The sequence below is a fragment of the Pantoea rwandensis genome (genome assembly GCF_000759475.1).
Classification (GTDB): Bacteria; Pseudomonadota; Gammaproteobacteria; order Enterobacterales; family Enterobacteriaceae; genus Pantoea; species Pantoea rwandensis_B.
Genome location: NZ_CP009454.1, coordinates 1,604,472 through 2,065,844 on the forward strand (window position 1 = coordinate 1,604,472; position 461,373 = coordinate 2,065,844).

At 54.2% G+C, this 461,373-nt stretch carries 410 protein-coding genes, 9 tRNA genes, 1 other RNA gene, 1 pseudogene and 1 riboswitch (2 of these 422 running past the window's edge); of the genes and pseudogenes, 246 read left to right on the plus strand and 175 right to left on the minus strand.

Annotated elements, in window-relative coordinates:
• The 3 genes from mmuP to LH22_RS07315 all read left to right on the plus strand — a co-directional run.
• Positions 1 to 289 carry the end of an S-methylmethionine permease gene (gene mmuP / locus LH22_RS07305; RefSeq protein ID WP_038645287.1) on the plus strand. It extends 1,121 nt beyond the left edge of the window, so 289 of the gene's 1,410 nt are visible here — the last part of the coding sequence; its start codon lies beyond the left edge, outside the window; it ends in the stop codon at positions 287 to 289.
• Positions 279 to 1,214 carry a homocysteine S-methyltransferase gene (gene mmuM, locus LH22_RS07310; RefSeq protein WP_038645289.1) on the plus strand — a complete coding sequence of 312 codons (936 nt, stop codon included), beginning with the start codon at positions 279 to 281 and terminating at the stop codon, positions 1,212 to 1,214. The genes mmuP and mmuM overlap by 11 nt, the downstream gene beginning before the upstream one ends.
• A gap of 96 nt (positions 1,215 to 1,310) precedes the next feature.
• Positions 1,311 to 1,733 (plus strand): hypothetical protein, encoded by a 423-nt coding sequence (locus LH22_RS07315; RefSeq protein WP_038645291.1) that lies wholly within the window; start codon positions 1,311 to 1,313, stop codon positions 1,731 to 1,733.
• Between the two features lie 95 nt (positions 1,734 to 1,828).
• Here LH22_RS07315 and speG read toward each other — a convergent pair whose 3' ends face one another.
• On the minus strand, positions 1,829 to 2,374 hold the full coding sequence (gene speG / locus LH22_RS07320; RefSeq protein WP_034825496.1) for a spermidine N1-acetyltransferase: 546 nt from the start codon (positions 2,372 to 2,374) through the stop codon (positions 1,829 to 1,831).
• A gap of 229 nt (positions 2,375 to 2,603) precedes the next feature.
• Here speG and LH22_RS07325 point away from each other — a divergent pair, with 229 nt between their 5' ends.
• Genes LH22_RS07325 through LH22_RS07335 form a run of 3 tightly spaced genes read left to right on the plus strand, consistent with a single transcriptional unit; the run spans position 2,604 to position 5,215 of the window.
• Positions 2,604 to 3,563 (plus strand): ABC transporter substrate-binding protein, encoded by a 960-nt coding sequence (locus tag LH22_RS07325; protein WP_038645293.1) that lies wholly within the window; start codon positions 2,604 to 2,606, stop codon positions 3,561 to 3,563.
• A gap of 21 nt (positions 3,564 to 3,584) precedes the next feature.
• The gene (locus tag LH22_RS07330) at positions 3,585 to 4,430 is read left to right on the plus strand and encodes an ABC transporter permease (protein WP_052059489.1); all 846 of its coding nucleotides are present in this window, start codon (positions 3,585 to 3,587) and stop codon (positions 4,428 to 4,430) included.
• Positions 4,430 to 5,215 carry an ABC transporter ATP-binding protein gene (locus tag LH22_RS07335; protein WP_038645297.1) on the plus strand — a complete coding sequence of 262 codons (786 nt, stop codon included), beginning with the start codon at positions 4,430 to 4,432 and terminating at the stop codon, positions 5,213 to 5,215. Before LH22_RS07330 ends, LH22_RS07335 begins: the two co-directional genes overlap by 1 nt.
• 219 nt (positions 5,216 to 5,434) lie before the next feature.
• Here the strand turns inward: LH22_RS07335 and LH22_RS07340 are convergent, their stop codons facing one another.
• From LH22_RS07340 to LH22_RS07360, 5 genes are read right to left on the minus strand one after another with little or no spacing between them, the layout of a single operon-like run.
• Positions 5,435 to 6,100 (minus strand): ABC transporter ATP-binding protein, encoded by a 666-nt coding sequence (locus tag LH22_RS07340; protein ID WP_038645298.1) that lies wholly within the window; start codon positions 6,098 to 6,100, stop codon positions 5,435 to 5,437.
• Positions 6,093 to 6,926 carry an ABC transporter ATP-binding protein gene (locus tag LH22_RS07345; RefSeq protein WP_038645300.1) on the minus strand — a complete coding sequence of 278 codons (834 nt, stop codon included), beginning with the start codon at positions 6,924 to 6,926 and terminating at the stop codon, positions 6,093 to 6,095. The genes LH22_RS07340 and LH22_RS07345 overlap by 8 nt, the downstream gene beginning before the upstream one ends.
• Complete coding sequence (locus LH22_RS07350; protein ID WP_034825506.1) at positions 6,916 to 7,773, minus strand: ABC transporter permease; 858 nt, start codon at positions 7,771 to 7,773, stop codon at positions 6,916 to 6,918. The genes LH22_RS07345 and LH22_RS07350 overlap by 11 nt, the downstream gene beginning before the upstream one ends.
• Positions 7,770 to 8,822, minus strand: coding sequence for an ABC transporter permease (locus LH22_RS07355; protein WP_034825508.1), 1,053 nt, complete (start codon positions 8,820 to 8,822; stop codon positions 7,770 to 7,772). Before LH22_RS07355 ends, LH22_RS07350 begins: the two co-directional genes overlap by 4 nt.
• Positions 8,822 to 10,390 carry an ABC transporter substrate-binding protein gene (locus LH22_RS07360; RefSeq protein WP_038645302.1) on the minus strand — a complete coding sequence of 523 codons (1,569 nt, stop codon included), beginning with the start codon at positions 10,388 to 10,390 and terminating at the stop codon, positions 8,822 to 8,824. The genes LH22_RS07355 and LH22_RS07360 overlap by 1 nt, the downstream gene beginning before the upstream one ends.
• Positions 10,391 to 11,192: 802 nt before the next feature.
• On the opposite strand from LH22_RS07360, the gene mgtA reads away from it, so the two are divergent.
• Positions 11,193 to 13,916 (plus strand): magnesium-translocating P-type ATPase, encoded by a 2,724-nt coding sequence (gene mgtA, locus LH22_RS07365; RefSeq protein ID WP_038645304.1) that lies wholly within the window; start codon positions 11,193 to 11,195, stop codon positions 13,914 to 13,916.
• Between the two features lie 158 nt (positions 13,917 to 14,074).
• Positions 14,075 to 14,752 (plus strand): SDR family oxidoreductase, encoded by a 678-nt coding sequence (locus tag LH22_RS07370; RefSeq protein ID WP_038645306.1) that lies wholly within the window; start codon positions 14,075 to 14,077, stop codon positions 14,750 to 14,752.
• A 39-nt stretch (positions 14,753 to 14,791) separates the two neighbouring features.
• Here LH22_RS07370 and LH22_RS07375 read toward each other — a convergent pair whose 3' ends face one another.
• The 10 genes from LH22_RS07375 to LH22_RS07425 all read right to left on the minus strand — a co-directional run bounded on the left by LH22_RS07375 (position 14,792) and on the right by LH22_RS07425 (position 23,167).
• Positions 14,792 to 15,448, minus strand: coding sequence for an epoxyqueuosine reductase QueH (locus tag LH22_RS07375; protein ID WP_038645309.1), 657 nt, complete (start codon positions 15,446 to 15,448; stop codon positions 14,792 to 14,794).
• Between the two features lie 116 nt (positions 15,449 to 15,564).
• Complete coding sequence (locus LH22_RS07380; protein WP_038645311.1) at positions 15,565 to 15,921, minus strand: hypothetical protein; 357 nt, start codon at positions 15,919 to 15,921, stop codon at positions 15,565 to 15,567.
• A 729-nt stretch (positions 15,922 to 16,650) separates the two neighbouring features.
• On the minus strand, positions 16,651 to 17,505 hold the full coding sequence (locus tag LH22_RS07390; RefSeq protein WP_038645314.1) for a PA4780 family RIO1-like protein kinase: 855 nt from the start codon (positions 17,503 to 17,505) through the stop codon (positions 16,651 to 16,653).
• A gap of 755 nt (positions 17,506 to 18,260) precedes the next feature.
• Positions 18,261 to 18,911 (minus strand): hypothetical protein, encoded by a 651-nt coding sequence (locus tag LH22_RS07395; RefSeq protein ID WP_038645316.1) that lies wholly within the window; start codon positions 18,909 to 18,911, stop codon positions 18,261 to 18,263.
• 291 nt (positions 18,912 to 19,202) lie between these two features.
• Positions 19,203 to 21,518 (minus strand): primase-like DNA-binding domain-containing protein, encoded by a 2,316-nt coding sequence (locus tag LH22_RS07400; RefSeq protein WP_038645318.1) that lies wholly within the window; start codon positions 21,516 to 21,518, stop codon positions 19,203 to 19,205.
• Between the two features lie 14 nt (positions 21,519 to 21,532).
• Complete coding sequence (locus LH22_RS07405) at positions 21,533 to 21,874, minus strand: DUF5375 family protein (protein ID WP_038645320.1); 342 nt, start codon at positions 21,872 to 21,874, stop codon at positions 21,533 to 21,535.
• Positions 21,861 to 22,127: a hypothetical protein gene (locus tag LH22_RS20135; protein WP_071845601.1), complete on the minus strand. Its 267-nt coding sequence runs from the start codon at positions 22,125 to 22,127 to the stop codon at positions 21,861 to 21,863. The genes LH22_RS07405 and LH22_RS20135 overlap by 14 nt, the downstream gene beginning before the upstream one ends.
• On the minus strand, positions 22,124 to 22,651 hold the full coding sequence (locus tag LH22_RS07415) for a host cell division inhibitor Icd-like protein (protein ID WP_038645324.1): 528 nt from the start codon (positions 22,649 to 22,651) through the stop codon (positions 22,124 to 22,126). Before LH22_RS07415 ends, LH22_RS20135 begins: the two co-directional genes overlap by 4 nt.
• A gap of 13 nt (positions 22,652 to 22,664) precedes the next feature.
• Positions 22,665 to 22,913 carry a hypothetical protein gene (locus LH22_RS07420; protein ID WP_038645326.1) on the minus strand — a complete coding sequence of 83 codons (249 nt, stop codon included), beginning with the start codon at positions 22,911 to 22,913 and terminating at the stop codon, positions 22,665 to 22,667.
• Complete coding sequence (locus LH22_RS07425) at positions 22,910 to 23,167, minus strand: helix-turn-helix transcriptional regulator (RefSeq protein ID WP_038645328.1); 258 nt, start codon at positions 23,165 to 23,167, stop codon at positions 22,910 to 22,912. The genes LH22_RS07420 and LH22_RS07425 overlap by 4 nt, the downstream gene beginning before the upstream one ends.
• 509 nt (positions 23,168 to 23,676) lie before the next feature.
• On the opposite strand from LH22_RS07425, the gene LH22_RS07430 reads away from it, so the two are divergent.
• The 4 genes from LH22_RS07430 to LH22_RS07440 all read left to right on the plus strand — a co-directional run bounded on the left by LH22_RS07430 (position 23,677) and on the right by LH22_RS07440 (position 27,776).
• Positions 23,677 to 24,426: a hypothetical protein gene (locus tag LH22_RS07430; RefSeq protein WP_240474696.1), complete on the plus strand. Its 750-nt coding sequence runs from the start codon at positions 23,677 to 23,679 to the stop codon at positions 24,424 to 24,426.
• The gene (locus LH22_RS20140) at positions 24,423 to 24,671 is read left to right on the plus strand and encodes an ogr/Delta-like zinc finger family protein (protein WP_071845602.1); all 249 of its coding nucleotides are present in this window, start codon (positions 24,423 to 24,425) and stop codon (positions 24,669 to 24,671) included. Before LH22_RS07430 ends, LH22_RS20140 begins: the two co-directional genes overlap by 4 nt.
• Positions 24,672 to 25,037: 366 nt before the next feature.
• The gene (locus LH22_RS07435) at positions 25,038 to 26,108 is read left to right on the plus strand and encodes a hypothetical protein (RefSeq protein WP_038645329.1); all 1,071 of its coding nucleotides are present in this window, start codon (positions 25,038 to 25,040) and stop codon (positions 26,106 to 26,108) included.
• A gap of 12 nt (positions 26,109 to 26,120) precedes the next feature.
• Positions 26,121 to 27,776 (plus strand): ATP-dependent nuclease, encoded by a 1,656-nt coding sequence (locus tag LH22_RS07440; RefSeq protein ID WP_038645331.1) that lies wholly within the window; start codon positions 26,121 to 26,123, stop codon positions 27,774 to 27,776.
• Positions 27,777 to 27,802: 26 nt separating this feature from the next.
• Here LH22_RS07440 and LH22_RS07445 read toward each other — a convergent pair whose 3' ends face one another.
• From LH22_RS07445 to smpB, 3 genes are all read right to left on the minus strand, one after another.
• On the minus strand, positions 27,803 to 28,996 hold the full coding sequence (locus LH22_RS07445; protein ID WP_038645333.1) for an integrase domain-containing protein: 1,194 nt from the start codon (positions 28,994 to 28,996) through the stop codon (positions 27,803 to 27,805).
• Positions 28,997 to 29,189: 193 nt separating this feature from the next.
• Positions 29,190 to 29,551, minus strand: a transfer-messenger RNA (tmRNA) gene (gene ssrA / locus LH22_RS20145).
• A gap of 44 nt (positions 29,552 to 29,595) precedes the next feature.
• Entirely contained in the window at positions 29,596 to 30,078 is a 483-nt protein-coding gene (smpB, locus tag LH22_RS07450) for an SsrA-binding protein SmpB (RefSeq protein ID WP_034825578.1), read from the minus strand.
• Positions 30,079 to 30,236: 158 nt separating this feature from the next.
• Here smpB and LH22_RS07455 point away from each other — a divergent pair, with 158 nt between their 5' ends.
• Together LH22_RS07455 and LH22_RS07460 are read left to right on the plus strand one after the other, a co-directional pair.
• The gene (locus LH22_RS07455) at positions 30,237 to 30,671 is read left to right on the plus strand and encodes a type II toxin-antitoxin system RatA family toxin (protein WP_034825580.1); all 435 of its coding nucleotides are present in this window, start codon (positions 30,237 to 30,239) and stop codon (positions 30,669 to 30,671) included.
• Positions 30,664 to 30,954, plus strand: coding sequence for an RnfH family protein (locus LH22_RS07460; protein ID WP_038645335.1), 291 nt, complete (start codon positions 30,664 to 30,666; stop codon positions 30,952 to 30,954). The genes LH22_RS07455 and LH22_RS07460 overlap by 8 nt, the downstream gene beginning before the upstream one ends.
• A 54-nt stretch (positions 30,955 to 31,008) precedes the next feature.
• Here the strand turns inward: LH22_RS07460 and bamE are convergent, their stop codons facing one another.
• From bamE to nadK, 3 genes are all read right to left on the minus strand, one after another.
• On the minus strand, positions 31,009 to 31,356 hold the full coding sequence (gene bamE, locus LH22_RS07465) for an outer membrane protein assembly factor BamE (protein WP_038645338.1): 348 nt from the start codon (positions 31,354 to 31,356) through the stop codon (positions 31,009 to 31,011).
• A 184-nt stretch (positions 31,357 to 31,540) separates the two neighbouring features.
• Positions 31,541 to 33,202 carry a DNA repair protein RecN gene (recN, locus tag LH22_RS07470; RefSeq protein ID WP_038645339.1) on the minus strand — a complete coding sequence of 554 codons (1,662 nt, stop codon included), beginning with the start codon at positions 33,200 to 33,202 and terminating at the stop codon, positions 31,541 to 31,543.
• A gap of 85 nt (positions 33,203 to 33,287) precedes the next feature.
• A complete protein-coding gene (gene nadK / locus LH22_RS07475; RefSeq protein ID WP_034825588.1) occupies positions 33,288 to 34,166 on the minus strand; it encodes an NAD(+) kinase in 879 nt (292 codons plus the stop codon).
• Between the two features lie 122 nt (positions 34,167 to 34,288).
• Here nadK and grpE point away from each other — a divergent pair, with 122 nt between their 5' ends.
• Complete coding sequence (gene grpE / locus LH22_RS07480; RefSeq protein ID WP_038645340.1) at positions 34,289 to 34,867, plus strand: nucleotide exchange factor GrpE; 579 nt, start codon at positions 34,289 to 34,291, stop codon at positions 34,865 to 34,867.
• A 49-nt stretch (positions 34,868 to 34,916) separates the two neighbouring features.
• Here the strand turns inward: grpE and ung are convergent, their stop codons facing one another.
• On the minus strand, positions 34,917 to 35,594 hold the full coding sequence (gene ung, locus LH22_RS07485) for a uracil-DNA glycosylase (RefSeq protein WP_038645341.1): 678 nt from the start codon (positions 35,592 to 35,594) through the stop codon (positions 34,917 to 34,919).
• A gap of 264 nt (positions 35,595 to 35,858) precedes the next feature.
• Between ung and grcA the strand changes: the two genes are divergently transcribed.
• The gene (gene grcA / locus LH22_RS07490) at positions 35,859 to 36,242 is read left to right on the plus strand and encodes an autonomous glycyl radical cofactor GrcA (protein WP_038645342.1); all 384 of its coding nucleotides are present in this window, start codon (positions 35,859 to 35,861) and stop codon (positions 36,240 to 36,242) included.
• Positions 36,243 to 36,440: 198 nt separating this feature from the next.
• Here the strand turns inward: grcA and srmB are convergent, their stop codons facing one another.
• On the minus strand, positions 36,441 to 37,769 hold the full coding sequence (gene srmB, locus LH22_RS07495; RefSeq protein ID WP_038645343.1) for an ATP-dependent RNA helicase SrmB: 1,329 nt from the start codon (positions 37,767 to 37,769) through the stop codon (positions 36,441 to 36,443).
• A gap of 137 nt (positions 37,770 to 37,906) precedes the next feature.
• On the opposite strand from srmB, the gene trmN reads away from it, so the two are divergent.
• On the plus strand, positions 37,907 to 38,656 hold the full coding sequence (gene trmN / locus LH22_RS07500) for a tRNA(1)(Val) (adenine(37)-N(6))-methyltransferase TrmN (protein WP_038645345.1): 750 nt from the start codon (positions 37,907 to 37,909) through the stop codon (positions 38,654 to 38,656).
• Here trmN and nadB read toward each other — a convergent pair.
• A complete protein-coding gene (nadB, locus tag LH22_RS07505) occupies positions 38,641 to 40,260 on the minus strand; it encodes an L-aspartate oxidase (RefSeq protein WP_038645347.1) in 1,620 nt (539 codons plus the stop codon). The genes trmN and nadB overlap by 16 nt on opposite strands.
• A gap of 442 nt (positions 40,261 to 40,702) precedes the next feature.
• On the opposite strand from nadB, the gene rpoE reads away from it, so the two are divergent.
• From rpoE to acpS, 11 genes are all read left to right on the plus strand, one after another.
• Positions 40,703 to 41,281 (plus strand): RNA polymerase sigma factor RpoE, encoded by a 579-nt coding sequence (rpoE, locus tag LH22_RS07510; RefSeq protein ID WP_038645348.1) that lies wholly within the window; start codon positions 40,703 to 40,705, stop codon positions 41,279 to 41,281.
• Between the two features lie 27 nt (positions 41,282 to 41,308).
• Positions 41,309 to 41,968, plus strand: a complete 660-nt coding sequence (gene rseA / locus LH22_RS07515) for an anti-sigma-E factor RseA (protein ID WP_038645350.1) — start codon at positions 41,309 to 41,311, stop codon at positions 41,966 to 41,968.
• Positions 41,968 to 42,924 carry a sigma-E factor regulatory protein RseB gene (rseB, locus tag LH22_RS07520; RefSeq protein WP_034825608.1) on the plus strand — a complete coding sequence of 319 codons (957 nt, stop codon included), beginning with the start codon at positions 41,968 to 41,970 and terminating at the stop codon, positions 42,922 to 42,924. The genes rseA and rseB overlap by 1 nt, the downstream gene beginning before the upstream one ends.
• Positions 42,921 to 43,385, plus strand: a complete 465-nt coding sequence (rseC, locus tag LH22_RS07525) for a SoxR-reducing system protein RseC (protein WP_038645352.1) — start codon at positions 42,921 to 42,923, stop codon at positions 43,383 to 43,385. Before rseB ends, rseC begins: the two co-directional genes overlap by 4 nt.
• Before the next feature lie 218 nt (positions 43,386 to 43,603).
• A complete protein-coding gene (lepA, locus tag LH22_RS07530; RefSeq protein WP_038645354.1) occupies positions 43,604 to 45,403 on the plus strand; it encodes a translation elongation factor 4 in 1,800 nt (599 codons plus the stop codon).
• Between the two features lie 9 nt (positions 45,404 to 45,412).
• A complete protein-coding gene (lepB, locus tag LH22_RS07535) occupies positions 45,413 to 46,384 on the plus strand; it encodes a signal peptidase I (RefSeq protein ID WP_038645356.1) in 972 nt (323 codons plus the stop codon).
• Positions 46,385 to 46,516: 132 nt separating this feature from the next.
• A complete protein-coding gene (rnc, locus tag LH22_RS07540) occupies positions 46,517 to 47,197 on the plus strand; it encodes a ribonuclease III (RefSeq protein WP_038645358.1) in 681 nt (226 codons plus the stop codon).
• A gap of 54 nt (positions 47,198 to 47,251) precedes the next feature.
• The gene (era, locus tag LH22_RS07545; protein WP_034825620.1) at positions 47,252 to 48,154 is read left to right on the plus strand and encodes a GTPase Era; all 903 of its coding nucleotides are present in this window, start codon (positions 47,252 to 47,254) and stop codon (positions 48,152 to 48,154) included.
• 3 nt (positions 48,155 to 48,157) lie between these two features.
• Positions 48,158 to 48,886, plus strand: coding sequence for a DNA repair protein RecO (gene recO, locus LH22_RS07550; RefSeq protein WP_038645361.1), 729 nt, complete (start codon positions 48,158 to 48,160; stop codon positions 48,884 to 48,886).
• Between the two features lie 70 nt (positions 48,887 to 48,956).
• A complete protein-coding gene (pdxJ, locus tag LH22_RS07555; RefSeq protein ID WP_034825624.1) occupies positions 48,957 to 49,688 on the plus strand; it encodes a pyridoxine 5'-phosphate synthase in 732 nt (243 codons plus the stop codon).
• Positions 49,688 to 50,068 (plus strand): holo-ACP synthase, encoded by a 381-nt coding sequence (acpS, locus tag LH22_RS07560; RefSeq protein WP_034825626.1) that lies wholly within the window; start codon positions 49,688 to 49,690, stop codon positions 50,066 to 50,068. The genes pdxJ and acpS overlap by 1 nt, the downstream gene beginning before the upstream one ends.
• On the opposite strand, the gene LH22_RS07565 is transcribed toward acpS, so the two are convergent.
• Both LH22_RS07565 and LH22_RS07575 read right to left on the minus strand, forming a co-directional pair.
• Positions 50,065 to 50,313: a YfhL family 4Fe-4S dicluster ferredoxin gene (locus tag LH22_RS07565; protein ID WP_034825627.1), complete on the minus strand. Its 249-nt coding sequence runs from the start codon at positions 50,311 to 50,313 to the stop codon at positions 50,065 to 50,067. The genes acpS and LH22_RS07565 overlap by 4 nt on opposite strands.
• 412 nt (positions 50,314 to 50,725) lie before the next feature.
• Complete coding sequence (locus LH22_RS07575) at positions 50,726 to 51,565, minus strand: MurR/RpiR family transcriptional regulator (protein WP_038645367.1); 840 nt, start codon at positions 51,563 to 51,565, stop codon at positions 50,726 to 50,728.
• A gap of 204 nt (positions 51,566 to 51,769) precedes the next feature.
• Here LH22_RS07575 and yfhb point away from each other — a divergent pair, with 204 nt between their 5' ends.
• Positions 51,770 to 52,408 carry a phosphatidylglycerophosphatase C gene (yfhb, locus tag LH22_RS07580; RefSeq protein ID WP_038645369.1) on the plus strand — a complete coding sequence of 213 codons (639 nt, stop codon included), beginning with the start codon at positions 51,770 to 51,772 and terminating at the stop codon, positions 52,406 to 52,408.
• A gap of 56 nt (positions 52,409 to 52,464) precedes the next feature.
• Positions 52,465 to 52,959, plus strand: coding sequence for a tRNA adenosine(34) deaminase TadA (gene tadA, locus LH22_RS07585; protein WP_071845603.1), 495 nt, complete (start codon positions 52,465 to 52,467; stop codon positions 52,957 to 52,959).
• On the opposite strand, the gene mltF is transcribed toward tadA, so the two are convergent.
• Positions 52,956 to 54,413, minus strand: a complete 1,458-nt coding sequence (mltF, locus tag LH22_RS07590; RefSeq protein WP_038645371.1) for a membrane-bound lytic murein transglycosylase MltF — start codon at positions 54,411 to 54,413, stop codon at positions 52,956 to 52,958. The genes tadA and mltF overlap by 4 nt on opposite strands.
• Positions 54,414 to 54,684: 271 nt before the next feature.
• On the opposite strand from mltF, the gene purL reads away from it, so the two are divergent.
• The 5 genes from purL to glnB all read left to right on the plus strand — a co-directional run bounded on the left by purL (position 54,685) and on the right by glnB (position 63,219).
• A complete protein-coding gene (gene purL / locus LH22_RS07595; RefSeq protein WP_038645373.1) occupies positions 54,685 to 58,575 on the plus strand; it encodes a phosphoribosylformylglycinamidine synthase in 3,891 nt (1,296 codons plus the stop codon).
• Between the two features lie 663 nt (positions 58,576 to 59,238).
• Complete coding sequence (locus tag LH22_RS07605; RefSeq protein WP_038645376.1) at positions 59,239 to 60,666, plus strand: sensor histidine kinase; 1,428 nt, start codon at positions 59,239 to 59,241, stop codon at positions 60,664 to 60,666.
• Positions 60,667 to 60,669: 3 nt separating this feature from the next.
• Entirely contained in the window at positions 60,670 to 61,341 is a 672-nt protein-coding gene (gene qseG, locus LH22_RS07610; RefSeq protein ID WP_038645378.1) for a two-component system QseEF-associated lipoprotein QseG, read from the plus strand.
• A gap of 2 nt (positions 61,342 to 61,343) precedes the next feature.
• Positions 61,344 to 62,675: a two-component system response regulator GlrR gene (gene glrR / locus LH22_RS07615; RefSeq protein ID WP_038645380.1), complete on the plus strand. Its 1,332-nt coding sequence runs from the start codon at positions 61,344 to 61,346 to the stop codon at positions 62,673 to 62,675.
• A 205-nt stretch (positions 62,676 to 62,880) separates the two neighbouring features.
• Positions 62,881 to 63,219: a nitrogen regulatory protein P-II gene (gene glnB / locus LH22_RS07620; RefSeq protein ID WP_034825643.1), complete on the plus strand. Its 339-nt coding sequence runs from the start codon at positions 62,881 to 62,883 to the stop codon at positions 63,217 to 63,219.
• Between the two features lie 50 nt (positions 63,220 to 63,269).
• On the opposite strand, the gene hmpA is transcribed toward glnB, so the two are convergent.
• Positions 63,270 to 64,454: an NO-inducible flavohemoprotein gene (hmpA, locus tag LH22_RS07625; RefSeq protein WP_038645382.1), complete on the minus strand. Its 1,185-nt coding sequence runs from the start codon at positions 64,452 to 64,454 to the stop codon at positions 63,270 to 63,272.
• A 338-nt stretch (positions 64,455 to 64,792) separates the two neighbouring features.
• On the opposite strand from hmpA, the gene glyA reads away from it, so the two are divergent.
• Positions 64,793 to 66,046, plus strand: a complete 1,254-nt coding sequence (gene glyA / locus LH22_RS07630; RefSeq protein WP_038645384.1) for a serine hydroxymethyltransferase — start codon at positions 64,793 to 64,795, stop codon at positions 66,044 to 66,046.
• A gap of 283 nt (positions 66,047 to 66,329) precedes the next feature.
• Positions 66,330 to 67,466 (plus strand): 3-phenylpropionate MFS transporter, encoded by a 1,137-nt coding sequence (locus LH22_RS07635; protein ID WP_038649952.1) that lies wholly within the window; start codon positions 66,330 to 66,332, stop codon positions 67,464 to 67,466.
• On the opposite strand, the gene csiE is transcribed toward LH22_RS07635, so the two are convergent.
• On the minus strand, positions 67,463 to 68,731 hold the full coding sequence (csiE, locus tag LH22_RS07640) for a stationary phase inducible protein CsiE (protein ID WP_038645386.1): 1,269 nt from the start codon (positions 68,729 to 68,731) through the stop codon (positions 67,463 to 67,465). The two genes, LH22_RS07635 and csiE, sit on opposite strands and share 4 nt — an antisense overlap.
• A 156-nt stretch (positions 68,732 to 68,887) precedes the next feature.
• Here csiE and LH22_RS07645 point away from each other — a divergent pair, with 156 nt between their 5' ends.
• Both LH22_RS07645 and LH22_RS07650 read left to right on the plus strand, forming a co-directional pair.
• The gene (locus tag LH22_RS07645; protein ID WP_038645388.1) at positions 68,888 to 69,514 is read left to right on the plus strand and encodes a DUF1007 family protein; all 627 of its coding nucleotides are present in this window, start codon (positions 68,888 to 68,890) and stop codon (positions 69,512 to 69,514) included.
• Positions 69,505 to 70,488, plus strand: coding sequence for a nickel/cobalt transporter (locus LH22_RS07650; protein WP_038645390.1), 984 nt, complete (start codon positions 69,505 to 69,507; stop codon positions 70,486 to 70,488). Before LH22_RS07645 ends, LH22_RS07650 begins: the two co-directional genes overlap by 10 nt.
• Before the next feature lie 41 nt (positions 70,489 to 70,529).
• On the opposite strand, the gene suhB is transcribed toward LH22_RS07650, so the two are convergent.
• The gene (gene suhB, locus LH22_RS07655; RefSeq protein ID WP_034825653.1) at positions 70,530 to 71,333 is read right to left on the minus strand and encodes an inositol-1-monophosphatase; all 804 of its coding nucleotides are present in this window, start codon (positions 71,331 to 71,333) and stop codon (positions 70,530 to 70,532) included.
• Between the two features lie 121 nt (positions 71,334 to 71,454).
• Here suhB and trmJ point away from each other — a divergent pair, with 121 nt between their 5' ends.
• The 5 genes from trmJ to sseB all read left to right on the plus strand — a co-directional run bounded on the left by trmJ (position 71,455) and on the right by sseB (position 76,443).
• Positions 71,455 to 72,198: a tRNA (cytosine(32)/uridine(32)-2'-O)-methyltransferase TrmJ gene (gene trmJ / locus LH22_RS07660; protein ID WP_038649961.1), complete on the plus strand. Its 744-nt coding sequence runs from the start codon at positions 71,455 to 71,457 to the stop codon at positions 72,196 to 72,198.
• A gap of 135 nt (positions 72,199 to 72,333) precedes the next feature.
• Complete coding sequence (iscR, locus tag LH22_RS07665; protein ID WP_038645393.1) at positions 72,334 to 72,831, plus strand: Fe-S cluster assembly transcriptional regulator IscR; 498 nt, start codon at positions 72,334 to 72,336, stop codon at positions 72,829 to 72,831.
• A 200-nt stretch (positions 72,832 to 73,031) separates the two neighbouring features.
• Complete coding sequence (locus LH22_RS07670; RefSeq protein WP_038645395.1) at positions 73,032 to 74,201, plus strand: IscS subfamily cysteine desulfurase; 1,170 nt, start codon at positions 73,032 to 73,034, stop codon at positions 74,199 to 74,201.
• 63 nt (positions 74,202 to 74,264) lie between these two features.
• Positions 74,265 to 75,551, plus strand: a complete 1,287-nt coding sequence (gene pepB, locus LH22_RS07675; protein WP_038645398.1) for an aminopeptidase PepB — start codon at positions 74,265 to 74,267, stop codon at positions 75,549 to 75,551.
• Between the two features lie 124 nt (positions 75,552 to 75,675).
• Positions 75,676 to 76,443 (plus strand): enhanced serine sensitivity protein SseB, encoded by a 768-nt coding sequence (gene sseB, locus LH22_RS07680; protein WP_038645401.1) that lies wholly within the window; start codon positions 75,676 to 75,678, stop codon positions 76,441 to 76,443.
• Positions 76,444 to 76,762: 319 nt separating this feature from the next.
• Here the strand turns inward: sseB and sseA are convergent, their stop codons facing one another.
• Entirely contained in the window at positions 76,763 to 77,605 is an 843-nt protein-coding gene (gene sseA / locus LH22_RS07685) for a 3-mercaptopyruvate sulfurtransferase (protein WP_038645402.1), read from the minus strand.
• A gap of 155 nt (positions 77,606 to 77,760) precedes the next feature.
• Here sseA and LH22_RS07690 point away from each other — a divergent pair, with 155 nt between their 5' ends.
• From LH22_RS07690 to LH22_RS07745, 12 genes are all read left to right on the plus strand, one after another.
• The gene (locus LH22_RS07690; RefSeq protein ID WP_038645405.1) at positions 77,761 to 82,647 is read left to right on the plus strand and encodes an alpha-2-macroglobulin family protein; all 4,887 of its coding nucleotides are present in this window, start codon (positions 77,761 to 77,763) and stop codon (positions 82,645 to 82,647) included.
• 6 nt (positions 82,648 to 82,653) lie between these two features.
• Positions 82,654 to 84,972 carry a peptidoglycan glycosyltransferase PbpC gene (gene pbpC, locus LH22_RS07695; RefSeq protein ID WP_038645407.1) on the plus strand — a complete coding sequence of 773 codons (2,319 nt, stop codon included), beginning with the start codon at positions 82,654 to 82,656 and terminating at the stop codon, positions 84,970 to 84,972.
• Between the two features lie 169 nt (positions 84,973 to 85,141).
• Positions 85,142 to 85,573, plus strand: coding sequence for a nucleoside-diphosphate kinase (ndk, locus tag LH22_RS07700; RefSeq protein ID WP_007884899.1), 432 nt, complete (start codon positions 85,142 to 85,144; stop codon positions 85,571 to 85,573).
• A 187-nt stretch (positions 85,574 to 85,760) separates the two neighbouring features.
• Positions 85,761 to 86,930: a bifunctional tRNA (adenosine(37)-C2)-methyltransferase TrmG/ribosomal RNA large subunit methyltransferase RlmN gene (locus LH22_RS07705; RefSeq protein WP_038645409.1), complete on the plus strand. Its 1,170-nt coding sequence runs from the start codon at positions 85,761 to 85,763 to the stop codon at positions 86,928 to 86,930.
• A gap of 76 nt (positions 86,931 to 87,006) precedes the next feature.
• Positions 87,007 to 87,741 carry a type IV pilus biogenesis/stability protein PilW gene (gene pilW / locus LH22_RS07710; RefSeq protein WP_038645411.1) on the plus strand — a complete coding sequence of 245 codons (735 nt, stop codon included), beginning with the start codon at positions 87,007 to 87,009 and terminating at the stop codon, positions 87,739 to 87,741.
• On the plus strand, positions 87,731 to 88,747 hold the full coding sequence (rodZ, locus tag LH22_RS07715; RefSeq protein WP_038645413.1) for a cytoskeleton protein RodZ: 1,017 nt from the start codon (positions 87,731 to 87,733) through the stop codon (positions 88,745 to 88,747). Before pilW ends, rodZ begins: the two co-directional genes overlap by 11 nt.
• Positions 88,748 to 88,785: 38 nt before the next feature.
• The gene (gene ispG, locus LH22_RS07720) at positions 88,786 to 89,907 is read left to right on the plus strand and encodes a flavodoxin-dependent (E)-4-hydroxy-3-methylbut-2-enyl-diphosphate synthase (RefSeq protein WP_034825671.1); all 1,122 of its coding nucleotides are present in this window, start codon (positions 88,786 to 88,788) and stop codon (positions 89,905 to 89,907) included.
• Between the two features lie 106 nt (positions 89,908 to 90,013).
• On the plus strand, positions 90,014 to 91,288 hold the full coding sequence (gene hisS, locus LH22_RS07725) for a histidine--tRNA ligase (RefSeq protein ID WP_038645415.1): 1,275 nt from the start codon (positions 90,014 to 90,016) through the stop codon (positions 91,286 to 91,288).
• A gap of 39 nt (positions 91,289 to 91,327) precedes the next feature.
• The gene (locus tag LH22_RS07730) at positions 91,328 to 91,945 is read left to right on the plus strand and encodes a YfgM family protein (protein ID WP_038645417.1); all 618 of its coding nucleotides are present in this window, start codon (positions 91,328 to 91,330) and stop codon (positions 91,943 to 91,945) included.
• A gap of 19 nt (positions 91,946 to 91,964) precedes the next feature.
• Complete coding sequence (gene bamB / locus LH22_RS07735) at positions 91,965 to 93,146, plus strand: outer membrane protein assembly factor BamB (RefSeq protein ID WP_038645419.1); 1,182 nt, start codon at positions 91,965 to 91,967, stop codon at positions 93,144 to 93,146.
• Positions 93,147 to 93,323: 177 nt separating this feature from the next.
• A complete protein-coding gene (der, locus tag LH22_RS07740; RefSeq protein ID WP_034825679.1) occupies positions 93,324 to 94,817 on the plus strand; it encodes a ribosome biogenesis GTPase Der in 1,494 nt (497 codons plus the stop codon).
• Positions 94,818 to 95,237: 420 nt separating this feature from the next.
• A complete protein-coding gene (locus tag LH22_RS07745; protein ID WP_038645421.1) occupies positions 95,238 to 97,676 on the plus strand; it encodes a glucose/quinate/shikimate family membrane-bound PQQ-dependent dehydrogenase in 2,439 nt (812 codons plus the stop codon).
• Positions 97,677 to 97,764: 88 nt separating this feature from the next.
• Here LH22_RS07745 and LH22_RS20150 read toward each other — a convergent pair whose 3' ends face one another.
• From LH22_RS20150 to xseA, 4 genes are all read right to left on the minus strand, one after another.
• Complete coding sequence (locus tag LH22_RS20150) at positions 97,765 to 97,947, minus strand: general stress protein (RefSeq protein ID WP_045814915.1); 183 nt, start codon at positions 97,945 to 97,947, stop codon at positions 97,765 to 97,767.
• 105 nt (positions 97,948 to 98,052) lie between these two features.
• Positions 98,053 to 98,379, minus strand: coding sequence for a protealysin inhibitor emfourin (locus LH22_RS07750; RefSeq protein ID WP_038645423.1), 327 nt, complete (start codon positions 98,377 to 98,379; stop codon positions 98,053 to 98,055).
• Positions 98,376 to 99,389, minus strand: a complete 1,014-nt coding sequence (locus tag LH22_RS07755; RefSeq protein ID WP_038645425.1) for a M4 family metallopeptidase — start codon at positions 99,387 to 99,389, stop codon at positions 98,376 to 98,378. Before LH22_RS07755 ends, LH22_RS07750 begins: the two co-directional genes overlap by 4 nt.
• 47 nt (positions 99,390 to 99,436) lie before the next feature.
• A complete protein-coding gene (gene xseA, locus LH22_RS07760) occupies positions 99,437 to 100,810 on the minus strand; it encodes an exodeoxyribonuclease VII large subunit (RefSeq protein WP_038645427.1) in 1,374 nt (457 codons plus the stop codon).
• Positions 100,811 to 100,979: 169 nt separating this feature from the next.
• Here xseA and guaB point away from each other — a divergent pair, with 169 nt between their 5' ends.
• The gene (gene guaB / locus LH22_RS07765) at positions 100,980 to 102,446 is read left to right on the plus strand and encodes an IMP dehydrogenase (protein ID WP_038645429.1); all 1,467 of its coding nucleotides are present in this window, start codon (positions 100,980 to 100,982) and stop codon (positions 102,444 to 102,446) included.
• A gap of 72 nt (positions 102,447 to 102,518) precedes the next feature.
• Complete coding sequence (gene guaA / locus LH22_RS07770; protein WP_038645431.1) at positions 102,519 to 104,099, plus strand: glutamine-hydrolyzing GMP synthase; 1,581 nt, start codon at positions 102,519 to 102,521, stop codon at positions 104,097 to 104,099.
• A gap of 171 nt (positions 104,100 to 104,270) precedes the next feature.
• Here guaA and LH22_RS07775 read toward each other — a convergent pair whose 3' ends face one another.
• The 4 genes from LH22_RS07775 to LH22_RS07790 all read right to left on the minus strand — a co-directional run bounded on the left by LH22_RS07775 (position 104,271) and on the right by LH22_RS07790 (position 107,564).
• Positions 104,271 to 104,969 (minus strand): HNH endonuclease, encoded by a 699-nt coding sequence (locus tag LH22_RS07775; protein ID WP_038645433.1) that lies wholly within the window; start codon positions 104,967 to 104,969, stop codon positions 104,271 to 104,273.
• Positions 104,970 to 105,237: 268 nt separating this feature from the next.
• Positions 105,238 to 105,519 (minus strand): hypothetical protein, encoded by a 282-nt coding sequence (locus tag LH22_RS07780; protein ID WP_038645435.1) that lies wholly within the window; start codon positions 105,517 to 105,519, stop codon positions 105,238 to 105,240.
• A gap of 124 nt (positions 105,520 to 105,643) precedes the next feature.
• Positions 105,644 to 106,324 carry a hypothetical protein gene (locus tag LH22_RS07785; RefSeq protein ID WP_038645436.1) on the minus strand — a complete coding sequence of 227 codons (681 nt, stop codon included), beginning with the start codon at positions 106,322 to 106,324 and terminating at the stop codon, positions 105,644 to 105,646.
• Between the two features lie 910 nt (positions 106,325 to 107,234).
• Positions 107,235 to 107,564: an addiction module antidote protein gene (locus tag LH22_RS07790; RefSeq protein ID WP_038645438.1), complete on the minus strand. Its 330-nt coding sequence runs from the start codon at positions 107,562 to 107,564 to the stop codon at positions 107,235 to 107,237.
• A gap of 250 nt (positions 107,565 to 107,814) precedes the next feature.
• Here LH22_RS07790 and LH22_RS07795 point away from each other — a divergent pair, with 250 nt between their 5' ends.
• Positions 107,815 to 108,591, plus strand: coding sequence for a DUF3750 domain-containing protein (locus tag LH22_RS07795; protein ID WP_038645440.1), 777 nt, complete (start codon positions 107,815 to 107,817; stop codon positions 108,589 to 108,591).
• Positions 108,592 to 108,843: 252 nt separating this feature from the next.
• Here LH22_RS07795 and LH22_RS07800 read toward each other — a convergent pair whose 3' ends face one another.
• Positions 108,844 to 109,023 carry a hypothetical protein gene (locus LH22_RS07800; RefSeq protein WP_034825711.1) on the minus strand — a complete coding sequence of 60 codons (180 nt, stop codon included), beginning with the start codon at positions 109,021 to 109,023 and terminating at the stop codon, positions 108,844 to 108,846.
• Positions 109,024 to 109,238: 215 nt separating this feature from the next.
• Between LH22_RS07800 and LH22_RS20860 the strand changes: the two genes are divergently transcribed.
• Both LH22_RS20860 and LH22_RS07805 read left to right on the plus strand, forming a co-directional pair.
• Positions 109,239 to 109,487 carry a hypothetical protein gene (locus tag LH22_RS20860; protein WP_071845604.1) on the plus strand — a complete coding sequence of 83 codons (249 nt, stop codon included), beginning with the start codon at positions 109,239 to 109,241 and terminating at the stop codon, positions 109,485 to 109,487.
• A gap of 10 nt (positions 109,488 to 109,497) precedes the next feature.
• Complete coding sequence (locus LH22_RS07805) at positions 109,498 to 109,992, plus strand: helix-turn-helix transcriptional regulator (protein ID WP_038645442.1); 495 nt, start codon at positions 109,498 to 109,500, stop codon at positions 109,990 to 109,992.
• Between the two features lies 1 nt (position 109,993).
• Here LH22_RS07805 and mgtE read toward each other — a convergent pair whose 3' ends face one another.
• The 5 genes from mgtE to ppk1 form a co-directional block, all read right to left on the minus strand.
• Positions 109,994 to 111,427 (minus strand): magnesium transporter, encoded by a 1,434-nt coding sequence (gene mgtE / locus LH22_RS07810; protein WP_038645445.1) that lies wholly within the window; start codon positions 111,425 to 111,427, stop codon positions 109,994 to 109,996.
• Positions 111,428 to 111,553: 126 nt separating this feature from the next.
• Complete coding sequence (locus LH22_RS07815; protein WP_034825717.1) at positions 111,554 to 111,742, minus strand: YfgG family protein; 189 nt, start codon at positions 111,740 to 111,742, stop codon at positions 111,554 to 111,556.
• Between the two features lie 150 nt (positions 111,743 to 111,892).
• Entirely contained in the window at positions 111,893 to 112,492 is a 600-nt protein-coding gene (gene tehB / locus LH22_RS07820) for a tellurite resistance methyltransferase TehB (RefSeq protein WP_038645447.1), read from the minus strand.
• Between the two features lie 27 nt (positions 112,493 to 112,519).
• Positions 112,520 to 114,043, minus strand: a complete 1,524-nt coding sequence (gene ppx, locus LH22_RS07825) for an exopolyphosphatase (protein WP_038645449.1) — start codon at positions 114,041 to 114,043, stop codon at positions 112,520 to 112,522.
• Positions 114,044 to 114,048: 5 nt separating this feature from the next.
• A complete protein-coding gene (gene ppk1 / locus LH22_RS07830; protein WP_034825724.1) occupies positions 114,049 to 116,109 on the minus strand; it encodes a polyphosphate kinase 1 in 2,061 nt (686 codons plus the stop codon).
• A gap of 182 nt (positions 116,110 to 116,291) precedes the next feature.
• Between ppk1 and LH22_RS07835 the strand changes: the two genes are divergently transcribed.
• The 3 genes from LH22_RS07835 to pstB are packed head-to-tail and all read left to right on the plus strand — an operon-like array spanning position 116,292 to position 120,760.
• On the plus strand, positions 116,292 to 118,385 hold the full coding sequence (locus LH22_RS07835) for an ABC transporter permease subunit (RefSeq protein WP_038645451.1): 2,094 nt from the start codon (positions 116,292 to 116,294) through the stop codon (positions 118,383 to 118,385).
• Positions 118,382 to 119,980: a phosphate ABC transporter permease PstA gene (pstA, locus tag LH22_RS07840; RefSeq protein ID WP_038645454.1), complete on the plus strand. Its 1,599-nt coding sequence runs from the start codon at positions 118,382 to 118,384 to the stop codon at positions 119,978 to 119,980. Before LH22_RS07835 ends, pstA begins: the two co-directional genes overlap by 4 nt.
• A gap of 12 nt (positions 119,981 to 119,992) precedes the next feature.
• Entirely contained in the window at positions 119,993 to 120,760 is a 768-nt protein-coding gene (pstB, locus tag LH22_RS07845) for a phosphate ABC transporter ATP-binding protein PstB (RefSeq protein WP_038645455.1), read from the plus strand.
• Positions 120,761 to 120,897: 137 nt separating this feature from the next.
• Here pstB and purN read toward each other — a convergent pair whose 3' ends face one another.
• Together purN and purM are read right to left on the minus strand one after the other, a co-directional pair.
• Positions 120,898 to 121,536, minus strand: coding sequence for a phosphoribosylglycinamide formyltransferase (gene purN, locus LH22_RS07850; protein WP_038645457.1), 639 nt, complete (start codon positions 121,534 to 121,536; stop codon positions 120,898 to 120,900).
• Entirely contained in the window at positions 121,533 to 122,573 is a 1,041-nt protein-coding gene (gene purM / locus LH22_RS07855; RefSeq protein WP_038649963.1) for a phosphoribosylformylglycinamidine cyclo-ligase, read from the minus strand. The genes purN and purM overlap by 4 nt, the downstream gene beginning before the upstream one ends.
• A 240-nt stretch (positions 122,574 to 122,813) precedes the next feature.
• Here purM and upp point away from each other — a divergent pair, with 240 nt between their 5' ends.
• From upp to hda, 3 genes are all read left to right on the plus strand, one after another.
• Positions 122,814 to 123,440, plus strand: coding sequence for a uracil phosphoribosyltransferase (gene upp, locus LH22_RS07860; RefSeq protein WP_034825735.1), 627 nt, complete (start codon positions 122,814 to 122,816; stop codon positions 123,438 to 123,440).
• Positions 123,441 to 123,513: 73 nt separating this feature from the next.
• On the plus strand, positions 123,514 to 124,797 hold the full coding sequence (gene uraA / locus LH22_RS07865; protein ID WP_038645460.1) for a uracil permease: 1,284 nt from the start codon (positions 123,514 to 123,516) through the stop codon (positions 124,795 to 124,797).
• A gap of 93 nt (positions 124,798 to 124,890) precedes the next feature.
• A complete protein-coding gene (gene hda / locus LH22_RS07870; protein WP_034825971.1) occupies positions 124,891 to 125,592 on the plus strand; it encodes a DnaA inactivator Hda in 702 nt (233 codons plus the stop codon).
• Here hda and arsC read toward each other — a convergent pair.
• Positions 125,589 to 125,936 (minus strand): arsenate reductase (glutaredoxin), encoded by a 348-nt coding sequence (gene arsC, locus LH22_RS07875; protein ID WP_038645463.1) that lies wholly within the window; start codon positions 125,934 to 125,936, stop codon positions 125,589 to 125,591. The two genes, hda and arsC, sit on opposite strands and share 4 nt — an antisense overlap.
• A gap of 5 nt (positions 125,937 to 125,941) precedes the next feature.
• Positions 125,942 to 127,405, minus strand: coding sequence for a beta-barrel assembly-enhancing protease (locus LH22_RS07880; RefSeq protein ID WP_038645466.1), 1,464 nt, complete (start codon positions 127,403 to 127,405; stop codon positions 125,942 to 125,944).
• Between the two features lie 639 nt (positions 127,406 to 128,044).
• Here LH22_RS07880 and LH22_RS07885 point away from each other — a divergent pair.
• The 10 genes from LH22_RS07885 (at position 128,045) to LH22_RS07935 (ending at position 138,061) form a co-directional block, all read left to right on the plus strand.
• Entirely contained in the window at positions 128,045 to 128,650 is a 606-nt protein-coding gene (locus tag LH22_RS07885; protein ID WP_038645469.1) for a DsrE family protein, read from the plus strand.
• Positions 128,651 to 128,684: 34 nt separating this feature from the next.
• The gene (locus LH22_RS07890) at positions 128,685 to 129,293 is read left to right on the plus strand and encodes a DsrE family protein (RefSeq protein ID WP_038645471.1); all 609 of its coding nucleotides are present in this window, start codon (positions 128,685 to 128,687) and stop codon (positions 129,291 to 129,293) included.
• A 126-nt stretch (positions 129,294 to 129,419) separates the two neighbouring features.
• Positions 129,420 to 130,415 carry a substrate-binding domain-containing protein gene (locus tag LH22_RS07895; protein WP_038645473.1) on the plus strand — a complete coding sequence of 332 codons (996 nt, stop codon included), beginning with the start codon at positions 129,420 to 129,422 and terminating at the stop codon, positions 130,413 to 130,415.
• A gap of 39 nt (positions 130,416 to 130,454) precedes the next feature.
• The gene (locus LH22_RS07900) at positions 130,455 to 131,459 is read left to right on the plus strand and encodes an ABC transporter substrate-binding protein (RefSeq protein ID WP_240474701.1); all 1,005 of its coding nucleotides are present in this window, start codon (positions 130,455 to 130,457) and stop codon (positions 131,457 to 131,459) included.
• A 2-nt stretch (positions 131,460 to 131,461) separates the two neighbouring features.
• Positions 131,462 to 132,319 (plus strand): ABC transporter permease, encoded by an 858-nt coding sequence (locus LH22_RS07905; protein ID WP_038645476.1) that lies wholly within the window; start codon positions 131,462 to 131,464, stop codon positions 132,317 to 132,319.
• Positions 132,316 to 133,128 (plus strand): ABC transporter permease, encoded by an 813-nt coding sequence (locus LH22_RS07910; RefSeq protein ID WP_038645478.1) that lies wholly within the window; start codon positions 132,316 to 132,318, stop codon positions 133,126 to 133,128. Before LH22_RS07905 ends, LH22_RS07910 begins: the two co-directional genes overlap by 4 nt.
• Complete coding sequence (locus LH22_RS07915) at positions 133,125 to 134,114, plus strand: ABC transporter ATP-binding protein (RefSeq protein ID WP_038645479.1); 990 nt, start codon at positions 133,125 to 133,127, stop codon at positions 134,112 to 134,114. Before LH22_RS07910 ends, LH22_RS07915 begins: the two co-directional genes overlap by 4 nt.
• Positions 134,115 to 134,125: 11 nt before the next feature.
• On the plus strand, positions 134,126 to 134,956 hold the full coding sequence (locus LH22_RS07920) for a phosphodiesterase (protein ID WP_038645481.1): 831 nt from the start codon (positions 134,126 to 134,128) through the stop codon (positions 134,954 to 134,956).
• Between the two features lie 165 nt (positions 134,957 to 135,121).
• Complete coding sequence (locus LH22_RS07925; protein WP_038645483.1) at positions 135,122 to 136,714, plus strand: sensor domain-containing diguanylate cyclase; 1,593 nt, start codon at positions 135,122 to 135,124, stop codon at positions 136,712 to 136,714.
• Between the two features lie 279 nt (positions 136,715 to 136,993).
• Entirely contained in the window at positions 136,994 to 138,061 is a 1,068-nt protein-coding gene (locus tag LH22_RS07935; RefSeq protein ID WP_038645487.1) for an AI-2E family transporter, read from the plus strand.
• Between the two features lie 34 nt (positions 138,062 to 138,095).
• Here LH22_RS07935 and bcp read toward each other — a convergent pair whose 3' ends face one another.
• Positions 138,096 to 138,563, minus strand: a complete 468-nt coding sequence (gene bcp, locus LH22_RS07940; protein WP_034825761.1) for a thioredoxin-dependent thiol peroxidase — start codon at positions 138,561 to 138,563, stop codon at positions 138,096 to 138,098.
• Positions 138,564 to 138,703: 140 nt separating this feature from the next.
• Positions 138,704 to 139,303 carry a glycine cleavage system transcriptional repressor gene (locus LH22_RS07945; RefSeq protein ID WP_369800279.1) on the minus strand — a complete coding sequence of 200 codons (600 nt, stop codon included), beginning with the start codon at positions 139,301 to 139,303 and terminating at the stop codon, positions 138,704 to 138,706.
• A gap of 110 nt (positions 139,304 to 139,413) precedes the next feature.
• On the opposite strand from LH22_RS07945, the gene dapA reads away from it, so the two are divergent.
• The 6 genes from dapA to ypfH all read left to right on the plus strand — a co-directional run bounded on the left by dapA (position 139,414) and on the right by ypfH (position 146,157).
• The gene (dapA, locus tag LH22_RS07950) at positions 139,414 to 140,292 is read left to right on the plus strand and encodes a 4-hydroxy-tetrahydrodipicolinate synthase (RefSeq protein ID WP_034825765.1); all 879 of its coding nucleotides are present in this window, start codon (positions 139,414 to 139,416) and stop codon (positions 140,290 to 140,292) included.
• A gap of 14 nt (positions 140,293 to 140,306) precedes the next feature.
• The gene (gene bamC, locus LH22_RS07955) at positions 140,307 to 141,338 is read left to right on the plus strand and encodes an outer membrane protein assembly factor BamC (RefSeq protein ID WP_038645491.1); all 1,032 of its coding nucleotides are present in this window, start codon (positions 140,307 to 140,309) and stop codon (positions 141,336 to 141,338) included.
• Between the two features lie 144 nt (positions 141,339 to 141,482).
• On the plus strand, positions 141,483 to 142,196 hold the full coding sequence (gene purC / locus LH22_RS07960) for a phosphoribosylaminoimidazolesuccinocarboxamide synthase (protein WP_034825771.1): 714 nt from the start codon (positions 141,483 to 141,485) through the stop codon (positions 142,194 to 142,196).
• Positions 142,197 to 142,419: 223 nt separating this feature from the next.
• The gene (gene ypfJ, locus LH22_RS07965) at positions 142,420 to 143,283 is read left to right on the plus strand and encodes a KPN_02809 family neutral zinc metallopeptidase (RefSeq protein WP_038645493.1); all 864 of its coding nucleotides are present in this window, start codon (positions 142,420 to 142,422) and stop codon (positions 143,281 to 143,283) included.
• Entirely contained in the window at positions 143,283 to 145,388 is a 2,106-nt protein-coding gene (locus tag LH22_RS07970; protein ID WP_081946719.1) for a tRNA(Met) cytidine acetyltransferase TmcA, read from the plus strand. The genes ypfJ and LH22_RS07970 overlap by 1 nt, the downstream gene beginning before the upstream one ends.
• 73 nt (positions 145,389 to 145,461) lie before the next feature.
• Positions 145,462 to 146,157 carry an esterase gene (ypfH, locus tag LH22_RS07975; RefSeq protein ID WP_038645495.1) on the plus strand — a complete coding sequence of 232 codons (696 nt, stop codon included), beginning with the start codon at positions 145,462 to 145,464 and terminating at the stop codon, positions 146,155 to 146,157.
• A gap of 120 nt (positions 146,158 to 146,277) precedes the next feature.
• Here the strand turns inward: ypfH and LH22_RS07980 are convergent, their stop codons facing one another.
• From LH22_RS07980 to LH22_RS07990, 3 genes are read right to left on the minus strand one after another with little or no spacing between them, the layout of a single operon-like run.
• Positions 146,278 to 146,466, minus strand: coding sequence for a YpfN family protein (locus tag LH22_RS07980; RefSeq protein WP_034825779.1), 189 nt, complete (start codon positions 146,464 to 146,466; stop codon positions 146,278 to 146,280).
• Between the two features lie 25 nt (positions 146,467 to 146,491).
• On the minus strand, positions 146,492 to 147,619 hold the full coding sequence (gene dapE, locus LH22_RS07985) for a succinyl-diaminopimelate desuccinylase (RefSeq protein WP_034825781.1): 1,128 nt from the start codon (positions 147,617 to 147,619) through the stop codon (positions 146,492 to 146,494).
• 1 nt (position 147,620) lies between these two features.
• Positions 147,621 to 147,989, minus strand: coding sequence for an ArsC family reductase (locus LH22_RS07990; RefSeq protein ID WP_038645497.1), 369 nt, complete (start codon positions 147,987 to 147,989; stop codon positions 147,621 to 147,623).
• A 404-nt stretch (positions 147,990 to 148,393) separates the two neighbouring features.
• Between LH22_RS07990 and ypfM the strand changes: the two genes are divergently transcribed.
• Positions 148,394 to 148,456, plus strand: a complete 63-nt coding sequence (ypfM, locus tag LH22_RS21025) for a protein YpfM (protein WP_156102815.1) — start codon at positions 148,394 to 148,396, stop codon at positions 148,454 to 148,456.
• Positions 148,457 to 148,561: 105 nt separating this feature from the next.
• Here ypfM and acrD read toward each other — a convergent pair whose 3' ends face one another.
• The 3 genes from acrD to narQ form a co-directional block, all read right to left on the minus strand.
• Positions 148,562 to 151,678, minus strand: coding sequence for a multidrug efflux RND transporter permease AcrD (gene acrD / locus LH22_RS08000; protein WP_038645502.1), 3,117 nt, complete (start codon positions 151,676 to 151,678; stop codon positions 148,562 to 148,564).
• A gap of 195 nt (positions 151,679 to 151,873) precedes the next feature.
• Positions 151,874 to 152,506, minus strand: coding sequence for a response regulator (locus LH22_RS08005; protein ID WP_038645504.1), 633 nt, complete (start codon positions 152,504 to 152,506; stop codon positions 151,874 to 151,876).
• Positions 152,507 to 152,547: 41 nt separating this feature from the next.
• Positions 152,548 to 154,236 (minus strand): nitrate/nitrite two-component system sensor histidine kinase NarQ, encoded by a 1,689-nt coding sequence (narQ, locus tag LH22_RS08010; protein WP_038645506.1) that lies wholly within the window; start codon positions 154,234 to 154,236, stop codon positions 152,548 to 152,550.
• Positions 154,237 to 154,477: 241 nt separating this feature from the next.
• Here narQ and LH22_RS08015 point away from each other — a divergent pair, with 241 nt between their 5' ends.
• From LH22_RS08015 to nudK, 7 genes are all read left to right on the plus strand, one after another.
• Entirely contained in the window at positions 154,478 to 154,750 is a 273-nt protein-coding gene (locus LH22_RS08015) for a YdgH/BhsA/McbA-like domain containing protein (RefSeq protein WP_038645508.1), read from the plus strand.
• A gap of 277 nt (positions 154,751 to 155,027) precedes the next feature.
• Positions 155,028 to 156,530 carry an L-asparagine permease gene (gene ansP / locus LH22_RS08020; RefSeq protein ID WP_038645511.1) on the plus strand — a complete coding sequence of 501 codons (1,503 nt, stop codon included), beginning with the start codon at positions 155,028 to 155,030 and terminating at the stop codon, positions 156,528 to 156,530.
• A gap of 162 nt (positions 156,531 to 156,692) precedes the next feature.
• The gene (locus LH22_RS08025; RefSeq protein WP_038645513.1) at positions 156,693 to 156,983 is read left to right on the plus strand and encodes a chaperone NapD; all 291 of its coding nucleotides are present in this window, start codon (positions 156,693 to 156,695) and stop codon (positions 156,981 to 156,983) included.
• Complete coding sequence (napA, locus tag LH22_RS08030; protein WP_038645515.1) at positions 156,980 to 159,466, plus strand: nitrate reductase catalytic subunit NapA; 2,487 nt, start codon at positions 156,980 to 156,982, stop codon at positions 159,464 to 159,466. The genes LH22_RS08025 and napA overlap by 4 nt, the downstream gene beginning before the upstream one ends.
• Positions 159,467 to 159,477: 11 nt before the next feature.
• Positions 159,478 to 159,909, plus strand: coding sequence for a nitrate reductase cytochrome c-type subunit (gene napB, locus LH22_RS08035; protein ID WP_038645517.1), 432 nt, complete (start codon positions 159,478 to 159,480; stop codon positions 159,907 to 159,909).
• A gap of 8 nt (positions 159,910 to 159,917) precedes the next feature.
• A complete protein-coding gene (gene napC / locus LH22_RS08040; protein ID WP_038645518.1) occupies positions 159,918 to 160,502 on the plus strand; it encodes a cytochrome c-type protein NapC in 585 nt (194 codons plus the stop codon).
• A gap of 257 nt (positions 160,503 to 160,759) precedes the next feature.
• Positions 160,760 to 161,338 carry a GDP-mannose pyrophosphatase NudK gene (nudK, locus tag LH22_RS08045; protein ID WP_038645520.1) on the plus strand — a complete coding sequence of 193 codons (579 nt, stop codon included), beginning with the start codon at positions 160,760 to 160,762 and terminating at the stop codon, positions 161,336 to 161,338.
• 220 nt (positions 161,339 to 161,558) lie between these two features.
• On the opposite strand, the gene LH22_RS08050 is transcribed toward nudK, so the two are convergent.
• Genes LH22_RS08050 through LH22_RS08085 form a run of 8 tightly spaced genes read right to left on the minus strand, consistent with a single transcriptional unit; the run spans position 161,559 to position 169,482 of the window.
• Entirely contained in the window at positions 161,559 to 162,521 is a 963-nt protein-coding gene (locus tag LH22_RS08050) for a ribokinase (protein WP_038645522.1), read from the minus strand.
• On the minus strand, positions 162,521 to 163,414 hold the full coding sequence (gene alsK / locus LH22_RS08055; RefSeq protein ID WP_038645524.1) for an allose kinase: 894 nt from the start codon (positions 163,412 to 163,414) through the stop codon (positions 162,521 to 162,523). Before alsK ends, LH22_RS08050 begins: the two co-directional genes overlap by 1 nt.
• Positions 163,411 to 164,103: a D-allulose 6-phosphate 3-epimerase gene (gene alsE, locus LH22_RS08060; RefSeq protein ID WP_038645526.1), complete on the minus strand. Its 693-nt coding sequence runs from the start codon at positions 164,101 to 164,103 to the stop codon at positions 163,411 to 163,413. The genes alsK and alsE overlap by 4 nt, the downstream gene beginning before the upstream one ends.
• Positions 164,103 to 165,152 carry an ABC transporter permease gene (locus tag LH22_RS08065; RefSeq protein ID WP_038645528.1) on the minus strand — a complete coding sequence of 350 codons (1,050 nt, stop codon included), beginning with the start codon at positions 165,150 to 165,152 and terminating at the stop codon, positions 164,103 to 164,105. Before LH22_RS08065 ends, alsE begins: the two co-directional genes overlap by 1 nt.
• Positions 165,153 to 165,165: 13 nt before the next feature.
• Complete coding sequence (locus LH22_RS08070) at positions 165,166 to 166,155, minus strand: ABC transporter permease (RefSeq protein ID WP_038645530.1); 990 nt, start codon at positions 166,153 to 166,155, stop codon at positions 165,166 to 165,168.
• Positions 166,148 to 167,653: a sugar ABC transporter ATP-binding protein gene (locus LH22_RS08075; RefSeq protein ID WP_038649967.1), complete on the minus strand. Its 1,506-nt coding sequence runs from the start codon at positions 167,651 to 167,653 to the stop codon at positions 166,148 to 166,150. The genes LH22_RS08070 and LH22_RS08075 overlap by 8 nt, the downstream gene beginning before the upstream one ends.
• Positions 167,654 to 167,655: 2 nt before the next feature.
• Entirely contained in the window at positions 167,656 to 168,639 is a 984-nt protein-coding gene (locus LH22_RS08080; RefSeq protein WP_038645532.1) for a substrate-binding domain-containing protein, read from the minus strand.
• Positions 168,640 to 168,651: 12 nt separating this feature from the next.
• Complete coding sequence (locus LH22_RS08085) at positions 168,652 to 169,482, minus strand: DeoR/GlpR family DNA-binding transcription regulator (RefSeq protein ID WP_034825836.1); 831 nt, start codon at positions 169,480 to 169,482, stop codon at positions 168,652 to 168,654.
• 578 nt (positions 169,483 to 170,060) lie between these two features.
• Between LH22_RS08085 and LH22_RS08090 the strand changes: the two genes are divergently transcribed.
• Complete coding sequence (locus LH22_RS08090) at positions 170,061 to 171,134, plus strand: DUF1176 domain-containing protein (protein WP_038645534.1); 1,074 nt, start codon at positions 170,061 to 170,063, stop codon at positions 171,132 to 171,134.
• An 84-nt stretch (positions 171,135 to 171,218) separates the two neighbouring features.
• Here the strand turns inward: LH22_RS08090 and ampH are convergent, their stop codons facing one another.
• The 3 genes from ampH to tal all read right to left on the minus strand — a co-directional run bounded on the left by ampH (position 171,219) and on the right by tal (position 175,563).
• Positions 171,219 to 172,388, minus strand: coding sequence for a D-alanyl-D-alanine-carboxypeptidase/endopeptidase AmpH (gene ampH / locus LH22_RS08095; protein ID WP_038645536.1), 1,170 nt, complete (start codon positions 172,386 to 172,388; stop codon positions 171,219 to 171,221).
• 145 nt (positions 172,389 to 172,533) lie between these two features.
• Entirely contained in the window at positions 172,534 to 174,543 is a 2,010-nt protein-coding gene (tkt, locus tag LH22_RS08100) for a transketolase (protein WP_038645538.1), read from the minus strand.
• 69 nt (positions 174,544 to 174,612) lie between these two features.
• Complete coding sequence (tal, locus tag LH22_RS08105) at positions 174,613 to 175,563, minus strand: transaldolase (protein ID WP_038645541.1); 951 nt, start codon at positions 175,561 to 175,563, stop codon at positions 174,613 to 174,615.
• A gap of 319 nt (positions 175,564 to 175,882) precedes the next feature.
• On the opposite strand from tal, the gene maeB reads away from it, so the two are divergent.
• Positions 175,883 to 178,162, plus strand: coding sequence for an NADP-dependent oxaloacetate-decarboxylating malate dehydrogenase (maeB, locus tag LH22_RS08110; protein WP_038645544.1), 2,280 nt, complete (start codon positions 175,883 to 175,885; stop codon positions 178,160 to 178,162).
• Between the two features lie 275 nt (positions 178,163 to 178,437).
• Here the strand turns inward: maeB and hemF are convergent, their stop codons facing one another.
• Positions 178,438 to 179,358, minus strand: a complete 921-nt coding sequence (gene hemF, locus LH22_RS08115) for an oxygen-dependent coproporphyrinogen oxidase (protein ID WP_038645546.1) — start codon at positions 179,356 to 179,358, stop codon at positions 178,438 to 178,440.
• 47 nt (positions 179,359 to 179,405) lie between these two features.
• Entirely contained in the window at positions 179,406 to 180,263 is an 858-nt protein-coding gene (gene amiA / locus LH22_RS08120; RefSeq protein WP_038645549.1) for an N-acetylmuramoyl-L-alanine amidase AmiA, read from the minus strand.
• Between the two features lie 210 nt (positions 180,264 to 180,473).
• Here amiA and LH22_RS08125 point away from each other — a divergent pair, with 210 nt between their 5' ends.
• From LH22_RS08125 to LH22_RS08175, 11 genes are all read left to right on the plus strand, one after another.
• On the plus strand, positions 180,474 to 180,899 hold the full coding sequence (locus tag LH22_RS08125) for a GNAT family acetyltransferase (RefSeq protein ID WP_034825851.1): 426 nt from the start codon (positions 180,474 to 180,476) through the stop codon (positions 180,897 to 180,899).
• Positions 180,900 to 180,906: 7 nt separating this feature from the next.
• Positions 180,907 to 181,368, plus strand: a complete 462-nt coding sequence (locus LH22_RS08130) for a DUF2919 domain-containing protein (protein ID WP_156102781.1) — start codon at positions 180,907 to 180,909, stop codon at positions 181,366 to 181,368.
• 63 nt (positions 181,369 to 181,431) lie between these two features.
• Positions 181,432 to 182,052: an RpoE-regulated lipoprotein gene (locus tag LH22_RS08135; RefSeq protein WP_038645554.1), complete on the plus strand. Its 621-nt coding sequence runs from the start codon at positions 181,432 to 181,434 to the stop codon at positions 182,050 to 182,052.
• 98 nt (positions 182,053 to 182,150) lie between these two features.
• Positions 182,151 to 183,047, plus strand: coding sequence for a Dyp-type peroxidase (locus LH22_RS08140; protein ID WP_038645556.1), 897 nt, complete (start codon positions 182,151 to 182,153; stop codon positions 183,045 to 183,047).
• Positions 183,048 to 183,241: 194 nt separating this feature from the next.
• The gene (locus LH22_RS08145) at positions 183,242 to 184,258 is read left to right on the plus strand and encodes a sulfate ABC transporter substrate-binding protein (protein ID WP_038645558.1); all 1,017 of its coding nucleotides are present in this window, start codon (positions 183,242 to 183,244) and stop codon (positions 184,256 to 184,258) included.
• Positions 184,258 to 185,091, plus strand: coding sequence for a sulfate/thiosulfate ABC transporter permease CysT (gene cysT, locus LH22_RS08150; RefSeq protein WP_034825859.1), 834 nt, complete (start codon positions 184,258 to 184,260; stop codon positions 185,089 to 185,091). Before LH22_RS08145 ends, cysT begins: the two co-directional genes overlap by 1 nt.
• The gene (cysW, locus tag LH22_RS08155; RefSeq protein ID WP_038645560.1) at positions 185,091 to 185,963 is read left to right on the plus strand and encodes a sulfate/thiosulfate ABC transporter permease CysW; all 873 of its coding nucleotides are present in this window, start codon (positions 185,091 to 185,093) and stop codon (positions 185,961 to 185,963) included. The genes cysT and cysW overlap by 1 nt, the downstream gene beginning before the upstream one ends.
• Positions 185,953 to 187,041, plus strand: a complete 1,089-nt coding sequence (gene cysA / locus LH22_RS08160) for a sulfate/thiosulfate ABC transporter ATP-binding protein CysA (protein WP_038645562.1) — start codon at positions 185,953 to 185,955, stop codon at positions 187,039 to 187,041. Before cysW ends, cysA begins: the two co-directional genes overlap by 11 nt.
• A 72-nt stretch (positions 187,042 to 187,113) precedes the next feature.
• The gene (gene cysM / locus LH22_RS08165; RefSeq protein WP_038645564.1) at positions 187,114 to 187,995 is read left to right on the plus strand and encodes a cysteine synthase CysM; all 882 of its coding nucleotides are present in this window, start codon (positions 187,114 to 187,116) and stop codon (positions 187,993 to 187,995) included.
• 178 nt (positions 187,996 to 188,173) lie between these two features.
• Positions 188,174 to 188,854 carry a response regulator transcription factor gene (locus tag LH22_RS08170; RefSeq protein WP_038645567.1) on the plus strand — a complete coding sequence of 227 codons (681 nt, stop codon included), beginning with the start codon at positions 188,174 to 188,176 and terminating at the stop codon, positions 188,852 to 188,854.
• A complete protein-coding gene (locus LH22_RS08175; RefSeq protein WP_038645569.1) occupies positions 188,851 to 190,212 on the plus strand; it encodes an ATP-binding protein in 1,362 nt (453 codons plus the stop codon). Before LH22_RS08170 ends, LH22_RS08175 begins: the two co-directional genes overlap by 4 nt.
• A gap of 411 nt (positions 190,213 to 190,623) precedes the next feature.
• Here the strand turns inward: LH22_RS08175 and LH22_RS08180 are convergent, their stop codons facing one another.
• From LH22_RS08180 to cysZ, 6 genes are all read right to left on the minus strand, one after another.
• The gene (locus LH22_RS08180) at positions 190,624 to 190,833 is read right to left on the minus strand and encodes a hypothetical protein (protein WP_038645571.1); all 210 of its coding nucleotides are present in this window, start codon (positions 190,831 to 190,833) and stop codon (positions 190,624 to 190,626) included.
• A 138-nt stretch (positions 190,834 to 190,971) separates the two neighbouring features.
• Positions 190,972 to 191,475 (minus strand): PTS glucose transporter subunit IIA, encoded by a 504-nt coding sequence (gene crr, locus LH22_RS08185; protein WP_034825872.1) that lies wholly within the window; start codon positions 191,473 to 191,475, stop codon positions 190,972 to 190,974.
• A gap of 42 nt (positions 191,476 to 191,517) precedes the next feature.
• The gene (ptsI, locus tag LH22_RS08190; RefSeq protein WP_034825874.1) at positions 191,518 to 193,245 is read right to left on the minus strand and encodes a phosphoenolpyruvate-protein phosphotransferase PtsI; all 1,728 of its coding nucleotides are present in this window, start codon (positions 193,243 to 193,245) and stop codon (positions 191,518 to 191,520) included.
• A 159-nt stretch (positions 193,246 to 193,404) separates the two neighbouring features.
• Positions 193,405 to 193,662, minus strand: coding sequence for a phosphocarrier protein Hpr (gene ptsH, locus LH22_RS08195; protein ID WP_007889063.1), 258 nt, complete (start codon positions 193,660 to 193,662; stop codon positions 193,405 to 193,407).
• A gap of 387 nt (positions 193,663 to 194,049) precedes the next feature.
• A complete protein-coding gene (gene cysK / locus LH22_RS08200; RefSeq protein ID WP_038645575.1) occupies positions 194,050 to 195,021 on the minus strand; it encodes a cysteine synthase A in 972 nt (323 codons plus the stop codon).
• A 140-nt stretch (positions 195,022 to 195,161) separates the two neighbouring features.
• Positions 195,162 to 195,920, minus strand: a complete 759-nt coding sequence (gene cysZ / locus LH22_RS08205; RefSeq protein WP_038645577.1) for a sulfate transporter CysZ — start codon at positions 195,918 to 195,920, stop codon at positions 195,162 to 195,164.
• A 217-nt stretch (positions 195,921 to 196,137) separates the two neighbouring features.
• Between cysZ and zipA the strand changes: the two genes are divergently transcribed.
• The 3 genes from zipA (at position 196,138) to LH22_RS08220 (ending at position 199,441) form a co-directional block, all read left to right on the plus strand.
• The gene (gene zipA / locus LH22_RS08210) at positions 196,138 to 197,130 is read left to right on the plus strand and encodes a cell division protein ZipA (protein WP_038645580.1); all 993 of its coding nucleotides are present in this window, start codon (positions 196,138 to 196,140) and stop codon (positions 197,128 to 197,130) included.
• Between the two features lie 72 nt (positions 197,131 to 197,202).
• The gene (gene ligA / locus LH22_RS08215) at positions 197,203 to 199,221 is read left to right on the plus strand and encodes an NAD-dependent DNA ligase LigA (protein ID WP_038645581.1); all 2,019 of its coding nucleotides are present in this window, start codon (positions 197,203 to 197,205) and stop codon (positions 199,219 to 199,221) included.
• A gap of 1 nt (position 199,222) precedes the next feature.
• On the plus strand, positions 199,223 to 199,441 hold the full coding sequence (locus tag LH22_RS08220) for a DUF3820 family protein (RefSeq protein WP_038645584.1): 219 nt from the start codon (positions 199,223 to 199,225) through the stop codon (positions 199,439 to 199,441).
• 31 nt (positions 199,442 to 199,472) lie between these two features.
• Here the strand turns inward: LH22_RS08220 and LH22_RS08225 are convergent, their stop codons facing one another.
• On the minus strand, positions 199,473 to 200,474 hold the full coding sequence (locus LH22_RS08225; protein WP_034825889.1) for a bile acid:sodium symporter family protein: 1,002 nt from the start codon (positions 200,472 to 200,474) through the stop codon (positions 199,473 to 199,475).
• A 99-nt stretch (positions 200,475 to 200,573) separates the two neighbouring features.
• On the opposite strand from LH22_RS08225, the gene LH22_RS08230 reads away from it, so the two are divergent.
• Positions 200,574 to 201,494, plus strand: a complete 921-nt coding sequence (locus LH22_RS08230) for a LysR family transcriptional regulator (protein ID WP_038645587.1) — start codon at positions 200,574 to 200,576, stop codon at positions 201,492 to 201,494.
• On the opposite strand, the gene LH22_RS08235 is transcribed toward LH22_RS08230, so the two are convergent.
• From LH22_RS08235 to LH22_RS08255, 5 genes are all read right to left on the minus strand, one after another.
• Positions 201,491 to 201,841, minus strand: coding sequence for a FlxA-like family protein (locus tag LH22_RS08235; RefSeq protein WP_034825893.1), 351 nt, complete (start codon positions 201,839 to 201,841; stop codon positions 201,491 to 201,493). The two genes, LH22_RS08230 and LH22_RS08235, sit on opposite strands and share 4 nt — an antisense overlap.
• 147 nt (positions 201,842 to 201,988) lie before the next feature.
• A tRNA-Lys gene (locus LH22_RS08240) sits at positions 201,989 to 202,064 on the minus strand.
• 4 nt (positions 202,065 to 202,068) lie between these two features.
• Positions 202,069 to 202,144 (minus strand) — tRNA-Val (locus tag LH22_RS08245).
• A 41-nt stretch (positions 202,145 to 202,185) separates the two neighbouring features.
• Positions 202,186 to 202,261 (minus strand) — tRNA-Val (locus LH22_RS08250).
• Positions 202,262 to 202,307: 46 nt separating this feature from the next.
• Positions 202,308 to 202,383, minus strand: a tRNA-Val gene (locus LH22_RS08255).
• A gap of 273 nt (positions 202,384 to 202,656) precedes the next feature.
• On the opposite strand from LH22_RS08255, the gene gltX reads away from it, so the two are divergent.
• On the plus strand, positions 202,657 to 204,078 hold the full coding sequence (gene gltX / locus LH22_RS08260) for a glutamate--tRNA ligase (protein WP_038645590.1): 1,422 nt from the start codon (positions 202,657 to 202,659) through the stop codon (positions 204,076 to 204,078).
• Between the two features lie 83 nt (positions 204,079 to 204,161).
• Here gltX and LH22_RS08265 read toward each other — a convergent pair whose 3' ends face one another.
• Together LH22_RS08265 and LH22_RS08270 are read right to left on the minus strand one after the other, a co-directional pair.
• Positions 204,162 to 204,515 (minus strand): YfeC-like transcriptional regulator, encoded by a 354-nt coding sequence (locus LH22_RS08265; RefSeq protein ID WP_038645592.1) that lies wholly within the window; start codon positions 204,513 to 204,515, stop codon positions 204,162 to 204,164.
• 114 nt (positions 204,516 to 204,629) lie between these two features.
• Positions 204,630 to 205,415: a formate/nitrite transporter family protein gene (locus tag LH22_RS08270; protein ID WP_038645593.1), complete on the minus strand. Its 786-nt coding sequence runs from the start codon at positions 205,413 to 205,415 to the stop codon at positions 204,630 to 204,632.
• 344 nt (positions 205,416 to 205,759) lie between these two features.
• Between LH22_RS08270 and LH22_RS08275 the strand changes: the two genes are divergently transcribed.
• Together LH22_RS08275 and LH22_RS08280 are read left to right on the plus strand one after the other, a co-directional pair.
• Positions 205,760 to 205,835, plus strand: a tRNA-Ala gene (locus tag LH22_RS08275).
• A gap of 40 nt (positions 205,836 to 205,875) precedes the next feature.
• Positions 205,876 to 205,951, plus strand: a tRNA-Ala gene (locus LH22_RS08280).
• Between the two features lie 590 nt (positions 205,952 to 206,541).
• Here LH22_RS08280 and LH22_RS08285 read toward each other — a convergent pair.
• The 5 genes from LH22_RS08285 to LH22_RS08305 all read right to left on the minus strand — a co-directional run bounded on the left by LH22_RS08285 (position 206,542) and on the right by LH22_RS08305 (position 212,192).
• Positions 206,542 to 208,158: a rhodanese homology domain-containing protein gene (locus LH22_RS08285; RefSeq protein WP_038645595.1), complete on the minus strand. Its 1,617-nt coding sequence runs from the start codon at positions 208,156 to 208,158 to the stop codon at positions 206,542 to 206,544.
• Complete coding sequence (locus tag LH22_RS08290; RefSeq protein ID WP_038645597.1) at positions 208,151 to 208,741, minus strand: cysteine dioxygenase; 591 nt, start codon at positions 208,739 to 208,741, stop codon at positions 208,151 to 208,153. The genes LH22_RS08285 and LH22_RS08290 overlap by 8 nt, the downstream gene beginning before the upstream one ends.
• Positions 208,738 to 209,721 carry an ABC transporter substrate-binding protein gene (locus LH22_RS08295; protein ID WP_038645599.1) on the minus strand — a complete coding sequence of 328 codons (984 nt, stop codon included), beginning with the start codon at positions 209,719 to 209,721 and terminating at the stop codon, positions 208,738 to 208,740. The genes LH22_RS08290 and LH22_RS08295 overlap by 4 nt, the downstream gene beginning before the upstream one ends.
• Positions 209,721 to 210,809, minus strand: coding sequence for an LLM class flavin-dependent oxidoreductase (locus LH22_RS08300; RefSeq protein WP_038645600.1), 1,089 nt, complete (start codon positions 210,807 to 210,809; stop codon positions 209,721 to 209,723). The genes LH22_RS08295 and LH22_RS08300 overlap by 1 nt, the downstream gene beginning before the upstream one ends.
• Positions 210,810 to 211,001: 192 nt before the next feature.
• Positions 211,002 to 212,192 carry a NupC/NupG family nucleoside CNT transporter gene (locus LH22_RS08305; RefSeq protein ID WP_038645602.1) on the minus strand — a complete coding sequence of 397 codons (1,191 nt, stop codon included), beginning with the start codon at positions 212,190 to 212,192 and terminating at the stop codon, positions 211,002 to 211,004.
• A 369-nt stretch (positions 212,193 to 212,561) separates the two neighbouring features.
• Here LH22_RS08305 and LH22_RS08310 point away from each other — a divergent pair, with 369 nt between their 5' ends.
• Positions 212,562 to 213,803, plus strand: coding sequence for an Nramp family divalent metal transporter (locus tag LH22_RS08310; RefSeq protein WP_034825925.1), 1,242 nt, complete (start codon positions 212,562 to 212,564; stop codon positions 213,801 to 213,803).
• A gap of 60 nt (positions 213,804 to 213,863) precedes the next feature.
• Here the strand turns inward: LH22_RS08310 and LH22_RS08315 are convergent, their stop codons facing one another.
• Both LH22_RS08315 and mgrA read right to left on the minus strand, forming a co-directional pair.
• A complete protein-coding gene (locus LH22_RS08315) occupies positions 213,864 to 214,220 on the minus strand; it encodes a DUF2502 domain-containing protein (RefSeq protein WP_038645604.1) in 357 nt (118 codons plus the stop codon).
• 159 nt (positions 214,221 to 214,379) lie between these two features.
• On the minus strand, positions 214,380 to 215,372 hold the full coding sequence (mgrA, locus tag LH22_RS08320; protein WP_038645606.1) for an L-glyceraldehyde 3-phosphate reductase: 993 nt from the start codon (positions 215,370 to 215,372) through the stop codon (positions 214,380 to 214,382).
• Between the two features lie 213 nt (positions 215,373 to 215,585).
• Here mgrA and LH22_RS08325 point away from each other — a divergent pair, with 213 nt between their 5' ends.
• Both LH22_RS08325 and glk read left to right on the plus strand, forming a co-directional pair.
• Complete coding sequence (locus LH22_RS08325) at positions 215,586 to 217,241, plus strand: thiamine pyrophosphate-binding protein (RefSeq protein ID WP_038645609.1); 1,656 nt, start codon at positions 215,586 to 215,588, stop codon at positions 217,239 to 217,241.
• Between the two features lie 301 nt (positions 217,242 to 217,542).
• Positions 217,543 to 218,508 (plus strand): glucokinase, encoded by a 966-nt coding sequence (gene glk / locus LH22_RS08330; RefSeq protein WP_038645611.1) that lies wholly within the window; start codon positions 217,543 to 217,545, stop codon positions 218,506 to 218,508.
• 33 nt (positions 218,509 to 218,541) lie between these two features.
• Here the strand turns inward: glk and LH22_RS08335 are convergent, their stop codons facing one another.
• Positions 218,542 to 219,267, minus strand: a complete 726-nt coding sequence (locus tag LH22_RS08335; RefSeq protein WP_038645613.1) for a LytR/AlgR family response regulator transcription factor — start codon at positions 219,265 to 219,267, stop codon at positions 218,542 to 218,544.
• Complete coding sequence (locus tag LH22_RS08340) at positions 219,264 to 220,955, minus strand: sensor histidine kinase (protein WP_038649969.1); 1,692 nt, start codon at positions 220,953 to 220,955, stop codon at positions 219,264 to 219,266. The genes LH22_RS08335 and LH22_RS08340 overlap by 4 nt, the downstream gene beginning before the upstream one ends.
• Positions 220,956 to 221,528: 573 nt before the next feature.
• Between LH22_RS08340 and LH22_RS08350 the strand changes: the two genes are divergently transcribed.
• Positions 221,529 to 222,053 (plus strand): GNAT family N-acetyltransferase, encoded by a 525-nt coding sequence (locus tag LH22_RS08350; RefSeq protein ID WP_038645616.1) that lies wholly within the window; start codon positions 221,529 to 221,531, stop codon positions 222,051 to 222,053.
• Positions 222,054 to 222,171: 118 nt separating this feature from the next.
• A complete protein-coding gene (alaC, locus tag LH22_RS08355; protein WP_038645618.1) occupies positions 222,172 to 223,407 on the plus strand; it encodes an alanine transaminase in 1,236 nt (411 codons plus the stop codon).
• Between the two features lie 40 nt (positions 223,408 to 223,447).
• Here alaC and ypdK read toward each other — a convergent pair whose 3' ends face one another.
• The 3 genes from ypdK to LH22_RS08365 form a co-directional block, all read right to left on the minus strand.
• On the minus strand, positions 223,448 to 223,522 hold the full coding sequence (gene ypdK / locus LH22_RS20545) for a membrane protein YpdK (protein ID WP_100701370.1): 75 nt from the start codon (positions 223,520 to 223,522) through the stop codon (positions 223,448 to 223,450).
• Between the two features lie 202 nt (positions 223,523 to 223,724).
• Positions 223,725 to 224,753: an HlyD family secretion protein gene (locus LH22_RS08360; protein ID WP_038645620.1), complete on the minus strand. Its 1,029-nt coding sequence runs from the start codon at positions 224,751 to 224,753 to the stop codon at positions 223,725 to 223,727.
• Between the two features lie 5 nt (positions 224,754 to 224,758).
• Positions 224,759 to 226,360, minus strand: coding sequence for an MFS transporter (locus tag LH22_RS08365; RefSeq protein ID WP_038645623.1), 1,602 nt, complete (start codon positions 226,358 to 226,360; stop codon positions 224,759 to 224,761).
• Between the two features lie 150 nt (positions 226,361 to 226,510).
• Here LH22_RS08365 and LH22_RS08370 point away from each other — a divergent pair, with 150 nt between their 5' ends.
• Genes LH22_RS08370 through LH22_RS08380 form a run of 3 tightly spaced genes read left to right on the plus strand, consistent with a single transcriptional unit; the run spans position 226,511 to position 228,569 of the window.
• A complete protein-coding gene (locus tag LH22_RS08370) occupies positions 226,511 to 227,296 on the plus strand; it encodes an IclR family transcriptional regulator (protein WP_034825209.1) in 786 nt (261 codons plus the stop codon).
• A gap of 7 nt (positions 227,297 to 227,303) precedes the next feature.
• Positions 227,304 to 227,756: a universal stress protein gene (locus tag LH22_RS08375; protein WP_038645626.1), complete on the plus strand. Its 453-nt coding sequence runs from the start codon at positions 227,304 to 227,306 to the stop codon at positions 227,754 to 227,756.
• Between the two features lie 9 nt (positions 227,757 to 227,765).
• Positions 227,766 to 228,569 (plus strand): hypothetical protein, encoded by an 804-nt coding sequence (locus LH22_RS08380; protein ID WP_038645628.1) that lies wholly within the window; start codon positions 227,766 to 227,768, stop codon positions 228,567 to 228,569.
• 2 nt (positions 228,570 to 228,571) lie between these two features.
• Here LH22_RS08380 and LH22_RS20695 read toward each other — a convergent pair whose 3' ends face one another.
• Complete coding sequence (locus LH22_RS20695) at positions 228,572 to 228,793, minus strand: hypothetical protein (protein WP_038645630.1); 222 nt, start codon at positions 228,791 to 228,793, stop codon at positions 228,572 to 228,574.
• A 32-nt stretch (positions 228,794 to 228,825) separates the two neighbouring features.
• Between LH22_RS20695 and LH22_RS08390 the strand changes: the two genes are divergently transcribed.
• Positions 228,826 to 229,107 (plus strand): lipoprotein, encoded by a 282-nt coding sequence (locus LH22_RS08390; RefSeq protein ID WP_038645632.1) that lies wholly within the window; start codon positions 228,826 to 228,828, stop codon positions 229,105 to 229,107.
• A gap of 67 nt (positions 229,108 to 229,174) precedes the next feature.
• Here LH22_RS08390 and LH22_RS20700 read toward each other — a convergent pair whose 3' ends face one another.
• Together LH22_RS20700 and LH22_RS08395 are read right to left on the minus strand one after the other, a co-directional pair.
• The gene (locus tag LH22_RS20700) at positions 229,175 to 229,324 is read right to left on the minus strand and encodes a hypothetical protein (RefSeq protein WP_166934934.1); all 150 of its coding nucleotides are present in this window, start codon (positions 229,322 to 229,324) and stop codon (positions 229,175 to 229,177) included.
• Positions 229,325 to 229,608: 284 nt separating this feature from the next.
• On the minus strand, positions 229,609 to 230,826 hold the full coding sequence (locus LH22_RS08395) for an L-lactate MFS transporter (protein ID WP_038645634.1): 1,218 nt from the start codon (positions 230,824 to 230,826) through the stop codon (positions 229,609 to 229,611).
• A 265-nt stretch (positions 230,827 to 231,091) separates the two neighbouring features.
• On the opposite strand from LH22_RS08395, the gene LH22_RS08400 reads away from it, so the two are divergent.
• Positions 231,092 to 231,331 (plus strand): hypothetical protein, encoded by a 240-nt coding sequence (locus tag LH22_RS08400; protein WP_038645636.1) that lies wholly within the window; start codon positions 231,092 to 231,094, stop codon positions 231,329 to 231,331.
• 37 nt (positions 231,332 to 231,368) lie between these two features.
• Here the strand turns inward: LH22_RS08400 and LH22_RS08405 are convergent, their stop codons facing one another.
• A complete protein-coding gene (locus LH22_RS08405) occupies positions 231,369 to 232,268 on the minus strand; it encodes a DMT family transporter (protein WP_038645638.1) in 900 nt (299 codons plus the stop codon).
• A gap of 181 nt (positions 232,269 to 232,449) precedes the next feature.
• On the opposite strand from LH22_RS08405, the gene LH22_RS08410 reads away from it, so the two are divergent.
• Together LH22_RS08410 and LH22_RS08415 are read left to right on the plus strand one after the other, a co-directional pair.
• Complete coding sequence (locus LH22_RS08410; RefSeq protein ID WP_038645639.1) at positions 232,450 to 233,325, plus strand: AraC family transcriptional regulator; 876 nt, start codon at positions 232,450 to 232,452, stop codon at positions 233,323 to 233,325.
• Between the two features lie 168 nt (positions 233,326 to 233,493).
• On the plus strand, positions 233,494 to 233,769 hold the full coding sequence (locus tag LH22_RS08415; RefSeq protein ID WP_234472865.1) for a hypothetical protein: 276 nt from the start codon (positions 233,494 to 233,496) through the stop codon (positions 233,767 to 233,769).
• 20 nt (positions 233,770 to 233,789) lie between these two features.
• Here the strand turns inward: LH22_RS08415 and LH22_RS08420 are convergent.
• A tRNA-Arg gene (locus tag LH22_RS08420) sits at positions 233,790 to 233,864 on the minus strand.
• Between the two features lie 86 nt (positions 233,865 to 233,950).
• Positions 233,951 to 234,871 carry a formate/nitrite transporter family protein gene (locus LH22_RS08425; RefSeq protein ID WP_038645641.1) on the minus strand — a complete coding sequence of 307 codons (921 nt, stop codon included), beginning with the start codon at positions 234,869 to 234,871 and terminating at the stop codon, positions 233,951 to 233,953.
• A 244-nt stretch (positions 234,872 to 235,115) separates the two neighbouring features.
• On the opposite strand from LH22_RS08425, the gene ccmA reads away from it, so the two are divergent.
• Genes ccmA through mlaA form a run of 10 tightly spaced genes read left to right on the plus strand, consistent with a single transcriptional unit; the run spans position 235,116 to position 242,873 of the window.
• Positions 235,116 to 235,730, plus strand: coding sequence for a cytochrome c biogenesis heme-transporting ATPase CcmA (ccmA, locus tag LH22_RS08430; protein ID WP_038645643.1), 615 nt, complete (start codon positions 235,116 to 235,118; stop codon positions 235,728 to 235,730).
• The gene (gene ccmB / locus LH22_RS08435) at positions 235,730 to 236,389 is read left to right on the plus strand and encodes a heme exporter protein CcmB (RefSeq protein ID WP_038649973.1); all 660 of its coding nucleotides are present in this window, start codon (positions 235,730 to 235,732) and stop codon (positions 236,387 to 236,389) included. The genes ccmA and ccmB overlap by 1 nt, the downstream gene beginning before the upstream one ends.
• A gap of 56 nt (positions 236,390 to 236,445) precedes the next feature.
• A complete protein-coding gene (locus tag LH22_RS08440; protein ID WP_034825278.1) occupies positions 236,446 to 237,186 on the plus strand; it encodes a heme ABC transporter permease in 741 nt (246 codons plus the stop codon).
• Entirely contained in the window at positions 237,183 to 237,416 is a 234-nt protein-coding gene (ccmD, locus tag LH22_RS08445; RefSeq protein WP_034825187.1) for a heme exporter protein CcmD, read from the plus strand. The genes LH22_RS08440 and ccmD overlap by 4 nt, the downstream gene beginning before the upstream one ends.
• Complete coding sequence (gene ccmE, locus LH22_RS08450) at positions 237,413 to 237,898, plus strand: cytochrome c maturation protein CcmE (protein WP_034825185.1); 486 nt, start codon at positions 237,413 to 237,415, stop codon at positions 237,896 to 237,898. The genes ccmD and ccmE overlap by 4 nt, the downstream gene beginning before the upstream one ends.
• A complete protein-coding gene (locus LH22_RS08455) occupies positions 237,895 to 239,853 on the plus strand; it encodes a heme lyase CcmF/NrfE family subunit (protein ID WP_038645645.1) in 1,959 nt (652 codons plus the stop codon). Before ccmE ends, LH22_RS08455 begins: the two co-directional genes overlap by 4 nt.
• Positions 239,850 to 240,407 carry a DsbE family thiol:disulfide interchange protein gene (locus LH22_RS08460; RefSeq protein ID WP_038645648.1) on the plus strand — a complete coding sequence of 186 codons (558 nt, stop codon included), beginning with the start codon at positions 239,850 to 239,852 and terminating at the stop codon, positions 240,405 to 240,407. The genes LH22_RS08455 and LH22_RS08460 overlap by 4 nt, the downstream gene beginning before the upstream one ends.
• On the plus strand, positions 240,404 to 240,859 hold the full coding sequence (locus tag LH22_RS08465) for a cytochrome c-type biogenesis protein (RefSeq protein ID WP_034825179.1): 456 nt from the start codon (positions 240,404 to 240,406) through the stop codon (positions 240,857 to 240,859). Before LH22_RS08460 ends, LH22_RS08465 begins: the two co-directional genes overlap by 4 nt.
• Complete coding sequence (gene ccmI, locus LH22_RS08470; RefSeq protein WP_038645650.1) at positions 240,859 to 242,070, plus strand: c-type cytochrome biogenesis protein CcmI; 1,212 nt, start codon at positions 240,859 to 240,861, stop codon at positions 242,068 to 242,070. The genes LH22_RS08465 and ccmI overlap by 1 nt, the downstream gene beginning before the upstream one ends.
• Positions 242,071 to 242,105: 35 nt before the next feature.
• Positions 242,106 to 242,873, plus strand: coding sequence for a phospholipid-binding lipoprotein MlaA (mlaA, locus tag LH22_RS08475; RefSeq protein ID WP_038645653.1), 768 nt, complete (start codon positions 242,106 to 242,108; stop codon positions 242,871 to 242,873).
• A gap of 45 nt (positions 242,874 to 242,918) precedes the next feature.
• Here the strand turns inward: mlaA and fadL are convergent, their stop codons facing one another.
• Positions 242,919 to 244,202 (minus strand): long-chain fatty acid transporter FadL, encoded by a 1,284-nt coding sequence (fadL, locus tag LH22_RS08480; protein ID WP_034825171.1) that lies wholly within the window; start codon positions 244,200 to 244,202, stop codon positions 242,919 to 242,921.
• A gap of 358 nt (positions 244,203 to 244,560) precedes the next feature.
• On the opposite strand from fadL, the gene LH22_RS08485 reads away from it, so the two are divergent.
• The 4 genes from LH22_RS08485 to sixA all read left to right on the plus strand — a co-directional run bounded on the left by LH22_RS08485 (position 244,561) and on the right by sixA (position 249,142).
• Entirely contained in the window at positions 244,561 to 244,857 is a 297-nt protein-coding gene (locus LH22_RS08485; protein WP_075564061.1) for a YfcZ/YiiS family protein, read from the plus strand.
• A 167-nt stretch (positions 244,858 to 245,024) separates the two neighbouring features.
• Entirely contained in the window at positions 245,025 to 246,335 is a 1,311-nt protein-coding gene (gene fadI / locus LH22_RS08490; RefSeq protein ID WP_038645655.1) for an acetyl-CoA C-acyltransferase FadI, read from the plus strand.
• On the plus strand, positions 246,335 to 248,464 hold the full coding sequence (gene fadJ / locus LH22_RS08495) for a fatty acid oxidation complex subunit alpha FadJ (protein ID WP_038645657.1): 2,130 nt from the start codon (positions 246,335 to 246,337) through the stop codon (positions 248,462 to 248,464). The genes fadI and fadJ overlap by 1 nt, the downstream gene beginning before the upstream one ends.
• A 195-nt stretch (positions 248,465 to 248,659) precedes the next feature.
• Positions 248,660 to 249,142 (plus strand): phosphohistidine phosphatase SixA, encoded by a 483-nt coding sequence (sixA, locus tag LH22_RS08500; RefSeq protein WP_038649978.1) that lies wholly within the window; start codon positions 248,660 to 248,662, stop codon positions 249,140 to 249,142.
• Between the two features lie 57 nt (positions 249,143 to 249,199).
• Here sixA and smrB read toward each other — a convergent pair whose 3' ends face one another.
• Positions 249,200 to 249,748 carry an endonuclease SmrB gene (smrB, locus tag LH22_RS08505; RefSeq protein ID WP_034825165.1) on the minus strand — a complete coding sequence of 183 codons (549 nt, stop codon included), beginning with the start codon at positions 249,746 to 249,748 and terminating at the stop codon, positions 249,200 to 249,202.
• Between the two features lie 156 nt (positions 249,749 to 249,904).
• Here smrB and prmB point away from each other — a divergent pair, with 156 nt between their 5' ends.
• From prmB to LH22_RS08535, 6 genes are all read left to right on the plus strand, one after another.
• Positions 249,905 to 250,837: a 50S ribosomal protein L3 N(5)-glutamine methyltransferase gene (gene prmB, locus LH22_RS08510; RefSeq protein ID WP_038645659.1), complete on the plus strand. Its 933-nt coding sequence runs from the start codon at positions 249,905 to 249,907 to the stop codon at positions 250,835 to 250,837.
• A gap of 46 nt (positions 250,838 to 250,883) precedes the next feature.
• Positions 250,884 to 251,969 (plus strand): chorismate synthase, encoded by a 1,086-nt coding sequence (gene aroC, locus LH22_RS08515; protein ID WP_038645661.1) that lies wholly within the window; start codon positions 250,884 to 250,886, stop codon positions 251,967 to 251,969.
• A 7-nt stretch (positions 251,970 to 251,976) separates the two neighbouring features.
• On the plus strand, positions 251,977 to 252,801 hold the full coding sequence (gene mepA, locus LH22_RS08520) for a penicillin-insensitive murein endopeptidase (protein WP_038645665.1): 825 nt from the start codon (positions 251,977 to 251,979) through the stop codon (positions 252,799 to 252,801).
• Between the two features lie 130 nt (positions 252,802 to 252,931).
• Positions 252,932 to 253,729 carry a sulfite exporter TauE/SafE family protein gene (locus tag LH22_RS08525; RefSeq protein ID WP_038645667.1) on the plus strand — a complete coding sequence of 266 codons (798 nt, stop codon included), beginning with the start codon at positions 252,932 to 252,934 and terminating at the stop codon, positions 253,727 to 253,729.
• A gap of 67 nt (positions 253,730 to 253,796) precedes the next feature.
• On the plus strand, positions 253,797 to 254,342 hold the full coding sequence (locus LH22_RS08530; RefSeq protein ID WP_034825153.1) for an elongation factor P hydroxylase: 546 nt from the start codon (positions 253,797 to 253,799) through the stop codon (positions 254,340 to 254,342).
• Between the two features lie 156 nt (positions 254,343 to 254,498).
• Positions 254,499 to 254,780 (plus strand): YfcL family protein, encoded by a 282-nt coding sequence (locus LH22_RS08535; protein ID WP_038645671.1) that lies wholly within the window; start codon positions 254,499 to 254,501, stop codon positions 254,778 to 254,780.
• A 30-nt stretch (positions 254,781 to 254,810) separates the two neighbouring features.
• Here LH22_RS08535 and mnmC read toward each other — a convergent pair whose 3' ends face one another.
• Positions 254,811 to 256,823, minus strand: a complete 2,013-nt coding sequence (gene mnmC, locus LH22_RS08540) for a bifunctional tRNA (5-methylaminomethyl-2-thiouridine)(34)-methyltransferase MnmD/FAD-dependent 5-carboxymethylaminomethyl-2-thiouridine(34) oxidoreductase MnmC (RefSeq protein WP_038645673.1) — start codon at positions 256,821 to 256,823, stop codon at positions 254,811 to 254,813.
• 155 nt (positions 256,824 to 256,978) lie between these two features.
• On the opposite strand from mnmC, the gene fabB reads away from it, so the two are divergent.
• Both fabB and LH22_RS08550 read left to right on the plus strand, forming a co-directional pair.
• Positions 256,979 to 258,199 (plus strand): beta-ketoacyl-ACP synthase I, encoded by a 1,221-nt coding sequence (gene fabB, locus LH22_RS08545; RefSeq protein WP_038645675.1) that lies wholly within the window; start codon positions 256,979 to 256,981, stop codon positions 258,197 to 258,199.
• Between the two features lie 219 nt (positions 258,200 to 258,418).
• Entirely contained in the window at positions 258,419 to 259,600 is a 1,182-nt protein-coding gene (locus LH22_RS08550; protein WP_038645678.1) for an MFS transporter, read from the plus strand.
• Here the strand turns inward: LH22_RS08550 and LH22_RS08555 are convergent.
• Complete coding sequence (locus LH22_RS08555; protein WP_038645680.1) at positions 259,563 to 260,999, minus strand: PLP-dependent aminotransferase family protein; 1,437 nt, start codon at positions 260,997 to 260,999, stop codon at positions 259,563 to 259,565. The genes LH22_RS08550 and LH22_RS08555 overlap by 38 nt on opposite strands.
• Before the next feature lie 86 nt (positions 261,000 to 261,085).
• Here LH22_RS08555 and LH22_RS08560 point away from each other — a divergent pair, with 86 nt between their 5' ends.
• Positions 261,086 to 261,529, plus strand: coding sequence for a rhodanese-like domain-containing protein (locus LH22_RS08560; protein ID WP_038645682.1), 444 nt, complete (start codon positions 261,086 to 261,088; stop codon positions 261,527 to 261,529).
• 1 nt (position 261,530) lies between these two features.
• Here the strand turns inward: LH22_RS08560 and flk are convergent, their stop codons facing one another.
• A complete protein-coding gene (gene flk, locus LH22_RS08565) occupies positions 261,531 to 262,562 on the minus strand; it encodes a flagella biosynthesis regulator Flk (RefSeq protein WP_038645684.1) in 1,032 nt (343 codons plus the stop codon).
• A 114-nt stretch (positions 262,563 to 262,676) separates the two neighbouring features.
• Complete coding sequence (locus LH22_RS08570; RefSeq protein WP_038645686.1) at positions 262,677 to 263,582, minus strand: DMT family transporter; 906 nt, start codon at positions 263,580 to 263,582, stop codon at positions 262,677 to 262,679.
• A gap of 95 nt (positions 263,583 to 263,677) precedes the next feature.
• Between LH22_RS08570 and LH22_RS08575 the strand changes: the two genes are divergently transcribed.
• From LH22_RS08575 to hisP, 15 genes are all read left to right on the plus strand, one after another.
• Entirely contained in the window at positions 263,678 to 264,457 is a 780-nt protein-coding gene (locus LH22_RS08575; protein ID WP_038645688.1) for an AraC family transcriptional regulator, read from the plus strand.
• Positions 264,458 to 264,623: 166 nt separating this feature from the next.
• Entirely contained in the window at positions 264,624 to 265,748 is a 1,125-nt protein-coding gene (gene pdxB, locus LH22_RS08580) for a 4-phosphoerythronate dehydrogenase PdxB (protein ID WP_038645691.1), read from the plus strand.
• Between the two features lie 102 nt (positions 265,749 to 265,850).
• The gene (locus LH22_RS08585; protein ID WP_038645693.1) at positions 265,851 to 266,861 is read left to right on the plus strand and encodes an aspartate-semialdehyde dehydrogenase; all 1,011 of its coding nucleotides are present in this window, start codon (positions 265,851 to 265,853) and stop codon (positions 266,859 to 266,861) included.
• Complete coding sequence (truA, locus tag LH22_RS08590; RefSeq protein WP_097116567.1) at positions 266,861 to 267,667, plus strand: tRNA pseudouridine(38-40) synthase TruA; 807 nt, start codon at positions 266,861 to 266,863, stop codon at positions 267,665 to 267,667. Before LH22_RS08585 ends, truA begins: the two co-directional genes overlap by 1 nt.
• Before the next feature lie 36 nt (positions 267,668 to 267,703).
• The gene (locus LH22_RS08595; RefSeq protein ID WP_034825120.1) at positions 267,704 to 268,366 is read left to right on the plus strand and encodes a DedA family protein; all 663 of its coding nucleotides are present in this window, start codon (positions 267,704 to 267,706) and stop codon (positions 268,364 to 268,366) included.
• Positions 268,367 to 268,498: 132 nt separating this feature from the next.
• Positions 268,499 to 269,407 carry an acetyl-CoA carboxylase, carboxyltransferase subunit beta gene (gene accD, locus LH22_RS08600; protein WP_034825118.1) on the plus strand — a complete coding sequence of 303 codons (909 nt, stop codon included), beginning with the start codon at positions 268,499 to 268,501 and terminating at the stop codon, positions 269,405 to 269,407.
• 189 nt (positions 269,408 to 269,596) lie between these two features.
• The gene (folC, locus tag LH22_RS08605; protein ID WP_038645695.1) at positions 269,597 to 270,865 is read left to right on the plus strand and encodes a bifunctional tetrahydrofolate synthase/dihydrofolate synthase; all 1,269 of its coding nucleotides are present in this window, start codon (positions 269,597 to 269,599) and stop codon (positions 270,863 to 270,865) included.
• Positions 270,855 to 271,610 carry a cell division protein DedD gene (gene dedD / locus LH22_RS08610; protein WP_038649982.1) on the plus strand — a complete coding sequence of 252 codons (756 nt, stop codon included), beginning with the start codon at positions 270,855 to 270,857 and terminating at the stop codon, positions 271,608 to 271,610. Before folC ends, dedD begins: the two co-directional genes overlap by 11 nt.
• Positions 271,611 to 271,861: 251 nt before the next feature.
• Positions 271,862 to 272,347 carry a colicin V production protein gene (gene cvpA, locus LH22_RS08615; RefSeq protein WP_034825265.1) on the plus strand — a complete coding sequence of 162 codons (486 nt, stop codon included), beginning with the start codon at positions 271,862 to 271,864 and terminating at the stop codon, positions 272,345 to 272,347.
• Between the two features lie 36 nt (positions 272,348 to 272,383).
• Positions 272,384 to 273,901, plus strand: a complete 1,518-nt coding sequence (gene purF / locus LH22_RS08620; RefSeq protein ID WP_034825114.1) for an amidophosphoribosyltransferase — start codon at positions 272,384 to 272,386, stop codon at positions 273,899 to 273,901.
• Between the two features lie 115 nt (positions 273,902 to 274,016).
• Complete coding sequence (locus tag LH22_RS08625) at positions 274,017 to 274,586, plus strand: UbiX family flavin prenyltransferase (RefSeq protein ID WP_038645698.1); 570 nt, start codon at positions 274,017 to 274,019, stop codon at positions 274,584 to 274,586.
• 275 nt (positions 274,587 to 274,861) lie between these two features.
• Positions 274,862 to 275,644, plus strand: a complete 783-nt coding sequence (argT, locus tag LH22_RS08630) for a lysine/arginine/ornithine ABC transporter substrate-binding protein ArgT (protein ID WP_034825110.1) — start codon at positions 274,862 to 274,864, stop codon at positions 275,642 to 275,644.
• A gap of 192 nt (positions 275,645 to 275,836) precedes the next feature.
• Entirely contained in the window at positions 275,837 to 276,523 is a 687-nt protein-coding gene (locus LH22_RS08635; RefSeq protein ID WP_038645701.1) for a histidine ABC transporter permease HisQ, read from the plus strand.
• Entirely contained in the window at positions 276,520 to 277,236 is a 717-nt protein-coding gene (locus LH22_RS08640; RefSeq protein WP_034825106.1) for an ABC transporter permease, read from the plus strand. Before LH22_RS08635 ends, LH22_RS08640 begins: the two co-directional genes overlap by 4 nt.
• 8 nt (positions 277,237 to 277,244) lie before the next feature.
• On the plus strand, positions 277,245 to 278,018 hold the full coding sequence (hisP, locus tag LH22_RS08645; RefSeq protein ID WP_038645703.1) for a histidine ABC transporter ATP-binding protein HisP: 774 nt from the start codon (positions 277,245 to 277,247) through the stop codon (positions 278,016 to 278,018).
• Positions 278,019 to 278,251: 233 nt separating this feature from the next.
• Here hisP and LH22_RS08650 read toward each other — a convergent pair whose 3' ends face one another.
• Positions 278,252 to 279,199 carry a sugar-binding transcriptional regulator gene (locus tag LH22_RS08650; RefSeq protein ID WP_038645705.1) on the minus strand — a complete coding sequence of 316 codons (948 nt, stop codon included), beginning with the start codon at positions 279,197 to 279,199 and terminating at the stop codon, positions 278,252 to 278,254.
• A 194-nt stretch (positions 279,200 to 279,393) separates the two neighbouring features.
• Here LH22_RS08650 and dalD point away from each other — a divergent pair, with 194 nt between their 5' ends.
• Genes dalD through LH22_RS08665 form a run of 3 tightly spaced genes read left to right on the plus strand, consistent with a single transcriptional unit; the run spans position 279,394 to position 283,562 of the window.
• A complete protein-coding gene (dalD, locus tag LH22_RS08655) occupies positions 279,394 to 280,782 on the plus strand; it encodes a D-arabinitol 4-dehydrogenase (protein ID WP_038645707.1) in 1,389 nt (462 codons plus the stop codon).
• Positions 280,783 to 280,784: 2 nt separating this feature from the next.
• Complete coding sequence (gene xylB, locus LH22_RS08660) at positions 280,785 to 282,254, plus strand: xylulokinase (RefSeq protein ID WP_038645710.1); 1,470 nt, start codon at positions 280,785 to 280,787, stop codon at positions 282,252 to 282,254.
• A gap of 27 nt (positions 282,255 to 282,281) precedes the next feature.
• Positions 282,282 to 283,562, plus strand: coding sequence for an MFS transporter (locus LH22_RS08665; RefSeq protein WP_038645712.1), 1,281 nt, complete (start codon positions 282,282 to 282,284; stop codon positions 283,560 to 283,562).
• A 36-nt stretch (positions 283,563 to 283,598) separates the two neighbouring features.
• Here the strand turns inward: LH22_RS08665 and LH22_RS08670 are convergent, their stop codons facing one another.
• Positions 283,599 to 284,492 carry a TIGR01777 family oxidoreductase gene (locus LH22_RS08670; protein ID WP_038645715.1) on the minus strand — a complete coding sequence of 298 codons (894 nt, stop codon included), beginning with the start codon at positions 284,490 to 284,492 and terminating at the stop codon, positions 283,599 to 283,601.
• Positions 284,493 to 284,694: 202 nt separating this feature from the next.
• Between LH22_RS08670 and yfcF the strand changes: the two genes are divergently transcribed.
• Together yfcF and yfcD are read left to right on the plus strand one after the other, a co-directional pair.
• Positions 284,695 to 285,336 (plus strand): glutathione transferase, encoded by a 642-nt coding sequence (gene yfcF, locus LH22_RS08675; protein ID WP_038645717.1) that lies wholly within the window; start codon positions 284,695 to 284,697, stop codon positions 285,334 to 285,336.
• Positions 285,337 to 285,447: 111 nt separating this feature from the next.
• Complete coding sequence (gene yfcD, locus LH22_RS08680; RefSeq protein WP_038645719.1) at positions 285,448 to 285,993, plus strand: NUDIX hydrolase YfcD; 546 nt, start codon at positions 285,448 to 285,450, stop codon at positions 285,991 to 285,993.
• A 46-nt stretch (positions 285,994 to 286,039) separates the two neighbouring features.
• Here yfcD and LH22_RS08685 read toward each other — a convergent pair whose 3' ends face one another.
• The 3 genes from LH22_RS08685 to ackA all read right to left on the minus strand — a co-directional run bounded on the left by LH22_RS08685 (position 286,040) and on the right by ackA (position 291,561).
• A complete protein-coding gene (locus LH22_RS08685; RefSeq protein ID WP_038649984.1) occupies positions 286,040 to 287,299 on the minus strand; it encodes a 4-aminobutyrate--2-oxoglutarate transaminase in 1,260 nt (419 codons plus the stop codon).
• 841 nt (positions 287,300 to 288,140) lie between these two features.
• The gene (gene pta, locus LH22_RS08690; protein ID WP_182058733.1) at positions 288,141 to 290,285 is read right to left on the minus strand and encodes a phosphate acetyltransferase; all 2,145 of its coding nucleotides are present in this window, start codon (positions 290,283 to 290,285) and stop codon (positions 288,141 to 288,143) included.
• A gap of 73 nt (positions 290,286 to 290,358) precedes the next feature.
• Positions 290,359 to 291,561, minus strand: a complete 1,203-nt coding sequence (gene ackA / locus LH22_RS08695) for an acetate kinase (RefSeq protein ID WP_038645725.1) — start codon at positions 291,559 to 291,561, stop codon at positions 290,359 to 290,361.
• 339 nt (positions 291,562 to 291,900) lie between these two features.
• Here ackA and yfbV point away from each other — a divergent pair, with 339 nt between their 5' ends.
• From yfbV to LH22_RS08710, 3 genes are all read left to right on the plus strand, one after another.
• A complete protein-coding gene (gene yfbV / locus LH22_RS08700) occupies positions 291,901 to 292,353 on the plus strand; it encodes a terminus macrodomain insulation protein YfbV (protein WP_034825085.1) in 453 nt (150 codons plus the stop codon).
• Positions 292,354 to 292,504: 151 nt separating this feature from the next.
• Positions 292,505 to 292,999, plus strand: a complete 495-nt coding sequence (locus tag LH22_RS08705; RefSeq protein WP_038645728.1) for a YfbU family protein — start codon at positions 292,505 to 292,507, stop codon at positions 292,997 to 292,999.
• Between the two features lie 14 nt (positions 293,000 to 293,013).
• Positions 293,014 to 293,673, plus strand: a complete 660-nt coding sequence (locus LH22_RS08710; RefSeq protein ID WP_038645730.1) for a sugar phosphatase — start codon at positions 293,014 to 293,016, stop codon at positions 293,671 to 293,673.
• A 26-nt stretch (positions 293,674 to 293,699) separates the two neighbouring features.
• Here the strand turns inward: LH22_RS08710 and yfbR are convergent, their stop codons facing one another.
• From yfbR to LH22_RS20550, 3 genes are all read right to left on the minus strand, one after another.
• Positions 293,700 to 294,299 carry a 5'-deoxynucleotidase gene (gene yfbR, locus LH22_RS08715; RefSeq protein ID WP_034825080.1) on the minus strand — a complete coding sequence of 200 codons (600 nt, stop codon included), beginning with the start codon at positions 294,297 to 294,299 and terminating at the stop codon, positions 293,700 to 293,702.
• A 182-nt stretch (positions 294,300 to 294,481) separates the two neighbouring features.
• A complete protein-coding gene (locus LH22_RS08720) occupies positions 294,482 to 295,699 on the minus strand; it encodes a pyridoxal phosphate-dependent aminotransferase (protein ID WP_038645733.1) in 1,218 nt (405 codons plus the stop codon).
• Positions 295,700 to 295,726: 27 nt separating this feature from the next.
• A complete protein-coding gene (locus LH22_RS20550) occupies positions 295,727 to 295,960 on the minus strand; it encodes a hypothetical protein (RefSeq protein WP_156102782.1) in 234 nt (77 codons plus the stop codon).
• Between the two features lie 704 nt (positions 295,961 to 296,664).
• On the opposite strand from LH22_RS20550, the gene lrhA reads away from it, so the two are divergent.
• From lrhA to LH22_RS08795, 15 genes are all read left to right on the plus strand, one after another.
• The gene (gene lrhA, locus LH22_RS08725) at positions 296,665 to 297,588 is read left to right on the plus strand and encodes a transcriptional regulator LrhA (protein ID WP_034825076.1); all 924 of its coding nucleotides are present in this window, start codon (positions 296,665 to 296,667) and stop codon (positions 297,586 to 297,588) included.
• A 660-nt stretch (positions 297,589 to 298,248) separates the two neighbouring features.
• Positions 298,249 to 298,692 (plus strand): NADH-quinone oxidoreductase subunit A, encoded by a 444-nt coding sequence (locus LH22_RS08730; RefSeq protein ID WP_034825074.1) that lies wholly within the window; start codon positions 298,249 to 298,251, stop codon positions 298,690 to 298,692.
• 15 nt (positions 298,693 to 298,707) lie between these two features.
• Complete coding sequence (locus tag LH22_RS08735) at positions 298,708 to 299,388, plus strand: NuoB/complex I 20 kDa subunit family protein (protein WP_007889318.1); 681 nt, start codon at positions 298,708 to 298,710, stop codon at positions 299,386 to 299,388.
• Positions 299,389 to 299,504: 116 nt separating this feature from the next.
• Positions 299,505 to 301,304, plus strand: a complete 1,800-nt coding sequence (nuoC, locus tag LH22_RS08740) for an NADH-quinone oxidoreductase subunit C/D (RefSeq protein ID WP_038645736.1) — start codon at positions 299,505 to 299,507, stop codon at positions 301,302 to 301,304.
• A 2-nt stretch (positions 301,305 to 301,306) separates the two neighbouring features.
• Positions 301,307 to 301,822, plus strand: coding sequence for an NADH-quinone oxidoreductase subunit NuoE (nuoE, locus tag LH22_RS08745; protein ID WP_038645741.1), 516 nt, complete (start codon positions 301,307 to 301,309; stop codon positions 301,820 to 301,822).
• Between the two features lie 2 nt (positions 301,823 to 301,824).
• A complete protein-coding gene (gene nuoF, locus LH22_RS08750; RefSeq protein ID WP_176505727.1) occupies positions 301,825 to 303,165 on the plus strand; it encodes an NADH-quinone oxidoreductase subunit NuoF in 1,341 nt (446 codons plus the stop codon).
• 104 nt (positions 303,166 to 303,269) lie between these two features.
• Entirely contained in the window at positions 303,270 to 305,993 is a 2,724-nt protein-coding gene (gene nuoG / locus LH22_RS08755; RefSeq protein ID WP_038645747.1) for an NADH-quinone oxidoreductase subunit NuoG, read from the plus strand.
• Positions 305,990 to 306,967: an NADH-quinone oxidoreductase subunit NuoH gene (nuoH, locus tag LH22_RS08760; RefSeq protein ID WP_038645750.1), complete on the plus strand. Its 978-nt coding sequence runs from the start codon at positions 305,990 to 305,992 to the stop codon at positions 306,965 to 306,967. Before nuoG ends, nuoH begins: the two co-directional genes overlap by 4 nt.
• An 11-nt stretch (positions 306,968 to 306,978) precedes the next feature.
• A complete protein-coding gene (gene nuoI / locus LH22_RS08765) occupies positions 306,979 to 307,521 on the plus strand; it encodes an NADH-quinone oxidoreductase subunit NuoI (protein ID WP_038645753.1) in 543 nt (180 codons plus the stop codon).
• A gap of 10 nt (positions 307,522 to 307,531) precedes the next feature.
• Positions 307,532 to 308,083 (plus strand): NADH-quinone oxidoreductase subunit J, encoded by a 552-nt coding sequence (gene nuoJ / locus LH22_RS08770; protein ID WP_034825059.1) that lies wholly within the window; start codon positions 307,532 to 307,534, stop codon positions 308,081 to 308,083.
• A complete protein-coding gene (nuoK, locus tag LH22_RS08775) occupies positions 308,080 to 308,382 on the plus strand; it encodes an NADH-quinone oxidoreductase subunit NuoK (protein ID WP_034825057.1) in 303 nt (100 codons plus the stop codon). Before nuoJ ends, nuoK begins: the two co-directional genes overlap by 4 nt.
• Positions 308,379 to 310,214 (plus strand): NADH-quinone oxidoreductase subunit L, encoded by a 1,836-nt coding sequence (gene nuoL, locus LH22_RS08780; RefSeq protein WP_038645757.1) that lies wholly within the window; start codon positions 308,379 to 308,381, stop codon positions 310,212 to 310,214. The genes nuoK and nuoL overlap by 4 nt, the downstream gene beginning before the upstream one ends.
• 220 nt (positions 310,215 to 310,434) lie before the next feature.
• The gene (nuoM, locus tag LH22_RS08785) at positions 310,435 to 311,955 is read left to right on the plus strand and encodes an NADH-quinone oxidoreductase subunit M (RefSeq protein ID WP_038645759.1); all 1,521 of its coding nucleotides are present in this window, start codon (positions 310,435 to 310,437) and stop codon (positions 311,953 to 311,955) included.
• Between the two features lie 6 nt (positions 311,956 to 311,961).
• A complete protein-coding gene (gene nuoN, locus LH22_RS08790) occupies positions 311,962 to 313,425 on the plus strand; it encodes an NADH-quinone oxidoreductase subunit NuoN (protein ID WP_034825051.1) in 1,464 nt (487 codons plus the stop codon).
• A gap of 166 nt (positions 313,426 to 313,591) precedes the next feature.
• Positions 313,592 to 314,044, plus strand: coding sequence for a GNAT family N-acetyltransferase (locus tag LH22_RS08795; RefSeq protein WP_038645762.1), 453 nt, complete (start codon positions 313,592 to 313,594; stop codon positions 314,042 to 314,044).
• Between the two features lie 151 nt (positions 314,045 to 314,195).
• Here LH22_RS08795 and LH22_RS08800 read toward each other — a convergent pair whose 3' ends face one another.
• Complete coding sequence (locus LH22_RS08800) at positions 314,196 to 315,854, minus strand: glucan biosynthesis protein D (RefSeq protein WP_038645765.1); 1,659 nt, start codon at positions 315,852 to 315,854, stop codon at positions 314,196 to 314,198.
• Between the two features lie 291 nt (positions 315,855 to 316,145).
• On the opposite strand from LH22_RS08800, the gene elaB reads away from it, so the two are divergent.
• Positions 316,146 to 316,454, plus strand: a complete 309-nt coding sequence (elaB, locus tag LH22_RS08805; protein WP_034825045.1) for a stress response protein ElaB — start codon at positions 316,146 to 316,148, stop codon at positions 316,452 to 316,454.
• A 152-nt stretch (positions 316,455 to 316,606) separates the two neighbouring features.
• On the plus strand, positions 316,607 to 317,803 hold the full coding sequence (locus tag LH22_RS08810) for a nicotinamide mononucleotide deamidase-related protein YfaY (RefSeq protein ID WP_038645767.1): 1,197 nt from the start codon (positions 316,607 to 316,609) through the stop codon (positions 317,801 to 317,803).
• Between the two features lie 59 nt (positions 317,804 to 317,862).
• Here LH22_RS08810 and yfaE read toward each other — a convergent pair whose 3' ends face one another.
• The 4 genes from yfaE to lsrK all read right to left on the minus strand — a co-directional run bounded on the left by yfaE (position 317,863) and on the right by lsrK (position 323,644).
• On the minus strand, positions 317,863 to 318,123 hold the full coding sequence (gene yfaE / locus LH22_RS08815; protein ID WP_038645769.1) for a class I ribonucleotide reductase maintenance protein YfaE: 261 nt from the start codon (positions 318,121 to 318,123) through the stop codon (positions 317,863 to 317,865).
• Between the two features lie 2 nt (positions 318,124 to 318,125).
• Positions 318,126 to 319,256: a class Ia ribonucleoside-diphosphate reductase subunit beta gene (gene nrdB, locus LH22_RS08820; protein WP_034825039.1), complete on the minus strand. Its 1,131-nt coding sequence runs from the start codon at positions 319,254 to 319,256 to the stop codon at positions 318,126 to 318,128.
• Positions 319,257 to 319,321: 65 nt separating this feature from the next.
• Positions 319,322 to 321,607 (minus strand): class 1a ribonucleoside-diphosphate reductase subunit alpha, encoded by a 2,286-nt coding sequence (nrdA, locus tag LH22_RS08825; protein WP_038645771.1) that lies wholly within the window; start codon positions 321,605 to 321,607, stop codon positions 319,322 to 319,324.
• A gap of 465 nt (positions 321,608 to 322,072) precedes the next feature.
• Positions 322,073 to 323,644, minus strand: a complete 1,572-nt coding sequence (gene lsrK / locus LH22_RS08830; protein ID WP_038645773.1) for an autoinducer-2 kinase — start codon at positions 323,642 to 323,644, stop codon at positions 322,073 to 322,075.
• 209 nt (positions 323,645 to 323,853) lie between these two features.
• Here lsrK and lsrG point away from each other — a divergent pair, with 209 nt between their 5' ends.
• Positions 323,854 to 324,147, plus strand: coding sequence for a (4S)-4-hydroxy-5-phosphonooxypentane-2,3-dione isomerase (gene lsrG / locus LH22_RS08835; RefSeq protein ID WP_038645775.1), 294 nt, complete (start codon positions 323,854 to 323,856; stop codon positions 324,145 to 324,147).
• 339 nt (positions 324,148 to 324,486) lie between these two features.
• Here the strand turns inward: lsrG and ubiG are convergent, their stop codons facing one another.
• Positions 324,487 to 325,212, minus strand: coding sequence for a bifunctional 2-polyprenyl-6-hydroxyphenol methylase/3-demethylubiquinol 3-O-methyltransferase UbiG (ubiG, locus tag LH22_RS08840; RefSeq protein ID WP_038645776.1), 726 nt, complete (start codon positions 325,210 to 325,212; stop codon positions 324,487 to 324,489).
• A 177-nt stretch (positions 325,213 to 325,389) separates the two neighbouring features.
• Between ubiG and gyrA the strand changes: the two genes are divergently transcribed.
• Positions 325,390 to 328,029 (plus strand): DNA topoisomerase (ATP-hydrolyzing) subunit A, encoded by a 2,640-nt coding sequence (gene gyrA, locus LH22_RS08845; RefSeq protein WP_038645778.1) that lies wholly within the window; start codon positions 325,390 to 325,392, stop codon positions 328,027 to 328,029.
• A 166-nt stretch (positions 328,030 to 328,195) separates the two neighbouring features.
• Entirely contained in the window at positions 328,196 to 331,048 is a 2,853-nt protein-coding gene (gene rcsC / locus LH22_RS08850; RefSeq protein WP_038645780.1) for a two-component system sensor histidine kinase RcsC, read from the plus strand.
• Positions 331,049 to 331,089: 41 nt separating this feature from the next.
• Here the strand turns inward: rcsC and rcsB are convergent, their stop codons facing one another.
• The 3 genes from rcsB to LH22_RS08865 are packed head-to-tail and all read right to left on the minus strand — an operon-like array spanning position 331,090 to position 335,577.
• The gene (gene rcsB / locus LH22_RS08855) at positions 331,090 to 331,740 is read right to left on the minus strand and encodes a response regulator transcription factor RcsB (protein WP_034825012.1); all 651 of its coding nucleotides are present in this window, start codon (positions 331,738 to 331,740) and stop codon (positions 331,090 to 331,092) included.
• A gap of 1 nt (position 331,741) precedes the next feature.
• A complete protein-coding gene (gene rcsD, locus LH22_RS08860; protein ID WP_038649987.1) occupies positions 331,742 to 334,399 on the minus strand; it encodes a phosphotransferase RcsD in 2,658 nt (885 codons plus the stop codon).
• 23 nt (positions 334,400 to 334,422) lie between these two features.
• Positions 334,423 to 335,577, minus strand: coding sequence for an MFS transporter (locus LH22_RS08865; RefSeq protein ID WP_038645782.1), 1,155 nt, complete (start codon positions 335,575 to 335,577; stop codon positions 334,423 to 334,425).
• 563 nt (positions 335,578 to 336,140) lie between these two features.
• Here LH22_RS08865 and LH22_RS08870 point away from each other — a divergent pair.
• The 4 genes from LH22_RS08870 (at position 336,141) to ompC (ending at position 343,006) form a co-directional block, all read left to right on the plus strand.
• Positions 336,141 to 337,946: an Ig-like domain-containing protein gene (locus LH22_RS08870; RefSeq protein WP_038645784.1), complete on the plus strand. Its 1,806-nt coding sequence runs from the start codon at positions 336,141 to 336,143 to the stop codon at positions 337,944 to 337,946.
• A gap of 62 nt (positions 337,947 to 338,008) precedes the next feature.
• Entirely contained in the window at positions 338,009 to 340,141 is a 2,133-nt protein-coding gene (locus LH22_RS08875; protein WP_038645786.1) for a type I secretion system permease/ATPase, read from the plus strand.
• Between the two features lie 8 nt (positions 340,142 to 340,149).
• Entirely contained in the window at positions 340,150 to 341,307 is a 1,158-nt protein-coding gene (locus LH22_RS08880) for an HlyD family efflux transporter periplasmic adaptor subunit (RefSeq protein WP_430905171.1), read from the plus strand.
• A gap of 598 nt (positions 341,308 to 341,905) precedes the next feature.
• Positions 341,906 to 343,006, plus strand: a complete 1,101-nt coding sequence (gene ompC, locus LH22_RS08885) for a porin OmpC (RefSeq protein ID WP_038645790.1) — start codon at positions 341,906 to 341,908, stop codon at positions 343,004 to 343,006.
• 56 nt (positions 343,007 to 343,062) lie between these two features.
• Here the strand turns inward: ompC and LH22_RS08890 are convergent, their stop codons facing one another.
• Entirely contained in the window at positions 343,063 to 343,617 is a 555-nt protein-coding gene (locus tag LH22_RS08890) for a TetR/AcrR family transcriptional regulator (RefSeq protein WP_052059377.1), read from the minus strand.
• 95 nt (positions 343,618 to 343,712) lie between these two features.
• Between LH22_RS08890 and LH22_RS08895 the strand changes: the two genes are divergently transcribed.
• Positions 343,713 to 344,168 (plus strand): DUF1348 family protein, encoded by a 456-nt coding sequence (locus LH22_RS08895; protein ID WP_038645792.1) that lies wholly within the window; start codon positions 343,713 to 343,715, stop codon positions 344,166 to 344,168.
• Between the two features lie 2 nt (positions 344,169 to 344,170).
• On the opposite strand, the gene LH22_RS20705 is transcribed toward LH22_RS08895, so the two are convergent.
• Positions 344,171 to 344,323: a hypothetical protein gene (locus LH22_RS20705; RefSeq protein ID WP_167540445.1), complete on the minus strand. Its 153-nt coding sequence runs from the start codon at positions 344,321 to 344,323 to the stop codon at positions 344,171 to 344,173.
• A gap of 399 nt (positions 344,324 to 344,722) precedes the next feature.
• Between LH22_RS20705 and apbE the strand changes: the two genes are divergently transcribed.
• The 3 genes from apbE (at position 344,723) to LH22_RS08910 (ending at position 348,155) form a co-directional block, all read left to right on the plus strand.
• Positions 344,723 to 345,760 carry an FAD:protein FMN transferase ApbE gene (apbE, locus tag LH22_RS08900; RefSeq protein ID WP_205624987.1) on the plus strand — a complete coding sequence of 346 codons (1,038 nt, stop codon included), beginning with the start codon at positions 344,723 to 344,725 and terminating at the stop codon, positions 345,758 to 345,760.
• 15 nt (positions 345,761 to 345,775) lie between these two features.
• Entirely contained in the window at positions 345,776 to 346,417 is a 642-nt protein-coding gene (gene alkB / locus LH22_RS08905) for a DNA oxidative demethylase AlkB (RefSeq protein WP_038645796.1), read from the plus strand.
• 85 nt (positions 346,418 to 346,502) lie between these two features.
• Complete coding sequence (locus LH22_RS08910) at positions 346,503 to 348,155, plus strand: multidrug ABC transporter permease/ATP-binding protein (RefSeq protein ID WP_038645798.1); 1,653 nt, start codon at positions 346,503 to 346,505, stop codon at positions 348,153 to 348,155.
• Between the two features lie 155 nt (positions 348,156 to 348,310).
• Here LH22_RS08910 and LH22_RS08915 read toward each other — a convergent pair whose 3' ends face one another.
• Together LH22_RS08915 and LH22_RS08920 are read right to left on the minus strand one after the other, a co-directional pair.
• Positions 348,311 to 348,976, minus strand: a complete 666-nt coding sequence (locus tag LH22_RS08915; protein WP_240474697.1) for a 4'-phosphopantetheinyl transferase family protein — start codon at positions 348,974 to 348,976, stop codon at positions 348,311 to 348,313.
• 140 nt (positions 348,977 to 349,116) lie between these two features.
• Entirely contained in the window at positions 349,117 to 349,320 is a 204-nt protein-coding gene (locus LH22_RS08920; RefSeq protein ID WP_034824993.1) for a hypothetical protein, read from the minus strand.
• Positions 349,321 to 349,530: 210 nt separating this feature from the next.
• On the opposite strand from LH22_RS08920, the gene LH22_RS08925 reads away from it, so the two are divergent.
• Positions 349,531 to 350,082 carry a GNAT family N-acetyltransferase gene (locus tag LH22_RS08925; protein ID WP_038645802.1) on the plus strand — a complete coding sequence of 184 codons (552 nt, stop codon included), beginning with the start codon at positions 349,531 to 349,533 and terminating at the stop codon, positions 350,080 to 350,082.
• Positions 350,083 to 350,135: 53 nt separating this feature from the next.
• Here LH22_RS08925 and LH22_RS08930 read toward each other — a convergent pair.
• The 3 genes from LH22_RS08930 to LH22_RS08940 all read right to left on the minus strand — a co-directional run bounded on the left by LH22_RS08930 (position 350,136) and on the right by LH22_RS08940 (position 352,287).
• Positions 350,136 to 350,212: transfer RNA gene (locus LH22_RS08930), tRNA-Pro, on the minus strand.
• Between the two features lie 72 nt (positions 350,213 to 350,284).
• Complete coding sequence (yejM, locus tag LH22_RS08935; protein WP_038645804.1) at positions 350,285 to 352,036, minus strand: LPS biosynthesis-modulating metalloenzyme YejM; 1,752 nt, start codon at positions 352,034 to 352,036, stop codon at positions 350,285 to 350,287.
• Positions 352,037 to 352,059: 23 nt separating this feature from the next.
• Complete coding sequence (locus LH22_RS08940; protein WP_034824987.1) at positions 352,060 to 352,287, minus strand: YejL family protein; 228 nt, start codon at positions 352,285 to 352,287, stop codon at positions 352,060 to 352,062.
• Between the two features lie 158 nt (positions 352,288 to 352,445).
• Here LH22_RS08940 and yejK point away from each other — a divergent pair, with 158 nt between their 5' ends.
• On the plus strand, positions 352,446 to 353,450 hold the full coding sequence (gene yejK / locus LH22_RS08945) for a nucleoid-associated protein YejK (RefSeq protein ID WP_038645805.1): 1,005 nt from the start codon (positions 352,446 to 352,448) through the stop codon (positions 353,448 to 353,450).
• A gap of 57 nt (positions 353,451 to 353,507) precedes the next feature.
• On the opposite strand, the gene rplY is transcribed toward yejK, so the two are convergent.
• Positions 353,508 to 353,792 carry a 50S ribosomal protein L25 gene (gene rplY, locus LH22_RS08950; RefSeq protein WP_034824983.1) on the minus strand — a complete coding sequence of 95 codons (285 nt, stop codon included), beginning with the start codon at positions 353,790 to 353,792 and terminating at the stop codon, positions 353,508 to 353,510.
• A gap of 128 nt (positions 353,793 to 353,920) precedes the next feature.
• On the minus strand, positions 353,921 to 355,675 hold the full coding sequence (locus tag LH22_RS08955) for a DEAD/DEAH box helicase (RefSeq protein WP_038645807.1): 1,755 nt from the start codon (positions 355,673 to 355,675) through the stop codon (positions 353,921 to 353,923).
• 169 nt (positions 355,676 to 355,844) lie between these two features.
• Between LH22_RS08955 and rsuA the strand changes: the two genes are divergently transcribed.
• The 3 genes from rsuA to LH22_RS08970 all read left to right on the plus strand — a co-directional run bounded on the left by rsuA (position 355,845) and on the right by LH22_RS08970 (position 358,510).
• Positions 355,845 to 356,606 (plus strand): 16S rRNA pseudouridine(516) synthase RsuA, encoded by a 762-nt coding sequence (gene rsuA / locus LH22_RS08960; protein WP_052059379.1) that lies wholly within the window; start codon positions 355,845 to 355,847, stop codon positions 356,604 to 356,606.
• Positions 356,579 to 357,769, plus strand: a complete 1,191-nt coding sequence (locus LH22_RS08965) for a Bcr/CflA family multidrug efflux MFS transporter (RefSeq protein WP_038645809.1) — start codon at positions 356,579 to 356,581, stop codon at positions 357,767 to 357,769. The genes rsuA and LH22_RS08965 overlap by 28 nt, the downstream gene beginning before the upstream one ends.
• 414 nt (positions 357,770 to 358,183) lie before the next feature.
• Positions 358,184 to 358,510 carry a hypothetical protein gene (locus tag LH22_RS08970; RefSeq protein ID WP_034824977.1) on the plus strand — a complete coding sequence of 109 codons (327 nt, stop codon included), beginning with the start codon at positions 358,184 to 358,186 and terminating at the stop codon, positions 358,508 to 358,510.
• On the opposite strand, the gene yejF is transcribed toward LH22_RS08970, so the two are convergent.
• From yejF to yeiP, 9 genes are all read right to left on the minus strand, one after another.
• On the minus strand, positions 358,507 to 360,093 hold the full coding sequence (gene yejF / locus LH22_RS08975; RefSeq protein ID WP_038645811.1) for a microcin C ABC transporter ATP-binding protein YejF: 1,587 nt from the start codon (positions 360,091 to 360,093) through the stop codon (positions 358,507 to 358,509). The genes LH22_RS08970 and yejF overlap by 4 nt on opposite strands.
• Complete coding sequence (locus LH22_RS08980) at positions 360,090 to 361,115, minus strand: ABC transporter permease (RefSeq protein WP_038645813.1); 1,026 nt, start codon at positions 361,113 to 361,115, stop codon at positions 360,090 to 360,092. The genes yejF and LH22_RS08980 overlap by 4 nt, the downstream gene beginning before the upstream one ends.
• Entirely contained in the window at positions 361,115 to 362,206 is a 1,092-nt protein-coding gene (locus LH22_RS08985) for a microcin C ABC transporter permease YejB (RefSeq protein ID WP_038645815.1), read from the minus strand. The genes LH22_RS08980 and LH22_RS08985 overlap by 1 nt, the downstream gene beginning before the upstream one ends.
• A gap of 10 nt (positions 362,207 to 362,216) precedes the next feature.
• A complete protein-coding gene (locus LH22_RS08990; protein ID WP_038645817.1) occupies positions 362,217 to 364,025 on the minus strand; it encodes an extracellular solute-binding protein in 1,809 nt (602 codons plus the stop codon).
• A gap of 65 nt (positions 364,026 to 364,090) precedes the next feature.
• The gene (locus LH22_RS08995) at positions 364,091 to 365,656 is read right to left on the minus strand and encodes a cyclic di-GMP phosphodiesterase (protein ID WP_038645819.1); all 1,566 of its coding nucleotides are present in this window, start codon (positions 365,654 to 365,656) and stop codon (positions 364,091 to 364,093) included.
• Between the two features lie 298 nt (positions 365,657 to 365,954).
• Positions 365,955 to 366,530, minus strand: a complete 576-nt coding sequence (gene mepS, locus LH22_RS09000) for a bifunctional murein DD-endopeptidase/murein LD-carboxypeptidase (protein ID WP_034824970.1) — start codon at positions 366,528 to 366,530, stop codon at positions 365,955 to 365,957.
• Between the two features lie 516 nt (positions 366,531 to 367,046).
• Entirely contained in the window at positions 367,047 to 367,754 is a 708-nt protein-coding gene (locus LH22_RS09005; RefSeq protein WP_038645821.1) for a phosphatase PAP2 family protein, read from the minus strand.
• Between the two features lie 43 nt (positions 367,755 to 367,797).
• Positions 367,798 to 368,772: a CobW family GTP-binding protein gene (locus LH22_RS09010; protein WP_038645823.1), complete on the minus strand. Its 975-nt coding sequence runs from the start codon at positions 368,770 to 368,772 to the stop codon at positions 367,798 to 367,800.
• Between the two features lie 95 nt (positions 368,773 to 368,867).
• The gene (gene yeiP / locus LH22_RS09015) at positions 368,868 to 369,440 is read right to left on the minus strand and encodes an elongation factor P-like protein YeiP (RefSeq protein WP_034824964.1); all 573 of its coding nucleotides are present in this window, start codon (positions 369,438 to 369,440) and stop codon (positions 368,868 to 368,870) included.
• Between the two features lie 149 nt (positions 369,441 to 369,589).
• On the opposite strand from yeiP, the gene LH22_RS09020 reads away from it, so the two are divergent.
• From LH22_RS09020 to fruA, 4 genes are all read left to right on the plus strand, one after another.
• Positions 369,590 to 369,844, plus strand: coding sequence for a YkgJ family cysteine cluster protein (locus tag LH22_RS09020; protein ID WP_038645825.1), 255 nt, complete (start codon positions 369,590 to 369,592; stop codon positions 369,842 to 369,844).
• Positions 369,845 to 370,120: 276 nt separating this feature from the next.
• Positions 370,121 to 371,251, plus strand: coding sequence for a fused PTS fructose transporter subunit IIA/HPr protein (gene fruB, locus LH22_RS09030; RefSeq protein WP_038645829.1), 1,131 nt, complete (start codon positions 370,121 to 370,123; stop codon positions 371,249 to 371,251).
• Positions 371,248 to 372,186, plus strand: coding sequence for a 1-phosphofructokinase (fruK, locus tag LH22_RS09035; protein WP_038645831.1), 939 nt, complete (start codon positions 371,248 to 371,250; stop codon positions 372,184 to 372,186). The genes fruB and fruK overlap by 4 nt, the downstream gene beginning before the upstream one ends.
• 16 nt (positions 372,187 to 372,202) lie before the next feature.
• Positions 372,203 to 373,897 carry a PTS fructose transporter subunit IIBC gene (gene fruA, locus LH22_RS09040; RefSeq protein ID WP_038645833.1) on the plus strand — a complete coding sequence of 565 codons (1,695 nt, stop codon included), beginning with the start codon at positions 372,203 to 372,205 and terminating at the stop codon, positions 373,895 to 373,897.
• A 51-nt stretch (positions 373,898 to 373,948) separates the two neighbouring features.
• On the opposite strand, the gene nfo is transcribed toward fruA, so the two are convergent.
• Entirely contained in the window at positions 373,949 to 374,794 is an 846-nt protein-coding gene (gene nfo, locus LH22_RS09045) for a deoxyribonuclease IV (protein WP_038649994.1), read from the minus strand.
• A gap of 299 nt (positions 374,795 to 375,093) precedes the next feature.
• Between nfo and LH22_RS09050 the strand changes: the two genes are divergently transcribed.
• The 6 genes from LH22_RS09050 (at position 375,094) to LH22_RS09075 (ending at position 380,361) form a co-directional block, all read left to right on the plus strand.
• On the plus strand, positions 375,094 to 375,342 hold the full coding sequence (locus LH22_RS09050) for a hypothetical protein (RefSeq protein ID WP_156102783.1): 249 nt from the start codon (positions 375,094 to 375,096) through the stop codon (positions 375,340 to 375,342).
• 120 nt (positions 375,343 to 375,462) lie between these two features.
• Complete coding sequence (locus LH22_RS09055) at positions 375,463 to 375,840, plus strand: YkvA family protein (RefSeq protein ID WP_034824950.1); 378 nt, start codon at positions 375,463 to 375,465, stop codon at positions 375,838 to 375,840.
• Positions 375,841 to 375,849: 9 nt separating this feature from the next.
• Positions 375,850 to 376,716 carry a DNA-binding transcriptional regulator YeiE gene (gene yieE, locus LH22_RS09060; protein ID WP_038645837.1) on the plus strand — a complete coding sequence of 289 codons (867 nt, stop codon included), beginning with the start codon at positions 375,850 to 375,852 and terminating at the stop codon, positions 376,714 to 376,716.
• 137 nt (positions 376,717 to 376,853) lie between these two features.
• Positions 376,854 to 378,320, plus strand: coding sequence for an amino acid permease (locus tag LH22_RS09065; RefSeq protein WP_038645839.1), 1,467 nt, complete (start codon positions 376,854 to 376,856; stop codon positions 378,318 to 378,320).
• 173 nt (positions 378,321 to 378,493) lie between these two features.
• Positions 378,494 to 379,573, plus strand: coding sequence for a FecCD family ABC transporter permease (locus tag LH22_RS09070; protein ID WP_038645841.1), 1,080 nt, complete (start codon positions 378,494 to 378,496; stop codon positions 379,571 to 379,573).
• On the plus strand, positions 379,573 to 380,361 hold the full coding sequence (locus tag LH22_RS09075) for an ABC transporter ATP-binding protein (RefSeq protein ID WP_038645843.1): 789 nt from the start codon (positions 379,573 to 379,575) through the stop codon (positions 380,359 to 380,361). The genes LH22_RS09070 and LH22_RS09075 overlap by 1 nt, the downstream gene beginning before the upstream one ends.
• A 142-nt stretch (positions 380,362 to 380,503) precedes the next feature.
• On the opposite strand, the gene fghA is transcribed toward LH22_RS09075, so the two are convergent.
• From fghA to ptrR, 3 genes are read right to left on the minus strand one after another with little or no spacing between them, the layout of a single operon-like run.
• Positions 380,504 to 381,346, minus strand: a complete 843-nt coding sequence (fghA, locus tag LH22_RS09080) for an S-formylglutathione hydrolase (RefSeq protein ID WP_038645846.1) — start codon at positions 381,344 to 381,346, stop codon at positions 380,504 to 380,506.
• Positions 381,347 to 381,358: 12 nt separating this feature from the next.
• Positions 381,359 to 382,483 (minus strand): S-(hydroxymethyl)glutathione dehydrogenase/class III alcohol dehydrogenase, encoded by a 1,125-nt coding sequence (locus LH22_RS09085; RefSeq protein ID WP_038645848.1) that lies wholly within the window; start codon positions 382,481 to 382,483, stop codon positions 381,359 to 381,361.
• Between the two features lie 46 nt (positions 382,484 to 382,529).
• Positions 382,530 to 383,441: a putrescine utilization regulator PtrR gene (gene ptrR, locus LH22_RS09090; protein ID WP_038645851.1), complete on the minus strand. Its 912-nt coding sequence runs from the start codon at positions 383,439 to 383,441 to the stop codon at positions 382,530 to 382,532.
• A 104-nt stretch (positions 383,442 to 383,545) separates the two neighbouring features.
• On the opposite strand from ptrR, the gene LH22_RS09095 reads away from it, so the two are divergent.
• The 7 genes from LH22_RS09095 (at position 383,546) to mglC (ending at position 391,779) form a co-directional block, all read left to right on the plus strand.
• The gene (locus LH22_RS09095; protein WP_038645853.1) at positions 383,546 to 384,676 is read left to right on the plus strand and encodes a YbfB/YjiJ family MFS transporter; all 1,131 of its coding nucleotides are present in this window, start codon (positions 383,546 to 383,548) and stop codon (positions 384,674 to 384,676) included.
• A 125-nt stretch (positions 384,677 to 384,801) separates the two neighbouring features.
• Positions 384,802 to 385,467, plus strand: a complete 666-nt coding sequence (folE, locus tag LH22_RS09100) for a GTP cyclohydrolase I FolE (RefSeq protein WP_038645856.1) — start codon at positions 384,802 to 384,804, stop codon at positions 385,465 to 385,467.
• A 49-nt stretch (positions 385,468 to 385,516) separates the two neighbouring features.
• On the plus strand, positions 385,517 to 386,677 hold the full coding sequence (gene yeiB / locus LH22_RS09105) for a DUF418 domain-containing protein YeiB (RefSeq protein WP_038645858.1): 1,161 nt from the start codon (positions 385,517 to 385,519) through the stop codon (positions 386,675 to 386,677).
• Between the two features lie 141 nt (positions 386,678 to 386,818).
• Positions 386,819 to 387,859: an HTH-type transcriptional regulator GalS gene (gene galS, locus LH22_RS09110; protein ID WP_038645861.1), complete on the plus strand. Its 1,041-nt coding sequence runs from the start codon at positions 386,819 to 386,821 to the stop codon at positions 387,857 to 387,859.
• A 304-nt stretch (positions 387,860 to 388,163) separates the two neighbouring features.
• Positions 388,164 to 389,159 carry a galactose/glucose ABC transporter substrate-binding protein MglB gene (gene mglB, locus LH22_RS09115; protein WP_038645864.1) on the plus strand — a complete coding sequence of 332 codons (996 nt, stop codon included), beginning with the start codon at positions 388,164 to 388,166 and terminating at the stop codon, positions 389,157 to 389,159.
• A gap of 70 nt (positions 389,160 to 389,229) precedes the next feature.
• Positions 389,230 to 390,750, plus strand: coding sequence for a galactose/methyl galactoside ABC transporter ATP-binding protein MglA (gene mglA / locus LH22_RS09120; protein ID WP_034824907.1), 1,521 nt, complete (start codon positions 389,230 to 389,232; stop codon positions 390,748 to 390,750).
• Positions 390,751 to 390,768: 18 nt separating this feature from the next.
• Entirely contained in the window at positions 390,769 to 391,779 is a 1,011-nt protein-coding gene (mglC, locus tag LH22_RS09125; protein WP_038645867.1) for a galactose/methyl galactoside ABC transporter permease MglC, read from the plus strand.
• A gap of 1,056 nt (positions 391,780 to 392,835) precedes the next feature.
• Here the strand turns inward: mglC and sanA are convergent.
• The 6 genes from sanA to metG all read right to left on the minus strand — a co-directional run bounded on the left by sanA (position 392,836) and on the right by metG (position 399,775).
• Positions 392,836 to 393,555: an outer membrane permeability protein SanA gene (sanA, locus tag LH22_RS09130; protein WP_034824903.1), complete on the minus strand. Its 720-nt coding sequence runs from the start codon at positions 393,553 to 393,555 to the stop codon at positions 392,836 to 392,838.
• A 136-nt stretch (positions 393,556 to 393,691) separates the two neighbouring features.
• Positions 393,692 to 395,389 carry an NAD-dependent malic enzyme gene (locus tag LH22_RS09135; protein WP_038645869.1) on the minus strand — a complete coding sequence of 566 codons (1,698 nt, stop codon included), beginning with the start codon at positions 395,387 to 395,389 and terminating at the stop codon, positions 393,692 to 393,694.
• A gap of 160 nt (positions 395,390 to 395,549) precedes the next feature.
• Positions 395,550 to 396,446, minus strand: a complete 897-nt coding sequence (gene cdd, locus LH22_RS09140) for a cytidine deaminase (protein ID WP_038645871.1) — start codon at positions 396,444 to 396,446, stop codon at positions 395,550 to 395,552.
• Between the two features lie 124 nt (positions 396,447 to 396,570).
• A complete protein-coding gene (locus tag LH22_RS09145; RefSeq protein WP_038645873.1) occupies positions 396,571 to 397,263 on the minus strand; it encodes a CidB/LrgB family autolysis modulator in 693 nt (230 codons plus the stop codon).
• The gene (locus LH22_RS09150) at positions 397,256 to 397,630 is read right to left on the minus strand and encodes a CidA/LrgA family protein (protein ID WP_034824894.1); all 375 of its coding nucleotides are present in this window, start codon (positions 397,628 to 397,630) and stop codon (positions 397,256 to 397,258) included. The genes LH22_RS09145 and LH22_RS09150 overlap by 8 nt, the downstream gene beginning before the upstream one ends.
• A gap of 57 nt (positions 397,631 to 397,687) precedes the next feature.
• Positions 397,688 to 399,775: a methionine--tRNA ligase gene (gene metG, locus LH22_RS09155; protein ID WP_276203258.1), complete on the minus strand. Its 2,088-nt coding sequence runs from the start codon at positions 399,773 to 399,775 to the stop codon at positions 397,688 to 397,690.
• 88 nt (positions 399,776 to 399,863) lie between these two features.
• Here metG and apbC point away from each other — a divergent pair, with 88 nt between their 5' ends.
• Positions 399,864 to 400,976: an iron-sulfur cluster carrier protein ApbC gene (gene apbC, locus LH22_RS09160; protein WP_038645877.1), complete on the plus strand. Its 1,113-nt coding sequence runs from the start codon at positions 399,864 to 399,866 to the stop codon at positions 400,974 to 400,976.
• Here apbC and LH22_RS09165 read toward each other — a convergent pair.
• Positions 400,973 to 401,425, minus strand: a complete 453-nt coding sequence (locus LH22_RS09165; protein WP_038645879.1) for a GNAT family N-acetyltransferase — start codon at positions 401,423 to 401,425, stop codon at positions 400,973 to 400,975. The genes apbC and LH22_RS09165 overlap by 4 nt on opposite strands.
• Before the next feature lie 367 nt (positions 401,426 to 401,792).
• On the opposite strand from LH22_RS09165, the gene ahpC reads away from it, so the two are divergent.
• Both ahpC and ahpF read left to right on the plus strand, forming a co-directional pair.
• Positions 401,793 to 402,356, plus strand: coding sequence for an alkyl hydroperoxide reductase subunit C (gene ahpC / locus LH22_RS09170; protein ID WP_034824884.1), 564 nt, complete (start codon positions 401,793 to 401,795; stop codon positions 402,354 to 402,356).
• Positions 402,357 to 402,426: 70 nt separating this feature from the next.
• Positions 402,427 to 403,995 (plus strand): alkyl hydroperoxide reductase subunit F, encoded by a 1,569-nt coding sequence (gene ahpF, locus LH22_RS09175; RefSeq protein WP_038645881.1) that lies wholly within the window; start codon positions 402,427 to 402,429, stop codon positions 403,993 to 403,995.
• A 66-nt stretch (positions 403,996 to 404,061) separates the two neighbouring features.
• On the opposite strand, the gene LH22_RS09180 is transcribed toward ahpF, so the two are convergent.
• Positions 404,062 to 404,265 (minus strand): hypothetical protein, encoded by a 204-nt coding sequence (locus LH22_RS09180; RefSeq protein WP_038645883.1) that lies wholly within the window; start codon positions 404,263 to 404,265, stop codon positions 404,062 to 404,064.
• Between the two features lie 324 nt (positions 404,266 to 404,589).
• Positions 404,590 to 404,685: riboswitch (TPP riboswitch) on the plus strand.
• Between the two features lie 33 nt (positions 404,686 to 404,718).
• On the opposite strand from LH22_RS09180, the gene thiM reads away from it, so the two are divergent.
• From thiM to fbaB, 3 genes are all read left to right on the plus strand, one after another.
• On the plus strand, positions 404,719 to 405,504 hold the full coding sequence (gene thiM / locus LH22_RS09185) for a hydroxyethylthiazole kinase (protein ID WP_038645885.1): 786 nt from the start codon (positions 404,719 to 404,721) through the stop codon (positions 405,502 to 405,504).
• Positions 405,501 to 406,301 (plus strand): bifunctional hydroxymethylpyrimidine kinase/phosphomethylpyrimidine kinase, encoded by an 801-nt coding sequence (thiD, locus tag LH22_RS09190; protein ID WP_038645887.1) that lies wholly within the window; start codon positions 405,501 to 405,503, stop codon positions 406,299 to 406,301. The genes thiM and thiD overlap by 4 nt, the downstream gene beginning before the upstream one ends.
• A 197-nt stretch (positions 406,302 to 406,498) precedes the next feature.
• Positions 406,499 to 407,551 (plus strand): class I fructose-bisphosphate aldolase, encoded by a 1,053-nt coding sequence (gene fbaB / locus LH22_RS09195; RefSeq protein ID WP_038649997.1) that lies wholly within the window; start codon positions 406,499 to 406,501, stop codon positions 407,549 to 407,551.
• Between the two features lie 225 nt (positions 407,552 to 407,776).
• Here the strand turns inward: fbaB and LH22_RS09200 are convergent, their stop codons facing one another.
• The 5 genes from LH22_RS09200 to LH22_RS09220 all read right to left on the minus strand — a co-directional run bounded on the left by LH22_RS09200 (position 407,777) and on the right by LH22_RS09220 (position 413,048).
• A complete protein-coding gene (locus LH22_RS09200) occupies positions 407,777 to 408,463 on the minus strand; it encodes a GntR family transcriptional regulator (RefSeq protein ID WP_038645890.1) in 687 nt (228 codons plus the stop codon).
• A 98-nt stretch (positions 408,464 to 408,561) separates the two neighbouring features.
• Positions 408,562 to 410,022, minus strand: a complete 1,461-nt coding sequence (locus LH22_RS09205; RefSeq protein WP_038645893.1) for a mannitol dehydrogenase family protein — start codon at positions 410,020 to 410,022, stop codon at positions 408,562 to 408,564.
• Between the two features lie 52 nt (positions 410,023 to 410,074).
• On the minus strand, positions 410,075 to 411,358 hold the full coding sequence (locus tag LH22_RS09210) for an MFS transporter (RefSeq protein ID WP_038645896.1): 1,284 nt from the start codon (positions 411,356 to 411,358) through the stop codon (positions 410,075 to 410,077).
• 193 nt (positions 411,359 to 411,551) lie between these two features.
• Positions 411,552 to 412,562 (minus strand): Zn-dependent oxidoreductase, encoded by a 1,011-nt coding sequence (locus LH22_RS09215; RefSeq protein ID WP_038645898.1) that lies wholly within the window; start codon positions 412,560 to 412,562, stop codon positions 411,552 to 411,554.
• A 410-nt stretch (positions 412,563 to 412,972) separates the two neighbouring features.
• A tRNA-Asn gene (locus tag LH22_RS09220) sits at positions 412,973 to 413,048 on the minus strand.
• A 308-nt stretch (positions 413,049 to 413,356) separates the two neighbouring features.
• Here LH22_RS09220 and LH22_RS09225 point away from each other — a divergent pair.
• Positions 413,357 to 414,478, plus strand: coding sequence for a Gfo/Idh/MocA family protein (locus LH22_RS09225; protein ID WP_038645900.1), 1,122 nt, complete (start codon positions 413,357 to 413,359; stop codon positions 414,476 to 414,478).
• Between the two features lie 358 nt (positions 414,479 to 414,836).
• Here the strand turns inward: LH22_RS09225 and yegS are convergent, their stop codons facing one another.
• The 10 genes from yegS to LH22_RS09275 all read right to left on the minus strand — a co-directional run bounded on the left by yegS (position 414,837) and on the right by LH22_RS09275 (position 429,115).
• The gene (gene yegS, locus LH22_RS09230) at positions 414,837 to 415,736 is read right to left on the minus strand and encodes a lipid kinase YegS (protein ID WP_038645902.1); all 900 of its coding nucleotides are present in this window, start codon (positions 415,734 to 415,736) and stop codon (positions 414,837 to 414,839) included.
• Between the two features lie 232 nt (positions 415,737 to 415,968).
• Entirely contained in the window at positions 415,969 to 417,336 is a 1,368-nt protein-coding gene (yegQ, locus tag LH22_RS09235; RefSeq protein ID WP_038645904.1) for a tRNA 5-hydroxyuridine modification protein YegQ, read from the minus strand.
• Between the two features lie 140 nt (positions 417,337 to 417,476).
• Entirely contained in the window at positions 417,477 to 418,184 is a 708-nt protein-coding gene (gene baeR / locus LH22_RS09240; RefSeq protein WP_038645906.1) for a two-component system response regulator BaeR, read from the minus strand.
• Between the two features lie 3 nt (positions 418,185 to 418,187).
• Positions 418,188 to 419,579 carry a two-component system sensor histidine kinase BaeS gene (gene baeS / locus LH22_RS09245; RefSeq protein ID WP_038645908.1) on the minus strand — a complete coding sequence of 464 codons (1,392 nt, stop codon included), beginning with the start codon at positions 419,577 to 419,579 and terminating at the stop codon, positions 418,188 to 418,190.
• Positions 419,576 to 420,982 carry a multidrug transporter subunit MdtD gene (mdtD, locus tag LH22_RS09250; RefSeq protein WP_038645910.1) on the minus strand — a complete coding sequence of 469 codons (1,407 nt, stop codon included), beginning with the start codon at positions 420,980 to 420,982 and terminating at the stop codon, positions 419,576 to 419,578. The genes baeS and mdtD overlap by 4 nt, the downstream gene beginning before the upstream one ends.
• Positions 420,983 to 420,998: 16 nt before the next feature.
• Positions 420,999 to 421,397 (minus strand): type II toxin-antitoxin system tRNA(fMet)-specific endonuclease VapC, encoded by a 399-nt coding sequence (gene vapC, locus LH22_RS09255; protein WP_038645912.1) that lies wholly within the window; start codon positions 421,395 to 421,397, stop codon positions 420,999 to 421,001.
• Complete coding sequence (gene vapB / locus LH22_RS09260) at positions 421,397 to 421,630, minus strand: type II toxin-antitoxin system VapB family antitoxin (protein ID WP_038645915.1); 234 nt, start codon at positions 421,628 to 421,630, stop codon at positions 421,397 to 421,399. Before vapB ends, vapC begins: the two co-directional genes overlap by 1 nt.
• A 71-nt stretch (positions 421,631 to 421,701) precedes the next feature.
• Positions 421,702 to 424,770 (minus strand): multidrug efflux RND transporter permease subunit MdtC, encoded by a 3,069-nt coding sequence (mdtC, locus tag LH22_RS09265; RefSeq protein ID WP_038645917.1) that lies wholly within the window; start codon positions 424,768 to 424,770, stop codon positions 421,702 to 421,704.
• A complete protein-coding gene (locus tag LH22_RS09270; protein WP_038645919.1) occupies positions 424,767 to 427,889 on the minus strand; it encodes an MdtB/MuxB family multidrug efflux RND transporter permease subunit in 3,123 nt (1,040 codons plus the stop codon). Before LH22_RS09270 ends, mdtC begins: the two co-directional genes overlap by 4 nt.
• Entirely contained in the window at positions 427,889 to 429,115 is a 1,227-nt protein-coding gene (locus LH22_RS09275; RefSeq protein ID WP_038645922.1) for an MdtA/MuxA family multidrug efflux RND transporter periplasmic adaptor subunit, read from the minus strand. Before LH22_RS09275 ends, LH22_RS09270 begins: the two co-directional genes overlap by 1 nt.
• A 251-nt stretch (positions 429,116 to 429,366) precedes the next feature.
• Here LH22_RS09275 and LH22_RS09280 point away from each other — a divergent pair, with 251 nt between their 5' ends.
• From LH22_RS09280 to LH22_RS09290, 3 genes and pseudogenes are all read left to right on the plus strand, one after another.
• Positions 429,367 to 430,479, plus strand: coding sequence for an RNA-guided endonuclease InsQ/TnpB family protein (locus LH22_RS09280; RefSeq protein ID WP_038645925.1), 1,113 nt, complete (start codon positions 429,367 to 429,369; stop codon positions 430,477 to 430,479).
• Between the two features lie 167 nt (positions 430,480 to 430,646).
• Positions 430,647 to 431,609 carry an aldo/keto reductase gene (locus LH22_RS09285; protein WP_038645927.1) on the plus strand — a complete coding sequence of 321 codons (963 nt, stop codon included), beginning with the start codon at positions 430,647 to 430,649 and terminating at the stop codon, positions 431,607 to 431,609.
• 213 nt (positions 431,610 to 431,822) lie between these two features.
• Positions 431,823 to 433,163: pseudogene (locus LH22_RS09290) on the plus strand (carbohydrate porin).
• Between the two features lie 138 nt (positions 433,164 to 433,301).
• Here LH22_RS09290 and yegD read toward each other — a convergent pair.
• The 3 genes from yegD to LH22_RS09305 all read right to left on the minus strand — a co-directional run bounded on the left by yegD (position 433,302) and on the right by LH22_RS09305 (position 438,043).
• Positions 433,302 to 434,654: a molecular chaperone gene (gene yegD / locus LH22_RS09295; RefSeq protein ID WP_038645930.1), complete on the minus strand. Its 1,353-nt coding sequence runs from the start codon at positions 434,652 to 434,654 to the stop codon at positions 433,302 to 433,304.
• Positions 434,655 to 434,717: 63 nt separating this feature from the next.
• Positions 434,718 to 437,282 (minus strand): diguanylate cyclase, encoded by a 2,565-nt coding sequence (locus LH22_RS09300; RefSeq protein ID WP_052059381.1) that lies wholly within the window; start codon positions 437,280 to 437,282, stop codon positions 434,718 to 434,720.
• A 146-nt stretch (positions 437,283 to 437,428) separates the two neighbouring features.
• Positions 437,429 to 438,043, minus strand: a complete 615-nt coding sequence (locus tag LH22_RS09305) for a phosphatase PAP2 family protein (protein ID WP_038645933.1) — start codon at positions 438,041 to 438,043, stop codon at positions 437,429 to 437,431.
• A gap of 229 nt (positions 438,044 to 438,272) precedes the next feature.
• Between LH22_RS09305 and udk the strand changes: the two genes are divergently transcribed.
• The 3 genes from udk to asmA all read left to right on the plus strand — a co-directional run bounded on the left by udk (position 438,273) and on the right by asmA (position 441,517).
• Positions 438,273 to 438,911 carry a uridine kinase gene (gene udk / locus LH22_RS09310; RefSeq protein ID WP_034824830.1) on the plus strand — a complete coding sequence of 213 codons (639 nt, stop codon included), beginning with the start codon at positions 438,273 to 438,275 and terminating at the stop codon, positions 438,909 to 438,911.
• 87 nt (positions 438,912 to 438,998) lie between these two features.
• Positions 438,999 to 439,580 carry a dCTP deaminase gene (gene dcd / locus LH22_RS09315; protein WP_034824828.1) on the plus strand — a complete coding sequence of 194 codons (582 nt, stop codon included), beginning with the start codon at positions 438,999 to 439,001 and terminating at the stop codon, positions 439,578 to 439,580.
• A 134-nt stretch (positions 439,581 to 439,714) separates the two neighbouring features.
• Positions 439,715 to 441,517: an outer membrane assembly protein AsmA gene (gene asmA, locus LH22_RS09320; protein WP_038645936.1), complete on the plus strand. Its 1,803-nt coding sequence runs from the start codon at positions 439,715 to 439,717 to the stop codon at positions 441,515 to 441,517.
• A 50-nt stretch (positions 441,518 to 441,567) separates the two neighbouring features.
• Here the strand turns inward: asmA and LH22_RS09325 are convergent, their stop codons facing one another.
• Positions 441,568 to 443,133: a TerC family protein gene (locus tag LH22_RS09325; protein ID WP_038645938.1), complete on the minus strand. Its 1,566-nt coding sequence runs from the start codon at positions 443,131 to 443,133 to the stop codon at positions 441,568 to 441,570.
• Positions 443,134 to 443,924: 791 nt separating this feature from the next.
• On the opposite strand from LH22_RS09325, the gene wbaP reads away from it, so the two are divergent.
• The 14 genes from wbaP to LH22_RS09395 all read left to right on the plus strand — a co-directional run.
• Positions 443,925 to 445,358 carry an undecaprenyl-phosphate galactose phosphotransferase WbaP gene (wbaP, locus tag LH22_RS09330; RefSeq protein WP_038645940.1) on the plus strand — a complete coding sequence of 478 codons (1,434 nt, stop codon included), beginning with the start codon at positions 443,925 to 443,927 and terminating at the stop codon, positions 445,356 to 445,358.
• A 298-nt stretch (positions 445,359 to 445,656) separates the two neighbouring features.
• On the plus strand, positions 445,657 to 446,787 hold the full coding sequence (locus tag LH22_RS09335; RefSeq protein WP_156102784.1) for a polysaccharide export protein: 1,131 nt from the start codon (positions 445,657 to 445,659) through the stop codon (positions 446,785 to 446,787).
• Between the two features lie 9 nt (positions 446,788 to 446,796).
• Complete coding sequence (locus LH22_RS09340; protein WP_038645944.1) at positions 446,797 to 447,231, plus strand: protein-tyrosine-phosphatase; 435 nt, start codon at positions 446,797 to 446,799, stop codon at positions 447,229 to 447,231.
• Between the two features lie 12 nt (positions 447,232 to 447,243).
• Entirely contained in the window at positions 447,244 to 449,415 is a 2,172-nt protein-coding gene (gene wzc, locus LH22_RS09345) for a tyrosine-protein kinase Wzc (protein ID WP_038645946.1), read from the plus strand.
• Positions 449,416 to 449,477: 62 nt separating this feature from the next.
• Positions 449,478 to 450,614, plus strand: coding sequence for an EpsG family protein (locus tag LH22_RS09350; protein ID WP_038645948.1), 1,137 nt, complete (start codon positions 449,478 to 449,480; stop codon positions 450,612 to 450,614).
• 12 nt (positions 450,615 to 450,626) lie between these two features.
• Positions 450,627 to 451,358, plus strand: coding sequence for an SGNH/GDSL hydrolase family protein (locus tag LH22_RS09355; protein ID WP_038645951.1), 732 nt, complete (start codon positions 450,627 to 450,629; stop codon positions 451,356 to 451,358).
• Positions 451,359 to 451,484: 126 nt separating this feature from the next.
• Positions 451,485 to 452,573, plus strand: coding sequence for an acyltransferase family protein (locus LH22_RS09360; RefSeq protein WP_240474699.1), 1,089 nt, complete (start codon positions 451,485 to 451,487; stop codon positions 452,571 to 452,573).
• A gap of 69 nt (positions 452,574 to 452,642) precedes the next feature.
• A complete protein-coding gene (locus LH22_RS09365; protein WP_038645955.1) occupies positions 452,643 to 453,560 on the plus strand; it encodes a glycosyltransferase family 2 protein in 918 nt (305 codons plus the stop codon).
• A gap of 73 nt (positions 453,561 to 453,633) precedes the next feature.
• On the plus strand, positions 453,634 to 454,386 hold the full coding sequence (locus LH22_RS09370) for a glycosyltransferase family 2 protein (protein WP_038650003.1): 753 nt from the start codon (positions 453,634 to 453,636) through the stop codon (positions 454,384 to 454,386).
• A gap of 85 nt (positions 454,387 to 454,471) precedes the next feature.
• Entirely contained in the window at positions 454,472 to 455,506 is a 1,035-nt protein-coding gene (locus LH22_RS09375) for a glycosyltransferase (RefSeq protein ID WP_038645957.1), read from the plus strand.
• A gap of 71 nt (positions 455,507 to 455,577) precedes the next feature.
• Positions 455,578 to 457,788 carry a phage tailspike protein gene (locus LH22_RS09380; RefSeq protein ID WP_038645959.1) on the plus strand — a complete coding sequence of 737 codons (2,211 nt, stop codon included), beginning with the start codon at positions 455,578 to 455,580 and terminating at the stop codon, positions 457,786 to 457,788.
• Between the two features lie 197 nt (positions 457,789 to 457,985).
• Positions 457,986 to 459,248, plus strand: coding sequence for a colanic acid biosynthesis pyruvyl transferase WcaK (gene wcaK, locus LH22_RS09385; protein ID WP_038645960.1), 1,263 nt, complete (start codon positions 457,986 to 457,988; stop codon positions 459,246 to 459,248).
• 3 nt (positions 459,249 to 459,251) lie between these two features.
• On the plus strand, positions 459,252 to 460,475 hold the full coding sequence (locus tag LH22_RS09390; RefSeq protein WP_038645962.1) for a glycosyltransferase: 1,224 nt from the start codon (positions 459,252 to 459,254) through the stop codon (positions 460,473 to 460,475).
• Positions 460,472 to 461,373, plus strand: the 5' portion of a protein-coding gene (locus LH22_RS09395) for an MOP flippase family protein (protein ID WP_038645964.1). The gene runs 439 nt beyond the window's last position; the window shows 902 of its 1,341 coding nt (coding positions 1–902); its start codon is at positions 460,472 to 460,474; the stop codon falls past the right edge of the window. Before LH22_RS09390 ends, LH22_RS09395 begins: the two co-directional genes overlap by 4 nt.

Sequence of the window (461,373 nt, forward strand, 5' to 3'; positions counted from 1 at the left end):
GGTGGTGGCGGTGTGGCTGAGTATTTGTGCCTCGCACTATGTGTTCCGTCGTCGCCATCTGGCCGCAGGCGGTTCGCTGCAACAACTCGCCTATCGCGCGCCACTCTATCCTTTAACGCCGATTCTCGGTTTCCTGCTGTGCATGCTGGCGTGTGTGGGGCTGGCCTTCGATCCTTCACAGCGTATTGCGCTGTGGTGTGGCATTCCATTTGTGCTGTTCTGCTATGCCGCATACCATGTCACGCATCGACGTAACCTGAAGGCCGGGGAGGCCAATGATGTCGCGTAATCCTGTCGCAGAAGCGTTAACTCAACACGACACACTGATTCTGGATGGTGCGCTGGCCACCGAACTGGAGGCGCGCGGCTGCAATCTCGCCGATGCGTTGTGGTCTGCCAAAGTGCTGATGGAAAATCCTGAGCTGATTTATCAGGTGCATTACGACTATTTTGCTGCTGGAGCCAATGTGGCGATCACCGCCAGCTATCAGGCCACACCGCAAGGCTTTGCGGCGCGTGGACTGGATGAGGCGCAGGCGCTGGAATTGATTACGCAAAGTGTGAAGCTGGCACAGCGTGCGCGTGATGATTATCGTGCGGCATCAGGCAGTGAAGCCGCTTTGCTGGTGGCCGGCTCCGTTGGGCCTTATGGGGCTTATCTTGCGAATGGTGCTGAGTATCGCGGTGATTACGCCCTGCCAGAAGCGGAGATGAAAGATTTCCATCGCCCACGCGTCAAGGCGCTGTTGGACGCGGGCGTGGATTTGCTGGCGTGTGAAACCTTGCCGTCGTTTGCTGAAGCGCAGGCGCTGGTGAGTTTGCTGGCAGAGTTTCCGGACAGCAGCGCATGGTTCTCCTTCACGCTGCGTGATGCGCAATACATTAGCGACGGCACGACGCTCAGCCAAGTCGCCGATCTGGTGAATAACGCACCGCAGGTGGTGGCGATGGGCATCAACTGTGTGGCGCTGGAGAGCGTGACGCCGGCGCTGCAAGCCCTGCAGGCACTGTGTGCCAGGCCTCTGCTGGTCTATCCCAACTCAGGCGAACAGTACGATGCCAGCAGCAAAACCTGGCACTCGGCACCGTCGGGCTGCACGCTGCACGATAAATTCCCTGAGTGGCAGCAAGCGGGCGCGCGGCTGATTGGTGGCTGTTGCCGCACCACGCCACAGGATATCGCGGCGATTGCCGCCTGTTGTCAACCGCAATAAAGACCAGAAAAGCAGCACTGATAGCGCGATTGAGGCGAGTGAAAAGCGGGATAGGGCAGTTTAGACTGTCCTATCTGATTCTATTGCGGACCTGCCATGAACCTGCGACATCTTCTTCCTGCCACTGCATTGCTGCTGAGCGGCTGTGCCACCATTGTCGGCACGGAAACGCAGCCGGTAAAAATCGATTCTGTCCCGCAAGGTGCCCGTTTCACCGTACAGGATGAGACGGGCCGCGCGGTGGCGCAGGGCTACACGCCACAAACCGTCGAGCTGGCAAAATCCACCGGCAATTACTTTGGTAAGAAGCATTATCAGGTGATGCTGGAGAGTCCGGGCTATGTACCGGTGACGCTGCCGATCGAGGCCAGTGCCAACTTGTGGTATCTGTTAGGCAACATCCCGTTACTGGGCTTCCCCGGCTGGCTGCTGGTGGATCCGTTCTATGGCGGCATGTACGACCTGAAACCCGAACATCCTCAGCCGCGTCTCAACGTGGTGGGGGCGCGCGGCGGTTAAGGTCGGAGGGCGGCAGAAATGGCGTCATGCCGCTCACTTAAGACGGCGAGTGGCTCTTTAACCCCATGCGCATGGGGTTAAAGACCGCACAAGTCTTATTGCGCTGTCGGCTTCACCATCGCATGACCGGATTTATGCTGTGCCAGATACTGCTGCTGGAAAATGCACATCCGAATGGTATTGCGATATTCACCATTGATGAAAAATTCGTGCTTCAGCACGCCTTCCACTTCAAATCCCAGCTTGGTGTAGATGTGAATCGCTTTCTCATTCTCCTGATCAACGATCAGGTAGAGTTTGTAGAGATTCAGCACCGAAAAACCGTAATCCATCGCTAACTTTGCTGCCTGGCTGGCTAAACCTTTGCCTTGATGTCCCGGATCGATAATGATCTGAAACTCAGCCCGGCGATGCACATGGTTGATCTCAACCAGCTCCACCAATCCCGCTTTTTGCCCGTCATGTTCGACAACAAAGCGGCGCTCGGTTTGATCGTGAATGTGCTTGTCATAAAGATCCGACAGCTCCACAAAGGCTTCGTACGGCTCCTCAAACCAATAACGCATCACGCTGGCGTTGTTATCTAACTGATGCACAAAGTGCAGATCTTCTCGCTCAAGCGGACGCAATTTCACCGTCATACGGTGTTCCTTCTGTTGAAAAACTGGCGTGAGTATAACGCCATCCGCCAAAGGTTGCTTTCGCACCAGTGTGATCTCCAGCAGAGGATTTCTGCACCGATTCAGTGCGCTATCTCCACCTCATTTCCCCATCACAATGGGTTTTCACAATCTGGCACAGCCATTGCTTGGCTTGTATAGATAAGACTATACAACCGTTGTTTTTCATCACCTTTATCAGGAGTGAAAGATGGGCAAGCCAGTGAAACACGTTGTTCATGCATTAACCGCCGCAGTCCTGTGCGCCAGTGCTTTAGCCGCACAGGCAGCCGACACCAAAGTCGCTATCGGTATTTCCGGCTGGACCGGATTTGCCCCACTGACGCTGGCTGATAAAGCCGGGATCTTTAAAAAGCACGGCCTTGATGTCGATGTGAAGATGATTCCGCAGAGTAGCCGACATCTGGCGGTGGCTTCCGGCACCATTCAGTGCGCAGCCACTACGGTGGAAACCTACATCTCCTGGAACGCTGCAGGTGTGCCGATCAAGCAGATCGTTCAGCTGGACAAATCTTATGGTGCTGATGGCCTCGCCGCCCGCAGTGACATCACCAGCATCAAAGATCTCAAAGGCAAAACCATCGCGGTGGATGCGCCCGGCACCTCACCGTATTTCCTGCTCGCGTGGATGCTGGATAAAAACGGCATGACGATGAAAGACGTGCGTCTGGCGACCATGGCTCCTCAGGCGGCGGCCCAATCTTTTGCGGCGGGTCAAAACGATGCGGCGGTGACCTATGAACCTTATCTCTCGGTGATCCGCAATCAGCCTAAAGCCGGCAAGATCCTCGCCACCACGCTGGATTACCCGATGGTGATGGATACGCTGGGTTGCACGCCTACCTTCCTGAAAGCACACCCTGATGCCGCAAAAGCGCTGGTGGCCAGCTATTACGATGCGCTAGAGATGATCAAACAGCAGCCGGACAAGTCTAACGAAATCATGGGTGCAGCAGTGAAATCCACGGGCAAAGAGTTTGCGGAATCAGCCAGTTATTTGCGTTGGCAGGGGCCGGAAGAGAACAAGAAATTCTTCAATGGCGAAATTGAAACCTTCAGTGATGAAGCAGGCAAACTGCTGCTGCGTGCGGGCGTAATCAAGAAAATGCCGGATGTGAAGAGTTTGTACGACGCCAGCTTCGTACAGTAAAGCAGGAGAAAGGAGATGGAGATGAGTAAAAGCCAACCCGTCACTCCGCCAGCCGCGCTGCCGGATGCGCCACAGCGCTGGCACAATCCGTTAATGGTGCCGTTGAAAGCGATTTCGCTGCGGTTACGTATTGCGCTCGGCGTGGCGTTCTTTGTGCTGTTTATCGCCGTGTGGACGCTGGTCACGCTGGGCGGCATGGTGTCGCCCACTTTCCTCGCCGATCCGTTGACCATGCTGCAACAAGGCGTGCTGTTGTTCACCGAGTACAACTTCTCGCTGGATATTGGCATGACGGTGATGCGGGTACTGTCGGGCTTCCTGCTGGCGGCCGTGATAGGTGTGCCGCTGGGCATCATGATGGGCGCCTACAAAACCTGGGAAGCCTTTCTCGAACCCTTCGTCTCCTTTTGCCGGTATTTACCGGCTTCGGCTTTCGTACCCTTGCTGATTCTGTGGGCCGGTATCGGTGAAACCCAGAAGATCCTGGTGATCTTTATCGGCTCCTTCTTCCAGATCGTATTGATGGTGGCGGTAACGGTGAGCGGTGCCCGTCGCGATTTGGTGGAGGCGGCGTACACGTTAGGATGCAGCAACCGCTCGATCGTGCGTCGTGTGCTGATCCCCGGCGCAGCACCGGGCATTGCCGAATTGTTACGTCTGGTGCTTGGCTGGGCGTGGACATACGTCATCGTCGCCGAACTGATCGGATCGGAAAGCGGCATCGGCCATATGATCGTCGATAGCCAGGCGTTACTGAATACCGGGCAGATCATTTTCGGCATCATCGTTATCGGCTGTATTGGCTTGATCTCTGATTATCTGTTCAAAGTGCTTAACCGGCGCTTGTTTGCATGGAGCACTCTGTAATGAAACACAGCAAACTCAACGTGCGCGGTGTCGAGCGCATTTTTACCGGTCCCAAAGGCGAGCAGACTCAGGCGCTACAGCCGATTCATTATCAGGTGGAAGAGAATGATTTCATCACTATTCTCGGCCCCTCGGGCTGTGGGAAATCCACACTGCTGCGCATCATCGCCGGACTGGATACACCCACGCGTGGAGAAATCTGGCTGGACGGTAAAAGCGTGGAAGGACCGGGTGCCGATCGTGGCATGGTGTTCCAGAGCTACACACTGTTCCCGTGGCTGACGGTGGAAGAGAACATTCGCTTTGGCTTGCAGGAGCGCGGCATCAGCCCAGCCCAGCAGAAAGAGCGCAGCGATTATTACATTCAGCAGGTGGGATTACGTGGTTTTGCTCAACACTATCCGCGCCAGCTCTCAGGCGGCATGCAGCAACGCACCGCGATTGCCCGTGCACTGGCCAACGATCCCAAAGTGCTGCTGATGGATGAGCCTTTTGGCGCGCTGGATAATCAGACGCGCGTGATGATGCAGGAGCTGTTGCTGTCAGTGTGGGAGCAGTCGCGCAAGACCGTGCTGTTTGTCACCCATGACATTGATGAAGCGATTTTTATGGCCAACAAGGTGGCGATTTTCAGCGCCCGGCCGGGCCGCATCAAGCAGGAGGTGGCGGTGAATTTCAATCAAGGGCGCGATTACACCATCAAAACCTCACCGGAATTTATGGCGTTAAAGGCCGAAGTGACCGAGTCGATTCGCAGTGAAACCCTGCAGGCGATGGCGCATTAAAAAGTTCAGAGTGGTGAAATTCACGGAGTACGGGCCAGTCGCCTCCCTGCGGCTGGCTCCTGGCCCAACTTAAAAGCCTCAGCGCTGCGGATAGCCCTCGCAGCAGCAGAGGCGTTCTGGCCTCCACTATCGTGCCCTTTTTAACAGCCTGCACTGAAGCTTCAGTGCAGGCTGATGCCGTTCAGTGGCAGGCAATCCGCTACGATTTAGCTTAACGTCTTACCCGACAATCCGTCCTAGTGCCATATGCGCTGCACGATCGCACATATGATCGATCACATCAGGATCGTGACTCACCAGCACCATAGTCAATCCGTCATTCTGCTTTAAATCATTCAGCAGGTTGAGGATTTCCGCCTGCACCGACATATCCAGTGCCGAGGTTGGCTCATCCAGTAACAGGATCTTCGGCTCCAGCAGCAGGGCGCGCACAATGGCTACGCGCTGACGCTGGCCGCCAGAGAGCTGATGGGGGTAACGATCCGCCAGTGCCGGGTCCAGCCCAACATGGCGGAAACCGTCGTTGATGCGATCGTCGATATTATCGCGCTTCAGCATCTTCAACGGTTCGGCCAGCGTGCGGCGCAGACGATGGCGCGGATGCAGTGAGGCATAGGGATCCTGAAACACCATCTGCACATCACGACGCAGCGGGCCGGTAAAGGCTTTACCTGGCTGCACATTGGTGCCGGCCAATTGCATGCTGCCGCTCCAGAACGGGTTCAAACCGGCCATCACCCACAGCAGCGATGACTTGCCGCAGCCCGATGGCCCGACCAGGCCAAAACACTCGCCCGCGGCCACCTGCAAAGAGACGTCATGCACCACGGTGCGCAGCTCATAGCCCTGCTTGTGCGACACGCTCAGATTGTTTAACTCAATCATGGTCTGCCTCCAGCGCAGCGCGATCCAGCACCGGTAAACGCTCGCCGTGCGTCGCTTTACTCGGACGGCACGCCCACAGCGTGCGCGTGTAAGGGTGAGTCGCATTAGAGAGTTGGGCCGCAGGCAGCGTATCCAGCAGGCGACCTTTGTACATCACCATCACGCGATCGCAGTGCTCTGACACTTGCTGCAGATCGTGGCTGATCAGCAGCAAGCCCATATTACGCTGCTCTACCAAACGACGAATCAGCGCCAGCACCTGATCGCGCATTGCATGATCGAGCGCCGAGGTCGGTTCATCGGCAATTAGCAGTTCAGGATCGGTGATCAATGCAATCGCTAGCATCACGCGCTGCCCCATACCGCCCGAAAGCTGATGGGGATAGCGTTTCATTAGCTGGCGCGGATCGGGCAGACCCACCGCATCCAGCATCTCGCACACTTTCTCTTTGCGCTCAGCACGGCTCAGTTTGCGGTGCAGCACCAGTGGCTCTTCGACCTGCCAGCCAATGGTACGTGTTGGATTAAGGGCGTATTTGGGGTCCTGCATCACCATTGCGACTTTACCGCCGCGTAGGGCGATCCAGTCACGTTCGCGCAGGCTGAGCGCATCGGCACCCACCACCTGTAAGCGTTCGGCCTGCAACTGCAATGAAGGAGAGAGCAGCCCCATCAGCGAGCGGGCGGTCAGTGATTTGCCCGAACCCGACTCACCCACCAGCGCCACGCGTTCACGGCCAATCTTGAAGGCGATGTTATCCACTAACAGCGTACCTTCACTGCGGATGGACAGCCCCTGGGCATCAATTAACAGATCATTTGGCATGACGGGTATCCAGTCGGTCGCGCAGGCCATCGCCTGTCAGGTTAAACGCCAGGCTGGCGAACAGAATCGCGCCACCCGGTGCGGCGGCCACCCACCATTGATCGAAGATCACTTTACTGCCTTCCGCTACCATCGAACCCCATTCGGCTGTTGGCGGTTGCACGCCCATGCCAAGGAAGCCGAGGCCCGCAGCGGAGAGAATGATGCCGCCGAGACTCAGCGCCGCGCGCACCACGGCGGTTGGCAAACACAGCGGTAAAATGTGCCCGAACATCAAACGCAAACCGGTAATCCCCTGCATGCGTGCGGCAGCCAGATAATCACTGCGGCGCAGTGCCAGGGTTTCCGCACGTGCCTGACGGGCAAACGGCGGCCAGCTGGTTAATGCCAGCGCCAGCGCACCGTTCATCAATCCCGGACCGAGCATCGCCACCAGCGCCAAAGCAATCACCAGATTCGGCAGCGACAGGAAGATATCCGTGATGCGCATCAGCACGCGCTCGGTCCAGCCGCCAACGTAGCCAGCGGTAATGCCGACCAGCAGACCAACCGGTATGGTTAGCACCAGAATCAGCGACACCAGTAGCAGCGTAGGACGCGCACCGTAGATCACGCGTGACAATAAATCGCGGCCAAAGCCATCGGTACCGAACCAATGCAGCGCAGAAGGGGCTTGTAAGCGTTGGGCGATCACCTGGGCGTTAGGATCAAACGGTGCCAGCAGTGGGGCGAACAGTGCCATTGCCACCACGATCACCACCAGCGTCAGGCCGATGGTCAGTGAAGTCACGCGCGCACGGCGGCGGCGCGGACGAACTGTCTCCAGTTCAGAGAGTTGTTGAGTCATCGGGTTCTCGGATCGGTTAACCAGGTGAGGGCATCGGCCACGGCGTTGAGCAGAATAAAGCAGCTGCCTATCAGCAGGGTCGAGCCGAGAATCGCTGGTGTATCAGAGGAAAATAGCGCGTTGGTCATATAACGTCCGACACCTGGCCAGGCGAAGACCGTTTCCGTTAACACCGAGCCTTCCAGCAGGGTGGCGTAGGAGAGGGCGATGACCGTGATCAGCGTCCCCAGCACGTTGGGGAAGATATGACGCAGCAGGATGCGAGTCCGCCCTGCGCCTTTGGCGCGCGCCAGAATCACATACTCTTTGCTGCTCTCTTCTAACAGCGCGGCACGCAATAAGCGTGTAATACCGGCCATCGCTAACAGGCCAAGAATCACCACCGGCAGCCACAGGTGAGCAATCGCATTGCGGAACATCTCCGGGTCGCCTGACAGCCAGCTATCAATCAGCACAAAGCCGGTTTTCGGCTCCAGCGTGTAGATCCAGATATCATCCAACTGTCCCGGCCCGGCAGACCAGTGCAGCACGGCGTAAAACAGCAGCAGACCGAGCAGGCCCAGCCAGAATACCGGAACGGAATAGCCGAGCAGCGAGATAAAGCGCGCCACGTTATCGATCACGCTGCCCGGCTTCCACGCGGCCAGCAAGGCTAATGTGATGCCAAACACGGCAGCAAAGATCATTGCGCAGGTGGCGAGTTCAATGGTGGCGGGGAAGGTGCGCATCAAATCCGCACTGACGGGCTGATTGGTCAGATGCGAGAGTCCTAAATTACCCTGCGCCAGATGGCTGATATAACGCCAGAACTGGACTAAGACGGGCTGGTCGAGTCCGAGGTCGTGGCGCACCTGAGCGTAAGTTGCCTCGCTGGCATGGTCACCGGCGATTTGCTGCACCGGATCAACCGGTGACAGGTGCGACAACATGAAAGTGAACGCTAACAAACCGATCAGCGTCACCAGCAGCGATAACAGGCTGGTGACCAGACGGCTAAAACGTTGCCAGAGTGGCCGGGCGAACCCGGCCTGTGAAGCAGACACTGCCATTACTTAGAAACCTGCGAGTAATACACCATGTCTGGGTTAATCCCCTGTACATAGCCTTTCAGGTTATCGCGCAGCGCAATCAGGTTGCGGGCCTGCAAGCCGATCACGTATGGCGAGTTCTTCAGTACTTCACGCTGCATCGCCTGGTACAGTTCAACACGCTTGTTACTGTCCGCTTCGGCGGTGGCGGCCAGCGTCTGTTTGCTCAGCTCTGGAATATGCCAGTCTGAACGGTAAGCAATGGTTTTACTGCCATCTTCAGGGTTATAAGCAAAGGAGGCGGCGTTGGTATTCGGATCGAAGTAGTCCGCGCCCCAGGCGTTCAGCGTGGCTTCGTACTGATGCGCTTTCACGCGGGTAGAGACTTCAGAACTCAGACCCGGCTGCACTTCTACCTTCACGCCACCTTTAGCAAAGCTGCCCTGCAAGGCTTGCGCGATGTCGAGATACGGCGGTTGGTTGCTGGTGGAGAGTTTAAAGCTGACGTTGTTCAGGCCGGCTTTCTTCAGAATCGCTTTGGCTTTTTCCGGATCGTAGCTGTACGGCGTGTCATTCAACGCGCCGAGGAAACCTTTTGGCAGGAAGGTCTGGTGCACTTCGAACTGGCCTTTCAGCAGGTCGTTGGCAATACCTTTATAGTCGAACAGGTAACGAGCGGCTTCCCACAGGGCTGGATTCTTCAGCACCGGATTTTCACCCACGTTGAACTGGATGTAGTAGAGCGAGGCCATCGGAATCGCTTCGGTCTTCACGCCTGCTTTGCCTTTTAGCGCTGCGATTTGGTCAGCACCGAGGTTACGTGCGATATCCACATCGCCCTGCTCCAGCAGCAGACGACGGGCAGCTGGCTCCGGCACGTTCTTGATCAGAATGTTTTTCAGCTTCGGAGCGCCAGCCGGTGACGTTGGGTTGGCGGTCAGCAGCACCACCTCATGCAGCACCACTTTACGGATCTGATACGGGCCGCTACCGGCTGAGTTAGTGCCTAACCATGCATGGCCGAAGTCACCATTTTTGGCATTCGCCTGCGCGGTTTTCTCATCCACAATCGAAGAGACCGGCGCAGACAGCAGGCTCAGCACATAGGCCGGGCTGACGTTGGCGCTCCAGCTGATCTGTACGTGGTTGTCATCGACTTTCTTCAGGAAGGTATCGACGTTGTCTTTATTCCAGCCGAGCTGCGTCAGAATAAAGGAAGGATCGAGATTCAGTTTCACCACACGGCCCAGAGAGAAGATCACATCTTCCGGACGCAGCGGGTTGCCGCTAGCGAATTGCGAGCCTTTACGCAGTTCAAAAGTCAGACTGCGATTGTCACTGCCTGGCGTCCATGAGGTTGCCAGCGTTGGCTTCAAATCGGTGGGATTGGTCGGGTCTGACTGGACCAGACGTTGATAGATGTTAGTAAACGCTTGCACCGTGGTGAGTTCAAAGCCCTGCGCCGGATCAAAGCTATCAGCATCATCAGTCGACTGCGCAATCACCAGCGTATCTTTTGGTGTTGCGGCCTGAGAGGAGAAGGCGGCTACCAGCGATAACGCCAGCAGTGAGGGAATGATTTTTTTCATGTTGTTTCCTTGCCTTAAAAAAGTAATGCGAGTTTACGAGAGCGCCGTAATGAAGAATAGTCAATTTATGGCTATGCATATGCTTTACGGTTCTAAGCGCGGCGGATTGGTTATAAGCCTGTTAAATATACTATTATTGTTATCGTGCCGCGCAGTGCTACAGACTCGCTAATTTTTGTCCTTTCATCAACCAAATCACAACGGAATTTAAACTCGTTGCTGAACGGAAATAATTAACTTTACTTCGAAGTCTTCAGGAATATAATGGCGCCAACTTCAAACAGGAGAATTCAGTTGGACAGTCACCCTTTTAGATGGCAACACAAGGCAAGCTGACGCGCGAATTCTTTTGTCGCTGCTTGCCAACACGGCGGGCAGCAATCCTCTCTCCTTTCTGATGATTGTTCCCTTTTAAACGATAGTAGCGGATAGATATCCGTGGGGATTTCATCATGCACATGATTTTAAACGCACTTTTTCCTCCGCCTCGATGCGCGCGCTGATCTTCAGCGTGCAGAATTAACCGCTGTTATGGCGCGTTTCAGCACGTCCATAGTCAGGCTAACTGGCAAATCTGGACTGACTGAAGATCGCTCTCTGCGGCATCATTGACATCGTCATCGCTATTTCTCGTTATTTTAACGAGCGAATTTCTTCGTCTTTTATTTACGGGAGGTAATATGGAAATTCCCGATAGGTTATTTTTAATCATCTAACGCATCGTCGTTAATTTAATTTATCCCCGTTAATGTGCTCCCCGCACAGGGACTGTTATTGCCGTAATAAATAGAGGAATGTCATCATGACTGACATGAAACTCAACCAGGAAAAAAAATCCTGGAGCAACGCACGCCCGCAGCGTCAGAAAACGCCGCGCTATCTGATTGAAGATGAAGCCGGTTTCACCGCCGATGAAACCCTGGTTCGCCTGCGCAGTGATGCGCTGGGCCTGAGCGAACGCGAAGCCGAAGCGCGTCTGGAAGTCTATGGCCGTAATCAGGTGGCGCATGATAAAGCGCCGCACGCGCTGATTCAGCTGATCCAGGCATTCAATAACCCGTTCATCTACGTATTAATGGCGCTGGCAGCGGTGAGTTTTTTCACTGACTACCTGCTGCCATTACGTAAAGGCGAGGAGACCGACCTGACCGGTGTCATCATCATTGTGACGATGGTAACGCTCAGCGGTTTGCTGCGCTTCTGGCAGGAGTTCCGCACCAATAAAGCCGCGCAGGCGTTGAAATCCATGGTGCGCACCACTGCCACCGTGCTGCGTCGGGAATCTGCCCAACAGCCCCCGGCTAAACAGGAAGTGGATATTGCCACTTTAGTCCCCGGAGACATTATCTATCTGTCTGCTGGCGATCTGGTGCCTGCCGACGTCCGTTTGCTGGATTCGCGTGACCTGTTTATCAGCCAGGCGATCCTGACCGGTGAATCACTGCCCGTTGAGAAATATGACGTTACGGGCCACGTCACCAGCAAAGGCGCGGGAGCGAGCGATCACGGGGCTTCACTGCTGGAACTCGGCAGCGTGTGTCTGATGGGCACCAATGTCTCCAGCGGTAGCGCCAAAGCCGTGGTAGTAGCAACCGGCGGCGAAACCTACTTTGGCAGCCTGGCGAAATCGATTGTCGGTAATCGCTCGCAAACTGCTTTTGATCGTGGCGTGAACAGCGTCAGCTGGCTGCTGATTCGCTTTATGCTGGTGATGGTACCGGTCGTGCTGTTGATCAACGGGTTAACCAAAGGTGACTGGCTGGATGCCTCGCTGTTTGCGCTGGCAGTGGCGGTGGGTCTGACCCCGGAAATGCTGCCGATGATTGTCAGTTCCAACCTGGCAAAAGGTGCGATTGCCATGTCGCGCCGCAAAGTGATTGTTAAACGGCTGAACGCGATTCAAAACCTCGGCGCGATGGACATCCTGTGTACCGATAAAACCGGCACGCTGACCCAGGACAACATCATTCTTGAGCATCATCTGGATTGCGCTGGAGTGGAAAATTCGCGCGTACTGATGCTGAGCTGGCTCAACAGCCACTATCAGAGCAGCACGCCGAATCTGATGGATCGCGCCATTCTGCGCTACGGCAAAGATCGTGTGACGGCGGACATGGGTGACTATTACGCCAAAGTGGATGAGCTGCCGTTTGATTTTGTGCGTCGCCGTGTATCGGTTGTGGTTCGCGATCGCCGGCTCAATCAACAGATGCTGATCTGCAAAGGTGCCGTAGAAGAGATGCTGAGCATCGCTACGGCTGAGCGTGAAGGAAAACTGATTCAGCCGCTCGACGAAAAACGCCGCGCTGAATTGTTAGCACTGGCCCATCAATACAACGAGCAAGGATTCCGTGTATTGCTGGTGGCGAGTCGTGTACTGGAGGAGCCGGGCTTGCAGCAGGCGCTGAGCGTCGCAGATGAGCAAGGGTTAACCGTGGAAGGGCTGCTGACCTTCCTCGATCCGCCTAAAGAGAGTGCCGCCAAAGCCATTACCGCGCTGCGTGACAATGGCGTGAGCGTCAAAGTGCTGACCGGCGATAACCCGGTGGTCACTGCACGGATTTGCCAGCAGGTGGGCATTGATAGCGGCGAGATCGTGACAGGCGATCAGATTGCGATGATGAGTGACGAACAATTGGCGGAGGCGGCAGCACACAGCGCGGTGTTCGCCAAACTGACACCGCTGCAGAAATCTCGCATCTTGCGTGCATTGCAGCAGCAAGGACACACCGTCGGTTTCCTCGGCGATGGGATTAATGATGCGCCAGCTCTGCGTGATGCCGATGTCGGGATTTCAGTGGATAGCGCAGCGGACATCGCCAAAGAGTCTTCTGACATCATCCTGCTGGAAAAGGATCTGATGGTGCTGGAAGAGGGGGTGATGAAAGGGCGTGAGACCTTCGGCAACATCATCAAGTATTTGAACATGACGGCCAGTTCCAACTTCGGCAATGTGTTCTCTGTGCTGGTAGCGAGCGCCTTTATTCCGTTCCTGCCGATGCTGGCGATTCATCTGCTGATTCAGAACCTGATGTATGACCTGTCTCAGCTGGCATTGCCATGGGACAAAATGGATCGTGAGTTCCTGCGCAAACCGCGCAAATGGGACGCGCGCAATATCAAACGCTTTATGCTGTGGATTGGGCCAACATCATCAATCTTTGATATCACGACGTTTGCTGTGATGTGGTACGTATTTGCCGCGAATACGCCGGAAATGCAGTCACTGTTCCAGTCCGGTTGGTTTGTAGAAGGATTGCTGTCACAGACGCTGGTGGTGCATATGCTGCGCACCCAGAAAATTCCTTTCATCCAGAGCCGCGCCGCGTTACCGGTACTGCTGACCACGGCATGTGTGATGATTGCAGGCATCCTGCTGCCATTCTCCCCATTGGGGCACATGGTGGGATTGACGCCGTTGCCGTGGGCTTATTTCCCATGGCTGGTTGCGACGTTGTTAGGTTACTGCGTGGTCGCGCAGGGCATGAAAATGCTCTACATCAAACGCTTCGGCCAGTGGTTCTGACCCCATGGAGGCGCTATGCGGAATCGGAATCTTAATAAAGTGGTGTGCCATCTGCTGATCATGATGGTGGTCATCGTCGTGCTAACGTTGCTGTTTCGTTAGTCAACCAGGGGCAGGTTATCCTGCCCTTTTCGTCTTTAAACTGCGGGAAGGGACAAATGAGCTATTCAAAACGTGCGTTAATTATCGGTGCTTCAAAGGGGATTGGATTAGCCGTCGTGCAGCAACTGCTTGCTGACGGTTGGGACGTCACCGCCACCTATCGCAGCACTGCCGTTTCGTATCAGCATGAAAAGCTGCGTTGGCTACCATTGGATATTACCGTTGCCACTCAGCGTGAACAGCTACTCTCGCAACTCAAGGGTGAGCAGTTTGATCGGGCGCTGATCAATGCGGGTATTCTCGGCCCAGATTCGATGGAGTTGATTGCCACCAGTGATGAAGAGTTAATGCAACTGTTTATGACCAACAGTGTTGCACCGGTGCGTATGGCTGAAGGCCTGTTACCCTTGCTGTCGGAAAAACAGGGCGTGCTTGGCATCACGACATCGCGTCTCGGCAGCCTGACGGAAAATGCCGAAGCGATTCGACCCTATTACTCTGCCAGTAAAGTCGCGTTGAATATGCTCAGCCGCGCTCTGGTTCAGCAGATGTCTACGCGGGGCACAACTTTGCTCTCATTGCATCCGGGCTGGGTCAAAACCGATATGGGCGGGGATGATGCGGATATTACGGCGGTCGAAAGTGCTCAAGGGTTAGTGGCGCAACTGGATCGCTTTGTCGGGCAGGGCGGGCACCACTATGTCGATTACAGCGGCAAGCAGTTAGCCTGGTGATAGTAAGCGCCTGCTGACCGCTGCCAGCAGGCGACTTCTTTACTCGTCGGGTTGGTAGTACTGCACACCAATCTCGATACGTTCACGCCCACTGGCTACGCGATGTCGGTTGCTGTCGCGCAGCGAGTAGATGCAGCCGCAATACTCCTGCTGATAGAAACGCTCGCGCTTGCTGATCTCGATCATGCGTGATGATCCACCGCCTTTACGCCAGTTAAACTCCCAATACAGCATGTCGGGATAGTGCGCTGCCGCACGCACGCCGCAGTCATTAATCTGCTTCATATCCTTCCAGCGCGAAATGCCCAGGGAACTGGTGATCACCGGGAAGCCATGTTCATGGGCATACAGCGCAGTGCGTTCAAAGCGCATGTCGAAACACATGGTGCAACGGATGCCTCGCTCCGGTTCCCACTCCATGCCGCGAGCTCGATCAAACCAGTTATCTTTATCGTAATCGGCATCCACGAAAGGCACACCGAACTGCTCAGCAAAGCGGATATTCTCCTCTTTACGCAGTTCGTACTCTTTCAGCGGATGAATATTTGGGTTGTAAAAGAAGATGGTGTAATCGATACCGGAAGCCAGCATCGCTTCCATCACCTCACCCGAGCAAGGGGCGCAGCAGGAGTGCAACAGCACTTTGTTGTGACCGTTGGGTAAAGGCAAGGGCTGGCGTTTGAAGGTGTCAGACATAAGTGAAAATGGTTAATGAGTGTTGGGCGAAGTGTAAGTCGATATCGAGCCGGACGCAAAGCGGCAAAAACGAAAAAGGCCGCAATCGCGGCCTTTCGGGACTTTGTCAGAAGAAGTTATTCGGTCACTTTCTTCTTCAGATCGCTGGCACCTTCTTTGGTTTTATTCCAGCCTTTAGTCGCACCTTCTTTGGTAGCATCCCACCCTTTTTCAGTGCCTTCTTTGGTTTTGTTCCAGCCTTTCTGTGCGCCTTCGCTCACTTTGCTGCTGGTGCTGTCGCTCTTACCTTCAACAGCATGCTTGGCTTTCAGCTTCTGCTCTTCGCCCTGATGCTGCGCCTGATGCAGCTTCTCTTTGGCGGTGTTTGCGCCCGCTTGTGCGTTCGCGACGGTGTCGTCAGTTGCATGTGTGGTAGCGGCAAACGCCGAAGAAGCCAGCAGCAGGGCAGATACAGCAATAATTGTCTTTTTCATGAATATTCCCTCATCAATCGCTCTGTGAGTTATGAGCGTAGTTAACAATGGCACGCTCTGCCAGAATTGGCTCCAGGAATAACCTTAATTGAATCATCGGGTTTGGAGGATGGGGAAATTGTGTACTTCAGTTCATGTCACCTTACGCATGCCTAAAAGCTGTTCTGGGTGCTAAATGTTGTGACTCACCCCAGATAAAGAGACGCAACACTTTACCTACGAGAGTTAAATGGGAGATTTTAGGTCCATATTAAGTTAAGAAAAATTCTCAAGGAGATGAGGTAAAAGTGAAGACTGTTGAAATCCTGCAATACCGATTGAAAGCGGGTACTGGTGAGTCCTTCCATTAAATCATGTGTAATACCAGCGTTCCCCTTCACAACCGGCAGGGCATTCGTATTATCGCTTTTGGTTGTTCTCGCCATGATGCCGATAGTTACTTTCTGATGCGCGCTTTTGAAAATGAAGAACAGTTGAAATCTGTGCTTGAGGATTTTTACGCCAGCGAAGCATGGCGAAGCATGGCGAATGGGGCCACGAGAGGAGATCATTGAGCGGATTGAGGTTAGTCTTAAATCTGTGCTTTTGCTTTCGGAAAGTGCGATAGCTGAGATAAGAAAAAGCTTCGAATCGGTATAAGGGAATTGCCGCTCATATTGAGTTGCAGTACAGCTTAAACGATTGTTGCAGGTTTACACTCAGTGATTAGCCAGCCGCATGCTGGCTTTATCACTCTTCATCCCGTTCTTTAGCGGCACGCTGGCGGTCGTAATACTCATCTTCAGCAGAGATAATTTCGTCCAGCAATGAATCCATATCCACAGCATGAACTTCTTCTACAAACAGACCGGTTAAAACGGTTTCAGGCGTCAACTTGCCGTCTTCGAACAGCTGCCAGATCTCTTTGGCATAGCGCGTTTCCAGAATCTGTGGCGCAAACTGACCGTAATAGGCGGTGATGTTGTTCACATCGCGCTCAAACATCGATTCGGCGTGGTTATTGGCCGCGGCATCCACTGCTTGAGGCAGATCGATGATCACAGGACCGTGCTCATCCTGGAGTACGTTAAATTCCGATAGATCGCCATGCACAATCCCGGCACATAACATACGTACGATATTGCGAATCATCGTCGCAAAATCAGTCAGTGCTTCCTGTTCCGATAAAATCACGTCACTGAGACGGGGTGCCACGGCGCCTTCAGCATCCGTAACCAGTTCCATCAGCAGCACGCCGTCGAGACACATATAAGGCTCAGGTACGCGAACGCCAGCTTTGGCAAGACGGAAAAGCGCGTCGACTTCTGCGGTATGCCAGACTTCCTCTTGCTGCTTGCGGCCGAATTTGGAGCCTTTCTGCATCGCACGCGTACTGCGGGAGTTGCGAACTTTACGCCCTTCCTGATACTGCACGGCTTGTTTAAAGCTGCGTTGCGAAGCCTCTTTGTACACTTTGGCGCATTGGACTTTGTCACCGCACATCACAGTGTAAACGTCAGCTTCTTTGCCGCTTTTCAGACGCTGCAGCACGTTGTCGATCAGGCCATCATCGACCAACGGTTGGATTCGGTTTGGAATTTTCATGCGGCTTTATACCTTATTTATTAGGCTTTCCGCATCAAGAACATGGTGAGTTGCATGGGAAAAACCAAACAAGCATCGATAGTTGCAGAAGCCAGTTACATCATCCCATAAAACCACTGGCACAAAAAAGCCCGTAAGGCTTTCACCTTACGGGCTTTTAGGACTTCATCGGATGACTCTGGTGTCACCGATGGAGAATTTTGGTGGGCTGGCGGAGTCTGAATAAGTTTCGCAAGCTCATGAAATTAAGTGTTTTTCGCCAATTCAACTTTGTTCCGTGTACCTAAACGTGTACCAATTATTGGATCTCATACCCCGGAACGGCTTCGTTAGGATACCGAGTGCTTGGCGCTAAATCCAAAATAAAATGATTTAAGGGAAAAGTGTTCACACTGTTCACTTTTGTTTTTTATTCATCAAATTCATTTGGTTAGGTGGTGAAGGGTTTGAGGCAGGATGTACACGAGTGTGCATTAAAATGATAATTTTCACCTGAATTATTGGCAATCAGGCTAAACCTGTTTAAATCGATTATATTCAGTGTTCATGTTGGCTGCTAAAAGGCTTCAATGTTCCTTTAAGCAATCTCGCAGCGGTATTATGGTTTTTTATAAGCGGCCAATAAATCAGAATTGCTTTGCAACCTAAAATAGATTGCATGCAAAATGTTCGATGGATGAATGAGCGGTATAAATTCCGCTCATTATTAACAACCAAGTTTTAGTCTGTAAAATAGATGAGGTTCTGTTCGTAAGTTAAATCATCTTATTATTACGAAGTTCATTAAGGATTGAAAGATATCCATCACACATAAAATCAATAGCCACTTCAATATCGAGGACAGGAAAGTTACATTGTTTTCCAAAAACGGATTCAAATATAGTTCCAAGGCTACGCCCATGAGTATCAAAACTAGTGATTCTGTAAAGTGGATATAAATAAGCTAAGCTATTGTTTTGAGGATTCTTCAATTTTCCCAGCAAGCTTTTTACGTCAGGAAGTGTACTCGGTTTAGACGATTGCGGGTTTACGGTTTCTAACTGATTGCCGTATTTTTGCATGAAATTACTCCAAGCAGGATCTTGAAGATCATTGATTAACTTTCGGTACTGCTCCGAAAAAGTATTTTTCTGCTCTTCATATCGAATAGCCATCTGTGACAAATCATCGAAGATATAGAGGTTGATAAAGAAAGGTTCTAACAATGAGCGAGATAAAACGTGTGTTAAGTATCTTTCATCAACAGTACAGCTTGTTGATAGATTGATGTTGATATTGAACATAGTACCAGTCAAAGAATAGAAGCGAAGGAGTTCTTGAATGAAGAAACCAGTCGCATCCGTTTTTTGAGTTAATGTTTTAATGTAAGTAATTTCAGATTTAAATGTGTTAAAACTTGCGCCCATGATTTTTCCTTAAAGTGCTATTTATGTTTTATAAATAATCGGTTTACAAGTGGATTAGAGAGTTGAATTGGCCTTATCTCAATCATCACTTAAAAACTTTAACCTAACATATCAGAAAGTTGATGAAGAAATGATGATATTACAGCTTGTATGATGAGGGAATAAATAATTGCTAAGAACCGAAATGCCTCTCTTTACTGGTATTAGGTCTGACTACTGTGAGTAATCATATCAGTTTTATGCGACATCAAATATAAAAACCGGTCTGAGCCGGTTTTTATATAGTGGGAATTACCGATTACACACTGGCAACCAATCTGCCTCGCTGTCCTCATGTAACGTCAGGTTGGTTTGTATGCCGTTATTCGTCCGACGTTTGAGCAGCGCTCGCTCATACTCTTTAAGCGTCTGCGGCACCGCTTGGCCGAAAGCCGTCAGACTGAGCGGGTGTTGATGCCCTCGCGATTCCATAAACGACAAGTACGCATGATAGAGATAGCGCTTCGGGTTAATCGGGCGAATATTGGCGTTACCGATAAACAGCCCGTTCGGCGTGCTCAACGGCATCAGGTAGCCACAGAAATCAACCAGTGGATCGGCCTGACGTTTTATCTCCAACGCTTCGCCGGATGTTTGCTGCGCCTGTAACAGCTCGCGCGCTTCGTCAGGTGACGCGAAGCGCTGCATCAGATGACGAACAATGACGGCCAGCTCGTTGCTAATTTTATCCAGTAGCTGCGGATCGCGCTCTTTTGCCGGTATCACCTCCGGGAAGGTTAGGATTACCCGGCGACGCGACACGCCGCCGCTGCGATCGCTGAAACGCATTGGATTATTGTTCACCGCCAGAATCACCGCCGGGATTTGAGTTGAGTACGGATCGCGATACTTGGGATCGATAGCGACAGCATCGCCGCCGGTGATTGCCTTAATGCCGGCGCCGTCACCGCTCCATTTCTCCTGATCGGGCAGAATAATCAGCGAGAATCCGACCACGCTGGCGCGTTCCCGCGATGATTCCAGTGTGTCGATGGTGGCTGACGTGGTGTTATCGCGGCCAGCGAGCAGAGTGGCGATCGACGCTAAAACGCTTTTTCCGCTTCCACCTGGACCAGTTACCTCCAGGAACATCTGCCAGTCGTAGCGGTTTGCCAGCACCATAAATAACGCCGCGAGGATGCGCTCCTGCTTGTCGTGATTGTGTCCGGCAGCCCGCGTTAACCAGCGGTAAAAGTGAGGCGCGTGGTCTGCGAGATTTTCGCCAGGACGCGGCGCGGAGTAGTTCACGCTGTTGACCGTGCGCAGCCAGTTCTCGCGGCGGTGCGGGCTGAATGTGCCGTTAGTCGTATCAAATACCCCATTACGAAAACCAATCAGGCGGCGCGCCGGTTCGCCCATCTGCGGCACCATCAGCTTTAGCGTATCGAGTACGCTACCAATCCCGGCTGCTGAAAACGGTGCGCGCACCTTCTGAAACAGCGCTGCGATTTCGCGGCGCAGCATCTGCACCGGCATCACCTGCCACGCGCCGTTCTCGTAACGGCAAATTTCCTCCCCGACGGGTGGAACGGCCAGTGCCTGCCCGTAGTGATCGACCAGCAGCTCCGCCTTTTCGCTGGCGCTCATAGCTTTGAGGTCTGCCTCGCTTACTGACTCAAACGGGCTTGGTTTATGAGGCTGAGTGAAGGAGGCGAGAAGAGCCTGCGTCGTGATGTCGCCCTGAGCCTGCCAGACGTCGTTCCAGTCGCCGGTTTTTGGCGGTAAAGCAGCCTTGCCTTTGCACGCCTTCGCGGCTTCATCTGCCTTTAGTTGACCAGTGCCGTTTTCATCGCGATCGGCGGCAATCAGCATCAGCGCATCTGGATTGGCTTTACGCAGCTGTGCAGCAAGTGACGGCAGATTATTCGCGCTGAGCGCAATATAAACCGGCTGCCCTGTTAGGCGCTGTACCGTCAGGCCGGTTGCGTAACCTTCTGTGAGCCACAGCGTTTTGCTGTCAGGTTCGCCCGCAAAGTGATAAGCGCCTTTCACCTGTCCGCCGGGCAGGGTGCGCTTGTCGCCATCGGCGCTGATAAGCTGGACGTTAACGGCGTTGCCGGTTTCGTCGGTCAGCGGCACAAGCAGATCGCCAGTCGCAAAGCTGATACCACCACAGCGCAGACCGGCAGCCAGCGTCAGTGCCTGCGTGCCGTGCAGCCCTTTTGACAGTAAGTAGGCGTTGTCCGTGCGTCTGACGGCAGCGGCGATCAGTTTCTGCGCCCGTGCGGCGGCATCGGATTGCGCTCCGGCATTTGTTTCTGTTTTCACCGGCACAACTTTTGATGCCGGTGGCAGAGCGCCGAGCATATCGGCGATTTTTAGTGCTGCCTCTTTAGCGCTGACGTCGAGCGCCTTTTCTACCAGATTCAGGCCGTCACCGGCTCCGCACTGATTACAGTGCCACGTCCCGCGCCCATCCTGATTATCAAAACGAAAACGATCTTTACCGCCGCACACCGGGCATGCGCCGTGTCTGCCGCTGGCATGAATGCTTATGCCAAGCGCGGGCAGCAGTTGCGGCCAGAATCCGGCGGCCGCTTTTACCGTGTCAGAGACAATGTGTTTCATCTGCTCGATCTCCCTTAATGCAACGTGGCGCGGCGGGTTGCGGCAAGCTGGCTACAGAACAGCTCATCCATCATGGTTGCGCCAAGGCGAGTCAGGCGCGGTGGCGCGGTCAACAAATCAGGCTCAACCATATCGCCGAGAATCGTGCAGGCCATTTCCATTCCGGCTTCCGCCCCGTGGCGGCGCACATAAAACCCTTCCAGCTCAAGCGCGATGGTCATCTGTAGCTCGTCGAGCGTTGCTGTAACGGTAATGCCCAGCGTTTTGCAGGCATTGAGATAACCCTGTGCCAGCGCACGGCGGTAAACGGCGGTGCGGACTTCAACGGGTAAGCAGGAATTATTAGCGGTCATCATGGCGAGCCTCCGTGGCAAGAATCAGGGAATCACAGGTTTCAACAACTTTACCGAGCTGATCGGTCAGAAGGGCAACGACAGAGGCCAACGCGGCGCTGTCCGGTACGCAACTTGGGGCGCTGAGGCAATTAACCGAATCGAACATGTCGAGTACGGTCACGCCAACCGAGTGAGCGTGCAGCAGGCGCAAATAGTCGGCATGAAGAATTGAATAGGTGCTGCGGCTGTTGGTGAGTTCAGCAAGCGTATTCATGCTGCCACCGCCTGTACCGGCACTCGGCCAGCAAAACACAGGACATAGTCGCGAATGAAGTTAGCGCGGGCAGTGCGCTCGTCTTTTGCAGCAAAGCGCAGCATGCAGGGACGGGCAGCGCGATCGGTGCGGCGCACAGCGGCAAAAATAAAGGTGAATTCAGGGTGAGGGGCATTAAGAACCATAGTCATGATGACTATCTCCAATAAGTAGCTATCACAGCTACCACCAGAGTTCCTACGCTCAAGGGTGGTAGCCCAGACGGGGGTAGGAATACCGGCCTTATTGGAAACCGGCCAGCCCGAAGGCTGCCCCGCCTGAGCCACCATTATTTTGACGGCACAACGGCATAAGAACCGCTGCGCTAAAAAATGGCGCACTAAGGCAACGACGTAAAAAAACACGCATGGCGCGTGTTGTGTCGCCAATAAGTAACTCGGGTTCCTACGCCCGGCTGCCGATTTTGCGGCAGCGCGAAAACTGTATAACGACCGCTCGCCAGAGAAAAGGCTTTTTTCGTTCATTACAGCGTTTTCCTTAGCAATCGGTTAGGACTTGATCGGACTGCTGCGGATTTGATCGGAGTTTGCTGTTAGTTCTGTTTCTACCTCGTTTAGCAGAGTCGGCTTTATTACCAAGTACCGAAATATGGCCGTGCATTCCACTGTTAAAGGCCGGTAATGCTGCAGGCTTATTACTGACCGCGCTTATGAGGCTTTCGGCGATGTAGGCCGCTTCATCTTTGGTTAGAGGGAATGAGTTAATGCCAAAGTTTAAGGTGATCATGCAGCACCTCCGGCGCGTTGTGCGATGCGCGACTGCATCCAGCCATCAATTTCAGATGCCAGCCAGGCAACGTTTTTACCACCGAGGGAAATCTGCGACGGAAACTGCTCACGGCTGATTAGGTCATAAATAGTTGAGCGGGACAGGCCGCAGGTGTTGATCACTTCCGGCAGGCGCATAAAGCGATCGCGTGGATAAGAAACCTCGCCAGCAAAAGGCATCATTGGGGTTGAAGCGGATGAAACTGCGTGCATGGTGTTACCTCATAATGAGTCCGGCCGGTGCTGCCCGGTTCCGGGTGTGTCTTTGGGTAACTCCCTATTTTGAGAATATTTTACCTAATGTAAACAACCCCTTGCACGGTGGTGCTTGGCTGAGATATGAACAATAAATCTTCAGTTGGTTAATATAGGTATATATAGGTTTATGTAGGTATTTGGGCGTTTGCCGTGTGAGGTTTGATAACCAAAATCAATTGATTATCTCTAATCAACAAGAAAAAACTGTAGATTGGCTTGCCAGAAAAAGGCTGATTTTTTTTAGAGCAGTGAAGACTAGTGAACACTGAGTGAAGACTTAATCTATAACTGTTCACTGCTTTACTTACTGTATTTACTATCTTTTTTATCTTAGTGAACAGTAGTGAATAGTTATATAAGAACTAAAAGTCGTTAAAGCATAAGTTAGGCAAGATTTCGGGTTTGTTTGCTGAGCGACAGGCAGAAAGCAATGAAATGATTCGTCCGTTGGTACACGACAGAATGTGCTCATCCTTTACAGACGATGCGAGACAATGATGAGCACTACAGAAAATAAACCTGCGTCACTGATTCGATTTGAAAAAGCGCGCGCCGAGCACACGGCAAAAATGACGACGTATAACACTGTCGCTGCTGACATCACCCGTTGCGAAAAAGAACGTCAGGAAGCTATTGAGGCGGGTAAAGAAGCTGAGAGCAACTGGCGTACTAATTTCCGAAAACTGCGCGGTAATCTCACTGAGGAACTTCGATCCGAACATTCGCAACGCATCGCCAGCCGCGAGTTGGCCGATGAATTTGCGGGATTGCTGAAAGAACTGCAATTGGATAAGCAGTCTGCCATGTTGAGCTGCTGCACCAGTGGTAAAGAGTACGTAGATTCACACAGCACTGCCTTCACTGAATTTGCGGATACACACTGGCAATCGGCGATGCGTAACGTAAGCCCTTCGTTGCTATGGGCGATCAAACTGCGCATCCAGCGTGAAAAAATTTCCTCAACCTTTGTCGGAGACGATCGCGACACTATTCGCGACATCGCCGCGCTTGTAGGGGAAGCTTTAACGCGGGCAGCGGCTGAATTACCTGAAAGTATTCTTCATGAAGCTCCATTACTGGAGTCCATCGGTGTTAGCCGTCCGGCGCTAACTGGCGTTGATATGGAACTGTATAGTTCACCTTCAAGCCGCAAAAGACTTTGTGCATCAATTCGTGAACAGCGTGCAAAACTGCAAGAGGGCAATCAGCCATGATGCATTGCCCTTACTGCAAAAGCCCGGCGCATGCAAAATCCAGCCGCTACATGTCCGAACAGGTAAAAGAGCGCTATCACCAATGCACTAATCTGGATTGCTCCTGCACTTTCAAGACGAATGAGAGCATTACTAGAGTCATCACCGCGCCACCGCCGGAACCCGTTGAGGAAGTCGTGCCGGTGCCGATTAAGGAACGGCAGACGTTAGGCCGATACGGCTCAGCATTTCGTAATACTCATTAGCCTTACAGCCGCTGCCCCGACAGCGGTTTTTTTGTATCTGCAGTTCGCCGTTTGAAAGCCTTTTTTCTGGCAAGCCGGTTTGTAAAGAGCCATGCATGCATAGAGTGCATGGATTCGCATGCAAAATAATGCGTTAGTGGGATAGGTTCAAGCCATACAGGGCGCGGCTTAGATGGCTTTATGCACCTGCATGAAAAGCGATGCATAAAGCGGGCAGGCGTGGCGGGGATAGCATTGCGCGCGATGAGGTTTTCAAGGTTTGAAACACCTTTACTAAGGTTCACTACAAATATGTGTATTTGAACTGCTATTGAAAAATTCTAAACATAAGTGTAATTAATCCTAATCAATACAAGGGAGATGGGAATGGAAGAAGAAAGCGATTTAGATCGGCTAAACACTGAGTGGGTCACTGTAAATGCAATCCGAGGCATGGTGAAGCTAGCCACTAATAGTGATATGGCTAAATCAACATATTCGAATATTTTGGACTTGGGGGGAGTTCTTTATCCGGAGTTGTTAGGGCCAGAAACAAGCATCTTAAGAAGAGAGTTTGAAAGTGATCTATGTAAGGAATATAGACAGAAATCACAGCTTTTGTCCCTTAGAAGAAACATTGAAGTTCCAGCAATAGATATTGTTAATACTGATATAGAAGAATTAAGAGGGTTACTTAGTCTAGCAACTAATAGTAGTAGGGTAGATCAATTAAAAAAACGGTTAATCCAACTCAATAATGTGAAAGATGAGTTAATTATAAAGCCCCACACTGAGACGCAGCTTATTTTTAGAGATGCCTATAATGTGGACCGAGGAATAAAAAGTTTAGCTAGCAGTCAAGCAGCAAAAGACTTCCGCTTAACGGATGATAAAGCATTAAGATTGCGCGTTCTGCATCCAGAGCGACCAGAGCACATTACAGGGGCCGATATTATATATGAAAGGCATGATATAAAAAATGAAAGAATAAGCATAGTTGCTGTTCAATATAAAATATGGGAGAACAGGAAATTACCTTTTACGGATGAACGAATGCTATCCCAAATTGATAAAATGAAAAAATTCCTTTGCGATAAAGATGCCTGCTGTGCAGGAGGTGGAGACCAACGCTACAGATTCCCTTTTTGTTCAGCATTCATTCGGCCAACCGATAAACTGCAAAAAGCAGACCAAAAGCTTATATCTTATGGTGAACATCTCCCGATATGTAGCATTCAGGACTGTTTAACATTAGGGCCAAAAGGTGGTGTTTTACTCGAATATGATTCATTTAAAGATGTTTCGTTGTCGAGTGAAATGTTTGAAGTTCTTTTTAATAGAGGAAAGATAGGCTCAAGATCGTTTAGCTATAATGAGATTGAATTAATGTATGAGCAGGTGAAAGTTACCGACTATGGAGATCGTGTAATAATTTACGCGCAAGAAATAAATAATTGAAAAGGAGTTGTTATGAAACTTAATTCTCTAATTGTTAAGAACTTTAAGGGTATATCCTCAGAGACGAAAATATTAATTGATAATGTTGTAATCTTAATAGGTAGAAATAATTGCTGTAAGTCCACTATTTTAGATGCTTATGAAGCTTATCATTCAATTGGATCGGCAAGAAGTATTGATGATTTTCATAATCGTGATGAGAGTATCCCTATCGAAATTACAGGCGTTTTTGTCGATATTACTCAGGATGATATCGATACGATTGGTAGAGAATGGCATATTGCGAATGATCCTGATTTTGGAGAATGTGCAAAATTCAAAATTGTATGGAATAAAGCAGATGAATCAGGGAAAAAGTTTAGTTTTAGTAATAAAATTAACGATTGGAAGGAAGGGGGAGCCGGAGGGTGGAATACAATGCTGGCAAGTAGGCTACCAACTCCAATCAGAATAAATCCAAACGACTCACCTTCAACACTTGAACAGATTGTAAAAGACCTAATAGCATCAAACGCTCTAAAAAAAATAAAAGCCGATAAGTCTAAAGTCTCAAAGATATTAGGTGAAATACAGGCTTTAGCAAAAGAAATAGAAGTTGAGCTCGACGATAGTATTAAAGAAATAAGTCAAGGTATTGAAGATAATGTTGAGCTAATGTTTAATGGTTTAAAAGTTAGGTTTGAAACTGGGGTGGGTAAATTTGAACCTGAAAAAGCTATAAAAGAAGGAAGCCGATTTTATTTTGAGACTAATGGAAATGGCTCACCTTTAACGCATCAAGGCTCAGGCGTTCAGCGCGCGTTTTTATGGGCGTCCATTAAAACGTTAAGTTCGCGTGGTATGCTAAAAAAAGGCAAGACTGCAATTTCATCTGAAAAGCCTAAAATACTTTTAATTGATGAGCCCGAAATGAATATGCATCCATCTGTAATAAGATCGGTTAGTGAAGCTATTTATTCACTGTCAGAACTGCCAGAGTGGCAAATTTTATGCACTACACACTCGCCTATTTTTATCGATCTCACAAACCCGCACACCACACTTATTCGGGTCAGTAATGAAAATAATAAACTTGGTTATTTTCAAACTGATAAGGTTAGTTTTAGTGAGGTTGAAAAGGATAATATAAAAACCTTGGTGAAATGCTGCCCTACCGTTAATGAGTTCTTCTTTTACGAGAATGCGTTTCTTGTCGAAGGAGATACTGAATTTTTAGCTTATCAGCATTTGATTTCAGCTGAAAAATTGAATCACAAGTATTGTGTTATTAATTGTAGAGGTAAGGCAAACATACCAACTTTTATTAAAATATTTAATCAGTTTGAAGGTCGGGCAATAGCGGTACATGACTTAGATGAAAAATTTAATGATGGTGGTAAAAAGAACGCAATGTGGTCAATAAATTATAGTATACGTAAAGCCGCAGATGATACAAGTATGAGAGTTAAAACCTTAGTTCATTACCCTGACTTTGAGGGGTTTTATTTTGGCGAAAAACCAACAAAGGATAAGCCATATAATCTTTTCAAACACATTACTAATAAGGACTATGATGTTGATGTAAAGTATGATTTATTCAGGAATTCTTTAAAAAGAATTGAAGATGGTACCCATTCAGGGCTTTATGATTCCGAAATGGACTTTAAAAAAAGATGGGATGATATTTAATCTCCCACCACGTAAATATTAGGGGGTTAAGGTTTGTTATATACTTTATTCCCCCACCACTCCATGAGTTCTTTTCTTTGATCTAAATATGTTGAGCGGTTATAAGCTCTGCGAACTTCATTTTTATCACTATGGGCTAATGCTGCTTCAATAACATCAGGGTTGAAACCCGCCTCATTTAATGCGGTACTTGCAATCGACCGTAAGCCATGAGCAACAAGTTTTCCGCCGTAACCAATGCGCTTTAAGGCCGCATTTGCAGTTTGGCTATTCATTGGTTGCTTAGGATCGTTTCTGCTTGGAAAAACGTACTGTCGGTTAGCACTTATAGGACGCATAACCTCAAGAATCTCCAGAGCTTGTTTCGACAATGGAACGACATGTTCTCGCTTGGCCTTCATGCGATCAGCTGGAATAACCCAAAGTTTCATATCGAAGTCGATTTCCGCCCATTGTGTGCCGGAGGCTTCTGCTGGTCTTACTAAGGTAAGAAGCTGCCACTCGATTAAACAGCGAGTGGCGACTGAGAGATTGGACATCACTAATGAGCGCATCAGCTTGGGCAGTTCTTCCGGGCGTAATGTTGGCATGTTTTGTTTTTTTGGCTTTTCGAAAGCCATCCCGACACCAGAAGCTGGGTTTGCATCAATCAAACCGGTGTTAACCGCATAAATCATGATCTCGTTGATGCGCTGCACTAAGCGGCGAACTGTCTCAAGCGCCCCGCGAGCTTTAATCGGCTCCAGTGCTTCAACGATCGTTCTGGCTTTGAGTGTTTGAACAGGAATCTCACCAATAGAAGGGAATATGTCTTTCTCCAGCGATCGCCAAATATCCTTGGCGTAATCCTCAGTGACGCTTTTGCTTTTAAGCAGGAACCACCTCCCGGCCACAACCGAAAAAATGCTATCCAGCTCGATTTGGCGTTGCTCAGAAACTTCCTCTTGCTGCTTCTGCGGGTCGATCCCTTGTGCAAGCAGCGTCAAATATTGGTCACGCATTTGGCGTGCGACAGCGAGCGTTAGGGCAGGGTATGAACCAAGGCTGAGGTTTGTACGACTGCCGCTTTCTGGCCGCTGGTAGCGAAAACGCCACAGTTTTTTACCGGATGTTTTTACGAGCATGAAAAGCCCGTCGCCATCGTGCAGCGTGAAGTCCTTTTCTTGAGGCTTAGCTTTGAGGATTTCGTTGTTGGTGAGGGGGCGTGTCATCCGCGCCATGACTGGTTTCCGTCCATAATTGGTACACGTTTTTAGGTACACATTATAGCGTGTACCTAAACGTGTACCAATTATCTCTGGATTCAGGCGGATCGTCTCGGAAGATTACAGACACAAAAAAGCCCGCAGGGCTTGTGCCGTGCGGGCTTCTAGGACTTCTACGGATGACTCTGGAATCATCTTCGAAGGATTTTGGTGGAGCTGGCGGGAGTTGAACCCGCGTCCGAAATTACTACACCGTCGGTACTACATGCTTAGTCAGTCTTTACATTCGCCGGCCAGCTGCGGACAGACACGCCACTGACAAACTAGCCTGATTAGATTTAGTGCTTCAACCCCAGGCAAGGCATCCACACGATCTCTTTTGGGTTTGACCTCTCTTGATCCCCGTCTTAAGAGCGGAAGCTAGGGAGAGAGGGCTCTTGGCAGGTTATTAAGCTGCTAAAGCGTAGTTTTCGTCGTTTGCGACTATTTTTTTGCGGCTTTTAACGAGGCAAACCGCCCCTCGACATGCACCTAAGGCTTCACAATCCCGTCGAGTCCAGAATCAGCCCCAAGAACTTCTTATACTACAGAAAAGTGACGGTTGAATCCAGTGCTTAACGCTTTGAATTCTTCATAATACGTGCTTTATCCATCTGCCATTCGCGATCTTTCACATCGTTACGCTTGTCGTGTTCTTTCTTACCGCGCGCCACGCCGATCTTCAGCTTGGCCCAGGCGTTTTTCCAGTACATCGACAGTGCAACCACGGTGAAACCTTCGCGGTTCACACGACCGTAAAGCGAATCGAGTTCGCGCTGCTTCAGTAAAAGCTTGCGACTACGCGTGGGATCACACACCACGTGTGTAGAGGCAACGGCCAGCGGCTGGAAGGTGGAACCGAACAGATAGGCTTCGCCATCGCGCAGCAAAATGTAGCTGTCGCTGATGTTGGCTTTACCGGCGCGGAGTGATTTAACTTCCCATCCCTGTAGCGACATCCCTGCCTCGAACTCTTCTTCAATGAAGTATTCGTGGCGAGCGCGTTTGTTGAGGGCAATAGTGGCTGAACCGGGTTTGTGAGCTTTTTTCTTTGTCATAGTGCGGCGTAGTCTACATCACTCAGTCTGTGGGCGCATCCCCCTGTCCTGGGGGCGGTAAAAAACACTCTATTTTAGCACAGCTGGCAAACCCGTGAATTTTGTTTGGTGTCCGAAAATGGTATTATTCAACGGTTTTGTGATGAACAGGAACCATTATGGCCCAGATTAGCCGTTCGGCGTTGGTCCCCTATAGCGCTGAGCAGATGTACCAACTCGTGAATGATGTGGACGCTTATCCTCAGTTTCTTCCGGGCTGCACCGGCAGCCGTGTATTGGATAATAGCGGAAATCAGATGACGGCAGCGGTAGATGTCTCTAAAGCAGGCATCAGTAAAACCTTTACTACCCGCAACACGTTGATCAGCAATCAGAGCATTTTAATGCAGCTGGTTGATGGCCCTTTTCGTAAGCTGACCGGTGGGTGGCACTTCACGTCTTTAGGTGATGATGCCTGCAAAGTTGAGCTGAGCCTCGACTTCGAATTCACCAATATGTTGGTGGAGATGGCGTTCGGTCGTATTTTCAAAGAACTGGCCAACAGTATGGTGCAAGCGTTCAGTCAGCGCGCGAAAGAGGTTTACCGTGCCTGATATCACCGTTGAGGTAGTTTATGCGCTGCCCAACAAGCAGTACCTGCGTTCGGTAACGCTGGAAGAGGGCGCGACCGTCGAGCAGGCGATTAAAGCCTCGGGCTTGTTATCACTGCGCAAAGACATCGATCTGGCAAGCAATAAGGTGGGCATTTTTAGCCGGCCGGTAAAGCTAGGTGATGGCGTTCAGGATGGTGACCGCGTGGAGATTTATCGTCCACTGATTGCGGATCCCAAAGAGATGCGTCGCCAGCGAGCAGAACGTTCGGCGAGCAATAAGTAGCGGAATTACAGACACAAAAAAAGGCGCTTAAGCGCCTTTTTTGTTGCCGTTCACTTAGCCTTCACTGCCAGTGAGTTTCGGTTTGTTATCAATGTTGGTCAGCGTACCGTTGCTGTCAAAGGTCAGCGTCAGGGTTTGCTGCTTCACGCCTTCATGGCCCGGTTCCTGACGGAACACGTAATACCAGACATTGCTGCCAAACGGATCGTGCATCATCGGTGTGCCGAGAGTGTAGGCAACCTGCTGCTGCGTCATGCCGGTGTGAATCTTCGAAACATCGTTGGCGACCAGGTAATTGCCCTGATTGATATCCGGACGATATACAACGCGCTCAAGGGTGGAACATCCGGCGGTCATCATCAACATTACCACTGCCGCGGCAGTCAGCGTTTTACAGCGCATCTATACATTCCTTTTCTGGGGCCAAACGCCTTTTGTCAGGCTGTTTTGTTGCCATCAAATTCTGAACTCTGCTTACGGCAGGCTTTATTATGGCGATATAACTGCCGATGATAATAAACCTTTGTCCTATTGGAAACCTCTACAGAGCAAGCATATGACCACCGGGCCAGAAAAAAGTGCGAAATCAGGCTGCTAAAAGTTCTTTTGCATTGGCCAGCGTATTGCGCGTGACTTCGCTACCGCCTAACAAACGAGCCAGTTCCTGCAGGCGGGCTCGTTTATCCAGCGGCTGCATATGGGTTTCGGTCATCTCGCCATCGGTCTCTTTGCTGACGTAGAAGTGCTGATGTCCGCAACCGGCAACCTGTGGCAAGTGCGTCACACACATCACCTGCGTGGATTCACCAAGTTGACGCAGCATCTGACCGACGACCGCTGCGGTTGGGCCGCTGATACCGACATCCACTTCATCAAAGATCATGGCCGGCGTTTCCATTTTCTGAGCGGTAATCACCTGAATCGCCAGCGCAATACGCGAAAGCTCACCACCCGAGGCCACTTTGCCCAGCGGTTGTAACGGCTGGCCAGGGTTGGTGGTCACACGGAAATCAATTCGTGTGGCGCCATCCGCCGTGAGTTGATCGGCTTTGAACTCCAGCTCAATGGCAAACTGACCGTGCGGCATCGACAGGGTACGCATGCTTTGGGTGATCAGCTGGCTGAGTTCATGCGCAGCCTGCTGACGCAGTTGATGCAGTTTTTCCGCGCAGGCGACGGCCGCCAGATGGTGTGAACCGACTTCGTTTTGCAACGTTTCTTGATCGCTCTCTTGTTGTGAGAGCTGTTCTGCTTCGTCCAGCAACTGCTGATACAGCACCGGCAACGTCTCTGGCGACACATGATGTTTACGAGAGAGGGCAATCTGGCGTGACAGACGTTGTTCCAGTTCATGCAGACGGTTGGGATCGAGATCCAGACGTTCGCAATAGTGGCGCAACTCATCGCTGGCTTCGCTCAGTTGAATCGCTGCCTCTTCCAGCAAATTGAACACGCCGCTCACTTTGTCATCCAGCGACACGAGTTCGCCCAGCATATTGCGCGCGCTATACAGCAAGCTTTGCAGGTTGGTGTCATCGCTATCGGCGAGAATTTGCAGTGCCTGCTGACTGGTAGAGAGCAGTTGTCCGCTGTTGGCGAGGCGTTTGTACTCTTCATCAATCTGCTCAAATTCGCCCGGCTGCGGGGCAAATTCATTAAGTTCTTTCAGCTGATATTGCAGCAGTTCACGGCGTGCTTCACGCTCCTGCGACAGCTGTTGATGCTGAGCCAGCGCACGACAGCTTTGATGCCAGCGCTGGTAGTGCTGACGCATCTCATCAAGCAGGTCATCATGGGCCGCGTAAGCATCCAGCAGATGTTTTTGGTGATCCGGCTTAAGCAGCAGCTGGTGGGCATGCTGGCCGTGGATTTGAATCAGCAGCTGACCCAGCTCACGCAGTTGTGACAGCGGCACCGAAGTGCCATTGATGAAGCCACGGGAACGGCCATCGGCGCTGATCACGCGGCGCAGCAGGCATTCGTTGCCCTCATCGAGCTGATTGTCCACCAGCCAGCGCTGGGCGGAGGGTGAAGCTTTGAGCTGGAAACGCGCGCAGATATCGGCACGACTGGCACCCTGACGCACCATATCTGCTTCAGAGCGGCCGCCCAGGCACAGGCCCAGCGCATCAATTGCGATGGATTTACCTGCGCCGGTTTCCCCCGTGATCGCTGTCATCCCACGATGAAAGTCGATCTCCAGTTCACGAACGATAGCAAAGTTACTGATGGTCAGTTGTGCCAGCATGAAATCACCTGTATGTAAAAACAGATATGGTTTTTCATACAGTATAAACTGGTTTTTTATACAGTAAAGTGGCTGGCGGTGATTTTCAGAACAATTTTTTTGACCAGCCGAGTTTCGAGCTTAAGGTATTAAAATAATTGTAATTTTTAGGATGGATTAGGTTGAGATGATGCGCGCTGCGGCGAATCAACACATCTTCCCCTTCCTGGATAGGCAGCGCAATCTGGCTATCGCAGCTGATTTCCAGATCGCTGCGCAACGATGAAAAACGCAGACGAATGGTGCTGCTGCTGTTGATTACCAGCGGACGTGCGGAAAGCGTGTGCGGGAACATGGGCACAATGGCGATGGCATCCAGCGATGGCGTCAGTATCGGGCCACCCGCAGAGAGGGAATAGGCGGTTGAGCCGGTAGGCGTGGAGATGATTAACCCATCCGAACGCTGGGAAAAGGCAAAAACCTCATCGATATACACTTCAAATTCAATCATGTGGGCGACTTTGCCCGGGTGCAGTACCACTTCATTGATGGCGCTTCCAATCCTTGGCGAGCACGCTTCTTTGCACACCTGCGCCTCCAGCAGGAAACGGCTTTCAACAAAGTATTCGCCCTGCAGCACATCATCCAGCTGTTGCTGTGCGTTATCGGGATCGAGATCGGTGAGAAAACCGAGATTACCGCGGTTAATCCCAATCACTTTGATGTCATAACGTGCCAGCACGCGTGCGGCGCCCAGCATATTGCCGTCACCGCCCACTACCACGGCTAAATCGGCACGTTGGCCGATTTCCGCCAGGCTGCCGGTTTCCACATCTTTCAAGTTCAGTTCGCGCGCAATCTGCTGCTCGACGATCACCTCATAGCCTTTTGCTGTCAGCCAGCGCCAGAGCATTTCATGGGTGGTTAACGCAGTAGGATGGCGCGGATGGCCGACAATCCCAATGCAGTTAAAGTGTTTGTTCATTTAGCGCGTGTTCCTCATAAGCCAAAACGGCCAGGCAATGTGATGGGTTCACTTGAAACCGTCAAACTGATCCCCATAATAAGCCAACCAGCGAGATGAATGTGCAAAACGCGGAGAAATTCATGAGTAGTAAAGAACAGAACACCCCTAACGAGCAAGTCTCAGACGAAATTCAACAGGATCAGCAGCACGTGGACGCAGAGACGGCAACTGAGGTGGATCCGCGTGATGAGCGTATCGCGCAACTGGAAGCGGAATTAGCCCAGTCGCAAGGCGGCGTGCGTGAAGCACAGCTGCGCGCTCAGGCGGAGATTGAAAACATCCGTCGCCGTACCGAAATGGATGTGGAAAAAGCGCACAAGTTTGCGCTGGAAAAATTTGCCAACGAACTGCTGCCGGTGATTGATAGCCTCGAGCGCGCGCTGGAAGTGGCTGATAAAGAGAACACCGAACTGGCTTCGATGATTGAAGGCATCGAACTGACGCTGAAATCCCTGCTGGGTGCCGTGCGTAAGTATGGTGTTGAAGTGGTCGGTGAAACCAACGTGCCATTCAACCCGGATGTGCATCAGGCGATGTCGATGATTGAATCAGAAGACATGGCACCGAACCATGTACTGATGGTAATGCAGCGTGGTTATACCCTCAATGGTCGCCTGTTGCGTCCAGCGATGGTGGCAGTAACCAAAGCCAAAGGCTAATTACCCTGCTGAATACAAAAACGGCCGCTGATTGCGGCCGTTTTTATTTTTAAGGCAGAACGGGCATCCAGTCGATAGGCGTCTGGCCGGACTGGCTTAACAGCGCGTTCGCCTGCGAGAAGTGCTTACTGCCAAAAAAGCCGCGATGGGCCGAAAGCGGCGAGGGGTGCGGCGCTTTTAAAACATGGTGACGTTGCGTATCGATAATGCTGCCTTTCTTCTGCGCATGCGAACCCCACAGCAAGAAAATCACGCCTTCCCGATGTTGATTGATCGCGCTAATCACATTGTCCGTAAAGGTTTCCCAGCCGAACCGCGCGTGGGAATGCGCTTTACTGGCTTCTACCGTTAGCACCGTGTTCAGCAGCATCACACCTTGTGTGGCCCAGCTTTCGAGGAAGCCGTGCTGTGGGCGCGTAAAGCCCGCAATATCCTTCTCCAGTTCTTTATACATATTTAGCAGCGAAGGAGGAGTGGGCACGCCGGGAAGCACAGAGAACGCCAGACCGTGCGCCTGATTAGGGCCGTGATAAGGATCCTGACCCAGAATCACCACTTTAATGTCGCCCAGCTCAGTCAGACGGAAGGCATTGAACACGTCTTTTTGCGGTGGATAAACGGTCACTCCAGCTGCGCGTTCGTTGGCTACCGCTTTTAAGGTTTCGACGAAGTAAGGTTTTTCTTTCTCTTCAGCCAGCACGTCGTGCCAGGTCAGCTTCTCAGCCATCTTTAACTCCCTGCAAAAATTTGCGCCTAGCTTAACGTGTCGCACGCGGCAGCAGAAGGGTAAAAATAATTTGAAAAATTGCAGAGAAAGTTTTTGAGCGGAATGGTTTTAAATCAATTTGTTAGCGATGAGGTGAGTTTTGCCTGGCAGCATAATTGATACAGGTCAAAACGGCCCCAAAGCCCCGGTGATATATCAATGTGTCAGATCAATGGATTCACCGCGTGATATCAAATATCGCGCACTAAAGCCCTGGAGGTCACTATGATTACCGGTATTCAAATTACTCAGGCCAATAACCCACAATTGCTGAACTCATTCTGGTTGCTGGATGATGAGAAAGCGGAAGCCCGTTGCCTGTGCGCAAAAGGCGATTTCACGGAAGATCAGATCGTTGCTATTAGCGATCTGGGCGACATTGCTTACCGTGAAATCCCGCTGGAGCAGAAACCCGAGGTGCGTATTGAGGGTGGCCAGCACCTGAACGTCAACGTGCTGCGTCGCGAAACCTTAGAAGATGCGGTAAAGCATCCGGAAAAATATCCGCAGCTGACCATTCGAGTGTCTGGTTATGCGGTGCGCTTTAATGCGCTTACGCCCGAACAGCAGCGCGATGTGATTACCCGTACTTTCACTGAAAGTCTGTAATTGATCGGCTGACGAAAAGTCACACAGCAATCCAGGCCGCGCCGATACCTTTCGGTGCGGCTTTTTTGTTTTTATCGATCCTGAAAGGGACTGCTGGATGGGCGATTGACAGAAAAAATATAACCGAAGCGCTATTTTGGCAGGCTAAAAGATAAAAAAAACGCCTCATCAGAGGCGCTTTGTTGAATGCGTGCTGATTTATTCTGCACCGCTCTCTGGTGTGCTGCTGCCGCTTGCCTGACGACGTTTACCGACATTTTTGGTGTCGCGATGACGTTGCTTAACACGCGGTTTTTCAGCCTCTTTCTCTTTGCGCTCTTTACGCTTAGCAAGGGCTTTTTTCGACGGTTTACCCGTGACTTTAGCACTCGGTGCACGTGATTCCGGACGCAACTCTTCGATGATGCGCGCTTTAATCGGCTCGTTGATATAACGGGTAATTTTACCCAGCAGCACATGGTCATGTGCCTCAACCAACGAAATCGCCGTGCCTTTACGTCCAGCACGTGCCGTACGACCAATGCGGTGCAAGTAGATATCGGCAGTGAGTGGCAGGTCATAGTTGATGACGTGAGTGACGTCATCAATGTCGATTCCGCGTGCCGCAACATCGGTCGCAATCATTACGTTGACGCGATTTTCGTTGATACGCTTAATCGCTTCATTGCGGTTTACCTGCACCATCTCACCTTCAAGATAGCTGGTACGAATACCGGCTTCGTGCAGCCAGGTCACCAGTTCATGCAGACGTTCGCGTTTACGCACAAACACAACCACGCGCTTGGCCTCAGGCTGTTTTAACAGATGCACCAACAGCTTGGTTTTGTGCTCAAGGTTGTCAGCACGATAAAACCATTGTTGAATCTTTTTACGTTCGCTTTTGCTGGGATCGGCTTCGATTGATACCGGATCGTTCAGCAGGCGCTCGGCGAAGTCTTTGATATTTTCGCCTTCCAGCGTGGCGGAGAACAGCAGCGTCTGTTTGCGCCAGCGGGTTTCTGCTGCGATGGTTTCAATATCCTGCGCGAAGCCCATGTCGACCATGCGGTCGGCTTCATCCAGAATCAGAGTTTCAACCGCGCGGCAGTCAAAGTTTTCTTCTTTGATGTACTGCAGCAAGCGACCGGTGGTGGCCACCACGATGTCCTGGTTTTCGCTGAATACTTCGGCGTGGTTCATATAAGCCACACCACCGGTGATGGTGGCGATATCCAGGTGCGTGTGTTTAGCCAACTCACGTGCGTGATCGGCAACCTGCATCGCCAGTTCGCGGGTTGGCGTGAGGATCAGAATACGTGGCGGGCCCGATTTTTTGCGTGGGAAGTCGAGCAGATGCTGTAAAGCGGGCAGCAGAAAAGCAGCGGTTTTCCCCGTTCCGGTTGGCGCCGAACCCAGAACGTCACGGCCTTCCAGCGCGGCAGGAATGGTCTCAGCCTGAATGGCAGTGGGGCGCGTGAAGCCTTTTTCCTGCAGCGCTTGCAGCAGGCTTTCGTCAAGTTCGAGTTCGGAGAATGTGGTTACGGTCATGGTCTACCTCAGTTTGGGGCGCTGATTATAGACAGAACAGACATAATCTTCATCTGTTTGTGTGCAGCAGGTGAAGGTGAATTCCCCTCACGACCACGTTACACTCCCCGCAGTAGATAATTCAACGGTAGTGAAGTATGTCTCAGGACCAGCCGCAGACGCGGGCAATGTTAAGAAAAGATGGTTTTACCTTTAAGCAATTTTTCGTGGCGCATGACCGCTGTGCGATGAAAGTCGGCACCGATGGCGTGTTACTGGGTGCCTGGGCGCCGGTGGCCGGCGCGCGACGAATTCTGGATATTGGCTGCGGCAGCGGATTGATTGCGCTGATGCTGGCACAGCGTACGCCACAACAGGTGATGCTGGATGCGGTCGAGTTGGATGCCAGTGCGGCCAACCAGGCTGAAGAAAATGTGCAGGCTTCTCCCTGGGCCGATCGCATCACGGTGCATCAACAAAACATCGTCAGCTGGAGCGAGCAAGCGGAAAAACGTTATTCCCTGATTGTCAGTAACCCGCCTTTTTTTTCACCGGGAACCGCGTCAGCCAGCGCGGAGCGTGATAACGCGCGCAGTACCACCACGCTGGACCATCCCACATTATTACGCTGTGCTGCTCAGTTAATTGAAGAAGAAGGTCTCTTTTGCGTGGTGCTGCCCGAGGATGCCGGAGAGAATCTCATTCAGCTGGCGCTGGCCGAAGGCTGGCATCTGCGGTATCGCTACGATGTGGCGGCTTATGCACAACGTCCGCCGAATCGTCTGGTGTTAGGTTTCTCGCCAACAGCAGGCGAAACGTTGCTGGAGCGTCTCGCCATTCGTGATGAGGATAAGAGCTACTCGGCTGACTGGCTGAGCCTGGTGAGTGATTTTTATCTGTTCCGATAATGCTCTGGCTGGAGCTGAGTCGGTAAAGCCTCAGAGAGTTGATCGGGATAATCAGGCGTATAGTGCAGGCCACGGCTCTCTTTGCGTTCCAGCGCACAGCGCACCATCAACTCCGCCACCTGCACCAGGTTGCGTAACTCCAGCAGGTTGTTGGATAGACGGAAATGCGCGTAGTACTCATCAATTTCCTGCTGCAGTAAATTAATCCTGCGCAGTGCGCGCTCAAGCCTTTTGGTGGTGCGCACAATTCCCATGTAATCCCACATGAACAGGCGCAGTTCATGCCAATTGTGCTGAATAACGACGCGTTCGTCCGCGTCATCGACCCGGCTTTCATCCCAGGCCGGCAGTTGCTCGACGGCGGCAACATCCGGCAAGCGGCGAATCATGTCCTCCGCCGCAGACCAGCCATACACCAGACACTCCAGCAAAGAATTCGATGCCATACGATTGGCACCGTGCAGGCCGGTATAGCTCACCTCGCCAATGGCATACAGCCCATCGACATCGGTACGGCCCTGCTGATCCACCATCACGCCGCCGCAGGTGTAGTGCGCGGCAGGAACAATGGGAATGGGCTGTTTGGTCAGATCCAGTCCGAAGGTCAGCAGTTTCTCGTAGATCATCGGGAAGTGCGCGCGGACAAAACTCTCTGGCTGGTGGCTGATATCCAGATACATGCAATCGACACCCAAACGCTTCATTTCATGATCGATAGCGCGCGCTACGATATCGCGCGGGGCCAGTTCAGCGCGCTCGTCAAAATCAGGCATAAAACGAGTACCATCCGGGCGCAGCAACCATGCGCCTTCGCCGCGTAACGCTTCCGTGAGCAAAAAGTTCTGTGCCTGAGGATGGAATAAACAGGTGGGGTGGAACTGATTGAATTCCAGATTGGCGACACGGCACCCAGCACGCCATGCCATCGCAATACCATCACCAGAGGCCACATCCGGGTTGGTGGTGTACTGATATACTTTTGCTGCACCGCCAGTGGCCAATACCACCGCGCGAGCACGGCAGGTTTCCATCTGTTCGCGATTGCGGTTCCAGATCCACGCACCCACTACCCGACGCTTACCGGGCAGCCCCAGTTTATCGGAAAGAATTAAATCAACGGCGTTAGTGCGTTCAATAATGCGGATGTTGGGATGGCTCAGCGCCTGGCTCACCAGCGTGGTTTCAACCGCGCGGCCAGTGGCATCGGCGCTGTGCAGAATTCGACGATGGCTGTGCCCACCTTCGCGCGTCAGATGGTAACGCGCTTCGCCGTCACTCTGCGGTTCCTTGTCGAAGGCCACGCCGTTATCAATCAACCACTGCACGCAATGGCGCGCATTGCTGGCAATAAAACTAACGGTTTCACGTTCACACAAGCCAGCACCGGCGATCAAGGTGTCTTCGACGTGAGATTCAATGCTGTCTGTTTCATCAAACACCGCGGCGATACCGCCCTGGGCATACAGCGTCGAACCTTCGTTCACCTGTGCTTTGCTTAACACGGTCACCTGGTAATAGGGTGCCAGTCGCAGCGCCAGAGACAGGCCTGCAGCACCGCTACCCACAATTAACACATCACATTGGTAATCAGGATTCGACGTCATGGTGTTTAATTTACTAAACAAAAGGTTTCCCGAGCATAAGCCTGGAAGCCGGGCCTGTGAAGTATTTTGAACAAATTACGCGGTAAAATTATCCAGAGCAGCGACATAATCACGCGATTTCAGTAAGTTATGTCCGAAAATAGGCACATCGTGTTTTTTATACCAAACACTCTGAAAATTCAGGTAATAAAGATGAAAATTAGGGCGTCATAGGGTACTCTCCCAGCGATTATCGGTGCCGCAAATGACGCCAACGGCGTAGCAAGTCGCTACACTGAAAGACAATCAACAACAATGATGTCGTGGTTCCGATACGGAAAATATCTGGTCGTGGTGAACTTCAGGCCAACATATGACTCTAAGCGCATGCTTGCTCAGAACAATGAGATGTGCTGGCAGTTCACTTACGCATAAAAAGAGATTTGGGGAGACATTACCTCGGATGAGCGAGCAGTTAACGGATCAGGTTCTCGTTGAGCGGGTTCAGAAGGGAGATCAAAAGTCATTTAATTTACTGGTTATTCGATACCAGCATAAAGTGGCGAGCCTGGTTTCACGTTATGTCCCTTCAGGCGATGTGCCTGATGTGGTTCAGGAATCCTTTATTAAAGCGTATCGCGCACTGGAATCTTTCCGTGGCGATAGCGCCTTTTATACATGGCTGTACCGCATTGCGGTGAATACAGCAAAAAACTATTTAGTGGCTCAGGGGCGTCGTCCGCCATCCAGCGATGTGGATGCGATCGATGCAGAAAATTTCGAAAGTGCGGGTGCATTAAAAGAAATTTCGAACCCTGAGAACTTAATGTTGTCAGAGGAACTGAAACAAATTGTTTTTCGGACCATTGAGGCGCTTCCCGAAGATCTGCGTATGGCCATCACCCTCAGGGAGTTGGATGGTTTAAGTTACGAAGAGATTGCCGCCATCATGGATTGCCCGGTGGGTACCGTTCGTTCGCGTATCTTCCGTGCCCGAGAGGCCATTGATAATAAAGTTCAACCGCTTATCCAACGTCAGTGATAACGGCTACTGGAAGGGTACCAAAGCATGCAGAAAGAAAAACTTTCCGCTTTAATGGATGGTGAAACTCTCGATAACGAGCTGTTGGCGTCGTTGTCGAAGGATGCAGATCTTCAAAAAAGCTGGGAGAGCTACCATCTAATCCGCGACACCTTACGAGGTGATGTCGGTGAAGTGCTGCATTTTGATATCTCCGCACGCGTTGCAGCGGCCATTGAAAATGAGCCATTGCGCAAAGTGACTCCGCTGATTCCTGAAGCGCAGCCTGAGCCATCACGCTGGGAGAAAATGCCGTTCTGGCGCCGTGGCGGCACCTGGACTGCACAACTGGCGCAGATTGGTGTGGCTGCCTGTGTCTCGCTGGCAGTGATTGTAGGTGTTCAGCACTACAATACTCAGCCTGGCAGCAGCGCAACGGAAACCTCAGATTCTCCAGCGTTTAATACGCTGCCGATGATGGGTAAAGCTTCTCCTGTTAGTCTTGGCGTCCCTTCTGACGCGTTTGACACCAATAGCTCTAACCAGCAGGTGCAGGAACAGCGTCGTCGTGTGAATGCCATGCTGCAGGACTATGAACTGCAACGCCGTCTGCATGCTGATCAGGTCCAGTTCGATCAAAAGAATGATCCACAGCAGGCGCAAGCTAACGTTCCCGGAAATCAGTCGTTAGGAACTCAACAGCAGTAATGAAGCAACTTTGGTGTGCCGTTAGCCTGCTGGCAGGCAGCCTGCTTTGGTCCTCCACCGCCCCGGCGCAGACATCTGCTTCCGGGGCGTTGTTACAGCAGATGGAGCAGGCAAGCCAGAACCTCAACTACGAATTCGCCTACATCAATGTCTCTCGTCTTGGCATTGAATCTCTGCGTTATCGTCATGCAGTTATCGATAATCGTATCTTTGCCCAACTGTTGCAGATGGATGGGCCGCGTCGTGAAGTGATTCAGCGTGGCAATGACATCAGCTACTTCGAGCCAGGGCTTGATCCCTTCTCGCTACCGGGCAATCACATTATTGATGCGCTGCCTGCATTGATGTTTGCTGATTTCTCCCGCCTTGGTGATGCCTACGATTTTATTCCGGTAGGACGTTCGCGTATGGCCGATCAAATGTGCGAAGTGGTGCGCATCGTGTCGCGTGATGGCACGCGTTACAGCTATGTCGTGTGGCTGGATGTTGATACTAAATTGCCGCTACGCATCGATTTGCTGGATCGCGATGGTGAAACGCTGGAGCAGTTCCGTGTCATCAGCTTTGCGGTGGATGAAGGCGTGCGTAATCTGATGCAGGGGCTGGAAAAAGCCAATCTGCCGCCAACGCTGTCATTACCGGCGGGCGATAAAGTGCAGCTCAGCTGGCAGCCAGGCTGGTTGCCTGCGGGTATGACACTGATTTCGCAGAGTCGCCGCGATATGCCAGCCATGAATAAAACCGTAGAATCTCGTCTGTACAGCGATGGCTTATTCAGCTTTGCTATCAACATTACGCCTGCCGATAAAAGCAGTGTGCCGCAGTCATTGCGCACTGGGCGTCGTACGGTGCAGACAGAAGTGCGCGATAATCGTGAAATCACCGTGGTGGGCGAATTACCGCCTGCAACGGCCAAACGTATCGCGGACAGCATAGATTCAGGTGCACAAAAATGATGAGAGAATGGGCCACCGTGGTGGCGTGGGAAAAAGGCATTGCCACGCTGCACTCGGAAGCGAAAACCTCCTGTAACAGCTGTTCAGCCCGCAAAGGCTGCGGCAGCCACGCGCTCAATCAACTTGGGCCGAAAAATGCTCATGTCATGACCATTGCCAGCCCGGAGCCTTTACAGCCCGGACAGCGCATTGAATTGGGTATCCGTGAAAGCAGTCTGCTGGGTTCAGCGCTGCTGGTTTACATGACGCCGCTGTTTGGCCTGTTTTTAGTCGCAGGTCTGTTTCAGATGCTGTTCCACAGTGATCTGGCGGCGGCCTGCGGTGCGCTGTTAGGCGGCATTGGTGGCTTTATTGTGGCTAAAGGGGTTTCCAGCGTGTTCGGTCATCGGGAAGCCTTTCAGCCGATCATCCTCAGCGTTGCGTTACCGCCCGATGCCATACGCGTAGAAAATGAAGGTTGATCCCTGCCAGGGCCGCGCAACGCGCGGCTTTTTCATTTAGGCTTACCCGCTGAAATCTGTTGCGATTCCCCACAGTTCCATTCTTTAACGCGCGGCGTTAACAGTGTAATATGCGTCGTCATTAATGAGGCTGACAGGATTCCGGGTAAAGCTCACTTTCCTGAATGTGTCTGTGCTCAAGTTTTCCACTGATTTTTTACGTGAAGATATTCATATAAATGAAGCACATACGAAATTTCTCCATCATCGCACACATCGACCACGGCAAATCAACGCTCTCTGACCGCTTGATTCAGATTTGTGGTGGCCTCAGCGATCGTGAGATGGCGGCGCAGGTTCTGGATTCTATGGATCTGGAGCGCGAGCGCGGCATTACCATCAAAGCGCAAAGCGTAACGCTCGATTACAAAGCGCTGAACGGTGAAACTTACCAGCTCAATTTTATCGATACTCCCGGCCACGTTGACTTCTCCTATGAAGTTTCCCGCTCGTTAGCGGCTTGTGAAGGGGCATTGCTGGTGGTCGATGCAGGTCAGGGCGTTGAAGCACAGACGCTGGCGAACTGCTACACCGCAATGGAAATGGATCTGGAAGTGGTACCGGTTTTGAACAAAATCGACTTGCCTGCGGCCGATCCTGAGCGCGTGGCGGAAGAGATTGAAGATATCGTTGGTATTGATGCGGCTGATGCCGTGCGCTGCTCGGCAAAAACCGGCGTTGGCGTTCCGGATGTGCTTGAGCGTCTGGTGCGTGATATCCCACCACCGGAAGGTGATCCGGAAGGCCCACTGCAGGCGCTGATCATCGACTCATGGTTCGATAACTACCTGGGCGTTGTGTCACTGATTCGTATCAAGAACGGTACGCTGCGCAAAGGCGACAAAGTGAAGGTGATGAGCACCGGTCAGACCTATAACGCTGATCGCTTAGGCATCTTTACACCGAAACAGGTTGACCGTAATGAACTCAATTGCGGTGAAGTGGGCTGGTTGGTGTGTGCAATCAAAGACATCCTCGGCGCGCCAGTAGGCGATACCTTAACGCTGCAGCGTAATCCTGCTGACAAAGTGTTGCCAGGCTTTAAAAAAGTGAAGCCACAGGTTTATGCCGGTCTGTTCCCGATCAGCTCTGATGACTATGAAGCATTCCGTGATGCGCTGGGCAAATTGAGCCTGAACGATGCCTCACTGTTCTACGAACCAGAGAGTTCAACGGCGCTGGGCTTTGGCTTCCGCATCGGCTTCCTTGGCCTGCTGCACATGGAGATCATTCAGGAACGTCTGGAGCGTGAATACGATCTCGACCTGATCACCACTGCGCCGACGGTTGTCTATGAAGTGCTGACGACCGATGGTCAAACTGTCTATGTCGATAGCCCATCCAAGCTGCCGCCGCTGAACAATATTGAAGAACTGCGCGAACCGATCGCCGAGTGTCACATGCTGCTGCCGCAGGAGTTCCTCGGCAACGTGATCACCCTGTGTATTGAGAAACGCGGTGTGCAGACCAACATGGTTTACCACGGTAAACAGGTTGCGCTGACCTATGAAATCCCGATGGCAGAAGTGGTACTCGACTTCTTCGACCGTCTGAAATCAACGTCTCGCGGCTATGCATCGCTGGACTATAACTTTAAACGTTTCCAGGCCTCTGACATGGTGCGTGTCGACGTGATGATTAACTCAGAACGTGTAGATGCGCTGGCGCTGATTACCCACCGTGATAACTCTCAGTATCGTGGCCGCGACCTCGTGGAGAAGATGAAAGATCTGATCCCACGTCAGCAGTTCGATATTGCGATTCAGGCGGCAATCGGCAACCACATTATCGCTCGCTCAACGGTCAAGCAGCTGCGTAAAAACGTTCTGGCGAAATGCTATGGCGGTGACGTGAGCCGTAAGAAGAAACTGTTGCAGAAGCAGAAAGACGGTAAGAAGCGAATGAAGCAGGTCGGCAACGTTGAGCTGCCGCAGGAAGCATTCCTTGCCATTCTGCATGTCGGTAAAGACAGCAAATAAGGAACTTTAATGGCTAATATGTTCGCCCTGATTCTGGTGATCGCCACGCTAATAACCGGTGTTATCTGGTGTATCGATCGCTTTAAATGGGCTCCGGCGCGTCGTGCTAAGCAGGCAGCTGCACAAGCGCAGGCAGGTAACGCATTGGACGGCAAAACGCTGGCCAAAGTGGCGGCTCAGCCAGGCTGGGTAGAAACGGCGGCATCGGTGTTCCCGGTGCTGGCGGTGGTACTGATCGTTCGCTCATTTATTTTTGAGCCGTTCCAGATCCCATCAGGTTCCATGATGCCGACGTTGCTGATTGGTGATTTTATTCTGGTGGAGAAGTTTGCTTACGGAATCAAAGATCCGATTACTCAAACCACGCTGATCCCAACGGGTCATCCGCAGCGCGGTGATGTGGCGGTGTTTAAATACCCGAAAGATCCGAGCGTCGATTACATTAAACGTGTTATCGGTCTGCCGGGCGACAAAGTGGTGTTTGATCCTTACAGCAAAACGCTGACGGTTAACCCGGGTTGTGGCACAGGCAAATGCGATACTGCGTTGCCGATCACCTATACCAACGTGGAGCCAAGCCGCTTCATTCAAACCTTCAGCGGCTTTGATGGCAATGAAGCCGGCAACGGCTTCTTTGAAGCACCACAGGGCGAAACCATGAAGGGCGGCCTGCGTCTGGGAACACGTAAAGAGACGCTGGGCACGGTGACGCACGATATCCTGTTAGTAAACGAAGCGCAGAGCCAGGCAAGCATGTATTATCAGCAGCCGGGTCAGCCGCAATCCACGTGGATCGTGCCGGAAGGGCAATATTTCATGATGGGTGATAACCGCGATAACAGCGCCGACAGCCGCTACTGGGGCTTTGTGCCTGAGAAGAATCTGGTCGGTAAAGCGGTGGCTATCTGGATGAGCTTTGAGAAACAAGAAGGACAGTGGCCTACGGGCGTGCGCTTAAGTCGCATCGGCGGAATCCACTAAGCATTATGCCCACTGCGGTGGGCAACACGGTTGGCCTCTTTCGGGGGGCCACTGCACACGAAACAGAACGTGTTGGAAGCTCAGCCCTGTTTCGTATGCAGAGTTACAGACGCACAGAATAACTGGAATCGCATGAACCCCATCCTTATTAACAAGCTGCAGCGCAAACTGGGCTACACTTTTACTCATCCGGAACTACTGCAGCAAGCATTGACTCACCGCAGTGCCAGCAGCAAGCACAATGAACGTCTTGAGTTTCTTGGCGATTCTATTCTCAGCTATGTGATAGCCAATGCGCTTTATCATCGCTTCCCACGTGTGGATGAAGGTGACATGAGCCGCATGCGCGCTACGCTGGTGCGGGGCAATACCCTGGCAGAGATGGCGCGTGAGTTTGAACTCGGCGAATGTTTACGTCTCGGACCGGGCGAGTTGAAGAGTGGCGGTTTCCGTCGCGAATCGATTCTTGCTGATACGGTTGAAGCGCTGATTGGCGGTATCTTCCTCGACAGCAACATTCAAACCGTTGAGAAACTGATCCTCGATTGGTACCAAAATCGCCTTGATGAGATCAGCCCGGGTGATAAGCAAAAAGATCCAAAAACGCGTCTGCAGGAGTTTCTGCAAGGGCGTCACCTGCCGCTGCCTTCTTATCTGGTGGTGCAAGTGCGTGGTGAAGCCCACGATCAGGAATTCACCATTCACTGTCAGGTGAGTGGCATGGCAGACCCGGTGGTGGGTGTAGGTTCCAGCCGCCGTAAAGCAGAGCAAGCTGCCGCTGAGCAGGCATTAATTAAGCTTGGTCTCGAATAAAATACATAGTCATATCGCAGCGTCGACAGCGACGCTGCCCAAGTCAGGACTCGAATGAGCGAAATCGAAACACACAGCGGCTTTATCGCGATTGTCGGCCGACCTAACGTCGGCAAATCCACCTTACTGAACCAGTTATTGGGGCAGAAAGTGTCGATCACCTCGCGTAAACCGCAAACCACGCGTCACCGCATCATGGGCATTCACACCGAAGGCGCTTATCAGGCGATCTACGTGGATACCCCAGGGCTGCACATGGAAGAGAAGCGGGCGATTAACCGCCTGATGAACCGTGCTGCCAGCAGCTCAATTGGTGATGTGGAGCTGGTGATTTTTGTTGTTGAAGGCACCCGCTGGACGCCGGACGATGAAATGGTCTTGAACAAGCTGCGCGACGGCAAAGTGCCGGTGGTGCTGGCCGTTAACAAGGTCGACAATATTCAGGATAAAACTATTCTGCTGCCGCATCTGCAGTTCCTGAGCCAGCAGATGAACTTCCTTGAGATCGTGCCGATCTCGGCGGAAAGCGGTAAAAACGTCGATGCGATTGCCGCTATCGCGCGTAAATGCCTGCCGAAATCTGACCATCACTTCCCGGAAGATTACATCACCGATCGCTCACAGCGCTTTATGGCGTCTGAGATCATCCGTGAAAAACTGATGCGCTTCCTCGGTGCCGAACTGCCTTACTCAGTGACCGTGGAAATCGAACAATTCGTCTCTAACGATCGTGGTGGCTATGACATCAACGGTCTGATCCTCGTCGAGCGCGAAGGGCAGAAGAAGATGGTGATTGGCAACAAAGGCGCCAAGATTAAAACCATCGGTATTGAAGCGCGTAAAGACATGGAAGAGATGTTTGAAGCTAAAGTGCATCTCGAACTGTGGGTTAAAGTGAAATCGGGTTGGGCGGATGACGAACGTGCACTGCGCAGCCTGGGCTATACAGACGAATAATTGATGGAAGGCTGGCAACGCGCCTTTGTGCTGCATAGTCGCCCTTACAGCGAAACCAGCCTCCTGCTCGATCTGTTCAGCGAAAGCGAAGGGCGCGTCCGCGTCCTCGCCAAAGGCGCACGCTCGCGCCGTTCCCAACTCAAAGGTGCACTCCAACCCTTCACGCCGCTGTTGGTGCGTTGGGGCGGGCGTGGCGAAGTCAAAACGCTGCGCAGCGCCGAAGCGGTGTCGCTGGCATTACCGCTCAGTGGCATCACGCTCTATTGCGGGCTGTACGTTAACGAACTGCTGTCCCGCGTGCTTGAGCAGGAAATTCCTTTCTCCGATCTTTTCTTTGATTATCTCCATTGCATCCAGATGCTGGCCGCAGGCAGCGGCACGCCTGAACCGGCGCTGCGTCGCTTTGAACTGGCGCTGCTGGGCCATCTGGGTTACGGCGTGGATTTCCTGCACTGTGCGGGCAGTGGTGAAGAGATCGATGACGGCATGACGTACAGCTACCGTGAAGAGAAGGGCTTTATCGCCAGCCTGGTGGTGAACCAACGCAGTTTCACCGGTCGCCAGCTGCGTGCGCTGTGGGCACGTGAGTTTCCTGATGCCGACAGCCTGCGTGCTGCCAAGCGGTTCACGCGTATGGCGCTTAAGCCTTATCTGGGCGGAAAACCGCTGAAGAGCCAGGAATTGTTTCGCCAGTTTGTGCCAAAAAAGAAGCCCGATGTGGCAAACGACTAGCGCTGGTCGTACCGCCTGATATGCTCAGCACGGTACACTGCAAACACACTGAACCTATTTAAGGATTGTCATGGCTGAGTTGCTGTTAGGGGTCAACATTGACCATATCGCCACCGTACGTAACGCACGTGGCACGAATTATCCCGATCCAGTCCAGGCTGCGTTTGTTTCTGAACAGGCGGGCGCAGATGGCATCACTGTGCACCTGCGTGAAGATCGTCGTCATATCACCGATCGCGATGTGCGTATTCTGCGCGACACCATCCAGACGCGCATGAATCTGGAGATGGCGGTGACCGATGAGATGATCGACATTGCCTGCGACATCAAGCCGCACTTCGTGTGTCTGGTGCCAGAAAAGCGCCAGGAAGTGACCACCGAAGGCGGATTAGATGTGGCGGGTCAGCAGGACAAAATCAACGCAGCGGTTCGCCTGCTGAGCGAAGCGGGTATCCTGGTGTCGCTGTTTATCGATGCCGATCATCGCCAGATTGAAGCGGCCGTTGCCAGCGGCGCACCTTACATTGAGATCCACACCGGCGCCTACGCGGAAGCACCGGAAGGGCTGGAGCGTGAAGCCGAGCTGTCTCGCATTCGCAAAGCGGCCACGTTTGCAGCCAGCCTGGGCTTGAAGGTTAATGCCGGTCACGGTCTGACGTATCACAATGTGCAACCGATCGCGGAACTGCCGGAGATGCACGAGCTTAACATTGGTCACGCTATCATTGGCCGTGCGCTGTTCAGTGGCCTGGCGGATGCGGTGTCAGAGATGAAGCAGTTGATGCGGGAAGCGCGTCGCTAATGGCGATTCTTGGACTCGGCAGTGACATCGTTGAAATTGAACGTATTGCCGGTGTGATTGAGCGATCCGGCGATCGTCTGGCGCGTCGCGTCTTAAGCGAAGCCGAGTGGCAACAGTATCAGGCGCACCAGCAGCCGGTGCGTTTTCTTGCCAAACGTTTTGCGGTGAAAGAAGCGGCGGCCAAAGCCTTTGGTACCGGAATTCGCGGTGGCCTGGCCTTTAATCAATTCGAAGTGTACAACGATGCGCTTGGCAAACCGGGCTTACGCTTTTTCGAACAGGCAAAAGTGATTGCCAGCCAGTTGGGCGTGAAACATGTGCATGTTACCCTGGCCGATGAGCGCCACTACGCCTGCGCAACGGTGATCATCGAAGACTAAGGGTGCAACACGACAAATTTCTCCCACAGCGCCTCGCGGGTTTCCGGGTGCTGTGGGTCAGAAATAATGGTGTTATCAATCGGGCAGACGCTTTGGCAGGTCGGCACATCATAATGACCTACGCACTCGGTGCAGCGGTCGACATCAATCTCATAGATCATCTCACCTAAGCTGATAGCCTGGTTCGGGCATTCAGGTTCGCACATATCGCAATTGATGCATTTCGCCGTAATGAGTAAAGCCATGATCGCCGTTAGCCTGAGAAAGAAGGCGCGCACCTTATCATAAAATCGGCTTCTGCAGGCGCAGGGTTTGTTGTGCTGGATCAAACAAAGCGGGAATTAAGCTCACTGAAGCAGAATTCGCTATAAGTCAGCCAGGCATCAGGAAAACTCTGAGTTATCATTTTGTGCTGAAATTATCAGTGTGAACGCTTGTCGTAAGTACTATGAAAAAAATTAACGCGTTGAAAGACATGTTTTTAAAGCAGCAATGTATTCATTGCGGTGTTGCGCGAGGTTGGCTGGCGCGTTGGATGTCAGATGATGCCTCTTTATGCGATGACTGCCTGCATAACCTGCAGCATGCGAGCCGCCAGGCCTGCCGTCACGATCCCACCACGCAAAGCAAAAAGGCCGAATAGCGGCCTTTTTCATCTCACACCAATTTTTTTACCAACTCTTCACTATGCCGTATGTGGCTGGAAGCGCGCTCTGGATCGTTTTGTACCAACGCCATAAACAGCAGGTCGGTCAGCGCCAGTTGTGCACTGGTGGATGAGATTGCGGCACTGCGCGTACTTTGCTCCTCGGCAACGGTGTACAGGCAAATTGTCGCGCACTGTTGCAGTGAGTTGGGAGTAAAGCCGGTAAACGCCAGCACGTCGACTCCCAACTGCGCGGCTTCCTGCGCCGCAAGGTTAATTTCACGCCGCTCACCGGTATAGGAAATCGCCAGCAGCACATCTCCCGGTGCCATCGCCTGCACGCTCGCCAGTAAAGCATGCATATCCTGCTCAGCGACCGCGTTGATGCCAATCTTCATCAGCTTCCATGAGAAATCTTTCGCCACTAACCCCGACGCACCGATGCCCACTAACAAAATGCGGTTGGCGTTTTTCAGCAATTGCAGGGTTTGCAGCAGTTTCTCTTCGCTGTTGATATCCAGCGTGGCGCGGATAGCGGAAATTTTCTCAGTCAGTAATTTTTCGCCGACCACTTTGAGGGGATCGTCGCTGAGAATATGATTGTGCACGGTGATGGCGTCACGATCCGCCAGCGACTCACTCAGTGCCAGTTTCAGCGCAGGAAATCCCTTATAGCCCAATTTTTGGGCAAACTTCACCACGCTCGACTGGCTGACGCCTGATTCCTCAGCCAGTTTTTGTGAACTCAGATGCCGTGCCCGATCCGGCTGCGACAGCAAAAAATCCGCCAGCCGACGCTCATTTAGCGCCAGTCGAGGGTAGAGCTGGCGAATTCGCAGCAATGAACTCATGTTCGATCCTTAATCCATCTAATCCCGCTTGAGCTTAGTCTCTTTTCGCACCGTCAGGTTTTAATGACAGCACGCCGACACAAAGAATAAACTATTCAGCTGGCATTGTGGTCATTGGAATTAAAAATGACTGCTTTCGCTCCCGCCGTTGAAGCTGGCTACACTGTAGGGCAAGCCGTAGAAAGGAAAGATAAGGAGTGGAGTTTGACAAAGGGTACGCAACGCCGCGTGGTGTTTTTCGATCTCGATGGCACGCTGCATCAGCAGGACATGTTTGGCACCTTTATGCGTTATCTGCTGCGACGTCAGCCGATCAACCTGTTGCTGGTGGTGCCGCTGTTGCCGGTGATTGGTCTGGGAATGCTGTTTAAAGGGCGCGCTGCGCGCTGGCCAATGAGCTTGCTGCTGTGGGCCATTACCTTCGGCCACAGTGAGCTGCGCCTGCGTCAGCGTGAGGCCGCGTTCGCGACATGGTTCCGCCAGCGCGTCACCGCTTTTCCGGTGGTGCAACAACGTCTGACGGATTATCTCAGCAGCGATGATGCGGATGTGTGGCTGATCACCGGTTCGCCACAATCACTGGTGGAGCAGGTCTATTTCGATTCGGCCTTTCTGCCGCGCGTTCAACTGATTGCCAGCCAGATGCAACCCGGTTTAGGGGGGCGCGTATTAGCCATGCGTTGCCTCGGGCATGAGAAGGTTGCTCAACTCGAAGAGAAGATTGGTACACCATTGCAACTCTACAGCGGTTACAGCGACAGTAAACAGGATAACCCGCTGCTGTTCTTCTGCCAGCATCGCTGGCGGGTAACATCACGCGGTGAGCTGCAACAGCTGGAGTGAATCATGCGGCGATTCCGTCTATAATGCGCCGCCTTTAAATCCGCAGGAGCTGCCCGGTGAACCCACAAACTGATGAATATTGGATGCGCCATGCGCTGGGGCTGGCGCGTCGCGCGTGGGAACAGGGCGAAGTGCCGGTGGGCGCGGTATTAGTGCAGGGCGATAAAGTGATCGGTGAAGGCTGGAATCGGCCGATTGGTCAGTGCGATCCGACCGCGCATGCCGAGATCATGGCGCTGCGCCAGGGCGGTAAAATTCTCGAAAACTATCGCCTGCTCGACACCACGTTGTATGTGACGCTGGAGCCGTGCGTGATGTGCGCCGGTGCGATGGTGCACAGCCGCATTACGCGGCTCGTCTATGGCGCAAAGGATGAGAAAACGGGCGCAGCGGGCTCGCTCATGGACGTGATTGGTCATCCAGGCATGAATCATCAGATTCAGATTGATTGCGGTGTACTGGCGGACGAGTGCGCCGGGATGTTAAGTGATTTCTTCCGCATGCGCCGCGAGCAAAAGAAAGCGCTGCGGCAGGCGCAGCGCGAAGGTTAGTTCATCGCAATCTTAGGTTCGACCGCCGGGTAACCGGCGCCCAGTTCGGCTTCCAGCGCCGACTGCTGAGCGATGCGCTTCTCCTGTTCCTGCAGATATCCCACCAGACTGATCTGATACTTACGGATGTTCTCTACATAGTTGTAGGCTTCATGGCCGCGCGCGTAGCCGTAGGAGGTTTGCGCGTAATAACGCTTCTGGCTCAGCATCGGCAGACGCTGTTTGACATCGGCCCAGCTATCAGGATTACCGCCTTGTTTGGCCGTCAGCTTGCGGGCATCCAGCATGTGCGCATAGCCCATGTTATATGCCGCTAATGCAAACCAGATGCGCTCATCATCAGGAATGGTGTCCGGCACCTTCTCCATCATACGTTGCAGGTATTCGCTGCCGCCACGGATGCTCTGCTCAGGATCAAGGCGATCGTTGACGTCGAGGCTGTCAGCGGTGTTACGCGTCAACATCATCATGCCGCGCACGCCGGTCGGCGAGGTCGCCTGCGGATTCCAGTGCGACTCCTGATAAGAGATGGCTGCCAGCAGACGCCAGTCCATGCTCGCCGCGTATTTCTCAAACAACGGTTTGATATCCGGCAACGTGTTATCAATCGCGCGCAGGAAGGTGCGGGTATCCACGTAATCAAAAGTGCCAACGTGACCGAGATACTTCTCTTCGAGGCGCGCCATTGTGCCCTCTTCGCCCATCTGGCTATAGAAGTCGAGCATTGCCGCATTCAGACTGTCATCATCATTGCGTGGCAGATACCAGGTAACCGGTTCTTCATCGGTGATGTCAAATGCGACGGCCAGCTGCGGATGGATGCGCTGCAATAAGCCGATGGTGACCGAATCGCCCACGGTGTAATCCAGCTTGCCGTCGGCGACGGCTTCCAGCAGCGCTTTCTGTCCCTGATCGGTAGAGATCGCCCAATCGAGATCGGGATAGCTGTCAGCTTTGGCGGAACGTAAAGTTGACAGATATGCCGAACCGGACTGCACAATCAGGCGGCCTTTCAAATCGCCGAGCGTCTTCGGCCGTGGCTTATCAATGCGGTACACCAACTGCTGCGAAACAGAGTAGTAGCTCGGTCCACTTTGATAGTGGGCAAGGCGTTCACCGTTGTAGATCAGCCCAGCTGCGAGCAAATCCGCCTTACCATCATCCAGATCGTCAAACAGATCGCCGAGGTTCGGACGCACCGTAACCTCGAGTTTGACGCCAAGATAATCGGCGAAGCGTTTCGCCAGCTCGTAATCCATACCGGCTGGTGCATTATTGATGGTGTAGTAAGTCAGCGGGGAGTTGACGGTACTGATGCGCAGCACTCCACGTGATTTAATCTGCGATAACGCGTCTTTTCCGCCCCCGTACCAGGGGATGGAAGGCCACAGTGCCAGCGCAAGCAGCACGGTGATCAGACCGATCAGCAGATAGTTTATTTTCAGGCGTTTCAAATAGTTGTCTCGTAATGGCTCACAGGCCTCTGTCTTTTAAAAGGCAGTATTTATGTTGTTTTCACTCCCAGAGCGATGGGCATTTTGCGCAACAAAGCGCAGCAGGGCAACTTATATAGCAAGAATTGTGCAAAATTCAGCCAAATGCTGAGTGCCAGATTTTATGCGCAAACGGTTTCGTAACCCGTGCTGTTTCTCTATAATACCGCCCGTTTTCCCCTGTTGCGCCCAATGAAGCGTCGCCCGGCGCTTCGAAGACGAGAGATCTTTGATGATGGAAATTCTGCGTGGTTCGCCCGCTCTGTCGGCATTTCGTGTAAACAAACTGCTGACCCGCTTTCAGGACGCTCACCTGCCAGTGAGTGATATTTACGCCGAGTACGTCCATTTTGCCGATGTCAGTGCACCGCTCAGTGCGGATGAACATGCCCGCCTGCAACGTCTGCTGAAATACGGTCCTTCTCTCGCCGAGCACGCGCCACAAGGGCGTCTGTTACTGGTGACGCCGCGTCCCGGCACCATTTCTCCGTGGTCATCAAAAGCCACCGATATCGCGCACAACTGCGATCTGCCCCAGGTTATCCGCCTCGAACGCGGCATGGCCTTCTATGTGCAGGCACCGCAGCTGACGGAAGCGCAATGGCAACAGCTGGCTAGCCTGCTACATGACCGCATGATGGAGACCGTGTTCGGTGACCTGAATGAAGCACAGCAGCTGTTCGCGCATCATGAACCACAGCCGCTGAAAAGCGTTGATGTGCTGGGTGCCGGTCGCATTGCACTGGAACAGGCCAACACCACGCTGGGCCTGGCGCTGGCCGATGACGAAATCGACTATTTGCTGAATGCCTTCACCAAACTGGGCCGTAATCCGAACGACATCGAGCTCTATATGTTTGCTCAGGCAAACTCCGAGCACTGCCGTCATAAAATCTTCAACGCCGACTGGATTATCGACGGTGAAAAACAGCCGAAGTCGCTGTTTAAAATGATTAAAAACACCTTTGAGCATAATCCTGAGCACGTGCTGTCTGCTTATAAAGACAACGCCGCGGTGATGGAAGGTTCAAAAGTGGGCCGCTTCTACGCCGATGCGCAGAAGGGCGAATACACCTTCCATCAGGAAGAGGCGCATATCCTGATGAAGGTGGAAACCCATAACCACCCCACCGCGATTTCGCCGTGGCCAGGTGCTGCGACCGGTTCCGGCGGTGAAATCCGTGATGAAGGCGCAACGGGACGTGGCGCGAAGCCAAAAGCGGGCCTGGTCGGTTTCTCCGTCTCTAACCTGCGTATTCCTGGTTTTGAACAGCCGTGGGAAGAAGATTTTGGTAAGCCGGAGCGTATTGTTACCGCGCTGGATATCATGACTGAAGGCCCACTGGGCGGCGCAGCGTTCAACAACGAATTTGGCCGTCCTGCACTGAACGGTTACTTCCGTACTTATGAAGAGCGCGTGAACAGCCATAATGGCTCAGAACTGCGTGGCTACCATAAGCCGATCATGCTGGCGGGCGGTATTGGTAACATCCGAGCTGACCACGTGCAGAAGGGTGAGATCGTCGTTGGCGCGAAACTGATCGTGCTCGGCGGGCCTGCGATGAACATTGGGCTCGGCGGCGGAGCAGCCTCTTCAATGGCGTCTGGTCAGTCTGATGCGGATCTGGATTTTGCATCAGTCCAGCGCGACAACCCAGAAATGGAGCGTCGCTGCCAGGAAGTGATCGATCGTTGCTGGCAGCTGGGCGAAGCCAACCCGATTCTGTTCATCCACGATGTGGGTGCAGGCGGTCTGTCGAACGCCATGCCAGAGCTGGTGAGCGATGGCGGCCGTGGTGGTAACTTCAACCTGCGCGACATTCTCAACGATGAGCCAGGCATGAGCCCGCTGGAAGTGTGGTGTAACGAATCCCAGGAACGTTATGTGCTGGCAGTGGCACCGGCTCAGCTGGCGTTGTTTGACGAGCTGTGTAAGCGTGAGCGTGCGCCATATGCGGTGATCGGTGAAGCCACCGAAGAGCTGCACCTGAACCTGGCGGATAGCCACTTCGATAACAACCCTATCGACATGCCGTTGGACGTGCTGTTGGGCAAAACGCCGAAGATGACGCGTGATGTTGCCACTCAGCAGGCCAAAGGCGATGCGCTGGTGCGTGACGGAATTACCGTGGCTGACGCCGTTAATCGCGTACTGCATCTGCCAACTGTGGCAGAGAAAACCTTCCTGATTACCATCGGTGACCGTTCGGTAACTGGTATGGTGGCGCGTGACCAGATGGTCGGCCCATGGCAGATCCCGGTAGCGAACTGTGCAGTGACCACCGCCAGCCTGGATAGCTATCACGGCGAAGCCTTCTCACTGGGCGAACGCGCTCCAGTCGCCTTGCTGGACTTCGCTGCATCTGGCCGTTTAGCGGTCGGTGAAGCGCTGACCAACCTGGCGGCCACTGCGATTGGTTCACTGCAGCGTGTGAAGCTGTCTGCGAACTGGATGGCGGCAGCGGGTCACCCGGGTGAAGATGCCGGTTTATATGCGGCAGTGAAAGCGGTCGGTGAAGAACTTTGTCCGGCGCTGGGCATCACGATTCCAGTGGGCAAAGACTCAATGTCGATGAAAACCCGCTGGCAGCAGGGTACCGAAGAGCGTGAGATGACCTCGCCGCTGTCGCTGGTGATCACCGCCTTTGCGCGTGTAGAAGACGTGCGCCGCACCGTAACGCCTCAACTGCAAGCTGCCCATGATAACCTGCTGATGCTGATTGATCTGGGCAACGGCGCAAACACCCTGGGTGCTACTGCACTGTCACAGGTTTACCGTCAGTTAGGCGATAAGCCAGCCGACGTGCGTGATGCATCGCAGCTGGCAGGCTTCTTCAACGCCATTCAGGCGCTGGTGGCCGAGCAGAAGCTGCTGGCTTACCATGACCGTTCTGATGGCGGCCTTCTGGTCACGCTGGCTGAAATGGCCTTCACCGGTCACTGCGGTATCGAAGCCGATATCGCCGCGCTGGGTAACGATGCGCTGGCAGCACTGTTCACCGAAGAGTTGGGTGCAGTGATCCAGATTAATGCCGCTGATCGTGCAGCCGTTGAGAAAGTGTTTGCCGACCATGGTCTGAGCAGCAATGTGCATGTGATCGGTCAGGCACTGCCGGGCGATCGCTTTGTCATCCGTTCTGGCGACAGCGCGGTGTACAGCGAAAGCCGTACCACGCTGCGTACCTGGTGGGCAGAAACCACCTGGCAGATGCAGCGTCTGCGTGACAACCCTGCCTGTGCCGATCAGGAGCACGAAGCGAAGAAAGACGACAACGATCCTGGCCTGAACGTCCATCTGACCTTCAAGCCAGAAGAAGATGTTGCGGCGCCGATGATCGCCACAGGTGCGCGTCCTCGTGTTGCCGTGCTGCGTGAGCAGGGCGTGAACTCCCACGTTGAGATGGCGGCTGCCTTCCACCGCGCTGGTTTCACCGCAGTCGATGTGCACATGAGCGATCTGCTGGCGGGCCGCCGCGGCCTGGAAGAGTTCCAGGCGCTGGTCGCGTGCGGTGGCTTCTCTTACGGTGACGTATTGGGGGCAGGTGAAGGTTGGGCGAAATCGATTCTGTTCAACGGCCGTGTGCGTGATGAGTTCGAAAACTTCTTCCACCGTCCACAGACGCTGGCGCTGGGCGTATGTAACGGCTGCCAGATGATGTCGAATCTGCGTGAGCTGATTCCGGGCAGCGAACTGTGGCCACGCTTTGTACGTAACCAGTCAGAGCGGTTTGAAGCACGTTTCAGCCTGGTCGAAGTGGCTGCGAGTCCATCGTTGCTGCTGGACGGCATGGCCGGTTCTCATATGCCAATTGCCGTGTCGCACGGTGAAGGTTTCGTGGAAGTGCGTGACGGTGCACATCTGGCCCAGCTGGAAAGCAAAGGTCTGGTGGCGCTGCGCTTCGTAGACAACTTCGGTAAAGTGACCGAAAATTACCCAGCCAACCCGAACGGCTCGCCGAACGGTATCACTGCGGTAACCAACGAAAGCGGTCGCGTCACTATTATGATGCCGCACCCAGAGCGCGTGTTCCGCACCGTGAGCAACTCCTGGCACCCAGCAGAGTGGGGCGAAGACAGCCCGTGGATGCGTATCTTCCGCAACGCACGCAAGCAGCTGGGCTAATTTAGCCAGCAGCATCAGAGGCCGCCGCAAGGCGGCCTTTCTTTTGCCCGTCAGGCCTCACTCACTCACTCACTCACTCACTCACTCACTCACTCACTCACTCACTCACTCACTCCATTACGCCATGACTGACTATGGCTGGCTTGCAAAACTGTCTGAAATTGGCGACAAACACGAAAGTGAGCTGTCGCTAAATGGTGACATTTAACTTATTGATTTATATTGACTCAATTTTTCATCCTTTAACTCGTTGCTGATCAGCGACACTTTCGTCAGACCAGCCGGTCCGCTTTTTCATAAAATAGTGCGTCACACCTCGCATTACTCTGATAATCAATGCTATTTCATTTCTGGCACGATAGTTGCTATACTCACAGCGTTGCTCATTCTCCTGTCTATGATTGCCCCGCACTGCGGTTGAGCTCATAAAATTCGAATGACGCACCAAACGGAGCCTGCCGTCCACCCAACCGATAATCGCTTGCTTTGCAACGTTATCAAGCATCGGACGCAACGTTGAGTTAGGCTCCACCTATTTTGCAAGCGATGCTGAGGCGTCGCTCTCACGGCAGCCCAAAAGGGCTGCCGTTTTCCTTTCTGTACTTTCTTCCCTATTAATACTTCGTTAGCATGCCAGCAGCTCACATTGAAGGATGCGCGGTAGTGAAGAGATGGCGTCTGTTTCCCCGATCCCTGCGGCAGTTAGTCTTGATGGCTTTTTTGCTGGTCCTGCTACCATTGCTGGTGCTGGCGTGGCAAGCCTGGGAAAGTTTGTCTGCGCTCAGTAATCAGGCTGCAGATACCAATCGCAATACCTTTACCGACGTACGCCGCAGCGAAGCGATGGCGCGTACTGCGCTCGAACTGGAACGCAGTTATCGTCAATATTGCGTATTGGGTGATGCCACCTTGCAAAAGCTTTATCAAACGCAGTGGACGCGTTATGGCCAGATGCTCACCAGCCATGCGGATAGCCTGCCAGAGCTTCCATCATTCAAAGCGCTGCAGGAAACTTTGCCGCAGCTCGCCAGTGTGCAGTGTGACAACGGTAACCCAGTGGCAAAAGCCACCACGGCCCTCGAACATTTTTCTGATGCCAATGCGCAAATGGTGCAGGAGACGCGTGAAGTGGTGTTTTCGCGTGGCTTGCAGCTCCAGCGCGAAATCGCCGACCGTGGTCAGTTCTTCGGCTGGCAGGCGCTGATTCTGTTTCTGATTAGTCTGGCGCTGGTGTTGCTGTTTACCGGCATGATTATCGGCCCGGTAAAACGCGTAGAACGGATGATTAACCGACTTGGGCAAGGCAAAGCGCTCGGCGACAGCGTGAGTTTTCGCGGCCCTCGTGAAATCCGTTCACTCGGTCAGCGCATCGTGTGGCTGAGCGAGCGCTTAAGCTGGCTGGAAGAGCAGCGACATGAGTTTCTGCGTCATCTCTCACATGAACTGAAAACCCCGCTTGCCAGCTTACGAGAGGGCACGGAATTATTGGCCGATCAGGTGGCTGGGCCGCTGAATGCGGAACAGCAGGAAGTGGTGGCGATCCTTGACACCAGCAGCCGCCATTTGCAGCGTCTCATCGAACAACTTTTGGATTACAACCGCAAACTGGCGGATGGCCCCATGGCGCTGGAGCCGGTCGCAATCAATGACATCGTTGATGCGGTCGTTAAAATCCATTCATTGCCCGCCGGTGCGCGTCAGATCACCACCCATGTTGATCTTCAGGTGGCGCACTGTCTGGCAGAGGCAACATTGCTGCAAAGGGTCATCGATAACCTCTATTCGAATGCCGTGAACTACGGCAGCGAATCCGGTAACATCTGGCTGCAGAGCCAACAGAAAGGCAACCAGGTGTGGATTGAGGTGGCGAACACCGGCACACCCATTCCGGCTGAAGAGCAGGCGATGATTTTTGAGCCCTTTTTTCAGGGCAGCCAGCAGCGCAAAGGGCCGGTTAAAGGCAGCGGGCTGGGGTTAAGCATCGCCAAAGATTGCCTGCGCAGGATGCAAGGTGATTTGCAATTGGTAACGCGCAAGGATGCGGATGTCTGTTTTCGAATCATTTTGACGACCAGCGCCGGGAATGCCTGATTAATGAAACACACCCTGATTAAACTTTTTAGCTGCGCGTTGGTGGCATTTGGCTTGAGTGCCTGCCAGACACCGTCCACGGGCAGCGCGTTACACGATGGCACCAATCTTCCTGAGCCAGAAGTGCGGTTGCCTGATTATCTGGCCACCGATTGTCAAAATGTGTGGAAGATTGAAACGCCAGCAGCAATGAGCAACCCCCTTTACTGGCAGCGTGCTATCGACTGTGGTGAGCGTTTATCCCCAGCGGAAGCGCGGGCTGAGGCACGACGCTGGCCAGTACAAGGCTGGTCGCGTGCTTTTAAACAAGGCATTCTGCTGGCAAATGGCAATGTGACGCCCTTTGAGCGCCGCCAGTTCGTCGATACGCTAGACGGTTACAGCGCTTCCTATCCAGCCTCCGTGCGCCCGTTATTGATGTTGTGGCGTAGCAATCAGGCGGCGCAGTTGGCGTTAAGCGGTGAACGCAGCCGCTATGCTGCACTCCAGCAAAGCCACGATACTGAGCTGGATAGCCTGCGCCAGCAGCAAACCAAACTGCGTCAATCACTGGACGAGACTCAGCGTAAGCTTGAGCGCTTAACTGACATCGAACGTCAGTTGTCGTCCCGTAAACCGGCGGACAGCAGCGATACATCGCACGGTGCCAGTGATGCACAAAGTGAGGATCAGTGACCATGAAACAGTCTGCACGTTTACTGCTGGTGGATGACGATCCCGGCCTGCTTAAACTGCTTGGCATGCGCTTAAGCAGTGAAGGCTATCAGGTGACCACCGCCGCGAGTGGCCCGGATGCGCTGCGCCAGTTGCAGAAAGAGAAAGTTGATTTGGTGATCAGCGACCTGCGTATGGATGAAATGGACGGGCTGGCGTTATTTGGCGAAATCCAGAAACGCCATGCGGGTTTACCGGTGATCATTCTTACGGCGCACGGCTCGATTCCCGAAGCGGTTTCCGCTACGCAGCAGGGGGTGTTCAGTTTCCTGACGAAGCCAGTGGATCGTGACGCGCTGTACAAAGCCATTGATGAAGCGCTGGCACAGCGCGCGCCAGTCAGCGATGACACCTGGCGTGAGGCCGTGGTAACGCGCAATCCATTGATGCTGCGTTTGCTGGATCAGGCGCACATGGTGGCGCAATCCGACGTTAGCGTGTTGATTAACGGCCAGAGCGGTACTGGCAAAGAGGTGCTGGCTCAGGCGATTCACGCCGCCAGCCCGCGTGCAAACAAGCCGTTTATTGCCATTAACTGTGGGGCGCTACCGGAGCAACTGCTGGAGTCAGAGCTATTTGGTCATGCCAAAGGGGCTTTCACCGGAGCCGTGAGTGCGCGTGAAGGGCTGTTTCAGGCGGCGGAGAGTGGCACGCTGTTTCTTGATGAAATTGGTGATATGCCACAGGCGTTGCAGGTCAAACTACTGCGCGTCTTGCAGGAGCGAAAAGTGCGTCCGCTTGGCAGTAATCGGGATGTCGATATCAACGTGCGCATCATCTCGGCCACGCATCGCGATCTGCCTAAAGCGATGGAGAAAAAGAGTTTCCGCGAGGATCTCTACTATCGCCTCAATGTGGTGAATCTGAAGATTCCGGCGCTGCATGAACGTGCAGAAGATATTCCGCTGCTGGCGAACCATCTGTTGCGCCAGTCGGCCGAACGCCATAAACCCTTTGTGCGCAGCTTCTCTGTGGATGCGATGAAACGTTTAGTGGGGGCCAGCTGGCCTGGCAACGTGCGGCAGCTGGTCAACGTGATTGAGCAGTGTGTCGCGCTGAGCACATCACCCGTGATCAGTGATGCGCTGGTTGAGCAGGCGTTAGCAGGTGAAAATACGGCGCTGCCGACTTTTGTTGAGGCACGTAATCAATTTGAGCTCAACTATCTGCGCAAATTGCTGCAAATGACCAAAGGAAATGTCACCAACGCTGCGCGTCTGGCTGGACGTAACCGTACAGAATTCTATAAGCTGCTGTCACGCCATGAGCTGGACGCCAGTGAATTTAAAGAGTAGCTTGCTGCGGCATATTGATTCATCCATTGACTACCCCAAATAATTTGAGTTGCAGTCAGACGGCAAACGAAAGCATCCCGATGAGCTTACTTCTTCAAGCGATTTGGGGAAAAGAGAGCCGCCAACCCCTCTGCAACTTGAAGCAGGACGGGTATATACTACTTGTTATCCGTCCATCATGGAGGGAGTGAAAAAAGGATCTGTCATGAAAAAGATCGATGCAATTATTAAACCATTCAAACTCGATGATGTGCGCGAAGCGTTGGCTGAAGTGGGCATCACCGGGATGACGGTCAGTGAAGTGAAGGGTTTTGGTCGCCAGAAAGGCCACACTGAGCTGTATCGTGGCGCGGAGTACATGGTCGATTTTCTGCCAAAAGTGAAAATCGAAATGGTGGTCGGTGATGACATCGTCGACACCTGCGTTGAAGCCATTATGAATACCGCGCAGACCGGCAAAATCGGCGACGGCAAAATCTTTGTGTTCGACGTGGCGCGCGTGGTGCGTATCCGTACCGGTGAAGAGGACGAAGAGGCGATCTAAGCCCCTTCGTTAGCCTGTTAAAAAGCCTGCATGATGCAGGCTTTTTTTGTTTACAGCACTTTGTGCGGGCCAAAAACTTCATAATGGATACGATCGGCACTGATACCGGCATCGACCAGCTGCCGCGCGACAAACTGCATAAATGGCAGGGGGCCACAGAGCCAGAACTGGCGGTCGGCCTGATTCAATTGGCTGGAGATGCCTGCGAGATCCATTAATCCCTGCGCATCAAAACGGCCACTGTCCACGCTTTCCGGCTCGCGATACCAGATATGGCTGGCGAAATGTGGCAGGCGAGCACCTATGGCTTGAACTTCATCCGCAAAAGCATGCTGTGTACCGCATTCGGCCGCATGCAACCAGTTAACCGCGCCTGCATACTGTTGCTCGGCCAGGCTGGCTAACATCGCCAGCATTGGGGTTTGGCCGACACCGGCAGAAATCAGCGTGACCGGCGCGGTTCCTGTCGTTTGCAGATAGAAATCACCTGCTGGAGCCGCACATTGCACAATATCACCGACCTTGGCATGGGTGTGCAGCCAACCGGAAACGCTGCCGTGTTCCTCGCGCTTCACGGCGATACGATAGGATTTGCCGTTAGGTAGATGGGTGAGTGAATACTGGCGATGCTGGATATTTTCGCTTCCTTCAGGTCGCAGACTAACGGCCAGATATTGTCCGGGCAGAAAATCAGCGACGGGCTGACCATCGTTAGGTACCAGCTCAAAACTTTTAATCACGGAGCTTTCAGTATTGATGGTGCGAATACGGAAGTCACGCGCGCCACGCCAGCCGCCGACTTTCTCTTCTGAGGCGCAATAAATCGCTTCTTCACGCTGGATAAACACATCCGCCAGCACGCCGTAAGCTTTGCCCCATGCCTGCAAGACGTCATCGCCGGGATTGAGCAACTCTTCGATGGTGGCCAGCAACGTTTCACCGACTACCGCATATTGCGCGGGCTGAATATTCAGGCTGGTGTGCTTCTGCGCAATCTTCTCTACCGCCGGCAGCAGCACTGCCAGATTCTCCAGGTTACTGCCGTAGGCGACAATGGCATTAAACAGCGCCTCACGCTGATTGCCGCTGCGCTGATTATTCATGTTGAAAACGTTCTTCAGTTCCGGGTGTTGCGTTAACAAACGCTGATAGAAGTGGCCAGTGAGTTGCGGGCCAAGCTGAGCAATAGCGGGCAGGGAAGACTTAACGGTAGCGATAGTTTGTGCATCTAGCATGGTGAAGGCCTCGCAGTGATTTTAAACATGTATTTTAAATGCATCTTATGATCGTTCATCTTGCCTGTAAATCCCCCGCTTTGTTTGCGGGTTAAGTGCCGAAGCTGGAAGCTGGCCCACAAACCTGAAAAATATTCCCCTTCAGCGTGAGCAAATATCGTGATTTACAAGCTTGCAAAAATGCGTAAAAAACCCGTTCCAGCGCCGTGCCAATCGTTTGCGTAAAAAGAGGGGATTGGCGCTACCGTCACCTGACAAAACCGTTTACACTGTTGGCCTTCGCCCCTTGCCGGGGCCTAAACTGCCGTTAAAAAAGTTAGCTAGTCAGGAGATGCCGGATGTTAAAGCGTGATATGAACATTGCCGATTATGATGCCGAGTTGTGGCAGGCTATGGAGCAAGAGAAGGTGCGTCAGGAAGAGCACATCGAACTGATTGCTTCTGAAAACTACACCAGCCCACGCGTTATGCAGGCGCAAGGTTCACAGCTCACCAACAAATATGCTGAAGGGTATCCGGGCAAACGCTACTACGGCGGATGTGAATACGTTGATATCGTTGAGCAGCTGGCGATCAATCGCGCGAAAGCGCTGTTTGGCGCAGACTTTGCCAACGTACAGCCGCACTCTGGCTCACAGGCTAACTTCGCGGTTTACACTGCGCTGTTGCAGCCGGGCGACACCATCCTCGGTATGAACCTGGCGCACGGTGGTCACCTGACGCACGGTTCACCAGTGAACCTGTCAGGCAAGCTGTATAACGTCATCCCTTACGGCATCGACGAAACCGGCAAAATCAACTACGACGAACTGGCTGAGCTGGCTAAAACGCATAAGCCAAAAATGATCGTCGGTGGTTTCTCTGCATACTCTGGCGTGTGCGACTGGGCAAAAATGCGCGAAATCGCAGATAGCGTGGGCGCTTACCTGTTCGTTGACATGGCTCACGTTGCCGGTCTGATCGCCGCTGATGTGTACCCGAACCCGGTTCCACATGCGCACATCGTGACCTCAACCACCCACAAGACCCTGGCGGGTCCACGTGGTGGCCTGATTCTGGCGAAAAACGGTGACGAAGACCTGTACAAAAAACTGAACTCTGCGGTATTCCCGGGTGGTCAGGGCGGCCCGCTGATGCACGTGATCGCGGGTAAAGCGGTGGCGTTCAAAGAAGCAATGGAGCCAGAGTTCAAATCTTACCAGCAGCAAGTGGCTAAAAACGCCAAAGCAATGGTTGAGGTTCTGTTGGAGCGTGGCTACAACATCGTTTCAGGCGGGACTTATAACCACCTGTTCCTGATCGATCTGGTGAGCAAAAACCTGACTGGTAAAGAAGCTGATGCCGCGCTGGGCCGTGCTAACATCACTGTGAACAAAAACAGCGTACCTAACGATCCGAAGAGTCCATTTGTGACCTCCGGTGTGCGTATTGGTACTCCAGCGGTTACTCGTCGTGGCTTCAAAGAAGCAGATGTGCGCGAGCTGGCTGGCTGGATCGCTGACGTGCTGGACAACATCAACGACGAAGCGACCATTGAGCGCACCAAGCAGAAGGTACTGGATATCTGTGCGCGTCTGCCTGTGTATGCCTGATTTGGCACCATGTTGATGTGATTAAAAAGGATGGCGCTGGCCATCCTTTTTTATGCACGCGACCCGTGCTGAATAGAGTTGACACACCGCACACACCGCATACACCGCACATGAAGCATTCGCGCAGACCTTGTTATTACGGTGCCTGAGGTATGATTTCCGATGCGAAGCCTGTCGCAGAAAAGACGATTCTCCGACCTTTCATTTCACTTTTGTTCAAGCCTCTGACAAAGTAGCGGCCCAATGGGCTGCGGGCGCAGCTGACATGCCTGTGGGAGGCAAAATGACCATCGGATCGGCCAGATGGCTGGGACTCAGCTACTTCACCTACTTCTTCTGTTACGGCATCTACTTACCTTTCTGGAGCGTCTGGCTCAAAGGCATAGGCCTGGATGCTGAAAAAATCGGCTTACTGCTCGGTTGCGGCATGGTGGCGCGATTTGTCGGTAGCCTGCTAATCGCCTCGCAGGTTAAAAATCCCTCTCAGCTGATTCTGGCGTTGCGGCTGCTGGCATTGATGACGTGCCTGTTTGCGTTAGGTTTCTGGTTTGGCGGCCAATGGTTATGGCTGTTACTGGTCATGGTGGGCTTCAACCTGTTTTTCTCGCCGTTGGTGCCGCTCAGCGATGCGCTGGCAGCGACCTGGACGCAGCAAATTGGCCTGGCTTATGGCCCGGTGCGGCTATGGGGTTCGCTGGCGTTTGTGATTAGCTCTGCGCTGACGGGGATGCTGGTGAGTGCCTGGTCATCACAGGCGATTCTGGCACTGCTGAGTGTGGGCTTGCTGGCAATGCTTAGCGGCATGATGTTAGTTCCTAAAACCCGGCCACAAGGTGATGCGCGGCAGGGGGCAAGCGGCGGTTGGGCGGCGTGGCGCGGTATGCTACGAGAGAACGCGGTCTGGCGTTTTATGTTATGCGTGACGCTAATGCAGGGGGCACATGCAGCTTATTACAGCTTCAGTGCCATCTGGTGGCAGGAAGCAGGCTATTCCGCATCGGTGATTGGCTATCTATGGTCGTTGGGCGTGGTGGCGGAAATCGTCATATTTGCGCTGAGCAATCGTCTGTTTCGCCGTTGGAGTGCCCGTGACCTGTTGCTACTTTCATGCTGTTGCGCGTTAGTGCGCTGGGTGATGCTGGGATCCAGCACCGCGCTGCCGCTGTTAATTGCTGCTCAGATTTTGCATTGTGGCAGCTTCACCGTATGTCACCTGGCGGCAATGCGCTTTATAGCCGCACGTCAGGGCGCCGAAGTGATTCGGTTGCAATCGCTTTATTCTGCACTGGCGATGGGGGGCGGGATTGCAGTGATGACAATGATCAGCGGCGTGCTGTTTACCCATTTACAGGGACATCTGTTCTGGGTGATGGCACTGGTGGCGCTTCCTGCATTGTTCCTGCGTCCGCGCGCCGCTTAAGCTTCCAGCAGTTGACGAATGCGCTGCTGCTGATGATAGCTTAGCGGCAGCTCGGCATGGATCAGTGGGGGGGAGAACAGCGGTAACGATGTGGCGTAAGGTGTGATCACCAGCGCTACGTCACGCGGTGCACCTTCTCGCTGAAAGTGCAGCATATCCTGATAAGTGATGTTGATGGGCAGCAGCGTTATCTCGCGGATTTGCTGCTCCAGTAATTGTTCCATTGCCGCATCCGCGCCGGTCAACAGCAGTACCTGCTTCTCCTGCAGTGCGCTATCCTGCATCAGCCAGGCCCCGAACAACACTGCCACCAGACTGACTTCTTCCGCGCTGAATTCCGTGCCGAAATCAGTGCTGAAGTGGTAGAGCGCGCGTTCGGTGGTGCGCAGTAAACGTGGATAAAGACGCGCCACGTCCAATGCCACACTGTTATCGATCCCAATGGCAAAGTGACTGCGATCCAGCGCTTGCGCCAGATGCGTGAATAATTGCAATTTCAGCTCGTGCTGATTTTTGACGCGAGTCTGCGCCAGCTGTTCAAAACGGGCGATTAACGCTTCTACGGCCAGCATGAGCTGCTGCGCCTGGTGGTCTTCAAGCTGATTCCCATCCGGCGCATGAATCAAACTGAAAAGCAGCGTCCAGAAGTCGGTTTCGCTAACGTCCGGCGCTAAATGGCAGCGTTTCTGCCAGTGGTGAATCACATCATCTGCGGCAACACGCTCGATTTTTGCTGCCAGCCATGCCCGCTGTTTTTCATTAAACAGTGCATTTTGCCGTTGGCACAGCCCGTATTTCATAAAGATTTGCAGGAACAGGCGATCGCGCGGCGTGAAATCGCGGCTCAGTCGCAGGCTACAATGTTGAATTAACGCCTGCAGATTGGTTTCATCCCACAGCGCCTTTTCGATATTGAGGACTTTAAGGCGCTGACGCAGCACGGGAGCAAAATGTTCGCAGACGAAATCCTGCGACAGGCGCAGCGCGCGTCGCAGCCAATGGAGCAGGCAGAGCCGCCTGTCCAGTTCCGTCCCATGTATGCGGAAGCTGCCATCCACCATCTGGTGTAACTCCAGTTGATGGAAGCGCTGTATCTCATCACCGACATCCGCGATATCCTGTCGGGCAACGGCAGGATCAACACCATTTAACTGGCAGAGCTTTTCAAGCGTTAGCGCGGGAGCAGGCAGAAACAGTAGCAATAGCAGATGACAACGACGCTGGGCACGGCTGAAGAGTGGTGCAGATGAAGGTGCAGAACTCATCAATAGTATTATCCGCGGGTCATTTTTGAGCTAAGAATAGCTAACTCCACGCGGTAACCCTGCACTTTGTCGTGACTTTTGCTCAGAGCTTTTAGGCGGGTCACAGTTTTTCTGGACCAGTATAATCTTCACTTGAGAATTGTTACTTTATAACACATGAAAATTGCGCTTATTACTTTTACGCTGTTGTTCAGCGCAGCGGCCTGGTCACATCCGCACAGCTTTATCGATATGAAAACCGAGTTCGTTAGCGACAAAGATCATCTGACGGGGATGAAAATGGTGTGGACAATGGATGAAATCACCTCGGCCGATCTGCTCTACGATGCAGGCAAGGCGAAACCGGGCGATGTGGTATGGAAAAAGCTGGCGGCTCAGGTGATGGCGAACGTATTGGGCCAGCACTATTTCTCTGAAGTCTGGCAGGATAAAACGCGGGTGAAGTTCCTGAATTTACCTAAGGAGTACAATTTGTCGCGCAATGGCAATAAAGCGGTGCTGGAATTCATCGTCCCATTTGGTGAACCCCAGTCGTTGAGCGCAAAACAGTATCGCATTCAGACCTTTGACCCAAGCTACTTTGTTGATATGTATTACGATAACCCACAGGCATTAACCATGGACGACAGCGTCAAAGCACACTGCCAGATTGACCTGCATACCCCTAAACCGGATGACTCGCTCAAGCAATACGCGCTGTCGCTGGATAAAGCCGATGCGCCGCCAGAAGACATGGATCTTGGTCAGCAATTCGCGCAAACGGTAACCCTGACATGTCATTGATTTCACTGCCTTCTCGATCACGCCGTTTGTGGCCGCTGTGGTTGCTGGCCGTAGTGATGCTGGCTGCCGGATTTACCTTGTGGCAGCACTGGTCGCAAATTTTGCTGCAAAGCGTGTTGTGGCAGAAAATCCTGAATCGAGAGATGACCCAACTCCTGCAGCAAGTCGCTGAACAGCCTCAGCAGGCGGGCGTGACCTTGATGCTCTTCAGTCTGGCTTATGGCGTGCTGCACGCATTGGGCCCAGGGCACGGCAAAGTGGTCATCAGCACCTTTCTGGCAACGCATCCCGCGAAGCTGAAAACCAGCATGAAACTGACGTTATTGGCCGCACTCTTACAAGGTGGTGTGGCGATTGGTTTGGTAACAGTGATGCTGGTGGTATTGCAAACCTCATCGCGGCAGATGCATCTCGGCAGTTACTGGCTGGAGAAGGGTAGCTACCTGCTGGTAATGGCATTGGGCGTCTGGGTCGGTTGGCGCGCTTTGCGCGCTCTTTACCAGGGAATGCGCCCTGCGCCGCAAAAAATGCAGATCCGCGCCATTCGCCCGCATCATCAGCATGATGAACATTGCGGTTGCGGTCACGCCCATTTACCCAGTGCGGAACAGATGGAGCAGGCTGTGAGTGGCAAAACTCAGGCGCTGGTGGTGCTATCCATGGGCATGCGTCCCTGTTCTGGTGCCATCATGATGCTGCTGTTTGCCAAGGTGATTGGCGTTTATGCGTGGGGCGTGGCTTCTGCCATTGCGATGGCCATCGGTACCGCCGTGACCGTCTCTGCATTGGGGTTGTTAGTTCAGCGGTCGCGTCGCCTGGCCGAGAGGTTGGGCGCGGCAAACGGCGATTCGCAACGGGCGAAAGTCGTTATGTCTGCACTGGCGTTAACGGGCGGGGTAGTGCTGATGTTAGCGGGGTGGTTACTGTGGCAAAGTGCACAGCCGATGATGAGTAGCGGGTTGCGTCCGTTTTAACGACAAAAAAAAGGCGGATGTGATATCCGCCTTTTTTGTGCTTAGCGCTTCAGCGCTTCGCTCAGTTCTTCACGCATGGTCGCCAGCATGGCTTTCACAACGCGTGGGTTACCTGCAACGATGTTACCTGACATCATGTAACCGTGGTTGCCGGTGAAATCTGTCACCAGGCCGCCCGCTTCGCGCACCAGCAGTTCTCCTGCGGCGAAATCCCATGGCTTCAGGCCGATCTCGAAGAAACCGTCCACTCGGCCAGCGGCCACGTAAGCCAGATCCAGCGCAGCAGAACCGGTGCGACGGAAATCTGCACACTGGGTAAACAGTTTGCCGACGATGTTGATGTAAGGGGTAGCGTGCTGCTTCAGCTTGAACGGGAAGCCGGTCGCGAGGATGGTGCCATCCAGATCGCGCGCGGTGCTGCCACGCAGACGGTAGCCGTTCAGCTGTGCGCCCTGGCCGCGTACAGCGGTGAACAGTTCGTTACGCATTGGATCGTAAACCACAGCCACTTCGGTGCGGCCTTTGATGCGCACTGCGATTGAAACTGAGAAGTGGGGTAAACGTTTAATGAAGTTGGTGGTGCCATCCAGCGGATCGATTACCCATTGAATGTCCTGATCGTCACCCGCCAGTTCACCGCTTTCTTCGGTGATAATGGAGTGCTGCGGGTAGGATTTGCGAATCACTTCGACAATCAGACGTTCTGCGTCGCGGTCAACATTGGTAACGAAGTCGTTGCTGCCTTTCTGGCTGGCTTCGACAGCGTCCGGGGTTTCATAATTCTTGGCAATTAAATTTCCGGCCTTGCGCGCTGCGCGCACGGCGATGTTGAGCATCGGATGCATCGGTATCTCTCGCTGGATGTTAAAGAACGGGTGAAAACGGCGCGGAGTATATCAGGGTGTTCAGCAAATGTCCTGCTTTTATGCTAGGCTACGCGCCATCATTTTCTCACCGCTCACTATTATGCTGCAAAATATCCGAATCGTACTGGTAGAAACCTCGCACACTGGCAACATGGGCTCTGTCGCTCGCGCCATGAAAACCATGGGCTTAACCAATCTTTATCTGGTCAATCCGCTGGTCAAACCTGACTCGCAGGCCATCTCTCTTGCCGCCGGCGCCAGCGATGTGATTGGCGATGCAAAAATCGTGGACACGCTGGACGAAGCGATTGCGGGCTGTAGCCTGGTTGTCGGCACCAGCGCACGTTCCCGTTCGCTGCCCTGGCCGATGCTGGATTCACGTGAATGCGGTATCAAAAGCGTGGAAGAGGGCCAGCAGGCACCAGTGGCTTTAGTCTTTGGTCGTGAACGCGTGGGCCTGACCAACGAAGAGTTGCAGAAGTGCCACTATCACGTCGCCATTCAAGCGAATCCGGAATACAGCTCGCTGAACCTGGCGATGGCAGTGCAGATCATCGCTTATGAAGTGCGTATGGCATGGCTGGAGGCGCAGGAACAGGCCAATCCTCAGCCGCAAGAAGAAGAGTCACCGTATCCGTTAGTGGACGATCTGGAGCGCTTCTATCAACACATCGAGAAGATGATGCTGGACAGCGGCTTTATCCGCGAAGGCACCCCGAGCCAGGTGATGAGTAAACTGCGTCGTCTTTATACTCGCGCGCGCCCGGAACGTGATGAACTTAATATCCTGCGCGGTATGCTGGCTTCGTTCCAAAAGCCTAAAGGTGATAAGGGTAATAGTTGAGTAAAACAGTTGGTTAAATAGTTGAGTAAATTACTTGGTTAAATAGTTGACCGTTTTACTCAGGAATGGCAGACTGGCGTCAATTCATCAGATAGCCCGCCGATACCCGGACGGACGCTTACGAGGTTGTATGCTATGAGACTGACATCCAAAGGACGTTATGCCGTAACCGCTATGCTGGACGTTGCACTGCACTCAAACGAGGGCCCGGTGCCGCTGGCTGATATTTCTGAGCGTCAGGGCATTTCGCTCTCCTATCTGGAGCAGTTATTCTCACGTCTGCGTAAGCACGGTTTAGTGGCCAGCGTTCGTGGTCCGGGCGGTGGTTATCTGTTAGGTAAAGATGCCGGCGCGATTGCGGTTGGCGCGGTGATCACGGCGGTTGACGAATCTGTTGATGCCACCAAATGCCAGGGCAAAGAAGGCTGCCAGGGCGGTGAGCGCTGCCTGACTCACGTCCTGTGGCGTGATCTGAGTGAGCGCATCAGCGAATTCCTCAACAACATTACGCTGGCTGAATTGGTGAACAACCAGGAAATTCTGGATGTGGCTGACCGTCAGAACATGACCGACAACCGTCGCTTCCAGCAGCACCGTATGCAGGAAACCATTAACGTTAATCTGCGTGCTTAATCCCGTCTAAGCCCCAACCCTTGATAATTCGAGGTGCAGGAAAGCGGCAAGCGAATGAATCCCCAGGCGCTTACATCAGTAAGTGACTGGGGGGAATTAGCGCAGCCAACGCACCTGCGGCTTGAGCATGACGGGTTCACACAGCCGGGGCTGAATCGTGCTATAAAGACGTATGATTTTTTATACGGAGTTTTAGCGCAATGAAATTACCGATTTACCTGGATTACGCAGCGACAACGCCTGCCGATCCGCGTGTCGCCACCAAAATGATGCAGTTCCTCACTTTGGATGGCACCTTCGGTAACCCCGCTTCCCGTTCTCACCGTTTTGGCTGGCAGGCTGAAGAAGCCGTTGATGTGGCGCGCAATCAGATTGCTGAGCTGGTCAACGCCGATCCGCGTGAAATCGTTTTTACTTCCGGTGCCACTGAAGCTGACAACCTCGCCATCAAAGGTGCGGCTCAATTCCATCAGGCACGCGGCAAACACGTCATTACCAGTCAAACTGAGCACAAAGCGGTGCTGGATAGCTGTCAGCAACTGGAGCGTGAAGGTTTCGACGTCACTTATCTGCAACCCGGCAGTGATGGCATTATTACGCCTGCAATGCTGGAAGCTGCGCTGCGCGACGATACCGTGCTGGTTTCCCTGATGCATGTGAACAACGAAACCGGCGTGATTCAGGATATTGCTGCGCTCGGCGCCTTGTGCCGAGCGCGTGACATTCTGTTCCATGTTGACGCCACCCAGAGTGTTGGAAAGCTGCCAATTGATGTCGCCGTACTGCCGGTGGATCTGATGTCGTTTTCAGCGCATAAGCTGTACGGCCCAAAAGGCATTGGTGCGCTGTGGGTGCGTCGTAAACCGAAACTGCAGATCGATGCGCAGATGCATGGTGGTGGACACGAGCGCGGGATGCGTTCCGGTACGTTACCGGTGCATCAGATTGTTGGCATGGGCGAAGCGTACCGTATCGCACGTGAAGAGATGAGCAGTGAAATGGCTCGTCTGTCGGCTATGCGCGAACGTCTGTGGCGCGGTATCAGCCGCTTAGAGAATGTGAAGATTAACGGTTCGCTTGAGCAGGGCGCACCGAATATTTTGAACCTCAGTTTTGCTCAGGTTGAGGGTGAATCCTTGATCATGGCGCTGAAAGATCTGGCGCTGTCATCGGGTTCTGCCTGTACCTCGGCCAGTCTCGAACCCTCTTATGTATTGCGCGCCATGGGTGTTGAGCAGGAACTGGCACACAGTTCACTGCGCTTCTCGCTGGGGCGTTTCACCACCGAAGAGGAAATTGACTACGCCATTGAGCTGGTCAATAAAGCGGTCAGCCGTTTACGGGCATTCACGCCCGCCACGTCCCGCTAATTCATGCACTCCCTTGCGCCGGTTCTGGCGCAAGGTGACACCTAACGCAAACGGAGCTACGCGATGACAACACAACCGATGACGATTACGCTCAGCTCCCAGGCCGCCGATGCGCGCTGGGGTGAAAAAGCACTGCTGAGCAGCACTGAAAGTGGCATGACCCTTCACCTGACTGGCGCCGATGCGCTGATGAGCATCCAGCGCGCAGGGCGCAAGCTGGACGGTCAGGGGATCCGCCACGTCGCACTGAGCGGCGAAGAGTGGGATTTGGAAAAATGCTGGGCATTCTGGCAAGGCTATCGCAGCCCGAAAGGCAAACGCCAGGTAGAGTGGCCAGCATTAAGCGAAAACGATCAGACAGAATTTGATCGTCGTCTTAAAATCGTTGACTGGGTACGTGACACCATCAACCTGCCTGCGGAAGACCTCAGCCCGGAACAACTGGCGCACAGCGCGATCGATTTGATCAGCGAAGTGGGCGGTGACGCAGTGAGCTATCGCATCACCAAAGGCGAAGATCTGCGCGAGCAGGGTTATGCGGGTATTCACACCGTGGGCCGTGGTTCAACCCGCGCACCTGTGCTGCTGGCGCTCGACTTCAACCCAAGCGGCGATGAAAATGCGCCGGTATACGCTTGCCTGGTCGGCAAAGGCATTACCTTTGATACCGGTGGTTACAGCCTGAAGCAGAGCGCGTTTATGGATTCGATGAAATCCGACATGGGCGGTGCAGCGACGGTGACTGGCGCGCTGGCGTTGGCGATTTCACGTGGCCTGACCAAACGTGTGAAGCTGTTCCTGTGCTGTGCAGACAACATGGTGAGCGGTAACGCGTTCCGTCTCGGTGACATCATTCGCTATCGCAACGGCAAGACCGTTGAAGTGATGAACACTGATGCGGAAGGACGTCTGGTGCTGGCCGATGGCCTGATTGATGCCAGCGAGCAAAATCCTGAGTTACTGATCGATGCAGCAACTCTGACGGGTGCAGCGAAAACGGCGCTGGGCAACGATTATCACGCCCTGTTTACCTTTGACGATGTCCTGGCGGAATCACTGCTGGGTAGTGCAACCGGTGAAAATGAAGCCTTCTGGCGCCTGCCACTGGCTGAATTCCACCGCAGCCATCTGCCTTCAAACTTTGCCGATTTGAACAACATCGCGAGTCCGGCACATGCAGCCGGTGCCAGCAGTGCGGCGGCGTTCCTTTCTCACTTTGTGAGCAAGTATCAGCAGGGCTGGCTGCACATTGACTGTTCTGCGACTTACCGTAAAAGCGCGGTGGATCAATGGTCAGCCGGTGCAACCGGTCTGGGTGTGCGTACCATCGCCAATCTGTTACTGAAATAAAGCCGCTGCGCATGAGTGCGCCACGCTGCGTCAATATTATCCAGGGTCGCCATTCGTGGCGACCACACAGCGCTAAAGCGGCAAAACTCGTGCATGAGCTTGCCGTTTTTTTGGAACTTGATAAATGAGCAATCGTCTTGAAGAGGTGCTGAAGCTGGCCGCCACCGAGCCTGCGCACCGTCCGGAATTCTTTCAACTGCTGCTGGAATCTGACATTTGGGTGCCAGGTGAAAGTCCTGCAGAGCAGTTCGATGCCACCTCACCTGTGGAATTACAGCATTGGGAAAAAGAGGGCGGCGGCAGTGTTATCCCGTTCTTCACCTCAGAAGAAGCAATGGGGGAAGCGATTAAAGAAGAGCAGCCTTACCTGCGCCTGCCCGCGCGCACGCTGTTCGAAATGACCCTGGGTGAGAGCCTATTCCTCAATCCTAAGCTGCCCGCCGGGAAAGAGTTTTCACCGGGTGAGATTGCCCATTTGATCGGTGAAGAGGGCAGTGCGCTGAGTCAGCAAACGGTACTGGAAGGGGGCTATGCGCTGCTTCTGTCGGAAGTGGCTGAACCACCCGCACAGATGATTGATTCACTGACGCAGCTGTTTGCCAAGTATAAACAGGTACGTCGTGCTTATATTGCCAGCATTCGTGAGAGCGCCACGGAAGAACCCAATTTGCTGATCGGTATCGAAGCGGATAGCAATATCGAGGAGATCATTCAGGCGGCAGGCAGCGTGGCAACCGATACGCTGGCAGATGATGCACCGGTTGATATCTGTGAAGTGGTGAGTGAGGAGAAAGGTGTCAGCCACTTCTTTACCGCGCACATCACGCCTTTTTATGAACGTCGTTGGGGGAGTTTCCTGCGCGACTTCAAAGGCAGTCAGCGGATTATTTAAACATCGCTTGTAGCGGTGCGATATCTTGCGAATCTGTCAGCCAAAATGCGGCTGCAGAAACGCGCGAAAATCGCGCCGCTCCTCTTGATTGCCATGCTCAAAAGTTTGCTCTGCTAGCTCCTCTTGATTGCCATGCTCAAAAGTTTGCTCTGCTAGCTCCTCTTGATTGCCATGCTCAAAAGTTTGCTCTGCTAGCTATCCTTGATTGCCATGCTCAGAAGTTTGCTCTGCTAGCTCCTTTTGATTGCCGTGCTCAAAAGTTTGTTTTGCTAGTTGCCCTTCCTTGCTCTGCTTAGCAGCCCAATCGTCTGGCTAAACATTACTTCTCAATCGGTAAATCGTCACGGCTGCCCCATTCGCCCCATGAGCCGTCATACAGCGTGACGTCACGCACGCCCAGCGACGTTAGCGCCAGAATCACTACCACCGCCGTCACACCCGAACCACAGCTGGCGACAATGGGCTGATCCAGTTTAATACCTGCTTTTTCAAACAAATCGCGCAGTTCAGCCGCTGGTTTCAGTTCGCCGCTTACCACCAGATTGTTCCACGGCATATTCAGGCTATTCGGGATATGTCCGCGCAGTAGACCGGGGCGAGGCTCATCCACTTCCGCATTGAAGCGATTGGCGGCACGGGCATCAACGATTTGTGCGCCGCCTTCATGGCTGATCAACAGCACATCGGTCAGGCGCTTCACCAAACCCTGGTCGTAATGGGCTTCAAATTCGCCTTCCGGCAGATCAACCGGGCCCGAAGCGTTTTCAAAACCTGCCGCTTTCCAGCCCTGCAAACCGCCCGCCAGAATCGACACATTGACGCAGCCAAAGGCGCGCAGCATCCACCATGCACGGGGCGCGGAGAACAGATTGCCCTCGTCATACACCACCAGATGTTTATCCTGATTGACCCCCAGTTCGCGCATCGCCACGGCAAAAGCTTCCGGGCGCGGCATCATATGTGGATATGCGCTGGTGTGATCGGACAAGCCTTCGATATTGAAGAACGGCGCATCCGGTAAATGCCCTGCCAGATATTCCGCCTGAATATCGCGAACCGCTTCCTGACCTGGCGGCAACATGCGCGCATCTAAAACCTGCAACGTTTCATCGGTGTAATGCTCTTTTAACCAATCGGCAGAGACAAACAGGGGAGCTGTCATCGCAACAACCTCTTCTCAATCATCAGAAAACGGAAAGACCCAGTGTCCGGGAATGTGAACGCTATCTCAAGGGTATCGTTGCTAAAGTGAGTAGGTTGATGTGAAATTGCGCAGCACACTACTTTTAACCTTTTGGGGCTGGTGAGGGACTTACCATGGTAAAACGTGTTGATCGACTGCTGCTCAGCGTGCTGTTCGGCGGGATACTTTTAGGCGGCACATTGCTGCCGGTGCAGGCGGTTGATGCGCCAGCGGTACAACGCGCGCCACAAGCGCTTTCCGTTATTGATCTCTCAGAGTTGCAACTGGATGGCGCTGCGGCGTTAGTGTTGACCTTCAACACCGCTATCGATAACAAGCAGGACTTCAACGCGCTAATCCACATCAGCGATGAAAAAAGCGGCAAAGTGGATGGCGGTTGGGAGCTGGCGCAAAACGGCAAGGCGCTGCGCTTCCGTCATCCTGAACCTGCGCGCAAGCTGACCATCTCAATTGATTCAGACCTGAAAGCCGCCGATGGTCGCACCTTAGGCAGCCCTTTCAGCCAGACACTTACCACCCGCGATATCCAGCCGATGGTGGGCTTCGCCAGCCGTGGATCGCTGCTGCCGCTGCGCCTGACGCAGGGATTGCCGGTGCTGGCGCTTAATGTGAACAACATTGATGTTGATTTTTTCCGGGTAAAAAGTGCCGCCCTGGCCGATTTTCTCGCCCAGTGGAATTACGGCAATAATCTGTCGTACTGGGAATCACGCGACCTGCTAAAAAATGCCGATCTGGTCTACAGCGGACGTTTTGATCTCAATCCGGGCCGCAACACGCGTGAGAAGATGCAGTTGCCGCTCGGCGACGTTGATGCGCTTAAACAGCCTGGTGTTTATCTGGCGGTGATGAAACAGGCCGGCACTTATAACTACACTCAACCGGCAACCCTGTTCACGCTCAGTGACATTGGTTTATCACTGCACAGCTTTCCGGATCAACTGGAACTCTTTACGCAAAGTCTCGCCAATGGCGCACCGCTGGAAGATGTTAACGTGCGACTGCTGGACGAGAAAGGCCAGCAGCTGGCGAGTGGCGCCAGTGACAGCAATGGCCATCTGCGCCTGCCAGCTAACGCCAAAGGCAAACTGTTGCTGGTAACGCAGAAAGGGCAAACCTCGCTGATCGATCTCAATCGCCCGGCGCTGGATCTGGCCGAATTCCCGATTGATGGTCCGCAGGGTTACGATAAACAGTTCTTCCTGTTCGGTCCGCGCGATCTCTATCGCCCTGGTGAAACGGTCATCGTTAATGCGCTGCTGCGTGATGCCAATGGCAAGCCGTTGCCGTCACAACCGGTCAAAGCCGAAGTGGTGCAACCCAATGGTGAAGTCACCCAGACCTTCGTATGGCAGCCAGAAAATGGGGTATACCAGCAGCGCTTTGCTCTTCCGGCTTCAGCCATGACCGGTGAATGGACGCTGCGCATCAACAGCGGTGATAACCAGCCGCGCAGCTGGTCGTTCCACGTAGAAGATTTTCTGCCTGAACGCATGGCGCTGGCGCTAAGCAACAGCGCGCAGCCCGTGAAACCTGATGCAGCAGTGACCTTTGATGTTGAGGGTCGTTATCTGTATGGCGCACCGGCCGCCGGCAATGAGTTGCAAGGTCAGCTGTTCCTGCGCCCGGCGCGTGAAGCCGTGGCAGCGCTGCCCGGCTATCAATTTGGCGATATCACTGAAGAACTAAAACGCAGTCTCGATGACGTTGATGACAAGCTGGATGAGAGCGGCAAACTGCAGTTAAACGTGGAAAGCAGCTGGGCAGAAAGTCACTCGCCGCTCAACCTCATCCTGCAAGCCAGCCTGCTGGAAACGGGGGGCCGTCCGGTGACACGCCGCGCGACCCAATCGATCTGGCCCGCGCCCGCGCTGCCGGGGATTCGTCCGCTGTTCAATAGCGAATCGGTGTATGACTATCGCACCGATCGTTATCGTGACGAACCCACCGTACCGGAGAACGGTCTCGCGGAGTTCGATGTGGTGTATGCCAACCCGCAAGGTGAGAAGCTGGCTGCACAGGATCTGGATGTGCGTCTGATTCACGAACGTCGTGACTATTACTGGAGCTTCTCGGACAGCGAAGGTTGGCAGTCACGCTATGACCAAAAGGATCTGCAGGAAGATGAGCAGCGGATCAACATTGCGGCTGGGGGCAGCCAGAAAATCAGCTTCCCGGTGGAGTGGGGTACTTATCGTCTGGAAGTGCATGCGGGTGAGAATATCATTAGCAGCGTGCGCTTTAATGCAGGTTACTGGTGGCAGGACAACACTGATGGCACCGGTGCGTTACGTCCCGATCAGGTCAAACTGAAAATTGATAAAAGCGCCTACCAACCGGGTGATACCGCAAAAGTGCAGGTGGAATCACCGGCTGCCGGTAAAGGCTATCTGATGGTGGAGTCCAGCAGCGGCACGCTGTGGTGGCAGCCGCTCGACGTTCCTGCCGGTGGCACGACCATTGATGTTCCGATTAATGAGAGCTGGAAGCGTCACGATCTCTATCTCAGCGCCATCGTGGTGCGTGACGGCGATAAAGCCAACGGCACCACGCCGAAAAGGGCGGTGGGGCTGCTGCATTTGCCGATGGCGACCGAAGCGCGACGTCTCAATCTGGCGATGGATGCGCCTGAAAAAATCCGCCCTGAGCAGACGATAAAAGTGAAGGTGAAAGCCAGCCGTGAAGGCGGTGAGTTGCCTAAGCAGGTTCAGGTCTTGCTGTCAGCGGTCGACAGTGGCGTGTTGAGCATCACTGATTACCCAACGCCGGATCCGTGGGACGCCTTCTTTGGCCGTAAGCGTTACAACGCCGATCAATATGATGTGTATGGTCAGTTGATCGAAGGCGGCGGCAAGCTGGCGGCACTACGTTTCGGTGGTGATGGCGACGATGCCGATGCATTGTCGCGCGGCGGTAAAAAGCCGGTCACCGATGTGCAGATCGTTGCACAACAACTGCAGCCAGTCACGCTGGATGCCAATGGTGAAGGCACGATCGAACTCCCCATTCCGGCCTTTAATGGCGAGTTACGCTTGATGGCGCAAGTGTGGAGTGCAGACAGCTTCGGCTCAGCAGAACGCAAAATGGTGGTGGCCGCGCCGCTCATCAGTGAACTGGCGACGCCGCGCTTTATGGCCAGCGGTGACCAGTCGACGCTGGCGCTGGATCTCACCAACCTGACCGATCAGCCGCAGACGTTAAAAGTCGATGTAACCACACAGGGGCTGATCGCCCTGAACGGCACTGTCACTTCCAGCGTGCAACTGGCGAAGGGCGCGCGCACGACCTTACCAATCCCGGTTAAAGCGCAGGGTGCCTTTGGTGAGGGGGCAGTGCAGGTCAAGGTCTCAGGTATGAGTCTGCCGGGTGAGACGCTGGCGTCGAGCGAGCGTAAATGGACTATCGGCGTGCGTCCGGCTTATCCCGCCCAAACCCTGAGTTTCGACAACGTGATGCAAACTGGCCAAAGCTGGCAGGTGGTGGCAAGTGCCTTTAACGGCCTGCAAAAGGATACGCTGGCGGGACAGTTGTCGCTGAGTAATCGTCCACCTCTGAATATCGCCAGCTTTATCAGCCAGCTGTATGCCTATCCTTATGGCTGTCTGGAGCAGACCGCCAGTGGCATCTGGCCATCGGTGTTCACCAACAAAGCGCAGCTGGATGCGCTGGGTATCAAAACCAGCAACGATGAGGCTCGCCGGGCATCGATTGCCACGGGTATTGCGCGCCTGGCGGGTATGCAGCGCGGCAATGGCAGCTTTGGTTTGTGGAGTAAAGAGAGTCAGGAAGAGTTCTGGCTGACAGCTTACGTCACCGATTTCCTGCTGCGTGCTAACGAAGCCGGTTACAGCGTGCCGGAAGGGGTAATCGGCCGTGCCGATGAGCGCTTGCTACGTTATCTGCAGGATCCGGCGCAAATCGAAACCAGCTGGAGCAGCGATGCCGATGGATTGCGCTTCAGTGTGCAGGCTTATGCGGGTCTGGTTTTGGCACGTCAGCAGCAGGCGCCGCTCGGTGCGTTGCGTGCGCTGTATGAAAAGCGTGAGCAGGCGAAGTCTGGCCTGGCGCTGGTGCAGTTGGGAGTGGCGCTGAAGCTCATGGGCGATCAGCAGCGTGCGCAGTCAGCGCTGGCGCAGGGCATCGGGCTTGAGCGCAAACCCAACAACTGGTTAGGCGATTACGGCAGCCCGGTGCGTGACCGTGCGCTGATTCTCGCACTCCTCACAGAAAATCAGTTGCTGCCCGATATGCAGGGGCTGCTGTTGATTGATTTGGCAAAAGCGGTACATGGGCAGCGCTGGTTCTCCACCCAGGAAAACAATGCGCTGTTCCTCGCTGCACGTACCTTGCAGCAGCACAAAGGTGAACAATGGCAGGCCACGCTTCAGGGAAGAGGCGAGCCGCTGAGCAGCAATCAGACGCTCAATATGGGCATCAGCGAAGATCAGCTGCGACAGGGCTTGCTGGTGAAGAGCGACAATGCCTCACCGCTGTACGGCATGCTCAATGTCGTGGGCTATCCGCAAACGGCACCGTCGCCGATCAGCAACGTGCTGAAGATCACCCGTGAGTATTTCACCCTGGACGGTAAGCCTGCCGACCTCACCAACCTGAAAAGTGGTGAATTGCTGGTGGTGCGATTGAAAGTGGCGGCCAGCGAGCGGGTCAGTGATGCGCTGGTGGTGGATCTGCTGCCTGCAGGGCTGGAACTGGAAAACCAGAACCTGAGCGACAGCAGCGCCAGCCTGGGCGACAGTGCTGATGCGCTGAAGGAGAGCATGATGGATATGCAGCAGGCCAACATCAAACACATCGAGTTCCGCGATGATCGCTTTGTCGCCGCACTGGCGCTGGATGGCTACACGCCGGGCACGCTACTGTATCTGGCGCGAGCCGTGACGCCGGGAAGCTATCGCCTGCCGCCACCGCAGGTTGAGTCGATGTATGTGCCAGAGTGGCGCGCGATTGGCACCACGCCGGAAAAATTAAATGTGCGCTAAGCGGTAATGAAAAAAGGTTACGCACGGAAGCGGTGGCGCTGGCTGCCGCTTTTTTTACTGCTGATGCTCGTCGGTATAGGGCTACTGGATCGACTCGATCCCCTGCCGCTGCAGGAAGTGCAACCTGCACGCGTGGTGGTCGCTGAGGATGGCACGCCGCTATGGCGTTTTGCCGACAAGCAAGGCATCTGGCGCTATCCGGTGACGCTTGAAGAGGTTTCGCCCGAGTATATTCAGGCGCTGCTGACTTACGAAGACCGCTGGTTCTGGCACCATCCCGGTATCAATCCGATAGCGATTGTGCGCGCCATCGGGCAAAACCTGCTGCATCACGGCATCGTCTCAGGTGGCAGTACGCTGACCATGCAGGTAGCGCGGTTAATCGATCCACAACCGCGTACGCTGCGTGGCAAGGTGGTGCAGGCCTGGCGAGCGCTACAGCTGGAGTGGCACTTATCCAAGCGCGACATTCTCACACTCTATCTCAATCGTGCGCCGTTTGGCGGCACGGTGGAAGGCATTGGCGCAGCAAGCTGGATGTGGCTGGGTAAGCCGCCGTCTCAGCTCACCAAAGGTGAAGCCGCGTTGCTCGCCGTGCTGCCACAGGCACCGAGCCGTCTGCGCCCGGACCGCTGGCCGCAACGTGCGGAAGCGGCACGCAATAAAGTGCTGGATCGACTGGCAGAGTATCAGGTGTGGTCAGCGCAGGATGTAGCGGAGATCAAACAGGAAGCGGTGTGGCTACCGCCGCGTCAGGTTCCGCAAATGGCACCGTTGCTGGCGCGTCGCCTGTTGTCGCTCTCACCCGACAACAAAATTCGTTCGACTATTGATGTGTCGCTGCAGCGCGAGCTGGAAAGTCTGGCGTCATCGCTAAAAAACCAGCTGCCACCGCGCACCTCGCTGGCGTTGCTGGTGGTGGATCACCGCAGCATGAAAGTGCGCGGCTATGTTGGCTCAGTGTCCTTCAATGACGACAGTCGCTTTGGGCATGTCGATATGATCTCCAGCGTGCGATCCCCCGGATCGGTGTTGAAACCTTTTGTTTACGGCATGGCGCTGGATGAGGGGCTGATCCACGGTGAATCACTGCTGCAGGATGTGCCACGCCGTTTTGGTGATTATCGTCCCGGTAATTTTGACGCCGGTTTTCACGGCCCGGTAAGTGCCAGCGAGGCGCTGGAGCGTTCACTGAATTTACCTGCAGTCCAACTTCTGGACGCGCTTGGCCCGAAAACGGTGGCGGCGCGTCTGCGTAACGTTGGATTGAATCTGCGCTTTCCGGCAGGGGCCGAACCCAATCTTTCACTGGTGCTCGGCGGCACGGGTGCGCGGCTGGATGAGATTGTCGCGGCATATAGCGCTTTTGCCCGTCAGGGGAGTACCGCGCAGTTGCGCTGGCTGCCCAATCAGCCATTGCTAGAGCGGCCACTGCTTTCGCCGGGCGCAGCCTGGATTGTGCGGCGCATTCTGGCTGGAGAAGCTCAGCCATCGGGCGCCGTTCCGGATATTGCACCGCTGGCCTGGAAAACCGGCACCAGTTATGGCTACCGCGATGCGTGGACGATTGGCATTACGCCCCGCTATTTAATCGGCGTGTGGGTTGGCAGACCGGATGCCACACCGGTTGCCGGTCAGTTTGGTTTTGCCTCTGCGGTACCGGTGATGAACCAGGTCAATAATCTGCTGGCGGGGCATATGTCAGTGCGCGGTGCGCCGCGCGATCCGCGGCCGGATTCAGTCAGCGCCATGAGCATTTGCTGGCCCGGAGGCCAACCCTTGCCAGTGGGTGACGATAACTGTCGCCAGCGTCGCCAGAGCTGGATACTGAACCGAACTGTGCCACCCACACTGCTGGCACCCGGTCAGGAAGGTGTGAATGGTTTACGTCAACGTTATTGGGTCAACCTTCAGGGCTTACGTGTGGCGGCAGATTGCCCCGGCGCACAGAGCCAGGAGAGTCTGATGTGGCCACTGCCGCTGGAACCCTGGCTGCCGCTGTCTGAGCGCCGCGAGCAGCGCCTGCCGCCGGTCGATTCTCGCTGCCCACCCTTAAATCAGGGCAGCGCGCCACCGCTCTTAATCACCGGCGTGATTCAGGGGCAACGCGTGCAGCCGTTGCCGGGCAAAGTGGTCTTGGTGCTGCCGGTTGCCGTACAGGGCGGAAGGGGATCGCAGCGCTGGTGGTTTTTGAACGGGCAGCCGGTCGAACAGCAAGCGGGGCAAAACAGTGCGGCGCTGGTCCTCAGTGAACCGGGCCAGTATCAACTGGTGGTCATGGATGAAGCGGGTCAACTGGCATCCGTCTCATTTATTCGGGGTTAAATAGCCGCGTATGCCAGATTCTGCGCGTGTTCGCCCCGACAAAAATCAATTATTTTCGATAATTCCACCAATCGGCAATAGGCAACGCCCGATGATGTCCCTATAATCGGCGCGTTTTCTTACCGGGAGCGAGTTCCCGGCTTCTTCAGGATGCTAACTAGAGGTCATCATGGCAATCGAACGTACTTTCTCAATCGTTAAACCAAACGCCGTCGCTAAGAACGTGATTGGTGCTATCTACAACCGTTTTGAAAGCGCAGGCTTCAAAATCGTTGGCGCGAAAATGCTGCACCTGACCAAAGAGCAGGCTGAAGGTTTCTACGCTGAGCACAAAGGCCGTCCATTCTTCGATGGTCTGGTTGAGTTCATGACTTCTGGTCCCGTTGTTGTTTCTGTTCTGGAAGGCGAAAATGCCGTTCAGCGTCACCGTGACCTGATGGGTGCAACCAACCCAGACAACGCGCTGGCCGGTACTCTGCGTGCTGACTACGCTGACAGCTTCACCGAGAACGCGACCCACGGCTCTGACTCAGCTGAATCTGCTGCACGCGAAATCGCTTACTTCTTCGCTGAAAACGAAGTTTGCCCACGCACTCGCTAAGTGCGTTGCTGCCGATGCGGATAAACGTCTTTACACCTTTTCAACATCGGTAAAGTCGTTCCCCTGGCATCACGCAGCAGATGTAGTACAATAATGCGCCCTTGTTGAGCCTGTCTCAGCGAGGGCGCTGTTTTTTTCCTATTCTTAACCAGAGCCGTAACGTGTAACAACGAGGCCAGAGAACATTATGTCCGAACAGATTGTGACGCCGTCGTCCGCTTCCCCCGTGGTTGTTTCCCCAAAAAACGAAAAAATTAACCTGCTGGATCTTAACCGTCAGCAGATGCGCGAATTCTTTTTAGAGATGGGTGAAAAGCCGTTCCGAGCCGATCAGGTCATGAAGTGGATGTACCACTACTGCTGCGATGATTTCGAGCAGATGACTGATATCAACAAAGTGCTGCGTGGCAAATTGATGCAACGCGCTGAAATCCGTGCGCCGGAAGTGGCGGAAGAGATGCGTTCCAGCGATGGCACCATCAAATGGGCGATTCGCGTGGGCGATCAGCTGGTCGAAACCGTGTATATCCCGGAAGCTGACCGTGCAACACTGTGCGTCTCCTCACAGGTAGGCTGTGCGCTGGAGTGCAAATTCTGTTCGACTGCGCAGCAGGGCTTCAACCGTAACCTGCGCGTTTCCGAAATCATTGGTCAGGTATGGCGCGCGGCGAAAATTATCGGCGCGGCGAAAATTACCGGCCAGCGTCCGATCACCAACGTGGTGATGATGGGCATGGGCGAGCCATTGCTCAACCTCAACAACGTGGTGCCAGCGATGGACATCATGCTGGACGACTTCGGTTTTGGTTTGTCTAAACGTCGCGTGACGCTGTCAACCTCGGGTGTCGTGCCGGCGCTGGATAAGTTGGGTGATATGATCGACGTGGCGCTGGCGATTTCACTGCATGCGCCGAACGATGCCATCCGTGACGAAATTGTGCCGATCAACAAAAAGTACAACATCGAAACTTTCCTCGGTGCGGTTAAACGTTACATCGGCAAGTCAAACGCCAATCAGGGCCGCGTGACCATTGAGTATGTGATGCTGGATCACATCAATGACAGCACCGACAATGCGCACGAGCTGGCTGCACTGCTGAAAGAGACGCCGTGCAAAATTAACCTGATTCCATGGAACCCGTTCCCAGGCGCGCCTTATGGCCGTAGCTCAAATAGCCGTATCGATCGCTTCTCCAAAGTGCTGATGGATTACGGTTTTACCACCATTGTGCGTAAAACGCGTGGCGATGATATTGATGCGGCTTGTGGTCAGTTAGCGGGTGATGTTATCGACCGTACCAAGCGCACCTTGCGTAAGAAGATGGCCGGTGAAGCCATTTCTGTGAAGGCGCTCTGAAACACAGTGCCTGGTGATACCCACCAGGCGTAAGCCATGCCAGTCTCTCCGCTCGATGTCAGAGGGAGAGACTGAAATGCACAAAGGATTATCGGCAGTAGTGTTGGCGGGCTTTGTTGTAACCGGTTGTGTCAACCCGCCGGTTCAGCAAGGTGCTGCGGATATCAGGCTACAGCTAGGGTTGCACTACCTGGCAGTGAAAGATTTTGCTGCAGCACAGCGTAATTTATTACGTGCTGAGCGGGCAGCACCGCGAGATTATCGTGTGCCGTTGGCGCTTGCACGGCTGGCACAGGCGCAGCAGAATAGCGCGCAGACCCAGTGGCACTACCAACGCGCCCAGCAGTTAGCGCCAGCGAATGGCTACATCGCTAACAATTACGGTGCGTTTCTTTGCGGTTTAAGGCAGTATGGCGAAGCGCATCAACAGTTTAAGCTGGCGATGGCTGCACAGGAAATCGAAGCTCGTCAGGATGCATTTCTGTTTTCGGGCTATTGTTACCTGCAGGCTGGAGAGAGTGCCTCAGCGCGCGAGTCTTTGAGCAACGCGCTGATTGCCGCACCGGAGCAGGGCAGTCAACTGCTTTTGGAAGTGGAAAGGCGGCTTGAACAGCAGGATCGCATGGCGGTTCCGCTGCTATTAGAAGTGTACCACCAGCGTTTGCCCGCAACGGCAGAGAGCCAGTGGTTACAAATACGTTTCGCCGCGCAACAGGGAAACGCTGCTGACGTTACACGTTATGGCGACCGGTTGGCGCGAAGTTTTCCACAATCGATACAGTACCAGCGTTATTTAGCTAATGAATACTGAAGCCACTCAAGAGAATTCTGCAGTACATTCCACAGGTGAACGCCTGCGTCTGGCCCGTGAGCAGATGGGGCTGACTCAGCAAAATGTCGCTGAACGCCTGTGCCTGAAACTTTCTACCGTACGAGACATTGAAGAGGATAAGTCGCCAGCTGATTTAGCTTCGACGTTCTTGCGCGGTTACATTCGTTCTTATGCTCGTCTGGTGCATGTGCCGGAAGATGACCTGTTGCCGATGATGGCGAAGCAGGCTCCCGTGCGCGCGGCCAAAATTGAGCCAATGCAGAGCTTCTCGTTAGGTAAGCGCCGTAAAAAGCGTGATGGCTGGTTGATGATTTTCACCTGGTTGGTGATTTTTGTCGTCATCGGTCTGACCGGCGCGTGGTGGTGGCAAAATCATAAAGCCTCGCAGGCCGATCTGGTCTCAATGGCTGACCAGAATGGCAGCAGCAGCGATAACAGTCAGTCTATTCCGCTGGGTGAAAACAGCACTGACAGCGCGACTGACAGTGATACCAATGCCGCCGGTACGCCGGTGGATAACGGTGCCGGTGCGGTTGCGACACCGAGTACCAGCAACAACGCGGCTTCGGCAGCCAACACCACTGCGCCTGCGACCAGCAGCGATAACGCCGTGGTTTCACCGAGCCAGGCACCGATCGATAACGCACCGCCAGCGGCCACCTCTCCGGCACCTGCCAACAGTGTTCCGGCCGGCCAAATGCCGACCAGCAACGCGGCGGTCAGTCAGCCTGCGGGCGACCCAAATGCGGTTGTGATGAATTTCAAAGCCGATTGCTGGCTGGAAGTCACCGACGCCACTGGCAAGAAGCTGTTCAGCGGATTGCAACGTAGCGGCGGTAAGCTCAGCTTGTCCGGAACGGCTCCGTATCGTCTGAAAATTGGCGCACCGAGTGCGGTTGACGTGCAATATCAGAATCAGCCCGTTGATTTAAGTCGTTTTATCCGTAATAACCAGGTTGCCCGTCTGACGCTGGGTGCGCAATAACGCGCAGCGCGCTTTCCGGGTAATTGTGGAGAGAGAATATGCATAACGAAGCACCCATTATCCGTCGCAAATCAACACGGATTTACGTCGGCAAGGTGCCGGTTGGTGATGGTGCGCCCATTGCCGTTCAGTCAATGACCAACACCCGCACCACGGATGTGGACGCCACGGTTAACCAGATTCGCCAGCTTGAGCGTGTCGGTGTCGATATCGTGCGCGTCTCTGTTCCAACCATGGATGCGGCGGAAGCGTTCAAACTGATTAAGCAACAGGTCAATGTGCCGCTGGTGGCGGACATTCATTTTGACTATCGTATCGCACTGAAAGTCGCCGAATATGGCGTCGATTGCCTGCGCATCAACCCCGGCAATATCGGTAACAATGAGCGTATCCGCCAGGTAGTGGATTGTGCCCGCCATTACAACATTCCTATTCGTATCGGCGTGAATGCCGGTTCACTGGAAAAAGATCTGCAGGAAAAATACGGTGAGCCAACGCCACAGGCGCTGCTCGAATCCGCGATGCGCCATGTTGATCACCTTGATCGCCTCAACTTTGATCAGTTCAAAGTGAGTGTAAAAGCCTCTGACGTATTCCTTGCCGTTGAATCCTATCGTCTGCTGGCAAAAGCTATCGATCAGCCACTGCATCTCGGTATTACCGAAGCGGGTGGCGCGCGCGCCGGTTCAGTAAAATCAGCGATCGGCCTGGGCTTGCTGCTGGCGGAAGGGATCGGCGATACGCTGCGCATCTCTTTGGCGGCGGATCCGGTGGAAGAAGTCAAGGTCGGTTACGACATTCTGAAATCGCTGCGCATTCGCTCTCGCGGCATTAACTTTATTGCCTGCCCAACCTGTTCACGTCAGGAATTTGATGTGATCGGCACGGTGAATGCGCTGGAAGAACGTCTCGAAGACATCATCACGCCAATGGATATCTCGATTATTGGTTGTGTGGTGAACGGTCCTGGCGAAGCCACGGTTTCGACCATGGGCGTGACCGGCGGCAGCCGCAAAAGTGGTTTCTATGAAGACGGCGTGCGCCAGCGCGATCGCCTCGATAACGACAACATGATCGACCAGCTGGAAGCACGTATTCGTGCCAAGGCCAGCATGCTGGATGAAAGCCGCCGCATTAACGTGCAGCAGCTGGAAAAATAAAGGACGGTGCGCGCCCGCCGCGCGCCAGTTTGTGATTGAACCTGTGCGGTTTCATCCTCATAAGGTATGATGCCGGACAGGTTTTTTTGTATTAAGAGATTCTAACGTGGCGAAGAATATTCAAGCGATCCGTGGGATGAACGACTACCTGCCGGCGGACACCGCGATTTGGCAGCGTATTGAGGGCACCCTGAAGCAGGTGCTGGCCAGTTATGGCTTTAGTGAAATCCGTTTGCCGATTGTAGAGCAGACCCCGCTGTTTAAACGCGCTATCGGTGAAGTCACCGATGTGGTTGAAAAAGAGATGTACACCTTTGACGACCGCAACGGTGAAAGTCTGACCCTGCGTCCGGAAGGCACGGCAGGCTGTGTGCGCGCCGGTATTGAGCATGGTCTGCTGTACAATCAGGAACAGCGTCTGTGGTACATCGGTCCGATGTTCCGCTATGAGCGTCCGCAGAAAGGCCGTTACCGCCAGTTCCATCAGATTGGTGCGGAAGTGTTTGGTCTGCAAGGCCCGGACATCGATGCTGAACTGATTATGATGACCGCGCGCTGGTGGAAAGCGTTAGGTATCGCTGAACACGTGAGTCTCGAACTCAACTCTATTGGTTCACTGGAAGCACGCGCAAACTACCGCGATGCGCTGGTGGCCTTCCTTGAGCAGCATAAAGACAAACTGGATGAAGATTGCAAACGTCGTATGTATAGCAATCCGTTGCGTGTACTCGACAGCAAAAATCCTGACATCCAGCTGTTGCTGAACGATGCGCCGACACTGAATGAATATCTCGATGAAGACTCACGCGCGCACTTCGACGGGCTGTGCAGCCTGCTGAATGACGCGGGTATTGCTTACACCGTGAACCAGCGTCTGGTGCGTGGCCTCGATTACTACAACCGCACCGTGTTTGAGTGGGTGACCAACAGCTTAGGTTCACAGGGCACCGTCTGTGCCGGTGGACGCTACGATGGTCTGGTTGAACAGCTGGGTGGTCGCGCTACGCCAGCGGTCGGTTTTGCCATGGGTCTTGAGCGTTTGGTATTGCTGGTTCAAGCGGTTAATCCAGAATTTGAACCGACGCGCATTGTTGATGTCTATGTTATCGCTTCGGGGCAGGGCGTTCAGTCCGCCGCGATGCAACTGGCGGAAAAACTGCGTGATGCAGATCCGGCGCTGAAGCTGATGACCAACTTCGGTGGTGGTAACTTCAAGAAGCAGTTTGGCCGTGCAGACAAGTGGGGCGCACGCATTGCGCTGGTGCTGGGCGAAGACGAAGTGAAAGCGGGCCAGGTGGTGATTAAAAACCTGAGCACTGGCGATCAACAAACCGTTGCCCAAAGCGAAGCCGCTGCGACATTGCGCACGCTGCTGCAGTAAACGCAGCACTGCAACAGCCATTTAAAGGAGAGGGATTGCGTGGAAGTTTACAGCAACGAAAACGAACAGGTTGACGCACTGCGTCAGTTCTTTGCGAATAACGGCAAAGCGCTGGCTGTGGGTGTGATCATCGGCATTGCTGCACTGGGTGGCTGGCGTTTCTGGACCAGTCATCAGGATGGTGCGGATAAAGCTGCGTCGGCACAGTATCAACAACTGACCACCGCGATGCAGGCGGACAAGCCGCAAACGCTGGAAGCGGTTGCCGCCTTTGCCAATGAAAATAACAACACTTATGGCGCACTGGCTTCGCTCGATTTAGCGAAACAGTACGTTGAAGCGAATCAGTTAGATAAAGCCATTACGCTGCTTCAGAGCGGGCTGAAAGATACCAAAGATGCCAACCTGCAGGCGGTGATTAACCTGCGTCTGGCGCGCATTCAACTGCAGCAAAATCAGGCCGATGCCGCACTTTCAACCCTTAACAATGTTAAGGGTGATGGCTGGACAGCCATTATTGCGGACATTCGTGGCGAAGCACTGCTGAGCAAAGGCGACAAGCAGGGCGCACGTGATGCCTGGAGCAAAGGTGCTGAATCGCAGGCCTCTCCTGCGTTGAAGCAAATTCTGCAGATGAAGATGAATAACTTAAGTTAAGCCAGTCAAGAGAGCGCACATGGAATTACGTAAATACCTGCTGCCAGGGCTGATTTCAGTCACTCTGCTCAGCGGTTGCTCGCTGTTCAGCGGCGAAGAAGATGTAGTAAAAATGGCTCCGCTGCCGAAAGTGGAAAACCAGTTTACGCCACAGACTGCCTGGAGCACCTCTGTGGGTGATGGCGTTGGCGATTTCTATTCCAATCTGCATCCGGCCTGGCAGGACGGCACCGTCTATGCGGCCGACCGCTTTGGCGTAGTAAAAGCCCTGGATGCCAGCAACGGTAAAGAGAAATGGAAAGTCGATCTCTCTGAGAAAACCGGCTTCTTCTCGAAAAACATCTCAGCTCTTCTCTCTGGCGGCATCACCGCTACCAGCGATCGCATCTATATCGGCAGCGAGCGCGGCCAGGTCTTTGCACTGAACAATAGCGATGGCAGCATCGCCTGGCAGACGAAAGTCGCCGGTGAAGCGTTGTCGCGTCCAGTCGTGAGCGATGGCCTGGTGCTGATCCACACCAGCAACGGTATGTTGCAGGGGCTGGACCAGAGCACTGGCGCGATCAAGTGGAGCGTGAACCTCGATATGCCTGCGCTGTCACTGCGCGGTGAATCTGCGCCGACCGTGGCATTCGGTGGTGCGATTGTCGGTGGTGACAATGGCCGCGTGAGCGCAGTGATCATGAACCAGGGGCAGTTGATTTGGCAGCAGCGTATTTCGCAGCCAAGCGGCGCAACAGAGATTGATCGTCTGAGCGATGTGGATACGACGCCAGTTGTGGTTAACGGTGTGATCTACGCGCTGGCTTACAACGGCAATCTGACCGCGCTGGAACTGCGTTCAGGCCAGATTCTGTGGAAACGCGAAATCGGCGGCGTGAAAGACATGGTGGTTGATGCGGGTCGTATTTACCTGGTCGATCAGGATGACCGTGTGATTGCCCTCAATGCCGACGGTGGCGTGGCCATCTGGCGTCAGAGCGATCTGCTGCATCGCAACCTGACTTCACCAGCGCTGTTTAACGGTTATCTGGTGGTCGGCGATAGCGAAGGCTATGTGCACTGGATCAACACCCTGGACGGGCGCTTTGTTGCGCAGCAGAAACTGGACAGCGATGGCTTCCAGACTGACCCGGTGGTTGCGGGTGACAAGCTGCTGATCCAGGCGAAGGGCGGCGAAGTTTACGCCATCACTCGTTAAGATTGGGCTTTGCAGGAACCGGCTTCCTGCTCGCTAATACGGCTCCTGATTCGTCAGGGGCCGTTTCGTTTTTAGTCAGGCATGGTATTCTTAGCGCCTTCAGCCTGACGCCTTCTGGCAAATGTCGTTATAATCACGCCATTCGGGCGATTTATTTTTAAAACTGAGGCAAGTGTTATGGTACCTGTGGTCGCGCTGGTTGGGCGTCCCAATGTGGGAAAATCTACGCTATTTAACCGCTTAACGCGCACTCGTGATGCGCTGGTAGCGGATTTTCCTGGACTGACTCGCGATCGCAAATATGGTCGCGCCGAAGTGGAAGGGCGCGAATTCATTGTTATTGATACCGGCGGTATTGATGGCACCGAGGAAGGCGTCGAAAACCGCATGGCAGAACAATCGCTGCTGGCGATTGAAGAAGCGGATGTGGTGCTGTTCCTGGTGGATGCGCGTGCGGGTGTGATGCCGGCCGATCAACAGATCGCCAATCACCTGCGTTCGCGCGAAAAAGCCACCTTCCTGGTGGCGAACAAAACTGACGGTCTCGATCCTGATGCCGCCGTGCTGGATTTCTATGCGCTGGGCTTGGGTGACATTCATCCGATTGCGGCTTCGCACGGTCGCGGTGTGAACAACCTGCTTGAAGCTGCGTTGCTGCCATGGATGGAAGAAGCCGTTCCAGAAGTGGAGTTGACGGAAGAAGAAGAAAACGCCGCTTATTGGGCCGCGTTAGAAGAAGAAGAGGACGAGAAGGCGCTGGCGGAAGAGGAAGAAGAAAACTTCGACCCGACCACATTGCCGATCAAACTGGCTATCGTTGGCCGTCCTAACGTCGGCAAGTCAACGCTGACTAACCGCATCCTGGGTGAAGACCGCGTCGTGGTCTTCGACATGCCGGGCACCACGCGTGACAGCATCTACATTCCAATGGAACGTGACGAGCGCGAGTATGTGTTGATTGATACCGCTGGTGTGCGTAAACGCGGAAAAATCACCGAAACCGTAGAGAAATTCTCTGTCATCAAAACGCTGCAGGCCATTGAAGATGCCAACGTGGTGATGCTGGTGATTGATGCACGTGAAGGCATTTCCGATCAGGATCTCTCATTGCTCGGCTTTATCCTGAACAGCGGTCGTTCATTGGTGATCGTGGTCAACAAGTGGGATGGCATGACGCAGGAAGCGCGTGATGAAGTGAAAGAGATGCTGGACTTCCGTCTTGGCTTTATCGATTTCGCGCGCATTCACTTTATCTCGGCGCTGCACGGCAGTGGCGTAGGTAACCTGTTCGAATCCGTGACCGAAGCTTACGACTGTTCGACCAAACGTGTCGGCACCGCTATGCTGACGCGCATCATGACTATGGCTTCTGACGACCATCAGCCGCCGCTGGTGCGTGGTCGCCGCGTGAAGCTGAAGTATGCCCATGCTGGTGGTTACAACCCACCGATCGTGGTGATTCACGGTAATCAGGTGAAGGATCTGCCCGATTCCTACAAACGTTACCTGATGAACTACTTCCGTCGTTCACTCAACGTAATGGGTACACCGATTCGCATTCAGTTTAAAGAAGGCGACAACCCGTACGCGGGCAAACGTAACCTGCTGACACCGACGCAGCAGCGCAAACGCCAGCGACTGATGTCGCATCTGAAGAAGAACAAGCGTTAATCTGATGAGGGCCCTGATGGGGCCCTTTTTTTTGCCCCCACCGCACGATTCCAGCGATATATCCCACTCTGACTTCTTCTTAACATCAAAAATTACACTTTGATTCAGCCTCATATTTATTAATAACTTATGACTGGTTTTGTAGCAAAAATGCTATTGCCCAGTAACTCCTTCGTTATGGATGTTCACTTTCTAATGAACCAGGTGGTACAATCCTGCCGCCTTGTAGCGAGAATCGCTCTCACCTGCGATGTGTCCTTGCTCACAAGCGCCGAATTACGGGCATTGCACCCGTACCAATAGATATAAAATAAAGCGTAACGGATTGGTTCCTGTCCCCCATCGTTGGCAGGAGCATTGTTACCGGCTACAGCCTGTTAGCCGGCACCAGCGCGTTATTTTTTCAGGAGAGTTTTTGTTATGGCAGAAAATTCCGCTCGTCCCTCCAAAGGGTTGAGTATCTGGTCTGTATTGTTCGGGCTGGTCCTGCTGGCTGTCGGTCTGTTCTTCGCGATCGGCGGTGGCAAGTTGGTCGCTCTGGGCGGCAGCTGGTACTTCCTCATTTCCGGTATTGTGATGTTGCTGTCGGCGATTCAGTTCTTCCGCCGCAAATCATCCGCCGTGACCCTGTTTATTCTGGTCTTCGTTGGCACCCTGATTTGGGCGCTGTTCGATGCGGGCTTCCATTTCTGGCAGTTGGTTTCACGCCTGATGGTACCTGCGGGCCTGATGCTGCTGGCCTTCCTGACCTGGCCAGCGCTGCGTAAACGCGAAGGCAAAAACCCTCTGGCCAAAGTTTCTTATGTGCTCTCAGCGGTCATCGCTGTCGGCATGGTGGTCACTTTCGTGCAGATGTTCCAGCCGCACCCAACCGTCGCGTTCGACGGCAAACAGCTGCCGCTGATTCCTGTCGACAAGTCTAAGCCACAGCAAGACTGGAGCAGCTACGGCCGTACGCCTGAAGGTGACCGTTTTGCGGCGATCGACCAGATCACCCGTGACAACGTCAAAGATCTCCAGGTTGCCTGGACCTTCCACACTGGCGATACCCCAATCAGCCCAACCGGTAACGGCGCGGAAGATCAGGAAACCCCGCTGCAGGTGGGCAACACCCTGTACCTTTGCACCCCACACAACAACGTGATTGCGGTGGCAGCGGATACCGGTAAGCAGATCTGGAAGCGTGAAATCAACGCACAGGCTGAAGTGTGGAACCGCTGCCGTGGTCTGGCGTATTTCGATGCGACCAAACCGGTACAGCAGCCAAGCCAGCCGGGCTCAACACCGGTTCCTGCGCCAGTGCTGGCGGCAGGTGATACCTGTCAGCGTCGTATTCTGATGAACACCATCGATGCGCGTTTGATCGCTATCAATGCAGACAACGGTGAGTTCTGTGAAAACTTCGGCGACCACGGTGTGGTTGACCTGAAAAAAGGTCTGGGTAAAGCGCCCGATCCGCAGTATCAGTTGACGTCTGCACCACAGCTGGCCGGTACCACCGTGGTGGTTGGCGGTCGTGTGGCAGATAACGTCCAGACCGATATGCCTGGTGGCGTTCTGCGCGGCTTTGACGTCATTACTGGTCAGATGCGTTGGGCGTTTGACCCAGGCAATGATGACCCGAATGCCATCCTTATGCCGGGCAAAGACTACACCCGTAGTACCCCGAACTCATGGGCACCGATGTCATACGATCCGGCAATGAACACCGTGTTCCTGCCGATGGGTAGCTCGTCGGTGGATCTGTGGGGTGCGAATCGTACCAAACTGGATCACACCTACGGCGCATCAATTCTGGCGCTGGACGCGACTACCGGTAAGCAAAAATGGGTTTATCAGACCGTACATAACGATCTGTGGGACTTCGACCTGCCAATGCAGCCGAGCCTGGTCGACTTCCCAATGAAGGATGGCACCACTAAGCCTGCCGTCGTTATCGGTGCAAAAACCGGTATGATTTGGGTGTTGGACCGTCTGACCGGCAAGCCTTTGACGAAAGTTGAAGAGCAGCCAATGCCGCAGGGTCACATCCCGAACGAGCAGTACACCAAAACACAGCCGCACTCAGTGGAAATGCCAAACATTGGCAATCAGAAACTGACCGAGTCTGACATGTGGGGTGCAACGCCGTTCGATCAGCTGGTGTGCCGTATTGCCTTCAAAGGCATGCGTTACGATGGCCTGTTCACCGTTCCGGATACTGACAAGTCACTCAGCTTCCCAGGTTCACTGGGTGGTATGAACTGGGGCAGCATCTCGTTTGACCCGAACAACCAGTACATGTTCGTCAACGACATGCGTCTGGGCCTGTGGGTGCAGATGATTCCTCAGGACACCAGCAAAGATGCAGCCAGCAATGGCGGTGAAGCGATCAACACGGGTATGGGCGCCGTTCCGCTGAAAGGCACCCCTTACGCTGTTAACAAAAACCGCTTCATGTCTCCGCTGGGCATTCCGTGCCAGGCGCCGCCGTTCGGTACCTTGTCAGCCATCGACATGAAAACCCGTCAGATCGTATGGCAGGTGCCAGTCGGTACCGTGCAGGATACCGGTCCATTCGGTATTAAGATGCGTGCACAAATGCCAATCGGCATGCCAACGCTGGGTGGCACCTTAGCAACTCAGGGTGGCCTGGTGTTCATCGCCGGTACGCAGGATTACTATCTGCGCGCTTTCGATAGCTCAACCGGTAAAGAAGTGTGGAAAGCACGCCTGCCAGTCGGCAGTCAGGGCGGCCCAATCAGCTATGTTTCGCCGAAGAATGGCAAACAGTACATCCTGATCTCCGCAGGTGGCGCTCGTCAGTCACCAGACCGTGGTGATTACGTGATTGCTTACGCGCTGCCAGACAGCAAGTAAGCCTCAGTAAGAAGAAAGGCCGACATCATGATGTCGGCCTTTTTTTATTAACCTTCCGTGGCGTACTTCACTCCTTAAGGTACCTTATTCACTGCTGCTTGGAGGGGCGACGGCTTTTTTGACCTCCTTTTCTTCCAGCTTCCCTGGCTCTTTCAGGATCGTTTCTGAAATTACCCCCACTGACTTTGCCGCCAGCACTGCCGGCTTCCCTGGCGCGCTCCGGGTCCTCTGCAAAGTTCCCGGCACCACCTCGTTGCTTTTTTTGTGTCATAGCAGAGACCTCATCTAAGGGTGTTTTCTTCGACGTGGACTAGCTAGCCACATTAATGATTATAGTCAGTAAGTTACAGGTTGCCTTTGGAGATCTCCGAGTTCTTCACTGGCCGTCGCGCCAAAGCGCCTCTAATTCAGGCGAGGCTGCGGTTTCAGGAATCAAAATCACGATGGAACCCGCTTCATGATGGGTGGCATAGGTGATTTGAATACGAAAATAACGCTGATCTCCGCGTCCCAGATTCGCCGCCTGATCTTCCGGTTCACCCAGCGGTAATGCCTGCTCCAGCACGTTACACACCCGCTGTTTTTGCGGTTCTGGCAGCTGTGCCAGAGCAAAGCGGCGCTCGCCTCGCAGGTTGGGGATAAAAGCAATGCCGCCTTCACGCGCCAGTTCGATAATGGCGTCATCAGTCAGTTTAATATTCACGTTACGCCTACCTGTTGCCAGGCGGATTGAATTGCTTCCGCCACCGAGCGGTTAAATCGCTTGCCACCATGTTCAATGGTGAAACGGGCAAAGGTACTGAAGTCGGCATCCTGCGGCAGCGTCTTGTCGCAGAGAGTGTCATACCAGGCATGACCCGCCAGCTCCCAGGCAAAGCCGCCTAATGCTTTAGCGGCAAGGTAAAACGCACGGTTAGGAATGCCAGAATTGAGATGGACACCCCCGTTGTCATCACGCGTCTCTATGTAATGATCCATATCCGCCGGTTGCGGGTCTTTGCCGAGTTTCGGATCATCGTAAGCCGTGCCTGGTGCGGACATCGAGCGCAGCCCACGACCTTTAATGCCGGCGGCTAACAAGCCCTCACCAATCAACCAGTCAGCCTGATCGGCCGTTTGCTGCAGGTGGAACTGCTTCACCAACGAGCCAAACACATCAGACATCGATTCATTCAATGCACCGGACTGCTGGAAGTAAACCAGTCCCGCTTCGTTTTCCGTCACGCCATGGGTGAGTTCATGCGCCACCACATCCAGCGCAATGGTGAAGCGATTAAAGATCTCGCCATCGCCGTCACCAAACACCATCTGCTGACCGTTCCAGAAGGCGTTCTGATACTCCTTGCCGTAATGCACGGTGCCATCCAGCTTCAGGCCTTTGTTATCCAGTGAATTGCGCTTGAAGATTTGCCAGTAGAAATCGTAGGTGATGCCGAGATAATTCCAGGCCTCTTCAGCCGCAACGTCGCCATTGCCCGGCTGGCCTTCATCGCGGATCAAGGTGCCGGGCAGATTTTGCATATTTTCAGCATCATAGATGGCACGCAGCACGGTGCCGGGCTGTGAGGTGGCCGCGCTGGCCGCTTTATGGTTGTGTTCAGCCATCAGTTGCTGAACATGGGTTAGGGTGCGGCGAGCAGACTCCTGCGGCGCACCCGAACAATGGTCAATAATATTGCGAAGAATATACGGAGGAATAACGCTGTAGGTCATATTAACTCCTGGCCGTGAGGGAACATGCCAGAAGTATAGTTTTTCAGCTAGGAGCGTGCTTTACGGGGGCGTGATTTCTGCGGTTCAAGTGCGGTCACCTGGCTTTCCACCCAGCCGTCATCGAGGCGGGTGCGCAGTAAATCACCTTTATGCAATTGCTGGGTTTTCTTCACCAGTTGGCCTTGCGTATCCGTGGTCACGCTAAACCCGCGAGCCAGTGTGGCGAGCGGACTGACGCCCTCCAGTTGCGCGGCCAGATTACCAAAGCGCTGACGATTGTGATTCAGCTGCTTCTCCATGCCCTGTTGCAGGCGATACTGCCATTGCTGCATCTGCTGCTGTGCACGCAGAATACGCCCCTGCGGCTGCTGAATATTGAGGCGCTGTAACACGCGATCCTGCTGGCGATTAGCCACACGCAGACGTTGATCCATTGCCTCGCCGAGGCGACGTTGCAACTGGAACAGGGTGGTTTGCTGGCGTGCCAGACGCAACTGTGGATGTTGCTGCTGCAAACGATGTTGTATGCGGGTAAAACGGCGTTGCTGCTCTGCAATGTAGAAATCCATTGCCATTTCCATACGCTGCTGCTGTGACTGCAAACGGCGCAGCAGTTCGATCTGATTGCGGCTCACGACTTCTGCCGCCGCAGATGGGGTAGGGGCGCGCAGATCGGCGACAAAGTCGGCGATGGTGACGTCCGTTTCATGGCCGACGGCACTGACGATCGGCAGGCGACTGGCAAAAATAGCACGCGCCACGCGCTCATCGTTAAAACTCCACAAATCCTCCAGCGAGCCGCCGCCACGGCCGACAATCAGCACGTCACACTCATCACGCTGGTTCGCCAGTTCAATGGCACGTACGATGGCTGCGGGTGCATCGACACCTTGCACTGGCGTGGGATAGATAATCACGGGCAGCGACGGATCGCGGCGATGCAGCACGCGCAGCACGTCATGCAGCGCCGCGCCGGTCGCGGAGGTGATGACGCCAACCTGACGTGCCGGATCGGGCAGCGGCTGTTTGAACTGCTGATCGAACAACCCTTCTGCTGCCAAACGCGCTTTTAGCTGTTCGAACTGCTGCTGCAACAAGCCTTCACCCGCTGGATGCATGCTTTCGATAATCAGTTGATAGTCGCCACGCGGTTCATACAGCGTAATGCTGGCGCGCACCAAAACCTGCTGACCATGCTGGGGACGGAAGGTGACGCGGCGGTTGCTGTTGCGGAACATCGCGCAGCGAACTTGTGCGCCATCATCCTTCAAGGTGAAGTACCAGTGACCGGAAGAGGGCTGGCTAAAATTTGAGATTTCAGCACTGAGCCACACCAGGCCCATCTCATTTTCCAGCAGTTGGCGCACCGTGGTATTCAGGCGGCTGACAGTAAAAATATTGGCGGTTGGCGGTAGCGACATGTGATGTAGATCAAATTTTAAATCAGAGGGTTAATCAACCGATACTACATTGCTCACCCGAAGGATCAAGACTTTTTCCTAAAAAACACTGGAGGCAATCGATTTCGGCCTGTATAATGCCGCGGCAATATTTTATCTGTTTTAATCGCCCCCAGGTGGAGATATTGCAATGCTAAGAATCACTAAACAAGCCCTCACTTTTGACGACGTTCTGCTCGTTCCAGCTCACTCCACTGTCTTACCGAACACCGCTGATCTCAGCACCCAACTGACGAAAAACATCCGTCTGAACATCCCTATGCTGTCTGCTGCCATGGACACCGTGACCGAAGCCGGTCTGGCAATTGCACTGGCGCAGGAAGGTGGTCTGGGCTTTATCCACAAAAACATGTCGATTGAGCGCCAGGCGGATGAAGTTCGCAAAGTGAAAAAACACGAAAGTGGCGTAGTGACCGATCCGCAAACTGTGCTGCCAACCACCACGCTGGCGGCAGTGCAAGAGCTGACCGAGCGCAACGGCTTTGCGGGATATCCGGTTGTGAACACAGACAACGAACTGGTCGGTATCATCACCGGTCGTGACGTGCGCTTTGTGACTGACCTGAGCCTGCCAGTTTCCGCAGTGATGACACCGAAAGAGCGTCTGGTCACTGTTAAAGAGGGTGAAGCGCGCGACATCGTTCTGCAGAAAATGCACGAAAAACGTGTTGAGAAAGCGCTGGTTGTTGATGACAGCTTCCACCTGCTGGGCATGATTACCGTTAAAGATTTCCAGAAAGCAGAACGTAAACCTAACGCCTGTAAAGATGCGGAAGGCCGTCTGCGTGTTGGTGCTGCGGTTGGAGCGGGCGCGGGTAACGAAGAGCGTGTTGACGCGCTGGTTGCTGCGGGCGTTGACGTTCTGCTGATCGACTCTTCTCACGGTCACTCTGAAGGCGTTCTGCAACGTATCCGTGAAACCCGTGCGAAGTATCCAGACCTGGACATCATCGGTGGCAACGTGGCGACCGGTGCAGGTGCATTGGCACTGGCCGAAGCGGGCGTGAGCGCGGTGAAAGTGGGTATCGGCCCTGGCTCAATCTGCACCACGCGTATCGTGACTGGCGTAGGTGTACCACAGATCACCGCCGTTTCTGATGCGGTTGCTGCGCTGGAAGGTACCGGTATCCCGGTTGTGGCTGATGGTGGTATTCGTTTCTCAGGTGACATCGCCAAAGCGATCGCCGCAGGCGCGGCCGCGGTGATGGTCGGTTCTATGCTGGCGGGTACTGAAGAATCTCCAGGCGAAATCGAGCTGTATCAGGGCCGTTCGTTCAAATCTTACCGTGGTATGGGTTCACTGGGCGCGATGTCTAAAGGCTCATCTGACCGTTACTTCCAGACCGATAACGCCGCCGACAAACTGGTACCAGAAGGTATCGAAGGTCGCGTAGCGTACAAAGGCCGTCTGAAAGAGATCGTGCACCAGCAAATGGGCGGTCTGCGCTCTTGCATGGGCCTGACCGGTTGCCCAACCATCAACGATCTGCGTACTAAAGCTGAGTTCGTGCGCATCAGTGGCGCAGGTATCAACGAAAGCCACGTGCATGATGTGACCATCACCAAAGAGTCACCGAACTACCGCATGGGTTCATAATCCCGTAAGATTCAACGCCCGGCACCTGCCGGGCGCTTTTATTATTAAGTCCATCCCAATGGAAACGCCTCAATGACGACTGAAAATATTCATAAACATCGCATTTTGATCCTCGATTTTGGTTCTCAGTATACGCAGCTGGTCGCGCGCCGCGTGCGTGAGCTGGGCGTCTACTGCGAACTCTGGGCGTGGGATGTCACCGAAGAGCAGATTCGTAGCTTCAATCCAAACGGCATCATCCTGTCAGGTGGCCCGGAAAGCACCACTGAGCTGAACAGCCCACGTGCACCAGAATACGTGTTCAATGCTGGCGTACCGGTGCTGGGCGTGTGCTACGGCATGCAGACCATGGCAATGCAGTTGGGCGGCAAGGTTGAAGGCTCCAACGAGCGTGAGTTTGGATATGCGCAGGTTGAAGTGCTGACGCAGAGCGCACTGGTGCGTGACATCGAAGATGCCATCAGCGCTGCCGGCAAACCGTTGCTGGACGTGTGGATGAGCCACGGTGACAAAGTGACCGCCATCCCAGCAGGTTTTGAAACGGTTGCCAGCACCGAAACCTGTCCGTTCGCCATCATGGCTAACGAAGAGAAGAAATTCTACGGCGTGCAGTTCCACCCAGAAGTGACGCATACCCGTCAGGGCCTGCGCATGCTGGAGCGCTTCATCCGCGACATCTGCGGCTGTGAAGCACTGTGGACCCCAGCTAAGATCATCGAAGATGCGGTAGAGCGTATTCGTGAGCAGGTCGGTCAGGATAAAGTGATCCTGGGCCTGTCAGGTGGCGTGGATTCCTCTGTTACCGCGATGCTGCTGCACCGTGCCATCGGCGATCGTCTGACCTGTGTGTTCGTGGACAACGGCCTGCTGCGTCTGAATGAAGCTGAGCAGGTCATGGACATGTTTGGCGACCACTTTGGTCTGAACATCGTTCACGTTGCCGCTGAGAATCGTTTCCTTGACGCACTGGCGGGCGAGAACGATCCAGAAGCCAAGCGTAAGATTATCGGCCGCGTGTTCGTTGAAGTGTTCGACGAAGAAGCGCTGAAGTTGACTGACGTGAAATGGCTGGCACAGGGCACCATCTATCCAGACGTGATCGAGTCTGCTGCTTCTGCTACCGGCAAGGCGCACGTGATCAAATCGCATCACAACGTGGGCGGTCTGCCGAAAGAGATGAAGATGGGCCTGGTTGAGCCGCTGAAAGAGCTGTTCAAAGACGAAGTGCGTAAGATCGGTCTGGAACTGGGTCTGCCATACGCCATGCTGTATCGCCATCCGTTCCCAGGTCCAGGTTTGGGCGTGCGTGTCCTCGGCGAAGTGAAGAAAGAGTACTGCGACCTGCTGCGTCGTGCGGATGCAATCTTCATCGAAGAACTGCATAAAGCTGACCTGTACAACAAAGTTAGCCAGGCCTTCACCGTGTTCCTGCCAGTGCGCTCTGTTGGCGTAATGGGCGACGGTCGTAAATATGATTGGGTTGTTTCACTGCGTGCAGTAGAAACCATCGACTTCATGACCGCGCACTGGGCGCACCTGCCGTACGATTTCCTCGGCCGTGTCTCCAACCGCATCATCAACGAAGTAAACGGCATTTCTCGCGTGGTTTACGATATCTCAGGTAAGCCACCGGCCACGATTGAGTGGGAGTGACCTCCGCGTCAGGAATTGTTTAGCTAAAAATACCCAAAAGCCCGCTTAGTTGCGGGCTTTTGCGGTTTTGACTTAAGATTATTTGGCAATTTTTGCATCACATAGTCTAAGTAGTACATCTACTTAATTCTCAACTGAATACGAACCTTAAACCAATTAAAGTCAATAAGATTAAGCATGCTTTTCCATGATCTCTCTTAACTCTCTCAAAGAATATGGGGGGACTCGAGTATGCGCAATTCGATGACATGTAGGACACAACGATATTAGATCTTCTATTTTTGTTTTTCTTTTCCCTAAATTGATTGGATTTAAATGATGACAGTCGATAATATACTTGTTATTTACAAAGTATTGGTTGTTACATGACTGACAAGTGTAATTATCATTTTTTTTCCTCGCGTCAGCTAATTTTCTATCTCTAATACTCGTCATTCGGTTAAAGTCTTTTTTATATCCTTCTTCGGCTTCAATAGAGTCGGGATCTAGATATTTAGGCTTTTTCTGCCCTTCGTTTTCCAAATAAATCCGCTCGAAACCACCATTATTTTTTCCTACGAAAGAGGTCCATGTTGTATTTGTTTTTAGAGCAAGCTTTAGGTTTTTAATGAAAATTCGATAGCGGGGATATCTTTTTCCTTGCCGCTCGGTATATTCTTCAGCGTTTTTACCGACAAACTCACCAATGTAGACGTAATTATCGGTGCTAGTTTGATGAAAAACGATTACATAATCATCGACCCTATAATTTGATACAACCCAACAACCAGTAGATGATATCCCCTCATTATCAATGAAGAAGTTATGTCCTTTTGTTTTCACTGCAACTGCTGTAGAACCTTTAGGTAAAATATCTAAATATGAATCCATTGCAACTCCATATGAATACACTAAACAGCGATTTATTGTAGGCGCTGACTTTAAGTTCGCTAGAGATGTAGGTTTGTTTATATTACTTAATGCTTTTGTAAATGATTTTCAAAACGGCTTTGGATATATTTAATGACATATTCTATAACTCTTAAATCACAACTAGGATTATAACCCTCTTGACCTACTTCCCGGTGATGGAGCGTCACTTCGCTGGTAATGGTGGGCAAGAAATGAGTCGCATTGATATAGATTACAACCTGTTTTCTTAACTAAAATGAATCGTTATAAGCGCCACTATTAGGGCAATGATAGCAACAAGTAGTGATACTCCGGTCAGCAGCATCGTTGCTGTGTTAATCATCCGCTGATAGTAAAAATTCCGCATGTTATCAATGTATTTTTCGACAGCGTCACCGTCCTTTAAACCATGAGGGTGAAGGGCGTGATAGCCTTCGAACACTTTGCGTTCAATTGCATTGTGCATAGCCATGTTCCATTCATGCGTATAGTTCACAAATACATTGACGATTTTCTGTTTGATCTTCATGGGCCCCCTGAGTTACAAATCAGTCATTCTTTAGCTTATCACTGTGAAATGATTCTGTTCCGACTCCCATTGATTCAGTCATTAATGGATATGAGGGAATCTTATTTTCTTCCAGCAATGATTTTTAATATTGCATTTCTCTGTTAATGCTAAAAATATCTTCTTGTAGGTCTGCACAACGTTCTTCAGCTTTCTTTCTGGCAGAAACTTCTTGCATAAGAGAGTTCTTGATATCTTCATAATCAACGACTAATTTCGCGCTCATTTCTAAATCTTTCTGAGCTTTAGAATACTGGCTTCTTAAATCTGAAAGCTTAGATAATGCTACATCTCTTTCTTGCGTCATTTCGCCCGTTCTATTGGTTGAAAGGGTGATCTCTTCCTTCATCGATTGAACTTCTTTTTCTGCTCCTACTTTGTAACGTTCATAGGCAACATCCTTCTTAGCTCTAAATCTTTCCACTGAAATATCAGCTGTAAGCATTTTCTTTTTTCTTATTGCCAACAAAGAAGAAGTTCGACTAAGTGATTTTGACTGAAAGAAAGTGATTTTCTCGGTACACCAGGGAAGTATAAAAGTTAGAATGACAGATGCTATGAAAGGTGGAACATGCATCAATGGATAAGCTGAGTTTATAAACCTGACTCTTTCCTGCATGTGAAGGTCGCTGAATAACAGAATGGCAACAGCTTCCCAGTTAAATGCCAACCAAGCAAAAATAAATACACCATAAAACGGGTTGCTTATTCTTTCCTTAGAAGTTTTTTTGAGAGATGCCAGCAACTCTTTGATGAAATCGATCATGGTATAAGAAGATTGGTAATGGGTGATTCGATAATAACCAAGAATGTAAACTAAGAAAAGTCTTAGTTCGGAATAAATACACGCAAGGAGCGGGTAACCAGAATCAATACTCAGGGAATTGCACCTCCTCGGGCACAGTGAAAATTGAGTGAAACACTGAGCCGCCTTAAGGCTACACAGCAATGGATGGAACGGTCCAATGGCACGTCGTTGATGAAACTTACCGTCTCTAAAGCGTCTGAAAACACCCGGCAAATGCTATCATCGATATGGCGTAGTGCCGGGTGCCTCCCGGTGCTCTGGCTGGCTGATAAACTCTAGAGCGGTAGCTTAGACTTGTAGCTCCAACTGATCGACTAATTGTTGGTGCCAGTTCTCCGCGAGCGCACAGCACTCACGCAGGATCAGCGCAGCATTGAACTAACCCGCTAGGCTAATATTCTTCAGATAAAAATAGATGCTGATGAGGAGACACTTAAAGCTGATGCTGCCCGCGCTGCTGTTCAGCGTTAGGAATACGGGCAACGATCGCCAGACTTCAGCAGCGAAACCGTAATTGTCACAAGCGGAAAGACAGGGGCCAACTCCGGATAATTGCACGGCGAATTGTACCAATAAATTTGCGCAGCGGAGGAATATTATGTAGTCGAAGCTGACCGACGCGGGCGTGTTACCATTACGTGTGAGAAAGCATACGATGCAGTCCGCAATTCACGTACTGATCCCATCATAAATAAGCTCAATAAATAATTACTTCCCACTGATAACGGTACGGCAGACAGTATCGAATGATGATAAAACTACTCGCAGCATACTTTTCATTAAATTAGGTTGGTAGTAAATGATTGAGTAGAAATGATTTCCGCTAATTGAATTGCCGATCAAGCCCGCTTAAATGCGGGCTTTTTCTTTAGATGTGTGGAATCAGTCTAACGCCAGCTGCACGGGTAATCTCTGTAAGGGTAGTGAGCGTTGGATTTCCTTTTTCAGAGAGTGTCTTGTACAACTGCTGGCGCGACAATCCGGACTTGCGAGATATTTCGCTAATGCCACCTCGGGCTTCAACAACCCGGCGGAGGGCAATCAGAAAGGCAGCAATCCCGCCTTCTTCGTAGATATCTTCCAGCGCTGTTTGCAGGTAGATTTCAGCGTAATCAGGGTTTGCTCGCAGCTCTCCTACCATCGCATCGTCGTGGCTGACTACGGTTTTCTTTGGTACAGATTGATTGATGATAGTCATGCTGTTACCTCGGTGTGTTGCATAGCGTCCTCGCAAGCATTCAATCCAGCAAAAATTGTCTTTTATAAGTGACATTGACGCAAGGCAAGGGTCAAATAAGAGTGCGCAACTGCGAGATGCATTCCAATCTCTTGTGTGTAACCAACATCAGTTTTCACAACGATTTGCCCTATCGCATAGTTAGTGAATACAAACTCACCTAAACCAATGCATGATGGCGGGTGAATGATTACTCATCAGGATGCCGTCGATGCTGCCATTGAAAGCCTTTCTACTCTCTTTCCTCTGTATTGTGTTGCTCTCGCTGGCAGCCAGCCTGGCGCAGGCCACGCGCACCGGTGAGTTGACCAGCGAGCGCGGTGGTTGGGCGACGGCGCGACGGGATTCGGCCGGGTTAGCGCCGGACCCACACCAATATGCCAATCTGGCAATTGTGCAGGTCTACGCCGCGCCCACTTATGGCTGGAAGGGCGCTGTCGCGGTACATCCGTGGATCATTTTTAAGCGTGCAGGGGAGACGCAGTACAACCGCTACGAAGTGATCAGCTGGGGCAGCGGGGATAAGGTGCGTCGTAACGCAAACCTGCCGGATGGATACTGGTACGGTGCGAAACCGCGTTTACTGGTGGAGCATCGTGGTAGGGAAGCCGAAGCGATGATTTCGCAGATCGAAGCGGCGATAAAATCCTACCCATGGCCAACGACCTATCATGCCTGGCCGGGACCGAACAGTAACACCTTTATGGCGCATATTGGCCGTGAAGTGCCTGCGTTGAAGCTGGATTTGCCTGCCAATGCTTTGGGCAAAGATTATCGCTCTCTGCTTCATCCAATTGGATTACCACCGTCGGGGCGCGGGTTACAGGTGTCCTTGCTGGGTGTGTTAGGCGTCACCCTGGGGGCGGAAGAAGGGCTGGAAGTGAATATGCTGGGATTGAATCTGGGGCTGGACTTCACGCCATTAAAACTGCGCTTGCCGTTTATTGGCGGGATTGGTCAAGATAATCTGCAAAAGGACAATCCGTGATTGTCTGCGTTCACGTCATGCAATAAATTGCCTAATGACACTCACTTAAGCCAGTGAGTGCTATTTAACCTGGTACGCATGAATGCGCACTCTACGAAAACCGCACTAAACAATGTAAGGGCGTCATTTACCGCACCGAGCAATGTAGGGCGACATTCATGGCGATCAAAACCAGGCATTACACAATAAATTACACCGCTATGGCAGGGTGCACTGACCAGTAGCGGCGCTATTTATCGCGTAACGGAAGCATCAGCACACGCCGAAATCGCCCTCTTCATGATACAAATTCACGCTATCTGCTCTGACCTCGATCTCACGTTTGATGGGATCGTCAATACGCGCGCACCATAGCAACTCACCTTCCACCCGTGTGACCTGCATCTTTGGGCCACCGGTCTTCGACTGCACAAAATCATCAACTTTAAACATACTGTTTCTCCCTCAGGTCAGTGATAGCGCTAAGTGTATATGCGCTTGAACTCAGGCGCGCTCGATTTTGTGCGCTGTTTTCCAACAACAATATAAGTAGGGATTCTCAAGACACTTCTTGTTTTTCTCGCCTTAAATACTGCTGACATAGCCTCTGAATATTCGTGATGGTTGTCAGTTGACAACCATAAAATCAAAGTATAATGTGGCATGCAATGTCAGAACGGAAGCGACACCCGCACAAAGAGATTGAGAGTGTTTTACGTTATGCGGAAGTTCAGGGATGGAAAATTGTGCAAGGTGGGCATCATGCGTGGGGCAAAATGTATTGTCCGGAGAATTCGGCAGAGTGTCGATGCGGTGATTTCTGTATTACCTGTATCTGGAGCACGCCTAAGAGCCCTGAAAATCACGCCAGGATGTTAAAGCGAGTGGTGGATAACTGCTCAAGAGTGAAACGATAAGGATGAAAAAATGGAATTTGAATTCACGTTGCGTTTTCAGTTGAGTGAGGCCGTTTCTGATGACGAAGCCCTGGAACGACTCGGCGCTGCCGATTGCACTGATGCGCTGGTGGGCAACGGCGTAGCAGGCAAATTTAGTCTGATGTACTGCCGGGAAGCGGAGAGTGCGCAGCAAGCGATTCGCGATGCCTTAGCTGAAGTCACTCAGGCTTTACCCGATGCTGAACTGATTGAAGCGGCCCCCGATCTGGTGGGCCTCACGGATATTGCTGAGTTGATTGGCGTGTCGCGCCAGAATATGCGTAAGTTAATGCTCACTCACAGCCCGCAGTTTCCACGTCCAATTCATGATGGTAAAACCGCGCTGTGGCACCTTGTCGATGTGGTCGAGTGGTTAAATCAACGCGGCTCATCCCGCGTAACACCAGGCATCAGCGAACTGGCACGCGCAACGTTACAACTCAATTTGCAGCAAGCGCTGCAACGTTACGCGCACTGTCTTTGATTTAATGGTGCAGCAAAAACACCGTTGCCAATCCAAGGAAAATAAAGAAACCGCCGGTGTCGGTGATGGCGGTGATCAGCACGCTGGAGCCTACCGCCGGGTCGCGTTTCATCTTGGTCATGATCAACGGAATCAGCACGCCCATTAGTGCCGCCAGCAGCAGGTTAAGCACCATTGCCAGCATCATCACGCCACCGAGTTGCAGGTTGTCATACATCAACCAGGTGATGCTGCCCATGATTCCGCCCCAGAACAGCCCGTTGATCAGGGCAACGCCGAGTTCGCGCACCACCAGGAAGGAGAAGTTACCGGGTTCCACCTGATGCAGCGCCAGGGCGCGCACAATCATGGTGATGGTCTGGTTGCCGGTGTTACCACCAATTCCGGCCACGATGGGCATCAGTGCCGCCAACGCCACCAGTTGGGATATCGTCTCTTCAAACAGGCCAATCACACGGGAAGCGATAAATGCAGTACACAGATTGATGGCGAGCCACGCCCAGCGCTTGCCAACCGCTTTGCGCACGGGCGCGAACACATCTTCGCCCTGACTGATACCCCCCATCTTACGGATGTTGCTTTCGTTCTCTTCATTGACCAGATCGATCACGTCTTCTACGGTAATACGCCCAATCAGCTTGCCTTTAGCATCAATAACGGCGGCGGAGATCAGGTTATAACGTTCAAAGGCACTGGCCGCTTCTTCGGCTTTGTCATCAAGCTGAAAGGTGGTCGGGCGCGCATTCATCACATCAGAAACCAGCGTTTTAGGCTTGTTGAGCAAAATGTCGGTAAGCGATAACTCACCCAGCAGTTGGTTCTGTTCGTCGGTAATAAAGATTTTATCGGTGCCATCCGGCATGCTTTTGCGCTTACGCAGGAAACGCTGCACGGTAGCGAGGGTAACGTCAGAGCGGACGGTCAGAATGTTGAAATCCATCACCTGGCCCACGCGGTCGCGATCAAGCTCGATCACTTCCAGCAGGCGTGCACGCAGGTTTGGCTCTAGCGTGGTGAGCAAACGTCCGGTTAAGTCACGCGGCAGATAGCGTGCCAGATATACCTGATCGTCGATGTCCAGCGGCTCAATAGCGTGCAGAATCTCGCGATCAGTCATACCTTCCGTCAGGCTGGCCCAGACGGTTTCTGAAGCTTCGACCAGCACGCGGCCGCGCTGCTCGGAGGGCACAAGGCGCCATAATGCCAGACGTTCTTGTTCAGGGAGCGCTTCGAGGATATCCGCTAAGTCAGCAGCATGCAGCTGCTGCAGCTCTTCTTCCAGCTGATGGCGCCAGTCGGTGATCTCCCGCAGCTCGGCGGCATTGAGATCGATAGATTTATCCAGCAGCACATCAACGAGATCGTCCTCGCTAAGGAGCAGATGCAAGATGCGCTGGCGGATTTCAGTTAATTGTTGTGCATACGGAGCAGACATAACGCGTCCCTTGTGTCTGTAAAGTCAGGTCAAAGTGTAGCGCGTTGCGGGTAATCAGGGCGTATTTAGCAGCATTGTCACAAACGGGCAATGTGAAGCGGCAAGCAACGATGACCCGCAAGTTCCTTAGCGCGAATCGCTGGTGCTCAGTGTGGTGACCGGCTCAGGTGCGGCTTTTTTTTGCTGATGATGCTCAATGGCACCGGGGATGATGAAAATCAGACGGCCAACCAAAATAAAGAAACTGATCAGCAAAATAATGCGAGTCATGGTACCGGTTTTGGGACGTCTTCGTGCTGGGATGGCGCTGTTCACGCGGGGTGGTTCCTGTAAATGCCCGGCTGGGCGATGGCAACATTTAGTCACAGTTAGATCGCCAGGTCAATCGCTGTGCGAAAAATGAGCAGTAACGGTTAAAGTTGCGTTGATCAAAATCAGATTAGGCCGCATCTCGCGGCCTGGTCATCAATAGCTGGCTTTTTGCGCCAGTAGCGTAGCGAAACGGTATTTGATGCGATCGCCGTTTTCATCCTGGCGATGCAGTTCACCGATATCCTCGTTGTACTTCACGATGTGCCAGTTGCGGTAGTAATGGCTCAACTCGCCGGATTTGAAGGTGAACGGGAAATTCTGCGAGTTGGGATAATCATCCGTGCTCATCGCCGCCACAATCAGGTTGTAGCCATATTTCACCGTACTGGCTTGCATATCGGCGATCAGCTGTGGGATGGATTCCGGTTGCAGGAACATCATCACCACCGTGGAGAGCACGAACTGATAGCCGCCATTGAAACGCACCTGGTTGAGATCGCACAGCTCAGTGCGAATGTTCTCCAGATTCTCTTCCTGAATAATGCTATTCAGACGCTCAAGGCTCACGGGATTGCTGTCCCAGGCCGTCACATCAAAGCCGTGCTGATTCAGGAACAGGCTGTTACGGCCCTGGCCGCAACCGAGATCTAACGCTTTGCCCACTTCCAGTTTTGGCAGTGCAGCCAGCACTTCGGAGTGGGTCGGCGTCAGACCATATTTTTCCGCGAAATAGTTATCGGGGCGTATTGTCATAGTGATACAGCGGGCCAGCAGCCCGCATTACTCCTCTTCCAGCGTCAGTTTCCAGCCGGTAACATCATTCCAGTAAGCTTGCTCGCGCTCCAGATCCAGCTGCACCAGCGTATTCTGGCTCAGATAGCCACGCGGGAAAGTCAGCGTCCAGGTGCTGTCATCGGCCTTGAGCTTGAGCGAGTCCGGCTTGGTTGTTGCCTGGCGCTGATTATTCAGCAGCGTGCCCAGACGCAACAGGAACACCATCGGCAGGAACTGTTTCTTTTTGAACAAGGTGAAACGGGGCATTTCATCCTGCTTCACCGCTTTACGGTGATAGCGTACCAGCATGGCCAACAACATCTGTTGATCCTGGTTAAAACCAGGCATGTTGGAGTTCTGCAGGATGTAAGCTGAATGGCGCTGCATGCCGCTGTGATTGATGGTCAATCCGACTTCATGCAGCAGTGCAGCCCACTTCAGCAGCGCGGAAAGCTGTGGATTTGCCAGCTTAGGATTTTGATCCAGCCACTGCAGATACAGCTGCTCGGTGGTTTCCAGCACACGACGCGCCTGATCGCTATCGATGGCGTAATGGTTTGCCAGACTTTGTGCGGTGCGGCTGCGAATATCCTGATGACGGAAACGGCCTTCCATCTCATACAGCACACCTTCACGCAGTGCGCCATCAGACAGGCGCAGTTCACGAATTGCCAGCGCATCAAATACGCCACACAGAATCGCTAAGCCCGGCACAAACACCGCTTTCCGCTCTTCTGACAAGCCCGGCAGGCTCAACGCATTAAACGACTTGTGCTTCAGCACCTCAGAGACCAGCATCTCCAGCGTTTCCGGCGTGATCAGCTTCTCTTTTTCACCCATTGCCAGCAGCACTTCGCAGGCCGCTTTGATCGAGCCTGAAGCGCCGAGCGCATACTGCCAGCCGTGCAGACGATATTGCCAAGCCATGGTTTCCAGCTTCTGCGCTGCGGACAAACGCGCGCGACGGAAGTGTTCAGGCGAAATTTCCCCTTTCGGGAAATAGAGATTGGCAAAGCTGACACAACCCATGCGGCGGCTTTCCACCAGCTGCGGTTCAAAATCCTCACCGATCACCAGCTCGGTTGAACCGCCGCCGATATCGATCACCAGCTTGCGGCCTTTCTCCGGCTGCGTATGCTCCACGCCCATGAAAATCAAACGTGCTTCTTCGTTGCCAGAGATGACTTCAATCGGATAAGGGATCACCTCCGCCGCACGCTGCAGGAACTCTTCAGCATTGGTGGCGATACGCAGCGTGTGGGTACCGACAATGGTGACGTTTGCCGGGCTGAACCCCTGTAAGCGCTCCGCAAACAGCGCCAGGCAGCTCAGGCCACGCTCCATCGCCTCATCGCTCAGGCGATTTTTTGCATCTAACCCATCGGCCAGATGCACGCGCTGTTTCAATCGCCCCAACACTTGCAGGGCGCCATCGACCACACGGGCAATGACCATGTGAAAGCTGTTTGAGCCCAGATCGATGGCAGCAAATTCCTGCGGTTTCGGCGTACTTTTATGGGAAATTGGCATAGGCGTTATTCGGGTTGTTCCAGTTTCTTGATGTAATCGTAAATCGCCAGCTGCGAGCGCACCTTCTTGCGATTGCCGCGCGGAACATAACGGTTACTCAGTTCTTTGTCCACGATGCGCGCTTTTACGGTATCACTCAACAGAATGGCAATGATATCCAGAATGCGCTGCTTCACGCGGGGATCGAGAATCGCCACGGCCACCTCAATGCGGTGATCGATATTACGCGTCATCCAGTCTGCGGAAGAGAGATAAACCTTTTTCTCGCCGCCGCTCTCAAAAATATAGACGCGGTCGTGCTCAAGATAACGGTCAACGATGCTGGTAATGCGAATATTTTCACTGATGCCCGGTAAATCAGGGATCAGAGAACACATGCCGCGCACCAGCAAATTGATCTTCACGCCCGCAGATGACGCGGCATAAAGGCGATCCACCAGGCCGTTATCGACGAGGTTATTGATTTTCAGCGTAATGCCGGCCGGTTTTTTCTGCTGAGCATTAGCGATCTCGGCATCGATCAACTTATACAGCATGTCGCGCGAGTTTTGCGGCGACACCAGTAAGTGCTCGAACGTCACCGGGCGATACGGGTTTTCAATAAAGTTAAACACGCGACGCACTTCATTGGTGATACGCGCATCGGCAGTCAGCAATGAATAGTCAGTATAAATGCGTGCGGTTTTTTCGTTGAAGTTGCCGGTACCGATATGCGCATAACGCACGATTTCATCGCCTTCACGACGTGAAATCAGGAACAGCTTGGCGTGAATTTTCAAGCCTGGCGCAGAGAAGATCACGTGCACGCCCGCTTCGGTCAGGCGTTTCGCCCAGCGAATGTTGGCTTCTTCATCAAAGCGCGCCTGCAGCTCAACTACCACCGTGACTTTTTTACCGTTGTAGGCGGCGTGGATCATCGCATCCATGATGCGTGAGTTTTTGGCCACGCGATAAATGTTGATCTTAATCGCCAGCACGCTTGGGTCGAATGACGCCTGGCGCAGCAGCTCCAGCACGTGCTCAAAGGTGTGATAAGGATAGTAGAGCAGCACATCACGATTACGGATGGCATCGAAACCGTTGCGGAAGCCATCAAAGCCGATGTGGCGAATTTGCGGCAGCGGACGGTTTTCCAGGTTGGCTTTGCCGACGTTCGGGAAGCCGATAAAGTCTTTAAAGTTGTGGTAACGACCGCCCGGCACAATCGAATCGTAGTTCGAAATCGACAGCTTATGGCGCAGCATTTCCACCATCGCATCCGGCATATCACGCTGATACACAAAGCGCACCGGTTCTGCGTTGAGACGCTGCTTCAGGCTGGAGGACATCAATTCCAGCAGGCTCGATTCCATCTCAGTAACCAGATCGTACTCAGCATCGCGCGTCATCTTCATTGAATAAGCATTCAGCGCATCGTAATCGAAGAAGCCTTTGAAGATTTCATCCAGGCAATAGCGCAGGATGTTATCCAGCAGAATCATCGGCTTGCGACGACGCGGTGATTCAGCCGGTAAGTTGACGAAACGGGGAACTTTGTCGGACGGGATTTCCAGCAGCGCATAACGAATATCGTCGCCGCGAATGATCTCGACCGCCAGATAGGTGTAGTCGTCTTTGAGGAATTCAATCAGATCGGTGTCGTGGTTAATCAGAATCGGCGTGACGTGCTGGCGTAATTGATGTTTGAAGTAATAGCGCAGCCACTCTTGCTGATTCGGCGACAGCTGGCGTTCGTTAATCAGGAAGATCTGATTACGGGCCATTTCCAGCAGCAGGTCGTTGTACAGCGCATCGAATTCCTGATCCGATTTCTGCACCCGCAGCTGAATTTTTTTCAAGATATGACGAAGGGTCGTCGGCGTGCCCTGTTCCTCACCAATCAGAATGCGACGTTTCAGATCGGCGAAGCGCACTTTGTAGAACTCTTCGAGATTGTTGGAATAGATTCCCAGGAAGCGCATGCGCTCAATCAGCGGGTTAGTCTTGTCCGCCGCTTCCTGTAATACGCGTTCGTTGAAGCTTAACCAGCTTATTTCTTTTTCTATATACAGCTTTTCCTGACCCATTCTGACTCCGTGAGGCTGTTGCTGGACGGATTGTCCGGCGGGAAAATCGCAAAAATGCGCCTCCGCTCAGTGTCCGTCACCATTATGGCGAGAGTATGGCAAGCTTGTCCAACGTCAAAGGTTGTCTTATCAATCAGCTACGGGCAACATAGCGACGTGTTTTCACCTGTAACCAGGCCTGCATGAGCATAAATCGTATCCCTGTCCATTTCAGCGACCGCCGTCGCCGCGCTGTCGATCAGTTGGTTCGTCGCGTGGTGACAAGCTGCGGCGTGGGCATTTTACTGCTGATGCTGCTGCTTTTCTTCTGGCTGATTTGGGTGGTGTTACCCCTTTTCAGCGCGCCGGGTATGCAAGCCACCACTAATATTCAACTTTGGGATAAAGCGCCGGTGCTGGCGATGGGCAGCGATGGGCAGCTTGGCTGGCGCATCAGCCGCAATGAGGCGCGCTTTATTCCGCTCGATGGACAGCCCGCCGTTGAGGCACTGGCGCTGCAACAGCATCCTGATGCGGCGGTCAACAGCAGCAATAGCAGTAGCGTATTACTCAATATGCAGGGCGCGCTGCTGCTGATGCAACCGCTGATCCACGAAAATCATGGTCAGTGGTTCTTTCCGTTTGGCGATCGTCCGCTGCGTCTGGCGCAGGGCGCAGTGACCACCATGGCGCTGACCTCGCTGAGCGATCACCAGTGGCGGATTGCCGCCCAAACGCCTGCGGGCATCAGTGTAATGACGCTGGAGAACCAGCAAACCGTCAATCAGATTTTGCTTCCACAGCAGCAAACCGAGCATCTGCTGTTATCCCCCGATGGCACATTGCTGTACGCCAGTGAAGGGCGCTTGCTGCATGTGTGGCAAATCACACCAGAAGGCGCACAACTGCGTGAAACGCAGACCCTCAACCAGCGTCCGCAAAGCCTGCATATCCTCACCGGCGGCCGCACGCTGCTGATTCAGGATGCACAGGGGGTGAAACAATGGTTTGCTATTGCGAGCGATAAAGGGCCACGGCTGCAGGAAATACATACCTTTGAGCACAGCCAGGATGCGGTGAAGATCGTACCTGAGGCGCAACGACGTGTGTTTGCCACCTTTAATGCGGCGGGGGAAATCAAACTGTTCGCCAGTAAGCAGCAAGGGCCAATTTTGACGCGGCAGTTAGCTCCCGGTATTCAGGCGCTGGCATTTTCACCCCGCGGTGATGCGCTGATTGTGGAGCGGGAAGGGCAGTGGCAACAGTTTGCGCTGGATAATCCCTGGCCCGATTTCACCTGGCGCAATCTGTGGCAAAAAATTTGGTACGAAAACTATCCGCAGCCGGATTGGGTATGGCAATCCACTGCGGCTGGCGACAGCTATCAGGCCAAATTCAGTCTGATACCGATGGTGCTGGGCACACTCAAAGCCGCCTCGCTGGCGCTGCTGTTTGCCACGCCGCTGGCTCTGGCGGCGGCAATGTACACCGCATGGTTTATGTCGCCGGGGTTACGCCGCTGGGTGAAGCCGGGCATTGAGATGATGGGTGCGTTGCCGAGCGTGGTGATTGGATTGATTGCCGGGGTTTGGTTGGCACCCCATGTGAGTACTGCGCTGGTTGGCGTGCTGCTGTTGCCGCTGGTGCTGGCGGTCACTTTATTGCTGTGCGGCGTGCTCAGTCCGCACTTGCCCTTGCGTTGGCGCCGTCCCGGTTTTGAAGTGATTCTACTGCTGCCGGTATTGCTGGCCGTGACCCTGTTAACGCTGTGGTTGCCCACGCAGCTGTGGCCGGATATCGGCGAGCGGCTGGCGCACTATGAGCAACGTAACTTATTGGTCGCAGCGCTGGCGATGGGCTTTGCGCTGGTTCCGCTGATTTTCACGTTGTCTGAAGATGCCCTATTCAGCGTGCCAGGCGCACTGGGACAAGGTTCACTGGCGCTGGGCGCCACGCCTTGGCAAACCCTAACGCGTGTGGTGCTGCCAGGCGCATCGGCGGGGATTTTTGCTGCCCTGATGATCGGTTTTGGCCGCGCAGTAGGGGAAACCATGATTGTGCTGATGGCCACCGGTAACACGCCGGTCAGTGAAGGCGGCTTATTTGCCGGATTACGTGCACTTTCGGCCAACATCGCCATTGAGATGCCTGAAGCGGCAGCGGGCAGTGCGCATTACCGAATTCTTTTCCTGAGTGCGCTGTTGTTACTGATATTCACTTTAGTGATCAACACCGTCGCGGAGTTGATTCGTCAGCGTCTGCGCCAGCGCTACAGCCAGCATGAGGGACAGGGATGAAAGCGATGCGTCAAAACGATCGCTGGCGCTGGCTAACAGCCGGTGCGGTGGCCGTGTGTTTACTGGCGTTTACCTTGCTGATTGGCCTGCTGGCATGGCAGGGCATGCGCGCCTTCTGGCCACAACCGGTGGATCAATACCTGTTCCAGCCGCCGGAAGGCTCGGCGGTGATGGTGCTGGGCGAAACGCTGCACAAACAGCCGCAGGGCGAGCAGTGGCGCTATGTGGTGAAAACCGGCAATCGCGATTTTGCCGCACCGGATTTCCGTGTGCTGTATAGCCAGGGCGCGGCGAAAACGCGCCGTCCAGCAGACGCGATGGTGTTACAGCGCCGCAGCGGCGGCAATGCTTACGGCTGGCTGATTGAGTTGCGGGAAGACAACGAAGTGCTGACCGCACGCGATCGTGATGCGCTATTGCAGCAGCGGTTGGTGCAGGTGCATGAGCAGTTACGTCAGGCCAGCCATATTCGTCGTGTGCAAATGGCACGCCTTAATGCACAGCTGGAAAGCCTGCAGCAGCAAGCTGATGAGCAACGTCAGCGCGGCACGTTCACCCTGCAGGATCAATCGGAATTCGATGCCAACAGCGTGGCGCTGCAGCGGCGCTTTAGCGCACTAGCGCAACAGCTGACCCATTTGCAACATGAGAGCGAACGCGACACCTTGGTGCTGCGCGATGTGCAGGGGCAGGATCACATTATTCCGCTGGCGCAGGTGGTGGATGCCTGGTATCCAAATGCGATGTCGTTTGGGCAGAAGTTGCAGCACTTCTTCAGTCAAATCTGGCAGTTTGTCAGCGATTCACCCACATCAGGCGGCGGCGAGAGCGGGGCGTTCCCGGCGATTTTTGGCACGGTGCTGATGGTGTTGCTCATGTCGATCATTGTGATGCCATTGGGCGTGGTCGCAGCGGTGTGGCTGCACGAATATGCCGGACGTAATGCCTTAACCCGTCTGGTGCGCATTGCGGTGGTGAATCTCGCCGGCGTGCCATCCATTGTGTATGGCGTGTTTGGTCTGGGCTTCTTTGTCTGGTTGATCGGCGGCACTATCGACCAGCTGTTTTTCTCACGCGCACTACCGAATCCGACGTATGGCACACCGGGCCTGCTGTGGGCGGCACTGACGCTGGCGCTACTGACATTACCCGTGGTGATTGTCGCCACCGAAGAGGGGCTGTCACGCATCCCGGATAATCTGCGCCAGGGCTCGCTGGCGCTGGGTGCCACACAAGCGGAAACGCTGTGGCGCGTGGTGTTACCGCTGGCGGTACCGGCGATGCTCACCGGCCTGATTCTGGCCGTGGCGCGTGCGGCAGGGGAAACCGCCCCGCTGATGCTGGTGGGTGTGGTGAAAATGGCCCCGGAGCTACCGGTGGATGCGGTGTTCCCGTATCTGCACCTCGACCGCAAATTTATGCACCTCGGTTTTCAGATTTACGATTTGGCCTTCCAGAGCCCGAATATCGACGCTGACCGACCGCTGGTTTACGCCACCGCCTTGCTGCTGGTGGTGATTATCCTGTCGCTCAATCTGCTGGCGATGGCGCTGCGGCATCGGCTGCGCGAGCGTTACCGCCTCATGACGCACTAGAAAGGTTTTTAGATGACGCCCGATTACGACATCGCGTTAACCGTTAACCAGCTGTCGCTGTGGTACGGCGAACGCCAGGCGCTGAACAATATCGATCTGCACATCCCCAAAAACCGCATCACAGCGCTGATTGGCCCGTCCGGTTGTGGCAAGTCGACGCTGCTGCGCTGCTTTAATCGCATGAATGATGTGATTGATCGTTGCCGCATAGAGGGCGAAATTCTGTTGGATCAGCATGCAGTGATGCAGGCCAATCAGGATCTGCCCGCGCTGCGCCGTCGCATTGGCATGGTGTTTCAGCGGCCGAATCCGTTCCCAAAATCGATCTATGAGAACGTGGTGTACGGTTTGCGGCTGCAAGGGGTGCGCGATCGTCGCGTGCTGAATGAAGCTTGTGAACGTGCGCTGCGTGCGGCGGCACTGTGGAGTGAAGTGAAGGATCAGCTGGCGCAGAATGCGTTGACGCTCTCCAGCGGTCAGCAGCAGCGTCTGGTGATTGCGCGCGCCATTGCCATTGAGCCGGAAGTATTGCTGCTGGATGAGCCAACATCGGCACTCGATCCGATATCCACGCTAGTGATCGAAGAGTTAATGACCACGTTAAAGCAGCATTTCACGCTGGTGCTGGTGACGCACAACATGCAGCAGGCGGCACGTGTGTCAGATTACACGGCGTTCATGCATAACGGGCAACTGGTGGAGTTTGATGAAACCGATCGTATCTTCACCTCGCCAAAAGCGCGTAAAACCGAAGATTACATTACGGGTAGATTTGGTTAAGGGATAAGCCACTTGCTCTACGTTTTCAGGGCGTAGAAAGGCAGCAGGTTTTAGCAGCCCCAGGCGCTGACATCAGCCAGTGACTGGGGTGAATTAAGCGGGGCAACGTGTCTGCAAGCGGCTGAATAAGGTGGATATCAGTCGTGTGCGTAACCCTGCGGTGGCAGCGGTTGCCCATCCAGCCAGGCTTTTCCATCACGCATCTGCAAGCGTCCATCGACGAACCAGCTTATCACCAGCGGATAAATCGCATGCTCCTGATGCTGCACGCGTGAGGTGATCTCTTCTTCATCATCTTCAGCAAATACCGGCACGCGCGCCTGCAAAATCACCGGTCCGCCATCCAGTTCGTCAGTAACAAAGTGCACCGACGTACCGTGTTCTTCATCACCATTCTCTAGCGCCTGACGATGGGTATGCAGTCCGGGATATTTCGGCAGCAGCGACGGATGGATGTTCACCAACCGGTCGTGATAATGCGCGACAAACGCCTGACTGAGAATGCGCATGTAACCGGCCAGCACTACCAGGTCGGGTGCATAGGCATCGATTTCCTGCATCAGTTGGCGGTCAAATGCATCGCGGTCGGCAAAGTCACTGGCGGCGAGGCTATGACCCGGTACGCTGGCTTCCTGCGCACGCGTCAAACCCAACGCTGAGGCTTTATTACTGAAAACGGCAGCGACGCTGCCGTTGATACGCCCGCTTGCGCAGGCGTCGAGGATGGACTGAAGATTGCTTCCGTTACCGGAGATCAGTACAACCAGTTTTTTCATGGATTAATAACCACTCGCTCTTCTGAGTCAGAGGCTTTAATCACGCCGATTTTCCACGCCTGTTCGCCAGCGTCGGTCATCAGCTGTACCGTTTTATCGGCATCGGCCGGGCTCAGCGCGATGATCATGCCCACGCCGCAGTTAAAGGTACGATACATTTCATGACGGCTGACGTTGCCTGCCTGCTGCAACCAGCTGAACACGGACGGCCACTGCCAGCTCTTCTCGTCAATCACTGCCTGAGTATTGTCTGGCAGCACGCGTGGGATGTTTTCCCAGAAGCCGCCACCGGTCAGGTGAGAAATCGCGTGCACATCCACCTGTTCGATCAGGCTGAGGATGTTTTTCACGTAGATGCGAGTCGGTGCCAGCAGGTGATCGGCCAGTGGTTTGCCCTCCAGCTGTTTGGTTTCTGGATCAGTCTGGCTGACTTCCAGAATCTTACGCACCAGCGAATAACCGTTCGAATGCGGGCCGCTTGAGCCCAGTGCGATCAGCACGTCGCCGTCCTGCACTTTCGATCCGTCAATGATTTCTGATTTTTCCACCACGCCGACGCAGAAACCGGCCACGTCGTAGTCTTCACCGTGGTACATGCCTGGCATCTCAGCGGTTTCACCGCCGACCAGCGCACAACCTGACTGCAGGCAACCTTCGGCGATGCCGGTGATCACCGCAGAAGCGGTATCCACATCCAGTTTTCCGGTCGCGTAGTAGTCGAGGAAGAACAGCGGCTCAGCGCCTTGCACAATCAGGTCGTTCACACACATCGCAACCAGATCGATACCGATGCTGTCATGACGTTTGAGATCCATCGCCAGACGCAGCTTGGTGCCGACGCCATCGGTTCCGGAGACCAGCACAGGCTCGCGGTATTTCTGCGGCAGCGCACAGAGCGCGCCAAAGCCACCCAGTCCACCCATGACTTCCGGGCGACGAGTTTTCTTTACTACGCCTTTAATACGGTCAACCAGATCGTTACCAGCATCGATATCAACACCGGCGTCTTTGTAGCTGAGAGAGGTTTTGTCGGTCACTGCGGAATCCCCACGCGAATTGCGGTTGGTGGCAAAAATTAAGCGCGCTAATTCTACCAGTGCAGGCAAACGTTTGCGAGTCCCATCTCATGCCGCTTTGCACAGCGCTGATTTTTCGCCAATCCTTATGATCACGCGGATCGCGCTAAGCCATTGACCAATGACAAGTGGCGCAGCGGCAAAAAGGCGGTATAATCCGGCGATTTTTTTTTAGCTCAACTCAATTCCGGGAGAACAATCATGAAGATCGTGGAAGTCAAACACCCGCTGGTCAAACATAAACTGGGCCTGATGCGTGAGCATGATATCAGCACCAAACGCTTCCGCGAGCTGGCCTCAGAAGTCGGCAGCCTGCTGACTTATGAAGCCACCGCCGATCTGGCCACCGAGCGCGTCACCATCGAAGGCTGGAACGGCCCGGTTGATGTCGATCAAATCAAAGGCAAAAAAATCACCGTGGTGCCGATCCTGCGTGCCGGCCTCGGCATGATGGAAGGCGTTCTGGAACACGTGCCAAGCGCGCGCATCAGTGTAGTTGGTGTTTATCGTGACGAAGAGACGCTGGAGCCGGTTCCTTATTTCCAGAAGCTGGTGTCAAACATCGAAGAGCGTCTGGCGCTGGTGGTTGACCCGATGCTGGCGACCGGTGGTTCGATGATCGCAACCATCGACCTGCTGAAAAAAGCGGGCTGCAACAGCATTAAAGTGTTGGTGCTGGTGGCGGCGCCAGAAGGGATTGCGGCGCTGGAAAAAGCGCATCCAGACGTTGAGCTTTATACCGCGTCAATCGATCAGGGATTGAACGAGAAGGGCTATATCATTCCGGGTCTCGGCGACGCCGGCGATAAGATCTTCGGAACGAAATAAATAAAGCATACAGCCGGCCAGAGAGTCGGCTTTTTTTTGGCAAAAAAATAAAACACAACTCAAGGGGATATCAATGACTCGTCGCGCGATTGGGGTTGACGAACGTCCACCGCTGCTGCAAACCATTCCACTCAGCCTGCAACACCTGTTCGCCATGTTTGGTGCTACAGTGCTGGTGCCAATTCTGTTCCATATCAACCCGGCCACCGTGCTGCTGTTCAACGGCGTCGGTACGTTGCTGTATCTGTTTATCTGTAAAGGCAAAATCCCGGCGTATTTGGGGTCGAGCTTTGCGTTTATTTCACCGGTGCTGCTGCTGTTGCCACTGGGTTATGAAGTGGCGCTCGGCGGCTTTATTCTCTGTGGTTTCCTGTTCTGCGTGGTGGCGTTGATTGTCAAAAAAGCCGGCACCGGCTGGCTTGACGTGATGTTCCCTCCCGCCGCAATGGGCGCGATTGTTGCGGTGATCGGTTTGGAACTGGCGGGCGTGGCGGCCAATATGGCCGGTCTGCTGCCAGCCGATGGCACGTCACCTGACAGTAAAACCATCATCATTTCCATGGTGACGCTGGCGGTCACGGTGTTTGGTTCCGTGCTGTTCCGCGGCTTCCTCGCCATCATCCCGATTCTGATTGGTGTGCTGGCAGGCTACGCGCTCTCATCCTTTATGGGCATTGTGAACTGGCAATCGGTCGCCGATGCGCCGTGGTTTGCACTGCCAACCTTCTACACGCCGCGCTTCGAATGGGCCGCGATGTTGACCATCCTGCCTGCGGCGCTCGTGGTGATCGCTGAGCACGTTGGCCACTTAGTCGTTACCGCCAATATCGTGAAAAAAGATCTGATCCGCGATCCCGGCCTGCACCGCTCGATGTTTGCTAACGGCTTGTCCACCATGATCTCCGGTTTCTTCGGTTCCACGCCAAACACCACTTACGGTGAGAACATCGGCGTGATGGCGATTACCCGCGTATACAGCACCTGGGTGATTGGCGGGGCGGCGATCTTCGCGATTCTGCTCTCTTGCGTCGGTAAACTGGCGGCCGCGATTCAGGCGATCCCGGTACCGGTAATGGGGGGTGTTTCTCTGTTGTTGTACGGGGTGATCGGGGCTTCCGGTATTCGCGTATTGATTGAATCTAAAGTGGATTACAACAAAGCACAGAATCTGATCCTGACCTCGGTGATCCTGATCATCGGCGTCAGCGGCGCGAAAGTGCATATCGGCGCTGCAGAACTGAAAGGCATGGCGCTGGCCACTATCGTTGGCGTCGCGTTGGCACTGATTTTCCGCGTAATCAATCTGTTACGGCCCGAGGAAGTGGTACTGGATGCCGAAGAAAAGCGCGAAAGTTAATGCGCTTTGCCGGGCAGGGAAGCCTGGTTCATCTCTTGCAAGGATCGTGATAAACTTGCGCCGTTTTCTGCCTGCTCATCCGTTGAGGTACTTCTGAACACGCCGGCACAGCTTTCACTGCCACTCTATTTACCCGATGATGAAACCTTTGCCAGTTTCTGGCCGGGGGAAAATCCGTCTTTGCTGGCGGCGCTGCAAGGCGCACTTTCTCAGCAGCACGGCAGCTATCTCTATTTCTGGTCACGCGAAGGCGGCGGCCGCAGCCACCTGTTACACGCGGCCTGCGCAGAGATGTCGGCGCGTGGTGAAGCGGTAGGCTATGTTCCGCTGGATAAGCGCACCTGGTTCGTGCCGGAAGTGTTGGATGGCATGGAGAATCTGGCGCTGGTGTGTATCGATAATATCGAATGCATTGCCGGTGATGCGGAGTGGGAGATGGCGATTTTCGATCTCTACAATCGCATTCTTGAAATCGGCAAAACGCGTTTGTTGATCACTGGCGATCGTCCTCCGCGTCAGCTCAATCTTGCACTGCCCGATCTTGCATCACGTCTCGACTGGGGCCAGATTTATCGCTTACAACCGCTTTCTGATGAAGACAAACTCCAGGCGATGCAGTTGCGTGCGGGGTTGCGTGGTTTTGAGTTACCGGAAGATGTCGGGCGCTTCCTGCTGAAACGCCTCGACCGCGAAATGCGCACGCTGTTTGATACGCTTGATCGATTGGATCGCGCCTCTATCAGCGCGCAACGCAAGCTCACCATTCCCTTTGTGAAAGAAGCGCTGGGGCTTTAAATAATCTCCAGCACCGCTTCAGGTGGACGACCAATACGCGCCTGGTCACCGTTGATCACGATGGGGCGTTCAATCAGTTTGGGATTGTCCACCATCGCCTGGAGCAACTGCTCTTCACTCAACTGCACGTCGGCCAAATTCAGCTCTTTATAAAGGTCTTCTTTACGGCGCATCAGGTCGCGCGCACTGCTCATGCCTAGCTGCCGCAGCAGTTTTTTCAGCGTCTGCATGTCAGGCGGTGTCTCAAGATACAGCACCACATCAGGTTCAATGCCTTTATCCTGCAGCAGCGCCAGGGTTTCGCGGCTCTTGCTGCAACGCGGGTTGTGATAAATGCTCACCATTATTTTTATCCTTTCTGATACTGACGGAACCGCTTCTGCAGTTCGCGGAACTGATCGATGCGTGCATCGTAACGTGCCTGTTTCAGGCTGCCGAGTGGCACCTGGGCGCTGGCACTGCTCAGGGTGGTGATCGCCTGATCGAGCTGGCCATTGAGTGCTAATCCTTCCGCTCGTGCCGACAACTCCTCATCCCGTAATCCCTGTGCTGCCGAGGCTTGTGCCAGCAAATCCCAGGCATTGACGTCATCAGGGTGGGCAAAGGTATAACGATTGAGGATGCGCGTGGCGTTAGCGGGCTGTTTCGCCTCGACATAAGCGTTAGCGAGGTTGAGCTGTAGCACCGGATTGGTGCTGCTACCTTTGGCACTGGTTAGCATGTTGATCGCCTGCTGAGGCTGGTTCAGACCGATGTCGATATCCGTCATGATATCCAGCAACCAGACGTTATCCGGCTGTTTCGCCAGCATCGGGGTGATGATTTTTTTTGCACTGTCGAAGCTTTTCGCCTGCAGGAACTGCACTGCTTTGCCATATTGCGATGCCATCTGCTCGCGCGAATTGCCTTTAGCGTATTCATTCAACAGATCATCGGTCAGCTGATTACGGCCTGTGGCATACATACCCAACGAGCGCACCTTCGCCATATAGAAGCCTTCAGATGACTGAACCACCACCGGGCGCATCTGGTTGGCACGGTTACGCGCATCGGCTAAACGGCTATCCGGTAAGGGGTGAGTGAGCAAAATTTCCGGGGGTTTAGAAGAGAAGCGGCTTTGATCGGCGAGCTTTTGCAGGAAACTCGGCATCGCCTGCGGATCGAAACCGGCGCGTTGCAGCACCTGAATGCCGATGCGGTCAGCTTCCTGCTCGTTGGCTTGAGTGAAGCTGATCATGCCCTGCTGCGTGCCCGCCAACGTACCGGTCAATGCTGCCATCCCGGCTTGTGGGCTGGCTATGGCGAGCAGAATCGACCCCAATGCACCCACCCAGGTGAGCGGCGCATTACGCTTCTGCTCTTCCATCGCACGTGCCAGATGACGTTGGGTGACGTGGGAAATTTCGTGCGCCATCACCGACGCCAGTTGGCTTTCGTTATCGGTGTAGCGGAACAATGATGAATGCAGCACGACGTTGCCGCCGAAAAAGGCGAAAGCGTTAAGTTCGTCATTCTGAATGAGAAAGAAGTGAAACGGCGTGCGCACCGAATTGGCATGCGCCACCAGGCGCTGCCCTAACTCATTGATGTATTGATTTAATAGCGGATCGTTAATCAGCGGCGCACTGGCGCGCAGTTGGCGCACGTAGAAGTCGCCAATTTGTAATTCCTGATTAATGGATAGCGTCGAACCCGCTGTGGTTCCCATATCGGGCAGATTATCACTCACGTCCGCGCGCACGGAGAGCGCGGGCGTCAGCAGCAGCGTAGGAATAAGGGCCGCCAGCACTGATTTTTTCAACCGGTTAAACATGCCTTGATCCTGTAAAAGTCACCTGCAATTGGACAGGTAAGTCGTTCAAATGTTCTGCGCGTTCTTTCCTTTGACGCAGCGCTTCTATCTTAACCAGCGCGTGGTAACAAGCAAATGAAGAAGCGACACAGACTTAAAGTGAAAAAATGGCTACAGCGGGCGCTGATTGCAGCAAAAAATTGAATAGTCCGCCACGACCAGGTTAGCGCTTTTACAGGTTCAGAAGTTAAAGTTACGTAAAGTTGCTCAAAATAATTGAATCTGGCATGAACTTTTCCAGGTTTACTCTGAAAAACAAACGTCAAAACAGTGAACTGGCCTGTTTTATCCATCAGTGATTTTAATGGTGATTTTTTATAGAGTCGCCGAAATTTTAGTTAAGTATGGTCATATTTTCAGCGCCACTGGCTTGATAAAACCTAAACAGCTGGCAGTCGATTCAAGCCAGTTATTTTTTTAGGCATCTCTTCGTCTCAATCGAAAGCATTATTCAATTAGCCTGACTAATTATTATTTCTGCAATGAAAACCCCGGACAGGCCAAAACTGCAGGACTTTTGCCCTGCTCACGCTGTGATATAGATAAGGCACTTTATTCAAACGGACTGTGAATTAGCGCAGTGCATGCCGGAGAGTTTTTATGCGTTCTGTTGTCTCTTACGCCCTGATTGCGATCGTGGGTGGGTTTGTTGGTGCCACCGTCAGCAAAAGTGATGATATTTATCAGCGAGTGGTGAGCCATTTTTCTGCCGAGCCAACCGATCCGGACGGGTTCTGGAGCACGCCTGCTATCGATGGTTACGGCAAAATCCATTACGAATCTGATGCCGCCTTTAAACCGGTCGTCGGGCTGAGCAACAAAGTGGTGTTTCAAATCACCAAAAGCGAAGGGGACATGAAGCGGCCTAATCTTGGGCTGGAGCGCGTCGCCCGCGTCGTCAACCTCTACATCGCTTCAGGCGTGCCGGCCGATCAGTTGCACTTTGTGGTCTCTGTGACCGGTGATGCCACGCCTGCCATGCTGGATAACGCGCATTTCCAGCAATTCTACAAAGCTGACAACCCCAACCTGGCGCTGATCGGGGAGCTCAACAAATTAGGCGTCAAAGTATCGGTATGCGATCAGTCAGTGGCGTTCCATCACTTCCCGAAAGACTGGATTGATCAATCGGTTATTCATGCGTTGTCCAGTCCGACCACCGTGTCGACGCTGGAAAATCAGGGTTATGCCTTCCTGCAAATGTAATTGGGCTTAGGGTCTTCTATCGAGGAGAAGTGAAATGCGTCCAGCGTCCTATATTGTCATCGCCGCACTGGCGGGTTTCGTGGGCGGTAATGTGTTACAGCTTCCAGAGCTGGTGGATAAGGTCAGCAGCAAGTTTGCTGACAACAAAAGCGAGCCAGCGGACTTCTGGAGCACGCCAGCCATCGCGGGCTACGGCAAAATCCATTTTGTGAATACGCCGGATTACAACCCCGCGAATACGCCAGGCCTGAGCAATAAGATCGTTTTTCAGATCAACCGCACGGAAGGGGATGTGCGCCAGCCTAACCTCGGACTGGAACGCGTGGCGCGTGTCACCAACCTTTATTACGCTGCCGGGGTGCCGCTCAATCAGCTGAATTTTGTGGTGTCAATCAACAGCGATGCCGTGCCTGCCGCGCTGAATAACGATCAATTCCGCAAAGCTTACGGCACAGATAACCCGAACCTGAAATTGATCGATGAGTTGAAGCAGGCGGGTGTGAAGGTGACAATCTGCGATCAGTCGGTGGCCTTCCATCAACTACAGCGGGACTGGATCGACACCCGCGTGACGCACACCCTCTCCAGCGGTACCACGGTTGCCTCGTTGCAAAACGAAGGTTACGCCTTCCTGATGTTGTAATTCCTGCCTGACAGCAGTTCGCGCTGCTGTCATTTTTTCGTCATCTCTCCGCGATGTTGCTGTCACAGTTCGCCGCTACTTTAAGCGCCAATGAGATCGATCTCATTGCTCATTCACGAGGCGAACATGTCCGATTTAATCAGTGTGGCAAAGCTGGCTGGCGTATCTCGCGCTACCGCCGCACGCGCATTTTCTGATCCCCATCTGTTGCGGCCTGACACGCTGGAAAAGGTGTTGGCGGCATCAGAGCAACTCGGATTTCGCCCCAATCACATTGCACGTCAACTGCGCACGCAAAGCTCCACCACGCTGGGTGTGCTGCTGCCTTCGCTGCTTAACCCGATTTTCTCACGCCAGTTACAGGCGATGGAGCGTCAGGCGCGTGCGGCCGGATACGGTTTGCTGGTGGCGACCAGTGATTACCAGCCAGAGCGTGAAGCGGCGATTGTCGAACATATGCTGCGCCAGCGTGTGGCGGGATTGGTGTTGACCGTGGCCGATGCGGATAACAGCGCGGTCCTGACTACGCTGCATGAAGCCAGCATGCCGTTTGTATTGGCGCACAACGTCCCTCAGCAAAGTCACTGGCCCGCCATTTGCGTCGACAACCGCCAGGCGATGCGTGAAGCCACAGAACATTTGCTGTCACTCGGGCATCGCCATATCGGTATGGTCGCCGGGCCGATGCTGCAATCGGATCGTGCGCGCCTGCGTTATCAGGGCTATGGCGACGCTATGCACAGTGCCGGGCTGTCTGCGCTGCCGGTGATTGAGATGACCAGCCATACCCATTCTGATTTCGCGCTGCTGCAACCGCAGTTGCAGGGCGCAGCACCGCTGACGGCGGTGATATGTACCAATGATTTGCTCGCCATCAGCCTGATTGGTGCGGCGGCGCGTGCCGGTGTACGCATCCCGCAGCAACTTTCGGTGATGGGCTTCGACGGCATCGATATTGGCGAGCAGATTGCGCCGTCACTGGCGAGCGTCACTCAGCCAGCCGACATGCTCGGTGCCTGTGCCATCGATATGTTGTTACAACAAGCCAGTCGCGGCACCCGCGTGCTGGCCCATCGGTTGCGGAGCGGTGAGAGTATCGCCGCGCCAGCCACCGCTTTTTGATACCAACACCAGGGAACCACCATGAAATTCCAACGAAAAATGAAAATTTTTGCAGGAGCGATCGCGCTGACCGCCGGTTCGCTGTTCAGTATGATGACGCAGGCCGCCGAAACCGCGATCTGCTACAACTGTCCGCCCGAGTGGGCTGACTGGGGCACACAGCTCAAAGCCATTGCCAAAGATACCGGCATCACCGTGCCACAAGACAACAAAAACTCCGGCCAGGCGCTGGCGCAAATGGTGGCGGAGAAAGGCAATCCGGTGGCAGATGTGGTGTATTACGGCGTCAGTTTCGGCATCCAGGCCGACAGCGCGGGCGTCATCACCGGCTATAAGCCCGCACACTGGGATGACATCCCAGCCGGAATGAAAGATCCGAACGGTAAATGGGTCGCGCTGCACTCGGGCACCATGGGCTTTATGGTCAACGTGGATGCGCTCGGCGGCGCGCCAGTGCCACAATCCTGGGATGACCTGCTGAAACCAGAGTACAAAGGGATGATTGGCTACCTCGACCCGGCCAGCGCCTTTGTCGGCTATGTGGCGGCGGTGGCCGTTAACCAGGCGAAAGGCGGCAACATGCAGGACTTCACGCCAGCGCTGAACTGGTTCAAGAAGTTGCAGGCCAACCAGCCAATCGTACCGAAGCAAACTGCCTACGCGCGCCTGCTCTCTGGCGAAATCCCGATTCTGCTCGACTACGACTTCAATGCTTATCGCGCCAAATATAAAGATCACGCCAACGTCGCGTTTGTGATCCCGAAAGAGGGCACGGTGACGGTTCCTTATGTCATCAGCCTGGTGAAGAATGCGCCACACGAAGCCAACGGCAAGAAAGTGATCGATTATGTGCTGTCGGACAAAGGTCAGGCGATATGGGCCAATGCCTTCCTGCGACCAGTGCGTACTTCAGCGATGTCACCCGAAGCGAAAAAATTCTTCCTGCCGGATAGCGACTACGCCCGCGCCCAAACCGTCGACTATCAGCAGATGGCCGATGCGCAGAAAGCCTTCTCTGCTAAGTACCTGAGCGAGATCCACTGATCATGTCGATTCCCGACACCCTGGCGGCTTCACGCCGCCAGGCTCGCACTTTGCCGGGCAGCCGCTGGCTGTGGCTGACGCTGCCCGCACTGCTGTTTTTCTGTGCCTTCTGGCTGCTGCCGTTTGCCCGTCTGCTGCAAATCGGTATGCAGAACGATCGCACCACACAGCACAGTGGCTACTGGACGGTGATCAGTCAGCCTAATTACCTGTTCAGTCTGTTGAATACCGTGTTGTTGTCATTGGCTGTCACGCTCGTGACGCTGGTGATTGCCGCTGTTGTCGGCTGTTTTCTGGCGCGTCAACGCTTTGCGGGGCGCGGCACTTTGCTCGCCTTATTGACCTTCCCGCTGGCCTTTCCCGGCGTCGTGGTCGGTTTTCTGGTGGTGATGCTGGCTGGCCGTCAGGGCTTGCTGGCGCAAATTAGCATGAGCCTGGTGCACGAGCGCTGGACGCTGGCTTACTCACTGACCGGCCTGTTTATTGGCTATCTCTATTTCTCGCTGCCGCGCGCCATCGTCACGCTTGTCGCGGCCAGTGAAAAACTTGACCGTTCGCTGGAAGAGGCGGCACGTTCACTCGGTGCCAGCCAGTGGCGCATTACCTGGGATGTGATTGTGCCGGGTTTGCAGCCAGCGTTGCTCTCGACCGGCGCACTCTGTTTCGCCACCAGTATGGGCGCGTTTGGCACCGCTTTCACCCTTGGCACCGATTTGGCGGTGTTACCGCTGACCATTTATGGCGAATTTACTAACTACGCTAACTTCGCTACGGCGGCGGCGCTGTCAGTGGTGATGGGCGCGGTCGCCTGGCTGGCGCTCATGCTGGCGCGCCGTCTGGCACACAAGGGGGCAGCATGAATCGTCGCGGATTGTTTAGCCTGCAGCTGCTGGTCACCACGCTCACCGCGCTGTTTATGATCGTGCCGGTGGTGCTGTCGATGCTGGCAGGTGTCACCAATAACTACTTTATCGGCCTGCGCAGCGGTTTGACCCTGAAATGGGTTGAGCAAGTGTGGGAAATGTATGCCGACACCTTTTGGCTGTCGTTGCTGATAGCGCTGTTCTGCTTGCTGGTCACTCTGGTGATTGGCGTGCCAGCCGCGTGGGGTTTATTGAAAGCGCCCGGCCGCTGGGCAGCACGTATTGAAGAGTGCCTGATGTTGCCCGTGGCGCTGCCCGGCTTAGCCACTGCGCTCGGCATCATTCTGCTTTACGGCCAGTTTTCCGGCCTGCGTGACAGTTGGGTGTTTATTCTGATTGGTCATGTGCTGTTTACGCTGCCGTTTATGATGCGCCCGGTACTGGCGGTGATGCAGGCGGTGGATATGCCACGACTGGAAGAGGCCTCTGCCAGTCTCGGTGCCAGCCTGTGGCAGCGCTTCTTTACCGTGGTGGTGCCCAACTGCCGCAACGGCATTCTGGCCGGTGCCTTTATGGTGATCACCCTGTCGGTAGGGGAGTTCAACATTACCTGGATGCTGCATACGCCGCTGACCAAAACCCTGCCGGTCGGCCTTGCGGACAGTTACGCCTCGATGCGACTGGAAGTGGGTTCCGCTTATACGCTGATTTTCATTCTGATGATCTTGCCGCTGCTGCTGATGCTGAATGCGGTGAATCACTGGCTTAACCGCGCGGTATCGCGCCAAAACAAGGAGGCGGCATGAATCCTGCGGCCGTTACCGTGACGCTGCGCGGTTGTTCACGTCACTTCAATCACCAGCTGGCACTGCATCCACTCGATCTGACCGTGAATCCCGGGGAAACCCTGGTGTTGCTCGGGCCTTCTGGCTGCGGAAAAACCACCACCTTGCGCATTATCAGCGGGCTTGAGCGCTGCGATGCGGGCGGCGAGGTGTGGTTCGATGATCGTAACGTCACCGCGTTGCCGATTGAGAAACGCAACGTTGGCATGGTGTTCCAGAACTATGCGCTGTTTCCCAATCTTAACGTTGCCGAGAACGTGGCTTACGGCTTGAAAGTGCAGGGCGTGGCACGTGCCGAGCGTGAAGCGCGCGTGCAGGAGATGCTGGAGCTGGTGGATCTCAGCGCCTTGTCGCAGCGCAGCATTGATAAGCTTTCCGGCGGACAGAAACAGCGTGTGGCGCTGGCGCGTGCACTGGCAGCCAGACCCAAAGTACTGCTGTTTGATGAGCCGCTGGCTGCGCTGGATGCACGTTTGCGCGATCGCCTGCGCCTGGAAATCGGCACCTTGTTGAAGAAGCTGGCGATCACCGCCGTGTACGTCACGCACGATCAGCAAGAAGCCATGGCGCTCGGCGATCGCATCGCGGTGATGGAGCAGGGGCGTCTGGTGCAGATCGATACGCCACAAAATATCTATCAGCATCCTGCTTCGAAGTTTGTCGCGGATTTTGTCGGGGCGATTAACTGCATCGATGTGGATAAGCGCGGCAATCCTCAGCGCTTCTGTCGTCCGGAAGATGTGCTACTCGCCAATGATAATCGCTACGCACGCCAGGGCTTTATCCTTGCCAGCACCTTTTTAGGCGCGTCGCAGCGGCTGATGATCGACATCGGCCTTGCAATGCCGATTCAGGTCGATCGCCATGCGCGTGAAGCCTGGCATGCCGGGCAACCGGTGAGCTGGACGCTGGCGCAAGACGCCGCCCTGCAATTTTCTGCATCCTGAGGAAGAAATTCGTGTCTGAAGCATTGACGCTGATCGCGCAAATTAGCGATTTACACATCAAGGCGAACGGTCGCCTGTCTTACAAAAAAGTCGACACCCAGGCGGCGCTGTTGCGGGTCATCGACACCCTGAATCGTTTGACGCCGCGCCCGGATATTGTGGTGATCACCGGCGATCTGGTGGATTTTGGCACCGCAGAAGAGTATCAAACGCTGCGGACGGCGCTGTGTCGTCTGCAACTGCCGTACATGCTGATGGCGGGCAACCACGACGATCGCCAGCAGTTACGCGCGGCGTTCCCGGATCACCACTATCTGCAACGTGGCGAAACCCTGAACTGGCAGGCGCAGGTGAAAGGGGTGCAGTTGCTGGCACTGGATTCCAGCGTGCCGCAACAGCCGTGGGGTTACGTGGATGAAGCGCAGTTGGCCTGGCTGAAAGAGCAGTTGGAGCGCGAACCACAATTACCCACGCTGGTGATGCTGCACCATCCACCCTTGATCTCCGGCATTGGTCATATGGACAAGCAGCCGCTGCGCAATCCCGACGCGCTGGCGGCGATTATCTGCCAGCATCCGCAGGTTGAACGTGTGCTGAGCGGCCATCTGCATCGTTCGGTGCAGGCGCGCTTTGCCGGTACGTTAGCCTGCGTTGCGCCGGGCGTGTCGCATCAGGTGGCCTTTGATTTGTCTGAAAATGGTCCGGCGAATTTCGTGCTGGAGCCGCCGGGTTTCCTGCTACATCGCTGGCATCCACAGCAAGGTATGACGACGCACCAGTGCGCTATCGGCGATTATCCAGGCCCGTGGCCGTTCTATGATGCGAATGGTCTGATCGATTAGCGCCAACGTTTGCTGAATAATTACGCGTGTCTGACAGGATGGTTCGTGCTCAATTTGGTTTGCAGGTGTACAATTGGCGGTTCCCTCACCAGGGGTAGCTCGTCCAACTATAACTATATTGTCAGGCACGCGAATAATGAATTTTCACACCAGGGCGGTTGCGTCATGCTGATGCGCATCCGGCCAAAAACTGACCTGCGTACGCTGATTGCGTTGCTGGCAATCACCAGCATCGTCATTACGCTCGCCAATACCTTGTACGCTACCTGGCGCGTGCAGCGTATGGTGCTGATCGAAAGCACCCTTGAGGCCAACCGCGCCTATGCCACTAAACTCGCCGCGACGACAGAAGTCTTTTTCCAGCTGGCGCAGTCGCAGTTGCATTACAGCGCGACCCAGTTAGGCAAGGATTTTGATAATCCGGAGCTGGCGCAGCAGGAAGTGAACCGTCTGCGTGAGCAAACCAATAGCTTTAACTCCGTTGCCGTGGTCGACACCAATGGGATAGTCAAAGCGATTTCGCCTGAGTCACTGATGCTTAAAGGTATGCAGCTCACCAGCCAGGCTTCACGGGAGGCGCTGGCACAGCGTCAACCGATGGTGAGTAAGCCGACAATTTCAGCGGCCAACAATCTGATTGTGTTTGTCTCCTGGCCGATCTGGAGCAACGAAGGGCGCTATCTCGGCTATGTGGGCGGCACCATCTATCTGAAGAAGAAAAGTATTCTTAATGCCTTACTCGGTGAGCAATTCTACCGGGATGGCACGCGCGTCTATGTACTGGATCGCAACAATCAGGTGCTTTATCACCAGAACAGTCAGCTGATAGGCAAAATTGCACCGGAGATCGTCAGCGAACGTCAACGCAATGAGAGCACCAATGGCGAGGTGCAGGTCAAAGAAGAGGACACGGCGAAACTGGCGGGTTACGCCATCGTGCCAACCACCGGCTGGATGGTGGTGGCACTTAAGCCAACGGACGTCACCCTGCAACCGCTCTCTGGTTTGCTGCTGAAAGTGTTGAAAAACTCTGTGCCGTTTGCGCTGCTGACCCTAATAATGGCGGTGATCTTCGCCCGTCTGATTGCCTTGCCGCTGTGGCAACTGGCGCGTAAAGCCAGTCAGATGGACACCCAGGGCGTATCGGGTGAAATTGGCGGCATTCATGCCTGGTACTTCGAAGCGGCTCAGGTGAAGCGCGCCTTGCTCACCGGGATCGGACTGGTACAGGACAAAATCGGTCGGCTGAAATCGGAAGTACAAACCGATCCGATGACCAGTTTGCTTAACCGCCGGGGCCTGAGTGCGGTGCTGGATTACTTCGAAACCATGCGTCAGCCCTTTGCGGTGCTGGCGCTGGATATCGACCATTTCAAGCGGGTGAATGACAACTTCGGCCATGATGTCGGTGACGAAGTGATCAAACAGGTGGCGCGAACCCTGCGTAACAGTGCGCGCCAGACCGACGTGGTGTGCCGTAACGGCGGCGAGGAGTTTCTGATGCTGCTGCCAGCCACCTCGACGGAAGAAGCGCGGGTGATTGCCGAGCGCGTGCGCACCAGCATTGCCGAGAGCTGGATTGACCATGTTGGGCATATCACGCTCTCAGTGGGCATCGCACATTGGGAGGCCGATAACGAGCCGCAAGATGTGAGCCTGAAACAGGCGGATGCTGCACTCTATCAGGCGAAAAATGCCGGACGTAACTGTGTGATGATTGCCGGCCAGGACGCGCTGGTGAGCAGTATTACCCGCTAGTGCCGCAAGGGTCGACCTAAATGGCGGCCCTATCACCAGCGTGCAGGATTTATCCGGTGTGCACAGACGCACAAGATTCTGCAATTTATCCGGTATGCATTAACGCACATTATCGAGTGATTTATCAGGCTCGATTGGACGCTAGCTGCGCAGGCATTGCCGCCTGCACCTCAGCGCAGATCCTCATCGGGTTTCTTAAGATGCAGGTTTATGCACATCAGGTTTTCGCCGTAAATTTCTGTACAATCATCATCCCGTTTTTGGCGTCAAGGAAGTGAAATGCTGGCACTGCTTTTCCAATGGTACAAACGTCGCTTTAGCGATCCGCAGGCGATTGGCCTGCTGGTGATCCTGCTGATGGCGTTCTGTATCCTGTTTTTCTTCAGTGGTTTATTGGCACCGTTGCTGGTCGCGCTGGTGCTGGCTTATCTGCTGGAGTGGCCAACCGTTCGATTACAGCGCCTGGGATGCAGCCGCACCTGTGCCACCAGCATGGTACTGATTGTTTTTGCCGGTATTTTGCTGGTGATGGTGTTGATTGTCGCGCCAGTAGCCTGGCAGCAAGGCATCAACTTGCTGCGTGATCTCCCGAATATGCTGAACAAGCTCTATGTGTATGCCGCCGGATTGCCAAAGCGTTTTCCGGCGCTGGTGGATGCGGGCATCATCGACATCATCGTTGAGAATCTGCGTAGTCGCCTGACCGGGCTGGGGGAATCATTAGTGAAGTACTCACTGGCCTCGCTGGTGGGGCTGATGACGCTGATGATCTATCTGGTGCTGGTGCCGCTGATGGTGTTTTTCCTGCTGAAAGATAAAGAGCAGATGCTCAATGCCGTGCGCCGTGTATTACCGCGCAATCGCGGTCTGGCGGGCGTGGTCTGGCAGGAGATGAATCAGCAAATCACCAACTACATTCGCGGCAAAGTGCTGGAAATGGTCGCGGTAGGTTTTGTCACCTGGATTGCCTTCCTGGTCTTAGGGCTCAACTACGCGCTGCTGCTGGCGGTGCTGGTAGGGATTTCCGTGTTGATTCCCTACATCGGCGCCATGGTGGTCACGATTCCGGTGATTGGCGTCGGTCTATTCCAGTGGGGCTTAGGCACTGATTTCTGGACGATGTTTATCGTTTATCTGGTGGTACAGGCGCTGGATGGTAATGTGCTGGTGCCGATTCTGTTCTCAGAGGCCGTCAATCTGCATCCGCTGGTGATCATTCTTTCGGTGGTGATTTTTGGCGGGATGTGGGGCTTTTGGGGCGTGTTCTTTGCTATCCCGCTGGCGACGTTAATCAAGGCGGTGGTGCGCGCCTGGCCGGAAACGGCGCTGGAGCATCAGCAGGGGTAAAGAGAACGGGTGCACATTGTGCACCCGTTTTGTTTTATGCCGACTTCAGATAATCCAGCACGATGTCGTGGTGGTTCGACGTTTTGAAGTCGTCGAAGACTTTCTCAACTTTGCCGTTACCGTCGATCAGGAAACTGATGCGGTGGATACCGTCATAGGTTTTACCCATAAAGGTTTTCTCACCCCAGACACCGAATTCCTGGCAGACCTGGTGATCTTCATCAGATAAAAGGGTGAAGTTCAGCACCTCTTTTTCGGCGAAGCGTGACAGTTTTTCAGGCTTATCGGTGCTGATGCCCAGCACTTCCACGCCCACGGTTTTCAACGCATCCATGTTGTCGCGCAGACCACAGGCCTGAACGGTGCAACCCGGCGTCATGGCCTTCGGGTAGAAATAGACCAGAACGCGCTGTCCCTGGAAGTCGGCCAAATTTACTTGTTCGCCGTCCTGATCGGGCAAGCTAAATTTCGGTGCGGTATCACCGGCTTTCAGTGGATTCATCACAACTCTCCATTTTTTTCTTCATGCTGTGGGTAATACACCCTCGCGGCAAAAAGCCCCAGCGGGTGCCACCCTCTGGGTTATTTCACTACACGGTATGCCGTATGGCAGAGTGTGTGGAGAAATAACCCGGCGTTAGTTTACAGGGTGTTGTTGGCATCGTCGGTGACACTATAAAGACGAATTGAGCCTTGTGCATGCAGTTCTTCACACAGATTGTTGAAGGCCTGTTCAAACGGTGCGCTGGCCTGATTATCCGGGCTGTGTGCCGTCATCTGAATATACAGTGTCGGTGGGACACCTTCCTGTGCCGGGGTAATACGCGACACCAATTCGGCAATGTTCATCTGGTGTTTGTCGAACAGATCGGTAAAGCGCTCAATGAGATGAGGAGAATCCGGCACTTCCACCTGCACCCATACCGTGGCGGGCATCGGCGGGGTGACGCGCGCATTGGTGCGCTTCATCACAATCAACAGTTCCAGCTCAGCCCCTTTCATCGGCAGCGTGGATTCAATCAGGGTTATCGCGTTCCAGCTCCCCGAAAGCAGCATGATGAAGGTGAACTCATCACCCAACATCGCCAGACGACTGTCTTCAATATTGCAGCCGCAGCTACTAACGTGGCGAGTGATGGTATTGACGATACCCGGACGATCAACGCCCAATGCGGTGATCACCAGATGGTGCGGCTGTGACTGCGACAAAATGGTATTTCCTGTACGTTCGCTAATAACCATAAGGTAAACATAAAAAAAACTGCTGACAAGGGTAGGAATGGCTTGGCTCGCTTGCTTTTCTTTCGAGGTAAAACGTAACATGAGGCACTTGTTTGTCGAGGGGATAGCCCATGTTCACCGGAAGTATTGTTGCGCTCATTACGCCAATGAATGAAAAAGGTAATGTCTGCCGCGAGAGTTTGAAAAAACTGATTGATTATCATGTTGCCAGCGGCACCGCGGCGATTGTTTCTGTTGGCACCACCGGCGAATCCGCTACCCTCAGCCATGAAGAACATGGCGATGTGGTGATGCAGACCCTGGAGCTGGCGGATGGCCGTATCCCGGTGATTGCCGGAACCGGCGCCAATGCCACTGCTGAAGGTATCTCTCTCACGAAGCGCTTTACCGGCACCGGTGTGGTGGGTTGTCTGACCGTGACGCCTTACTACAACCGTCCAACCCAGGAAGGTCTGTTCCAGCACTTCAAAGCGATTGCCGAAAGTACCGATCTGCCGCAGATGCTGTATAACGTCCCATCACGTACTGGCTGCGACATGCTGCCAGAAACCGTGGCTCGCCTGGCCGAAATTAAAAATATTATCGGAATCAAAGAGGCCACCGGGAACTTATCGCGTATTTCTCAGATCCAAGAGCTGGTTAATGATGAGTTCATTATTGTCAGCGGCGATGACGCGACAGCTCTGGACTCCATGCAACTGGGCGGCAAAGGCGTAATCTCGGTTACAGCCAACATTGCAGCGCGTGAAATGGTAGAACTCTGTGCGCTGGCGCAACAGGGTAATTTTGCCGAAGCGCGTCGCCTGAATCAGCGTCTGATGCACCTGCACCAGACGCTTTTCTGTGAACCCAATCCAATCCCGGTTAAATGGGCAGCGAAACAGCTAGGATTAATCGCGGATGACACGCTGCGCTTGCCGATGACGCCACTGACCGAAGCCGGTCAGGCGAAAACGGCTCAGGCGCTGATTAAAGCGGGTCTGCGATAAATTAGGGAGAATCAATGAGTTATTCAGTTAAGCGCTCGACGCTGGCAACCGTGGTGGGCGTGTCCACCCTGATGCTGCTAACAGCTTGTTCCAGCGATCAGCGTTATAAGCGCCAGGTCAGCGGTGATGAATCTTACCTGCAGGCGCCTGAACTGCATGATTTAAAAGCCCCGGCGGGGATGATTCTGCCTCTGCAGAATGGCGATTACGATGTGCCGCACACTGTTGCGAAGGGTGCAGTAGGGAAAGCACTGGATATTCGTCCTCCGGCTCAACCTCTGGCGCTGCTCAACGGCACGCGTGCACAGTTCACCGGTAATACCGGAGTGCTGGCGGTTGAGAGCAGCCGTGGCTCTATCTGGTCACAGGTGGTGAATGTGATCCAGTCCTACAAGTTCCCGATTGCACAGCGTGATGATGCTGGGCAACAGCTGACCACCGATTGGGTGCAGTGGAACCGTGCGGATGAAGATAACCAGTATCGCGGTCGCTACCAGATCAGCGTACAGAACCAGAGCTATCAGCAGGTGCTGACGGTTCGTCTGCTGGAATTGCAGCAGAAAGGTGAGACGGTGACTGCACCTGCGCAGATCCAACGCTATACCGGCCAGATGTTGAACGACATCAGTACCGGTCTGGATAAGATTGATACCGCCAGCGCCGATGCCGCTGCAGGCCGTGCGACCGGGCAGATTGACGTCCAGAGCGGCGCAGATGATACCGGTCTGCCACTGCTGGTGCTGCGTTCACCGTTTAACGTCACCTGGCAGCGTCTGCCAGCGGCGCTGAAGCGTGTGGGCATGGAAGTGACCGATGACAACCGCTCGCAGGGTAGTCTGAAAGTGACCTACAAGCAGCCGGGTAGCAGCGCGTTTGACGCGATTGGTGCGAAGGATCCTGAACTGCCAAACGGCGATTACAAATTGCAGGTGGGTGATTTGGATAACCGCAGCAGTCTGCAGTTCATTGATCCTAAGGGCCATGTGCTTACTCAGGCGCAGAACGATGCGCTGGTGGCGGTGTTCCAGGGTGCACTGAACAAATAAATTGCCAAAGGGCCGGAGATTCTCCGGCCTTTTTGTTTTGGATTTGGCATAATACCGCCCGGCGAAGTAAACGATTGCGTCAGGCAGTCATCGCGCGGTGAAACACCGCTGAACACGGGTTCTTTCATGTTTGGAGTTAATGAGATGCAAAAGCGAGCTGAGTTGTATCGCGGTAAAGCGAAAACCGTATACAGCACCGATAATCCGGATCTGCTGGTACTTGAATTCCGCAACGATACGTCAGCAGGAGACGGTGCACGAATCGAGCAATTTGATCGCAAAGGAATGGTGAACAACAAGTTCAACCATTTCATTATGACCAAACTGCAGGAAGCGGGCATTCCGACCCAGATGGAAGCGCTGCTGTCGGATAACGAAGCGCTGGTCAAAAAGCTGGAGATGGTGCCGGTGGAGTGCGTAGTGCGCAACCGTGCGGCAGGATCGCTGGTAAAACGTCTGGGCGTGGAAGAGGGCATGCTGCTCAATCCACCGCTGTTTGATCTCTTCCTGAAAGATGACGCCAAACACGACCCGATGGTCAACGAATCCTACTGCGAGACCTTTGGCTGGGTCAGCAAAGCCAATCTGGCGCGCATGCAGGAACTGACTTTCAAAGCCAACGACGTACTGAGCAAACTGTTTGATGACGCCGGTCTGATCCTGGTCGACTTCAAACTGGAGTTCGGTCTGTTCAACGGTGAAGTGACGTTGGGCGATGAGTTCTCGCCAGACGGCGCGCGTCTGTGGGACAAAGAAACCATGGACAAAATGGACAAAGACCGTTTCCGTCAGAGCCTCGGCGGCCTGATCGAAGCTTATGAAGAAGTGGCGCACCGCCTGGGTGTGAAACTGGATTAAGTCTTCAGCGATATCTTTTCGGTGCGCATTCCAGCGCACTGTAAACAGGGTGTCGTCATAAATGAAAGGTCGTCATCGCTGGCGGCCTTTTCTGTTTCTGCCCTGCCTGCACGTTATCTAATACGCCTCCTTTCTCTCAATCTCGCGACGCTAGCGCCGCAACGCTGGTGATTAGCGATGCCGCCAACTAAAATCATGCAAAACCTTTTAACAGGAGCGAGCCATGCGCTGGCAAGGTCGTCGTGAAAGCGACAATGTAGAAGATCGTCGCAATGATTCACCCGGATTGGGCGGCGGCGGTCGGCAAATCCGCATTCCGCGCGGCAAGGGCGGTATCATTCTGCTGATTGTGGTGGCCGTGGCGGGTTATTACGGTTACGACCTCACCGCATTGCTGGAGGGGGGAACTCCGGTGACACAACAGCAGCAGCGCCCGGTGAACTCTGCGCAGGATAATGAGGATGCCAAATTCACTAAGGTGATTCTCGCCACCACCGAAGAGACCTGGGGCACGCTGTTCCAGAAAATGGGCAAACAGTATGTGCCACCTAAGCTGGTGATGTACCGCAACTACACCTCAACCAGCTGCGGCACTGGCCAGTCGGCGATGGGGCCGTTTTACTGCCCGGCGGATCAAACCGTCTACATCGATCTGTCGTTTTATGATGATATGAAAACCAAGCTGGGTGCGGGCGGTGACTTTGCGCAGGGCTATGTGATTGCCCATGAAGTCGGCCACCACATCCAGAAGCTGCTGGGCATCGAGCCTAAAGTGCGTCAGATGCAGCAGGGTGCCACTCAGGCACAGGCCAATCAGCTGTCGGTGAAAATGGAGTTGCAGGCAGACTGCTTTGCCGGCGTGTGGGGCCATTATGTGCAGCAGCAAAATATGCTGGAAGTGGGCGACCTAAAGAAAGCGCTGGATACCGCAGAAGCGATTGGTGATGACCGACTACAGCAGAAAAGCCAGGGCCGCGTGGTGCCGGATAGCTTCACGCACGGTACTTCACAACAGCGCTATACCTGGTTCAAACGCGGTTTTGACAGCGGAAATCCGGGCGACTGCAACACCTTCGCCGCCAACTGATGTCGTTAGTTGATATCACCGCCGCGATGCAGCGAGCGGGCATTCGTCGCTTGTGTGTGATCGCCGGTGAAGCTGACTGGGCGCTGCAGCAGGCCGTTGAGTGGCGTGCGGCGCTGCCCGGCGACTGGCTCACGCTGAGCGACAGTGATGATTTCCCCCAACGCGTGGCGCCCGCCGCTCTGCGCACGCTGCTGGGGCGTGAATTCCAGCATGCGATTTTCGATGCGCGCAATGGATTCCATGCGGAGGCGTTAGCGGCGTTGGCGGGCACGTTGCGTGCGGGAAGCTGGTTATTGTTACTGACGCCGCCGTGGCAAGACTGGGCCACGCAACCGGACTGCGACAGCCTGCGTTGGGCCGATGTCGCCGAACCCATCGCCACGCCTCATTTTATCCACCATCTGCAGCGGTTGATTGAGCAGGATCCGCAGGTCATGTTGCAGCACCAGCATCAGCCTGCGCGTGCACCCGCATTACTGCACCAACATCAGCCTGTGCGCGCAGCCGCATTGCTGCACCAGCATCAGCCTGTGCGTGCAGCCGCATTGCTGCACCAGCATCGGCCTGCGCGTGCACCCGCATTGCTGCACCAGCATCAGCCTGTGCACGCACCTGCGTTGCTGGACTTACCCGATTGGCAATGCCAGGCACCGCAGCAGCAGGCGCGGATCCTGCAACGGTTGCTGTCGATGCCCTCTGGTGTGGCGGTGATCACCGCCGCGCGCGGACGGGGCAAATCGGCGCTGGCCGGGATGCTGGCGCAACAGAATCAGCACTGCCTGGTGACGGCACCGGCCAAAGTTTCCACTGACGTGCTGGCGTCGTTTGCCGGTGAACATTTTCATTTTATGGCTCCGGATGCCATTCTCGCTTCAACCGCTGAGCGGTCAGCGCAATGGTTGATTGTTGATGAAGCAGCTGCGATTCCAGCGCCGTTGTTACAACAACTGATTCAGCGTTTTCCTCGCGTGTTGATGATCACCACCGTGCAGGGCTACGAAGGCACCGGGCGTGGTTTTATGCTGCGTTTCTGCGCCACCTTGCCGCAGGTGCAACATTTCCAGCTCGATGAACCCTTGCGTTGGTCAGCGCACGATCCGCTGGAACAGTGGCTAAGCCAGGCGCTGCTGTTTGAGGATGCCGCAGAGAGCGAATTTAACGGTGAGATGTCGGTTTTTCCGGCTAAACCAGAGCAAGGAGCGCTGGAAGCGGGCTACCGTCTGCTGGCGAGCGCCCACTATCGCACTTCTCCAATTGACCTGCGGCGCATGCTGGATGCCCCCGGCATGCGCTTCTGGCTGGCAGGAACGCCAGAAAATATTGTCGGCGCACTGTGGCTGGTGGAAGAGGGTGGGTTAGACAAGCCGCTGGCTGATGCCGTCTGGGCGGGGTTGCGCCGTCCGCGCGGTAATCTGGTCGCACAGTCACTGGCAGCCCATGCAGGATTCGCAGAAGCCGCTACCTTGCGATCGCAGCGCATCAGTCGCATTGCCGTGTTAGCCGCACAACGCCAGCGCGGTATTGGCAGCGCGTTGGTGGCCATGGCACATCAGCAGGCGGAAGGATGCGATTTCCTTTCGGTGAGTTTTGGCTATACCGAATCGCTGTGGCAGTTCTGGCAGCGCTGTGGATTTACTCTGGTACGCATTGGCTCACAGCGTGAAGCCAGCAGTGGCTGCTATGCGGCGATGGCGATACGTGCCTTAACGCCCGCCGGAGAAAAGTTACAGCAGCAAGCGGCACAGCGATTTTCGCGTGACGCGGTGTGGTTGCGTGACATTATTGATCTTCCTTTCGAGACCACCGAGCACCCGCAGACACTCAATGATGATGACTGGCCGCTACTGGCAGGATTCGCCTGGGCGCAGCGGCCGTATGAGGCGAGTTATGCCGCGTTGCAACGCCTGGTGCGCGCATCACCACAACCGATACTCGAAGCCATCCTTGTGCAAAAACAACCGCTGAGTGCCGCAACACAGCAAGCGGGTCTCAGTGGTCGTAAAGCCCTGATACAACGCTTACGCCTGGAGACGGCGGAGGCGTTGATTCAGTGCGATACCCGCCAGGCGGAACAGTGGCGACAGCAGTTGGCATCGTTGCAATAAATCTATTATCTCGTTCAAATTTTCCCAATATCACTCTCGCCTGAGCGGCGTATAGTGATTTGAGGAGGATCTTATGGCACTACGATATGTAATTGTTCAGCAACCGACGCACGCTGCGCAGCTGTTTTTGCTCTATCACGGCGTGAATGACAATCCTGATTCGATGGCGCAAATCGGCAACTGGTTCGCCAAAGCGTTTCCGGAAGCGCAGGTGGTGGTGGTGGGTGCACCTTACCCTGGCAGCGTACCGCAGGGCCGCCAATGGTATGCGGATATTCCCACGCATGACCGATCAGAACAGCAGGGCGTCAATGCGGTGATGCCGATGTTTGTCGAATCGGTGCGCCATTGGCAACAGGCATCGGGTGTTCGGCCGGAGGCCACCGCACTGGTAGGCTTCTCTCAGGGCGGCACCATGGTGCTGGAAGGCGTCAAAGCCCATGCGGATCTGGCAGGACGCGCGATTGTGTTCAGCGGCCGCTACAGCACGCTGCCGGAGCGCGTCAGCTCTCGCAATACCATCCATCTGATCCACGGCGATTATGATGATCAGATTCCGCTGGAACATGCTGAAGCCGCTATGCAGCGCTTAACGGCGCTGGGCGGTGATGTGACACTCGATGTGGTGGACGATTTGCCGCACGCGATTGACGATCGCAGCATGGAACTGGCGTTGAATCACCTGCGTTATACCATCCCGCGTCGCTACTTCGACGAGGCGCTGAGCGGCGCTAAACCGGGGGATGATGATGTGGTGATGATGATGTGATGGCGAACCAGAGTCGTTTTAACGTAACGGCGAGATGAATCGCGCATTTTTGTAGCCCATTCGCTATCCGATGCGCGGCGCATCACGCCGCTACGTTTACAGGGAGGAGATTAACCGCAATTATTTTTTCTTCGGCCAGTCGTCGTCGTCATCCCATTTATCGTTAAAGTCGCGATGCGGTGGTAAATCCGGTTTGTTATCCATAAACTTTTTGTGATCGATACGTTTTAAGTCTTTATAAACGTTCATTAAAATACCGACCATCAGCAGGATCACTAAGATCCACCAGTACTCTTTAAAGAATTCCATCCCATTGCTCCTTTAGCGTGCTTACTTAAGCGATCAGTTGTTCCATGATGCGCTGGTACATACGACTCAGCATCTGCAAATCTGACGCTTTCACGCACTCATTGATTTTATGAATGGTGGCATTCACCGGGCCCAGTTCCACAACCTGCGCACCCATCCGCGCGATAAAGCGTCCGTCTGAGGTGCCGCCTGTGGTCAGTAACTGTGGCTTAATTTCATTATAGTGCGCGACAGCATTTACCACGGCATCAACCAGTTTGCCGCGTGAGGTCAGGAACGGCTGACCGGAAACATTCCACTCCAGCGTGTAACGCAACTGATGGCGATCCAGCAGGGCGGCTACGCGCTCTTTGATCATTTGATCGGTGAGTTCGGTGCTGAACCGGAAGTTGAACTGCACGAAAAATTCACCGGGGATCACGTTATTGCTGCCGGTGCCGGCCTGCACGTTGGCAATCTGCATGCTGGTTGGCGGGAAGAATTCGTTGCCCTGATCCCATTCGGTGGCCACCAGCTCATTCAGGGCTGGCATCGCGCGGTGCACCGGGTTATCGGCCAGATGCGGATAAGCCACGTGTCCCTGTACGCCGTGGATCGTCAGATTGGCGGTCATCGAACCGCGACGACCGTTTTTCACCACGTCGCCAACGATTTCGGTACTGGAAGGCTCGCCCACCAGGCAGTAATCCATGCGCTCGTTGCGCGCCATCAGACGTTCTACCACTTTGACCGTGCCGTTAACGGCGCTGGCTTCTTCATCGGAAGTGATCAGGAAAGCCAGACGCCCTTTGTGCTGCGGATTAGCGGCGACAAATCGTTCAGCGGCCACCACCATCGCCGCCAGCGAGCCTTTCATGTCGGCAGCACCACGGCCAAACAGCATGCCATCACGAATTGAGGGTTCAAACGGCGGACTGATCCAGCGGTTGGCATCACCCGGCGGCACCACATCGGTGTGACCGGCAAACGCCAGGGTTTCGCCCTGACCACGCGTGGCCCAGAAGTTCAGCGTATCGCCGATGTGCATCTGTTCGACCGTAAAGCCAATTGCTTCCAGACGCGCCACCAACAGCGCCTGACAACCGGCATCATCCGGACTCAGTGACGGGCGACGAATAAGCTGCTGAGCCAGCTCAATGACTGGACAGAACATGTTATGACTTCTCCTGGATAAACGCGTGATAAAGGGAATCTTTGAAACCGACCAGCAAGTCACCGTTAGGGGCAGACAATACCGGTCGTTTGATAATGGCAGGCTGGGCGAGCATCACTGCTTTCGCACTGGCCGCATCGGTGACGGCTGCACGCTCCGCTTCCGGCAGGTTGCGCCAGGTGGTGCCACGCGTGTTCAGCAGCACTTCATAGCCAAGCTGATCGATAAACGATTGCAGCAGCGCGTCATCGATGCCCTCCACGCGATAATCGTGAAAACGATAGTCGGTGCCGGATTCTGCTAAATAGTTGCGTGCTTTTTTTATGGTGTCGCAATTTTTAATTCCGTACATCACCCACTGCGCTGTCATCGCCTGTTCCCATCCTGTGAAAAATAAAGCGCGAGTTTACCATAGCGCTTTCATGGCAGTGACCCTCACGGCTGCGGGCACAGCGATTTATTTGTTTTTTCATGATTATTTTGGCGTTATCAAAGTTACTTATTAGATCCAGTAAGCGTTTTCATTAACGTCATAAATAGTCGCCAGCGGCATCATCAGGATGCTAAGAATTATCCTAATCTGGCAAAAGCGACTTTTGATAACATCAGTGATTTTTTCCAGTGGTGATAACGAGTTGCTGAAATGTGCGTCAGTACGCAATTTCGGCAAAATGACGCTTTTGTGCGCTTTTACCGATGGTGACAAGTGGTGGAAACGTATTCACCTGTAGAAAAAAACGGCGTAGAATCACCCCTACAATAAGAGAGGGTACGATGGTCGACACCGAAATGGGAAACTGGAAAGAATTCATCGAAGCGATGTTACGCGCTAAGTAATACGCGAAGAGAAAAGCAGGGCATTCCCAACTTGCTGTAATTCTAACCACACAAAGCAATAAAGCCGCTATGTCTCCATAGCGGCTTTTTTTATGACTCAGGTTTTTAATCGTGCGGCTTGTCTTTCAATGGGAAGCGACGACGCACCAGCACAAAGAACAACGGCACAAAGAAGATAGCAAGCACGGTTGCGGATATCATGCCGCCCATGACGCCCGTTCCGACCGCATGCTGGCTGCCGGAACCCGCCCCGCTGCTGATCGCCATCGGCAGCACGCCGAAGATAAAGGCCAGCGATGTCATCAGAATCGGGCGCAGACGCTGGCGTGAAGCCTCCAGCGTCGCTTCCATCAGCTCGCGTCCTTTACTGTTGATCTCATTAGCAAATTCCACGATCAGGATGGCGTTCTTCGCCGACAAACCAATCACGGTAAGCAAGCCAACCTGGAAGTAAACGTCGTTCTCGAGTCCGCGCATCCAGGTTGCTACCAGTGCACCCACCACGCCGAGCGGCACCACCAGCATTACGGAGAATGGAATCGACCAGCTCTCATACAGCGCGGCCAGACACAGGAATACCACCAGTAGCGAAATCGCATACAGCGCAGGCGCCTGTGAACCGGAGAGACGTTCCTGATAAGAGGCTCCGGTCCACTGGAAGCCGACACCTAAGGGCAGTTGCCCCACCAGTTTCTCCATCACATCCATCGCGGTGCCACTACTGACGCCATTGGCTGCCTCGCCAACAATCTCCAGTGAAGAGTAACCATTGTAGCGTTCCAGACGCGGTGAACCGGTCTCCCAACGGCTGGTGGCGAAGGCTGAGAAGGGCACCATGGTGCCGCTGCTGTTGCGCACGTACCACTTATTGATATCACCCGGCAGCATGCGGAATTCCGCTGCGGCTTGCACATAGACCTTCTTCACACGTCCGCGATCGAGGAAGTCATTGACATAAGTCGAACCCCATGCGGTGGTCAGCGTGTCATTGATGGTATCGAGTGAAACGCCGAGCGCCTGGGCTTTACGCTGATCGACATCAATCTGCAGCTGCGGGCTGTCATCCAGACCGTTGTGACGCACACGAGACAGGGCCGGATTGCTGTCGGCCAGCTCCAGCAATTTGTCTCGCATCGCCATCAACTGGGTATGACCGATGCCGCCGTGATCCTGCAGTTCCATATCGAAACCGGAGGAACTGCCCATGCCGGTGATGGCCGGTGGGCTGCTGGCGATCACGCGGCCTTCTTTGATCTTATGGAAGGCTTTGGTGGCGCGGTCGATGATAGCGAACGAGGTACGATCGCTACCAGGACGCTCTTCCCAGTTTTTCAGACGCACAAACAGGCGCGCCACGTTTTGGCCGTTACCACCAGGACCGGCGCCGATGGTTGAGAACACCGATAGCACGTTGTCTTTTTCGGCGGTCATGTAATAGTTTTCGACCTTCGCCACCACATTGGAGGTTTGCTCTAGCGTCGCGCCCGGCGGCAACTGCACCTGCGTCAGGAATACACCACGGTCTTCCAGCGGCAGGAACGAGGTCGGCAGGCGGATAAACAGAAACGCCATCACGCCGATGATGCCGAGATAGAGCACCAGCCAGCGCCCACTCTTCATCAAAATACGCGCGACACCGCGCTCATAGCGTTCCGCGCTGGCATTGAAAGTACGGTTAAACCAGCCAAAGAAGCCGCGACGTCCATGATGATGGCCTTGTTCCAGGGGTTTAAGCAGCGTCGAGCACAGGGCTGGCGTCAGAATCATCGCCACCAGCACCGACAACACCATCGCTGACACGATGGTGATCGAGAACTGACGATAGATAGCGCCCACGGTGCCGCCGAAGAAGGCCATTGGTACGAATACCGCCGACAGCACCAGCGCAATGCCCACCAGCGCCCCCTGGATCTGTCCCATCGATTTTCGTGTAGCGGCGCGCGGTGAAAGTCCTTCTTCACTCATGATGCGCTCAACGTTCTCCACCACCACGATGGCATCATCCACCAGCAGGCCGATGGCAAGCACCATCGCGAACATGGTGAGCGTGTTGATACTGAACCCGCAGGCATACAGCACGGTGAAGGTGCCGAGCAGCACCACCGGCACGGCAATGGTCGGAATCAGCGTGGCACGGAAGTTCTGCAGGAACAGATACATTACCAGGAACACCAGCAGAATTGCTTCCAGCAGCGTTTTCACCACATCGGTGATCGAGGCTTTTACGAACGGCGTAGTTTCATAAGCCACTTTGGCTTCCAGCCCGTGCGGGAAGTAACGCGATAGCTCTTCCACGCGCGCGCGCACCAGCTTATCGGTGTTCATTTCGTTAGCGCCGGACGCCAGCTTAATGCCAAGACCGGAAGCCGCCTGGCCATTGTACCGGCTGAGGAAGTCGTATTTTTCCGCCCCCATCGCCACATCAGCCACATCGCCCAGCGTCACTACCGAACCATCACTGTTGTTTTTCAGCGTGATGGCTTTGAACTGCTCTGGCGTCTGCAACATGGACTGTGCATTGACAGTGGCATTCAGCGCTTGTTTATCCACAGACGGCAAGCCACCAACCTGACCCACGGCCACCTGTGTGTTCTGCGATTCAATCGCCTTCACCACGTCATCGGTAGTGAGCGCATAGGCAATCAGCTTGTTGGGATCGAGCCAGATACGCATCGCATATTGCGAACCGTAGGCATCCACCTGACCCACACCATCGATGCGGCTCAGCGGATCCTGAATGTTACTGGCGACATAATCTGAAATATCCTGTTTGTCCATACTTCCGTCGGTAGAGACAAACGCAATCATCAGGATATTGCTGTCACCGGTTTTATTCACCGTGACGCCCTGAGATTGAACGGCGGCGGGTAATTTACGCAGTGCGGTTTGCAGCTGGTTTTGTACCTGCTGACGGGCTTCATCAGGATTGGTGCCAGCGGTAAAGGTGAGGGTGATTTGCGCCTGACCGGTATTACTGCTGTTGGAGGACATATACATCAGATTATCGATGCCGGTCATGTTCTGTTCGATAACCTGGGTAACGGTGTTCTCCAGCGTTTCTGCAGAGGCACCGGGATAGTTGGCAGTAATACGCACGTTAGGCGGTGCGAGATCGGGATACTGCTCAATGGGCAGGGAGATGATCGCTAGTGTGCCGCAAAGACAAAGCAAAATAGCCAAAACCCAGGCAAAAATGGGGCGGTCGATAAAAAAATTCGACATGGAACCGACACTCCTCAGCTGCGTATTTTTTACTTTTATTATGTAAAACGTGAAGCGCAGTTGGCTTCACGTCGGCGGAGTGCAAGGTGCTATCCCGAAAACTCCTGCTGCTGCCTACTGTACGCGGCGCAAATTAGAGAATCGTGGATAAATTATGGAGAAAGTGTAAATGTGGTGCTGGTTTTCTGTGCGCTGCTACACATTGCGGCTCTCTAGCCACAGCACGGTGGCGGCGACGCGCGAACGGACATCCAGTTTACGCAGCAGATTGCGGATGTGCACTTTTACCGTTTCTTCGGAAATATGCAAGGTGGCGGCAATCTCTTTATTGGATAACCCACGCGCCACTTCCTGCAACACATCCAGTTCACGCTCGGTGAGTTGTTTGAAAGGATTGGCGCTCGGCTGGCGCGTTGCCAGATATTCTGCCACCACTTCACTAAACACATTCTCACCCAATGCACCGCGCATCACCTGCGCCAGCAATAATTCCGGCTCGCTGTCTTTCAGCAAATAGCCATCAGCACCGGCATCGACCATGGCGTATATATCATTGCGCGCGTCGGAAACGGTCAGTACCAAAATGCGCGCAGCGATCCCTTCATGGCGCAGGGCTTTCAGGGTATCTAAACCCGACATGCCTTTCATGTTCAGATCGAGCAATATCACATCGGGCGAGAGGCGACGTGCTTCAGCCAGCGCTTCAGTGCCGTTGTTGGCTTCGGCCACCACTTCCAGACGCGGTTCCAGTGCCAGCAGTTGGCAAATGCCACGACGCATCAGCGGATGATCGTCAACGATCATAATAGTCAGGGAAGAGGGGGCCATAAATTCTCCAGTCAAAGTCCATTCAACATAAGTGTATCGCGTTAAGCCAGCCGGTGTGCCGGGCGTGGTGGGAAACGCAGCGTAACGCGCGTTCCACGCGTCTGCGGGGTAATCAGTAAGCTGCCGGAAAGCCGGGCAGCGCGCTCCGCCATAATTGTCAGGCCGTAATGGCCCGGTGGCTCTTCAAGGCTGCGGATGCCGCAACCGTCATCTTCAATCGTCAGCAAATGGAATGCGTCTTCATCGCGCTGATAAAAAATATGGATTTTCTGCGCCTGCGCGTGGCGAATAGCGTTCAGCAGCGCTTCGCGCGCAATTTGCAGCACATGCACCTGCTGTTGAGCATCCAGCGTTTGCAGTCCCGGTTGGTAATCGAAGGCGATTGTGGCATGAGACTGTTCCTGCAACGGAGCAATCATTGCCTGCATCGCCTGTACTAAATCTGCCTGTTCGATGGTCAGACGGAAGGTGGTGAGCAACTCGCGTAGCTGCTGATAGGCCTCGGCCAATGCACGATCAAACTCAGCAATGATGGACTGCGCCTGAGGCTGAGTATTATCGACATTGCGGCGCAGCAACGTGAGCTGGATGCGCAGGAAAGAGAGCGACTGCGCCAGCGAATCATGCAGTTCACGCGCGATGGTGGATCGCTCTTCTATTAATAGCATCTGCTGGTACTGTTTTTGCGTCTGCCAAATCCATAACGAACGCGCCAGCATGTTGGCCAGGCTTTGCATCAGTTCATCGGCAGGTGGCGCTCGTCGCGTTTGCCAGCACAGTTCGCCGAGTAACTGATCTTCTTGCTGCAACGGCAAACGCTGCCATTCGAGATCGTCTTCCGCCACGCCCGTCTGAAAATCAATGCCGTCGCTGGTGATGCTCAATACGGTCAACGCCTCACGACGTTGAACCAGCCGCAGCAATCCCTGGAACAACTCCGGATTAAGTGGGCTGCTGGTGAGGACCTGCGAGCATTCATAGAGTAATTTCAGCGTGCGGTTGGCTTGCGTCAGGTCTTCCGTTTTATTGCGCACCGCCAGCTCAAGCAGGCGATAGTGCGAGTGCAGCCGTTCGGCCATGGTGGTAAAGGCTTGAGCTAACACGCCGAGTTCTGTGGGTTGGGAAACCGATAACGGCGGAAAGCTGAAATTCGCCTGCTCAACGTATTGGCTGGCCGTGACCAGTGAATCCAGCGGGCGCACTACGTTGCGACGAATAAAGCGGATGGTCCATAGCGCCAGCGCCACAATCGCCAGGAAACCAAACAGGCTGCTGGCCGCCACGAGATGCATCTTCAGTTCAGCGTAATGCTGCAGCGCCAGCACAAAACGGTCGATCTCACTGACGTAACCAGCAACGCGTTGCTGGTAGATCTGCGCGCGTTCGGGTTGCAGCGTTTGCTGCAACTGCGGCCAGCTGTCGCGCAGATAGCGATAGCGGCTGGCCACTTCCTTCGGCACCCACGGGCGTTCCAGATGCCGCAAAGCCGGCGAGCTGAGAGTTTGCTGATAGATCTTAATATGCTGCACTAACAGCTGCGGATCACGCGTGGTATCCCAGGCAAGGCGATAAATTTGCATGCGCAATGAACCGGCGACATTCACCGCTTCGGCATCACGTAAACTGCTGGAGAGCGTTAACAGCGCCAGGCCGGTGGTAAGTAGCGACAACAACACAATCGCGCTCAGGGCACGGGCTATGGTGCGGGTAACAGGACGTTTCACTATCACAATAAAACCCTTATAAGAGTGTGGGATTATAAGGCAGTGTCAGACTGACAGCGAGCCTGAATCGTCACATCAGGTTACTTTTAGCAGAGAAATCCACTTCTCTTTACCTTTCCCTGGATTGCATATCGTTAGCTGGCGAATTATTGAACGGCTTTACCGCCTGCTGTGCCTGCTTTTCATTACATCGCTGATAATTTGCAGCGTAATCACTTTTATAAACGGACGACAACAGGAGCAAATGATGAAGACACCGATTGCCATTCTGACTGCTGCACTGCTTGCCACCGCAAGTTTCACGGCCTTTGCCGCGCAACCTTTAAGTGCTGAGCAGGCGGAAAACCTGCAAAGCAGCGGTACCGTTTCTATCAGCGGTGTTCGCGGTTCCATCGATGATGCAACACGTCAGCTTTCGCAGAAAGCGGAAGAAAGGGGCGCCAGCCATTACCGTGTCATTGGCGTACAAAACCCAGGCGACTCCAGCCTGTGGAGCGGTACCGCAGAGATTTATCGTTAATACCCCCCGTAATACCTCCCTGTAGCCACCCCTTTACCGGCCATTCACTGGCCGGTTTTTTTGTGCACCGCGACCGATTCTTACAATTCAACTTGTGCAACCAAACGGTATTTTTTGCTTCGTTCATGCAGAACGGGTAGGATTCATCGCCGTAAATTCCCGGCTCACCGCGCGACATCGTTCCGCCGTATCGGTAGCGGGTTTTACCCCATTTCGCACCGCCGCACGCAAACGATTGGTTAGGCGATGATTGATGGTCAGGACAAACAGGAAAGCTATGAATTCAACTAAAAAAACCGCAGCCGAACAACGCGCTGCGAAAAGACGCTGGCTCAATTCCCACGACAGCGGTTACCACAAAGCAATGGGTAACCGTCAGGTACAAATGATCGCCATTGGCGGTGCCATCGGTACTGGCCTGTTCCTTGGTGCAGGCGCGCGCTTGCAGATGGCTGGTCCTGCTCTGGCACTGGTTTATCTGGTGTGCGGTATCTTCTCCTTCTTTATCCTCCGTGCGTTGGGCGAACTGGTATTACACCGCCCATCAAGCGGCAGCTTTGTTTCTTATGCACGCGAATTCCTCGGGGAAAAAGCGTCATACGTGGCAGGCTGGATGTACTTCGTTAACTGGGCGATGACCGGTATCGTGGATATCACCGCGGTCGCGCTCTACATGCACTACTGGGGCGCGTTTGGTGATGTGCCGCAGTGGGTGTTTGCTCTCGGCGCACTGGCGATTGTCGGAACCATGAACATGATCGGCGTGAAGTGGTTCGCCGAAATGGAGTTCTGGTTCGCATTGGTGAAAGTGCTGGCGATCGTGGTGTTCCTGATTGTCGGTGTGGTGTTCCTCGGCAGTGGTAAACCGCTGGACGGCAATACCACCGGCTTCCATCTGATCACCGACAACGGCGGCTTCTTCCCGCACGGCTTACTACCCGCGCTGGTGCTGGTGCAAGGGGTGGTATTTGCCTTCGCCTCGATTGAGCTGGTGGGCACCGCGGCCGGGGAGTGTAAAGACCCGAAAACCATGCTGCCAAAAGCCATCAACAGCGTGATCTGGCGTATTGGTCTCTTCTACGTCGGTTCGGTGGTGCTGCTGGTACTGCTGCTGCCGTGGAACGCCTATCAGGCAGGGCAGAGTCCGTTTGTGACCTTCTTCTCCAAACTGGGCGTGCCTTACATTGGGAGCGTGATGAACATCGTGGTGCTGAGTGCTGCGTTGTCGAGCCTGAACTCAGGTTTGTACTCCACCGGTCGTATTCTGCGTTCCATGTCGATGGGCGGTTCTGCACCACAGTTCATGTCGAAGATGAGCAAACAGCAGGTGCCGTTCGCCGGTATCCTCGTTACCATCGCGGTGTATGTGGTCGGTGTGGTTCTCAACTACTATGTGCCTTCTCAGGTGTTTGAGATCGTACTGAACGTGGCCTCACTGGGCATCATCTCTTCGTGGGGCTTTATCGTGGTATGCCAGATGCGTCTGCGCAAAGCGATTAAAGAAGGTAAAGCGGAAGACGTCGGCTTCAAGCTGCCGTGGGCACCGTTCACCTCATGGTTGACGCTGCTGTTCCTGGTGAGCGTGCTGGTGTTGATGGCGTTTGATTATCCAAACGGTACCTACACTATTGCGTCCATCCCGCTGATTGCCGTGGTACTGGTGCTGGGCTGGTTCGGCGTGCGCAAACGCGTGCATGCCGAAGCCATGAAAGAGCACGACCATCATCATGACGATCAGGATGATGGGGCAGCTAAGCTGGCGGAAGATAGCTCGCGTTAATCGCAGCCATTCTCATCAACGGGGGCCTTTTGGCCCCCGTTTTCATTTCAATTGTCCTTCCCTTGATCCCACATCGGGATATACACCTTTCGGGTGATATAGCCCTGCAAAACATCAGGGTATTTTACGCCTCATCTCAAGCTGGCTAAACGAGGTGAGCGCATGACGCACTCCATTCTCCCTGAAAGCAGTTGGCACGTATGCGGTCTGGTCATCCAGGCGCGTTCCCACGCCATCCCGGCAGTAAAGCAGGCATTGCTGTTGCTTTCTGATTGCGAAATCGCCGCCGAAGACAGCGCACGCGGCACGCTGGCCGTGACCTTAGGGGCAGCAGACAGCCGCGCCTTGTTAGACAACATCGAAGCCACCCGCAATATCCCGCATGTATTGGCCGTTTCTCTGGTGTATCACCAGCAAGACGAAACGGAATATCGTCACAAGGAAGCATCATGAAAGTCAGTCGTCGAGAATTTATGAAGGCCAATGCGGCCGCAGCGGCGGCAGTGGCCGCAGGACTTACGATTCCCAGCGTCACCAAAGCCGTGACCGCATTGGGCGCCCCGATCCGCTGGGAAAAGGCGCCGTGTCGTTTTTGTGGCACCGGCTGTGGCGTGCTGGTGGGTACTCAGGAGGGACGTGTGGTGGCCTCACAGGGCGACCCGCAGGCGGAAGTGAACCGTGGGCTGAACTGTATCAAAGGCTATTTCCTGCCCAAGATCATGTACGGAAAAGACCGCCTGACGCAGCCGTTGCTGCGCATGACCGATGGCCACTACGACAAAGAAGGCGAGTTTACCCCGGTGAGCTGGGATCAGGCCTTCGACATCATGGAACAGAAGTTCAAAGCGGCGCTAAAAGCCAACGGGCCTGAATCCATCGGCATGTTCGGTTCCGGTCAATGGACGGTATGGGAAGGGTATGCCGCCTCTAAATTGATGAAAGCCGGTTTCCGCACCAATAACCTCGATCCTAATGCGCGTCACTGCATGGCCTCGGCCGTGGTGGGCTTTATGCGCACTTTCGGCATGGATAAGCCGATGGGCTGCTACGATGACATCGAAGTGGCCGATGCCTTTGTGCTGTGGGGCTCGAACATGGCCGAGATGCATCCGATTCTCTGGTCACGTCTGACCGCCCGTCGCCTGAGCGATGACAACGTTAAAGTCGCCGTGCTCTCTACCTACCGTCATCGCAGTTTTGAACTGGCCGATAACGGCATGGTGTTTACGCCGCAAAGCGATTTGGCGATTCTTAACTTCATCGCCAACTACATCATTCAGAACAACAAAGTCGATAAAGCTTTCCTGCAGAATCACGTCACGCTGCGTAAAGGCGTCACGGATATTGGTTATGGATTACGCCCGAGCGATCCGCGTCAGGCCTCGGCGAAAAACCCGGATAGCGGCGAATCCACGCCGATTAGCTTCGACGAGTACGCCAAATTCGTTACCGAATACACGGTAGAGAAAGCCAGTGAGATGAGTGGCGTAGAGCAGGATCAGCTGATTGCGCTGGCCGAACTCTATGCCGACCCGAACATCAACGTGGTCTCCTACTGGACCATGGGCTTCAATCAGCACACGCGCGGCGTGTGGGCCAATAACCTGTGCTACAACATCCATCTGCTGACCGGCAAAATCTCGCGCCCCGGCACCGGTCCCTTCTCGCTCACTGGCCAGCCTTCTGCCTGTGGCACGGCACGTGAAGTCGGCACCTTCTCGCATCGCCTGCCCGCAGACATGGTGGTGAATAACGATAAGCACCGTGCGACGGCTGAAAAACTGTGGAAGCTACCGCAGGGCACCATTCCCGCCAAAATCGGCCTGCATGCGGTCGCACAAGATCGCGCGCTGAAAGACGGCAAGCTGAATGCGTACTGGGTGATGTGTAACAACAACATGCAGGCGGGTCCGAACCTGACCCAGGAGCGCATGCCAGGCTGGCGTGATGCACGCAACTTTATCGTGGTGTCCGATCCTTATCCCACCGTCAGTGCTTTGTGTGCGGACTTAATCCTGCCGACGGCGATGTGGGTGGAGAAAGAGGGCGCTTACGGCAACGCCGAGCGTCGTACCCAGTTCTGGCATCAACAGGTGAAAGCGCCGGGCGAAGCCAAATCGGATCTGTGGCAGATGGTGAATTTCGCTAAGCGTTTCCGCGTAACCGAAGTGTGGCCGGAAGCATTGATCGCCCAACAGCCGGCGCTGCGGGATAAAACCTTGTATGACGTGCTGTACGCCAACGGCCAGGTTAATCAATTCCCGTTGAGCGAAGTGGCCGACGATCGACTGAACGACGAGGCGCGCGACTTCGGCTTCTACATCCAAAAAGGCCTGTTTGAAGAGTACGCCAGCTTTGGTCGCGGACACGGTCACGATCTGGCGCCATTCGATGCCTATCATGAAGCGCGCGGATTGCGCTGGCCGGTGGTGAATGGCAAAGAGACACGCTGGCGCTATCGCGAAGGCTTTGACAGCTATGTCAAAGCGGGCGAGGGCGTAAGGTTCTATGGCAAGCCAGATGGCAAAGCCACCATTTTTGCCCTGCCGTATGAGCCACCTGCTGAAGCGCCAGACGCCGAGTACGATCTGTGGTTCTGCACTGGCCGCGTGCTGGAACACTGGCACACCGGCACCATGACGCGTCGCGTGCCGGAGCTGCATCGCGCCGTGCCGCAGGCGCTGCTGTATATCCATCCGCTGGATGCCAAAGATCGTGGTTTCCGCCGTGGCGAGAAGGTGCGCGTGATGTCACGTCGGGGGGAAACCGTGGCGACTGTCGAAACGCGCGGACGTAATCAACCGCCAAAAGGGCTGGTGTTTATGCCGTTCTTTGATGCTGGCGTGCTGGCCAACAACGTCACGCTGGATGCCACCGATCCGCTATCGAAGCAGACCGATTACAAAAAATGCGCCGTTAAGCTGGTCAAAATTTAAGGCAGGATGCAATGAAACCCTTATTTACTCTTATCACCGTTGCCGCCCTGACGCTGGGCGGCGTGGTTTACGCGGGTCATGGCGTGGATCTCACGCAATCCCCGGAAGTCACGGCCACGCAGCAGGGCACGATCCATCAGCCAAAAGAGCAGAGCCGCAAACCGCTGAACTACGTGAATCAGCCGCCGGTGATCCCGCACAGCGTCGATGGCTATCAGGTGACGAAAAACGTCAACCGCTGCCTGCAGTGCCATGGCACACAAAGTTACCTGACCACCGGCGCACCGCGCGTGAGCCCAACACACTTTACCGATCGCGATGGCCTGGTGAGCAGCACGGTATCGCCGCGTCGCTACTTCTGCTTGCAGTGCCACGTCCCGCAGACCGATGCCAAACCGGTGGTGGAGAACACCTTTAAATCGGCCAATGGCTTTGGGCAGTGAGGTTATTAATGAAAGAAAGATTATTACGCATCTGGCGCTGGTGGCGGCGCCCCAGCCGCTTAGCACTCGGCACGCTGCTGATTTTGGGTTTTGCCGGTGGGATTATTTTCTGGGGCGGTTTTAATACCGCAATGGAGATGACCAACCGCGAGCAGTTCTGCATTGGCTGCCATGAGATGCGCAACAACGTGTATCAGGAGTACATGCAGACGGTGCATTACAACAACCGCAGCGGCGTGCGTGCTACTTGTCCGGATTGCCATGTGCCGCACGAATGGGGCCCGAAAATGCTGCGCAAATTGCAAGCCAGCAAAGAGGTGTACGCGAAGGTGTTCGGCCTGATTGATACGCCGCAAAAGTTTGAAGAGACACGTATCGAGCTGGCTCAGAACGAGTGGCGCAGGATGAAGAACAATAACTCGCAGGAGTGCCGAAACTGCCACAACTTCGAGTATATGGATTTCACCGCGCAGAAGACGGTGGCAGCAAAAATGCACAGCAAAGCGGTGGAGGATGGGCAAACCTGTATTGATTGCCACAAAGGGATTGCGCACCACCTGCCGGATATGAGCGAGCAGAAGAACGGTTTTTGACGCTCCAGTCAGCCCGGTGGTCAGGAACGAACCGGGCAACTGGGTAACAGGTTAACCGGACACACAGGTCATTGTCATTGATGCGGACTCGGTCAGCGACTCCGCATTAAATGGCAGGGTCGCCATGGAGGGAGAGCCGTCTGTGAATGCCGGGTCTCCACAACACTCTGTATCCGGTTCGCCAATGCAATTCAGATAGTTTTCCCCGCCGCTAACGCCTATTATCTCAGGCTCCCTCATTAAGCGGTGGAGCGGCCATGTCGTTAAAGATCAACATCATTAAAGATAAGTTACTGTCAGATAATTACTTTATCCTGCGTAACTTCACCTACGAACTGACACGTAGCAACGGCGAAGTCATCCGCCACAAACGCGAAGTCTATGATCGCGGCAACGGCGCAACCATCCTGCTTTATAACCGCGATAAAAACACCGTGCTGCTGATTCGTCAGTTCCGCATTGCGACTTACGTTAACGGCAATGCCAGCGGTGAATTGATTGAGACCTGCGCGGGTCTGCTGGATAACGACACGCCGGAAGATTGCATCCGCAAAGAAGCGATCGAAGAGACCGGTTATGAGGTCGGCAAGGTCGAGAAGCTGTTTGAAGCTTATATGTCGCCGGGCGGCGTGACGGAAATCGTCCATTTTTTCGCAGCAGAATACAGCGATGCGATGCGCGCCAATGCCGGTGGTGGCGTGGAAGATGAAGAAATCACCGTGCTGGAGTTGCCTTTCCCGCAAGCGCTGGCGATGGTGAAAGACGGCCGCATCCTCGATGGTAAAGCGATTATGCTGCTGCAATATGCGCAAATTGCGGGGTGGCTGAGAGCTTAAACTTTCAAAATCTCATTAAGCCACGAGTCAATAAACGGTGGCGAATTGCCTGTGGCATCAAACAGTTTTGCTCTTTTTAACAACGCGCAATCAAGTTTATGAGCAGGCAGGGGCCGCCATGAGGCAGACGAACCGCGTGAGGACGCCAGCCTCATGGCGGCCCCAGACTGCGTTATCACGATTGGTTCAACTAACATCACCGATACGCTGTTAGCTCAAATCAAGCCATCACTTCCAACGGCTCCGGCACGCACTCCGGATGCGCCTGCATACGCGCCAGTGCTTCAGCGTAAGACGGCATAGAGTTGGCCGCACCAGAACGTTCGACACACAGCGAAGCAAACGCCGAAGCAAACAATGCCGCCTGTGGCAGTTCATCACCAGAGGCTAAACGTGCTGCCAGCGCACCGTTAAACGCATCGCCCGCGCCGGTGGTATCCAGCGGTTGCGCCGGGAACAGCGGAATGCGCAGCGGCTGCTGTTCCGCATTGGACAGCAGTGCACCTGCCATCCCCAATGTGATAATCACCTGACGTGCGCCTTTACGGTGCAGCACTTCCGCCGCTTTCTGTGCGCTGGCAAAATCCGTGACCTTCACGCCGGTAATCTGCATCGCTTCGGTGCTATTGGGCGTCAATAAATCCACCTTTTCCAGCAGCGCATCACTCACTTTCTGCCACGGCGCTGGGTTTAAAATCACAAAGGTGCCCCCCGCACGCGCATTATCGATCATGCGCTGAATGGCATTCAGGTTGTTCTCCAACTGCACCAGCAAAATATCGGCCGCCGCCACGGTAGGCTGACAGCGCGACACTTCGGCCGCCGTCACGGTGGTGTTCGCGCCCGGAAACACCGAAATCATGTTTTCTGCATCATCCCCGGCCACATAGATCAATGCGTTGCCGGTGGGCTTCTCTTTGCAGGTAAACAGCGTGATCGCATCGAAACCGGTCTTCTCCAGGTGACGACGGGCAAAGGTGCCAAAATCATCGTTACCCACTTTACCGATGTAGTGCACGCGAGCCCCAGCGCGCAGCGCCGCCGTGGCCTGGTTGGCTCCTTTGCCACCCGGCCCCATCATGCTGTTGTGCGCAGTCAGTGATTCACCGGGCATTGGAAAACGGTTCATCACCGCGACGACGTCGAGGTTAAACGAGCCAAACACACACACTTTTCCTTTCATCATGCACTCCTGAACAGGCGTTCGGCGGCTAAACAGGCTCCCCGACAGCCGGTGTGATCGGTGGATTGACTAAACACGATCTTCAAATTGTCACGCGTGGCCGGTGGACGCAGATGCTGCTGAATCTGACTGCGTAATTGCGCCAGCGGGAAGTCCGCCATCGCCAGCACTCCGCCACCCAGAATCAGGTATTCGGGATCGAGGATGTTCATTTCGGTGGCAATCAGCTGCGCCAGACGATAAACAAAGGCCTGCAACTCCGGATGGTCGCCATGTTGCGTAAACAGCGCCGACATATCGGTATTCGGCACGTGAGCCTTAGCCCAGTGACTCAACCAATTGCCCGAAGTCACCGTCTCCGCACAACCCCGGTTGCCGCACGGGCAGGGCAGATCGTTACCGGCGATCGGCACATGGCCCAATTCACCCGCGCCGCCGTGCTGGCCGTGATAGAAGCGGCCATTAATCCACAAGCTGTTGCCCATGCCGGTACCGGGATACAAACCTACCGCGATATCCGGCAACTGCTCCAGCTGCATTAAATCCCACATCATCAGATGGTTAACATCTTTATCCATCGCCACCGGCACGCCAAGACGTTCGGTGAGGATCGCCGCCACCGGCTGATGATCCAGAGCCTGAATAAACGGCAGCGAAATCACCTGCTGACGATCACGACTCAGTATGCCGGGCAATCCCAGCATCACGCCGCTCACCGGTTGCTGCTCCAGTGTTTCACTGATTAACTGCCCGAGTGCCGTCAATGCGTCGGGCTGCTGCGCCCAGCTGGCCGTCGGCACCTTGCGGAAGCTGGACCAGATGCGTCCCTCTTCCATCAGCTGCAGACGTGTGCCGGTGCCGCCAATGTCGATACCCAGCCAGCGTGGAATCATGCGGATACCTTCGCCAGGCCCTGAGCTTCATCAATGCTGTCACGCATCATGTCCCAGGCCGTTGCCAGATCGTCATGGATGTTAAACAGGCCCGAGGTACCGACGATAAGCACTTCTGCACCCGCACCGACCAGCGTATTGTAAGTGCGCGTGTTGCAGGAACCATCGATCTCAATCAGATATTTGTGGCCATGCTGCTGCTTCAGGGCTTTCAGTTCCTGCACTTTGGCTACCATTTCCGGGATGAATGGCTGTCCGGCATAGCCAGGATCCACGGTCATCACGGTGATTTTGTCCAGCAGATGAATATAGTGATGGATAAACGACACCGGTGTGGCCGGGTTCAACACTACGCCGACTTTCTTGCCAAAGCTGCGAATCAGATTGATCACGCGGAACGCATCGCGGTTGATGGTTTCTGCGTGTGGGCAGATGTAGTCGGCACCCGCTTTGGCAATCACTTCAATGAAGTCGGTCGGGTGTTCCACCATCAAATGCACATCCAGCGCCACTTTGGTGTGTGGGCGAATCTGCTCAATAAAGAACGGCGACAGCGTGATGTTCTTAACGTAGTGACCGTCCATGATATCGATATGGAGGAAGTCTGCGCGGGAGTCCAGCACTTCCAGCTGGTGCTTGATCTCCATCAGATTCATACACATCAACGACGGGGAGACTTGAATACGCATTAGACTTCCTTTTTTTCGGTCAGAGGATTAAGGGCCGCAGCGAGCTTGCTCAGCTTGACGGCACGATGTTCATTAAAACGGGCTTTAAATTGTTTGAAAGCCAACACCACAATCAGCACTGCGCCCCACATCGCCAGGCTTACATGCTGGCTGATGTTCATCAGATTGAAACCGGTTGAGAGCACTTGCAGGGCAATCAGCGCCAGTACCACACCCGTGACGCGGCCGAAGCCACCGTTCGGGTCGGTGCCGCCGAGAATAATCGCCAGTACGGTCAGCAGCAGATACGCATCGCCGTAACCCATACGCGCTGAGTTAAAGCGCGCCATCATGATCAATCCGGCTAACACGCACAGCAGGCTGGAGATGACGTACACCAGCACCACCATGCGATGCGTGTTGATGCCGCTGAACCAGGTCGCGTTAATGTTGCTGCCGCCCATGTAGATACATTTACCGGCGCGGGTTTTGCCGAGGAACAGCGCCAGAAGCGCGGCCGCAATCAGAAATACCCACAGCGGCAGCGGCATACCCAACAGCGTGTTGGAACCCAGCGCTTGCACCACCGATGGCATGCCGCTGACAGCCGCACCTTTGGTCAGCCAGATACCGATGCCGTTCAGCGTCATCATGGTCGCCAGCGTCACCAGAATGGGGTGGGCACCAATTCGCGTCACCATCACGCCAGTGATCACACCGATAAAAGCGGCAATCAGCATCGCGCCGACGATAGCGATAAACAGCCACAGCAGTTGCTGACCGGTGCCGGCATCAGCGGGCAGGGCGCTCATTAGTGTCCAGGCGATAAACAGTGCGGTCAGGTTGGCGGTGGCGATAATCGCCAGGTTCAGGCCGCCGCTGAGGATGGCGATAAACATCGCCAGCGTCAGCAAGCCAAGTTCCGGCAACTGAAACGCCATACTCATAAAGGTCGAGTCGGTCATAAAGCGGCCCGGCAGCATGAAGGTGAAGACCGCCAGCGCCAGCGCAATCAACAGCATCAGGCCGATATTGGTGCCGTCCGGACGCAGAGCAGAGAGTGATTTCATGTGAATGCTCCTGTCAGACGAAACTGACGTCAGTTTCTTTACGTTTTTTGTAGTGAGTGACGGCAATCGCCACCATGATCACGCCACCTACCACAATGTTCATGAAGTAGTTGGAAACGCCAATCAGGTTGAGGCCGTTCTTCAGGATGGCGATCAGGAACACACCCATTAGTGTGCCGCTCACCGTGCCTTTACCGCCCATCAGGCTGGCCCCGCCGAGCACCGTGGCCGCCAGCACATCCAGCTCGCCGCCCACCAGCGCATTCGGCACCACTTCACCCATGCGATAGACCTGTACCAGTCCGCCAATCGCCGCCATTGCGCCGAGCCAACCGTAAGCGAAGACATGTATCAGGCCGACGCGGATCCCGATACGACGTGCTGATTCCGCATCGCCGCCCACCGCATACAGCTGGCGGCCGAGATTGGTTTTGTTGAGCAGCAGCGCGGTCAGTCCGGCAATCACCAGCATGGTGATCAGCGGCAGGCCAATCTGGAAGCTGTTGCCTTGCCAGGTGAAAGGCAGCACGCTGCGCAGCGTGATCCACCAGTCCGGCAATGCATAGAGACTTTTGCCGCCGGTCACCCACATCAACAGGCCAAACAGCAGCGACTGCATACTGATGGTGATGATGATCGACACCACGCGCAGCGAGGTAATCAACAGAGCGTTAATCACGCCAAAGGCGGTGCCACAGGCAATCGCCAGTAAGATGCTCAATGCCGCGTTATCAAACTGGAACTGTACAAACAGCGAAGCAATCAGGTATTGCACCACCGACGCCACGGCGGCGAAGGAGATATCGATCCCGCCGGTCACCAGTACCACAAACAGGCCGAGGGCAAAAATACCGGTCACCGCGTAGCTTTCGGCCAGATCCAGCAGGTTCTGTACCGAGAGGAACTGATCGCTGGCTACCGAGAAGAACAGGATGAAAGCCAGCAGTACCCACGCCAGCCAGCCTTGACTGGAGTGCGGGCGTAAACGAGAAAAATCAGGCATTGATCACCTCCGCCAGCTGTTCTTGCTCAACGGTATCGGGTTGGTATTCGGCATGAACGGTGCCATCACGGAAGTGCAGAATGCGGTCGCAGTTGTACCAAACCTCTGGCACTTCATCGGAAATCAGAATGATCGACAGACCTTCTTTCGCCAGCTCGTGGATCAACTGATAGATGCTGGCTTTAGCACCGACATCCACGCCCACGGTCGGCGAGTCCAGAATCAAAATGCGCGGCTGAGTCAGTACCCACTTTGCCAGCACGATCTTTTGCTGGTTGCCGCCGGAGAGGGTGGAGATCGCCAGATTGGGATCGGCCACGCGCACACCGAGCTGTTGAATCCATTGCAGGATCAGCTTGTTTTTGCGGTACTCGTCGATGATGTGAAAACGGTTTTGCAGCTTGTCGAGGATCGGCAGCACCATGTTGTCGGCCACCGATTGTTGCTGCACCAGACCGAGAGTTAAGCGGTCTTCAGAGACATAACCGATGCCGGCTTTGATGGCATCTTCATGGCCGCGGAAACGTACTGGCTTACTGTCGAGCCAGATTTTGCCGCTGTCAGGTTTGGTCATGCCAAACAGTGACAGCGCCAGTTCGGTACGACCCGAACCGAGCAGGCCACACAGACCCAGCACTTCGCCCTGGTACAGTTTGAAATTGACGTCGTGATATTGACCGGCACGCGTCAGATTCTCAACTTCGAGAATGGCGCGGTCGGCATTACGCGTTGGAGCTTTCAGTTGATAATCGAGTTTCAGACCGGTCATCAGCTCGGTGAGATGATGCGGCGTCATCTCTTTGGCGGGCCAGCAGCCCATTTTGCGCCCGTCGCGGATCACCGTGACGCGATCCGAAATCTCCAGCACCTCGTCCAGACGGTGGCTGACGAACACTACGCAGATGTTTTTGTCTTTCAGATAGCGCACGGTGCGCAGCAGCTGGTTCACTTCGGTGCGGGTCAGAGAAGCCGTCGGTTCGTCCATGATCACCAGACGCGCATCGGCGACCAGTGCACGGCAAATCGCGACCTGCTGACGTGCGGCAATCGACAGCGCCGAGACTTTTTCATCCAGATCGAGATCGAACTTTAGCTCTTCAATAATACGCGCTGCCGTTTCACGCAGTTTGGCTTTGCGGTGCCAGCCGAGCAGGCCGTTGAGGTTGTGCTCAAAAGCGATGTTCTCGGCTACGCTCAAATTCGGGAACAGCGACAGATCCTGATAAATCACCTGGATACCGAAATCACGCGCCTGACGGGTGGTCAGACGCGGGAAGGTCGGGCCATCACCCAGGGTGATGCGGCTGCCGCTGTCCGGGGCGTGCACCCCGGAAATCACTTTGATCAAGGTGCTCTTGCCACAGCCGTTGGTGCCAGCCAGGCAGTGCACTTCGCCCGCCAGTAAGCTCAGCGAGATATCGCTCAGTGCGCGGTTGCCACCAAAAGTTTTCGACAGGTTGTCGAGCGCGATTAACGTCTGTGGGATCACCTCTTTCATCATTACAGCCCCATTTTCACCAGTTTTGGCAGGTTTTCTTTATCCAGACTTTCGGTGTTGTTGCCGAGGATGGTGTGGGTCGCCTCGTCAACTTTCACTTTGCCCAGACCGTCGATGGTCATCCCATCGGTGATGGGTTCTTTCTTCTGCATCATGTCGGCGATACGCACGAACACTTCGCCTGCGGTTTCCGGGTTCCAGATATAGCCGCCTTTGATTGCGCCACGCTGCACCAGAGAAGCACCCTGGCCTGGGCTGAAGGCGCCAATCACGCACACCTGATCAATCTTGTTGCGGTTCATCACCGCACGACCGGCACCGATTGGGCCCTGTGAGCCGAACGCCATAATGCCTTTCAGATCCGGGTACTTGGACATCAGTTCGTTAGTGGTACGGATGGAGTCATCCAGCGATTCACCCACGCCGAACTTGTCGGTCACCATCTGCATTTTTGGATAGTGCTCTTTCTGGTAGTTCAGCGCGGCATCGGTCCACTGTTGGTGCAATGGCACAGTCAGGCTGCCAACGTACATGGCGTATTTGCCTTCTTCATGCATGCATTTCGCCAGTGCTTTCATATGGTTGATGCCATGCGTCGGGGCATCTACCAGTTCGAAGTCCCAGTTGGCGCCTTTCTGATCCGGTGATTCGTGGGTGATAACCTGAATGCCAGCTTCACGCGCACGTTTCAGCACCGGCTCCAGCACTTTCGGGTCATTCGGTACCACGCCGATGATGTCGACTTTCTGCGCAATCAAATCTTCAATCGCACGCACCTGCAGCGCAGGGTCGGCGGCGGTAGGGCCCACCATCCATGCATCAATGCCGCGTTTTGCCGCTTCACTCTTGATGCCCGCTTCCATGGCGTTAAACCACGGAATACCGCCAATTTTCACCACGATGCCCATGCGTAATTTGTCAGCAGCGTGCGCGCCGGTGGCGGCAAACAGGGCAAGCAGAGAACAGGCGATAAGATGTTTTTTCATAAAGACTCCGGATTAATTTTTTATTAGCTGCATTGAATTGTTGCGCTGCGAGCAATCAATAATATTGACGCCGTTCCAGGCTAATTCTTGTTCCAGCTCTTTGTCTTTTAATTGGTCAGTGATGAGAAAGTCCACATCGCGATAATGACAAATACGCGCGAATGAGGGTCGCAGGAATTTACTGGCGTCCAGCAGTAGATGTTTTCTTTCTGCTGCCAGTAGCATCTGTTGTTTTAAATGTGCGTTGTTTTCGTTACCTTCACGTAAATAACCGTCATTGCCTAAGCTGCTACAGGAAAAAAAGATTTTATTAATCTGAAATTCCCGTAAAGGCTGCTCAGCGACAACACCGTGAAAATCTTCATAACGGTCAGAATATTCTCCCCCCAGACAGATGGTGCGGATACTTCCCCGCGCCGCAAGGGTTTGCACAATTCTGATAGAGTTGGTTAACACCGTTAATTCAATATCTGGTAGCTGTCGCGCTAAATACCAGCAAGTGGTGCTACTGTCGAGTAATATACAATCGCCGGGGCTGATGAAATCGAGTGCACGTTTGGCTATCGCCATCTTTGCATCTACATGTTCATTCATGCGCTGGCGGAAAGATAATTCATACTCGTTAACACCCCTCGTATTCCCCTGAATGTTAGCGGCTTGTCGTTTTGCTGGTACCGCACCGCCGTGGCTGCGTTGTAATAGCCCACGTTTCTCCAGTTGAGTTAAATCACGGCGAATGGTTTCTTGCGAAACCTGACACAACGTGACTAATTCAGCGACAATAACCCGACCATTTAAATTTAGTTCGTCAATAATTCGCTGCTGTCTTTCAATCGGCAACATGACTTCCCTCCGATGGCTATAAAGTACTGGATACCGCAGCGGGAAAATGTGGACTGCGCACGAGTCCGCAGTGGTCAAAATGCCCGGCGACGTTAGAGTGATATGGATCAAATTTTTATGTAAATGAGATATCTATTTTTCATGTAATAGAGATCTTATTCACATAAACACGCGTGTTAGCGCTAAATAGAGGGATCGGTAGCAAACAATTATTACCGTATGAAAACACCTTATCATGACCGAATGTGACCGTTTGTGTGTATTTGACCGAATTGTGATGTGCGCTAAATTGTTTTTAGCCATACCCTCTTTGACGGCATGACGTCGAGCGGACGGAGGTCTTACCCAGACACACGCTTTCAGACAAACATGACGCCATAGTCCGACGAATCCGATTGAGCGGAAATCAGTCGAAACGGATGATGGAATTCTTGTTTCTCCAGCCTCAGATCGCCCTCAGGCGACGGCTTTTTCAGCAGTGAGTACCGCTTTTAGGGCCAGGTCACAGTTTCGGCCTGCTGATGACCTTTCCGTTACGCTATGATTTCTTTTCAAGGAATTTGGGGACCTTTTTTTTGATGTCTTATTGGATGAAGTCGCTGCTTTTATTGCCCTTTGTGTTTGTCGCGTGCGTTCAGGCTGAGCCACTGCAAAAGTCATTTTCTGACTGGCAGCTCACCTGTAACAACGCGGCTTTTTGCGTGGCACGCAGCTTTCCGGGAGACAACGGATTAGTGATGACCCTCTCACGCAGCGCTGGCGTTAACGATCGCCCGCTGCTGCGTATTGATTACGGCAGCGCGTACAGTGGAGAGCTGCCCGGCGGATCGTTAAAGGATAATTTGCTGCTGGATCAGCGTCGCCTGACGCCGGACCTCAAACACTGGAGCGTAGAGCCACATCATCTTGCAACCAGTAATGCCATTGCCATCGACGAATTTCTGGCGCAAACGCTGGATGCCCATACTCTGCAACTGACCTATCAGGCTAAAGCCACTATCCCACTCAGCGGCATGAAAGCGGCGCTATTGTTGATGGATGACGTTCAGGGGCGGGTAAATGGTGCCAGTGCCTGGGTGAAGCGGGGCGATCGCGCGGCATCGGACGTTCCCTCTGCGCCGCAGGTACCGCAACTGCCCGCTCCCTTACCGCAGCCAGCGCCGTTAACTCAGGAAGAAACCAGCGGTCTAATTGATTACGGTACCTGGCGGGTTAACACCGACAACTGTTCACTCGATCCGCTCAGGCGAGAAGTGAGTGTGGCGCCGCTCACCGACACCAAAGCGCTGCTTTTAATCAGTTGTGAAGCCGGTGCCTATAACGTGATTGATTTGGCCTTTGAGGTGACGCGTAGCCAGCCTTACGTGGCGCGCGGGCTGACGTTGACCTTGCCATTCACGCCACCAGGACGCAGTGACAATCAGATGGAGTTGGTGAATGCTGAATTCGATGCCAGCAGCGGTTTGCTATACACCTTCAGTAAAGGCCGCGGTCTGGGAGATTGTGGTGTCGCCACGCGTTGGCAGTACGACGGAAATGACTTTGTGCTGGCAGAGTATGCTGAAGAGAAAACCTGTGACGCATGGCATAGCAGTGATCATTGGCCCACGCTGTGGGTCAGCCAAACTCAGAATGCCGTTCAGTCGGATTAAAGGCGCGCTGGCTGCTGAGTACGCATCAATGCGCCCTCTATCCATGCAGGGCCGCCATTGATGGCGGCCGCAACGCCTCATGATTTAACGGATGGCGTTAACCGTCATCGGCGAACCATTTTGATTGCCCACCAACTCCGCCAGCAGGTTATTCACGCCATCGCTCATCGGAGTGAAGCGTGACAGCGGTGAACGCGTCACCACCACAAATACCCCGACGTTATTCTGTGGCACCATCGCCATGTATGTAATAAAGCCGCCGCCGCCGCCGGTTTTTTCGATAATCCCAGGACGTCCCTCTTTTGGCCCCATATACACCCAGCCCATGCCTAAGGCATCGGCACGACCAGGCACATCCATACCTTCCACTTTGGTCAGCTGGTCACGGCGATAGATCAGCGTTTGCAGACGATCGACCTGAGGCGTGCGGTGATTGACCGCCGAGTTGAGGAATTGCTGCATCCAGCGGCCCATATCATCCGGCGTTGAATACACGCCGCCGCTGCCAATCGCTGCCAGCGTGTTATTGCACGGACTGGCCCCTTTCTCAGGGATCATCAGACGCTGGCACTGATCGGGGGATGGCGTAAAGGTGGTGTCTTTCATTCCCAGCGGACGCGTCACCAGCTGTTGCAGCAGAGCGGGATAAGGCGTGCCTGCCGCTTTAGCCAGCGCATCACTCAGCAGATCAAAGCCGAGATTGGAGTAGGAGGCCTGTGTTCCTGGCGTGGCTTTCAGTTGTGCACCCTGCAGCCACTGCCAGCGATCGGTTTTGGTTGGCCAGACAAACACCGGACGATGCGGTTTGCCGCCCGGCTGTTCACGCGGCAGGCTACCGGTATGGGTGGCGAGGTTAATCAGGCGAATCGGCTGACCGTTGTAATTCGGGACGCGTGCGCCAGCCGGAGCATACTTGCTTAACGGGTCATCAAGGCGAATCTGCCCACGTTCCGCCATTTTGACCATCACTTCGCTGGTCATCAATTTACTGAGCGAGGCGATGCGAATCACGGAATCGAGCTGAGGGCGCACGTTATTGCCAGGGCTGGTATCGCCAAAGCTTGCGAATACGCGCTGATTGCCATCAATCGCCACCAGCGCCATGCCGGTTGCGCCGCTGCCATAGAAGATATGCTCGGCATAACGATCAACGATCTGTGAGGCCAGCAGAGGATCGGCTACCGTCTGCGCCATGCTTTTTAATGGAAGCACTGAAACCATTAAGGCCAGTAAAAAAGGAGTACGTTTTTTCAACGGGAAAGCGTCCGCAACAGGATTCGGAGGAAAGCTTATAGTAATCAGTTTGTGCGAGGCGTGAAGAGGGAAGACAGGATTTTTTTCTGTATCAGGCTGTGATCAAAAAACGGCCCTTACGCCAAATGACGCAGGGCCGGATCGATTAGTGCGGCTTGAGTAATGCTTCGGTATGGCTCACGATATTCTCCACCGTAAAGCCAAATTCCGGGAACAACTTACCTGCCGGCGCAGACTCACCGAAGGTGGTCATACCGACAATCGCGCCATCCAGACCGACATACTTGAACCAGTAATCGGCAATACCCGCTTCAACGGCCACGCGCGCTTTGACGCCGGAAGGCAACACCGATTCGCGGTAGGCGGTGTCCTGCTTGTCAAACACGTCGGTGCAGGGCAGGGACACCACGCGCACCTTGTGGCCGCTGGCGCCGAGTTTATCGGCCGCGCCCAGCGCGATTTCAATCTCAGAACCGGTGGCGATGATGATCGCTTCTGGTGTGCCCGCGCAATCCTGCAACACATAGCCGCCTTTAGCGATATCGGCCACCTGTGCTTTGCTGCGCTCTGGCTGCAGCAGATTTTGACGCGACAGAATCAGCGCGGTCGGGCCATGGTGGCGCTCAACGGCGGCTTTCCATGCCACGGCAGTTTCTACCTGATCGCACGGACGCCAGACGCTCATATTCGGCGTCACGCGCAGGCTGGCAAGCTGTTCCACTGGCTGGTGGGTTGGGCCATCTTCGCCCAGGCCAATCGAGTCATGGGTGTACACCAGCACCTGGCGAGCCTTCATCAGCGCCGCCATACGCACCGCATTACGCGCGTATTCAACAAACATCAGGAAGGTGGCGGTGTACGGAATGAAGCCGCCGTGATGCGCCAGGCCATTACCAATCGCCGTCATACCAAATTCGCGCACGCCGTAATGTATATAGTTTCCGGCGATGTCTTCTTTAATCGATTTCGAACCTGACCAGATGGTGAGGTTACTTGGTGCAAGGTCAGCCGAGCCACCTAACAGCTCTGGCAGCAGTTTGCCGTACACTTCCAGTGTGTTCTGCGACGCTTTACGGCTGGCAATTTTTTGCGGATTGGCCTGGAGATCTTCCACAAACGCCTGAGTCGCCTCACTCCATTTCGCCGGCATTCCCCCGTCCAGACGGCGGCTAAACTCAGCGGCGAGATCGGGATGCGCGGCTTTATAGGCAGCAAACTTCTCATCCCAGGCTTTCTCTCGCTGACTGCCCGCTTCTTTGGCATCCCACTGTTGATAAATCTCTTTCGGGATTTCAAACGGTGGATAGTGCCAGCCGAGTTTTTGACGGGTTAAGGCCACTTCCTGCTCGCCCAGCGCCGAGCCGTGTGACTCTTCTTTACCGGCTTTATTCGGCGACCCAAAACCAATGACCGTGCGGCAGATAATCAGCGAAGGCTTGTCGGTGACACTCTGCGCTTCTTTGATGGCGGCGGCGATAGCTTCCGGATCGTGCCCATCAATGCCTTCCGCACTGCCGACGACATGCCAGTTGTAAGCTTCGAAGCGTTTGTGCGTGTCATCGGTGAACCAGCCTTCGGTTTCACCATCAATCGAGATGCCGTTATGATCGTAGAAACCAATCAGTTTGCCGAGGCCGAGGGTGCCGGCCAGTGAGCTGACTTCATGTGAAATGCCTTCCATCAAACAGCCATCGCCCATAAACACATAGGTGTAGTGATCGACGATATCGTGGCCGGGACGGTTAAACTGCGCCGCCAGGGTGCGCTCGGCAATGGCCATGCCCACCGCATTGGCCAAACCCTGTCCCAACGGACCGGTGGTGGTTTCCACGCCTGGCGTATAGCCAATTTCCGGATGGCCAGGCGTTTTGGAATGCAGCTGGCGGAAGTTTTTCAGCTCTTCCATCGGCAGGTCGTAACCGGTGAGGTGCAGCAGGCTGTAAAGCAGCATCGAACCGTGGCCATTGGAGAGAATAAAGCGGTCGCGGTCAGCCCACGCCGGATTGTTGGGATTGTGTTTGAGAACGTCGCGCCATAGCACTTCGGCTATATCGGCCATTCCCATCGGCATACCGGGGTGTCCGGAATTTGCTTTCTGTACCGCATCCATACTCAAAGCACGAATCGCGTTAGCCAACTCTCTGCGTGAAGACATAGGGTACTCCCTTGTGATTGGGCAAATGAGGACGGGCAGACGCCCGTCCGACATGAAAAGGGTGGTGATTTACAGGCGAGAAGCCAGCACATCTTCCAGCTTCTGCTGGTCAATGGCGAATTGACGGATGCCGTCAGACAGTTTTTCCACTGCCATCGGATCCTGGTTATGTTCCCAGCGGAACTCGGCTTCAGAGAGCGGAGCAGGCTGATGGAAGCCTTCGGTTGAAGGCTCTAACTTACGTTCCAGCGGTGCATCGCTGTTTGCCAACTCTTCCAGCAGGTTAGGGGAGATGGTCAGGCGGTCGCAGCCAGCCAGCGCCTGAATCTGCTCAACTTTACGGAAGCTGGCTCCCATGATCACGGTGCTGTAACGATGCTTTTTGAAGTAGTCGTAGATACGACGCACGGATTTCACGCCCGGATCTTCATCCACCACATACGGGTCCAGCGGTTTACGTGAGTTGTACCAGTCATAAATGCGGCCGACGAACGGGGAGATCAGGAACACGCCTGCTTCGGCACAGGCACGCGCCTGCGCAAAAGAGAACAACAGCGTCAGGTTACATTGGATGCCGTTTTTCTCCAGTTCTTCAGCGGCTTTGATCCCTTCCCAGGTTGAGGCCAGTTTGATCAGGATGCGTGAACGATCAATGCCGTTCTCTTCGTACATCCGTACCAGTTTTTCAGCTTTGGTGACACACATGCCACGATCGAAGGAGAGGCGCGCATCCACTTCGGTCGAAACACGGCCCGGTACGCTTTTCAGAATTTCCATACCGAGGTTGATCGCCACTTTATCGCTGGCGTTGATGATTTGCGTCTCTTTGCTGCCGCCCTGTTTTTTCGCATAGTCGATAGCGTCATCAATCAGATGTTTATAAGCATCGAGACCGGCAGCTTTCAGGATCAACGAAGGGTTAGTGGTCGCGTCTTCCGGGTGGTAATGGCGAATAGATTCGATGTCGCCGCTGTCCGCCACCACGGTGGTGAACTGTTTCAATGCATCTAGCTGGTTCATCGCTTAACTCCTTGATTAGCAATAATGTGGGCAAACGGGTCGTGCCCTTTCCTGTTGAGTCGTGGCTCAACACAGTGCTACAGACGTTGCACGAAGAAAATGCGTTTTCTCTGATTGTGGCGCTGAAGGGCATCTGTCACGGAAGGGGGTGCCTGATCGGTTCAGCTACGTGTTTTGCCATCATTAAGGATAGCAGGCTGCGCCAAAGCCGCAGGCGAAGCCGTGGCAATCTGTGCCCTCGTTATTTGAGCGCCTTCACCCTCTTTTGTGCCGCAGATTCCTATACTGGTGGTTTTTCAGCCGTGTCAAAGGATGCCAAATGGACGATCAACTCAAGCAAAGTGCGCTCGATTTCCACCAATATCCCACTCCCGGAAAAATTCAGGTTTCCCCCACCAAACCGCTGGCGACGCAGCGTGATTTAGCGCTGGCCTATTCGCCGGGTGTGGCGGCACCTTGCCTCGAGATTGCTGCCGATCCGCTGGCGGCGCACAAATACACCGCACGCGGCAATCTGGTGGCGGTGATTTCGAACGGAACGGCAGTGCTCGGTCTCGGCAATATCGGTGCGCTGGCCGGTAAACCGGTGATGGAAGGCAAAGGGGTATTGTTCAAGAAATTCGCCGGCATTGATGTGTTCGATATCGAAGTGGACGAGCTGGATCCGGATAAGTTGATTGAGGTGATTGCCGCGCTGGAGCCGACCTTTGGCGGCATAAACCTCGAAGATATCAAAGCGCCAGAGTGTTTTTACATTGAGCAGAAATTGCGCGAGCGCATGAAGATTCCGGTGTTTCACGACGATCAGCACGGGACGGCGATCATCTGTACTGCGGCGGTGCTCAATGGTTTGAGCATCGTTAAAAAGGCCATCTCAGATGTGCGGCTAGTGGTGTCTGGGGCGGGCGCATCAGCCATTGCCTGCCTGAATTTGCTGGTGGCGCTCGGCATGCAGAAGCACAACATTGTGGTGTGCGACTCCAAAGGGGTGATTTACCGCGATCGTGAACCCAATATGACGCCGACCAAAGCCGAGTACGCCATAGAAGATAAAGGCGCGCGTACGCTGGATGAAGTGATTGCCGGTGCGGACATCTTCCTCGGCTGCTCGGGTCCGAAAGCGATGACGCCAGAGATGGTGAAGAAAATGGCGCAGAACCCGCTGATTCTGGCGCTCGCCAATCCTGAACCAGAGATCATGCCGCCGCTGGCGAAAGAGGTTCGACCGGATGCGATTATCTGCACCGGACGCTCGGATTTCCCGAATCAGGTGAACAACGTGCTATGTTTCCCGTTTATTTTCCGCGGGGCGTTGGACGTTGGCGCGACGGCCATTAACGAAGAGATGAAACTGGCGGCGGTGCATGCGATTGCGGCCTTAGCGCAGGCCGAGCAGAGCGATGTGGTGGCCTCCGCCTATGATGATCAGGATCTGAGTTTTGGACCGGAATATCTGATCCCGAAACCGTTCGATCCGCGTTTGATTGTGCAGATCGCGCCTGCTGTGGCGAAAGCGGCGATGGAGTCCGGCGTGGCGACCCGGCCCATCGCTGACTTTGATGCCTATCGCGAGCAGCTCACCGAATTTGTGTATAAAACCAACCTGTTTATGAAGCCGATTTTCTCGCAGGCACGCAAAGATCCGAAACGCGTGGTGATGGCCGAAGGGGAGGAGGTGCGCGTGTTGCATGCGACGCAGGAATTGGTGTCGCTGGGGCTGGCGAAGCCGATTCTGATTGGTCGTCCAAACGTGATTGCGATGCGTATTCAGAAGCAAGGGTTGAAGATTGAAGCGGGCAAGGATTTTGAGATCGTCAACAATGAGTCCGACCCGCGCTTTAAAGAGTATTGGAACGAGTATTATCAGATCATGAAACGGCGCGGGGTCACTCCGGAAACGGCCCAGCGGGCAGTGATCGGCAATCCGACCTTGATCGGTGCGATCATGGTGCATCGTGGCGAAGCCGACGCGTTGATTTGTGGCACCATTGGCGATTACCGCGAGCATTACGATGTGGTGGAGAAGGTGTTTGGTTTCCGCGACGACGTGAAAGTCGCTGGGGCAATGAACGCGTTACTGCTGCCGAGCGGTAACACTTTTATTGCAGATACCTATGTGAATGAAGATCCCAGTGCGGAACAGTTGGCGGATATCACGCTGCTGGCGGCCGAAACGGTGCGTCGCTTTGGTATTGAACCGCGCGTGGCGCTGCTGTCGCACTCCAGCTTTGGCACGTCTAATGCGCCGGGGGCACGTAAAATGCGCGAGGCGTTGACGCTGATTCAAAGCCGTGCGCCAGAACTGGAGATCGACGGTGAGATGCACGGTGATGCGGCGTTGGTGGAGAGTATCCGGCGTGAACTGATGCCCGACAGCCCGCTGAAAGGCACCGCGAATCTGCTGATTATGCCGAACGTGGAGGCGGCACGTATCAGTTATAACCTGCTGCGCGTGTCGTGTTCGGAAGGGGTGACGGTCGGGCCGGTATTGATGGGGATTAGCAAGCCGGTGCATGTGCTGACGCGGATTGCATCGGTGAGACGCATTGTGAATATGGTGGCATTAGCGGTGGTGGAGGCGCAAACCGAGCCGTTGTGATGTGATGAGGTGGCTAAAGATCAGGAGGGTGTTGGTGTGGGCCTCAGCCCCTCTGCTGCTGCCGGGCAGTCCTCGCGCCGCTAACGCGGTGCCTTCGGCTTCCACGTCGTGCCTACAGATCGTTCGGTGATCGACCATCCCTGGTCGGCCCCGAACTGATTCACGCATCCCTGCGTGAATCTCCTGGCCCAACGTAAAAGCCTCAGCGCTGCGGATAGCCCTTGCAGCAGCAGAGGGGCTGAGGCCATCAACATTTGTGCCTTCCTGCAAAAGAACTATTCACCCAATCCCAGCCAATCCTTCACCGGCAGAAAATCGCTGTAGAGCGCTGCTTCCGGCGTGCCGGCTTCGGTTTGGTAATCATATTCCCAGCGCACCAGTGGCGGCATCGACATCAAAATCGATTCGGTGCGGCCGCCGGTTTGCAGGCCGAACAGCGTGCCGCGATCCCACACCAGATTAAATTCGACATAACGCCCGCGGCGATAGAGCTGGAACTGACGCTCGCGCTCGCCCCACGGCAGCGCTTTGCGCTTCGCGACGATCGGTAAATAGGCATCCAGATATCCTTTGCCCACCGCCTGCATAAAATCGAAGCAGTGATCAAAGTCTGGCGTATTCAGGTCATCGTAAAACAGCCCGCCAATGCCACGCTGCTCGTTACGATGTTTGAGGTGGAAATAATCATCACACCATTTTTTGTAGCGCGGATAGACGTCTTCGCCAAACGGCTGGCACAGATCAAACGCGGTTTGATGCCAGTGCAGCGCATCTTCCTCAAAACCATAATACGGAGTGAGATCGAAACCGCCGCCGAACCACCACACCGGATCGGCACCCGGCTTCTCAGCAATGAAGAAACGCACGTTGGCGTGACTGGTTGGGATGTACGGGTTTTCCGGGTGCACAACGAGTGACACGCCCATGGCTTCAAAGCTGCGGCCGGCCAGTTCGGGGCGGTGCGCAGTGGCGGAGGCGGGCATCTGATCACCGTGTACATGAGAGAAGTTCACGCCTGCCTGCTCAAACACCGCGCCGTTGCGCAGTACGCGACTTCGTCCGCCACCGCCACCTGGGCGCTGCCAGTCATCTTCGGCGAAGGTCGCTGTGCCATCGGCTGCTGCCAGCTGGGCGCAAATTTCATCTTGCAGCGTCAGTAAAAACGCTTGGACGCGGGAAATATCGGGATTGCTCATGAGTCACTCGTTCCGGAAATTTGCCGCGATTCTATCACAGGACAGCGCTACGCCTGGCGACGATCGTACTCGTTGAAGTAATTGACGATACCGTCGGCAATCGCGCTGGCGATCTTCTGGCGGAAGGCAGTGGTACCCAGCAGTTGCTCCTCACGCGGGTTGGTAATAAAGGAGGTTTCGACCAGCACTGACGGAATCGAGGGCGACTTCAACACGGCAAACGCGGCCTGTTCGGTATGCTGACTGTGCAGATGATGCACCGGGCGAATCTGATCCAATACGTGTTTGCCCAGCGTCAGGCTATTGCGGATGGTATCGGTCTGGACCAGATCGAACAGAATCTGATTCAGATAATTATCTTTCTCCTGTACTTCCGCGCCACCGACTTTATCGGCATCGTTTTCGCGCTGCGACATGTAGCGCGCCATGGCGCTACTGGCACCGCGGTTCGACAGCGCGAATACTGACGCGCCATTGGCATCCGGGCTGGTGTAGCCGTCAGCGTGGATCGACATAAAAAGATTGGCACCGTGCTGATGCGCGATTTCGACGCGTTGATAGAGCGGAATAAAGTGATCGCTTTCACGCGTCAGTCGCACTTCCACTTTAGGGTGATTTTGCAGCAGCGTGCGCACGGTATTGGCAATTGCCAGAACGATATGTTTCTCTTCCGAGCCCTCTTCGCCAACCGCGCCCGAATCAATGCCGCCGTGACCGGGATCGATCATCACGATGCGTTTACCGTTAGTCGCCGGTTTAGGCGGGGTGTGACCTTTGCTGACGCGCAAATCGGCGCTCTCTTCTTTTGCCATCACCGCACGGGGTGACAGCACCGCCAGCGCCAGGCCAGAAAGAATCAGCTGGCGGCGATTGGTAAGGCGCTTCAGCAGTGAAATTTTATTCATAATAGTGTCCCTGACAGGAAATCCTGCCCAGTGTTATATCGTAACAATTGCCCTGCGGCGACTTCACAACCATTTCAGCGCATTACTTTGTATTACACGGTACTAACAGCAATTTAGCCGTTTTTTTCCGCCGTTGCGCGGCGTGAGGGTTGCGCCTGGCAAAGAATGCGTGATAATCAGCGAATTGTGCCTAACAGCAGGGTAACGCCGATGGAAATCCGCTCATTCCGCCAGGAAGATTTTGAAGAAGTGATCACGCTCTGGGAGCGTTGCGATCTATTACGTCCGTGGAACGATCCGGAACTGGATATCGAACGTAAAATGAACCACGATCCCGAACTGTTTCTGGTGGCGGAAGTGGGCGGCGAAGTGGTCGGCACGGTGATGGGCGGTTACGATGGCCATCGCGGATCGGTCTACTATCTGGCGGTGCATCCCGATTATCAGGGACGCGGCTTTGCGAATGCCTTAATGAATCGCCTGGAGAAGAAGTTAATCGCGCGCGGCTGCCCGAAAATCAATCTGATGGTGCGTGAAGAAAATGACCAGGTGCTCGCCTTCTACGAAAAACTCGATTACGAGCCTGTGGACTCGGTGTTACTGGGTAAACGTTTAATCGAAGACCGCGAGTATTAAGCCGCCGATGATGGGGCTGAAATATTTGCCAGACGAATACGATGCAAAAGGGCAGCTACGGCTGCCGTTTCTTTTCTGGCTGATTCTGTTATTGCAGGCGCGCACCTGGCTGTTACTGGTGATGGCGGGCGCGTCCCGTCAGCAGGGTAACGATCTGCTGGCGCTGTTCTATCCCGACCGTCAGAGCTTTTGGATTGGATTGGCGCTGGGCATTCCGGCGGCAGCGGGTTTGCTGCTGACCGGCTATCGCCAACGCTGGCCGCGCCTGTGGCAGAGTTGGCGTCAGGTGCTGAGTGTGTCGTTATTGATCAGTCTGTTGTCGCAAGGCTACGGGCTGGTACAGGGCGCTTTTCCGGACTCTCCGTGGCCGCTACTTTTAACGCTGTTTGATCTGCTGGCGTTGATTTGGCTGCAAACCCATCAGCGCTTGCGCGACTGTTTTCTGCCGGAACATCTGCATCTCGAATAAACTTTTTGCCGATTTGCGACTCCAACAGGCACGCCAATCGGCACAGAAGATCAAGGAGTATTCATGAAAGTTGTTCGTCCCGCACTGCTGGTCAGCGCCATGATTCTGGCAGGATGCGCCAGTTCAGGTTCCTCTTCCGCCTCCAGCGCGAGCGAAAGCCATTGGTATAATCCGCTGAGCTATCACTGGTCGGCACTGAATCCAATGAACTGGTTTGGCGGTTCGTTAACCGTGACCGAGCAGGGTGTGGCTGGACTCAGCAGCACCACGGCGATGTCGGAAGCGGCGATTGGTAAAGCGCTGAACAACGATTACCAACTACGTCAGGGGATGCGCACGCAAAATGGTCAGGTGGTGGATTTCTGGCAGGCATTGGATGAGGGCAAACTGAAGCTGGTGATCAATGGTCAAAGCAGCGTAGAGCGCATTGAAGTCTTGGACACCGCAGCCAAAAGCGCTGATGGCAGCAAAATCGGCGATCTGTTTAGCGACAAATTCAGTAAAGCCTTCGATAACTGCAAACTGGTCTCGGGATTAGATGCGCGCGATGTGGAATGCCGTGCGCCGGGTAGCCAGCACATCTCCTATATCTACAGCGGAGAAGGGCACGGACCCGAGGGTTTGATGCCGGCTGACGATACCTTAAAAAGCTGGAAAATCAGCAAGATCGTTTGGCAGCGCTAAGCGAAAAAAAGTTGCGTTAACGCACAACCTCCGTGTGGCTTTCCGGTATGATACAGGCGAAAAAAACGTCTTAACTCATCATGCCGGAGAGCAGTGCAATGTCTCAATTTCAGTGCGGGATCCTGCTGGAACACCGCCGTTTCGCCATTTGGCTTGAAGCCCGCGTTACGGGTGACCTCAATGCGCTGCGTCAGGGCAGCAAATCATTTCTGCAGCAACTCGAAGCGCTACAACAGAAATTTGCCGATGCCGGCCTGGGCGCGGTGATCGCCTTTGGTGATGCGTTGTGGCGCGACCTGCAAGGTGCCTCTTCCGCGCCTGAATTGAAAGCTTTCGCGCCACTGGGGAAAGGTATTGCGCCTGCGACTCAGCGTGATTTGCTCATCCATATCCAATCGTTACGTCATGACGTGAACTTCTCGCTGGCGCAGGCCGCACTTACCGCTTTTGCTGATGCGGTCGTGATTGAAGAAGAGACGCACGGTTTCCGTTGGGTTGAAGATCGCGATCTGTCGGGCTTTGTTGATGGCACCGAAAACCCGCAGGGTGAAGCACGTCAGCAGGTGGCGATTATCGCTGAGGGACCGGATGCGGGCGGCAGTTACGTATTCACGCAACGATGGGAGCACAATCTTAAACTGTGGAACCGCATGGCGGTAGAGAAGCAGGAAGCGATTATTGGTCGCACCAAGGTGGATAACGAGGAGTTACCTGGCGATCAACGTCCCGTGACCTCACATCTGAGCCGCGTTGATCTGAAAGAAGAGGGCAAAGGGCTGAAAATCCTGCGCCAGAGCTTGCCGTACGGCACTGCCAGCGGCACGCACGGGCTGTACTTCATCTCCTATTGCAACCGCCTCTATAACATCGAGCAGCAGTTGCTGAGCATGTTCGGTGAGCGCGATGGCAAGATGGATGCGATGCTGCGTTTCACCAAACCGGTCACCGGCAGCTACTTCTTCGCGCCTTCACTGAACGCATTACAAGCGCTGTAACAGGCAGGTGAGCGGCCCTCTGCGCCGCTCACGGTTAATCCCGCTCTTCGCATAAACTCTCCCGCCGTCTTATGCCTTTTTAGACTTTGAAATCCCCAAACGATATATAAAACCGTTACTGGTTTGCCCTGAGTTATAAATACACTGACAGCATCTAATGGCATTGGCGATTTCGCCGACGAGCAGGGTGCAGCATGACACTTCCGATTACGAAAAAATGGATGAGCGGAATCGCCTTGTCACTGGCGTTAGCCGGTGCAGCGCAGGCAACAGAGTTGTTGAACAGCTCTTATGATGTCTCGCGCGAGCTGTTTGTTGCCCTGGATGCGCCATTTGAACAACAGTGGAATGCAGCACATCCCAATGACAAGCTGACGATTAAACAATCGCATGCCGGGTCATCAAAACAGGCGCTGGCTATCCTGCAAGGGCTGCGCGCGGATGTGGTGACCTACAATCAGGTCACTGACGTGCAGGTGCTGCATGACAAAGGCAACCTGATCCCGGCTGACTGGCAAACCCGTCTGCCGAACAACAGCTCACCGTTCTACTCCACCATGGCGTTTCTGGTGCGCAAAGGGAATCCTAAGCAAATCCACGATTGGTCGGATTTGGCGCGCGATAACGTGAAGCTGGTGTTCCCGAACCCGAAAACCTCCGGTAATGGTCGCTATACCTATCTGGCGGCCTGGGGCGCTGCCGATCAGGCGGATGGTAAAGACAAAGCCAAAACCGAAGCCTTTATGACGAAATTCCTGAAAAATGTCGAAGTGTTTGATACCGGCGGCCGTGGCGCGACGACCACCTTCGCCGAACGCGGTTTAGGGGATGTGCTGATCAGCTTTGAATCGGAAGTGAACAACATCCGCAATCAGTACGGCAAAGATGACTACGAAGTCATTGTGCCTAAGACCAATATTCTGGCGGAGTTTCCTGTGGCGTGGGTCGACAAAAACGTCGAGCACAACGGCACTGCAGACGCGGCAAAAGCCTACCTCAATTTCCTCTATTCCCCAGAGGCGCAGAAAATCATTACCGGTTTCTATTATCGCGTGAACAATCCACAGCTGATGGCGGAACAGAAAGACCGCTTCCCGCAGACCGCGCTGTTTAATGTGCAGGATACCTTTGGCGGCTGGGATAACGTGATGAAAACCCATTTTGCCAGCGGCGGTGAGCTGGATAAATTACTGGCAGCGGGGCGCGGTTGATGTTTGCCTTAGCGCAAAAGCGCGTGCTACCGGGGTTCGGTCTCAGCCTTGGCACCAGCCTGCTATTTACCTGCCTGATCCTGCTGTTGCCAATCAGCGCGCTGCTGATGCAGTTGTCCAACATGACGCTGGCGCAATATTGGGATGTGGTCACCAATCCACAGCTGATTGCGGCTTATAAGGTCACGCTGTTGTCGGCGGGCGTGGCATCCATTTTCAATGCGTTCTTTGGCATGTTAATGGCCTGGATTCTGACCCGTTACCGTTTCCCTGGCCGCGCGTTGCTGGATGGCTTGATGGATCTGCCGTTTGCACTGCCTACTGCTGTCGCCGGCCTGACGCTGGCGGGGTTGTTCTCGGTGAGTGGTTGGTATGGTCAATGGTTGGCCCATTTCGACATCAAAGTCTCTTACACCTGGCTGGGCATTGCAGTGGCGATGGCCTTTACCAGTATCCCGTTTGTGGTGCGCACGGTACAGCCGGTACTGGAAGAGTTAGGCCCGGAATATGAAGAAGCGGCTGAAACGCTGGGTGCGACACCGTGGCAAAGTTTCCGCCGTGTGGTGCTGCCAGAGGTGGCGCCCGCGCTGTTAGCGGGCACGGCGTTATCGTTCACGCGCAGCCTGGGTGAGTTTGGTGCGGTTATCTTTATCGCAGGTAACATCGCGTGGAAAACCGAAGTCACGTCGCTGATGATTTTTGTTCGCCTGCAAGAGTTTGATTACCCGGCGGCCAGTGCTATCGCCTCGGTCATCATGGCCGCTTCGCTGCTGTTGCTGTTCGCGATTAACACCTTGCAGAGCCGCTTTGGCCGTCGCTTAGGAGGCCACTAATGGCGGAGATTTCGCAGATTAATCACGCTGAGCGTCAGCCTGTGAACTGGGGTAAATGGCTGCTGATTGGCGTGGGCGCGCTGGTCTCCTTCCTGCTGCTGGTGGTCCCGATGATCTCCATCTTTTGGGAAGCCCTGAGCCAGGGGGTTATTGCCTCGCTCTCTAATTTAAAAGAGGGTGACATGCTGCACGCCATCTGGCTGACGATTCTGGTGGCGCTGATTACCGTGCCGGTCAATCTGGTGTTCGGTACGCTGCTGGCATGGCTGGTAACGCGCTTTACTTTCCCGGGCCGCCAACTGTTGCTGACGCTGTTTGATATTCCTTTTGCCGTGTCACCGGTGGTGGCGGGGCTGATGTATCTGCTGTTCTGGGGCATCAACGGCCCGGCGGGTGGTTGGCTGGACGCGCACAACATTCAGATCATGTTTGCCTGGCCGGGCATGGTGCTGGCCACCATTTTTGTCACCTGCCCGTTTGTGGTCCGTGAGCTGGTGCCGGTGATGTTGAGCCAGGGCAGCAATGAAGATGAAGCCGCGGTGCTGTTAGGCGCCTCGGGCTGGCAGATGTTCCGCCGCGTAACGTTGCCGAACATTCGCTGGGCGCTGATGTACGGCGTGGTGTTAACCAACGCGCGTGCGATTGGCGAGTTTGGTGCGGTCTCGGTGGTCTCGGGATCGATTCGCGGTGAGACCTACACCTTACCGCTTCAGGTTGAATTACTGCATCAGGATTACAACACCGTTGGCGCCTTTACCGCGGCTGCGTTGTTGACCCTGATGGCCATTTTGACGCTGTTTCTGAAAAGCGTGGTGCAGTGGCGATTAGAGCATCAGCAGAAGCGCCAACAGGAGGAAAATCATGAGCATTGAGATTAAACACATTAACAAAGCGTTCGGCCGTACGCCGGTGCTAAACGATATCTCTCTGGATATTCCTACCGGCAAAATGGTGGCGCTGCTGGGGCCGTCAGGCTCGGGCAAAACCACGCTGCTGCGCATCATCGCGGGTCTTGAGCATCAGAATAGCGGGCAGATTCATTTCCACGGTAAAGATGTCAGCCGCATTCACGCGCGCGATCGCCAGGTCGGCTTTGTATTCCAGCACTATGCGCTGTTCCGCCATATGACCGTGTTCGATAACATCGCCTTTGGTTTAACCGTGTTGCCGCGCCGTGAGCGCCCATCCGCCGCTGAAATCAAACAGCGTGTGACGCGCCTGCTCGAGATGGTGCAGCTGGCGCATCTCGCCAATCGTTTCCCGGCTCAGCTTTCGGGTGGACAGAAGCAGCGCGTGGCATTGGCGCGTGCGCTGGCAGTGGAACCGCAGATCTTGCTGCTGGATGAACCTTTCGGCGCGCTGGATGCGCAGGTGCGTAAAGAGCTGCGTCGCTGGCTGCGTCAGTTGCATGAAGAATTGAAATTCACCAGCGTGTTTGTGACGCATGACCAGGAAGAGGCGATGGAAGTCGCTGACAGCGTGGTGGTGATGAGCCAGGGTAATATCGAACAGGTCGGCACGCCTGACGAAGTCTGGCAGGAACCGGCTACCCGCTTTGTGCTGGAGTTCCTCGGCGAAGTGAATCGCTTTGACGGTGAAGTGCATGGTTCGCAATTCCATGTGGGTGCACATCGCTGGCCATTAGGTTACACGCCCGCACATCAGGGTGAGGTCGAGTTGTTCCTGCGTCCGTGGGAAGTGGATATCTCGCGTCAGAGCAGCCTGGAAACGCCGCTGCCGGTGCAGGTGCTAGAGATCAGCCCGCGCGGTCACTTCTGGCAATTAGTGGTGCAGCCAAGCGGCTGGCAAGGCGATGTCTTCTCGGTGGTCTATGATGGCGACCATACTGCACCGATCCGTGGCGAACGTCTGTTTGTTGGCCTGCAACAGGCACGACTTTACCATGGCACTGCGCCGTTGCGTCCGGTTGCCTTTGCCGAAAGCGCCTGATATTTTTGACACTCCTTCGGGCGGGACTTTCCCGCCCGATTTATTTGCCTCTCTTCTGTCTGGAATCAAACCGTGACCACACTGGAAAATACCATCGGTAATACGCCGTTGATCAGGCTGCAACGCCTGACGCCCGATAACGGCAGTGAAATCTGGTTAAAGCTGGAAGGCAATAATCCGGCCGGTTCGGTAAAAGATCGTGCTGCCTGGTCGATGATTCATCAGGCGGAACAGCGCGGTGACATTCAACCCGGCGATACTCTGATTGAAGCCACCAGTGGGAATACGGGCATCGCCCTGGCGATGATCGCGGCGATGAAAGGCTATAAATTACGCCTGCTGATGCCCGATAACATGAGCCAGGAGCGGCAGGACGCGATGCGTGCCTATGGCGCGGAATTGGTGCTGGTGACGCGCGAACAGGGCATGGAAGGCGCCCGCGATTTAGCGCAAGAGATGGCCGATCGCGGTGAGGGCAGGGTGTTGGATCAGTTCAATAACCCCGACAATCCACTCGGCCACTATCTCACTACCGGCCCGGAAATCTGGCAGCAGACGCAGGGCCGGATGACCCATTTCGTCTCCAGTATGGGCACGACGGGCACCATCACCGGCGTAGGACGCTATCTGAAAGAGTTTGCACCCGCCGTGAAAGTCATTGGTTTACAGCCGCAAGAGGGCAGCAGCATTCCGGGCATTCGCCGCTGGCCCGAAGCTTATCTGCCGGGGATTTTCCGTCCTGAGTTAGTGGATGAGGTCATCGATATGGCACAGCTGGAAGCCGAAAAAACCATGCGTGCGCTAGCGCAACGTGAAGGGATTTTCTGCGGCGTGAGTTCCGGTGGTGCTGTGGCAGGCGCGCTGCGCATCGCCACTGCCCATCCCGGCAGCGTCGTGGTGGCGATAGTGTGCGATCGCGGTGACCGTTATCTCTCAACCGGCGTGTTCCACTGATCTCCTCTTCCCCGCATTTTATCTGGCCTGCTTGCGCTGTTGTGGTGCGACCGGGCCATTTTTGTCTATAGTCTCCCTGATAATCCTCTGGTGTTGGCACTGTAAGGATCGAGTAAAATCGGCTGCGCTCATTGCCAACTCAGGCCAAAATAGCGGCAATTTTGTACGAGAGATAAAGATGAAAATTCTGCTTGTTGATGACGATGTAGAACTTGGCACCATGCTGAGCCAGTACCTGATTGCGGAAGGTTTTGAAACGCAATTGGTTTTAACCGGAAGCGCCGGGATTGAAGGGGCGCTGTCGGGCAACTATACCGCGATGATTCTCGACATTATGCTGCCGGATATGAGCGGTATTGATGTGCTGCGGCAGGTGCGTCAGAACAGCCGCTTACCGGTGATCATGCTGACGGCGAAAGGCGACAATATCGATCGCGTGATTGGCCTGGAAATGGGTGCGGACGACTATGTGCCAAAACCGTGCTATCCGCGTGAGCTGGTGGCGCGTCTGCGTGCTGTACTGCGTCGTTTTGAAGATCAGGCACCGGTGCAGGACAAAAAAGAAGTACTGCGTTGGGGCGAGTTGAGCCTGAATCCGGCCACGCGCATCACCGAATGGCAGGGCAAAGCCTTTGATCTGACGGCGTCTGAATTCAACCTGCTGGATCTGCTGCTGCGTGCGCCCGATCGCGTGGTGTCGAAGGACGAATTGTCAGAGAAAGGGCTGGGTCGCCCGCGTGAAGCTTACGATCGCAGCGTGGATGTGCATATCAGCAACATTCGTCAGAAGCTGGCCGCATTGACCGCCGACAGCATCAACATTGAAACTGTGCGCAGTATTGGTTACCGCATTCGATGAAACACAGCTACCGTGGCCGCATGTTCTGGAAGATATTGCTGGGCTTCTGGATCGTTTTTGTCATCATTAGCCAGATGTTGTGGCTGGGGTTTACGCTTTCCGGCAGTCATCATGAACCGCCAGAACTGATGGCGATTCGGCGTATTGTGAATTTGCAGATGGCCTCTGCGGTGTCGGTGTTGGAACGTGGTGGTCCCAGTTCATTGGATGACATGATGGCTGACTGGGAGCCCAACGATCGTCAGTTCTTCTCCGTGATTCAACATTCCAGGCCTATGGCTACCCCCAATAATGCGCCGCCCGAGAGCATCAATGAGCCGTTCCATGGGCCTTTCCCCGACGTCATTGTGCGCTGGGTTAAAGGGCAGGACGGTAAAGAGTACGAGCTGCGTTATGACGTGAAGGGTCTGCGTGAAGATAGCTCGATGGGCGGCGGTGGGCCGCGTCGGATTCTGAATATCCCGGAGCCGATGTTTACCTTTGCTGGTGCGCTCGGTCTGCTGTTCAGCCTATTGCTGGCATGGAACCTGACGCGTCCGATGCGGCAGCTGCGTGAAGGTTTTGCGCGAGTCTCCAGTGGTGATTTGTCAGTGCGGCTCTATCCTGTGATGCGCAAGCGTCACGATGAGCTTTCGATTGTGGCGCAGGATTTCGATGCCATGGTGGAGCGTCTTGATACGCTGGTGAAGGCACGTGAGGAGTTGCTGCACGATATCTCCCACGAACTGCGCTCACCGCTGGCGCGCCTGCAACTGGCGACCGGTCTGGCGCGGCAAACGCCGGAGTCCGTCGAATCCTCCCTGAATCGCATTGATGAAGAAGCACGCCGTCTCGATAAGATGATCGGTGAACTGCTGACGCTGTCGCGAGCCGAACACGAAAGCATGCCGGGCGAGCAGTATTTCGACCTCACCGGTCTGCTGCACGCAGTGGTCACGGACGTGCGCTATGAGGCTCAGATTCCGGGGGTAAAAGTCGATTTTCAGGTGGACGAGAACGCCGATTACACCGTGCACGGCAATGCTGAGTTGATTCGTCGTGGTGTGGAAAATGTGCTGCGTAATGCACTGCGTTTCTCGCACAAAGGCCAGCATATCAGCGTGAGGCTACAGGCGGAGAACCAGTGGCTGGCGATTCGCGTGCGCGATCAGGGGCCGGGCGTTGACGAAGAGAAGCTCTCCAGCATCTTCGATCCCTTCGTACGCGTTAATTCGCCACTGATGGGCAAGGGATACGGCTTAGGACTCTCCATCGTGCGTAAGGTGATTCTGGCGCATCACGGTGAGGTACAGGCGGTCAATCGCCCTGAAGGTGGTCTGGAGCTGACCTTGAAGCTGCCGCGCTGGAAACAAGACTGAAGGTTTAAAGCGCTCACAACTTAACCCGATTCCTATGAATCCAGAGCAGGGCGCCCATACAGTCCGGTTGGCACAGGCAAGTGCAATGCATTGCAACTCATACTACGAAGCTATTTGCACTGAGCCGGACATCTAATGCAGTCAAAAGCAGCACGCACAATGTGGAGTAGGGCAGGACGACCGGGCAGAGGAGCAAAGCGTCCCTCGCCATGGATGGCGAGGGCCGAGGCCCAGGGATGGTTTATGCCGTCTTTGCGATCTGCCCGGTTGTCCTGACCGACCGCACCATCCTCAACGCCACCGCACCATCCCTAACGCCACCGCACCATCCCTAACGCCACCGCACCATCCCTAACGCCACCGCACCATCCCTAACGCCACCGCACCATCCCTAACGCCACCGCACCATCCCTAACGCCACCGCACCAGCCCTAACGCCACCGCACCAGCCCCAACGCCACCGCACCAGCCCCAACTCCGCCGCACCAGCCCCAGTGCCACAGCACGAGCCCCAACGCCGCCGCACCAGCCCCAGTGCCACAGCACCAGCCCCAACGCCACAGCACGAGCCCCAACGCCGCCGCACCAGCCCCAACACCACAGCACCAGCCCCAACACCACCACACTAGCCCGACGTCACCGCCACGCGTCCCAATTCAACCGATCTAGCACTAACCGCCACCGCACCCTTTGGTTCCAGGCAGCGACACAAACAAAAACGGCACCCAGTGGGTGCCGTTTTTACTATCAAAACGCTGCTTACTTCTTGATGCGGATAACCGGGGTTTCGCCCACAGTCACCTGACCGGAGAGTTTGATCAGGTCTTTGATCTCGTCCATGTTCGAAATCACAACCGGCGTCAGCGTAGATTTTGCTTTCTCTTCCAGCAATGGCAGATCAAACTCGATCACCACGTCGCCTTTTTTCACTTTCTGGCCTTCTTCGGCGATGCGTTTAAAGCCTTCACCTTTCAGTTCAACCGTATCGATACCGAAGTGGACGAACAGCTCGATGCCGTTGTCAGATTCGATTGAAAAGGCGTGGTTGGTCTCAAAAATCTTGCCAATGGTACCATCAACCGGTGCAACCATTTTGTTGCCAGTCGGTTTAATGGCGATACCATCACCCACGATTTTCTCAGCAAATACCACATCAGGTACGTCTTCGATATTCACGATTTCGCCTGACAGAGGCGCAACGATATCAATAGTCCCTGACGCGCTCTCTGATTTTTCGCCAAAAAGTTTAGAAAACAAACCCATGATCTTCTCCTAAGCAGTAATTTGGGGCCAGCGTCTCGTGGATCAGCAGAGCGTTTTTTCTTTAATGAACTTGTTCACCAGGTTCATTAAATCTTCCGCTGTGGGTTGAGCCAGAGCCTGCTCCGCCAATGCCTTAGCATCTTCGAAATTAGTATTACGAATAATCTTCTTGATGCTCGGGATTGAAATGGCACTCATGCTGAATTCGTCCAGCCCCATTCCCAGTAACAGTAGTGTAGCACGTTCATCACCAGCCAGCTCACCACACATGCCGGTCCATTTCCCTTCGGCATGTGATGCGTCGATCACTTGCTTGATGAGGCCCAAAACAGATGGCGTCATTGGGTTATAGAGGTGTGAAATCAAATCATTACCACGATCGACCGCCAGAGTATACTGCGTCAGGTCATTTGTCCCAATACTAAAGAAGTCGACTTCTTTCGCCAGATGGCGCGCAATCACCGCTGAAGCTGGCGTTTCCACCATAATGCCCACTTCAATGGTCTCATCAAAGGCTTTACCTTCTTCGCGCAGCTGGGTTTTCAGCAGCTCCAGTTCGGCCTTCAGTGCACGCACTTCTTCCACCGAAATGATCATCGGGAACATGATGCGCAGTTTGCCGAAGGAAGAGGCACGCAGGATAGCGCGCAGCTGAGCATGCAGAATCTCTTTGCGGTCCATGGCGATACGAATCGCACGCCAGCCGAGGAACGGGTTGTCCTCTTTCGGCAGGTTCATGTACGGCAGATCTTTGTCGCCGCCGATGTCCATGGTACGCACGATAACAGCCTGAGACCCCATCGCTTCCGCCACAGCTTTGTAAGCCTGGAACTGCTCTTCTTCGGTGGGCAGTGAATCACGGTCCATAAACAGGAATTCGGTACGATACAGGCCCACGCCTTCCGCACCGTTGCGCTCTGCACCGGCGACATCGCGCACGGTACCAATGTTGGCGCACACTTCCACCTGATGGCCGTCCAGGGTGATGGCGGGCAGATCTTTCAGTTTCGCCAGTTCGTGCTTTTCAGACAGGTATTGCGTCTGAATCGCTTTCAGTTCTTCTTGTTCTGCATCGGTAGGATTAACGTAAATCTTGTTATTCACGCCATCAAGGATCAGGAAGTCACCGTTTTTGATTTGCGTGGTGACATTACCGGTACCGACAATCGCTGGGATCTCCAGAGAACGCGCCATGATGGACGTATGCGAGGTACGGCCACCGATATCGGTGATAAAGCCCAGCACCTTCTTCAGGTTCAGCTGTGCGGTTTCTGAAGGCGTTAAATCTTTCGCCACCAGAATAGATTCTTCTGCGATAGCACCCAGGTCGACAATATGCAGACCGAGGATGTTTTGCAGCAGACGCTTACCGATGTCACGTACGTCAGCGGCACGTTCTTTCAGGTATTCGTCGTCGAGTTCTTCCAAAGCCTTGGCCTGGCCATCAATGACAGAGTACGCCGCAGCGTCAGCCGTTGCGTGATCTTTCTTAATCAGGTCGATGATTTCCTGCTCAAGCTCTTCGTCTTCGAGCAGCATGATGTGACCTTCAAAGATCGCCGCTTTCTCTTCACCGAGGGTTTCACCGGCTTTGACACGGATGGCTTCAAGCTGTACTGCCGCTTTGCCACGTCCATCAAGGAAGCGTTGAACTTCTTGCTCAACCTGATCGTCAGTAATTTTTTTACGGCTGATGACGATCTCATCTTCCTTCAGCAGAAGTGCTTTGCCGAAAGCGATACCCGGTGATGCTAAAATGCCTGAAATCATAACCCTACCTTTTAATCACGATGGCTCATTGACCCAATGCGTTGCCACTGTCGCGGAACAGTACTCTAAGGAAGCAAGAACGCGGACAGGTTGTCCGCGATCAAGATATTTGCACTCAATGGGGCAAAAGAGTCGGTTTAGTTGCTTGCCTGAGCGGAATTACTCCAGCTCAGCCATCAGTTTCACCAGGTGCTCAACCGCTTGCTGCTCATCTTCACCTTCAGCAGACAGTGTAACAACCGTACCCTGAGTCAGACCCAGGGTCTGCAGTTTGAACAGGCTTTTCGCGCTGGCAGATTTGCCATTGGAGGTCACAGTGATTTCTGACTGGAAAGCCTTAGCTTCTTTTACAAACTGAGCTGCAGGACGGGTATGAAGGCCGTTAGGTGCGGTAATGGTAACTTCTTGCTGGAACATTCTATTTCCCCAACTTTATCAGGTTTGGTGTTATGGATCTAAAGTCTAGCCTGGAGCCGTCACTTTAGCCTGTATAGGTGCGCTGGTATGGCATTAAGCTGACCAAAAAATGCGCTGAATAATGTGTGTCTTTACAGCAGCAGATCAAAAACTGTGCGAAAAGGTCACCTTGCTAAGTATGCCGTGATTCGCCGTTTCGCCAAATCAGTAATTCCATTCAGCTTGATCCACTTCAAAGCCAGATTAATTTCAGGCACCGAAATAATTGGGAGCTTAAATACCAGAGCCGCGTCATTGAAATCAATCTGTCTGGTGATAAAAGTGAGATCTGCGCCACAAAAAAGCACCCATTTGGGTGCTTTTTTCGTCGTTTTCAGACTAAGGCGTTTACTGCTGCAGCTCTTTTTCAGTGAACAGGTCGGCGAACAAAGCGGTACTTAAATAACGCTCGCCAGAGGAGGGCAGAATCACCACGATATTCTTGTTGGCGAATGCCTCATCTTCCTGCAGCTTCAGCGCAGCAGCCACTGCCGCACCTGAAGAGATACCGGCCAGAATGCCTTCTTCTTCCATCAGCTGACGCGCAGTGCTGATGGCTTCTTCGTTGGTGATGGCGACAACCCGATCAACCAGTTTCAGGTCAAGGTTGCCGGGGATGAAACCTGCGCCGATGCCTTGAATCTTATGCGGGCCCGGTTTGATCTCTTCACCAGCGATAGCCTGAGCGATGACCGGAGAGTCAGTCGGCTCTACCGCTACGGTAATTAAGTCTTTTTTGCCTTTGGTGTTCTTGATGTAACGGCTTACGCCTGTCAGCGTGCCGCCGGTACCTACACCCGCAATGAACACATCTACTTCACCGTCTGTGTCTTCCCAGATTTCCGGGCCGGTGGTTTTCTCATGGATTTCCGGGTTAGCTGGATTACTGAATTGCTGCAGCAGCACAAATTTATCCGGATCGCCGGCGACGATTTCCTCGGCTTTAGCGATGGCACCTTTCATGCCTTTTGCGCCTTCTGTCAGCACCAGATTCGCGCCCAGTGCTTTCAGCAGCTTGCGACGTTCAACAGACATGGTCTCTGGCATGGTCAGCGTGAGCTTGTAACCACGAGCGGCGGCCACGTAAGCCAGTGCAATGCCGGTGTTACCGCTGGTTGGCTCGACCAGTTCAACGCCTGGCTTCAAAATTCCGCGCTTTTCTGCGTCCCAAATCATATTGGCACCGATACGGCATTTGACGCTGAAGCTCGGGTTACGCGATTCGACCTTCGCCAGGATCCGTCCATTACCGATGCGGTTCAGTCGAACCAGCGGCGTATGACCAATTGTCAGAGAGTTGTCTTCATAGATCTTACTCATAGCTCGTCCTTAACTGTATGAAATATTGGGAACCCTCAGAGCATACCTGTTCTTCCGGTGTGCGGAAGGAAAGAAATCGCATATCTATATAGCCCACAACCATAAGCCTTACGCAAAAATGCATAAGGCTTTTTGAAGCTTTAACGACTCGCATGCTGTAGGCGGTAGCGATCAACCCACATCGCAGTTGCGCCACATACGGCCACCGGCATGATGGCCAGGTTCAGAATCGGAATCATGGTGAATAAACTGACCAGCGCGCCAAATTGCATGTTCGCCGTTTTATGCTGACGTAACGCACTGCGCATCTGCTGAAAACTCACTTTGTGGTTATCAAACGGATAGTCGCAGTACTGCACCGATAGCATCCACGCGCTAAACAGAAACCATAATACCGGCGCCACCGTTTGTCCAAAACCGGGGATAAAGTAAAGCAGCAGCAATCCCAATGCGCGTGGTAAATAGTAGCCAAGCTTCTGTAATTCGCGCTTCATGATGCGCGGGATATCTTTAAACATCGCCATCCAACCGCTATCCGGCAGCGGGTGACCGGTGAGGCGGCCTTCCAGCTGCTCGGCCAGCAATCCACAAAAGGGGGCGGCAATCCAGTTCGCAATGGTGGAGAAGAAGTAGCTGAATACCAGCACAATCGATATGACGGAAAGCGGCCACAGCAAATAACTCAGCCACTGCAACCAATCAGGGATGTGCGACATTAAGGCCGGGATCCACTCTCCGAGCCGTTGAAACAGCCAGATAAAGGCGCCTCCCAGCAGAAAAATGTTCACCAGCAGGGGAATAATGACGTAACGACGAATGCCAGGCAGACGCACCAGTCTCCAGCCTTCGGCAAAGTAATGAATACCATTTAATGATGAGGGCGATTTCTCAACGGGCATAGCGAGCCTTTCTCCTTTATGTGGCGGCGCAAACATCATAACCTGGCTTTTTGTCGGTGGCAGGCGCACTTTGCGCGAAAAATCAGCAAAAAAGCGTGGGGCAGCTATCTTATTTGTCAGAAAATACTGCACAGACTTGCACTTGTGTAGCTGGGCAAATACAGTTAGAGGATAAAGTTTGCCGTGGTGGCAAGGTATTGGAACAACAGAGAATACAATGATGCAGGATTTGCGTCTGATATTAATCGTTGTTGGCGCGATCGCCATAATAGCGTTACTACTTCACGGACTGTGGACCAGCCGTAAAGAGCGCTCTTCCGTGTTTCGCGATCGCCCGCACAAACGTCTGAAACAGCGCGAAGAAGCGGATGAAGATCTGCTGAGCGAAGAAGATGATGATGGTGTCGGCGAAGTGCGTGTCCGTCGCAATCGTGACGCGCATGTCGAACCTGAATTCGACGCACCTGTGACTAAGCCTGTCAGCGCGCCACGTGCGCCTGAACCTGCACGTCAGCCATTCCCGCGTCATGAAACCCCATTGATGGGCGATCCGCTGCTGGATGATGAGCCGGAAGTGCGCCAGCCTGCACCTGCGCCACAACCGCCGGTGGTTAAACCTGCGCCGCAGCCACAACCGCAACCTCAATCCGTTCAGGCCGATCCCTTACTGGATAACGAGCCACTTTCTGCCACGCAGCCTGCGCCTGAGTTCCAGGCCGCTGAAGAGCCTGAATACGAAGAAGAAGCGCCGGTCGCACATGATGAACCAAAACAGCCTGCTGCTTCTACCCAGAGAAAAAATGAAGCGGTACTAGTGCTGCATGTTGCCGCTCACGCCGGTGGCGAACTGAACGGTGAAGCTCTGTTGCAGGGTATTCTGCAAGCGGGCTTCCAGTTTGGTGAGATGAATATTTTCCATCGTCACCTGAGTCCAGCGGGCAGCGGTCCTGTGCTGTTCAGTCTGGCGAACATGGTGAAACCGGGGTCATTTAATCCCGACACCATGGGCGATTTCAGCACGCCAGGCATATCCATCTTTATGATGGTGCCGTCTTATGGCGATGCGAACCAAAACTTCAAGCTAATGCTGCAATCTGCCCAGCGTATTGCGGACGATGTCGGCGGGGTTGTGCTGGATGATGAGCGTCGCATGATGACGCCGCAGAAGCTGGAAACCTACAAAGCACGCATTCGCGAGGTTATCGGTTGATAGCCGCGAGCAAAATCAAATATTAACGAAACAACCCCCGCATGTCGGGGGTTTTTTATCGGATAAAACACTATGAAATCGGTTCAGGAGCAGATCACCGCGCTGCGCACCTCGTTACGTCATCATGAGTACCTCTATCACGTGATGGATACGCCGGAAATTCCGGATGCAGAATATGACCGACTGATGCAGCAACTGCGTGAACTGGAAGCGGCACACCCTGATCTCATTACCCCGGATTCGCCGACTCAGCGCGTGGGCGCAGCACCGCTGGCCGCTTTCGAACAAGTTCGCCACGAAGTGCCCATGCTGTCACTCGACAACACTTTCGATGAAGCCGGTTTCCTGGCCTTTAATAAACGCGTGCAGGATCGTCTGAAAAGCAGCGATGATTTGACCTACTGTTGCGAACTGAAGCTGGATGGTCTGGCGGTCAGCCTGTTGTATGAAGATGGGCTGCTGGTGCGTGCGGCGACACGCGGTGATGGCACAACGGGCGAGAATATTACCGCCAACGTGCGCACTATCCATGCCATTCCGCTGCGTCTGCACGGCGACAATATTCCTGCGCGTGTCGAAGTACGTGGTGAAGTCTTTATGACCGAAGCGGGCTTCGAGAAGCTCAATGAGGATGCACGTCGCACCGGCGCGAAAGTGTTTGCCAACCCGCGCAACGCCGCGGCAGGATCGCTACGTCAGCTCGATCCGCGCATTACCGCTAAACGTTCTCTGACTTTCTTCTGTTACGGTTTCGGCCTGCTGGAAGGCGGTGATATGCCCGCCAGTCACTGGCAGCGTCTGCAGCAATTTAAAGCCTGGGGTTTGCCGGTCAGTGACCGTATTCGCCTCGCGCATACGGCGGAAGAGGTGCTGAAGTTTTATCGTCAGGTTGAGCAAGACCGTCCGTCACTTGGATTCGATATTGACGGCGTGGTCATCAAGGTCGATTCGCAGGCGCTGCAGGAACAGTTAGGCTTTGTTGCTCGCGCCCCGCGCTGGGCCGTGGCCTTTAAATTCCCGGCGCAGGAACAGATGACCTTTGTGCGCGATGTTGAGTTTCAGGTGGGGCGTACTGGCGCGATTACGCCCGTCGCGCGTCTGGAACCGGTGCAGGTGGCTGGCGTGGTGGTGAGTAATGCCACCTTGCACAACGCGGATGAAATTGCGCGTCTTGGCCTGCGCATTGGCGACAAAGTGGTGATTCGCCGCGCCGGAGATGTGATTCCGCAGGTGGTCAACGTGGTGGAATCCGAACGTCCGGATAATACCCGTGAAATCGTCTTCCCCAGCCATTGCCCGGTGTGTGGCTCGGATGTCGAGCGCGTGGAAGGCGAAGCCGTTACTCGTTGTACCGGTGGACTGATTTGTGGTGCCCAGCGTAAAGAGGCGCTCAAACATTTCGTTTCCCGACGTGCGATGGATGTCGATGGCATGGGCGACAAAATCATCGATCAGCTGGTTGAAAAAGAGTATGTGCACACGCCTGCCGATCTGTTCCGTCTGACGGCGGGCAAGCTGACGGGGCTGGATCGCATGGGGCCGAAATCGGCACAAAATGTGGTGGATGCGCTGGAAAAAGCCAAGCTCACCACGCTCCCTCGTTTCCTGTATGCCCTTGGCATCCGTGAAGTCGGTGAAGCCACTGCGGCCAATCTGGCCAATCATTTTGGCGATCTTGAGAAGGTGATGAACGCCGATCTGGATGCGCTGATTGCGGTACAGGACGTGGGTAAAGTGGTGGCCGCGCATGTGCGCAACTTCATGGAAGAAGAGAGCAATCGCGAAGTGATCCGCGAGCTCACCGAAGAGGTGGGCGTGCATTGGCCGCAGGTGGAAGTGGTGAATATTGAAGAGATCGACAGTCCGTTTGCTGGCAAGACCGTGGTGCTGACCGGATCGCTGTCACAGATGAACCGCGATGATGCCAAAGAACGTTTAGTCGCGCTGGGCGCGAAAGTGAGCGGCAGCGTGTCGAAGAAAACAGACTTACTGATTGCTGGCGAAGCAGCGGGTTCCAAACTGGCGAAAGCGCAGGAGCTCGGTATACCCGTGATCGACGAAGCGGAAATGATTCGCCTTCTGGGAGCCTAACGTGGACAAACATCAGCTGGTTGAAATCGCCAATACCGCCATGCCATTCGGCAAGTATAAAGGCCGCATGCTGATTGATGTACCAGAAGAGTATCTGCTGTGGTTTGCGCGTAAAAACGAATTTCCGGCAGGGAAGTTGGGCGAGCTGATGCAGCTGACTTTAGCGATCAAAATTGAAGGATTGCAGGGGTTAGTTAAACCACTCAAACGCAGTGAATAACAAAATGGCCCGCCATCGCGGGCCATTTTACTTATGATTTCTGCACTTCAACTTGCTGTTGCGCCAGCCGCTTCTCATTGCCCGCTTTATAGCGTTGAGCGATGAAGGAGCAGACCATCAACTGCACCTGATGGAAGATCATCAGCGGCAGCACGATAATCCCCACGGAGCTGGCCGGGAACAGGATATTGGCCATCGGCACGCCATTGGCGAGACTCTTTTTCGAACCACAGAACAGCACCACGATTTCATCGGCGCGGCTGAAGCCGAACAGACGCGAGGCACCCAGGTTAATCGCCAGCGCGACAAACAGGATCAGCACGCTACCCGCCAGAATCCACAGCAGCGTATCCACACCCACGCGATGCCAGATACCGTTGACCACCGCTTCGCTGAACGCGGAGTAAACCACTAACAGAATTGAGGTCTGGTCGGTTTTACCAATCAGGCTGCGATGTTTCTCTACCCAACCGCCAATCCAGCGACGTGACATATGACCAATCACAAAAGGCACCAGCAGTTGCAGCATGATTTTGCCAATCTGCTCCAGACCATTGCTCGGCGCATCGCTGTGCACGTTCATCACCAGATTCACCAGCAGCGGTGAGATGAATACGCCGAGCAGGCTGGAAGCAGAAGCGGCACAGACCGCAGCGGCAACGTTACCCCCCGCCATGGAGGTGAACGCAATCGCAGACTGCACGGTGGCAGGCAGAATACATAGGTAAATGAAGCCAGTGTAAATCTCTGGGCCAACGTTCACCGGATGCCACCACACCAGCAGCAAGCCAAGAATCGGGAATACCACGAAGGTGCTGCACATAATCCACAGATGCAAACGCCAGTGGCTGCTGCCGGCTATGATTTTTTCGCGTGACAGCTTGGCGCCGTGCATAAAGAACAGCAGGGCGATGGCGGCAGTGGTCAGGTATTCAAAGAAATCGACAAACCCGCCTTTGGCCGGGATGAAGCTGGCCAACAGCACAGTGATGATGAGTTTGACCATCATCGGGTCGAGTCGTAAAAAGCCCATTGTTACAATCCGGTTAAAATAAAAAAGATGGTGCTGATTGTGCGCCAGCTGGGTTTAGAAATAAAATTGATTTATTGCATCAATCTATGAGCGATATCGATGAATTACACCTTACGTCAGTTACGCACCTTTGTGGCCGTGGCGCAGCAGGGCAGTTTTAGCCAGGCAGGGCAGGCGATTGGGCTCAGCCAGTCGGCGGTCAGCCACAGTATTAAAGAGCTGGAAGCGGAGATGGGCGTGCGTTTGCTGGACCGCACCACGCGCGAAGTGATGCTGACGGAAGCAGGGCATCAACTGGCATCGCGCCTGGAGCGTTTGCTGGAGGAGTTAAACACCACGCTGCTGGATGTGCGCAGTTACGGCGAGCAGCGCAGTGGTACCGTGCGTGTTGCCGCCAGCCAGACACCTTCGGCGAATCTGATGCCGCAATGTCTGGCGAGTAGCCAGCAACGTTATCCGGATATTCGCGTCATTCTGCACGATCGCGCACAGCAATCCGTACTACAAAGCGTTCGCAATGCGGAAGTCGATTTTGGCATTGTCATCGGGCCGTTAGGAGATGCCGATCTGGATTACGAAGTGATTTTGCAGGAGCCGTTTTTACTGTTGTGCCATGCGGATGATGAACTGGCCCGGGTTGAGCAAGCGGAGTGGACGATGCTGGCGGGGCGCAACCTGGTTTTGCAGGATTATGCTTCAGGAAGCCGTCTGCTGGTGGATGCAGCGCTGCAGCAGTTATCGATTCAGGTGCAGGTGGTACAGGAAATTGGCCATCCCGCCACGTTGTTCCCGATGGTGGAAGCAGGGATTGGCATCAGCATTTTACCTGCTCTGGCGTTACCGCTGCCGGCGGGGCGGAAACTGACGGTGCGACGCCTCTATCCAGAAATTCATCGAAATCTCATGCTGATTAAACGCAAAAACCGTTCCCTGACGCCAGCCGCGGAAGCGATTTGGCAGGAGGTGCGCCAACAAGCAGGCTTGCTGGCGCAACAACGTGCTCTCAAACCGGCGTTTTAAACGTAAACGTTGATTTGATTGGTGTCAGTTGGACGGTTGATGCCATCGGCTTTTTGAGCGCTGGTGGCACTTTCCGTGGTGGGTTGCTGGGCTTCCTGCTTCTGCTGTGCCTTTTCAGCTGCCTGTTGCTCAATTTGTGCAATTTGAGCTTCAACCATCTGAATTTGTGACTCCAGCATCTGCTCCTGTTCAGATTTTTGCTCATCTGTCAGGGTATCGTCGTTGGAAAGATCTTTGACTTGCTGGGTCAGGCTTTGAATCTGTTTATTCAGGCTGGCAATTTGTGATGTTGAACCGCCACCACTGCTCGCCGTACTGATACTGCTAACACTTGAGATAGTCGACATGGTTTTCTCCTTGCAATAGACCATTATCGTTATCGGCAAGGGGATAAAACGGCTTGAGCACACAAAGCGTTAAGTGTTTGCAAAGGTTTTGTGAGGTTGGGCAAATCGCAGATAGCAAAAAGGCGCCTTTAGGGCGCCTTTCTACATTGGTGGGTCGTGCAGGATTCGAACCTGCGACCAATTGATTAAAAGTCAACTGCTCTACCAACTGAGCTAACGACCCGAAGTGGTGGGCGATGACGGGCTCGAACCGCCGACCCCCTCCGTGTAAAGGAGATGCTCTACCAACTGAGCTAATCGCCCACTTCGGAACTGCTTAACAAGAGTGTCATCTGACTAAGATATGGTGGGCGATGACGGGCTCGAACCGCCGACCCCCTCCGTGTAAAGGAGATGCTCTACCAACTGAGCTAATCGCCCATATCTTACTCTTCAAACTCTTGTACACTGCGAGCCACTTTTAGAGTGGTGGGTGATGACGGGCTCGAACCGCCGACCCCCTCCGTGTAAAGGAGATGCTCTACCAACTGAGCTAATCACCCCCGCTGTGTGGAGTCGCATTATAGGGATCCTTCGAAGTGAGTCAACGCTTTTTAAAACATAAATGTGCGTTCGCTTTAAATTTAGGCAGCATGCCGCGCTTTTAGCCAATGTGCTGGTTTTATTAGCAGAAAAACGCACTTCAATCTGTGATGCCGCCGCGAGAGTCATTGAGGAAAGCGTCCCACCTGCTAGAATATGCGCACTGTTTTTTCGCGTTAACCCGTTTTTTTGTCATCCAGACAAAGAAACCTGCGCATCTAAGGCAATGCTGAATGAAAATCAAAACTCGCTTCGCACCCAGCCCAACGGGATACCTGCATGTGGGCGGTGCCCGTACTGCTCTTTATTCCTGGCTTTATGCTCGCCATAACAAGGGCGAATTCGTTCTGCGTATCGAAGATACCGATCTGGAACGTTCAACGCCGGAAGCCATTGAAGCCATCATGGATGGCATGAACTGGCTAAACCTGCAGTGGGATGAAGGCCCGTACTATCAGACGAAGCGCTTTGATCGTTACAACGCGGTCATCGATGAGATGGTAGAAGCGGGTACCGCTTATAAATGCTATTGCTCTAAAGAGCGTTTAGACGCGCTGCGTGAAGAGCAGATGGCGAAAGGCGAGAAGCCACGTTATGACGGCCGCTGCCGTGACAGCCATGAACATCATGCGGCGGATGAGCCTTGCGTGGTCCGTTTCCGTAACCCGCAAGAGGGTTCGGTCATTTTTGACGACCAGATCCGTGGACCCATTGAGTTCAGTAACCAGGAGCTGGATGATCTGATCATCCGCCGCACCGATGGTTCACCAACCTACAACTTCTGTGTAGTGGTGGATGACTGGGATATGGGCATCACGCACGTGATCCGTGGTGAGGACCATATCAACAACACGCCACGCCAGATCAACATCCTTAAGGCGATTGGTGCAGAAGTGCCAACTTACGCACACGTCTCAATGATCCTGGGTGATGACAGTAAGAAGCTGTCGAAACGTCATGGCGCAGTGGGTGTGATGCAGTACCGTGATGACGGCTATCTGCCGGAAGCGTTGCTCAACTATCTGGTGCGTTTGGGCTGGTCACATGGCGACCAGGAAATTTTCAGCGTGGCTGAGATGGCCGAGCTGTTTACCCTGGATGCTGTCAGTAAGTCTGCCAGTGCGTTTAACACCGAAAAACTGCAGTGGCTGAACCATCACTACATCAATACGCTGCCGCCGGAATACGTGGCAACGCAGCTGCAGTGGCACATCGAGCAGCAGAATATCGATACCCGCACCGGCCCGGAGTTGGCGAAACTGGTGACGCTGCTGGGTGAGCGTTGCAAAACGCTGGTCGAGATTGCCGCTTCTTGCCGTTACTTCTATGAAGAGTTCGATGCTTTTGATGCCGATGCGGCGAAGAAACATTTACGCCCTGTTGCGCGTCAGCCACTGGAAGTGGTGCGTGACAAACTGGCTGCGCTGAGCGACAGCGAGTGGAATGCGGAGAATGTGCACAACGCGATTCAGGGTGCCGCCGATGCGCTCGAACTGGGTATGGGCAAAGTGGGCATGCCACTGCGCGTGGCGGTCACCGGTGCAGGTCAGTCTCCGGCACTGGATGTGACTGTCGAAGCGATTGGTCGCAGCCGCAGCGTGGCTCGCATCGATAAAGCGCTGGCCTTTATTGCTGAGCGTGAAGCCCAGGCTTAATTGAGGTAGCGGCAGCCTGTAACGTTGCCGCTGCACTTATCGTGGGCATTAAAAAAGCCGGGAGCATGAGCGCCCGGCTTTTTTTAATCTTCTTTAATCCCTAGCCGTTCCAGCACACCACTTATCCCCTCGCGTAGCAACAATGCAGCCAGTTGATCTTGCTCAGCGGTTGTCATTTGCTGGACAGAATTTATTAATAACGCAGGTAACGTATTTTGTTGAGCACCGTAATTGGCCGCCGGCTCGGTCGCGTGGCGGGTAGACTGAATAAAGCTTTTTACACGCTCATCAATATGAATCAATCGCGCCTTACCACCCTGTACACCGGGCTTGGGCGTGGTTGTCCAGTTTTCGCGTTTGATCCATTTATTCACCGTTTGCCGACTGTAGCCCGTTTCCAGCGCGAGCTCCTCGGGGGTGAGCCATTCCTTTTTCACGATGCTGTCCCTGTTAAATACATTAGCTGTACATATTACAACAAAACGTAACGGGGAAAAGTAATCAGGCAGGAAAATGCCTCTTGTCTCATGACAAAAGGCATAAATCGGATATTAAGCTTCGCTGGTTTCAGCTTGTGCAGGACGGAAAGCAAGGAAATAGGTGAGGCCAACAAATATTGCACCGCCCACGCCGTTGCCAAGGAAGACGGCAATCACGTTTGGCGCAAAGTCTGCCCAGCTCATTTGTCCGGCAAAAATCGCGGCGGGCACAATAAACATGTTCGCCACCACGTGCTGGAAGCCAATCGCCACGAAGGCCATCACCGGGAACCACATGCCAAAGATTTTGCCGACCATATCTTTACTGGCAAAAGCTAGCCACACAGCCAGACACACCAGCCAGTTGCAGCCAATACCTGAAATGAACGCGTGCAGGAAATCCGCATTCACTTTCGCGTGAGCAATCGCCACGGTCTTTTTCAGATAATCGCCTTCGGTCATGCCCAGCATATGACCAAAGAACCAGGCGACCGCGATGCTGCCAATAAAGTTGGCAATCGTGACCCAGAACCAGTTGCGCAGCACGCTCAAACCGCTGATGCGGCGAGCGAACCACGCGATCGGTAAGGTCATCATGTTGCCAGTCAACAGTTCACCACCGGCCAGAACGGTCAGTATCAGACCAACCGGGAACACCGCCGCGCCGAGGAAGCCGCCAAAGGAGCCCCATTCAGCAGGCAGTTGGTTGATAACATGCAGATCCAACAGAAAACCGGTGGCAATAAATGCACCGGCCATAAAACCAAGGATCAATAAGGTGGAAACAGGCAAACGGCTTTTAGCCACGCCCGCTTGAATCGCCAGTTGGGCGATCTCTTTCGGTGTATGCAGCGACATAATTCACTTTTCTTTTATTGAACAAGGGGAAAATGCTGGCCGATCAATGAGTGATATACCCTGGAAGGTTGACCGGTTAATTAGCGCGCTAAGTTTTACACTTACCCGTAACGAACACAAGATTATTCCTAACATCTTTAACCCTGATTTAACCTTGGTTGCAGGGCGTTAAATGCGAAAATGCGTTAACGATATGCGCAATTGCGTTGAAAAAAAAGCCATTACGGTAGGGCGTTGCCGCCTTTTTCAGCGATTGAACACAGAACGAGAATTTGGCGTTGACACTCAGGGAGCGGTTTCATATGATGCCGTCCGTCGAGTTAAATCGGCTGTTTTTCGGTGCTGGGGGTATAGCTCAGCTGGGAGAGCGCTTGCATGGCATGCAAGAGGTCAGCGGTTCGATCCCGCTTATCTCCACCAAATCGTTTCTAACGATGCACTGAAAAAGATTTCCAGATGTGGGGGTATAGCTCAGCTGGGAGAGCGCTTGCATGGCATGCAAGAGGTCAGCGGTTCGATCCCGCTTATCTCCACCAAATCTCTGTTCGTCCTGAACAATAGCATCACAATCCAACAGTTACTGAATTCATAATTGCTCATTTTATATGCAGAATGGCGTCATTATTAGTGCGACGACACTCCCAGCGTTCTGAAATGCGCCCATCTTTTGATATCAAGTCTCTCGACGAATTGCGCCATAAATCGCGCGAGCTCCTTCCTGCGCGCTGAGATGATCTCACCCATTCAGCATTCCAGCTTCTTCTCAGGGGGCGCAATGAATCGCACCGCAGTAGCTTCACACGCGCTGCGATGATTTTATCCGTTCAGCATTCAGCATTCAGCACTGCATGAGAGTGCGCAATGAATCGCACCGCAGTAGCTTCTCACGCACTGCGATGATTTTATCCGTTCAGTGTTCAGTGTTCAGCTTTCAGCGTTCAGCATTCCAGCTTCTTCTCAGAGTGCGCAATGAATCGCACCGCAGCAGCTTCTCACGCGCTGAGATCATCTTATTCGTTCAGCATTCAGCACTGTATCAGAGTGCGCCATAAATCGTGCCGCCAGAGCATAGTGTGCACTGAAATTATGCACAATCTTGTCGCGGCGCAATTTATGGCGCTAAGAGTTAAGCGGTTGCGGCTTGTTCTTGAGCAGGCAACACACGGAAGCCGTGCGTGCCATCACGATCCAATTGCGCCACCAGGCCGTATTCCCAATCCAGGTACGCCTGCATCACGGCAGGTGCGATATCGGTGCCTTCATACGGACGGCGGTAGCGATCAATCGCCGGTGAAAGCAACTGCTGGTCGCCTTGCTCGGTCGGCAGGTGCGCTGCGCGCCAGGCCGCATTGCCGCCTTCCAGCACAAACACCGGCTTGCCGGTGAGTTCCGCCACCTGGTCAACCGCATATCCGGCCAGCAAACTGCTGCCGCAGGTCAGCACATAACGTCGTGCCGTTGGCAGTATGGCTTTACCTTCTTTTTGCAGCGTTGAGCGCAGCAGCCAGCCCGCACCCGGAATATGGCTGTTAAGGTGATTGGCGTGCGTGGTGAAGTCCAATACCTGGGTCTGACCTTCTTCCAGCCACTCCGCCAGCTGCTGTGGCGAAACAAACTCGGGCTGCGCAACAGCAGGAACCTGCGCTTTCCAGGCACCGGTGGCACTGAAATCACTGGCCTGCAGCTCTTCCAGCACCGACACTTGCCAGCCCAGCTGCGCCAGCCAGGAGGCGGTCATGTTGGCACGCACGCCATCGTCATCAATCAGTACAATACGTGCACCGCGCACGCTGGCGTAATGATCGGTTTCCTGCACCAGCTGTCCGCCTGGTACATGACGACTGCCAGGCAGATGACCCGCTGCATACTCGTCAGCGTCACGCACATCAAACAGATAAGTGGTGCGTGTTTCCTGCTGCCAGCGCTTGAGTGTTGCCAGAGGAATGCGCTCCACGCCTGCGCGATCCGCGATGCTACGCGCGTTCGTCGCAGCCTGGCGCTGTGCCGTTTCACTGGCTTCACCGTATCGGCGCGACTGAGCATGCTCCAGCGCGTGGCCTGCCAGCGTCCAGCCAATAGTGCCGTTACGCAGCGCAAACACCGGATTGCGAATGCCCGCATTCACCAGCGACTGAGTACCAATAATGCTGCGCGTGCGGCCCGCACAGTTCACAATCACCGTGGTTTCCGGTGATGGCGCGATATCGCGTACGCGCAACACCAGTTCACCGCCTGGTACGCTGGTGGCGCCTGGAATGCTCATGGTCTGATATTCATCAAAGCGACGCGCATCCAGCACCACCACGTTGGCATCACTGTTGATTAAGCTGTGCACTTCATCGGCTGACAGGGAAGGGGTATGATTGTGATGTTCAACCAGTTCACCAAAGGCCTTACTCGGCGAATTCACATCAATAAACAGCTCACCGCCCGCAGCCTGCCAGCCGGCTAAATCCTCTTTTAACAGCGCTATATTGCTGTAACCCAGTGCTGCAATTCGTTCCGCAGCCGTCTGTGCCAGTCCTTCGCCGTTATCATATAGCGTGATAGCTGTCGTCAATTGCGGGATGCGATCCAGTAGTTCCAGTTCCAGTTTGGAAAGCGGGATATTGACCGCAAACAGCGGATGACCGGTGGCAAACAGCGCTTCGTCGCGGACATCAACAATCGCCACTTCCTGCTGTTGACGCAGTGACTCAAGAATGTCCGTCGCCTGACGGAAAGGGAATGCGGGTTTACTCATGTGATAGATCCCAAATGTTCGGTAAGTAACGGTTGCTGTAACCGGAGATAAACTGTTTTTCACTGCCGTCTTCGCGGTACACCGCGCGTTTTACCGCGCCGATATTGGCGCCATACACGTGGATGCTGATTGAGACGCGATCGTCATAGGCATTGCTGACGCGATGAATATCGCCCACGGTGGGAGAGACGGCTTCAACGCTGCCGGGATCAAGGCGTATTGGTGCACCTTCCGGCTGCAAGCCGTTTGGCCCGGGCTGCCAGGATTGTGATATCTCCGCACCGCGTAGCATGCCAATTAATCCCCATACGCGATGGTCGTGAATCGGGGTTTGCTGGCCCGGCCCCCACACGAAGCTCACGACTGAAAAGCGCTGTCGGGCATCGGCATACAGCAGATATTGCTGATAGTGTTCGGGATGTGGCTGGGTATAAGCCTCGTCCAGCCAGTCATCATGCTGGATTAACTCTCCGAGCCAAACGCTACCCTGTTGCAAAATGGTGGCTTCATCGGGATTCTGGTCGAGTAACGTAGCCAGATTGCCGACAAAATCGCGTAAACGATGATGCTGATTGGCACTCATGATTTATCTCCCGGCGCGCTTTTGGCAACCTGATTGGCCTGAGCCGACAAACTAAAATCAAAGGCTTTACTGACATCGATCGCTTTCGGCAGCACCTGATAGCGATGGAAGAAGTCAGCCGATTTTTGCAGGGTGGGGATCAGGCTGGCATCAAACACCAGTGGACGAATACGTGCATCAGCAATCCAGCTGCTGGTGATATTGGTGGGCATATTCAGTGTCTTACCCAGCACGCTGGCAAACTCCTGCGGATGTTGCTGCGCCCAGATTTGTGCCTTAGCCAGACGCGCCAGTAGATCGGCAATCGCTTTAAGCTTACCGGCATCATGTAAGGCCTCGTCACGCGCCAGCGCATACGAATAACCCGACATAATGCCTTTGCCGCCGCCGTCAGCAACGCGCACCGTGCCATCTACAGCAGTGGAGGTAGCGATATAAGGTTCCCATGGCGCCCAGGCCGATACGGCTCCTGAAGTCAGTGCGGCGCGACCATCAACAGGGCCAAGGAAACGCAGCGTGACATCGTCTGGTTTTAAACCAGCACGCTCCAGCAACCCAAGCAGGAGATAGTGGCCCCATCCGCCGCGATTGACCGCAATCTGCTTGCCTTTCAAATCCTGCAAACGGTGAATTCCGGCATCGGGACGCGTCAGCAGCGCGATACTGTCAGGATTGTTCTGCCATGCGCCCACGGCTTTCACCGGCGCGCCAGCCGCGAACACAAACAGGAACGGCAGATCGCCCGTGAAGCCGACATCCAATGCACCGGCATTCAAGGCTTCCTGCACAGGTGCACCCGAATCAAATGCCGTGAGTTTCAGATCGTAGGGCAGATTATTGAGTTCGCCTGACGCTTTTAACGCAGCAAAGCGGTCACCTTTGACATCGCCCAATCGCAGCGTGACTTTATCAGCGGCGAACAGTGGATTGAGTGTGGAGAGCGCCAGCGCAACACCGGTAAACAGTGCAGCCAGACGCATCAGGCGCTCCTTTTGTCATTGGCGTTAAGCGCGGCCACTTTTTCACGCGTCAGCGGAATGAGTTCTTCGCCGTATTCCACCGCATCATTCAGCGGATCGAAGCCGCGAATCAGCACGCTGTGGATGCCCAGACGATAGTAATCCAGCAGCGCGTCAGAAACCTGATCGGCGGTACCCACCAGTGCAGTGGAGTTGTAGCCGCCTTGCACCAGTTTAGCCACGCCAGTCCACAGCACTTTGTCCAGACGATCGCCTTCATTGGCGGCGGCCAGCAGGCGCTGTGCCCCGACGCTTTGCGGCTTAGGTTTGCCAAAGGCGAAGCCGGTCTCTTGCAACTGTTTTTCGGCCAGTTCGCGGATATGCTCGGCTCGCTCCCAGGCTTCTTTCTCGGTTTTACCGATAATCGGGCGGAACGAGATGTTGAAGTCGATTTCACGTCCGTGCTGGGCCGCAGCGGCTCGCACGGTGCGCACCGTCTCTTCCGCTCCTTTCAGCGGTTCGCCCCACAAGGCAAACACATCGGCATGGCGTGCAGCCACCTCAATGGCTTCCTGTGACGATCCGCCAAAATACACCGGCAGTTTTTTCTGCACGGGCTTGATGGCTGAAAACGCCTGCTCAGCCTGGTAAAAGTTTCCCTTATGATCATAAGGCTGGCTGGACTCCAGGCTCTGCCTGAGCACGGTGAGGAACTCGTCGCTGCGTGCATAGCGTTCGGCTTTATTCAGGAAATCGCCATCGCGACGCTGCTCGATATCGCTACCGCCGCTGATGATATGCACCGCCAGACGACCATCGGTCAGTTGATCCAACGTTGCCAGCTTGCGTGCGGCCAGGGTCGGTGCGACAAAGCCCGGACGGTGTGCCAGCAGGAATTTCAGTGAGGAAGTGTGTGCCGCCGCGTGGGCGGTGACCAGAAAGCCATCCGGTTGATCGGACCAATACCCCACCAAAATACGGTCAAAGCCCGCTTCTTCATGGGCGCGAGCGAAACGTGCGATGTAATCTTTATCAAACAGCGGGCCGCTGGCGGGGATGATCTCGGAAGCCAGTCGGTGGCCAATCATGCCAAGAAATTGAATGCTCATACGATTCTCCAGATGTGACGTTATGGAGAAAAGCTACGGGCGCAGGCAACCGTGAAGGAAATTCAATATTGTGCAAAGGTTTTGCGTTTAGCGGGGAAGTGGCGATTGGCGGGGATAAGCGGGAATCGAAGTGAGATAGAACAGAAAGGCATAATTAAGAAGAGAAGGGCGAGCCGCAGCTCGCCCTAAACATCAGAAGGCCAGAACCAGACCGGCGATAGCGGCAGAAAGCACGCTCACCAGGGTTGAACCGTACAGCAATTTCAGGCCGAAGCGTGAAACCACGTTACCCTGTTCTTCGTTCAAACCTTTAATCGCACCTGCCACAATCCCAATAGAAGAGAAGTTAGCGAAGGACACAAGGAACACTGACAGAATGCCTTCCGCATGCGGTGACAGCTGACCGGCGATTTTCTGCAGATCCATCATCGCCACGAATTCGTTAGAAACCAGCTTGGTCGCCATGATACTGCCCACCTGCAGCGCTTCGCTGGACGGCACGCCCATCACCCACGCGAACGGGTAGAACACATAACCCAGCACACCCTGGAAGCTGATGCCGAAGATCAGGTCAAACAGCGCGTTCAGGCCAGAAATCAGGGCGATAAAACCAATCAGCATGGCGGCAACGATGATCGCCACTTTGAAACCGGCGAGGATGTATTCACCCAGCATTTCGAAGAAGCTCTGACCCTTGTGCAGATCCTGCAACTGCAGATCTTCTTCGCTATCAACGCGATAAGGGTTGATCAGTGACAACACGATAAAGGTACTGAACATGTTCAGTACCAGTGCAGCAACTACATACTTCGGTTGCAGCATAGTCATGTAGGCGCCCACGATGGACATGGAAACCGTCGACATCGCCGTTGCAGCCATGGTGTACATGCGACGCTGCGACATTTTGCCGAGGATATCTTTATACGCGATAAAGTTTTCTGACTGTCCCAAAATCAGTGAGCTTACGGCGTTAAAGGATTCCAGTTTGCCCATACCGTTCACTTTTGACAGCACGGTACCGATGCCGCGGATCACCCATGGCAGGATACGGAAATGCTGCAAAATACCGATCAGCGCCGAGATAAATACGATCGGGCACAGAACATTAAGGAAGAAGAACGCCAGGCCTTTGTCGTTCATGTTGCCAAACACGAAGTTGGTACCTTCGGCGGCATACTTGAGCAGATGATCAAACAGACCTGCAAACCCTTTGACGAAGCCGAGGCCCGCCTCAGAGTTAAGGAAGAACCACGCCAGCAGAACTTCGATCACCAGAAGCTGAACGATGTAACGAATGCGGATGCTTTTACGATCGTGACTGACCAATAAGGCCAGTGCGGCTACCACCACTAATGCCAATAGAAAGTGCAAAATATGGGACATGTCGGCTCCAAATTTGAGGAGGGTTGTATTTTGTTGCGTATTCTATGTAACGCGTTACTTAAAAACGAGATCAAAACCACATTATAAGTATTCGGTATCGACAAATTTCTAAGAATAGTCTCACCGCTCACAACGTCTTCACAAAGCCTTCACAAGAAATATCCACAAAAACATTGTCTATAAAATAACCCGGGAGTAGAGTGATTCCTGTTGCAAACATTTTGGCAAGAACTGGCTTTACCGCAAGGTATAGCAATGGCTATACTTCATAGCATCATCTATTAATACGATAACTATAATCAAATTTCACTTGCCTTGAGCGCCCGCTAAGCTGCACGGGTCAACAAGCGTTAGGACAGGGTCCACACTATGTCAGAAAGTCGCACCGCTGAGCGCGCCGCTCGCGGAGCCAGAAAGATCAAGCTCGCGCTGCTGGGCCCCGCCTTCATCGCGGCGATTGGTTATATCGATCCCGGTAACTTTGCCACCAACATTCAGGCAGGTGCGGCCTACGGCTACAAACTGCTGTGGGTGGTGGTCTGGGCCAATGTGATGGCGATGCTGATTCAGCTGATGTCGGCCAAACTCGGTATAGCCACCGGTAAAAATCTTGCAGAACATATCCGCGATCGTTTTCCGCGCCCGGCGGTGTGGTTCTACTGGGTGCAGGCGGAAATCATCGCCATGGCCACTGACCTTGCTGAATTTATCGGTGCGGCGCTGGGCTTTAAATTATTACTGGGGATTTCGCTACTGCAAGGCGCAGTGCTCACGGGGGTCGCCACCTACCTGATTTTGATGCTGCAAAGCCGGGGGCAGAAGCCGCTGGAATTGGTGATTGGCGGCCTGCTGTTGTTTGTCGCCGCTGCCTATATTGTTGAGCTGTTTTTCTCGCAGCCGAAAGTGAGTGAACTGGTCACCGGTATGGCGCTGCCTTCGCTGCCAACCTCTGACGCGGTGTTCCTCGCTGCCGGTGTGCTGGGTGCCACCATCATGCCGCACGTGATTTACCTGCACTCGGCACTGACGCAACACGGTAACATTGGCAGCAAAGCGGATCGCTACTCATCAACCAAACTGGATGTGGCAATTGCCATGACCATTGCCGGCTTTGTGAATCTGGCGATGATGGCGACTGCGGCGGCGGCTTTTCACTTCAGTGGCCACACCAGCATCGTTGACCTCGATCAGGCTTATTTAACGCTGCAACCTTTATTGGGCCGCGCAGCAGCCATTGTATTTGGATTAAGTCTGGTGGCGGCAGGCTTGTCTTCTACTGTGGTGGGAACGCTGGCGGGGCAAGTCGTGATGCAGGGCTTTATTCGCTTCCACATTCCGCTGTGGCTGCGCCGCACTATCACCATGCTGCCTTCCTTTATCGTGATCTGGGCCGGATGGGATCCTACACGCATTCTGGTGATGAGCCAGGTACTGTTGAGTTTCGGTATCGCACTGGCGTTGATCCCGCTGTTGGCCTTTACCGGCAACCGTGAGTTGATGGGCGATGAGATGGTCAATTCACGCCTGATGCAGAACGCCGGACGCCTGATAGTGGTGCTGGTAGTGGCATTGAATCTCTATCTGTTGGTGGGCGAGGCGCTCGGCTGGTAACTCTTTGCCTGGTCAACACGAAGAAAAGAAAATCCCGGCTTTTAAGCCGGGATTTTTATATTAATGATGGTGGTGATCGTGATGGTCGCGGCGATCATCATGACGATGGTCATGGCGCCAATGCTCACGGCGTTCCCGTTCATGCCAGCGGCGTTCGCGCTCACGTTCGTAAGCCTCATGGCGACGCCACTCTTCATGACGCCACCAGCGGTGATCGTTGTAGCGATAACGGTCATTCCACCAACGCGGCTCGCGCCAGCGGCCGCCATCCCAATAGTAACCTCGACGGTCGCGATCGCCGAGATGCAGCGTGACACCCGGAGCCAGCGTCAGGGTGGCACTGTTGGCTTCTGCTGTGTGCATTGCCAGGGGTGAAAGTGTTGCCAGCAAGGCGGCAAACAAAATTGCACGTTTCATAACTTCTCCTTTTCAGTGGCTTATCACTGCCACCGTTGCGCTAGTGTGCCACATCGGTCCAGTGTTGCCTTGAGAGTGAGTCTGAAAACGTTGCGGGAAATCTGAATTGAGAATTTTCTGCTGCGGAAAATACCCGGCATGAGCCGGGTAGGTAAGCGTTTACACTAATATGTTATGAATCGCTTCGATCTCTTCAGTTGTCAGCATGGGCTGGCTTAGCATCTCAACGGCATCATCAATTTGCGTAGTTTTACTCGCACCAATCAGCACCGAAGTCACACGCGCATCACGTAGCACCCAGCTCAGCGCCATTTGCGCCAGCTTCTGCCCACGCTGTTGCGCGATGGCCTGTAGCTTACGCACTTTTTCCATCTTCTCTTGCGTCAACTGGCTCTCATTGAGGAATTGACTGCCGCTGGCGGCACGCGAATCCTCCGGGATGCCTTGCAGATAGCGATCGGTCAACACGCCGCCGGCCAGCGGAGAGAAAGCGATGCAGCCGACGCCATTATCACCTAGCACATCCAGTAAACCTTGCTCTTCCGGTGCACGTTCGAACATGGAATATTTCGGCTGATGAATCAGGCAAGGGGTGCCCAGATCGCGCAGAATGGCGATCGCTTCGGCTGCTTTATCTGCCGGATAATTGGAAATGGCGGCATACAGCGCTTTACCCTGACGCACCACCTGATCCAGCGCACGCATGGTCTCTTCCAGCGGCGTCTCCGGGTCAGGGCGATGGTGGTAGAAGATATCGACATACTCCAGCCCCATGCGCTTGAGGCTCTGATCCAGACTGGAAATCAGATACTTGCGTGAGCCCCAGTCGCCGTAAGGGCCGTCCCACATGGTGTAACCGGCTTTGGTGGAAATCACCAACTCATCGCGCAATCCGGCAAAATCCTCACGCAAAATGCGACCAAAATTGGATTCGGCGGAACCCGGCGGGGGTCCGTAGTTATTGGCGAGGTCGAAGTGCGTGATGCCGCGATCAAAGGCGTGGCGCAGTAATTCACGGCTGTTATCAACGCGCGTGCTGTCGCCAAAGTTGTGCCATAAACCGAGCGAAATGGCCGGCAATTTCAGGCCGGTACGGCCACTACGACGATATTGCATCTGTTGATAACGTTCGGGGTGAGGAAATACAGACATGCAGCGTTCCTGTCTCAATTAGGGAGAAAGTGACATCAGCATAGCAGTGTATGCGTTTACACTAAGCCGAAACGCGCCGAAGATCGCAACTTACAGAATTTTCTGTCGTCGTAACGATTGCTTGCCACAAATCACCATGCGCTGATGGTGAAAATCTCGCCAATTCAGCCACATCGCTGATACTTCGATCATCCCCTTAAGAAGGAGCTGTCGATGAAAACCCTCAACGTTGGCGACTATTTACTGCACCGTTTACAGCAAGCTGGTATCCGTCATCTGTTCGGTGTGCCGGGTGATTACAATCTGCAATTTCTCGACAGCGTTATCGCGCACCCCGAGATTGCCTGGGTCGGCTGCGCCAATGAACTCAATGCCGCATACGCGGCGGATGGCTACGGTCGTTGCAACGGCGCTGCTGCATTGCTCACCACTTTTGGTGTGGGTGAACTGAGTGCGATCAATGGGATTGCGGGCAGCTATGCCGAATATGTCCCGGTTATTCATATTGTTGGCGCGCCAGCCAGTCGTGCGCAACAGCAAGGTGACTGTGTACATCATTCACTGGGTGATGGCGACTTCCATCATTTCCTGCGCATGGCACAAGAGGTCAGTACCGCCAGCGCGGTGCTAACTGCGGAGAATGCAGCTGAAGAAATTGACCGCGTGATAGCGGAAGCGCTTGACCAACACCGGCCCGGCTATCTGCTGCTGGCGGTGGATGTTGCGGCGACGGAGATTACGGTGCCTGATGCCCAGCCCGTTGCGCATGTCCATCAGGAAACCGTAGTTGCGACAGCTTTTGCTGCTGCCGCTGAACGCTTACTGGCTCCTGCACAGCGCGTGGCGTTACTGGCCGATTTCCTTGCTTCACGTTGGCAATTGCAATCACAGCTATTTTCACTCCGCCAACTGCGCGCCATTCCCGCCGCCACATTACTGATGGGCAAAGGCGTGCTTGATGAGCAACAGGCAGGCTATGTTGGCACTTATGCGGCCGAGGGCAGCAGCGATCAGGTGCGCCGTGCTATCGAGGAGACGGACGTGACGTTCTGCGTGGGCGTGCGTTTCACCGATACCTTGACCGCCGGTTTCACTCAGCAATTACCTGCAGAGCGCGTTATCGACCTGCAACCGTTTCACGCTACGGTGGGTGGCGAACGCTTTGCGCCGCTTAGCATGGCGCAAGCCCTCGCCGCATTATTGCCCGTTTATCAACGCCACTGCGCAGATTGGGCGTTGGCTGACACCGCATCTTGCGAAGAAATTGAGCAAAACGATGATGCGGTAATCAGTCAGCGCGCATTCTGGCAGGCGATGCAGCGCTTCCTGCAGCCGGATGATATTATCCTGGCCGATCAGGGCACGGCCGCCTTCGGTGCGGCCGCGCTGCGTTTGCCGCCAGGCGCGCAATTGCTGGTGCAACCGCTATGGGGATCGATTGGCTATACTCTACCGGCGACCTTTGGTGCACAAACGGCACATCCTGACCGGCGCGTCATTTTGATTATCGGTGACGGTTCAGCGCAGCTGACGATCCAGGAACTGGGTTCCATGCAGCGTGATGGGCAACAGCCAATTATTTTCCTGATCAATAATGAAGGCTACACGGTTGAGCGGGCGATTCATGGCGCTGAACAGCGCTATAACGACATCGCGCAGTGGAACTGGACTGCGTTGCCACATGCGATGAGCGTCCAGTGTGCCGCACAAAGCTGGCGCGTGAGCGAAACGGTGCAGTTAACGGCGGTGATGGAGCAATTGATGCATCATCGTCGCCTGACGCTGGTGGAAGTGGTGATGGAAAAACAAGATCTGCCGCCGCTATTGCGTAAAGTCACGGCGGCTCTGCACCAGCGCAACAGCGGCTAGCCGCTAACCGGCTTAAGCTTTGTCACTTTAGACCAGGCGGCGCCTGAAATCCTCACGTACTCCCGGTACGCTCCGGTTTCTCCGCACCGTCCGATTCCCGTGAGGCTACGACGATAACGCCAGGCGTGATAAGTCCGCAGTTTCGGAAAGTTGCCTCTATACAGTGAAGCCGCTGATTGTCAGGCTGTGGCACGCACCAGAAGTGTTTACGCCCATCGTGCTGGTGGGCGTTATTGTTTTATTGGCAGGCTCTTATATAGTGTCCTGCAATTGTTTATGACCCAAGCGGAGCAGCAGAAGAATGACAAAATACGCCCTGGTCGGCGATGTGGGCGGTACCAACGCCCGTCTCGCCCTGTGTGAGGTGGAAACCGGTGCCATCTCCCAGGCCAAAACATTCTCAACATCAGACTACGACAATCTCGAAGCAGTGATTCGTGCTTATCTCGACGAACAAAAGCTGGACATTAAGCATGCCTGTATCGCGATTGCCTGTCCTATCACCGGTGATTGGGTGGAGATGACCAATCACGATTGGGCATTCTCAACGCGTGAGATGAAAGAGCATCTGGCATTCGACAGCCTGGAAATCATCAATGATTTCACCGCCGTGTCGATGGCTATTCCGATGCTGGCCGAAAATGAAGTGATTCAGTTTGGCGGTAAAGGGCCGGTTGAAGGCAAACCGATTGCGATTTACGGTGCAGGCACCGGATTGGGCGTGAGTCATCTGGTGCACGTAGATAAGCGCTGGATTAGCCTGCCGGGTGAGGGTGGGCACGTTGACTTCGCCCCGAACAGCGAAGAAGAGGGCGAGATTCTTGAAGTGCTGCGCGCGGAGCTGGGTCATGTGTCGGCAGAGCGCGTGTTGTCAGGCTCCGGTCTGGTGAATCTCTATCGCGCCATCGTCAAATCTGACAGCCGTGAGCCTGAAAACCTCAAGCCGAAAGATGTCACCGAGCGTGCATTGAAAGATAGCTGCATCGATTGTCGTCGCGCGCTGTCACTGTTTTGCGTGATCATGGGGCGTTTCGGCGGCAACCTGGCGCTCAATCTTGGTACCTTCGGTGGCGTGTACATCGCAGGGGGAATTGTGCCGCGCTTCCTCGACTTCTTCAAAGCTTCCGGCTTCCGTGCCGCGTTTGAAGATAAAGGCCGCTTCCGTGATTATCTGGTCGATATCCCGGTGTATATGATCACGCACGATCAGCCAGGCCTGCTGGGCGCGGGCGCACATCTGCGCCAGACACTGGGTCGCGTGCTGTAATCTGTTCAGGCGAGCAGCGTCCTGCTGCTCGCTTTACAACCTCATCAACTGGCGAAACGCCTTCACCTTGCTGCGACTCACCGGCACTTGCGCATCCAAATCGCGTAACTTCACCAGATAGGTATTGTTAAACCACGGCTCGATCTCACGAATTTTGCTGAGGTTGACGCAGTACGATCGATGACAGCGGAAAAAGAGCGGTTCTGGCAGGCGACTGCAGAATTCACTGATCGCCATCGACATCACATACGCTTCGCGGCGGGTATAAACAAACGTCAGTTTTTCGTGCGCTTCAACATAATAGATATCGTTGATATCTGTCACGATAATGCGCTCATCTTTCACCAGGTTAACGGTTTGCGGCGCACTTTGCTGAGTGGACGGCTGTGCGAGTTGCTGCTGTGCGCTGGCCTCCAGCTTGTTCAGCATGGTGATAATACGCGACTCATGATAGGGCTTGAGGATGTAGTCAAACGCATCCAGTTCAAAAGCATCCACCGCATGCTCTTTCCATGCGGTGATAAAAACTATCAACGGCTTATGCGCAAATTGGTTTATGTTTTGTGCCAGTAGCATGCCATCCAGCGAAGGGATATTGATGTCGAGGAAAATGACATCGACGCGATGGTTTTGCAGATACTTCAGCACCTCCAGCCCATCATCAAAACAGGCTTCGATAGTGATCTGACTATGCTGCTGGATCATCCAGCTCAACTCTTGCTGAGCAAGAAACTCGTCTTCAACGATAATGGCTTTCACGAGCTGGGTTCCGTGATATGGCTAAACGGTGCAGCCATGCGCTGACCGTTTTTGCTCAGAGTGAAGGCGATTTCCGTGCCCAGATGATGACGAGTGATGCTCAGACCCTGGCCGGAAAGCAGCTTCACCCGATGATGCACATTAAGCAGGCCGATTTTGTTACCCGGCATCTCATCGCGTGCCACCCGGCCAATCACCTCTTCACTGATACCTGCGCCCGTATCACGCACCGCAACACGAACACTCTCCCCGAGGTCTTTCACACTCAACGTCACCACACCTTTGCCACGGCAGGGCTGAATCCCGTGCACAATGGCATTTTCCACCAAAGGCTGAATCAGCAAACTTGGCAGCGTGAAGTGCAGATCTTCATCAATGTCATAAATCATCGAGAGCTTATCGCCAAAGCGCGCCTGTTCAATGGCAATGTAATCCTTCACCTGCCACAGCTCTTTTTTAATGTCGATCAGCTCGTCATCGTTAAGCTCAAGGTTGTAGCGCAAATAGCGCGACAGATTAATCACCAACTGGCGTGCCGTATCCGGATTGAGACGAATGGAAGAGGAGATGGCATTCAGCGCGTTAAACAGGAAGTGCGGGTTAATTTTGCTCTGCAACGCGCGCAACTCGGCTTTATTCGCCATCTCACGTAACTGCTCAGCACGTGATACCTCCAGCTGGGTAGAGATAATTTGCGACAAACCTATAGCCATCTCTTTCAGCGATCCGGTAATGCGATGCGCACGACGATAATAGATTTTTAGTGTGCCCGTTACTTCCCCTTTTTCCCAAAGGGGAATAACCAGCATCGAGTGAATATCTTTGGTGCGATGGGCTTCATCATTATTCTTAATGATGATTTTGCCGCTCGCGATTGACTGCGCGGTAGTCGGGCTGATGCCATCATCCCCATTTTGATAGTTATGTTCACCGTAACCGACATAGGCGAGAATTTGTTGGGTATTGGTGATGGCCACGGCATCGGCGTGAATATCGCTACGAATAATCGCGCATACCTGGCGAAGTGACTGGCTATTCACCTGACGAAACAGCGGCAGAGTTTTATTGGCTATCTCCAGTGCCAGCTTGGCCTGGCGCGCGGCAATCGCCTCTTTTTCCCCTTCCACGCTCTGCACTAACAGCACAATCAAGCCAATGCTCGATGCGCCGAGAATCATCGGTAAAGCGATCTCAGAAACAATGGAAAAGCCCAGTGCCATCGGCCGAGCCCATAACACAATCAGAACCATGGTGAGGGTTTCGCACAGCATGCCGCCAAGAATACCGGCGCGCCAGTGCTGCTCTTTGCTCACGCGGCGATTAATGACGCCAGAAGCGACACCGGCAATGATACTGGTAATCAGGCAAGGCACGGCCGTGACACCATCCATATCGATCAGATAACGATGTATGCCCGCGATCACCCCTGTCGCGATGCCAACCCAGGGGCCAAACAGAATACCGCCGGACATCACCGCTATCACACGCACGTTCAGCAGCGAACCATCTACGTTAATGCCGGACCAGGTGCTAAACAGCGCAAATAGCGAGAAAATCGCTGTCACCACCACCTTTTCTTGGATCGAATGCTCATCTTTTTGCAGCAGCTGACGGAATACCCGCGTGCGGGTAAGGAAGAACAGACAAATCAGCATCAGCGCAGCGCGGTCAAATACCGCCAGCAGCATGTCAAAGTGGGAAGGCAAGGGCATCTCTCGGAGTGAACCTGGGTGAGGTTATGATAAAAAATGTGATCAAGATCTGCCAGCGCCGCGACACCTGCAAAACGCTTCTCATGGTTTAGATCAATTTTCTGCCAATTTCTCCAGCATCCTCCGCGCGGTTTTAAACAGCAACGTCTTCAGCTCATGCCCAAAACAAACCAACCCGAATATCAAAGCACTTCAAATAGCCTGCCAGTTTCTCCAGCATCCTCCGCGCGTTTTTGAAACAGCAACGCATTCAGCTCAAGGCCAGAGCGGGCCAGCCCGAAGAGCAAAGCGTCTGGGCCATGGATGGCCCAGCCGATCTGCACGGATGCGTTTTGTCTTTGCGATCGGGCTGGTCCGTTCTGGCCCTGGCTCCCAACCAACAGCAACTTTAAATCCAGCTCCCAGCTCCCAACTCCCTCAATCTCCTTAAATTCCCAAAAAGAGGAAAACTTGAGTAACAAAAAGAGGATTAGTTATCCCTGCGCGGAACGCTGGTTGTCAATGACTCGGTTTGCTATGTTGCCATGAGTTATTTCGCGGAGCGCAGCAATGCAACTTCTTACCCCTCGCTTGTCCCTGACACGCTTACAACCCGAAGACTGGCAAATATTCAAAGCGGTACATGAAGATCCCGGCACCATGACCTGGGTCAGTGAAATCCCTGACGAAAACGACATTCGTCAGCGCTTCACTGAACGCCTCGCACCCTGGCAAGTCACCAGCTTCCACATGCTGTGCCTGGTGGCGCGCTTGCGCGAAACCAATGAACCCATTGGCCTGTTCGGATGCAGTGCCGAATGGCAGCCTTATCGGCAGGCCGAGGTCGGCTACATGCTCTGCCATCGGTTCACTGGAAACGGCTACGGCAGTGAAGCGCTCAAGGCACTATGCGACTTCTTGCTACAGGCAGAATTTCATAAACTCAAAGCTCTGGTCATAGAGGGGAATTGGCCGTCCCGGCGCATTCTGGAAAAGAATGGTTTCACGTTAGAGGGCACGCTGCGGGATAATTATCTGCTAAACGACCAATGGGTAAACGATTGGGTGCTGGGGCGCCTGAATCCACAAAATTAAAAAAATATTCTGTTGCTCTCGACAATTCTGTTATCAGCGCGTTATGTTCTTTCTTCGGTCACCGCAGTGACCAGCGTCGCTCGGACGGTCCGGGCGCCTACGTAAATCAGAGGACATCATGGCTGATAACAGCACACCCCGTCGTTTCTCGCGTATTGAACGCCTTCCCCCGTATGTATTTAACATCACCGCTGAATTGAAGATGGCTGCGCGTCGGCGTGGCGAAGACATCATCGATTTCTCGATGGGGAACCCGGATGGCCCTACACCGCCACACATCGTGGAAAAACTCTGTCAGGTAGCGCAACGCGAAGACACGCACGGTTACTCCACCTCGAAAGGCATTCCTCGCCTGCGTCGCGCCATCTCGCGTTGGTACGCAGATCGCTATCAGGTGGAGATCGATCCCGAATCAGAAGCGATTGTCACCATCGGTTCCAAAGAAGGGCTGGCACACCTGATGCTGGCGACGCTCGATCATGGCGACACCGTACTGGTGCCAAATCCGAGCTATCCGATTCATATCTACGGCGCGGTGATCGCCGGTGCGCAAGTGCGTTCCGTACCGCTGGTGGCAGGCGTTGACTTCTTCAACGAGCTCGAACGCGCCATCCGTGAAAGTTACCCGAAACCGAAGATGATGATCCTCGGCTTCCCATCCAATCCCACTTCACAGTGTGTTGAACTCGACTTTTTCGAACGGGTGATCGCGCTGGCGAAACAGTACAACGTGCTGGTGATCCACGACCTCGCTTACGCCGACATCACCTATGATGGCTGGAAAGCGCCGTCGATTATGCAGGTGCCGGGCGCGCGCGACGTAGCGGTGGAATTCTTTACCCTGTCAAAAAGCTACAACATGGCAGGCTGGCGTATCGGCTTTATGGTGGGTAACAAAGAGCTCGTGTCTGCACTGGCGCGCATCAAAAGTTACCACGATTATGGCACCTTCACCCCACTGCAGGTTGCGGCGATTGCCGCACTGGAAGGCGATCAGCAATGCGTGCGTGATATCGCTGAACAGTACAAACGCCGTCGTGACGTGCTGGTGAAAGGCCTGCATGAGGCGGGCTGGATGGTCGATCTGCCAAAAGCATCGATGTACGTCTGGGCGAAAATCCCCGATCACTACGCGCATCTCGGTTCGCTGGAGTTCGCTAAACTGCTGTTGCAGGAAGCCAAAGTGTGCGTCTCACCTGGCATCGGCTTTGGTGACTACGGTGACACCCATGTGCGATTTGCCCTGATTGAAAACAGCGATCGTATTCGTCAGGCGGTACGTGGCATCAAAGCGATGTTCCGCGCGGATGGTATATTGCCGGGAACGGTAAAAGCGCTGGAAGAAGAAGAGTAAAACTAAGAAGGGCGACTTTGGTCGCCCCGCCTGGCAGGATTTATTTGAGCATCAGCACGAAGGTGCCTACCCAGATTAACAGGAAGAAAGAAACTCCCATCAAAGCGTATCTCACAAAATGACTCCTCTGAGCGGTTACCATGCTGGTGATCCCACTCCAGCGTAACCCGAACAGAATAAGAGAAAGGTGAAGTTCATAACCGCTGCACGCTTTCTTCTCAGGTGGTTCCAAGTGAACTCAGAACAGGATCGAGCGATAATTTACGCGCAATCGATCCGAAAATAAATAGGCCATTTCTGAGAGATTGCTCACATTTTCATCGCGCTTCAATTTCCGGTATCGCGGACATGCCCACACGCAGTTGTGCCAGATCGGGTTGGTTGGCATCCAGCACAATTTTCACCGGTAAACGCTGCACGACCTTGGTGTAATTACCGGTAGCATTGTCCGGTGAAATGGCGGAGAAGGTCGCGCCTGTCGCCGGTGCAATGCTGTCGACATGACCGGTAAAGGTCTTGCCAGGCAATGCATCGACTCTCACTACCGCTTTCTGCCCAGGCTGGACATCTGCCAGCTGAGTTTCAAGATAGTTGGCGGTGATATAGGTTTGCTGTAAGGGCACCACAGCCAGCAAACGGGTTCCGGCGCTGACGTAAGCGCCCAATCGCACCGAACGCTGACCCACCATACCCTCTACCGGCGCCACAATCCGCGTGTAAGAAAGATTTAATTTCGCCTGATCCACGCTGGCCTGCGCCGCCGTCACATCGGCTTCTGCCTGACGCACGGCCGCTTGCAACACGCCAACCTGTTTCATTGCGGCTGCCAGCGCCGCTTCACTCTGGCGCACCGCAGCGAATGCTGAACGCTGAGTTGAACTGGCTTTCTGCTGCTCATCAGCAGCAATAGTGCCGCTTTTATACAGCTGGTTATAACGCGCCGCACTCTGTCCGGCATATTGCGCTGACGCCTGGCTCGCCGCTAAGGTCGCTTTGGCTTCATCAATCGTTGATTGCTGCTGCTCCAGTTGAGCCTGGCTACTCAGGCGCTTGGCATCGCTGACCTGCAAATTCGCCTGCGCCGTTTCCAGCGCCACGCGGTAATCGCGATCGTCCAGTGTGGCCAGCAGTTCGCCTGCTTTCACTCGCTGGTTATCCTGCACATTCACACTGGCGATATAACCGGACACTTTGGGTGCCACCAGAGTGTAATCCGCATTGACGTAAGCATCATCCGTGCGGTGATCATTCCCGGTCATTGATGACCAGACAAAAAAAGCCATGGCCAGCAACACGATTAATAGGGCACTCAACAGTACTGTTCTTTTCAAAGCAAAAGCTTGCATATCAGTTATCTCGACGTCGTCGTAACAGGTTGAATCAGGGTTTGTGGCGGCCAGACACGTTTTGGCAACCAGGCAGTAAGCAGTAAAAGCAGGGCGGCGAAACCAATCAGCATTTGGTAGCAGTCACTCAGGCTCAGCACCATTGCCTGATGCTTCAACAGGGTCGCGAAACCGCTAAGGTTCTCTGCGCTACTGGCGCTGCCATCAGGTAATAAAGGAAAACTGCTGCTGGATTGGGCGCTGCTGGGCGCGGTCATCAGCCAGGGGCGACTGGCGGCATTGCTCACCAACACGCTGGAGTGAAACTGTTCCCGGTGACTGATAAACCACCCCACCAGGGTGCTGGCGGCAATGCTGGAGAAACCGCGCACTGTATTGAACATCGCGGAGGCAAAAGGGCCTTCAGGTGGCGCAACCACGCTGGTCGCACTCATCAATACCGGCAAAATCACCATCGGTTGACCGAAGGCCTGCAAAATCTGGATTAGCCAGAAATTTTGCCGCGCCCAGTCGCTGGTGATATGCATGCCCATCAGGCAGGAGATCACCAGCAGCGCCACGCCAGCGGTCAGCATCCAGCGGCAATCAATCCAGCGGATATTCAGCAGTGCCGCCACCAGCGGGGCGATCAGTAATTGCGGCAAGCCGATGGTTAATGCCAGCGGCGCGAACTGCAGCGTGCGGAATCCCTCCACCTGGCCAAGATAAGCTGAAGGCAGCGCCGATCCGGAAAGTGACAAAATCAAGACACCTGCCAGCGCCAGCAATCCGTGCGTGAGATTGTGACGACGCAGCATCTGGAGTTTGAACAGTGGCAGCGGGTGAAACCATTCATTAATAAAGAACACAGTTAGCAATGCCAGCGCGCTCAATAATAGCGCCGCAAACAGCGGTGAACTGAGCCAGTCGAGACGTTCGCCCTGCGTCAGCGCCAGAATCAGCAGTGCCATGCCTGAGCAGCCAGTGAGCATGCCGAAAAGATCGATCTGTTTGAAACGCTCGAAGCGCAGCGGGTCTTGCGGTAAGCCCCAACCAATCAGCAGCATGGCGATCAGCATGCTGGGGATTATCTGCCAAAACACAAACATCCAGCTCACCTCATCGGTCCAGAAAGCGGCGAGCGTGGCGGCGAGATTGGGACCAAAGGTGGCGGTCAGCGCGTAGGCACCAAGGCCATAAAGCTTGATCGGCGGCGGCAGAAATCGCAGTGCCACGGTCATGAGTAACGGTGGCAATGCACCGCCAAATAACCCCTGCATCACGCGCAGCGCAATAAAGAGTGTGGCGTTCGGCGTTAAAGGCAGCAGTAAACCGCACAGCATGAAGCCAGCGGAAACAGCCAGAGCAAAACGACGCAGGGAAAAGGTCACGGCAAACCACGGTGCGATCATCATCGCGGCCACTTCTGCGGCCTGATAAGCGGAGATGATCCAACTGCCTTGATCGTAGCTAATGCCGATAGCGGCACGGATATCCGCCAGCGCAATATCCGTCACGCGGTCATTTAATCCGGAGGTGAGCGCAGCAATCAGCACGCCAACCAACCCCAGCGCCAGGCGCAGGGTAAACGGATGGGGAGCCGGAGCCGCAACAGGCTGGGCGTTCATAACAGGTGTCTCTTTTTATTATTGATGCAGTGTATTGCGATGTGATACATGTCGCATCTTACATCTCGGTATGATGTATTGCAATGTGATACAGGGTGTAAAAGTGCGGTCATTCGCGCTAAAGTAGGGCAGGCCAAAAAGGAACGCACAATGGTTGAACTTCCCTCAAGCCGTGAGGATGAAAAAGCGGGTGGCATTCAGGTCATCGCGCGTGCGGCAAAAATTCTGAATGCGCTGGGTGAACATCCGGGTGGCATGAGTCTGGGCGAAATTGCGCAGGTGGTCGATCTGCCGCGTTCAACGGTGCAGCGTATTATCGCCGCGCTCGACAGTGCGCAACTGGTGCGCAGCAGCGGGGCGGGCGGGCTGCGTCTGGGACCGGCTCTGCTCAAACTGATTTCCAGCGTGCACAGTGATGTGGTCGAAATCGTCCGGCCGTTTCTGGAACAACTCTCAGCCGATATTAACGAGACCGTCTCGCTGGCGCGCGCCAGTGGCACGCAGTTGGCGATTGTTCACTATGTGGTGGCATCCCGGGAATTGCGCGTGGTGCCACGCATCGGATTGAATCTCCCGCTCTATAGCACTTCAGGCGGTCGCGCACTGCTGGCACTGGAAAGTGATGAAGATGTGCGAGTGATGGTCGGCGAAGCCTATAAAGAGTTGACCGAAATGACGGTGAAAACCCTGCCGCAACTGCTGGAGCTGATTGCTGAAGTGCGAAACAGCGGTCTTGCCATCGATCGTGGCGAAACGCTGGAAGGCATTTCCACCATGGCGGTGGCGATCGACACGCTGTTTGGTCGCTTCTCCATTTCGCTGCTGGTGCCGACGGCGCGTTTTCATAAACAGGAAGCACGCTATCGTGATGAAATCATGAAATGCAAAGAGGCGCTGATTCGCGAAATTGGCAAAATGACCGCTGTGGAAGGATAACCAACTGATGAAAACCTTGCTGATGGCCATCGATAACTCACCGGTGGCAGAAAAAGTCATCGCGTTAACTATTGAACAGGCGCTGGCACAACAGGCTCAGGTCACGGTGTTGTGCTGTGTCGATCCCACTTATTCCTCCTGCAATCAACCGATCGAAATCGATGCGGGCGAAGATCCGGATGATTTCGTCGCGGCAAAAGATGAACAAAACACCGCTGAAATGGTGGTGCGACACGCCCTGGCACCGCTACTGCGTGCCGGTGTGGCTGCCAAAGGTTTGATTCTGGCCGGTGAAGCAGCGGAAACCATTGTGGCACAATCCAATGCATTGAAGGCCAGCATGATCATCATCGGTCGCCGTCATCTCTCTCCTTTCAATCGCTTACTTAAAGGTTCGGTGAGTGCGGCTGTGATTGAGCGCGCCAACTGCCCGGTTCTGATTGACGTTCGCAAGGATTAATCACGCTCCATGTTTTCCCTCTTACCTATCACGCTGGCGGCGTTTGCGCTGCTGGCGGTGATTATCATCGTTCTGATTCGCACCACCGCACTGCGCTTATGGCAGGGGCTCGTGCTGTTTTTACTGCCACTCGTATTGGCGAATATGCTGTGGTTCAGCTGGTTGCATCCACGGCAGGAGCGACAGGCGCTGGAAACCGAGGTGGCAAACCAATTAAGCCTCGCGCCAGGCTATCGTCAGTTAAAAACACAGGAGCCAGCGCTGTGGCAAATGCTTAATCGTGAGTTGCTGCACAAGCGTATGGAAGGGGTGCCTGCGGATCAGGCACTGGGCGAGTTGCGTGGATGGTTAATGGATCTGGTAAATCAGCGTATGGCGCGTGCAGACGACGAAACGCTGCTCAATTATTTGCGCGTGTCAGTGCAGGAGATGCAGGCACTGCAGCAACCGGAGCCACAACGCTGCTTCCGCTTCCTTTACCCGCAGGTAAATGGCGGCATCAATCTGCAACAAGCGCTGTCACCGACGTTATACCAGCGTGATGCACAGGCGTTAGATTTGCTCCTGCAAAACAGCACCGGCGAAGAGCGTCCGATTGATCAGCAGGGCGCACAACGTGATTTGCAAAGCGTCGTGGAGAAACTTTACGGCAAGTGGGGTGATAAACTTCAGCAACTCAACATGCCTGCTGATACTGCCGTCGATCGCAGCGCCATGTGTGCCATGTCGATTGATCTTTACAGCGGTATTCTCGCATTGCCTGCCAAACAGTCCGCCAACCTTTTGCGTAAAATGGTAAGCCTTACCGGTTAGGTTTACGCGTAAAAAAAAGCCCGCTCAGCGCGGGCATAATGGTCACTTTCCGTTTGTTTTTCTCGTGTCACCTGGTGTGGTGCAGACTTCGTGCTGTCTGAAAGCATCATGGCATCGGTTAAGTGATATGAAAAACCGTTTGGTTTTATTGATTTGATTGGTAAAAACTTTTTCAAAATGACTATTTCGCGCCAGTTTCCTATAGATGCGTGCGGCATAGGCATTTAGACTGCTTCGCCTGGAAGAGGACACCCTAATGAAAAAAATGCTGATTAGCGCACTCGCGCTTTTTATGCTGGCCGGTTGTAGTGTCAGCAAACCCGGTGGATTTGAACGTGTTGATGAAGATAAAAGCTCAAATACCGTGCAATATCGTTATGACCCGCAAACGTTGAATAAAGATGCGATGGAAGTCGATCTGGCGAATTATTGCAACCAACGTGGATTTGATAAAGTGGAATCGCTGCCGGCACAGGACAGCCATCTGCCCGGATTAAAGAAAGCCTGGTATCAATGTAATTACGCGGTAAAAAGCTAAAAGAAAGGGCGGGATAAATTCCCGCCCTTTTTGTTTTTTTATTATGTGCTGTGTGTGCTTTGCCCAATTACCAATGGCGACCATGATAACCATGGTCATGATGCCAGCCGCCACCGTGCCCCCAGCCCGGTCCGCGACCATATCCGTCATGAACGATACAACCACTCAACATCGTCATAATGGCAACAACCGAAGCAGCTTTAATAAGTGTTTTCATGGAGAGTCCTCCTCTTTTCCAATGAGGCCAGATTACCGGGGAAAAGTGGAGTGAAGATGCAGTAAATGTAGAGTTATTTCTGGATCTATTACCAGATATGTCAATTTAAAGCTAAAAACGTCAAGGCGGGAAATAAACCAATCAGATAAAACCGAATGCCTGATGATAAGAACGCGAATAGTCTGAAATGCAATCCTAAATAACAGCCGTTCTCAACTTCAAAAACATTATGCAGCAAAGAAGGAGAAAATAGATGCCGCAAAGTGATGCGGCATCTGTGGGAATTAATTATGCAGCAAAGGTTCACTGACGTTTTGACGATTTGGCAGACGGATGCTGAGCGACAACACCAGTGAAATCACCAGCAGTGTCATGATCAAGCTGAAGGTCACGGTAAAACCACCAAACACGGAAGCCACCAGTGAACCCATCACGCTGCCGATACCGAATCCCAGGTAAATCAGCCCGTAATTTTTCGTCAGATTATTAAGACCGAAGAAATCGCTGACCAGAGAAGGGAACACGGTGATGGTGCCACCAAAGCTAAAGGCAACGCAGGCCAGTGACAGGAAGAAGGTGGTTTCGTTCATCCGGGTAAACAACAAAATACTCATGCCCACCAGAGAAACGATCTGTGCCAGTGAAATGACGCGAATACGTGCCATTTTATCGGAGAGTACGCCGAGAATAAGGCGGCCACTCAGGTTAGCAATCGCGATGACAGTCACGGCATTGGCGGCGGTTTGCGTGGTCAGATGGACCATGCCTTCGCCGATGTCTTTCGCTACGCCAATGACATACAGTCCGCTCATGCAGGCAGTGAGGAACATCAGTGCCAGCATCCAGTACTGTGGCAAGCGCACGGATTGCGCCAGCGTGTAATCTTTTTCCTGCAATTTCTCGTTACCGCTGCTTTGCTGGATCGGGGCATCACGCATCATCAGCGCACCCACAATGATCATACTCATCGCCAGCACACCCCAAATCATAAAGGTGTTCTCCAGGCCGTAAGTGCTGAGCAACGCGCCACAGATAAATTTGAAACCCAGGCTACCTAAGCCATAAGCGCCAATTGAGCAGGCGGAAATTAACCCTTTACGCTCCGGGAACCACTTCACGCAGTTTGACAGCGTCATCAGGTATCCTGCGCCATCCGCTAAACCGACCAGGATGCCGGCGCTGAGATACAGCATCATCAGGTTATCGGCATGAGCGGTCAGCCAGAAGCCAATCGCCATCAATATACCGGCGCCGATGGTGACGTTACGCACACCAAAGCGCTCCTGTAATTTCCCCGCCAGTGACGATGCAATCGCGAGCCCCAGGCTTAACAAACCGAATGAAAAAGCGACCTGACTAATGGGAGCATCGAGTTTATGTGCCAACTGGCCGTTAAACAGGCTCCACGTATAGACCGAGCCCAGAGCAAACTGCGTGATAATAGTGCCGATAAGGGTAAGCATGCGGGTGCGCTGCAACTGCGCGGATATTTCTGTTTTCATTTTTATCTCTCCCCTCAGGGAATGCGGAATCTGCAGCGATAATAGGCAGCTTACGCGCGCGCGTGGCGAAGCAGGGCATCAAGAGACAGGACGAGGGAATGAAATGCAGTAATACGGGTATGAATGGCATTGGGCCATTGGGATGTCAATTTAAGCGTGGCGGTTGCTGTGGGTAAACATGTGTAACCAGGTGTGATAAGCGCGCCAGTTTTGCTGCAAGATGACAGATTTTTGCCAGGATTAAAATTCACTAACAGGAGGAAATATGACAGACCGAGCATATGAATCCGCGTCAAGCGAGGATGAAGTTTGCTGCATCATCGGTCAGGCGGTGATCGAGTTAAGCGATGAGCATCAGCCTGTGAATAAATCCACGCTGTCGCTGAAATTACTGGCTATGGCCGATCGCGACAGAGATGATGAACGCGTTCTGCTTTACTGGATTGCCAGAAAAGCCATCAGTAAACCTCACCAGCTCAATATCGGCGTTCAGGGCTGGCGCTAGAGGACCAAAGAGCGGGCGCAATGCCCGCTCTCGCTATTTACGCCAGGCGTAATTTGCCTGCCGTGGGCCAGCGCACAAACATCACCATATTCCCCATCAGAATCATCGCCAGACCCACGATGGCATTGCTGTGCCATTGATATCCCTCATAAATGGTCGACAACGTTAGTGCCACCAACGGGAAAAGCAGTGTGCAATAGGCGGCCTGGCTGGCTCCGATACGACCGACGAGCGTGAAATAAGCGCCAAATCCCAGCACCGAACCAAAAATGGCCAGATAACTCATCGAACCAAGCCACTGCAGATTCAGCGCAGGCGCTAATGAATCGCCATTCAGTAGTGCGATGATTGCCATAACGATTGCACCATATAACATGGCATAGCTGTTGGTGGTCAGCACATCACGTTGACGGCGCTGATGGCGAGTTGAAATCATGTTACCCAAAGAGAATCCAAGCGTGCCCAAAGCACTTAGCCCAACGCCCCATAGCAGTTGCGGAGCCGGGTGCGCTGCCTGAATGTCATTCCAGAACAAGGCAACAATTCCCCCCAAGCCGAGCACGGCCGCGGGTAACAGGCGAAACGGTGGGCGCTGACGGAAAAAGATCCAACTATTAAGCGCGTTATATAACACTGCCATGGAGAAGATGACCGATTCCAGGCCACTGCTGATCCACGCTGCCGCATGATAGAAACAAACGAAGTTGAAGCCAAATACGCAACAGCCTTGCAGTAAGCAGAAAAGGTGATCCTGCTTATCCAGTGGGCGCAGGCGTTTAATCAGCTTTAGGATCACTAACATCAATACCGATGCCAGTAAGAAGCGCCAGAATACCGCCACCAGGACTGGCGTGTTGGCCGCCTCTTGTTGTAGAAAAATGGCGATCCAGGTGGTGCCCCAAATCAATACAACCGCAAGGTACAAGATGATGTTCATCGTAAACTCTCCAGCAAAATCATTGCCCGAAGTGTGACGAAAACAATCACCACTCGCTTGCACGCCGTTGCGCGTGAATTGCAAAATCTTGCGCTTTTTACACGGATGTCCCGCGTTGGCCTGTTTTCTGGCCGGGGAGATCCGTAAACTGTGCGTTATTGACCTGTGAGTGGACCTCCCGATGCCCGATTATCAGACCTTTGACATGCTGCAGCGCCATAAAGCGCAACTGCGCGATAGCGTGCAGCTGTCGGGTGGCATCAAGTTGGCGGCCTGGTTTAATAGCGGCGATCGCGTCACCAACCTGAGCGACCACCACACGCTGAGCCTGTATACCGCTGATGGCTATGATACCTGGCACAAAACCCAGCATGGTTGGCGCAATGGCGGTGGTCCGGATCGCTTCTGCCTGATGCCGAGCGGGGTTGAATCGACCTGGGATCTGCGTGCCGATTTGTCGTTCGTGCACCTTTACTGTACGGATGAGCACTTGCGGCATCTCGGTGAGCAGATCTGGGATCGCAGCCCCGCGCAACTCAACCTGCATGAAAAGATCTTTGCCGATGACGATCGCATCACGCAGCTTTATCGCCATTTCCTGCTGAGCGTTGACTGGCAGCAACCCGCTAATCAATTGATGTTGAGCAGTGCCTCGACGTTGTTGATGACGCATCTTTTGCAGCGCTACAGTGAAGTGCAGTGGCAGGCGCCACAGGTGCGTGGCGGATTAGCGCCCGCGGTATTGCGACGTGTATTGGCGTTTATCGATGCGCAGCTGGATCAGCCTTTGACGCTGGCACAGCTGGCGGCAGAAGCGGCCTTGAGTGAATACCACTTTGCACGCATGTTCCGCAGCAGCGTGGGTGAAGCGCCACATCAGTTCGTGATGCGTCGTCGTATGGATACCGCACTGCAACTGCTAAAGTTCAGCGCTCTGCCGATAACTGAGATCGCGCTGCGCTGCGGTTTTCACTCCTCCAGTCACTTCAGTAACCGTTTCCGCCAACTGCATGGCGTAACGCCCTCCGCATGGCGCCAAAACCCGCATCAGCTTTGATTTCACTGTAATTGCCTGAAACAGCCAGTTTCTACCTTCGAGAAACGTCGCAAATTCATTCACTCACGCGTAATTGTGGTGATTTTTTCTTCGCCTTAGATACAATGCCATCCATTAACATATTGTTTTTGATGTGATAATTACATGTTTAGCTTATGCGGAGTGGTAATGATGGAAATGCGCGTTTCAAAGCTTGAAGCCGATGTATTTGAAATGAAGGCAGATATTAAAACGTTGAAAACCGATATGGAAACGGTGAAAACCGACCTGGCGGTGATCAAGTCTAACTACGTAACGAAAGCCGATTTACATCAGGAAATCGGCAAAACGCATGTAGAGATCGCCAAAATTCACAAAGAGATGACAAAACAAACCAAATGGATCCTGGGTGGAATAATGAGCGCCGCTGGGCTCAGCTTGGGCATAGCTCGCTGGCTGTTTTGAGGAGGGAGGGAGGTCTGAACTGGTGTCCCCTGCAGGAATCGAACCTGCAACTAGCCCTTAGGAGGGGCTCGTTATATCCATTTAACTAAGGAGACGCGGCGCGCAGTATAGCGTACCGACCAGCAGAATTTAACCGTGTTAATCCTGTTTGCTCAATCTATCAACAATGTCGTGCCACAGATCACTGTTGTTTCTTCTGCGCTTTCTCTTTGCGCTTCTGTTCCGCCTTCGCTTTGGCCTTCGCCGCCTCACTCATATCGTTGCGAATTTGCGCATGGCTGATCAGTGCAAAAATCAACGTACCGCCGGTGATATTTCCCAGCAGGGTAGGCAGCGCAAACGGCCAGATGAATTCCTGCCAGGGCAGCGTGCCGGCAAACACCAGATACAGCACTTCAACGGAACCCACCACAATATGGGCCAGATCTCCCAGCGCGACCAGCCATGTCATCATCACAATCACCACGATTTTGGCCGCGCCCGCGTAAGGGAACATCCAAACCATGGTGGCGATAATCCAACCTGAAATCACGGCATTGGCAAACATTTCGCTGGGGGAGTTGTCCATCACCTTTTCGCTAATCACGGTGAAGGCCTGACGCGTCGCCTCGTCAAAAATCGGCATATGATTAAACGCCAATGCGCCGAGCGCCGTACCGATCAAATTTCCCGCCAGCACCACGCCCCACAGGCGCAATAACAGCATGAAATTACCGCCAGTGGGTTTGTGCATCACCGGTAATACCGCAGTAACCGTGTTCTCAGTGAACAGTTGCTGACGGGCCATTATCACGATGACAAAGCCGAAGGTATAACCCAGATTCTCCAGCAGGAAACCACCGGGTACATCAGCCAAATGCACATGGAAAATCCCTTTTGCCATCAGCGAAGCGCTCATGGATAGCCCCGCAGCCACGGCAGACCACAGCAACGCCATACCATCGCGCTCTAACTCTTTCTCGCCGTCCTGGCGAATCTCTTCATGGATTGCCGCAGCCCGCGAGGGCAGGGCATCTTCATCCACTTCTATCTCTTTACCCTGGTCCTTTTCGTCGCTCTCGACATCGTTGTCATGTTCTGAAATGGATGGTGATTGCTTCATGTTTTCCCCTGGTGATAATGCCAACGCGTAATAAGCGTAGACGGTTTTATCAAGGACGAAATGTTACTAAGATCCAAATTAAGAGTAACAAGATTTTAACTGAGGTGCTTTTTTGCACAGTTCCTTGATCTGATGCGCACGAATACCCCCTTTGAGGGAAGTGAGAGCAACCTCACAGGCTTCGGCCCACAGATTCATTGTGGTATTATCCCCGCCTTATTTCACAGCTGCGATTCCCTCTTTCATGCTCGAAGTCATTAATCTCTCATGCGTTCGTGATGAGCGAACCCTGTTTCATGGACTGAGCTTCCATGTGCAACCGGGTGACATTGTGCAAATTGAAGGCCCTAACGGGGCAGGAAAAACCTCACTGCTGCGTCTGCTGGCTGGTTTAAGCCGGGCAGAAGAGGGCGAGGTGATGTGGCAATCGCAGCCGATTCGTCAGCAGCGCGAAACATGGCATCAAAACTTGCTCTATCTTGGTCATCATCCTGGTGTGAAGTCGGTACTCTCACCTCTGGAAAACCTGCATTTCTGGCACGGCGATCGTGATGAAGAAGTGATTTTCGACGCGCTGGAGCAGGTGAACTTGCTGGGATATGAAGAAGTGCCGGTTGCACAGTTGTCCGCAGGGCAGCAACGGCGTGTAGCCCTGGCTCGCTTGTGGCTCAGCCCGGCTAAAATCTGGATTCTGGATGAACCGCTCACGGCCATTGATAAAGGCGGCGTGGAAAAATTAATGGCGCGTTTCGCTGAACATGCCGATAACGGAGGCGCAGTGATTTTGACTACCCATCAGGATCTGCCTGATGAGAGTGAATGCGTGCGCAAAATCCGCCTTATCTCGGAGTGGGCTTGATGTTAGGTCGCGTGATTCAGCGTGAGTTGAAAATTGCATTTCGCAGCGGTGCCGAGGTGATTAACCCGCTGTGGTTTTTCCTGATTGTTATCACGCTGTTTCCGTTAGGTATCGGGCCGGATCCTCAGCAGCTGGCGCGCATTGCGCCAGGCGTGGCGTGGGTTGCGGCATTGTTAGCCTCACTGCTGGCGCTTGAACGACTGTTCCGTGATGATTTTCTGGATGGTTCGCTGGAGCAACTACTTTTGCTACCCACACCGCTGCCCGTCACGGTGCTGGGAAAAGTGATTGCTCACTGGCTGATTACGGGCTTGCCACTGATTTTACTGTCGCCGCTGGCGGCACTACTCCTGTCACTGGATTTTGCTGGCTGGCGCGCGATGGCACTGACGCTATTACTCGGCACGCCAACCTTGAGTTTTCTTGGTGCGATTGGCACCGGTTTGACCGTTGGGCTGCGGCGTGGCGGCGTACTTCTGAGTTTACTGGTATTGCCGTTGTCGATACCTGTTCTGATCTTTGCCAGCGCGGCCATCGATGCCGCCGGTCAGGGATTGCCGATCGGAGGTTATCTGGCAATTCTTGGCGCGATGCTGGCAGTGAGCGCAACACTTTCGCCGTTTGCTACTGCTGCGGCTTTGCGCATTAGTCTGCATTAATCCGTGCTGCCCCAGAGCTGCCGGTATCCGAATTCTTTTTATTGTGAGCTATGCAAATGTGGAAATGGTTACACCAGTGGGCGAAGCCTGAGCGGCTTTACCAGCTATGCGGTCGCTTAATTCCCTGGTTCGCAGTGCTGGGCGTCGCCACGCTGCTACTTGGCTGGGTATGGGGCTTTGGCTTTGCACCGGCCGATTATCAGCAGGGCAACAGCTTCCGAATTATGTACATTCACGTGCCTGCGGCGATGTGGTCCATGGGTGTTTACGCCTCCATGGCGATTGCCGCGTTCATCGGCCTGGTGTGGCAGATGAAAATGGCGGATCTGGTCTCCGCAGCGATGGCGCCGATTGGCGCAGTATTTACTTTTATCGCGCTGGTCACCGGTTCTGCCTGGGGCAAACCGATGTGGGGCACCTGGTGGATTTGGGATGCCCGCCTAACCTCGGAGCTGGTGCTGCTGTTCATCTATATGGGGGTGATTGCGCTCTATCACTCGTTTGAGGATCGTCGCACCGCCGGTCGCGCTGCAGGCATCCTGATTCTGGTGGGCGTGGTTAACTTGCCCATCATCCACTTCTCGGTGCAGTGGTGGAACACCCTCCATCAGGGATCGTCTGGCATTTTGCAGCAGGCGATTGCGCCGAGTATGCGGACGCCGCTGCGCTGGGCCATTCTCGGTTATCTGCTGGTGTTTGGCGCGCTGACGCTGATGCGCCTGCGTAACCTGATTTTGTTCAGCGAGCGCCATCGTCCATGGGCGATCGATGTGGCTCAGGGAGGGCGCAAAGCATGACACCGGCTTTCTCATCATGGAGCGACTTCTTCGCCATGGGCGGCTATGCCTTCTATGTCTGGCTCGCCGTCATCCTCACGTTAATCCCTTTATTTGGTCTGGTGCTGCATACCCTGTTGTTCCGCCGCCGTTTGCTGGCAGAAATTCGCCAGCGTCAATCCAGGGAGCGCCGCATTCGCGCGGCCAAGTCGAAAAAAGCTGCCAGTGAAGCAGCAGGAGAAACCGTGTGAATATCCGTCGTCGTAACCGCCTGTATGTGGTGGTGGCGATTTTGGTCGGCTTAGGCCTGGCCACATCGCTGGTGATGTACGCGCTGCGTTCCAACATTGACCTGTTTTACACCCCGAGTGAAATTCTGTACGGCAAAGGCGAAGCGCATCAGATGCCGGAAACCGGGCAACGTCTGCGCGTCGGCGGCATGGTGATGCCTGGCAGCGTAAAACGCGACCCCAAAACGCTGGCTGTCTCTTTCAAGTTGTATGACGCCAACGGCGTGATCAGCGTAAGTTACGAGGGCATCTTGCCGGACCTGTTCCGTGAAGGGCAGGGCGTGGTAGCGCAAGGCGTGCTGGAAAGCGGCAACCTGGTCAATGCCAAAGAAGTGCTGGCAAAACATGACGAAAAATACACCCCGCCAGAAATTGAAGATGCGATGAAGAAAAACCACACAGGACCTGCAGCGACTTATCAGCAGGCAGGTGCTCAATCATGATGCCGGAAATTGGCAGCTTTCTGCTTTGCCTGGCGCTGGGACTCGCGCTGCTATTAAGTATTTATCCGTTGTGGGGCGCAACCCGTCAGGATGCACGTTTGATGGCGATGGCACGTCCGCTGGCGTGGGGCATGTTCGCCTGTATCGTTGCCGCCTTCGTGGTGCTGGTACATGCGTTTATCGTTAACGATTTCAGCGTGGCCTATGTCGCCACCAACTCCAACACCCTGCTGCCGGTTTACTATCGCATCGCGGCCACCTGGGGCGCGCATGAAGGTTCACTGCTGCTGTGGGTGCTGTTGCTCAGCACCTGGACGGTAGCTGTCGCAATTTTCAGTCGCGGTATGCCGCAGGATGCACTGGCGCGTGTGTTGTCAGTCATGGGGATGATCAATCTCGGCTTCCTGCTGTTTATTACGCTCACCTCGAATCCGTTTACTCGTACCCTGCCGAACTTCCCGGTTGATGGCAGCGACCTCAATCCGATGCTGCAGGATATCGGGCTGATTTTCCATCCACCCCTGCTCTACATGGGTTATGTCGGTTTCTCGGTGGCATTTGCGTTTGCTATTGCGTCATTGATGGCAGGGCGTCTCGATACCGCATGGGCGCGCTGGTCACGCCCGTGGACGACCGCAGCCTGGGTTTTCCTGACCATTGGCATCGTGCTCGGTTCGGCGTGGGCCTATTACGAACTGGGCTGGGGCGGCTGGTGGTTCTGGGATCCGGTCGAGAATGCTTCGTTCATGCCTTGGCTGGCCGGTACGGCGTTGATGCATTCACTGGCGGTGACAGAAAAACGGGGTAGCTTCAAATCCTGGACGGTGCTGCTGGCGATCACTGCATTTTCCTTAAGCCTGCTGGGCACCTTCCTGGTGCGTTCTGGCGTGCTGGTATCGGTGCACTCGTTTGCTTCCGATCCGGCGCGTGGCATGTTCATCCTTGCCTTCCTGGTGATTGTGATTGGCAGTTCATTGCTGCTCTATGCGATTAAAGGCGGCAAGGTGCGCAGCCGCGTGCAAAGCGAAACCTGGTCACGCGAATCCTTCCTGTTGGGTAATAACGTGCTGTTAATCGCCGCCATGTTGGTGGTGCTATTGGGCACGCTGTTGCCGCTGGTTCACAAGCAGCTGGGACTGGGCAGTATTTCCATCGGCGAACCGTTCTTCAACACCATGTTCACCTGGCTGATGGCACCGTTCGCGCTGATGCTCGGCATTGGTCCGCTGGTGCGCTGGCGCCGTGATGAGCCGCAAAAGTTGTGGAAACGCCTGGGTGTCGGTTTGCTGGTGACCTTGATCCTGTCGATCGCACTGCCGTGGTTGTTGCAGGATCGCATTGAAGCGATGACGGTGATCGGCCTGCTGATGGCGATATGGGTGATCTTGCTGACGTTGATGGAACTGCATGAACGCGCTACCCATCGCCACAGCTTCTTGAAAGGCCTGCGCCATTTAACGCGCAGCCACTGGGGCATGGTGCTGGGCCATTTAGGCGTTGCCGTGACCGTGGTGGGTATTGCTTTTAGCACACAGTACAGCGTTGAACGCGATGTACGCATGAAGTCAGGCGATACCGTGGATATCCACAACTATCACTTTATCTTCCGTGATGTACACAACCTGCAAGGGCCGAACTACAGCGGCGGTGTTGCCATTATCGATGTGACGCGTGACGGAAAATTTGAAGCGGTACTGCATGCTGAAAAACGGTTCTATACCGCAGCTCGCACCATGATGACCGAAGCGGCAATCAGCGGTGGTTTCACTCGCGATCTCTACGCGGCATTGGGCGAAGAGCTGGATGACGGTTCATGGGCGGTGCGGATCTATTACAAACCGTTCGTGCGCTGGATTTGGTTCGGCGGCGTGTTTATGGCGGTTGGCGGCCTATTGTGCCTGCTGGACCCGCGTTATCGTTCGCGCAAAAAAGCGCAGCAGGAGGAGCTGGCATGAGTAAGAAAATCTTGTTCATCCCGTTAGTACTGTTTCTGCTGCTGGCGGCCGCGCTGTTGTGGCAGCTGTCTCGCAACGCTAATGGTGATGATCCCACGCGTCTGGAGTCGGCGCTGATTGGTAAGCCGGTACCGGTTTTCAAACTGGAAGCGCTCGATAAGCCGGGCAAAATCTACGATCAGCAGGTTCTGACCGACGGCAAACCGATCCTGCTCAATGTCTGGGCCACCTGGTGCCCAACCTGCCGTGCGGAGCATCAATATCTCAACACGCTGGCTGAGAAAGGCATCCGGGTGGTTGGCCTGAACTACAAAGACGATCGCACCAAAGCGGTCACCTGGCTGAACACACTGGGCAACCCGTACGCGCTGAGCCTGTATGACGGTGACGGCATGTTAGGTCTGGATCTCGGCGTCTACGGTGCGCCGGAAACCTTCCTGATCGACGGCCACGGCATTATTCGTTATCGCCATGCGGGGGATATGAATGATCGCGTGTGGAACGAAGAAGTGAAACCGCTGTGGGATAAATACAGCAAGGGGGCCGGTGCGTGAAACGGCTGCTTCTGTTAATAGCGGGCATTCTGCTCAGCACCAGCCTATGGGCTGCCATTGATACTTACCAGTTCGATTCGGTACAGCAGGAAGAGCAGTACCGCGATCTCACCGGTTCACTGCGTTGCCCTAAGTGTCAGAACAACAGCATTGCCGACTCCAATGCGATGATTGCCGCAGACATGCGTCTGAAAGTGTATGAGCTGATGAAGCAGGGCCAAAGTCGCCAGCAGATCATCGATTACATGGTGGCGCGCTACGGCAACTTCGTCACTTATGAACCCCCGGTTACCCCTTCAACGCTGATTTTGTGGGTGGGGCCGGCGCTGTTTGTGGTGCTGGGCGGCTTGATTATTATTCTGCGCAATCGCCGGGGGAAAACCCGTAGCGATCTCGATGACGATGAACAACAACGCCTTGCGGCGATTCTTAAGCGTGACGGGAAGCCGTAATGACTGGATTCTGGATTACCCTGATTATTTTGCTGGTAGCGGCCTCGGCGCTGTTTCTCAGTGCAGGCTGGCGTCAACGTCAAGCCACTAGCGGCGATCGCGATCGCCTGAATACCGATTTTTACCAGCAGCGCCTGCGTGAACTCGAACGCGATGAAGAGGAAGGCGTGGTTGCCGAGCGTCCCGAGATGGTACGTGAACTGCAACAAACGCTGCTCACCGATGTGCCAAACGAGCACGCGGCTCGCATCCATCACAGTAGCCGTTGGGTGCTATTGCCGGGTTTGATTGTATTGTTGCTGGTGTCGGTTGGCTTTTACCTGAAGACCGGTGGACTGGCGCAACTGGCCGGTTGGGTTAGCGTACAGCAGGAGTACCCTCAGTTGCGTGCCCGTGTAATGGATCCCAAAGCGGCACCGTTAACCATGGAAGAGTTGGCTCGCCTACAATTAGGGTTGCGCACCTCATTGCAAGACGATCCGCAAAACCTCAATGACTGGACGATGCTGGGCCGCCTTGGCATGGTGCTGAATAACGCGACCAATGCCAGCCAGGCCTTCCAGCGCGCATTGCAACTGTCACCTGATAATCTGGAACTGCAGCAGGATTATGCCGAAGTCCTGACGCGCTCCAGCGATCCGCAGGACAACCGCCAGGCCAATGTGATGCTGAAAGATCTGCTAAAACGCGACCATAGCAACGTGCGCACCCTGAGCTTGTTGGCATTTAATGCTTTTGAGCAGCAGCAATATGATCAAGCGATTGGCGCCTGGCAGGTGATGCTGAAGCTTCTGCCCGCGGGTGACAAGCGCATTACCATGATAGAGCGCAGCATTGAACAAGCGAAAACTGATGCGGGACAGCAAAATAGTCACCTGGCATTGACGGTGAGTTTAACCTCGCAAGCAGAAAAAATGTTACCGCAAGGCGGAGTGTTGTATATTTCTGTGTCTGACGGTGTTTCACCGGTGCCTGTGGCTGTGAAGCGTTTACCGCTGAGCCATTTCCCGTTATCGCTCACGCTGGATGACAGCAACGCCATGATGCCCGATCGCCTGCTTTCGGCGCAGCATCAGGTGCAGGTCAGGGTGCGTATTTCGCGCGATGGTAGCGCCAATCCTCAGTCGGGAGACTGGTTTGGCTTAAGCGCGATCACCCCCTGGGATGGTCATCAGCAACTGGCTGTGGAGATTAATCAACAGCAGCCCTGAAGCGATACATTATTCAACCGCACAGGGAGATAAGAATGAATAACCGCCTGACCGGTCTGGCGCTGGCCAGCTTGCTGCTGGTGGGTTGTGCCAGTTCCAAACCGGCCGATCCAACGCAGCCTGCGCAGCGTAGCGATCCGCTCGAAGGCTTTAACCGCACGATGTTTAATTTCAACATGAACGTGCTGGATCCTTATGTGGTGCGCCCGGTGGCGGTTGCCTGGCGTGACTATGTGCCGGTGCCTGCGCGCAGTGGCATGAGCAACTTCCTCGGCAACCTGGATGAACCTGCCAGCATGCTGAATTCGATTCTGGTGGGTGAACCGCGCCAGGCAGGAATCCACTTCACACGTTTCTTCCTCAATACCGTATTGGGCTTGGGCGGATTTATCGATGTGGCGGGCAAAGCGAATCCTGAACTGGCGCGAGAAGTTCCGCACCACTTCGGGAGTACTCTGGGTCGTTACGGGGTGGGCTATGGTCCTTATGTGGTTCTGCCGGGTTATGGCAGCTTCACGGTGCGTCAGGATGGCGGCGACTATGTCGATACGCTTTATCCGGTGCTGAGTTGGCTGACCTGGCCGATGTCGATTGGTAAATGGACACTGGAAGGTGTGGAAACACGTGCACAGCTGTTGGATTCCGATGGCATCCTGAAACAGCAGCAGGATCCGTATGCGTTTATCCGCAACGCTTACTTCCAGCGTAATGATTTCCTCGCCAACGGCGGAAAGTTAAAACCGGAAGAGAATCCGAACGCCAGTGCGATTCAGGATGACTTGAAGGACATCGATTCACAGTAACAAAAATGGCGACCGCATTGGTCGCCATTTTTTTCGAGCTAACTATCAGAACTTGTAGTTAAAGTTCGCGCCGTACAGCCAGGCTTTACCCTCGGAGTTAAAGGTATAAGGGCCTTCTTTCACGGTGACTTTCTGGCCGTGCATGTAAGAGATACCAAGGTCAACTGACGCATTTTCGTTGAAAGCGTAAGAAGCACCGGCGCTCAACCACAGACGGTCCTGATCCGGAATTGAGATCGAGCGTTTGTCAGCGGGAACCGGGCTGTCATCAAACGCGATACCGGTACGGAAGGTCCAGTTATCGTCGTAGAAGTAAGTGGTACCCAACGCGATGCGATAGGCATCTTTAAAGCCTTCATCCTTATAGAACAGCGTCTGGCCGTTGCTGCCCGTGGCCTTCAGTTCCTGGAACTGGCTCCAGCTGGTGTAGGTCAGGCTGTAGTGCACGGCCCACTGCGGAGCGACTTTGTGCCAGCCCGACACTTCCCACATTTCTGGCAGGTTCAGCGTGAGTGAACCCGGAATGGTCTGGCCGCTGGTGCCGTATGGCAGGCCTAAGGCAATCGCCTGCGGTGTACCGTTATAAGCGGTTGGAATGCTGCTCTTATAATCGCCGTCAAAGTCGATTTTTACTTCTGAACGATAGGTGAAGCCGAAGCGGTTGTTTTTATCCACTTCATACAGGATACCGGCGTTCCAGCCGTAGCCCCATTCATCACCTTTCAGGTGGGCAACCTGAGTATCAGCTGGCATGCCGACGCGAGCGCCTGCTTCACCCGCATAACGTTCGATTTTTGCTTTAGCGTAAACCGCATCAAAGCCAACACCAAAGCTGAAGTGCTCATTCAAACGATAAGCCGTGCTAAGGTTAAAGTTACCTGTCATCAGGTCGGTTTTACCACCGTAGCCGCCAGCGGTGTAACCGTCATTGAACTCTGTCGCCAGACCATAGTTAGAGGTGACGGATGCGCCTACCCACCACTGATCGTTAATCGGATGAACATAATGGAGGTTAGGGATCCACTGATTCGGTGCGATGTTTTTCGCATTCAGGCTGTTGCCGGTTGGGCTCTGGCCGCTGATATCAACTTCCGGATCAATATAAACAGTACCGATGGAGAAAGAAGGGCGATCCATCAATGCCATGGTCGCCGGGTTACGACTGGCAGATGCGGCGGTATCGCCCATCGCACCTTCACCCGAATAAGCACGACCTAAACCAATTGCTGAGAATTCATTAAGTTGAAAGCCTGCGGCGTAAACTTGGGAAGAAATAAGTGCCACTGCAGCTGCCACAGCTGACTTTGCAAACAGGTTCTTATGGTTCATGACCACAACCTCATCTAGATTTATTATTAAACGTTGTTACGTCGCGTAACAAAGGACGGCGGATTGTAGGGACTGATGACAAAGGCACATATCAGACCAGTGCGACGAGTATAGGTCTGACCTGTGTATTTGTTGCAATAATGTTTTTTAAATATTTCCGATTTGATCGATAAAATCAGATCTGCTTAACAAAATCTTGTCGATGCCCATCTAGCATAGCGGTCAAATTTGTTCTGGATCAATTTTTAGTGTGATATTCGTCACTTAGCCGCTGAGAGATAGAAGCCAGGCCGCGCGGGGCGTACACTTTGTGTCAGAAAATGATCCGATTGTGTCTATTTATCGTCAGGAGAAAACAATGACTGATGCCATTAAAAAATGCAGTGCCACGGAAACGGCGGCTTGCTGCTGCGTAGATGTTGGCACCGTAATGGACAATACCGATTGCACGGCGAGCTGGTCTGGCGCTTTTGCCGATCGTCATGCGGCTGAAGCGATGCTGAAGCACCTGACGGACAAAGCGCGTCAGGTTGAATCCGAGCCTTGCGTGATTCAAGCCGAGTTCGTTGAAGAAGCGCCAGGCATACGCCTGAATGTTGATTTCACTTTTGCCTGCCAGGCTGAGACCCTCATTTTTCAACTCGGCTTACGCTAATCCTGTCGCTGCCGGAAGCCCTTCCGGCAGCGTTTTCTCTTTTTCGTGTCTTCCCTCGCACTTTTTTTCTTCTGTTATTGGCGACTTAGCAACACCTGGTTAACACTGATGATCAGGTCAGACCTGTTTGGCAATGATGCTACGGTCGTAAATTACAGGTGAGTGCAATGAGCAAAGCGCAGCCGCTGCTGACGCGTCAGGGCGAACGTATCGCCATAACCCATGGATTACGCACGCCTTTCGCCCGTCAGGCGAGTGATTTTCATGGCATTTCCGCGCTGGAGTTGGGGCGCATGGTGGTGTCAGAACTGATGGCACGCAGCGAGTTACCGGTAGACGTTATTGACCAGCTGGTATTCGGCCAGGTGGTGCAGATGCCGGAAGCGCCTAATATTGCGCGCGAAATCGTGCTGAGCAGCGGATTGAGCGTTCACACCGATGCTTACAGTGTCAGTCGTGCCTGTGCCACCAGTTTTCAGGCGGTGGCGAATGTGGCGGAAAGCCTGATGGCGGGCACCATTGATGCAGGTATTGCCGGTGGTGCAGACTCCTCATCGGTACTGCCTATTGGCGTCAGTAAAACGCTGGCGCGCGCGCTGGTCGATCTCAACAAAGCGCGAACCTTTAGCAAAAAGCTGCAAATTCTACGCCGCCTGCGCCCCCGTGATTTGCTACCGGTGCCTCCTGCGGTGGCGGAGTATTCCACAGGTTTACGTATGGGGGATACCGCCGAGCAGATGGCGAAAACCCATGGCATCACGCGTGAGCAGCAAGACACCCTGGCGTTGCGCTCACATCAGCATGCAGCGCGTGCCTGGCAATCAGGCGTGCTGGCGCAGGAAGTGATGACTGCCTTTGTACCGCCATGGAAAGCACCGATCGAGCAGGATAACAACATTCGCTTTAACGCCAGCGCCAGCGATTACGCCAGGCTGCGACCAGCTTTTGATCGCCACCACGGTTCTGTCACGGCAGCCAACAGCACACCGCTAACGGATGGCGCCGCCGCAGTGATTTTGATGCGTGAAGGCCGCGCACGTGAGCTGGGGATTACCCCGATCGGCTATCTGCGCAGCTACGCGTTTACCGCGATTGATGTCTGGCAGGACATGTTGCTGGGTCCTGCTTACGCCTCGCCGCTGGCGCTGGATCGCGCGGGTATCACGCTCAATGACCTCACGTTAATCGATATGCACGAAGCCTTTGCTGCGCAGACGCTGGCGAACCTGAAAATGTTCCGCGATGAGCGTTTTGCGCGCGAGGTACTGAATCGCCCGCATGCCTTGGGTGAAGTCAATGAAGAACGTTTCAATGTGCTCGGCGGCTCCATTGCTTACGGCCATCCGTTTGCTGCCACTGGCGCGCGCATGATCACCCAAACGTTGCATGAACTGCGGCGGCGCGGCGGGGGATTGGGCTTGGTAACCGCCTGTGCAGCAGGCGGATTAGGCAGTGCAATGGTTCTGGAGGCCGAATAATGAGTGCATCTGCATTCCATTTACATATGCGCCTCGATCATGTCGGCATCATCACCATCGACGTGCCGGGCGAAAAGATGAACACGTTAAAAGCGGAGTTTGTCCCACAAATAAAAGCGGTGCTGGCTGAAGCGCGCAGCAATCCCAGATTGGCGGGATTGGTATTGATCTCTGGCAAAAGCGATAACTTTGTTGCCGGTGCAGATATCAGCATGATCGCGGATTGTCAGACGGCAGAAGAAGCGGAAGCCCTGGCGCGACAGGGGCAAGAGGTGATGGCGCAGATAGCGGCATTGCCCTTCCCGGTGGTTGCGGCAATCCACGGTGCCTGTCTTGGCGGCGGGCTGGAGTTGGCGCTGGCCTGCAGCGCACGCATCTGCACGCTGGATGATAAAACCCGCTTGGGCCTGCCGGAAGTGCAGTTGGGCTTGTTACCTGGCTCAGGCGGGACGCAGCGCCTGCCAAAACTGATTGGTGTGCCGCAAGCGCTACCGCTGATCCTGAGTGGTAAACAGCTGCGTGCTAAACAGGCCTTGAAACTGGGTGTCGTTGATGATGCGGTGCCACAATCCATCTTGCTGGAAACGGCGATTGCACGTGTGCATAAAGGAAAGATCGTTCGCCGTGAGCTGTCACGTCGTGACCGCCTGATGCAGGCGCCACTGGCACGCTCGCTGTTATTCGCGATGGCAAAACGTCAAACCGACAGCAAAACGCAGGGCAATTACCCTGCGGCGGATCGCATTCTGCAGGTGGTGCGCACGGGTCTGGAGCAGGGCAGCGATGCCGGGCATGCAGCGGAAGCGCGTGCCTTTGGTCAGCTGGCGATGACACCAGAATCTGCGGCGCTGCGCAGTCTGTTTTTTGCATCGACCGCGATGAAGAAAGAAACCGTGGCCGAGGCTGAACCACGCACATTGCAACGCATCGGCGTGCTCGGTGGCGGATTAATGGGCGGTGGCATTGCCAGCGTGACGGCGCTGAAAGCCGGTTTGCCAGTAAGGATTAAAGACGTCAATCTCAATGGTTTGAACCACGCATTGCAATATAGCTGGGACCTGCTGAGCCAAAAAGTGAAACGGCGTCAGCTTAAACCGGCTGAGCGTCAGCAGCAGATGGCGCGTATCAGCGGCGGTATCGATTATCAGGGGTTCAGCCAGCGCGATTTGGTGATTGAGGCGGTATTTGAGGATTTGGCCCTGAAGCAGCAAATGGTGGCGGATATCGAAAGTCACTGTCAACCGCATACCATCTTTGCTTCCAACACCTCCTCGTTACCGATTGGTGATATTGCCGTCAACGCGCAGCGTCCCGAGAATGTCATTGGCCTGCACTATTTCAGTCCGGTGGACAAAATGCCGCTGGTGGAAGTGATTCCGCATATGGGTACGTCGGCAGAAACGCTAGCGACCACGGTGCAGTTAGCGCGCCAGCAGGGTAAAACAGCGGTGGTAGTGGCCGATAAACCCGGTTTTTACGTCAATCGCATCCTCGCGCCCTATATAAATGAAGCCATGCGCTGTTTGATGGAAGGGGAGCCGGTGGAGCATATCGATCGTGCGTTAGTGAAGTTCGGTTTTCCGGTCGGGCCGTTACAGTTACTGGATGAAGTTGGCATTGATGTCGGCAGCAAAATCAGTCCGATTTTGCTGCAGGCTTATGGCGAGCGTTTCAGCGCACCCGATGCGGTGAATGCCATCCTGGCCGATGGCCGCAAAGGGCGTAAAAACCAGAAAGGATTTTACCTTTACAACGCGGCTCGCTGGCCGAGAAAACGCAACGTCGATGACTCAATTTATAGCCTGATTAACGTCAAGCCGCAGGCAAAGCAGAGCGAAGAACAGATTGCACAACGCTGCGTGATGATGATGCTGAATGAGGCCGCACGCTGTCTGGACGAGTCTGTGGTGCGCAATGCTCGGGATGGTGATATCGCGGCGGTATTTGGCATCGGCTTCCCGCCTTTTCTTGGCGGGCCGTTCCGCTATATGGATCAACGCAGCGCCAGCGAAATCGTCAATACATTACGTGCATTAATGCAGCAACATGGCGATCGTTTCGCGCCCTGTGACGCTTTAATGGCAATGTCAGAAGCGCAAACGAATTTTTACACTTCTGCACAAATTTGAATAGGCGCACAGATTCAGCGGGTTAGTTATGGTGCCATGAAGAAGGTGGTGCGGCACCATTCTGAGATGTGCTTATTTAATAAACAACCGGTTGACTATACTGAAGCCATTGGGGTAAAACACAGCGTTCATTCGCAGAATGAAGCGTCTGGTGCTGTGGTACCCGACGATATCGACAAACAACAGCGGTGCTTTATGCAAGTTTTTATCATGCGTCATGGCGATGCAGCTCTGGAAGCAGCGAGTGATTCAGTACGCCCACTCACAATCTGTGGCTGTGACGAATCGCGCCAGATGGCGAGCTGGCTAAACGGCCAGGCGCTGGATATTGAAAGGGTATTAGTCAGCCCTTATCTTCGTGCAGAGCAGACGCTCGCCACGGTACGCGAGGCACTGAAGCTGCCAGAAGGGCAGGATGTGCTGCCAGAGCTGACGCCGGGTGGCGATCCGGGCATGGTGGCCTGCTATCTGCAGGCGCTGGCGCAGCAGGGGGTTAAATCAGCTTTAGTGATTTCGCATCTGCCGCTGGTGGGCTATCTGGTTTCAGAGCTCTGCCCGCAGGAAGCGCCTCCGATGTTCGCTACGTCGGCAATTGCCTGCGTGAATTTTGATGCAGAGGCCTGTGAAGGCAAACTGGAGTGGCAGGTCAGCCCGTCAAAACTGGCTAAAGCAATGTAAACTCGCCGTGCGTGAGATCTCTATGGGCCGCCTTCTGCGGCCCTTTCCTTTTTAGAGCTAAGGCAGTTCCGGCGGTTGCCACTCCTCAACTTCAATCAACACCAGCAGAGCGGCATCACCGCCAAACAGCTTCGGTGCCTGATGAAATGCCATGACGTGCGGATGTTGCGCCAGCCACAGCGGTGTTTGCTGCTTGAGGATATGCTTGCCGTGCCCGGTCATCACGCTGGCACAAAACAGGTGTTCACGGCGGCAGGCGGCAATGAGCGCCCCCAGCTCCTGTTTGGCCTGCTGCTGCCTTAAACCATGAAGATCGAGAAAAATCTCTGGCGTGTAATCGCCGCGTCGCAATTTCTTCAGCTCGTAATGACTGACATCCGCGCGCACATAACGCATCGGCCCCTCGCTGGAGAGCAAAGGCTGAAACTCATCTGAGAAGTAGTGACTGTTATCGGCTTGCTCGGAAAGCAGTCTTTTCAGCGGGACTTCGCGGGTTTTCACTACCGGTTTGTGCACGATAGTGTCTTGTTTCAGTTTACGCGTTCCGCTCATCAACTCACGAAACAGCGCCTGATCGTCCTGGTTTAGGGGCGTCTTCTTACTCATGGCTCAAAATAGGGTTAGAGGGCTGGTTAACAGCCGGTGGCATACCTTAACGCTTAGCGTTAACAAATGTCAGCTTTTTCGCCTTGCTGCGCTGAATTCTGCCCGGCTTCGTGGCACACTATCGGCCGATTGATTTTAAGGCCTGCGGAGGGCTACGTGGACAAGATTTTCGTCGATGAGGCAGTGAGTGAACTGCACACCATTCAGGATATGCTGCGCTGGGCTGTCAGCCGTTTTTCGGCGGCAGGCATTTGGTACGGCCACGGCACGGATAATCCCTGGGACGAAGCAGTCCAACTGGTTCTGCCTACGCTCTGGCTGCCGCTGGATATCCCCGAAGATATGCGCAATGCGCGCCTGACGGCCAGCGAGCGTCACCGCATTGTTGAACGTGTGATTCGTCGCGTAAACGAGCGCATTCCGGTGGCCTATCTCACCAATAAAGCCTGGTTCTGTGGTCACGAGTTCTATGTCGATGAACGCGTGTTAGTGCCACGTTCACCGATTGGCGAGCTGATTGAAAACCGCTTTGCCGGACTGATCGGTGAACAACCGCATCACATCCTCGACATGTGTACCGGCAGCGGCTGCATCGCGATTGCCTGCGCTTACGCCTTCCCGGAAGCGGAAGTCGATGCGGTGGATATCTCCACTGATGCGCTGGCCGTGGCCGAGCAAAACATTGAAGAACACGGTTTGATCCACCACGTCACGCCAATTCGCTCCGATCTGTTCCGTGGACTGCCGCAGGTCAAATATGATCTGATCGTCACCAATCCACCGTACGTGGATGCGGAAGATATGGACGATCTGCCGAATGAATATCGCCATGAACCGGAACTGGGCCTGGCAGCAGGCAGTGATGGTCTGAAGCTGGTGCGCCGAATTCTCGCCTGTGCGCCGGATTATCTGAGTGAGCAGGGCGTGCTGATTTGCGAAGTGGGCAACAGCATGGTGCATATGATGGATCAGTACCCGGATGTGCCGTTTACCTGGCTGGAATTCGATAACGGCGGTGACGGCGTGTTCATGCTGACGCGCGAGCAGATCGTCGCGGCTCAGCATCACTTCTCCTTCTACAAAGACTAAAAAATGGGGCGAAACATCGCCCGCAACATCGTAACAAGGAACCACAATGGCCGGTAACAGCATTGGACAAGTTTTTCGCGTGACCACCTTTGGCGAGTCGCATGGTATTGCGCTGGGCTGCATCGTTGATGGTGTGCCGCCAGGCATTCCGCTCACGGAAGCGGATATTCAGCACGATCTCGATCGTCGCCGTCCGGGCACATCGCGTTATACCACGCAGCGCCGTGAACCGGATCAGGTGAAAATTTTGTCCGGCGTATTTGAAGGTGTCACCACCGGCACCTCTATCGGCCTGCTGATTGAAAATACTGACCAGCGTTCGCAGGATTACGGCGCAATCAAAGATCTGTTCCGACCCGGCCATGCGGATTACACCTACGAGCAAAAATATGGTCTGCGTGATTATCGCGGCGGTGGGCGCTCCTCAGCGCGCGAAACCGCGATGCGCGTGGCTGCGGGTGCGATTGCCAAAAAATATCTGCAAATGAAGCATGGCATTCAGGTTCGTGGCTATCTGGCACAGATTGGTGATGTGGCCTGCGAGCTAAAAGACTGGAGCATCGTTGAAGAGAACCCGTTCTTCTGCCCGGATGCCTCTAAGCTGGATGCGCTGGACGAACTGATGCGCGGCCTGAAGAAAGAGGGTGACTCGATCGGTGCCAAAGTCACGGTGATGGCGGAAAACGTGCCACCGGGACTGGGCGAGCCGGTATTTGATCGTCTGGATGCCGATTTGGCTCATGCATTGATGAGCATCAACGCGGTAAAAGGCGTGGAAATCGGTGACGGTTTTGCGGTGATTAACCAGCGCGGTAGCCAGCATCGCGATGAGATTCGTGCCGACGGTTTCCAGAGCAACCACGCGGGTGGCATTTTGGGTGGCATCAGCAGCGGCCAGACCATCAGTGCGAACCTGGCAATGAAACCCACTTCCAGCATCACCGTGCCGGGTAAAACCATCACGCGTGAGGGCGAAGAAGTGGAGATGATTACTAAAGGTCGCCACGATCCTTGCGTGGGCATTCGTGCGGTGCCCATTGCCGAAGCGATGATGGCGATTGTGTTGATGGATCACCTGCTGCGTCAGCGTGCGCAGAACGGCGACGTCAACAGCAGCGTTCCGCGCTGGTAAGCCACTGATGCGCCGCCTGCTCACTATCGTTGCCGCGCTGTTGTGCAGTGCGACTGCCTTTGCTGCCACGCCCTGGCAGCAAATTCATCAGCCGATTGCTGGCAGCCCACAGTCGATTGGCGGGTTTGCCAATGGCTGTATTGTCGGCGCACAGCAACTGCCTCTCAATTCACCTAACTATCAGGTCATGCGCCAGGATCAGCGGCGTTATTACGGCCATCCCGATCTGATTGCTTTTATTCAACGTCTTAGTACCCAGGTGCATCAGTTGCAGCTGGGGCAAGTGTTGATTGGTGATATGGGCATGGCGGCCGGCGGGCGTTTCAGCAGTGGGCATGCCAGCCATCAAACCGGGTTGGATGTCGATATCTGGTTGCAGCTGCCGCAAAATCGCTGGACGGCGCAACAGCTGCTGAAGCCACAGCCGCTGGATTTGGTGGCACCGGATGATAAGCAAGTGATTGCACGTCATTGGCAGCCGCAGATTGACAGCCTGATCAAGCTGGCGGCGAAAGATGACGAAGTAACTCGCATCTTCGTCAATCCGGCGATTAAAAAGCAGCTTTGTGCAGATGCCGGAAGCGATCGTGCATGGCTGAATAAAGTGCGCCCGTGGTTTGCCCATCGTGCCCACATGCACGTGCGTCTGCGCTGTCCGGCAGGCAGTCTGGAGTGCGAAGATCAGGCAGCACCGCCGCCGGGTGATGGTTGTGGCGCAGAGTTAGACAGTTGGTTCCTGCCGAAAAAACCGGGTAGCACGCCGCCTGTGAAGAAAACGCCGCCGCCGTTGCCACCCTCCTGTCAGGCACTATTAGATCGTCATTTACTCTAGCCTTGACGCTTCCTGTTGCAGCAGCATTGGCAACGTTCTCTCTCCCACGCACGGATGTTTGTGAGACCAGGAGAGAGCACGGATGCCCAGCCTGCAATAAGAACGGTCGGGTTAACTTTACGAGAAAAAAATGGACCTCTTTGTTGTTAGCCCACTGTTGCTGGGCGTGTTGTTTCTGGTTGCGGTGCTGGCAGCGTTTATCGACTCCATCGCCGGCGGTGGTGGCTTACTCACCGTTCCTTCATTACTCGCTGCGGGGCTCTCTCCTGCTCAGGCTTTAGCCACCAATAAGTTGCAGTCGGTAGGCGGATCTTTCTCTGCCAGCCTCTATTTTGTGCGTCGCGGCGCGGTGAAACTGCGTGAACAGCGACTGAACATTGCCATGACCTTTATCGGCGCAGTCTGTGGCACGGTTCTGATTCAGCATATTCAGGCGGAGGTGCTGCGACAAATTCTGCCGCTCCTGCTGATCACTATCGGTTTATGGTTCCTGCTGATGCCGCGGCTGGGCGAGTCGGATCGTGAACATCGCCTGCAGGGGATCGCTTTTGCGCTGGTCGGCGGTGGTTGCGTCGGTTTTTACGACGGCTTTTTTGGTCCGGGTGCCGGTTCATTCTATGCATTGGCGTTTGTGACGCTATGTGGCTTCAATCTTGCCAAGGCCACCGCCCACGCCAAAGTCCTAAATTTCACCTCCAATTTCGGCAGTCTGCTGTTCTTTATGTTCGGCGGAAAGGTGGTGTGGGGCACAGGCGTGATCATGTTGATTGGCGCATTCGTGGGTGCGCGTATCGGCGCCAGACTGGTGCTGAGCCGGGGTCAGAAGCTGATCCGCCCGATGGTGGTGACGGTATCCGCCGTGATGAGCGCCAAATTATTGTGGGATAGTCATGGCAGCGCGTTGCTGGCGTGGATAGCCACGCTGTAAAGCAGTACTCGTCAAGAACGGCTGCCAATGCGACAATGGCGCTAATTTTTTTAAAGATTAAAATATTATGAGTACAGAACATCATTACCAGCAGCTGGTGGATATTTTTGATGGCTGCTTTGTTGAAGACTTTCAGACCCGTCTAATTAAAGGCGATGACGAACCTATTTATCTTCCAGCGGATGAGGAATCACCGTGGAACCGCGTGGTGTTTGCTCACGGTTTCTACGCCAGCGCGCTGCACGAAATTTCTCACTGGTGTATTGCCGGTGAAGCGCGTCGCAAGCTGGTGGATTTTGGTTATTGGTACTGCCCGGATGGGCGGGATGCGCAAACGCAAAGTCAGTTCGAATCAGTGGAAGTCAAGCCACAGGCGCTGGAATGGTTGTTCTGTGTCGCAGCAGGCTTCCCCTTCAATGTCAGTTGTGACAACCTCGAAGGCGATTGTGAACCCGACCGCATCGCATTCCAGCGCAAGGTCCATGCTCAGGTGATGACCTATTTTGAGCAGGGTATCCCGGCACGTCCGGCTCGCTTTATCGATGCGTTAGCCAGCTATTACGGTACGCCAGCACTGACGGCGGCACACTTCCCGTGGCCGGAAGATTTGTGATTCGCAAATATATTATTAATGACCCAAAGTCACCCGCGTTGCAGCATGACGGCGAATGAACAAACCCCGGGAACGCGAACCAGCGTGTAACGGGGTGAGAGCGTGATGCCAGCGCAGTAGCGGCGCGGCGTATCAAGGGTAATAAGGAACAAGACGATGATCGTAGAATTCGAATCCCGCATCCTGGCATTGATTGACGATATGGTTGATCACGCCAGTGACGACGAGCTGTTTGCCGGTGGCTATCTGCGTGGTCATCTGACCCTGGCGGTGGCTGAGATTGAAATCAGCGGTGAGCACACACCTGAAGCGCTGCAAATCCATGTGACCAACAGCCTGCAAAATGCGATTGCGGCGGGGGAACTGTCACCGCGCGATCAAGCGCTGGTGATTGGCATGTGGGATAATTTGTTCCAGCAGGCGCGTCAGAACGCCTGATAAGTCGGGGCGACCGCTCGCCCCGCCATCCTAGCGTCCCGCTTTCTTACCTTTCAGCAGTTTTCTTACCCAGTAACGATTCGGATTCAATGCCGCCAGCGTGGTGATATCCAGCGGTTGCGGCTCACCACTCATCTGTGCCGCCAGCACTTCCGCTGCCAGCGGCGCGCTGCACAAACCGCGTGAACCCAGCGCACCCAGCACAAATAAACCAGCATGAACCGGTGCATCGGCAAGGGTTTCACCCCGTGCACGCTGCTCCGGCAAATCAGCGTATTGCGCCAGCGTTGCGGCGTAATCAGGCGCGCTGCCACTCATCGGTAAGTGATCGCGCGTGGCGCAGCGTACGCCGACACGCGCCTCGTTATCACTGATATCCACTTGCTGCGGCCACTGCGCATCCGGCAGGCAGTTCACCAGGCGCTGGCGATTTTCCTGCTGATCGTCAGCACGGAAATCGGTTGTGGTATCGCCGCGATGGTAGCTGGCCCCGATGCAGTGGGTATTGAAATTCGGGCTGACTGGCGTGAGATAGCCGTCATAGCAGAGTACGGTATTTAACGCGCCCAGCTCAGGATTGGTCGGCACATGACTGACCTGACCCGCCACCGCATATACGGGCAAGTCTTTGCTCTGCTCAATCTCCAGCAGGGCATGGCCATTGGCGATCACCACCTGCTGATGATTCACCGAGGGCTGCTCGCTGAAGTTCAGGGTCCACCCTTCAGTCGTCGTTTCCAGCGTGGTGACGCGATGCAGCCAGTGTAGGCGTAAACCCAGCGTTTGCGCATGCTCCAACAGGTTGCTGGTCAATTGCGACGGAGAGAGCCAGCCGCCTTGCGGATAGAAAATGCCACCACAACCGGTATCGACGCCCGCTAACTGCTGCGCGTCCTCTTTACTTACGCCGTACGCCACATCATGCGGCAATCCCATCTCCAGCATCTGGGCAATTTTATCGGCACTTTTGCTGTCCCAGCCGAGTTGCAACACGCCGCTCCAGTCATGCTCGAACATCACCGGTAGCTGGTCGTACAAACGGCGGGCAAAGGTGAACGCCGCAGGGAAGAACGTAGCGAGAGCGGGATCGTGCTGATTAAGCAGCGGGTAAAGTGCGCCTTGACGATTGCCGGAAGCACCCAGCGCGGGCGCGGCATCGGCGCAATAAAGTGTTACCTTCCAGCCGCGGCGCAGCAGCGCCAGCGCCAGTACGGCACTCGCCACGCCACCGCCAACCAGCGCCACTTCCTGAGTGCGAGCCGCAGGGCGGGCGTACCATGGCTGGGTGTGGGGTAGGGCTGCAACCTGTTCCATTACGCCGGTTAACATTTCGCGCTTGTGACCAAAGCCTTTGCGTTTGGTCACCGTGAACCCGGCTTCCTGCAAACCACGGCGCACAAATCCGGCGGCAGTGAACGTTGCCAGCGTCCCGTCTGGACGCGCCAGACGCGCCATGGCGGCGAAAAGTTCTGGCGTCCACATTTCCGGGTTTTTAGCGGGGGCAAAACCATCTAAAAACCATGCATCCACCTGAGCATTAAGACTGTCATCAAAGGTATTAATTAGCGCGTTAATATCACCGAGCCAGAGATCGAGCGTGACTTTACCGCTGTTGAACAGTAAACGCTGACAACCCGGCAGCGCCTGTGGCCACTGTTGCTGTAATTGTTCGGCCCATGGCGCCAGCTCGGGCCAGTGCGCATGTGCGGCAATCAGATCGGTTTGCGTCAGTGGGAATTTTTCGCAGCTGATGAAGTGCAGGCGCTTAAGTGTCGCGTCGGGATGTTCGCTACAGAAGCGATCGAAGGCTTGCCACAGGGTGAGAAAGTTAAGACCAGTCCCAAAACCGCTCTCAGCGACGATAAAAAGATCGCGCGAATGTTGAGCAAAGCGGGCAGGAATATGGTTGCCATCAAGAAAAACATAGCGCGTCTCCTCCAGCCCATTGTCGTTGGAGAAATAGACGTCGTCGAATGCTCGGGAAACAGGTGTACCCTGATCATTCCAGTTTAATTGCGCGTGTTCAACCGGGGATAACTTCACGGGAAAGGCTCATATTTCAGGCAGTGGCGCGATTTTAACGACTGCCGTCACATGACGCAAATTTACAAAAGGAAATGGCTGATCGGACTTGTTCGGCTTACAACTGTAAGCTAGAGTGCACGTCAATCCAAAAGAAGTGGAATGAGGACTATTGAATGAAACGTGCAGTGATTACTGGCCTGGGTATCGTTTCCAGCATTGGTAATAACCAGCAAGAAGTGCTGGCTTCTCTGCGTGAAGGCCGTTCGGGTATCACCTTCTCTGAAGAGATGAGAGATATCGGTATGCGCAGCCACGTATGGGGCAACGTCAAACTGGATACCAACGGGCTCATCGATCGCAAAATCGTGCGTTTCATGAGTGATGCTTCAATCTACGCTTACCTGTCAATGGCGGAAGCGATTCAGGATTCCGGTCTGACTGATGAGCAATATCAGAACAACCCACGCGTGGGTCTGATTGCCGGTTCAGGCGGTGGTTCTCCGCGTTACCAGGTCTTCGGTGCCGATGCGATGCGTGGCCCGCGTGGCCTGAAAGCCGTTGGTCCTTATGTGGTGACCAAAGCCATGGGTTCAGGTGTATCAGCTTGTCTGGCTACCCCATTCAAAATCCACGGCGTGAACTACTCAATCAGCTCTGCCTGTGCGACTTCCGCACACTGCATCGGTAACGCGGTTGAGCAGATTCAGTTGGGTAAACAGGACATCGTGTTTGCTGGCGGCGGCGAAGAGCTGAGCTGGGAAATGGCCTGTGAGTTTGATGCGATGGGCGCACTGTCTACCAAATACAACGAAACGCCAGAAAAAGCTTCTCGTACCTATGATGCAAACCGTGATGGTTTTGTGATCGCAGGCGGCGGCGGCATGGTGGTGGTTGAAGAGCTGGAGCATGCTCTGGCGCGTGGCGCGCACATCTACGCTGAAATCGTCGGATACGGCGCAACCTCAGACGGCGCAGATATGGTTGCTCCTTCAGGCGAAGGCGCAGTGCGCTGCATGAAGATGGCTATGCAGGGCGTTGATACCCCAATCGATTACCTCAACACCCACGGCACTTCAACGCCAGTCGGCGACGTGAAAGAGTTGGGCGCGATTCAGGAAGTGTTCGGTGACAACTCGCCGTTCATCTCTGCGACCAAAGCCATGACCGGTCACTCACTGGGTGCAGCCGGCGTGCAGGAGGCGATCTACACCTTGCTGATGCTGGAGCATAACTTCATCGCGCCAAGCATCAACATCGAAGAGCTGGATGAAGCCGGTAAAGGCCTGAACATCGTGACGCAGCCGACTGAAAAAGCGCTGACCACCGTGATGTCCAACAGCTTCGGTTTCGGCGGCACCAACGCCACCTTGACCATGCGTAAGCTGCCAGCTTAATCGCGTGATCACAGTTTTCCAGGGGCCGGTCTATCCGGCCCCTGTTGTTTTTGACATTTCCCTCGCTGCTTGCCTACACTCATCCCATCTTGCCTGAAATAAAATAATCGTTTGTGCACATTATGAACCAAATAACCCGTTTTCGTCTGAATGCAAGACACGAACGTGTAAGAGGGTCTCGCTTGTCGCACACGCTCTGAACAAGGAGTTCATACCATCATGTCCACGGCTGCTGATACGCAGACGCAATCTGTGCTGCCTTTGGGTTGCATATCCTTTGCGGTATTTCTCACTTATTTAACCGCAGGGCTGGCGCTCCCGGTCATCCCGCTGTACGTGCATCAGGAATTGGGCATGAGCAACCTGATGGTGGGTGTTGCGGTAGGGATTCAGTTCTTCGCCACGCTGCTGACGCGCAGCTTCGCCGGACGCCGAGCCGATCAGCACGGTGCAAAGCTCACCACGCAACACGGTATGATCGCCATCGCGCTGGTGGGTGGGGCGTATCTGGCCGCGGCGCTGTTGCCCGTTTCGCCGTGGGCAAAATTTGGTTTGCTGGCAGTGGGGCGTTTGTTACTCGGATTTGGTGAAAGCTTGCTGCTCACCGGCAATCTGACCTGGGGCATGGGGTTGGTGGGCAGCAAACGATCCGGCCTGGTGATGTCGTGGAACGGTATGGCGATTTATGGATCGCTGGCAGCGGGCGCACCGCTGGGTTTGCTGATCAATCAGCATGGCGGATTCGCGGCACTCGGTGGTGTCGCGCTGTTACTGCCACTGCTCTCGCTGGCGATCAATAGCTGGGTCACTAAAGTGCCGGTGGTGGGTGGCGAACGTCCCTCATTGCTCAGCGTGGTGAAAACCATCTTTCAACCCGGCATGGCGCTGGCGTTACAGGGCACCGGTTTCGCCGTGATCGGTACCTTTACCTCGCTCTATTTTGCTGCAGAAAACTGGGGCAATGCCGGTTTTGCCCTGACCGCATTTGGCTGTGCTTTTGTATTGGTGCGTGTTTTCTTTGGCGGCCTGCCGGATCGTCACGGTGGCGTCCGCGTCGCAATGATTTCGCTGCTGGTGGAAACCGCCGGTTTGCTGGTGCTGGCATGTGCAACCTCTGGCTGGATGGCGCTGGTGGGTGCCGCGCTCACCGGTTGCGGCTGTTCACTGATTTTCCCGGCGCTCGGCGTCGAGGTGATCAAACGCGTCTCGCCACAAATTCGTGGCACGGCGCTGGGCGGTTTCTCTGCTTTCCAGGATATCGCTTACGGTGCCAGCGGCCCACTGACCGGCCTGCTCGCCACGGCATTGGGTTATGGCTCGGTCTACCTTGCGGGTGCCTGCTGCGCAGCCCTGGGCATTCTCGTCACCTGGTCGTTTGCGCGTAGCGCGACAGCAGCGTAACCAGTTTATCGCAGGCGCTGACAATCTCACCCGGCGTCAGCGCGGCAAAGCCCAGCAGCCAGCCTGGTTGCGACTGACTGCTGGTGTATAACGGCGACAGACGCGGCAACAGCAGACCAATTTCACTGGCCTGCTGCGTGAGTTGTGCTTCCTCACCCTGATGCAATGATACCGTCAGCTGCAGCCCGCCAGATGCCTGCAGCGGCGTCAGCCACGGCTGCAGGCGCGTGTTGATCTGCTCCAGCAATCGATCGCGGCGACTGTGATAAAGCTGACGCATTAGCCGCAGGTGGCTGGCAAAATGACCTTGCTGCAGAAACTCTGCTGTGATCGCTTGCGGCAACAGCGCGCTGTGTCCATCAAGAATGCTGCGTGCGCGACCAACGGCATCCACCAGCGCTGGCGGGACCACCATCCACGCCAGTCGCAGGGAGGGGAAGAGCGTTTTGGAAAAGGTGCCGAGGCAGATAACCCGGCTATGATTCTCCAGGCCCTGCAAGGTGGGAATCGGGCGATCGTCATAGTGAAACTCACTGTCGTAATCATCTTCTATCAACCAGCTTTGATGTTGGCGCGCCCAGTCGAGCCATTGCAGACGGCGGGTCAGGCTCATCGCGGTGCCGGTGGGATAGTGATGTCCCGGCGTCAAATAAACCAGCCTGGCATCGCCTTCCAGCGGTATTGCCCCTTCGCCATCCAGCGGCATCGCGCGGCAGTGTGCACCCGCCGCGAGGAATGCGTTACGCGCGCCAGGATAGCCCGGCTCCTCAAGCCAGACTTCATCATTGGCATCCAGCAACATCAGTGCCAGTAACTGCAAGGCCTGCTGTGAACTGGTTAGGATCACCACTTGCCCGGCAGCGCAGCGTACGCCGCGTGATAACGCCAGATAATCCGCCACCGCCTCACGAAGCGGCATAAAGCCCAGTGGATCGCCATAGCCCATCACCTGGCTACCCAGCGAGCGCTGTACGCTGTTACTGATCCGGCGCCATTGCGTATGCGGGAAAGCGCGTAATTCAGGCGAACCGGCGGCAAACGCATGGGGGAACGGCGGATCCTGGCAGCCACCCGTCGCCAGAATCTGCTCGCCGCGTCGGGAGAATTGGGGTGAATTCAGTACGGGTGTGGTCGCCGCCCGTGCAGGCATCGCAATCGATACGTAAGTACCCCGGCTCGCCCGTCTCTCCAGATAGCCTTCACTCTCTAACTGCGCATAAGCGGCTTCCACCGTCACCCGCGACAGTGACAAATCCTCGGCTAACTGACGGCTGGAGGGTAAGCGTTGCTGATGGTGTAAATGACCGCTGGTAATGGCCTGGCGTAACGTATGGCACAAACGTTCACGCAAGCCGCCGGATGACGCATGATTAAACAGTGCTAAAAAAGAGTGGCGCATGGTGGTCTTATCACTGTGGAAAAAGTGGTATCAGATTGCAGACCACTTTGCCGTAAACTCAGGGAAAATTACACAAGGAGAATGCGATGTCATCAGTCTTACTCTTCCCACCCGCCGATCCTCAAGAGAGCGTGGCCTATCTGCAGCACAAACTGAGTTACTACACTGACGCCTGGGATTTGGCAGAAGATCTGGCGCAAGGCGTGAGCGCGATTGTGGTGATCGATGCACGATCCACTGAGGTTTATCAGGCGGGGCATATTACCGGGGCGCTCTCGTTTCCGCATCGCACTATGAATGCCGAATCCACAGCACAGTTGGATCGCAGCAAGGTTTATATCACTTACTGCGATGGCATTGGCTGCAACGGCTCAACGAAAGCGGCATGGAAACTGGCTTCGCTGGGTTTTCAGGTCAAAGAGTTGATAGGTGGGCTGGATTTCTGGAAACGCGATGGGCATCCGTTAACGTGGGGAACGTCGCCCGGCGAATGGCCACAGGCCGCACCCGGCGCGCACTGTGGCTGTTAAGTTACAGAAATAGCCAGAGTAAAAAGAAGAACAGCGCCAGGCCAAGGATTAACGTCAGTGCCGGGCGCTGAGCCAGTGGACGCGGTAATATCTCGATCCACGGCGACCAGATCGGCTGCGGGCGCAGATCGCTGGCAGTGTGCGGCTGCTCCAGCGTTTTCTCGACGCGACGACTGAAGAGTAAATTGAGGAGATCCTGGGTTTGCGCGGGCGTCAGCACTGTCTGTGGCGTGGCCTGGAAACGCTGCTGGCTGTAATCCTCCAGCAAACGCTGTTCGTCATGCGTCAACGGCTGCTTCAGCGAGGTTTCCAGCATTTGTAAGGTCGGTGCGCTGTGTTGACCCAACGTCTGACGTACCTGCAAATATTGTGTCAGCAGCGGGAAGTGGCGAGAGGGAATCGGATCGCCACTCTTCAGATTGACCAGTTTCAGCGCTTCAGACAGCAGCTTGACCGGTGATTCACCGGTCGTGGCCGCGAGGCGCGTAACCTGTTGATTCAGCGATTGCTGTTCAGCCGGCAGCAGTGTGCGGTCGGACGCGCGCGTTTGCTGCGGTTGTGGGATCGCCATCTGCCCATTTTGCAGCATGGTCAGCACCTGACGTAGCTGATCCTGCGAGAGCGCACTCAGCACCGTTTGATTGAATTGCTGACGGATAAAGTCACTCACCGCCTGACGATTATTCCCCTGCGGCAGCTTCTCCAAGAGCTGCTGCAACAGCTGGCGCGTTGCAAGGCTGTTCTGCACCTGGGTCAAGCGCCCATTCAAATGCTGTTCGGCAGCAGGAAAATGACGCGATTGCAGCTCAGCATCATTCTTTACGCCCACTTCATGGCGTACGCCAGCCCACAATTCAGGGGCTTTCAAGGTACTGAGTGACATGATGCGCACAATCAGACGTTCCAGCGTGGTGCGCTGGGCAGGGGAGAGTGGCTGTTCGCCCGCCGGTCCGCCAGGACGAGTGGGGCCAGTCGCATGAGTGAGCGTTGAACGATCGCCCGCAGGCACACCGGGACCGCTGAGAGGTTGCATGGCGGAATCCTTGAAAAACGAGGTCAGATCCGGGTGCGCCGGAAAAAAGAGGCCATATGATAACAAAAGCCCCCGGGAAATCCACGGGGGCTGCGGCCTTTCGGGACAATAAAATCAGGTGGCAGGATCGGGAACGGTCGACTCACGTGGCTTGCGCAGGGGTGTTTTCAGGCGTTGCGCCATAATCACACCGACTAAGGTCATCCCGCCACCTATCCAGTGATAAGCGTGCAACTGCTCATGCAGGAACATCACCGCGATAATGGCGGTAAACGCGGGTACAAAATTCATAAAAATGGTTGTCGTACTGGCGCCCAGACGTTGCACGCCAAGGATCCACAAGAATGGCGCAATAATGGACGCGAACAGCCCGGCAAACAGCACCAGCGGAATGTTATGCAGATTCAGCGTAACGTCCGGTGCGCGCAAGAATCCAGGCAGTAACAGCAACACGCCAAAGAAAATCTGTACGTACAGGCTCTGCCAGGTCGGCAGAGGGATCGCCCAGCGTTTGGTCAGCACACCGTAAAGCGCATACGAGGTGGAAGCCGCCAGCATCATCAACTCGCCGTTGCCAAGACGCTGATTCAGCAACTGTGCCGGATTCCCTTCACTCACCAGCCAGACCAAACCGGCAAAGGACAACAGGCCACCAATTAAAATGCCGCGCGTCGGTGCAAGGCGCAAAACGAACAGGCTGAGCAGAATGGTCAGCAGCGGAATCGTGGCACCCAATATGCCCATCATCACCGCCGATACGCTGTGCGCGGCATAGTAGGCGAGACTTTGATATAGCACCATGCCCAACAAGCCGAGGACCAATAATCGCCACAGGTTGGCCTTCACGGCATGGCGATGACGCCACACGCCGGGCAGGCTGAAGGGGGCGAGCACAATGAGTGCCAGCAACCAGCGATAAAAAGAGATGGCGGCAGGATCGATGCTCCCGGCAGAGAGTTTGCTGACGATGGTGTTGATCGACCAGATCATCACCGCGATCAGCGGAAACAGTAAATTCATCGTACGGCTCCTGAGTTTAATCGCGAATAGTTTACATTTGACCGGTTTAAACCAGATAGTTAAAATCGGACAACATTCGTTAGTGACCGGACAGAATGAATTTACAGATCGAGTATCAACCGCCGATTGATGCACCGCTGCTGCGCTATTTTATGCGCTACGAGCAGGCTAACGCGAAAACCGCATATCTGCCGCATCTTCACAGTTGGGGTCAGGTGATTTTCGTCACCAGCCACGTGCTTGAAATGGAAGTGGAGGGGGAACGGTTATTAACGCCAGCTGATATGCCGATTTGGATCCCGCCAGGACAACGGCACAGTAGCTATAACCATTGCCATGCCCAGTTTCGCACCTTCAACCTCGCCGCCGATCTCTGTGCGGGGATGCCCGACAATGCCTGTTTGCTGCACGTTGATGCGATTGTGCACGCCATCATGGATGACTTTGCGCAGCGCGAGTTGGAACAACCTCAGATCGAAGCGGACTGGCGATTGTGTGAAGTCTTAATTGATCGTCTGCGCCAGGCACCGGTGCACACCAGTTATTTGCCCCTGTCGGACGACAAATTCCTCGCGCCGATTTTGCGTGCCCTGGAAGAAAATCCCGGTGACAACACCACGCTGGCACAATGGGCGAAGCGCGTGTTCACCACCGAGCGTACGCTGGCGCGACGTTGTCAGCAGCAGTTGAAAATGTCTTTCAGCGAATGGCGCCAGCGTTTACGGTTTTTGCGGGCCATTGCACTCCTGGAGCAGGGCTGCAGCGTGCAGGGCATTGCACACGAACTCGGCTATAGCTCGTCATCAGCGCTGATTGTGATGTTCCAGCAGCAGGCCGGCACCACGCCGGATCGCTACCGCAGCCGGTTAAGTTGAAATGGGTTAGACCTGAAATCATTCGCGTCGCAGAAAGGCGGCAAAGGTGTGGGGCCTCGGTCAGTAACGGAGGGTATCTACGCAGCCAACGTATCTGTGGCTTGAAGTATGACGGGTATATGTAAGAATACGCGCCTCAAACGCCTCAGCAGACAGGACCGCCGCAGTGAAAATTCTCGTCGATGAAAACATGCCTTACGCTCGTGAACTCTTCAGTCGCACCGGTGAAGTATTGGCCGTGCCTGGACGTCCGTTACCCGAAGCAGAGTTGCAGGATGCCAGCGGACTGATGGTGCGTTCGGTGACCAAAGTGAATGCTGAGCTGCTGGCTGGTACGCCGGTGAAGTTCGTGGGTACCGCCACGGCTGGCACTGATCATGTGGACGATGCTTCTTTGGCGGCCGCTGGAATCGCCTTCTCGGCGGCACCGGGCTGTAACGCGATTGCGGTGGTGGAGTATGTCTTCTCCTCATTGCTGCTGCTGGCCGAGCGCGATGGTTTTGAACTGCGCGATCGTACCGTGGGGATTGTCGGCGTTGGCAATGTGGGTGGTCGTTTGCATAAACGTCTTGAAGCCTGGGGAGTGAAAACCCTGCTGTGCGATCCGCCGCGTGCGGATCGTGGCGATCAGGAAAGGTTCCACTCGCTGGATGAGCTGGTGGCACAGGCCGATATTCTGACCTTCCATACGCCGCTGTTTAAAGACGGCCCCTATAAAAGCTGGCATCTGGCCGACATGGCACTGCTGATGGCACTCAAACCCAACACCATCCTGATCAATGCCTGCCGTGGCCCGGTGGTGGATAACGCCGCGCTGCTGGAAGTGTTGAAAATGCGCAGCGACCTCAGCGTGGTGCTGGATGTGTGGGAGCCGGAGCCGGATCTGAACCTCGATCTGCTGGATAAAGTGGATATCGCCACGGCACACATTGCGGGCTATACGCTGGAAGGCAAAGCGCGCGGCACGACACAAGTATTTGAAGCCTGGTGCGCGTTTATCGGTCAGCCGCAACAGGTGGCGCTGGAGAGCCTGCTGCCTGCACCGGAATTTGGCACCATTACGCTGCACGGCAAGCTCGATCAGCCAACGCTGAAACGACTGGTGCACCTGGTGTATGATGTGCGCCGCGACGATGCCCCACTGAGAAAAGTGGCTGCCAAACCGGGCGAGTTTGATCGCCTGCGCAAGCAGTATGAAGAGCGTCGTGAATGGTCATCGCTACAGGTAAAATGTGATGATGCCGAAAGCGCCGCGATGCTGGAAAAGCTCGGTTTTCGCGCCAGTTTGTAAAGTTAAATCAATCCCCTGCGTTTTCGCGCGGGAAAAGTCTTAAATGTCAGGCGGTGTCATCACCGCCTTCTGTTTTTATGTCATTGTCTGGAGTAAACCAACATGTCTGACGGCTGGAATATTGCGCTATTGGGCGCAACAGGCGCAGTAGGGAACGCTGTACTGGAATTGCTGGCAGAACGCCAGTTCCCGGTTGGTGAATTGTATCTGCTGGCGAGCGAAAACAGCGCCGGCGAGAATATGCGTTTTGATGGACGCACACTTTATGTGAAGGATGCGGCCGAATTTGACTGGACTCAGGCTCAGCTGGCGTTTTTCACTGCTGGACGTGAAGCTTCCGCGCGTTACGCCGATGAAGCCGCGAGCCAGGGTTGCCTGGTGATCGACAGCAGCGATTTGTTCGCGCTGGAGCCGGATGTCCCATTGGTAGTGCCTGATGTGAACCCACAGGTGCTGGCCGATTATCGCAATCGCAACATCGTGACGGTGGCCGATGCGCTGGTCAGCCAGCTGTTAAGCGCTATCAAACCGTTGGTGGATACTGCAGGTTTAAGCCGTTTGCAGGTGACCAATTTGATTTCGGTTTCCAGCCACGGTAAAGCGGCAGTGGATGGCCTGGCGGGCGAAAGCGCGCGCTTGCTGAATGGTGTACCGGCAGATGAGCACTATTTTGGTCGTCAGTTGGCGTTCAACCTGTTGCCGCAGCTAGCGGATAGCCACGGCAGCGTGGAGAGTGAACGTCGTCTGGTGGATCAGGTGCGCAAAGTGCTGCAGGACGAGGGCTTGCCGATTGCCGTCAGCAGCGTGCAGGCGCCGGTGTTTTACGGCAACACGCAGATTGTGCATGTCGAAAATTTACGTCCGCTGTCAGCCGAAGAAGCGCGAGATGAACTGGATCGTGCTGAGGACATTATCCTCAGCGCAGACGGTGAATACCCGACGCCCGTCAGCGATGCATCAGGTAATGATGCGCTGAGTATTGGCAACGTGCGTAATGACTACGGTCTCCCTGAGCTGCTGCAATTCTGGTCCGTGTCTGACAACGTTCGTTTCGGCGGCGCACTGATGGCGGTAAAAACCGCTGAGAAATTGGTGCAGGAGTACTTCTATTAATGTTGTCTGAAGAAACGACATTTAAGCTGGCGTTAGGCATTGAGTACGACGGCAGCCGTTACTACGGCTGGCAGCGACAGAACGAAGTGCGCAGCGTGCAGGAAAAGCTGGAAAAAGCGCTGTCGAAAGTGGCGAATCACCCGGTGGTGGTGTTCTGCGCTGGACGCACGGATGCCGGTGTGCACGGTACCGGGCAAGTGGTGCATTTCGAAACCACCTCGCAGCGTGCCGACAGCGCCTGGACGCTGGGTGTGAACGCCAATTTACCTGACGACATCGCCGTACGTTGGGTGAAAGCGGTGCCGGAAGAATTTCATGCCCGCTTTAGCGCCACGGCGCGTCGTTACCGCTATGTGATTTTCAATCAGCGGCTGCGACCGGCGATTCTTGGCAACGGCATCACCCATTTTTATCATCCGCTGGATGTCGAGAAAATGCAGCGTGCCGGTCAGTGTTTAATTGGCGAGAACGACTTTACCTCGTTCCGTGCGGTGCAGTGCCAGTCGCGCACGCCGTGGCGCAACGTGATGCACCTGAACGTCACGCGTTACGGGCCTTATGTGATTGTCGATATCAAAGCCAACGCGTTCGTGCACCACATGGTGCGCAATATTGTCGGCAGCCTGATGGAGATTGGCTGCGGCAACCAGCCGGAAAGCTGGATGGCTGAGTTGCTGGCGGCAAAGGATCGTACTCTGGCGGCAGCGACCGCTAAAGCCGAGGGGTTGTATTTGGTGGCGGTGGATTACCCATCCCACTTTGCGTTACCTCAGCCTGCGTTGGGACCTTTGTTCCTCGCAGATTAATTTAAATGAGTAAGGATGTTTGGGAGCCGGAACATTATGGAATTCATCCACTTTTTGATCGACTTTATTCTCCATATTGATGTGCATTTAGCCGAACTGGTGGCGCAGTACGGCGTCTGGATTTACGCCATTCTGTTCCTGATCCTGTTCTGTGAAACCGGCCTCGTGGTCACACCTTTCCTGCCAGGGGATTCGTTACTGTTTGTTGCTGGTGCGCTGGCGGCTCTGCCCGGTAACGATCTCAACGTGCATTTAATGGTCACGCTGTTGGTGATTGCTGCCATCCTCGGTGATGCGGTGAACTACACTATTGGTCGGTTGTTCGGAGAAAAGCTATTCAGTAATCCGAACTCGAAAATTTTCCGTCGCAGCTATCTGGATAAAACCCACGCGTTTTACGATCGCCACGGTGGCAAAACCATTATACTTGCGCGCTTTGTACCAATCGTGCGAACCTTTGCCCCCTTTGTGGCGGGGATGGGACACATGTCTTATCGCCACTTTGCGCTCTTCAACGTAACGGGTGCGCTGCTGTGGGTGCTGCTGTTCTCCTATGCCGGTTACCTGTTCGGTGATTTGCCGGTGGTGCAGGAGAACCTGAAACTGCTGATTGTGGGCATTATTGTGGTCTCAATTTTGCCAGGCGTGATTGAAGTATGGCGCCATCGCCGTCAGGCACGTCAGCAGAAGCCACAGTAAGCCCGTCACCAGATTTTTATCCACAGCGTGAACGGGTTGTGGTTTAATGAGCGACATTTACGACCTGCTGAAGGTGATTTCAGCAGTCACAAGAAGACTGGACCAGGTCAGCATTAAACAGAAAGGTCATCAATGAGCTGGATTGAACGCATACTGAATAAAAGCACCACCACGCCAACGCGCAAAGCCAGTATCCCGGAAGGGGTCTGGACCAAATGCGATAGCTGTGGTCAGGTGCTGTACCGCGCCGAACTGGAGCGTAACCTTGAGGTCTGCCCGAAGTGCGACCACCACATGCGCATGCACGCCCGTGAGCGTCTGCACACCATGCTGGATGAAGGTTCTCTGGTTGAATTAGGCAGCGAGCTGGAACCGAAGGATCTGCTGAAGTTCCGCGATTCCAAGAAGTACAAAGATCGTCTGGTTGCCGCGCAGAAAGACACCGGTGAGAAAGATGCGCTGATCGCCATGAAAGGGACGCTGCACGGAATGCCCGTGGTGGCGGTAGCCTTTGAGTTCTCCTTTATGGGCGGCTCAATGGGTTCTGTGGTTGGCGCGCGCTTCGTGCGTGGCGTTGAGCAGGCACTGGAAGATAACTGCCCGCTGATCTGCTTCTCTGCGAGTGGCGGTGCCCGTATGCAGGAAGCGTTACAGTCGCTGATGCAGATGGCAAAAACCAGCGCAGCGCTGGCGAAAATGCAGGAGCGCGGCTTGCCGTACATCTCCGTGCTGACCGACCCAACCATGGGCGGTGTCTCTGCCAGCTTCGCGATGCTGGGCGATTTGAACGTCGCAGAGCCGAAAGCGCTGATCGGCTTTGCCGGCCCACGCGTTATCGAACAGACCGTGCGTGAAAAACTGCCACCGGGCTTCCAGCGCAGTGAGTTCCTGATCGAAAAAGGCGCGATCGACATGATCATCCGTCGTCCGGAAATGCGCTTTAAGCTGGCCAGCCTGCTGGCGAAAATGATGAACCTGCCAGCGCCGCTGCAGGATGGTGATCAGCCTTCTACGGCTGTGCCGGAGAGCAACGAGGCCTGACAGGCAACGAAAAGCGGTGGTTAACGCTTTTCACCAATGAACCGTAAACACCCTGTCATTCGAGTTGCAGCAAGGCGGCAAACGAATGAATCCTCCGGCAGCTTACTCAGTAAGGGACCGGGGGGGATTGAGTGCAGCCCACGCCGCTGCGGCTTGAATGACGATGTGTAAGATGAGTAAACGGGACACATGGACACTCTGCAGCTTCCTCAAGCCACGTCGCCTTTGGCCACGTGGCTTCATTATCTTGAACATCTGCATTCTCAGGCCATCGAATTGGGTCTGGATCGTATTCAACGCGTCGCCGCACGCCTTGACCTGCTAAAACCCGCTCCGTTTATCTTTACTGTTGCCGGCACCAATGGCAAAGGGACCACCTGCCGCACGCTGGAAACGCTGTTGCTGGCAGCGGGCTATCGCGTGGGCGTGTACAGCTCGCCGCATTTGGTGCGCTACACCGAACGCGTGCGCGTGCAGGGCTCCGAGCTGGATGAAGCGCTGCACAGCGCCAGCTTCGCCAGTATTGAAGCCGGACGCGGTGACATTTCACTCACCTACTTTGAATTCGGCACCCTCTCCGCACTGAATCTGTTCCGTGAGGCCAATCTTGATGTGGTGATCCTCGAAGTGGGTCTGGGCGGACGTCTTGACGCCACCAACATCGTGGATGCGGATGTTGCGGTGATCACCAGCATTGCGCTCGATCACACCGATTGGCTGGGGCCGGATCGCGAAAGCATTGGCCGGGAAAAAGCTGGCGTGTTCCGCGGTGGCAAACCGGCGGTCGTGGGTGAGGCGGATATGCCTCACACCATCGCCGAAGTCGCGGCAGAGAAGGGCGCGCAGCTACTGCAAATTAATCGCGACTGGCAGTGGCAGAAACAGGAAAACAGCTGGACGTTACAGGACGCACACGGTGAGCTGCACGACCTGCCGTTGCCGCAGGTGCCGTTGCCCAATGCGGCGACTGCACTGACCGCGCTGCGCGCATCAGGACTCAACGTCAGCGAAGCAGTGATCCGCGAAAATCTGCCCTTAGCGATTCTGCCCGGGCGCTTCCAGACGGTGAGTGAAAGCCCGCGCGTGATTCTCGATGTGGCGCACAATCCGCATGCCGCGCATTATCTGGCTTCGCGTCTGGCGGAGTTGCCGAAAAGCGGTAAAGTGCATGCAGTGGTCGGCATGTTGCATGACAAAGACATTGCGGGGACGCTGGCCGCGCTGGCACCGCAGGTGGATAGCTGGTTCTGTGCACCGCTTGACGGTCAGCGTGGCGCCACCGCCGATGAGCTGATCGCCCACCTTGAAGGTGGCAATGCGTATGATAACGTCGATGCAGCATGGCAGGCCGCGCGTCAGCAAGCCGCGCCTGAGGATGTGATTCTGGTGTGTGGTTCTTTCCACACCGTTGCACAGGTTATGGAATCGATGTCAGCGGAGAATGGCAGTGGCAAGTAAGTTTCAAAATCGCTTAGTCGGTACCGTCATTTTGGTGGCGATTGGCGTCATCGTGCTGCCGGGGCTGCTCGACGGCAAGAAAAAGCATTATAAAGAAGAGTTCGCGGCGATTCCGCTGGTGCCAAAGCCGGACGATCAGCAGGATAGCGAAATGGTGCCGCCGGTGACGCAACCGCTCCCGGCGCAGCCGCCGGAAGGGGCGAGCACGGCGCAAACCCCGGATAACGGTAAAGGCAGCAGCTCGGCCAGCAATGGCAATGCGCAACCGGTGCAGAACAGCGAGCCTACGCTGGTGACACCGCCGCCGGTGCATCAGCAGACGAAGCCGGTTGAGCAGCCGAAGCCGAAAGTGGTCGAACAGCCCAAACCTAAACCGGTTGAACAGCCGAAACCAAAACCGGTCGAGCAACCAAAACCAAAAGTGGTAGAACAGCCGAAACCGGTTGAGCAGCCAAAAGCGGTCGAAACACCGAAACAGAGTGAACCGGAAGCGGCTCCTGCGGGGCAGGCGTTTGTGGTTCAGCTGGGTGCGCTAAAGAACGCGGACAAGGTGAGTGAGATCGTGGCGCAACTGCGTCTGTCGGGATATCGTGCCTTTACCGTGCCATCCACGCCGGTGCAGGGACAAATCACGCGTATTTACGTGGGTCCGGATGCCTCAAAAGCGAAGCTGCAGAGTTCGCTGAGTGAGTTACAAAGCATCTCCGGGCTCGGTGGCGTGGTGAAACCGTACGGCACGCGTTAATGCTGTGATAAGCCGCGCCGATAGCAGTAAAAGGCGCGGTATAGCACAAGCGGTTAAGCGAGAATGTTGTGGTAAATCTGTTTTATATCAGTGAGTTAAATTGCTAATTTTACTCAGGGCGAGGAAAGTTTTTTTCATCGCCCTTTTTATGGATACAGAACCGGAAAACCCTACGCAAACGTTTTCTTTTTCTGTTAGAATGCGCCCCGAACTGGATGCAGGGGTGCATAAGCACTGGGTTGGAAGCGTTCATGATCTGGATTGATTACGTCATTATTGCGGTAGTTGGTTTTTCGGCTCTGGTCAGCCTGATTCGTGGGTTTGTCCGGGAAGCCTTATCTCTCGTTACCTGGGGATGCGCGTTTTTTGTCGCCAGTCATTACTACACCTACCTTGCAGTCTGGTTTACAGGTTTTGACGACGAACTGGTTCGCAACGGCATCGCGATAGCGGTGTTATTCGTTGCCACCCTGATAGTGGGTGCCATCGTGAACTATGTGATCGGCTCGCTGGTGGAAAAAACCGGCTTGTCGGGAACCGACAGGGTGTTGGGGGTCTGTTTCGGGGCGTTGCGTGGCGTGCTGATTGTTTCCGCTATGCTCTTCTTCCTCGATACATTCACCGGCTTTTCCAAAAGCCCGGACTGGCAACAGTCGCAACTCATTCCCCAGTTCAGTTACATCATCAGGTGGTTTTTCGATTACCTGAAAAGCACGTCCAGTTTTATACCCCGGTAACGCCACCGGGAGTGCGGCCAATGAGGAAATGACAACATGTGCGGTATTGTTGGTATCACCGGTTTTATGCCAGTAAACCAGTCGATCTATGACGCGTTAACGGTGCTGCAGCACCGCGGGCAAGATGCCGCCGGCATTTGTACCATCGATGCGCTTAACTGCTTCCGTCTGCGTAAAGCGAATGGCCTGGTGAGCGATGTCTTCGAAGCACGCCACATGCAGCGTTTGCAGGGTAATATCGGGATTGGCCATGTTCGCTATCCAACCGCGGGCAGCTCCAGCGCTTCTGAAGCGCAGCCTTTCTACGTAAACTCCCCGTATGGCATTACGCTGGCGCACAACGGCAACCTGACCAACGCGCACGAACTGCGTAAGCATCTGTTCGAAGTGGGTCGCCGTCACGTTAACACCACCTCTGATTCTGAAATCCTGCTGAACATCTTTGCGCAGGAGCTCGACCGTTTCCAGCATGACCCGCTGGAAGCTGACAACATTTTTGCTGCGGTAGCGGCAGTGCACCAACAGGTGCGCGGCGCTTACGCAGTGGTTTCGATGATTATTGGCCATGGTTTAGTCGCGTTCCGCGATCCAAACGGGATTCGCCCTTTAGTTCTGGGTAAACGCGTGATTGCTGATGGTCGCACCGAATATATGGTGGCCTCTGAAAGCGTGGCACTGGATACGTTAGGCTTCGAGTTCATCCGCGATGTGGCGCCTGGTGAAGCGGTGTACATCACCGAGCAGGGCCAGCTCTCCACGCGCCAGTGTGCTGAGAATCCAAAAACCAACCCATGCCTGTTCGAATACGTTTACTTTGCGCGTCCGGACTCCTTCCTTGATAAGGTGTCGGTCTACAGCGCACGTGTGCGTATGGGCACCAAACTCGGTCAGAAAATTGCCCGCGAATGGGAAGATCTGGATATCGACGTGGTCATTCCGATCCCGGAAACCTCCACTGATGCCGCGCTGGAAATCGCCCGTATTCTCGACAAGCCATACCGTCAGGGCTTCGTGAAAAACCGCTATGTGGGCCGCACCTTTATCATGCCGGGCCAGCATATGCGTCGTAGCGCGATTCGCCGTAAGTTGAATGCCAACCGTGCCGAGTTCCGTGATAAGAACGTGCTGCTGGTCGATGACTCCATCGTGCGCGGCACCACTTCTGAGCAGATCATTGAAATGGCGCGCGAAGCCGGTGCAAAACGCGTTTACCTGGCGTCTGCCGCGCCGGAAATTCGTTTCCCGAACGTCTACGGCATCGACATGCCGAGCGCTACCGAACTGATCGCGCATGGTCGTGAAGTGGAAGAGATTCGTCAGCTGATCAAAGCCGATGCGCTGATCTTCCAGGACCTCGATGACCTGATCGAAGCAGTGCGTGAAGAGAACCCGGATATCGCACAGTTTGAGTGCTCGGTATTCAACGGCGTTTACGTCACCAAAGATGTCGACCAGCAGTACCTCGAGTATTTGCAGTCACTGCGTAATGACGATGCGAAAGCGATTCAGCGTCAGAACGAAGTGGAAGGTCTGGAGCTGCATAACGAAGGCTAACGGCCTCGTGGTGCTCATCTTTAACAGGGCGGGGGAGACTCCGCCCTGTTTGTTTTTGTATTTTTGTTCAGTGAGCGGCTATCATTGCCGCAATCTGAACGGGTAGGGCTGAATAATGAAACGACTGATCATTGGTATTTCCGGCGCCAGTGGCGCGATATACGGCGTGCGATTGTTGCAAGTGCTGCAACCTTTGGCCGATGTGGAAACCCATTTGGTGATCAGTCCGGCTGCGCGTCAGACGTTATCGCTGGAAACGGATTACAGCCTGCGTGATGTGCAAGCACTGGCTGATGTGGTGCATGACGTACGTGATATCGCGGCCAGCATCTCATCCGGTTCCTTCAAGACACTCGGCATGGTGATTTTACCCTGTTCAATGAAAACCCTTTCCGGCATCGTGCACAGCTACAGTGATAGTTTGCTGACGCGCGCCGCCGATGTAGTACTGAAGGAGCAGCGTAAACTGGTCCTGTGCGTGCGCGAAACGCCGCTGCATCTTGGGCATTTACGCATGATGACCACTGCCGCGGAATTGGGCGCCCTGATCATGCCGCCGGTGCCCGCTTTCTATCACCGCCCACAAAAAATTGAAGATCTGGTCGATCAAACCGTCAATCGCGTCATTGATCAATTCGATATTGAGCTGCCGCAAGACCTGTTTACCCGTTGGCATGGCGCATAATGGTGCAATTTTGCACTAACTGTGTGCAATTTCGCGTGCCCGATCACTCTTCGTGCATCTTGTGCACCAAAAGTTAACAATGTCGCTTTTTCTTCCTCACGCCGCTGTTATATTTCCCTCACAAACTAAGTGCTTGCGCCCCTGAAGGGCGCGGTATTTAGTGCGCCTGAGCACGCTTTCGCCGTTTTGCATAACTGGCATGAAACCTGCAAATCATTCAGCGCAAACACACATCACGACCATATAACAATAAGCACTTCACTTGAGGGTTACCTATGAAAAAGCGAGTTCTGGCTCTTTCCCTGATGCTGGCCATGTCCAGCGCTGCGAGCGTGTTCGCTGCGGTACCAAAAACGCTGCGCATCGGGACAGACCCGACATACCCGCCGTTTGAATCCAAGAATGCACAAGGCCAGTTAGTCGGCTTTGACATCGATCTGGCGAACGAAATCTGTAAGCGTATCGAGACCAAATGTACTTATGTGGAAAGTGATTTTGATGCGCTGATCCCGTCGCTGAAAGCGAAGAAGATCGACGCTATCATCTCTTCTCTCTCCATCACCGAGAAACGTCAGGAAGAGATCGCCTTCTCTGAAAAACTCTACGCCGCCAATGCACGTTTAGTGGCGAAGAAAGGTTCCAGCCTGCAACCGACCATTGAATCGCTGAAAGGTAAAAACATCGGTCTGCTGCAGGGCACCACTCAGGAAACCTACGCGAACGAAAACTGGCGTCCTAAGGGTGTCACCGTGACGCCATACGCCAACCAGGATCTGGTGTATCAGGATCTGGATGCAGGTCGTATCGATGCGGCTTTCCAGGATGAAGTGCAGGCGAGTGAGGGCTTCCTGAAACAGCCGGTTGGCAAAAACTATGCGTTTGCGGGTCCCGCAGTTAAAGATGACAAAATCTTTGGTGTGGGTACCGGTATGGGCTTACGCAAAGATGATGCCGACCTGAAAGCGGCCATCGATAAAGCGTTTGATGCCATGCGTAAAGATGGCACATACGACAAGATTGCGAAGAAGTACTTTGATTTCAACGTATACGGCGATTAATTGTCCTGTTTTCTGACCTTGATGATTGATTTGCAGCAGGGTTGGTCATAACTATTCACTCCGGGCGCTTACTTATGTAAACTCCCGGGGTTCATACGCTTGCCGCCATCTACCCTGTGATTCAAATCCTGGTCAGGACTGTCCGTTAGTTGGGCAGCGTTTGTTATTTTCCCTCACGACAGGATCGAACCCATGCTGTATGGCTATTCTGAAGTAATCCTAAAAGGCACCCTGGTGACCCTTGAGCTGGCACTCAGCTCGGTGGTGCTCGCCTTAGTGCTTGGCTTAATGGGCGCTGGCGCCAAACTCTCTCGCAGTCGCCTGTTGGTGATGATTGCTGAAGGCTACACCACCTTAATCCGCGGTGTGCCCGATCTGGTTTTGATGTTGCTGATCTTCTACGGTCTGCAAATCGCCCTCAATACGGTCACTGATGCGCTGGGCATGGCGCAGTTTGATATCGATCCGATGGTGGCCGGTATCATCACACTTGGCTTCATCTATGGTGCCTATTTCACCGAAACCTTTCGGGGTGCTTTCCTCGCTGTGCCAAAAGGGCAGATTGAAGCGGCTACCGCTTTCGGTTTCACCGGTTCGCAAACTTTCCGTCGTATTTTGTTCCCGGCGATGATGCGTTTTGCGTTACCAGGCATTGGTAATAACTGGCAGGTGATTCTCAAAGCCACGGCGCTGGTGTCGCTGCTGGGGCTGGAAGACGTGGTGAAAGCCACGCAGCTGGCGGGTAAAAGTACCTGGCAGCCGTTCTACTTCGCGATCGTCGCGGGGGTGATTTATCTGGTGTTTACCACGCTGTCGAACGGCGTGCTGTGGTGGCTTGAACGCCGCTACACGGTGGGTGTGAAAAGGGCAGAGCTATGATCGATATTATTCAGGAGTATTGGAAACAGCTGCTCTGGACCGATGGTTACCGTTTTACCGGCGTCGCCATTACGTTGTGGTTGTTGATTCTTTCCGTGGTGATCGGCGGTTGCATGGCGGTGTTGCTGGCGATTGCGCGTGTATCGCCGAATCGTTATATCTCAACGCCCGTCTGGCTGTTCACCTATGTGTTCCGCGGTACGCCGCTGTATGTCCAGCTGCTGGTATTCTATTCCGGCATGTATACGCTGGAAGTGGTGAAAGGATCGGAGCTGCTGAATGCCTTCTTCCGCAGCGGCCTGAACTGTACGCTGCTGGCCTTTACGCTGAACACCTGCGCTTACACCACCGAAATTTTTGCCGGTGCCATTCGCGCAGTTCCCCATGGCGAAATTGAAGCAGCACGCGCTTACGGTTTCTCCCCGTTTAAAATGTATCGCTGCATCATTCTGCCGTCGGCGCTGCGTACCGCGCTGCCAGCCTACAGTAATGAAGTGATCCTAATGCTGCACTCCACCGCGCTGGCATTTACTGCCACGGTGCCGGATCTGTTGAAAATCGCGCGTGATATTAACTCGGCGACCTACCAGCCGTTTACCGCGTTTGGCATCGCTGCGGTGCTGTATCTGATTATCTCTTACGTGCTGATTAGCCTGTTCCGCAAGGCGGAACGCCGCTTCCTGGCGCACGTGAAACCTTCTTCATCGCATTGAGTATCACTATGGCTGACAACAAATTAAGCGTTACCGAACTGCACAAGCGTTACGGTGAACATGAAGTTTTGAAAGGCGTATCACTGCAGGCGAATGCCGGCGATGTGATCAGCATTATTGGCTCGTCCGGTTCCGGGAAAAGTACCTTCTTACGCTGCATTAACTTCCTCGAAAAGCCGAGCGAAGGCACCATTTCGGTCAACAACGAGCAAATCAATCTGGTGCGTGATACCGATGGACAGCTGAAAGTGTCCAACAAAGAGCAGCTGCGTTCACTGCGCACTCGTCTGACCATGGTGTTCCAGCACTTTAACCTGTGGAGCCACATGACGGTGCTGGATAACGTCACCGAAGCGCCAATCCAGGTGCTTGGGCTGAGCAAAGCCGAAGCGCGTGAGCGTGCGATTAAATATCTGGATAAAGTCGGCATTGATGAGCGTGCGCGCGCTAAATATCCGGTGCATCTTTCTGGCGGTCAGCAGCAGCGTGTGTCCATTGCCCGCGCCCTGGCGATGGAGCCGGAAGTGCTGCTGTTTGATGAACCGACTTCTGCGCTCGATCCCGAGTTAGTCGGCGAAGTGCTGCGCATCATGCAGAAACTGGCTGAAGAGGGCAAAACCATGGTGGTAGTGACGCACGAGATGGAGTTTGCTCGTCATGTTTCCAATCACGTGATTTTCCTGCATCAGGGCAAGATTGAAGAGCAGGGCTCGCCAGATGAACTTTTCGGCAACCCGAAAAGCCCGCGTTTGCAGCAGTTCCTGTCGGGATCGCTGAAGTAATCGACCAGGTCGCCATCAATGGCGACCCTACCAATGTAGGGTGCGCACTATGCGCACCTGGCCAATCGCCGCACGGGCGAGATGAAGCATCGATGCGTACCTGGCCGATAACCGCACGGACGAGATGAGGCATCGATGCGCATTTGGCCGATAATCGTACGGACGAGATGAAGCATCGATGCGCATTTGGCCGATAATCGTACGGGCGAGATGAGGCAATGGTGCGCGTACGGTTACTCTCGCATTAACTTCAGCGCCGTATCTTCATCAGTTACCAGTCCCGATACCCAGCCACCCTGCAATGCAGCCCGAATCGCCGGGTACTTCCGCTCGCTGCCGGAAAAACCAATAATCTTGCGCTGTGTCTGGCTCTCCAGCAATACGCTGGTCAGTAGCTCATCGGTTTCGCCCCACACGCGCTCACCTTGCTGATTGAAAAAATGACCGAGCATCTCGCCCACCACGCCGCGCGCGTTCAGCGCTTCAACCTGCGCATCGGTGATAAAACCTTCGGCATTTAACGGACAACCCGGCATCACTTCCCCAATACCAACAAAGGCCACGTCCGCCTGCAATGCGCGATCGGTGACGCGCTGATACACCTGATGCTGCACCCACATCGCTTTATCCTGTGGTGTGTCGGCGTAGAGCGGCGCAGGAATGAAGAAATATTTGCCCTGCATCTTTTCGGCCATTTTCAATGGCACATCGTAGCGGGTACCGGAATCATCGCGTGCAATCGCCCCAATCATCGAAACGCACTGATGCTGCGGGCGATCCACCCACGGCAATGCATCGATCATTGAGCGTAGCGTCTTGCCCGAACCAATGCCGAACACCTGCGGCGTTTCCTCATTGATAAACTGTGACATCACCGCCGCGCCTCCTACCGCCAGCATTTGTTGAATGGCGTCATCATTCAGATTGGCCGATGGCACTACGCGGCACAGATCCAGGCCAAACTTCTCCTGCACCTCGCGTGCCAGTTGCAAACAGTGCGTGACGGGATGATCGATTTTTACGCTCACCATGCCCATCTCACGTGCGCTGGAGACCAGGCGCTGTGCGACCTGACGTGATAATCCCAATGCCTGCGCAATCTCCTGCTGTGTTACGCCTGCAACGTAATACATCCACGCGGCACGTGCGGCCAGCTCCTGCTTTTTCTCTTCTCTGCTCATCACGCTATTCCGTCAAAATCGATGCGTCATCTTAGCGCGTGTTTTACGAAAAGCACTAACTGAGCAAAAGCCCTAGAAAAGAGCAAAAGTATTATTTGTGATAAGGCTCGCAGAAAGATCCTCACCACGCGCACTATGCTACTGGCTATCGGGCAAATGCCCTTGTTTGTGGCAAATGTTTAATTGAGGCGATTATGACCAATCAATCAGTGTGGATGCACATCGGCGCGGGATCATTTCATCGGGCACATCAGGCGTGGTATCTGCATAAACTGCGCGAGCAGGGAGACGAAAGCTGGAGCATCGCGCTCGGCAATATTCGCAATGACGCTGTACCGCTGCTCAATCAGTTAGCGGCGCAGAACGGCGAATATGTGCTGGAAACCGTGACGCCTGAAGGTGAGCGCGACTATGAAACTATCACTTCGCTGCGCAAAATCTTGCCGTGGGACAGTGAAATCAGCGCGCTGGTTGAGCAGGGGGCCAATGCGGAAACTCGTGTAATTGGCTTTACCGTGACTGAAGCGGGTTACTACCTGACGCCTGAATTCACCCTGGATCTTAACCAGGCAGACGTGAAGGCCGACCTGAGCGGCGATATCCGCACTATTTATGGCGCACTCAGCCGTATCCTGACGCAGCGTGTTGTGCAGGGCGGCGCGCCAGTCACACTGCTGAACTGTGACAACCTGCGCCATAACGGCGAGCGTTTCCGTGAGGGGTTCCTCGCCTTCCTTGCGGCCAAAGGCGATACCGCGCTGGCAGATTGGGTGCGCACACAGACCACTTCACCGAATACCATGGTCGATCGCATCACACCGCGCCCTACGCCGGATGTGGCGGAGCGCGTGCAAGCCGCAACCGGCAAACAGGATCGCGCAGCGGTGATGGCGGAGTCCTTTATTCAGTGGGTGATTGAGGATGACTTTATTGCCGGGCGTCCGGCGCTGGAAAAGGTCGGCGTTGAGCTGGTGGAATCGGTGCTGCCGTGGGAAGAGGCGAAAATCCGCATCCTCAATGCGACGCATGCCGCGATTGCCTGGGCGGGCACGCTGATTGGCTTGAACTATATCGATGACAGCACACGTCATCCGGCGATTTATCAACTGGCGCATGACTACGTCACTCAGGATGTCATTCCCTCCCTGTCGCCCAGCCCGCTTGATTTAGCCGATTACCGCGACGTAGTGCTGGCCCGCTTTAGCAACCCATACATCAAAGACACCAATCAGCGCGTGGGCGCTGATGGCCTGTCCAAAATTCCCGGCATGGTGACGCCAACCTTGCAAGAGTGCTACCAGCGCGGCGCGCAGCCCACTGCAACGGCGGTGATTCCTGCGCTGTTCTTCCTGTTTATGCAGCGCTGGGCCAATGACGATCTGCCGTATTCCTATCAGGATGGCGCGCTACAGGCCGATGCGCTGCGTAAACAATTCGCCAGTGCTGACCCGCTGGCGTCCTTCCTGAGTGACAGCGCGCTGTTTGCGGAACTGGCCAACGACAAGGCTTTTCATGCGCTGGTGACGCGTCGTGTTGAGAGTTTGCAGCAGTGGCTGAAACAGCCAGAACTGGCGGCGGTGTAATCATGTATCTCGGCATCGATATCGGCACCTCAGAACTTAAAGCGCTGATCGTTAATACAGACGGCGAGATTGTGGCGTCTCAGCACGCCACGCTGGCTGTGCAGCGCCCACATCCCCACTGGGCAGAACAGGATCCCGAACGCTGGTGGCAAGCCTGCACCGAGGTGCTGGCGGGATTGCGTCATCAATCCCCTGATGCGTGGGCCGAGATTCGCGCTATCGGCTTATCCGGTCAGATGCATGGCGCTGTGCTGCTGGATGCGGACGGCAAGGTGTTGCGTCCATGCATCTTGTGGAACGACACACGCAGTGCGCCGCAGTGTGATGTGCTGCGTAAATGCTATCCGCAGATGATGGCGATCAGCGGCAACATGATCATGCCCGGCTTTACCGCGCCGAAACTGCGCTGGGTGGCTGAACATGAGCCAGCGATCTTCAGCCGCATCGATAAGGTCTTGCTGCCAAAAGATTACCTGCGCTGGCGCCTTACCGGGCGCTTTGTCAGTGAGCCTTCCGATGCTGCCGGTACGCTGTGGCTGGATGTGGCTCAGCGTGACTGGTCTGATGAACTGTTGTCTATTACCGGACTGACGCGCGCGCAGATGCCTGAGCTGGTAGAAGGCAGCGCGGTGAGTGGCCGCTTGCAACCGGCACTGGCAAGCGAATGGGGCTTATCCACTTCGGTGACGGTGGCTGGTGGTGGCGGTGACAATGCTGCTTCAGCGGTCGGCGTGGGTGCAGTGAATCCGGGCGATGCCTTTATCTCATTGGGCACGTCCGGTGTGATCTTCGTGGTGAACGATCGCTTACAGGCCGATCCTCAGTCCGGTGTGCATGCCTTCTGCCATGCGCTACCGGGCCGCTGGCATCAGATGAGTGTGATGCTCAGCGCCGCCAGTTGTCTGCGCTGGCTGTGCAATCTGCTGTCGGTAAGCGAAAGCCAACTGATGGAGGAGATGGCACAGCTCAATGATGAACAACTGCGCCGCGCACCGGTTTTCCTGCCTTATCTGTCAGGTGAGCGCACACCGCATAACGATCCTGACGCCTCCGGTTCTTTCTTCAATCTACGCCACGAAACGCCGCGTGCCTTACTGGGCTATGCGGTGATTGAAGGTGTGGCATTTGGGCTGGCGGATGGGTTAGCCGTACTCGGTGACGCTCAGCATCACATCCAGCAATGCAGCCTGACCGGCGGTGGTGCGCGTAGCACGCTGTGGGCACAGCTGATTGCCGATGTGCTGCAACTGCCTATCGTCACCCATCCGGCCAGCGCATCCGGTGCGCTGGGCGCCGCGCGTTTAGCGTGGCTGGCGGATGGCGGTCTTGAGCATGAGGTGTGTCTGAAACCGGCGGTACAGGCGCGCTACCAACCGGACGTGACGCGCGGTGCGGTGCTGCAACAGCGGCTGCGTCTGTTCCGCGAACTCTACATCCAACAACAACAGGTGCGCAGCTTGCTGCCTGCATAACGGCTTACCGAACAGAAGGTGATGGTGATGCAATCGAACGAATACTGGTTTGGCTTACCGAAAAAGATGTTCTGGGGCTTCCTCGCTATCGCGATTTTCATGGCGGGTGATGGCTTCGAAATGGCGTTTCTGTCGCGCCATATCACCGACATGGGCTTTACGCCTGCGCAATCTGCGGTGGTGTTTACCTTTTATGGTTTAGCGGCGGCGCTGGCGGCCTGGGCGTCTGGCGTGGTGGCTGAGCTGATCACCCCGCAGCGCGCGATGATGATTGGCTTTGTGCTGTGGATCGTGATGCATGCGCTGTTTATGTCGCTGGGGCTTGGCCTGCGCAACTACCCGCTGATGGTGCTGTTCTATGGCATCCGCGGGCTGGCTTATCCGCTGTTTATCTACTCGTTCATGATGATGCTGGTGCAGGTCTTACCACGTGAGAAACTGGCAGCAGCAACCGGCTGGTTCTGGGCAATGTATTCCGTCGGCATCGGCGTGGTTGGCAGCTATTTGCCAAGCCTGACCATCCCGATGCTGGGAGAAACCGGGACACTGTGGCTGGCGATTATCTGGGTGGCCTGTGGCGGTATTTTGGCGTACTTCAGCTTGCGCAACGTGCCGGTGGATCGCTCACGTGTGAATTTGCCGATGCGTGACAAAATGACCGAGATGTCGCGGGCCGTGACCATCCTGTTCACCAATCAGCATGTGTTTTATGCCTGCCTGATTCGCATCATCAACACGCTGTCGCTGTTTGGTTTTGCCATCATCATGCCACTGCTGTTTGTCGATCGTCTCGGCTTCACCATCTCTGAATGGCTGCAGATCTGGGCAGTGTTCTTCTTTGTCACCATTTTCACCAACATCTTCTGGGGCATTACCGGTGAGAAGCTAGGCTGGATCCGTCAGGTACGCTGGTTCGGTTGTTTGGGGATGGCGATCTCCAGCCTGATGTTTTACTACCTGCCGCTGTATGCCGGTCACAACTTCTGGGTGGCGCTGATTCCGGCAGTGATGCTGGGGATCTTTGTGGCGGCATTTGTACCGATGACGGCGGTATTTCCGACGCTGGAGCCGCATCACAAAGGTGCCGCCGTCTCGATCTATAACCTGTCGGCGGGCCTGAGCAATTTCGTGGCTCCGGCTATCGCCTCAGTGATGTTGCCGTTCTTTGATATTGTCGGGGTGGTATGGGCTTACACCGCGCTGTACGTATTTGCGGGGGTGCTGACCTTTATCATTCGCGTGCCGCAGCCGGGACACACGCGTGAAGAGAGGGCGGTGAAATCGCGAGTAGCGGAACAACGCAGCTAAGCGAAAAAACGGCGGCTCAGGGCCGCCGTCTGTTTATCAGACCACATCCTGCAGCGCTTCCTGCAAATCATACCAACGGAAGCCAAAACCCGACTCCTCCAGCCGTTTCGGCAAAACATGCTGCCCACCCAGCACCAGCACGGCGGATTCGCCCATCATCAATTTAATCGCACTGGCAGGCGTGCGCATAAACGCCGGTCGATGCATCACGTGGCCGAGTGTGGCGGCGAACTGCTCATTGCGCACCGCATAAGGCGCAACCATATTGAACGGTCCGTTCAGGTGGTTATTGTCGATCAGCCAGATGATGGCGTTAACCAGATCGTCAATGTGAATCCACGGCAGATACTGCTTACCGCTGCCAATGGGGCCGCCGACACCCAGCTTGAACGGCAGCTTCATTTTCGCCAATGCGCCGCCTTCCTCGGCTAACACTACGCCAGTTCGTAACAGGCATACGCGGGTGCGATCGCTCTGTGCGTTAAGCGCCAGTTGCTCCCAGCGCGCGCAGAGAGCATGGGTAAACTCATCGTGACCAGGATCATCTTCCGTTAATACCAGATCGCCGGTATCACCATAAAAACCGGTCGCGGATCCGGAAATTAAAAAATGCGGTGGATTGCTGCTGGCGTGGATCAACGAAACGATTTGTTCGGTAATCTGCCAGCGACTTTCACACAGCCGCTGTTTCTGTTGTTCGGTCCAGCGTTTATCGGCGATCGGCTCGCCTGCCAGATTAATCACGCCATCAATACCGTCGAGATCGGTTTGCTGATTGATACCGGACCACAGCGAAACGCGAGGATCCAGTTTGTCCCGTGCCGCCGCGACATCTCGGGTGACGACGTTCACCTGATGTCCGAGCAACAGCAGACGCGGTATCAAATGGCGGCCTATCAAACCTGTGCCACCGGTAATAAGCAGGTGCATGCTGAGCCTCCTTGTAATTTATTTTCTGCTCAGACTGATCATAGAAGAGAAGCGCACGGATAGCGTGACAGCGCTTACGCTAATGAAGAAAAAGGGAAAGTTTGTGTTGGCCTTAAGGTCAAAGATCCGACCAGCACACCATTGCCTTAACAAATAAAAATCGGTAAATAGAAAGCACACCTGATGCTTATTGAGGCAGCCGATGAACTATCCATCCATCACCTTGTGGTCCGATGCATCCTTTTTTAGTCCTTACGCTATGTCGGTCTACGTTGCACTCACCGAGAAGGGCATTCCCTTCACCCTGAAACGCGTGGACTTAGCGCAAAACGCACAGCTTGATGATGACTATCGCGCGCTGTCGCTCACCTGCCGCGTGCCCACGCTGCAAATTGATGATCTGGTGCTCAATGAATCTTCAGCGATTGCTGAATACCTTGAAGAGCGTTTTCCGGCCCCTGAATTTGAGCGTCTCTATCCGCGCGATCGTGAAAAGCGTGCGCATGCGCGTGAAGTGCAGGCGTGGTTGCGCAGTGATTTAATGGCGCTGCGTGCTGAACGCCCGACGGAAGTGCTGTTTGCCGGCGAGCGCTTTGCGCCATTAACTCCGGCAGGCGAGCAGGCGGCCAGCAAATTGATTGCGGCGGTTCAGCGCCTGCTACCGGATGGACAACAAAACCTGTTTGGGGAATGGTCGATTGCTGACACCGATTTGGCGGTGATGATTAACCGCCTGGCACTGCATGGCGACACGTTACCGGTGAAATTGCAGCATTACGCCGAGTTTCAGTGGCAACGCGCGTCAGTGCAATTGTGGCTGGCCGAATCAGGCAAATCGCGCTAAGCACGAAGAGCCTTGCGGAGGCGAAAAGAACGCTTTACCTTACCGCTCATTCTAATAAGGCATCGCAAACAGGCGCGTGCTGGGCACGCCGAAAACAGAAAAGGGTTACGGATGGTGGATCAAACGGCAGATAGCGGTATCGAGTGGGTTGATATCGTTAGTGAAGAGAACGAAGTCATTGCGCAAGCTAGCCGTGCGCAGATGCGTGCGCAGAATTTGCGTCATCGTGCGACCTACATCGTGGTGCATGATGGTATGGGCAAAATTCTGGTGCAGCGTCGTACTGAAATCAAAGACTTCATGCCGGGTATGCTCGATGCGACCGCCGGTGGCGTGGTACAGAGTGGTGAGGACCTGCTGGAATCTGCACGCCGTGAAGCGGAAGAAGAATTAGGGATCGCCGCAGTGCCGTTTGCCGAACATGGTAAATTCTACTTCGAAGATGAGCACTGCCGCGTCTGGGGCGGATTGTTTAGCTGTGTGTCACATGGCCCATTTGCCATGCAGGAAGAAGAAGTGGATGAAGTGTTCTGGATGACGCCAGAAGAGATCACTGCACGCTGCGATGAATTCACCGACGACTCGCTCAAAGCCGTATCACTGTGGCTGAGCCGCAACAGCGATGCCGCGCGTCGCAAGCAGAGCAGCGAATCCTGATTCCCGCTACATTCGAACAAGGCGCCCAACGGCGCCTTTGTTGTTTCTAATGCTCACGCAAAATCTCTTTGAGCAGTTGCAGGGCCTTATCAAACTGCGGCTGCGGAATCGTCAGCGGATAAAGAAAACGGATCACATTACTGTGTACGCCACAGGTCAGTAAAATCAGCCCTTGTGCCAGCGCCTGTAACTGAATCGCTTTGGTGATTTCTGCTGATGGTCGGCCTGAGTCATCCTGAAACTCTGCCGCAACCATTGAACCGTAGCCGCGTACCTCAGCAAGGGATGCGCATCCTGCACTCCGCAAAGTGGCACTGAGTTGTTCGCCCAATTGGCTAGCGCGTGCGCACAGCTGCTCTTCATCAATAATATCCAGCACGGCATGCGCGGCGGCTATCGCGGGCGGGCTGCCCGCATAAGTGCCACCTAAACCACCCGGTTCAGGGGCATCCATCACTTCGGCACGCCCGGATACGGCCGATAACGGAAACCCGCCCGCCAGACTTTTTGCCATGGTGATCAAATCTGGCTGCACATCGTAATACTCACTGGCGAACAGCTTGCCGGTGCGCGCAAAACCGCTCTGAATCTCATCGGCGATTAACAAAATGCCGTGACGATCGCATAAAGCGCGTAACGCAGAGACAAACGCTGGCGGCGCAATATAAAAACCGCCTTCGCCCTGCACGGGTTCGAAAATGATCGCCGCCACCTGCTGTGGGCTGATATCACTGCGGAAAATGGCCTCAAGACTCTCCAATGACTGATGCACGCTCACGTTGTGCAGCGCATTGGGATACTGGGCGTGAAATACCGAACCGGCGAACGGCCCAAAGCCGGTTTTGTAAGGCACGACCTTACCCGTCAGTGACATCGTCATATGGGTGCGACCATGAAATGCGCCTGTGAACGCGATAATGCCGGGACGCCCGGTCGCCGCGCGGGCAATCTTCACCGCATTCTCCACCGCCTCCGCGCCGCTGGAGAAAAAAGTGGTTTTCACTGCGCCGCTTATCGGAACGCACTGGTTAAGCCTTTCAGCGAGATGAATATAGCTTTCATAGGGGATGATCTGAAACGCGGTATGGGTAAAACAATCCAACTGCTGTTGCACGGCCGCCATCACTTTCGGATGACGATGCCCGGTATTCAGCACCGCGATACCCGCCGCGAAATCAGTGTATTCGCGCCCTTTCTGATCCCACACCGTGGCGTTTTCCGCCTTGACCGCATAGAAATCACACATCACACCCACGCCGCGCGGCGTGGCCTTCAATCGACGACTGTGCACATCACTGTTACTCATCATTAACCTCGCAATTCACGGGGGACTGTCATCAGTGTGAGCGGCAGGATGTTTTTTCGCCAGTGAACAACTGCGTGAAAATCGCCTCGTTATATAAGGTCCCAATGCGAAGGTGTGTACCCTAAAAGCGATGATGAAGTTTGAAAGGCAGGGAAGGAGAGTGTCCACTGAAACACACGCTAAATCCTCCCCTGATAAACAGTCAGAATGCGGAGGTATGTACCCTAAAAGCGATGATGAAGTTTAAAGGAAAGGGAAGGAGAGTGCCCACTAAAATAGACGCTAGATCCGCCCTTCACAAACGGTAAGAACGCGGAGGTTTGCAGCACAAAAGCGATGATGGAGTTTGAAAGGCAGGGAAGGCCAGTGCGAAGAGCGAAGCGTCCGCGCCATGGACGGCGCGGCCGATCTGCAGGGATGCGTTTATCCTTCGCGATCGGACTGGCCTTCCCTGTCGATTGCACCCAGCTTTCAGCGACAATTGCACCCAGCCTGCAGCAACTATTGCACCCAGCTTTCAGCTGCAATTGCCCCAGCCTGCAGCAACTATTGCACCCAGCTTTCAGCTGCAATTGCCCCAGCCTGCAGCAACTATTGCACCCAGCTTTCAGCTGCAATTGCCCCAGCCTGCAGCAACTATTGCACCCAGCTTTCAGCTGCAATTGCCCCCAGCCTGCAGCAACTATTGCCCCCAGCCCGCAGCCCGCAGCCCCCAGCCCCCAGCCCCCAGCAAAGACAGCACCAGGCAATCTACCGAACGCATCCCACCAAACTGGCAGCAAAAAAAAGAGCACAAGGTTTAACCCTCATGCTCTCTACGCTCAGCAGGAAGAAAAAAAACTTAGCCTTCTGCCTGCTGTGACTGAATCGCGGTCAGTGCGATGGTATAAACAATGTCATCCACCAATGCGCCACGTGACAAATCGTTCACCGGCTTGCGCATACCCTGCAGCATCGGCCCGATGGAAATCAGATCGGCCGAACGCTGAACCGCTTTGTAAGTGGTGTTACCGGTGTTCAGATCCGGGAAGATAAACACGGTTGCACGACCTGCAACGGCAGAGTTCGGTGCTTTCGACTTCGCCACGTCTTCCATAATGGCGGCGTCATACTGCAACGGACCATCGATCACCAGATCAGGACGTTTCTCCTGAGCAATACGCGTCGCTTCGCGTACCTTCTCAACGTCGCTACCCGCACCGGAGTTACCGGTTGAATAGGAAATCATCGCCACGCGTGGATCGATACCAAAGGCTTTGGCGGAATCCGCAGACTGAATCGCTATCTCTGCCAGCTGTTCTGGATTCGGATCCGGGTTAATCGCACAGTCGCCATACACCAGCACCTGCTCAGGCAGCAGCATAAAGAACACCGAAGACACCAGTGAACTGTTTGGCGCGGTTTTGATCAACTGCAACGGCGGACGAATGGTATTCGCGGTGGTGTGCACTGCACCCGACACCAAACCGTCCACTTCGCCGCGTTCCAGCATCATGGTGCCAAGCATCACGTTATCTTCCAGCTGCTCCTGCGCGACCACTTCGGTCATGCCTTTGCTCTTACGCAACTCAACCAAACGCGGCACATAATTCTCGCGCACCACTTCTGGATCGACAATCTCAATACCCTGGCCCAGCACCACACCCTGAGCGGCAGCCACACGCTGGATCTCGTCCGGATTACCCAACAGCACACAAGATGCAATGCCACGCTCGGCGCAAATCGCAGCGGCTTTCACCGTACGCGGCTCGTCACCTTCTGGCAGCACAATGCGTTTGCCGGCTTTACGTGCCAGCTCGGTCAGTTGATAGCGGAAGGCTGGTGGAGACAGACGGCGGCTACGCTCGGACGTTGCAGTGAGTGATTCCACCCAATCGGCATCGATAAAGCTGGCCACATACTCCTGCACCTTCTCAATGCGCTGGGTATCATCTGCAGGCACTTCCAGATTAAAGCTCTGCAGGCTCAGTGAGGTCTGCCAGGTATTGGTTTTCACCATAAACACCGGCAGGCCCGTCTGGAAGGCACGTTCACACAGACGCGCAATCGGTGCTTCAATCTGATAACCACCGGTCAGCAACACGGCACCAATCTCAATACCGTTCATGGCGGCGAGACACGCTGCAACTAACACGTCTGGACGATCGGCTGACGTCACCAACAGTGAACCTGGACGGAAGTGCTCCAGCATATGCGGAATACTACGTGCGCAGAAAGTCACCGATTTCACGCGGCGGGTCTGGATCTCACCTTCGTTAATGATCTCGGCATTCAGATGGCGGCACATATCGATGGCACGCGTCGCGATCAGATCGAAACTCCAGGGTACACAGCCGAGAATCGGCAATGGACTGTTAGCAAACAGCTGCTTAGGATCGATATTGGCAATATTCGCTTTCGTCGAATCATCGAAAATTTCAGACAGGTCAGGGCGCGTACGACCCTGCTCATCCACTGGCGCGTTAAGCTTATTAATGATCACGCCGGTGATGTTTTTATTCTTACTGCCGCCAAAGCTGCTTTGCGTTAATTCAATGCGCTCTTTCAACTGCGCAGGCGAATCATTGCCCAGCGCCGTCACGAACACGATTTCTGCATTCAGGGTTTTAGCGATTTCATAGTTCAGTGAAGAGGCAAACTGATGCTTACGGGTTGGCACCAGCCCCTCCACCAACACCACTTCCGCGTCTTGCGCATTCGCGTGGTAGTTAGCAATGATCTCTTCCATCAACACGTCTTGCTGGTTCGAACCCAACAGTGACTCAACGCGTGACATCTGCAGCGGTTCAGCGGCAGGGATCGCGGAGTTCTTACGAATGATGGTGGTGGTCTGATCTGGCGCATCGCCGCCCGCACGTGGCTGGGCAATCGGCTTGAACACGCTCAGGCGAACGCCTTTGCGCTCCATGGCACGAATCACGCCGAGGCTGACGCTGGTCAGGCCGACGCTGGTGCCGGTAGGGATGAGCATGATTGTACGTGACACTATAAAAACCTCTCAGGTGTTGCAGACTAGCCAAAACAACTCCGTCAGCCTGAGCTGACGGAGAGAAGTGTATTTAGGCGGTCAGACGCGCGGCGTCCTGGGCGATGACCAACTCTTCGTTGGTTGGGATCACCACGGCCGGGCGGGTGCCCTCTTTGTTGATAAAACCAGACTTACCAAAGCGGGCAGCAAGGTTACGCTCGTGATCCACTTCGAAGCCCAGCAATGCGAGTTTTGCCAATGACAGCTCACGCACCATCGCCGCATTCTCACCGATACCACCGGTGAACACCACGGCATCCAGACGACCTTCCATCAACGCGCTATAGCTGCCGATGTATTTCGCCAGACGGTGGCAGAACACGTCCATCGCACGCTTAGCATCTTCTTTAGTCGCGTAGTTGTCTTCAACATAGCGGCAGTCACTGGTGACTTCGGTCAGACCCAGCAGACCAGACTCTTTGGTCAGCAGTTTGTTGATCGCATCCACGCTCATACCCAGCGTGTCATGCAGGAAGAACACGATCGCCGGGTCGATATCACCACTGCGGGTGCCCATGACCAGACCTTCCAGCGGCGTCAGACCCATAGAAGTATCGACGCACTGACCGTTGCGGATAGCAGAAACTGAACCGCCGTTGCCGAGGTGGCAGGTGATGATGTTCAGTTCGTTGACTGGCTTGTTCAGCATTTTGGCGGCTTCCTGCGTCACATAGTAGTGGCTGGTGCCGTGTGCGCCATAGCGACGAACGCCGTGCTCTTTGTACAGTTTGTACGGCAGAGCATAAAGATAAGACTCTTCCGGCATAGTCTGATGGAATGCCGTATCAAAAACCGCCACATTCTTATCTGACAAGTGCGGGAAATTCTTCAACGCTTCGTCGATGCCGATAAGATGTGCCGGATTGTGCAGCGGGGCAAAAGAGGAAGCATCTTTAATACCCTGAATCACTGATTCATCGATGATGACCGATTTAGTCAGCTGCTCGCCGCCGTGAACGATACGATGGCCGATTGCAGCGATTTGTGCCGAAAGCTCTGGTTTTTGTGCCAGAATAGTTTTAACAATGAAGTTCAGCGCTTCACTGTGCGCTGCACCTGCGCCGAGAGGCGCTTCTTGTTTGCTGCCTTCCAGTTTCCATTTGATACGCGCTTCAGGTAAATGGAAACACTCCGCCAGACCTGACAGATATTCGTCACCGGTGGCTGGATTGAGGATGGCAAACTTAAGTGAAGAGCTGCCGCAGTTCAGAACCAGTACTAACTTCGTTGACATGGAAGTACCTATTGATTAAAGAGTGGCTAAAAATAACGCAATCAGACTAACAGCGTAGCCCATGAATGCTGGTAGATTAATGATTAACATCATGCGGTAGTCAAAAAGAGACCGACATGCAAAAAAATTTCGGTAATTTTACGCAGATTTTTGAAATCTGCTTAGCGAAACATGGCTCTAAACCGCTCTTTTATTGAGCTGTAGCTTCCGGTAATGTTGCTAAAACGGCGTCAGAATACCCACTGTCACCCGCAAAGACAAAATCTTTTGAAGGATGTCACGTAAAGTTGTGTAGTTATCATTTTATTTTAATCGTTGCAGAATTAGTTGAGGTCTATCATGGCGAATGACACAAGCAATCCCGGCTGGTTTGGTTTATTCCAGAACGGTCAGCGTTACATGAAGACCTGGCCAGCCGACAAACGACTGGCACCGATGTTCCCTGAAAACCGCGTGGTGACGGCAACGCGTTTTGCCATCCGCTTTATGCCCCCGCTGGCGATATTCACCCTGACGTGGCAAATCGCCATGGGCGGGCAGTTGGGACCGGCGATTGCCACCGCACTGTTTGCCTGCAGTCTGCCGATGCAGGGATTATGGTGGCTGGGTAAACGCTCCATCACGCCATTGCCGCCGACTTTACTGCACTGGTTCCACGAAGTGCGCGCAAAACTGGAAGAAGCGGGACAAGCGATTGCCCCCGTTGATGGTAAACCGACTTACCAGGCGCTGGCCGATGTGCTAAAGCGCGCCTTCAAACAACTCGATCGTACCTTCCTCGACGATCTTTGATCGATCATCCCCTTTTACTGCCAGAGAATGTGTGCAGTAACCGGGTTTAAATCAAAGAAAAGTGATGCGGGCAAACACGCATCGCTTTCCTTGTGTAATCATTTATCCATTGTTTAAATCTTAAGCGGCCGTGATGGCCCGGGAGCGAACCGTGGAAATGACCCATGCACAACGACTGATCCTCTCCAATCAATACAAAATGATGGCGATGCTTGAGCCGGAAAATGCGGAGCGCTATCGCCGCTACCAGACCATCATCGAGCGGGGCTACGGCCTGCAACTGCGCGAACTCGACAAAGAGTTTGGCGAGCTCACGGAAGCCACTTGCCGCCAACTCATCGATATTATGGAAATGCACCATGCGCTGCATGTCTCCTGGTCGAACCTGAAAGAAGCCAGTACTATCGAAGAGCGCCGTCTGGCATTTCTCGGTTTTGACGCGGCCACCGAAGCACGCTATCTCGGCTATGTGCGTTTCATGGTGAACGTGGAAGGGCACTACACCCAGTTTGATTCCGGTACGCATGGCTTCAATGCCCAGACGCCGATGTGGGAAAAATACCAACGCATGCTGGCGGTGTGGCACACTTGTCCGCGTCAGTATCATCTTAGCGCGAACGAAATCGCGCAGATTCTCAATGCCTGAATAAGGAGCGACGCGTGAAGTACAGGGGTTTTCTGTTTGATTTGGACGGTACGTTGGTGGATTCATTGCCTGCGGTGATCCGCGCATGGTCATTGTGGGGCGAGCGCCAGGGTATTGCGGCGGAAGAAGTCCTGAACTTCATTCACGGTAAGCCAGCTATCAATTCATTGCGCCATTTTATGGCAGGCCAGTCTGAAGAGGCGATTCAGGCGGAGTTTCTGTGGCTTGAACGTTTAGAAGCAGAAGACACGCAGGGCGTGCAAGCGATTCCGGGGGCGAAGGCATTGCTCGCCACGCTTAACGAACTGCAGATTCCCTGGGCGATTGTGACCTCAGGATCGATCCCGGTGGCTCACGCGCGTCACAAAGCGGCAGGTCTACCCATGCCGGAAGTGTTCATTACCGCAGAAAACATCAAATTGGGTAAACCGAACCCGGAGCCGTATCTGCTGGGTGCTGAACGCCTGGGGCTGCCTGCAGCGGAATGCGTTGTGGTTGAAGATGCTCCCGCCGGCATTATTGCCGGGCTGGAAGCGCGCAGTGCAGTGGTTGCCGTCAATGCACCCACGGATGCCCCGCGCCTGAATGAAGTGACCTGGCAGGTGAAAACACTGGAACCGCTGGTGGTTTCACCTGCAGAAAACGGCACGTTTACGCTTTCTGCCAACATCTGACAGTACGGGCCATAGCGGCCCGTTTTTTATAATGGGGTATCCTGAGAAATTTCATCCAGCGACAGGCTAAAGCTTGGAATAAATATCTCTACAAAGTAATCCATTTCTGGGGAACGACGCTGTGACAGTGTTTTCTCCAGGCGTGCCTTGGCCAGCAAAAACTCGTTATTTCCTGCTGACAACTCTTCCAGACATTTCACGTAGGCGCACAGCGCGTCAGCCTGCTTCACCACCGCTTGTTCACTTTCGCTATGCAAATGCTCGTCAATCAACGGACGGTAGGCATCCTGCAATTCCGGCGGCAACATCTCGATCAACTTCTGCTGGGCGATCTTTTCGATCTTTTTGTACTCATGTGCAATTTGCGCGTTGTAATACTTCACCGGCGTGGGTAAATCACCGGTCAGTACTTCACTGGCATCGTGATACAGCGCCAGCATCGCAATACGCTCTGCATTGAGATTGCCGTTAAATTTTTTGTTTTTGATGATGGCCAACGCATGCGCCACCATCGCCACCTGAAGACTGTGTTCAGAGACATTTTCGGTGCGCACGTTGCGCATCAATGGCCAGCGATTGATCAGTTTAAGACGGGAGAGATGGGCGAAAAAGTGGCTACGGGTCATAGACGGTTCCTGTTCTCACGGCGGGGAAGGAGTGCCTTCCCCGAGATGAAAACAGTATATACCCTTCATACTTCGGGTTGCATGTGCGTGAGCTGAGTTCACTCACCCAAGTCGCTCACGCAGGTAAGCAACCTGGGTTCATTCACTTGCTGCCTTCATGTATTGCGGGTCAGTGTGTCAAACTACTGACGATAGCCTTGCAGGAAACGACCAAATTTATTGATCGCCATTTCCAGATCATCAACACGTGGCAAGGTGACGATGCGCACGTGATCCGGCCATGGCCAGTTAAAGGCGGTACCCTGAACCAGCAGCACTTTCTCTTGTAACAGGAAATCCAGCACCATTTTTTGATCGTCAAAGATGTTGAATTTCTTTGGATCGATGCGCGGGAACATGTACAAAGCACCTTGCGGTTTCACGCAGTTGACGCCCGGGATATCGTTAATCAATTCCCAGGCACGTTGGCGCTGTTCATACAAACGACCACCAGGTGCAATAAACTCGCTGATACTCTGATAGCCACCTAGCGCTGTTTGAATCGCATGCTGAGCAGGTACGTTGGCGCACAAACGCATCGACGCCAGCATTTCCAGCCCTTCGATATAGCCCTTAGCGTGTTTCTTCGGACCGTTTAACACCATCCAACCCTGACGGAACCCCGCAACACGGTAGGTTTTAGACAGGCCATTAAAGGTCACGGTCAGCAGATCCGGCGCCAGTGCCGCAATCGAATGGTGCTGTGACTCGTCGTACAAAATCTTGTCGTAGATTTCGTCAGCGAAAATGATCAGGTTATGCTGACGCGCAATCTCCACCACTTCCATCAGCAGTTCTTTGCTGTACACCGCACCCGTTGGGTTGTTCGGGTTGATGATGACGATGCCACGCGTGCGCGGGGTTATCTTACTGCGGATATCGTCCAAATCCGGGAACCAGCCCGCAGACTCATCACACAGATAATGCACAGCTTTACCGCTCGACAGCGACACGGCTGCCGTCCATAACGGATAATCTGGCGCAGGTACCAGCATCTCATCACCACTGTTCAGCAATGCTTGCATCGCCTGCACAATCAGTTCAGAGACACCATTACCAATGTAGATATCTTCGACGGTAACATCGCGCATATCACGCGCCTGGTAGTGCTGCATAATCGCTTTACGCGCCGAATACAGCCCTTTCGAATCACAATAGCCTTGCGAACTCGGCAGGTTGCGAATCACATCAACCAAAATTTCATCAGGGGCTTCAAAACCAAACGGGGCAGGGTTGCCGATGTTGAGTTTGAGAACTTTATTACCTTCTTCTTCCAGACGCTTAGCTTCTTTCAGTACCGGGCCACGGATGTCATAACAGACATTTTCCAGCTTGCCGGATTTATCAATTTGAAAATTCATCGTTACCGCCTTAACGGGCAGAGTCCTTTAACCTGCCACCAAAATCAAACCTGCCCAATTTACTCCTCTCACTGTCACAAAAGAAGGGCGGCTTAAGGTTTTGGCGCGTTTGCCAATGATTCCCGCCTCGGGTGGCGCAAAACGCAGTATATGACGGTTAATCTGGTTAATAATTCTATTGTTGGATTTTTTTGTAATACAAAGTACTGGTGGTTTGTGCTGGCGCTGTAAAGCCGCTAATCCATAGGTATTGGAGGTCATTAAGAAATTTTTTATTTACATCCTGCAAAAAAAACCATTAGCGACCTGATGAAATAGTTAAAGAAATCTTGTTGGATGTCGAAGAACTAAACAGTGCCGTTGCAGCCATCGCTGGTGCCATTGAAGGTCACGCATTCTTAATCAGTTTAAGGTGGCAGCATGAAGCGCTGCGAAGTGACCTATTCTGAACACAGCAGCAGTTTAAATAGCATTTACACTGTAACTTTAACGCTGCTGCAGCAGTTTAAGAACCTGGGTGGTTAAAAAATGAGCGGCATTGTGGCAGGATGTAGCGGAAAAGGGATTTGGTCAAAAAATGCGATGATTTGATCGAAAACATTTCCCTTTAAAGCGTAAAAATGATTAAGTATAATTTATTATTTGATGCACTTTATCGCTTCGCATCAGCATAACATGATGTTATCTCTTTTTGACCCGCAGGCCGTTTTCGCGGGAAACTAGACAACTACGCAGCTTCCAGCACCTGTGCGACATACGTCTTCGGACCCGAAGTTGTTCTGTCTTATTAGACGGCGCTCCTCTGAATACAGAGTGACGTATCCGTCGGCATCCGCCTGACACGATTTTTCCATGACAGCTCCACACAGGGCTGTCATTAAGCACCATTACCTCTTATCTATTTGATAAGTAAGGTAATACACCAGGGTAGTAGTTTTAAAAAATCTTATAAGTGAAGAAAAAACATGACTAATGCAAATCGTCCGATACTGAATCTCGACCTCGATCTGCTGCGTACTTTTGTTGCTGTTGCTGACTTGAATACTTTTGCGGCGGCGGCTGCAGCAGTGTGCAGAACGCAATCCGCAGTAAGTCAGCAGATGCAACGTCTGGAACAATTGGTAGGTAAAGAGCTGTTTGCCAGACATGGACGTAATAAACTGTTGACGGAGCATGGCATCCAGTTGCTCGGCTACGCCAGAAAGATCCTTCGTTTCAACGACGAAGCGTGCACCTCTTTAATGTACAGCAACATCCAGGGCGTACTGACCATCGGCGCCTCCGATGACACTTCCGATACCATTCTGCCGTTCCTGCTTAACCGCGTAACGTCGGTCTATCCGAAGCTGGCCATTGATGTGCGCGTCAAACGCAACCCGTTCATGATGGAAATGCTGAATCAGGGTGAGGTTGATCTGGTTGTCACCACGTCCAGTCCTGGTAATTTCACCCATCAGGTCCTGCGTACCTCACCTACGCTTTGGTACTGTGCTGCGGATTACATCTTCCAGCGCGGCGAAGCCATTCCACTGGTGCTGCTGGATGAACCAAGTCCGTACCGTGACATGGCGATCGATCACCTGAATGAAGCGGGCATCCCATGGCGCATTTCGTATGTTGCATCAACGCTGGCAGCGGTACGTGCGGCAGTGAAAGCGGGTCTGGGTGTCACAGCACGTCCGGTTGAGATGATGAGTCCAGAGCTGCGTGTGATGGGTGCAGCTGAAGGGCTGCCGGTATTGCCGGACACTCAGTACCTGTTGTGTCGTAATCCAGACAGTGATAACGAGTTGGCGCTGGCGATCTTCAATGCGATGCAGTCGACCAACGATCCTTACAATCTGACGGCAAATCCAGATGGCACCCTGCTGTTGGATGACGAAGAGTAAGGAGAACAATAGCGGGTTATTCCTTCACATTGGAATACCGGTTAATTGTTAAAACTTATTAAAATGAGCCTTAGACTGATAAACATCAGCTAAGGCTTTTTTTATGCATTTTAATTCACGCTTTCTAACGCGATTCGCCATCAATAATATTCCTGTCTTCCTGAAAAATTGAGATTGTTCCATTTTTGCTCAAAGTGGAACTTATTTATCATTCCGTGCCATCTTTCCCAGGGCATTTGCCTGTACCGATCGCCGATTTTTACAGCAAAAAACACCATTATGTGTTCTGGATCAAAAAAATACCCCCTATAAGGGGGGGGAAATCCCTGTAAGACCTGTCAAAATATGATTGTTAAATGCACGATCCATGCATGTGAATACCCGCTACACTGAAATTAACCTCACAAACTGAAGCGATTTAGCTGGTATCATGGGGTTCGTTTGTTAATAATATGCTACGGGTGTTAATTAATGTTTGGATGCTTTTGTCAAAGTTGACAAAAGGTTATAGAAAGGAGTAAAAAACCCCATAAAATTGCTGCTTATTTGATAATGACAGCATAGTTTACAAGGTTTTTTATCCTTCCCTTGAATTCATGTGGTGTGTTTGCTGCAACAGTGCAGGATGCCAGCGCCACTTTTGATGAGTAAGCAAAGAGTATGTCGACAACCACAGAAGTGATCGCTCATCACTGGGCGTTTATTGTTTTTATTGTTATTGCATTTGGCCTGTGTGCCTTCATGTTGACCGGCGGTTGGTTGTTAGGTGGTCGTGCACGGGCACGCCATAAAGACACCCCGTTTGAATCGGGTATCGAATCCGTCGGTGATACTCATATTCGCCTCTCCGCTAAATTCTATCTGGTTGCGATGTTCTTCGTTATTTTCGACGTCGAAGCCCTCTATTTATACGCATGGTCGACTTCAATCCGTGAAAGCGGTTGGGTTGGCTTTGTCGAAGCCGCAATTTTCATTTTGGTGCTATTGGCAGGCCTGGTTTATCTGGTGCGCATCGGTGCACTGGATTGGGCTCCTGCGCGTCGTCGCGTAGTGGTCAAATCAATCCCGGTCAGCCACAACCACACCAACCCTCATAAGCAGTAAAAGCGAGGCAATAAGATGGACTACACGCTGACACGCGTAGACCCTAACGGCGGCGGTGATAACGATCGTTATCCTCTGCAGAAACAGGAGATTGTTACCGATCCCCTGGAGCAGCACGTTCATCGCAGCGTCTACATGGGCAAGCTCGAACACGCCCTGCATGACATGGTGAACTGGGGTCGTAAGAACTCTCTCTGGCCGTATAACTTCGGCCTTTCCTGTTGCTACGTGGAAATGACCACGTCATTCACTGCGGTGCATGACGTGGCGCGTTTTGGTGCGGAAGTTATGCGTGCCTCTCCACGTCAGGCTGATTTTATGGTGATCGCCGGTACGCCCTTTACCAAAATGGCGCCGGTTATTCAGCGTTTGTATGACCAGATGCTGGAACCGAAATGGGTGATCTCCATGGGCGCTTGTGCAAACTCGGGCGGCATGTACGACATCTACTCTGTGGTGCAAGGCGTGGATAAATTCCTGCCGGTTGACGTGTACATTCCGGGCTGCCCACCGCGTCCTGAAGCTTACATGCAGGCGCTGCTGTTGCTGCGTGAGTCGATTGGCAAAGAGCGCCGTCCACTGTCGTGGGTGGTGGGTGATCAGGGCGTTTATCGCGCCAATATGCAGCCAGAGCGTGAGAGAAAACGCGGCGAGCGTATTGCCGTCACTAACCTGAGAACGCCAGACGAAGTTTAAGCTTCCCGTACACGGATGGCACAACGGCCGCAGCAGAACATCACAATTTAATGTGCGCCGCCATCCTGACGCCTTCTTTTGAGTGCCTGATGACAGGCCGGAATGGTGAGTAACGTATGACAGATTTAACCACGCAAGATCTCGCTCAGCCTGCATGGCAAACCCGTGACCATCTGGATGATCCAGTGGTCGGCGAGCTGCGTAACCGTTTTGGGCCGGATGCCTTTACCGTTCAGGCCACCCGCACCGGTATCCCGGTCGTCTGGGTGAAACGTGAACAGTTACTGGAAATTGTCGAATTTTTGCGTAAGCTGCCAAAGCCGTACGTCATGCTGTATGACTTGCACGGCTTCGATGAGCGTTTACGTACCAACCGCGCCGGTTTACCCGCCGCGGATTTTTCCGTTTTCTATCACCTGCTTTCGATTGAACGCAACCGCGACATCATGCTCAAGGTGGCGCTGTCTGAAAACGATCTAAATGTGCCAACCATCACCAAACTCTTCGCCAATGCCAACTGGTATGAGCGCGAAACCTGGGAGATGTTTGGTATCACCTTTAATGGTCACCCGCACCTGACGCGCATCATGATGCCGCAGACCTGGGAAGGCCATCCGCTGCGTAAAGATTACCCGGCGCGTGCCACTGAGTTCGACCCGTTCGAGCTGACCAAACAGAAAGAAGATCTGGAGATGGAGGCGCTGACCTTCAAGCCTGAAGACTGGGGCATGAAGCGTAGCACCACCAATGAGGACTTCATGTTCCTCAACCTGGGTCCTAACCACCCGTCCGCGCACGGTGCCTTCCGTATCATCCTGCAGTTGGATGGCGAAGAGATCGTCGACTGCGTACCTGATGTCGGCTACCACCATCGTGGTGCTGAGAAGATGGGCGAGCGCCAATCCTGGCACAGCTACATTCCGTACACTGACCGTATCGAATATCTCGGCGGCTGCGTGAACGAGATGCCTTACGTGCTGGCGGTGGAAAAATTAGCCGGGATCACCGTGCCAGATCGCGTCAACGTGATCCGCGTGATGCTGTCTGAGCTGTTCCGCATCAACAGCCACTTGCTGTACATCTCCACCTTTATCCAGGACGTTGGTGCGATGACACCGGTGTTCTTCGCCTTTACCGACCGTCAGAAAATTTATGACGTGGTTGAAGCGATTACCGGCTTCCGTATGCACCCAGCCTGGTTCCGCATCGGCGGTGTGGCTCACGATCTGCCGAAAGGGTGGGAGCGTCTGCTGCGTGAGTTCCTCGACTGGATGCCGAAGCGTCTGAAAGAGTATGACAAAGCCGCACTGCGCAATACCGTGTTGATGGGCCGTTCGCAAGGCGTTGCGGCGTATAACATGGACGAAGCGCTGGCGTGGGGCACCACCGGTGCTGGCTTACGTGCCACCGGCCTCGACTTTGACGTACGTAAATGGCGTCCGTATTCAGGCTATGAAAACTTCGATTTTGAGATCCCGGTTGGCGCAGGCATTAGTGATGCCTACACCCGCGTTCAACTGAAAATGGAAGAGATGTGGCAGTCACTGCGCATTCTGGAACAGTGCCTGAAAAACATGCCGGAAGGCCCGTTCAAAGCGGATCACCCGCTGACCACGCCGCCACCGAAAGAGCGCACGCTGCAACACATCGAAACCCTGATCACGCACTTCCTGCAAGTTTCGTGGGGCCCGGTCATGCCGGCCAACGAATCCTTCCAGATGATTGAAGCGACGAAAGGGATCAACAGCTACTACCTGACCAGCGATGGCAGCACCATGAGCTACCGCACCCGTGTGCGTACGCCAAGCTTCCCGCATCTGCAGCAGATCCCATCGGTGATCCGCGGCAGCCTGGTATCCGACTTGATCGTATACCTCGGTAGTATCGATTTTGTTATGTCAGACGTGGACCGCTAATTATGCACGATCAAAAAATTGCCATTCACACTATCGACCCTGATGAGGTCTTTGTGCTGAGCGAGACCGAGCACCACGCTATCGAGCACGAAAAACACCATTACGAAGATGCGCGCGCCGCTTCGATTGAAGCGTTGAAGATCGTGCAGAAACAGCGTGGTTGGGTACCGGACGGTGCCATCAATGCCATTGCTGACGTGCTGGGTATTCCAGCCAGTGACGTAGAAGGTGTGGCCACTTTCTATAGCCAGATTTACCGTACGCCGGTAGGCCGTCACGTTATCCGTTACTGCGACAGCGTGGTGTGCCACATCACAGGTTTCCAGGGCATTCAGGCTGCGCTTGAGCAGAACCTGAATATCAAGCCGGGCCAGACCACAGCCGATGGCCGCTTTACCTTGCTGCCAACCTGCTGCCTGGGCAACTGTGACAAAGGCCCAACCATGATGGTGGATGAAGATACCCATGTTCATCTGACCCCGGAAGGCATCGCCAATCTGCTGGAGCAGTATCAATGACCATTAAACAGATCATTCGTACTGCGGAAACTCATCCACTCACCTGGCGTCTGCGCGACGACAAGCAGCCGGTGTGGATCGATGAATATCGCAGTAAAAACGGTTATGTCGGCGCTGATAAAGCACTGAAAGGCATGAGCCAGGACGAAATCGTTGCGGCAGTGAAAGACTCCGGTCTGAAAGGTCGCGGTGGCGCAGGCTTTAACACCGGCCTGAAGTGGAGCCTGATGCCGAAAGACGAATCCATGAACATCCGTTACCTGCTGTGTAACGCCGATGAAATGGAGCCAGGCACCTATAAAGACCGCCTGCTGATGGAGCAAATGCCGCACCAGTTGGTGGAAGGTATGCTGATCAGTGCGTTCGCCTTGAAAGCCTACCGTGGCTACATCTTCTTGCGTGGCGAGTACATCGAAGCGGCCGTGCATCTGCGCCGTGCGATTGCCGAAGCCACCGAAGCGGGCTACCTCGGTAAAAACATTCTCGGCACCGGTTTCGATTTTGAACTGATCGTGCACACCGGCGCGGGACGTTACATCTGTGGTGAAGAGACCGCGCTGATCAACTCACTGGAAGGTCGCCGCGCGAACCCGCGTTCTAAGCCACCATTCCCAGCGAGTGCGGGCGTATGGGGCAAGCCAACCTGCGTCAACAACGTGGAAACCTTGTCCAACGTCCCAGCCATCTTCCTCAACGGCGTTGACTGGTACAAGAACATCTCTACCAGCGAAGACACCGGCACCAAAATGATGGGCTTCTCTGGCCGCGTGAAAAACCCTGGCGTGTGGGAACTGCCGTTTGGCACGACCGCGCGTGAAATTCTGGAAGATTATGCCGGTGGCATGCGTGATGGCCTGAAGTTTAAAGCCTGGCAGCCAGGCGGTGCAGGGACTGACTTCCTGACCGATCAACATCTCGACCTGCCAATGGAATTTGCCAGCATCGGTAAAGCCGGTAGCCGTTTAGGTACTGCGCTGGCGATGGCGGTCGATCATGAGATTGGTATGGTGTCGCTGGTGCGTAACCTCGAAGAGTTCTTTGCGCGTGAATCCTGTGGCTGGTGTACGCCGTGCCGTGATGGCTTGCCATGGAGCGTGAAGATCCTGCGTGCGTTGGAGCAGAAAAAAGGCCAGCCGGGTGACATCGAAACCCTGCTGCAACTTTGCCGCCAACTCGGCCCAGGTAAAACCTTCTGTGCCCACGCACCGGGTGCCGTTGAGCCATTGCAGAGCGCGATTAAATATTTCCGTGAAGAGTTTGAAGCCGGCATTGCGCCGCAGGTGTTTGGCAATACCCGATCGATCGGTGGTATTCAGCCCAACCTGCTGAAAGCGCGCTGGTAATCAGCCGCCGTACACGGAATTCACCCTGCGCCGACACGGCGCGGGGGACAGAATTAGATGTTTAACGCTCGTCTTAGGGCGAGCCTTACGGAAGCATGTTCACTATGGCTACAATCCATGTAGACGGTAAAGAATATGATGTGAACGGAGCCGACAACCTGTTGCAGGCGTGTCTCTCTCTGGGCCTTGATATTCCTTATTTTTGCTGGCATCCGGCGCTGGGAAGCGTGGGAGCCTGCCGCCAGTGCGCGGTGAAGCAATTCCAGAATGCCGAAGATACCCGTGGTCGTCTTGTTATGTCATGCATGACACCGGCGTCGGACGGCACCTTTATCTCCATTGACGATGGCGAAGCGAAAGAGTTTCGTGAAAGCGTGGTGGAATGGCTGATGACCAACCACCCGCACGACTGTCCAGTGTGCGAAGAGGGCGGTAACTGCCATCTGCAAGATATGACGGTCATGACGGGCCACAGCTTCCGTCGTTACCGCTTCACCAAACGTACGCACCAGAATCAGGACCTCGGCCCGTTCATCTCCCATGAAATGAACCGCTGTATTGCCTGCTATCGCTGCGTGCGTTACTACAAAGATTACGCAGACGGCAAAGATCTTGGCGTTTACGGTGCCCATGACAACGTTTACTTCGGTCGCCCGGAAGATGGCACGCTGGAGAGCGAGTTCTCCGGTAACCTGGTCGAAATCTGCCCGACCGGCGTATTCACCGATAAAACGCACTCCGAACGCTACAACCGTAAATGGGATATGCAGTTCGCACCGAGCATCTGCCAGCAGTGCAGCGTGGGTTGTAACACCAGCCCAGGCGAACGTTATGGTGAATTGCGTCGTATTGAAAACCGCTACAACGGCACCGTAAACCACTATTTCCTGTGTGACCGTGGTCGCTTTGGGTACGGCTATGTAAACCGCAAAGATCGTCCACGTCATCCAGTACAGAAACGCGGTAACGATTGGGTCAGCCTCAACGCTGAACAAGCGGTGAATGCGGCGGCTGACGTACTGCGTCAGGCGAAGCGTGTGATCGGCATTGGGTCACCGCGTGCCAGCATTGAAAGCAACTTTGCGCTGCGTGAACTCGTCGGCGCGGAAAACTTCTCCACCGGTATGCCTGCCGCCGAGCAAGCACGCGTGGAGTTGATGCTGAAAGTACTGCAGGAAGGCGGTATCTATACGCCATCACTGCGTGAAATCGAAAGCTACGATGCGGTGCTGGTGCTGGGTGAAGATCTGACGCAGGTTGGTGCGCGTGTCGCACTGTCTGTGCGTCAGGCGGTGAAAGGCAAAGCGCGTGAAATGGCAGCAGCCCAGAAAGTGGCTGACTGGCAGATCGCGGCGATCCTGAACATCGGTCAGCACGCCAAACATCCGCTGTTTGTCACCAACGTTGATGAAACCCGCCTTGATGATATCGCGGCGTGGAGCTATCGCGCACCGGTGGAAGATCAGGCTCGTCTCGGTTTCGCCATTGCCAATGCGCTCGATGAAACAGCTCCAGCCGTCAGTGGCTTTGACAGCAAGCTGAACGGCAAGCTGGATGTGGTGGTACAGGCGTTAGCCGGTGCCAAAAAGCCACTGATCATTTCTGGTACCCACTCTGGCAGCATCGCCATGATTGAAGCGGCCGCCAACGTAGCGAAAGCGTTGAAAGGTCGTGGTGCGGATGTCGGCATTACTTTCCTTGCGGGTGCGGCCAACAGTTTTGGCCTCGGCCTGATGGGCGGTCAATCGCTGGATAGCGCACTGGAACAGCTGGATAAAGGTGAAGCGGATGCGCTGGTGGTGTTAGAGAACGATCTCTACCGTCACGCACCGAAAGCCACCGTGGATGCGGCGCTGCATAACACCGCACACGTGATTGTGGTTGATCATCAGCGCACGGCGACGCTGGAAAAAGCCGGTCTGGTGCTCTCTACTGCGAGCTTCGCAGAGAGCGATGGCACCTCGATCAACCAGGAAGGCCGCGCACAGCGTTTCTTCCAGGTTTACGATCCGTCTTACTACGACAACAACATTGTGATGCTGGAGAGCTGGCGCTGGCTGCACTCGCTGCACAGCACTGTTGAAAGCCGTCAGATTGACTGGACGCTGCTTGATCACGTGATCGATGCCACCGTTGCAGCATTGCCGCAGCTGAAAGGTATTAAAGACGCGGCGCCGGACGCAAGCTTCCGTATTCGCGGTCAGAAACTGGCGCGTTCACCGCACCGTAACAGTGGCCGTACCGCGATGCGTGCCAATATTAGCGTGCACGAACCGCGTCAGCCGCAAGACAAAGACACCATGTTTGCCTTCTCAATGGAGGGTAACAACCAACCAAGCGCACCACGTTCGCAGATTCCATTCGCCTGGGCTCCAGGCTGGAACTCCCCGCAAGCATGGAACAAGTTCCAGGCTGAAGTCGGTGGGAAACTGCGTCATGGCGATCCGGGTATGCGTCTGTTTGAAACGAGCGAAGGATCACTGCCGTGGTTCACCGCCGTGCCAGAAAGCTTTGTGGAAGGCAGCCAATATCGCGTTGCACCTTACTATCAGCTGTTTGGTAGTGAAGAAATGACTCAGCGTTCACCGACCTTCCAGAAGCGTATGTCGCCAGCCACGCTGGTGATTAACCCGGCTGATGCAGAGAAACTGGGCGTCAACAACGGCTCTGCGGTTGAACTGGTTTGTGCCGGTGAAACGCTGCGTCTGCCAGTACGCTTCTCCACTTCCCTGCAAGCAGGGCAGGTGGGTCTGCCGCTGGGTATGCCAGGTGTGCCGCCGTTCCTCTCAGGTGCGCAAGTTGACAAACTGCAGGAGGCTGCACAATGAGCTGGCTGACACCGGACGCTATCGACATCCTCATCCAGATCCTGAAAACCATTGTGATCCTGCTGGTGGTGGTGGGTTGTGGTGCCTTTATGAGTTTCGCCGAGCGTCGTCTGCTCGGCTTATGGCAGAACCGTTATGGACCGAACCGTGTTGGCTGGGGCGGCTCGCTGCAGCTCGCGGCTGACATGATCAAAATGTTCTTTAAAGAGGACTGGGTTCCGCCGTTTACCGATCGCTTCATCTTTACTCTGGCACCGGTCATTGCCTTTGTATCGCTGCTGCTGGCGTTTGCTATCGTGCCGGTTTCGCCGACCTGGATGGTCACCGACCTGAATATCGGTCTGCTGTTCTTCCTGATGATGGCGGGCCTGGCGGTCTATGCCGTGCTGTTCGCCGGTTGGTCGAGTAACAACAAATACTCGCTGCTGGGTGCGATGCGTGCGTCGGCGCAGACGCTGAGCTACGAAGTGTTCCTTGGCCTGTCGCTGATGGGTGTGGTGGCGCAAGCCGGTTCATTCAACATGAACGCCATCGTCGAGAGCCAGGCGCACTTGTGGAACATCATTCCGCAGTTCTTCGGCTTCGTAACCTTCTGTATCGCGGGCGTCGCGGTGTGTCACCGTCATCCGTTTGACCAACCAGAAGCGGAACAGGAACTGGCCGATGGCTACCACATCGAATACGCCGGTATGAAGTTCGGTCTGTTCTTCGTCGGTGAATACGTGGCGATCACCACCGTTTCAGCGCTGATTGTGACGCTGTTCTTCGGTGGCTGGCACGGTCCATTCCTGCCGCCATTCATCTGGTTCGCGCTGAAAACGGCGTTCTTCATGGTGATGTTTATCCTGATTCGTGCTGCGCTGCCGCGTCCACGTTATGACCAGGTGCTGTCGTTCGGCTGGAAAGTGTGTCTGCCGTTGACGTTATTGAACCTGCTGGCGACCGCCGCAGTGATTCTGTACAGCGCGCAGTAAGGGGTTTTGAGATGACTTTAAAAGATATTGTCGTTGGCTTCGGCACGACACTGCGCAGTATCTGGATGATAGGCATGCACGCCTTCGCCAAGCGCGAAACCCAGATGTATCCAGAAGAGCCGGTCTATCTGCCGCCGCGCTACCGTGGTCGTATCGTGCTGACGCGCGATCCCGACGGCGAAGAGCGTTGCGTTGCCTGTAACCTTTGTGCGGTAGCCTGTCCAGTGGGCTGTATCTCACTGCAGAAAGCGGAAACGGTTGATGGTCGTTGGTATCCGGAGTTCTTCCGCATCAACTTCTCGCGCTGCATCTTCTGCGGTCTGTGCGAAGAAGCCTGCCCGACCACGGCTATTCAGCTGACCCCCGATTTCGAGTTGGGTGAGTTCAAGCGTCAGGATCTGGTGTACGAGAAGCAGGACCTGCTGATTTCCGGTCCGGGTAAATATCCGGAGTACAACTTCTATCGCATGGCGGGTATGGCGATCGACGGGAAAGAGAAGGGCGAAGCGGAAAACGAAGCCAAGCCAATCGACGTCAAAAGCTTGTTACCTTAAGGAGCCAGGTATGGAATTTGCGTTTTATCTTTGCGGACTGGTGGCGGTGCTGACGACATTGCGCGTTATCACTCACACCAATCCGGTACATGCGCTGCTGTACCTGATTGTGTCGCTGCTTTCGATTGCGGGTGTCTTCTTCTCGATGGGCGCCTACTTTGCCGGTGCGCTGGAGATCATTGTTTACGCCGGTGCCATTATGGTGCTGTTCGTGTTCGTGGTGATGATGCTGAACCTGGGCAAAACCCAGCAGGATCAAGAGCGCGAGTGGCTGAAGCCTTCGCTGTGGATTGGGCCGGGCATCGTCTCCCTGTTGCTGCTGGTGGTGATGATTTACGCCATTAGCACCGCGCACGATCAGGGTATTGATGGCACCGTCATCGATGCGAAAGCGGTCGGTATCAGTCTGTTTGGTCCTTACGTACTGGCGGTTGAGCTGGCGTCAATGCTGCTGCTGGCCGGTCTGGTGGTGGCCTTCCATATCGGACGTGAAGAGCGTCAGGGCGAAGTGCTGAGCAATCGCCATGCTGATGCACATGCGAATAAGGAGGATCACGCATGATCCCGTTACAACACGGCCTGATGTTGGCTGCTGTGCTGTTTGTTCTCGGCCTGACCTCGCTGGTACTGCGCCGCAATTTGCTGTTCATGCTGATTGGTCTGGAGATTATGATCAACGCCGCGGCACTGGCGCTGGTGGTAGCAGGTAGCTACTGGGGACAAGCTGACGGCCAGGTGATGTACATTCTGGCGATCAGCCTCGCGGCGGCGGAAGCCAGCATTGGCCTGGCTCTGCTGCTCCAGCTCTATCGTCGTCGTCAGACGCTGAACATTGACACAGTGAGCGAGATGCGCGGATGAATCTTCTCTATTTAACCGTATTATTTCCGCTGATTGGCTTCCTGCTATTGGCGTTTTCCCGTGGTCGCTGGTCGGAGAATCTGTCGGCAGCGGTGGGAATGGGATCGGTCGGTCTGGCGGCATTGACCACCGTTTTCGTTGGTATGGATTTCTTCAGCAACGGTCAACAGCCTTTTACTCAGGCGCTGTGGACCTGGATTCAGGTCGGCCACTTTGATATCAAAGTGAACCTGGTACTGGACGGCTTGTCACTGACCATGCTGTCGGTGGTCACGGGTGTCGGTTTCTTCATCCACATGTTCGCTTCATGGTACATGCGCGGTGAAGAGGGCTATTCACGCTTCTTCGCTTACACCAACCTGTTCATCGCGAGCATGGTGGTGTTGGTGCTGGCCGACAACCTGATGCTGATGTATCTCGGTTGGGAAGGCGTGGGCCTGTGTTCTTATCTGCTGATTGGCTTCTACTACAGCAACCCAGAGAACGGCAAAGCGGCGATGAAAGCCTTTATCATCACCCGTGTCGGTGACGTGTTCCTGGCTTTCGCGCTGTTCATTCTCTACAACGAGCTGGGTACGCTGAACTTCCGCGAGCTGGTGGAGCTGGCGCCTGCGCACTTCGCCGCTGACAACCACATGCTGCAGTGGGCAACCCTGATGCTGTTGGGGGGGGCGGTCGGTAAATCTGCACAGTTGCCACTGCAAACGTGGCTGGCCGATGCGATGGCGGGTCCTACGCCAGTATCAGCGCTGATCCACGCCGCCACCATGGTGACCGCGGGTGTTTACCTGATTGCGCGTACCCATGGCCTGTTCCTGCTGACGCCGGAAGTGCTGCATCTGGTGGGGATTGTGGGTGCGATCACCTTAGTGCTGGCAGGCTTTGCCGCGCTGGTGCAAACCGACATCAAGCGCGTGCTGGCTTACTCAACCATGAGTCAAATCGGCTACATGTTCCTGGCGCTGGGCGTACAGGCATGGGACGCGGCCATTTTCCACTTGATGACGCACGCTTTCTTTAAAGCACTGCTGTTCCTTTCTTCTGGTTCGGTCATTTTGGCCTGCCACCACGAGCAGAACATCTTCAAAATGGGCGGCCTGCGTAAGAGCATCCCATTGGTGTACACCTGCTTCCTGGTCGGCGGCGCAGCGCTGGCGGCACTGCCGCTGATTACCGCAGGTTTCTACAGTAAAGATGAAATCCTGTTTGGTGCGCTGGCGAATGGTCACATCAATCTGATGGTGGCGGGTCTGGTCGGTGCATTCCTGACCTCAATCTACACCTTCCGCATGATCTTCATCGTGTTCCACGGCGAAGAGAAAATTCATGCACATGCGGGCAAAGGCATTACTCACCATCTGCCACTGATTATTCTGTTAGTGCTCTCCACCTTCGTTGGCGCCATGATTACGCCACCGCTGGCGGGCGTGCTGCCGCAGAATGAATTCGGTGAGGGCGGAAAAGTGGCGCTGGAAATCACCTCTGGCGTGGTCGCGATTGTCGGCATCCTGATTGCAGCTGCACTGTGGCTCGGCAAACGCCAGCTGGTCACCAGCGTCGCCAACAGCGCGCCGGGCCGTTTCTTCGGCACCTGGTGGTTTGCGGCATGGGGCTTCGACTGGCTGTATGACAAGGTGTTTGTGAAACCTTATCTCGGCATTGCCTGGCTGCTGAAGCGCGATCCGCTGAACTCACTGATGAACCTGCCTGCGCTGTTGTCGCGCATCGGTAATAAAGGCCTGGTGGTGAGCGAGAACGGTTACGTGCGCTGGTATGTGGCTTCCATGAGTGTCGGTGCCGTGGTGGTACTGGCGCTGATGCTGGTGATTTAAAGATTGATGAGCGGGGGCGAGAGGATCAAGGGTTCTTTCTCCCCAGAAGCGAATGTGAAAAATTGCCTGAATGACGAAGCGTTATTGATATAGCCCGTTTCGTTGCCGTTAGTGTGCAGCAACCAAAGCGTATTTTGTACGTGAGGGTGGCGAGCGCTGACGGTGATGGAAGTGGCAAGCAAGATAGCTCGAAATCAGGTTAAAAAAAGGGAAGTATGCCGTGCTATTACCTTGGCTAATAATCATACCTTTTGTTGGGGGTCTGCTTTGCTGGTTAGCAGAGCGCCTCGGCGCAAAAGTGCCGCGCTGGATCGCCATGATCACCATGGGGCTGACGCTGGCACTCGGTCTGCAGTTGTGGCTGCAGGGAGGCTATTCACTCACCCAGGCTGCTGGAATGCCGCAGTGGCAGTCGACTTTCTCGGTGCCATGGATTCCACGCTTCGGTATTAACTTCCATCTGGCTATTGACGGTTTGTCACTGCTGATGGTGGTGCTGACTGGCCTGCTCGGTTTGATGGCGGTGCTTTGTTCCTGGAATGAAATCGAGAAGTATCAGGGCTTTTTCCACCTCAACCTGATGTGGATCCTCGGTGGTGTGATTGGCGTGTTCCTTTCCATCGATATGTTCCTGTTCTTCTTCTTCTGGGAAATGATGCTGGTGCCGATGTACTTCCTCATCGCGCTCTGGGGTCATAAAGCCTCTGACGGTAAAACCCGTATCTCGGCGGCGACCAAATTCTTCATCTATACCCAGGCCTCGGGTCTGGTGATGTTGATTGCGATTCTGGCGCTGGTGTTTGTGCACTACAACGCCACGGGCGTCTGGACCTTCAGCTACGAAGAGCTGCTGAAAACGCCAATGTCGCATACCGTTGAATATCTGCTGATGCTCGGCTTCTTTATCGCCTTCGCCGTGAAAATGCCGGTGGTGCCTCTGCACGGCTGGTTGCCGGATGCGCACAGTCAGGCGCCGACCGCCGGTTCGGTTGACCTCGCAGGTATCTTGCTGAAAACCGCAGCCTACGGCTTACTGCGCTTTAGCTTGCCGCTGTTCCCGAACGCGTCAGCAGAGTTTGCGCCTATCGCCATGTGGCTCGGCATCATCGGTATCTTCTACGGTGCCTGGATGGCGTTCTCGCAAACCGATATTAAACGTCTGATTGCTTATACCTCTGTTTCGCACATGGGCTTCGTGCTGATTGCCATCTACACCGGCAGCCAGTTGGCGTTCCAGGGCGCGGTGATTCAGATGATTGCGCACGGCCTGTCCGCCGCAGCACTGTTCATCTTGTGTGGTCAGCTGTATGAGCGCCTGCACACGCGTGACCTGCGCCAGATGGGCGGTTTGTGGGGTCGTATCAAATGGATTCCAGGCCTGTCACTGTTCTTCGCCGTCGCCAACTTGGGTATGCCGGGCACCGGTAACTTTGTCGGTGAATTCATGATTCTGACCGGCAGCTTCCAGGTCGTTCCGGTAATCATCGTGATTGCCACCTTTGGCCTGGTGTTTGCCTCGGTGTACTCGCTGATCATGATGCAGCGTGCTTACTACGGTGAAGCGAAATCAAAAGATCCGCTGCCGGGCATGTCACCGCGTGAATTCATGACCATCGGCGTGCTGGTGGTGCTGCTGGTTCTGCTGGGTATTTATCCTCAGCCGATCCTCGACACGTCCCATGCTGCGATGAGTAATATTCAGCAGTGGTTTACCGCTTCAATTTCAACTACAAGGCCGTAATTCGCCATGACAATAACTCCTCAACATCTGATCGCGTTGCTACCGCTGTTGATCGTCGGATTGACGGTGGTGGTGGTGATGCTGTCCATTGCGTGGCGACGCAACCACTTTGTTAATGCCACGCTGACGGTCATTGGCCTGAACGTGGCGCTGTTTTCACTGTGGTTTGTCGGTCATGTCGGTGCCATGGATGTCACGCCGCTGCTGCGCGTTGACGGCTACTCGATGTTCTATACCGCGCTAGTGCTACTTGCCAGCCTCGCGACCTGCACCTTTGCTTATCCTTGGCTGGCCGGTTTCCCGGACAACAAAGATGAGTTCTATCTGCTCGTGCTGATTGCGGCTCTGGGTGGCATCGTACTGGCGAGCGCCAACCATCTGGCGGCACTGTTCATCGGGATTGAACTGCTGTCACTGCCGCTGTTTGGTCTTATCGGTTACGCCTTCCGTCAGAAACGTTCGCTGGAAGCGGCGCTGAAATACATGATCCTGTCCGCTGCAGCGTCCTCGTTCCTGATTTTTGGTATCGCGCTGATTTATGCCGATTCGGGCAGCCTGAGCTTCGTACAGTTAGGTAAGAGCCTGAATGACAGTATGATCCAGCAACCGCTGCTGCTGGTCGGTTTGGGCATGATGATTATCGGCCTCGGCTTTAAACTGTCACTGGTTCCGTTCCACCTGTGGACGCCAGACGTTTATCAGGGTGCGCCAGCGCCGGTTTCAACCTTCCTGGCTACCGCCAGCAAAATCGCTATCTTTGGCGTGGTGATGCGTTTGTTCCTGTACGCGCCAGTCACTGACAGTGAAGCCGTACGCACCGTGTTGGGCGTGATTGCCTTCGTATCGATTCTGTTCGGTAACCTGATGGCGATTTCGCAGAGCAACATCAAACGCCTGCTCGGTTACTCCTCAATCGCACACCTTGGCTATTTGCTGGTGTCGTTGATTGCGGTGAAAACCCATCAGCTGTCGCTGGAAACGGCGGGTGTGTACCTGGCGGGTTACCTGTTCAGCAGCCTCGGCGCATTCGGTGTGGTCAGCCTGATGTCCAGCCCGTACCGTGGCCCGGATGCTGATACGCTCTACTCTTACCGTGGTCTGTTCTGGCACCGTCCGATTCTGTCAGCGGTAATGACCGTGATGATGCTGTCTCTGGCCGGTATCCCGATGACCTTGGGCTTCATTGGTAAGTTCTATGTGATCGCTTCCGGTGTGAATGCGCACCTGTGGTGGCTGACTGCGGCGGTTGTTGCTGGTAGTGCGATTGGTCTTTACTACTACCTGCGCGTTACCGTGAGCCTGTACCTCAGCCCGCCTGAGATGCACACCCGTGACCGTGATACGCCAGCCAACTGGGCCTTCACCGCCGGTGGTGTGGTAGTGCTGATCTCGGCGATTCTGGTACTGCTGTTGGGTGTCTATCCGCAGCCACTGATCTCGCTGGTACAGATGGCACAGCCGCTGATGTAAATGCGCTTTGACCTCAGGAATCAGGCCCAAGGGCCTGATTTTTTTTGCCTGTAATCTGAGAATGCGATCACGACAAGGCAATGCGGCAACCCTGTACGGCTGCTTAATACCCGCGCGCTGTGATACTCTCAGGGGATCACTTTTTTCGCTCAGACAAGGAAGCATCATGGAAATGCAATGGCTTGATTGCCACCACAGTGAACTGAGTGCACAGCAGTTGTATACCGTGCTGGCACTGCGCAATCACGTATTCATTGTGGAGCAAAACTGCCCCTATCAAGACGTAGATGGTCAGGATTTGCGAGCAGAGAATCGCCACATTATGGGCTTCCTTGACGGAAAATTATTGGCCTACGCTCGCGTGCTTACGCCCTCACTGGACAGCGCCCCGGTGCTGATTGGTCGCGTGATCGTGTCCGAAGAAGCGCGTGGCCTGAAGTTGGGCTATCGACTGATGGAGAAAGCACTGGAGAGCTGCGATACCCATTGGCCGCAACGCACTATTTATTTATCGGCGCAGGCCCATCTGGAAGGTTTTTACGGTCGGCTTGGCTTCAAAGCGGTGGGGGACGTTTACATGGAAGATAACATTCCGCACATCGGTATGCAGAAAGCGTAATGGCGAGGAATGCTCCTCGCCATTTATACCCGTCATACTTCAAATTACCAGTGAGTTGGCTGCTCTGGCTCACCCGAATTACTGACTTGAGTCAGCTCATCGGGTTCTCTCGTTTGCTGCCTTCCCGAAATTCGAACTTTTTAGGGGGATATCAGCCCGGCGTCATCTGCCGATCATCAGTGTATTTACGCTGATCCGGCGGCGGTGGGAAATACTGATACAACCAGGTTTCACTTAAGGTCTCATCTTTGGTGCGCAGGAACAGGCGCATATCCACCGGCTTAGTAGAGTCGCTGTTCGGATACCAGTCAAACAGAATGCGGTAGCCGTTAAGCGGCTCCACATAAAGAATCTCAACCTGCTTGATGGTGCCGGCATTGACCGTAATAACCGGCTCAATGCCTTTCGGCGCAGCGGCTTTCAGGTCGCCACCGACGAAATCAATCGCAAAGCGACGGCACCACTGATCGGGGAAGTGCTCGCCCGGCGCCCAACCTTCCGGGAAACCGCCGATGCCGGTACGTGTGGCATCCACGCGCGCCAGCCCGCTGCGCACGGGCGGCAGTTGGCTCCAGTAAAGTTTGTACTGGAAGTTAAATTCGCTGCCCGCTTTAACCGGTTCCGTTGGCTGCCAGAAGCACACCACGTTATCCAGGGTTTCACCGGTCGTCGGGATCTCCATCAGGTTGATGGCGCCTTTGCCCCACTTGCCAATCGGCTCAACCCACAGGCTTGGGCGCTTGTCGTACCAGCCAATGACATCCTGATAATCTTTGAAGTCGTGATTGAGCTGCAGCAGACCAAAACCACGTGGGTTTTCATCTTCATAAGCATTGAACTGCAAGCGCTGCGGGTTGTTCAGCGGACGTGCAATCCATTCCCCTTTACCGGTCCACATTGCCAGACGATCGGAGTCATGGATTTGTGGATGATAGGTATTACATATGCGACGCTCGTTGGTGCCGCAGCTAAACATACTGGTCATCGGCGAGATGCCGAGCTGACGAATGTCGTTACGAGCAAACAGGTGGTTTTCCACCTCCATCACCACGCGTTTCTCTTCGCAGTGGATGGTGAACTTGTACGCACCGGTCACGCTGGCGCCGTCCAGCAGCGCATAAACCACAAAGGTGGTGTCGTCGGCTTTCGGTGTTTCAAACCAGAAGGCGGTAAAGTCCGGGAACTCTTCGTGGCCGTTGCTAAAGGTGTTTACTGCCACACCGCGCGCTGACAAGCCGTACTGGAAGGTTTCATCAACCGCACGGAAGTAGCTCGCGCCGAGGAACGAGACGATATCGCGACGCGCCAGTTCTGGCTTTTTAAACGCGCGGAAACCGGCGAAGCCCAAATCGGTTTTGCCGACCAGTTGTTGGGTATCGACGTTAGCGTTGTGGTAGTTAAACAGTTCGGGACGGAAGTGGATTTCGCGCGCTTCACGGCTATCGGCATCCACTGAGAACATGCGGATACGGCGTTTAAAGCCCATCCCCACGTGGAAGAACTGCACATCCAGTTCGCGATCGGGAATGTTGTTCCACAGCGAATGGTTGGCATCGTACTGAATTTCGTTGTAGGCCTGCGGTGTCAGATTGGCCAGGGTGTCAGGAAGCGGGCCGGGTGCGCCGCCCCAGGGCTGTTTCGCCAGCGCGGAGGCTTTCTTTTTCAGTGAGTCGAAATCGAAGCGCACTGCGGTGCCGTCGGCGATGCCATCATTGGCCCAGGCGGACTGCGCAAACAGCGAGGAGAGCCCGGTCATGCCGCTTGCGGCAGAGAGGGCCATGGACGCTTTCATAAATTTTCTACGATTCATGCCGGAAATCTAATCCTTAGCTGCTCTGGTGTGTTGTGACGGTCGTAAGACGCATTACGTCTGGCTACAAGGGGATACGACAGTCGCGAAATTAAAAAATTCAGTCTGACAAAAATTTATCAGATTAATCAAATAAGCGAAGCAGATTTCACGCTGCAACAGCGCGGATTACGCAACTTTGCATTGAGTCGAGCAAAACCCAGCGTAATCCTAATTCCTTGCGCGCAGCAAATACCGAATTTATGACTATAGTTAAACGACGATAAGTGACGAGTATGGAGGAAGTATAACGTGTCATCTTCAGATCAATTTGAAACTCGCCTTGATGACGACCTGGCGCTACTGACAGAAACTTTGGAAGAAGTACTGAAATCGTCGGGCGATCCGGCCGATCAAAAGTACATCGAATTGAAACTTAAAGCGGAACAAGCACTGGAAGACGTGAAGAATCGCGTTAGCCAGGCTTCTGACAGCTATTATTACCGTGCCAAAAAAGCGGCCTATCGTGCCGACGATTATGTGCATGAAAAACCGTGGCAGGGGATCGGCATTGGCGCCGCCGCTGGCCTGTTTGTCGGTTTACTGTTGGCCCGCCGTTAAATTGTCGGGGCGTAACGCATGTTACGCCCGATTCCTCTTTTTTACCGCTTTATCCCTCTCATTTGTCTCGAATCCTTGTTTCGCATCAACGGCGATTGTGTTTCGCCTGCGCGCTTTCTACAGTAAAGCGACAGGGATAAGGAGAATGTAACGTGATACGTGTTGAAATGCTCTCAACGGGCGATGAAGTGTTGCATGGGCAGATTGTCGATACGAATGCCGCATGGCTGGCGGATGTGCTGTTCCAGCAGGGTTTGCCAATGACCAGCCGCAGTACCGTTGGCGATGCGATGTCCTCGCTGGTGGAGACGCTGCAGAGTCGCAGCCAGATTGCCGATGTGCTGATTGTGAACGGTGGCCTTGGCCCAACCAGCGACGATCTCAGTGCGCTGGCCGCTGCCACCGCGTGTGGCACCGAATTGGTGATCCAGCAGGAATGGCTGGAAAAAATGGAAGCCTGGTTTGCCAGCCGTGGACGCATCATGGCGCCGAGCAACCGCAAGCAGGCGGAAATTCCGGCGAATGCCGAGCTGATTGATAATCCGGTGGGTACCGCGTGTGGCTTTGCACTTCAGCTCAATCGCTGCTGGATATTCTTCACGCCGGGCGTGCCGTCCGAATTTAAAGTGATGGTCGAGCAGGAGATCATTCCGCGTTTGAAAGCGCGTTTTGATTTGCCAGAGCCGCCGCTGTGTTTGCGTCTGACGACCTTTGGTCGCGGCGAGAGTGACATTGCCGCCGAACTGGAGCCGTTACCGTTGCCGGAAGGTGTGGTAATGGGCTATCGCTCATCAATGCCAATCATTGAAATCAAACTCACCGGACCGGCCAGCCAACGTGTGGCGATGGAGCAGGCGTGGCAGCAGGTGAAGCTGCTGTTGGCGGAATGCACTATCTTCGAAGGCACTGTCGGTTTACCCGCTTTGTTAGCGCATGAGTTGCAACAGCGTGGTTTCCGGCTGGCGTTAAGCGAGCAATACACAGCCGGACTACTGAACTGGCAACTGGCGTCAGCGGACGTGCCGCTCAGCGCAGCAGAGATTCTGCCACCTCATGATGAATCGCTGGAAGCTCAGGTCGAGCGTACGCGCAATCTGGCCGCGCATCACGGCACGGTGTTGGCGCTGTCGGTGGGTAATCTGGAAGAGGGCGAAGTGGCGATTGCGCTGCATACGCCGGAAGCCAGCTGGGGCCAGCGCGTGAAGTTCACCCATGGGCGTCACAATGTGGAAACCCGGCAGAAAGTCGTGGCGATGATGGCGATGAACATGTTGCGTCGCTGGCTGCACGGCAGTGAAGTCAGTACCGGGCATGGCTGGATTGATGTGCTGGAAGCCGTGAAACAGTAAGTGTGTGGGCAGCCTTTGCGATGAATTTCACCGGGTCGCCATTGATGACGACCCGGTGCTTATAGCTCGATCTCAATCTCCCCTTTAGCGCGGCAGCAGCAGGGCAAAATCTCGCCCTGTTGAATAAACGCCAGCGGGGTTTCCGCGTAAGCCACTTCGCCTTTCAGCAAACGCATCCGGCACGATCCGCAGTAGCCTTCACGACACTGAAACTCTACGCAAACGTTGTGCGCTTCCAGTGCAACAAGCAGATTGGGATGATCTTCTGCGCACTCCAGCCGGGAGCCGGAACTGCGCAGAATAACAACAGAACGGCTCATGCTTACAGCTGGAAGTCGTTAAAGTCGTCTTCGCCCACTTCGGCGTCGATCTGGCCGACCAGGTAAGAACTGACTTCCACTTCCTGCGGTGCCACTTGCACGTTATCCGATACCAACCAGGAGTTAATCCATGGAATCGGGTTAGAACGCGTCTGGAACGGCAGATCGAGACCTACAGCCTGCATGCGGATGTTGGTGATGTACTCAATGTACTGGCACAGAATGTCTTTGTTCAGACCGATCATTGAGCCACCGCTGAACAGATAATCTGCCCACTCTTTTTCTTGCTCGGCGGCTTTCTTGAACAGGTCGAAACACTCATCACGACACTCAGCAGCGATCTCTTTCATCTCAGGATCGTCCTCACCGGTGCGCAGCAGGTTCAGCATGTGCTGAGTGCCGGTCAGGTGCAGAGCCTCATCGCGTGCAATCAGTTTGATGATTTTGGCGTTACCTTCCATCAGCTCGCGCTCGGCGAAGGCGAATGAACAGGCGAAGCTCACGTAGAAGCGAATCGCTTCCAGTGCGTTAACGCTCATCAGGCAGATATACAGCTGCTTTTTCAGCGCACGCAGATTCACGGTCACGGTTTTACCCGCCACTTCGTGCGTGCCTTCTCCCAGCAGATGCCAGTAGCTGGTCATCTCGATCAGATCGTCGTAATACTTCGAGATGTCCTGCGCACGCGCCAGAATCTGCTCGTTAGTGACGATGTCGTCAAACACCAGTGAAGGATCGTTGACGATGTTACGGATGATATGGGTGTAAGAGCGCGAGTGGATGGTCTCAGAGAACGCCCAGGTTTCAATCCAGGTTTCGAGTTCTGGAATCGAAATCAGCGGCAGCAGGGCCACGTTGGGGCTGCGACCCTGGATTGAATCCAGCAGCGTCTGGTATTTCAGGTTGCTGATAAAGATGTGTTTTTCGTGATCTGGCAGTGCCTGATAATCGATACGATCGCGCGAGACGTCCACTTCTTCTGGACGCCAGAAGAAGGAGAGCTGCTTTTCGATCAGCTTTTCAAAGATGTCATATTTCTGCTGGTCAAAACGGGCAACGTTCACTGACTGGCCGAAGAACATCGGTTCTAACAGCTGGTCGTTTTTGTTCTGCGAAAATGTGGTGTAAGCCATGGCTAAGTCCAAAAGTGATGAGGGCCGACCATTGCCGGCCCTGACAAGATAGGGCGTCTGACTAATTAAATCTTACAAGCGCCGCTTTCGCAGCCGTCATCCTGAATGGAAGGAGCCAGGTCGTCCTGCGCATCTTCCGCACCATCACGGGTGTTTTGGTAGTACAGGGTTTTCACGCCAAACTTATAAGCGGTCAGCAGATCTTTCAGCAGCTGTTTCATTGGCACTTTGCCATTGGCGAAACGGCTTGGATCATAGTTGGTGTTCGACGAAATCGCCTGATCGATAAATTTCTGCATCACACCAACCAACTGCAAGTAACCGTCGTTAGATGGCATTTCCCACAGCAGTTCGTACTGATCTTTCAGACGCTCATACTCTGGCACCACCTGACGCAGAATACCGTCTTTGGATGCTTTGATGCTGATGTGACCGCGCGGTGGCTCAATACCGTTGGTGGCGTTTGAAATCTGCGAAGAGGTTTCAGACGGCATCAGGGCAGAGAGCGTGGAGTTGCGCAGGCCGTGCGTAACGATCGACTCACGCAGACCTTCCCAATCAAGGTGCAGCGGCTCACTACAAACGGCGTCGAGATCCTTTTTATAGGTATCGATCGGCAGAATGCCCTGTGAGTAAGTGGTCTCTTTGAACCACGTACAGGCGCCTTGCTCTTTCGCCAGCTCGTTCGAGGCTTTCAGCAGGTAATACTGAATGGCTTCAAAAGTTTTATGCGTCAGGTTGTTGGCGCTGCCATCAGAGTAACGCACGCCGTTTTTCGCCAGATAGTAAGCGTAGTTAATTACGCCAATACCCAGAGTACGACGGCCCATTGCGCCGCGTTTTGCCGCAGGAATTGGGTAATCCTGATAATCCAGCAGCGCATCCAGTGCACGTACCGCGAGGGTCGCCAGCTCTTCCAGATCGTCAAGGCTGTCAATCGCACCGAGGTTAAAGGCAGACAGCGTACACAACGCGATTTCGCCGCTTTCGTCATTCACATCGTTCAGCGGTTTGGTTGGCAGCGCGATTTCCAGGCACAGGTTAGACTGGCGGACGGGCGCGATAGCCGGATCAAACGGGCTGTGGGTGTTGCAGTGATCGACGTTCTGGATGTAGATACGGCCAGTAGAAGCACGTTCCTGCATCATCAGTGAGAACAGCTCAACCGCTTTTACGCGCTGTTTGCGGATGCTGTCATCTTTCTCGTATTTGGTGTACAGACGCTCGAATTCGTCCTGATCGGCGAAGAACGCATCGTACAGGCCTGGCACGTCAGACGGGCTGAACAGGGTGATCTCTTCACCTTTCAACAGACGGGTATACATCAGCTTGTTGATCTGTACGCCGTAGTCCATGTGACGTACGCGGTTGCCTTCAACGCCACGGTTGTTTTTCAGCACCAGCAGGCTTTCCACTTCCAGATGCCACATCGGGTAGAACAGGGTGGCTGCACCGCCACGCACGCCGCCTTGTGAGCACGACTTCACTGCCGTCTGGAAATGCTTATAGAACGGGATACAGCCGGTATGGAAGGCTTCACCGCCACGGATCGGACTGCCCAGCGCACGAATGCGACCGGCGTTGATACCGATACCGGCACGCTGCGACACGTATTTCACGATGGCGCTAGAGGTGGCATTGATGGAATCAAGGCTGTCACCACACTCGATCAGTACGCAAGAGCTGAACTGACGGGTTGGGGTACGCACGCCCGACATGATTGGTGTCGGCAGTGAGATCTTGAAGGTAGACACGGCATCATAGAAGCGACGCACGTAATCCATACGCGTCTCACGCGGATAACCAGAGAACAGGCACGCGGCGACCAGGATGTACAGGAACTGGGCGCTCTCGTAGATTTCACCGCTCACACGGTTCTGCGCCAGGTATTTGCCTTCCAGCTGCTTCACCGCAGCGTAAGAGAAGTTCATGTCGCGCCAGTGGTCGAGGAACTCGTCCATCTGTTCGAACTCTTCTACGCTGTAGTCTTCCAGCAGGTGACGGTCATACTTGCCCATCTCAACCATTTTCACTACCTGATCGTACAGCTTCGGCGGCTCAAACTGGCCGTAAGCTTTTTTACGCAGGTGGAAGATGGCGAGGCGAGCAGCCAGGTACTGGTAATCCGGCGCATCACGGGAGATCAGGTCTGCAGCGGCCTTGATGATGGTCTCGTGGATATCAGAAGTACGAATTCCATCGTAGAACTGAATGTGGGAGCGCAACTCAACCTGAGACACGGAGACGTTATTCAGCCCTTCAGCGGCCCAATCCAGTACTCGGTGAATCTTGTCGAGATCAATGCGCTCCTGGCGGCCATCGCGTTTAGTAACGAGCAGACTTTGGTTCATGTCGCGTGTTTACCTGTCCATGAAAGAGTGAGTTATCCCCCATCTATTCACAAGGTCTATTCACAAGCCGCTCGTTGTGAGTAAGCCTGTGGATAAACACTATATATAGGGGGTGCGGGAAGTTTGAACAACAATATGGTGAGTATTCTAGTCAGCATTCTGATCATCACAAGAGTTGATTTTCGCGAAAAAATCCGTCCAGGGGGGTGGCGAAATTCCTGGATCCCCATTCCGTAAGGCCTGCCAATGGTGTCAACTGCCAACGACTTTTTTTTCACTTTTTGATCGAGCGCGTGTTTATTGCTCAAAGCTTCTCATCACGGAAATTTCTGAAGTCAAAAAAGCCCTGACAAGGCCGCCAGTAGCGAACTTATCTAAAATTGCTTATGAATTTTTTGTGACCAATGCAGCCTATAAAAAAGCGTGGTACGCGTCTAAAAGGAAATTGATCTGGATAGCAGTGAGTTACAAACCTGGTGCTTTCCACATCGAGGTGGTTAACCCACTGTCCACCAGGGTGAGTTGGTCGGCATAGACTTTCTGCCAGTTGGCTTTTTGCTGTTGATAGAGTTGGTGGTGTTCTGCGTTGGGGTGAAATTCGCGCTCCCAGCGGACTAACTGCTGTCCCGTTTCCTGCAAACTGCGGTAAACCCCAGCGGCAACACCTGCAGCGATAGCGCAGCCCAGGGCGGTGGCTTCTTTCACCTGCGGCACTTTGACCGTCAACCCCGTGACATCGCTCAAAATCTGGCTCCACAATTTGCCCTTCGCACCGCCACCGGCAAACACGATCTGTGAGGTTTGGACACCGGAAAAGGCGGCCACCTGATCCAGATTGCAGGCCGAAACAATCGCAGCATTCTCTTCCAGCGCACGGAAGAGCGTCTGTTTATTGCAGCGTTCGGGATCGATGGAAAGATTAATAAAGGAAGGTGCAGCGTGATACCACTTGTTGAAGTGCATCGCATCTGAGAACACCGGCATCACGCCCCACGAACCGGCGGGGACGCGTGCCGCCATCTCTTCCAGCAGGCTGTAGCAATCCACACCAAGGCGCTCCGCCAGCAGTTTCTCTTCGCCGCAAAAGGCATCACGGAACCAGCGCATCGTTAGGCCGGTAAAGAAACTGATCGCTTCCGCCTGTGCCATACCGGGGATCACATGCGGATTCACGCGAATGTTCATTTGAGGATCAACCTGCGGTTGCGGCAAGTTCACTACTTGTTGCCAGAAAGTGCCCCCCAGTACAGCCGTTTCCCCCGCATTCACGATGCCTAACCCCAGAGTGCCAAGCTGCACATCGCCGCCGCCCATGCCGACCACCGTGCCTTGCTCAAGACCACACTGGCGAGCGGCTTCGGCCGTAATCTCTCCTAGCTTGCTGCCGGTTTCGGCTACCGGGGACAAGATATCCCCGCGCAATCCCGCCATCTCTAGCAGGTCAGGGCGCCATTGCCGCGTGTGTAAATCCAGCAGGCCAGTCGTGCCGGCGTTCGATGGGTCCACGGCGAGTTCACCGCTGAGACATTTTGCCAGCCAATCGCTGATCATGGTTAAGGTGGCGGCCTGACGATAAACATCAGGTCGATGATGCGCCAGCCACAGCAGACGCGGCATCGTGCCGAGTGCCAGCGTTTGTCCTGAACACTGATAGATTTCTCGCTCAAACTGGCCGTGGTGAATTTCCTTAAGTTCACTCACCTCGCGGCTGGCACGGGCATCCACGTTGGCGCACGCCCAAATCGCTTCGCCCGCTTTGTTGTAAAGCACAATACCTTCGCGCATTGAACAGCAGGCCACGCTTCGTATCGCCCTGGCAGGCAATTGTGACTGCTGCAGCACCTGTCGAATGCACTGACAGGCAAGTTGCCAGTTGTGCTCAAGATCAAACTCCATTGAGCCAGGCACATCGGGCAGGGCGAGGTGCCGCCATTCAGCCTGCGCCACCGCGACTTGCTCACCCTGAAGATTGAAAATCACGGCGCGAATGCTACCGGTGCCGGCGTCGAGCGCCATCAGATGTGGGGCGTGTGTCATCACGAAACTCCTGTTGAAAAGGAAAGAGTGCTCCACACCGACAGCCCAACGGGTGTTACTGCAAAGATAGTTGTGCGTGAGCGTTTTCACCTCCAGATGAAGGGCTTAGCCCATCGTTGAAAGTTTGAACTGTGATCGCTGCGAGAGTTTTATTCAGCGAGCCTGGCCAGGCTTGCCACTCTGCAAATCGTGATGAAAGGAACAAGCCGATGGAAGTAACGCTGGTAGAGATCAACGTGAAGCCCGACTGTATCGACGAATTTTTGCGGGTGTTTAAGCTCAATCATTTAGGGGCACTGCAGGAGCCTGGCAATCTGCGTTTTGACGTTTTGCAGGACAGTAGTGAGGCGACACGCTTCTTTATTTATGAAGCTTATGCGGATGAGGCCGCGGTGTTAGCACACAAGAAAACGCCGCACTATCTGGCCTGCGTCGAGGCGCTAGAGGCGCTGATGAGCGAACCGAGAAAGAAAACCGCGTTTAAGGGGATTTTTCCGCAGTGACGCCATGCCATTCTCCGCACAAGGGCGAAGCACCATGATTAGAGGTTTTTAAAGCGGGTTGAAGCGACGAATAGCTCAATAATTTGTGAAGTAACCACTGCATTATGTTGTTGAAAGCAGATGCGTGGGCAACTTAATGACACCAATCCACAACGCAACGCTCCTCGAGGCCATGATCAACGTTCAAGGCCAGTAAAGCCCCGGCCGAAGAGCAAAGCGTCCGCCGCAGGGATGCGGCGGCCGATCTGCATGGATGCGTGTTTCCTTTGCGATCGGGCGGGGCTTTACTGGCTTATGCACCGATCCCACCGCGGCGATTCGCCAATCCACGCAAAAAACTCAATCCTGACGATGCGTATGCACCATATAGTTCACATCCACACCACGCCCCAGACGGAACTGATTAGTCAGCGGATTGTAGTGCAGGCCAATCATGCCTCTCTCGCGCAATGGCGTCTCATCAACCCAATTCAGCAACTCTGAGGGACGGATAAACTTTTTCACGTCATGCGTGCCGCGCGGCACCATGCGCATCACGTATTCGGCACCGAACACTGCCAGTAGCCATGCTTTTGGATTGCGGTTAATGGTAGAGAAGAACACTTCGCCACCCGGCTTCACCAACTGCGCGCAAGCCAGCACCACAGAACGTGGGTCTGGGACGTGTTCCAGCATTTCCATACAGGTCACCACGTCATAGGCGCCCGCATGGCTAACCGCATGATCTTCCACGGTCTGCTGCACATAGTTCACGCTCACACCGCTCTCCAGCGCATGTAACCGCGCCACTTCTAGCGGCTCCGCCCCCATATCCAGCCCGGTCACGTTGGCCCCTTCACGCGCCATACTTTCTGCCAAAATCCCGCCGCCGCAGCCGACATCCAGCACCTTCTTACCAAACAGGCCATTGCTGTGCTGGGCAATCCAGCCAAGACGCAGGGGATTGATGCGGTGTAACGGCTTAAATTCACCCTCTAAATCCCACCAGCGCGATGCGACCGCTTCAAACTTGGCAATCTCAGCGTGGTCGACGTTTTGGCGGCTTTCCTGCGGTTGTTCACTCATTGAATCACGACTCCTGACAAAATATTCCCTCAGTATAAACGCTTAACTCTTGCTAGCGCATCTCTCACCTGCAAGGAAAAGCGGCATTAAACCCCGCTTTACGTTCACCGAGGGCAACCACTGTGATATACTTTCGCACCATTAAAAACCGGCATTATGTAGAGGGATAGCGGCTCCATGAGCGACCTTGCGAGAGAAATTACACCGGTCAATATCGAAGAAGAGTTAAAAAACTCCTACCTCGATTACGCCATGTCGGTCATCGTTGGCCGAGCTTTACCCGATGTGCGTGATGGCTTGAAGCCGGTGCACCGCCGTGTGCTTTTTGCCATGAGCGAACTGGGTAACGACTGGAACAAAGCTTATAAGAAATCGGCCCGTGTGGTCGGTGACGTGATCGGTAAATATCACCCACACGGTGATTCCGCGGTATACGAAAGTATCGTTCGTATGGCCCAGCCGTTCTCCCTGCGCTACATGCTGGTAGATGGTCAGGGTAACTTCGGTTCCGTTGATGGCGACTCCGCCGCAGCGATGCGTTATACCGAAGTACGTATGGCGAAGATCTCTTCTGAACTGCTGGCGGACCTCGAAAAAGAGACCGTTGATTTTGTGCCGAACTACGATGGCACCGAGCAGATTCCTGAAGTTCTGCCGACCAAAATTCCTAACCTGCTGGTGAACGGCTCGTCCGGTATCGCCGTAGGTATGGCGACCAACATTCCACCGCACAACCTGACGGAAGTGATCAACGGCTGCCTCGCCTTCATCGAAGACGAAGACATCACTGTTGAAGGCCTGATGGAACACATCACCGGCCCTGACTTCCCGACTGCGGCGTTCATCAACGGTCGTCGTGGTATCGAAGAAGCCTATCGCACCGGTCGCGGTAAAATTTACATCCGCGCACGCGGTGAGATTGAAACCGACGCAAAAACCGGCCGCGAAACCATCATCGTCAATGAAATCCCGTATCAGGTAAACAAAGCGCGCCTGATCGAGAAAATTGCCGAGCTGGTAAAAGAGAAGCGTGTTGAAGGCATCAGCGGCCTGCGTGATGAATCTGACAAAGACGGTATGCGTATCGTCATCGAGATCAAACGCGATGCGGTCGGTGAAGTGGTGCTCAACAACCTCTATTCGCTGACGCAACTGCAAGTCTCCTTCGGCATCAACATGGTGGCACTGCATCAGGGCCAGCCGAAGATCATGACGCTGAAAGGCATCATTGAAGCCTTCGTGCGCCACCGCCGTGAAGTGGTGACGCGCCGTACCATTTTCGAACTGCGCAAAGCGCGTGACCGTGCACACATCCTTGAAGGTCTGGCCATTGCGCTGGCCAACATCGATCCGATTATCGAACTGATTCGTCGTGCACCCACCCCAGCTGAAGCGAAAGCGGGCCTGTTGGCACAGCCATGGGATCTGGGCAACGTGGCCACCATGCTGGAACGTGCCGGTGATGATGCGGCTCGTCCAGAGTGGCTGGAAGCCCAGTTCGGTATCCGTGACGGTCAATACTACCTGACCGAACAGCAAGCCCAGGCGATTCTGGATCTGCGTCTGCAGAAACTGACCGGCCTGGAGCACGAAAAACTGCTCGACGAATACAAAGAGCTGTTGGACCAAATCGCTGAGCTGATCCACATCCTGCAGAGTGCAGAGCGCTTGATGGAAGTGATCCGTGAAGAGCTGGTAGCCATGCGCGATCAGTTCGGTGATGAGCGTCGTACTGAAATTACCGCCAACAGCGCCGACATCAACATTGAAGACCTGATTAATCAGGAAGATGTTGTGGTCACGCTGTCGCATCAGGGTTATGTCAAATACCAGCCGCTGACTGACTATGAAGCGCAGCGCCGTGGTGGTAAAGGCAAATCCGCAGCACGTATTAAAGAAGAAGACTTTATTGATCGTCTGCTGGTGGCCAACACCCACGACACCATTCTGTGCTTCTCCAGCCGTGGCCGCCTCTACTGGATGAAAGTTTACCAGTTGCCAGAAGCGAGCCGTGGTGCACGTGGTCGCCCAATTGTGAACCTGCTGCCACTGGAAGCCAACGAACGTATCACCGCTATTCTGCCAGTGCGTGAGTACACCGAAGGCTTTAACATCTTCATGGCCACCGCTGACGGTACTGTGAAGAAAACCGCTCTGCAGGAATTTAGCCGTCCACGCAGCGCCGGTATCATCGCCATCAACCTGCGTGAAGATGATGAATTGATCGGTGTTGCACTGACCAACGGTAGCGATGAAGCAATGCTGTTCTCTGCCGCCGGTAAAGTGGTGCGCTTCGCTGAGACCGCAGTACGTGCCATGGGCCGTTCAGCCTCGGGCGTGCGTGGTATCAAGCTGGCCGAAGGCGATAAAGTGGTTTCCCTGATCGTGCCACGTGAAGAGGGCGCCATCCTCACCGTGACGCAAAACGGTTACGGTAAGCGTACGGCGAATAGCGAATACCCAACCAAGTCGCGTGCAACACAGGGTGTGATCTCGATTAAAGTCACCGAACGTAACGGGCCAGTGATTGGCGCGGTGCAGGTGGTGGATGGCGATCAGATTATGATGATCACCGATGCCGGTACGCTGGTGCGTACCCGCGTATCAGAAGTCAGCGTAGTCGGACGTAACACCCAGGGCGTGATTCTGATTCGTACCGCTGAAGACGAAAACGTTGTGGGTCTGCAACGTGTCGCTGAGCCGGTGGAAGAGGAAGAACTCGACGCCATCGACGGCAGCGTCGCAGAAGGCGAAGAGGATATCGCGCCGGAAGTCGACAACGACGACGATGCACCTGAAGTGGATGAAGAAGAGTAATCCGCAGCGGTGAAGAACAGCGGCAGGTCAGGGCAACCGACCTGCCGTTTTTTTATCTGAGTTTTACTCCCAAAGTCGCGCACCAACTGGCTTTTTCGGGCCGATAAAGCTAGTGTATGAGAGTTTTTCAACTTCCTGACAACCCCTTACCGCCAGTGAGCCTCTTTTGAAATATCTCGTCTCCTTTCGCACCACGCTTCGCATCTCGCGCTATCTGTTCCGTGCGCTGGCGCTGCTGCTTTGGACGCTGGGTGCGTTGCTGACCACTTTTTTCATCATCAACGTGCTACACGAGAAAGAGAATGCGGTACGTCAGGAGTTTGCGACCAATTATGGCCAGGCCGAATGGTATGTACGCCATTCTGCTGACGTGATGCGTGAACTGAAGTACATCACGGAAAACCGTCTGAGCAACAGCAGCAATGGTCTTGATGTGCTGAATGGCCTGCCTGCCGGCAAAAGTACCTTGCCGCAGTTCACGCCGCTGTTTTCCGATGGTGACTGCACCTCAATGAGCAATACCTGGCGCAACTCGCTCGATTCGCTGGGCTACTTCATCAATTACTGGAAAAGCAACTTTGCCTCCGCCTACGAACTCAACCGGGTGTTCTTTATTGGTGGTGAAAATCAGTGTCTGGCCGATTTTGCCATTGGTAATAACAATTCGGTCGATCGTGAACGTAGCCTGAAAGCACTGCGTGAGCGTGTGCTGCACTATCGCAGCGGCAACGAAGAAGAACGCCGTAATCCGATGTATTGGATCACACCGAGCAGCCAGCCTGGCGTCGGTAATTTCTATATGGTGATGCCGGTTTATGTGGCTAACAAGCTGCAGGCGTTGCTGGGCGTGGAACAAAATATCCGTCTTGATGAGTTTATTCAGCCAGGCGGATTGCCGCTGGTTGCCACCATCACTGACGAGAATTATCGCCCGCTGTTGAGTTCGCGACGCGGTGGGCCGGGTTATGCGTTGGATGATCTGCCGGATGACAGCACCTGGTTTGGCTATCTCAATAGCTATCACCAACTGGTGCTGAAAAAGCCGCTGCCGCCCTCCAATCTCAACGTCGTGTGGTCGCTTTCAACTGATGTGCTGGTGGATCAGCTCAAGCTCATGCTGATTAACGCCCTGTTGCTGAACATCCTCAGTGCGCTGATCCTGTTTACGCTGGCATGGGTTTTCGAACGTCGCATGTTCCTGCCGGCAGAAGACAACGCACATCGGCTGGAAGAGCACGAGCAGTTCAACCGCAAAATTGTCGCTTCGGCACCGGTTGGCATCTGTATTTTGCGCACCAGCGATGGCACCAATATTCTGAGTAACGAATTGGCGCACAACTACCTGACGCTGCTGACGCAGGAAGATCGCCAGCGTCTGAATGAGATTATCGGGGGGCAGCAGGTCAACTTTGTCGATGTGCTCACCGGCACCAATACCAACCTGCAAATCAGCTTTGTGCATTCACGCTATCGTAATGAAAACGTAGCGATTTGCGTGCTGGTAGACGTCTCAGCGCGTGTACGCATGGAGCAGTCATTGCAGGAGATGGCGCATGCGGCAGAGCAGGCCAGCCAGTCCAAATCCATGTTCCTTGCCACCGTCAGCCATGAGCTGCGTACCCCGCTGTACGGCATTATCGGTAACCTCGACCTGCTGCAAACCAAGTCATTGCCGAAAGGCGTCGAATCGCTGGTAACGGCGATGAACAACTCCTCGAGCCTGCTGCTGAAAATTATCAGTGATATTCTCGATTTCTCGAAAATTGAGTCGGAGCAGCTGAAAATTGAGCCGCGCCCGTTCTCGCCACGTGAGGTGGTCAATCACATCGCCAGCAACTATCTGTCGCTGGTGGTGCGTAAACGCCTGACGTTATATGTCATGATTGAAAACGATGTGCCGCTGACGATGGATGGCGATCCAATGCGTCTGCAGCAGGTCATTTCTAACCTGCTGAATAACGCCATCAAGTTCACCCATACTGGCTGCATTATTCTGCATGCCTATGTCAAAGATGGTTATTTAGCCTTCCGCGTGCGCGATACCGGCGTCGGTATTCCTGCGAAAGAAGTGACGCGTCTGTTCGATCCCTTCTTCCAGGTGGGCTCTGGCGTACAGCGCAATTTCCAGGGCACCGGGCTGGGTCTGGCAATCTGTGAAAAGCTGATCAACATGATGGACGGTGATATTGAGGTCGACTCTGAGCCGGGCATGGGTAGCCAGTTTATCATCCGTATCCCCATTTACGCGGGACAACAGCCTGCGCCGCCGCTGCTGGATGGTTTGCAGGAAAAAGCCATCTGGCTGGATATGCGCAATGATTATCTCGCGGTCTTCCTGCTACGTCTGTTGCAGCAACAGGGTATTACGATCGCGCATTATCAGGGCAATGCCGGTAGCGACGATGTGATTATTAGCGACCATCAGGATACGGTGCCACAGGCCGTGCGCGCGCAGATTCACATCTGTGGTCAGCATATCGACATGCCGCAGGAAACCGCGCCGGGTCAGTGGGTGCAGAGCAGTGCGATGCTGCACGATCTGCCTTCATTACTTGGCCGCATCTATCGCATCAATATTGATAGCGAAACCAGCACGCCGTTGCAGTTGGCCGCACCGCAAGAGGCCAACCGTTACGATGACATTATGGTACTGATTGTTGATGATCACCCGATTAACCGTATGTTGCTCTCTGAGCAGCTCGGCACACTGGGCTATCAAACCAAAACCGCACAGGATGGGGTCGATGCGCTGAACGTGCTGAGCCGTAATCACATTGATATTGTGCTGAGTGACGTCAATATGCCGAATATGGATGGTTATCGCCTGACGCAGCGCCTGCGTCAGCTGGGCCATGCCTTCCCGGTGATTGGGGTAACGGCCAATGCGTTGGCAGAAGAGAAGCAACGCTGTATGGATGCCGGGATGGATAACTGCCTATCCAAGCCTGTTACGCTTGATGTGTTGAAATCCACGTTGGCAACCTATGCCGAGCGGGTAAGAAAAAGCAGGAAAGGGTAGTACAAAAGAACAGGCGCACCGAAGTGCGCCTTTTTGACTTTTTAATCTCTTTCAACCTGAGTCGCGCTCACGGAAGAGAGGTAATTCAGCAGGGCGATATCATTTTCCACCCCGAGCTTCATCATCGCCGATTTCTTCTGGCTACTGATGGTTTTGATACTGCGGTTCAGTTTTTTAGCGATTTCCGTTACCAGGAAACCTTCTGCAAACAGGCGCAGAACTTCACTCTCTTTCGGCGACAGACGTTTGTCTCCGTAACCGCCAGCACTGATTTTTTCCAGCAGTTTCGCCACGCTTTCAGGCGTATATTTTTTGCCTTTCTGCAGGGCTGCCAGCGCTTTTGGCAGATCGGTGGGTGCACCTTGCTTCAGTACAATCCCTTCGATATCCAGATCCAATACGGCGCTCAGAATCGCTGGGTTATTGTTCATGGTCAGAACGATAATTGATAGATCCGGATAGTGACGTTTGATGTACTTAATCAGTGTGATGCCATCACCGTATTTCTCGCCAGGCATAGAGAGATCGGTAATCAGAACGTTAGCATCCAGTTTGGACAAGCTGTTAATCAGTGCTGTTGAGTCTTCAAACTCACCTACAACGTTGACCCATTCGATCTGTTCCAGAGACTTACGGATACCGAACAGAACAATCGGATGGTCATCGGCAATAATTACATTCAGGTTATTCATCTTATGGGTTACCTTGCTGCAGCAGTTGGTTGACGTATGCGTCAATTTCACTGGTGGTATTTATAATGGTTAAATCTTCACATAATTTTATGTGATGTTCTAACTCTTCACAAAGCTGTTTACCTGGAACCAGATTTAGCATGGCGAACACGCCTTTCAGGCGATGTGCAGTCTGAGCAAGCGAGGGATAATCCTTCTCCGCTGCCTCAGTATACAGTCTCTTCACATCAGGCGGTACTGTCTCGGTAAACAGCTGAAAATAGCCTCCGCTCATTAACGGCGTGGCAGCCTCATCTTCACTACTTTCCTCCATCAAATCATGAGCCATTTGCTTTTCAATCAGTGCCAGCAGCGCGTCAAGCAGCGCATTGCTGAGATTGAAATTGACCCGGTATTGCTGATCGTTCAATGCGTGGTGACCCATTTCGTCACCGGCTAATAGCAGGGCCCAGCCATTGAGGCGGGCGGGATCGTCAGTGATCAGCACATCATGATCCTGACCGGATAAACGTTCGTCAGAGGTCAGGCAATTCGCTCCCCAGTTTTCTAACTGGCGGCAAACAATTTTGTGCACATCTTCGACGGCGATATCAACCAGCGCGGTCACGCCTTCCAGCAGTTTCTCTTCCTGCTCACCCTGCAGTTCCAGCGCGAGGGGCAGCTGAATATTATAGCGCGTGCCGATATCGGGCTTGGCGATGATCTCCAGCTGGCCACCCATCTGCTTGCACAGCTGCTTGCAGAGGAAAAATGCCATGCCAGAGGCCTGGCCGTAACGATCCTGGGTGGTTTCGCCCAGATACGGGAAATCAACATTCGCCAGCTCATCGACGCTCAGGCCGGAGCCGGTATCCACCAGTTGCAGCAGCACTGAGTTGGGTTTGTTCTCGCTGGCTTTAATCTCCAGCGTAATCTTGCCCCACTGCGTGGTGGTTAGCGCATAGTGCATCAGGGTGGTCAGGACTTTGCGCAGTGCACGGCGATCGCCAAAGCGCATCTCGTCGTTCGCCAGATGGTTGTTGACCACCAGCGCCAACCCTTTACGGCGCATCAGCGGTAGGCTTTCCAGCGCGATGTCGTCCAGCAACTCCTGCAAATTGAACACGCTGGCATCCGGCGACCAGTCATGTGCTTCCAGGCGGTTCAGCAACACAATGTCATCGACCAAACGAGACAGTCCCTGGCTTTCATCCAGCAAATCCAGCACGCTTTCATCGTCATCACGCTGGCTGAGTTGCACCAGTTGCGCCACCATGCTCTCAAGCGGACGGTTGAGGGCGTGACCGAGATTTTGCATCAACTGCTGACGCATCTGATGATTACGATCCAACACCTGCTGTGCCTTCTGCAGCTTTTTATTCACCAGCAATTCACGATCCTGATCGCGCATCATAAACAGTTGAGTATGCGGTGACAGAACGCTACGGGCGTGGCGTATCTCATACACCTCGTTGTTGATGGTGGCCTGCAGCACGCCCTGATGCTGATCGGACATATTGATGATTTTCTGCAGGTTCAGATGGGGCAACAGATGCTCGGCAATTTTGTTGCTTAACAGAGTGCGATTGGTGGCGAAGTCATACACCAGCAAACCCACCGGCAGGCTCGCAACAATCTCTTCATTCAGCATGCGCAGCGAATCTAATTCGGCGCTTTGGTTCTCATTCGGGCGCAATGATTGTTGGCGCAATAAGGTGATACCGGCAATGGACAGCAACAGCAGCACCAGATTGATCAACAGCGGCCACATCAGGTTGTGCAGAGTATCGATAGCGAGGCTGGTGAGCGGCACGCGATAGACCAGCTGTAACGACGTGCTGGGCAGTGACGCCGCAATTTCGAGATTGGGATTCGCCAGCGACACATGAGTGGTTTCGCTGGTGGAATCGTCGCCACTGGTGCTGGAAGACTGCGTGGAATCCTGAATTAACTGAAAGTTTTCCAGCGGCATGCTGTGTGGGATCAAATCGTTGATCGGCAGATCAAAAGCGACCACCGTGGCGAGGTGACCAGGCTGGTTGAAGGTAGTACGCAGGGTAAAGTAGTGATCGTTCTGCCAGGCGAAATGGCGCAGCGGTGAAAAGCTTTCACGTTCGTCCAGCGCATTTGCCTGTTGCAACATCTCAGCGCGACGGCTGTCGACCAGTGTATTGATGGCGCTCTCTTTATAACGCGTTGCCATGTCTTTTAACGGCAGCGTCGAGATCATGATCAGGCTGTTGTCCTGACCATTCAGGAAATACATCGACCAGGTGGGATTCTCAGCGCCCCACAGCGTATCGAGGTAACTGGACATGCGCATCGTCATATCCAGCGTGCTGCTATCGTGCGAGCCAAAGATCAGCGCCTCCGTTTTACGGCGCGTCTTTTCCAGATAATAAACATCCGGGCGCAGGCGGGTTTCCAGCAGATTGGCATTGGGCGCAGATCCGGCCGCACTGGTGGCGAGATTTTCATAAATCTGCCAGGTCGCGAAACGCGAGGCATCGATACGTTTTTGCACCGCACGCGCCAAATCGGTCATCGCGTAACGCTTCTCGGTGATCCAGGCGTTGACACTATTGTGCACCATGGCACCCAGCGCCAGAAACAGCACCAGGTTGAACACCACGAAGAAACGGGTAACGTTACCCGAGGTCAGCGGAAATTTGTAAGGCAGCATAGTGTCTCAGGATCCTGCGATTAGCGCGCCACCAGGCGAGCACTGGCGGCAACGGCCAGCAGCAGTAGGGCGATCAATAAAAATGCGCCACTCAAACTGAGCCACTGGGAAATAAATCCGATTAAAGCCGGACCTGAAAGAATACCTGCATAGCCTAATGTTGTCATGGCAGAAATCGCCAGATTCGACGGCATATCGTGTTGATTCCCTGCCGCATTAAACAGCATGGGCACGGTATTGGCTAAGCCGAATCCCACCAGCAAGAAAGCCAGCAATGCAATCTGAGGCCAGGGCAGCAACACTGCCAGCGTCATGCCCGCCGCCGCCGCTAACGCACCGGTAACCATCACGGGGTAACGGCCAAAACGTTGAATCACTTTATCACCGGTGAGACGGCCGATTGTCATCGCCACGGAGAAGATGGCATAGCCCAATCCCGCATGTGCTACGTCCATCTCTGTGTTTTGCAGTAACAGCAGTGCGCTCCAGTCGAGCACCGCGCCTTCTGCCAAAAACAGAATGAAGCACAGTAACCCCAGGAAGGCGACCCAACCGCGTGGGATCACCAGCCAGGGTTGATCCGGCTGATGCAACCGTTCAGTCATTAACGTTGGCAGGCTGATCACCAGCAGCACCACGATTAACACCATCACCACCGCGACGGCATGCAGGGGAGAGAGACCACTGGCCAGCAACAAACTGACGCTACCGGCACCAATAATCCCGCCAAGGCTGAAGAAGCCATGGAAACCCGACATCATCGGCTTGCGTGCAGCTTTCTCCACTTCAACGGCCTGCACATTCATGGCGACATCCAGCATGCCTAACCCGGCACCGAAGATCATCAGTGCCGCAGCCATCAACCACATCACATTTAACAGAGTGAGCAGTGGCAGGATCGCCAGCACCACTAACGTGGAACATAACATCACACGACGACCGCCCACTCGGGCGATTAACGCACCGGTGATCGGCATCGCCGCCAGTGACCCCACACCGAGACACAGCAGCAGCCCACCTAAGGATGCGCCGCTCAGTGCCAGACGCTGGCTGGCAAAGGGAACCAATGGCGCCCATGCTGACATGCAAAGTCCGGCAATCAGGAAAACGATACGCGTCCCCATATTGACACGCTGATGTAAGTTGTTGTGCTGTGCGGCGTCCAGTGCTGTCATAAAAGTTATTTTTTCATTAGCTATTCAAGCGACGAAGTTTAGCATCAAAGCTGGCATCGCACCGCTGCCGGGAACCGATCGGTTCGCCTGTGATGATCGCCAGAAACAGGCATATTACCGATATTTTATCTGGCGTTGCGCTTTTCCAGAACTTTCCTGGCAGCGGCCAATCATTTCTGGAGTGACTTAACTAAAATTTCCTCTTCTGATAGTTGCAGTATACTGATGATACAAGCCGCTTCGCAGGCGGCCTCCACACTGATTTTCTGGCGCGCCCGCAAAGTTATTGTTTCCAGATTTTCGCCAGTAGGCAGCGACCAGATAAAACCGATATGTTAAGCACCATCCCGGCTAATTAAGCGGATTAAAGCGAGATCGTTTTTATTTCTCCCTCAGGGGGGACTTTTTGCTGTGCCTTAATTCACTCCTTGTTACCTGCGGGTAACCCGTTTTCATCAGGCGAAACGGGCCACTTTAATGTGGCCTACAAGGCGTGCCGGTACGCTTAAACCATTAGTGGGTTTAATCACTGGCGCGAAAGTTTTCCTGCAATGAGGTTACCCATGTCTTCATCTCAAAATGATTTACCACTGACTGCGATTCTTCAGTCAGCCGCGACGCTTTTTCCGGTCGCTGACGAATCAGTCGCTTTGCAAACGCTCAGCGTCGATACCACGCCACCCGCAGCACTGCGTCCCTATGAGCCCGTCGCACAGGATGGTGTCATAGCGGCCTGGGAGGCGAACAACAACATCCATCTGCGTGGTCGAGCCGAATCAGAGCCTGGCGCAACCGTCACCTTAACCTTCAACGATCAGAGCTGGACCAGTACGGTGAATCAGTGGGGATACTGGAACGCTTCCATGCCGCCATCGGTATTAAGTGGGCTGGCCGACGGGAACTACAGCCTGACGCTGACCATCACCGATAAAGCGGGTAACAGCACCGATACCCAGGTCGGTTTTGGCGTTTATGTCGATAAAAGTATCAAACCCACGTTGACGCTGAACCCAGTAAGCGAAGATAACGCGGTGAGTGTCTCTGAAGGGGTTTACGATCTGGTGATCCGCGGTACGTCTACGCATATGCCGACTGGCAGCCATGTCACGCTGACATTAGGTGACAAAACGTATCTTGGTGATGTCAGCGCGAACGGTAACTGGCGTGCCTCTATCGGTGCGGATGATTTACACGATTTCCAGGATGGCGTGTACACACTGAAGGTCAGCGCAATCGATCCAAATGGCAAAACCACCTCCACGCAGCACGATCTCACCTTAATCACGCACGCCAGTAGCTTGCCGGAGATCAGCTTCGATAGCGTCACCGATGACAACGTGATCAATAAAGAGGAAAGCCAAAGCGATCTGACGTTGAGCGGCAGCTTATCGGTGCTGGCTCCGGGACAGCAAGTGAGCGTATGCAGCGGCGATGCCGTCTATCAGGCACAGGTAGGGAGTGATGGTCATTGGCAGGTCACTATCCCCGCTGCTGAGGTCGCCAGTTTCATCGCACCAGGTGAAGTGCGTGTATATGCCAGCGATGCCGCGAATAACAGTACCGATGCCCTGCTGGAACTCCATGTGGTCACCCAGTTGCCCGATATCTATTACGAGATCGACATCGGTGGCGATACCACACTGAATTTTGCCGAAGCGCAGCACGATCTGAGTTTCTATACCGAAAATATTAATCAACTCACCATTAACGGCAAAACCTACACGCCTGTCGATGGCATGGTGACGCTCAGCGCAGCCGATTTGCAGGCGCTGCCAGACGGGGCCGTCTCTGCTATTGCCGCGCAAGCCGATCAGTATGGCAATCATGATACGCAAACCATCGACACGCTTTTCACTGTTGCAACCCATCAGTTGCCGACCCTGACGCTCAATCAACCTTTCGATGATGGTGTGATTGATGCCGCAGACGTGAATACATGGCACCTGATTCAGGGCACCAGTACGCATCTTGATCAGGGAAGTATAGTGACCGTCAGCTTAGGTGACCAAAGCTACAGCGCCACGGTGAAAGCGGATGGCAGTTGGTCATTCACTGTTCTGGCGGGCCAGTTGGCGACGCTGGATGACGGCAGTTATCAGATGAAAGCCAGCGCGCAGGATAAAGCCGGCAATGTGGCCAGTGCGAGTCAGCCTGTGGCGGTGGAAAGCCACGACAGCAACGCCAGCCTGAGCAGTGAGCAGGTGGATGCCTTGCTGGTCAATCTTAGTGAGAGTGGCGCCAGCCACAGTAGCCAGCCAAGCGATGCGGCGGTCAGTCGGACATTGGACACCCACTACAGTGCCAGCGATAGCGGATATACCCTCGCCGATCATCTGCAACAGCAGCACACCGCACAAACCATGGTGTAAGGCATTCGTCGCCCGTGGCAACAGCGGGCGCTTTCTTTATTCCTTTCAAGGAAATTCCAGGGATGAACTCACAACCGAATCTCAGCGACAATCTTATCGCTGCCATGCTGCGTGCCGCCGCGCATTTGGGTAAAACCGCTGACCACCTTAGGTTACAGCAGCAGATGCGCTGGTTTGCGCATCTGGCGCCGCTGCAACAATTAGCGCGCATGGCCGAGTTGCTTGGCCTGCACTGTACCTCTGCGACACAGCAGCAACTGCGCTGGGGACCCGACGTCACGCCCATATTATTGATGCTAAATAACGGTGGGATTGCGTTGCTGGAAGAGATCAATCACGCGGGAGAGGTGCGTTACTGGTTAAGTGAAGGCGGTAATGTCATACGCGAAGGTCAACTCAGCGAGTTACTGGCGCAGAGCCTACCGGAAGTCGGTGTCATCGGTGTGGCGGCCCGCGGGCGTGACCAACGCATCGATGAGTTTATGCAGCCCTATCAGCCGCATTGGTTCTGGCAACATTTTCGAGGCATGCAGCGGCGTATCGTCGAAATCAGCCTGGCTTCCGTGGTCGGGAATGTGCTGGCACTGGCCGGGATTCTGTTTTCAATGCAGGTCTATGACCGGGTTATCCCGGCGCAATCGCAATCCACTTTGTGGGTGCTCTTCTCGGGGGTGTTGCTGGCAGTAGGCATCGAGTATCTGATTCGCTTAATGCGTACTCAAGTGGCGGATCTCATGGGGAAGCGTATCGACTTAAGGCTTTCTTCGATGCTGTTCGCACGCGCCATGAACATCCGTAATGAGGCGCGCCCCCGATCCACTGGCGCATTTATTGCGCAACTGCGTGAAATCGATCAGGTTCGAGAACTGCTGACCTCTACCACCGTCGGGGCGGCCGCCGATCTTCCTTTTGTGCTGCTGTTTTTATTCATCATGGCGTCAATCGGCGGCTGGCTGGTGATCATTCCACTGCTGGCTATCCCGCTGATTGTGATCCCCGGTTTACTGATACAAATTCCGATGGCACGCCTGGCACAGGAAGGTCTCCGTGAGGGGGCGTTGCGTCAGGCGGTATTGGTGGAAACGTTGGAAGGTGTAGAAGATATTAAAGCGCTGCAAGCGGAACCCTATTTTCAGCGCCAGTGGGAGCAAACGCACGAAGTCAGTGCCGCCGTGAGCAATCAGCAACGGCTCTGGGGTGCGCGCTTAACCGGGTGGGCGGCCAGCGTGCAACAACTTACCTATGCCAGCATGCTGGTCTTCGGTGTCTACCTGATTTTAAACAACCAGATTACGACGGGTACGCTGGTGGCCAGTAGTTTGCTCTCTTCACGTACTCTCGCGCCACTCATGCAACTCACCATGGTGTTTTCCCGCTGGCAGCATGCTAAATCCGCCATGAAAGGGCTCGATGCACTGCTGCAAAAACCACTCGACCGCCCGGAGCACCAAAGTCTTGCGCACAGCCCCGTGTTGAGAGGCCACTTCAAGTTGCAAGATGTGCGCTATCGCTATGAAGAAGAAAGTCACCTGAGCGTCCTGAATATTGCGCAGTTGGAGATTCATCCCGGTGAGCGGGTGGCAATTCTCGGCAAAGTGGGGGCGGGAAAATCGACGCTGCTGAAAATGTTGGCCGGTCAGGCGCGAGCGACGCAGGGTAGGGTCTGGGTAGATGGTGTGGATATGGCGGGGATTGATCCCATCGATCTGCGCCGCCAACTGGGTTGGTTGTCCCAGGATGCGCGTTTGTTTTTTGGGACGCTACGTCAGAATTTGCTACTCGGTAATCCCCATGCGAGTGAACAGGAGATGCTGCAAGCGTTGCGCATCAGCGGGGCGCTGGCGATGGTGCAACAAGATGCCGCGAGTCTTGATCGGGTGATTCAGGAAGGTGGGCGCGGCTTATCGGGTGGGCAACGGCAAATGATACTGCTCAGTCGATTAATCTTGCGACAGCCCCAGGTGGTGCTGCTGGACGAACCCACCGCGGCGATGGATGAGGCGCTGGAAGCGCAGGTGATTCGTCAGTTGTCTCAGTGGATGACGGACCGCACGCTGGTGTTGGTCACCCATCGCCCAGCGCTGCTGCGGATGGTGGAGCGTATTGTGGTGATGGATAACGGGCGTATTGTGGCCGATGGTGCTCGTGAGGAGATATTGCGCCATGCTGTGAGCATGAAAGGCGGTGCGGCATGAATCGGGCGATGGTGAATCAAACCCTGGCTCAGCGTGAGCGTAAAACCTCCGCGATTATCTGGGTGTGTACACTCACGCTGCTGTTGTTTCTGGTGTGGGCCCACTTCGCCGTGCTTGATGAGGTCACTGTGGGCTCTGGCAAAGTGATCCCTTCAAGCCGAGCCCAAGTGATCGACAGCCTCGACGGGGGCATTATCAAACAGCTCAATGTGCATGAAGGCAGTATTGTTGAGCGTGGGCAGGTGCTGGCGACATTAGACGCAACTCGCTTTGCTTCCAGCTTCGGCGAAGCCATTGCTCGTGTGCGCATGTTGCGCGCCTCCGCGCAGCGGCTGCAAGCCGAACTGAACGATAAGCCGCTGACTTTTAGTGCGGATATCCTACAACATCCTCAGCTAGTGGCGCGTGAAACTCAGCTTTACCAGTCACGACGGCAGAATCTCACCGAAAGTCTTCGCAATCTGCAGCAGTCATTAAAGCTGGTGCAGGATGAGCTCAATATCACGCAACCGCTGGTGTTGCGCGGGGCGGCGGGCAAAGTGGACCTTATTCGTTTACGCCGTCAGGTCAGTGATTTGCAGGGCAAAATTGATGAAGTGCGCAATGACTATTATGTCCGGGCCCACGAGGAACAGGTCAAGAATGACGGTGAACTGGATGCCCAGCAACAGGTCGCAGCGGGTAAACAGGATCAGTTAGCGCGCACCGCGTTGCTTTCACCTGTGCATGGCATTGTAAAAGACATTCGCGTGACGACCGTCGGAGGTGTGTTGGAGCCAGGTAGCAAGTTGATGGAAATCGTCCCGCTGGAGGATCAATTGCTGATCGAAACCCGCATCAGTCCGCGTGATATCGGCTACATTCGGCCTGGCTTGCCGGCGGTGGTCAAGGTAACGGCTTATGATGCGGCTATCTATGGTGATTTGAAAGGCGAAGTGGAAAACGTGTCACCGGATACCTTACAGGACGAGGTTAAACACGAGCAATACTATTACCGGGTGTATGTCAGAACGCAAAAAGCTGAACTCTTCAGCCCTCAAGGTCAGAAATTTGCCATCATGCCCGGTATGGTGGCTGATGTTGAGGTAAAAACCGGTCAGAAAACCGTGATGGATTATCTTCTTAAGCCGCTGAATAAAGCTAAAGAATCTCTCAGAGAGCGTTAAATATACGGGCCGGATAATATTTCAGCGATCTTTGTTACTGGCGGAAATTAACATTGCCCTTTTATGGCTAAGCAATGAACAAAAAGTGCGAAAATAAACAAATAATGTGAAAATAAGTTGGTGTTAATTTAACCCGTAAAACTAACTTTACTTGGTATAAGAAGGGAAGGTGCGAATCGCAGGCAAAAAAATGCCGGACAAACATGTCCGGCGGGAATTAGGGTAAAACAACTCATTCGGGGTGAATGAAGGTAATAATGAAATAAATGATGATAGCGGGAGCAATTGTATGCGCTGAGTGGATTTAAGTTTTGTCATTCAGTGCGGCATTGCATTGTATTTAAATAATTGAAATTAAACATTAAAAAAATGGTTTATCAATGTGTGCTGTATTTTTTGTTGATCTGTGCTGGTTATAAGTTCCACGATATTTACATTTAGAAATAACTATTAAATACTATGAAACACTTTTGGAAATTTAGTATCATTTTCGTGATAGATTATTGCCCTGTATAAAATAACAATGGCTTGCCGGCTGAATTTTTAATCGTTCAGTTAGCAGTGGCATAAATAAAGGCACATTAAAGAGGGTAATAAAATGAAACGTCGCGTTCTCTCCCTGATGATCCCTGCATTGCTGGTTGCAGGTTCAGCAAGCGCAGCTGAAATTTACAACAAAGATGGCAACAAATTAGACCTCTACGGTAAAGTCGATGGTCTGCACTATTTCTCCGACAACTCAGGTTCTGACGGTGATCAGTCTTACCTGCGTTTCGGCTTCAAAGGTGAAACTCAGGTCACAGACCAACTGACCGGTTATGGCCAGTGGGAATACCAGGCTGCACTGAACACCTCTGAAAACGAAGGCACCGCCAACAGCTTTACGCGTGTCGGTTTTGCCGGTGTGAAATTCGGTGATGCCGGTTCATTCGATTACGGTCGTAACTATGGCGTGATCTATGATGTTTCTGGCTGGACTGACGTATTGCCAGAGTTCGGTGGCGATACCTACGGCGCGGACAACTACCTGTTCCAGCGCGGTAACGGCATGGCGACCTACCGCAACACCAACTTCTTTGGCCTGGTGGATGGCTGGAACTTTGCGGTCCAGTATCAGGGCAAAAACGATAACCCAACTGAATCCTCTAGCGGCCGTGATGTGCTGGGTGAGAACGGTGATGGTTACGGCCTGAGCACCACTTATGACATCGGTTCCGGTTTCGGCATTGGTGCAGCGATGTTCCAGTCTGACCGTACTAATAATCAGAACACCGGCGCTATCCTTGGTCGTGGTGACAAAGCTTCTGCTTACACTGGCGGCCTGAAATATGACGCCAACAATGTGTATCTGGCCGCGATGTACACCCGTTCGTACAACGCGACGCGCTTTGGTTCAAGCGATGCGACCTCTTATGGTTACGCAGATACAGCGGATAACTGGGAATTGGTGGCACAGTACCAGTTCGACTTCGGTCTGCGTCCTTCCCTGGCGTTCGTCTCTTCTCGTGGCAACGTGCAGAACTACGGCGATCAGAACCTGAAAAAATATGTTGATGTGGGTGCGACTTACTACTTCAACAAAAACATGTCGACCTATGTTGATTACCAGATCAACCTGCTGGACGACAACAACTTCACCGATGCAGCCGGCATCAACACCGACGACATTGTGGCACTGGGTCTGGTTTACCAGTTCTAAGTTGCAGCCTGGTAGGGCGTACCACTGTGCGCCCTTCGGCGGCCTTCGGGTCGCCGCTACTGTAGCAATGGCGTTAGCGCACTTCGTAATACCTGCACGATCTCCTCTGCCTCTTCCCCAATTTGTACCTGCACAATAGCCCCTTCGACCAACAGCACAATCGGTGCGGTTTTGTCCTGCATTTCGGTTGGCAATTTGTCAGCGATTGCCTGGGCCATGTCCTGTTTATGCTGGCGAATCAGCAGGCTGGCTTCCGGCAAGGTATTGCCCAATTCTGCTGCCGTATTGATAAATGCACAGCCGCGATAGTCGTCATCGTTAAACCAACTCAGCAGCGCGGCGGGCAGGGCATCGACCAGATCCTCTTGCTGCGCCAACGCGCTGCGAAAGGCGGTCATCCAGCGCTGATGACGCGTTTGCAAAAAAGCCAGAATGAGCGTGTTTTTCGCCGGAAAGTGGCGATAGAAGGTCACTTTCGTGACGCCAGCCGCAGCGATGACCTTGTCTATGCCTGTGGCACGAATGCCTTGTTGGTAAAACAGTTGCTGTGCGCTGAGCAGGATGCGATCGCGCGCGGCGGCACTTGCGTCAAAAACCAGAGGTTCCAGCATCAATATATTCCTGAAATTTGGAGTAGACAGAATTGTCTACATACGGCAGGATGAATCAAGTAGACAGGTCTGTCTACATGCTCAGGAGAGAAATTATGCTGGTTCCCCCGTTTAGTCACCAGACGGCTTTAGAGAAAGTGCGCATGGCGGAAGATGCCTGGAACAGCTGCGATCCACAGCGGGTATCTCAGGTTTACAGTGAAGATACGCGCTGGCGTAATCGGAGTGAATTCGTCAGTGGGCGCGCTGAGGTCGTGGCATTTTTACAGCGCAAGTGGGCAAAAGAGTTGAATTATCGTCTGATCAAAGAACTTTGGGCGTGGCACGAAGATAAGCTCGCTGTTCGATTTGCTTATGAATGGCAGGATGATAGCGGCAACTGGTTTCGCAGCTATGGCAACGAAAACTGGCACTTTGGGGCGGATGGGTTGATGATTCAGCGCTTTGCCTGTATCAACGATTTACCGATAACAGCGCAACAGCGTCTGTTTCACTGGCCGGCAGGAAGACGCCCGGATGACCATCCGGGCCTGAGCGAGCTGGGTTTGTAACGTTACGATATTGTGCGCCATTTTTTGGCTTTTGGCGCAGGTGGCGCCGACGTATTCTGCGTCGGTATGCCGCCTTCCATCGCGACGCCTGCCAGCGTAAACGCTGAGAAGCGCAACCAGTGTTGCCAGGTTTGTTGTGTTTTTGTCTTGTCCATTTTGCACCTCGCTGATATTCAACTCAGTCTCAACGGTGCAGAATTCATGCCAGGTCACCGCTCTCAGCGCCACGCGGCCTCAATCTAATTTGCTACACTCCGGCAGCGCTGAAGCGGTGCATATCATGATTCCATGGTGCAAAAATTTAACGTTTGCGCGAGGGGTAATGCTGAATCAGTCGATGGCGATAGTGCTGCCAGCAGCGGAAAGTCCCGAAGATGAACAGAACGGCGGATACAGCGAGAATCATAAAAATCATCAGTCGCTCCTGTGCGGTTAGGGGCTTGAGCGCTTAATCCTCTGTCAGTCTGGTATGGACATCAAGCAGCTTTAGCCTGTTTTACAAGCGATTTATGCTTTGAAACAGGATGAATTAATGGGTTACAGATGAGGAAGTGATGAGTATTAAGAATATTCTGCTAATTAGTGCGCTGGCCGGTGCGTTAACCGGTTGCGATCAGCAAGCATCCCGCAGCGCACTGGTGTTAGAGGGGAAAACCATGGGCACCCAGTGGCGTGTCAGTCTGGCGGGCGTGGATCCCCAGCGCCAGGCCGCTTTGCAGCAGGCTATTCAGCAGCAGCTTGATCGTGATGATCATGAACTCTCTACCTGGAAAAAGGATTCGGTGCTGTCGCGCTTCAATCAATATCAAGGTAATCAGCCACAGCCGGTGAGCGCGGATATGGCCGATATCGTGGTTGAAGCCTTGCGCATCGGCAATAAAACCGGTGGCGCGATGGATATCACCGTCGGCCCGCTGGTCAATTTGTGGGGGTTCGGACCCACGAAACAGCCTGTGCACACCCCGAGCCAGGCGCAAATTGATGCAGCGAAAGCGCAAACTGGCTTACAACATTTGCATGTGATCCAGAGTGTGGATGGACAGTGGTTGCAGAAAGATCTGCCCGCGCTGGATGTCGATCTTTCGACTATGGGGGAGGGATACGCCACCGATCATCTGGCACGACTGATGGAGCAGCAGGGTATTACCGACTATCTGGTGTCGGTGGGGGGCGCAGTGCTAACCCGTGGGCAGAATGCCAACAATCAACCCTGGCGTGTGGCGATCCAGAAACCCACCGATCGTGAAAACGCCGTCGAGGCGCGCGTTGATCTGCAAGGTCACGGTATCAGCACCTCAGGCAGCTATCGCAACTATTATGAACTGGATGGTAAACGCATTTCACATGTGATCGACCCCGTGACCGGACGCCCCATCGAACATAAGCTGGTGTCGGCCACCGTGATCGCCACCACGGCGCTGGAAGCCGATGGCTGGGACACCGGGCTGATGGTGCTGGGCAGCGAGCGGGCACAAGCGTTGGCACTCAAGGAGCATTTGGCGGTTTATCTGATCAGCAAGCAGGGGGACGGCTTTACGCACTGGATGTCGCCCCAGTTCAAATCCTTCCTGATCGATCAGGAAAGCAAATAACGGCAGGAGGCGCAGATGCTGGATCTGTTTAGTGACGAAGCACCATGGCAGGAACCGTTAGCGGAAGGCGCGGTGATTTTACGGCGCCGTGCACGCGATGATGCGGATGCATTGCTGGCGGCGATACAGGAGATTGCCGGGCAGAATCCATTTGCTCACCGCATTACACCAAGTGGACATCGCATGTCGGTGGCGATGACCAACTGTGGCGATTTAGGCTGGTCAACGGATTCGCGCGGCTACCAATACACGGAGCAGGATAACGCCAGTGGGCACAAATGGCCGCCGATGCCTGCGCTGTTCCGCACGCTGGCGCAACAAACCGCACAGGAAGCGGGTTTTTCCGGCTTTAACCCGGATGCCTGCTTAATCAACCGCTATGAACCCGGAGCCAAACTCACCTTGCATCAGGATAAGGACGAGAAGGATTTGCGTCAGCCGATTGTTTCAGTGTCATTAGGCCTGCCCGCGGTGTTCCAGTTTGGTGGTTTTGAGCGCAGTGATGCCACGCAACGGGTGCTGCTGGAGCACGGTGATATCGTGGTGTGGGGCGGCCCCTCACGCCTGCGTTATCACGGCATTCTGCCGCTCAAACCCGGTATTCACCCGGCAGCGGGCGCCTTTCGCTTTAACCTCACTTTCCGCCGCGCCCATTAACGGCGCAGTGAATGAGAATTAATCTTGCTATCATCCGGAGCACCATTAAACTGCAGGCTGCTTGGTCGACCTCCGGAATCTGTTAATGGCATTGCTGCATGTGGTTTATCGCCAGTATCGCTGGCCTTTTATTGGCGTCATTCTGCTGACGCTGTTAAGCGCCGCGCTCGGCATCGGCTTAATCGCCTATATCAATAACGAGCTGATCGTCGCGGTGAATACCTCGATTTCTGTGCTGCCGAGTTTTCTGGGGCAGCTGTTTCTGCTGATGGCCGTGACGCTAGGTTCGCAACTGGCGTTAACTCAGCTTGGCCATCACTTTGTCTGGCGCCTGCGCGGCGAGTTCATCAAGCGTATTCTGGATACGCGCGTCGAGCGCATTGAGCAGATAGGTAACGCGCAACTGCTGGCGGGACTCACCAGTGATGTGCGTGCGATCACCATCGCCTTTGTCCGCCTGCCGGAACTGATTCAGGGCATCATTATTACCCTGGGTTCCGCGCTCTATCTGGCGTGGCTGTCACCTAAAATGTTGCTGCTGACCTCGCTGTGGTTAGTCATCACTCTGGTGGGCGGCTGGTTGCTGGTATCACGTGTGTATCAACACATGGCGAAACTGCGTGAAATCGAAGACGACCTTTACCGTGATTTCCAGACCATCATTGAAGGGCGTAAAGAGCTACAGCTTAACCGCGAGCGTGCTCAACTGATTTACGACACCGTGTATCAGGAAAACGCCAAAAGCTATCGTCATCATATCGTTCGTGCCGACACCTTCCACCTCAGCGCGGTTAACTGGTCAAATATCATGATGCTGGGTGCAATTGGCATTGTGTTCTTTATGGCCAATGGGCTGGGTTGGGCGAACACGGCGGTGGCCGCGACTTACTCACTGACGCTGTTGTTCCTGCGTACGCCGTTGCTGGCTGCGGTGGGTGCCTTGCCGACCTTACTGAGCGCTCAGGTCGCCTTCCGTAAAATCAACACCTTCGATCTCGCGCCTTACGATGCACAGTTCAAAGCGCTGCCACAGGTGAGTGACTGGCAAACACTGGAACTGCGCGATGTCTGCTTCCATTATGGCGATCACGGTTTCCAGGTTGGCCCGATTAATCTGACGCTGCATCGTGGTGAGTTAGTGTTCCTGATTGGTGGCAACGGCAGCGGTAAATCCACGTTGGCGATGCTGCTCACGGGCCTGTACCAGCCACAATCAGGCAGTTTGCTGTTGGACGGCAAAGTGGTTGACTGGCATAACCTCGATGCTTACCGCAAACACTTCTCAGCGGTGTTTACCGATGTGCATTTGTTTGATCGCCTGATCAGTCACGGCGGTCAGCCAGCGAATCCTGGACTGGTGCAGCAGTGGCTGGAACGCCTGAAGATGCAGGACAAACTGAAGCTGCAAGGCAATAAGGTGCTGAATCTGCAACTCTCTAAAGGGCAAAGCAAGCGACTGGCACTGCTTCTGGCGGCGGTAGAGGAACGTGACATCCTGCTGCTGGACGAGTGGGCTGCCGATCAGGACCCGCATTTCCGTCGTATCTTTTACCGTGAATTGCTGCCCTGGCTACAGGCATCGGGCAAAACAATATTCGCCATCAGCCATGATGATCACTACTTCATCCATGCTGACCGCTTGCTGGAGATGCGCGAAGGCCAGTTGAGTGAACTGACGGGCAATGAACGTGACATGGCCACGCTGGATGCGGTAAAGCGCACTGAAACGGGTCATTAACGTCAACTGGGATAGCTTAGCAAAAACCCTTATTGGGCAAGGTGTTGTCAGGCAGGTAAGGTAAGTTTCAACAGAGATTCCTCGTCTCTGTCTCCCTGGAACACTTCTGTCGTCTTGTGTTGTCACCGGCTTAGATTGATTCTGAGCCGGTTTTTTTATGGGTTGCTCAGTGGATGAGCGATCAGTGTGATAACGCGGTCGCCACGTTGCCAGAAATGCGCCTGCAGCCGTGTGTTGGCGTTAAACTCGCGTGAAAAGTCCTGCGTCAAAGTGACCGTGGCGCGGCCTTGCGCCAAATCCCACTCCAGCAACTCCGCTTGCAGAAAATCCATCGGCTGATGCAACTGTGGCCACAACGCTTTATAGACACTCTCTTTCAGCGAAAACAGCAGAGTGGCCGCTGCTGCAAACGGCAACGCAGCGGCGGCTAACCGTTGACGTTCTGCACGGCTCATCAGCATCCCCGCCGTTTCCTCTGCGGTCTGTTCTGCCATCACTTGCTCGACATCAACGCCGATACACAGGGGCGCCTGCGTTGCCGCGATGACGGCCATTTGCTGCGAATGCGAGAGTGAGGCCTGAATCCCCACTGGCCATACCGGCGAGCGATCGGGCGCATTTCGCAGGATAAAGTCAGGCATCGCGAAGCGTGCCAGCATCTGCTGTGCCAGCCAGCGACTGGCTAAATGCTCAGCTTTACGCTTAGTGACGGCACTGTGTAGCGCCAGTGGTAGCGGGAGTTGCCAGTGTTGATGCAGATCGCTGTGCCAGGCCTGCTGATTAAATTCACACCACGCAATAGGGAGCGGAGAGCTTGTCATAGCCGCAGCGGTGATAAACGGGGAGGGGGGCAGTGCCAGGGGAATTTCAGAAGCAAACATTAAGCATCACGGCTGACGGTTAAAACGCTATTTTTACCCGTCAGCCGTGAAAAGAGCAAGCCAAAGCGGCTCACCCACGTTTAGTGATTAGGCGGAATCGACATGCCTTTGATCTGTACCACAAAGTGCTCGTTGCCTTTGGTTATACGTGCACCGCGATCACACCACCGCGAAGCCAGGCGGAAAAAATCGTCGCTGCCGATATCGTAAGCCAGTTCAACTTTACTGATACCTGAATGCAGGAGTTCTTCCGCGTCCTGCAGGTTTTTAGCTTTGATGACCATAACAAGTGTCCATCGAAAAACAGGAAGGATAAGAGTAATTAAACTGTATGACAGTTTTGTTTCAATAAGATGAAATGCTGTCATATTTGACGAAAAATGTGATCCCGCTCCGCTTTGATTGCTTCCGGTAACTGACTGATTATTTGCCAGAAGCATTCCCACTCCGGCCGTTTTACGATAATACTGAATGGGTTAACCAAGGAGGTTGTCATGCAAATACCCCGTCTGGAAACGCCCCGTTTACTGCTGCAACCGCTGCGAAGCGAAGATGCGATTCAGGTACAGCAGGTTTTCCCGCGCTGGGAGATCGTGCGGCATCTGATAGGTTCTGTGCCCTGGCCTTATCCCGCGGATGGTGCCCGTCAATATATTGAGGGCATGGCGCTGCCCGCAATGAAAGCAGGGCAGGCGTGGCACTGGAGCCTTCGCCATCGATCTGATCCCAACAGTCTGATTGGTTTAATCTCACTACGTCTGGGGGCGGAAGATAACCGGGGATTCTGGCTGGTGCCTGAATGGCAGAAGCAGGGATTGATGAGTGAAGCCTGCGCAGCAGTCACCGAATTCTGGTTTATCCATCTCGACCAGACGCGTCTGCGTGTGCCCAAGGCGATGGATAATCTGGCTTCTCGTCGCATCTCGGAACGCACCGGCATGCGGTTAGTGGATACCTATCGCAAAACTTTTGTTGAGGGCGAGTTACCGGCGGGCACCTGGGAGCTGACGCGTGACGAGTGGCTGGCGCAGCGTGATAAAGGATAGCGGCCTTCAGAAAGCAAAAAAGCAGCCTTAAGGGCTGCTTTTTTATAGGATTTTGGTCGGCACGAGAGGATTTGAACCTCCGACCCCGGACACCCCATGACCGTGCGCTACCAGGCTGCGCTACGTGCCGAACGTGGAGAAGTAGTCTACTGGTTCCGCTCGCGATTGCAATATGCGCAGGTTTTAACTGCCTCATTATTAATCAGTTTGCGGTAAAGCGCTTCTCTTCTGTCAACACCTGAAGCAGTAACGCCAGCTGCGGTTTATGATCCTTCAGCTTATGGCCCTGTGCATCGTAGGCGCTGTAACTGCCGTTGTTATTCAGCACCAGCGTCACGGTTGGCGTAGTCACCACCAGTTTGCCCTCTTCACTGCTGGCCACCCAGTTGTGGCTGCGCTGAGCAGCAAACAGGTCTTCACCCTGTGAATAGTTGGCTGGATTGGTGCGCACATGCAGCAGACGTTGCATCAACGTTGTCATCACATCCTGCTGGTCGGTCAGACGATCGATGGTCTGCGCCGGCGTATTCGGCCAATGCACCACCAGCGGCACCTGCAACGTTGCACGGTTACCCGGATTGTCATCATTCTCCGGCGTCACTGCACGCTGAGCGGTAATCACCACCACGGTATTTTTGAGTAAGTCGCGTTGTTTTAGCGCCTGTAGTACGGCCGCAATTTGCTCATCAACACTGTTAGCCTGGCGCAAATAGCTGCGCTGACGCGCTTTAATGCTTTCGCCAGTCACGTTGACGCCATCAAGTGAAATCCATGAGAACCAGGGCGCACCCTCGGCTTTCTGGCCGTTGAGCCAGTTTTGCCATTGGTTCACCGTCGTGCTGTTTGGCTGAGAATCAGCTTCAGGCAAGCTGTAATCCGCTAACAGTGCCTGGCGATACAGGGGTTGGCTGAAACCATCGGAGGAGAACAGACCAAACTGGTATCCCTGCGAATTTAGCGCACCGAGTAACGCCGAAGGCATCCGCGCGGCAAGTACGCCATCCATATAGCTGGAGGAGATGCCGTAAAACAGCCCGAACACGCCTTTCTCCGGCGCAATCCCGGCACTGTAGTGTTGGGTAAAGCGTACGTTGTCGCTGGCAAACTGATTCAGCGACGGCAGTGCCTTATCCAGATTGTCATGGCTCAAACCATCAACGGTCAGCAGTAGCAGGTTGTGGCGCGTGCCGCCATCGCGGAAGGTAATGTCACTCAGCGGATACTGCACTGACAGCGCCTCAGGATCGCCCTGTTGCACCAGACGGCGCTGATACTCCTGCGCATCCAGCAAGCCATGGCGTTCAAGAAACCGTCGTGCGGTCATCGGATAGGAGAGCGGCAGATTGGCGCGTTGCATGGTAATCGGGCGATAGAAATTGGCATCCGCCCAGATATACATCAGATGGCTGGCAAAGAAAGCACAGATAAACAGCGCGGCCAGCGGCTTACCAAATGAGCGTCGATTCAGGCTGCGCAGCTTCTGCCAGCTCCAGGTGGCAAACAGCATCTCCACGAGGAAGATGACCGGTACGCTAATAAACATCAGCTGCCAGTCACGCGCCATCTCGCTTTGGTCCGGGTTGATCACCAACTCCCACACCACCGGATTCAGGTGGAGATGGAAGCGGTTGAACACCGCGCTATCGACCATAATCAGCGTCAGCCCGGCAGTGGCGATAATCGCCGACAGCACCCTAAGCAATCGCTGTGACATCACCACAAAGGTGAGCGGAAAAATCACCAGCAGATAACCGGCGAACACGATAAAGCTAAAGTGGCCAATCCAGCTGGTATAGGCATAAATACGACCCGCGAGTGACGCAGGCCAATCGGCGACCAACAGATAGCGGCTACCTAAAATCAGCGCGAAGATGATATTAAACAGAGCAAACCAGTGCCCCCAGCTGATCATCTGGGAGACTTTTTCGCGATAGCGCTGCCGGTTGGTTACCATATTTATGAGGTCAGATCTGCAATTTAGTGGGCGTTGTCATCGCGAACGGAAGACTGCAACGCTTCCGCGAAAGATTTCGCCAGGCTGCGGCGCTGGGCCGGCGAGACACTGGTGTTAATCAAATTGGTTACCATGTTCCCTAATACCATCAGGGAAAGGTCGGTTGGCGCTTTGTCTTTTTCAAGAATCTGCGCCATCTGCGCGAGAAGCTTCTCTACGCGCTCGTCGCTATAACGGGATGATTGTGGCATATCGTCGACTAATCAAGTGTGAAAAGGCGGTATATTACCGTAACAACGCGCTTTTTTCCGCAATTAAATCGCAAGCAGAGCGATCAGTTTGTGCGTAGAGTTGAAAGCAGCGGCGGGCGGTGTTTGAATACGCGCCTGAGCCTAAAGGAGAGTCTACCATGAGTCTGGATATCGACCAGATTGCCCTGCATCAGTTAGTTAAACGTGATGAAAATCAGCTTGAGCTGGTCCTGCGTGACACATTACTGCCGACGACCCGTGCGGTAGAAGAGATGGCGGAAGAGTTGCATCGGGTGTACAGCGCCAAAAGTAAGGCTTACGGTTTGTTCAATGAAGAGAGCGAACTGGCCGATGCGCTGCGTAACTGTCGCAAAGGGCAAGATGACTTTCTGGCTTTCAGCCGTGCGGCGACTGGCCGTCTGCGTGATGAGCTGGGCAAATATCCGTTTGCGGAAAGTGGCGTGGTGCTGTTCCTGCACTATCGCTATCTGGCGGTTGAGTACTTGCTGGTGGCGATGCTGAGCAGCCAGTCGAGCATGCGCGTCAATGAGGAATTGGATATCAGCAGCACCCATTATCTCGACATCAATCATGCGGATATTGTGGCGCGTATTGATCTCACTGAGTGGGAAACCAACCCAGAATCAACCCGTTATCTGACCTTCCTGCGTGGACGTGTCGGGCGCAAAGTGGCCGATTTCTTTATGGATTTCCTCGGTGCCAGCGTAGGCCTGGATACGAAAGCGCAGAACCGGGGTTTGCTGCAGGCGGTAGATGATTACTGCGCGGAGTCGAATCTCGATAAGAACGAGCGCCAGAACTATCGTCAGCAGGTCTACAGCTACTGCAACGACCAACTGCAGGCAGGTGAGGAGATTGCGCTGGAAGATTTGTCCAGTGAACTGCCGCCACTGGGAGAGAAAACGTTCCAGGCCTTTACCCAGGAGCAGGGTTACGAGTTGGAAGAGCATTTCCCGGCTGACCGTAGCACATTGCGCCAGCTGACCAAGTTTGCTGGCAGCGGTGGCGGCCTGACGCTGAATTTTGATGCCATGCTGCTGGGCGAGCGCATTTTCTGGGATCCAACGACCGATACTCTGACCATCAAAGGGACACCACCTAATCTGCGCGATCAGTTACAGCGCCGAACAGGCGGAAACTGATTTCCAGGTAAAAAAAAACGCCGCGTAAGCGGCGTTCTCTTTTCAACTCGTTGGCGATTAAGCGCGAACGAAGTCGATGTGGTGCAGTTTTGGCTTGAACGGATGACGCTGTACCGCCTGAGCTTTAACTTTAACTTCTTTACCATCAACAACGATGGTCAGCACGTCGGTGTAGAACTCAGGCTTAGCCTGCAGGTTCATTACAACGTCGTGGTCCAGTTCGATAGCAACTGGCGCTTCGTTTCCGCCATAGATGATGGCTGGGAATTTATTTGCTACACGCAGACGGCGGCTCGCACCCTTACCCTGCTCTTTACGTACTTCAGCGTTGAAAGTGGTCATTTGATTTCTCTTCAATCATTTCTGCTACAGGCGACCCAGCAACAGACGGTTATTCATATGCTTTTACGGATGCAAAAGCGGGCGGCATTATAGCCGCAATAGAAGACGCGGGCAAATGATTCCGTCGCTTAACGCAGCTCATTCGCGCGCCGATAACGTCCCTGATAATCGAACATCTTCTCGCGAATTTGCCAGAAATGACCTTTCGCGCGTGCCACCACAAAATCGGGATGGCGCAGCAGTGGCTGCAAAGCGATAACATCCGCAGCCGTTTGCCAACCGAGTTCCACGCCGGGTGCGCGCTGGTGTGGGCGCATAAACAGCTGCTCAAAGGCTTTACGTTGTGCAGGCGTTTGCAGACGGAAACGTTCACTGACGCTGGTGCCATCTTCATCAAAGTAGGTCGCTTTTAACCATTCCCCTTTCTCGTCACGTCCTTGTTCCAGCGTCATACCGCCGCAGCGCAGCACGCGTGCATCTTTAAGTTTTAGCGCGGCTTTCAACATATCATCCGGGTCGACCATAATACGATCGCACTGATGGCAGCGGCGAGCCGCAATATCGTTTTCTGCACCGCAGTCGGGACAACTTTTAAAGCGGAAGCGATAGTCACACTGTTCACGATTGCCCTCATCATCCTCCATCACGCCCTGACAGCGACGACCAAAATGTTCAATGATGTGGCCGTCTTCGGTGGTTTTTCCCCAGAAGGTATTGGCGAAACCACAGGCGGGGCAGAACACCTGCACCGGCTGGTTGTCACTGGCGCCCTTTGGCGTGCCGACTTCCGGTGTAAAGAGATCGTGCGGATTGCCGGCGTAATCGAGGATCAGGCAATCGGTTTTGCCCGGTGACAAACGCAGGCCGCGCCCGACGATTTGCTGATACAGGCTGACAGATTCAGTAGGGCGCAGAATGGCGATGAGATCGACGTGTGGCGCATCAAAGCCGGTGGTCAGCACCGCGACGTTCACTAAAAACTTTAACTGCTGCGCTTTAAATTCGCTGATCAAACGGTCGCGTTCTTTCACCACGGTTTCCGCAGATACCAACGCGCTGTTCTCGGGCATCAGAGATAAAATTTCACGCGCATGTTCTACCGTGGCGGCGAACACCATCACACCACGGCGATCTTCCGCGAACTCCACGATCTGTCTGATGATGTGCGGCGTCACGCGATTCTGCTGCTTCAATTCGCGATTGAGATCGGCTTCGCTGAATAAGCCGTTGTTTTGCGGGATCAGGCGGCTGAAATCGTACTGTACTACCGGCATATCCAGCCGTTCGGGCGGCACAAGGAAACCGTGCTTGATCATGTAGCGCAGCGGCAATTCATAAATACAGTCACGGAATAACGCGTGCTGATCGCCGCGCACCATGCCGTGATAGTGAAACTGATAAATCCAGCCTTTACCGAGGCGGAAAGGGGTGGCGGTCAACCCAAGCAGCCGCAGCTGCGGATTGTGCTGTCGCAGATGGGCGAACAGCTGTTGATACTGGCTCTCTTCGTTGTCGCTGATGCGGTGACACTCATCAACGATCACCAGGGAGAAGGCACTGTCGAAGCGATCCAGATTGCGCGCCACCGACTGCACGCTGCCAAAAACCACTTTGCTTTCGCTCTGTTTGCGCTGCAAACCGGCGGCAAAAATATCGGCCTCCAGACCATACGCCTGATATTTACTGTGATTCTGCTCGACCAGCTCTTTCACATGCGCCAACACCAGCACGCGGCCTCTGGCAATCCGCGCCAGTTCAGCGATCACCAGACTTTTACCGGCACCCGTCGGCAACACGATCACGGCGGGCGCATCGTGGCGGCGAAAATGCTGGAGCGTGGCGTCAACCGCCTCTTGCTGGTATGGGCGCAGGGTGAAGGACATCAGGGCAAACTTTTTTCTTCAAACGGACACGCATTATGCCATGAAAACAGCTGAAACGCAGGCGCGGTACTGTTAGCAGGCGAAGGATCAAGCTATACTGCCCACACTTTTTTAACGGTTTAAAAACACCGTTTCAATTCCCTCCGTAGTAACAGGCAAAAGCGAATTCATGCGACTCGAAAAATTCATATCTCAGCAGCTGGAAGTCAGCCGTGCTATCGCCGGCCGCGAAATCCGCGCCAGGAAAGTCACTATTAACGGCGAAGTGGTGCGCGATGCGGGCTACAAAGTGTTGCCAGACGACGAAATCGAATACGACGGCAATCCACTGGTGGTGCAAACCGGTCCTCGCTACTTCATGCTGAATAAACCGCAGGGCTATGTCTGCTCCACTGACGATCCCGATCATCCTACCGTGTTGTTCTTCATGGAAGAACCCGCTGCCTTTAAGCTGCATGCGGCAGGGCGTCTGGATATCGATACCACCGGTCTGGTTCTGCTGACGGACGATGGTCAATGGTCACACCGTATAACCTCTCCGCGCCATCACCTCGAAAAAACCTATCTGGTTGAGGTCGAAGAGCCGATTGACCCTGCGTTGGTGGAGAAGTTTGCGGCGGGGATTCAACTGCACAATGAGAAAGAGCTGACCAAACCGGCGGTGCTGGAGATCCTGGATGAAAAGGCCGCGCGATTAACCATCACGGAAGGCCGCTATCATCAGGTCAAACGCATGTTTGCCGCGATGGGAAACCATGTCTCTGCGCTGCATCGCGAAAGCATTGGTGAGATTGTGCTGGATGACGATCTGGCTGAAGGTGAATACCGTGAACTCACGGAAGAAGAGGTCGACAGCATCGGCCTGCCAGAAGAGTTGAAAAACGCAAATAGCGGGAGAGAGCGGTGCGTAAGGAAAAGAATTCACCGGTAGGTTTAGTCGTGATTCTGGGATTGCTGGCGATGCTGATGCCGCTCTCCATTGATATGTATTTGCCGGCTATGCCGCAAATTGCTCGCGAATTTGCCGTTTCGGCAGGCAGCGTGCAGATGACGCTTAACCTTTACATCCTGGGGTTTGCTATCGGGCAGTTGGTGTATGGCCCGCTGGCGGACAGCTACGGACGTAAACCGGTGATTGTGCTGGGCACGCTAATCTTTGCCTGCGCCGCAGCGGCATGCGCCTTATCACAGTCCATTGATCAACTGATCTTTATGCGCTTCCTGCACGGTTTGTCGGCGGCAGCGGCCAGCGTGGTGATTAATGCGCTGATGAGAGACAGTTACTCGAAAGAGGATTTCTCGCGCATGATGTCGTTTGTCATGCTGGTCACCACCATTGCGCCGTTACTGGCACCGATTATCGGCGGTTGGCTGTTGCTGCTGTGGAACTGGCACGCGATATTCTGGACGCTGGCCGTGGCCGCATTGATCACCACTGTGCTGGTGGTGACACAGATCCGTGAAACGCTGAAGCCTGAACAGCGGCAGCGATTCCATCTGCGTACCACAATCAGTAACTTTGTGGCGCTGGTGCGCCACAAACGTGCGTTCAGTTATATGCTGGCAAGCGGCTTCTCATTTGCGGGGCTGTTTACCTTCCTCAACGCCGGGCCATTTGTTTACATCGAAGTCAATCACGTTTCACCGCAAAACTTTGGTTACTACTTTGGCCTTAACGTGGTGTTCCTGTTTGTCATGACGCTGATTAACAGTCGTGCGGTACGCCGCTTTGGGCCGCTGGCGATGTTCCGTATCGGGCTGATTATTCAGTTCGCAATGGGTATCTGGCTGCTGATTGCCAGTGCGCTGGATTTGGGTTTCCTGTCGCTGGTGTTTGGCGTAGCGATGTTTATTGGCTGCGTCTCGACGGTCTCTTCGAACGCGATGGCGGTGATTCTCGATGAGTTTCCGCATATGGCAGGCACCGCATCGTCGCTGGCCGGAACCTTACGCTTTGGCGTGGGGGCGCTGGTGGGCGCATTGCTGTCACTGGTGAGTATTAACAGCGCCTGGCCGATGGTGGCGACCATTGCCCTGTGCGCAACCGTCTCCATTGTGTTGTTTAGCTACGCCGCACGTCCACGCCACACGTAATTCTGCACATCCCTCTGACGGCGCGGTTTATCGCGGAGTTCGCTGAGCTTTAGAGCAAATGACTTCGTGGTTAAAACCGCGCCGCAATCACATTCCCACTTGCTGCAAGCGTTCTATTCCTCAGCCCCACTCGCGAATCCCCACATATTCGTTATGCTTAATGTTTCCATAATGTGAAAATTAAGGGGTAAAAAAGTAACGACATTGCGTCTAAAATGATTGTTAACTGCCGCCGAACAAGGTACACATAGGCATAAATGCGAGAAAGCTCGCAAATAATAACTTTGCTACATGCTTTGTGTTTAAAACGAGAAGGCAAACCTTGACGTCCGTATTCTGAGTTTACCAGGTAGGGATTCACTGCGTAATCGCCGTCGTCGTGAATAAGCGTTAACGTCTCTGGGGACTGTAACTATGCTGCAACTTTCGGTTATGCATCGCTTACCGCAACATTATCGCTGGTCAGCCGATCATGTTGGTGAAATTGAGCGTCAGGAAGCGGTAAATGGTGTGCACGATGAAGATCTCGTCGCATTGCGTCTGTTAAGCCACGATGGGCATCCCGCACTGGAAATTTTGCACCAGCTGCAAGAGACGCTGGCGCAGATTCAGGTCGAATGCAAAATTGCGCTGTGCGAAGGGCAACCCTGTTTACTGATTCAGCGCGGTGATGAAAGCACGACCAATTGTTGCCTGAAAAATCAGGGCGTTGCCATCGCAGAAACCTTTGAAGGTCATTAAGTTAACGATTCACCCTGCGCGGAGGCCAAAAGCTGACGCGTATAATCGCTGGCTGGTGCGTTAAACAACGCTTCGCATTCTCCCTGTTCCACCACTTCACCCTGGCGTAGCACAATCAGCTGATGGCAGAGTGCGCGCACCACCTGCAAATCATGGCTAATAAACAGATACGCTAACTGGTGCTCCTGCTGTAAACGGCGCAGCAGGGTGAGAATTTGCTTCTGCACTGAGCGATCCAGCGAAGAGGTCGGTTCATCCAGCACGATTAATTGCGGCTCCAGAATCAGCGCCCTGGCAATGGCGATACGCTGGCGCTGTCCACCGGAAAACTCGGCGGGATAGCGTGAACGGCTTTCTGCATCCAGTCCTACTTCCTGCATCACGGCAATCACTTTCGCTTCCTGCTCGGCAGCACTTAATTCAGGACGATGCACTGCCAGTCCTTCCGCAATCACCTGCTGTACCGTCATACGTGGATTGAGTGATGAGTTGGGATCCTGAAACACCACCTGAATATGCGGACGCAGCGGCAAAAGCTGTTTACGCGATAGGCTATGCAGCGGCTGACCGTCAAACCAAATCTCACCGCGCGCGGCAATCAAACGCAGCAGTGCCAATCCAGTGGTGCTTTTACCTGAACCGGATTCCCCCACCAACCCAAGGCTCTCACCCCGGCGCAGTGTGAAGTTGAGATCGCTGAGTACGGTTTTTTCCGCCACGCTGCGCTTGAACAATCCGCGTTTAATCGGAAAGCCCACGTGCAGGTTTTTGACCTGCAGCAGCGGTTGGGTATCGATAAGCGGTACCGGTTGGCCATCCGGCTCTGCGGCGATTAATTCACGTGTATAGGGATGCTGTGGCTGGCTGATCAGCGGCTTGCAAAGATTGTGCTCCACTTCCCGGCCATTGCGCATCACCGTTACGCGATGCGCCAGCTGGCGGACGATATTGAGGTTGTGGGTAATGAACAGCATGCCCATATTCAGTTCACGCTGCAGTTCACGCAGCAAGCGCAGAATCTGTGCCTGAACCGTGACATCCAGCGCGGTGGTGGGCTCATCGGCAATCAGCAGTTTTGGTTGTGTCAGTAACGCCATGGCAATCATCACGCGCTGACGCTCTCCGCCGGAAAGCTGATGCGGGAAATCGCCGAGGCGTGATGCTGCATTGCGGATGCCAACGCGATCGAGACAGCTGAGAATTTCGCCGCGCGCCGCTTCTTTGCGCATCCCACGATGCAGAGACAGCACTTCATACAGCTGCTTTTCAACGTTATGCAGCGGGTTGAGCGACACCATCGGTTCCTGGAAAATCATCGCCATCTGGTTGCCACGCAGGCCGCGCATTTCACGCTCACTGGCCTGCAAGATATTTTGGCCATTGAACAGGATCTCACCTTGCGGATAGGTCACAGGCGGTTGCGGCAGCAGGCGCATAATGGAGAGCGCGGTGACACTTTTGCCTGAACCGGATTCACCGACCAGCGCCAGAGTTTCACCTGCCTCAATCTGCAGAGAGATATCTTCCACCACGCGGCGCTGATTGAAGGCCACGGCGAGATGATTGACGCTTAACAGGCTCATTTCACCCCCCGGCTTGGATCAAAGGCATCACGTACCGCTTCACCGATAAAGATCAACAGCGAGAGTAGCAGCGCGAGGGCGAAGAAGCCGGAAAGTCCCAGCCACGGCGCCTGTAAGTTGTTCTTGCCCTGCAACAGCAGTTCACCCAGAGAAGGAGATCCCACCGGCAAGCCGAAGCCAAGGAAATCCAGTGAGGTCAGGGTGGTAATCGAACCGCATAAAATAAAGGGCAGGAAGGTCAGCGTGGCCACCATGGCGTTCGGCAGCATGTGACGCAGCATAATGCGCCCGTCACTCACGCCGAGCGCGCGCGCCGCACGCACATAATCAAAGTTACGCGTGCGCAGAAACTCGGCTCGCACGACGCTCACCAGGCTCATCCAGCCAAACACCACGGTGACCAGCAATAGCCACCAGAAGCCGGGTTGAATCACACTGGAGAGCAGAATCAATAAAAACAGCGACGGCATACCGGACCACACTTCAATCAGACGCTGGCCAACCAGATCGACACGGCCGCCAAAATAGCCCTGCACGGCACCGATCACGATGCCGATCACGCTGGAGAACAGCGTCAGCAAGATGCCGAACAGCAGCGAGATGCGTGTGCCGTATAGCAAACGCGCCAGCACATCACCACCATTGGCGTCAGTACCCAGCCAGTTCTGCTTCGAGGGCGGAGAAGGGAAGGGCACATCGGTGGCGAAATTGATGGTGCTGTCACTGAAACGAATAGGTGCCCACAGCGCCCAGCCCTGCTGATCGATCCGCTGTTTTAGCCAGGGGTCCTGGTAATCGGCCGGGGTAGCAAAGTCGCCGCCAAAATCACTCTCGCTGTAATTGAACAGCAGCGGCATGTACCAGCGCTGCTGGTAGTGCACCAGCAGTGGCTTGTCATTGGCCAGTAACTCCGCACCGAGTGAAAGCACAAAGATAAGCAAAAAAATCCACAGCGACCAAAAACCACGGCGGTTATGGCGAAAGCGTTGCCAGCGCTGCTGGTTGATAAGCGATAAACCCATTAGCGCCCCTCAAAATCGATGCGCGGATCGACCAGCGTATAGGTCAGATCGCTGAGAATATTCATCAGCAAGCCAATCAGCGTGAAAATATAGAGCGTGCCAAACATCACCGGATAGTCGCGCTGAATGGTGGCATCGTAACCCAGCAAGCCGAGTCCGTTGAGGGAGAACATCACCTCAATTAAGACCGAACTGGTAAAGAACATGCTGATAAAGGTGGCAGGGAAACCGGCGATCACCAGCAGCATGGCGTTGCGAAACACGTGGCCATACAAAATACGTTTTTCATCCAGTCCTTTGGCGCGTGCCGTCACCACGTATTGTTTGCGGATCTCATCGAGGAATGAGTTTTTGGTCAACATGGTGAGGGTGGCAAACCCGCCAATGACGGTGGCCAGCACCGGTAGCGTGATGTGCCAGAGATAATCGCCTATCTTGCTGTACCACGGCAGCGTATCAAACTGCGGCGAGGTGAGACCGCGCAGCGGGAACCAGTCGAAATAGCTGCCACCGGCAAACAACACAATCAGCATGATGCCGAACAGAAATGCCGGGATGGAGTATCCAATGATGATAAAGGTACTGCTCCAGATATCGAAAGCGCTGCCATTGCGCACCGCCTTTTTAATCCCTAACGGAATCGAGACCAGATAAATGATCAACGTACTCCACAAGCCCAGGCTGATGGAAACCGGCAAGCTCTCTTTGATGAGCTGAAGCACCGAGGCGCTGCGGAACAGGCTGTCGCCAAAATCAAAACGGATATAGTTCCACAGCATTTCGCCATAGCGCTGCAGCAGCGGTTTATCAAAGCCGTAGCGGTGTTTGATCTCTGCAATCACCTCAGGATCAAGGCCACGCGCGCCGCGATATTGGCTGTCGCCCGGATTATCATGCGCCAGCGCACCGCGCCCGCCGACATCTCCAGCACTGCCCGAGGAAAAACCGGAGCTATGGCCAAATTGCGCATTCGCCAGCGCCTGATCCACCGGTCCACCGGGCGCAATCTGCACGATAAAAAAGTTCAGGGTGATGATCGCCCACAGCGTGGGAATAATCAGCAGCAACCTGCGCAGGAAATAGGGACCCAAACCGCTCTCCTCAGCGTCTATCAGCCGGCAATTGTGCGGCTTTGTTCACGTCATACCACCAGTTCTCTAACCCGGTTGCGTATGCGGGTTTGATTTCAGGGCGGGAAAATTTATCCCAGTATGCCAGCCTCTGTTCGGCGTTGTACCACATCGGGATCATATAGGCATTCCATAACAGGATACGATCCAGCGCCTGACCCAGCGGCAACAGCGCTTTTTCATCTCCCTGATGGTCGACGATCTCCTGCACGAAGTGGTCCACGATGGGATCTTTCACCCGAGGGGTGTTCCAGGAGGAATCAATGTATGGCGATTGCCAAATGGTGCGCAGGCTGGTGGAAGGCGAGGGCATCGCGTAGTAAAGCGAGGGGATCATATCGTAATCGCCTTCACGCAAACGGCGCAGATACTGCGAGCTATCAATTTGCCGCAACGCTACCTGAATCCCCAGACGCTGCAGGCTGTGCTGGAACGGCAGCGCCCAGTCGTTCTGCGTACCGCTACGCATCAGCAGTTCAAAGCGGAAGGGCTGCCCGGTTTTATCGTTCACCAGCTGCTGATTCTTAATCTGCCAGCCCGCTTCTTTCAGCAGCGTCATGGCTTTTAGCAGATTACCGCGATCGAAGCCGCTACCCTCTGAACGCGGCGGTGCGTATTCGTTGTTGAACACTTCAGCAGGCAACTGCGCTTTGTATGGTGCCAGCAGAATGAGCTGGTCGGCTTTCGGGTAGCCTTTGGCAGCGTAAGCCGTGTTCTGGAAATAGCTGTCAGTGCGTTTGTAGGCCCCGTAAAACAGCGCCTTGTTCATCCACTCGAAATCAAATGCCAGCGTCAGCGCCTCACGCACTCTACGGTCTGCAAACAGGGGTTTTTCATTGTTAAAGGCCAGCCAGCGAGTATCGGTAGAGACGGTATTTGGCGTGGTCGATTTCACGATGGCGTGGCTATCAAAGTTGCGCCCACGGTATTGTGTGGCCCACTTCTTCGCCGATCCCTCTTCGCGCAGATCGGACGCACCGGCTTTGAAGGCCTCGAAGGCGACGTTATCGTCAAGGTAGTAATCGTAGCGCAGCGTATCGAAGTTGAAGCGTCCCCGATTAACCGGCAGATTTGCCGCCCAGTAATTTTTCACCCGACTGTATTGAATGAACTGGCCTGGCTTATAAGACGTGACGCGATAGGGGCCGCTGGAGAGCGGAGGATAACCGATAGGCTCATTAAATTTTTTATTCTGCCAGAAGGCTTGCGGCAAAACCGGCAGCGTTAACCAGCTCAGGATCATGTCCTTGTCTGGTTTCGGCATGTCGATGCGGACGGTGAGATTGTTGAGCGCTTTCACTTCAACACCACGAAACGCCACGCGAAATTGTGGCACCCCTTCGGTCATAAATTTCTGGAAGGTGAAGGCCACATCTTTCGCGGTTATCGGGCTGCCATCCTGGAAGCGCGCATGGGGATTGATGGACACTTCCATCCAGTGATAGTCGGATGGATAGCGGGCGGATTCAGCAATCAAGGGATAGTAGCTGCCAGGCTCATCATCGGAGGTGGTGAACAGCCCGTCATACAGCGTATCGGTGCCGACGCCAGGATTACCGCGTGAAGCAAAGCGATTGAAGTTATCGTAAGTGCCCACCACCGCGATGGTCATCTTGCCGCCTTTAGGCGCAGCGGGATTCGCGTAATCGTAATGGGTGAAATTCACCACATACTTCGGTTCGCCCAGCTTGGCAAAGGCATAACTCTCATTGATGGTTTCCGCATGCAGTGGCGCGATGGCGCTAAAAACCAACAACGCGGTGACAAGACGCAGCAGCATAAGTGGGGCGCTCTCCTTAAATAATCCGCACTGAATGGTAGCAGTTTCGTGACGATAGCGTGACGTTAACCGAGCGCTGCCTGACGTTGGTAATAACTGATCAGGTTTTCCGGACGCAGCGGGCGACTGAATAAATATCCCTGCAGATGCGTCACCCCACGGTTCACCAGCCACGCAGCCTGGTCGCCGGTTTCAACGCCTTCTGCAACGGTTTTGAGATTGAGCTTCTTGGCCAGTAGCAATACCGCGTCCAGCACCGGTGAGGTCACCGTTTCGGTACCAATACTCTGTACAAAGCCGCGATCAATTTTGAGGTAATCAAACGGATAGCGTTCAAGATAGATCAATGCGCTGTGGCCAGTGCCGAAGTCATCGATGGCGATTTTAATATCCTGCTCATGCAGCCAGGCAAAAATCTCGCCAGCATTTCTTTCGCCCACCATGGTGCGTTCGGTGATTTCGAAAACATAGTTGAAGTGGTCTTTTGGCATGTCGGCAATCCACTCCTGCACATGCTGACGAAAACTTTCTGATGCAAGATGCAGTGGGGAAAGGTTCAGACTCATACGCGTGCCGCGCGGCAGTTGCTGGCAGAGGAACTTCGCATCGCGCGCCACCAGCTTAAACAAATGCTGAGTCAAGGGAATAATCAGATTTTGCGCTTCAGCGTTGCTAATAAAGGCATCGGGGGGAATCATTCCCTCGGTGGGATGTGTCCAGCGCAGTAGTGCTTCAACGCCGTACGGTTGCCCATCGTGAGCGGTGACCAGGGGCTGATACTCAACATGAAACTGACCACGTTTAATGCCCTGCATAATCTCTTTGCCAGGACGCTGATACAGCGTCAGCAGCAGCCAACTGGCCGCACTCATAAACAGGGCTGAGAGGAGGCCGGTCAGCAGGATCAGATGATAATCGCGTTGCGCCAGTGTCGTACCGTACAGCACGAAGCGCATGTCATTATCTTTAAAACTCATTTCTTTCAAGGCTGGTGGTAAATCGTGGATGTTCACCACTTGATTCTTGCCACTCAGCAGGGCTTTATCGCCAATCACCAACGCCATACCGGTGATTTCGGGATGATAAGAAGCCAGCAGCTGATAAGGCGTCAGGCTGATATTCATGGTGGCGAGAATACCGGTCTCAGCTGAGCCTGGATTCTTCATCCACAACGCCAGCGCCGGTTTGGTCGGCAACAGGGGCGTGCCTTCCAGTAAGCGTAAATCGCGATCGCGCTCCAGCTCCGATTGTGGCGAAATATCATTCGCAGGCAGCAGAAAGGCGCCGGTGGCGGACGAACAATAGGCATTACTGTTACGTACCAGCAAAATCGCGCGGATATTGCCGGCAAAGGCGGCACGTGAAGTGAGTTCGCGGCTTACGCTACTGCATTCAAGTTGGGTGTATTGTTGCAATGGATAAAGGGTATCCACCAGGGTCGACATCACCTGTTGAAGATCGTCGCGGCTATGGATCAGCAACTGTTCATGTTGTTGTACTCGTTTTTGCCAGGTTAGCGTCAGCAGTACGATGACAAACAACAGAAAGAACACACCGCCGATGATCGCACTACTCCAGGCGATACGGCGCGAATAAGTTGCATGACGTTTTAACGTCCCCGACAGTGGCATGGAGTGCATTCCCCTTTATGGCGCCATTATTATTATGTAAATCGTGCACTACTGCTCGCTGGTGTCTGGCGTGAAATATTGCATCAGGGTGGGTTTTTTTAGCCGCCGGAGACACAACAATTTGCTGCCAGTAAGCAAACGAGAATATAACGAGGATGCGCGAAAAGTCTCGTTATATTTCTGATTCTCAATTACTTTTTATCTATCGGATTTGCGTTAAGAAATAGCAGGCGAAAAAAAACGCTGCCTGGGCAGCGTTTTCTGATTCTCTGGCTGAGAGGATCTTCATAAGGATACGTTAGCTAGGATTTTTAGCTAAAACCCTGCGGGCTTCACGGTAACGTGTTTTCCAGTAACTGTCGTTTAAACTGGAGATCATCACACCACTGCTGGTGGATGCATGCACGAAGTTATCGTTACCGAGATAGATGCCAACGTGTCGTCCGGTAGAACCGGCACGGAACAGCACTAAATCACCCGGGCGCAGTTTGCCGCGAGAAATCTCTTTGCCTGTATCCTGCTGTTCTGACGTTGAACGTGGCAAATCTAAACCGAACTGCTCGCGAAAGGTGCGCTGAACAAAAGCAGAACAATCAATGCCGCGTTTGGTGTCACCGCCTAAGCGATAACGAACACCTTTCCAGTCACTGTACTGTTCCATGATGCGGGACTTAACGTCCACATTCTGCACCATCTGTTCAAATTCGTCCTGAGACGCTTGAAGTAAAAAACCATTCTGGTTGTTAACTTCATGATTCTCGTTATTCGCGTTCTGACCGTTATGCGTACTACTACATGCCGATAAGAGTGTTGCTAATGCTACTGCGGGAAGGATCCGCCTGAGGTATCTCAGTATTGGTTGAGACTTGACCATTATACGTGTGTTCCTTTGAAGTCCTTACGACACAATGTCGCCAGCCAGATGACAAAACGGGTTTGAGATTAATAAGAGCAAACGCTTAAGACAATTCCTTAATTACTAAAATGTGTTAATGAACACATTTTTGTTGCATAAGGCACCGAATTTTATGCTGCACTCTAAGTAATCGCGTTTGAGGTTAACCGATTACAGACCGCGTGGCGAGTGCTTTTATATAAATTTTTATCGCTTTTATTGATGTGAAATCAATCCGTAACACAATGGTTACTTTATCAACGATTGGTAGCGATTTAATAGCCAATAAGGCGGGTTTTCAGGGGCTAATTCCGGCGCTAAGGCCGATTTTGAGAGGCTTCTGGCTGGACAAGCCAGGAAAAAGGCTATTGTTACGCGTTTTGCATCATAATGTTTTCTTTTAATAGAAAAACGTTAGTCTGCTAATAATGTATTTCTGGATTCGATAAGCGCGGATGATCGACTTTTCTGCGTATTGTCATCCGCGCTTAACAATTATGTGCGTGGCTTATATTTCCCTGGTAAGGCGCGATTGAGCCAATTAACCAATGTGTCACTGAGCGGTGTTAATAAGCACCAGCTTAAACCCACCAGAATCACCGACATCGATCCCACGGCTATATCGGTAAACCAGTGCGCACCGGCCATCACACGCGGCAGAGCAAACACCACCACAATCACCAAACCGACCAGGAAGGCGCGGAAGCCGAAATAACGCCACATAAAGCAGGCGAAAATAATCAGCATCATGCCGTGATCGCCAGGGAAGCTATTACTGGAAGCATCTTTCGCCGGAATCCCGGTCAGTTCACTCACGCGATGCACGTTGTCAAAGAACAGCGTAGGGCTGGCGTGTTGCACAGGGATCAAATGACCGAGTTGATTCAGCACCACGGCGGTGAGCAACATGGTGATGCCAATGGCCAGCATGCGGCGGCGGCCCTGCGGTGTTTCACCACGCCAGAACCACAGATACAGCAGACCCATCGCCAGCAGCGATACCGCGTCAAAACCACGGAAATTGGTGATCGCCACCAGTAAGGCGAAGCCGTGATGATCCACCATCCGGTCGTTGAAGCTATAGAAGATGGCTTTGTCGATACCAAACCAGAAGCCATGATCCGGCGGCAGGTACCACGAAAAAAACAGCATGATCCCCAGTGCATTGAGCAGCAGGATGGTGATTAAACGAGACGCGCGCATAAAAAAGACTCAAAAAGTAAAATAACGGGGCAACCTAACGCAGCTAATCTAAACGAATCCTCAACAAGGTTGTTTGCAAAACGTTCCAGTCAACGGATTGATGGTGGATTAACTCGATACGACTGTCCGGCGGCGTAGTGGTGCGCGTTTCCATAAAGAAGTCATCACCCTGGCGATTGATGTTCACCAGACCGTCTGGCGTGCGAAGTACGCCTTTGACGCGATCCACCGGTGCAAGCCGCGCCCACTCAAGCGCCGGGATGGTATCGAACACCGTATCACCATCAAAAATCCAGCCACAGGATGCGTAGCCCTGGCCTTCATTTAATGCACGGCGCCAGCGAGCTGAGCCCTCAAGTTTGAGTGCCGCCAACCCTTTTGGCCGTGAAGTATGATGATGATGTGCCGCTTCAGGAACCGCACGATCCGCCAATGCGGATTGGCACAGTAACGCGGGATCAACTTTACCCCATGCAGATTCGACCAGTTGGCGATCGCCCAGATTATGCTGCTGCCATTGCTGCAAACGCTGACGATCTTCCTCGCTCCAGCGATCGCTTTTATTGGCGACGATAATATCGGCGGCGGTGAGCTGATCGCGGAAGTTTTCATTCTCGACAACGCGCGCATCGGCTAACTGACGGGGATCGAGCAGCGTGAGGGTGGCATCAACCTGGATCCAGGGTTGATACACGGCGGCGCGCAACATATCCAGCAGTTGTTTAGGGTGGCCAAGACCGGTGGGTTCAATGATCAGACGATCGGGCTTATTTTTCTTAAGCAGCATATTGAGCCCGACTTGCAGCGGCAGGCCGTTAACGCAACACATGCAACCGCCAGGAATTTCCTTCAGCGTGGCACCGCGATCGGCAAGCAGTGCGCCGTCAATACCCACTTCGCCAAACTCGTTAACCAGAATCGCCCAATTCTCATTGGCGGGTTTATGGGCTAACAGATGCAGCAGGGTGGTGGTTTTACCGCTGCCGAGAAATCCGGTGATTACATTAACGCGCGTCATTACAGGCTCCATTTTCAGGCGCGCGGACAACATACCCGGCGCGCACGACATTGTTATACTATAACAACCTTCGGCGGCCGGATAAAATCGTGCGGTTAGTCCGCGCGACTCATATAGCGACGTTCAGCCACGTGAATGCGAATGCGATCGCCATTGCTCAGGTATTCCGGTACCTGGATCGACAAGCCGGTGCTCATGCCCGCGGGTTTGGTGCGTGCGCTGGCGGAAGCGCCTTTAATGCCCGGTGAAGTATCGACAATTTCCATATCCACGGTCTGCGGCAGTTCCAGCGCCAGCACCTGGCCTTCCATCGTTAACACCTGGATCCCAGGAATGCCGCCTTCAGGGATGAACAGCAGCTCTTCTTCAATCTGATCTTTCTTGAAGCTATAGGGCGTGTAATCTTCATCATCCATAAACACGTACTCGTCACCGTCTATATAAGAGAAGGTCACGGCGCGACGGCTAAGCTGAATGGCATCGATAATATCGTCACCCTTAAAGCGCTCTTCCACTTTCAGGCCAGTGCGCACGTCGGTAAAACGCATCTTATAGAGGGTGGCAGCACCGCGTGCGCTTGGGCTCTGGACATCAATGTCCTTTACCAGCAACAGTTTGCCGTTCCAGGTAACAGCCATTCCTTTTTTGATTTCATTTGCCTTTGGCATGGGGATTACTCGCTGTGAAAAGGTTAATGCGCGCCACGTTACTCGCGCCGTGAAAAACAGGCAAGGGAGGCGGTGTAAAATTATTGCCCGCGCATGGCATTACCGTCATCAGCCTGCTATTGTCGCGACGAAATCCTCAGGAGCGCATGATGTATTGTCGTGACCAGTGCGGTGCCTGTTGCACAGCCCCCTCAATCTCTTCCCCGATTCCCGGCATGCCCCAGGGCAAACCGGCGAATACCCGCTGCGTTCAGCTTGACGATAATCAGCGCTGCAAAATCTTTGGTTCTCCGCTGCGTCCCGCAGTCTGTGCGGGTTTACAGCCCAGCGCAGAGATGTGCGGCAGCAGTCGCGAAGCGGCGATGATCTTCCTGCTGCAACTGGAAGCGGACACCGCGCCTTAACTTGCTGACGCGGTGCTGAAATATTTGCTTTCTATGATCCCTGCGTTACAGCAAAAACGTCAGCCGTGCAGGCCTGAAAAATCTTAAATCCGATCTGAAGTGTGCGGAACGTCAAAAATCTGCTACGCCGATCGCGCATTTTCTTGCCTGCTTTCTCATGCTGTACCATATTCCCTGAAACGTTTCAGCGTTGTCCTCTCGGCAACCCCCGAGAAGTGCAGCGTAATTTTTCGCCATTAAGCTGAAACGATTCAATTTCAGCAAGCGAGGAGAAATATGTTCCAGCTCGACGTTCAGGCCATCCATACCGGTGCCAGTGCACAAAATAAAGAAGAGGCTATCCGTCAGGTTGCCGCTGCGTTAACCGCAGCCGGTAATGTGTCGGAAGGCTATGTTAACGGCATGCTGGCGCGCGAACAGCAGACCACCACTTTCCTGGGTAATGGTATTGCCATTCCGCATGGCACCACCGATACGCGCGATATGGTGCTGAAAACCGGCGTACAGGTTTATCAGTTCCCACAGGGCGTGGAGTGGGGTGATGGGCAAACGGCTTATGTCGCCATCGGTATCGCGGCGAAATCAGATGAACATCTTGCGCTGCTGCGCCAGTTGACTCACGTATTGAGCGATGACAGCATCGCAGAGCAGTTGAAAACCGCCTCAGCCGAAGATCTTCGTGCCATCCTGATGGGTGAAAAGCAGGCCGCGGAATTCAAATTCGATACCTCGCTGATTGCGGTTGATGTTGCCGCCAGCGATCTCATCACCTTACAGGCGCTGAATGCTGGCCGTTTACAGGCTGCGGGGGCTGTTGAAGCGACGTTTGTGGCGGATGCCGTATCGCGTACCCCACTGAGCCTCGGTCAGGGCATCTGGCTGAGCGACAGCGCCAACGGCAACCTCAACAGCGCCATCGCAGTCAGCCGTACCGCCACGCCATTTGTGCACCAGGGCGAAAATGTGGCGCTGTTGTTGACCGTGGCAGCCACCGACGATCGTCCGCTGGAAGTGCTGGGCTACCTGAGCAATCTGCTGCTGAGCAACAAAGCTGAACGTCTGCTGAAAGCCGATGCAGCAGGCATCCTCGCGTTGCTGACCAGTGAAGTGGACGAAAGCGCGGATCAACTGGTGGCTGAATTTACTATCCGCAACGAGCACGGACTGCACGCACGTCCGGGCACCGCGCTGGTGACGGTCATTAAACAGTTTAACAGTGACATCACCGTCACCAACCTTGACGGTAGCGGCAAACCGGCCAACGGACGCAGCCTGATGAAAGTCGTCGCGCTGGGCGTGAAAAAAGGCCATCGCCTGCGCTTTACCGCCAGTGGTGAAGATGCACAGCAGGCGCTGAATGCCATTGAAGAGGCCATCAATTCTGGCCTGGGCGAGGGGGTCGCATGAGCCGCCGCGTTGCCACAATCACACTGAATCCCGCTTACGATCTGGTGGGCTATACGCCAGAAATCGAACGTGGCGAAGTTAACCTGGTGAAAACCACCGGTCTGCACGCAGCGGGTAAAGGCATTAACGTCGCCAAAGTACTGAAAGATCTCGGTATTGACGTCACCGTAGGTGGATTCCTCGGGAAAGAAAATCAGGACGGTTTCCAGCAGCTGTTCAGCGAACTGGGCATCGCCAACCGTTTTCAGGTGGTGCAGGGCCGTACCCGCATTAACGTAAAGCTGACGGAAAAGGACGGTGAAGTTACCGACCTGAATTTCTCTGGCTTTAACGTCACCGCGCAGGACTGGGATCGCTTCACTGCCGATTCACTGACCTGGCTGGGACAATTTGACATGGTGTGCGTCAGCGGCAGCTTGCCAGCGGGCGTGGCACCCGAAGCGTTCACCAAATGGATGAGCGATCTGCGCACCCTGTGCCCGTGCATCATTTTCGACAGCAGTCGTGAAGCGCTGGTGGCGGGACTAAAAGCCGCGCCGTGGCTGGTGAAGCCGAACCGTCGTGAACTGGAAATCTGGGCCGACCGCAAACTGCCAACCTTGCAGGATGTGATCGAAGCCGCGCATGAACTGCGTGAGCAGGGCATTGCCCATGTGGTGATTTCCCTTGGTGCGGAAGGCGCACTGTGGGTCAACGCCTCTGGCGAATGGATCGCCAAACCACCAGCCTGTGAAGTCGTCAGCACCGTAGGCGCGGGAGATTCAATGGTCGGCGGCCTGATTTACGGGCTGCTGATGCGTGAATCCAGCGAGCATACCTTGCGTCTGGCTACCGCAGTGGCTGCGATGGCGGTGAGCCAGAGCAACGTTGGTGTGACCGATCGTACCCAGTTGGCCGCGATGATGGCGCGCGTCGACTTACAACCCGTTAACTAACAGCAGGAGAGCGATAATGAAAACGCTGCTGATAAAAGATTCTTCACTGGGACTGGCATCAGGACATCTGGCTTTAGAGCGCCTGCGCGCGACTGCCGCACAGGCTGGCCTGACGCTGACCGACAACGCGGCCGATGCGGAACTGGTGCTGGTAGCTGGCCATGCCGTGCCGAACGATGCACAGCTCGCAGGTAAATCCGTGGCGCTGGTCGATGTGCAGCAGACGCTGCGCGATCCGCTGGCGGCCATTAATAAGGCTAAAGCCAGTGCCAAAGTCTGGCAGGCCGCTACGGCGGTTGCCGCACCGGTTGCCGCACAGAGCACCGGTCAGAAACGCATTGTCGCGGTCACCGCTTGCCCAACTGGCGTGGCGCACACCTTCATGGCGGCAGAGGCGATTCAGGCAGAAGCGACCAAACGTGGCTGGTGGGTGAAAGTGGAAACCCGCGGTTCTGTGGGTGCTGGCAATGCCATCACGCCAGAAGAAGTGGCGGCGGCCGATCTGGTGATCGTGGCGGCGGATATCGATGTGGACCTGGCGAAGTTCGCTGGTAAGCCGATGTACCGCACCTCAACCAGCCTGGCGCTGAAGAAAACAGCTCAGGAACTGGATAAAGCGCAGGCGGAAGCCAAAACCTATCAGCCGAGCGGCAGCCAGACGGCCAGCACGCAAAGTGACAGCAAAGAGAAAGCCGGTGCTTATCGTCACCTGCTGACCGGTGTGTCCTACATGCTGCCGATGGTCGTCGCGGGTGGTTTGAGCATCGCGCTCTCCTTCGCCTTTGGTATCACCGCATTTAAAGAGCAGGGCACCCTGGCGGCTGCGCTGATGCAGATTGGTGGCGGCAGTGCCTTTGCGCTGATGGTACCGGTGCTGGCGGGCTTTATTGCCTTCTCGATTGCGGACCGTCCGGGTCTGACCCCGGGTCTGATTGGCGGTATGATCGCCACCAGCATTAACGCCGGTTTCCTTGGCGGTATCATCGCCGGTTTCATTGCCGGTTACGCAGCGAAGCTACTGAGCAGCAAAGTCAAACTGCCGCAAAGTATGGAAGCGCTAAAACCGATCCTGATTATTCCGCTGGTGGCGAGTTTGATTACCGGCCTGCTGATGATTTACGTGGTGGGTAAACCTGTTGCGGGCATCATGAGCGGTCTGACGCACTGGCTGGCGAACATGGGCACCGCCAATGCGGTACTGCTGGGCGCAATCCTCGGTGGCATGATGTGTACCGACATGGGTGGTCCGGTGAACAAAGTGGCCTACGCCTTCGGTGTCGGTCTGCTGAGCTCACAAACCTATGCGCCGATGGCGGCCATTATGGCAGCGGGTATGGTACCGCCGCTAGCAATGGGTCTGGCGACGATTGTTGCGCGTCGTAAGTTCAACAAAGGTCAGCAGGAAGGTGGCAAAGCGGCACTGGTGCTCGGTTTGTGCTTTATCTCTGAAGGTGCGATTCCGTTTGCAGCGCGTGACCCAATGCGTGTGCTGCCTTGCTGCATCGTCGGCGGTGCGATAACGGGTGCGGTCTCAATGTTGGTTGGCGCGAAACTGATGGCACCGCACGGTGGTCTGTTTGTGCTGCTGATTCCAGGCGCAATCACTCCGGTGCTGGGTTACCTGATGTCGATTGTGATTGGTACCGCAGTGGCTGGCCTCGGTTACGCGATTCTGAAACGTCCGGAAGAAGAGCTGGCGAAAGCCGCGTAATCTTCACGGGGTAAGAAAAAGGGAGCTGCGGCTCCCTTTTTGCTGTCTGCTTTAAGCCTGTTGTTCCGACTTCAACCACGCAATCTCATCTTTCCAGATATCCGGATTGATGGTTTCCAGAATCATCGGGATGCCATCAAAGCGCTTATCTTTCATCAGCCAGCTAAACACCGTCTTGCCAATGTTGCCTTCACCTAAGCTATGGTGGCGATCCACACGGCTGCCGAGCGTGCTTTTGGCGTCATTCAGGTGCATGCCGCGCAGAAACTGGAAACCGACAATGCGTTCAAATTCCGCAAAGGTCTCCACGCAGGCTTCTTCAGTACGCAGATCGTAACCGCCGGCAAACGCATGGCAGGTATCGATACACACGCCGACGCGTGATTTATCTTCGACATGCTCAATAATGGTGGCGAGGTGTTCGAAACGAAAACCGAGATTGCTACCCTGACCTGCGGTGTTCTCAATCACTGCCACGACGTTGTGAGTCTGATCCAGCGCGATATTAATCGACTCGGCGATGCGCTTCAGGCATGCCTCTTCTTCGATCTGCTTCAGGTGGCTGCCAGGGTGGAAATTCAGCAGTGTCAGCCCAAGCTGTTCAGCACGCTGCATCTCATCAAGAAACGCCTCACGAGATTTTTCCAGCGCATCCATCACCGGATGGCCAAGGTTAATCAGGTAGCTGTCATGCGGCAAAATCTGCGCGGAAGTGAAGTTGTATTTCTCACAGGCAGTTTTGAAGGCATCAATCACTTCACCTGAAAGCGGGGCGGCTTTCCACTGGCGCTGATTTTTAGTGAACAGCGCAAAGGCTGTGGCTTCGAGTTCGTGGGCACGGATAACTGCCTGGTCTACGCCGCCTGATGCACTGACGTGTGCGCCGATATATTTCATGCCGCTCTCCTGATTGGGCGATTGCTGCTGCAAAGCGCCCATCATAGCGGATGCGCTACGCCCATGAAATGTCGCATTGCCTGCGGGGAGAAAAAGGGCACGGTCAGACACTTATCCAGCACGACACGACACCTACCAAAGTTGGCAGGTGCGCTTTTTTTCTGGTTAACTATAGTTTAACAAATTAGAAACTTTTAACTATAACCATGAAAACAGCGTATAGAAGTACTTTGGATACCGCTTTTCAACATGAGAAATTCAACGTAATCCATAAATTAACTTTAGGTAAAACCAACGCAGTGACCCTATTTTATAATGGTCATGGCGCAGTCGGTTTCACGCTCGCCGTGCCCGATACCGACAACTCGCTGGTCCATTTCTATCGTTATGGGGTCAATAACAGCGACCCGAAAAAGTTGTACCGTTCTGAATGCCTCTATTCCCGCCGGGAAAACTTTGGTTATCAGGACTGGCTGATTCGCACGATTACCGATGAGTTCACGGCCTGTGACACCGAGTTGGAAGAACTGATTGGCATGAAAGCCTGACTCTGAGTGGGCCGCCATTCACAAGGCGGCATCTTGCCTGCGCAGACACCTGACTGGTTTAAAAGTTAAATTGGTAATATATTGTCCATTGACCAGTATAACTAATAAGGAAGAGTCGGGATGTTGAAGCGCTTGCGCCGCTGGGCACGCTTAATTAAACGTGATGTGCTCACGCTGTGGTTTGCTTGCCGCGATCCGCGTACCCCCTGGTGGTTTAAGCTGCTGGCATTTGGCATTGTTGCCTATGCACTCAGCCCCATCGATCTCATTCCTGATTTCATTCCCATTATCGGCTTGCTCGACGACGCCATTATCGTCCCTCTGGGTGTGATCATCCTGCTGCGTTTGCTCCCGCGTGAAATTCGGATCAGCAGCGCAGAACGGGCTGATGTCCAGCGGGCACGCGGCAAGAAGATTGTCAGCTGGGCAGGATTCTTCCTGACGGTGATCGTCTGGTTAGCAGTGGTGGCTTATCTTGTGAAGCGTTACGCAATGTGAGGAGGGCGCATGCATATCACGCTGCGTCAGATTGAAGTCTTTACCGAAGTGCTGAAAAGTGGTTCAACCACTCTGGCCTCGCAGGTACTGGCACTGTCGCAGTCTGCCGTCAGTGCGGCGCTGGCCGATCTGGAAAACCAGCTCGGGGTGCAATTGTTTGATCGTGTCGGCAAACGACTGGCCCTGAACGAGCATGGTCGTTTGCTCTATCCACGCGCGGTCGGATTGCTGGAACAGGCAGGCGAGATCGAACAGCTGTTTAAAGAGGATAATGGTGCCATTCGTTTGTTTGCCAGCAGCACCATCGGCAACTATCTGCTGCCGGGGATGATCGCCGCCTATCGTCGTGATTTCCCCTCGCTGCCGCTCGAACTCAGCGTTGGCAACAGCCAGGATGCGATTAACGCGGTGGCCGATTTTCGCGTGGATATCGGTTTGATTGAAGGGCCTTGCCATGAACCGGACATCGTCAGCGAAGCGTGGCTGGAGGATGAGCTGGTGGTGTTTGCTGCACCCGATGCCGACATCCTGAAACAGCCGATCACGCTAACATCACTGGCGGCCGCGCCCTGGATATTGCGAGAGCGCGGTTCGGGCACGCGTGAAATTGTCGATTACCTGCTGTTGTCTCATCTGCCGCAGTTTCAACTCGGCATGGAGCTGGGCAATTCTGAGGCAATCAAACATGCGGTGCGCCACGGCATGGGCATCAGCTGTTTATCGCGCCGGGTGATCAGCGATCTGCTGGAGGCGGGCACGCTGGTGGAAGTGGCTGTGCCGTTACCACGCCTGACGCGCACGCTGTATCGCATCCATCATCGGCAGAAGCATTTGTCGAAAGCGCTAAGCCGATTCCTCTCCTATTGCCGCGAGTAATCGCGGCTGTGAAGACGTGAGCGGCTAATAATTTCGCGCTGATTATGAAGGTAACTAATAACCCGACGTGAATGCTATACAGCCAGGGGTTAGCTGCTACAATCGCGCCTTATTTTTATCCAGCATAGCGTTTACACATGCATAATGACTCAAAAACAACACAACAACCTGGGCTGCGCCGTGAATTAAAAGCGCGCCATCTCACCATGATCGCCATTGGCGGTTCCATCGGCACCGGCCTGTTTGTCGCCTCGGGTGCCACCATTTCTCAGGCAGGTCCCGGCGGCGCATTACTCTCATACGCGCTAATTGGCCTGATGGTTTACTTCCTGATGACCAGCCTCGGCGAACTGGCGGCCTTTATGCCGGTCTCCGGCTCCTTCGCCACCTACGGCTCAAAATACGTTGAAGAAGGCTTCGGCTTCGCGCTGGGCTGGAACTACTGGTACAACTGGGCGGTCACCATCGCCGTTGATCTGGTGGCTTCACAGCTGGTGATGAACTACTGGTTCCCGGATACGCCGGGTTGGATCTGGAGCGCGCTGTTCCTCGGTCTGATGTTCCTGCTTAACTACATCTCCGTCAAAGGCTTCGGCGAAGCCGAATACTGGTTCTCGCTGATCAAAGTTGCCACCGTGATCATCTTTATCGTGGTGGGCGTGCTGATGATCGCGGGTATTATGCGCGGCGCAGAAAATGCCGGCTGGCATAACTGGACCGTGGGCGACGCACCTTTTGCCGGCGGTTTTGCCGCGATGATTGGTGTGGCGATGATTGTCGGCTTCTCGTTCCAGGGCACGGAATTGATCGGCATTGCGGCCGGTGAATCACAGGACCCAGCGAAAAATATTCCACGCGCAGTGCGTCAGGTGTTCTGGCGTATCCTGCTGTTCTATATCTTTGCGATTCTGATTATCAGCCTGATTCTGCCGTATACCGATCCGAAACTGCTGCATAACGATGTTACCGATATCGCCATCAGCCCGTTCACGCTGGTGTTCCAGAATGCCGGATTACTGTCAGCTGCGGCGGTCATGAATGCGGTGATCCTGACGGCTGTGCTGTCAGCGGGTAACTCCGGCATGTACGCTTCAACGCGCATGCTGTTCAACCTGGCGCAGGAAGGTAAAGCACCGCGTATTTTTGCCAAACTGTCGAAAGGCGGTGTGCCGCGTAATGCACTGATTGCGACCACCGTGGTGGCAGGCCTCTGTTTCCTGAGTTCTAAGTTCGGCAACCAGGAAGTCTATCTGTGGCTGCTCAATACCTCAGGCATGACCGGCTTTATCGCCTGGCTCGGTATTGCGATTAGCCACTACCGCTTCCGTCGCGGTTACGTGGCGCAGGGGCATGATTTAGCTGCGCTTCCTTACCGTTCCGGCTTCTTCCCGCTCGGTCCGATTTTCGCCTTCGTACTCTGTTTGATCATTACGCTGGGGCAAAACTATCAGGCGTTTCTGGCAGATCGTATTGACTGGTATGGCGTGGCGGCGACCTACATCGGCATTCCGCTGTTCCTGCTGATTTGGCTGGGTTATAAGCTGGCACGTGGTTCGCGCTTCGTGAAGTACAGCGAGATGGAATTCCCGACCTTCAAAGAGTAATGCGTCAATCGCGTATGACATCACGCCGCGGCCTTTGGCTAGCGGCGTTTTTTTTGCCAAAGATGAACCGTGTTACAACGTTTTGGGCTTTGTCATACAGATATAATTGATAATTATTATCACCTGCACTATTGTGGCTGCCGTTATGATTTCGATAAGAAACAGGTAGAACAATGCAGACCACGGATTCCGCGCTGCTGGCGGAAAATCACCGCGAAGCCGATACCATGACGCGCTATCGTCAGGTATTACGTCAGCGCCTGATGCTGATTGGCGTACTGGTACTGGCGATTCTGGCGTCAGTGATTCTTGATTTCACCCTCGGCCCGGCGGGGCTCTCCCTCGACACTCTGTGGCAAACGCTCACTCATCCTGATGCGGTGGATGCGGGCACGCGTGTGATTGTCTGGGATATTCGTCTGCCGTATGCGCTGATGGCGGTGGTGGTCGGCTTCTCGCTCGGTCTGGCCGGGGCTGAGATGCAAACCATCCTCAATAACCCATTGGCGAGTCCATTTACGCTTGGCGTCTCTTCTGCGGCCGCTTTCGGCGCGGCGCTGGCGATTATTCTCGGCATCGGTATTCCCGGCGTGCCGGACCAATGGTTTATCTCGGCGAACGCTTTTGTGTTTGCGCTGTTTGCGGCGTTAATGCTGGATGGCGTGACGCGCTGGACCAAAGTGTCGACGTCGGGCGTGGTGCTGTTCGGCATCGCACTGGTGTTCACCTTTAACGCCCTGGTCTCGATGATGCAGTTCATCGCCAGTGAAGATACCTTGCAGGGTCTGGTGTTCTGGACCATGGGCAGCCTGGCGCGCGCCTCGTGGGAAAAACTCGGCGTGCTCACGGCGGCTTTCGCCATCCTGATCCCGTTCTCGATGCTCAGCAGCTGGAAACTGACCGCGCTGCGCCTCGGCGAAGATCGTGCCGTGAGTTTCGGCATCGATGTGCGTCGCTTGCGTCTGGCCACGCTGCTGCGCATCAGTATCCTCTCCGCACTGGCGGTGGCCTTTGTTGGCCCGATTGGTTTTATCGGCTTGGTGGCACCGCACATTGCCCGCATGATGTTTGGTGAAGATCATCGCTACTATCTGCCAGCCAGTGCGCTGGTCGGTGCGCTGGTGCTGTCACTGGCCTCTGTGGCGTCGAAGAACCTGATTCCAGGGGTGATCATCCCCGTCGGGATTGTGACCTCGCTGGTCGGTGTACCTTTCTTCCTGAGTATCATTCTGCGTCATCGGGGGACGGTGTAATGGAACAGGGTTTACGTCTCAGCCATTTCTACGCCGGTTATCCGAAGCGTAAAGTCATTGAAGATCTCAACGTCCCGGCACTGCCGCGCGGAAAAATCACCGTGCTGCTGGGCCCGAACGGCTGCGGTAAATCGACGCTGTTGCGTGCGCTGGCCGGCCTGAACAAAGGGCAGGGCGAACTGTGGCTGAACGGCGAAGAGTTAATGACCCAGCCGTTTGCACGCCGTGCGCAGCGCGTGGTATATCTGCCGCAAAGCTTACCGGCGGGCGTGCATCTGCATGTGCTGGAATCGATTATCGTGGCGCAGCGTGCGTCCGGTGGCTTGCACAGCGCGTCGAGTGAAGCCGAGATCATGCACTTGCTGGAACAGTTGGGTATTGCTCATCTGGCGATGCGTTATCTGGATCAGCTGTCTGGTGGTCAGAAACAGCTGGTGGGCCTGGCGCAATCGCTGATTCGCCGTCCTGAACTGCTGCTGCTGGATGAGCCGCTGAGTGCGCTCGATCTTAATTACCAGTTCCATGTGATGGATTTGGTGCGCCGCGAAACCCGCCTGCGCAATATCGTCACGGTAGTGGTGGTGCATGATATCAACATCGCACTGCGTCATGCCGATCATGCTTTGATGCTGAAAGAGGGCACTCTGCTGGCTGACGGCGAGCCGTCGCAGGTGATCACGCCGGACACGCTGGCGCAGGTGTATGGCGTGCGCGGGCGTATTGAACACTGCTCGCAGGGCATGCCGCAGGTGATGATTGATGGTTTAGTGGCGGAATCGCTGGTCTAAACGCCGGATAGGACGCTAAGGCTCAACATCAGGAAAGGCCGAGGGTGAATGTCGGTGCGGTTTTTAGCCAATTGCCGTCAGCCATAGCCAAAAAGGGCGCACCGGGTGCGCCCTTACTGTTATCTACATCAACTGGCGTGATTTATACCAACAGATGCTTCGCGTGGAACCGCAGATGGTCCTCGACAAAGCTGGCGATAAAGAAGTAGCTGTGGTCGTAACCCGGCTGTACACGCAGCTCCAGCGGGAAACCCTGCTCACGCGCTACTGCTTCAAGGCGCTCCGGACGTAACTGATCGGCGAGGAACTGATCGCTATCCCCCTGATCGATCAGAATCGGCAAACGCTGTTCCACTTCGCGCATCAGCAAACAACTGTCCCATTCGCGCCACGTCTGGCGATCTTCACCCAGATAGGCGCTGAACGCTTTTTGTCCCCACGGTACTTCAGTTGGATTCACAATCGGTGCGAACGCGGAAGCCGAAGCAAAACGGCCACCCTGACGCAACGCCAGCACCAGCGCGCCATGGCCGCCCATCGAATGGCCCATTACCGACTGACGATCGCTCACCTTGAAGTTGCCCGCCACCAGGGCTGGCAACTCTTCACTGAGATAATCGAACATACGATAGTGCGCCGCCCAGGGTTGCTGCGTGGCGTTGAGGTAGAAACCTGCGCCCTGACCGAGATCGTAACCACTGTCATTGGCCACTTCGTCACCGCGCGGACTGGTGTCCGGCATTATCAGCACCAGACCCAGCTCAGCGGCAACACGCTGTGCACCGGCTTTGGTGGTGAAATTCTCGTCGCTACAGGTCAGTCCGGCGAGAAACCACACCACCGGCGGCGGCGTGTCAGCCTGCGGTGGCGGCAGGAAAATGCTGAAGGTCATCGGGCAGTTCAGCACCGCCGACTGATGACGCCAGCGCTGCTGCCAGCCGCCGAAGATACGATGTTCTTCCAGCAGTTCCAGAGTGGATGCCATAACGCCTCCTTTTTACTTGTTAAAATGCACAACCGAACGAATAGATTTCCCTTCGTGCATCAGATCAAAGGCGTCGTTAATCTCTTCCAGCGGCATGGTGTGGGTGATGAAATCGTTCAGCGCGAACTTGCCGTCCAGATAATCCTGCACGATGCCCGGCAGCTGGGTACGACCTTTCACGCCACCAAACGCTGAACCGCGCCAAACGCGTCCGGTCACCAGCTGGAACGGGCGCGTGGCGATCTCTTCACCGGCACCGGCCACGCCGATAATCACAGACTCGCCCCAGCCTTTATGGCAGCACTCAAGCGCGGAACGCATCACGTTGACGTTTCCGATGCATTCAAAGGAGAAGTCCACGCCGCCGTCGGTCAGTTCAACAATCACATCCTGAATCGGCTTATCGTAATCTTTCGGGTTGATCAGATCGGTGGCACCCAGTTTGCGCGCCAGGTCGAACTTGCTGGTGTTGAGATCGATACCGATGATGCGACCGGCTTTCGCCATCTTCGCGCCAATGATCGCCGACAAACCAATGCCGCCGAGGCCAAAGATCGCCACGGTATCGCCTTCTTTCACCTTGGCGGTATTCATCACAGCACCCATGCCGGTGGTCACGCCGCAGCCCAGCAGGCACACTTCTTCCAGAGGCGCTTCTTTGCTGATCACAGCCAGTGAGATTTCCGGTACCACGGTGTACTCAGAGAAGGTTGAGGTGCCCATGTAGTGGAAGATCGGCTGACCGTCTTTGAAGAAACGGGTGGTGCCGTCTGGCATTAAACCTTTACCCTGGGTAGAGCGGATGGCCTGACACAGGTTGGTTTTACCTGACAGACAGAACTTACATTTGCCACACTCTGGGGTGTAAAGCGGGATCACGTGATCGCCCACCGCCACACTGGTCACGCCTTCGCCCACGGCTTCCACCACGCCACCGCCTTCGTGACCGAGGATTGCCGGGAACACGCCTTCAGGATCTTTACCTGACAGGGTATAAGCATCGGTGTGGCATACGCCGGTGGCGACGATGCGCACTAACACTTCACCTTTCTGCGGTGGCATCAGATCCACTTCTTCGATTTTCAGCGGTTCGCCCGCTGCCCAGGCAACGGCAGCGCGGGTTTTAATCATGTTCATGCAATCCCTCTTCTTCAGATGTCGTGATTTACTTAAAATTAAAAACTCACTCAGCGGTTTGCAGCGGGTGCAGCAACTCATCGTTAAGTGGGCGGTCGTCAAACATTTCAATAATCAAATATTTCAGCGCTTCCACGTTGGGCGTGAAGGCGTCGCGTCGCCACATCAGCCAGGTGGCGGTATCGCGATAAGCGGGTGGCAGAGCATGTTCCTGCACGCGGGCGCGGCCGGGCATTTGCGTCAGCACCGACGCCGGAATCATCGCCACACCCGCGCCGCCTGCCACACACGCCACCATGGCGTGATAAGACTGAATCTCCATCACGCTTTTCGGTGAGGTCTGGCTTTCGCGATACCAGGACTCCAGTTTGGTGCGATACGAACAGCTGTTACCAAAGGCAAACAAAGTGTCATGCTGCGTGTCGCGGGCGCTGGTAATCGGGTCGTGATCGAGACTGGTGATCAGCACCATTTCCTCACGAAAGGCGATGCAGCCATTGAGATCGTCATGGGTGGCAGGGCCATCCACCAGCGCGGCCGCCAGCGTACCGGCGCGCACTTTATCGATGATGTCGCCCGAGGTGCCGGTGACCAGCGATAGCGCCACGTTGGGAAATCGTTGATGATAAGCCGCCAGCAGGCCGGGCAGACGGGTCGCGGCGGTGCTCTCCATCGAACCGAAGGCAAAGTTCCCGCCCGGTTCCCCGGCACGGGCCATATTCAGCGCCTCATCGCTCAGGCTGAGGATGCGCTGAGCATAATTCAGGAAATTGTGGCCCATTGGCGACAGTCGAATACGCTGCTTCTCACGGATAAACAGGTCGACGCCAATCTCTTCTTCCAGCTGGCGCAAACGGGTGGTGAGATTGGAGGGCACGCGATGCAATAGCTCCGCGGCGCGCGCCAGCGAACCGGTTTCGGCCACAGAACAGAACATGCGGAGTTGTACTAAATCCATATTCTCTTTCCGTAAACAACTTGGTTAATATTATTCACTTTTCGTGAGTGTAATCGTCATGCATGCTAATAACAAGTGCTAAAAGAATCTGAACGGGAGTGGGAATGGCGTTTCGTGTCGCGCTGAGCGCGTTTTTAAGTTTAGTGGTTGCCATGGGGATTGGGCGATTTGCTTTCACCCCGCAGGTGCCGCTGATGATTCAGGACCATCAGCTTACCCTGACCAGCGCCAGTCTGGTGGCGGCGCTCAACTATCTTGGTTACCTGTGTGGCTCCTTCGATGCCATGCGTGCTCACCAGCGTGTGGAGTGGCGTTTGCAACTGGGTGTCTGGGGCGCGGTGATCCTGACGCTGCTGTCTGCCTGCGTCAGCGGGCCGTGGCTGCACGGCTTGATCCGCTTCGTGATTGGCGGTGCCAGCGGCTGGGCGATGGTACTGATCGCCGCGTGGAGCAACGAGCAGCTGCTGCATCATGGGCGACCGGGCTTGTCGGCGGCGGTGTTTGCCGGACCGGGCACCGGCATATTCCTCAGCGGTATGCTGGCGGTGGCGCTGCATGCCAGTGGTGCCAGCGCGGCATTAGGCTGGGCGGCTTATGGCCTGCTGGCGTTGCTGTTTATCGCTGCCATTGCGCGCTTTTTACCGCGCAGCGGGCAGTTACATCGACCCGATCAGGCACCTGCGCCGCTGGTGCTCAATGGTAATCTGAAACGCCTGGTGCTGAGCTACAGCCTGGCGGGCTTCGGCTACATTCTGCCCGCAACCTTCTTGTCGCAGATGACCGCCGCGCGTTTCCCGGACAGTGCGCTGGCGCAGTTTGTCTGGCCGGTGTTTGGCGGCGCGGCGGTGATTGGCATCGTGCTCGGCATTTTGACGCGGCGCTGGGGCAGCAGCCATCTGCGACTGGCAGTGGTGCTCTGGGCGCAGGCTTTGGGCGTCATCTCCGCGATTGTCCTGCCAGGGTTGGATGGACTGTTAATTAGCGCGCTGTTAGTCGGCGGCGGGTTCTTATGCGTGGTGCAACTGACGCTGCAATACGGCCGTGAGCTGGCGCCGCATCACGCGCGCTATCTGGCCGGGCTGCTGACTACCGGCTACGCGGTTGGGCAATTAGGCGGGCCGCTGCTGTCATGGATCTCCAGCTTGCTGTGGCACCGCCTCGATCCGGCCTTGTGGGTCGCCGGTGGCGCGCTGATTCTGGCAGGCTTACTGGTGCTGCGCCGTTCGGCACCATGAAAAGCTTTCATCTCCGATTGGATTGATTGCTGGATTACGCGCGCGTTGTGTTTCACAATACGCGCTCAGAATTTCCCCCGCAGGCGACGATCTGCGGGCGCATCACCTGCCGGAGAAAGAGTACGATGAGCACCTTAAGTCAGGAAGCCGCCCTGGTTCACGAAGCGCTGCTGGCGCGTGGCCTGGAAACGCCGTTACGCGCCCCGGTGCGCGAAATGGATGACGAAACCCGCAAGCGTGAAATCGCCGGTCATATGACCCAAATCATGCAGCTGCTGAATCTGGATCTGGAAGATGACAGCCTGATGGAGACGCCACATCGCATCGCCAAGATGTACGTGGACGAGATCTTCTCTGGCCTTGATTACGCCAACTTCCCGAAAATCACCGTCATCGAGAACAAGATGAAGGTCGATGAGATGGTCACCGTGCGTGATATCACCCTGACCAGCACCTGTGAGCACCATTTCGTGATTATCGACGGAAAAGCCACCGTCGCTTACATCCCGAAAGAGAAAGTGATTGGTCTGTCGAAGATCAACCGCATTGTGCAGTTCTTTGCCCAGCGGCCACAGGTGCAAGAGCGTCTGACCCAGCAAGTGCTGGTGGCGCTGCAAACGTTGCTTGGCACCAACAACGTGGCGGTGTCGATTGATGCGGTGCACTACTGTGTGAAAGCGCGTGGCGTGCAAGATGCCACCAGTGCCACCACCACCACATCGCTGGGTGGGTTGTTCAAGTCCAGCCAGAATACGCGCCAGGAGTTCTTACGCGCGGTGCGTCACAGCTAATCCTTTGGGCGGCTTATTGCCGCCCGTTTTCTCTCCTTCAGGTCACTCGATGCAACGCTATCTTGCGCTGGATTTCATTCGTGGTTGCGCCATTCTCGGCATTCTGTTGCTCAATATCGTAGGGTTTGGCTTGCCTTCGGCAGCCTATCTCAACCCGGCGTGGCAGGGCGCTGTTTCATTTTCCGATGCCTGGACCTGGGCGATGATGGATGGCCTGGCGCAGCTGAAATTCCTCACGCTGTTTGCGCTGCTGTTCGGCGGCGGGCTGTATTTGCAAATCCCACGCGGCAGTCGCTGGATGTCGGCGCGCCTGACGTTACTGGTGCTGCTGGGTTTCATTCACAGCATCTTCTTCTGGGAAGGGGATATCCTGCTGGATTATGGTCTGACCGGGCTGATTATCTGGCGGATGCTGCGTGAAGTGCCCTCCGACAAAGCTTTGCTGCAAACTGGCGTGTTGCTCTACCTGATTGGTTGCGGCGTGCTGTTGGTGTTCTGGAGCATTTCCAGTCCTGAACCGGGGCGATCGTGGCTGCCGGGTGCCGCCGATATCGAGTATGAAAGCTACTGGAAACTGGTCGGCGGCTGGGAGGCGATTCAGAACCGTCTTGATCATCTTTCCTCCAGCCTGATGGCACTCGCCGCGCAGTACGGCTGGCAGCTGGCGGGACTGATGCTGATTGGCGCGGCGTTGATGCGCAGCGGCTGGCTGAAAGGGGAGTTCAGCGTGCAGCACTATCGCCGCTCGGCCGCGCTGCTGCTGACGATCGGCTGGCTGATTGCCATCCCCGGCATTGTGGCGCAGTGGTTGCTGGGCTGGGAATTCCGCTGGAGCGGCTTTTTGTTGCAGGTGCCGCGCGATCTTGCCAGCCCGTTTATCAGCCTCGGTTATGCGGCGCTCTGCTTTGGCTTCTGGCCGCAAATTGGTGTCACGCGTTTCAGCTATGCGCTGCAATGCGTTGGCCGCATGGCGCTCAGTAACTATCTGCTGCAGACCTTGATCTGTACCACGCTGTTCTACCGTTTCAATCTGTTCCTCAAGTTTGATCGCCTGCATTTGCTGGCACTGGTCCCGGTTATCTGGTTGGTTAATATCCTGTTTTCAGTGCTCTGGCTGCGCTTTTTCCCGCAGGGGCCGATGGAGTGGATTTGGCGCAAACTCACGCGTCTCGCCGCTGGTAAGACGGAGCCTTCCTCCCGCATCAGATAATGATGTTCATCACAAAGGTTGCAGATTTGTATGTAACCGTTTTCATCCGTGTGACGTGATTCACGCAGCTGAACAAAATGCCCTGACAAAATAGCGCCGTTACGCGCTTGTCGCGCATTTTCTCCTCTGTGGAACAGCTGCATGATAACGATTCGAGATGTCGCCCGTCAGGCCGGTGTATCAGTAGCCACCGTGTCGCGTGTGCTCAATAACAGCAGTGCAGTTACCCCTGATACCCGCGAAGCCGTGCTACAGGCGGTGGAAGCGTTGGGTTATCGCCCTAACGCCAATGCGCAGGCACTGGCCACCCAGGTCAGTGACACCATCGGCGTGGTGGTGATGGACGTATCCGATCCCTTCTTTGGCGCATTAGTGAAAGCAGTAGATACCGTAGCCCAGCGTGTTCACAAACACGTATTGATCAGCAATTCCTGGCACCAGGAAGAGAAAGAGCGCCATGCTATTGAGGTGCTGATCCGCCAACGATGTAACGCTTTAGTGGTCCACGCGAAAACGCTTTCAGACGCTGAATTGACGCATTTTATGGACCAGGTTCCGGGTATGGTGTTGATAAACCGCACTATTCCGGGCTATGAGCATCGCTGTGTCTGCCTCGATAATGTAACGGGATCTCTGATGGCAACGCGCATGTTGTTACAACAGGGTCATCAACGCATTGGCTATCTTAGTTCCAGCCACCCGATTGAAGATGTCACACAACGCCGCGAAGGCTGGCTGCAGGCCCTGTCAGAGCAGGGAATTCGCCCGCAGGAGTCCTGGATTGCCCATGGTGAACCGGATATGCAGGGCGGTGAAGCAGCGATGGTGGAGTTATTGGGTCGTAACCTGCATTTAACCGCCATCTTCTCCTACTGTGACGGCATGGCCGCCGGTGCCCTAACCGCATTGAAAGACAATGGTATTCAGGTGCCACAGCACTTCTCCGTCATCGGCTTTGATGATATTCCCATCTCGCGTTACACAGACCCACAGCTGACAACTGTACGCTATCCTATTGTTTCTATGGCGAAATTAGCCACGGAGCTGGCGCTAAAGGGCGCAGCCGGAGAACTCGATCCTGATGCCACCCACTGCTTTATGCCGACCCTGGTACGCCGCCATTCGGTCGCTCAGCGGCAAATTGTGGAGTCGGTCACTAATTCGGGCGATAGCGCTGTGTAACCGTTTCCAATCTGTGATTACATTCACAGTTAATTAACATGGCGCTCACTATGATGGCAGCGTCTTACCGGACTGAAACATCATGTAACGCCGGGTTTTCCTTCTCCGGTCAGGTTTCAGTAGCCGATTGAAATAGTTCACAACACTCTTCAGGAAGCGTTTACGTACAGGGAAGTCAGGATAGCGATGGTGGCCCGGCTTTGCGTTACGCGTCCGCCCCATAAATGAGTTTGAACCGACTGCGCTGGTTGCCCGCAGGTAGCACAGCGCGATGATATGCCCTACATAAAAAACCGGAGATACCATGAATAAGAAGGTTTTCACGCTCACAGCACTGGTTGCCAGCATGATGTTTGGTGCAACTGCGCACGCCGCTGATACCCGCATTGGCGTGACAATTTATAAATACGACGACAACTTTATGTCTATGGTTCGCAAAGACATCGATAGCGAAGCCAAAAAACTGGGCGGCATCCAGCTGCTGATGAATGACTCGCAGAACAGCCAGTCTACCCAGAACGACCAGATTGACGTACTGATGGCCAAAGGCGTGAAAGCGCTGGCAATCAACCTGGTTGACCCTGCTGCAGCGGCAGTGGTGATCGACAAAGCGAAAGCGAATGATGTGCCAGTAGTGTTCTTCAACAAAGAGCCGAACGCCAAAGTGCTGGCCAGCTACCCGAAAGCCTACTACGTGGGTACCGACTCTAAAGAGTCAGGCATCATCCAGGCCAAACTGATTGAGAAGCACTGGAAAGCGACTCCAGCCTGGGATCTGAACAAAGATGGTCAGATTCAGTTTGCGCTGCTGAAAGGCGAGCCGGGCCACCCGGATGCTGAAGCGCGTACCAAATACGTGATCGAAACCCTGAACACCGATGGTTTCAAAACTCAGCAGCTGGCGATGGATACCGCGATGTGGGATACCGCGCAGGCAAAAGATAAAGTTGATGCCTGGCTGTCTGGCCCGAACGGCAACAAAATTGAAGTGATCATTGCTAACAACGATGCGATGGCAATGGGCGCAGTCGAAGCCCTGAAAGCCCACAACAAAACCAGCATTCCGATATTTGGTGTGGATGCGCTGCCAGAAGCGCTGGCGCTGGTGAAATCCGGTGCGATGGCCGGTACCGTGCTGAACGATGCGGAAAACCAGGCGAAAGCCACCATTGATATCGCGAAGAACCTGGCCGATGGCAAAGAGCCAACTGCGGGTACGACCTTCAAGATGGAAAACAAAATCGTACGTGTTCCTTACGTACCAGTCGATAAAGAAAACCTGTCCCAGTTTGTGAAGTAATACGTACCGGGCGCGGCATTACGCCGCGCCTTATTGCATCTGACCCACGTTTTATTTAGCCAGGTAAATTATGGCCAGTGAGAATCCGACCGCACAGCGTGAATATCTGCTGGAGATGACGAATGTCTCGAAATCATTTCCAGGGGTGAAAGCCTTAGATAATGTGAATTTGAAAGTGCGGCCGCACTCAGTCCATGCCTTAATGGGCGAAAACGGCGCCGGAAAATCCACATTATTAAAATGCCTGTTTGGTATTTATAAAAAGGATACGGGGAGCATCCTGTTTCAGGGTGAAGAGATTGATTATAAAAGTTCCAAAGAAGCGCTGGAGAATGGCGTTTCAATGGTGCATCAGGAATTAAACCTGGTATTACAGCGCAACGTGATGGATAACATGTGGCTTGGCCGCTATCCACGCAAAGGTGTGTTTGTTGATCAGGATAAAATGTATCGCGATACCAAAGCGATCTTTGATGAATTAGATATTGATATCGATCCACGTGATAAAGTGGCCAATCTTTCTGTTTCGCAGATGCAGATGATTGAAATTGCCAAGGCATTTTCCTATGACGCGAAAATCGTCATTATGGATGAGCCGACGTCATCGTTGACCGAAAAAGAAGTGAATCACTTGTTCACTATTATCCGTAAGCTGAAAGATCGTGGCTGCGGTATTGTGTATATCTCGCACAAAATGGAAGAGATTTTCCAGCTGTGTGATGAGATTACGATTTTGCGTGATGGACAATGGATTGCCACCCAGCCGCTGGAAGGGCTGGATATGGATAAGATCATCGCCATGATGGTTGGTCGTTCATTGAATCAGCGCTTCCCGGACAAAACCAACGTGCCGGGTGAGACCATTCTTGAGGTGCGCCATTTAACTTCGCTGCGTCAACCGTCGATCCGCGATATCTCTTTTGACCTGCGCAAAGGGGAGATTCTGGGCATTGCCGGCCTGGTGGGTGCGAAGCGTACTGACATCGTTGAAACCCTGTTTGGGATTCGTGAGAAGTCTGGCGGTACCATCAAATTGCACGGCAAAGCGATCAATAACCACAGCGCGAATGAAGCCATTAACCACGGTTTTGCGCTGGTGACGGAAGAGCGTCGTTCAACCGGGATTTATGCCTATCTGGATATTGGTTTTAACTCGCTTATTTCCAATATTAAGAAATATAAATCCAGCATGGGTTTGCTTGATAATAAGCGCATGAAGAGTGATACCCAGTGGGTGATTGATTCAATGCGCGTGAAAACGCCGGGTCATCATACGCAAATTGGTTCGCTTTCCGGTGGTAACCAGCAGAAAGTTATTATTGGTCGCTGGTTATTAACTCAGCCGGAAATTCTGATGCTGGATGAACCGACACGCGGTATTGACGTCGGTGCTAAGTTCGAAATTTATCAGTTGATTTCTGAGTTGGCGAAGAAAGAGAAGGGGATCATTATTATCTCTTCTGAAATGCCAGAATTGCTGGGAATTACCGATCGTATTTTAGTGATGAGTAATGGCCTGGTAGCGGGCATTGTCGAGACCAAAACGACCTCGCAGAATGAAATCCTGCGTTTAGCGTCATTACACCTTTAATGAAGCAAGGGCTTTAACATGAAAGCGACTACTAAAAAGAATGCGCTAACCTGGTTAAAAGAGGGCGGCATTTACGTTGTCCTGTTGGTACTGCTGGCAATTATTATTTTCCAGGATCCGACGTTTTTAAGTTTGATGAACCTGAGTAACATTCTGACCCAATCTTCGGTGCGTATTATTATTGCACTGGGCGTGGCCGGATTGATCGTGACGCAGGGTACTGACCTGTCAGCCGGACGCCAGGTCGGTCTGGCCGCGGTGGTGGCGGCTACCTTGCTGCAATCGATGGATAATGCCAACAAGGTGTTCCCACATCTGGACACGGTTCCGATTCCGTTGGTGATTCTGACCGTGTGCATCATCGGTGGAGTGATTGGCCTGGTGAACGGCGTGATCATTGCCTATCTGAAGGTGACACCGTTTATCACCACGTTGGGCACCATGATTATCGTGTACGGCATCAACTCGCTGTATTACGACTTCGTTGGTGCTTCACCGGTTGCTGGTTTTGACTCTGGCTTCTCCACCTTTGCCCAGGGCTTCTTGCGTTTCGGTGATTTTAAGCTGTCATTCATCACCTTCTACGCGTTTATCGCCATTATCTTCGTCTGGATTCTGTGGAATAAGACGCGCTTCGGTAAGAACATTTTCGCTATCGGTGGCAACCCTGAGGCTGCACGTGTTTCAGGTGTTAACGTGCCGCTGAACCTGATTCTGGTCTATGCGCTGTCAGGTGTGTTTTACGCCTTCGGCGGTATGCTGGAAGCGGGCCGTATCGGCAGTGCCACTAACAACCTCGGCTTTATGTATGAGCTGGATGCGATTGCGGCTTGCGTGGTTGGCGGCGTGTCATTTGCAGGTGGCGTGGGTACCGTGGCAGGCGTGGTGACCGGTGTGATTATCTTCACCGTTATCAACTACGGTCTGACTTATATCGGCGTGAACCCTTACTGGCAATACATCATCAAGGGCGGCATCATCATCTTCGCCGTCGCATTGGATTCACTGAAATACGCACGTAAAAAATAAGACTTAGCACACAGCAAAACATCACTGCAAAAGGCTGCCATTTTATGAATGGTGGCCTTTTTATTTGTGCACACTGCGAAGGGCGAAGGGCGAAGGGCGAAGGGCGGGTGCGGGTACGGGGTGGGCCTTAGCCCCTCTGCTGCTGCCGGGCAGTCCTCGCGCCGCTGACGCGGTGCCTTCGGCTTCCACGTCGTGCCGACGGACCGTTCGGGTAAGGCCGTCCTGGCCAACCTGAATTGCCAGTCGCATCCCTGCGACTGGCTCCTGGCCCAACGTAAAAGCCTCAGCGCTGCGGATAGCCCTTGCAGCAGCAGAGGGGCTATGGCCTCAAACGTTGTGCCCATTTCTCACAACAATGTGGCTTCTGCGGATAGCTCTTGCAGCAGCAAAAGGGCTATGGCCTCATGCGTTGTGCCTGTTTTCTAACAACAATGCGGCTTCTGCGGATAGCCCTTGCAGCAGCAGAGGGGCTATGGCCTCAAACGTTGTGCCCGTTTTCCAAACAGATGCTCGGTTAACACATTGGGTTTTTGCAGTGGCAAAGAGAGATGGGAATAGCTATGTGTCTGCCTTTAGATCAAATGCATGGCATCCGAGCAACGCCCTTGCAGCCGAGCGGTTAAGGCTTGAAGTTGCCTGCCCTTATTTAACAGCAGGCAACAAAGTTCAGGAGCAGGCTGGTGCCGCTTTGGGGGCAGGCATTTCGCAGCGCTGAACAGAGTGAGGATGCCAGGATAGCCCGCAGGGATGCGGGCGGAAGGCGGGGCGGCACATGGATGTGCCATCCCCGCCGTTCCGTAAGGCAGACGAACGGCGTGAAGGCACCGCGTTAGCGGCGCGAGGACCGCCAGCCCCCAAAGCGGCACCAGACAGCGTCACCGTGGCAGCCCAAAGCGGCACCAGACAGCGTCACCCTCGCAGCCCAAAGCGCCACCAGACAGCGTCACCCTCGCAGCCCAAAGCGCCACCAGACAGCGTCACCCTCGCAGCCCTAAGCGCCACCAGACAGCGTCACCCTCGCAGCCCAAAGCGTTACAATAATAGCTTCTGGCAGCATTACTTTTGTAACTTCTCTTCCAAATCCAGCAACTGCTCAGGCGTCACCGCCGGATAGCTCTGCGCATCTTCTGGGACTTCATGCACCGCCGGAATCGGCACCAGCGGCCCAAGGAAGCGAGGCTCGCGTTTCATCAGATACAAATCAGCCAGCGCGCCTAAACGTGCGCCGACCTCACGGAAACGTACTGACAGCATATTTTTAGGCGACGGCACGGCATAGCACTGCGCCTGTATCCCCAGGTGCTGGGCGATGTAAAGCGCGCGTTCACAGTGGAAACGTTGCGTAATGATGATGAAATCATTGGTATCGAACACTTTGCGGGTGCGTACGATTGAATCCAGCGTGCGGAACCCAGCATAGTCGAGCACGATATCGGCAGGATCAACACCAGCTTTGATGAGATCGCGACGCATCGTCATCGGTTCGTTATAGCTTTGCAGCGCGTTGTCACCACTTAACAGCAGATAATTCACCTTGCCGCTGTTGTACGCGTTGAGCGCACCCTGAATGCGATAAAGGTAATACTGATTGATGACGCCAGTGCGGTAATACTTGGCCGTGCCTAAGACCACCCCGACCTGACGATGCGGCAGCGAAGTGACATCTTCATAAATAAAGGGCGCGGTTTTCCAACTGATCCAGCGATCCAGGCCGAGCGCGGTCGCCACCATCAATAAGATGATGAAAAACAGACCAAAGAAAACGCGTTTAATCATGCGCGTAAGCACTCGGTTGGCGAAAAAAAGGATGGCTAAAGGCTACTTGAGGTGGGGGCGCTAAGCAAGTTTACGCCGGTTGGCTGGCGATATTTTAAGCGCAGCCGGTACTGTATTCACCGGCTGCGCTGGCTGATTAGATCGAAGTGCGGCGATAATGACGATACTGCGGCAGCCAGAAGTTGTTGTTCACGGCTTTCGACAGCACATCTTCTGAAGTGACCACGGCCACACCAGCCAACTGCGCTGCTTTACCCACTTCCATGGCGATCAGCTTTGATACGCCCTGAATGTGTTTCAATTCTGGCAGCACCGGGCCTTCGCCATCGTTCACCAGCGGTGAACAGTCGGCCAATGCACGGCTGGCGGTCATCAGCATCGAATCGGTGATGCGAGTGGCACCGGCGGCAATCACACCCAAACCAATACCCGGGAAGATATAGGAGTTATTGCACTGCGCAATTGGGTAGGTTTTACCTTTCCAGGTCACAGGTGCAAATGGGCTGCCGGTGGCGACCAGCGCTTCACCGTCGGTCCAGGAAATGATATCCGCTGGTGTGGCTTCAACGCGTGAGGTTGGGTTCGACAGCGGCATCACAATCGGACGCTTGGTGTGCTTGTGCATCTCGCGGATGATCTCTTCGGTGAACAGACCCGGCTGGCCGGACACCCCAATCAGAATGTCTGGCTTCGCGTTGCGCACCACATCCAACAGTGAAATAGAATCGCTGGTCACATCCCAGTTCTTCAGATTTTCACTCTTCTGCACCAGTTTGCTCTGGAAATCGAGCAAATTAGGCAGTTTGTCGGTCAACAGACCAAAGCGATCCACCATCATCACGCGGGAACGCGCTTCGTCGTCGCTCAGACCTTCGGACTTCATCTGCGCGACGATCTGCTCAGCGATACCGCAGCCGGCGGAACCCGCGCCGAGGAACACCACTTTCTGCTCGCACAAACGGCTGCCCGCTGCACGGCTGGCAGCGATCAGGGTGCCCACGGTAACAGCGGCGGTGCCCTGAATATCATCGTTAAAGCAGCATACTTCATCGCGATAACGCTCGAGCAGCGGCATGGCGTTCTTCTGCGCGAAGTCCTCAAACTGCAGCAGCACGTTCGGCCAGCGGCGCTTCACTGCCTGAATAAACTCATCAACGAAGGCTTCGTACTCTTCGCCGGTAATACGCGGATGGCGCCAGCCCATATACAGCGGATCGTTCAGCAGCTGCTGATTGTTCGTTCCCACATCCAGCACCACAGGCAGGGTATACGCCGGGCTGATCCCGCCACAGGCGGTGTACAAGGACAGCTTACCGATTGGGATACCCATACCGCCGATGCCGAGGTCGCCGAGGCCGAGAATACGCTCGCCATCGGTCACCACGATCACTTTCACATTCTGCTTAGTGGCGTTTTGCAGCATATCTTCAATGCGATCGCGGTTGTTATACGAGATGAAAACACCGCGCGCACGACGATAAATTTCCGAGAAGTGTTCACAGGCCGCGCCGACGGTTGGGGTGTAAATAATCGGCATCATCTCTTCCAGATGATTATCCAGCAGGCGGTAGAACAGCGTTTCGTTGGTGTCCTGGATGTTGCGCAGATAGACGTGCTTGTCGTTATTGTTTTTGAAATCCAGGAACTGACGCCAGGCACGCTCTGCCTGCTCTTCGATGGTTTCAACGGCTTCGGGTAACAGGCCATTGAGATTGAATTCGTTGCGTTCTTCCAGGGTGAAGGCGCTGCCTTTATTCAGCAGCGGAAATTCCAGCAGAATCGGACCCGCGTAAGGAATATACAGCGGACGTTTACTTTCGTAGTCGAGTTCCATGCAGTGTTTGCTCCGGTTGCAGTGTTTTCTGACGTGTCACCGGGAAAAGGTAACGCCAGACCTGTTTCTTGTGAAGTGGTTCTGGCGCCCGATCCTATGAGGATTCTTGCAGATGTACAGCTTTTGTTAATAGAAAGTCACAAAAGCGATGAAAGGATCACTAAACTGATGTTTTCGAAACTAAAGTAAGTGAGAAATCTTCACAGCCCAGCGCCGCCAGCGTGGCGCGAGTGGCATCGCGCTGACTCAATGTACTGTCTTCACATTCGACCAGCACAGCCTGTTGGATGGTATCCAGCGCTTCATTCCGCATGTTCATCATAATTAGCGCAGCCTGCAATGGCGGCAAACTCGGGTTAAAGGCCGCGTTTTCTGCATAGCGTCCGGTGAACAGGTTGCCGCTTTGGCTGCGCAAGGCCACGCCACTGTAACTGTGGCTGTATGGCGCGTGACTCTGGTTCGCGGCTTCTATTGCCGCCTGCTGTAATGCATCACCTTCTGAAGCGAAGCCGTGATGAATCGGTGTCAGCAGACGTTCAGTGATATTCAGATCGACAGGGCCAAACGCATCGGGCAAATAATCACCCAGCGTACTCACCGCGCGCCCCGGTAAACTGATGCGGATCGCCGTGCCGCTGTTCAGCTCGTTCATAAACTGACGACAGTGACCGCACGGCGTGTAGTTAACGGTTATCGCATCCAGCTTCTCTTCGCCGTGCAGCCAGGCGTGCGTGATGGCGCTTTGCTCCGCATGCACGGTTTGTTGCAGCGGCGCATGTTCAAACTCCATGTTGGCACCGAAATACCAGTGACCGCTCACCCCACGCGAAATGGCACCCACATTAAAATGAGACACCGGTGCCACCGCACAACAGGCCGCAATCGGCAACAGTGCCAGCGCTAAGGCATCCTCATCCAGCCCCGTCTCCTGCTTCAGACGCGCCACATCCTGTGGGCGTAGTACGCCGTTAAAATCAGCTGAATCCAGCAAGGAGTGAATCGCAGTTTGCAAGTCAGCGGGCAGGGCGGAGAAAGCAGCAGTAAATCGTGGATGCATGATGTGATGACCTCATTAACGCGTTAGCGGCGATGCGCCGCCTATGGGGTTATATGTGATCTGTGTCGCTATGACAATGCAAGCTGATTGAGTCGTTTCAACTTTGCGAGATCTCTCGCAAGTTTTAGCCCAACCAGTGCATCAACAGCGGGAAAAGGAACGGTGCCAGCAGCGAAGTAATAATGCCGCAGATCACCAGTGCCAAAGAGCTAAACGCCCCTTCCTGATAATCGATCTCTGCTGCGCGCGCCGTGCCCAACGCGTGCGATGCGTTGCCAATCGCCAGGCCGCGTGACGATTTGCTGTGCACGTTAAACAGATTCAGCAGCATATGGCCGAACACCGCACCGAGCACGCCAGCAATCAATACGCAGATGGCGCTGATGGCGGGAATACCGTGCAGTGAACCGGATACCGCCATGGCAATTGGCGTGGTAACGGATTTCGGCATAATCGTCGCGGCAATTTCTGGCGTAGCCCCCATCCACAGCGCAATAGCCGTGCCGGACACCATCGCCGTAATGCTGCCGATAAAACAGACGCTGATGATGGTTTTCCAGCGCGCGCGAATCTGATGCATCTGCTCATACAGCGGCAATGCAAGCGCGACCACCGCAGGTTGCAGCAGCTGATTAAGGAAGGTGCTGCCGGCGAAATAGCGGGTGTAAGGGATATGCGTGAGCAACAGGATCGGAATGACAATCGCCATCGCCACCAACAGCGGATTAATAATCGAGATATTGATTTTGGCTGCCAGCTTACGCGCCAGCAGATACGCCACCACGGTGAGCGGCAGTGACCACCAGGCGTCAGTCATGAGGCTGCTCCTTCGGGCGCTGCAAACGTTCGGCGCTCAGGCCAACGATCAGCAGCACCATAAAGGTACTTACCACGCAGGAGACGACAATCGGTCCAAACTGTGCGCTCAGGATGTCGGTATACCCCATCACGCCGACGCTGATCGGCACAAACAGCAGCGCCATATAGCGGATCAGCAAATGACAGCCCGGTTTCACCCAGCCCACCGGCAGGATTTGCAGTGCCAGCAGGGTAAACAGCAGCAGCATGCCGATAATACTGCCTGGAATGGTAAACGGCAGCAGGGCAGCAATACCGTTTCCGGCATAGAGCGCGGCATAGATAATCACAAAGGCACGCAAATAGTGCCAGCAAGCAGTTAGCACGGCAGGCTCCACAACAGAGTATCGATAAAAAAGCCGCCCTGAAGGCGGCTTGTTCAATTACTTAACCTGCATTCCAGGTTGTGCGCCGCTATCAACGGACAACACAAACAGGTCGGAACCGCCAGAACCGGCAGACAGCACCATGCCTTCTGACACGCCGAAACGCATCTTACGCGGCGCCAGGTTAGCGACGATGATGGTCATCTTACCGACCAGCACAGACGGATCGGGGTACGCCGCGCGAATGCCGGAGAAGATTTGACGCTTCTCACCGCCGAGATCCAGTTCCAGACGCAGCAACTTGTCAGAACCTTCCACCAGTTCGGCTTTCTCGATCAGCGCCACGCGCATATCAACTTTAGCAAAATCATCGATGGTGATGGCCTCACCAATCGGTGCGTCAGCCAAAGGACCGGTTACCGCAGGCTTGTTGGCGGCAGCAGCGTCCTCTTTCGAAGCTTCGATCAATCCTTCAACCTTGGCCATTTCGATACGACCATACAAGGCTTTGAACGGTGCGACATCGTGATCCAGCAACGGCTGCGCAATCGCATCCCAGCTCAATTCCGTGTTGAGGAAAGCTTCGGTACGCGCGCTCAGTGAAGGCAGCACCGGCTTCAGCCAGGTCATCAGAATGCGGAACAGGTTAATACCCATTGAGCAGATCGCTTGCAGGTCAGCATCACGGCCTTCCTGTTTCGCCACCACCCAAGGTGCCTGCTCATCCACATAGCGGTTGGCAAGGTCAGCCAGCGCCATGATTTCACGGATGGCGCGGTTGTATTCGCGGCTCGCCCAGGCTTCACCAATCTTCTCTGAAGCATCGACAAAGGTCTGATACAGCGCCGGATCGGCCAGTTCGCTCGCCAGTTTGCCGCCAAAGCGTTTAGTGATGAAACCGGCGTTACGAGACGCGAGGTTCACCACCTTGTTAACGATATCGGCATTCACGCGCTGTACGAAATCTTCCAGATTCAGGTCGATGTCGTCGATGCGTGAAGAGAGTTTCGCCGCGTAGTAGTAACGTAGGCTGTCGGCATCCAGATGCTGCAGCCAGGTGCTGGCTTTGATGAAGGTACCGCGCGATTTGGACATCTTCGCGCCGTTCACTGTCACATAACCGTGCACGAACAGATTGGTCGGCTTGCGGAAGTTGCTGCCTTCCAGCATCGCTGGCCAGAACAGGCTGTGGAAGTAAACGATGTCTTTACCGATGAAGTGATACAGCTCGGTAGAAGAATCTTTTTTCCAGAACTCGTCGAAATCGATGTTACCGCGCTTGTCGCACAGGTTCTTAAAGGAACCCATGTAACCGATTGGCGCATCCAGCCACACGTAGAAGTATTTGCCCGGCGCACCTGGAATTTCGAAACCGAAATATGGCGCATCACGGGAGATATCCCACTGCTGCAAGCCCGATTCGAACCACTCCTGCATTTTGTTCGCCACCTGCTCCTGCAATGCACCTGAACGGGTCCAGGTCTGCAACATCGCGCTGAATGAAGGCAGGTCGAAGAAGAAGTGCTCGGAATCACGCAGTACAGGCGTCGCGCCAGAGACCACGGATTTCGGATCGATCAGTTCTGTCGGGCTGTAGGTCGCGCTGCACACTTCGCAGTTATCGCCGTATTGATCCGGTGACTTACATTTCGGGCAGGTGCCTTTCACAAAACGGTCCGGCAGGAACATGCCTTTTTCCGGATCGTACAGCTGTGAAATGGTGCGGTTCTTGATAAAACCGTTCTCTTTCAGGCGCGTGTAAATCAACTCCGACAGCTGACGGTTTTCGTCGCCGTGGGTGGAGTGATAGTTGTCGTAGCTGATGTCGAAGCCCGCGAAGTCAGTTTCGTGCTCCTGCTTCATCTCAGCGATCATCTGCTCAGGTGGGATACCAAGCTGCTGTGCTTTCAGCATGATCGGCGTGCCGTGGGCATCGTCTGCGCAGATGAAGTAAACCTGGTTGCCACGCATTCGCTGGTAACGGACCCAAATGTCAGCCTGAATATGTTCAAGCATGTGACCGAGATGGATAGAACCGTTTGCGTACGGCAGTGCGCACGTTACCAGAATTTTTTTAGCGACTTGAGTCATAGTTTGCGTAGCGTTCCGTGAATAAAAATCGGGCTTAGATGTTACCCGAAGCACCCTCTGGCGTAAACACAACTGGACGGCATCTGATATTATTGAAAGCACACCGCCGTTATCTGGCGTTATGAAAACACAAGGAGTTGGGATGACTTCACAATCCCGGGAACATCATTCACCCGAAGCATTGCGCGCTGTGGTTATCGGCGTGCTGAGTGACTTTGAACATCCGACGCTGCATCACAATCTGACTACCCTCAAAGCACTGCGCCATGTGGCGTTACTCGACGGCAAACTGCACATCGAACTGGTGATGCCGTTTGCGTGGGCCTCGGCCTTTGAGGAGCTTAAGGCGCAAACCAGCGCTGAGCTGCTGCGTTTAACCCATGCCAGCGCCATTGACTGGCGTTTGCGGCATGACATCGCCACGCTCAAGCGGGTGAAAAATCATCCCGGCGCGACAGGCGTGAAGAACATCATTGCGGTGAGCTCCGGTAAAGGCGGCGTGGGCAAATCCAGTACAGCGGTGAACATGGCGCTGGCGCTGATTGCCGAAGGCGCGAAGGTCGGTATTCTCGATGCCGATATTTACGGCCCGTCGATTCCCAATATGCTCGGCACCGAAAGCCAGCGTCCGACCTCACCGGATGGCACGCACATGGCACCGATTATGGCGCACGGATTGGCGACCAACTCGATTGGCTATCTGGTCACCGATGAGAATGCGATGGTGTGGCGCGGTCCGATGGCCAGCAAAGCGCTGATGCAACTGTTGAACGAGACGATGTGGCCGGATCTCGATTACCTGATTCTCGATATGCCGCCAGGCACCGGTGATATCCAGTTAACGCTGGCGCAAAACGTACCGGTAACCGGTGCGTTAGTGGTGACGACACCACAGGACATCGCCCTGATTGATGCCCGCAAAGGCATTGTGATGTTTGAGAAGGTCAGCGTGCCGGTGTTGGGCATTGTGGAGAACATGAGTATTCACATTTGCAGCGAATGTGGCCATCACGAGCCGATATTTGGCACGGGCGGCGCGCAGAAGCTGGCGGCTGATTACCACACGCAGCTGCTGGCGCAATTGCCGCTGCACATCAATCTGCGTGAGGATCTGGATGATGGTGAGCCGACGGTGATCCGCCGTCCGGACAGCGAATTCACTGCGCTTTATCGTCAGCTAGCCGGTCGTGTGGCCGCCCAGCTCTACTGGCAGGGCGATGTAATTCCGGCCGATATTGCTTTCCGCGCGGTTTAACGTAGCGTTTTTCCGCTGGCGCGTGTCGTCAGCGGAAAATGCATCAACACATATTTTCCCTGTTCGCTCTCACCGGTGGCTTCACGCTGCCAGCCGTGTTTGAGGTAAAACGCCTGCGCGGGCTCATTTAGCATCAGGCATTTCAATGCACCGGTTGAGGTGAAGCGGCGCTGCACCGCCTCCAGCAGAGCGCTGCCAATGCCGCGACCCTGAAAGTCAGGATCGACATACAGGCTGTGCAGGAAATTGTCGTTAGGAAGGATGCCGGCAAATCCGGCGCGGTGTCCCTCGACGAACGCCACTAACACCGTTTCACCCAATATCACCCCATCCAGATCTTCCAGCGCCCAATCATCGCCATCCAGCCATGTCCAGCTATGACGTCGTGCAGCCAGAAACAGCGTGCGCAGAAAAGGGCGATCGGCTTCCTCAAATAATCGAATGTCCAAGCAGGGGCTCCAGTTGAAGAATGGCAAATTGCGTGTCGGTCGCCATAAATGCTGACCCGGCATCAAAGCAGGGTTTTATATCGCAACAGTCCCAGGGAAGGTTGACCCTACAGCAAAGCAGGATCTTCGCAGGGTGCGCATTGATGCGCATCTGTCGCCATACAGGGCAACTTAGGTAACAATAGCCGACCTAAAAGATAAAGCCTGTCAAATCATCAGGCTTTCTGTGTAGAATGCCGCGGCAAGCCGCATGGAATCTGGCATCAGCACTTTGATAGCTTTTGATTATCTGATTGATAACGACTGCATATTAGAAGTTGGCCCGGAAAAACTGTAACTTGCATCACATCTTTTAACGGAGGTCACCATGTCCATCATTAATACCAAAATCAAACCATTCAAAAACGCAGCGTTCAAAAACGGCGAATTCATCGACGTAACCGAGAAAGACGTTGAAGGTAAATGGAGTGTTTTCTTCTTCTACCCGGCTGACTTCACCTTCGTATGCCCGACTGAACTGGGTGACGTGGCAGACCATCATGAAGAGCTGCAGAAACTGGGCGTAGACATCTACTCTGTTTCTACTGACACGCACTTTACCCACAAAGCCTGGCACGGTTCTTCCGAAACCATCGCAAAAATCAAATACGCGATGATCGGCGACCCAACTGGCGCACTGACCCGTAACTTCGAAATCATGCGCGAAGACGAAGGTCTGGCAGATCGCGGTACCTTCATTGTTGACCCACAGGGCATCATCCAGGCTATCGAAATCACCGCTGAAGGCATTGGCCGTGACGCATCTGACCTGATTCGCAAAATCAAAGCGGCTCAGTATGTTGCTTCTCACCCAGGCGAAGTTTGCCCGGCTAAATGGAAAGAAGGCGAAGCAACACTGGCTCCATCTCTGGACCTGGTTGGCAAAATCTAAGCAACACCCAGCCATTCGATCTTTCTCAATCGGGTGCTACGGCACCCGATTTTCTTGACAGGAACTCACTATGCTCGATACCAATTTAAAAACACAGCTCAAGGCTTACCTTGAGAAATTAACGAAACCGGTTGAGTTGATTGCCACACTGGATGATGGCGCTAAATCTGCGGAGATCCGTTCTCTGCTGACCGATATCGCGAGCTTGTCAGAAAAAGTCAGCTTCCGTGAAGAGAATGATCGTCCGGTTCGTAAACCCTCTTTCCTGATCACTAACCCAGGGAGCCAGAGCGGTCCCCGCTTTGCCGGTTCGCCAATGGGACACGAATTTACTTCACTGGTGCTGGCACTATTGCAGACCGGTGGACACCCTTCGAAAGAGTCGCAGAGCCTGCTGGAGCAAGTAGTGGCTCTGGACACCGACCTGCATTTCGAAACCTATTACTCGCTGTCATGCCATAACTGCCCTGACGTGGTACAGGCGCTGAACCTGATGGCAGTGCTAAACCCACGCATCAGCCACACCGCGATTGATGGCGGCATGTTCCAGAACGAAATCACTGAGCGCAATGTGATGGGCGTTCCTGCGGTATTCCTCAACGGCAAAGAGTTCGGTCAGGGTCGTTTGAGCCTGGCGGAAATCGTCGGCAAAGTGGACACCAACGCAGAGAAGCGTGCGGCAGAAGAGCTGAACAAGCGTGAAGCCTATGAAGTGCTGATCGTCGGCAGCGGCCCAGCGGGCGCAGCGGCAGCGATTTACTCGGCGCGTAAAGGTATCCGCACGGGCCTGATGGGCGAGCGTTTTGGTGGCCAGGTACTCGACACCGTAGACATCGAAAACTACATCTCAGTCCAGAAAACCGAAGGCGCTAAGCTGGCGGGTTCACTGCGCGCCCACGTTGATGATTACGATGTTGACGTCATCGACACCCAGAGCGCCATCAAGCTGATTCCCGCTGCCAAAGAGGGCGGTCTGCACGCGATTGAAACCGCGTCTGGCGCAGTGCTGAAATCACGCAGCATCATCATTGCCACCGGTGCACGCTGGCGCAACATGGGTGTGCCGGGTGAAGAGCAGTATCGCACCAAAGGCGTGACCTACTGCCCACACTGCGACGGCCCGCTGTTCAAAGGTAAACGCACGGCGGTGATCGGCGGCGGTAACTCTGGTGTTGAAGCGGCTATCGATCTGGCTGGCCTGGTTGAGCACGTGACGCTGCTGGAATTTGCCAGCGAAATGCGTGCCGACAAAGTGCTGCAGGACAAACTGCGCAGCCTGAAAAACGTCGATGTGATTCTGAATGCCCAGACCACCGAAGTGAAAGGCGACGGCAGCAAAGTGACTGGCTTGAGTTACATCGATCGTACCAACCAGACCAGCCATGAAATCGCGCTGAGCGGCATCTTCGTGCAGATTGGTCTGCTGCCCAACACCACCTTCCTCGAAGGCGCGGTGGAACGTAACAAAATGGGCGAGATCATCATCGACGCCAAATGCGAAACCAGCCTGAAAGGCGTGTTCGCGGCCGGTGACTGCACCACGGTGCCGTACAAGCAGATCATTATCGCCAGCGGTGAAGGCGCGAAAGCCTCACTCAGCGCGTTTGATTACCTGATCCGCACCCAACCGGCTGAATAAGTTTTATTGCGATAGCCACGCAGCAGCCCCGTAACAGATGTTACGGGGCTTTTTTTTGCCTGTTATTCATCCTAACCAACGGCGTGCTTCCGCATCGCTGATGTCGCGATAATAAATTTTATGCAAACGCTCGCCGCAACCTTTGCATTGCGCTTCAACATGGGTAGAAAAATAGTGGCGGCCGGAAGGGCAAATTGCGCCTTTACGCGAAATACGAATGTCGTGCCATTTATGGGCGTGCGGAATAAAGCTGAATAATTTTGAGATCATTATCGATTCCGGAATTGGATAGGCAGTGACTCTCTTCAAGTCCGGAGGGGGATTAGGCCTTGCCACAGCGGGCGGGGCGTTGATGTGCATCAATGAATGCGAAGGCGGGTGTTTATTAGTCGATTTTTCAGTGATTAGAATAAATCTGGCAAATTCAGATGAGAATTATTTAATGATGATAATTGACCGATATAGCTTTTTTTAAAATTCAGCCTGTCGAATGATTTTAACTATTTTGATTTAGTGCCGTTTTCCGCGTCTTTCAAAGCACCACGATTTACAACCCCCCGAACTGCCCTTATCCTGTGTGCGGCATGTTCACCATGCCATGACTCGGGGTGCCCCTGTTAAACAGGGCTGAGATACACCCGCTGACCTGATCTGGATAATGCCAGCGTAGGGAAGTCAGATGCCTGACCGCATTCGCCTTCTTGATCGCCGGTTGGGAGTTTTATGACACAGCCTGACCTTCTTACCCCCGCGCAACTCGCGCAATCCCTACAGCTGCTGCGTCAGCAGGCACCGCTGGTGCACTGCATGACCAATGACGTGGTGCAAACCTTCACTGCCAATGTGCTGCTGGCTCTACAAGCCTCGCCTGCGATGGTGATCGATGCGGAAGAAGCCGCGCAGTTTGTGAGCTTTGCCGATGCGCTGCTGATCAACGTGGGCACCTTAACCCGCGACCGGCGCGATGCGATGCTGGCGGCGGTGCAATCCGCAGCCAAAGTCGGCACGCCCTGGACGCTCGATCCGGTGGCCGTCGGCGCACTCTCGTTACGTACCGAATTCTGCCAACAGTTGCTAAGCCTGCATCCCGCCGCGATTCGTGGCAACGCGTCGGAAATCCTCGCGCTGGATAACCAGGCTGCCGGCGGACGCGGCGTGGACAGCGTGCATCAGACCGATGCGGCACTGAGCGCGGCACAACAGCTGGCGCAGGATTACCACACGCTGGTGGCGGTCACTGGCGAAGTCGATTACGTCACCGATGGTACACGCACGCTGGCGATTCCTGGCGGCAGCCCGCTAATGACGCGCGTGGTAGGCACCGGTTGCGCGCATTCAGCCGTGGTCGCAGCCTTCAGCAGCTTGCCGGGCGACCGTTTACAGCATGTGGCGGCGGCGTGCCGTGTGATGTCTCTGGCGGGTGAACAGGCGGCACGTGCCGTTCAGGGGCCAGGCAGCTTTGTCGCGGCTTTCCTGGATAACCTCTGGACGCTGGAGGTCACCGTATGAAACGCATTAATGCTTTAACCATTGCTGGTACTGACCCTAGCGGCGGCGCGGGCATTCAGGCCGATCTGAAAGCCTTCTCCGCACTGGGTGCTTATGGCACCAGCGTGATCACCGCGCTGGTGGCGCAGAACACCTGTGGCGTGCAGTCGGTGTATCGCATCGAACCTGATTTCGTCGGTGCGCAGCTGGATTCCGTGCTGGACGATGTGCGCATCGATGCCGCCAAAATCGGCATGCTGTCTGAAACCGCGATTGTCGAAGTGGTTGCCGAAAGGCTGAAACGCGCCAGCCTGCCGTTTGTGGTGCTGGATACGGTGATGATCGCCAAGAGTGGCGATCCGCTGCTGTCGCCCGATGCGGTTGCCAGCGTGCGAGAACTGCTGCTGCCACAGGTGTCGCTGATCACGCCCAATCTGCCCGAAGCCGCTGCGCTGCTGGGGCGGGATATGGCGCAGGATGAAAAAACCATGCTGATGCAGGGCGATGCGCTGTTGGATCTCGGTTGTGAAGCCGTATTGATGAAGGGCGGACATCTCAGTGATGCCGAAAGCCCGGATTGGCTAATCACTCGCGCGGGCCGTCAGCGCTTTACCGCACCACGCGTCAATACGCGCCATACCCACGGCACCGGCTGTTCGCTGTCCGCGGCTTTAGCGGCACTGCGTCCACGTCATGATAACTGGGCGGACACGGTCACCGAAGCCAAAGCCTGGTTGCAGCAGGCCTTGCTGCATGCGGACTCGCTGGAAGTGGGTAAAGGCATTGGGCCAGTGCACCATTTCCATCAGTGGTGGTAGGCAAGCATTAAGGCGTGCCTCTGCGTTGCAGGATGCAATCTGCAGGCCGCCCATCGCAAGGTGGCAGAATTTTTTTACTGCGTATCCGTCTGAAAAATGGTGTCAGCAATTTGCCAGCCTGGCGCATTTCGGTCCAGGCTGTTGGGGGCAAATCGGCCATTGCCGGTTCCATTCCAGCCATTTATTCAGGAGCCATCATGACGGACATCGTACAGTTATTGGGCAAAGAAGCGGATTCTCTTCTTCAACATCGCTGCATGACCATTCCAGCGGACAGCCTTTATTTACCGGGCGCGGATTTCGTCGATCGCGTGATGATCGACAACAATCGTTCTCCTGCCGTATTACGTAATATGCAAACCCTGTACAACACCGGTCGTCTGGCGGGCACCGGCTATCTGTCGATTTTGCCGGTCGATCAGGGTGTTGAACACTCAGCGGGCGCTTCCTTCGCCGCTAACCCGGCTTATTTTGATCCGAAGAACATCGTTGAGCTGGCGATTGAAGCGGGCTGTAACTGCGTGGCTTCAACTTATGGCGTGCTGGCCTCGGTATCACGCCGCTATGCGCACCGCATTCCGTTTATGGTGAAACTCAACCACAACGAAACCCTGAGCTATCCCACCCAATACGATCAAACCCTGTATGCCAGCGTTGAGCAGGCATTCAATCTGGGTGCGATTGCGGTGGGCGCGACCATCTATTTTGGTTCTGAGCAGTCACGCCGTCAGATTAAAGAGATCTCGGCCGCCTTTGAGCGTGCACATGAACTGGGTATGGTGACGGTGCTGTGGGCCTATCTGCGTAATGATGGCTTCAAGAAAGACGGCGTGGATTATCATGCCAGCGCCGACTTAACCGGCCAGGCCAACCATCTGGCGGCGACCATTGGCGCAGACATCGTGAAGCAGAAGATGGCCGAGAACAATGGCGGCTACAAGGCGGTGAAATTCGGTCACACCGATGAGCGCGTCTACAGCAAGCTGACCACGGAGAACCCGATCGATCTGGTGCGCTACCAACTGGCGAACTGCTATATGGGCCGTGCAGGGTTGATCAACTCGGGTGGCGCATCAGCCGGAGACACCGACATTGCCGAATCAGTGCGTACTGCGGTGATCAATAAGCGTGCGGGCGGGATGGGGCTGATTCTTGGCCGTAAGGCGTTCAAGAAGTCGCTGAAAGAGGGCGTTCAACTGATTAATGCGGTTCAGGATGTCTATCTGGCGAAAGATGTCACGATTGCGTAATTGATTGCCCAAATCCCTTCCCGCAAGCGGGAGGGGAACCGATCCAGCGAAGTATCCATTGAAGAATCAATGACAGCATTGGGGCGAAATCTTATCTGCAAAGCTCGCTTTACTGGCCAGCACTTCGCTTTTCACTCACCCGCAAACCGCACTTTACTCACGCTCTGCTGTATCCCCCTTAGTTGTGTGTAAGGGGCGGGGTGAGGGCATCAAATTGCTGAGGAACTAAGGCGATTCAAACCACTCGCTATTACGCTCAGCAATCGGCGTAATGGTCAAAATCATCTCCTGCAGATGACGGCGCATCGCCGCTTCTGCCGCTTCAACATCTTGCGCTTTTAACGCCTGGTAGATGTTTTCATGCTGCTGAATCAAGCTTTCCGGTGGCGACACTTCGCTCAGGGTCAGGAAGCGCACGCGATCCATGGTGGCTTTGATGTTCTCCACCGTTTCCCACGCCAGCAGGCAGTTAATCCCTTCGGCAATCAGGCGATGAAACTCATCGTCCAGCGTTAAAAACGCCTGGCTGTCGTGGCGTTCAGCAGCTAAGCGTTGCAGCTGTAAGTTATGCTCCAGCGCCATCAATCCCTCAGGGGTGATCTCCTGCGCAGCACGACGCACCACGGCGATCTCCACCGCTTCACGGATAAAACGGCCGTCAGCCACGCGCTGGGCGGAAATCTTGCGCACGAATGTGCCACGCTGCGGCAGCACCTGCACCAGGCCCGCTTCCGCCAGTTTGATAAAGGCTTCGCGTACCGGCTGGCGCGACACATTAAAGCGCGCGGACACTTCCTTTTCCGACAGCAACGAGCCCGGATGAATGGCGCAGGTCACGATATCTTTGCGCAGATAACGATAGATCTGCTGATTTACGGGTTCGCTGGTGGTTATGGTATAGGCAATCGACATGCAGCAATATCCGTATTACGGCTGGCCTACGCCAGCCCGATGAGAAAGGTTCAGTCTAATCAGCACGCTGCATCTGCGCTACACATTTGTGAAAGCGCTTAAGCCTGCGTCACAAGGGCTTGCACCGTGGCGCGTGCCCCTTGCGTATTAAGCTGGTTATACAACTCGATGACGCGCGAGACAAAGGCGGTCTGATAACGCAAATCATCGCCAAACACCGCTTGTATCCGCAGTAAAGCTTCGACGCGCTGTGCACCGTCATCGCTGTGCGCAACGATACTCGCCAATTGTTCTTTCATTGGGTCGCGAATCTCAATCGCCTGCCCTTGCTCATCGACACCGCTCACGTAACGCATCCAGCCCGCCACACCGAGCAGCAGATAGTCACAAGAGGTGCCGTTACGCAGATGCCAGCGCACGCTGTCCAGCAAACGCTGCGGCAGCTTCTGTGTGCCATCGGTAGCGATCTGGTAAGTGCGATGCTTGATGGCGCGGTTTTCGTAGCGTGCAATCAGCGAGTCGGCATAAGCGGTGAGATCCACGCCCTGAGTGCGCAGTGTCGGGGCCTGATCCTGCAACATCAGCGCGCGCGCCGCCGTGCGGAAGTGGTTGTCGGCCATGCAATCGCTGATGTGTTCATACCCGGCGAGGAAGCCAAGATAGGCGAGGAAGGAGTGGCTGCCGTTGAGCATGCGCAGCTTCATCTCTTCGAACGGCAACACATCACTTACCAGTTCAGCACCGGCGTTTTCCCATGCCGGGCGGCCATTGACGAAGTTGTCTTCGATGACCCACTGGAAGAAAGGCTCGGCTTCCACCGCGACCGGATCGCTGCTGCCTAAGCGTGCTTCCAGCGCATCAAATGCTGCATCCGTCATCGCGGGGACGATGCGATCCACCATGGTGGAAGGGAAGGTGATGTGCGTTTGAATATACTCTGCCAGTTCGTGGCTGTGGCGTTCTGCCAGTTGGGTGATGACGTTGCGCGTGACGTGACCGTTCTCAGGCATGTTGTCGCAGGACATCACGCTGAACGGCGGTAATCCACGCTCGCGACGACGGATAATCGCCGCCAGAATCAGGCCCGGCAGTGAACGGGGCAGCGTGGGGTTTTCCAGGTCATGCACGATATCAGGATGATCCGGGTTGAGCTTGCCGCTGGAGGGCATATAGCAATAGCCTTTCTCGGTCACCGTCATCGAGACAATCGCCACATCTGGCTGGCTCATCGCCTCAATCACCGCATCAATGCCGTCGCCTTTGCCATGCAGCGCTTGCGTCACCACGCCAATCACGCGGGTGTGCAGGCTGCTATCGGCCATCTCGGTAAGGGTGTAGAGCAAATCCTGCTGGCGCAGCGCCTGAATCAATGCGCCGCTGTTGAGATTCACTTCGCAGTAGCCCCAGTCACTGCCTTCCGCCGCCAGTTTATCGGTGGCGAGCGCCTGATGCGCACGATGAAATGCACCAAAGCCGATGTGTACCATGCGGGTTTTCAAATGGCTGCGGTCATAAGCGGGACGTTGGACGTCGGCGGGAAGGCGATCAAGCTCTAACATGCGTTTTCCTTTTAGCAAACGGGGCGCTGAGCGCCCCATTATGGTCAATCTGTTATGCGGACACCGGTTTATCTATGGTCTTTGGGCTACGAATCACAAACAGCACTAACATCGCACCAATCCCGGCGACACAGCCCGCCAGAATAAAGGCGCTATCGAATTTGCCGGTGTGCTGCACGATAAAGCCCGTGACAATCGGTCCAACAATCCCGGACAGGCTGCCAATCAGATGGATAAAGCCACTGATGCTGCCGACACGGCTTTTGTGCACCACATCCTGAATAATCGCCCAGTAAATCGCACCGGTGATGTAGAGGAAGAAGATGGAGATCGACATCATGATCACCGCCGAATTGACCTCTTTAATCGTTCCCGCCAGTGCCACGCAGATCGCGGCAGCCAGCAGCGAGACCACCAGCACGATTTTGCGCGACAGCAGCAGCTTGCCCGTGATGTTGAAAATCTTATCCGAGATCCAGCCGCCCAATGCCAGGCCGACGAAGCCGACAATCCACGGGATCATAGTGGTGATACTCATGGATTTGATGTCCAGACCGTGCGCCTGCACCAGATAGGCCGGGAACCAGCTCAGGAAGAAGAACAGAATGTAGTTGTAGCAGAAGAAGGCAAAAGCGGTCACCAGGATAATCGGCTGACGCAGGTAGTAGCCCATGCCGTGCGCTTTGCCGGTCGGATCGATAACATCAGCCGGTTCTTCCGCTTTCAGTTTTTCGACCAGTGCGCGCTCTTCTGCAGAGACTTTTTTGCTGCGCGCGGGATTATCTGCGGCGAAGTAGAACCACAGGCACATCCACACCAGACCAATCAGGCAGATCACCACGAACGCCGGACGCCAGCCGAATGACAAGGCCAGATAACCGACAATCGGACCGGCTACCGCGCCACCCAACGGTGAACCGGCACTCAGCAAGCCCATCGCGGTAGCCGCCTGTTTTTTCGGGAACCAGCCGTTAATCGCTTTGTTGGCCGAGGCGCAGATCGGGCCTTCCGCCATGCCGAACAGCACACGCAGAATCATCATCGACCAGAAGCCAGTCGCCAGTGCGGTCATTCCGCAGAATAGCGACCACATACCGACAGCGGTGCCGAGCACGATGGTAGGGCCGAATTTATCGGTCGCCAGGCCACCGATAAAGTTAAACAGCGCGTAGCCAAAGAAGAAACTACCGAAAATCATGCCGAACTGTTCGGCGTTGATCATCAGATCTTTTTCTACCAGCGGTACAGTCAGAGAAAGGGCAATACGATCGAGGTAGTTGATCATATAAACCAGGAACAACAGCAGTACGAGGGTCCAGCGTAGATTCTTTAACATAGAAACTCCGTTTCCCCGTCATGCTCCAATCTGTCTTTAAGTTGGCTGCGTGATTGCACCCCATTCACTTTTCGTTGTAAGCGTCTGGGGGCTTAACCACTGGCCGCCTTGATACAGCCTGAAGCATTGAGAGGATTATTATATTGGCCGGCAGGTACGCACCGGATTAAGGACACCTGGTGTGAAGATTAACTTAACCCATGTGCAGAATCACTTTGCAGCAAGTGCGCGGATCTTTTTCGAACAGCGTCATCGCACGTTCAATCTCCGCCAGCGGGAAATAGTGCGTGACGAGTTTTTCTGGCTGAATCTGACCTTTCTCCATCCACTCAATCACCTGCGGGAAGCGATGGCTGTTAAGACGCGAAGTGAACAGCGACAGCTCTTTGCTGGTTAATGCCTGCTGCGTAATGCTGCAAGGTTCACCAGAGAAGCCCAGCAGGCCAATACGCGCCGCCGGAGAGGCGAGGGCAGCGGCTTCGGCCAGGATGGTGGGATGGCAGGCGGCATCAATGATCAGCGTGGGTTGCACGCCTTCAAGCTGTGCGGCCAGCGGAATGTCGCTGTTGTTGAACACCTGATCGGCGCCATTTGCTTGCGCCAGCGCCAGACGTTCCGGCAGGCGATCCACCACCAGCACTTTTTCTACGCCGTAGACGCCTTTGAGCACCTGAATCGCGGTTAAGCCCATCGGGCCTGCGCCGTAAATCAGCGCCACGTCATTGACCTGCGGCTTAAGGAAGGCGGTGATGTTCGCCGCGATGGTGAAGGGCTCCACCAGGCTGGCCAGTTTGTCGGGAATGGAAGCCGGCAGAGCGAATGCGTTCTTCGCCGGTGCCACCGCGAACTCGCTGAAACCGCCGTCACGGTGCACACCGATCACCTGCAATTCTTTGCAGACGTTCGGGCGGCCGATGGAGCAAGGGTAGCAGTGCCCGCAGCTCACCACCGGATCCACCGCGACACGCTCACCGATACGCGCGGCATCCACGCCTTCACCGACGGCATCGATCAAGCCGAAGAACTCGTGACCAATCACGCGCGGGTATTTGGCGAAGGGATTATGGCCGTGCCAGATGTGCACATCTGAACCGCAGATACTGGCAAACTGTACTTTGACACGCACTTCGCCTGCGGCAGGTTCTGGCAATGCGCGTTCTGCCAGCACCAGTTCACCCGGTTGTTCAATTACGACACTTTTCATCATTTACTCCTTGCCAGATACACGCTCAATCGCTGGATTTGGCATCAACGTGGATGCAATGAATGAAAAATACGCTTGCTAATACTACCATACAAGTCGGCGTTAAAGAGTTGTGAAGAGAGTCACAGAGTGCAGGGAGGGTGAACGACGAACTGTGTCGGTTTGGGAGATGGGGCGGGGGAATTTGAGGTGGGGCTGCAAGAATCAGAATATGCAGAGATGTGAGATGTGGGATGTTCAGCTTGGGTTGAGATGCTTAGGCAGGCCTAAGGTATTCAAACTGGATGTCGATGTTCAGATTGAGTTTAAGGTCTTCAGGCAGGATTGAGGAGGTGAGTTGGCTTCGAGATGTTCATGCCAAATTTCAGGCATAAAAAAAGCAGCCTGATAGGCTGCTCTTTTCAAGAATTTGGCTCCTCTGACTGGACTCGAACCAGTGACATACGGATTAACAGTCCGCCGTTCTACCGACTGAACTACAGAGGAATCGTTTGGAACGGGGCGCATAGTAACGAGCAGGCTCTGGGTTGTCAAAGGCCTTTTCCACATTTTTTACTGACTGCTGAATAAAGCGTCAATTTTGCGTTTCTCTTCCCTTTCACGCGGCGAATTACCCTCGATATCGGGCCTGTTTGTGATGTAAGTCACTAATGCTATGCAAAATTACATTCTGATTTGTCGATTCTGTCGAATACCTCGCATGTATGATCACAGATATTTCATTTCGTCGTTGTCGGAGCCAAAAGCGAAACATATATTCCAGATCAATTCCCACCCACAACTCCAGGTGCAGCATGAACAAAGTCAGAATCGGTATGATCGGCAGTGGTTACATTGGTCGTTGTCACGCCATTGCTTACGCGCAGGCCCCCACTGTTTTCGCACTGAAAGGTGAAATCGTGCGGGAAATGCTGGCAGAGGTGAACCCGGAACTGGCCGCGAAACAGGCGGCAACCTTTGGCTTTGCCCGTTCAACCGGCGACTGGCATGAGCTGGTGCGCGATCCCAACATTGATGTGGTCGATATCTGCGCGCCGAACTTCCTGCACAAAGAGATGGCGCTGGAAGCGATTCGTAACGGCAAACACGTTTACTCGGAAAAACCGCTCTCCCTGTCCGTGGCCGATGCAGAAGAGATGGTGCAGGCCGCGCAGCAGGCAGGCGTCAAAACGCTGGTGGGCTTCAACTACATGAAAAACCCGACCAGCCAGCTGGCGCGTGAAATCATTGCGCGCGGTGAGATTGGAGAAGTGATTCATTTCTACGGTACGCATAATGAAGATTATCTGGCACGTCCGGAAACACCGCTCGATTGGCACTGCCAAAAAGCGCTGGCCGGTTTAGGTGCGCTGTGCGATTTGGCGGCGCATATCGTCAATATGGCGCACTATCTGGTCGGGGATATCGAAGAAGTCAGCGGCGATATGATGACGGTGATTAAACAGCGTCCCGATCCGAAAGATCATTCACGTTTGTTGCCAGTTGAGAACGAAGATCAGGCCAGCGCGCTGCTGCGCTTTAAAAACGGTGCGCACGGTGTGTTTGAAACTTCACGCATCGCCTGCGGCAGCAAAATGGGCCTGACCTATGTGGTCACCGGCACCAAAGGCACCCTGCGCTACACCCAGGAGCGTATGGCCGAGCTTGAGCTGTATATCCATGATGAACCCGCTGGACGTCAGGGCTTCAAAACCATTCTGACCGGCCCGGCCCATCCTGATTACGCCAACTTCTGCGTATCAGCCGGTCATGGTATTGGTTTTAACGATCAGAAAACCGTCGAGATCCGCGATTTGATCAACGGTATCGCGGCAGGCGATCGCATGTGGCCTGATTTTGCCGAAGGCTTGCAGGTACAGAAAGTACTGGAAGCGGTCGCGGTGTCCGCCGTCGAGCGTCGCTGGATGAAGGTGTAACGCCTACTCGTCAAGTGCAATCCCTGGATTAATAGCACGCACTCAAGCTAATAAGCAGGCTGGGGGCCGTTCTGGGGCAGGCACTTCGCAGCGCTGAACGGAATGAGGAAGCCAGGAGAGCCAGCATGGATGCTGGCGAAAGGCGCAGCCGGAACAGGGATGTTCCGTCTGCGCCGGTCCGTCAGGCTGACGAGTGAAGTGAAGGTACCGCGTCAGCGGCGCGAGGACCGCCAAGCCCAGAACGGCCCCCAGACGGCGACACCACGGGCCCCCTAAAATCCATCACCACCAGCTCTCCAGACTGCGTCATCCCCGGCAACCAACCCGCTCTTATCACCTGCCTCTCAACTGACAAACATCACGCCAGCAGTGGGCACTGCGGCGGCAGACGGCAGCTCAGCGCGCCGGGCATCACTTCAATTTCAAATTCACTACCGGTCAGCGGCTCGCCATCCAGATTAAACGTCATCTCATGCGGGGAGCGAATGCGTAGCGATTGCAACTGCGCCGAGACAATATTCGGGTTCTCATCATTGCGCGTCAGCGAATGCAGTAGCGTTGGCAACAGCTCCTGCGCGGTCACAATGCTCAGATTCAGCTGCCCATCATTGATCAACGCATCCGGACACAACTTCTGCCCGCCACCCGCCTGACGACCATTACCAATGCCGATCACCAATGCATCGCCTTGCCACGCAAAGCCCGGTCCGCTGATCTCACAACTATCCGGCTTCAGCGCATCCACCCGCATCAAACCGTGAATAAAGTACGACACGCCGCCCAAAGCCGATTTCAATTTCTCCGGCGTCTCCGTGGTGATACGCGTGCCAAAGCCACCGGTCGCCATATTGATAAAATAGCGATCGCCATTCACGCGCGCCAAATCAATCGCGCTGGCTTTGCCCAACACCGCCAGACGCAGTGCCGGTTCCATCTCCGCTGGAATACCGACGCTGGTGGCGAAATCATTGGCCGTGCCAAGCGGCAGAATACCCAGCGCCGGACGTTGCTCTTCAGCCACCGCCGCCAGCGCTGTGGCAATCTCATTGATGGTGCCATCGCCGCCACCGGCGACCACGGTTTCAGCCTGCAACGCCACCGCTTCCTGCACGTAACGGTCGCCGTCGCCCTTTTCCCAGGTCACGCGCACCGCCAGATTAAAGCCTTCCTCACGCAGCGTATTAACCGCCGCACGCAAATCTTCATTGCCCGCGCCTTTTCCATTGAGGATCAGCAGCGTCAGTGGTTTGTTTTGCATAATCAGTTCCTTGAGGCGAAATACGATGCAGTGGTTATAGCATAGCTGGACGGGGAACTTTATCGGCGGGCGATGAAAAAAAGAAAACCCGCACGGGGGAGCCGGGCGGGTGAATGAGGTGGTTCCTGGTACTACCTGCTGTTTATTGTTACTCGTTAGCAGCAGGCGGGATTCTAAAGCGAGGCGCAGTGGCGGTCTGTGATCCTGTTCTAACTTCGCGCCTTTCTTTTCATTATGTGCGCTTTTTTCCGTGCGGATCGTAGGTGCTGTTGCCATCAGTAAAATTACGCATCAACAAGGCAAAGGCCAGATCCACCGATTCCGGTACCGGGATCCACACGCGATGTCCATCGCCCGGTGCCACCTCCACCGCCGCGCCTTTATCATTTTGCATCGATTCCAGCGTACAGTTCAGATTGCCCTGCGGCGTCATGATCTCCACGGAATCCCCGAGCAGAAACTTATTCTTCACCGCGATCTGCGCCCAGTCACCGCGACGCTCACCGGTAAATTCCCCGACAAACTGCTGGCGTTCGGAAACGGAGAAACCCTGCTCATAGTTCTGATAACTGTCATGAGTATGACGACGCAGGAAACCCTCGGTATAGCCGCGATGCGCCAGACCTTCCAGCGTCTCCAGCAGCGCCGGATCGAACGGCTTACCGGCTGCCGCATCATCGATGGCGCGACGATATACCTGCGCGGTGCGAGCACAGTAATAGAAAGATTTGGTACGGCCTTCAATTTTTAATGAATGCACGCCCATCTGGCTCAGGCGCTCGACGTGGGCCACCGCGCGCAAATCCTTTGAGTTCATGATGTAAGTGCCGTGCTCATCTTCAAAGGCACTCATCACTTCACCGGGCTTCATCTTCTCTTCTAATAAAAATACGCGGTCGGTCGTTGCGCCAACGCCCAGCGTGGGCTCCTGCACCTCAACCGGCTGATGGAAACCGACAATATTGCCCACCTCATCCTGTTTGCCTTCTTCTACTTTATATTCCCAGCGGCAGGCGTTGGTGCAGGTGCCCTGATTAGGATCGCGCTTGTTGAGATAACCCGACAACAGACAGCGGCCGGAATAGGCCATGCACAGTGCGCCGTGCACGAAGATCTCAATTTCCATCTCTGGCACCTGCTGGCGAATCTCAGCAATCTCATCCAGCGACAGCTCGCGCGACAAGATCACGCGGGTCAGCCCCATCTGCTGCCAGAACTTCACGGTCGCCCAGTTCACTGCATTTGCCTGCACTGACAGATGAATCGGCATCTCAGGAAAGGCTTCGCGCACCAGCATAATCAGGCCGGGATCGGACATGATCAACGCATCGGGCTGCATCTCCACCACCGGCGTCAGGTCGCGGATAAAGGTTTTCAGCTTGGCGTTATGCGGCGCGATGTTCACCACCACGTAGAATTTCTTACCCAGCTGGTGGGCTTCTTCAATGCCTTTGGCCAGCACTTCGTGGGTGAATTCATTGTTGCGTACGCGCAGGCTGTAGCGCGGCTGACCGGCATACACGGCGTCAGCGCCGTAGGCAAAGGCATAGCGCATATTCTTCAGCGATCCCGCTGGAGAAAGGAGTTCAGGTTTAAACATGGAGGGAAATCTCACTGATGTCAGGTCAGCATGCCATCGGCGATGGCAGGTGCACGAGCCGCATCAAACGGCCCTGCAAAAGGTGGGGAATTGTAGGCAGGGCCGCCGCTGAAGTAAATTGATCTACATCAAGCTAAGCGCTACATCAGGCGACAGACGTCCGCTTCCCAGCGATAACCCATGCCGTACACCGCGCGAATAAACGGCTGCTCCGCATCGAGATTTTCCAGCTTACGACGCAGGTTTTTGATATGGCTATCGATAGTACGGTCGGTGACCACGCGATAATCGTCATAAAGATGGTTCAGCAACTGTTCGCGCGAGAACACTTTACCCGGCTCCAGCGCCAGGGTTTTCAGCAAGCGGAATTCAGCAGGGGTCAGTTCCAGTTGCTGTTCACGCCAGCTGGCCTGAAAACGCCCTTCATCAATCAGCAGATGCGAGGCGAGTTGCGCCTCTTCGGGCGAACGTTTCACGCGGCGCAGAATGGTTTTCACACGCGCCACCACTTCACGCGGGCTGAAAGGCTTGCAGATGTAATCGTCTGCGCCAATCTCCAGCCCCAGCAAGCGGTCAATCTCCTCGGTGCGCGCGGTGACCATGATGATCGGCAGCTCAGAGAAACGGCGGATCTCGCGGCACAGCGTTAAGCCATCACGGCCCGGCAGCATCAAATCCAGCAGCATCAAATCTGGCGGCGAGTGCTGCACATAGCTCAGCACCTCATTGCCATCCGCAATATGGTGAGTGCGATAGTTGGACGCCTGCAGATAATCAATCATCAGCTGCGCCAGTTTGGGTTCATCTTCAACAACAAGGATCAGTGGATCGTGATTATCCGGGCTCATAAGCTATTTCTGGTGAGGAACATACGGCAAGTTTAGCGCGATTTGCAGCCCACCTAAATCAGAGTGATCCGCAGAAATGCTGCCGCTGTGTGCTTCAACAATGTTTTTACAGATCGCCAGACCCAATCCAGAGCCGCCGCTGGCGCGATTGCGTGAACTTTCAGCGCGGAAAAAACGCTCAAAAAGATGTGCCTGATGCTCAGCGTCCACGCCAGGCGCGCTATCCGCAAAGCGTAACTGCCAGTATTTGCCGTGTTGCTGCAGGCTGACCCGTACTTCGCCACCGGCATCTGTGTAACGCAGGCTATTCTCCAGCAGATTCGTGAACAACTGCATTAAACGATCGGGATCGCCAAAGCTTTCCGCTTTGGGCGGCAGTGCGAGAGTGAGCGTCAACTCCCGGCTGCGATAGCGCTCGCCGAAACTGCCTGCCACCACTTCCAACAGATTCACCACATCCACCGGCTGTTTACGATAGGCGAGGGCGCCCGCGTCAGACAACGACAGCTGATGCAGGTCGTCCACCAGTTTGGTCAGCACCACCACTTCGCTCTGCAGTGAGGTGATGGCTTCCGGCGTCAGCTTGCGCACACCATCCTGCATCGCTTCCAGCTCACCGCGCATGATCGCCAGCGGCGTGCGCAGCTCGTGGGAGATATCGGCCATAAAAGCGCGGCGGTTACTTTCGTTCTTTTCCAGCGAACTGGCGAGCTGGTTAAAATCGCGCGCCAGCTGGCCGATTTCATCACTGCTGCCCACTTCCACTCGTGTGGAAAATTTACCTGCCGCCAGCTCGTGGGTGCCATCCACCAGCCGTTTCACCGGGGCCAGCAAGCCACGCGCCAGCAGCCAGGTGACCAGCGCCGCCAGCAGCGTGGTGAGCGTGACGATCATCCAGCTGGTACGCCGCTGCTGCAGGTCAAAGTTGATATCGGTGCTGCGCGTTAGCCGCTCAGCGGGCGAGGCGATCACCCAACCCACCACTTTGCCCGTGCTGGTGGTGATGTTGCGACGGGTGCCTTCCGGCGGCACCGGCGAGTGCGGCCCGGACAACACTTTATACTGCTGATCAATAATCCAGAATTGAGTGCGCCAGCCGTGTGGCGGTAGCTGCGTACTGCTGCCGGGATTTTGTTCCATCGAACGCAGAATGGTGAAAATCAGCCGATCGTTGTTCCGCAGGAAATCCCAGTCGCCGTGCTGCTCGTACTGATCCGCCAGTGCATCGCTCAGCAGGGTTAAGCGTTGCTCATTGCCTTTTTTGATGTAATCGACAAAGCCATGCTCAAAGCTGAGACGCACGCCCCAGTGCATGGTGATGATCACCAGCATGCAGGTGGAAAATATCGCCACAAACAGCTTGGCGCCAATGCCGAGTTTCACCGGCTGCTTCATGCTTTTCTCCTGCCTCTGAGATCCACGTTCTTACTCACATCTTTTGGTACGCGCCAGAACACCAGTGCCGGCAACACAATCACTAACGCCATGCACAGATAGGTATAAATAAAGGTTTGATGCGCGGCGGCGCTGTTGGTCACGGCACCGTGTGCGAAGGCACCCAGCAGTAAACCGGCCACCGTGACGCCAATACTCATCGACAACTGCATGATCATCGAGAGCAGGCTGTTGCCGCTGGAGGCCAAATCATCCGGCAACTCTTTCAGCGTTAAAGTATTCATTGAGGAGAAGCGGATGGCATTCACCATTCCTTGCAGTAGCAGCACCACTGGCAGCATCCACACCCAACCGAGCAGCGCCACGGCCGGGAACAGCAACACCACCAGCGCCAGCGCGACTGTCGCACCGACCAGCGCATTACGGTAGCCGAACAGATTCACGATGCGCACCACCACGCGTTTGGTGCCCATGTTGCCCAGCACCATCGGGATCATCATCAATCCGGCGTGGAATGGGCTGTAGCCGAGGCCCACCTGCAGAAAGATCGGTGTCATAAACGGCAGCATGCCGCTACCGATACGGCCGGTGAAGCTGCCGAGCAGGCCAATCGAATAAATACGGTTGTCGAACAGCTTGAGGCTAAACAGCGCATTGTCGTTATTGCGGCCGTGCATCAGGTAGAACAGCAGGGAGAACACACCGACCAGAATCAACAGGCCGAGCAGCAGCGGGGAACCGCCGGTGCTGCGTTGGCCGTCGAGCGCCAGCGTCAACGTTGCCATGCCAACCGCCAGCAGCACGAAGCCGAGGAAATCAAAGCGCTTGGTTTGCATTGTGTAATTCGGCATCAGCATCAGGGTGGCAATCGCACCGATAATCCCCACCGGAATGTTGATCAGGAAAATCCAGTGCCAGCTGGCGTACTGCACCAATATCCCACCCAGCGCCGGGCCGAGCAGCGGACCGATTTGCCCGGGCGTGGTGACAAAGGTCATCGCCGACATGTACTGTTCGCGCGGCACGATTTTCATCACCGTCAAACGCCCTACCGGCACCATCATCGCACCGCCCACGCCTTGCACCACACGTGCCATCACCAGTTGATCGAGTGAGGTGGAGAAGGCGCACAGCACCGATCCGATGCTGAACAGCACAATGGCGCAGAAGAAAATGTTGCGTACGCCGAAGCGATCCGCCAGCCAGCCGCTGATCGGTAGTGTCACCGCCACCGTGAGCACATACGACACGATCACCGAGTGCATATTGAGTGGGCTAACGTTGAGATCGCGCGCCATCGAAGGAATGGCGGTATTCACGATGGTGGTATCCAGCGCCTGCATAAAAAAGCCGAAGGCGACGATCCACAGTTGCCAGCGCACGGTGGCATTTTGCGAGTTCATGGAGAGTACCGTTGTGTTAAAGCCAGTTTTCGCTGATTAACCCGTTCATCCGTGAAAATTCGCGCAGGTTGTTGGTAATGAGTGTTAGCGCTTCACTTCTCGCATGTGCAGCGATGTGCAAATCATTCAGACCAATGGGTGTGCCTTTCTTTTCAAGCTCAGCGCGGATCGAGCCGTAATGAAATGCTGCCTTTTGATCGTAACTGAGCACGTCCAGACGCGAAATGAAGTCTTCAACCGTGCGTAAATTCCTTTCAGGAAAAGCACTTTTTTCCGCGCCATGAACGAGTTCAGCAAGCGTAATTGAAGAGATGACCATGCGCCCGACGTTGGCGTTAAAGCGTTCAAGAACCTCAATCGGGCGGCGTTTAATGACATAGATGACGATGTTGGTATCCAGCATGTAGCGATGCATTAAAAATCTTCCCTGTCAGATTGCTCCTGTGACGCACGCTCATTCATAAAATCATCACTTACGCTGGGGCCACCGAGGAAAAAACTATCCCAGGCGTTTTCTATAGGTGTGAGAATGCGCTCTTTGCCAATCGCACGCACCGTGACATTTTTCACGTTGTCTGGAAAGCGCATGTCAGCAGGAATACGCACGTTTTGCGTACGATTATTGGTAAACACGGTACCTTGAGACATATAAACCTCCTTCATAGTGACTGGATAAAGTTTACTCGCTTTATGCTATGTAGCAAAGGTGTATAGCATGGTCATTCGGTAATCAATGCCGTTTTTTTACGTCGACTCAGCTTATCCATCATCAGAAACACCACCGGCGTGGTGTAGAGCGTGAGTAGCTGGCTCATCACCAATCCGCCTGCAATAGTGATGCCCAGCGGCTGGCGCAGTTCAGCACCATCGCCGCTGGTCAACACTAGCGGCAGTGCACCAAACAGCGCGGCCAGCGTGGTCATCAGAATCGGGCGGAAGCGCAGCTGACACGCCATGAAGATCGCGTCACGCGCGCTGAGATTGCCGTTGCGCTGTGCCTCCAGCGCGAAATCCACCATCATGATGGCATTCTTCTTCACGATGCCGATCAGCAGCAAAATGCCAATCAACGCAATTAAACTGAACGGCGTATTAAACAGTTCCAGCGCCAGCAGCGCCCCGACGCCCGCCGAGGGCAAAGTCGAGAGGATGGTCAGCGGATGCACATAGCTCTCGTACAAAATCCCCAGCACGATATACACCGCGGCAATCGCTGCCAGCATCAGATACAGCTGATTGGATTGCGACTGCTCGAACACCTGCGCGGTGCCGGCAAAACTGCCGCGCACGCTGGAGGGCACACCGAGCGCCGTCATGGTGCGTTCAACCGCCTCTGAAGCCTGAGATAGCGACACGCCTTCCGGCAGGTTGAACGAAATCGTTGAAGCGGCAGACAAACCTTCATGGTTCACCGACAGCGGCGCATTGGCGGGCTGCCATTGGGCGAACCAGCTGAGCGGGATCGCTTTGCCATCACTGTTGATCACGAACATCTGATCCAGCGCACTGATATCCTGGGTGTAGCGCGGATCGACCTCCATCACCACCTTGTACTGGTTCAGCGGCTGATAAATGGTAGAGATCTGCCGTTGACCGAAAGCATTGTTCAACAGCGCGTTGGCGGTCGAAACCTCAATGCCCAGCCGCGCCATACTTTCACGGTCGTAGGTCAGATCCATCTCACTGCCTTTGTCTTGCTGATCGGAGTTCACGTCTACCAGCTCCGGCAACGCGGCAAACGCCTGACGAATTTTCGGCTCCCACTCACGCAGGTCGGCGAGATTATCCGACAGCAAGCTGTACTGATAGCTGGCATTGGATTCACGTCCACCGATGCGAATATCCTGCACCGCGTTGAGATACAGGTTGGCGCCAGGCTCTTTCGCCAGCTTGGTGCGCAGGCGCGCAATCACTTCCTGGGCGTTTTCACTGCGCTCCGACAGCGGCTTGAGCGAGACGAACATCGAACCGCTGTTGGTGCGCGAACCGCCGGTAAAGCCAGTGACGTTATCCACTGCTGGATCGGCCTTGATGATGTTCATAAAGTCCTGCAGCTTGCCGCGCATCGCCTGGAACGAAATGCTTTGATCTGCCGAGATAAAACCGTTCAGTCGTCCGGTGTCCTGCTCCGGCATAAAGGTTTTGGGGATCGAGATAAACAGATACACGGTCAACCCAACGGTGGCGAGCAGCAGCATCAGTACCCAGATGGCGTGGTTCAGCACCCATCCCAACGAGCGCGCGTAGCCGTTTTGCACACTCAGCATCACTTTGGCAAAACCCCGCGTGCGCGGCTGGCTGCGCTTTTCCTGCGGTTTCAACAGGTAGGCGCACATCATCGGCGTCAGTGTGATGGAGATAAACAGCGAGATGAGGATCGCCACTGACAGCGTGATGGCGAATTCCGAGAAGAAGCGCCCAATAATTCCGCCCAGCATCAGCAGCGGCAGGAACACGGCAATCAGCGATAGACTCATCGACAGCACGGTAAAGCCCACTTCGCGCACGCCGGTTAGCGCCGCCTGTAGCGGTTTCATCCCTGCTTCAACGTGACGCGCGATATTTTCCAGCACCACAATCGCATCATCGACGACAAATCCGGTGGCGATGGTGAGTGCCATCAGCGACAGGTTGTTGAGGCTAAAACCGCACAGATACATGGCGGCGAAAGTGCCAATCAGCGAAACCGGCACGGCGGCGGCAGGGATTAAGGTGGCGCGTCCATCCCGCAGGAAAACAAACACCACCAGAATCACCAGCACAACCGCAATCATCAATGACTGCTCCACTTCCTGCAGCGAGGCGCGAATGGTGGGGGAACGGTCCTGAGCGATCTGTAAATCGATGGCGGCGGGGATCACTTCATGCAGTAGCGGCATCTCGCTGCGAATTCGGTCCACGGTTTCAATGATGTTGGCATCCGGCGATTTGCGCACCACCAGCAGCACCGCCGGTTTGCCATTGGTCATCCCGGCGTTGCGCACGTCCTGCACCGAATCCTGCACGTTGGCGACATCGCTCAGGCGGACGGCTGCGCCATTGCTGTAATGCACCACCAGTGGCTGATATTCGCTGGCGGTTTGCAGTTCATCGTTGGTGCGAACCTGCCAGCGCTGCTGCACATCATCAATCGCCCCTTGCGGACGGCGCTGGTTGGCGTTGCTGATGGCGGTACGTACCGCATCCAGTGATACCCCTTGGTTAAACAATGCCTGCGGGTTGAGATCGACGCGCACCGCAGGCAGCGAACTGCCGCCCACGGTCACATCACCGACGCCCTGAATCTGAGACAACTTCTGCGCCAGTTGCGTTGAAGCGTAATCATACAGCTGACCGGGATTATAAATGTCCGAGGTCAGCGTCAGGATCATGATCGGTGCATCTGACGGGTTCGCTTTGCGATAGGTCGGACGGCTCGGCATGCCGGTCGGCAGCAGGCTTTGTGCGGCGTTGATCGCGGCCTGCACGTCACGCGCTGCGCCGTTGATGTCGCGGTCAAAATCAAACACCAGAATCACGCGCGTGCTGCCGAGTGAACTGGTGGAGGTCATTTCACTGACACCGGCAATGCGCCCCAGCGAACGTTCCAGCGGCGTGGCGACCGAAGCCGCCATAGTTTCAGGTGACGCGCCGGGCAGCGAAGCGGTAATCACGATCACCGGGAAATCCAGCTGCGGCAGCGGGGCCACCGGCAGCAGGCGGAAACCGAGAATACCGGCCAGCGCAATCGCCAGCGTCAGCAGCGTGGTCGCCACTGGCCGATGGATAAACAGTGCGAAGAACTTCACGGCTGCGCCTCAGAACGCTTAAAGCGACGGCGCGTGGCGTGGGCCAGTCGGTCAAACAGCAGATAGATCACTGGCGTGGTAAACAACGTCAGGATTTGGCTGAGGATCAAGCCGCCGACCATGGCAATGCCTAAAGGATGGCGCAGTTCAGCGCCAACACCGGTGCTCAACATCAATGGCAAGGCACCGAGCAGTGCCGCCATGGTGGTCATCAGAATCGGACGGAAACGCAGTAAACAGGCCTGATAGATCGCGTCACGCGGTGCCATACCTTGCTCACGCTCGGCGGCCAGCGCAAAGTCGATCATCATGATGGCGTTTTTCTTCACGATACCAATCAGCAAGATAATGCCAATGATGGCGATAATATCCAGCTCATTGCCGCTCAGCATCAGCGCCAGCAGCGCGCCCACACCCGCTGTTGGCAGCGTGGAGAGAATGGTGATCGGATGGATAAAGCTCTCATACAGCACGCCGAGCACGATATACATCGCCACCACCGCCGCGATAATCAGCCACACGGTACTGGTGAGCGCCGCTTCAAACGCCAGCGTGCTGCCCTGGAACTGCGTCATCATTTCGGCCGGCATGCCGACCTGATCTTCGGCTGCACTGATGGCTTTCACCGCTTCGCCCAGCGAATAGCCTTCGGCGACATCAAACGAGAAGGTGGCTGACGGGAATTGATCGAGGTGATTAATGCTCAACGCCGCATGACGCTCTTCGATCTGCGCGATGGCACTGAGCGGAACGCTGCCGCCGTCGGTGCTGGTCAGTCGAATACCGTCGAGACTGGCCAGCCCCGGCGTTTGCTCATTGTTCTGCTCCAGCACCACGCGATACTGATTGGCCTGGGTATAAATGGTGGAGATCAATCGTTGACCGAAGGCGTTGTACAGCGCGTTATCGACATCCGCCATGGTGATACCGAGGCGGCTGGCGCTATCGCGATCGACACGGATAAAGGCTTCCAGCCCTTGATCCTGCCAGTCGCTGCTGACGTCACGCAGCTGCGGCAAGCTATTGAGTTGTGTCAGCAGCTTCGGTACCCAGGTGCTGAGTGATTCCAGCGAGCCCGATTGCAGCGTGAACTGGTACGGCGTGCGGCTCGCCTGGGTTTCAATGGTCAAATCCTGCACGGGCTGCAGCCACAGTGAGACGCCGGGCACTTTATCAATCTCTTGCTGCAGGCGTTTCTGCACTGCGGGAATGCGGTCATCACGCTCGCTGAGCGGTTTGAGATTGATCTGCAAGCGCGCGCTGTTCAGTGCCGCATTGGTACCATCGACGCCGACAAACGACGTCATGCTCTGCACCGCCGGGTCTTTCATGATGATCGACGCCACATCGCGCGTGCGATCCGCCATGCTGCTGTACGACACCGACTGCGGCGCCTGTAAGGTGCCCTGAATAATGCCGTTGTCCTGCTGCGGGAAAAAGCCTTTCGGGATGGCGATCCACATCAACACTGTCAGCAGCAGGGTGCCGAGCGCCACCGATAAGGTGATCCACGGATGCTGCAACACGCGGGTTAGCCAGCGGCCATAACCAGCAATCACCCGATCAAACATCGCTTCACTGGCTCGCGAGAAGCGATTCTGTTTGCGCAACGATTCGGCGCTGAGCATGCGTGCACACATCATCGGCGTCAGCGTCAACGATACTACGGCGGAGATCAGTATCGCCACTGCCAGCGTCACCGCAAACTCACGGAACAGGCGACCAATCACATCGCCCATAAACAGCAGCGGGATCAGCACTGCAATCAGCGAGAAGGTGAGGGAGATAATGGTGAAGCCGATTTCGCCCGCGCCTTTCAGCGCCGCCGTCATCGGCTTTTCGCCTTTTTCGATATAGCGCGAGATGTTCTCGATCACCACGATGGCATCGTCGACCACAAAGCCGGTGGCAATGGTAAGTGCCATTAGCGTCAGGTTATTGATCGAGAAACCGAGGAAATACATCGCCGCAAACGTCCCGACCAGCGACAGCGGGACCGCCACGGCCGGGATGATGGTGGCAGGCACGTTACGCAGAAACAGATAGATGATCATCACCACCAGGCCAATCGCCAGCATTAATTCGTGCTGGGTATCCGCCACCGATGCACGGATATTGGTGGTGCGGTCGGTGAGCAGTTTCACGTCCACCGATTTGGGCAGTGTGGCGGTAAGGGAGGGCAGCAACGTACGAATACTGTCAGCGGTGGCGATGATATTGGCACCCGGCTGGCGCTGTACGTTGAGCACAATTGCCTGCTGGCGGTTAGCCCAGGCCCCGAGCCAGCTGTTCTCCGCACCTTGTTCAATGCTGGCGACATCGCCTAAGCGTACCGGCGCGCCGTTGTTATAGCTGATGATCAGCTTGCGGTAATCTTCGGCCGAGGTCATTTGGTCATTGGCCGCCAGCGTAATTGAGCGCGTTGGGCCATCCAGGCTACCTTTGGCGGAGTTAACGTTGGCGTTGGTGATCGCGGTGCGCACGGTTTCGCTGGTCAAGCCTAATGCGGCCAGCGCCTGGGTATTCATTTTCACGCGTACCGCCGGGCGCTGTCCGCCGGATAGCGTCACCAGGCCCACGCCGGTGACCTGCGAAATTTTCTGCGCCACGCGCGTTTCGACCATGTCCTGCACTTGCGTCAGCGGCATGCTGGTGGTGGTGACGGCGAGCGTCATGATCGGTGGATCGGCAGGATTGACCTTACTGTAAACCGGCGGGTTGGGCAGATCGCTGGGCAGCAGATTGGTGGCAGAGTTGATCGCCGCCTGTACTTCCTGCTCGGCAACATCCAAAGAGAGGGAAAGCTGGAACTGCAAGGTCACTACGGAGGCACCGCCGGAACTCTGCGATGCCATCTGCTTCAGCCCTGACATCTGGCCGAACTGGCGCTCAAGCGGGGCGGTAATCGAGGACGTCACCACATCCGGGCTGGCGCCGGGATAGAGCGTGACCACCTGAATCGTCGGGTAATCCACTTCGGGCAGCGCCGATACCGGCAGAAAGCGGTAACCGAGCACGCCTGCCAGCAGAATGGCAATCAGCAGCAGTGTGGTCGCCACCGGGCGCAGAATAAACAGGCGTGACGGGCCGCCACTGCTGTCTGGGGGCATCACCTGCATTATTGACGCTCTCCGCGCGCAGGCTGGGCGGCGCGCGTGCTGTGTGTGGCAGTACTTTGCGGTGATACCACTTCAACAGTGGCACCTTCGGTCAGACGGTCCAATCCGTCAGTAACCACGCGCTCACCGGCGTCGAGCCCGGCACTGATCACCACTTTCTGGCTGTCCTGCAAGCCCGCCGTCACGCGCTTCTTGCTCACTTTGTTTTCGCTATTGACCACCCAGACAAAGTGGCCGTCGTTGCTCATTTGCAGCGCAGCCGTTGGGATAACCACCGCATCCTGCAGCGTGTCCACTTTCAGGCGCGCGTTGACGAACTGATTGGGGAACAGCGCATCATCCTGATTATCGAAGCGCGCTTTGAGTTTGATGGTGCCGGTGGTGGCATCAATCTGGTTATCGAGGCTGAGCAGCGTGCCGCTGGTGAGCAGGGTTTTGTTACTGCGATCCCAGGCTTCGACAATCAACGGCTGTCCACTTTTCTGTGCCTTGAGAATCTGGCTAATGTTGTTTTCGGCGACGCTGAACACCACGTCAATCGGATGGGTTTCGGTGATCACCACTAAGCCAGTGGTATCGCCAGAAGTGATGTAATTACCGACATCAACCTGCTTCAGCCCGACGCGACCGGCGATCGGCGCGGTAATGCGGCTGTAGGTGAGATTAAGCTGCGCGCTGGCGACGTTACCTTCATCGGCTTTAATCGTGCCCAGCGTTTCACTCACCAGCGAGCGTTGCGTGTCCAGTTCCTGCTGCGACACCAGTGAGGTTTTCGCCAGTTTTTCATAGCGACTAAGATCGCGACGCGCATTGGCGAGCGTGGCCTGATCTTTTGCCAGCTGGCCCTGGGCCTGAATTAACGCGACCTGATAAGGGCGGGGATCGATTTCGGCAAGCAGTGCACCCGCGGCCACCTGCTGGCCTTCCTGGAAATGTAAAGCCATCAGCTGACCGTCAACGCGGCTGCGTACGGTGACGGTATTCGCGGCGGTCACAGTGCCGAGTCCGCTGAGATAGTAGGGCACGCTTTGCGTGGTTGCGGCAGCCGCCTGCACCGGTGCCAGAGGACGGCGATTGGCGCCGCCTGCGCCACGACCATGATGCTGTTGGCCCTCGGCTTGCGGCTGTTTACTCGGTTCCGCAGGATGCTGCCACCAGTAATATCCACCGGCCAGTGCGGCGACCGCGACGATAGTTATCAGGCTTGTTTTCAGTCGACTGTTCATCTGCTTGCGTGCTCTCCAGCGGTTTCGTTTTCCCCAAATGCGAAAGCAAAATGGCCGTTTCGCAAACGAAATGATTGTAGTCGCTCGTACCGGGCAAAAATTGAAGGAATTAAGAATATCGCCCCTGGCAGGCTAAGTATTCATCTGAATGTTCCTGTAAAGCCCATCCTTTCACGACGGGGGGGTAAGGGGAAGCTTACCAACCTAACATCTTTTGTGTTTTCACATTTTTCTCAATATTATGTGAAACCATCAAACGCGCATTTAAATACAGGTTCTACCCAACTCCCGAGCAGGTTGAGCTATTGGCTCTAACGTTCGGCTGCGTGCGTTTCGTCTATAATTCAATCCTTCGCTGGCGCACCGATGCTTATTATGAGCGACAGGAAAAGATTGGCTATGTTCAGGCTAATGCCCGGTTAACCGCCCTTAAAAAGGAGCCAGAATTTTCCTGGTTGAAAGATGTTTCCTGCGTTCCTCTCCAGCATTCGCTACGCCACCAACAGACCGCTTTTTCTCACTTTTTCGCCGGGCGAGCCGCCTACCCAGTCTTTAAAAGTAAACGCCATAAACAGTCGGCGGAATTGACAGCCAGCGCGTTTAAATACCGCGAGGGTAAGTTGTATATGGCAAAGAGTAAAACGCATTTAGACGTGCGCTGGTCGCGTCCATTACCGTCTGTACCTTCCACCGTCACGATCTCCAAAGATGCTGCTGGGCGATATTTTGTGTCATGCCTTTGTGAATTTAAGCCTGTATCACTGCCGATCACCGCCTGTACGGTCGGCATTGATGTTGGCTTACATGATTTGTTCGTAACTGATACTGGATTCAAAACTGGCAATCCCCGTCATACCGCTAAATATGCGAAGCAATTAGCTCTGCTACAGCGTCGATTGAGCAGGAAGCAAAAAGGCTCAAAGAATCGCGCCAGAGCCAGCGCCAAAGTCGCCCGCATCCACGCTAAAATTGTTGATTGCCGTTTGGATAACCTGCACAAGCTGTCCCGCAAACTGATTAACGAAAACCAAGTTGTTTGCGTCGAATCCTTGAAAGTAAAAAACATGATCCGCAACCCGAAACTGTCTAAGCACATATCAGACGCAAGCTGGGGCGAATTTGTGCGGCAGCTTGAGTATAAAGCTGAATGGTCGGGGAGGTCGCTGGTCGCAATTGACCAGTATTTCCCATCCTCAAAGCGTTGTAGTTGTTGCGGTTATATATCCAAATCCCTGCCTCTTAATGTTCGTCACTGGCAATGCCCTGAATGCAGCGCTAAACATGATCGTGACGTTAATGCGGCTATCAATATCAAAACCGCCGGGCTGGCGGGGTTTGCTTGCGGAGAGTCTGTAAATCCTTGATGCCTTCTTCGGTGTCAAGGTTCGACTTTGTGAAACAAGCATCCCCTTTCTCTAGAGAAGGGAGTTGTCAAATTACGTAAACATTTTGGCAGGAAAACGCATAAGCGCAGCGATTTCATTTGCTAAGCTCAAAGGCAGTCATGTCTCGTTTCAATAAGGAGAACAAAATGAGTCAACAGAAAACCCGTCAGCTTGGCGACAGTGGTATTCAGGTTCCGCTTCTCACTTTTGGCGGCAACGTTTTCGGCTGGACAGTCGACGAGAAAACCTCGTTCTCACTGCTCGACGCGCTGGTGGAAAAAGGGCTGTTCTTTATCGATACTGCGGACGTTTATTCGCGCTGGGCACCCGGTAATGAAGGGGGCGAGTCTGAAACCATCATGGGTAAATGGCTGAAAAAAAGCGGCAAGCGCGACAGTATCGTGCTGGCGACGAAGGTGGGGATGGAACTGTCTCCGGAGAAAACCGGGCTAAAACCGGCTTACATCCGTCAGGCAGTGGAAGATTCGCTGCGTCGTTTGCAAACCGATGTGATCGACCTTTATCAGGCGCACCGCGACGACCAGGATACGCCGCTGGTTGAAACCCTCAAAGCTTTTGATTCGTTGATTAAAGAGGGAAAAGTGCGCGCGATTGGCGCCTCCAACTACAACGCAAAACGCTTGCAGGAAGCGCTGGATATCAGCAAGAAAGAGGGGCTGGCGCGCTATGAAACGCTGCAGCCAGAATACAATCTGTATGACCGGCAGGAGTATGAAAGCGGGCTGGAGCAGGTGGCGGTTAAAAATGGCCTCGGTGTGATTAACTACTACTCACTGGCCAGTGGCTTCCTGAGCGGCAAATACAAAAAGCCGGAAGACGCCAGCAAAAGTAAACGCGGGCAGGGCATCGTTGAGAAGTACCTGAATGAGCGCGGCAAGCGCATTATTGAAGCGCTGGAGGATGTCGCGGCTTCGCATGATGCGTCAGCGACGCAGGTGGCTCTGGCGTGGCAGATTGCCCGTCCGAGCATCACCGCACCGATTGTGAGTGCGACCTCGCTGGAACAGATTAATGAGCTGGTGAAAGCCACCGAATTAGAGTTGAGTAAGCAAGAGATCGAGGAACTGGCGAGCGCCAGTAAGCTGTAATCCACACGGGACGCGACGGCGTCCCGCTTTATTTTGTTTTTTTGCCATGCAAAAAATGCCATTTCTGTAAAAAGATATTCATTCATAGACCCTTGTCACAGTTGCGTTAATTAACTATCACCCTTCCAATCAGTGCGCACATATTTGCAAAAATTGACATAACGCCAGCACTATCCTCTGTTCGATCCTTTCCCGTAACATCACAAAAGAATAATGATCATGAACAGAAAAAAAGCAGTGCAGCATATGCCCCGTCTGGCAGCGGGCACCCTGATGTTTGCGATGTTGAGTACATCAGCAATGGCGGCTGATGCATTCAGCTATGACTCACCTTACATGTTTGGCGATTGGGGTGGTTCCTGAACGCAGCTGGAAAAAGACGGCATTAAATTCGACGTCAACTACACCATGGAGAGCGCCTCTAACCTGGGCGGCGGCGCGGATACCAACACATCCATGCGCTACAGCGATCAGTGGGCGTTTGGCGCCAACTTTGACCTGGAAAAACTGCTGAACTGGCAGGATGCACAATTCCAGATGACCATCACTGACCGTAATGGCCAGAACATCTCCGATCAGGTCGCCGACCGTCGTACCGGCATGCTCTCTTCAACGCAGGAAGTATACGGCCGTGGACAAACCTGGCGCCTGACGCAGTTCTGGTTGAGTAAAGGCCTGTTTGATGACGCGGTAAACCTGAAAGCCGGCCGCGTCACCGTGGGTGAAGACTTCGATAACTTTGACAGTAAGTTCCAGAACCTTGCTTTTGGTAGTGGTCAGGCGGGTAACTGGCGTGGCGATCGTTGGTTCAACTGGCCTGTCTCCCAATGGGGCGGTCGTGTGAAATTCAACATCACACCGGAAGTGTTCTTCCAGGTCGGCTTCTATAACCAGAACAGCGCTAACTACGATCGCGGCGATGGCTTCCGTCTGGATACCAGCAACTCTGAAGGCAACATGGTGCCGGTGGAACTGGGCTGGAAACCGACTTTCGGTGCCGACAAACTGCCGGGTAACTACCGTATCGGGTATTACTACTCGTCTGCCAACAGCGATAACTACGGCAGCTGGCGCGATGGGGCTTATCAGAGCCAGGATCACGCCTACGGCGGTTATGTGCTGTTGCAACAGCAGTTGACAGCGCAAGGCGGGGACGCCAGCCGTGGTTTGGGTGTGACGGTGCAGGCGGTGATGAACGACCACAAAACGTCGAAAACCGACAATTACCAGTCCATCAGTTTCACCTGGAAAGGGCCGTTTGATGCGCGTCCACAGGATGAAATCGGTGTCGGTGCGGCGCGTATTCACGTTAACAGCGCCTATACCCGTTCGCTGCGTGAGCAGAACAACGCTAACGGCGAAACTGACTTCAACAGCCCGACCTATCTGCCGATTCAGGATGGCTCGGAGTATAACTATGAGATCTATTACAATGCTCAGCTGACCAAATGGCTGCAGCTGCGTCCGAACCTGCAGTATGTGGTGGCGCCGGGTGCAGTGAGCGAAGTGAAAGATGCGTTTGTCGGTGGCATCGCGGCGAATATTAACTTCTGATTCGCGGATGCACATGAAAATGGCGGCCAGATGGGCCGCCATTTTTTTGTCGCTTACCTATAGCGCCACAACGCCATTCGCCTCTGCCAGCGAGTCAGTCAATTCAGCGGTAAGCGATGGAGCAGGTCGCGGTAGCGATTAACGGAACATCACTTCTGCCCAGCGCGCCAGACCGGCGGTGACCGAGCCAAAGTCATCGCCACCGGCAATCGGCGTGTCTGGCAATGCTTGCTGTAATGCCGCACGCAGCACCGGCGACCGTGCGCTGCCGCCGGTCAGGTAAATCACTTCCGGCTTGGTTTCACAGGTGGCGAGTGCCAGATGCACTTGCTCGAGGATACGTTCCAGTGGCTGGTTGATGGCTTCTTCCAGCTGGGCGGCACTGATTTCAGCCTGCAATGACTGGGCGATAAACGCCAGTGACGCTTCGGTCTCCGGCAACTCGGACAGCGCGATTTTGCTCTCTTCAGCGGCACGCACCAGACGATAGCTTAGCTTCTGTTGCCACACTTTCAGCAGGTGCGCCACTTTATCGCCCTGCTCGGCATCGCGAATCAAATCGCGCAGCAATTTACCGCTCGCGGCAGAGTAGAAGTCGCTTTGCGCCGGAACATCGTTAATCGCCACCGCATTCCACCACGGCAGTGCGGGCAGGGCGGTGCCTTTTTGCGTGTTACCACCGAGACCCAGCAGAGGCATCAGGGTTTTGAACGCGAGGATAATGTCGAGATCGTTACCGCCCACGCGGCAACCACTGTGGCCCAGCAAACTTTCACGACGGTCGGTTTTATTGCGCCACTCTGGGCCCATCAACAGCATCGAGCAGTCGGTCGTACCGCCGCCGATATCCACCACCAGCACACGCGTCTCTTTCTCCAGCGTGGCTTCAAAGTCCAGCCCGGCGGCAACCGGTTCAAACTGGAATTCCACGTCGCGGAAACCCGCACGCTTCGCCGCACGCAGCAGAATACCCTGCGCCTGCTGGTTTGCCTCTTCGCCGCCAAGGCCCTGGAAGTTGATCGGGCGGCCGATCACGGCTTGCTCAATCGGACGGTCTAGTTGGGTTTCGCCCTGCTGGCGAATGTGCAGCATCATGGCGCACACCAGATCTTCGAAGAAGGCGATTTGCTGTGGTTTAAGGCCGTTGGCGCCAAGGAAAGATTTCGGTGATTTCACGAACCACACTTCTTCCGGATCCACCATATATTGTTGCAGCGCGGTCAGGCCGAACTGCACGCTTGCCGCGGTCACTTCGATATCTTCTTCGCGGTTATAGCGCAGGGCACGCTGGAGCAGCGCGGTACCCTCGGTGTCCGGTGTCGGCACCTGATGATGGCGGTGCAGCCATTCGCTGATCGCTTCACGCGTGGGTGCACAAATCATGGAGGGAAGCAGGCGCTGACCCTTCTCCAGTGTCAGCAGGCGCGGTGTACCGTTATCGCTGACCGCGATAGAACAGTTGGCCGTGCCGTAATCGAATCCAATGAACATTTTATCCCCCATGCCAGAAAAAAAGGGGGCGACTTTAGCGCAGCCAGCGCGGACTGGCAATGATCACATTTGTACTTCCTGATAAACGTGATATTGACCACGGCCCGCATGTTTCGCGCTGTAGCAGGCGACATCCGCCTGTGACATCACCACATTGCGGATGCAGTTGTGCTGATCAATCTGTGTCATCCCGGCGCTGGCGCCCACCTGATAAGGATGATCGTGCCACAGGAAGGTGTATTCGTTGACCGAAGTGACAATGCGTTGAACCACATCGCGCACCTGGTCAACGTGACTGTTCGGCAGCAGCACGCCAAATTCATCGCCACCCAAACGCGCCAGCATATCGCTGCTGCGCAGGTGTTTTTGCATCAACTCCGCCAGTTCACGTAGCAGGGCGTCACCTGCCGCATGACCTGCGTTGTCATTCACCGCTTTGAATTTATCCAGATCGATAAACACCAGCACATGCTGAGTGTTGTTGGCCGCAGCATCGTTCACCACGCTTTTCAGTTGCTGTTCAAAGCTATGGCGATTCGGTAGCCGCGTCAGCATATCGTGCGAAGCACTGTAGCTGAGGCGTTTCATCATTTTGCGTGATTCACTGACATCCTGGATAACCATCACCGCACCGATGCTGGCACCGGTGAGGGTTTTCAATGAGGTAATGCTGTAGTGAATTTCCACCTGCACACCCTCGGGCGTGTGCAATACCAGCTCTTCTTCCAGATCGGGTGAGGTTTTTTCTCCCGGTAAGTTACACAGCAGCAAATTCTCTACGCGCGGACCGTTAGCACCGCGCGTGATATTTAACAGTTCGCTTAACGCCACTCCCGCCGCTTTTTCCTGCGGCCAGCCGCTCAGCGTTTCGGCCACCGGGTTCATAAAGGTCACGCGCATCTCATCGTCGGTACTGATCACCGCTTCGCCAATCGAATCGAGGGTGATCGCCATCCGCTCTTTTTCCTGGAACAGCGCTTCGTTGAGCGCGCGCAGAGGGGTAATGTCCTGACAGATGCCGAGCATGCGCTCGATTTGACCATCCTGACTGAGAATTCGGTTTGCCTCGGTGCGCACATAGCGCGGGCCGCCGGGCAGATTGACGCGATATTCCAGGTGGAAAGCGCTGCGCCGTTCGATCGCCTGCTGCACGGTCAGCGCGGCGTTTTCACGCTCGGCGGGATCCAACAGATGCAGCCACAGGTCATAGGTGGGCACCTGATGGGGTCCGAGCGCGAACAGTTCATACATGCGTTTATCCCATAGCATTTCGCCGCTCAACAGGTTCCACTCCCACACGCCGATACCGCCCGCCTCGTTAGCCAGCGTGATGCGTTCCATCAGGCGGCGATTCACCTGTTCACTCTGTTTGAGTTCAGAAATATCGACTATCTGCGCAATAAAATAGAGCGGCTGGTATTCAGCATCGCGCACCATGGAAACCGTCAGGCGCGCCCAGACGATTTCGCCATCTTTGCGGAAATAGCGCTTCTCCATGGTGTAAGTCATGATGTCACCCGCCACCAGACGTTCCAGCTGTTGCAGGTCGCTGTTGAGATCGTCGGGATGGGTAATTTGCTGGAAAGTGAGTTTTTTCAGTTCGTCAGCCGGAAAGCCCAGCGTGTGGCACAGCGACTGATTGACCTGCTGCCAGCCACCGTTGGGCGACACCAGCGCCATGCCAATCGCCGAGTACTCCATTGCATTACGGAAGCGGGTTTCACTCTCGCTGATATGATGCTTTTCGCGCTGGAACGCATCCATCACCAGCGCCATGACATGGCTGGGAAGGAGCACTAACAAGAACGGCAGCCAGGTACTGACCTGGCCGAGCAACAAGCCGTTTTGCGCCAGATTAACAAAGTTAAACGCCAGCAGAATCGAGATGAAACTCGCATTCAGGAAGAACAGCACAAAGGCTTCGAATTTCGGTAGCCGCACGGCGCACCAAAACAGGATCACCACGATAAAAGTGAACGGCCACGGCAGAAATCGCAGCGATAAGTAACTGGCGAGCAGGGTGACGATCAGGGTCAACAGGGTTTCCAGCTGATGGCCGGGGCTGATTAATTGGCGCAGTGGCTTATTGGGCCACAGTAACAGCACGGGGCCAAATGCCAGTACGCCGATCACCTCGGAGATCACCCAGGTCGAAAAGAAGGGCAGAGACGCGCGATGGCCCACATGCAGCATCCATACTGCCACCACACCGCCAATCAGGGGGGCAATCAAACCGGCGCATAAGGCGAATCGCACCCAATCGAGTAGCGAATTCAGGGGATTTCTGCGATCCAGCAGTGCGCGCAGCATCAAACCCCCGAGAATGGCCTGCACCATATTCAGGATGGCAAATTTAAGGTTACTTAGCGCCGGACCAATGACGATTAAGTTGGCCAGCGAGGTGCCAATGACACAGCTTAGCAGCAACAACGGCACATGTTTTGAGGGGGCGCGGAATACCACTACCGTCATCAGGGCGGTAGAGTACCAAAGTGGGGAAATACGTCCGCTGACCACAATCAGTTCGAGACAAAATAGCGTCAGTAAAAAGGCCAAAGCACCCAGAAACAGTACGTTGAGCCATTTTCTTTGCGGTCGATCCTGTGAGGTTAATATTTCCAGTGTCATGCACGAATCCAGCAGCGCGCATTCGTTACACGTCGAAAAATGCGCCAATCATTCTCTGTTTTCATGCTAGCACATCTGTATAAGATGTCTGCGCAGAATCTGGTTTAGCCCTGATTCAATGAAAGTTTTGGCCCTGACAAAAAAGATTAATCGCGAAACAGATCGGCGCGCGTGTAGGGTTTTTCTAATCCGGCGAGATGGGCGGAAAAACGTTCAAGAAATTGCTGCGTGGTGGCAACGCGGCCATGGCCCATCAACACCAGCGGTACCAGCAGGGCGACACACACTTGTGCCAGGCTAAAACCTTTCAATGCGGTGCGACGCTGTGTGACCAGGAAAGCGCTGCTCAGCGTGAAGCCTAGCATCAGGCCGGTAAGCACTTCACTGAAGGAATGCGCGTGGATCACCAGGCGTGACAGGCCGACCATCATCGGAATCAGATAGCCAATACCAATGGTTAGTGTGCGCCAAAAGGTCGGGAAGCGGCCCGAAACCAGCCACATCATCACCGGCCAAAGCGTTGCTGACATGGCGCTGTGGCCGCTGAATCCGGTGAAGTTAAATCTGGCGCTGCCAATGCCAAATCCGAGAAACAGGATTTTAGACAGGCTAACCAGCAGGCCCGCCAGGCCAAACGCGAGCAGCCAATACCAGACAGTCTGGCGGTTGTCGCTTTTCCACGGCAACACCAGCGCGATAATCACGGCGGTCGGGATCAGCAACATGCTGTCACCAAAATAGGTCAGGGTTTTCCAACTCATATTTTTCCTTGGGCTTTATTGAGTCAACCTGGGTGGTACACCACTCAGGCAGGAGAACAGTGTATCGATTAAGCATCTGGCTGCAAAAGGGGATATTCTGAAAAGCGGCGGGCCCATTTCTCTGGCATCAAACCGGTGAAATACCTATAATTGCCGCCAACTAACCCTCTCAATCGGCCCATTGCGGTTTCGGCTTCAATTGGCTCCAGTTATCAGGTCTTAAAAAAGTATGACTGACAAGTCTCATCAGTGCGTGATCGTTGGCATCGCAGGTGCATCCGCATCCGGAAAAAGTCTTATCGCCAGCACGCTCTATCGTGAAATCCGTGACCAGGTCGGTGACGAGCATATCGGTGTGATCCCCGAAGATGCCTACTACAAAGATCAGAGCCACCTCACCATGGAAGAGAGGGTGAAAACCAACTATGACCATCCCAGCGCCATGGACCACGATCTGCTGTTGCAGCATCTGCGCGCGTTAAAGGCGGGTCAGGATATTGAGTTACCGGTTTACAGCTACGTTGAACACACGCGCACCAGTGACTGTATTCATCTTAAGCCGAAAAAAGTGATCATCCTTGAGGGCATTCTGCTGCTGACCGATGCGCGTCTGCGTCAGGAGATGAACTTCTCCATCTTCGTGGATACTCCGCTGGATATCTGTCTGATGCGTCGCATGAAGCGCGATGTGAATGAGCGTGGTCGTTCCATGGATTCGGTGATGAGCCAGTATCAGAAGACCGTGCGTCCAATGTTCCTGCAGTTTATTGAGCCATCCAAACAATACGCTGACATTATCGTGCCGCGTGGCGGGAAGAACCGCATCGCCATCGATATTCTCAAAGCCAAGATTAACCAATATCTTTGAAATTACTGCGTCCGGATGGACGTGACGCGTGAAGGTTGTCACAACAGTGGCGACCTTTCGCTACACTTAAAGCATGGAGACTCTGCGATGAGATTATGCGATCGCGACATTGAAGCCTGGCTCGACAACGGTAAACTGGCGATTGACCCGCGCCCACCGGTTGAGCGCATTAATGGCGCTACCGTGGATGTGCGCCTCGGCAACCAGTTCCGCACTTTCAGTGGTCACACTGCACCGTTTATTGATTTGAGTGGCCCAAAACACGAAGTCAGCGCCGCACTGGATCGCGTCATGAGCGATGAGATTGTGCTGCCGGAAGGGGAAGCGTTCTTCCTGCATCCGGGTGAGTTAGCGCTGGCAGTGACGCTGGAATCGGTCACGATTCCGGATGATCTGGTGGGTTGGCTGGATGGCCGCTCCTCGCTGGCGCGTCTGGGCTTGATGGTGCACGTGACGGCACACCGTATCGATCCAGGCTGGCAGGGCCGCATCGTGCTGGAATTCTACAACTCCGGTAAGCTGCCGCTGGCTCTGCGCCCGGGCATGCTGATTGGCGCATTGAGCTTCGAGCCATTGTCTGGCCCGGCGGCACGCCCCTACAACCGCCGCGAAGATGCTAAATATCGTGGTCAGCAGGGTGCCGATGCCAGCCGTATCGACAAAGACTGATGTTCGCCTAATGATTCAACGTGCGGTAAAGCGGTAAGAGGGTGAATCCCCGTTAGCTGGCATCAGTGTGTGACTGGGGTAAATGAACGCAGCCAACGCCGCTGCAGCATGAAGAATGACGGTGATGAGGGATTATGAGAAGAGTGATAACGACGCTGGCCATCCTGTTAGTGGTGGTCGTGGCGGGCATGACGGCACTGGTGTTGCTGGTCAATCCCAACGACTTTCGTACCTATATGGTACAGCAGGTAGAACAGCGCAGTGGTTATCAACTTGAAGTCAGCGGTGGCCTGCGCTGGCACGTCTGGCCGCAACTCAGTATTCTCGCCGGGCGCATGAGCCTGACCGCACCTGGCGCCAGTCAGCCGATGGTCACCGCAGAAAATATGCGTCTGGATGTCAACCTCTGGCCGCTACTCTCGCATCAGCTAAGCGTGAGCCAGGTGATGCTGAAAAATGCCGTGATTCGCGTCACGCCTGACAGCGCCGCCCAGAAACCGAGCGGTTCACCGGTGGCACCCACGGACGCGGAGCCGGTGGTGACGCGTACCAATGGTTGGTCATTCGATATTGCTAAACTGCGCCTCGCCGATAGTCTGCTGATCTGGCAGCAACCCGGCGGCGACGAATACAACTTCCGTAATCTCAATCTCAGCCTCGATCAGGATGCCAGCAAAAACGCCAGCATCGAACTCGCCACGCGCATTTCACGCAATCAGCGCAATGTGAGCGTCAACCTGAAAGGGCAAATGAATGTGGCGCAGTATCCGCATCGGCTGGTGGGGCAGATAGAGGAGATGGATTACACGCTGGATGGCGCTAACCTCCCGCCGCAGGGCATCAAAGGGGCGCTTAGCGGGCAGGGCGAGTGGAATGCCGATAAACAGCAATTCGCGTTGCAAAAGATGCAGCTGACGGCCAACGACAGTACGCTGGATGGCAGTGCCGAAGGGCGTTTAATGTTGCCGCAGCAGCTCAATCTGGCTTTACACGCTACGACGTTGAATCTTGATAATCTGATGGCCAGCGCGCCCGCCAGCGACAACAGCACCCCGCAGCATGCCAGCGTGATGCGCACGCCAGTGATCGCTGAACCACGCACGCGTACCAACGCTGACTCGCCGTTGAATCTGATGGATTTAACGCTGAGCCTGAATGCGGATTCCAGCGTGTGGCGCGGATTGACGTTGAACAATCTGCAGATCGATGCCAGCAATCAGGAAGGGTTGATGACCCTGAACAAACTGCAGGGGAAAATCGGCGATGGGCACTTCTCGATTCCGGGCAGCATTGATATCCGCCAGCCGGCGACGAAAGTCGCCTTGCAGCCGGAAATTGAAAACATCGCCATTGCACCATTAATGAAAGCGCTGGAACTGCCGGAGAGTTTGCAGGGCACGGTCTCTCTGAAAGGCGATCTCAGCGGCACGGGCCTAAGCGTGGATGAAGCGAAGCGTAACTGGCAGGGTAACGCCGAGCTAGAGGCCACCAACCTGCAACTCGCTCAGCTTAATCTGCAACAGATGGTGCGCCGTGCCGTGGCGCGCGTGAGTAATAGCGTAACCAATGATGAGCCTGACGATCAGGGGATTCAGCAGCTGAGCGGTCGTATTAGCCTGAACCAGGGCAAGGTTGTCATGCCCGATCTGCAGGGTGGCAGTAGCCGCCTGGCAGTGCAGACCAAAGGCATCGTTGATGTGGTGAACCAGCAACTCGACGTCACCATCAATATGATGCTGCGCGGCTGGAAAGGTGACGATAAGCTAGCGAGTCTGCTCAACGGTCAGGCGATTCCACTGCGGATGTACGGTGGCTGGAACAACCTGCAATATTCACTACCGGTTGACGATGTGGTGCGCCAGCAGTTGCAGAGTGAAGCGAAGTCGCGCCTGAACGAGTGGCTGGATCGCCAAAAGCCTGCGGTGCTACAACCTTAATCTACCTGTGATGCCGTTATGCCTGGTTTGATTGGGCATAACGGCGTCGGTTACGGTGCCAACTCAGGCGCGGGCACAATTTCCACTTTCTGTACCCGATGATTTTCCACCTGCAGCGTGCGCAATAAATAATCCCCCACCTGTAACTCTTCTCCCTCTTCAGGCACATGTTGCAGGCTGTCCATTAATAATCCGGCCAGCGTGTGGTAATTCCGTTTCTCATCCAGTGGCAAGTGCACATAGGCTGCCAAATCCTCTAAAGGAATATGTCCGTTCGCCACCCAACCGCCATGCGGCAATGGCTGGATATCATAGCGCGCATCAATCTCCTCGCCTTCATTCGGCAGATTCCCGGCGATCGTCTCCATCAGGTCGCTCAGGGTGACCACGCCTTCCACCGATCCAAACTCATCGACCACAAACGCAAAATGGGTGCGGGCGTGACGGAACTGCTCCAGTGCCTGCAATAACGTCAGGCGTTCGGGAAAGATCAGCGGCTGCTTCACCAAAACACGTAAATCGAGAGAGTGGCTATGCAGCGACTGATGAAGCAAATCAATCACATGCACCACGCCGAGCGGGTCTTGCCCGCGTTCGGTAATCAAAATGCGGGTGTGCTGATTGTTATCCAGCTTAGTCATAATCGCAGCCGGATCTTCACTCAGATCGATGTGCTCAATATCGTGGCGTGACGTCATGATGCTGCTAATGTGCCGCTGCCCTAAGCCGAGTACGCGGGCAATCATGCGCCGCTCCTGGCGATTGAATAACGCGCCTTCATCGCTGTCGCTGAGCAATGAGGCGGTATCGGCGTCCAGTTCGGCACGCTGGGCTTCACCACGCAATATGCGCAGCACGGCTTCTGAGGTGCGCTGGCGCAGCGGGCGTCCGGCGGTGAGGAAGCGGCGGCGATTAAACAGCGCCAGCTGATTAAACATCTCGATCACTATTGAGAAACCAATCGCCGCGTAGAGATAGCCCTTTGGAATAATAAAGCCGAGGCCTTCCGCGACCAGACTGAAGCCAATCATCAGCAGGAAACTCAGGCAGAGAATTACGATGGTGGGATGACCATTCACAAATCGCGTGAGCGGTTTACTCGCCAGCAGCATGAGCAAAATGGCAATAGTGACCGCCGCCATCATCACCGGCAGCTCGTTCACCATGCCGACAGCGGTAATCACCGCATCAAGCGAGAAGATGGCATCCAGCACCACAATTTGCGCGACCACTGGCCAGAATTTAGCACCGTTCTTATTTTGACCGCTCTCTTCGTCGCTCCCCTCCAGGCGACTATTGAGTTCCGTCGTCGCTTTATAAAGAAGAAACAGCCCGCCGGAGAGCAGCAGCAGATCGCGGGCGCTGAAATTGTGCTGGAACAGGGTAAACAGCGGTTGCGTGAGAGTCACCAGCCAGGAAAGCGATGCCAGCAACACCAGTCGCAACAGCAACGCCAACAGTAAACCGATCACGCGCGCACGGTCACGCGCTGCAGGCGGTAACTTTTCGACCAGGATGGCAATAAAAACCAGGTTATCAATACCCAGCACCAGCTCGAGAACGATTAGCGTGACTAATCCTGCCCAGAGCGACGGATCGAGGATCCACTCCATCATGCTTTCATCACCTGAATGTCTGAAAATGCGTTTTGTCTGATGATAGTGAATCAACAGGCAAGGTACAAATGAGGCAAATCGCGCTATATCACCCCGTTGCCCTGGGTTTTAGGCATATTCTGAGAAGCGACATTTCGTCGATAAGATGAATGTATGGATAAACTTCACCGCATCGTGATAGTGACGATTAATTCTAATATTCACGCGCAAGCGTACGTTTTAAATGCGAAGCAGTCCGAAGGTGAGTATCGAATTATTCTGAATTTTACGCAGGAATGGGCTGAAAGAGATGGCATCAATACTTATGGCTGGTAGTCTTTTTCCTAAAATAGTGCAGGGGACACGGGGCCTACTTGTAAACAAGCCAGTAATAACTAGTATAGCAACGTGTTAGTAAATGTCTGCGCCGAAGTTGTTAATAGCGCGCTGTTTAGCTTCTTAATGTTATGAATTGTGATCGTGCACGGGATTAGTCTGCCGCTGGCTAAGAATAATCTCAGTGAATGCGATGAAAATAGATGCGATTGCAGCGGTATTGGCAGCGACAGCCAAGGGCGGTAGCGTGCCTGAAGTGCTTTTCTCCGTTCAGATTAGGGCTAAATCGTGGCAAGGGAAGTCAGACTAATCTGTTGGTATTTATTGCAATTCTTTGGCTTTACTAAAAAGAGAATTGGCATAAACACCGGAGCGTTTGCCGCAGATTGCCTCCCCGTTAGCAGTGGATATACCGCTCATTTATTACACAGGGCAGAGGCGTTAGGGATTAGGGAAATAAAATAAAAGAGTTAAATATGCGCGATAACCAAATTACATATAAAAGTCTCCTCACTAAAATTTTACTGGCGTGCTCGGATTTAATTTGTTTCAACGCGGCATTGTTTATTGCTCTGGCGGTGATTAATTCGTTCACAGATTCTCCACTGGCAGATATATCTGAAAAATACCTGCACTTAAAAATCGCCACCCACGTTTGTTTATCGATTATTTGCGTAGGCTGGTTCTGGGTTCGCCTGCGTCATTACACCTATCGCAAGCCATTCTGGTTTGAGCTAAAAGAGATATTTCGTACCATTCTTATTTTCTCTGTCATCGATTTGTCAATATCAGCCTTATCGCAATGGCAGCTGTCGCGCTTTGTCTGGGTCACCACCTGGATTCTGGCGCTGATTTTAATTCCACTGGCACGCGCCATCTCGAAGCGTGTACTGAATCACTTCGGTATGTGGAAGAAACAAACCATCATCATCGGCAGCAGCCGTAATGCTGAAGAAGCCTGGCAGGCGCTGCAGAGCGAAGAAGTGATGGGTTTTGATGTGATTGCCTTCTTCGATGTCGATGGCAGTTGCCCGCAGGCCAGCCTCTCTGGCGTGCCGGTGCTGCACAATGAACAAGAGCTGTGGCAGCTGACGCACAGCGAAACCCAGTTCATCGTGGCGGTGGAGTTTGAACAGAGCCAGCATCGCGACAACTGGCTGAAAATGCTGGCAATGCATAACTGCCGTTCAGTCTCAGTGATTCCAACTCTGCGCGGCGTACCCCTTTACGGTACCGACATGGCCTACATCTTTAGCCATGAAGTGATGATTCTGCGCGTGAACAATAATCTGGCGAAACGCACCTCGCGCTTCCTGAAACGTGCTTTCGATATTGTCGGCGCTCTCGGCATCATTATTGCGCTGTCACCGGCGCTGCTGGTCCTCGGCTTTATGGTTGGACGCGACGGTGGTCCACCGATTTACGGTCATGAACGTGTCGGCATGAACGGCCGTAAATTCAAATGCCTTAAATTCCGCTCGATGGTGATCAACTCGAAAGAGGTGCTGGAAGAAGTCCTGCGCACCGATCCGATCGCTCGTGCCGAGTGGGATAAAGATTTCAAACTGAAGAATGACCCGCGTATTACCAAAGTTGGCCACTTCATCCGTAAAACCAGTCTGGATGAATTGCCGCAGCTGTGGAATGTGGTACGCGGCGACATGAGCCTGGTGGGCCCACGTCCAGTGATTGAAGACGAACTCTGTCGTTATGCCGGTGATGTTGATTATTACCTGATGGCGAAACCCGGCATGACGGGATTGTGGCAGGTTAGCGGTCGTAACGACGTTGACTATGAAACGCGCGTCTATTTCGATTCGTGGTATGTCAAAAACTGGTCGCTGTGGAATGACATTGCGATTCTGTTTAAGACAGTGGGTGTCGTGCTGAAACGCGATGGCGCTTATTAAGAGAAGAAGGGCAGGGGACGAAGTCATTATCCCCGTCTGAAATGCCGGTGCTGGGAGTGCCTTAACTGACAACTGCCATTATCGAGCCTGAATAGAGTCGGTGACTTGCCGGCAGGGTAATCACCGACTTTACTTGATGTCGTCTCAGGGCACGGTGACAACATAAAACCAAGGGAGCGCATAATAATGACCCACAGTTTCAGTGTTTAACCCGTCAGTTTTATTTTTTTATAAGACGCTACACAGCGGCGTTTTCGCCTCTATCAATCATTAACTGATAGCGAAGAATCAGATGATAATGAAAATTAAATTGATACCTTTACTGGTATCCGCGACTTTTCTCTCCGGGTGCACCATTGAACCAGGTTCGCACCTTTCCACTAGCGGAAAAGATGTCATTGAGCAACAGGATAGCAACTTTGACATCGACAAATACGTCAACGTCTTTCCGATGACGCCGCGTCTGGTTGAACAGATGCGTCCGAAGCCACTGGTTGCGCAGGCCAATCCGGCGCTGCAAACCGAAATTCAAAGCTACGAATATCGCGTGGGCATTGGCGACGTGCTGAACGTCACCGTATGGGACCACCCGGAGCTGACCACACCAGCGGGTCAGTATCGTAGCGCCAGTGACACCGGTAACTGGGTACAGGCCGATGGCACGATTTTCTACCCGTATATCGGTAAAGTACGTGTAGCTGGCCGCACCGTAACGGAAATCCGCGCTGAAATTGCGCGCCGCCTTGCGCAGTTCATTGAAAGCCCGCAGGTGGATGTCAATGTTGCGGCGTTCCGCTCACAGAAAACTTACGTGACCGGTTCGGTGACCACTTCCGGCCAGCAGGCGATCACCAACGTCCCGCTTACCGTACTTGATGCCGTCAACGCCGCCGGTGGCTTAGCTGCCGATGCAGACTGGCGTAACGTTGTGCTGACGCATCAGGGTAAAGAACAACGCATTTCACTCCAGGCGCTGATGCAAAACGGCGACCTGAGCCAGAACCATCTGCTGTATCCGGGCGATATTCTCTACGTACCGCGTAACGATGACCTGAAAGTCTTCGTGATGGGCGAAGTGAAACAGCAATCCACGCTGAAAATGGACCGCAGCGGCATGACGCTGGCCGAAGCGCTGGGTAATGCGGCTGGGATGGATCAAACCACGTCCGATGCCACCGGTGTCTTCGTTATTCGTCCTATTCGTGGTGCCAACCGCACCAAGATCGCCAACATCTATCAGTTGAATACCAAAGATGCGGCATCGATGGTGATGGGCACTGAATTCCAACTGGAGCCGTACGACATCGTCTACGTCACTGCGACCCCGATTACCCGTTGGAACCGTGTGATTTCTTCGCTGCTGCCAACCATCGTAGGTATCGACGATGCAAGCTCCGCAGCACTGCGTTTCCGCAACTGGTCTAACTAAGGTTTCAGTATGATCAAGTCCGTGTTAGTCGTCTGCGTCGGTAATATCTGCCGCTCCCCTACCGGGGAGCGTCTGTTCCAACGCGCGCTACCTTCAACTCGGGTGGCTTCTGCAGGGCTAGGCGCTCTGAAGGGGTTCCCGGCGGACCAGACTGCCAGCGATGTTGCCGCTGAACACGGCGTATCGCTGGAAGGCCATCATGCTCAGCAGTTAACGGCCAGTATGTGCCGTGACTATGACCTGATTCTGGTGATGGAGAAGCGCCACATTGAGCAGGTGAATCGCATCGACCCAGCCGCACGCGGAAAAACCATGCTGCTTGGGCACTGGCTTAATCAGCAGGAAATTGCGGATCCGTACAAAAAAAGTCGCGAGGCCTTCGAAGAGGTCTACGGGTTACTGGAAAACGCTACCCAGAAATGGGTCAACGTACTAAGCCGATAGTTGGGAATACCCATGAATATTAAAAACAAGGTTATGACCGCGCCAAAAGAAGATTCGAGTGGATGGGATCTGGCGCATCTTGTGGGACAGCTAATTGATCATCGCTGGATCATCGTGGCCGTTACCGCCTTCTTAATGTTGGCAGGAACGCTCTACACACTGTTTGCAACGCCTATTTACAGCGCCGATGCCATGGTTCAGGTAGAGCAGAAAAACACGGCTTCTGTTCTGAATGAATTGCAGGATGTGATTCCAACGACACCCGCCTCCGACACTGAGATTCAAATCCTTGAATCCCGTATGGTGTTGGGCAAAACGGTCAATGACTTAGGTCTGGATACCGTGGTGGAGCAGAACTACTTCCCGGTGATTGGTAAAGGTCTGTCGCGCCTGATGGGCAACAAGCCGTCTGAAATCGCCATTTCTCGCCTGGAAATTCCGCGCACTATTGATAAGCGTACGGTGCAGCTGGAAGTGACAGGGCCGCAGACTTATACCGTGACCAGCGAGGGTGATGAGCTGTTTAAAGGCCGCGTGGGTCAGCTGGAGCAGCATGGTGAAGTCACAATGCTGGTCAGCGGCATCCAGGCTGATGAAGGGACCAGCTTCAACGTCACCAAACTCACTGATTTGCAGGCCATCAGAGCGGTGTTGGGCGCGCTTACCGTCGCCGATAAAGGCAAAACCACCGGTGTGCTGGGTCTGGAATATCAGGATGAAGATCCGGTGCGTGCCAGCAAAGTACTGAATCAGATCGTGAACAACTATCTGCTGCAGAACGTTGACCGCAAATCTGAGCAGGCTGAGAAGAGCCTGGAGTTCCTGCGCAACCAACTGCCACAAGTGCGTAGCAGTCTGGATGATGCGGAGAACAAGCTCAACGCCTATCGCCGCCAGAATGAATCGGTGGATATGTCGCTGGAAGCGAAATCGGCGCTCGACTCATCCGTTAGCGTGCAGAGCCAGTTGAACGAACTGACCTTCAGAGAAGCTGAAGTGTCACAGCTCTACACCAAAGATCACCCGACCTATCGCGCGCTGCTGGAAAAACGCAAAACCCTGGAAGATGAGCAGGCAAAACTGAACAAGAAAATTGCCGGTATGCCGCAAACCCAACAGGAAATTCTGCGTCTGACACGTGATGTGCAGTCAGGTCAGGAAATCTACATGCAGTTGCTGAATCGCCAGCAAGAGCTGGGTATCAGTAAAGCCAGTACCGTGGGTGATGTGCGTATCATCGACGGTGCGGAAACCGCCGGTAGCCCGGTGGCACCGAAGAAAATGTTGATTATTGCCGCCAGCTTTATTCTGGGTCTGATTATCTCGGTGGGTCTGGTGCTGCTGAAAGCGCTGTTCCATCACGGTATTGAGAATCCTGAGCAGCTGGAAGAGCTGGGCATGAACGTCTATGCCAGCGTACCGCTGTCAGAATGGCAACGTAAGAAAGATACCGAAGCGCTGGCGCGTCGTGGTCACAAAGAGAAGAGTGACCCACACAATACGCTGCTGGCGTTGGGTAATCCAACTGACCTCTCCATCGAAGCGATTCGTAGCCTGCGTACCAGCCTGCACTTCGCGATGATGGAAGCTAAAAACAACATTCTGATGATTACCGGTGCCAGCCCGGGTATTGGTAAAACCTTTATCTGTGCCAACCTGGCGACCCTGGTATCGAAAGCAGGCCAGCGTGTGCTGTTCATCGATGGTGATATGCGCCGTGGTTATACCCATGAGCTGCTCGGTTCGGAAAACAAAATGGGTCTCTCCAATGTGTTGTCCGGCAAGAGTGAGTTCTCACCGGCCATGATTCAGAAAGGCGTTTACGGTTTTGATTTCCTGCCACGCGGTCAGGTGCCACCGAACCCGTCTGAACTGCTGATGCATCGTCGCATGAGTGAGTTGCTGGATTGGGCGAGCAAGAACTACGACCTGGTGCTGATTGATACCCCACCAATTCTGGCGGTGACCGATGCTTCCATCATCGGTAAGTTGGCCGGTACGTCGCTGATGGTGGCGCGTTTCGAAACCAACACCACCAAAGAGTTGGATGTTAGCTACAAGCGCTTCGCGCAGAACGGTATCGAGATTAAGGGTGTCATCCTGAACGCCGTGGTGCGTAAAGCAGCGAACTCCTACGGTTATGGTTACGACTATTACAACTACGAATATAAACAGAAAGTGTAACGCACCCTGTTATTGACTTAGAGGCGGCATCTGCCGCCTCTTTTTGCGTAAGGAATGACACCATGGCACCCTATTGGGTTATATCCGGATTGTTGCTTCTGATTTCATTGAGTGAGCTTATTGTCAAAAAAGATGAGCGCACCTCGGGTCTGATGCTCTACCTGCTGTGTATCGCCACCGCTATTCTGATTGTGTTTGCCGGGATTCGCGGTTTGGGTACCGGCATGGATGACCTGCAGTATCGGACATTTTATACCGGCTTTATTCAAAGTCTGCAGATCAACGGCTTTAGCGCCACCGTCGAGCTTTTCCGTTATGAGCCGCTGATTTTTGCCATCGCCTGGCTAACCAGCCTGATTTCCAGTAATGCTGACACCTTCTTATTTGTATTCAGCATTTTGGCGGTGGTGACCAACGCGGTGTTCTTCCGCAAAATGTCACCGTACCCGATCCTCGCGCTGGCACTCTATTCCGCCCATATCTACATCAACAAAGACATGAACCAGATTCGCTTTGGTCTCAGTTCTGCGCTGTTTTTGGGTGTGCTCTGGTGTCTGTATCTGAAGCGTTACTGGGGAGCGTTCGGCTTTTTCCTGCTCTCTTTCTTCAGCCACAACACCGGGATTATGGTGGTTACGGTCTTGCCATTCTTGTTTATCCGTCAATGGCGCTATTGGCCGGTGCTGATTATCTTGCTGAGTATCCCGATGTCGAAGTTCGGCGGGACAAACTTTATCAGCTTGATCAGTGCGCATATGGGCGCGATGGGGGAGAGGGCGGAAGGCTACAGTGCTGAAGCATCGAATACCGCGGATGGCAGCATCTTCTCGGTTTCTAACCTTAAAAACATCATGCTGGTGTGTATGTTTGTCTATTTCATGCTCAGCGATGAATTGAAACGCAACAACGCTGAGCAGTGGCGATTTAACTATCTGATGATTGTGACCTTCGCGCTGGGCGGGGCCATCAGGATCTTCTTCTATAACTATTCATCCGGGGCAAGGCTTTCCAACTACCTGTTGCAAGTTGAGCCTATTCTACTGACCTCGTTGATCTATCAATCACGGCAATTACTCAAACCGGCGATGTTCGCGATGTTCAGTTTCTTTCTTGTTTATTACCTCTACTACAACACCATCTCGCAGAAACAGGCCGTTGTCGGCTACGAGGTGGCGCAGGAGTTCAAAATCTTTAGGTAACAGAGAGGTAACATGACAAGAAAATTGATGGTTTTAGCCTTCGCGCTGGCACCGATTGCGGCGCTGGCAACACCGGGTTTAAGCACGTTGCAGATTGACGCATTTGGTGATTCCACGACCGCGGGTGTCATCAGCAAAGACCGTAAAAGCAGCATCACCCAAGCCAGTGAAATCGGTGAATTGACGCAAATGCTGCAACAGCAGTATGGCGATCGGGTCAACATCGTGGTGAAAAACCACGGTGTTCCCGGTGCGCAGGCCGCTGAGTTGTTGTACCCGCATGGCGGTGATGATCAAAGCCATTGGGAGGACTTAATGAAAACCTCCCCGGCCAAAATCGTTTTGATCAACTACGCCATTAACGATGCCCGACACTATTTTTTCAAGGATAAGAAGGTGCACCTTGAAAGCCCTGAAGAGTATGGGCGGATTATCACGCGGCTGGTTGAAGTGGCGAAGCAGAACCATAAACAGGTTATTTTGCAGGAGCCGAATCCCATTTGCGGCAAAGCGGAACGTTGGAATGTTTGGCCCTACGTCTGGCAACTTAACCAGGTGGCTAAGCAGCAACAGGTTGCCGTGGTTCACCAGTATAGCGTGATTAAAGAAGATCGTGACTGGCAGTCGCAGATGTCTGACGACTGTATTCATCCGCTGGAGTCACTGTATAAAGCCAAAGCGGATCGTACCTTTAGTATTGTTAGCCCACTTGTTCAGCAAAGTCTTGCGCAGCAAAGCCCCTAACCTTGTTGTGTCGATTTTATAAGGGATCCTGATATGTACATCATGATTATGGTGGTTTCGTTCTGCCTTGCATTGCTCATTTTACATGCATGCTCTTATCATCGCGGTATTTATAATGATAAAGGCGTGAAGAGTATTTCTGGCCTGCGTGCTTTCCTTGCCAGTATTGTCGCCTTTTCTCATTTTGTTCATTATATTTACGGGCTGGATCAACCTTGGATATATGATAAAAACTATTTTGCCTGGTTCTCTGAGGGCAACTTTTTTGTGAACTCGGGTAAATTCGGCGTCTTGCTGTTCTTTATGATTTCGGCATTCCTGTTCTATCGCTGGCTGGATAACGATACGCTCACCCCTGCACAGTTGAGTGGAAAACTCTGGCGTTCACGCGTTCGACGTATTGTGCCGATGTTTTGGTTCTCAGGTTTCGTTATCTTTACCATTGGTGCGCTGCAAGGTGCGCTGGTGCCGCCGTTGCAAGCGCTGAAAGATGCCGTTTTATGGCTGCTGTTCATTGGCAGTTACAACGTTGGCGAGATGTCTACAGCGGTGGTGAACTCCGGGGTAGAGTGGACGCTGCGTCTGGAATGGCTGCTGTATTTGTCTATTCCCGTGATTTATTTCCTCAACCGTTTAACGCGCGGGAAATACAAAACCCTGCTGATCCTCTCGTCCATCGGCGTTATTTTCATCATTGCCGTCGCATTACGCTTGTATGGGAAAACCTATACCGATCCGCGTCCGGTACTCGGCTTTGCGATGGGATATTTTGCTTATAAGTTCCGCGATAGATTTGCTGGTTTACGCCATTCCCGCAGTGCGGCAATCCTCAGCCTTGGATTGGCCGTATTCTCTCTGTTCTTCACCTCAAATACCTTCTTCTATGTCTTCTTCCTGATATCCCTGACGGTGATCTTCTTTATTGTCAGTAGCGGTAATTCGCTGATGGGACTGCTGGAAAATAAGACCTTGATGTCGATTGGTGAAGTGAGTTATAGCCTATATTTGATTCATGGCGTGGTGCTGTACGGTATTGAACAAATTCCACCGACGTTATATCCGCATAATTACTGGATGTTCACGCTGTTATCTACACTGTTCTTTGTTGCGGCGTTTTATGTCGCAAAAATGACCTATCTTTGGGTGGAAAAACCGTTTATCGGCAGCAGTGGCGGTAAGTCTAAAGCAGCAACCAAAGCAGCAGCCGAAAATTAAGAATTTGACTGATTACCTTCGCTTAATATTCGTATTACTGTTAACCAGAAGTTTTTAGAGGTACTGGCAATGCAGGATATTCGTTTCTCAATTGTAATTCCCGCGTACAACGCGTCGAAGTCGATTGTAACGACGCTGGATTGCGTCAAAGCGCAAACCTATCGCAATTTTGAAGTCATCATCGTGGATGACAAATCGGCTGATGCCGCTGAACTGGCACAGGTGGTGCGCAGCGAGCGTTATCAGGATCTGGACATCAAACTTGAGCTGTCTGAGGTGAAACTCAACGGTGCCGGTGCTCGTAACAAAGGTATCGAACTGGCTGAGGGCGATTTCATTAGCTTCCTTGATGCAGATGATGAGTGGGGCGTTGATAAGCTGCTCACTGTTTATGACACCATCACCAAACTTGAAGCACAGGGTAAGTCGAACTATCTGATTTTCAGCCAGGTGAACATTCATCAGGATGGCCGCTTCCTCAAGGTGATGCCGATGCAGGAACCGGGCAAGAATGAAACCATCGCTGAGTATCTGTTTGGCTGTTACGGCTTTATTCAAACCAGCACCATTGTGTTGAAGCGCGAAGATGCCGATAAAATCCGTTTTGATGCGCGTTATATTCGCCATCAGGATTACGATTTCTGCATCCGTGCTGACCGCATGGGCTATGAATTTGTGATGATCGATAAGCCGCTCGCCACCTACCATCTGGTGACCAAATTTGGTTCCAAGCACAAAGGTGAGTCGGTGAAGTACTCCTTCTTCTGGCTGGATACCATGAAGCCGCACCTCACGGCACGTGACGTCCATACCTATAAGGCGTTCAAGCTGCCGCTGCGCTACAAGATGGATGGTAAATCACTGCAGGCGAGCCTCAGTTTCGCGCGCTACTTCTTCCTGACCAATCGTGATAACCGGGCTTATTTCCTGAATCGACTGTTCGATAAGGTGAAGTCGCGCTTCTCTGGCGGGCGAGCCGTCTCCTGATTCACATTATATAAATTTCACTTGCTCCCGCACCGGGAGCAATTTTTTGGTTCCTGACACTCCGGGTATGCAAATGACAAATCATGTTGGCACCGTCGGTATCGTGATGCCGATGTATAACGCGCGTAAAACGGTATTGCGTGCGGTAGAGTCGATCGTCAATCAGACCTATAGCGACTGGCATCTTTATTTAATAAACGATCAGTCCACCGATGATTCGCTGGCCTATGTACGTGAACACTGCACTGATGCGCGCATCACTATTCTGAACAATGACGTCAACCTCGGTGCGGCGGAAACACGTAACGTGGGTCTGCGTGCCGCGAAAGAAGAGATCATCGCGTTTCTTGACAGTGACGACGAATGGCACGCCGATAAACTCGCCGAACAGACTGCGGCGATCGCGGCGGGTGATGATTTTGTCATCACGCATTATCACTACAAAACCAAAACCGCCGACCACGATATTCTCTACAGCAAACCCTATCTGCAGCAGGAAAACTTCGTGAAGAAGCAGTATCGCGTCTGCTTCTCTTCCGTGTGTTTCCGCCGTCCTCCTCAGGGCATCTTCTTCCAGCGTAAAGGGCATGAAGATTTCCTGTTCCTCTACGAACTGTTCCTCCGCTACAAGCAAGCTCGGGTGATCCAGAAGACGCTGGTCGACTATTACGAGCTGGGCGATTCCCTCTCGCGCAATAAGAATAAAGCGGCGAAATGGCACCTCGAATTATTAAGAATTATCTATAAAAACAATCCGTTAAAAATCTATTACTATTACGGCTGGTATATGGTGAACGGCGTTCTCTTCACCCTGAAGCATCGTTAAGACCCGGCATCCTTCGTGTTGTTACGACGTGAGCAGCACGCAGGCGCTGGGCCTTAAGTTCACATTTTGAGGTGGAAAGCGTTTTATGAAAAAGATCGTTTTAGTGATTAAGGATGCCTACTCCTACGCGGGCACGGAAAACATCTGTAATTTCATGTCGGAGTGCCTCGGAGAGCAGCACGCCGTCACCATTTATTCGCTGGAAGGGCACGGCAAAACCTTTTATCCGTTCGATCGCGTGAAAGAGATCGTCAGTTTTGAAGGGCACAGCAACCCGATTAAAAGCGCTGTCGCCAGCATTCATCAGCAAGGGTTCGACAGCGTATTTCTGATCAGCATGGGCCGCCTGAGCGTGATGTTCGCCTTCTGGAATTTGATGGCGATGAAGAAAAAACGCTTTAAAGCCTACGCCTGTGAACACATCGCGATTAACTCCTTTAGCAAGCCGATCAAAGCGCTGAAGTGGATGCTGCTGCGCTATTACGACCAGGTCATCGTGCTGACGGACAAGGATCATCAGGTGTTCAGCCGCTGGAATATCGCCAGTAAGCAGATCCCCAACCCGGTGGTGTACAAGGCCTTTCAGCGCCAGAGCCGCAGCCGTCAGGCGCTGGCGGTGGGGCGTCTGGATAATCAAAAAGGCTTCGACCTGCTGCTGGATATCTGGGCTGATTTCAGCAAAACCCATCCTGAGTGGACGCTGGTGATTGCCGGTGACGGTGAATTGCGTCAGCAATTGCACGATCAGGCTGCGGCGTTGGGCATCACCAATAGCGTGAATTTCGTCGGCAAAGTCAGCAACATCAACGATTACTACCGTGACAGCGACATGGCGCTGATGACCTCGCGTTATGAAGGGTTGCCACTGGTCCTGCTCGAAGCGAAATCCTGGTCATTGCCGGTGGTGGCTTATGACTGCCCAACCGGCCCACAGGAAATCATCAACCACGGGGAAGATGGTTTCCTGGTGCCGATGAATGACAAATCGACGTTTCTGGCGCGGATGGAACAGCTGGCGAGTGACGATAGCCTGTTCTACGCCATGAGCGAAAAAACCAAAGAAACTGCGCTGAAGTTTGACGGTAACCAGATCAAACAAAGCTGGCTGGCGCTGGTTTAAGCGTCCGTTCTCGTGCCTCCGGGATCACATTTCTGGCTGTTACGCAGCCCCATGACCACGGGATTGAAAGCATGAAAAGAAGAGAAGTCTTGCAAACTGCAGCCTCCTCCATTGTTGCCGCGCTCTCAGTGAGCGCATTTTCCAGCTACGCGGCAAAAAGTGGTCAACCTGCTTTGAAAGCTGTCGAACCGTCCAGCGTACCGCAGGGCGATGTGCCGATTTTAACGCCGGAAAATGTCTACACCATGCCACCACAGTTCTGGCAGAACTTTGAGGGCAAATTGTGGATCGGGCAGGCCGGTCAGGATGCCAGCAAAGCGGGCAATCAGATTCCGGTATTCCTGCGCGATGCCAGCGGTAAAGTGTCACAAATCAGCCAGCCGATTGCGCTGAATAAGGGCAACTTCGCGCAATTCATTCACGATAATGCGGCGTTGATCGCCAATCCTGCTCACTCCATGGTGGTGGAAGACGATCAGGGGAATACGCTGTTTTCGATTGCAGATGTTTCGCGACCCAACCCGAGTAACTTTAGTCAGCGTCTGGCGCAGCCGAATGGCTATCAGTTGATTGGAGAAATCCCGTCAGTCGATGAGTTACGGAAAACGCGTCCGCTGTTCGCCGGTGCCAAAATCAAGCTGAAAAGCTGGCATGAAGGCTTAGAAGTGGGCGGCGGGGAATTCGTTGGCGCTTTTGGTGACGACAAAGATGATGGCGGCGTTATCTTCAGTGGTAAAGGCTTCTATTGGCGTCGCGTGGTGGAAGATTTTAACCGCCTGACGCTGTTCGATTTTGGCGCCATTGCCGATGCCAAAACCGATGCCGCACCGGCGATAAAAGCCATGTATCAATGGTCAATTGATGCCAATCAGCAGATCTGTGTGCAGTTCCCGGCAGGCAATTTCTTCGTCACCGAGTGCGATTTCGGTAATGAACAACGACGCTACTTCCGTATCTCCGGCGCGATGGTCAATTTTGGCTATTTCCCGGCGACCACCCTGACTTCAGACGGTCGCTCTGAATTCCTGTTCCAGGTGAACGCGCGTTGGACGGAAATCTCCAATCTGATTTTCAACGGCCAAAACGACAAGCGGCCTAATAAGCAGGGGCTGTTCCGCAACACTTGTCCCGGTGGGCAATTTTTCCGCGGTGCCTGCCTGCGCCTTAATCAGGTTGGCGGGGTGTCGCTGAGCTTACTGGATACGCTGGATTGTAAAATCGATCAGTGGTACGCCAATGCCTGTACCGGCGATGTGATCAAAGCCAGTTGGTCAGGCCAAAAGGCTGGCGCCTGGGATCACAGCACGGCGATTGAACTCTCCAACTTCAACGCCCAGCACTGTAAAGGCGGTAAGGTGTTGAATCTGCCGCGTTGCAGCCAGTCGATCATTCATAACGGCTGGATCGAGCACAGCGAGTTTCCCGGTGACATTTCCAATGGGCAGTGGATTATCGATGCGCTCAGCATTGAAGACTGTAAAAATCCACTGATCGCGCACAACTCGCGACTGAACATGCGCCAGACCAACCTGCAAGCGGGGAGTTGGATTGACAACTCGATGGAAGGCGAGCGTTGGCTCAACATCTGGGAGATGGGATCAACGCGCGTGGAATCTTACGGCGTCGCCATCGATGGCAGCCTGAAATACAACTACATCACTTCACGCTTCCGCCTGGCGAATAACACCAACCAGGAAACCTGGTTTGAACTCGGCAACTTCTACTCACCTACGGTGGGAGACAGCTGGGAGATCGAGGTGTTTGGTCAATCGCAATTCAATAATGGCACGGCTAATCAGCCGTTAATGAACGTCATTGATGGCAAAGGCACCGGCGGTCGTGCGGTGATTCATCTGCAACGCAAAACCAAAAATGCGGAAGCCAGCTGGTCAGCCGAAGGCAGTTCACCGGTGGTGGATGTCCGCTTTGAACCGCGTTCAGAGACGGACACGAAAGTGTTCGTCAAGCTGGCCGGTTGGACACCTACCACCGCGATTTTGATTAAAAGCACCGCCAAGGACCGCTTCCTCACCGGACGCTGTGCGCGTGTGGATGCCACCATGGCGCAGGGCAGTCCTGCCAGCGGCAGCCAGCAGGCACCGCAGCGTTTCAGCCTGCACAACGGTAAAGCGGGGATCGGCGGTAACGAGCAGGGCGACCTGCTGTTGGCCTCGCGCGCGCTGAAACCGGAGCAGGTAGATACGCGCGCGCCGAAAGGATTTGTCTCGGTGGTGATTAACGGCGAACAGGTGGCGCTACCCTATTTTGCAGTGAAGTCGTAATGCACGAACCGGAGAGGACGCAGCCGTTTGCGTCCTCTCCGGGAAAAGTTTGGAGCGGCCTTCAGGTCGCCCGTTTGAGAACAGATTATCTATTTTGGGTATTGTTCCCATTGCAGTTTTTTAACACAGAGTTCACTTTGCCCGTGCAGGAAATGGCGTGGCTTGTAAAAAATTAAAAAAATTTTTCTGGAGTGTTTATGAAGATTTTATTGGTGGGAAACCATACCTGTGGAAATCGTGGGGATGGCGCGATTTTACGTGGACTGATCGACTCTTTGCAGTCTGCGCGTGGCGACCTCGATATTGATGTGATCAGTCGTTATCCAACAAGCTCCGGGTACTTATTGCAACAGGATATCCAGCAGGATTCCCTGTTTCTGCATAACAGCAAATCAGCGAAAGGGCTGGTGGGCAGCGTCAAACGTAAAGTGGCCAACCGCCTGATGCCCGAGATCATGATGGCGCACCTGGGCAAAGGTGGCCTGTACAAATCGTTTTCTGTGCCGCCACATCTGGCGCAGTTCACTAAAAGTCTGGAACAGTATGACGCCATTATTCAGGTGGGCGGTTCGTTCTTCGTCGATCTGTATGGTGTGACGCAGTTTGACCACGCGCTCTGTGCATTGATGGCGAAAAAGCCGCTGCACATGGTCGGTCACTCCGTGGGACCCTTCGAGAACCCGCGCGTGAATGCGCTGGCCAACTTCGTGTTCGATCGCGTCGATAGCCTGGTGCTGCGTGAAGAAGTTAGCTTCGATCGTCTTAAACAAGACGGTGTCACCACCAATCGAGTGAAGAAGGGCGTGGATACCGCCTTCCTGGTGAAGGCGCGTGATGTGGAGAACCCGAGCCACAATCTGCTGCACTGGAAAAACATCATCAGTGCGCGTAAAACCATCGCCATCACCGTGCGTGAACTGGCACCGTTCGACAAACGTCTCGGCGTGACGCAGAAAGAGTACGAAGCGGCCTTCGGGAAAGTCATCAATGCGATGATTGCCGAAGGTTATCAGGTGGTGGCTTTCTCTACCTGTACCGGCATCGACAGCTACGCCAAAGACGACCGGATGGTCGCGCTGACGCTGCGCGACCACGTCGAAAATCCCGAGCATTACCATGTCATCATGGACGAGTTCAACGATCTCGAACTCGGCATCCTGCTAAGCCATTGTCACCTGACCATTGGCACCCGCCTGCACTCCGCCATCATTTCCATGAACTTCGGTACCCCAGCCGTGGCCATCAACTATGAGCACAAATCGCTCGGCGTGATGAAGCAGCTTGGACTGCCGCAAATGGCCACCGACGTGCAAAGCCTGATGGATGGCTCGCTGATCGACAAAGTACAAACCGTGCTGGCCGATTACGACAACGTGAAGCGCAAAGTGGATACCGCGGTGACGCAGGAGCGTGAAATTGGTAACCGCATTACGGCAGAAATTCTCAACGTGCTGGGGTAAGTGATGAAGCTGACCTTTTTCACCATGCGTTTTCCGGTTGCCTCTGAGACGTTTGTCCTCAATCAGGTAACGCATTTCATTGATGCAGGCTATGACGTGGAGATTATCTCCGTGTTTCCGGGCGATATGATCAATCGCCACGCCGCGTTCGATGAGTACAATCTGGCGGCGAAAACTCACTATTTACTGCCGGAAGAGAAAGTTTCGAATCTCGATAAGCTGACGCAGCGCATTGGTTTGATGCTGCCGAAAATCGCTAAGCCGGCGTTGATCAGATCACTCAATGTCGGCCGCTACGGCCAGCAAGCGAAAAAGCTGCTGCTGCCGGCGATTGTTGCTAACGCGAAGCAAACCTTCACCGCGGATGTGTTTTTAGTGCACTTTGGTTATGCCGGTGCGCTGGCCAACAAACTGCGTGAGCTCGGTGTGCTGAAAGGCAAGCAGGCAACGGTGTTCCACGGCGCGGATATTTCGCGCCGTCACATTCTCGAAGAGCACAAGCTCGATTACGTCAACCTGTTCAAACAAAGCGAGTTGATGTTGCCCATCAGCCATTTGTGGGAGAACAAGCTGATTGAGATGGGTTGTCCGCGCGAGAAAGTGCACGTGACGCGCATGGGCATCGAGCCGGAGAAGTTTAACTTCAGGCCGCGTGAGGCGTTTCATCAGCCGCTGCGAATTGTCTCGGTCGCGCGTTTGACCGAGAAAAAAGGCTTAGACGTGGCGGTAAAAGCCAGTGAAATTCTGCGCAACAACGGTGGGCAGTTCGAGTTCACCATTATCGGCAACGGTGAGCAGGACGGCATGATGCGTGAACACATCGCGCGTGCCGGACTGGAAGCCTTTGTCACTATGCCAGGTTTCAAGCCGCAAGAGGAGATTCGTCAGGCGTTGAACGATGCCGACATCTTCCTGCTGCCGTCCAAAACCGCAGCGGATGGCGACATGGAAGGCATTCCGGTGGCGTTGATGGAAGCGATGGCGGTGGGGCTGCCGGTGGTCTCGACCTATCACAGCGGCATCCCGGAGCTGATTCAGAACAACGTCAGCGGCTGGCTGGTCTCGGAAAACGACGCCGAAGAGTTGGCCGACACGTTGCTGCGTCTGTCACGCGGTGATGTTGATGTCGCGCCGGTAGTGGCTGCCGCGCGACACAAAGTGGAAACCGAGTTCAATCAGCACATTGCTTATGGTGAGCTGGCTAAAATTCTGGAGCGCATGGTGTGAGCGGATTAAAAAAACAGGCCGTCTGGCTGTTTGGCAGTACCTGCTTCGCGGCATTGCTGCAGGTGTTACAGCTCAGCGTTCTGGCGCGAAAACTGGAAGCGCATGAGTTAGGTTTACTAGCCATTATCAACGCCATTCTGGCGGTGGCAACGGTGTTGCAGGATATGGGGATGAGCAGCTATATCGTGCATCGCCAGGACATCAACCGCCGCCAGCAGAGTACCATTTATTGGGTCAACGTCTCGCTCAGCTTGTGTACCGGCTTGATTATGCTGGCGATTGCCTTCCCGGTATCGTGGTTCTATCACCTGCCTGAATTGACAGGGCTGATCATGCTCACCAGCCTCAACTTCCTCGTGCTGGGACATCTGTCGCAGTATCAGGCGCACTATGTGAAATCCAAACGTATGGTGACGCTGGCGAAGATTGAGATGGCGACCAAGCTGTTCGCGTTCATCTGTACCGTGGCGATGCTGTACTTTACCTCGCTCACGGTGGCGGCGGCGATCCTTGGACTGTTCATCAATGCCTTTACGCGCATCCTGTGCATGATCTACTTCGGGGAGAAGTCGTGGCGTCCAACGTGGGAGTTTGAAGGGGCGACCTTCATCAGCGCGGTGCGTTACGGTATCTATCAGCTCGGTTCGCAGACCATTAATCAGCTGCGTACCCAGGCGGATGCGTTAATCGTCGGTAAAGTGATGGGCGCGGAGATGCTGGGGATCTACTCGCTGGCCAAAGAGTTGATTCTGCAGCCGCTGAAGCTGGTATCACCGGTGATTAACCGTCTGGCGCTGCCGCGTTTCGCCGAGAAGCAGCACGATCCGGAGCAGCTGAAAAATCTATTCCTGAAAGGCACCTTCGTCATCATGTTGTTCAGCAGCGCGATGTATCTGGC

What these genes read in the sequence shown, in the direction of transcription:
- mmuM (WP_038645289.1), top strand. Translation starts at nt 279, where the DNA reads ATGTCGCGTAATCCTGTCGCAGAAGCGTTAACTCAACACGACACACTG.
- LH22_RS07315 (WP_038645291.1), top strand. Translation starts at nt 1,311, where the DNA reads ATGAACCTGCGACATCTTCTTCCTGCCACTGCATTGCTGCTGAGCGGC.
- speG (WP_034825496.1), bottom strand. Translation starts at nt 2,374, where the DNA reads ATGACGGTGAAATTGCGTCCGCTTGAGCGAGAAGATCTGCACTTTGTG.
- LH22_RS07325 (WP_038645293.1), top strand. Translation starts at nt 2,604, where the DNA reads ATGGGCAAGCCAGTGAAACACGTTGTTCATGCATTAACCGCCGCAGTC.
- LH22_RS07330 (WP_052059489.1), top strand. Translation starts at nt 3,585, where the DNA reads ATGAGTAAAAGCCAACCCGTCACTCCGCCAGCCGCGCTGCCGGATGCG.
- LH22_RS07335 (WP_038645297.1), top strand. Translation starts at nt 4,430, where the DNA reads ATGAAACACAGCAAACTCAACGTGCGCGGTGTCGAGCGCATTTTTACC.
- LH22_RS07340 (WP_038645298.1), bottom strand. Translation starts at nt 6,100, where the DNA reads ATGATTGAGTTAAACAATCTGAGCGTGTCGCACAAGCAGGGCTATGAG.
- LH22_RS07345 (WP_038645300.1), bottom strand. Translation starts at nt 6,926, where the DNA reads ATGCCAAATGATCTGTTAATTGATGCCCAGGGGCTGTCCATCCGCAGT.
- LH22_RS07350 (WP_034825506.1), bottom strand. Translation starts at nt 7,773, where the DNA reads ATGACTCAACAACTCTCTGAACTGGAGACAGTTCGTCCGCGCCGCCGC.
- LH22_RS07355 (WP_034825508.1), bottom strand. Translation starts at nt 8,822, where the DNA reads ATGGCAGTGTCTGCTTCACAGGCCGGGTTCGCCCGGCCACTCTGGCAA.
- LH22_RS07360 (WP_038645302.1), bottom strand. Translation starts at nt 10,390, where the DNA reads ATGAAAAAAATCATTCCCTCACTGCTGGCGTTATCGCTGGTAGCCGCC.
- mgtA (WP_038645304.1), top strand. Translation starts at nt 11,193, where the DNA reads ATGACTGACATGAAACTCAACCAGGAAAAAAAATCCTGGAGCAACGCA.
- LH22_RS07370 (WP_038645306.1), top strand. Translation starts at nt 14,075, where the DNA reads ATGAGCTATTCAAAACGTGCGTTAATTATCGGTGCTTCAAAGGGGATT.
- LH22_RS07375 (WP_038645309.1), bottom strand. Translation starts at nt 15,448, where the DNA reads ATGTCTGACACCTTCAAACGCCAGCCCTTGCCTTTACCCAACGGTCAC.
- LH22_RS07380 (WP_038645311.1), bottom strand. Translation starts at nt 15,921, where the DNA reads ATGAAAAAGACAATTATTGCTGTATCTGCCCTGCTGCTGGCTTCTTCG.
- LH22_RS07390 (WP_038645314.1), bottom strand. Translation starts at nt 17,505, where the DNA reads ATGAAAATTCCAAACCGAATCCAACCGTTGGTCGATGATGGCCTGATC.
- LH22_RS07395 (WP_038645316.1), bottom strand. Translation starts at nt 18,911, where the DNA reads ATGGGCGCAAGTTTTAACACATTTAAATCTGAAATTACTTACATTAAA.
- LH22_RS07400 (WP_038645318.1), bottom strand. Translation starts at nt 21,518, where the DNA reads ATGAAACACATTGTCTCTGACACGGTAAAAGCGGCCGCCGGATTCTGG.
- LH22_RS07405 (WP_038645320.1), bottom strand. Translation starts at nt 21,874, where the DNA reads ATGATGACCGCTAATAATTCCTGCTTACCCGTTGAAGTCCGCACCGCC.
- LH22_RS20135 (WP_071845601.1), bottom strand. Translation starts at nt 22,127, where the DNA reads ATGAATACGCTTGCTGAACTCACCAACAGCCGCAGCACCTATTCAATT.
- LH22_RS07415 (WP_038645324.1), bottom strand. Translation starts at nt 22,651, where the DNA reads ATGAACGAAAAAAGCCTTTTCTCTGGCGAGCGGTCGTTATACAGTTTT.
- LH22_RS07420 (WP_038645326.1), bottom strand. Translation starts at nt 22,913, where the DNA reads ATGATCACCTTAAACTTTGGCATTAACTCATTCCCTCTAACCAAAGAT.
- LH22_RS07425 (WP_038645328.1), bottom strand. Translation starts at nt 23,167, where the DNA reads ATGCACGCAGTTTCATCCGCTTCAACCCCAATGATGCCTTTTGCTGGC.
- LH22_RS20140 (WP_071845602.1), top strand. Translation starts at nt 24,423, where the DNA reads ATGATGCATTGCCCTTACTGCAAAAGCCCGGCGCATGCAAAATCCAGC.
- LH22_RS07435 (WP_038645329.1), top strand. Translation starts at nt 25,038, where the DNA reads ATGGAAGAAGAAAGCGATTTAGATCGGCTAAACACTGAGTGGGTCACT.
- LH22_RS07440 (WP_038645331.1), top strand. Translation starts at nt 26,121, where the DNA reads ATGAAACTTAATTCTCTAATTGTTAAGAACTTTAAGGGTATATCCTCA.
- LH22_RS07445 (WP_038645333.1), bottom strand. Translation starts at nt 28,996, where the DNA reads ATGGCGCGGATGACACGCCCCCTCACCAACAACGAAATCCTCAAAGCT.
- smpB (WP_034825578.1), bottom strand. Translation starts at nt 30,078, where the DNA reads ATGACAAAGAAAAAAGCTCACAAACCCGGTTCAGCCACTATTGCCCTC.
- LH22_RS07455 (WP_034825580.1), top strand. Translation starts at nt 30,237, where the DNA reads ATGGCCCAGATTAGCCGTTCGGCGTTGGTCCCCTATAGCGCTGAGCAG.
- bamE (WP_038645338.1), bottom strand. Translation starts at nt 31,356, where the DNA reads ATGCGCTGTAAAACGCTGACTGCCGCGGCAGTGGTAATGTTGATGATG.
- recN (WP_038645339.1), bottom strand. Translation starts at nt 33,202, where the DNA reads ATGCTGGCACAACTGACCATCAGTAACTTTGCTATCGTTCGTGAACTG.
- nadK (WP_034825588.1), bottom strand. Translation starts at nt 34,166, where the DNA reads ATGAACAAACACTTTAACTGCATTGGGATTGTCGGCCATCCGCGCCAT.
- grpE (WP_038645340.1), top strand. Translation starts at nt 34,289, where the DNA reads ATGAGTAGTAAAGAACAGAACACCCCTAACGAGCAAGTCTCAGACGAA.
- ung (WP_038645341.1), bottom strand. Translation starts at nt 35,594, where the DNA reads ATGGCTGAGAAGCTGACCTGGCACGACGTGCTGGCTGAAGAGAAAGAA.
- grcA (WP_038645342.1), top strand. Translation starts at nt 35,859, where the DNA reads ATGATTACCGGTATTCAAATTACTCAGGCCAATAACCCACAATTGCTG.
- srmB (WP_038645343.1), bottom strand. Translation starts at nt 37,769, where the DNA reads ATGACCGTAACCACATTCTCCGAACTCGAACTTGACGAAAGCCTGCTG.
- trmN (WP_038645345.1), top strand. Translation starts at nt 37,907, where the DNA reads ATGTCTCAGGACCAGCCGCAGACGCGGGCAATGTTAAGAAAAGATGGT.
- nadB (WP_038645347.1), bottom strand. Translation starts at nt 40,260, where the DNA reads ATGACGTCGAATCCTGATTACCAATGTGATGTGTTAATTGTGGGTAGC.
- rpoE (WP_038645348.1), top strand. Translation starts at nt 40,703, where the DNA reads ATGAGCGAGCAGTTAACGGATCAGGTTCTCGTTGAGCGGGTTCAGAAG.
- rseA (WP_038645350.1), top strand. Translation starts at nt 41,309, where the DNA reads ATGCAGAAAGAAAAACTTTCCGCTTTAATGGATGGTGAAACTCTCGAT.
- rseB (WP_034825608.1), top strand. Translation starts at nt 41,968, where the DNA reads ATGAAGCAACTTTGGTGTGCCGTTAGCCTGCTGGCAGGCAGCCTGCTT.
- rseC (WP_038645352.1), top strand. Translation starts at nt 42,921, where the DNA reads ATGATGAGAGAATGGGCCACCGTGGTGGCGTGGGAAAAAGGCATTGCC.
- lepA (WP_038645354.1), top strand. Translation starts at nt 43,604, where the DNA reads ATGAAGCACATACGAAATTTCTCCATCATCGCACACATCGACCACGGC.
- lepB (WP_038645356.1), top strand. Translation starts at nt 45,413, where the DNA reads ATGGCTAATATGTTCGCCCTGATTCTGGTGATCGCCACGCTAATAACC.
- rnc (WP_038645358.1), top strand. Translation starts at nt 46,517, where the DNA reads ATGAACCCCATCCTTATTAACAAGCTGCAGCGCAAACTGGGCTACACT.
- era (WP_034825620.1), top strand. Translation starts at nt 47,252, where the DNA reads ATGAGCGAAATCGAAACACACAGCGGCTTTATCGCGATTGTCGGCCGA.
- recO (WP_038645361.1), top strand. Translation starts at nt 48,158, where the DNA reads ATGGAAGGCTGGCAACGCGCCTTTGTGCTGCATAGTCGCCCTTACAGC.
- pdxJ (WP_034825624.1), top strand. Translation starts at nt 48,957, where the DNA reads ATGGCTGAGTTGCTGTTAGGGGTCAACATTGACCATATCGCCACCGTA.
- acpS (WP_034825626.1), top strand. Translation starts at nt 49,688, where the DNA reads ATGGCGATTCTTGGACTCGGCAGTGACATCGTTGAAATTGAACGTATT.
- LH22_RS07565 (WP_034825627.1), bottom strand. Translation starts at nt 50,313, where the DNA reads ATGGCTTTACTCATTACGGCGAAATGCATCAATTGCGATATGTGCGAA.
- LH22_RS07575 (WP_038645367.1), bottom strand. Translation starts at nt 51,565, where the DNA reads ATGAGTTCATTGCTGCGAATTCGCCAGCTCTACCCTCGACTGGCGCTA.
- purL (WP_038645373.1), top strand. Translation starts at nt 54,685, where the DNA reads ATGATGGAAATTCTGCGTGGTTCGCCCGCTCTGTCGGCATTTCGTGTA.
- qseG (WP_038645378.1), top strand. Translation starts at nt 60,670, where the DNA reads ATGAAACACACCCTGATTAAACTTTTTAGCTGCGCGTTGGTGGCATTT.
- glrR (WP_038645380.1), top strand. Translation starts at nt 61,344, where the DNA reads ATGAAACAGTCTGCACGTTTACTGCTGGTGGATGACGATCCCGGCCTG.
- glnB (WP_034825643.1), top strand. Translation starts at nt 62,881, where the DNA reads ATGAAAAAGATCGATGCAATTATTAAACCATTCAAACTCGATGATGTG.
- hmpA (WP_038645382.1), bottom strand. Translation starts at nt 64,454, where the DNA reads ATGCTAGATGCACAAACTATCGCTACCGTTAAGTCTTCCCTGCCCGCT.
- glyA (WP_038645384.1), top strand. Translation starts at nt 64,793, where the DNA reads ATGTTAAAGCGTGATATGAACATTGCCGATTATGATGCCGAGTTGTGG.
- LH22_RS07635 (WP_038649952.1), top strand. Translation starts at nt 66,330, where the DNA reads ATGACCATCGGATCGGCCAGATGGCTGGGACTCAGCTACTTCACCTAC.
- csiE (WP_038645386.1), bottom strand. Translation starts at nt 68,731, where the DNA reads ATGAGTTCTGCACCTTCATCTGCACCACTCTTCAGCCGTGCCCAGCGT.
- LH22_RS07645 (WP_038645388.1), top strand. Translation starts at nt 68,888, where the DNA reads ATGAAAATTGCGCTTATTACTTTTACGCTGTTGTTCAGCGCAGCGGCC.
- LH22_RS07650 (WP_038645390.1), top strand. Translation starts at nt 69,505, where the DNA reads ATGTCATTGATTTCACTGCCTTCTCGATCACGCCGTTTGTGGCCGCTG.
- suhB (WP_034825653.1), bottom strand. Translation starts at nt 71,333, where the DNA reads ATGCATCCGATGCTCAACATCGCCGTGCGCGCAGCGCGCAAGGCCGGA.
- trmJ (WP_038649961.1), top strand. Translation starts at nt 71,455, where the DNA reads ATGCTGCAAAATATCCGAATCGTACTGGTAGAAACCTCGCACACTGGC.
- iscR (WP_038645393.1), top strand. Translation starts at nt 72,334, where the DNA reads ATGAGACTGACATCCAAAGGACGTTATGCCGTAACCGCTATGCTGGAC.
- LH22_RS07670 (WP_038645395.1), top strand. Translation starts at nt 73,032, where the DNA reads ATGAAATTACCGATTTACCTGGATTACGCAGCGACAACGCCTGCCGAT.
- pepB (WP_038645398.1), top strand. Translation starts at nt 74,265, where the DNA reads ATGACAACACAACCGATGACGATTACGCTCAGCTCCCAGGCCGCCGAT.
- sseB (WP_038645401.1), top strand. Translation starts at nt 75,676, where the DNA reads ATGAGCAATCGTCTTGAAGAGGTGCTGAAGCTGGCCGCCACCGAGCCT.
- sseA (WP_038645402.1), bottom strand. Translation starts at nt 77,605, where the DNA reads ATGACAGCTCCCCTGTTTGTCTCTGCCGATTGGTTAAAAGAGCATTAC.
- LH22_RS07690 (WP_038645405.1), top strand. Translation starts at nt 77,761, where the DNA reads ATGGTAAAACGTGTTGATCGACTGCTGCTCAGCGTGCTGTTCGGCGGG.
- pbpC (WP_038645407.1), top strand. Translation starts at nt 82,654, where the DNA reads ATGAAAAAAGGTTACGCACGGAAGCGGTGGCGCTGGCTGCCGCTTTTT.
- ndk (WP_007884899.1), top strand. Translation starts at nt 85,142, where the DNA reads ATGGCAATCGAACGTACTTTCTCAATCGTTAAACCAAACGCCGTCGCT.
- LH22_RS07705 (WP_038645409.1), top strand. Translation starts at nt 85,761, where the DNA reads ATGTCCGAACAGATTGTGACGCCGTCGTCCGCTTCCCCCGTGGTTGTT.
- pilW (WP_038645411.1), top strand. Translation starts at nt 87,007, where the DNA reads ATGCACAAAGGATTATCGGCAGTAGTGTTGGCGGGCTTTGTTGTAACC.
- rodZ (WP_038645413.1), top strand. Translation starts at nt 87,731, where the DNA reads ATGAATACTGAAGCCACTCAAGAGAATTCTGCAGTACATTCCACAGGT.
- ispG (WP_034825671.1), top strand. Translation starts at nt 88,786, where the DNA reads ATGCATAACGAAGCACCCATTATCCGTCGCAAATCAACACGGATTTAC.
- bamB (WP_038645419.1), top strand. Translation starts at nt 91,965, where the DNA reads ATGGAATTACGTAAATACCTGCTGCCAGGGCTGATTTCAGTCACTCTG.
- der (WP_034825679.1), top strand. Translation starts at nt 93,324, where the DNA reads ATGGTACCTGTGGTCGCGCTGGTTGGGCGTCCCAATGTGGGAAAATCT.
- LH22_RS07745 (WP_038645421.1), top strand. Translation starts at nt 95,238, where the DNA reads ATGGCAGAAAATTCCGCTCGTCCCTCCAAAGGGTTGAGTATCTGGTCT.
- LH22_RS20150 (WP_045814915.1), bottom strand. Translation starts at nt 97,947, where the DNA reads ATGACACAAAAAAAGCAACGAGGTGGTGCCGGGAACTTTGCAGAGGAC.
- LH22_RS07755 (WP_038645425.1), bottom strand. Translation starts at nt 99,389, where the DNA reads ATGACCTACAGCGTTATTCCTCCGTATATTCTTCGCAATATTATTGAC.
- xseA (WP_038645427.1), bottom strand. Translation starts at nt 100,810, where the DNA reads ATGTCGCTACCGCCAACCGCCAATATTTTTACTGTCAGCCGCCTGAAT.
- guaB (WP_038645429.1), top strand. Translation starts at nt 100,980, where the DNA reads ATGCTAAGAATCACTAAACAAGCCCTCACTTTTGACGACGTTCTGCTC.
- guaA (WP_038645431.1), top strand. Translation starts at nt 102,519, where the DNA reads ATGACGACTGAAAATATTCATAAACATCGCATTTTGATCCTCGATTTT.
- LH22_RS07775 (WP_038645433.1), bottom strand. Translation starts at nt 104,969, where the DNA reads ATGGATTCATATTTAGATATTTTACCTAAAGGTTCTACAGCAGTTGCA.
- LH22_RS07780 (WP_038645435.1), bottom strand. Translation starts at nt 105,519, where the DNA reads ATGAAGATCAAACAGAAAATCGTCAATGTATTTGTGAACTATACGCAT.
- LH22_RS07785 (WP_038645436.1), bottom strand. Translation starts at nt 106,324, where the DNA reads ATGATCGATTTCATCAAAGAGTTGCTGGCATCTCTCAAAAAAACTTCT.
- LH22_RS07790 (WP_038645438.1), bottom strand. Translation starts at nt 107,564, where the DNA reads ATGACTATCATCAATCAATCTGTACCAAAGAAAACCGTAGTCAGCCAC.
- LH22_RS07795 (WP_038645440.1), top strand. Translation starts at nt 107,815, where the DNA reads ATGCTGCCATTGAAAGCCTTTCTACTCTCTTTCCTCTGTATTGTGTTG.
- LH22_RS07800 (WP_034825711.1), bottom strand. Translation starts at nt 109,023, where the DNA reads ATGTTTAAAGTTGATGATTTTGTGCAGTCGAAGACCGGTGGCCCAAAG.
- LH22_RS20860 (WP_071845604.1), top strand. Translation starts at nt 109,239, where the DNA reads ATGTCAGAACGGAAGCGACACCCGCACAAAGAGATTGAGAGTGTTTTA.
- LH22_RS07805 (WP_038645442.1), top strand. Translation starts at nt 109,498, where the DNA reads ATGGAATTTGAATTCACGTTGCGTTTTCAGTTGAGTGAGGCCGTTTCT.
- mgtE (WP_038645445.1), bottom strand. Translation starts at nt 111,427, where the DNA reads ATGTCTGCTCCGTATGCACAACAATTAACTGAAATCCGCCAGCGCATC.
- tehB (WP_038645447.1), bottom strand. Translation starts at nt 112,492, where the DNA reads ATGACAATACGCCCCGATAACTATTTCGCGGAAAAATATGGTCTGACG.
- ppx (WP_038645449.1), bottom strand. Translation starts at nt 114,043, where the DNA reads ATGCCAATTTCCCATAAAAGTACGCCGAAACCGCAGGAATTTGCTGCC.
- ppk1 (WP_034825724.1), bottom strand. Translation starts at nt 116,109, where the DNA reads ATGGGTCAGGAAAAGCTGTATATAGAAAAAGAAATAAGCTGGTTAAGC.
- LH22_RS07835 (WP_038645451.1), top strand. Translation starts at nt 116,292, where the DNA reads ATGAGCATAAATCGTATCCCTGTCCATTTCAGCGACCGCCGTCGCCGC.
- pstA (WP_038645454.1), top strand. Translation starts at nt 118,382, where the DNA reads ATGAAAGCGATGCGTCAAAACGATCGCTGGCGCTGGCTAACAGCCGGT.
- pstB (WP_038645455.1), top strand. Translation starts at nt 119,993, where the DNA reads ATGACGCCCGATTACGACATCGCGTTAACCGTTAACCAGCTGTCGCTG.
- purN (WP_038645457.1), bottom strand. Translation starts at nt 121,536, where the DNA reads ATGAAAAAACTGGTTGTACTGATCTCCGGTAACGGAAGCAATCTTCAG.
- upp (WP_034825735.1), top strand. Translation starts at nt 122,814, where the DNA reads ATGAAGATCGTGGAAGTCAAACACCCGCTGGTCAAACATAAACTGGGC.
- uraA (WP_038645460.1), top strand. Translation starts at nt 123,514, where the DNA reads ATGACTCGTCGCGCGATTGGGGTTGACGAACGTCCACCGCTGCTGCAA.
- arsC (WP_038645463.1), bottom strand. Translation starts at nt 125,936, where the DNA reads ATGGTGAGCATTTATCACAACCCGCGTTGCAGCAAGAGCCGCGAAACC.
- LH22_RS07880 (WP_038645466.1), bottom strand. Translation starts at nt 127,405, where the DNA reads ATGTTTAACCGGTTGAAAAAATCAGTGCTGGCGGCCCTTATTCCTACG.
- LH22_RS07885 (WP_038645469.1), top strand. Translation starts at nt 128,045, where the DNA reads ATGCGTTCTGTTGTCTCTTACGCCCTGATTGCGATCGTGGGTGGGTTT.
- LH22_RS07890 (WP_038645471.1), top strand. Translation starts at nt 128,685, where the DNA reads ATGCGTCCAGCGTCCTATATTGTCATCGCCGCACTGGCGGGTTTCGTG.
- LH22_RS07895 (WP_038645473.1), top strand. Translation starts at nt 129,420, where the DNA reads ATGTCCGATTTAATCAGTGTGGCAAAGCTGGCTGGCGTATCTCGCGCT.
- LH22_RS07900 (WP_240474701.1), top strand. Translation starts at nt 130,455, where the DNA reads ATGAAAATTTTTGCAGGAGCGATCGCGCTGACCGCCGGTTCGCTGTTC.
- LH22_RS07905 (WP_038645476.1), top strand. Translation starts at nt 131,462, where the DNA reads ATGTCGATTCCCGACACCCTGGCGGCTTCACGCCGCCAGGCTCGCACT.
- LH22_RS07910 (WP_038645478.1), top strand. Translation starts at nt 132,316, where the DNA reads ATGAATCGTCGCGGATTGTTTAGCCTGCAGCTGCTGGTCACCACGCTC.
- LH22_RS07915 (WP_038645479.1), top strand. Translation starts at nt 133,125, where the DNA reads ATGAATCCTGCGGCCGTTACCGTGACGCTGCGCGGTTGTTCACGTCAC.
- LH22_RS07925 (WP_038645483.1), top strand. Translation starts at nt 135,122, where the DNA reads ATGCTGATGCGCATCCGGCCAAAAACTGACCTGCGTACGCTGATTGCG.
- LH22_RS07935 (WP_038645487.1), top strand. Translation starts at nt 136,994, where the DNA reads ATGCTGGCACTGCTTTTCCAATGGTACAAACGTCGCTTTAGCGATCCG.
- bcp (WP_034825761.1), bottom strand. Translation starts at nt 138,563, where the DNA reads ATGAATCCACTGAAAGCCGGTGATACCGCACCGAAATTTAGCTTGCCC.
- LH22_RS07945 (WP_369800279.1), bottom strand. Translation starts at nt 139,303, where the DNA reads ATGGTTATTAGCGAACGTACAGGAAATACCATTTTGTCGCAGTCACAG.
- dapA (WP_034825765.1), top strand. Translation starts at nt 139,414, where the DNA reads ATGTTCACCGGAAGTATTGTTGCGCTCATTACGCCAATGAATGAAAAA.
- bamC (WP_038645491.1), top strand. Translation starts at nt 140,307, where the DNA reads ATGAGTTATTCAGTTAAGCGCTCGACGCTGGCAACCGTGGTGGGCGTG.
- purC (WP_034825771.1), top strand. Translation starts at nt 141,483, where the DNA reads ATGCAAAAGCGAGCTGAGTTGTATCGCGGTAAAGCGAAAACCGTATAC.
- ypfJ (WP_038645493.1), top strand. Translation starts at nt 142,420, where the DNA reads ATGCGCTGGCAAGGTCGTCGTGAAAGCGACAATGTAGAAGATCGTCGC.
- LH22_RS07970 (WP_081946719.1), top strand. Translation starts at nt 143,283, where the DNA reads ATGTCGTTAGTTGATATCACCGCCGCGATGCAGCGAGCGGGCATTCGT.
- ypfH (WP_038645495.1), top strand. Translation starts at nt 145,462, where the DNA reads ATGGCACTACGATATGTAATTGTTCAGCAACCGACGCACGCTGCGCAG.
- LH22_RS07980 (WP_034825779.1), bottom strand. Translation starts at nt 146,466, where the DNA reads ATGGAATTCTTTAAAGAGTACTGGTGGATCTTAGTGATCCTGCTGATG.
- dapE (WP_034825781.1), bottom strand. Translation starts at nt 147,619, where the DNA reads ATGTTCTGTCCAGTCATTGAGCTGGCTCAGCAGCTTATTCGTCGCCCG.
- LH22_RS07990 (WP_038645497.1), bottom strand. Translation starts at nt 147,989, where the DNA reads ATGACAGCGCAGTGGGTGATGTACGGAATTAAAAATTGCGACACCATA.
- acrD (WP_038645502.1), bottom strand. Translation starts at nt 151,678, where the DNA reads ATGTCGAATTTTTTTATCGACCGCCCCATTTTTGCCTGGGTTTTGGCT.
- LH22_RS08005 (WP_038645504.1), bottom strand. Translation starts at nt 152,506, where the DNA reads ATGGCCCCCTCTTCCCTGACTATTATGATCGTTGACGATCATCCGCTG.
- LH22_RS08015 (WP_038645508.1), top strand. Translation starts at nt 154,478, where the DNA reads ATGAAGACACCGATTGCCATTCTGACTGCTGCACTGCTTGCCACCGCA.
- ansP (WP_038645511.1), top strand. Translation starts at nt 155,028, where the DNA reads ATGAATTCAACTAAAAAAACCGCAGCCGAACAACGCGCTGCGAAAAGA.
- LH22_RS08025 (WP_038645513.1), top strand. Translation starts at nt 156,693, where the DNA reads ATGACGCACTCCATTCTCCCTGAAAGCAGTTGGCACGTATGCGGTCTG.
- napA (WP_038645515.1), top strand. Translation starts at nt 156,980, where the DNA reads ATGAAAGTCAGTCGTCGAGAATTTATGAAGGCCAATGCGGCCGCAGCG.
- napB (WP_038645517.1), top strand. Translation starts at nt 159,478, where the DNA reads ATGAAACCCTTATTTACTCTTATCACCGTTGCCGCCCTGACGCTGGGC.
- napC (WP_038645518.1), top strand. Translation starts at nt 159,918, where the DNA reads ATGAAAGAAAGATTATTACGCATCTGGCGCTGGTGGCGGCGCCCCAGC.
- nudK (WP_038645520.1), top strand. Translation starts at nt 160,760, where the DNA reads ATGTCGTTAAAGATCAACATCATTAAAGATAAGTTACTGTCAGATAAT.
- LH22_RS08050 (WP_038645522.1), bottom strand. Translation starts at nt 162,521, where the DNA reads ATGAAAGGAAAAGTGTGTGTGTTTGGCTCGTTTAACCTCGACGTCGTC.
- alsK (WP_038645524.1), bottom strand. Translation starts at nt 163,414, where the DNA reads ATGATTCCACGCTGGCTGGGTATCGACATTGGCGGCACCGGCACACGT.
- alsE (WP_038645526.1), bottom strand. Translation starts at nt 164,103, where the DNA reads ATGCGTATTCAAGTCTCCCCGTCGTTGATGTGTATGAATCTGATGGAG.
- LH22_RS08065 (WP_038645528.1), bottom strand. Translation starts at nt 165,152, where the DNA reads ATGAAATCACTCTCTGCTCTGCGTCCGGACGGCACCAATATCGGCCTG.
- LH22_RS08070 (WP_038645530.1), bottom strand. Translation starts at nt 166,155, where the DNA reads ATGCCTGATTTTTCTCGTTTACGCCCGCACTCCAGTCAAGGCTGGCTG.
- LH22_RS08075 (WP_038649967.1), bottom strand. Translation starts at nt 167,653, where the DNA reads ATGAAAGAGGTGATCCCACAGACGTTAATCGCGCTCGACAACCTGTCG.
- LH22_RS08080 (WP_038645532.1), bottom strand. Translation starts at nt 168,639, where the DNA reads ATGAAAAAACATCTTATCGCCTGTTCTCTGCTTGCCCTGTTTGCCGCC.
- LH22_RS08085 (WP_034825836.1), bottom strand. Translation starts at nt 169,482, where the DNA reads ATGTTGCCGATTGAAAGACAGCAGCGAATTATTGACGAACTAAATTTA.
- LH22_RS08090 (WP_038645534.1), top strand. Translation starts at nt 170,061, where the DNA reads ATGTCTTATTGGATGAAGTCGCTGCTTTTATTGCCCTTTGTGTTTGTC.
- tkt (WP_038645538.1), bottom strand. Translation starts at nt 174,543, where the DNA reads ATGTCTTCACGCAGAGAGTTGGCTAACGCGATTCGTGCTTTGAGTATG.
- tal (WP_038645541.1), bottom strand. Translation starts at nt 175,563, where the DNA reads ATGAACCAGCTAGATGCATTGAAACAGTTCACCACCGTGGTGGCGGAC.
- maeB (WP_038645544.1), top strand. Translation starts at nt 175,883, where the DNA reads ATGGACGATCAACTCAAGCAAAGTGCGCTCGATTTCCACCAATATCCC.
- hemF (WP_038645546.1), bottom strand. Translation starts at nt 179,358, where the DNA reads ATGAGCAATCCCGATATTTCCCGCGTCCAAGCGTTTTTACTGACGCTG.
- amiA (WP_038645549.1), bottom strand. Translation starts at nt 180,263, where the DNA reads ATGAATAAAATTTCACTGCTGAAGCGCCTTACCAATCGCCGCCAGCTG.
- LH22_RS08125 (WP_034825851.1), top strand. Translation starts at nt 180,474, where the DNA reads ATGGAAATCCGCTCATTCCGCCAGGAAGATTTTGAAGAAGTGATCACG.
- LH22_RS08130 (WP_156102781.1), top strand. Translation starts at nt 180,907, where the DNA reads ATGATGGGGCTGAAATATTTGCCAGACGAATACGATGCAAAAGGGCAG.
- LH22_RS08135 (WP_038645554.1), top strand. Translation starts at nt 181,432, where the DNA reads ATGAAAGTTGTTCGTCCCGCACTGCTGGTCAGCGCCATGATTCTGGCA.
- LH22_RS08140 (WP_038645556.1), top strand. Translation starts at nt 182,151, where the DNA reads ATGTCTCAATTTCAGTGCGGGATCCTGCTGGAACACCGCCGTTTCGCC.
- LH22_RS08145 (WP_038645558.1), top strand. Translation starts at nt 183,242, where the DNA reads ATGACACTTCCGATTACGAAAAAATGGATGAGCGGAATCGCCTTGTCA.
- cysT (WP_034825859.1), top strand. Translation starts at nt 184,258, where the DNA reads ATGTTTGCCTTAGCGCAAAAGCGCGTGCTACCGGGGTTCGGTCTCAGC.
- cysW (WP_038645560.1), top strand. Translation starts at nt 185,091, where the DNA reads ATGGCGGAGATTTCGCAGATTAATCACGCTGAGCGTCAGCCTGTGAAC.
- cysA (WP_038645562.1), top strand. Translation starts at nt 185,953, where the DNA reads ATGAGCATTGAGATTAAACACATTAACAAAGCGTTCGGCCGTACGCCG.
- LH22_RS08170 (WP_038645567.1), top strand. Translation starts at nt 188,174, where the DNA reads ATGAAAATTCTGCTTGTTGATGACGATGTAGAACTTGGCACCATGCTG.
- LH22_RS08175 (WP_038645569.1), top strand. Translation starts at nt 188,851, where the DNA reads ATGAAACACAGCTACCGTGGCCGCATGTTCTGGAAGATATTGCTGGGC.
- crr (WP_034825872.1), bottom strand. Translation starts at nt 191,475, where the DNA reads ATGGGTTTGTTTTCTAAACTTTTTGGCGAAAAATCAGAGAGCGCGTCA.
- ptsI (WP_034825874.1), bottom strand. Translation starts at nt 193,245, where the DNA reads ATGATTTCAGGCATTTTAGCATCACCGGGTATCGCTTTCGGCAAAGCA.
- ptsH (WP_007889063.1), bottom strand. Translation starts at nt 193,662, where the DNA reads ATGTTCCAGCAAGAAGTTACCATTACCGCACCTAACGGCCTTCATACC.
- cysK (WP_038645575.1), bottom strand. Translation starts at nt 195,021, where the DNA reads ATGAGTAAGATCTATGAAGACAACTCTCTGACAATTGGTCATACGCCG.
- cysZ (WP_038645577.1), bottom strand. Translation starts at nt 195,920, where the DNA reads ATGCCCGTTGAGAAATCGCCCTCATCATTAAATGGTATTCATTACTTT.
- zipA (WP_038645580.1), top strand. Translation starts at nt 196,138, where the DNA reads ATGATGCAGGATTTGCGTCTGATATTAATCGTTGTTGGCGCGATCGCC.
- ligA (WP_038645581.1), top strand. Translation starts at nt 197,203, where the DNA reads ATGAAATCGGTTCAGGAGCAGATCACCGCGCTGCGCACCTCGTTACGT.
- LH22_RS08225 (WP_034825889.1), bottom strand. Translation starts at nt 200,474, where the DNA reads ATGGGCTTTTTACGACTCGACCCGATGATGGTCAAACTCATCATCACT.
- LH22_RS08230 (WP_038645587.1), top strand. Translation starts at nt 200,574, where the DNA reads ATGAATTACACCTTACGTCAGTTACGCACCTTTGTGGCCGTGGCGCAG.
- LH22_RS08235 (WP_034825893.1), bottom strand. Translation starts at nt 201,841, where the DNA reads ATGTCGACTATCTCAAGTGTTAGCAGTATCAGTACGGCGAGCAGTGGT.
- gltX (WP_038645590.1), top strand. Translation starts at nt 202,657, where the DNA reads ATGAAAATCAAAACTCGCTTCGCACCCAGCCCAACGGGATACCTGCAT.
- LH22_RS08270 (WP_038645593.1), bottom strand. Translation starts at nt 205,415, where the DNA reads ATGTCGCTGCATACACCGAAAGAGATCGCCCAACTGGCGATTCAAGCG.
- LH22_RS08285 (WP_038645595.1), bottom strand. Translation starts at nt 208,158, where the DNA reads ATGAGTAAACCCGCATTCCCTTTCCGTCAGGCGACGGACATTCTTGAG.
- LH22_RS08290 (WP_038645597.1), bottom strand. Translation starts at nt 208,741, where the DNA reads ATGAGTGCCAATCAGCATCATCGTTTACGCGATTTTGTCGGCAATCTG.
- LH22_RS08295 (WP_038645599.1), bottom strand. Translation starts at nt 209,721, where the DNA reads ATGCGTCTGGCTGCACTGTTTACCGGTGTTGCGCTGGCGCTCTCCACA.
- LH22_RS08300 (WP_038645600.1), bottom strand. Translation starts at nt 210,809, where the DNA reads ATGAGCATTCAATTTCTTGGCATGATTGGCCACCGACTGGCTTCCGAG.
- LH22_RS08305 (WP_038645602.1), bottom strand. Translation starts at nt 212,192, where the DNA reads ATGTCCCATATTTTGCACTTTCTATTGGCATTAGTGGTGGTAGCCGCA.
- LH22_RS08310 (WP_034825925.1), top strand. Translation starts at nt 212,562, where the DNA reads ATGTCAGAAAGTCGCACCGCTGAGCGCGCCGCTCGCGGAGCCAGAAAG.
- LH22_RS08315 (WP_038645604.1), bottom strand. Translation starts at nt 214,220, where the DNA reads ATGAAACGTGCAATTTTGTTTGCCGCCTTGCTGGCAACACTTTCACCC.
- mgrA (WP_038645606.1), bottom strand. Translation starts at nt 215,372, where the DNA reads ATGTCTGTATTTCCTCACCCCGAACGTTATCAACAGATGCAATATCGT.
- LH22_RS08325 (WP_038645609.1), top strand. Translation starts at nt 215,586, where the DNA reads ATGAAAACCCTCAACGTTGGCGACTATTTACTGCACCGTTTACAGCAA.
- glk (WP_038645611.1), top strand. Translation starts at nt 217,543, where the DNA reads ATGACAAAATACGCCCTGGTCGGCGATGTGGGCGGTACCAACGCCCGT.
- LH22_RS08340 (WP_038649969.1), bottom strand. Translation starts at nt 220,955, where the DNA reads ATGCTGCTGGCGGTATTTGACCGCGCTGCGCTGATGCTGATTTGTCTG.
- LH22_RS08350 (WP_038645616.1), top strand. Translation starts at nt 221,529, where the DNA reads ATGCAACTTCTTACCCCTCGCTTGTCCCTGACACGCTTACAACCCGAA.
- alaC (WP_038645618.1), top strand. Translation starts at nt 222,172, where the DNA reads ATGGCTGATAACAGCACACCCCGTCGTTTCTCGCGTATTGAACGCCTT.
- LH22_RS08360 (WP_038645620.1), bottom strand. Translation starts at nt 224,753, where the DNA reads ATGCAAGCTTTTGCTTTGAAAAGAACAGTACTGTTGAGTGCCCTATTA.
- LH22_RS08365 (WP_038645623.1), bottom strand. Translation starts at nt 226,360, where the DNA reads ATGAACGCCCAGCCTGTTGCGGCTCCGGCTCCCCATCCGTTTACCCTG.
- LH22_RS08370 (WP_034825209.1), top strand. Translation starts at nt 226,511, where the DNA reads ATGGTTGAACTTCCCTCAAGCCGTGAGGATGAAAAAGCGGGTGGCATT.
- LH22_RS08375 (WP_038645626.1), top strand. Translation starts at nt 227,304, where the DNA reads ATGAAAACCTTGCTGATGGCCATCGATAACTCACCGGTGGCAGAAAAA.
- LH22_RS08380 (WP_038645628.1), top strand. Translation starts at nt 227,766, where the DNA reads ATGTTTTCCCTCTTACCTATCACGCTGGCGGCGTTTGCGCTGCTGGCG.
- LH22_RS20695 (WP_038645630.1), bottom strand. Translation starts at nt 228,793, where the DNA reads ATGCCTATGCCGCACGCATCTATAGGAAACTGGCGCGAAATAGTCATT.
- LH22_RS08390 (WP_038645632.1), top strand. Translation starts at nt 228,826, where the DNA reads ATGAAAAAAATGCTGATTAGCGCACTCGCGCTTTTTATGCTGGCCGGT.
- LH22_RS20700 (WP_166934934.1), bottom strand. Translation starts at nt 229,324, where the DNA reads ATGAAAACACTTATTAAAGCTGCTTCGGTTGTTGCCATTATGACGATG.
- LH22_RS08395 (WP_038645634.1), bottom strand. Translation starts at nt 230,826, where the DNA reads ATGAAAACAGAAATATCCGCGCAGTTGCAGCGCACCCGCATGCTTACC.
- LH22_RS08400 (WP_038645636.1), top strand. Translation starts at nt 231,092, where the DNA reads ATGACAGACCGAGCATATGAATCCGCGTCAAGCGAGGATGAAGTTTGC.
- LH22_RS08405 (WP_038645638.1), bottom strand. Translation starts at nt 232,268, where the DNA reads ATGAACATCATCTTGTACCTTGCGGTTGTATTGATTTGGGGCACCACC.
- LH22_RS08410 (WP_038645639.1), top strand. Translation starts at nt 232,450, where the DNA reads ATGCCCGATTATCAGACCTTTGACATGCTGCAGCGCCATAAAGCGCAA.
- LH22_RS08415 (WP_234472865.1), top strand. Translation starts at nt 233,494, where the DNA reads ATGATGGAAATGCGCGTTTCAAAGCTTGAAGCCGATGTATTTGAAATG.
- LH22_RS08425 (WP_038645641.1), bottom strand. Translation starts at nt 234,871, where the DNA reads ATGAAGCAATCACCATCCATTTCAGAACATGACAACGATGTCGAGAGC.
- ccmA (WP_038645643.1), top strand. Translation starts at nt 235,116, where the DNA reads ATGCTCGAAGTCATTAATCTCTCATGCGTTCGTGATGAGCGAACCCTG.
- ccmB (WP_038649973.1), top strand. Translation starts at nt 235,730, where the DNA reads ATGTTAGGTCGCGTGATTCAGCGTGAGTTGAAAATTGCATTTCGCAGC.
- LH22_RS08440 (WP_034825278.1), top strand. Translation starts at nt 236,446, where the DNA reads ATGTGGAAATGGTTACACCAGTGGGCGAAGCCTGAGCGGCTTTACCAG.
- ccmD (WP_034825187.1), top strand. Translation starts at nt 237,183, where the DNA reads ATGACACCGGCTTTCTCATCATGGAGCGACTTCTTCGCCATGGGCGGC.
- LH22_RS08455 (WP_038645645.1), top strand. Translation starts at nt 237,895, where the DNA reads ATGATGCCGGAAATTGGCAGCTTTCTGCTTTGCCTGGCGCTGGGACTC.
- LH22_RS08460 (WP_038645648.1), top strand. Translation starts at nt 239,850, where the DNA reads ATGAGTAAGAAAATCTTGTTCATCCCGTTAGTACTGTTTCTGCTGCTG.
- ccmI (WP_038645650.1), top strand. Translation starts at nt 240,859, where the DNA reads ATGACTGGATTCTGGATTACCCTGATTATTTTGCTGGTAGCGGCCTCG.
- mlaA (WP_038645653.1), top strand. Translation starts at nt 242,106, where the DNA reads ATGAATAACCGCCTGACCGGTCTGGCGCTGGCCAGCTTGCTGCTGGTG.
- fadL (WP_034825171.1), bottom strand. Translation starts at nt 244,202, where the DNA reads ATGAACCATAAGAACCTGTTTGCAAAGTCAGCTGTGGCAGCTGCAGTG.
- LH22_RS08485 (WP_075564061.1), top strand. Translation starts at nt 244,561, where the DNA reads ATGACTGATGCCATTAAAAAATGCAGTGCCACGGAAACGGCGGCTTGC.
- fadI (WP_038645655.1), top strand. Translation starts at nt 245,025, where the DNA reads ATGAGCAAAGCGCAGCCGCTGCTGACGCGTCAGGGCGAACGTATCGCC.
- fadJ (WP_038645657.1), top strand. Translation starts at nt 246,335, where the DNA reads ATGAGTGCATCTGCATTCCATTTACATATGCGCCTCGATCATGTCGGC.
- sixA (WP_038649978.1), top strand. Translation starts at nt 248,660, where the DNA reads ATGCAAGTTTTTATCATGCGTCATGGCGATGCAGCTCTGGAAGCAGCG.
- smrB (WP_034825165.1), bottom strand. Translation starts at nt 249,748, where the DNA reads ATGAGTAAGAAGACGCCCCTAAACCAGGACGATCAGGCGCTGTTTCGT.
- aroC (WP_038645661.1), top strand. Translation starts at nt 250,884, where the DNA reads ATGGCCGGTAACAGCATTGGACAAGTTTTTCGCGTGACCACCTTTGGC.
- mepA (WP_038645665.1), top strand. Translation starts at nt 251,977, where the DNA reads ATGCGCCGCCTGCTCACTATCGTTGCCGCGCTGTTGTGCAGTGCGACT.
- LH22_RS08525 (WP_038645667.1), top strand. Translation starts at nt 252,932, where the DNA reads ATGGACCTCTTTGTTGTTAGCCCACTGTTGCTGGGCGTGTTGTTTCTG.
- LH22_RS08530 (WP_034825153.1), top strand. Translation starts at nt 253,797, where the DNA reads ATGAGTACAGAACATCATTACCAGCAGCTGGTGGATATTTTTGATGGC.
- LH22_RS08535 (WP_038645671.1), top strand. Translation starts at nt 254,499, where the DNA reads ATGATCGTAGAATTCGAATCCCGCATCCTGGCATTGATTGACGATATG.
- fabB (WP_038645675.1), top strand. Translation starts at nt 256,979, where the DNA reads ATGAAACGTGCAGTGATTACTGGCCTGGGTATCGTTTCCAGCATTGGT.
- LH22_RS08550 (WP_038645678.1), top strand. Translation starts at nt 258,419, where the DNA reads ATGTCCACGGCTGCTGATACGCAGACGCAATCTGTGCTGCCTTTGGGT.
- LH22_RS08555 (WP_038645680.1), bottom strand. Translation starts at nt 260,999, where the DNA reads ATGCGCCACTCTTTTTTAGCACTGTTTAATCATGCGTCATCCGGCGGC.
- LH22_RS08560 (WP_038645682.1), top strand. Translation starts at nt 261,086, where the DNA reads ATGTCATCAGTCTTACTCTTCCCACCCGCCGATCCTCAAGAGAGCGTG.
- flk (WP_038645684.1), bottom strand. Translation starts at nt 262,562, where the DNA reads ATGCAACCTCTCAGCGGTCCCGGTGTGCCTGCGGGCGATCGTTCAACG.
- LH22_RS08570 (WP_038645686.1), bottom strand. Translation starts at nt 263,582, where the DNA reads ATGAATTTACTGTTTCCGCTGATCGCGGTGATGATCTGGTCGATCAAC.
- LH22_RS08575 (WP_038645688.1), top strand. Translation starts at nt 263,678, where the DNA reads ATGAATTTACAGATCGAGTATCAACCGCCGATTGATGCACCGCTGCTG.
- LH22_RS08585 (WP_038645693.1), top strand. Translation starts at nt 265,851, where the DNA reads ATGTCTGACGGCTGGAATATTGCGCTATTGGGCGCAACAGGCGCAGTA.
- truA (WP_097116567.1), top strand. Translation starts at nt 266,861, where the DNA reads ATGTTGTCTGAAGAAACGACATTTAAGCTGGCGTTAGGCATTGAGTAC.
- LH22_RS08595 (WP_034825120.1), top strand. Translation starts at nt 267,704, where the DNA reads ATGGAATTCATCCACTTTTTGATCGACTTTATTCTCCATATTGATGTG.
- accD (WP_034825118.1), top strand. Translation starts at nt 268,499, where the DNA reads ATGAGCTGGATTGAACGCATACTGAATAAAAGCACCACCACGCCAACG.
- folC (WP_038645695.1), top strand. Translation starts at nt 269,597, where the DNA reads ATGGACACTCTGCAGCTTCCTCAAGCCACGTCGCCTTTGGCCACGTGG.
- cvpA (WP_034825265.1), top strand. Translation starts at nt 271,862, where the DNA reads ATGATCTGGATTGATTACGTCATTATTGCGGTAGTTGGTTTTTCGGCT.
- purF (WP_034825114.1), top strand. Translation starts at nt 272,384, where the DNA reads ATGTGCGGTATTGTTGGTATCACCGGTTTTATGCCAGTAAACCAGTCG.
- LH22_RS08625 (WP_038645698.1), top strand. Translation starts at nt 274,017, where the DNA reads ATGAAACGACTGATCATTGGTATTTCCGGCGCCAGTGGCGCGATATAC.
- argT (WP_034825110.1), top strand. Translation starts at nt 274,862, where the DNA reads ATGAAAAAGCGAGTTCTGGCTCTTTCCCTGATGCTGGCCATGTCCAGC.
- LH22_RS08635 (WP_038645701.1), top strand. Translation starts at nt 275,837, where the DNA reads ATGCTGTATGGCTATTCTGAAGTAATCCTAAAAGGCACCCTGGTGACC.
- LH22_RS08640 (WP_034825106.1), top strand. Translation starts at nt 276,520, where the DNA reads ATGATCGATATTATTCAGGAGTATTGGAAACAGCTGCTCTGGACCGAT.
- hisP (WP_038645703.1), top strand. Translation starts at nt 277,245, where the DNA reads ATGGCTGACAACAAATTAAGCGTTACCGAACTGCACAAGCGTTACGGT.
- LH22_RS08650 (WP_038645705.1), bottom strand. Translation starts at nt 279,199, where the DNA reads ATGAGCAGAGAAGAGAAAAAGCAGGAGCTGGCCGCACGTGCCGCGTGG.
- dalD (WP_038645707.1), top strand. Translation starts at nt 279,394, where the DNA reads ATGACCAATCAATCAGTGTGGATGCACATCGGCGCGGGATCATTTCAT.
- xylB (WP_038645710.1), top strand. Translation starts at nt 280,785, where the DNA reads ATGTATCTCGGCATCGATATCGGCACCTCAGAACTTAAAGCGCTGATC.
- LH22_RS08665 (WP_038645712.1), top strand. Translation starts at nt 282,282, where the DNA reads ATGCAATCGAACGAATACTGGTTTGGCTTACCGAAAAAGATGTTCTGG.
- LH22_RS08670 (WP_038645715.1), bottom strand. Translation starts at nt 284,492, where the DNA reads ATGCACCTGCTTATTACCGGTGGCACAGGTTTGATAGGCCGCCATTTG.
- yfcF (WP_038645717.1), top strand. Translation starts at nt 284,695, where the DNA reads ATGAACTATCCATCCATCACCTTGTGGTCCGATGCATCCTTTTTTAGT.
- yfcD (WP_038645719.1), top strand. Translation starts at nt 285,448, where the DNA reads ATGGTGGATCAAACGGCAGATAGCGGTATCGAGTGGGTTGATATCGTT.
- LH22_RS08685 (WP_038649984.1), bottom strand. Translation starts at nt 287,299, where the DNA reads ATGAGTAACAGTGATGTGCACAGTCGTCGATTGAAGGCCACGCCGCGC.
- ackA (WP_038645725.1), bottom strand. Translation starts at nt 291,561, where the DNA reads ATGTCAACGAAGTTAGTACTGGTTCTGAACTGCGGCAGCTCTTCACTT.
- yfbV (WP_034825085.1), top strand. Translation starts at nt 291,901, where the DNA reads ATGGCGAATGACACAAGCAATCCCGGCTGGTTTGGTTTATTCCAGAAC.
- yfbR (WP_034825080.1), bottom strand. Translation starts at nt 294,299, where the DNA reads ATGACCCGTAGCCACTTTTTCGCCCATCTCTCCCGTCTTAAACTGATC.
- LH22_RS08720 (WP_038645733.1), bottom strand. Translation starts at nt 295,699, where the DNA reads ATGAATTTTCAAATTGATAAATCCGGCAAGCTGGAAAATGTCTGTTAT.
- LH22_RS20550 (WP_156102782.1), bottom strand. Translation starts at nt 295,960, where the DNA reads ATGACCTCCAATACCTATGGATTAGCGGCTTTACAGCGCCAGCACAAA.
- lrhA (WP_034825076.1), top strand. Translation starts at nt 296,665, where the DNA reads ATGACTAATGCAAATCGTCCGATACTGAATCTCGACCTCGATCTGCTG.
- LH22_RS08730 (WP_034825074.1), top strand. Translation starts at nt 298,249, where the DNA reads ATGTCGACAACCACAGAAGTGATCGCTCATCACTGGGCGTTTATTGTT.
- LH22_RS08735 (WP_007889318.1), top strand. Translation starts at nt 298,708, where the DNA reads ATGGACTACACGCTGACACGCGTAGACCCTAACGGCGGCGGTGATAAC.
- nuoC (WP_038645736.1), top strand. Translation starts at nt 299,505, where the DNA reads ATGACAGATTTAACCACGCAAGATCTCGCTCAGCCTGCATGGCAAACC.
- nuoE (WP_038645741.1), top strand. Translation starts at nt 301,307, where the DNA reads ATGCACGATCAAAAAATTGCCATTCACACTATCGACCCTGATGAGGTC.
- nuoG (WP_038645747.1), top strand. Translation starts at nt 303,270, where the DNA reads ATGGCTACAATCCATGTAGACGGTAAAGAATATGATGTGAACGGAGCC.
- nuoH (WP_038645750.1), top strand. Translation starts at nt 305,990, where the DNA reads ATGAGCTGGCTGACACCGGACGCTATCGACATCCTCATCCAGATCCTG.
- nuoI (WP_038645753.1), top strand. Translation starts at nt 306,979, where the DNA reads ATGACTTTAAAAGATATTGTCGTTGGCTTCGGCACGACACTGCGCAGT.
- nuoJ (WP_034825059.1), top strand. Translation starts at nt 307,532, where the DNA reads ATGGAATTTGCGTTTTATCTTTGCGGACTGGTGGCGGTGCTGACGACA.
- nuoK (WP_034825057.1), top strand. Translation starts at nt 308,080, where the DNA reads ATGATCCCGTTACAACACGGCCTGATGTTGGCTGCTGTGCTGTTTGTT.
- nuoL (WP_038645757.1), top strand. Translation starts at nt 308,379, where the DNA reads ATGAATCTTCTCTATTTAACCGTATTATTTCCGCTGATTGGCTTCCTG.
- nuoN (WP_034825051.1), top strand. Translation starts at nt 311,962, where the DNA reads ATGACAATAACTCCTCAACATCTGATCGCGTTGCTACCGCTGTTGATC.
- LH22_RS08795 (WP_038645762.1), top strand. Translation starts at nt 313,592, where the DNA reads ATGGAAATGCAATGGCTTGATTGCCACCACAGTGAACTGAGTGCACAG.
- LH22_RS08800 (WP_038645765.1), bottom strand. Translation starts at nt 315,854, where the DNA reads ATGAATCGTAGAAAATTTATGAAAGCGTCCATGGCCCTCTCTGCCGCA.
- yfaE (WP_038645769.1), bottom strand. Translation starts at nt 318,123, where the DNA reads ATGAGCCGTTCTGTTGTTATTCTGCGCAGTTCCGGCTCCCGGCTGGAG.
- nrdB (WP_034825039.1), bottom strand. Translation starts at nt 319,256, where the DNA reads ATGGCTTACACCACATTTTCGCAGAACAAAAACGACCAGCTGTTAGAA.
- nrdA (WP_038645771.1), bottom strand. Translation starts at nt 321,607, where the DNA reads ATGAACCAAAGTCTGCTCGTTACTAAACGCGATGGCCGCCAGGAGCGC.
- lsrK (WP_038645773.1), bottom strand. Translation starts at nt 323,644, where the DNA reads ATGACACACGCCCCACATCTGATGGCGCTCGACGCCGGCACCGGTAGC.
- lsrG (WP_038645775.1), top strand. Translation starts at nt 323,854, where the DNA reads ATGGAAGTAACGCTGGTAGAGATCAACGTGAAGCCCGACTGTATCGAC.
- ubiG (WP_038645776.1), bottom strand. Translation starts at nt 325,212, where the DNA reads ATGAGTGAACAACCGCAGGAAAGCCGCCAAAACGTCGACCACGCTGAG.
- gyrA (WP_038645778.1), top strand. Translation starts at nt 325,390, where the DNA reads ATGAGCGACCTTGCGAGAGAAATTACACCGGTCAATATCGAAGAAGAG.
- rcsB (WP_034825012.1), bottom strand. Translation starts at nt 331,740, where the DNA reads ATGAATAACCTGAATGTAATTATTGCCGATGACCATCCGATTGTTCTG.
- LH22_RS08865 (WP_038645782.1), bottom strand. Translation starts at nt 335,577, where the DNA reads ATGACAGCACTGGACGCCGCACAGCACAACAACTTACATCAGCGTGTC.
- LH22_RS08870 (WP_038645784.1), top strand. Translation starts at nt 336,141, where the DNA reads ATGTCTTCATCTCAAAATGATTTACCACTGACTGCGATTCTTCAGTCA.
- LH22_RS08875 (WP_038645786.1), top strand. Translation starts at nt 338,009, where the DNA reads ATGAACTCACAACCGAATCTCAGCGACAATCTTATCGCTGCCATGCTG.
- LH22_RS08880 (WP_430905171.1), top strand. Translation starts at nt 340,150, where the DNA reads ATGGTGAATCAAACCCTGGCTCAGCGTGAGCGTAAAACCTCCGCGATT.
- ompC (WP_038645790.1), top strand. Translation starts at nt 341,906, where the DNA reads ATGAAACGTCGCGTTCTCTCCCTGATGATCCCTGCATTGCTGGTTGCA.
- LH22_RS08890 (WP_052059377.1), bottom strand. Translation starts at nt 343,617, where the DNA reads ATGCTGGAACCTCTGGTTTTTGACGCAAGTGCCGCCGCGCGCGATCGC.
- LH22_RS08895 (WP_038645792.1), top strand. Translation starts at nt 343,713, where the DNA reads ATGCTGGTTCCCCCGTTTAGTCACCAGACGGCTTTAGAGAAAGTGCGC.
- LH22_RS20705 (WP_167540445.1), bottom strand. Translation starts at nt 344,323, where the DNA reads ATGGACAAGACAAAAACACAACAAACCTGGCAACACTGGTTGCGCTTC.
- apbE (WP_205624987.1), top strand. Translation starts at nt 344,723, where the DNA reads ATGAGTATTAAGAATATTCTGCTAATTAGTGCGCTGGCCGGTGCGTTA.
- alkB (WP_038645796.1), top strand. Translation starts at nt 345,776, where the DNA reads ATGCTGGATCTGTTTAGTGACGAAGCACCATGGCAGGAACCGTTAGCG.
- LH22_RS08910 (WP_038645798.1), top strand. Translation starts at nt 346,503, where the DNA reads ATGGCATTGCTGCATGTGGTTTATCGCCAGTATCGCTGGCCTTTTATT.
- LH22_RS08915 (WP_240474697.1), bottom strand. Translation starts at nt 348,976, where the DNA reads ATGACAAGCTCTCCGCTCCCTATTGCGTGGTGTGAATTTAATCAGCAG.
- LH22_RS08920 (WP_034824993.1), bottom strand. Translation starts at nt 349,320, where the DNA reads ATGGTCATCAAAGCTAAAAACCTGCAGGACGCGGAAGAACTCCTGCAT.
- LH22_RS08925 (WP_038645802.1), top strand. Translation starts at nt 349,531, where the DNA reads ATGCAAATACCCCGTCTGGAAACGCCCCGTTTACTGCTGCAACCGCTG.
- yejM (WP_038645804.1), bottom strand. Translation starts at nt 352,036, where the DNA reads ATGGTAACCAACCGGCAGCGCTATCGCGAAAAAGTCTCCCAGATGATC.
- LH22_RS08940 (WP_034824987.1), bottom strand. Translation starts at nt 352,287, where the DNA reads ATGCCACAATCATCCCGTTATAGCGACGAGCGCGTAGAGAAGCTTCTC.
- yejK (WP_038645805.1), top strand. Translation starts at nt 352,446, where the DNA reads ATGAGTCTGGATATCGACCAGATTGCCCTGCATCAGTTAGTTAAACGT.
- rplY (WP_034824983.1), bottom strand. Translation starts at nt 353,792, where the DNA reads ATGACCACTTTCAACGCTGAAGTACGTAAAGAGCAGGGTAAGGGTGCG.
- LH22_RS08955 (WP_038645807.1), bottom strand. Translation starts at nt 355,675, where the DNA reads ATGTCCTTCACCCTGCGCCCATACCAGCAAGAGGCGGTTGACGCCACG.
- rsuA (WP_052059379.1), top strand. Translation starts at nt 355,845, where the DNA reads ATGCGACTCGAAAAATTCATATCTCAGCAGCTGGAAGTCAGCCGTGCT.
- LH22_RS08970 (WP_034824977.1), top strand. Translation starts at nt 358,184, where the DNA reads ATGCTGCAACTTTCGGTTATGCATCGCTTACCGCAACATTATCGCTGG.
- yejF (WP_038645811.1), bottom strand. Translation starts at nt 360,093, where the DNA reads ATGAGCCTGTTAAGCGTCAATCATCTCGCCGTGGCCTTCAATCAGCGC.
- LH22_RS08980 (WP_038645813.1), bottom strand. Translation starts at nt 361,115, where the DNA reads ATGGGTTTATCGCTTATCAACCAGCAGCGCTGGCAACGCTTTCGCCAT.
- LH22_RS08990 (WP_038645817.1), bottom strand. Translation starts at nt 364,025, where the DNA reads ATGCTGCTGCGTCTTGTCACCGCGTTGTTGGTTTTTAGCGCCATCGCG.
- LH22_RS08995 (WP_038645819.1), bottom strand. Translation starts at nt 365,656, where the DNA reads ATGCCACTGTCGGGGACGTTAAAACGTCATGCAACTTATTCGCGCCGT.
- mepS (WP_034824970.1), bottom strand. Translation starts at nt 366,530, where the DNA reads ATGGTCAAGTCTCAACCAATACTGAGATACCTCAGGCGGATCCTTCCC.
- LH22_RS09005 (WP_038645821.1), bottom strand. Translation starts at nt 367,754, where the DNA reads ATGCGCGCGTCTCGTTTAATCACCATCCTGCTGCTCAATGCACTGGGG.
- LH22_RS09010 (WP_038645823.1), bottom strand. Translation starts at nt 368,772, where the DNA reads ATGACGCGCGTTAATGTAATCACCGGATTTCTCGGCAGCGGTAAAACC.
- yeiP (WP_034824964.1), bottom strand. Translation starts at nt 369,440, where the DNA reads ATGCCAAAGGCAAATGAAATCAAAAAAGGAATGGCTGTTACCTGGAAC.
- LH22_RS09020 (WP_038645825.1), top strand. Translation starts at nt 369,590, where the DNA reads ATGTATTGTCGTGACCAGTGCGGTGCCTGTTGCACAGCCCCCTCAATC.
- fruB (WP_038645829.1), top strand. Translation starts at nt 370,121, where the DNA reads ATGTTCCAGCTCGACGTTCAGGCCATCCATACCGGTGCCAGTGCACAA.
- fruK (WP_038645831.1), top strand. Translation starts at nt 371,248, where the DNA reads ATGAGCCGCCGCGTTGCCACAATCACACTGAATCCCGCTTACGATCTG.
- fruA (WP_038645833.1), top strand. Translation starts at nt 372,203, where the DNA reads ATGAAAACGCTGCTGATAAAAGATTCTTCACTGGGACTGGCATCAGGA.
- nfo (WP_038649994.1), bottom strand. Translation starts at nt 374,794, where the DNA reads ATGAAATATATCGGCGCACACGTCAGTGCATCAGGCGGCGTAGACCAG.
- LH22_RS09055 (WP_034824950.1), top strand. Translation starts at nt 375,463, where the DNA reads ATGTTGAAGCGCTTGCGCCGCTGGGCACGCTTAATTAAACGTGATGTG.
- yieE (WP_038645837.1), top strand. Translation starts at nt 375,850, where the DNA reads ATGCATATCACGCTGCGTCAGATTGAAGTCTTTACCGAAGTGCTGAAA.
- LH22_RS09065 (WP_038645839.1), top strand. Translation starts at nt 376,854, where the DNA reads ATGCATAATGACTCAAAAACAACACAACAACCTGGGCTGCGCCGTGAA.
- LH22_RS09070 (WP_038645841.1), top strand. Translation starts at nt 378,494, where the DNA reads ATGCAGACCACGGATTCCGCGCTGCTGGCGGAAAATCACCGCGAAGCC.
- LH22_RS09075 (WP_038645843.1), top strand. Translation starts at nt 379,573, where the DNA reads ATGGAACAGGGTTTACGTCTCAGCCATTTCTACGCCGGTTATCCGAAG.
- fghA (WP_038645846.1), bottom strand. Translation starts at nt 381,346, where the DNA reads ATGGCATCCACTCTGGAACTGCTGGAAGAACATCGTATCTTCGGCGGC.
- LH22_RS09085 (WP_038645848.1), bottom strand. Translation starts at nt 382,483, where the DNA reads ATGAACATGATTAAAACCCGCGCTGCCGTTGCCTGGGCAGCGGGCGAA.
- ptrR (WP_038645851.1), bottom strand. Translation starts at nt 383,441, where the DNA reads ATGGATTTAGTACAACTCCGCATGTTCTGTTCTGTGGCCGAAACCGGT.
- LH22_RS09095 (WP_038645853.1), top strand. Translation starts at nt 383,546, where the DNA reads ATGGCGTTTCGTGTCGCGCTGAGCGCGTTTTTAAGTTTAGTGGTTGCC.
- folE (WP_038645856.1), top strand. Translation starts at nt 384,802, where the DNA reads ATGAGCACCTTAAGTCAGGAAGCCGCCCTGGTTCACGAAGCGCTGCTG.
- yeiB (WP_038645858.1), top strand. Translation starts at nt 385,517, where the DNA reads ATGCAACGCTATCTTGCGCTGGATTTCATTCGTGGTTGCGCCATTCTC.
- galS (WP_038645861.1), top strand. Translation starts at nt 386,819, where the DNA reads ATGATAACGATTCGAGATGTCGCCCGTCAGGCCGGTGTATCAGTAGCC.
- mglB (WP_038645864.1), top strand. Translation starts at nt 388,164, where the DNA reads ATGAATAAGAAGGTTTTCACGCTCACAGCACTGGTTGCCAGCATGATG.
- mglA (WP_034824907.1), top strand. Translation starts at nt 389,230, where the DNA reads ATGGCCAGTGAGAATCCGACCGCACAGCGTGAATATCTGCTGGAGATG.
- mglC (WP_038645867.1), top strand. Translation starts at nt 390,769, where the DNA reads ATGAAAGCGACTACTAAAAAGAATGCGCTAACCTGGTTAAAAGAGGGC.
- sanA (WP_034824903.1), bottom strand. Translation starts at nt 393,555, where the DNA reads ATGATTAAACGCGTTTTCTTTGGTCTGTTTTTCATCATCTTATTGATG.
- LH22_RS09135 (WP_038645869.1), bottom strand. Translation starts at nt 395,389, where the DNA reads ATGGAACTCGACTACGAAAGTAAACGTCCGCTGTATATTCCTTACGCG.
- cdd (WP_038645871.1), bottom strand. Translation starts at nt 396,446, where the DNA reads ATGCATCCACGATTTACTGCTGCTTTCTCCGCCCTGCCCGCTGACTTG.
- LH22_RS09145 (WP_038645873.1), bottom strand. Translation starts at nt 397,263, where the DNA reads ATGACTGACGCCTGGTGGTCACTGCCGCTCACCGTGGTGGCGTATCTG.
- apbC (WP_038645877.1), top strand. Translation starts at nt 399,864, where the DNA reads ATGACTTCACAATCCCGGGAACATCATTCACCCGAAGCATTGCGCGCT.
- ahpC (WP_034824884.1), top strand. Translation starts at nt 401,793, where the DNA reads ATGTCCATCATTAATACCAAAATCAAACCATTCAAAAACGCAGCGTTC.
- ahpF (WP_038645881.1), top strand. Translation starts at nt 402,427, where the DNA reads ATGCTCGATACCAATTTAAAAACACAGCTCAAGGCTTACCTTGAGAAA.
- LH22_RS09180 (WP_038645883.1), bottom strand. Translation starts at nt 404,265, where the DNA reads ATGATCTCAAAATTATTCAGCTTTATTCCGCACGCCCATAAATGGCAC.
- thiM (WP_038645885.1), top strand. Translation starts at nt 404,719, where the DNA reads ATGACACAGCCTGACCTTCTTACCCCCGCGCAACTCGCGCAATCCCTA.
- thiD (WP_038645887.1), top strand. Translation starts at nt 405,501, where the DNA reads ATGAAACGCATTAATGCTTTAACCATTGCTGGTACTGACCCTAGCGGC.
- fbaB (WP_038649997.1), top strand. Translation starts at nt 406,499, where the DNA reads ATGACGGACATCGTACAGTTATTGGGCAAAGAAGCGGATTCTCTTCTT.
- LH22_RS09200 (WP_038645890.1), bottom strand. Translation starts at nt 408,463, where the DNA reads ATGTCGATTGCCTATACCATAACCACCAGCGAACCCGTAAATCAGCAG.
- LH22_RS09205 (WP_038645893.1), bottom strand. Translation starts at nt 410,022, where the DNA reads ATGTTAGAGCTTGATCGCCTTCCCGCCGACGTCCAACGTCCCGCTTAT.
- LH22_RS09210 (WP_038645896.1), bottom strand. Translation starts at nt 411,358, where the DNA reads ATGTTAAAGAATCTACGCTGGACCCTCGTACTGCTGTTGTTCCTGGTT.
- LH22_RS09215 (WP_038645898.1), bottom strand. Translation starts at nt 412,562, where the DNA reads ATGAAAAGTGTCGTAATTGAACAACCGGGTGAACTGGTGCTGGCAGAA.
- LH22_RS09225 (WP_038645900.1), top strand. Translation starts at nt 413,357, where the DNA reads ATGAACAAAGTCAGAATCGGTATGATCGGCAGTGGTTACATTGGTCGT.
- yegS (WP_038645902.1), bottom strand. Translation starts at nt 415,736, where the DNA reads ATGCAAAACAAACCACTGACGCTGCTGATCCTCAATGGAAAAGGCGCG.
- yegQ (WP_038645904.1), bottom strand. Translation starts at nt 417,336, where the DNA reads ATGTTTAAACCTGAACTCCTTTCTCCAGCGGGATCGCTGAAGAATATG.
- baeR (WP_038645906.1), bottom strand. Translation starts at nt 418,184, where the DNA reads ATGAGCCCGGATAATCACGATCCACTGATCCTTGTTGTTGAAGATGAA.
- baeS (WP_038645908.1), bottom strand. Translation starts at nt 419,579, where the DNA reads ATGAAGCAGCCGGTGAAACTCGGCATTGGCGCCAAGCTGTTTGTGGCG.
- mdtD (WP_038645910.1), bottom strand. Translation starts at nt 420,982, where the DNA reads ATGAACTCGCAAAATGCCACCGTGCGCTGGCAACTGTGGATCGTCGCC.
- vapC (WP_038645912.1), bottom strand. Translation starts at nt 421,397, where the DNA reads ATGCATCGCTACATGCTGGATACCAACATCGTCATCTATGTCATTAAA.
- vapB (WP_038645915.1), bottom strand. Translation starts at nt 421,630, where the DNA reads ATGTCTCAAGGTACCGTGTTTACCAATAATCGTACGCAAAACGTGCGT.
- LH22_RS09270 (WP_038645919.1), bottom strand. Translation starts at nt 427,889, where the DNA reads ATGCAGGTGATGCCCCCAGACAGCAGTGGCGGCCCGTCACGCCTGTTT.
- LH22_RS09275 (WP_038645922.1), bottom strand. Translation starts at nt 429,115, where the DNA reads ATGAACAGTCGACTGAAAACAAGCCTGATAACTATCGTCGCGGTCGCC.
- LH22_RS09285 (WP_038645927.1), top strand. Translation starts at nt 430,647, where the DNA reads ATGAGTCAACAGAAAACCCGTCAGCTTGGCGACAGTGGTATTCAGGTT.
- yegD (WP_038645930.1), bottom strand. Translation starts at nt 434,654, where the DNA reads ATGTTCATTGGATTCGATTACGGCACGGCCAACTGTTCTATCGCGGTC.
- LH22_RS09300 (WP_052059381.1), bottom strand. Translation starts at nt 437,282, where the DNA reads ATGACACTGGAAATATTAACCTCACAGGATCGACCGCAAAGAAAATGG.
- LH22_RS09305 (WP_038645933.1), bottom strand. Translation starts at nt 438,043, where the DNA reads ATGAGTTGGAAAACCCTGACCTATTTTGGTGACAGCATGTTGCTGATC.
- udk (WP_034824830.1), top strand. Translation starts at nt 438,273, where the DNA reads ATGACTGACAAGTCTCATCAGTGCGTGATCGTTGGCATCGCAGGTGCA.
- dcd (WP_034824828.1), top strand. Translation starts at nt 438,999, where the DNA reads ATGAGATTATGCGATCGCGACATTGAAGCCTGGCTCGACAACGGTAAA.
- asmA (WP_038645936.1), top strand. Translation starts at nt 439,715, where the DNA reads ATGAGAAGAGTGATAACGACGCTGGCCATCCTGTTAGTGGTGGTCGTG.
- LH22_RS09325 (WP_038645938.1), bottom strand. Translation starts at nt 443,133, where the DNA reads ATGATGGAGTGGATCCTCGATCCGTCGCTCTGGGCAGGATTAGTCACG.
- wbaP (WP_038645940.1), top strand. Translation starts at nt 443,925, where the DNA reads ATGCGCGATAACCAAATTACATATAAAAGTCTCCTCACTAAAATTTTA.
- LH22_RS09335 (WP_156102784.1), top strand. Translation starts at nt 445,657, where the DNA reads ATGAAAATTAAATTGATACCTTTACTGGTATCCGCGACTTTTCTCTCC.
- LH22_RS09340 (WP_038645944.1), top strand. Translation starts at nt 446,797, where the DNA reads ATGATCAAGTCCGTGTTAGTCGTCTGCGTCGGTAATATCTGCCGCTCC.
- wzc (WP_038645946.1), top strand. Translation starts at nt 447,244, where the DNA reads ATGAATATTAAAAACAAGGTTATGACCGCGCCAAAAGAAGATTCGAGT.
- LH22_RS09350 (WP_038645948.1), top strand. Translation starts at nt 449,478, where the DNA reads ATGGCACCCTATTGGGTTATATCCGGATTGTTGCTTCTGATTTCATTG.
- LH22_RS09355 (WP_038645951.1), top strand. Translation starts at nt 450,627, where the DNA reads ATGACAAGAAAATTGATGGTTTTAGCCTTCGCGCTGGCACCGATTGCG.
- LH22_RS09365 (WP_038645955.1), top strand. Translation starts at nt 452,643, where the DNA reads ATGCAGGATATTCGTTTCTCAATTGTAATTCCCGCGTACAACGCGTCG.
- LH22_RS09370 (WP_038650003.1), top strand. Translation starts at nt 453,634, where the DNA reads ATGACAAATCATGTTGGCACCGTCGGTATCGTGATGCCGATGTATAAC.
- LH22_RS09375 (WP_038645957.1), top strand. Translation starts at nt 454,472, where the DNA reads ATGAAAAAGATCGTTTTAGTGATTAAGGATGCCTACTCCTACGCGGGC.
- LH22_RS09380 (WP_038645959.1), top strand. Translation starts at nt 455,578, where the DNA reads ATGAAAAGAAGAGAAGTCTTGCAAACTGCAGCCTCCTCCATTGTTGCC.
- wcaK (WP_038645960.1), top strand. Translation starts at nt 457,986, where the DNA reads ATGAAGATTTTATTGGTGGGAAACCATACCTGTGGAAATCGTGGGGAT.
- LH22_RS09390 (WP_038645962.1), top strand. Translation starts at nt 459,252, where the DNA reads ATGAAGCTGACCTTTTTCACCATGCGTTTTCCGGTTGCCTCTGAGACG.